Origin of the sequence: Bremerella sp. TYQ1 (assembly GCF_020150455.1) — a bacterium.
Taxonomy (GTDB): domain Bacteria; phylum Planctomycetota; class Planctomycetia; order Pirellulales; family Pirellulaceae; genus Bremerella; species Bremerella volcania_A.
The window spans coordinates 5,415,001-5,876,373 of the sequence record NZ_CP083740.1 but is presented as its reverse complement, the minus strand read 5'-3'; the positions used below and the strand labels follow the sequence as shown (position 1 = coordinate 5,876,373).

370 protein-coding genes, 3 tRNA genes, 2 rRNA genes and 1 pseudogene (2 of these 376 cut by a window edge) are annotated in these 461,373 nt (G+C 53.6%); 209 read left to right on the top strand and 167 right to left on the bottom strand.

All coding sequences use genetic code 11. The annotated features are described in order from the left end of the window. A protein-coding gene (locus LA756_RS23890) for a hypothetical protein (protein WP_224437238.1) crosses the window boundary here: on the top strand, positions 1 to 1,834 show its 3' portion. It extends 47 nt beyond the left edge of the window; 1,834 of the gene's 1,881 nt are visible here — the last part of the coding sequence; the start codon falls outside the window, past its left edge; the stop codon is at positions 1,832 to 1,834. A 14-nt stretch (positions 1,835 to 1,848) separates the two neighbouring features. After that, positions 1,849 to 3,129: a hypothetical protein gene (locus tag LA756_RS23885; protein ID WP_224437237.1), complete on the top strand. Its 1,281-nt coding sequence runs from the start codon at positions 1,849 to 1,851 to the stop codon at positions 3,127 to 3,129. Here LA756_RS23885 and LA756_RS23880 read toward each other — a convergent pair. Next, on the bottom strand, positions 3,120 to 3,812 hold the full coding sequence (locus tag LA756_RS23880) for a bifunctional 2-polyprenyl-6-hydroxyphenol methylase/3-demethylubiquinol 3-O-methyltransferase UbiG (protein WP_224437236.1): 693 nt from the start codon (positions 3,810 to 3,812) through the stop codon (positions 3,120 to 3,122). The two genes, LA756_RS23885 and LA756_RS23880, sit on opposite strands and share 10 nt — an antisense overlap. Before the next feature lie 194 nt (positions 3,813 to 4,006). Here LA756_RS23880 and LA756_RS23875 point away from each other — a divergent pair, with 194 nt between their 5' ends. The 5 genes from LA756_RS23875 (at position 4,007) to LA756_RS23855 (ending at position 10,518) form a co-directional block, all read left to right on the top strand. Next, the gene (locus tag LA756_RS23875) at positions 4,007 to 5,776 is read left to right on the top strand and encodes a hypothetical protein (protein WP_224437235.1); all 1,770 of its coding nucleotides are present in this window, start codon (positions 4,007 to 4,009) and stop codon (positions 5,774 to 5,776) included. Further along, on the top strand, positions 5,773 to 6,642 hold the full coding sequence (locus LA756_RS23870; protein WP_224437234.1) for a glycosyltransferase family 2 protein: 870 nt from the start codon (positions 5,773 to 5,775) through the stop codon (positions 6,640 to 6,642). Before LA756_RS23875 ends, LA756_RS23870 begins: the two co-directional genes overlap by 4 nt. Positions 6,643 to 7,057: 415 nt before the next feature. Next, a complete protein-coding gene (gene ilvB, locus LA756_RS23865) occupies positions 7,058 to 8,788 on the top strand; it encodes a biosynthetic-type acetolactate synthase large subunit (protein WP_224440426.1) in 1,731 nt (576 codons plus the stop codon). A gap of 298 nt (positions 8,789 to 9,086) precedes the next feature. Further along, positions 9,087 to 10,070 (top strand): DUF1559 domain-containing protein, encoded by a 984-nt coding sequence (locus tag LA756_RS23860; RefSeq protein ID WP_224437233.1) that lies wholly within the window; start codon positions 9,087 to 9,089, stop codon positions 10,068 to 10,070. 49 nt (positions 10,071 to 10,119) lie between these two features. Continuing rightward, positions 10,120 to 10,518, top strand: coding sequence for a hypothetical protein (locus LA756_RS23855; protein ID WP_224437232.1), 399 nt, complete (start codon positions 10,120 to 10,122; stop codon positions 10,516 to 10,518). 65 nt (positions 10,519 to 10,583) lie between these two features. Here the strand turns inward: LA756_RS23855 and LA756_RS23850 are convergent, their stop codons facing one another. The 4 genes from LA756_RS23850 to LA756_RS23835 form a co-directional block, all read right to left on the bottom strand. Continuing rightward, positions 10,584 to 11,399 carry a hypothetical protein gene (locus tag LA756_RS23850; RefSeq protein WP_224437231.1) on the bottom strand — a complete coding sequence of 272 codons (816 nt, stop codon included), beginning with the start codon at positions 11,397 to 11,399 and terminating at the stop codon, positions 10,584 to 10,586. 33 nt (positions 11,400 to 11,432) lie between these two features. Further along, the gene (locus LA756_RS23845) at positions 11,433 to 12,230 is read right to left on the bottom strand and encodes a hypothetical protein (protein ID WP_224437230.1); all 798 of its coding nucleotides are present in this window, start codon (positions 12,228 to 12,230) and stop codon (positions 11,433 to 11,435) included. A gap of 36 nt (positions 12,231 to 12,266) precedes the next feature. Next, positions 12,267 to 14,207 (bottom strand): vWA domain-containing protein, encoded by a 1,941-nt coding sequence (locus LA756_RS23840; protein ID WP_224437229.1) that lies wholly within the window; start codon positions 14,205 to 14,207, stop codon positions 12,267 to 12,269. A 183-nt stretch (positions 14,208 to 14,390) separates the two neighbouring features. Then, on the bottom strand, positions 14,391 to 15,029 hold the full coding sequence (locus LA756_RS23835; RefSeq protein WP_224437228.1) for a TetR/AcrR family transcriptional regulator: 639 nt from the start codon (positions 15,027 to 15,029) through the stop codon (positions 14,391 to 14,393). 117 nt (positions 15,030 to 15,146) lie between these two features. On the opposite strand from LA756_RS23835, the gene LA756_RS23830 reads away from it, so the two are divergent. From LA756_RS23830 to LA756_RS23820, 3 genes are all read left to right on the top strand, one after another. Continuing rightward, positions 15,147 to 16,376, top strand: a complete 1,230-nt coding sequence (locus tag LA756_RS23830) for a multidrug effflux MFS transporter (protein WP_224437227.1) — start codon at positions 15,147 to 15,149, stop codon at positions 16,374 to 16,376. 244 nt (positions 16,377 to 16,620) lie between these two features. Further along, the gene (locus LA756_RS23825; RefSeq protein WP_224437226.1) at positions 16,621 to 17,289 is read left to right on the top strand and encodes a response regulator transcription factor; all 669 of its coding nucleotides are present in this window, start codon (positions 16,621 to 16,623) and stop codon (positions 17,287 to 17,289) included. A gap of 462 nt (positions 17,290 to 17,751) precedes the next feature. Beyond that, the gene (locus LA756_RS23820) at positions 17,752 to 18,111 is read left to right on the top strand and encodes a hypothetical protein (RefSeq protein WP_224437225.1); all 360 of its coding nucleotides are present in this window, start codon (positions 17,752 to 17,754) and stop codon (positions 18,109 to 18,111) included. 102 nt (positions 18,112 to 18,213) lie between these two features. On the opposite strand, the gene LA756_RS23815 is transcribed toward LA756_RS23820, so the two are convergent. The 7 genes from LA756_RS23815 to LA756_RS23785 all read right to left on the bottom strand — a co-directional run bounded on the left by LA756_RS23815 (position 18,214) and on the right by LA756_RS23785 (position 24,356). Beyond that, a complete protein-coding gene (locus LA756_RS23815; RefSeq protein WP_224437224.1) occupies positions 18,214 to 18,912 on the bottom strand; it encodes a C39 family peptidase in 699 nt (232 codons plus the stop codon). Between the two features lie 29 nt (positions 18,913 to 18,941). Further along, entirely contained in the window at positions 18,942 to 20,129 is a 1,188-nt protein-coding gene (locus LA756_RS23810) for a transporter (protein WP_224437223.1), read from the bottom strand. A 263-nt stretch (positions 20,130 to 20,392) separates the two neighbouring features. Beyond that, positions 20,393 to 21,214: a hypothetical protein gene (locus LA756_RS23805; RefSeq protein WP_224437222.1), complete on the bottom strand. Its 822-nt coding sequence runs from the start codon at positions 21,212 to 21,214 to the stop codon at positions 20,393 to 20,395. Next, positions 21,201 to 21,995: a hypothetical protein gene (locus LA756_RS23800; RefSeq protein ID WP_224437221.1), complete on the bottom strand. Its 795-nt coding sequence runs from the start codon at positions 21,993 to 21,995 to the stop codon at positions 21,201 to 21,203. The genes LA756_RS23805 and LA756_RS23800 overlap by 14 nt, the downstream gene beginning before the upstream one ends. Before the next feature lie 4 nt (positions 21,996 to 21,999). Continuing rightward, complete coding sequence (locus LA756_RS23795; protein ID WP_224437220.1) at positions 22,000 to 22,770, bottom strand: hypothetical protein; 771 nt, start codon at positions 22,768 to 22,770, stop codon at positions 22,000 to 22,002. Continuing rightward, the gene (locus LA756_RS23790) at positions 22,760 to 23,611 is read right to left on the bottom strand and encodes a hypothetical protein (RefSeq protein WP_224437219.1); all 852 of its coding nucleotides are present in this window, start codon (positions 23,609 to 23,611) and stop codon (positions 22,760 to 22,762) included. The genes LA756_RS23795 and LA756_RS23790 overlap by 11 nt, the downstream gene beginning before the upstream one ends. Before the next feature lie 7 nt (positions 23,612 to 23,618). Then, positions 23,619 to 24,356: a hypothetical protein gene (locus LA756_RS23785; protein WP_224437218.1), complete on the bottom strand. Its 738-nt coding sequence runs from the start codon at positions 24,354 to 24,356 to the stop codon at positions 23,619 to 23,621. A gap of 537 nt (positions 24,357 to 24,893) precedes the next feature. Between LA756_RS23785 and LA756_RS23780 the strand changes: the two genes are divergently transcribed. After that, complete coding sequence (locus LA756_RS23780; RefSeq protein WP_224437217.1) at positions 24,894 to 25,898, top strand: SMP-30/gluconolactonase/LRE family protein; 1,005 nt, start codon at positions 24,894 to 24,896, stop codon at positions 25,896 to 25,898. Between the two features lie 183 nt (positions 25,899 to 26,081). After that, positions 26,082 to 26,966 (top strand): ATPase domain-containing protein, encoded by an 885-nt coding sequence (locus LA756_RS23775; RefSeq protein WP_224437216.1) that lies wholly within the window; start codon positions 26,082 to 26,084, stop codon positions 26,964 to 26,966. A gap of 9 nt (positions 26,967 to 26,975) precedes the next feature. Here LA756_RS23775 and LA756_RS23770 read toward each other — a convergent pair whose 3' ends face one another. Further along, positions 26,976 to 27,314 (bottom strand): tetratricopeptide repeat protein, encoded by a 339-nt coding sequence (locus LA756_RS23770; RefSeq protein WP_224437215.1) that lies wholly within the window; start codon positions 27,312 to 27,314, stop codon positions 26,976 to 26,978. Between the two features lie 283 nt (positions 27,315 to 27,597). Here LA756_RS23770 and lpxA point away from each other — a divergent pair, with 283 nt between their 5' ends. The 3 genes from lpxA (at position 27,598) to LA756_RS23755 (ending at position 30,479) form a co-directional block, all read left to right on the top strand. After that, positions 27,598 to 28,467, top strand: a complete 870-nt coding sequence (gene lpxA, locus LA756_RS23765; RefSeq protein ID WP_224437214.1) for an acyl-ACP--UDP-N-acetylglucosamine O-acyltransferase — start codon at positions 27,598 to 27,600, stop codon at positions 28,465 to 28,467. Between the two features lie 60 nt (positions 28,468 to 28,527). Next, positions 28,528 to 29,073, top strand: coding sequence for a hypothetical protein (locus tag LA756_RS23760; protein WP_224437213.1), 546 nt, complete (start codon positions 28,528 to 28,530; stop codon positions 29,071 to 29,073). Positions 29,074 to 29,165: 92 nt separating this feature from the next. Further along, entirely contained in the window at positions 29,166 to 30,479 is a 1,314-nt protein-coding gene (locus tag LA756_RS23755) for a carbon-nitrogen hydrolase family protein (protein ID WP_224437212.1), read from the top strand. Positions 30,480 to 30,542: 63 nt separating this feature from the next. Here LA756_RS23755 and LA756_RS23750 read toward each other — a convergent pair whose 3' ends face one another. From LA756_RS23750 to LA756_RS23740, 3 genes are all read right to left on the bottom strand, one after another. After that, a complete protein-coding gene (locus LA756_RS23750; protein WP_224437211.1) occupies positions 30,543 to 30,947 on the bottom strand; it encodes a carboxypeptidase-like regulatory domain-containing protein in 405 nt (134 codons plus the stop codon). A gap of 104 nt (positions 30,948 to 31,051) precedes the next feature. Beyond that, on the bottom strand, positions 31,052 to 31,972 hold the full coding sequence (locus tag LA756_RS23745; RefSeq protein ID WP_224437210.1) for a DUF1559 domain-containing protein: 921 nt from the start codon (positions 31,970 to 31,972) through the stop codon (positions 31,052 to 31,054). Between the two features lie 234 nt (positions 31,973 to 32,206). Further along, positions 32,207 to 33,784 (bottom strand): hypothetical protein, encoded by a 1,578-nt coding sequence (locus LA756_RS23740; RefSeq protein ID WP_224437209.1) that lies wholly within the window; start codon positions 33,782 to 33,784, stop codon positions 32,207 to 32,209. A gap of 384 nt (positions 33,785 to 34,168) precedes the next feature. Between LA756_RS23740 and LA756_RS23735 the strand changes: the two genes are divergently transcribed. Both LA756_RS23735 and LA756_RS23730 read left to right on the top strand, forming a co-directional pair. After that, positions 34,169 to 34,609 carry a BLUF domain-containing protein gene (locus LA756_RS23735; protein ID WP_224437208.1) on the top strand — a complete coding sequence of 147 codons (441 nt, stop codon included), beginning with the start codon at positions 34,169 to 34,171 and terminating at the stop codon, positions 34,607 to 34,609. Positions 34,610 to 34,750: 141 nt separating this feature from the next. Next, a tRNA-Leu gene (locus LA756_RS23730) sits at positions 34,751 to 34,835 on the top strand. A gap of 78 nt (positions 34,836 to 34,913) precedes the next feature. Here LA756_RS23730 and LA756_RS23725 read toward each other — a convergent pair. Next, positions 34,914 to 37,406, bottom strand: coding sequence for a c-type cytochrome (locus LA756_RS23725; protein WP_224437207.1), 2,493 nt, complete (start codon positions 37,404 to 37,406; stop codon positions 34,914 to 34,916). Between the two features lie 195 nt (positions 37,407 to 37,601). After that, positions 37,602 to 38,888: a PQQ-binding-like beta-propeller repeat protein gene (locus LA756_RS23720; RefSeq protein WP_224437206.1), complete on the bottom strand. Its 1,287-nt coding sequence runs from the start codon at positions 38,886 to 38,888 to the stop codon at positions 37,602 to 37,604. Positions 38,889 to 39,183: 295 nt separating this feature from the next. Here LA756_RS23720 and LA756_RS23715 point away from each other — a divergent pair, with 295 nt between their 5' ends. Together LA756_RS23715 and LA756_RS23710 are read left to right on the top strand one after the other, a co-directional pair. Next, entirely contained in the window at positions 39,184 to 40,011 is an 828-nt protein-coding gene (locus tag LA756_RS23715; RefSeq protein WP_224437205.1) for a DUF4339 domain-containing protein, read from the top strand. Positions 40,012 to 40,164: 153 nt separating this feature from the next. Continuing rightward, entirely contained in the window at positions 40,165 to 43,719 is a 3,555-nt protein-coding gene (locus tag LA756_RS23710; RefSeq protein ID WP_224437204.1) for a PVC-type heme-binding CxxCH protein, read from the top strand. A 20-nt stretch (positions 43,720 to 43,739) separates the two neighbouring features. Here LA756_RS23710 and LA756_RS23705 read toward each other — a convergent pair whose 3' ends face one another. The 5 genes from LA756_RS23705 to mfd all read right to left on the bottom strand — a co-directional run bounded on the left by LA756_RS23705 (position 43,740) and on the right by mfd (position 56,768). Next, complete coding sequence (locus LA756_RS23705) at positions 43,740 to 48,953, bottom strand: SdrD B-like domain-containing protein (RefSeq protein WP_224437203.1); 5,214 nt, start codon at positions 48,951 to 48,953, stop codon at positions 43,740 to 43,742. A 51-nt stretch (positions 48,954 to 49,004) separates the two neighbouring features. After that, complete coding sequence (locus LA756_RS23700; protein ID WP_224437202.1) at positions 49,005 to 50,033, bottom strand: WD40 repeat domain-containing protein; 1,029 nt, start codon at positions 50,031 to 50,033, stop codon at positions 49,005 to 49,007. A 284-nt stretch (positions 50,034 to 50,317) separates the two neighbouring features. Next, positions 50,318 to 51,604 (bottom strand): citrate synthase, encoded by a 1,287-nt coding sequence (locus LA756_RS23695; protein WP_224437201.1) that lies wholly within the window; start codon positions 51,602 to 51,604, stop codon positions 50,318 to 50,320. Positions 51,605 to 51,969: 365 nt separating this feature from the next. Beyond that, positions 51,970 to 53,202, bottom strand: coding sequence for a peptidyl-prolyl cis-trans isomerase (locus tag LA756_RS23690; RefSeq protein WP_224437200.1), 1,233 nt, complete (start codon positions 53,200 to 53,202; stop codon positions 51,970 to 51,972). Positions 53,203 to 53,525: 323 nt separating this feature from the next. Continuing rightward, positions 53,526 to 56,768 (bottom strand): transcription-repair coupling factor, encoded by a 3,243-nt coding sequence (gene mfd / locus LA756_RS23685; protein WP_224437199.1) that lies wholly within the window; start codon positions 56,766 to 56,768, stop codon positions 53,526 to 53,528. A 100-nt stretch (positions 56,769 to 56,868) separates the two neighbouring features. Between mfd and LA756_RS23680 the strand changes: the two genes are divergently transcribed. The 5 genes from LA756_RS23680 to LA756_RS23660 all read left to right on the top strand — a co-directional run bounded on the left by LA756_RS23680 (position 56,869) and on the right by LA756_RS23660 (position 64,075). Then, the gene (locus LA756_RS23680; protein ID WP_224437198.1) at positions 56,869 to 57,540 is read left to right on the top strand and encodes a DUF1349 domain-containing protein; all 672 of its coding nucleotides are present in this window, start codon (positions 56,869 to 56,871) and stop codon (positions 57,538 to 57,540) included. A 622-nt stretch (positions 57,541 to 58,162) separates the two neighbouring features. Further along, a 23S ribosomal RNA gene (locus LA756_RS23675) occupies positions 58,163 to 61,003 on the top strand. A gap of 151 nt (positions 61,004 to 61,154) precedes the next feature. Then, a 5S ribosomal RNA gene (gene rrf / locus LA756_RS23670) occupies positions 61,155 to 61,263 on the top strand. 109 nt (positions 61,264 to 61,372) lie between these two features. Then, a complete protein-coding gene (locus LA756_RS23665; RefSeq protein WP_224437197.1) occupies positions 61,373 to 61,780 on the top strand; it encodes a hypothetical protein in 408 nt (135 codons plus the stop codon). Between the two features lie 36 nt (positions 61,781 to 61,816). Then, positions 61,817 to 64,075 (top strand): type ISP restriction/modification enzyme, encoded by a 2,259-nt coding sequence (locus LA756_RS23660; RefSeq protein WP_224437196.1) that lies wholly within the window; start codon positions 61,817 to 61,819, stop codon positions 64,073 to 64,075. Here the strand turns inward: LA756_RS23660 and acs are convergent. The 3 genes from acs to LA756_RS23645 all read right to left on the bottom strand — a co-directional run bounded on the left by acs (position 64,072) and on the right by LA756_RS23645 (position 68,781). Beyond that, positions 64,072 to 66,027 (bottom strand): acetate--CoA ligase, encoded by a 1,956-nt coding sequence (acs, locus tag LA756_RS23655; protein ID WP_224437195.1) that lies wholly within the window; start codon positions 66,025 to 66,027, stop codon positions 64,072 to 64,074. The genes LA756_RS23660 and acs overlap by 4 nt on opposite strands. Before the next feature lie 122 nt (positions 66,028 to 66,149). Continuing rightward, a complete protein-coding gene (locus LA756_RS23650; RefSeq protein ID WP_224437194.1) occupies positions 66,150 to 67,412 on the bottom strand; it encodes a DUF6807 family protein in 1,263 nt (420 codons plus the stop codon). 568 nt (positions 67,413 to 67,980) lie between these two features. Continuing rightward, positions 67,981 to 68,781: a polyprenol monophosphomannose synthase gene (locus LA756_RS23645; protein WP_224437193.1), complete on the bottom strand. Its 801-nt coding sequence runs from the start codon at positions 68,779 to 68,781 to the stop codon at positions 67,981 to 67,983. 118 nt (positions 68,782 to 68,899) lie between these two features. Between LA756_RS23645 and LA756_RS23640 the strand changes: the two genes are divergently transcribed. Beyond that, complete coding sequence (locus LA756_RS23640; RefSeq protein WP_224437192.1) at positions 68,900 to 70,180, top strand: MFS transporter; 1,281 nt, start codon at positions 68,900 to 68,902, stop codon at positions 70,178 to 70,180. Between the two features lie 440 nt (positions 70,181 to 70,620). Continuing rightward, on the top strand, positions 70,621 to 71,358 hold the full coding sequence (locus tag LA756_RS23635) for a hypothetical protein (RefSeq protein WP_224437191.1): 738 nt from the start codon (positions 70,621 to 70,623) through the stop codon (positions 71,356 to 71,358). Between the two features lie 110 nt (positions 71,359 to 71,468). Here the strand turns inward: LA756_RS23635 and LA756_RS23630 are convergent, their stop codons facing one another. The 5 genes from LA756_RS23630 to LA756_RS23610 form a co-directional block, all read right to left on the bottom strand. Next, the gene (locus LA756_RS23630) at positions 71,469 to 71,909 is read right to left on the bottom strand and encodes a hypothetical protein (protein WP_224437190.1); all 441 of its coding nucleotides are present in this window, start codon (positions 71,907 to 71,909) and stop codon (positions 71,469 to 71,471) included. A 107-nt stretch (positions 71,910 to 72,016) separates the two neighbouring features. Then, positions 72,017 to 72,961 (bottom strand): SDR family oxidoreductase, encoded by a 945-nt coding sequence (locus tag LA756_RS23625; RefSeq protein WP_224437189.1) that lies wholly within the window; start codon positions 72,959 to 72,961, stop codon positions 72,017 to 72,019. A 59-nt stretch (positions 72,962 to 73,020) separates the two neighbouring features. Continuing rightward, positions 73,021 to 74,457: a hypothetical protein gene (locus LA756_RS23620; RefSeq protein ID WP_224437188.1), complete on the bottom strand. Its 1,437-nt coding sequence runs from the start codon at positions 74,455 to 74,457 to the stop codon at positions 73,021 to 73,023. 9 nt (positions 74,458 to 74,466) lie between these two features. Then, entirely contained in the window at positions 74,467 to 75,864 is a 1,398-nt protein-coding gene (locus tag LA756_RS23615; RefSeq protein WP_224437187.1) for an ExeA family protein, read from the bottom strand. A 152-nt stretch (positions 75,865 to 76,016) separates the two neighbouring features. Next, on the bottom strand, positions 76,017 to 77,384 hold the full coding sequence (locus tag LA756_RS23610) for a hypothetical protein (RefSeq protein ID WP_224437186.1): 1,368 nt from the start codon (positions 77,382 to 77,384) through the stop codon (positions 76,017 to 76,019). Between the two features lie 154 nt (positions 77,385 to 77,538). On the opposite strand from LA756_RS23610, the gene LA756_RS23605 reads away from it, so the two are divergent. Together LA756_RS23605 and ahcY are read left to right on the top strand one after the other, a co-directional pair. Further along, positions 77,539 to 78,207, top strand: a complete 669-nt coding sequence (locus LA756_RS23605) for a phosphoribosylanthranilate isomerase (protein WP_224437185.1) — start codon at positions 77,539 to 77,541, stop codon at positions 78,205 to 78,207. Between the two features lie 325 nt (positions 78,208 to 78,532). Next, entirely contained in the window at positions 78,533 to 79,861 is a 1,329-nt protein-coding gene (ahcY, locus tag LA756_RS23600; protein WP_224437184.1) for an adenosylhomocysteinase, read from the top strand. 80 nt (positions 79,862 to 79,941) lie between these two features. On the opposite strand, the gene LA756_RS23595 is transcribed toward ahcY, so the two are convergent. Beyond that, positions 79,942 to 80,421 carry a hypothetical protein gene (locus LA756_RS23595; RefSeq protein WP_224437183.1) on the bottom strand — a complete coding sequence of 160 codons (480 nt, stop codon included), beginning with the start codon at positions 80,419 to 80,421 and terminating at the stop codon, positions 79,942 to 79,944. A gap of 162 nt (positions 80,422 to 80,583) precedes the next feature. Here LA756_RS23595 and LA756_RS23590 point away from each other — a divergent pair, with 162 nt between their 5' ends. From LA756_RS23590 to LA756_RS23575, 4 genes are all read left to right on the top strand, one after another. After that, positions 80,584 to 81,885, top strand: a complete 1,302-nt coding sequence (locus LA756_RS23590; protein WP_224437182.1) for a DUF1015 family protein — start codon at positions 80,584 to 80,586, stop codon at positions 81,883 to 81,885. Positions 81,886 to 81,972: 87 nt separating this feature from the next. Continuing rightward, entirely contained in the window at positions 81,973 to 82,506 is a 534-nt protein-coding gene (locus LA756_RS23585) for a hypothetical protein (protein ID WP_224437181.1), read from the top strand. A 195-nt stretch (positions 82,507 to 82,701) separates the two neighbouring features. Continuing rightward, positions 82,702 to 83,448, top strand: coding sequence for a ParA family protein (locus tag LA756_RS23580; RefSeq protein ID WP_224437180.1), 747 nt, complete (start codon positions 82,702 to 82,704; stop codon positions 83,446 to 83,448). Continuing rightward, positions 83,441 to 84,427, top strand: coding sequence for a ParB/RepB/Spo0J family partition protein (locus LA756_RS23575; RefSeq protein ID WP_224437179.1), 987 nt, complete (start codon positions 83,441 to 83,443; stop codon positions 84,425 to 84,427). The genes LA756_RS23580 and LA756_RS23575 overlap by 8 nt, the downstream gene beginning before the upstream one ends. A 64-nt stretch (positions 84,428 to 84,491) precedes the next feature. On the opposite strand, the gene LA756_RS23570 is transcribed toward LA756_RS23575, so the two are convergent. Then, positions 84,492 to 85,007, bottom strand: coding sequence for a hypothetical protein (locus LA756_RS23570; protein WP_224437178.1), 516 nt, complete (start codon positions 85,005 to 85,007; stop codon positions 84,492 to 84,494). A 198-nt stretch (positions 85,008 to 85,205) separates the two neighbouring features. On the opposite strand from LA756_RS23570, the gene map reads away from it, so the two are divergent. Then, positions 85,206 to 85,958 (top strand): type I methionyl aminopeptidase, encoded by a 753-nt coding sequence (map, locus tag LA756_RS23565; protein WP_224437177.1) that lies wholly within the window; start codon positions 85,206 to 85,208, stop codon positions 85,956 to 85,958. A 62-nt stretch (positions 85,959 to 86,020) separates the two neighbouring features. On the opposite strand, the gene LA756_RS23560 is transcribed toward map, so the two are convergent. Continuing rightward, positions 86,021 to 86,095 (bottom strand) — tRNA-Pro (locus LA756_RS23560). Between the two features lie 381 nt (positions 86,096 to 86,476). On the opposite strand from LA756_RS23560, the gene LA756_RS23555 reads away from it, so the two are divergent. From LA756_RS23555 to LA756_RS23530, 6 genes are all read left to right on the top strand, one after another. Beyond that, complete coding sequence (locus tag LA756_RS23555; protein WP_224437176.1) at positions 86,477 to 86,686, top strand: MoaD/ThiS family protein; 210 nt, start codon at positions 86,477 to 86,479, stop codon at positions 86,684 to 86,686. Positions 86,687 to 86,688: 2 nt separating this feature from the next. Then, the gene (locus tag LA756_RS23550; protein WP_224437175.1) at positions 86,689 to 87,780 is read left to right on the top strand and encodes a glycoside hydrolase; all 1,092 of its coding nucleotides are present in this window, start codon (positions 86,689 to 86,691) and stop codon (positions 87,778 to 87,780) included. Between the two features lie 94 nt (positions 87,781 to 87,874). Further along, positions 87,875 to 88,348: a VOC family protein gene (locus LA756_RS23545; RefSeq protein WP_224437174.1), complete on the top strand. Its 474-nt coding sequence runs from the start codon at positions 87,875 to 87,877 to the stop codon at positions 88,346 to 88,348. Positions 88,349 to 88,401: 53 nt separating this feature from the next. Further along, complete coding sequence (locus tag LA756_RS23540; protein ID WP_224437173.1) at positions 88,402 to 88,872, top strand: VOC family protein; 471 nt, start codon at positions 88,402 to 88,404, stop codon at positions 88,870 to 88,872. 198 nt (positions 88,873 to 89,070) lie between these two features. Further along, positions 89,071 to 89,271, top strand: coding sequence for a hypothetical protein (locus LA756_RS23535; protein WP_224437172.1), 201 nt, complete (start codon positions 89,071 to 89,073; stop codon positions 89,269 to 89,271). A gap of 91 nt (positions 89,272 to 89,362) precedes the next feature. Beyond that, complete coding sequence (locus tag LA756_RS23530; protein WP_224437171.1) at positions 89,363 to 90,796, top strand: pectate lyase; 1,434 nt, start codon at positions 89,363 to 89,365, stop codon at positions 90,794 to 90,796. Here the strand turns inward: LA756_RS23530 and LA756_RS23525 are convergent. Continuing rightward, positions 90,775 to 91,272 (bottom strand): GNAT family N-acetyltransferase, encoded by a 498-nt coding sequence (locus LA756_RS23525; protein WP_224437170.1) that lies wholly within the window; start codon positions 91,270 to 91,272, stop codon positions 90,775 to 90,777. The genes LA756_RS23530 and LA756_RS23525 overlap by 22 nt on opposite strands. 4 nt (positions 91,273 to 91,276) lie before the next feature. Continuing rightward, positions 91,277 to 92,464, bottom strand: coding sequence for a TrkA family potassium uptake protein (locus LA756_RS23520; RefSeq protein ID WP_224437169.1), 1,188 nt, complete (start codon positions 92,462 to 92,464; stop codon positions 91,277 to 91,279). Positions 92,465 to 92,668: 204 nt separating this feature from the next. Here LA756_RS23520 and LA756_RS23515 point away from each other — a divergent pair, with 204 nt between their 5' ends. Then, positions 92,669 to 93,724: a sulfite exporter TauE/SafE family protein gene (locus LA756_RS23515; protein ID WP_224437168.1), complete on the top strand. Its 1,056-nt coding sequence runs from the start codon at positions 92,669 to 92,671 to the stop codon at positions 93,722 to 93,724. Between the two features lie 85 nt (positions 93,725 to 93,809). Next, the gene (locus tag LA756_RS23510) at positions 93,810 to 94,310 is read left to right on the top strand and encodes an NUDIX hydrolase (RefSeq protein WP_224437167.1); all 501 of its coding nucleotides are present in this window, start codon (positions 93,810 to 93,812) and stop codon (positions 94,308 to 94,310) included. Here LA756_RS23510 and LA756_RS23505 read toward each other — a convergent pair. The 4 genes from LA756_RS23505 to LA756_RS23490 form a co-directional block, all read right to left on the bottom strand. Beyond that, positions 94,307 to 94,738 (bottom strand): rhodanese-like domain-containing protein, encoded by a 432-nt coding sequence (locus LA756_RS23505; protein ID WP_224437166.1) that lies wholly within the window; start codon positions 94,736 to 94,738, stop codon positions 94,307 to 94,309. The genes LA756_RS23510 and LA756_RS23505 overlap by 4 nt on opposite strands. A gap of 32 nt (positions 94,739 to 94,770) precedes the next feature. Then, positions 94,771 to 96,162 (bottom strand): asparagine--tRNA ligase, encoded by a 1,392-nt coding sequence (gene asnS / locus LA756_RS23500; protein ID WP_224437165.1) that lies wholly within the window; start codon positions 96,160 to 96,162, stop codon positions 94,771 to 94,773. Positions 96,163 to 96,239: 77 nt separating this feature from the next. After that, positions 96,240 to 98,078 (bottom strand): divalent metal cation transporter, encoded by a 1,839-nt coding sequence (locus tag LA756_RS23495; protein WP_224437164.1) that lies wholly within the window; start codon positions 98,076 to 98,078, stop codon positions 96,240 to 96,242. A 158-nt stretch (positions 98,079 to 98,236) separates the two neighbouring features. Further along, the gene (locus tag LA756_RS23490; RefSeq protein ID WP_224437163.1) at positions 98,237 to 99,298 is read right to left on the bottom strand and encodes a thioredoxin-disulfide reductase; all 1,062 of its coding nucleotides are present in this window, start codon (positions 99,296 to 99,298) and stop codon (positions 98,237 to 98,239) included. Positions 99,299 to 99,496: 198 nt separating this feature from the next. Between LA756_RS23490 and LA756_RS23485 the strand changes: the two genes are divergently transcribed. Continuing rightward, entirely contained in the window at positions 99,497 to 101,380 is a 1,884-nt protein-coding gene (locus LA756_RS23485; RefSeq protein ID WP_224437162.1) for a carbon starvation protein A, read from the top strand. Positions 101,381 to 101,445: 65 nt separating this feature from the next. Here LA756_RS23485 and LA756_RS23480 read toward each other — a convergent pair whose 3' ends face one another. Continuing rightward, on the bottom strand, positions 101,446 to 102,447 hold the full coding sequence (locus tag LA756_RS23480; protein WP_224437161.1) for a DUF1573 domain-containing protein: 1,002 nt from the start codon (positions 102,445 to 102,447) through the stop codon (positions 101,446 to 101,448). Between the two features lie 398 nt (positions 102,448 to 102,845). On the opposite strand from LA756_RS23480, the gene LA756_RS23475 reads away from it, so the two are divergent. The 6 genes from LA756_RS23475 to rplS all read left to right on the top strand — a co-directional run bounded on the left by LA756_RS23475 (position 102,846) and on the right by rplS (position 109,035). After that, positions 102,846 to 104,648, top strand: coding sequence for a thioredoxin-like domain-containing protein (locus LA756_RS23475; protein WP_224437160.1), 1,803 nt, complete (start codon positions 102,846 to 102,848; stop codon positions 104,646 to 104,648). Between the two features lie 36 nt (positions 104,649 to 104,684). Then, entirely contained in the window at positions 104,685 to 105,713 is a 1,029-nt protein-coding gene (locus tag LA756_RS23470) for a nucleoside hydrolase (protein ID WP_224437159.1), read from the top strand. Positions 105,714 to 105,924: 211 nt separating this feature from the next. Then, positions 105,925 to 107,397 carry a signal recognition particle protein gene (gene ffh / locus LA756_RS23465; protein ID WP_224437158.1) on the top strand — a complete coding sequence of 491 codons (1,473 nt, stop codon included), beginning with the start codon at positions 105,925 to 105,927 and terminating at the stop codon, positions 107,395 to 107,397. 118 nt (positions 107,398 to 107,515) lie between these two features. Further along, positions 107,516 to 107,926: a 30S ribosomal protein S16 gene (gene rpsP / locus LA756_RS23460; RefSeq protein ID WP_261362057.1), complete on the top strand. Its 411-nt coding sequence runs from the start codon at positions 107,516 to 107,518 to the stop codon at positions 107,924 to 107,926. A 15-nt stretch (positions 107,927 to 107,941) separates the two neighbouring features. Further along, a complete protein-coding gene (trmD, locus tag LA756_RS23455; protein WP_224437157.1) occupies positions 107,942 to 108,658 on the top strand; it encodes a tRNA (guanosine(37)-N1)-methyltransferase TrmD in 717 nt (238 codons plus the stop codon). 26 nt (positions 108,659 to 108,684) lie between these two features. Further along, positions 108,685 to 109,035, top strand: a complete 351-nt coding sequence (gene rplS, locus LA756_RS23450; RefSeq protein WP_224437156.1) for a 50S ribosomal protein L19 — start codon at positions 108,685 to 108,687, stop codon at positions 109,033 to 109,035. 83 nt (positions 109,036 to 109,118) lie between these two features. Here rplS and LA756_RS23445 read toward each other — a convergent pair whose 3' ends face one another. Next, positions 109,119 to 109,946 (bottom strand): GNAT family N-acetyltransferase, encoded by an 828-nt coding sequence (locus LA756_RS23445; RefSeq protein WP_224437155.1) that lies wholly within the window; start codon positions 109,944 to 109,946, stop codon positions 109,119 to 109,121. Continuing rightward, complete coding sequence (locus tag LA756_RS23440; protein ID WP_224437154.1) at positions 109,939 to 110,082, bottom strand: hypothetical protein; 144 nt, start codon at positions 110,080 to 110,082, stop codon at positions 109,939 to 109,941. Before LA756_RS23440 ends, LA756_RS23445 begins: the two co-directional genes overlap by 8 nt. 71 nt (positions 110,083 to 110,153) lie before the next feature. Between LA756_RS23440 and LA756_RS23435 the strand changes: the two genes are divergently transcribed. Next, entirely contained in the window at positions 110,154 to 111,365 is a 1,212-nt protein-coding gene (locus LA756_RS23435; RefSeq protein ID WP_261362056.1) for a type VI secretion protein ImpB, read from the top strand. Here the strand turns inward: LA756_RS23435 and LA756_RS23430 are convergent. Both LA756_RS23430 and LA756_RS23425 read right to left on the bottom strand, forming a co-directional pair. Further along, the gene (locus LA756_RS23430) at positions 111,362 to 111,853 is read right to left on the bottom strand and encodes a dihydrofolate reductase (protein WP_224437152.1); all 492 of its coding nucleotides are present in this window, start codon (positions 111,851 to 111,853) and stop codon (positions 111,362 to 111,364) included. The two genes, LA756_RS23435 and LA756_RS23430, sit on opposite strands and share 4 nt — an antisense overlap. Before the next feature lie 127 nt (positions 111,854 to 111,980). Then, the gene (locus tag LA756_RS23425; protein WP_224437151.1) at positions 111,981 to 113,633 is read right to left on the bottom strand and encodes a hypothetical protein; all 1,653 of its coding nucleotides are present in this window, start codon (positions 113,631 to 113,633) and stop codon (positions 111,981 to 111,983) included. Positions 113,634 to 114,241: 608 nt separating this feature from the next. On the opposite strand from LA756_RS23425, the gene LA756_RS23420 reads away from it, so the two are divergent. The 10 genes from LA756_RS23420 (at position 114,242) to LA756_RS23375 (ending at position 123,531) form a co-directional block, all read left to right on the top strand. Beyond that, the gene (locus tag LA756_RS23420) at positions 114,242 to 114,742 is read left to right on the top strand and encodes a type II secretion system protein (RefSeq protein WP_224437150.1); all 501 of its coding nucleotides are present in this window, start codon (positions 114,242 to 114,244) and stop codon (positions 114,740 to 114,742) included. 179 nt (positions 114,743 to 114,921) lie between these two features. Beyond that, complete coding sequence (locus tag LA756_RS23415) at positions 114,922 to 115,584, top strand: redox-sensing transcriptional repressor Rex (protein ID WP_224437149.1); 663 nt, start codon at positions 114,922 to 114,924, stop codon at positions 115,582 to 115,584. Between the two features lie 359 nt (positions 115,585 to 115,943). Then, positions 115,944 to 116,708 carry a Crp/Fnr family transcriptional regulator gene (locus LA756_RS23410; protein WP_224437148.1) on the top strand — a complete coding sequence of 255 codons (765 nt, stop codon included), beginning with the start codon at positions 115,944 to 115,946 and terminating at the stop codon, positions 116,706 to 116,708. A gap of 74 nt (positions 116,709 to 116,782) precedes the next feature. Next, the gene (locus tag LA756_RS23405) at positions 116,783 to 117,109 is read left to right on the top strand and encodes a zf-HC2 domain-containing protein (RefSeq protein WP_224437147.1); all 327 of its coding nucleotides are present in this window, start codon (positions 116,783 to 116,785) and stop codon (positions 117,107 to 117,109) included. 327 nt (positions 117,110 to 117,436) lie between these two features. Further along, on the top strand, positions 117,437 to 118,156 hold the full coding sequence (gene rpsB / locus LA756_RS23400) for a 30S ribosomal protein S2 (protein ID WP_144976069.1): 720 nt from the start codon (positions 117,437 to 117,439) through the stop codon (positions 118,154 to 118,156). Positions 118,157 to 118,326: 170 nt separating this feature from the next. Continuing rightward, positions 118,327 to 119,181, top strand: a complete 855-nt coding sequence (tsf, locus tag LA756_RS23395; protein ID WP_224437146.1) for a translation elongation factor Ts — start codon at positions 118,327 to 118,329, stop codon at positions 119,179 to 119,181. A 161-nt stretch (positions 119,182 to 119,342) separates the two neighbouring features. Beyond that, entirely contained in the window at positions 119,343 to 120,086 is a 744-nt protein-coding gene (gene pyrH, locus LA756_RS23390; protein ID WP_224437145.1) for a UMP kinase, read from the top strand. Positions 120,087 to 120,167: 81 nt separating this feature from the next. Next, the gene (locus tag LA756_RS23385) at positions 120,168 to 120,677 is read left to right on the top strand and encodes a PH domain-containing protein (protein ID WP_224437144.1); all 510 of its coding nucleotides are present in this window, start codon (positions 120,168 to 120,170) and stop codon (positions 120,675 to 120,677) included. A 117-nt stretch (positions 120,678 to 120,794) separates the two neighbouring features. Then, positions 120,795 to 121,355, top strand: a complete 561-nt coding sequence (gene frr / locus LA756_RS23380; RefSeq protein ID WP_224437143.1) for a ribosome recycling factor — start codon at positions 120,795 to 120,797, stop codon at positions 121,353 to 121,355. Positions 121,356 to 121,599: 244 nt separating this feature from the next. Next, a complete protein-coding gene (locus LA756_RS23375; protein ID WP_224437142.1) occupies positions 121,600 to 123,531 on the top strand; it encodes a peptidylprolyl isomerase in 1,932 nt (643 codons plus the stop codon). Positions 123,532 to 123,660: 129 nt separating this feature from the next. Here LA756_RS23375 and LA756_RS23370 read toward each other — a convergent pair whose 3' ends face one another. Further along, the gene (locus LA756_RS23370) at positions 123,661 to 124,125 is read right to left on the bottom strand and encodes an OsmC family protein (RefSeq protein ID WP_224437141.1); all 465 of its coding nucleotides are present in this window, start codon (positions 124,123 to 124,125) and stop codon (positions 123,661 to 123,663) included. A gap of 203 nt (positions 124,126 to 124,328) precedes the next feature. Here LA756_RS23370 and LA756_RS23365 point away from each other — a divergent pair, with 203 nt between their 5' ends. The 3 genes from LA756_RS23365 to carA all read left to right on the top strand — a co-directional run bounded on the left by LA756_RS23365 (position 124,329) and on the right by carA (position 127,482). Beyond that, positions 124,329 to 125,579 carry an aminotransferase class I/II-fold pyridoxal phosphate-dependent enzyme gene (locus LA756_RS23365; protein ID WP_224437140.1) on the top strand — a complete coding sequence of 417 codons (1,251 nt, stop codon included), beginning with the start codon at positions 124,329 to 124,331 and terminating at the stop codon, positions 125,577 to 125,579. Positions 125,580 to 125,645: 66 nt separating this feature from the next. Further along, a complete protein-coding gene (locus LA756_RS23360) occupies positions 125,646 to 126,008 on the top strand; it encodes a hypothetical protein (protein WP_224437139.1) in 363 nt (120 codons plus the stop codon). 319 nt (positions 126,009 to 126,327) lie between these two features. Beyond that, positions 126,328 to 127,482, top strand: a complete 1,155-nt coding sequence (gene carA / locus LA756_RS23355; RefSeq protein ID WP_224437138.1) for a glutamine-hydrolyzing carbamoyl-phosphate synthase small subunit — start codon at positions 126,328 to 126,330, stop codon at positions 127,480 to 127,482. A gap of 33 nt (positions 127,483 to 127,515) precedes the next feature. On the opposite strand, the gene LA756_RS23350 is transcribed toward carA, so the two are convergent. After that, positions 127,516 to 128,226 carry a CPBP family intramembrane glutamic endopeptidase gene (locus tag LA756_RS23350; protein ID WP_224437137.1) on the bottom strand — a complete coding sequence of 237 codons (711 nt, stop codon included), beginning with the start codon at positions 128,224 to 128,226 and terminating at the stop codon, positions 127,516 to 127,518. Positions 128,227 to 128,582: 356 nt separating this feature from the next. Between LA756_RS23350 and ppdK the strand changes: the two genes are divergently transcribed. After that, a complete protein-coding gene (ppdK, locus tag LA756_RS23345; RefSeq protein ID WP_369123656.1) occupies positions 128,583 to 131,213 on the top strand; it encodes a pyruvate, phosphate dikinase in 2,631 nt (876 codons plus the stop codon). An 81-nt stretch (positions 131,214 to 131,294) separates the two neighbouring features. Here the strand turns inward: ppdK and LA756_RS23340 are convergent, their stop codons facing one another. The 7 genes from LA756_RS23340 to LA756_RS23310 all read right to left on the bottom strand — a co-directional run bounded on the left by LA756_RS23340 (position 131,295) and on the right by LA756_RS23310 (position 136,392). Next, on the bottom strand, positions 131,295 to 132,407 hold the full coding sequence (locus LA756_RS23340; protein WP_224437135.1) for a PcfJ domain-containing protein: 1,113 nt from the start codon (positions 132,405 to 132,407) through the stop codon (positions 131,295 to 131,297). 360 nt (positions 132,408 to 132,767) lie between these two features. Continuing rightward, on the bottom strand, positions 132,768 to 133,181 hold the full coding sequence (locus LA756_RS23335; RefSeq protein ID WP_224437134.1) for a DoxX family protein: 414 nt from the start codon (positions 133,179 to 133,181) through the stop codon (positions 132,768 to 132,770). Between the two features lie 25 nt (positions 133,182 to 133,206). Then, positions 133,207 to 133,632 carry a VOC family protein gene (locus tag LA756_RS23330; RefSeq protein ID WP_224437133.1) on the bottom strand — a complete coding sequence of 142 codons (426 nt, stop codon included), beginning with the start codon at positions 133,630 to 133,632 and terminating at the stop codon, positions 133,207 to 133,209. A 33-nt stretch (positions 133,633 to 133,665) separates the two neighbouring features. After that, positions 133,666 to 134,148 carry a DUF1579 domain-containing protein gene (locus tag LA756_RS23325; protein WP_224437132.1) on the bottom strand — a complete coding sequence of 161 codons (483 nt, stop codon included), beginning with the start codon at positions 134,146 to 134,148 and terminating at the stop codon, positions 133,666 to 133,668. A gap of 68 nt (positions 134,149 to 134,216) precedes the next feature. Continuing rightward, a complete protein-coding gene (locus LA756_RS23320; protein WP_224437131.1) occupies positions 134,217 to 134,618 on the bottom strand; it encodes a YciI family protein in 402 nt (133 codons plus the stop codon). A gap of 97 nt (positions 134,619 to 134,715) precedes the next feature. Continuing rightward, entirely contained in the window at positions 134,716 to 135,966 is a 1,251-nt protein-coding gene (locus LA756_RS23315) for an RNA polymerase sigma factor (protein WP_224437130.1), read from the bottom strand. A gap of 60 nt (positions 135,967 to 136,026) precedes the next feature. Further along, a complete protein-coding gene (locus LA756_RS23310) occupies positions 136,027 to 136,392 on the bottom strand; it encodes an STAS/SEC14 domain-containing protein (protein WP_224437129.1) in 366 nt (121 codons plus the stop codon). A 192-nt stretch (positions 136,393 to 136,584) separates the two neighbouring features. Here LA756_RS23310 and LA756_RS23305 point away from each other — a divergent pair, with 192 nt between their 5' ends. Beyond that, the gene (locus LA756_RS23305) at positions 136,585 to 137,775 is read left to right on the top strand and encodes a right-handed parallel beta-helix repeat-containing protein (protein ID WP_224437128.1); all 1,191 of its coding nucleotides are present in this window, start codon (positions 136,585 to 136,587) and stop codon (positions 137,773 to 137,775) included. Between the two features lie 97 nt (positions 137,776 to 137,872). Then, complete coding sequence (locus tag LA756_RS23300) at positions 137,873 to 138,607, top strand: hypothetical protein (RefSeq protein ID WP_224437127.1); 735 nt, start codon at positions 137,873 to 137,875, stop codon at positions 138,605 to 138,607. Here LA756_RS23300 and LA756_RS23295 read toward each other — a convergent pair. From LA756_RS23295 to LA756_RS23275, 5 genes are all read right to left on the bottom strand, one after another. Next, on the bottom strand, positions 138,591 to 140,807 hold the full coding sequence (locus LA756_RS23295; protein WP_224437126.1) for an acetylxylan esterase: 2,217 nt from the start codon (positions 140,805 to 140,807) through the stop codon (positions 138,591 to 138,593). The two genes, LA756_RS23300 and LA756_RS23295, sit on opposite strands and share 17 nt — an antisense overlap. Before the next feature lie 86 nt (positions 140,808 to 140,893). Further along, on the bottom strand, positions 140,894 to 141,064 hold the full coding sequence (locus tag LA756_RS23290) for a hypothetical protein (protein WP_224437125.1): 171 nt from the start codon (positions 141,062 to 141,064) through the stop codon (positions 140,894 to 140,896). 41 nt (positions 141,065 to 141,105) lie between these two features. Further along, the gene (locus tag LA756_RS23285; RefSeq protein WP_224437124.1) at positions 141,106 to 141,798 is read right to left on the bottom strand and encodes a hypothetical protein; all 693 of its coding nucleotides are present in this window, start codon (positions 141,796 to 141,798) and stop codon (positions 141,106 to 141,108) included. Between the two features lie 99 nt (positions 141,799 to 141,897). Beyond that, positions 141,898 to 142,419, bottom strand: coding sequence for a hypothetical protein (locus tag LA756_RS23280; RefSeq protein ID WP_224437123.1), 522 nt, complete (start codon positions 142,417 to 142,419; stop codon positions 141,898 to 141,900). A gap of 54 nt (positions 142,420 to 142,473) precedes the next feature. Continuing rightward, entirely contained in the window at positions 142,474 to 143,751 is a 1,278-nt protein-coding gene (locus LA756_RS23275; protein WP_224437122.1) for a CCA tRNA nucleotidyltransferase, read from the bottom strand. Positions 143,752 to 143,882: 131 nt separating this feature from the next. Between LA756_RS23275 and LA756_RS23270 the strand changes: the two genes are divergently transcribed. Beyond that, a complete protein-coding gene (locus LA756_RS23270; RefSeq protein WP_224437121.1) occupies positions 143,883 to 144,227 on the top strand; it encodes a rhodanese-like domain-containing protein in 345 nt (114 codons plus the stop codon). A 3-nt stretch (positions 144,228 to 144,230) separates the two neighbouring features. Here LA756_RS23270 and LA756_RS23265 read toward each other — a convergent pair whose 3' ends face one another. The 3 genes from LA756_RS23265 to LA756_RS23255 form a co-directional block, all read right to left on the bottom strand. Then, on the bottom strand, positions 144,231 to 145,121 hold the full coding sequence (locus LA756_RS23265) for a ThuA domain-containing protein (protein ID WP_224437120.1): 891 nt from the start codon (positions 145,119 to 145,121) through the stop codon (positions 144,231 to 144,233). 108 nt (positions 145,122 to 145,229) lie between these two features. Then, positions 145,230 to 146,282 carry a DUF481 domain-containing protein gene (locus tag LA756_RS23260; RefSeq protein ID WP_224437119.1) on the bottom strand — a complete coding sequence of 351 codons (1,053 nt, stop codon included), beginning with the start codon at positions 146,280 to 146,282 and terminating at the stop codon, positions 145,230 to 145,232. A gap of 288 nt (positions 146,283 to 146,570) precedes the next feature. Next, positions 146,571 to 147,578: a hypothetical protein gene (locus tag LA756_RS23255; RefSeq protein WP_224437118.1), complete on the bottom strand. Its 1,008-nt coding sequence runs from the start codon at positions 147,576 to 147,578 to the stop codon at positions 146,571 to 146,573. Positions 147,579 to 147,933: 355 nt separating this feature from the next. On the opposite strand from LA756_RS23255, the gene LA756_RS23250 reads away from it, so the two are divergent. After that, on the top strand, positions 147,934 to 148,191 hold the full coding sequence (locus tag LA756_RS23250) for a hypothetical protein (protein ID WP_224437117.1): 258 nt from the start codon (positions 147,934 to 147,936) through the stop codon (positions 148,189 to 148,191). A gap of 88 nt (positions 148,192 to 148,279) precedes the next feature. On the opposite strand, the gene LA756_RS23245 is transcribed toward LA756_RS23250, so the two are convergent. From LA756_RS23245 to LA756_RS23235, 3 genes are all read right to left on the bottom strand, one after another. Then, positions 148,280 to 149,206, bottom strand: a complete 927-nt coding sequence (locus LA756_RS23245) for a glycosyltransferase family 2 protein (RefSeq protein WP_224437116.1) — start codon at positions 149,204 to 149,206, stop codon at positions 148,280 to 148,282. Between the two features lie 132 nt (positions 149,207 to 149,338). After that, a complete protein-coding gene (ligA, locus tag LA756_RS23240; protein ID WP_224437115.1) occupies positions 149,339 to 151,360 on the bottom strand; it encodes an NAD-dependent DNA ligase LigA in 2,022 nt (673 codons plus the stop codon). Between the two features lie 95 nt (positions 151,361 to 151,455). After that, positions 151,456 to 151,830: a cupin domain-containing protein gene (locus LA756_RS23235; protein ID WP_224437114.1), complete on the bottom strand. Its 375-nt coding sequence runs from the start codon at positions 151,828 to 151,830 to the stop codon at positions 151,456 to 151,458. Positions 151,831 to 152,007: 177 nt separating this feature from the next. Here LA756_RS23235 and uvrA point away from each other — a divergent pair, with 177 nt between their 5' ends. The 7 genes from uvrA to LA756_RS23200 all read left to right on the top strand — a co-directional run bounded on the left by uvrA (position 152,008) and on the right by LA756_RS23200 (position 162,118). After that, on the top strand, positions 152,008 to 154,842 hold the full coding sequence (uvrA, locus tag LA756_RS23230) for an excinuclease ABC subunit UvrA (RefSeq protein ID WP_224440424.1): 2,835 nt from the start codon (positions 152,008 to 152,010) through the stop codon (positions 154,840 to 154,842). Positions 154,843 to 154,858: 16 nt separating this feature from the next. Beyond that, positions 154,859 to 155,728: a hypothetical protein gene (locus LA756_RS23225; RefSeq protein ID WP_224437113.1), complete on the top strand. Its 870-nt coding sequence runs from the start codon at positions 154,859 to 154,861 to the stop codon at positions 155,726 to 155,728. Then, entirely contained in the window at positions 155,725 to 156,771 is a 1,047-nt protein-coding gene (locus LA756_RS23220; protein ID WP_224437112.1) for a ThiF family adenylyltransferase, read from the top strand. The genes LA756_RS23225 and LA756_RS23220 overlap by 4 nt, the downstream gene beginning before the upstream one ends. A 119-nt stretch (positions 156,772 to 156,890) precedes the next feature. Further along, positions 156,891 to 157,472 (top strand): hypothetical protein, encoded by a 582-nt coding sequence (locus LA756_RS23215; protein ID WP_224437111.1) that lies wholly within the window; start codon positions 156,891 to 156,893, stop codon positions 157,470 to 157,472. A gap of 143 nt (positions 157,473 to 157,615) precedes the next feature. Next, complete coding sequence (locus LA756_RS23210; protein WP_224437110.1) at positions 157,616 to 158,665, top strand: aspartyl protease family protein; 1,050 nt, start codon at positions 157,616 to 157,618, stop codon at positions 158,663 to 158,665. A 399-nt stretch (positions 158,666 to 159,064) separates the two neighbouring features. Continuing rightward, positions 159,065 to 160,783, top strand: coding sequence for a response regulator (locus LA756_RS23205; protein ID WP_224437109.1), 1,719 nt, complete (start codon positions 159,065 to 159,067; stop codon positions 160,781 to 160,783). Between the two features lie 144 nt (positions 160,784 to 160,927). Continuing rightward, positions 160,928 to 162,118: a metallophosphoesterase gene (locus LA756_RS23200; protein WP_224437108.1), complete on the top strand. Its 1,191-nt coding sequence runs from the start codon at positions 160,928 to 160,930 to the stop codon at positions 162,116 to 162,118. A gap of 9 nt (positions 162,119 to 162,127) precedes the next feature. Here LA756_RS23200 and LA756_RS23195 read toward each other — a convergent pair whose 3' ends face one another. From LA756_RS23195 to LA756_RS23180, 4 genes are all read right to left on the bottom strand, one after another. Continuing rightward, positions 162,128 to 164,110 (bottom strand): BatA and WFA domain-containing protein, encoded by a 1,983-nt coding sequence (locus LA756_RS23195; RefSeq protein ID WP_224437107.1) that lies wholly within the window; start codon positions 164,108 to 164,110, stop codon positions 162,128 to 162,130. Continuing rightward, positions 164,107 to 165,009 (bottom strand): DUF58 domain-containing protein, encoded by a 903-nt coding sequence (locus LA756_RS23190; RefSeq protein ID WP_224437106.1) that lies wholly within the window; start codon positions 165,007 to 165,009, stop codon positions 164,107 to 164,109. Before LA756_RS23190 ends, LA756_RS23195 begins: the two co-directional genes overlap by 4 nt. Positions 165,010 to 165,075: 66 nt before the next feature. Continuing rightward, positions 165,076 to 166,104 carry a MoxR family ATPase gene (locus tag LA756_RS23185; RefSeq protein WP_224437105.1) on the bottom strand — a complete coding sequence of 343 codons (1,029 nt, stop codon included), beginning with the start codon at positions 166,102 to 166,104 and terminating at the stop codon, positions 165,076 to 165,078. 126 nt (positions 166,105 to 166,230) lie between these two features. After that, positions 166,231 to 169,326: a VWA domain-containing protein gene (locus LA756_RS23180; protein ID WP_224437104.1), complete on the bottom strand. Its 3,096-nt coding sequence runs from the start codon at positions 169,324 to 169,326 to the stop codon at positions 166,231 to 166,233. A gap of 394 nt (positions 169,327 to 169,720) precedes the next feature. Here LA756_RS23180 and LA756_RS23175 point away from each other — a divergent pair, with 394 nt between their 5' ends. Both LA756_RS23175 and LA756_RS23170 read left to right on the top strand, forming a co-directional pair. Continuing rightward, positions 169,721 to 169,927 (top strand): hypothetical protein, encoded by a 207-nt coding sequence (locus tag LA756_RS23175; RefSeq protein ID WP_224437103.1) that lies wholly within the window; start codon positions 169,721 to 169,723, stop codon positions 169,925 to 169,927. Positions 169,928 to 169,929: 2 nt separating this feature from the next. Further along, positions 169,930 to 170,187 (top strand): hypothetical protein, encoded by a 258-nt coding sequence (locus LA756_RS23170; protein ID WP_224437102.1) that lies wholly within the window; start codon positions 169,930 to 169,932, stop codon positions 170,185 to 170,187. A 22-nt stretch (positions 170,188 to 170,209) separates the two neighbouring features. Here LA756_RS23170 and LA756_RS23165 read toward each other — a convergent pair whose 3' ends face one another. The 3 genes from LA756_RS23165 to LA756_RS23155 form a co-directional block, all read right to left on the bottom strand. After that, the gene (locus LA756_RS23165) at positions 170,210 to 170,872 is read right to left on the bottom strand and encodes a helix-turn-helix transcriptional regulator (RefSeq protein ID WP_224437101.1); all 663 of its coding nucleotides are present in this window, start codon (positions 170,870 to 170,872) and stop codon (positions 170,210 to 170,212) included. Positions 170,873 to 171,017: 145 nt separating this feature from the next. Further along, positions 171,018 to 171,902 carry a hypothetical protein gene (locus tag LA756_RS23160; protein WP_224437100.1) on the bottom strand — a complete coding sequence of 295 codons (885 nt, stop codon included), beginning with the start codon at positions 171,900 to 171,902 and terminating at the stop codon, positions 171,018 to 171,020. 107 nt (positions 171,903 to 172,009) lie between these two features. Beyond that, the gene (locus tag LA756_RS23155; RefSeq protein ID WP_224437099.1) at positions 172,010 to 172,336 is read right to left on the bottom strand and encodes a DUF6572 domain-containing protein; all 327 of its coding nucleotides are present in this window, start codon (positions 172,334 to 172,336) and stop codon (positions 172,010 to 172,012) included. Positions 172,337 to 172,491: 155 nt separating this feature from the next. Here LA756_RS23155 and LA756_RS23150 point away from each other — a divergent pair, with 155 nt between their 5' ends. After that, positions 172,492 to 172,887 (top strand): hypothetical protein, encoded by a 396-nt coding sequence (locus LA756_RS23150; RefSeq protein WP_224437098.1) that lies wholly within the window; start codon positions 172,492 to 172,494, stop codon positions 172,885 to 172,887. Positions 172,888 to 173,021: 134 nt separating this feature from the next. On the opposite strand, the gene LA756_RS23145 is transcribed toward LA756_RS23150, so the two are convergent. Further along, positions 173,022 to 173,927, bottom strand: a complete 906-nt coding sequence (locus LA756_RS23145) for an NHL repeat-containing protein (RefSeq protein WP_224437097.1) — start codon at positions 173,925 to 173,927, stop codon at positions 173,022 to 173,024. A gap of 413 nt (positions 173,928 to 174,340) precedes the next feature. On the opposite strand from LA756_RS23145, the gene tnpA reads away from it, so the two are divergent. The 4 genes from tnpA to LA756_RS23125 all read left to right on the top strand — a co-directional run bounded on the left by tnpA (position 174,341) and on the right by LA756_RS23125 (position 177,787). Then, entirely contained in the window at positions 174,341 to 174,793 is a 453-nt protein-coding gene (gene tnpA / locus LA756_RS23140; protein ID WP_224437096.1) for an IS200/IS605 family transposase, read from the top strand. Positions 174,794 to 175,117: 324 nt separating this feature from the next. After that, positions 175,118 to 176,254 (top strand): L-threonylcarbamoyladenylate synthase, encoded by a 1,137-nt coding sequence (locus LA756_RS23135; protein WP_224437095.1) that lies wholly within the window; start codon positions 175,118 to 175,120, stop codon positions 176,252 to 176,254. Positions 176,255 to 176,335: 81 nt separating this feature from the next. After that, entirely contained in the window at positions 176,336 to 176,791 is a 456-nt protein-coding gene (gene rpiB / locus LA756_RS23130; RefSeq protein WP_224437094.1) for a ribose 5-phosphate isomerase B, read from the top strand. A gap of 426 nt (positions 176,792 to 177,217) precedes the next feature. Further along, the gene (locus LA756_RS23125; RefSeq protein WP_224437093.1) at positions 177,218 to 177,787 is read left to right on the top strand and encodes a hypothetical protein; all 570 of its coding nucleotides are present in this window, start codon (positions 177,218 to 177,220) and stop codon (positions 177,785 to 177,787) included. 82 nt (positions 177,788 to 177,869) lie between these two features. Here the strand turns inward: LA756_RS23125 and LA756_RS23120 are convergent, their stop codons facing one another. After that, complete coding sequence (locus LA756_RS23120) at positions 177,870 to 178,559, bottom strand: TVP38/TMEM64 family protein (RefSeq protein WP_224437092.1); 690 nt, start codon at positions 178,557 to 178,559, stop codon at positions 177,870 to 177,872. A gap of 124 nt (positions 178,560 to 178,683) precedes the next feature. Here LA756_RS23120 and LA756_RS23115 point away from each other — a divergent pair, with 124 nt between their 5' ends. The 3 genes from LA756_RS23115 to LA756_RS23105 all read left to right on the top strand — a co-directional run bounded on the left by LA756_RS23115 (position 178,684) and on the right by LA756_RS23105 (position 183,976). Beyond that, positions 178,684 to 179,331, top strand: a complete 648-nt coding sequence (locus LA756_RS23115; RefSeq protein WP_224437091.1) for a hypothetical protein — start codon at positions 178,684 to 178,686, stop codon at positions 179,329 to 179,331. 82 nt (positions 179,332 to 179,413) lie between these two features. Then, positions 179,414 to 181,132, top strand: coding sequence for a HEAT repeat domain-containing protein (locus tag LA756_RS23110; protein ID WP_224437090.1), 1,719 nt, complete (start codon positions 179,414 to 179,416; stop codon positions 181,130 to 181,132). Positions 181,133 to 181,336: 204 nt separating this feature from the next. After that, positions 181,337 to 183,976 carry a DUF11 domain-containing protein gene (locus LA756_RS23105; RefSeq protein ID WP_224437089.1) on the top strand — a complete coding sequence of 880 codons (2,640 nt, stop codon included), beginning with the start codon at positions 181,337 to 181,339 and terminating at the stop codon, positions 183,974 to 183,976. A gap of 93 nt (positions 183,977 to 184,069) precedes the next feature. Here the strand turns inward: LA756_RS23105 and lipA are convergent, their stop codons facing one another. Next, entirely contained in the window at positions 184,070 to 184,960 is an 891-nt protein-coding gene (lipA, locus tag LA756_RS23100) for a lipoyl synthase (protein WP_315858365.1), read from the bottom strand. A gap of 7 nt (positions 184,961 to 184,967) precedes the next feature. Continuing rightward, positions 184,968 to 185,753 (bottom strand): lipoyl(octanoyl) transferase LipB, encoded by a 786-nt coding sequence (locus LA756_RS23095; RefSeq protein ID WP_224437088.1) that lies wholly within the window; start codon positions 185,751 to 185,753, stop codon positions 184,968 to 184,970. Positions 185,754 to 185,913: 160 nt separating this feature from the next. Here LA756_RS23095 and smpB point away from each other — a divergent pair, with 160 nt between their 5' ends. The 10 genes from smpB to LA756_RS23045 all read left to right on the top strand — a co-directional run bounded on the left by smpB (position 185,914) and on the right by LA756_RS23045 (position 195,784). Further along, the gene (smpB, locus tag LA756_RS23090; RefSeq protein WP_224437087.1) at positions 185,914 to 186,405 is read left to right on the top strand and encodes an SsrA-binding protein SmpB; all 492 of its coding nucleotides are present in this window, start codon (positions 185,914 to 185,916) and stop codon (positions 186,403 to 186,405) included. 187 nt (positions 186,406 to 186,592) lie between these two features. Beyond that, the gene (locus LA756_RS23085) at positions 186,593 to 187,276 is read left to right on the top strand and encodes an ABC transporter ATP-binding protein (protein ID WP_224437086.1); all 684 of its coding nucleotides are present in this window, start codon (positions 186,593 to 186,595) and stop codon (positions 187,274 to 187,276) included. Then, a complete protein-coding gene (locus LA756_RS23080; RefSeq protein ID WP_224437085.1) occupies positions 187,273 to 188,709 on the top strand; it encodes an ABC transporter permease in 1,437 nt (478 codons plus the stop codon). Before LA756_RS23085 ends, LA756_RS23080 begins: the two co-directional genes overlap by 4 nt. A 106-nt stretch (positions 188,710 to 188,815) precedes the next feature. Further along, entirely contained in the window at positions 188,816 to 190,327 is a 1,512-nt protein-coding gene (locus tag LA756_RS23075; RefSeq protein WP_224437084.1) for a hypothetical protein, read from the top strand. 51 nt (positions 190,328 to 190,378) lie between these two features. After that, positions 190,379 to 191,068, top strand: a complete 690-nt coding sequence (locus LA756_RS23070; protein ID WP_224437083.1) for a DUF3299 domain-containing protein — start codon at positions 190,379 to 190,381, stop codon at positions 191,066 to 191,068. Further along, a complete protein-coding gene (locus tag LA756_RS23065) occupies positions 191,068 to 191,778 on the top strand; it encodes a DUF3299 domain-containing protein (protein WP_224437082.1) in 711 nt (236 codons plus the stop codon). The genes LA756_RS23070 and LA756_RS23065 overlap by 1 nt, the downstream gene beginning before the upstream one ends. Before the next feature lie 31 nt (positions 191,779 to 191,809). Beyond that, positions 191,810 to 193,069 (top strand): MFS transporter, encoded by a 1,260-nt coding sequence (locus tag LA756_RS23060; RefSeq protein ID WP_224437081.1) that lies wholly within the window; start codon positions 191,810 to 191,812, stop codon positions 193,067 to 193,069. A 41-nt stretch (positions 193,070 to 193,110) separates the two neighbouring features. Further along, positions 193,111 to 194,289: a metabolite traffic protein EboE gene (gene eboE, locus LA756_RS23055; protein ID WP_224437080.1), complete on the top strand. Its 1,179-nt coding sequence runs from the start codon at positions 193,111 to 193,113 to the stop codon at positions 194,287 to 194,289. A gap of 11 nt (positions 194,290 to 194,300) precedes the next feature. Next, complete coding sequence (locus LA756_RS23050; protein WP_224437079.1) at positions 194,301 to 194,993, top strand: prolyl oligopeptidase family serine peptidase; 693 nt, start codon at positions 194,301 to 194,303, stop codon at positions 194,991 to 194,993. After that, the gene (locus LA756_RS23045) at positions 194,993 to 195,784 is read left to right on the top strand and encodes a DUF4013 domain-containing protein (RefSeq protein ID WP_224437078.1); all 792 of its coding nucleotides are present in this window, start codon (positions 194,993 to 194,995) and stop codon (positions 195,782 to 195,784) included. Before LA756_RS23050 ends, LA756_RS23045 begins: the two co-directional genes overlap by 1 nt. 14 nt (positions 195,785 to 195,798) lie before the next feature. Here the strand turns inward: LA756_RS23045 and LA756_RS23040 are convergent, their stop codons facing one another. Continuing rightward, on the bottom strand, positions 195,799 to 196,416 hold the full coding sequence (locus tag LA756_RS23040) for a hypothetical protein (protein WP_224437077.1): 618 nt from the start codon (positions 196,414 to 196,416) through the stop codon (positions 195,799 to 195,801). 181 nt (positions 196,417 to 196,597) lie between these two features. Between LA756_RS23040 and LA756_RS23035 the strand changes: the two genes are divergently transcribed. From LA756_RS23035 to LA756_RS23025, 3 genes are all read left to right on the top strand, one after another. Next, positions 196,598 to 197,887: an amidohydrolase gene (locus LA756_RS23035; protein ID WP_224437076.1), complete on the top strand. Its 1,290-nt coding sequence runs from the start codon at positions 196,598 to 196,600 to the stop codon at positions 197,885 to 197,887. A 502-nt stretch (positions 197,888 to 198,389) separates the two neighbouring features. After that, a complete protein-coding gene (locus LA756_RS23030; RefSeq protein ID WP_224437075.1) occupies positions 198,390 to 198,692 on the top strand; it encodes a hypothetical protein in 303 nt (100 codons plus the stop codon). Positions 198,693 to 198,925: 233 nt separating this feature from the next. Further along, on the top strand, positions 198,926 to 199,507 hold the full coding sequence (locus LA756_RS23025; RefSeq protein WP_224437074.1) for an RNA polymerase sigma factor: 582 nt from the start codon (positions 198,926 to 198,928) through the stop codon (positions 199,505 to 199,507). Between the two features lie 356 nt (positions 199,508 to 199,863). Here LA756_RS23025 and LA756_RS23020 read toward each other — a convergent pair whose 3' ends face one another. Continuing rightward, a complete protein-coding gene (locus LA756_RS23020) occupies positions 199,864 to 200,406 on the bottom strand; it encodes a hypothetical protein (protein WP_224437073.1) in 543 nt (180 codons plus the stop codon). 2 nt (positions 200,407 to 200,408) lie between these two features. Then, positions 200,409 to 201,107, bottom strand: a complete 699-nt coding sequence (locus LA756_RS23015) for a hypothetical protein (protein WP_224437072.1) — start codon at positions 201,105 to 201,107, stop codon at positions 200,409 to 200,411. Between the two features lie 384 nt (positions 201,108 to 201,491). On the opposite strand from LA756_RS23015, the gene LA756_RS23010 reads away from it, so the two are divergent. The 4 genes from LA756_RS23010 to rimI all read left to right on the top strand — a co-directional run bounded on the left by LA756_RS23010 (position 201,492) and on the right by rimI (position 213,263). Next, positions 201,492 to 202,271 carry an inositol monophosphatase family protein gene (locus LA756_RS23010; RefSeq protein ID WP_224437071.1) on the top strand — a complete coding sequence of 260 codons (780 nt, stop codon included), beginning with the start codon at positions 201,492 to 201,494 and terminating at the stop codon, positions 202,269 to 202,271. 330 nt (positions 202,272 to 202,601) lie between these two features. Continuing rightward, the gene (locus LA756_RS23005; protein ID WP_224437070.1) at positions 202,602 to 206,042 is read left to right on the top strand and encodes a hypothetical protein; all 3,441 of its coding nucleotides are present in this window, start codon (positions 202,602 to 202,604) and stop codon (positions 206,040 to 206,042) included. After that, the gene (locus LA756_RS23000; RefSeq protein ID WP_224437069.1) at positions 206,039 to 212,500 is read left to right on the top strand and encodes a hypothetical protein; all 6,462 of its coding nucleotides are present in this window, start codon (positions 206,039 to 206,041) and stop codon (positions 212,498 to 212,500) included. Before LA756_RS23005 ends, LA756_RS23000 begins: the two co-directional genes overlap by 4 nt. 247 nt (positions 212,501 to 212,747) lie before the next feature. Further along, entirely contained in the window at positions 212,748 to 213,263 is a 516-nt protein-coding gene (gene rimI / locus LA756_RS22995; RefSeq protein ID WP_224437068.1) for a ribosomal protein S18-alanine N-acetyltransferase, read from the top strand. A 358-nt stretch (positions 213,264 to 213,621) separates the two neighbouring features. Here the strand turns inward: rimI and LA756_RS22990 are convergent, their stop codons facing one another. Next, positions 213,622 to 214,104 (bottom strand): YfcE family phosphodiesterase, encoded by a 483-nt coding sequence (locus LA756_RS22990; RefSeq protein WP_224437067.1) that lies wholly within the window; start codon positions 214,102 to 214,104, stop codon positions 213,622 to 213,624. Positions 214,105 to 214,327: 223 nt separating this feature from the next. Here LA756_RS22990 and LA756_RS22985 point away from each other — a divergent pair, with 223 nt between their 5' ends. Continuing rightward, complete coding sequence (locus LA756_RS22985) at positions 214,328 to 214,888, top strand: lysophospholipid acyltransferase family protein (protein WP_261362055.1); 561 nt, start codon at positions 214,328 to 214,330, stop codon at positions 214,886 to 214,888. Here LA756_RS22985 and LA756_RS22980 read toward each other — a convergent pair. Beyond that, positions 214,873 to 215,994, bottom strand: coding sequence for an ATP-grasp domain-containing protein (locus LA756_RS22980; protein ID WP_224437066.1), 1,122 nt, complete (start codon positions 215,992 to 215,994; stop codon positions 214,873 to 214,875). The two genes, LA756_RS22985 and LA756_RS22980, sit on opposite strands and share 16 nt — an antisense overlap. A 308-nt stretch (positions 215,995 to 216,302) precedes the next feature. On the opposite strand from LA756_RS22980, the gene LA756_RS22975 reads away from it, so the two are divergent. The 5 genes from LA756_RS22975 (at position 216,303) to LA756_RS22955 (ending at position 221,039) form a co-directional block, all read left to right on the top strand. Beyond that, positions 216,303 to 218,033: a pilus assembly protein TadG-related protein gene (locus tag LA756_RS22975; RefSeq protein WP_224437065.1), complete on the top strand. Its 1,731-nt coding sequence runs from the start codon at positions 216,303 to 216,305 to the stop codon at positions 218,031 to 218,033. Between the two features lie 389 nt (positions 218,034 to 218,422). Continuing rightward, positions 218,423 to 218,920, top strand: coding sequence for a formaldehyde-activating enzyme (fae, locus tag LA756_RS22970; RefSeq protein WP_224437064.1), 498 nt, complete (start codon positions 218,423 to 218,425; stop codon positions 218,918 to 218,920). Positions 218,921 to 219,215: 295 nt separating this feature from the next. Beyond that, positions 219,216 to 219,824 carry an HXXEE domain-containing protein gene (locus LA756_RS22965; RefSeq protein WP_224437063.1) on the top strand — a complete coding sequence of 203 codons (609 nt, stop codon included), beginning with the start codon at positions 219,216 to 219,218 and terminating at the stop codon, positions 219,822 to 219,824. Between the two features lie 31 nt (positions 219,825 to 219,855). Beyond that, positions 219,856 to 220,719 (top strand): methylene-tetrahydromethanopterin dehydrogenase N-terminal domain-containing protein, encoded by an 864-nt coding sequence (locus LA756_RS22960; RefSeq protein WP_224437062.1) that lies wholly within the window; start codon positions 219,856 to 219,858, stop codon positions 220,717 to 220,719. A gap of 80 nt (positions 220,720 to 220,799) precedes the next feature. Beyond that, positions 220,800 to 221,039: a hypothetical protein gene (locus LA756_RS22955; protein WP_224437061.1), complete on the top strand. Its 240-nt coding sequence runs from the start codon at positions 220,800 to 220,802 to the stop codon at positions 221,037 to 221,039. Between the two features lie 55 nt (positions 221,040 to 221,094). Here LA756_RS22955 and LA756_RS22950 read toward each other — a convergent pair whose 3' ends face one another. The 12 genes from LA756_RS22950 to LA756_RS22895 form a co-directional block, all read right to left on the bottom strand. Beyond that, positions 221,095 to 221,709 carry a hypothetical protein gene (locus LA756_RS22950; protein ID WP_224437060.1) on the bottom strand — a complete coding sequence of 205 codons (615 nt, stop codon included), beginning with the start codon at positions 221,707 to 221,709 and terminating at the stop codon, positions 221,095 to 221,097. 166 nt (positions 221,710 to 221,875) lie between these two features. Next, positions 221,876 to 223,495 carry an outer membrane protein assembly factor gene (locus LA756_RS22945; protein WP_224437059.1) on the bottom strand — a complete coding sequence of 540 codons (1,620 nt, stop codon included), beginning with the start codon at positions 223,493 to 223,495 and terminating at the stop codon, positions 221,876 to 221,878. A gap of 58 nt (positions 223,496 to 223,553) precedes the next feature. After that, positions 223,554 to 225,146, bottom strand: a complete 1,593-nt coding sequence (locus LA756_RS22940; RefSeq protein WP_224437058.1) for a POTRA domain-containing protein — start codon at positions 225,144 to 225,146, stop codon at positions 223,554 to 223,556. 223 nt (positions 225,147 to 225,369) lie between these two features. Then, a complete protein-coding gene (locus LA756_RS22935) occupies positions 225,370 to 227,403 on the bottom strand; it encodes an FAD-dependent oxidoreductase (protein WP_224437057.1) in 2,034 nt (677 codons plus the stop codon). 130 nt (positions 227,404 to 227,533) lie between these two features. After that, on the bottom strand, positions 227,534 to 228,274 hold the full coding sequence (locus LA756_RS22930; protein ID WP_224437056.1) for a hypothetical protein: 741 nt from the start codon (positions 228,272 to 228,274) through the stop codon (positions 227,534 to 227,536). A 27-nt stretch (positions 228,275 to 228,301) separates the two neighbouring features. Next, on the bottom strand, positions 228,302 to 229,012 hold the full coding sequence (locus tag LA756_RS22925; protein ID WP_224437055.1) for an arginyltransferase: 711 nt from the start codon (positions 229,010 to 229,012) through the stop codon (positions 228,302 to 228,304). A gap of 129 nt (positions 229,013 to 229,141) precedes the next feature. After that, on the bottom strand, positions 229,142 to 230,581 hold the full coding sequence (dnaB, locus tag LA756_RS22920) for a replicative DNA helicase (protein ID WP_224437054.1): 1,440 nt from the start codon (positions 230,579 to 230,581) through the stop codon (positions 229,142 to 229,144). A gap of 399 nt (positions 230,582 to 230,980) precedes the next feature. Next, positions 230,981 to 231,505, bottom strand: coding sequence for a 50S ribosomal protein L9 (gene rplI, locus LA756_RS22915; RefSeq protein ID WP_224437053.1), 525 nt, complete (start codon positions 231,503 to 231,505; stop codon positions 230,981 to 230,983). 85 nt (positions 231,506 to 231,590) lie between these two features. Beyond that, positions 231,591 to 232,097, bottom strand: coding sequence for a single-stranded DNA-binding protein (gene ssb, locus LA756_RS22910; protein ID WP_224437052.1), 507 nt, complete (start codon positions 232,095 to 232,097; stop codon positions 231,591 to 231,593). A gap of 66 nt (positions 232,098 to 232,163) precedes the next feature. Next, on the bottom strand, positions 232,164 to 232,598 hold the full coding sequence (gene rpsF, locus LA756_RS22905; protein WP_224437051.1) for a 30S ribosomal protein S6: 435 nt from the start codon (positions 232,596 to 232,598) through the stop codon (positions 232,164 to 232,166). Between the two features lie 97 nt (positions 232,599 to 232,695). Further along, positions 232,696 to 233,256, bottom strand: coding sequence for an aminoacyl-tRNA hydrolase (gene pth / locus LA756_RS22900; RefSeq protein WP_224437050.1), 561 nt, complete (start codon positions 233,254 to 233,256; stop codon positions 232,696 to 232,698). A 38-nt stretch (positions 233,257 to 233,294) separates the two neighbouring features. Then, complete coding sequence (locus LA756_RS22895; RefSeq protein WP_224437049.1) at positions 233,295 to 233,576, bottom strand: hypothetical protein; 282 nt, start codon at positions 233,574 to 233,576, stop codon at positions 233,295 to 233,297. Positions 233,577 to 234,049: 473 nt separating this feature from the next. Here LA756_RS22895 and LA756_RS22890 point away from each other — a divergent pair, with 473 nt between their 5' ends. Next, positions 234,050 to 234,391, top strand: coding sequence for a co-chaperone GroES (locus LA756_RS22890; protein WP_224437048.1), 342 nt, complete (start codon positions 234,050 to 234,052; stop codon positions 234,389 to 234,391). Here the strand turns inward: LA756_RS22890 and LA756_RS22885 are convergent. Further along, positions 234,388 to 235,344 carry a ribose-phosphate pyrophosphokinase gene (locus tag LA756_RS22885; protein WP_224437047.1) on the bottom strand — a complete coding sequence of 319 codons (957 nt, stop codon included), beginning with the start codon at positions 235,342 to 235,344 and terminating at the stop codon, positions 234,388 to 234,390. The two genes, LA756_RS22890 and LA756_RS22885, sit on opposite strands and share 4 nt — an antisense overlap. Positions 235,345 to 235,429: 85 nt before the next feature. After that, positions 235,430 to 236,179, bottom strand: coding sequence for an NTP transferase domain-containing protein (locus tag LA756_RS22880; protein WP_224437046.1), 750 nt, complete (start codon positions 236,177 to 236,179; stop codon positions 235,430 to 235,432). A gap of 384 nt (positions 236,180 to 236,563) precedes the next feature. On the opposite strand from LA756_RS22880, the gene LA756_RS22875 reads away from it, so the two are divergent. Continuing rightward, a complete protein-coding gene (locus LA756_RS22875) occupies positions 236,564 to 238,102 on the top strand; it encodes a protein kinase (protein ID WP_224437045.1) in 1,539 nt (512 codons plus the stop codon). Positions 238,103 to 238,110: 8 nt separating this feature from the next. Here LA756_RS22875 and LA756_RS22870 read toward each other — a convergent pair whose 3' ends face one another. After that, positions 238,111 to 238,806: a uracil-DNA glycosylase family protein gene (locus tag LA756_RS22870; RefSeq protein WP_224437044.1), complete on the bottom strand. Its 696-nt coding sequence runs from the start codon at positions 238,804 to 238,806 to the stop codon at positions 238,111 to 238,113. 350 nt (positions 238,807 to 239,156) lie between these two features. Here LA756_RS22870 and der point away from each other — a divergent pair, with 350 nt between their 5' ends. From der to mtnA, 3 genes are all read left to right on the top strand, one after another. Next, positions 239,157 to 240,614 (top strand): ribosome biogenesis GTPase Der, encoded by a 1,458-nt coding sequence (der, locus tag LA756_RS22865; protein ID WP_224437043.1) that lies wholly within the window; start codon positions 239,157 to 239,159, stop codon positions 240,612 to 240,614. Positions 240,615 to 240,788: 174 nt separating this feature from the next. Continuing rightward, positions 240,789 to 241,892: an alanine dehydrogenase gene (gene ald, locus LA756_RS22860; protein ID WP_224437042.1), complete on the top strand. Its 1,104-nt coding sequence runs from the start codon at positions 240,789 to 240,791 to the stop codon at positions 241,890 to 241,892. Between the two features lie 4 nt (positions 241,893 to 241,896). Further along, on the top strand, positions 241,897 to 242,979 hold the full coding sequence (gene mtnA, locus LA756_RS22855; RefSeq protein WP_224437041.1) for an S-methyl-5-thioribose-1-phosphate isomerase: 1,083 nt from the start codon (positions 241,897 to 241,899) through the stop codon (positions 242,977 to 242,979). A gap of 400 nt (positions 242,980 to 243,379) precedes the next feature. Here mtnA and glnA read toward each other — a convergent pair whose 3' ends face one another. From glnA to LA756_RS22835, 4 genes are all read right to left on the bottom strand, one after another. Continuing rightward, positions 243,380 to 244,792, bottom strand: a complete 1,413-nt coding sequence (gene glnA / locus LA756_RS22850; RefSeq protein ID WP_224437040.1) for a type I glutamate--ammonia ligase — start codon at positions 244,790 to 244,792, stop codon at positions 243,380 to 243,382. 607 nt (positions 244,793 to 245,399) lie between these two features. Then, the gene (locus LA756_RS22845; RefSeq protein ID WP_224437039.1) at positions 245,400 to 248,012 is read right to left on the bottom strand and encodes an MMPL family transporter; all 2,613 of its coding nucleotides are present in this window, start codon (positions 248,010 to 248,012) and stop codon (positions 245,400 to 245,402) included. Between the two features lie 252 nt (positions 248,013 to 248,264). Beyond that, positions 248,265 to 249,944 (bottom strand): S41 family peptidase, encoded by a 1,680-nt coding sequence (locus LA756_RS22840; RefSeq protein WP_224437038.1) that lies wholly within the window; start codon positions 249,942 to 249,944, stop codon positions 248,265 to 248,267. 452 nt (positions 249,945 to 250,396) lie between these two features. Continuing rightward, positions 250,397 to 252,232 (bottom strand): GntP family permease, encoded by a 1,836-nt coding sequence (locus tag LA756_RS22835; protein WP_224437037.1) that lies wholly within the window; start codon positions 252,230 to 252,232, stop codon positions 250,397 to 250,399. A 169-nt stretch (positions 252,233 to 252,401) separates the two neighbouring features. Here LA756_RS22835 and LA756_RS22830 point away from each other — a divergent pair, with 169 nt between their 5' ends. After that, positions 252,402 to 253,148, top strand: a complete 747-nt coding sequence (locus tag LA756_RS22830) for a Sir2 family NAD-dependent protein deacetylase (RefSeq protein ID WP_224437036.1) — start codon at positions 252,402 to 252,404, stop codon at positions 253,146 to 253,148. A gap of 106 nt (positions 253,149 to 253,254) precedes the next feature. Here LA756_RS22830 and LA756_RS22825 read toward each other — a convergent pair whose 3' ends face one another. After that, positions 253,255 to 254,004 (bottom strand): sugar phosphate isomerase/epimerase, encoded by a 750-nt coding sequence (locus LA756_RS22825; RefSeq protein WP_224437035.1) that lies wholly within the window; start codon positions 254,002 to 254,004, stop codon positions 253,255 to 253,257. Positions 254,005 to 254,255: 251 nt separating this feature from the next. Between LA756_RS22825 and sppA the strand changes: the two genes are divergently transcribed. After that, positions 254,256 to 255,326 carry a signal peptide peptidase SppA gene (gene sppA, locus LA756_RS22820; protein WP_224437034.1) on the top strand — a complete coding sequence of 357 codons (1,071 nt, stop codon included), beginning with the start codon at positions 254,256 to 254,258 and terminating at the stop codon, positions 255,324 to 255,326. 87 nt (positions 255,327 to 255,413) lie between these two features. On the opposite strand, the gene LA756_RS22815 is transcribed toward sppA, so the two are convergent. From LA756_RS22815 to tkt, 7 genes are all read right to left on the bottom strand, one after another. After that, positions 255,414 to 256,919: a DASS family sodium-coupled anion symporter gene (locus tag LA756_RS22815; RefSeq protein ID WP_224437033.1), complete on the bottom strand. Its 1,506-nt coding sequence runs from the start codon at positions 256,917 to 256,919 to the stop codon at positions 255,414 to 255,416. Between the two features lie 20 nt (positions 256,920 to 256,939). Next, the gene (locus tag LA756_RS22810) at positions 256,940 to 257,590 is read right to left on the bottom strand and encodes a tetratricopeptide repeat protein (RefSeq protein ID WP_224437032.1); all 651 of its coding nucleotides are present in this window, start codon (positions 257,588 to 257,590) and stop codon (positions 256,940 to 256,942) included. A 113-nt stretch (positions 257,591 to 257,703) separates the two neighbouring features. Then, positions 257,704 to 259,614, bottom strand: coding sequence for a TrkH family potassium uptake protein (locus tag LA756_RS22805; protein ID WP_224437031.1), 1,911 nt, complete (start codon positions 259,612 to 259,614; stop codon positions 257,704 to 257,706). Positions 259,615 to 259,668: 54 nt separating this feature from the next. Next, positions 259,669 to 261,012: a Trk system potassium transporter TrkA gene (gene trkA, locus LA756_RS22800; RefSeq protein WP_224437030.1), complete on the bottom strand. Its 1,344-nt coding sequence runs from the start codon at positions 261,010 to 261,012 to the stop codon at positions 259,669 to 259,671. A 12-nt stretch (positions 261,013 to 261,024) separates the two neighbouring features. Beyond that, the gene (locus tag LA756_RS22795; RefSeq protein ID WP_224437029.1) at positions 261,025 to 261,405 is read right to left on the bottom strand and encodes a ferredoxin; all 381 of its coding nucleotides are present in this window, start codon (positions 261,403 to 261,405) and stop codon (positions 261,025 to 261,027) included. A 143-nt stretch (positions 261,406 to 261,548) separates the two neighbouring features. Beyond that, positions 261,549 to 263,822, bottom strand: a complete 2,274-nt coding sequence (locus tag LA756_RS22790; protein ID WP_224437028.1) for a hypothetical protein — start codon at positions 263,820 to 263,822, stop codon at positions 261,549 to 261,551. 345 nt (positions 263,823 to 264,167) lie between these two features. Further along, positions 264,168 to 266,198, bottom strand: a complete 2,031-nt coding sequence (gene tkt, locus LA756_RS22785) for a transketolase (RefSeq protein WP_224437027.1) — start codon at positions 266,196 to 266,198, stop codon at positions 264,168 to 264,170. Between the two features lie 342 nt (positions 266,199 to 266,540). On the opposite strand from tkt, the gene LA756_RS22780 reads away from it, so the two are divergent. Continuing rightward, positions 266,541 to 266,762: a SlyX family protein gene (locus tag LA756_RS22780; RefSeq protein WP_224437026.1), complete on the top strand. Its 222-nt coding sequence runs from the start codon at positions 266,541 to 266,543 to the stop codon at positions 266,760 to 266,762. A gap of 36 nt (positions 266,763 to 266,798) precedes the next feature. Here the strand turns inward: LA756_RS22780 and LA756_RS22775 are convergent, their stop codons facing one another. After that, the gene (locus LA756_RS22775; protein WP_224437025.1) at positions 266,799 to 268,040 is read right to left on the bottom strand and encodes a hypothetical protein; all 1,242 of its coding nucleotides are present in this window, start codon (positions 268,038 to 268,040) and stop codon (positions 266,799 to 266,801) included. 526 nt (positions 268,041 to 268,566) lie between these two features. On the opposite strand from LA756_RS22775, the gene bcp reads away from it, so the two are divergent. Then, complete coding sequence (bcp, locus tag LA756_RS22770; protein WP_224437024.1) at positions 268,567 to 269,043, top strand: thioredoxin-dependent thiol peroxidase; 477 nt, start codon at positions 268,567 to 268,569, stop codon at positions 269,041 to 269,043. Between the two features lie 67 nt (positions 269,044 to 269,110). Here bcp and LA756_RS22765 read toward each other — a convergent pair. Continuing rightward, positions 269,111 to 269,184 (bottom strand) — tRNA-Val (locus LA756_RS22765). 436 nt (positions 269,185 to 269,620) lie between these two features. Here LA756_RS22765 and thrS point away from each other — a divergent pair. The 3 genes from thrS to LA756_RS22750 all read left to right on the top strand — a co-directional run bounded on the left by thrS (position 269,621) and on the right by LA756_RS22750 (position 273,512). Then, on the top strand, positions 269,621 to 271,630 hold the full coding sequence (thrS, locus tag LA756_RS22760) for a threonine--tRNA ligase (RefSeq protein WP_224437023.1): 2,010 nt from the start codon (positions 269,621 to 269,623) through the stop codon (positions 271,628 to 271,630). Positions 271,631 to 271,935: 305 nt separating this feature from the next. Beyond that, positions 271,936 to 272,469: a translation initiation factor IF-3 gene (gene infC / locus LA756_RS22755; RefSeq protein WP_224437022.1), complete on the top strand. Its 534-nt coding sequence runs from the start codon at positions 271,936 to 271,938 to the stop codon at positions 272,467 to 272,469. Positions 272,470 to 272,666: 197 nt separating this feature from the next. Continuing rightward, the gene (locus LA756_RS22750) at positions 272,667 to 273,512 is read left to right on the top strand and encodes a glycosyltransferase (RefSeq protein ID WP_224437021.1); all 846 of its coding nucleotides are present in this window, start codon (positions 272,667 to 272,669) and stop codon (positions 273,510 to 273,512) included. Here LA756_RS22750 and LA756_RS22745 read toward each other — a convergent pair. Continuing rightward, on the bottom strand, positions 273,509 to 274,849 hold the full coding sequence (locus LA756_RS22745) for a glycosyltransferase family 4 protein (protein WP_224437020.1): 1,341 nt from the start codon (positions 274,847 to 274,849) through the stop codon (positions 273,509 to 273,511). The genes LA756_RS22750 and LA756_RS22745 overlap by 4 nt on opposite strands. An 8-nt stretch (positions 274,850 to 274,857) precedes the next feature. Continuing rightward, entirely contained in the window at positions 274,858 to 275,391 is a 534-nt protein-coding gene (locus tag LA756_RS22740; RefSeq protein WP_224437019.1) for a hypothetical protein, read from the bottom strand. 289 nt (positions 275,392 to 275,680) lie between these two features. Here LA756_RS22740 and rpmI point away from each other — a divergent pair, with 289 nt between their 5' ends. From rpmI to LA756_RS22715, 5 genes are all read left to right on the top strand, one after another. Next, positions 275,681 to 275,887, top strand: coding sequence for a 50S ribosomal protein L35 (gene rpmI / locus LA756_RS22735; RefSeq protein WP_105353331.1), 207 nt, complete (start codon positions 275,681 to 275,683; stop codon positions 275,885 to 275,887). A gap of 135 nt (positions 275,888 to 276,022) precedes the next feature. Next, the gene (gene rplT, locus LA756_RS22730; RefSeq protein WP_224437018.1) at positions 276,023 to 276,379 is read left to right on the top strand and encodes a 50S ribosomal protein L20; all 357 of its coding nucleotides are present in this window, start codon (positions 276,023 to 276,025) and stop codon (positions 276,377 to 276,379) included. Between the two features lie 134 nt (positions 276,380 to 276,513). Further along, a complete protein-coding gene (gene pheS, locus LA756_RS22725) occupies positions 276,514 to 277,545 on the top strand; it encodes a phenylalanine--tRNA ligase subunit alpha (RefSeq protein WP_224437017.1) in 1,032 nt (343 codons plus the stop codon). A 75-nt stretch (positions 277,546 to 277,620) separates the two neighbouring features. Then, complete coding sequence (pheT, locus tag LA756_RS22720) at positions 277,621 to 279,636, top strand: phenylalanine--tRNA ligase subunit beta (RefSeq protein WP_224437016.1); 2,016 nt, start codon at positions 277,621 to 277,623, stop codon at positions 279,634 to 279,636. Positions 279,637 to 279,695: 59 nt separating this feature from the next. Further along, positions 279,696 to 281,216, top strand: coding sequence for a carboxypeptidase M32 (locus tag LA756_RS22715; RefSeq protein ID WP_224437015.1), 1,521 nt, complete (start codon positions 279,696 to 279,698; stop codon positions 281,214 to 281,216). Between the two features lie 12 nt (positions 281,217 to 281,228). Here LA756_RS22715 and LA756_RS22710 read toward each other — a convergent pair whose 3' ends face one another. Further along, entirely contained in the window at positions 281,229 to 281,495 is a 267-nt protein-coding gene (locus LA756_RS22710) for a hypothetical protein (RefSeq protein ID WP_224437014.1), read from the bottom strand. 91 nt (positions 281,496 to 281,586) lie between these two features. Between LA756_RS22710 and bshB1 the strand changes: the two genes are divergently transcribed. The 4 genes from bshB1 (at position 281,587) to xerC (ending at position 284,793) form a co-directional block, all read left to right on the top strand. Further along, a complete protein-coding gene (gene bshB1, locus LA756_RS22705) occupies positions 281,587 to 282,279 on the top strand; it encodes a bacillithiol biosynthesis deacetylase BshB1 (protein ID WP_224437013.1) in 693 nt (230 codons plus the stop codon). 216 nt (positions 282,280 to 282,495) lie between these two features. Then, complete coding sequence (locus tag LA756_RS22700) at positions 282,496 to 283,416, top strand: hypothetical protein (RefSeq protein WP_224437012.1); 921 nt, start codon at positions 282,496 to 282,498, stop codon at positions 283,414 to 283,416. A gap of 28 nt (positions 283,417 to 283,444) precedes the next feature. After that, complete coding sequence (locus LA756_RS22695) at positions 283,445 to 283,771, top strand: hypothetical protein (protein WP_224437011.1); 327 nt, start codon at positions 283,445 to 283,447, stop codon at positions 283,769 to 283,771. Between the two features lie 89 nt (positions 283,772 to 283,860). Next, positions 283,861 to 284,793, top strand: coding sequence for a tyrosine recombinase XerC (gene xerC, locus LA756_RS22690; protein ID WP_224437010.1), 933 nt, complete (start codon positions 283,861 to 283,863; stop codon positions 284,791 to 284,793). A gap of 10 nt (positions 284,794 to 284,803) precedes the next feature. On the opposite strand, the gene LA756_RS22685 is transcribed toward xerC, so the two are convergent. Continuing rightward, positions 284,804 to 285,592 (bottom strand): DUF4261 domain-containing protein, encoded by a 789-nt coding sequence (locus tag LA756_RS22685; RefSeq protein ID WP_224437009.1) that lies wholly within the window; start codon positions 285,590 to 285,592, stop codon positions 284,804 to 284,806. A gap of 276 nt (positions 285,593 to 285,868) precedes the next feature. On the opposite strand from LA756_RS22685, the gene LA756_RS22680 reads away from it, so the two are divergent. The 4 genes from LA756_RS22680 to LA756_RS22665 all read left to right on the top strand — a co-directional run bounded on the left by LA756_RS22680 (position 285,869) and on the right by LA756_RS22665 (position 289,780). Next, complete coding sequence (locus tag LA756_RS22680) at positions 285,869 to 286,852, top strand: NAD(P)/FAD-dependent oxidoreductase (RefSeq protein ID WP_224437008.1); 984 nt, start codon at positions 285,869 to 285,871, stop codon at positions 286,850 to 286,852. 134 nt (positions 286,853 to 286,986) lie between these two features. After that, positions 286,987 to 288,462 carry a potassium/proton antiporter gene (locus LA756_RS22675; RefSeq protein ID WP_224437007.1) on the top strand — a complete coding sequence of 492 codons (1,476 nt, stop codon included), beginning with the start codon at positions 286,987 to 286,989 and terminating at the stop codon, positions 288,460 to 288,462. A gap of 104 nt (positions 288,463 to 288,566) precedes the next feature. Continuing rightward, complete coding sequence (locus LA756_RS22670; protein ID WP_224437006.1) at positions 288,567 to 288,896, top strand: TfoX/Sxy family protein; 330 nt, start codon at positions 288,567 to 288,569, stop codon at positions 288,894 to 288,896. Beyond that, positions 288,893 to 289,780 (top strand): aldo/keto reductase, encoded by an 888-nt coding sequence (locus tag LA756_RS22665; RefSeq protein ID WP_224437005.1) that lies wholly within the window; start codon positions 288,893 to 288,895, stop codon positions 289,778 to 289,780. The genes LA756_RS22670 and LA756_RS22665 overlap by 4 nt, the downstream gene beginning before the upstream one ends. On the opposite strand, the gene LA756_RS22660 is transcribed toward LA756_RS22665, so the two are convergent. The 8 genes from LA756_RS22660 to LA756_RS22625 all read right to left on the bottom strand — a co-directional run bounded on the left by LA756_RS22660 (position 289,775) and on the right by LA756_RS22625 (position 299,121). Then, positions 289,775 to 290,107 (bottom strand): cupin domain-containing protein, encoded by a 333-nt coding sequence (locus tag LA756_RS22660; RefSeq protein WP_224437004.1) that lies wholly within the window; start codon positions 290,105 to 290,107, stop codon positions 289,775 to 289,777. The two genes, LA756_RS22665 and LA756_RS22660, sit on opposite strands and share 6 nt — an antisense overlap. Beyond that, a complete protein-coding gene (locus tag LA756_RS22655; RefSeq protein ID WP_224437003.1) occupies positions 290,098 to 290,988 on the bottom strand; it encodes a metallophosphoesterase in 891 nt (296 codons plus the stop codon). The genes LA756_RS22660 and LA756_RS22655 overlap by 10 nt, the downstream gene beginning before the upstream one ends. A gap of 84 nt (positions 290,989 to 291,072) precedes the next feature. Then, positions 291,073 to 291,924, bottom strand: a complete 852-nt coding sequence (locus LA756_RS22650; RefSeq protein ID WP_224437002.1) for a protein-glutamate O-methyltransferase CheR — start codon at positions 291,922 to 291,924, stop codon at positions 291,073 to 291,075. Next, positions 291,915 to 292,985 carry a chemotaxis response regulator protein-glutamate methylesterase gene (locus tag LA756_RS22645; RefSeq protein WP_224437001.1) on the bottom strand — a complete coding sequence of 357 codons (1,071 nt, stop codon included), beginning with the start codon at positions 292,983 to 292,985 and terminating at the stop codon, positions 291,915 to 291,917. The genes LA756_RS22650 and LA756_RS22645 overlap by 10 nt, the downstream gene beginning before the upstream one ends. Before the next feature lie 86 nt (positions 292,986 to 293,071). Further along, a complete protein-coding gene (locus LA756_RS22640) occupies positions 293,072 to 295,249 on the bottom strand; it encodes a methyl-accepting chemotaxis protein (protein ID WP_224437000.1) in 2,178 nt (725 codons plus the stop codon). A gap of 86 nt (positions 295,250 to 295,335) precedes the next feature. Next, entirely contained in the window at positions 295,336 to 295,794 is a 459-nt protein-coding gene (locus LA756_RS22635) for a chemotaxis protein CheW (protein ID WP_224436999.1), read from the bottom strand. After that, a complete protein-coding gene (locus tag LA756_RS22630) occupies positions 295,791 to 298,490 on the bottom strand; it encodes a chemotaxis protein CheW (protein ID WP_224436998.1) in 2,700 nt (899 codons plus the stop codon). The genes LA756_RS22635 and LA756_RS22630 overlap by 4 nt, the downstream gene beginning before the upstream one ends. Positions 298,491 to 298,683: 193 nt before the next feature. After that, complete coding sequence (locus LA756_RS22625) at positions 298,684 to 299,121, bottom strand: hypothetical protein (RefSeq protein WP_224436997.1); 438 nt, start codon at positions 299,119 to 299,121, stop codon at positions 298,684 to 298,686. A gap of 236 nt (positions 299,122 to 299,357) precedes the next feature. Between LA756_RS22625 and LA756_RS22620 the strand changes: the two genes are divergently transcribed. The 3 genes from LA756_RS22620 to LA756_RS22610 all read left to right on the top strand — a co-directional run bounded on the left by LA756_RS22620 (position 299,358) and on the right by LA756_RS22610 (position 302,440). After that, on the top strand, positions 299,358 to 299,834 hold the full coding sequence (locus LA756_RS22620) for a hypothetical protein (protein ID WP_224436996.1): 477 nt from the start codon (positions 299,358 to 299,360) through the stop codon (positions 299,832 to 299,834). A gap of 195 nt (positions 299,835 to 300,029) precedes the next feature. Beyond that, positions 300,030 to 301,547 carry a hypothetical protein gene (locus LA756_RS22615; protein ID WP_224436995.1) on the top strand — a complete coding sequence of 506 codons (1,518 nt, stop codon included), beginning with the start codon at positions 300,030 to 300,032 and terminating at the stop codon, positions 301,545 to 301,547. Positions 301,548 to 301,738: 191 nt separating this feature from the next. Next, positions 301,739 to 302,440 (top strand): potassium channel family protein, encoded by a 702-nt coding sequence (locus LA756_RS22610; RefSeq protein WP_224436994.1) that lies wholly within the window; start codon positions 301,739 to 301,741, stop codon positions 302,438 to 302,440. On the opposite strand, the gene LA756_RS22605 is transcribed toward LA756_RS22610, so the two are convergent. Beyond that, positions 302,414 to 303,241: a class I SAM-dependent methyltransferase gene (locus LA756_RS22605; RefSeq protein ID WP_224436993.1), complete on the bottom strand. Its 828-nt coding sequence runs from the start codon at positions 303,239 to 303,241 to the stop codon at positions 302,414 to 302,416. The genes LA756_RS22610 and LA756_RS22605 overlap by 27 nt on opposite strands. Positions 303,242 to 303,382: 141 nt before the next feature. On the opposite strand from LA756_RS22605, the gene LA756_RS22600 reads away from it, so the two are divergent. Then, complete coding sequence (locus tag LA756_RS22600; protein WP_224436992.1) at positions 303,383 to 304,825, top strand: sulfatase; 1,443 nt, start codon at positions 303,383 to 303,385, stop codon at positions 304,823 to 304,825. 82 nt (positions 304,826 to 304,907) lie between these two features. Here LA756_RS22600 and LA756_RS22595 read toward each other — a convergent pair whose 3' ends face one another. Both LA756_RS22595 and LA756_RS22590 read right to left on the bottom strand, forming a co-directional pair. Then, positions 304,908 to 306,599, bottom strand: coding sequence for a mu-protocadherin- cell-suface protein (locus LA756_RS22595; protein WP_224436991.1), 1,692 nt, complete (start codon positions 306,597 to 306,599; stop codon positions 304,908 to 304,910). Positions 306,600 to 306,646: 47 nt separating this feature from the next. Beyond that, on the bottom strand, positions 306,647 to 307,663 hold the full coding sequence (locus LA756_RS22590; protein WP_224436990.1) for an SgcJ/EcaC family oxidoreductase: 1,017 nt from the start codon (positions 307,661 to 307,663) through the stop codon (positions 306,647 to 306,649). 306 nt (positions 307,664 to 307,969) lie between these two features. On the opposite strand from LA756_RS22590, the gene LA756_RS22585 reads away from it, so the two are divergent. The 7 genes from LA756_RS22585 (at position 307,970) to LA756_RS22555 (ending at position 317,573) form a co-directional block, all read left to right on the top strand. After that, positions 307,970 to 308,521 carry a sigma-70 family RNA polymerase sigma factor gene (locus tag LA756_RS22585; RefSeq protein ID WP_224436989.1) on the top strand — a complete coding sequence of 184 codons (552 nt, stop codon included), beginning with the start codon at positions 307,970 to 307,972 and terminating at the stop codon, positions 308,519 to 308,521. Further along, positions 308,518 to 309,852 (top strand): FecR family protein, encoded by a 1,335-nt coding sequence (locus tag LA756_RS22580; protein ID WP_224436988.1) that lies wholly within the window; start codon positions 308,518 to 308,520, stop codon positions 309,850 to 309,852. Before LA756_RS22585 ends, LA756_RS22580 begins: the two co-directional genes overlap by 4 nt. Positions 309,853 to 309,941: 89 nt before the next feature. Further along, positions 309,942 to 311,270, top strand: a complete 1,329-nt coding sequence (locus LA756_RS22575) for a sulfatase-like hydrolase/transferase (protein WP_224436987.1) — start codon at positions 309,942 to 309,944, stop codon at positions 311,268 to 311,270. Between the two features lie 309 nt (positions 311,271 to 311,579). After that, the gene (locus LA756_RS22570) at positions 311,580 to 312,116 is read left to right on the top strand and encodes a sigma-70 family RNA polymerase sigma factor (protein ID WP_224436986.1); all 537 of its coding nucleotides are present in this window, start codon (positions 311,580 to 311,582) and stop codon (positions 312,114 to 312,116) included. Positions 312,117 to 312,134: 18 nt separating this feature from the next. After that, positions 312,135 to 313,748, top strand: coding sequence for a LamG domain-containing protein (locus LA756_RS22565; protein ID WP_224436985.1), 1,614 nt, complete (start codon positions 312,135 to 312,137; stop codon positions 313,746 to 313,748). 27 nt (positions 313,749 to 313,775) lie between these two features. Continuing rightward, positions 313,776 to 316,118 carry a PSD1 and planctomycete cytochrome C domain-containing protein gene (locus LA756_RS22560; protein WP_224436984.1) on the top strand — a complete coding sequence of 781 codons (2,343 nt, stop codon included), beginning with the start codon at positions 313,776 to 313,778 and terminating at the stop codon, positions 316,116 to 316,118. A gap of 15 nt (positions 316,119 to 316,133) precedes the next feature. Next, the gene (locus LA756_RS22555) at positions 316,134 to 317,573 is read left to right on the top strand and encodes a DUF1501 domain-containing protein (protein ID WP_224436983.1); all 1,440 of its coding nucleotides are present in this window, start codon (positions 316,134 to 316,136) and stop codon (positions 317,571 to 317,573) included. 15 nt (positions 317,574 to 317,588) lie between these two features. Here the strand turns inward: LA756_RS22555 and LA756_RS22550 are convergent, their stop codons facing one another. Beyond that, complete coding sequence (locus tag LA756_RS22550; RefSeq protein ID WP_224436982.1) at positions 317,589 to 318,779, bottom strand: XylR family transcriptional regulator; 1,191 nt, start codon at positions 318,777 to 318,779, stop codon at positions 317,589 to 317,591. Between the two features lie 227 nt (positions 318,780 to 319,006). On the opposite strand from LA756_RS22550, the gene LA756_RS22545 reads away from it, so the two are divergent. The 4 genes from LA756_RS22545 (at position 319,007) to LA756_RS22530 (ending at position 324,442) form a co-directional block, all read left to right on the top strand. Beyond that, positions 319,007 to 319,924 carry a DUF1559 domain-containing protein gene (locus LA756_RS22545; RefSeq protein ID WP_224436981.1) on the top strand — a complete coding sequence of 306 codons (918 nt, stop codon included), beginning with the start codon at positions 319,007 to 319,009 and terminating at the stop codon, positions 319,922 to 319,924. A 93-nt stretch (positions 319,925 to 320,017) separates the two neighbouring features. Beyond that, on the top strand, positions 320,018 to 320,428 hold the full coding sequence (locus LA756_RS22540) for a hypothetical protein (RefSeq protein WP_224436980.1): 411 nt from the start codon (positions 320,018 to 320,020) through the stop codon (positions 320,426 to 320,428). Between the two features lie 152 nt (positions 320,429 to 320,580). Next, positions 320,581 to 322,245 (top strand): Na+:solute symporter, encoded by a 1,665-nt coding sequence (locus LA756_RS22535; protein ID WP_224436979.1) that lies wholly within the window; start codon positions 320,581 to 320,583, stop codon positions 322,243 to 322,245. A gap of 85 nt (positions 322,246 to 322,330) precedes the next feature. Then, complete coding sequence (locus LA756_RS22530) at positions 322,331 to 324,442, top strand: glycoside hydrolase family 2 protein (RefSeq protein WP_224436978.1); 2,112 nt, start codon at positions 322,331 to 322,333, stop codon at positions 324,440 to 324,442. A 16-nt stretch (positions 324,443 to 324,458) separates the two neighbouring features. On the opposite strand, the gene LA756_RS22525 is transcribed toward LA756_RS22530, so the two are convergent. Beyond that, positions 324,459 to 330,398 carry an ATP-binding protein gene (locus LA756_RS22525; RefSeq protein ID WP_224436977.1) on the bottom strand — a complete coding sequence of 1,980 codons (5,940 nt, stop codon included), beginning with the start codon at positions 330,396 to 330,398 and terminating at the stop codon, positions 324,459 to 324,461. Between the two features lie 402 nt (positions 330,399 to 330,800). Here LA756_RS22525 and LA756_RS22520 point away from each other — a divergent pair, with 402 nt between their 5' ends. Beyond that, positions 330,801 to 331,928 (top strand): cyclopropane-fatty-acyl-phospholipid synthase family protein, encoded by a 1,128-nt coding sequence (locus tag LA756_RS22520; protein WP_224436976.1) that lies wholly within the window; start codon positions 330,801 to 330,803, stop codon positions 331,926 to 331,928. On the opposite strand, the gene LA756_RS22515 is transcribed toward LA756_RS22520, so the two are convergent. From LA756_RS22515 to LA756_RS22505, 3 genes are all read right to left on the bottom strand, one after another. Then, positions 331,925 to 333,028 carry an HD domain-containing phosphohydrolase gene (locus LA756_RS22515; protein ID WP_224436975.1) on the bottom strand — a complete coding sequence of 368 codons (1,104 nt, stop codon included), beginning with the start codon at positions 333,026 to 333,028 and terminating at the stop codon, positions 331,925 to 331,927. The genes LA756_RS22520 and LA756_RS22515 overlap by 4 nt on opposite strands. Further along, a complete protein-coding gene (locus tag LA756_RS22510; protein ID WP_224436974.1) occupies positions 333,028 to 333,402 on the bottom strand; it encodes an Hpt domain-containing protein in 375 nt (124 codons plus the stop codon). Before LA756_RS22510 ends, LA756_RS22515 begins: the two co-directional genes overlap by 1 nt. A gap of 214 nt (positions 333,403 to 333,616) precedes the next feature. Then, positions 333,617 to 334,816 carry an OmpP1/FadL family transporter gene (locus LA756_RS22505; protein WP_224436973.1) on the bottom strand — a complete coding sequence of 400 codons (1,200 nt, stop codon included), beginning with the start codon at positions 334,814 to 334,816 and terminating at the stop codon, positions 333,617 to 333,619. Between the two features lie 412 nt (positions 334,817 to 335,228). On the opposite strand from LA756_RS22505, the gene LA756_RS22500 reads away from it, so the two are divergent. The 3 genes from LA756_RS22500 (at position 335,229) to LA756_RS22490 (ending at position 338,898) form a co-directional block, all read left to right on the top strand. Next, entirely contained in the window at positions 335,229 to 336,200 is a 972-nt protein-coding gene (locus LA756_RS22500; protein ID WP_224436972.1) for a Gfo/Idh/MocA family protein, read from the top strand. A gap of 66 nt (positions 336,201 to 336,266) precedes the next feature. After that, a complete protein-coding gene (locus LA756_RS22495) occupies positions 336,267 to 337,715 on the top strand; it encodes a Gfo/Idh/MocA family protein (protein ID WP_224436971.1) in 1,449 nt (482 codons plus the stop codon). 145 nt (positions 337,716 to 337,860) lie between these two features. Next, positions 337,861 to 338,898 carry a LacI family DNA-binding transcriptional regulator gene (locus LA756_RS22490; RefSeq protein ID WP_224436970.1) on the top strand — a complete coding sequence of 346 codons (1,038 nt, stop codon included), beginning with the start codon at positions 337,861 to 337,863 and terminating at the stop codon, positions 338,896 to 338,898. Positions 338,899 to 338,905: 7 nt separating this feature from the next. Here LA756_RS22490 and LA756_RS22485 read toward each other — a convergent pair whose 3' ends face one another. From LA756_RS22485 to LA756_RS22475, 3 genes are all read right to left on the bottom strand, one after another. Continuing rightward, positions 338,906 to 339,892 (bottom strand): N-acetylglucosamine-6-phosphate deacetylase, encoded by a 987-nt coding sequence (locus tag LA756_RS22485; protein WP_224436969.1) that lies wholly within the window; start codon positions 339,890 to 339,892, stop codon positions 338,906 to 338,908. A 15-nt stretch (positions 339,893 to 339,907) separates the two neighbouring features. Then, entirely contained in the window at positions 339,908 to 340,660 is a 753-nt protein-coding gene (locus LA756_RS22480; RefSeq protein WP_224436968.1) for a glucosamine-6-phosphate deaminase, read from the bottom strand. A 392-nt stretch (positions 340,661 to 341,052) separates the two neighbouring features. Further along, positions 341,053 to 341,265, bottom strand: a complete 213-nt coding sequence (locus tag LA756_RS22475; RefSeq protein WP_224436967.1) for a hypothetical protein — start codon at positions 341,263 to 341,265, stop codon at positions 341,053 to 341,055. Positions 341,266 to 341,319: 54 nt separating this feature from the next. On the opposite strand from LA756_RS22475, the gene LA756_RS22470 reads away from it, so the two are divergent. The 5 genes from LA756_RS22470 to LA756_RS22450 all read left to right on the top strand — a co-directional run bounded on the left by LA756_RS22470 (position 341,320) and on the right by LA756_RS22450 (position 347,369). Next, entirely contained in the window at positions 341,320 to 342,249 is a 930-nt protein-coding gene (locus tag LA756_RS22470; protein WP_224436966.1) for a DUF1559 domain-containing protein, read from the top strand. 87 nt (positions 342,250 to 342,336) lie between these two features. After that, on the top strand, positions 342,337 to 342,735 hold the full coding sequence (locus LA756_RS22465) for a hypothetical protein (RefSeq protein ID WP_224436965.1): 399 nt from the start codon (positions 342,337 to 342,339) through the stop codon (positions 342,733 to 342,735). 67 nt (positions 342,736 to 342,802) lie between these two features. Beyond that, a complete protein-coding gene (locus tag LA756_RS22460; protein ID WP_224436964.1) occupies positions 342,803 to 344,119 on the top strand; it encodes an NRAMP family divalent metal transporter in 1,317 nt (438 codons plus the stop codon). A gap of 406 nt (positions 344,120 to 344,525) precedes the next feature. Further along, on the top strand, positions 344,526 to 346,421 hold the full coding sequence (locus tag LA756_RS22455) for an ABC transporter ATP-binding protein (protein WP_224436963.1): 1,896 nt from the start codon (positions 344,526 to 344,528) through the stop codon (positions 346,419 to 346,421). A 39-nt stretch (positions 346,422 to 346,460) separates the two neighbouring features. Beyond that, a complete protein-coding gene (locus tag LA756_RS22450; protein ID WP_224436962.1) occupies positions 346,461 to 347,369 on the top strand; it encodes an FkbM family methyltransferase in 909 nt (302 codons plus the stop codon). Positions 347,370 to 347,390: 21 nt separating this feature from the next. Here LA756_RS22450 and LA756_RS22445 read toward each other — a convergent pair whose 3' ends face one another. Continuing rightward, positions 347,391 to 347,681 carry a hypothetical protein gene (locus LA756_RS22445; RefSeq protein WP_224436961.1) on the bottom strand — a complete coding sequence of 97 codons (291 nt, stop codon included), beginning with the start codon at positions 347,679 to 347,681 and terminating at the stop codon, positions 347,391 to 347,393. Between the two features lie 435 nt (positions 347,682 to 348,116). Continuing rightward, a complete protein-coding gene (locus tag LA756_RS22440) occupies positions 348,117 to 349,109 on the bottom strand; it encodes an FkbM family methyltransferase (protein ID WP_224436960.1) in 993 nt (330 codons plus the stop codon). A 351-nt stretch (positions 349,110 to 349,460) separates the two neighbouring features. On the opposite strand from LA756_RS22440, the gene LA756_RS22435 reads away from it, so the two are divergent. Beyond that, entirely contained in the window at positions 349,461 to 350,870 is a 1,410-nt protein-coding gene (locus LA756_RS22435; RefSeq protein WP_224436959.1) for a glycosyltransferase, read from the top strand. An 81-nt stretch (positions 350,871 to 350,951) separates the two neighbouring features. Here the strand turns inward: LA756_RS22435 and LA756_RS22430 are convergent, their stop codons facing one another. The 4 genes from LA756_RS22430 to LA756_RS22415 form a co-directional block, all read right to left on the bottom strand. Continuing rightward, the gene (locus LA756_RS22430) at positions 350,952 to 351,536 is read right to left on the bottom strand and encodes a DJ-1/PfpI family protein (RefSeq protein WP_224436958.1); all 585 of its coding nucleotides are present in this window, start codon (positions 351,534 to 351,536) and stop codon (positions 350,952 to 350,954) included. A gap of 1 nt (position 351,537) precedes the next feature. Continuing rightward, on the bottom strand, positions 351,538 to 352,476 hold the full coding sequence (locus LA756_RS22425) for a sugar phosphate isomerase/epimerase (protein ID WP_224436957.1): 939 nt from the start codon (positions 352,474 to 352,476) through the stop codon (positions 351,538 to 351,540). Between the two features lie 38 nt (positions 352,477 to 352,514). Continuing rightward, on the bottom strand, positions 352,515 to 353,810 hold the full coding sequence (locus LA756_RS22420) for a Gfo/Idh/MocA family protein (RefSeq protein WP_224436956.1): 1,296 nt from the start codon (positions 353,808 to 353,810) through the stop codon (positions 352,515 to 352,517). Positions 353,811 to 353,946: 136 nt separating this feature from the next. Further along, positions 353,947 to 355,116, bottom strand: a complete 1,170-nt coding sequence (locus tag LA756_RS22415) for a DNA-binding transcriptional regulator (protein WP_224436955.1) — start codon at positions 355,114 to 355,116, stop codon at positions 353,947 to 353,949. Between the two features lie 143 nt (positions 355,117 to 355,259). Here LA756_RS22415 and LA756_RS22410 point away from each other — a divergent pair, with 143 nt between their 5' ends. From LA756_RS22410 to LA756_RS22345, 14 genes are all read left to right on the top strand, one after another. Next, a complete protein-coding gene (locus tag LA756_RS22410) occupies positions 355,260 to 355,793 on the top strand; it encodes a sigma-70 family RNA polymerase sigma factor (RefSeq protein ID WP_224436954.1) in 534 nt (177 codons plus the stop codon). Next, positions 355,790 to 357,292, top strand: coding sequence for a LamG-like jellyroll fold domain-containing protein (locus LA756_RS22405; protein ID WP_224436953.1), 1,503 nt, complete (start codon positions 355,790 to 355,792; stop codon positions 357,290 to 357,292). The genes LA756_RS22410 and LA756_RS22405 overlap by 4 nt, the downstream gene beginning before the upstream one ends. Before the next feature lie 99 nt (positions 357,293 to 357,391). Beyond that, positions 357,392 to 360,163: a PSD1 and planctomycete cytochrome C domain-containing protein gene (locus tag LA756_RS22400; protein ID WP_224436952.1), complete on the top strand. Its 2,772-nt coding sequence runs from the start codon at positions 357,392 to 357,394 to the stop codon at positions 360,161 to 360,163. Positions 360,164 to 360,470: 307 nt separating this feature from the next. Then, a complete protein-coding gene (locus LA756_RS22395; protein WP_224436951.1) occupies positions 360,471 to 361,928 on the top strand; it encodes a DUF1501 domain-containing protein in 1,458 nt (485 codons plus the stop codon). A gap of 536 nt (positions 361,929 to 362,464) precedes the next feature. Further along, positions 362,465 to 363,967 carry a GumC family protein gene (locus tag LA756_RS22390; protein ID WP_224440422.1) on the top strand — a complete coding sequence of 501 codons (1,503 nt, stop codon included), beginning with the start codon at positions 362,465 to 362,467 and terminating at the stop codon, positions 363,965 to 363,967. Between the two features lie 83 nt (positions 363,968 to 364,050). Beyond that, on the top strand, positions 364,051 to 365,382 hold the full coding sequence (locus LA756_RS22385; RefSeq protein ID WP_224436950.1) for a hypothetical protein: 1,332 nt from the start codon (positions 364,051 to 364,053) through the stop codon (positions 365,380 to 365,382). Then, complete coding sequence (locus LA756_RS22380; RefSeq protein ID WP_224436949.1) at positions 365,379 to 366,518, top strand: glycosyltransferase; 1,140 nt, start codon at positions 365,379 to 365,381, stop codon at positions 366,516 to 366,518. Before LA756_RS22385 ends, LA756_RS22380 begins: the two co-directional genes overlap by 4 nt. Then, complete coding sequence (locus LA756_RS22375; protein WP_224436948.1) at positions 366,505 to 367,953, top strand: O-antigen ligase; 1,449 nt, start codon at positions 366,505 to 366,507, stop codon at positions 367,951 to 367,953. The genes LA756_RS22380 and LA756_RS22375 overlap by 14 nt, the downstream gene beginning before the upstream one ends. Continuing rightward, positions 367,950 to 369,059, top strand: coding sequence for a hypothetical protein (locus tag LA756_RS22370; RefSeq protein WP_224436947.1), 1,110 nt, complete (start codon positions 367,950 to 367,952; stop codon positions 369,057 to 369,059). Before LA756_RS22375 ends, LA756_RS22370 begins: the two co-directional genes overlap by 4 nt. Before the next feature lie 21 nt (positions 369,060 to 369,080). Then, positions 369,081 to 370,394: a glycosyltransferase family 4 protein gene (locus tag LA756_RS22365; protein ID WP_224436946.1), complete on the top strand. Its 1,314-nt coding sequence runs from the start codon at positions 369,081 to 369,083 to the stop codon at positions 370,392 to 370,394. After that, entirely contained in the window at positions 370,376 to 371,098 is a 723-nt protein-coding gene (locus LA756_RS22360; protein WP_224436945.1) for a sugar phosphate nucleotidyltransferase, read from the top strand. Before LA756_RS22365 ends, LA756_RS22360 begins: the two co-directional genes overlap by 19 nt. 43 nt (positions 371,099 to 371,141) lie before the next feature. Continuing rightward, on the top strand, positions 371,142 to 372,104 hold the full coding sequence (locus LA756_RS22355; RefSeq protein ID WP_224436944.1) for an NAD(P)-dependent oxidoreductase: 963 nt from the start codon (positions 371,142 to 371,144) through the stop codon (positions 372,102 to 372,104). Positions 372,105 to 372,134: 30 nt separating this feature from the next. Next, positions 372,135 to 373,325: a DegT/DnrJ/EryC1/StrS aminotransferase family protein gene (locus tag LA756_RS22350; protein WP_224436943.1), complete on the top strand. Its 1,191-nt coding sequence runs from the start codon at positions 372,135 to 372,137 to the stop codon at positions 373,323 to 373,325. After that, positions 373,322 to 375,370 (top strand): sugar transferase, encoded by a 2,049-nt coding sequence (locus LA756_RS22345; RefSeq protein WP_224436942.1) that lies wholly within the window; start codon positions 373,322 to 373,324, stop codon positions 375,368 to 375,370. The genes LA756_RS22350 and LA756_RS22345 overlap by 4 nt, the downstream gene beginning before the upstream one ends. A 222-nt stretch (positions 375,371 to 375,592) precedes the next feature. On the opposite strand, the gene LA756_RS22340 is transcribed toward LA756_RS22345, so the two are convergent. Continuing rightward, positions 375,593 to 375,856, bottom strand: coding sequence for a hypothetical protein (locus LA756_RS22340; protein ID WP_224436941.1), 264 nt, complete (start codon positions 375,854 to 375,856; stop codon positions 375,593 to 375,595). Positions 375,857 to 376,064: 208 nt separating this feature from the next. Between LA756_RS22340 and LA756_RS22335 the strand changes: the two genes are divergently transcribed. The 6 genes from LA756_RS22335 to LA756_RS22310 all read left to right on the top strand — a co-directional run bounded on the left by LA756_RS22335 (position 376,065) and on the right by LA756_RS22310 (position 381,777). Further along, positions 376,065 to 376,472 (top strand): hypothetical protein, encoded by a 408-nt coding sequence (locus LA756_RS22335; protein ID WP_224436940.1) that lies wholly within the window; start codon positions 376,065 to 376,067, stop codon positions 376,470 to 376,472. 116 nt (positions 376,473 to 376,588) lie between these two features. After that, on the top strand, positions 376,589 to 377,755 hold the full coding sequence (locus LA756_RS22330) for an ABC transporter permease (RefSeq protein ID WP_224436939.1): 1,167 nt from the start codon (positions 376,589 to 376,591) through the stop codon (positions 377,753 to 377,755). A gap of 33 nt (positions 377,756 to 377,788) precedes the next feature. Further along, the gene (locus LA756_RS22325) at positions 377,789 to 378,319 is read left to right on the top strand and encodes a hypothetical protein (RefSeq protein ID WP_224436938.1); all 531 of its coding nucleotides are present in this window, start codon (positions 377,789 to 377,791) and stop codon (positions 378,317 to 378,319) included. A gap of 2 nt (positions 378,320 to 378,321) precedes the next feature. After that, complete coding sequence (locus tag LA756_RS22320) at positions 378,322 to 379,944, top strand: efflux RND transporter periplasmic adaptor subunit (RefSeq protein ID WP_224436937.1); 1,623 nt, start codon at positions 378,322 to 378,324, stop codon at positions 379,942 to 379,944. Further along, a complete protein-coding gene (locus tag LA756_RS22315) occupies positions 379,944 to 380,642 on the top strand; it encodes an ABC transporter ATP-binding protein (protein WP_224436936.1) in 699 nt (232 codons plus the stop codon). The genes LA756_RS22320 and LA756_RS22315 overlap by 1 nt, the downstream gene beginning before the upstream one ends. After that, on the top strand, positions 380,635 to 381,777 hold the full coding sequence (locus LA756_RS22310) for an ABC transporter permease (protein ID WP_224436935.1): 1,143 nt from the start codon (positions 380,635 to 380,637) through the stop codon (positions 381,775 to 381,777). The genes LA756_RS22315 and LA756_RS22310 overlap by 8 nt, the downstream gene beginning before the upstream one ends. A 13-nt stretch (positions 381,778 to 381,790) precedes the next feature. On the opposite strand, the gene LA756_RS22305 is transcribed toward LA756_RS22310, so the two are convergent. The 4 genes from LA756_RS22305 to LA756_RS22290 form a co-directional block, all read right to left on the bottom strand. Continuing rightward, entirely contained in the window at positions 381,791 to 383,812 is a 2,022-nt protein-coding gene (locus LA756_RS22305) for an FAD-dependent oxidoreductase (protein WP_224436934.1), read from the bottom strand. Positions 383,813 to 383,902: 90 nt separating this feature from the next. Continuing rightward, positions 383,903 to 384,820 carry a phosphodiester glycosidase family protein gene (locus LA756_RS22300; protein WP_224436933.1) on the bottom strand — a complete coding sequence of 306 codons (918 nt, stop codon included), beginning with the start codon at positions 384,818 to 384,820 and terminating at the stop codon, positions 383,903 to 383,905. A 6-nt stretch (positions 384,821 to 384,826) separates the two neighbouring features. Further along, positions 384,827 to 386,506: a hypothetical protein gene (locus tag LA756_RS22295; RefSeq protein ID WP_224436932.1), complete on the bottom strand. Its 1,680-nt coding sequence runs from the start codon at positions 386,504 to 386,506 to the stop codon at positions 384,827 to 384,829. After that, complete coding sequence (locus LA756_RS22290; protein ID WP_224436931.1) at positions 386,493 to 387,080, bottom strand: sigma-70 family RNA polymerase sigma factor; 588 nt, start codon at positions 387,078 to 387,080, stop codon at positions 386,493 to 386,495. The genes LA756_RS22295 and LA756_RS22290 overlap by 14 nt, the downstream gene beginning before the upstream one ends. A gap of 322 nt (positions 387,081 to 387,402) precedes the next feature. Here LA756_RS22290 and LA756_RS22285 point away from each other — a divergent pair, with 322 nt between their 5' ends. From LA756_RS22285 to LA756_RS22275, 3 genes are all read left to right on the top strand, one after another. Next, the gene (locus LA756_RS22285; RefSeq protein WP_224436930.1) at positions 387,403 to 388,335 is read left to right on the top strand and encodes a DUF1559 domain-containing protein; all 933 of its coding nucleotides are present in this window, start codon (positions 387,403 to 387,405) and stop codon (positions 388,333 to 388,335) included. Between the two features lie 107 nt (positions 388,336 to 388,442). Next, positions 388,443 to 388,832, top strand: a complete 390-nt coding sequence (locus tag LA756_RS22280) for a hypothetical protein (protein WP_224436929.1) — start codon at positions 388,443 to 388,445, stop codon at positions 388,830 to 388,832. A 179-nt stretch (positions 388,833 to 389,011) separates the two neighbouring features. Next, entirely contained in the window at positions 389,012 to 389,836 is an 825-nt protein-coding gene (locus LA756_RS22275) for a phosphodiester glycosidase family protein (RefSeq protein ID WP_224436928.1), read from the top strand. A gap of 51 nt (positions 389,837 to 389,887) precedes the next feature. On the opposite strand, the gene LA756_RS22270 is transcribed toward LA756_RS22275, so the two are convergent. From LA756_RS22270 to LA756_RS22250, 5 genes are all read right to left on the bottom strand, one after another. Beyond that, complete coding sequence (locus tag LA756_RS22270) at positions 389,888 to 391,720, bottom strand: CotH kinase family protein (protein ID WP_224436927.1); 1,833 nt, start codon at positions 391,718 to 391,720, stop codon at positions 389,888 to 389,890. Between the two features lie 74 nt (positions 391,721 to 391,794). Next, the gene (locus LA756_RS22265) at positions 391,795 to 392,514 is read right to left on the bottom strand and encodes a DUF4956 domain-containing protein (protein WP_224436926.1); all 720 of its coding nucleotides are present in this window, start codon (positions 392,512 to 392,514) and stop codon (positions 391,795 to 391,797) included. Positions 392,515 to 392,752: 238 nt separating this feature from the next. Further along, positions 392,753 to 393,178: a hypothetical protein gene (locus LA756_RS22260; protein WP_224436925.1), complete on the bottom strand. Its 426-nt coding sequence runs from the start codon at positions 393,176 to 393,178 to the stop codon at positions 392,753 to 392,755. A gap of 59 nt (positions 393,179 to 393,237) precedes the next feature. Beyond that, complete coding sequence (locus LA756_RS22255; RefSeq protein WP_224436924.1) at positions 393,238 to 394,641, bottom strand: UdgX family uracil-DNA binding protein; 1,404 nt, start codon at positions 394,639 to 394,641, stop codon at positions 393,238 to 393,240. Continuing rightward, positions 394,641 to 395,891, bottom strand: a complete 1,251-nt coding sequence (locus LA756_RS22250) for a putative DNA modification/repair radical SAM protein (protein ID WP_224436923.1) — start codon at positions 395,889 to 395,891, stop codon at positions 394,641 to 394,643. Before LA756_RS22250 ends, LA756_RS22255 begins: the two co-directional genes overlap by 1 nt. An 88-nt stretch (positions 395,892 to 395,979) precedes the next feature. On the opposite strand from LA756_RS22250, the gene LA756_RS22245 reads away from it, so the two are divergent. The 7 genes from LA756_RS22245 (at position 395,980) to LA756_RS22215 (ending at position 405,637) form a co-directional block, all read left to right on the top strand. Then, complete coding sequence (locus LA756_RS22245) at positions 395,980 to 397,035, top strand: ligase-associated DNA damage response exonuclease (RefSeq protein ID WP_224436922.1); 1,056 nt, start codon at positions 395,980 to 395,982, stop codon at positions 397,033 to 397,035. Next, on the top strand, positions 397,032 to 398,654 hold the full coding sequence (locus LA756_RS22240) for an ATP-dependent DNA ligase (protein WP_224436921.1): 1,623 nt from the start codon (positions 397,032 to 397,034) through the stop codon (positions 398,652 to 398,654). The genes LA756_RS22245 and LA756_RS22240 overlap by 4 nt, the downstream gene beginning before the upstream one ends. Continuing rightward, complete coding sequence (locus LA756_RS22235) at positions 398,654 to 401,191, top strand: ligase-associated DNA damage response DEXH box helicase (RefSeq protein WP_224436920.1); 2,538 nt, start codon at positions 398,654 to 398,656, stop codon at positions 401,189 to 401,191. The genes LA756_RS22240 and LA756_RS22235 overlap by 1 nt, the downstream gene beginning before the upstream one ends. After that, entirely contained in the window at positions 401,192 to 401,929 is a 738-nt protein-coding gene (gene pdeM / locus LA756_RS22230; protein ID WP_224436919.1) for a ligase-associated DNA damage response endonuclease PdeM, read from the top strand. 287 nt (positions 401,930 to 402,216) lie between these two features. Continuing rightward, positions 402,217 to 404,307, top strand: coding sequence for a DUF1592 domain-containing protein (locus LA756_RS22225; protein WP_224436918.1), 2,091 nt, complete (start codon positions 402,217 to 402,219; stop codon positions 404,305 to 404,307). After that, a complete protein-coding gene (locus LA756_RS22220) occupies positions 404,304 to 405,407 on the top strand; it encodes a DUF1552 domain-containing protein (protein ID WP_224436917.1) in 1,104 nt (367 codons plus the stop codon). Before LA756_RS22225 ends, LA756_RS22220 begins: the two co-directional genes overlap by 4 nt. Continuing rightward, positions 405,407 to 405,637 carry a hypothetical protein gene (locus tag LA756_RS22215; RefSeq protein ID WP_224436916.1) on the top strand — a complete coding sequence of 77 codons (231 nt, stop codon included), beginning with the start codon at positions 405,407 to 405,409 and terminating at the stop codon, positions 405,635 to 405,637. Before LA756_RS22220 ends, LA756_RS22215 begins: the two co-directional genes overlap by 1 nt. 31 nt (positions 405,638 to 405,668) lie before the next feature. Here LA756_RS22215 and LA756_RS22210 read toward each other — a convergent pair whose 3' ends face one another. The 3 genes from LA756_RS22210 to LA756_RS22200 all read right to left on the bottom strand — a co-directional run bounded on the left by LA756_RS22210 (position 405,669) and on the right by LA756_RS22200 (position 408,369). Further along, complete coding sequence (locus LA756_RS22210) at positions 405,669 to 406,697, bottom strand: dipeptide epimerase (RefSeq protein ID WP_224436915.1); 1,029 nt, start codon at positions 406,695 to 406,697, stop codon at positions 405,669 to 405,671. Beyond that, entirely contained in the window at positions 406,694 to 407,809 is a 1,116-nt protein-coding gene (locus tag LA756_RS22205) for a DUF1611 domain-containing protein (RefSeq protein WP_224436914.1), read from the bottom strand. The genes LA756_RS22210 and LA756_RS22205 overlap by 4 nt, the downstream gene beginning before the upstream one ends. A gap of 89 nt (positions 407,810 to 407,898) precedes the next feature. Next, entirely contained in the window at positions 407,899 to 408,369 is a 471-nt protein-coding gene (locus LA756_RS22200) for a VOC family protein (RefSeq protein WP_224436913.1), read from the bottom strand. A 112-nt stretch (positions 408,370 to 408,481) separates the two neighbouring features. On the opposite strand from LA756_RS22200, the gene LA756_RS22195 reads away from it, so the two are divergent. From LA756_RS22195 to ggt, 3 genes are all read left to right on the top strand, one after another. After that, entirely contained in the window at positions 408,482 to 409,849 is a 1,368-nt protein-coding gene (locus LA756_RS22195) for a sigma-54 dependent transcriptional regulator (RefSeq protein ID WP_224436912.1), read from the top strand. A gap of 373 nt (positions 409,850 to 410,222) precedes the next feature. Further along, positions 410,223 to 412,001, top strand: a complete 1,779-nt coding sequence (locus tag LA756_RS22190; RefSeq protein ID WP_224436911.1) for a Na+/H+ antiporter NhaC family protein — start codon at positions 410,223 to 410,225, stop codon at positions 411,999 to 412,001. Between the two features lie 39 nt (positions 412,002 to 412,040). Further along, positions 412,041 to 413,804 carry a gamma-glutamyltransferase gene (gene ggt, locus LA756_RS22185; RefSeq protein ID WP_224436910.1) on the top strand — a complete coding sequence of 588 codons (1,764 nt, stop codon included), beginning with the start codon at positions 412,041 to 412,043 and terminating at the stop codon, positions 413,802 to 413,804. 109 nt (positions 413,805 to 413,913) lie between these two features. Here ggt and LA756_RS22180 read toward each other — a convergent pair whose 3' ends face one another. From LA756_RS22180 to LA756_RS22170, 3 genes are all read right to left on the bottom strand, one after another. Next, a complete protein-coding gene (locus LA756_RS22180) occupies positions 413,914 to 414,603 on the bottom strand; it encodes a hypothetical protein (RefSeq protein ID WP_224436909.1) in 690 nt (229 codons plus the stop codon). Between the two features lie 71 nt (positions 414,604 to 414,674). After that, entirely contained in the window at positions 414,675 to 415,475 is an 801-nt protein-coding gene (locus LA756_RS22175) for a BPL-N domain-containing protein (protein ID WP_224436908.1), read from the bottom strand. 59 nt (positions 415,476 to 415,534) lie between these two features. Beyond that, complete coding sequence (locus tag LA756_RS22170) at positions 415,535 to 416,836, bottom strand: carcinine hydrolase/isopenicillin-N N-acyltransferase family protein (RefSeq protein ID WP_224436907.1); 1,302 nt, start codon at positions 416,834 to 416,836, stop codon at positions 415,535 to 415,537. A gap of 349 nt (positions 416,837 to 417,185) precedes the next feature. On the opposite strand from LA756_RS22170, the gene LA756_RS22165 reads away from it, so the two are divergent. From LA756_RS22165 to LA756_RS22155, 3 genes are all read left to right on the top strand, one after another. Further along, positions 417,186 to 418,382, top strand: coding sequence for a XylR family transcriptional regulator (locus LA756_RS22165; RefSeq protein WP_224436906.1), 1,197 nt, complete (start codon positions 417,186 to 417,188; stop codon positions 418,380 to 418,382). A gap of 199 nt (positions 418,383 to 418,581) precedes the next feature. Continuing rightward, complete coding sequence (locus tag LA756_RS22160; RefSeq protein WP_224436905.1) at positions 418,582 to 419,055, top strand: carboxypeptidase-like regulatory domain-containing protein; 474 nt, start codon at positions 418,582 to 418,584, stop codon at positions 419,053 to 419,055. A 194-nt stretch (positions 419,056 to 419,249) separates the two neighbouring features. Further along, the gene (locus LA756_RS22155) at positions 419,250 to 420,227 is read left to right on the top strand and encodes a DUF1559 domain-containing protein (RefSeq protein WP_224436904.1); all 978 of its coding nucleotides are present in this window, start codon (positions 419,250 to 419,252) and stop codon (positions 420,225 to 420,227) included. Between the two features lie 547 nt (positions 420,228 to 420,774). Here LA756_RS22155 and LA756_RS22150 read toward each other — a convergent pair. From LA756_RS22150 to LA756_RS22130, 5 genes are all read right to left on the bottom strand, one after another. Then, positions 420,775 to 421,827 carry a hypothetical protein gene (locus tag LA756_RS22150; RefSeq protein WP_224436903.1) on the bottom strand — a complete coding sequence of 351 codons (1,053 nt, stop codon included), beginning with the start codon at positions 421,825 to 421,827 and terminating at the stop codon, positions 420,775 to 420,777. A gap of 359 nt (positions 421,828 to 422,186) precedes the next feature. Further along, the gene (locus LA756_RS22145; RefSeq protein ID WP_224436902.1) at positions 422,187 to 423,773 is read right to left on the bottom strand and encodes a glycosyltransferase family 39 protein; all 1,587 of its coding nucleotides are present in this window, start codon (positions 423,771 to 423,773) and stop codon (positions 422,187 to 422,189) included. A gap of 65 nt (positions 423,774 to 423,838) precedes the next feature. Then, positions 423,839 to 424,762 carry a glycosyltransferase family 2 protein gene (locus LA756_RS22140; protein WP_224436901.1) on the bottom strand — a complete coding sequence of 308 codons (924 nt, stop codon included), beginning with the start codon at positions 424,760 to 424,762 and terminating at the stop codon, positions 423,839 to 423,841. Further along, positions 424,759 to 425,823: an NAD-dependent epimerase/dehydratase family protein gene (locus LA756_RS22135; protein ID WP_224436900.1), complete on the bottom strand. Its 1,065-nt coding sequence runs from the start codon at positions 425,821 to 425,823 to the stop codon at positions 424,759 to 424,761. Before LA756_RS22135 ends, LA756_RS22140 begins: the two co-directional genes overlap by 4 nt. Positions 425,824 to 425,890: 67 nt before the next feature. After that, positions 425,891 to 426,949, bottom strand: coding sequence for an NAD-dependent epimerase/dehydratase family protein (locus LA756_RS22130; RefSeq protein ID WP_224436899.1), 1,059 nt, complete (start codon positions 426,947 to 426,949; stop codon positions 425,891 to 425,893). An 873-nt stretch (positions 426,950 to 427,822) separates the two neighbouring features. On the opposite strand from LA756_RS22130, the gene LA756_RS22125 reads away from it, so the two are divergent. The 7 genes and pseudogenes from LA756_RS22125 to LA756_RS22095 all read left to right on the top strand — a co-directional run. Next, positions 427,823 to 428,929: a DUF1559 domain-containing protein gene (locus tag LA756_RS22125; protein WP_224436898.1), complete on the top strand. Its 1,107-nt coding sequence runs from the start codon at positions 427,823 to 427,825 to the stop codon at positions 428,927 to 428,929. A 192-nt stretch (positions 428,930 to 429,121) separates the two neighbouring features. Continuing rightward, the gene (locus LA756_RS22120) at positions 429,122 to 429,361 is read left to right on the top strand and encodes a hypothetical protein (protein ID WP_224436897.1); all 240 of its coding nucleotides are present in this window, start codon (positions 429,122 to 429,124) and stop codon (positions 429,359 to 429,361) included. A 158-nt stretch (positions 429,362 to 429,519) separates the two neighbouring features. Then, positions 429,520 to 430,284, top strand: coding sequence for a hypothetical protein (locus LA756_RS22115; protein ID WP_224436896.1), 765 nt, complete (start codon positions 429,520 to 429,522; stop codon positions 430,282 to 430,284). Next, the gene (locus LA756_RS22110; RefSeq protein ID WP_224436895.1) at positions 430,281 to 431,738 is read left to right on the top strand and encodes an ABC transporter permease subunit; all 1,458 of its coding nucleotides are present in this window, start codon (positions 430,281 to 430,283) and stop codon (positions 431,736 to 431,738) included. Before LA756_RS22115 ends, LA756_RS22110 begins: the two co-directional genes overlap by 4 nt. Next, entirely contained in the window at positions 431,728 to 433,197 is a 1,470-nt protein-coding gene (locus LA756_RS22105) for a DUF3526 domain-containing protein (RefSeq protein ID WP_224436894.1), read from the top strand. Before LA756_RS22110 ends, LA756_RS22105 begins: the two co-directional genes overlap by 11 nt. A 48-nt stretch (positions 433,198 to 433,245) precedes the next feature. Next, positions 433,246 to 433,953: an ABC transporter ATP-binding protein gene (locus LA756_RS22100; protein WP_224436893.1), complete on the top strand. Its 708-nt coding sequence runs from the start codon at positions 433,246 to 433,248 to the stop codon at positions 433,951 to 433,953. A 460-nt stretch (positions 433,954 to 434,413) separates the two neighbouring features. Continuing rightward, positions 434,414 to 434,529: pseudogene (locus LA756_RS22095) on the top strand (integrase core domain-containing protein); the annotation flags it as partial. A 126-nt stretch (positions 434,530 to 434,655) separates the two neighbouring features. Here LA756_RS22095 and LA756_RS22090 read toward each other — a convergent pair. From LA756_RS22090 to LA756_RS22065, 6 genes are all read right to left on the bottom strand, one after another. Further along, positions 434,656 to 435,633 (bottom strand): hypothetical protein, encoded by a 978-nt coding sequence (locus LA756_RS22090; RefSeq protein ID WP_224436892.1) that lies wholly within the window; start codon positions 435,631 to 435,633, stop codon positions 434,656 to 434,658. Positions 435,634 to 435,734: 101 nt separating this feature from the next. Then, complete coding sequence (locus LA756_RS22085; RefSeq protein WP_224436891.1) at positions 435,735 to 436,904, bottom strand: hypothetical protein; 1,170 nt, start codon at positions 436,902 to 436,904, stop codon at positions 435,735 to 435,737. A gap of 77 nt (positions 436,905 to 436,981) precedes the next feature. Then, on the bottom strand, positions 436,982 to 438,364 hold the full coding sequence (locus tag LA756_RS22080; protein ID WP_224436890.1) for a DUF1552 domain-containing protein: 1,383 nt from the start codon (positions 438,362 to 438,364) through the stop codon (positions 436,982 to 436,984). Positions 438,365 to 438,399: 35 nt separating this feature from the next. Further along, positions 438,400 to 440,808 carry a DUF1592 domain-containing protein gene (locus tag LA756_RS22075; RefSeq protein WP_224436889.1) on the bottom strand — a complete coding sequence of 803 codons (2,409 nt, stop codon included), beginning with the start codon at positions 440,806 to 440,808 and terminating at the stop codon, positions 438,400 to 438,402. A 116-nt stretch (positions 440,809 to 440,924) separates the two neighbouring features. Beyond that, complete coding sequence (locus LA756_RS22070; protein ID WP_224436888.1) at positions 440,925 to 442,526, bottom strand: FecR domain-containing protein; 1,602 nt, start codon at positions 442,524 to 442,526, stop codon at positions 440,925 to 440,927. Further along, positions 442,523 to 443,047: a sigma-70 family RNA polymerase sigma factor gene (locus tag LA756_RS22065; RefSeq protein ID WP_224436887.1), complete on the bottom strand. Its 525-nt coding sequence runs from the start codon at positions 443,045 to 443,047 to the stop codon at positions 442,523 to 442,525. Before LA756_RS22065 ends, LA756_RS22070 begins: the two co-directional genes overlap by 4 nt. Positions 443,048 to 443,402: 355 nt before the next feature. On the opposite strand from LA756_RS22065, the gene LA756_RS22060 reads away from it, so the two are divergent. The 4 genes from LA756_RS22060 to LA756_RS22045 all read left to right on the top strand — a co-directional run bounded on the left by LA756_RS22060 (position 443,403) and on the right by LA756_RS22045 (position 452,149). Further along, positions 443,403 to 444,392, top strand: coding sequence for a DUF1559 domain-containing protein (locus tag LA756_RS22060; protein ID WP_224436886.1), 990 nt, complete (start codon positions 443,403 to 443,405; stop codon positions 444,390 to 444,392). A gap of 123 nt (positions 444,393 to 444,515) precedes the next feature. Next, entirely contained in the window at positions 444,516 to 444,905 is a 390-nt protein-coding gene (locus tag LA756_RS22055; protein WP_224436885.1) for a DUF4198 domain-containing protein, read from the top strand. A 140-nt stretch (positions 444,906 to 445,045) separates the two neighbouring features. After that, positions 445,046 to 450,313 (top strand): FlgD immunoglobulin-like domain containing protein, encoded by a 5,268-nt coding sequence (locus LA756_RS22050; protein WP_224436884.1) that lies wholly within the window; start codon positions 445,046 to 445,048, stop codon positions 450,311 to 450,313. 1,107 nt (positions 450,314 to 451,420) lie between these two features. Then, positions 451,421 to 452,149 carry a hypothetical protein gene (locus LA756_RS22045; RefSeq protein ID WP_224436883.1) on the top strand — a complete coding sequence of 243 codons (729 nt, stop codon included), beginning with the start codon at positions 451,421 to 451,423 and terminating at the stop codon, positions 452,147 to 452,149. Positions 452,150 to 452,442: 293 nt separating this feature from the next. Here the strand turns inward: LA756_RS22045 and LA756_RS22040 are convergent, their stop codons facing one another. After that, positions 452,443 to 453,132, bottom strand: a complete 690-nt coding sequence (locus LA756_RS22040; RefSeq protein WP_224436882.1) for a TetR/AcrR family transcriptional regulator — start codon at positions 453,130 to 453,132, stop codon at positions 452,443 to 452,445. Between the two features lie 290 nt (positions 453,133 to 453,422). Between LA756_RS22040 and LA756_RS22035 the strand changes: the two genes are divergently transcribed. The 5 genes from LA756_RS22035 to LA756_RS22015 all read left to right on the top strand — a co-directional run. Beyond that, positions 453,423 to 454,421, top strand: coding sequence for a DUF1207 domain-containing protein (locus LA756_RS22035; protein WP_224436881.1), 999 nt, complete (start codon positions 453,423 to 453,425; stop codon positions 454,419 to 454,421). Positions 454,422 to 454,693: 272 nt separating this feature from the next. After that, positions 454,694 to 455,806, top strand: a complete 1,113-nt coding sequence (locus LA756_RS22030) for a DUF6268 family outer membrane beta-barrel protein (RefSeq protein ID WP_224436880.1) — start codon at positions 454,694 to 454,696, stop codon at positions 455,804 to 455,806. Positions 455,807 to 455,898: 92 nt separating this feature from the next. After that, on the top strand, positions 455,899 to 457,299 hold the full coding sequence (locus LA756_RS22025; protein WP_224436879.1) for an efflux RND transporter periplasmic adaptor subunit: 1,401 nt from the start codon (positions 455,899 to 455,901) through the stop codon (positions 457,297 to 457,299). After that, entirely contained in the window at positions 457,296 to 460,397 is a 3,102-nt protein-coding gene (locus LA756_RS22020) for an efflux RND transporter permease subunit (RefSeq protein WP_224436878.1), read from the top strand. Before LA756_RS22025 ends, LA756_RS22020 begins: the two co-directional genes overlap by 4 nt. 18 nt (positions 460,398 to 460,415) lie before the next feature. Further along, on the top strand, positions 460,416 to 461,373 hold the 5' portion of the coding sequence (locus tag LA756_RS22015) for a PQQ-binding-like beta-propeller repeat protein (protein WP_224436877.1). The gene runs 836 nt beyond the window's last position; the window shows 958 of its 1,794 coding nt (coding positions 1-958); it begins with the start codon at positions 460,416 to 460,418; its stop codon lies off the right edge, out of view.

Below are 461,373 nucleotides of genomic sequence, written 5' to 3'. Positions count from 1 at the left end.
CATGATCGTGATTTTGATCGCGGTCTCGCTCATCAGCCGTCCGGCAACCTCCGACCAGCCAGGCGGGATGCTCGCCCAAATGCGGCGCGAGTACAACATCTCTGACGCACAACTGGGGAAAGTCGACCCAGCCAGTGAAGCAATGCGGCTTTCGCTGTTGGGCTTGGACGGTGTCGCCATTACGTTCCTCTGGAGCAACTTGAACGAGTACCAGAAGACCGAGCAGTACACACTGATGGAGGCAACCGCCAAAACCATCTCGTACTTGAATCCACACTTATTGAAGGTGTGGGAATTCCAAGCTTGGAACTTGTCGTACAACGTGTCGCGTGAGTTCGACAACTACAAGCACCGTTATTTGTGGGTCAAGCGTGGTATCAACTATCACATGGATGGTACCGAGTACAACTACAACGAACCCCGCATGATGAACTCGATTGCCCACTTCTTCGGCAACAAGTTCGGCAACGCGGACGAAAAAGTTCAGTACCGCGAGATCTTCCCCGAAGACGATCTCTTCCACGACGAAATCCAGAAGCATCTGGAAGGAACGAACTATTCGGTTGTTGAAGATGCCGAAGGAGTCCAGGAAGGCAAGCCAGATCATTGGCTCGTCGCACGCTTGTGGGATCAATGGGCTACGGAAGTGGTCGACGCTGGGGCGGGAAGCATCGGGGCCATGTCGCCGACGATTTTCTATCAGTACCCAGCCAAACGCTTAATGAACTTCGGCGAAGCAATCGAGAAGGAAGGGCACATCTCCGAAAAAGCTCAGGCCGCTTGGGCCCAAGCTCATAAAGAGTGGAAAGAATTCGGCGACCACGAACTTCCATCGACCTACGGTATTCCCATCAAGCTGAACGACTCGGAACGTCTGGCCAAGGAAATTGCCCAGTCCGACGAAGAGTTCGAGAACGCTTACGGCAAGTTCCGCGATGAGGTTTACCAGGAAAAGTTCGCCAAGCTGCCCGAGGAAACCCAGGCCGCACTGAACACTCCCGAAGCAGATCGCACCGAAGAACAGATCAGCTTGGCCAAGGGAGCTCAGCCATCGCTTCGCGTGTCGCGATTTGAAATCGTCAAGCACATGCAAAAGGCCAACAGCGCCGACGCCATAGAGGCTTCCAAGCTGGCCAACAAGCTGGACGAAATGGAATTCCTCAAAGGCGTGATCGATCGTCAAAAAGACATCGTTGCGTTTAATTACTGGCGTACACGAGCCTTGTCGGAAAGCACCGATCGCACGATCGAAGCTCGCCGTCTGGTCTTTGAAGCTCACGAAGCCTACAAGGACGCGAACCTGGTGAAAGCTCGCGAACTGTACGAACAAGCCTGGGATAAGTGGATCGCCATCTACGACGAATACCCGGAACTGCGTGACGATGCTTCGGCCGACGTGCTCGCCGATTCGATCAAAGAGTACCGTTCGCTGTTGAACCAGTTCGACCAGGACATCTCGCCGAACTTCCCGCTGATCGATCTGCTGCGAGCCAACGACGACTTGTTCGTTGAACCAGCTTGGAGCCCCGATGAAGCTCCGGCCGACGACAAGAAGTCGGACGAAGAAAAGAGCGAAGAAAAATCGGACACCTCCGAAGAAAAGCCAATGACCGAGTCGGCAGAAACTCCGATGGAGGAAGAAGCGAAACCGGCCGAGCCAATGGAAGAAAAGCCAGCGGCTGAAATGGAAGAACCTGCCGAAGCATCCGCCGAGGAGAAACCGGCGGAAGAAGCTCCGGAAGCGGAAGCCTCGGAGGAGAAGCCAGCCGAAGAAGCGGCCGAGCCAACTGAGGAGTCTTCAGAAACCGAAGCTTCGACCGAAGACGACTCGTAAAGGTCAGCCATTTCGTGAACGAAACGTCACAACCGACCAGCGAGGCTCGATCTGCCACAGATCGAGCCTTTTCCATTTACCAGCGGCTGGTCGCCTTCTCGCTAATCCTTCTCACCGCCGCGACTTATCCGCTGTGGGTCAACATCAGCGACTTTCCGGCCGTGCCGTTCTTCGGGGCGTTGTACGACGTGCCAGGCGTCGTCGATATCGTTGGCTTCAGTGTGATGCTGCTCGCGGCAATTTCTCTGTTGGCCATCGGTCCGAAGTCGAGCTATGCGTCGATCCTCTGGCTGACGATCGCCACGGCACTGCTGCTTTGCTTTTTGCTCAACCAGCACCGCTTTCAGCCCTGGGCGTATCAGTTCGCGGTACTAAGCCTCTTCTTTGGCCTCGCTCCGGCGAAGCTCGCGCGAAAGCTGGCTATCGGCGTAACGCTTAGCATTTACTTCTACTCGGCCCTGTCAAAGCTGAATCCATCCTTTGTTTATGAACTCGGCAGCGACTTCCTGGTAACGCTCGCCTCCTTTGCCGGGCAATCGTTGACGCCCCAAGAACTGGGCCCCTGGAAATGGCTCGCCCTGGCGTTTCCTGCGTTTGAACTAGCCGCATTTGTACTGCTGCTGATGCCTCGCACGCGACGCTTGGGCATGGTAGCCGCTTGTTTAATGCATGTTGGCTTGCTGCTGGTGCTCGGTCCGCTGGGCTTGTCTCACAGTCTCGGTGTTCTGCTCTGGAACCTCTTTTTCATCGCCCAGGCCATCTTGCTGTTCGCCTTTGAACCCGCGGCCGATGCCGAAGAAAAACCGATTCCCTCCACCATCGGCACACGTCTCGCTCAATTGATTTGCTTGACGGTGATCCTGTTTCCTACGCTGGAACTCATCGGTCTTGGCGATCCGTGGCCAGCGTGGGGATTGTACGCTTCGCATGTGGGCCGCAGCCATCTGTTCCTTTCGCGGCAAGCGGTCGGCACGTTGCCGGAAAACTTGCAGCCGTACGTCGACGTCGAAGAAAGCGAAGACCTTTTCGTTCCAGTCCATCTCGAGCAGTGGTCTTTCGATCGCACCGGAGCACCGCTTTATCCTGGACAACGCTTCGCCGTGGCGACGGCTCGTGCGTTTGTCGCTAAAACGAACACAGCTGCGGCAGCACGAATTGTCCTGGAATCGCCAGCAGGTCGATTTCAAGACGAACGCGACGCGGAAGCGTTTGCTGCCGACAAAGTTCCCATGGAAAGCGATCGCCGTTTCTGGCTCAACACGCGTGCTCGCTCCGCGTTCTTCGATCAGCCGTGACGCTTCGTTCCACGAAAGAGAGCGACTGAACCGACCCGTTCGATGACCACCTCGTGCAGCGATTCCATCAACAAGTCGTTTAAGCCGACTTCGGTATCTTCCACGTTACCGAATATCTTCAGCCGATTGTAAGACGCCATCAGTTGCCGCGCGAGCCAGTTCGAGGGCTGCGGTTTGCCTAAGATGGTAGCGCCAAACAGCACGCCGCGTGGCTCAAGCAGCGAAAGCACATTCCGCAATACCTTTCGCCGAAACTCGCCATCGCCAGGCAGACAATGCAGCACATACATCATCGAGATCGACGCAAACGGCTGAATTCCCTCTGGGAGCGGTTCGGCCAGATTGGCTTGAATCACCTCCGGCTGAAGCCTGGCAATCCGCTTGGCGGTCTTCTTTAAGCAGCGCGAATTCGCATCGAGCAGTCCCACGCGACTCTTTTCGGAAAGCTGCGAACTGCGGGCGAGAAAGTAACCGGTCCCCACGCCAACGTCCAAGTGATTGTCGCTGACGTGATCCTCGAACCAGCATCGCAGAAGAGCGGTAGGACAGCTCCAAAAGAAACGATTCGAGATGCCATGAACGACCAAATCGTAGTAGCGAAGCCGCCGCGGCGTATAGAACCGGTAGCATCGCTTCGTGTCGATTTTGTCGGGACGTGTGGCCGTCATTGGTTGGGCAACCATTCTTTCGCTTCGATCGTTTCTGACTTCGGGGCAATCACCGCCGTCCGATTGTAACGATTCTGCCGCCGCCGTCCCTATCGTTTCGGAAAACCGGCCCTGCTTTCTCTCCTTGAAAAGCCATCTTCACCCCTGGTTTGCAACCTATGGTTGACCAATGGGTCTGTCCATTTCGAAGCAATCAGGCGTGCCTCATCGTGCAAGATTCGTTATCGCAACCAGAAAACAACACCTCGCGTCCGTGGGCGGCTTGGGCGATCGTCGCAGGCACACTCCTCGCGGCAGCCATTGCCGTTAGTCCCAACGGTGCCGATCCCGACTTATGGGGTCACGTCCAATATGGCCGCGATGCCCTCCGCGATGGCCTCGCCCGCACGACCACCTACAGCTACACCGCCAACGGTTACCGCTGGATCAATCACGAGAACCTCAGCGAGTTGGCCCTCGCGATTGGGGTCGACACGATTGGCCCAGCCGGTTTGCTTCTGCTCAAAACATTGCTCGGTTTAGCCATCTGCTTTGTCCCTTTTTGGAAGACGAAAGCGTTTGCCAAAAACCCGCTGCCGGTCGTCGTCGTTTCGCTACTGATCGCCGTGAATCTGACGAATCATTGGAACGTTCGCCCGCAGTTGTTCAGCTTTGGATTCTTTGCTCTCTTGCTGGTTCTGCTTGAATTCGCATTCACCGGCTGGCAGGGACATTGGAATTTGCCGTGGCTGAGTCAGCTTCGTCGCGGCGAACCGGCCGATGCTTTCAGCTGGAATCATCGCTGGGTGAAACTGATGTGGCTGGCTGTCCCGCTCTGCTTCCTCTGGACCAATACGCACGGCGGCTTCATGGCTGGCGTTGGCGTCCTGTGCGTTTACCTGGCTTGCCGCATGATCGAAGCGGCCACGTCGTATGGCTGGAAAGCTTCCGGCATGCTGCGACGCTTGGCGTTGATGATTGTCGTTGTATTGCTGGCGACGTTAATTAATCCGTACAGCTTTGGACTACATCAATGGATGCTGGAAGCCTTAAGAGAACCACGTCCTGAAATCACCGAATGGCATCCGCTTTATTCGCTGGACATGTTCAGCATTGCGTTTGTTGCCATGGCCGCGGTGATTGTCTTTTCGCTGGCATTTTCCAAGAAACCAGTCGACTTCACGCAGCTAGTCGTCTTAATGCTGGTCGCCGCTCAGGCTGTCATGCACCAACGCCATGCTCCCTTCCTGGCTATGCTGTGCGGCTTCTGGGTGACGCCGCATGTTGCTAGTGCCTGGGAGCGTGTGACGCAGAGATCCGACGGCACCGAACGTGCCCCGCATCCGGCGTTTGCCTGGGGTGCGGTTGTGCTGGGTGGCTTGCTGTTCGCCGTTCCGCTATGGCATCGCTTGAGCGTGATGCCTGTTTACCGTGATACCTACCCAGTCTCGGCGATCGAGTTCCTGGACGAACATCACCTGCATGGCAAGACGATCGTTTCCTACAACTGGGCTCAATACTTCATCGCGGCTCGCTGTGGCGAAGGCGATTCAACGGTTCAGTTCGATGGCCGTTTCCGCACTTGCTATCCGCAAGCGGTCGTCGACCGTCACTTCGATTTCATCCTGGGGGATGCCCCTGGCATGCGACATCGCAAACTCGCAGGCCCCGTCGATCCTACGGCCGCACTTCAGCAAGGCGATCCGAAACTTGTCCTGCTCGATCGGGGACAGCCTCATTCGGAACAAGTCATGGAAGAAATGGCGACCGGATGGACGCTGCTGTATCAAGATTCTCTTGCCCAACTTTGGGGACGCAGCGACTTGTTCAACGATCCCCAATCCCCGGAATATCTCGCCCCACAACAGCGTTCGATATCGGACGCTGAACAATCTGGATACGTTGCCTGGCCTGCGATTCCTTCGCACAACGGCAGCGATCACCCATCATCGCAACTGGCGCGTGCCCCACACGCGGCAACCACAAGAGGGCAACCATGACGACCAGCTTACCGACACCCGCGAGCGGAGCATCCACCTGGGAACCGATCGACGATCATCCTTTGGATCTCGCACCGTATGAATTTCGCCTCGCCGAAGCGGTGCAGATTTCAGACGAACTATTCACCGAGAACGACTCGCAGAATGTCGAAGTCGACTTTCCCGTGCCACACGATTTCCGCTTGTCGGTCATCGTTCCGGTCTTTAACGAAGAGACCACCATCGCGACGGTGATTCAACGATTGATGCAGTTGCCGTTTCGCAGCGAGATTGTCATCGTCGACGACGGAAGCACCGACGGCACGCGTGACGTGCTGACGCGTCTGGCACACTTCTGCGATCTGAAGATTGTTTATCACACCGAGAACCACGGCAAAGGGGCCGCCATTCGTTCGGCGTTGCCGCAAGTGACCGGCGATGTGGTGGTGATCCAAGATGCCGACTTGGAGTACGACCCGCAAGATCTCGTGCATGTGATTCGGCCGATCGTCACCGGCGAAGCGGACGTCTCGTATGGGTCTCGCTTTCTAAAGCCCGATAATGCCACCAAACAGGTTTCTTGGGTTCGTCAGTTAGGCAACCAAACACTGACGTGCGTTTCAAACTGCCTGACGGGGCTGCACCTGACCGATATGGAAACCGCTTTCAAAGCGTTTCCTCGCAACGTGATCCAGCAGATCGAGATTGAAGAAAATCGCTTCGGTGTCGAGCCTGAAATTACCGCCAAGCTGGCCAAGCGAAACTACCGTTTCGTGGAATGCCCAGTGCAGTACCACGCCCACGATTGGTCGTCCAGCAACAAGATTGGCTGGAAGGATGGCATTGAAGCTTTGTGGTGCATTCTGCGTTACCGGCTGGCCGATTAACTTCCGATTTTGGATGCCATGCCCACGTTCGCGTGGGCATGCAAGCAATCGGCCAGATCATCATGCCTACGCAAACGTGGACGAACAACCATCGCTAATTTCTTACCTATCCGTGAAAATCGGCGCAATCTGCGGTTAATAGTCTAGCTGACGCCCTCAAATTCACCCCAATTTGGTGGGTTTCCGCAACCGAAAAACGCTTGATTCGGTTGAACCCTAGGCCGCGACTGCCTATCCTTATAGTTTGGACCAATGTCCCTTGTCCGCCCCTATGGCAATAGGGCCTTTTTAAAGGGCGGCAAGCAATCCTCAGCGTGCATCGGTTTGCACCTGGATTGGGTTCAAAGGAATCTGTTTCATTCACCGGAGAGAATCTGTGAGTACTTCGACTGAAAAATCTACGAGCAACCAAGTCATGCTAGGCGCCGACATTATGATCGAATCGCTGGTACGACATGGCGTAGAAGTACTCTTCGCTTATCCCGGCGGTTGCAGCATGCCTTTGCACCAGGCGTTGACGCGTTACAAGGACAAGATCCGCACGATCCTGCCTCGTCACGAACAGGGTGGCTGCTTCGCCGCCCAAGGCGTCGCTCGCTCGACTGGCAAAGTGGGGGCCGCTATGGCTACCAGCGGTCCCGGGGCAACGAACCTTGTGACTGCGATTGCCGATGCCAAGCTCGACAGCATTCCGCTGATCGCCATCAGCGCCCAGGTGCCGCGTGCAGTGATCGGATCGGACGCGTTCCAGGAAACGCCGATCGTGGAAGTTTGCCGTGGTATCACCAAGCACCATTATCTCGTGACCGACATCAAAGACTTGTGTCGGATCATGAAGGAAGCTTTCCATATCGCCACGACCGGTCGCCCTGGTCCTGTGCTGATCGATATCCCGAAAGACGTTCAGCTCGAACAAACGGTTCCAGATTGGGACTGCGAAATGAACCTGCCTGGCTACAACATCCAGTCGCGTCTGGCCAAGCCGGAACAGATCCGTCAGGTCGCCGCCGCCATCAAGCGTGCCAAGCGTCCGATCATCTACGCCGGTGGCGGGATCATCACCTCGGAGGCGTCGGAAGAACTTCGTGAGTTGGTCAAAAAGACCGGCATCCCTACCACGATGACGGTGATGGGTCTCGGTACACTTCCTAACTCCGATCCGCTTTCGCTCGACATGCTCGGCATGCATGGGACCGTTTACGCTAACTTGGCGGTGAGCGAGTGCGACTTGCTGATCGGCTTGGGCGTTCGCTTCGACGACCGCGTGACTGGCAAGCTGGCCGAGTTTGCTAAAGACGCCAAGATCGTCCACATCGACATCGACCCAGGCGAACTGAACAAGAACAAGATCGCCCACATTCCGATCGTCAGCGACTTGAAGCCTGCCCTCAAGATGCTGAACGAAGTGGTCGAAGCCCCTGACGACATCTCCGATTGGGTTGCCCACTGCCAGGACATGAAGAAGAAGGACCCGTTGACTTACAACAAGGACTTCGAAGGCATCCTGCAGCAGCACGCCATCGCCGAGCTTTCGCGAATGACCCAAGATCGCGAAACGATCATTTCGGTTGGCGTCGGCCAGCACCAGATGTGGGCGGCTCAGTTCTATCAGTTCAAGAAGCCTCGTACGTGGTTGTCCAGCAGCGGTCTCGGCACGATGGGCTTCGGCCTGCCTGCGGCGATGGGGGCTCAAGCAGCCAACCCTGATGCACTTTGTATCGACATCGAGGGGGACGGCAGCTTCCAGATGAACATCCAGGAACTTGCCACTTGTTATTGCGAAAACCTGCCGGTGAAAGTGCTGCTGCTCAACAATCAGCACCTCGGCATGGTGGTGCAGTGGGAAGACCGCTTCATGGCCGGTAACCGAGCTCATACCTACCTCGGCCCGATTCACCACGAAGAATGGTACGGCAAGGGTGAAGACATTTACCCGAAAGAGACCTACCCGAACTTCGTCCAGATCGCCAAAGGCTACGGCTGCGGTGGCGCAACCATCCGGGCCAAGGCCGACCTCGTTCCAGCCCTGGAAGAGATGATCAACTACGACGGCCCTTATGTCCTGGACGTTCAAGTTCCTTACCAGGAACACGTGCTGCCGATGATCCCTAGCGGCATGACCGTCAAGGAAATGATCAAGTCGTAAGGCTTGATCGCAGCCATTTGAAATCAACGAAGCGGGGAATGTGCCAACGTTCTCCGCTTTTTTATGCGCTCCCCAGAAGCGTTATCCAAAACGCTGACACCTAAAGGCCACCTCAGTGGTAGTAGTCTTCTTTTTAAACGAAATTGCGCAAATCAAAGCATCAATCCCTTTATTTCTCTAGCAACATGGTGTCTGAATCGCTACGCTAAGAAGTGTGATATCCCCCAATATCACCCTCTTCGTCATGCACAAGTCGTTATCCCCCAGTTGATCTATTTCTTTACTTGGGAACTCACAAATGACTGCGTGCAAAGTACATCGGTCCGCCAAAGCATTCACGCTCGTGGAACTGTTGGTGGTGATCGCCATTATTGGAATCCTGATTGCGCTGCTGCTTCCTGCGGTGCAACAAGCTCGCGAGGCCGCTCGTCGTTCGCAGTGTGCGAATAACTTAAAGCAGATGGGCCTGGCACTTCACAATTTCCACGACACGTACGATCGATTTCCGCCAGGCAACGCGAACAATAGTCCACCCTTTGGAACCGGCACCGTATCGGTCGGCGGGGCATCGTGGATGGCCTACATCATGCCGTTCCTGGAACTGAACAACGCCTACGAACAAGCCGACTTCCTGAGCCAGAACTTCAATGCCACGTCGATTACCAATGCGCTGAGCAACAAAGAATTCGCCGTCTACCGCTGCCCTAGCAATCCGATTCAAAAGCAGTTTGCCGACTACACACCTAACGCGATGATCCCAGACTACGTCGGCATCGGCGGGCATGTCGCTGGTTACGGAGGCATCGGTGCATCTGACTATTCCGCCGACACCAACAAAGGGATGTGGGCCACCAACGGGTCGCTCATCAAAATTGGCAAGCTGGGCTTTAAAGACATTACCGATGGCAGCAGCAACACCATGTTTGTCGGGGAAGTGGGCGACTGGGTTTACGACTCCAGCGGAGCGAAGCAAGACTATCGGCCAGGGTTTTATCATGGTTTCGCGGCCGGGTGGCAAACGAACACCAACCCACACCGAGCCCACAATATCACCATCGTTCGCTACCTCGTGAACCCAGGCGAAAAGCAAACCTTCACGACCTCCGCGACCGACGGCGTCTACTACGACGGCTACAACAGCCCGCTCCGTTCGGCCCATCCCGGCGGAGTGCAGATTCTAATGGGAGATGGATCGACGACCTATCTCGCGGAAACGGCCGATATCGCTTACGTCGCCAAGCTGGCCAATCGAGCCGATGGCGAAGTCCTGGGCGGATCGTAAGCTGCTAAGTCGTTTCCAGCATCCATTTTTATAGATAGGCCAAACAAGCATGCAAACTTCAGCTCTGCGCCGCAAGACGTTCCTGCTCGGCTTGGCGTTGCTGTTCGGTTGTAACTCGCAACAGCTACCCACCCGCCAGACGATTGTAGGAACGATAACCATGGATGGCGAGCCGATTTCCAAGGGAAGCGTTCACTTCTCTTCTGCTCAAGATGTTGCCGAAGGAACCGAAACGTTTGTCGATATCATCGACGGCGAATACAGGGCCAAAGTGACGCTCGGCAAAAAACGTGTCAGTATCCGGGGCCTCAAAGAAACTCGCCCCGGCGGACCAGACATGCCGCCAGACTACATCGACGTTGTCCCCGGAAAGTTCAACGTCAAGTCGCAGCTTGAAGCAAACGTAACCGAAGACGCCGAGCGATTCGACTTTGAGCTGAAAAGCTGAATACGATTCTCAGTCCAACCGAGTAAGCGAGGAACGTGGTTTCGTTCCTCGCTTTTTTCATGCCATTACGGCTTATCAGGTACCTTTTCAATCCACAGCCGAAACAGATCTTGCGGCAATCCATCGTCGAGTTCCGCAGGCGGCCAATGAGTGCTGTCGTATGCTTCATGGCGAATTAGAACGATCTCGTCGTCTAAATCGAAACTTTGCGAGATCCCTTGCGGCATGGCTTCAGTTTTAATGCCAATGACTCGATCTTGACCGTCATCGTTTGATTTGAGAACACGGTACTTCCGATCAGCGAAGCTACTAAGCCACCTCGAGCATTTCCAAGGTAGCGGACGTTGAAATGCTGTGATTGGAAAACGATGAATACCATGCTTAATCTGCTTGTCTTGATTGATTTGAAACAGTACAGCGTCACTCCCCTGCAGTACGGTACGCCCGGAAGGCAGCTTCTGAGAATGGGGTTCACGGAAATCGAACGTCTGTGAGATTGTGTAGAAATTACCCCCTGTCAAAGTCGTGCATTCGGAAATCGTTTTGGAAGATGAAGGCTGAAATAATTCACGAACCTCATATCGCACAAAACATGCGCTCCCTTCTGGAATGTAAACCCGCCACTGGCACACTTGCCCCAAGGGAATATCCATCGGCAAGACGTAAACCTTGTTCGGATCGCGAACTTCGATAATTTGATTCGCCTTGCGAATATTGGAAAGCTCCGCTTCTAACCGAACGCGATCACGTGTCATGGCAATTTGAGATGTGATCAGGCCGATGATGGTGGTTAGCAGAATGATGGTTAGTATCGAAAAGCGAAACCACCGCTTCCGCGTAGCTGGCTTGGCATCGGTTGATGTCTTGGTCGTTTGGTCCATACCAATGAGCTTACCGCCAAGTGAATCAAAGATCTATGGAATCGACTGATCAGGTTCTTTTTCAATCCACAGCCGAAACACTTCCTGAGGCAGCAGGTCGCTTGAGGCTTCGTGCTTGGGGGGAGCGGCGTGTGCTTCGTATTTGAAGAGCACCACTTCCTCGTTGGCGTCGAATTCGGATTGCGGAGTATTCAACATCGCACCTGTCGCACGAAAAGAAATCGTTGGCGACGGCCGGTCGTCGGAAAGAGGGGGCAATTGGAACTGATCTTTCGAGACTTCGTTCGCGACGAGCCAGCTCGGGGCATCCACGGGCAAACCATGACGCACTCTGCCACCGAAACCGGGACCGCTTACCGTAATATTGACATGCCACTCACTGTTTTTCGTAGCTGGCGTGAACTGAAACGTTTGGGCAATGGTGTAAGTGCCCGTCGGGATCTTCATGCCTGAGTATGGCCGGTAAACGTGGTGCGGATCTCTGTCGGGCGGAAGATCTTTCCAGTCGTACTTCAACCGATAATCGCTTCCCTTAGGCAGATGAACTCGCCATTGCCCCATCCTTGGGAAGGGACTTGCCATCGCACGAACGTAAATCTTCTTTGGATCGACGACATCCAGAAGTTCGTTCGCCTCGCGAAGCTGACGCACTTCTTCGCGTAGTGTCAGCGTCTGCTCTTTCCACTTCGCACGTTCGCCGATCATCGCAAACAAGGCGACCACTAACGCGAACAGGGCCGTCATCCCAAGCAGCGATAAGATCGAGAAACGAAGCAGTCCCTGCGAATTGGCTGGTCGCTGCGCCGGAGCGGTTTCGGTGGTTTCTTCCATGCCGAAAAGTGTACCGCTGCGTTAGTCGACATTCCACTACAGCTTCGGAATGGGCACCTTCTGATCGCTCTTCTTACGCCGCAAATCGAAATAGTGCGGCACGAGCGTCGAGCCATAGCCACGCTTCACTTCCCACGCCGCTCGTGTTGCCCAAGGCGTGCCTGCGTATTCTTTGGTGACGAACTTTAACAGTTCGTCCGCGCGATCGGCGTCGGCTTGCGTCTTGTCGGCGGCGACGAGCTCTTTCCGCGTACGAAGCTCCCAACCGCGGAACTCCATGTACTCCGGTCGTTCCGGGTTCGGAGGGGTTGGGTTTTGCAGGAACAATTCACTGCTCACGCCATACTCGTAGGCGCGGCAACGATACGCATACAACTGCCCAAGGATTAAATCGAAATTGGCCTGCCAGCGAAACGACGTCGAGTTGTCGCGCAGCTTGATGTTCTTCTCCATCACTTCGATTGCTTCGTCCAAGTAGCGGCCATAGGGAATAACTTCCGATTGTTCTTTGCGGACCTGGCTGGCCATCTCTTGTGGGTTGCGGCTGTACCAATGTCGAATGGTCAGCACGTCGGCACGGTCTTTCTCGAACGGATTCAAATCGTACACCACTTTGGTGATCAAGCTTTTCAGCGGGTCACCTTTGATCTCGGCCACTTGTTCCGCACGGGGCCGCAAGTCTGGTCGATAGTGGTCCATCGTTTCGGGATTGAACTTGCGATCGGTCACCCGATGAATCTTGTCTTCCTGGCCAGGCAACATGAAGAATCGGCCACCCGTTTCTTTCGCCATTCGTACTTGCTCGTAAGGCCCGAAGCCCGCCGTCATGGCATCCCAACGTTTGCCGTAACCGTCGGTTTGAAGCTGTTCGACGAAGGCTGTCTCTGGCCCGCGATCGATCCTCAGCAAATGCATCTCACCATCAAACGGATGCCGCCATTCATAGTGAGCGTACGGATAGCCAAACATCGCCTCACGGCCGAGCACGAACAACCGGCAATCCATCTGCTGGGCCGCTTTGATCGCGTTTTCCAGCTGAGAAGCGTTGTCAGCCGTGTTGCCGCTTTCGTCGGTCACCAGAATGAGTGCGATCTTTCGCTCGGCGATATTGGCATATTTCTTATGCCGTGCCAGCGCTTCCATAATCGCCGAACAACTCATCTCTTCGCCCGATGCATCGACTTGAATCTGATCGATCGCGTCTTGAATTTCGGTGAGCACTGCCGTCGGGGCCGGGGTCAACTGCTGGAAGCCTTGCCCGTAACTGGTGATCGCCGTGGTGAGCATGTCCCCCTGCCCTTCCTCGGTCAGGCCAATCTCTTGGTACACGCGTGCGATCCGTTCCCGGATCTTCTGCTGATCATCCTTCATACTTTCCGATTGATCGAACACCCAGATCACAAGCACTTTGTTCTTCGACATCATCCAGATCAGCTCCTGGGCAATCTGATCCATCGCTTCCTGGTAGTTGGAAACGACTTCCTGAGCCGAACCGATTGTCCCGGATGGAATCTCTTGAATCAGCGAGTCGGTAACTTTCGAGATCATCGCGATGTCGGTCAGCTGAACGTCGACCGTTTCTTTCGGGTCGACCACCGGCTGATCAAGCACTGGAGCCGACATCGATGCCACTGCCAAGCCGCTCATTCCCATCTCCGAAACCGGCATGCTGGCCTCAGCCATTTCGGTCGAAATCTCTTCCATGTCGGTTAGTTCAATCTCGAACATCTCCAGCTCTTCGGTCGTGTCTGGTTCGATCACCGTCAGCAATTGCCGCCGCACGTTGGGATCGGTGAACGTGAACATCGCCAGCAGCACGACCAAGGCGAAGTGAAAGACAAACGAAGTCAGAAACGCCGTCGAATGGTATGCCGCATGGGCAGCCGAACGGAGCATGCCGCGCGGGGCTTCTTCGTAAGTTTCAATCAGCGGCGGCGAACCGGTACCGGGCGACGAAGTGGAGGGCGATTCAGGCATGATACGTTCCGCGGATAGACAGGATGGACGATACGTATAGAATCCAACCTATCAAGCAAAACTCATACCTTCCAATATTTTGCGGTTTTGATTTGACCAGCCTGCATCAATGCATCGAAAGGACATGCCCTCATGTCGCATGAATCGACTTGCATGCCGTTTCATGTGACATCGGCGCAAGCATCAGTACCCCAGCAGCCGCAGGGCCGTGTCGACCTGATCTTCCATCTGTTGCCGCGTAGGCTTGGGGCTGCGACCGAAGAGAGCCCCGAGATGATTGCGTGCCAGCGCCGCTCCGAGTAGCGTCGATGTCATTTGATCGACGTCTTCAACCTTCGGTCCGACTCCTTCATCCGATGCACGCTCGACCGCCTCGGCCAGATAGCGACGAGCCTTAGAAATGACGCGGTCATGAAAGTCACGAGCCAGCTTGGGCGTTCGCTCTGCCTCGGAAATTAGCAGACGCGTCAGACGCACTTGTCGCGGACTCATGATGTAACGCACCATCGCTTGAAGCCGACAACGAAGCTCGGTCCGTGCGTCTTGCCGGTGACTGCTGTCGTCGTTCTCCCAGGGCGAATCGCCCAACCCCCCAACCATCGCCGCGAATAGGTGCTCTTTGTCAGGGAACTTCGCGTAGAGTGTCTTCTTGGACATTCCTGCCGCTTTGGCAATTTCTTCCATCGTTGCCGCACCGAAGCCTGAAGTGGTGAACACCCCTTCGGCCGCCTTTAACAGCAACTGACAGCGCTCTTTCTCGGTATAAACCGGGGGTCGGCCTGGTTTGGACTTCGCTTTATCCGAGGGTACGGGTTTCGTCATCGCCGTTGACTTGCCAATGGAAGAAGAATATCGTTCGGTTTAAGAAACGATATCGTTTCCATTCTTCACATTCAAGTGAAAAAACCTGAGTATCTTTGAATCCTCGCAGGACGCACTATGACTTCGCGGCAAATTCATCCTTGGCTGATCGCTCCCTTGCTGGGAATTTTGGGCGCTATCGGTCCCCTGGCGATCGATCTTTACTTGCCAGGCATGCCGCAAATCACCTCCGAGCTGAACATCAGCGAAGGCATCGGCCAGCTGACATTGATGACATTTCTGTCAGGACTGATGGTGGGCCAATTGTTTTATGGCCCCCTGTCCGATCGAATTGGTCGTAAACCGATGATCGTGGCTGGCTTGGTCCTGTTTATCATTGCGTCGATTGGATGTGCGTTCGTGCAAACGGGCGAACAGTTTCTCGCCCTTCGTTTCATCCAAGGGCTCGGCGGGGCGATTGGTCGTGTCGCTGGCATGGCGGTCGTCCGCGATCTTTACACCGGTAAGACCGCCGCGAAACTCGTCGGCATGATGATGCTCGTGCTGGGGCTCGCGCCGATTCTTGGCCCGCTGTTAGGATCCGGCATCTTGATGATTGCTTCGTGGCGTTGGATTTTCATTTTCCTTGCGGCGTTCGGAGCCGGATGCATCATGCTAGTGACACTTCTGTTGCCGGAGACTCGGCTGCCGGAACAACGAACCTCTAGCCATCCAATGGCGGCTCTTCGCAACTACGCCACGCTGATGGTCAGTCGCCAATACATGCCGTATGTTGCCGCGATGGCTTTTGCCCAGGCCGGAATCTACGCTTACCTGACGGGATCGTCGTTCGCGTTCATCAACATCCATGGTGTTTCGCCGACGATGTACAGTGTGATTTTCGCCACGAATGCGATCGGCTTGATGATCGGTGCCCAAACAGGTCCGCGTCTGATGGGTCGCTACAGTGCCGAAACAATCATCCGCGCCGCTCTGGGTTTAAACTTTCTCGCAGCGGCGACACTGCTGGGCTTAGAGATGGCAGGCGAGATGAATGTGATCGCGCTGTCGGTGCTCCTCTTTCTGATCATCATGTCGATTGGTTTTGTTTTGCCGCTGTGTGGCGTGATGGCGTTGGAAGCGCACGGCAAAATCTCTGGCACCGCCTCGGCATTGATGGGAGCGTTTCCTTACGGCTTCGGTGCGTTGACCGCATTGATCGTCGGTATGACCGCCAATGGAACCGCCATGCCGATGGCAATCACCATTGTGCTGACCAGCTTAGCCGCTGGCATTACGGCTCATTTAACGTTCCCCAAACCGGAGCCACATGGCGAGAACGTCCAGCTTGGCAAAGAAGCCGTCTAACGATTGAATCGAAAATAACGATTCTGTCGCCTATTAAGTAGAACGCAGTGCGACGTGTGCGAGGCAAAACTCGTACACGTGTCACAGCCGGAACAGGGACACAATTTCGGTCGGTATTCGCGTGACATTCTCCCTAGGTTTTGATTGCGGCGACCCGCGATCCGATTAACCTAGCTTTTTTGGACAGCGAATTTTCCGGCAACGGGAATTCGCTTTCTTCCCACTTATAGGGAGATGTGCGAACTTGGGGGCAGACCGGGTTCAGAAGGTACTTATTGTTGATGACCATCCCATTTTTCGAGACGGACTGAAACTTCATCTGAAACGACACTCCGGCTTTTCCGTCTGCGGCGAAGCGAGTGGCGTGCAAGATGCCGTCGCGTTGACTCGCGAGCTCAGGCCGGATCTAGCACTTGTCGACTTGCGCCTGCCGGACGGGCACGGACTCGACTTGATCCGAAAAGCCAAAGCCATTCATCGTGGCATCACGTTTCTTGTCATCTCCGTCTACGACGAATCAATTTACGGAGAACGATCGCTCCGAGCAGGCGCGGCCGGATATATCTGTAAGACCGAAGTCGGGGACACGCTTCTCTCCGCGCTCGAACTTGTCGCCGCAGGCAAGATCTATGCGAGTGCCGACGTCACGCAACGTTTGCTGGTGCCCAACGGAAACCGCAACGACCGTGCTTCACCGATCGATCCACTGACCGATCGCGAACTGCAAATCTTTGAACTCCTCGGCAAAGGTTTGACGACACGCGACATTGCCGAGCGTCTGCACTTAAGCGCCAGTACGATCGATACTCATCGCGAACGCATCAAACGCAAACTTGGTTTGCATTCGGGCAACGAACTGATTCGCTTCGCCGCCCAGTGGGCAATGCAAGATGGCGAAGTCGGTTTGACCTGAAAAGACAATCGACTTTTACCACCGAAGCTACGGTTTGTGCCCCGCCTTACGGAATGGGTCGCGGAAATCCACAGCGCCACTTGTCTGAAATTGGCGTGCGACTTGTAGTGCCCTCTGCGGTTGTAGGGCAATTCACGACATTGAACTCCACTTCGCGTCGATCGTTCTACCGCGTTTATTACTCGGTAAATCGCGATGCGGTAGCGATTTCTTTCTGCGCGTCCGCCGCATCACAACGCATTTGGTCTCGCCTCTAACACGACAACGGCGTAGCACTTCTTGCTACGCGAAGGTAGCCGCAAAAACCAAAGCAGTTTAAAGATCGGTACGATCCAATCCCCATTTTGCGGGAATTACAATTCGTCTTGAAGTGGCCACTTCATCACTGGAACGACGCAGTTCGTTTTCCAGGATCTCGACTGATTTTCAACTTGCTTATTTTGTGACTCGGAGAACTTTTCAATGGTACGCACTAGTTTCCTGATGATTGTCGCGGTTGCTGTTTGCTTCATTTCCAGCACCGCCAATGCCGCCGAACCAAACGGCAACGTCGATCAATCTGCTTTGGCCGCCATGGGCCTGGCCGACTTGGAAGTCATGACCGACACCGAAGGTGAAGAAGTTCGCGGTTCGTTCGCTTCCGCTTGGGGTGGCAGCGGTTTGCTCGGTCGCGTTCTCGGTGGTAGCGGTTACTCGGCTCACGGTCCTAACGGTGCCGGTGGTTCGGCGACCACGCAGCGTGGCATCGGCGTGAACCTGCTCGGTCTCCCAATCTCGGTGACCACCTACAGTTCGCACAGCTCGGCAGCTTATGCCTATTAAGGCTTAGCCGAACGACTACATCTCGGAAAACTCCCGGGGTGTGGAGACGGAAAATGACCGTGCAGGGCAGTGTGCGGTCATTTTCTTTTTTACCCAACGAGATCAATGCGGACTCGTGAAAACCTTCTCGGGAAACGTCCGAATGACTTGATCGTTCAGCCACCCTCGCGTTAGCTCTTCAAAGCCAATCGCCAGTTCCGAATTCTTCGCTCCCGTTTGCCCCTTCTTGGCGACCACCAGCACGGCGTTCTTAATCCACTGCTGCTGGAACTTTCGCTCGGTGATACGAATGTTCCCCCGACCAGGATCGGCCAGGTAAACCCAACCGTCGGAAAACCCTCGCACGACTACGAAGTGATCGAACTCTTCCAGCCGCAATGCGACGATCAGCGGAACTTTCACCTCGCGGATCTTATCGAGCTCTAACTTACCAATCGTCGAAACGTAACCCATCTTCACGGCGACCAAACGTAAGTCCGAGATCGCCAGGCCATTCTTTACGCGGTCGGCGAGAAGCTCCTCGGTGAGGTACTCTTCCAAAACGTCCAGCACGTCATTCTCGGTGACGTCGTCGCCCCAGTAATAGTGAGCAATCGTTGCCAGCGCCGCTGCTCCACACGAGTAGTCGCGTTTCTGCTTGATGACATGATCGTCGCGAAAGTCAGTCCAAGTTTTCACCCGCGTTTGCATCACTCGCTGCGAATCGCGAACGGGCGCCTGATCGGGTCCCCATGCCAAGCCGGACCGCACGAACGAAAGCATTACTAAGGTGACCAACGCGAACTGAGTCAACGTTTTCATGTTTCAATCTTTCCGTTATTCGGTTTGCGTTAGCGTGTCCAGACGATACCCACCACACTGTCGGCGGCCGCGTTGGTCATGCCAATTTCCAGGAACGGTTCGATGATTCGTTTACAGCGCGAAGCGGTCACCGCAAAGCGAGCACGCATCGGTTCGCGAATTGTGCCTGGCACTCCTTGTCCGTTGACTTCCGTTTCCGTCACCGCCAGGCCTAAAAACGAGGTGCTCAGCGTGACGGTATCGTTCACCGCGAAACCAACGCCAAAGTTGTACGAGAACTGTTGGCCATATTGCACGTCGACGCCTGAGAACTCCCGCTCGAATTGGTACTGATAACCGACGCCGTAAAACAGGACGATCGGGTCGTATCGCTGCACACACAGCACTTGAATAGAAGGGGCCCAAACGGCATTGGCCAGCGTGGCCTGATTCACTCCGGTTGTCGCAAAGACACCATCGCCAGTGGGTACCGACAGCCCAAAATTGAGAATCACGTCAGGGCTATGCTCGCCGCAGCTTTTCAGCCAGTGATAATTCACGCCGAGCTGCAAGTCGCCGATACCGCCGTTGTTGTTGTATTCGTCGAAGATACCTGGCGAAGAAAACTCGATCTGCGACCAACCGACCGGCAGCGAAGCAGACAGCTGCACATCTTTGTTCCAGCCATATCGCACTGCAAAAGGAACTTGCAGCAACCGCCGCTTGGTTTCGGCCGGAGCAACGCCTGATGGAAACAGGCTGATCGGCAGTTCGAAGTTATCTTTGACGTAGACCAGGCCATAGTCGAACTGCCACTGCCCAGGCTTCAGCAGAACGCTGGCCGTTCGCAGGAACTGAACGCTTTGGTCCTCTTCCTGCTCGCCGTAGCTTTGATCTTCCTTCTCTTCCGACTTTTTCTCTGGCTTCGGTGCAGGCAAGTCGGCTGGCTTTTGCAGCATCATCGGCGTATCGACCGTCGGTGGTTTCGGCGGCAACGCCAGCTGCGCGTAAAGCGGCAGCGACTCGTTAGCACTTGTCGGAATGACGCCGTAAGCGACATCTTCCGGCCGTGGCTCATGACTTACAAAGTCAGGCTCAGCCCGCCATAGCGAGCCACTATATTCATTCGCCGCTGTCGTTTTCGAGAAGCAAATGGCCAACAGTCCACAGCAGATCGTAAACCGTTGGAGACTGCGCGCAAAACAGCGGTATCTAAGATGGCATCGAAAGGAGGTCATCCGTGAAATCCTCTAGCAGGATCGATGGTGTTCATTGCGTTCACGGCTGGGGTGTGGACCATCCTTCTGGTCAGTCCGCCGTGAATGTGCCCCGCTGAAATCGCTTTGCCTTGCACCAAAGTGCGAAAAGCATTTTCAGCTCCAATACGCCGCTTTGGCATGCTTGCGATGCCAGCAGCTATCATCAACCTGCTATCATAAATCGCCACCTTTGGTGGGAACCCGCCACCAAATTCCAGGGAGTGATAGCACCCCTACAATCGCTACAACGCCGAAGCGTCAGATTGAGGCCCCGTCAGAAGCGGGTTCGCCGCGGCCGAAGCATTGTCGGCTTCGATCCAAAGTCGAAAGACATCCAGCGGTAAGTAATCGTCTGGCTTTCCATTGGGGCGATGCTTTGGGTCCACGACTTCCTGCCGCAACAACTCTACCGGCTCGTCCTGGGCAAAGTCTTTCTGGGCCAGATCGCCGATCCAAGAGATGGCTTGCGATAGATTGACCATCCGATACTCGACCGTCCGCCCTTTCGCTTTCGTCGCACTCGCTGGCAGTTCGTAAAACTCTTGCCCTTGCTTATAGGGCACCACCAGCCACGGAACATCTTCCTTCTGAAAGCCGAACTGCGCCTCGTCGCGGATGCTGCGCGAAGCAAACGCCAGGTGCAGCTTCCAGGGATAAAGTTCGTCAGACGGATCGTGTAAGAAGGCCTGCGTAACGATGTACGTGCCAGACTCCATCCGCATCTTGCGGCGAAACACCGTCTCGCCCAAACTTGGCTTCGGTGGAATGCTGTTCCAATCGTACTGCAACTGATACGTTGCCCCTTCCGGCAAATAGACCCGCCATTGCCGGACCGAATCAAGCGAACCAGGGATCGGCCGCGCGTAAATGCGATCAGGATCGACGACCGTAAGCAGATGATTATCCTGCCGCAGATGAGCCATCTCTATCTGGGCATCCGCGAGCTCTTGCCGCGATTGATAGGCGAAGATCGAAAGCGCCACGATCGCGGTGACCAGCAAGATGGTGAGAATCGAAAATCGGAAACCGGTCGATTTCGAAGATGGTTCATTACTCGCTTGCATGATCTGCCTCCTTGGGCTCCGGAATCGGTTCGAGCCAAAGCATGAACCCGCCACTGATCGTAGGTGGAACCATATCCGTAGAGTTCTTCATTCGATACGACCGCGCCCGGCGAAGCAGGACAATTTCATCCACACCGAACGTCACTTGCCGAGCTCCCTTTAGCGCTGTCACTCCCTCATTCGACGTCATGAACCAGCGTTCGTTTTTGGGATCGTGATCGGTGCCGGTGTATGCCCACCCATATTCTCCCATGTAACTGTGGATCCAGCGAAAGTCATCTTCTTTCATAACTTTCGCAACTTCGATCGGCGGATCGCCAGGTGGGTCGATGCGTTGGCTGGCCACCCTGATAACTCCCCCGTGTTGACGTCTTACGGCAGAAACATTCAGCCGCATCGATCCAGGCTCAAGCACGCCCAGCCGCTCGCCATTGGCAGGCATGCCCTCGCTGGGAATGTTTTGAAACAGCCCGAACACTTCGTAACGCTGCTTAGGCGGAATGACCAAATGCCATTCCCACGAATCTTCCGCCATCATCGGCACCGACATCACCGTCAGTTTCTCCGGCTGTGTCACCGTTGGTATCCCCAGCGCCGCGTCGATCACGCGATGCTCGTGCCGCTCTTGCCATAGCTGGTGCGAGGTTTGCCAGTGCGAGACCGAAATCGCCACAATCGCGGTGATCAAAAGCATCGAGAGAATCGAAAAGCGGACTCTCCACGTTCGCTTGGACGCTGGATCTAATGCGTTGCAATCCATTTCGTCCACACCATCGGCCATGGGATTACTCCTTGGAATCAGGATCCGGCACCGGTTCCAGCCACACCATCACTCCTTCAGTCGGAGCATCCGGGTTGGCGAATTCGAATTGATCGTTGTACTTCATAACACGATTGCGCACCAAAACAATGGTTTCGCCAGGGTCAAAGCTTTTCGGTTCCAGGAAAAAATCGGCACTGTTCTTCATATTAAAGCGGGGACCATCGGCTTGGTCGCGCGTGGTGTAATGGGCCAGCGGTGTTTTCACGTAGCGTTTGTTAAACTGATTCCACCACATCGAATCTTCAGGAATACTTTCCCCCACAGAACGGACGCCCGAGGAATTGGCACTTTCCCAACGATTCGTCACAATCACATACCAATCCCCTTTCGGGATGTGCTGCAGGCTCATCGAAAACCACCGGGTGCCTGGCTCCAGTTGAGACACCAGCGTCGGATCGTCCGGAATTCCTTCCACTGGCACATCGTTCATCTTCACGCACAGCCGATAAGAAGGCTTCACCGGCAACACAAGATTCCACTGGCGATCCTCCCCAAAAAAATAGAACGCCACGACGTGCAGCTTGCCGTCGTCGGTCTTATACAACAGCCGCCGATCCTCAATCACCGCTTCGGCCGCCGCCAAATCGGCCTCGGCCTGGGCCACTTCATTCATCATCCGCACATGCGAAATGATCAAGCAGACAATCACCGAAAGCAAAATGACGGTGGGGATCGAAAAGCGAAACCAACGCCCCTTCGCCGGAGCCAATTCAGAAGTGTCTTCAGGTTCCATCAGAGTTGCGGCTTACCTTAGAAGGAGCGGATACCGGCTCAATCCACAGAAAAATCCCCTCCGTCAACGGTTCCATATCGACTGACGATATCGACGAAAGGGTTTGCAGCTTTGAGCGAAGCTGAGGGTCGGTTACTTCCTGGATACGTCGTCGTATGAGACACAACGGTTGATTTGCCGGTTGGATGTAACTGTTAGGAGAGACAGCTCTCTCAACTGTTGGATCAGCTTGATAGTAATAATAGCTATACTCATCTTTGGCTTTATAGAGCGCGATATAGTGACGCATGAACGAACCGTCCAACCAATCAAAATTGGCCTCACGTGAACTGTAAGCCGTCCCCCATTTTTCGGCTGGACCGTCGTACCAATGGTAGTCAACCTCGGTTTCATACCTTCCGAAGCGATTCAATGCGATCGTCATTCTCACTTCGATTTCGCCTGGCGGAATTAGTTTATCGTCCGCAGAAATAGCACGTGCGGGAAAACCATGCTCCGGAATGTCATCGACCTGACAGCAAATACGATATCGTTGTCCCGGAGGAAGGTAGACGCGGAATCGCCACATGCCACAATCCCACTCCTGCAATGACACGACGTTAAACTTCGTGGGGTCCTCGATATGAAGAACCCCCTGAAATCGCTTCAAACTCTTCAAACGAGCTTCCACTTCGTTTAACCGTTGAATAAGCGTGATGTTCCAGACAACGAGAGCGATTGCCATCGTGGCCACCATGAGTGAACGTACCGTAAAGCGGGAACGCCAATATTGGTAATGCAACCGAGACGTATCAAACGGCGGCAACTTACTCGACTTGTCTTCGTTTTCCGCTGAATTCATCGAATCCCTAAGGGTTGCTTGAAATCGGTTCGAGCCAGATGACGAGTCCTTCCGCATGCTCGGCGTTGGGATCGTCGGTCGGTGGGGAATCGGTCGGCCATTGTCGTAGCAAGACAATTCGTTCGTCGGGATCGAATACCTGTTGGCCATCCTTTGGCGTAATGCCGCTTTGCTCGACATCACCTCCAATCCACCCGATTCCACTCAGCGTCCCGCGAATACCACCTACCCAAGTAGGCACAGGACTTTCGGTTTGATAGTTCCCCATCTGAACACGTGTCGAATCGCTGTCAGCTTCCATGGCTGAAAAGGTTACTTCCAGTAAATAGTTTTTCCGGGAAGTCCCGCCTGAAATCGCGTTGCTATCCCATTTGAGCGACACCGGCAAACCAGTGACAGGGATATGATTGGCCAAAATACACGTCTGGTACTTAGTGTCCTGAGGAATTTCCACGCTCCATTCCCAGCGATCATTTTGATGAGGGCACGTCGCCGAGATATAGACCTTATTAGGGTCTTTCGCCGGAACAAGTCCGACGCTTCGCCCTGCCCTGGAGACATTCTCTGCCAGCACATATCCCCAGCGCGTCGTCCGAAGATAGCCAAGCAGAAGACTTATCAATACGAACAACAGAACGATCTGCCAAAGCGTGAAGCGGAATCGCCAACGCTTGGGCTCGTTGGGTTGTTCACCGTGTGGCCACGGTGAGTAGTAATCGTGGTGTGGATGATCCGATGCGTCCATGGGGACAGTCTAACCGACCAACAGCGGGGGAGCCACTTGATGATTCGATTTCGCGCATGGCCCGTTTCGCTTCCCTTATTTTGAGCGACAGTCGTTGAGAGTCGTGCACGGAAAAAGCATAAGCAAATGCGCATAAGTTTGCGCGAAGTGTTATCAAAGTCTGCGCGAAATCGCCGTAATTGGTACCGCAAGTCTGCGCGTAGGCAAGACAAACGATGGCCCCAAAATAACGGCGTTCAATTTCACACGCATAACTTGCGCAATCGCTGGGAGCGTAACTCCCGGGGAAAACGCATGTTCTCAAATAGTCTTGGACGGTTGAACAGGTTTTATGAGATAATACCTAACGAATGTATCCATACCAAGCAAAACCTGCCTCGGCACGTCCTTTCACCAAAGCGAAAGCGATCCAACGAGGCCGATTGAGATTGGTTCCGGCCGGAAAGTGGCGAATTGCTTCGGCGTGTTGCGGACGGTAGGATAAAACACCCAGTCCTACCTCACCCAGATGCACATCCTTTCACGGAGTTTCCCCCCATGCGTGTTTTTTCTGCAGCGCTAACTCTTATGGCTGCTTTGGCTGTCGCGATGCCTGTTTCGGCAGAAGAAGCGACCAAGACGATCGGCGAAATTGAACGCCTCGATCCCGCATTCGACAAGCTGGTCCCGGAAGATGCGAAGATCGAAGTGTTGGCCGATGGCTTCGAGTGGTCGGAAGGTCCAGTCTGGATGCCGAAAGGCTTTTTGTTGTTCAGCGATATTCCGAATAATCGCATCGTGAAGCATAAGCCTGGCCAAGGGACCGACGTCTTCATGCAGCCTGCTGGCTATACCGGCAAGCCCAAGTTTGAAGGCCGCGAGCCAGGCACCAACGGCTTGGCCATTTCACCGGAAGGACATCTGACGATGTGCTGCCATGGCGATCGCAACATCACCCAGATGGTCGACGGCGAACGCAAAGTGCTCGTTTCGCACTACGAAGGGAAACGTCTTAATAGCCCAAATGACTTGGTCTATCACTCCAATGGCGATCTTTACTTCACCGACCCACCGTACGGCCTGCCAGGCGGTTTGAACGGCAAAGAAGCGGAACTCGATTACTGCGGTGTTTATCGCCTTTCCCAAGATGGCAAGCTGACTCTGCTGACCAAGGAATGCCCTCGCCCGAACGGGATTGCGTTGTCTCCAGATGAAAAGACGCTGTATGTGGCTGACTCGCAAGAGTGCCACTGGAAAGCGTTCCCCGTGAAGGAAGATGGTACGCTGGGCGAAAGCAAGATGTTCTACGACGCCAGCAAGTGGAAAGGCAAACGCCCCGGCGGTAGCGACGGTTTGAAGGTCGACACCGAAGGCAACGTTTGGGCAACGGGCCCTGGCGGCGTGCTGGTCTTCAATTCCGAAGGCAAACTGCTCGGACGCATCAGCACCGGCCAACGTACTGCCAACTGTGCATTCGGCCCTGATGGCACACTTTACATGACAGCTGACATGTATCTGTGCCGCGTGAAGACCAACGCCAAGGGCCTGATCGGCTCGAAGTAGAGCATTGCCCGTAGAGTTGAAATGCAGTTCGGCTAAATCGCAAGAGTTCGTTGGCAAGTGAGACCTGACTTGCTGTAAAGAGATAGCCATCTTTTCAATCTACAAGAAAGCTGTCACGATCGATGGCTATCCGGTAAAGAAGCCGGTAGCCATCTTTTGCCTCTAGCTTTCTGTTAAACGACCATGCCTGCAGCACGACAGACGACCGGAATCCCACAACTGGACGAACATCTCGGTGGTGGCCTCATTCCAGGCACACTGACACTGGTTATCGGTGCCACAGGGATCGGCAAAACGCAAATGGGCGTTCACTTCGCCCACGCCGGACAAGAGGCAGAAGGCCATAAAGGGGTGTTCTTCGACATGAGCACCCGCGGCGATTCGCAAAGCCATGTCGAGTATGCCGAGCGAATGTGCGGCTGGACGCCGATCGCGGCCGACTCGCACAAGCAGCCAGATCTCGATAACTTCTTTGAGTCGGACTTAACGCATGGCGAGATGCTGCATGTGTTCGACTACCAAGGCAAACGCGTCTCCCGCCGCGAGATGGACTGGGACGAACTGGGCCATTGGCAAAAACAGATTAACGAGAAGCTGGCCACGACCATCGGTTACCTCTATGGCAACTTCACGCGGGGATGCCGCCGAGTCGTGATCGATGGCTTGGAACCGGTCGACGTTCCTGCCGAGTCGATCCAGATTGAACTGTTCGAGTATGTCTATCATCAGATCTTGCGGAAAGATCCGATGTGGGTCGCACGCGACTTGTTTCGCCAAGCGTTTCGCAAAAACAGCGAAGCCGCGGAGAAGCATAATTACGCGACCGAATCGATCGGCTGCATGATGCTGCAGACTTCCAAAGAGGCGATGCTCGAGCACTTAATCTCGCGCAACTTAGACGAAGGCGATTTGATCAGCGGAGCCAACACGGTGATCTACATGGGCAAGATCCTCGACGGAACCAAGATCCGCCGAGCGATGTATATCAGCAAACACCGAGGCAGCGCCGCGACCGACGAGATTATCCCGTACCACATCGACGACGCTGGAATTCAGATTGACGGCTAACGGCCGAAATTACATGCCGCCGCGGGAGACATCGGAGTGATGCTTGGCTTGTTCCGCTTTTTCGATATATTTCGGATCGCGGGTCGCCTCGAAGGCCTTTTGGTAGGTCACGCTCAAAGCGGTGAAGTTGAACGGATCGTTCGGTTCCAGCTGGCAGACCATTTCGCCATGGTGGCAGGCATCGTCGAACTGGTTCAAGTTCCCATAGGTGACCGCCAAGGCCATGTGGGCCAGGACGTGTTCCGGCTTTTCGGCGAGGACCGCTTTGAATTTCTCGACGGCTTCCTCATATTTCCCTTCGTCACGCAGCTTTTCGCCTTCGCTATATAGGGCAGACGTATCGGACATGGTCTCGCAATCGTTGGTAAAAGACGCAAAATGGGTTTGGGAACGTCGGCTCAATTATACGAAAGACCGCCTAGTTTGACACGCCCTGCTGCCAGCGATGCTAGCGAACTGTTCGTGGGAAGTCCTGCGCAAATAAGAGGTTTCGATCGATCGGGGTGGACAGGTTTTACCGATAAGCGTATCTAGGGATGTTGAAGCGCCAGAAGTAGGAGGCCAGGATGGCCCTGAAACCGCGCACTTTATCATCGATACCCATCTTTGACCTTCAGCAAAAGGATTTGCTGTGACTCAGATTCACCCTTCCGCAATCGTTCATCCCACCGCGGAAATCGGCCAAGACGTCACCATCGGGCCGTTCTGCGTCGTTGAAGAAAATACGAAGCTTGGGGACGGGTGCCAGCTGAATTCCTTTTCCTCGATCAAACAAGGCACCACGCTGGGTGCGAATAACAAAGTCCACGAACATGCCGTCATCGGCGGACCACCTCAGCACCTCCGAGCAGGCAGCGAACTGGGGGACGTCATTATCGGTACGGGAAATGTCTTCCGAGAGTTCGTTACCGTTCACCGAGGCCTGGCCCCTGGCAAAAATACAGTTATTGGCGACAACAACTTGCTGATGGTCCAATCGCACGTTGGACACGACACATTCATCGGCAACAACACGATCATTACCAACAACGTGATGCTCGGTGGACACTCGATCATTGAAGACCGGGCCTACATTAGTGGTGCCGTTGCTGTGCATCAATTCTGTCGCGTCGGTCGCAATGCGATGGTCGGCGGTCAGGCTCACGTCGTTCAAGACGTCGCTCCTTATGTAACTGTCGACGGTTGCAGCAGTTTGGTTGTCGGCTTGAATATCATTGGCTTGAAGCGAAGCGGCTTTTCCGCCGAGCAACTTTCCGATCTGAAACGAGCCTACCGAATCATCTTCCGCTCGAACCTCACCAACCGCGAGGCCCTCGAGCGAGTTCGCCGCGAGTTTCCGCAAAGCCCGGCGGTCCACTTTGCCGACTTCCTGGCCGACAGCGAACGTGGCTTCATCCAAGCCCGAAGCCGTGGCCGTGGCGTTGATGTCAGCCGACCGCAACTTCGAGTTCTTTCGAGCGAAAAAGATGGAGCGACCGACGCCAGCCGCCGCGCAGGCTAGGATTCGTCTGCATTTCGTTGCCGGATGAACACTTCCTTGGTACGGTAAAAGAGTCTTCTTTTGCCGTCCTCCAAGGTGTTGGCTTGCAAGCCGCACGCAGCCGCTGCCATGCCCCAACCCCATCGCAACGTGAAGTTTGGAATCGCAGGCTATTTCTCGGCCCTTTATGTGGGGCTGGTTCTTTGCTCGTGCGTTGCGGTAATTGTTCCTCCAATCGGCTTGGCAATCTTCTTACTTTGGCTGATTCCCAGCGCGGTTCATTCCGGCTGTCTCATTGCACGACAAGGCCGCTATCTGCCGCTCCCATGGGAAGACCAATTCGCGGCCGTGCTGGTGTCGGCCATTTTTCAGATTCCGCTTTGGCTGACTTCCGGCTTTTTGGGTTTCGTTCTCGGAGCATTGGTCTTCGACTACTTCGCAGCGAATACAATTTCGCAGGGAAACTCGCTGAGCTATGCCACCGTCTGGTTCTTCACGTCTCTTGGAATTTACTTCTCGCTGTTCGTCGTGACGATCTTCCAGTCGTTCGGAAAGATCTACCGCCACACGTCGGAGGGTAAGCGAACGAGCATCCGAGACGCGAAACCGATCTATCACCCTTTCTAAAATGCTTGCATTCCGATCTTGGAAAGCTTAGGTTAGGCACTGATGTCTCGTCACATCACTCCCTTCCTGAACCTTCCCACCGAGCTAATACCATGCGAACGATTGCTTGTTTGTTTGCGATTGTCTTTGGCACGATCACTCACGCTGTCGCTAGCGACTCGAAGGATGTCCATTGGCAACCGTACAGCCCGCGTGATGAAATTCGTCCGACGTTCGACATCGCCCCAACAGGCGGTCGCGAAGGGAAGCCTGGTTTCGTGATCGAACATGATCGCCGCGACGCCTTGGATGGAGCTTGGATGCGGGAGTTTCCGATCGATGGGGGAAAGTTCTATAAGCTTACGGCGGCAGCCAATACGAAACAGGTGATGCAACCGCGACGTCGAGTCTATGCCGAGGTTTGGTTTACTGACAAAGACAATCGCGTGATCCGCTACGAGAATGGCGATCAGTCTCGGCCCTATTTCGCTGCCCCTGCGGAGCCTGACGCTTCCGGATGGACTCAATTCGAAGGCACATTTCCAGCTCCCCAATCCGCGACGAAAGCGGTCGTCAAACTTCATCTTCGCTGGGCGCCAGAGTGCCGTGTGGTTTGGAGCGATGCGTCCCTGATTCCAGTCGATCCACCTAAGCCCCGAAAAGTTCGTCTTGCTTCGATCAATTTCAGACCGAGAAACAGCAAGACGGCGTTAGAGAATATTGACCAATGCGAACCGCACATTGCCGAGGCAGCATCTCAAAACGCAGACTTAGCTGTCCTTGGCGAAGTCCTGACGACTGTCGGCAATGACGCGCCGTTTGATGAAATAGCCGAACCGATTCCTGGTCCTACAACGAAACGACTGGGCGAATTAGCCGAAAAGTACAAGCTGTACCTGGTCACCTCAATTCACGAAAAGGCTGATTACAAGATCTACAATACGGCAGTTCTCGTGAGCCCAAACGGTGAACTCGTCGGCAAATATCGCAAAGTCTGTCTCGCCCGGGACGAGTACCGCAAAGGTGTCGCAGCGGGAGATACTTTTCCTGTGTTTGATACGCCGATCGGCAAGATTGGCATGATGATCTGCTTCGATGTACACATGCCGGAGGTCGCACGAGGCCTCGCAGGCAACGGTGCGGAGATTGTTGCCATGCCGATCATGGGAGGCGACCCTAACCTGGCCAAAGCAAGATGCATCGAAAACCAGTTCTACATGGTCACCGCATCTTACGATATCAACGACGACTGGATGCAGTCTGGAGTTTGGAACTTGGCTGGCGAGCTGTTGACGAGAGCCACCAAGAGAGACACAGTCGTCGTGGCCGAGATTGATCTTTCTGAGCCGTATCGCTGGCGAGCCAACATGGGACAATTTCGCCCGCGGCTACGCCATGAACGGCCTGGCAATATCTTGCCGGAGTGAAGCAGTGGATTCGATATCCGATCCACTGCTTTGCGCTGGAATCGTCGAAACGCTAACTAGTTTCTAGCGTCCTTTTTCTACCTGGAAGTTGATTTCGTTTTTGCCATCAACCACTTCGGCCGTTAATGGCGTACGATCTTGGCTGCTGTAGTCTGAGCGAATCGGAGACGATTGTCCGTAATCGCTGCTGCCGATGATCGTGACTTTATACTTCCCTTGAGGTGCGCCATCCGTTTCGCCGAACGTCCCCAACGTGTAAGTACCATCTTCCTGAAGATAACCGACCGAGCTTGAGTTCTTGTTCATGTCCGCGAACACAATAGTTCCTCCCGCAACAGGAGTTCCATCTTCGTAAGTCACAGTGCCTGTGACCACTTCGGTCGCGCCATTTCCTCCGCTGCAGCCCACGAAAAATAGAGCAGTAGCCGCAACGAGCAACAAAGAACTAGACAGTTTAAGATTTCGCATGAGTGAGTTCCTGAACGTGTTAAACGTTTCGTGATGTGACAATCTCCGCAGCGACCTGTTGGTATTAACGCTGCGGTAAATGGGACAATCGATCAAACAAAACGTTATTGGTCGTAGTTATTCACACGTCCGTCACGACGGTCGGCCATGAGCAATGTAAACTCAGGATTCACGTTGTTAGCTACGTTCGAGACACTACCATCGGCCATCAAAAATTGACTGATTCCCGGGTGGTAGCTCCCCATGCTCTTACGATATTCGCCGGAAGTCACATTGGGACCACGGACGAGAGGAAACTTGGAATTACGAATGATCATCCAAGTCTTCCAGTCTTCGATATGCCAGTAGTAAAGGGTGCCGTCACCGATGTTTGCATGACGGTTGAGGCTGCTGGTCGGAACATACTTTTCGCCCAGGATTGTCGTGTTCGACAAACCATCGGTGATGCTGGCAAAATTGGTCTGTGATTTCCATCCAGTGAGACGACTGCTGCTATCGACGGTTCCCCCCTTTGCCAAGATGAGCGCACTGTAATGCAGCCCTGGCGTAGCATTGTCGGCATCCAAGCGATCGCATTCGTTGGTGCTTTCTCGATTGCCAGTGATGCAATAATCGGTCGCGGCACCGAGTTCTGAGATTTGCGTACCGCTTCGGCGACTTGGACAAAGCAGCATCGGGACTGCCGCGGCGTCTGAGTTGATGAATGTGTTGTTCGCGCCCGAGGTCATCGGCAACTCGAGATCGAGTTGATCCACGACGTTTTTCTGTTCCAAGTACGGCATGATCAGCGGATAAAAGCTGGCATACTCGTTCCGCAAAGCGGCTGGCGGCAGACTGTTGAAAGTGTCGTGAAAGTTATGGAATGCCAAACCAAGCTGCTTCAAATTGTTGCTGCACTGCATGCGGCGAGCAGCTTCACGCGCTTGTTGAACGGCAGGCAAAAGCAAGGCAATCAGAACGCCAATGATGGCAATAACAACGAGCAGTTCAACTAACGTAAAGCCCGATCGAAGACGGGTGCGCATGGGGAATTCCTCAGCATGATAAGGTGATTGGGGACTAGAGGGTTACGAAAATCGTATTCAGATGTCCCGAAAAGAATAGGGCCTAAGGGCACAAAAAAACACAATTCAGGGATATTGTGCGATAGAACCTGGCCTTAGGCCAATATTGCGGAAAACCGAGAATAACAAGGCTCAATGAATCCGAAAAGAAACTCAAGCACCTGGGCAGCACTCCCCCCTGAACGTGCTGTAGCGCTAATTTTGGATGTTCCGACGAAGGCGTTCATCCGAAAGATCGAGTCGATACATGATGGTGTTGTAATCGTACCGTGGGGTACCTGATTCGGTGGCGGAGAATTGCTTTGTGTAGGTTCCATCGAAGTAGATCAGCTTACCGTCAGCCTGATCGAGAAAATCGTGATGCACGGGGTTATAGAAGGTGTATTTGTCGTGCGTGACAATCTTCTTCGCCAGCTCCCACTTCCCTGGGATCGACTTCGACGTAAGAAAATAAACTTCCCCCAAGTTGGAAGGCTCGCCATAAATTTCGTTAGCAATCATCACCCAGCAACCGAGGTAGTCGTTCCAGCGCACGGACCCCCGATGTAGCGTGATCTTGCGGTTGCGGTCGCGATCACTCGTCTGAATCCAACCTTCCCCTGGTTTGATGTGCCCACCAGACTCAAGCTCTCGCTGCTGTTCTGCACCGACGAGCCCGGTATCTTTCCGCCATTGATAAACAAGCTTTCCCTCGTCGTCGCGTGCTAACGATGGATTCTGCTTGTCGTAGGATGCTCCCTGTTCCAAGCAAGTCCAAGCTTCGTACTGCGCCGGATCGAGTACTGCTTCCCACGTGGCCGGGACGCGAAGCATTGGATAAGGCGTGGCGAAATAGATGTACTCTTGCCCGCCCTCTTCGTGCTGAAAGCATTGGCCGCGCGGATAGAGTTTGGCATCCGCAGGGAAATCACGAACGGGCTCGAAGAGTTCTTTCGCTTCATTGAAGACCGCAATTCCGCCGCGATGTTCTTTCCCGAGTCCTTCGCGAACCGAGAAGTGCGTGAGAGCTTTTTGCTTGCCACTTGGATCGCGTAGCGTGAAGAAACCATGCATCCAGATAACCGTGCCAGGCACATCGTTGTCGTACATCGCTTTGCTGAAACCTTGGTCGTCTACGATGTACTCTTGATCGATACCTACCGCAGGGTCCATACCTCCCTGCTCTGGAAGTTTTGACCACGCGCCCGATGTGGCAAAGTTACCCAGCGGATACGAGGGGCGGGCAGTATCGCCCCAAGTCCAGAGAATGCGATCTCCCAGCACGACGGCCTGGGTCGAATCTTGTCCCATCACCAAGCCGTTGATATTGGCATGTTTCCACGGCGTTGGCAGGCCCAACTTTGTACTGTGACCAAACTGCCCTTGCCCAGTGATGCGATATAGCCGTTCCGCGATGTTCGTTCGCTTGATCTCGAGCTGAACCGTCTCGCCTGGCCGAACGTCGACCGCGCGCCCACGGTTTCCGAAACCATCCGCAGCAAACTCGTACCCGTGCCCCTGGATGGAGAAGTAAACCTTTTTGTTCATCAACCCCGGTTCGTCGAACGCAACCCAACCAGCGTTGTCGGTGACCAGCGAGATTTCGTTAGTCGTCCGTAACTCGACTAAGGGGACACCGCGACCGGATTGTTCATCCACAACCTGAATGCCAAAAGGCTTGGGAGGATCGGATGACTGAGTTGGCAATCCTTGCGCGAAGATCACCGCACGCAGTACCAACGCGAGCAATACAGACGCCAACAGAAGCACCCAGTGGGTTCTTTTACGCAACATAAAGTTCACTCGAACGAGTAGGAAGGGAGATGCCAGCGGTGTGATAGCAGACATCAAAGGGAGGGGATTTCAGGAAGGGATTTCGAGGGAATCGATCAACTTTTATGTTAACTAGTTTTACCGGAGTGATTCCAGTGCATAAAATGGGTTTACCAGCAATGGAGCAGGGCGAATTGCTTTGACTGGATAGTTCCTATTTTCAGTCGCCCAGCCCTCCTTTCTGTCGCGCTATTCCTCCCCAAACGTACCTGAGGCCTATTGCTCTCGGCCTTGGATCGGTACTTGCGAATAAGATTGCATTTCGGATGGATTGTCCAGAAGATGCCTAGTGGGGAGCTCCTGTCGTCGATGCCTCATTCATCGAGACCAAGAAAGGAAAATGCGGTGTTCGCGCTCGCGTACGCTAGTTACTGTACCGTAGATTCGACCGAACTTGATTTAGACGCCCTTGCAAGTCATGCCTCAGCGAAGAACTCATCGTTAGGAATCAGCGGATATCTGTGCTACGACCATGGGGTGTTCTTTCAATACATGGAAGGAGAACGCCAAGCGGTTCTGGACTTGATGGAGGTCATCGAAAAAGATGCCCGGCACGATGTGATCAACAAAGTGACCCTGGGCGAATACGACGACCGTATCTTTCCGGACTGGAGCATGCGGTATCTCAATCGCAGCGACCTTCGGCGTGTCGACTTGGAACATGTATTAGAGCACTCGCTATTCCACATGGATCCTAAGCTGTACGGCCAAGACAACATCGTGGCTCTCATCAAAGCGATCGTTCAGAATATTGCAGCCCGGCAGTCTCATTTGAAAGTAGGGTAAGTCCCCCTTAGCATTCGCCTGCTATCGATTGCAGCGGATTTTCGGCCAAAATCTCGGAGGTGAAACCGAATTTGGCGTCATGGGTCCTTGAAAAAAGCTCGATCCGCAGCGATAAATAGTTGTTTCCAGCTCACAGCATATGCCGAAGTGGCGGAATTGGCAGACGCGCTAGGTTCAGGTCCTAGTGGGGGTTAACCCCGTGGAGGTTCAAGTCCTCTCTTCGGCACTCAATAAAAAAACCACGATGGATTCCATCGTGGTTTTCTTTTTGCCTATTAAGCAATCAAAGCTGCGGATTCGCCAACTAGTTTTCCGCAAACATTCCGTTGTTTCGATCGCCGCGAGACAGCAAATAGGCCATCAGGTCTTTGATCTCTTCTTCGGTGAAGTTGTCTAGTAGACCGTCAGGCATCATGGATGTTTCTGACGGGACGATTTCCTCGACCTGATTCTGGTTTACGTTTGTCATGGCGTTGGGGTCAAGCATGTTCGTGTTGATATGAATGACATCGCCATGCAAATTGACAATTCGTCCCACGACCACTTTCCCGTCGTCGGTGAGAACTTTGACGGCCTGATACTGATCGCTGACTTGCTTGCTGGGCAGGATGATCGATTCCAGGATATCACGCGGGCTAAAGCGTCCAGAGAGGCCGGTTAGGTCAGGGCCGATCGCACCACCTTGTTGCGAGAAACGGTGACACGCGAAGCAACTTGCTTCCGCAAACAGTTGTCGCCCCTTGTCGAAGTTTCGATTCTTCAGTGAAGCTGGCTCAACAACAGCTGCCAAATCATCGACGGTCCATTTCTTCACCAGCGTGCGTGGTTTCCCACTAAAGGTTGGCACCGACGATTCTGGTTTGAATTCCAAAATCGCTGCGAGTGCTTTCTTGCGTTTTGGCGTCAAGTTTTCGACCGCCTCTTTTTTGATGTCCTGCACGAATAGATCGAAACTGGCACCACCTCGATAATTAGCGGCTTTGTGAAACCAACGGAAATAGCGTTCCTGCAATTCATCCGTCCAACCTGCTTTAAGCAGGCGAAGGCTCTTCGCAAGTTCAATCTGCTGTTCCTGCGTTGGGGCCGCTTCCAGCAGGGCCACCAATTGAGGTGCGGCAACAGGGGATTGAAGTCGAACCAACAATTCAGCCAACATTCGGTTTTCTTCCGGGCTCTTTGCCGGAAGCATTGGCTCGAGTTTTGCCAGATATCGATCACGAACGTCGGCATCGTTGCCCATTCTCATGAGCACCAAGCCGTACGCGCGGAGCAGACCTAATTTCTGAGCATGCGATGCAGAAGCGTAGTCCACAGCATCCAGCTTGTCGAGAATTGGCTGTCGAAGCGAGTCGTCACCGACACGGGCTAATGCAATAGCCGTGCTGATGATCGCGTTGGTATCATTCAATGCAAGTGCTTTATCCTGCCACTTGGCTGCATCTTGATGCTCCAGTGCGATGCGTGCCGCCTGGCGAATGAATCGATCGTCGCTTCCCAGGTTTTCCAACGCCAAGTCAATACCAGCAGGATCTTTCGACACGTGCAACTCTTCCAAACATCGACGCAATTTCAACGAGTCGTTTTGAACTACATCGGTATTTGCATCCGTGTCCGATCCGTCGCCAACATAGGTCACTCGATAAAGTCCGGACTGAACTTTTCGACCACCTACGGTGAAATACATCGCTTTGTCTTTCGGACGAATTACGATGTCAGTCAACGGCAGTGGTGTCCCGGTAATGAACTCTTCTGGTGTCCCCTTGTAAGAAGCCCCATCTTCTTCCAGATGAATGGCGTATAGCTTTCCATAGCTCCAATCGCACGCGAAAAGTGCGTCCTGATACTTCTGGGGAAAGTCAGCACCATATCCAAACGCAACGCCTGTCGGCGAGCCTGGGCCGATGTCGACAACCGCAGGCGTACTATCTTCGTAATACTCTGGCCATTTGCCAGATCCATTTCGCCACCCGAACTCCGAACCGCTCACGACATGGCAAATGCGTGTCGGACGATACCAAGGCGTGTTCAAATCCCACTCCATATCGGCATCGTAGGTAAACAGTTCTCCGTCGCGATTGAAAGCGGCGTCGTATTGATTGCGGAACCCGACCGACATCAGTTCCCACTCTTTTCCTTCGGGATCGATCTTGGCGATGTACCCGCCTGGGGCCATCTTGTCTCGCATAAAACCGCGGCCGAAGATTCGCGGCAGCAAAAGGTCTTCATCCCAGACTTGCGGAACACGCGACGATTCGAACTCGGTGACGTTGGTTTGATTACCACAAACAATCACCAAGTGTTCGCCGTCGGGGTGAATCATCACCGCATGAGGACCATGCTCTCCTCCGCCTTGCAGCTTTCGCAATTCGGTGACTTTGTCGAGCTTTCCATCTCCGTCGCTATCGGTTACGCGATGCAGTCCGCTGGGGAATTGTCCGCTGTTGACGACCACGTAAAGACTATCGAATGCCCAAATCAAACCTTGGGCTCCACCGATTTCGACATCGATGGGCGTGACTTTCACGTCACCTTGCTTGCCAATTTCAGGAACCGAAACGTGATACAACTTGCCATACTGATCGCAGACAATCAGGTCGCCATCGGGGCCAATACACATACTGACCCAAGACCCTTGCTGATCTTTCGGCACCGAATACAGCAGATCCACTTTGAAGCCGTCGGCGACTTTAAAATGCGCCGGGTCGGTCGCCTTGGGTTCCTTTGCTGAACTGATTGCGACGAGGCAACACAATACCGCAAGAGTACTCAGGAAGAATTGAACTGGCTTACTAGTCATCTAGGAAAACTCGCTGGCTAGATACGTAAAGATTAGCGCAAAAGAAAAATACTGGCTTTCGGTAGACTTTCCAATCTAATCATAGCACTTGTGGACGCACAACTCCCCTAGTTTTACTCGGATGTCGTTTTTGACATAAAAACAGCCACCATCTGACGATGGTGGCTGAAAGTCGAGCCAATTCATTGCGTCTGCTTATGGACGCAGGTCGTAGCACATCAGCTTGTTCTGCTCTCGCAAGTAAAGTTTGCCGTCGACAATGACTGGATGTGCCCAGCTTTCCTTTTCCTGATATTCAGGCGTCAGCGTTCCCTTCAGAACGTATTCGTCCGGATTGGCTTCAACGAGTGCCAAAAGTCCCGACTGGTAACGGTAAATCAGGTTTCCGTCGGCATAAAGGATCGCAGCAGATCCTTTCCCTTCAGGCCGGAAGTCGCCTCCCCACTGCACGTCGCCCGTTTTCATTTCCACGCAGATTGGAAACCCACTGTTGTGCTTCGTTCCCGCGTAGATGTAATCGCCAACTTTGATCATCCCACCATGATGATTTTGAAACGTCTTCGCATCGAGGAAATAGACTTCTTCGGCTTCGATCTTGCCACCATTGTTTTTGAGGTGAACCAACGCCGCGCCTGTCTGGTACCCAGTCGAAGCGAAAATGTAATCGCCGTCGATAATCGGATCAGGAATGTTGGCGACGCCATTGGCAACTTGGTTATACGACCAGAGTAGTTCGCCTGTTTCCGCATCGACACCAATGAGTCCACGACCGATCAATTTTACGTACTGTTTTTTTCCGGCCGCGTTACAGACCAGAGTTGAGGAATAGCCTGCTTCGTCTTTTCCCTTTTCGCCGAGATCCGCATCACCTCGTGGCGTTACCCAGATTTCTTTGCCGGTGTTCTTATCCAAACAAACCAGCAGCGCCTTCGAAGAACCGGAACCGCAGACGAGTTTTTCGCCGTCAATCAGTGGAGATTCCGCGAACCCCCAACTCGGTAGCGAAGCACCATATTCTTCCTGCAGATTTCGCTTCCAGACGATTTCACCCGACTTACGATTCAAGCGAGCAACCGTCCCTTCGGACATGACCACATAGAGGTCTTCTCCGTCAACCGTTGGCGTGCAGCGTGAGCCTGTGTAGCCATGCTTCGGCACCTTGGATGTCAGGTTTTGCTTCCAGGCAACCTTCTTATTATTCAGGTCGAAACAGACGACTGCCTGACCATCCTCGAAATTTCCTGTCGTATAGAGGTCATCTCCGACGATCGAGACACTCGCATAGCCATTTCCGAGCCCTTCCTCCATCCATAGCAGCTTGGGCTGTTGCTTTTCCCAATTCGAGATCAAACCAGTAGCGGCCGACTTCCCGTTTCGCTCCGGGCCACGCCACTGGGGCCAATCGGTTTCATTTTCGGCAGCCCAGCTGGGAGCGGCGAGCCCGAAAAAGAGCAATGCGATCATCGAATACCGAGTATTCATACCAATTCCTTGATTCGTTAAGGGGAGGACTCTGTGCAAGGTAGCGACAATGGAAGGCAGGGTCGCTGTCAGATAGAATAGAGGTGCCGAGTTTGCCGGGGAACCTCGTTTGTGAAAAGTTTAAACGGGGGAAAATTCCCTTGCAACTGATTCTGAAATTCACTAACTCATAGATCTATCAGGTTTTATCCCCATCGAGTGGTGGCAGTGGACGTATCCGCTATGACTCGAAATGACCTGTTAGGTTCCCGTACACCTTGTCGTTCGCCTTTGTCGTGGGAATGGATTGGCCTGCATGCCTTCGTCTTCCTCTAGTTCGACACAATCGGAACTCCGGTGGTATTACGCAGTCGATGATGCGCATGTCGGCCCGGTCTCGGCGACCAAGTTTTGGCAACTCGCCGAAGAAGGGGTCATTAAAGCCGACACGCTGGTCTGGTGTACCGGTTACACCGACTGGGTTCCTGCGAAAACTGTCGAAGGCCTTTTTCGTGCTCGCTCCGGCCGTTCTAGTGATTCCAGCTTTTCGAGCGGTTCTTCATCCTCGACGCAGTTGGCTCCTACTCCCATGAAGCCACCACCACGAGAAGATGTCGAGTCCGACTTCGATACGACGCTGCTAATGCAGATTGCGAAGTCGGGTATCTTGCTCGGGTTACTTTGCGTCATTTTCACGCGCGGTTGCGATCAGATTGACCAAGCACGAATCGATGGTCTCGCCGCGGAACGCAGTATTTCAGAACAGGAATTCGAGCAGCGCGAAGCTTCTGAGCTACGGCCATTGCAACAAAAAGTTGACGAACTTCAGGCGATTGAATTTGTTTCGACCGAAGACAAAAAACGTCAACAAGAGGCAACCGAAGCACTGCGAACTGCCAAAGTGATGTTAGCCGACGAGCGAAAAACTCTCGAAGCAGATACCTGGGCTCCCCTTCGCTCGGAACAAGCTCGAGCGGCATCGGAACGACTATCGGTGCAAATGTTCCGGCGGATCGCGAGCCTCATAGGAACAACACTAACACTGTTGGGCCTGGGGATTGCACTTTTCTATGGTCCGTCCGACCAACAGCTTGGAATCTGGGTGGTTCTCGGGGTAGTCATCGCCGCCGCCTATCTGGCTTGACCGCAATCACACATCTAAGCATTTTCGACACGAGTCGTATGTTTTTCACAAGGCCATCCGATTTTGGTTGGTTTGCTCTTCATTAGGTTCTAAATTGGGCAGCGAACTTTTCCGTTTTCATGCCTGCCTCCCTCCCTGCGCCAGAGCCTTTTCATGTCCTCATCGCTTGTTCATTTCCTACCGTTTCTATTAGTTATCATTTCGCTCCCAACAATTCACGCCGCGGAACAAGGGGACGACTTCGTTCCCCGTCGTCAACAGGGAGTTCCCGGTCCGCCTCTCTCGCCTGAGGAAGCCATTCGTAAAATGACAGTTCCGACGGGGTTTTCGGTAGAAGCCGTGGCATCTGAACCACAGATCGTCAATCCTGTCGCGATGACATTCGACGAGCAAGGTCGAATCTGGGTCACAGAGAGTTTTGAATACCCACGTCTCGAACCAGGCCCTGGCCGCGACCGCATAAAGGTCCTCGAAGACACGGATCAAGACGGGCAAGTTGACAAGGTGACTGTCTTCGCCGAAGGGCTCAACATTCCGTCCGGAATTGCTGTTGGGTATGGCGGTGTTTGGGTCGCGAACGCGCCAGATATTCTTTTCTTGCAAGACACCGATGGTGATTTAAAAGCCGACAAGTCCGAGGTAATTGTCACCGGATTCGGTCGTACAGATACGCACGAGCTTCCGAATTCGCTGACATGGGGACCGGATGGATTTCTTTATGGTCTCAACGGCGTGTTCAACCATTCCCATGTGCAGCACGACGGCAAAGACTTTGTATTTACGTGCGCGATGTTTCGGATCGATCCCCGTACTCACGAGTTTGAGTTGTTCTGCGAAGGAACGAGCAATCCATGGGGAATCGCTTTCGATCCCAACGGCCAGGCATTCGTAAGTGCTTGTGTCATCGATCACCTTTGGCATTTGACGGAAAGTGGCTACTACCATCGCCAAGGCGGCCCCTATCCTCCGCATACTTGGAAGATCGAATCGATTGTCGATCATAAGCACCAAATGGCTGCTTATTGCGGGATTGAGTATTTCGATAGTGATGCCTATCCCCAGGAATATCGCGATTGCCTTTACATGGGCAACATTCATGGAGGGTGCATCAATGTCGACGTACTCCAGCGCGATGGTTCGACCTACTTTGCGAAGCCACGTCCTGATTTTGTAACTGCAAACGATGTCTGGCATATGCCGGTCGACCAGAAGACAGGGCCAGATGGGTGTCTATACATCCTCGACTGGTACGACCGATATCATTGTTATCAGGACGCCAGAGCACGCCCCCAAGACGTCGATCGACTGAAAGGGCGATTGTATCGGGTTCGATACGAAAACACGCCTCGCGCAGAGCCGTTCAATCTGACGCAAGAGTCGGACGATGAGTTGATCGAGCGACTCTCATCGACTAATCGCTTCTTTCGCGATCAGGCTCAACGCGTACTCTCCGAGCGAGCAAGTCCTGACTCTATCACAAAGCTTGAAGAAGTCGTTCTTGATGAATCAGCTACTCAGAAGACTCGCCTGCATGCCCTCTGGGCGCTGATAGGCAGTCGCCAACTCAGCGACGAATTTTCGCTCCGATTGCTCAAGCACCAGAATCCACAACTACGAAGTTGGGCAGTTCGATATCAGGGGATTCAACCATCGAATCATGCTGAGATCGCATCTTTGATCCAAGAACTCGCAGCAGATGAAAGCCCAGACGTACGACTTCAGGTCGCCATTCTTGCTTCCCAAGTAGACTACCTACCGACGATCGAAACCCTGCTCCACGTGCTCGAGCGTTCGCCGAACGATAAGCTAATTCCACACATCGTGTGGCAGAATCTCCACCCTGAGCTTGAAAGTCACACACCCCAATATCTTGCACTCATGTCCAATGGTGCCTTGTCGAAAAGCCCAGAGGTTTTGGCGTTACTTCCACGAGCTGCTGGACGAATTCTTAGCACGCCTGGACTTCCGGTCGAACATGTTGCCTCGCTGGTCAAAATATTGGCAGCTCAACCGGGACAAGAGCAACAGCTCGGCATCTGTCTCGAGCGGATCGCCAACCAGGTTCAGTCGCGAGAGCTTACCGGCGATCGACTCAACGATCTTAGGACAGAACTAGATGCTGCCCTAGCGAGAATCATGTCATCTGGAGCAAAGCATCCTGGCTATTATCATGCTGCGAATCTTGCGATTGCGTGGAATGATTCCACGGCAATGCGGATCGTCCCATCGGTTTTCTCGTCAAAGGACCAACAGAGTGATCGCCGTGTGGCCGCCCTCGATGCGTTACTTTCTTCAGGGCACCCTAAGGCAATTCCATTAGTGACTTCCTACTTCGCAGAAACAGACCTTCCCCCAGGCGAAGTTGGTAAAGTCATCCAAACACTAGGCAAGTCCGATTCTCCGACGATCGCCCATTTGCTGCTCTCTCATCTCCAAGACTTTGCGACGCAAGACCGCCCGAAAGCAATTGAGGTTCTTTTGCAACGCCCCGCATGGACGGCGTTGCTGTTGGATAGAATTCAACAGAATTCTCTCTCCAAGGACGTTCTGTCAATCAATCAGCTTCAACGTCTCAGCGAGTCTTCAAGCGATGAAGTCGCGGCGAAACTGGAAGAGATCTACGGCACTATTCAAACCGGACGCGATCCCTCTCGAACTTTCGTTGTGGCACAGATGCGTCGCCTGATCAAATCGCAGGAAGGCGATCCTCATCGTGGCACTGAGGTTTATCAGAAGCTTTGCGGACAGTGCCACAAGCTATACGGCAAAGGGGAAGATGTCGGTCCTGAAATCACCGTGAATGGGCGAGGAAATCTCGAGCAGCTTCTATCCAACGTGTTCGATCCTAGCCTTGTCATTGGAAAAGACTATCAGGCGGTTACCGTGCTAACCGTGGAAGGCCGAGTCCTTTCAGGACTTCTTATTGAAGATAGCCCAACGCGTGTTTCCCTGAAGATGCAAGGAGGCAAGACAGAGACCATCGCTCGAGATGATGTCGACCTGATGAAAACGTCCGATACATCCTTGATGCCTGAAGGGATCGAAAAACAACTGAAGCCTCAAGAAATTGTCGATCTGTTTGCCTACTTGTCACTCAATAAGCCACCTCACGATACCTCGGCAACGCTAATCGCCGGGGCAGGAACGGTCGACCCGCAATCCATCGTCCTTCCACGTTCCGCTGAAAATCTTTTCATGCAAGCTCAAGTCTCGACAAACGTTTCTCAGTTCAGCGCCGGCAAGCGAGGTGAACCGAAAGACGTGATTTTCGCACCTGGTCAGAACCGGTTTGCCCATAAGTCTCAGTGGCACGAAGTCGGTGTCGGCATGGGAGCCGAACTGGGCGTTTTGACGGAAGAAAATGGAGTGATATGGAAAGCAAAATGGAACAAGCCCGTTGAGATTAACTTCATCGCTCTATCTGGCACTTACCCCAATCAACCGCAACCGAATACCGCTTGGGCAGTCGAAGTAAAAGTCGACGGTAGCTGGCAAACCATCGAACGTGGTGTAGGTGACTGGTACAACAATGGACGTTTTGTATGGGGGTGGCCGGGCGCCGTTACGGTTCCCGTCGAGGCGTTTCGCGTCAAAGTATTTAGCCCCAATGAAAAAACCCCTGTTCGCAGCATTCACTTTCGCGGCGAAGAGGGGTTCTCGTGGTTTATCGGCAACTTACCACCGGAGACCTCGATCATCCGGCCGTAAGAATCTCGCAAGGCTTGGACTTAGCTCGCCTTACGATTGGCAACGGTAACGGCACCTTCCTTATTGGCGTGGAAGACGCCAGGGTCGTCGGTACCGTCGCCATCCCAGTCGCCAACCGTTGGCATGTCTTCCCAGTCACCAAGTTGGAAGACTTTGTCGGTGGGGTCCATTTCGTGATTACCGTTGTCGTCAACGATCCATTCGCCGCCACGATAGATACCGATTTCATCGATTCCATCGCCATTCCAGTCCCCCACGACCGGCAGGTCACCTTCCTGACCATAGGCGAATGCCGCGTCAACTTCTGGGTTCCAGCGACCGTCGCCGTTGGAATCGACATGCCATGTGCCATTCCGGAAGACGGCAATCGTGCTGATGCCGTCGCCGTTCCAGTCGCCAACGAGAGCGTGATCGCCACCAACGCCAAAGTGGAACGTGTGATCAATCAAGTCTTGGCGGAACTTACCATGCTGTGCCACTTTCAATACACGGGTACCGTGTGGGGCATGCTCTTCTTTCGGTGGAACGTTCTTCGGCTTCTCTAGGGATACGAAATTATTCGCAGCATCTGGAAGACCAGGCTCTTCTTTGACGGCGCGAGGATCGTTTGGCCACGACTTGCCGTAGATACCAATGTCGTCCTTGCCGTCACCATCCCAATCACCAACAACGGGCTGATCCCCTTCGTGGCCTAGTTTGGCGTACATGTCTTCGTCGTCCCAGCGACCGTTTCCGTTCAAATCGATGAACCAATGGCCATCAATGAAGACACCGATCTCGCTGACACCGTCACCGTTGAAGTCACCAGCAACAGGAATAGCATCCTTCGAGCCGAATAGACGCTGCAACAGTTCCGATTCTTCGCCATCCTCCGCTTCAGTGAGAAGCGTCCACCGAGCCTGGCTCAAATTGTCAACGTTCCATGGATTCATATCGCCATTGGCCGAAGTCAGCCAGAACGATTCCGAGGAAGCAACCGGTTCCTTACCCCGTGGATCGCCTGCATTCACCACGCTCAGGTGCCAGGTAAATCCAACCGCCGAACCACCAAACGGCTGAACAATCTGCGGTAGTGCCAACAACTGAGCCGGTGGAATCAGTTCAGGGCTTGGAGGAGCAACACCAACCGGAGGTGGAGTTACTGGCGGATCTTGTGGTGGGAATTCCGGTGGTGGAATGAAAGGAACCACACGAATTTCGCTGAAGTTATTTTCGTACGATTCGGTACCACCGACGACAAAAATGCGAATGATGGCATCGTGTCCTGGATTGACCGACAAAGCAGATACTTCAGGACCAACCGTTCCTGGATTCACTGCCAAACCACCCGTTGTACCGACCGTGTCGATGCTATCGACATAGCCTTCAGGATGAACTTGATAGACCGCGTAGAAGCCTGTCTTCAGTCCTTCAAATTTATAAAAGCCATTGGCGTCGGTGACCACGCGAATTGGTCCGTCGCCATAAAGTCCTTGCAGAACGGCATCGCTGCTACCCAGGATTGGTTCGCCTGAGAAACCATCGCGCAGTTCCAAAACAACTCCAGCAAGTGGCGTATCATCGTCGGTTCGCTGACCATCACGCAAACTTGCAATATCGTCTGGCACTTCTCCCGTTGCGTTCGAGATGACCGCACCATCCTGGAAGACGTAACCCGAAAGCGACGCAGGTGGCAGTTCGCAGAAGTTATGCTCGTCGAGGTGCTGCCCCGAGTGAGTCACGATATTCGAGATCACGTCGGTTACGGACGCATCTGCCAAACCGTTGCGATCGATCTGACCACCTTGGAAGTACCCAGTTGGCTGCGACTCGACAACCGTATAGGTTCCCGGCGGCAAGCCATTGAACTGATAATGACCGTTAGCGTCGGTAAACGTTGTGGCAATCTCATTTCCATTGGCATCCAGCAACGTGATCTTTACGCCCACGATTGGATCTTCGTTTTCATCGAAGTAGCAATCCTGGTTTGGATCGACGTGGACGAAACCACCGATCGAAGTCGGGAGCACTTCGCCAAAATTGTATTCGATCCCGGACTGGCCAAACTTCAGATCAATCGTGTGAATGACATCACCTGGATTCGTTGCCGAACCAACCGTGCTGCCGTTGATCGTACCTGCGGCATCCAATCCATCGAGATAACCGGTCGGCTGGGTCTCGACGATACGGTAGACGCTCTTGGTTAAACCGGTGAAGTGATAGAAGCCGTTGCTGTCAGTCACCAGGGTATCGACCAGGTTGCCATTTTCATCGAACAGCTGAACCGTTGTTCCACCGATGCCCTCTTCTCCGGCTTCGCGAACACCGTTGTTGTTTCGATCGTGATAGACGTATCCGGACAGATCTGCGGGCTCGCTTTCACAGAAGTTATAATCTTCGCCATGCTGTCCGGCGGTTAGAACGATCGTCTCGATACGATCGTTTCCATTGAACTCGCCGACGGTAACTCCGTTGATCGTACCAATATGGTCGCCCCCATCGATCAGCCCAGGAGGCGTGACTTCGACAACCGTGTAAGAACCGGGCAGCAACTCACCGAAATAGTAATCACCGTTAGCGTCGGTCACCGTCGATTTCAACAGATTACCGTTGGCATCGTACAAGTGAATCGTAGCCCCAACGACAGGTCGCGAGGTTGCCGATTCGTGATCACAATTCCCATCTTCATCGGTCAGGTGAACGCTACCAGAGATCGAAGCATAAAGGAATTCACCGAAATTGTAGTTGATCCCGTGTTCGTCGCTGCCAATCGTTATCCCATTGATTTCGTCGCCAGGATTAACAGCCGCGCCTCGAACGACTCCATTGATCGTTCCCGCTTCGTCAGTTCCATCCTGGTAGGCAAGCGGATGGGTTTCAATAACGCGATAGCTTCCAGGAACGAGGTTTAAAAACTCGTAGTAACCATTGGCATCGGTCGTGGTTACGAACGTTTCATTGGTAACCGTATTGATCAGCGTGATCGTTACGTCAGCTATTCCTTCTTCACCAGCGTTCTTGGCGCCATTGACGTTTCGGTCGTGGTAGACGTAGCCACTTATCGAGCCGTGCTTGATTTCACCGAAGTTATACTCGATACCTTCGTCACCCCATTTGACGTCGATCGTGTTGATCTCGTCGCCTGGGTTCACTGCGGCACCAACGGTCGTTCCAAAAATCGTACCGGCCGTGTCGAGACCATCGATGTATTCAAACGGCTGAATTTCCGCAATTTGATACTGTCCCTTGGAAAGCCCAAGGAACTCGTAGAATCCGTTTTCGTCGGTGATTGCCAAGCCAGCTGGAATGTTATTCGCGTCGTACAATTGTACCAAGACGCCTTCAATGCCTTCTTCGCCTGCTTCGCGGATACCGTTGTTGTTACGGTCGTGATAAACGTAGCCAGATAGACTTGCTGGCAGGTGTTCGCAGAAGTCGTAATGAACCCCAGAGTCGCCTGACAACAATTCGATGTCGGCAATTCGGTCGTTACCATCAAGATTTCCGACTTTGATTCCGTCGATCGTACCAACGTGATCGCCACCATCGATCAAACCTGGAGGCGTGATCTCTTCAATGGTGTAGGTCCCCGGCAGTAAGTTTCCGAAGAAGTATTCACCGTTGGCATCGGTAGTTGTTGTCGCGACCAGGTTTCCTTCGCTGTCGTACAGATTAACAACGGCACCTTCGATTGGAGTCGTGACGATGTTTTCGCCGTAGCAGTTTCCTTCTGGATCGGTCAGATGAACACGGCCACTGATCTCGGCCGGTCGAATTTCGCCGAAGTTATAGTTGATCCCGGAATCGCCACCCTGCAGCGAGATCGTGCTGATACGATCGCCTGGGTTGTGTGCGGTTCCCTTGGTCACACCATTCACCGTACCTGCGGTATCCTTACCATCTTGGTACGTCGGAGGCTGGACGACTTCGAGGACCTCGTACACGCCTGGAGGCATGTTGATGACTTTGTAGTAGCCATTGGCATCGGTCGTGACAAGGAACGACTGTGGATTGCCAAGGACGTCGACTCCCTGCACACGGATTTGAACACCCGCGATGCCTTCTTCGCCCGCTTCTTTGACACCGTCGTTATCACGATCGTGATAGACGTATCCGTCGATCATCGCTGGAGTTGCTTCCGCGAAGTCGTAGTCAATCGCCGCCGTGCCGCCTAACGGAATGCTAATTTCGGTAAGCACGTCAGGATCGCCTGAAACAGTCGATCCAGTTTGCGTTCCTTCTACTGTCCCTGGAACAGCACCAACGCTGAAGTAGCCGGTCGGTTGAGTTTCGCGAACCTGGTAGGTTCCAGGCTGCAAACCAAGCTCTTCACCAAAAATGTAATTGCCGTTTGCGTCGGTCGTCACAGTGTGCCCCGTGTTGACGAAGACGCCGTTCTCTTTCTTCCACAGCGTAAGCGAGACCCCCGAAATCCCCTGTTCGCCGGGATCGTGAGTCAGGCTCAAGTTCGGATCGTGGTAGACAGTACCACTGATGCTAATTGGAAGTGGCAATTGAACGATACTACCAAAAGCACCGTCAGTACGGTCACGATGACCGGTCGCATTGTCTGATGGCAAATCCAGCCCTGATTCGGCCAATTTGGCATCGTACATGTCGATGAATTTTGTATTGATCGTTGCGTTTTCATAGTGAGCTGCCGAGAATTCTCCCGTCAGAAGCGTACCATGAAATTCTGCCCCAGAAGCAATCGGGTCGATCAGGGTTTCGTCAGGATTGTTCGGGTCATAAATGATGATTTCGTCGACGTCGATGGAGAATCGCAGCTCTTCCCCAGCATCAAAACCGACGAAGTCGAGAATCAATCGCGTTCCACCGTCAGTGACAGTGGCTTTGATCGAGTCGATTCCATTGGCAGAAACAATCTGGAACGGAAACGCGGAGTCCGCACCAAGACCGCCAGGCGTGATATCAAAGATCACGTCGCCGGTGCTCAACCCTGGAATATTACCAAAGTTCTGAACTTGATCGCCGTCGATGATCAATCGGTTCAGCTGTGTGCCTGCCGCACCACCTTCGAACGTGACAATGAACGTATCACCATGATCGTCACCGCCTGCCGCATCATCTTCTTGATAAATGGCACCAAGGCGAATTGGATCGGCCGACATGACACGACGAGCTTCGAGCGTCTCGATGCCGCGCGATCGAACTGGACGATTGAGGGCGGCGTTCTTACCGCTACCGAAGAAGCTACGAAAACGACGCAATGCGTCTCGATAATGGAAACCCATCAGGCGACTCCTGTGCCTTCTTTTCGCATCCCTGCGAAAATGGTGACCGAACTAATTCGAGAAACGGCTGACCGGAACCGTTAACACGGGGGGATTTTTACGCGAGTTGCCCAAGTCCCAAACACGGATCGTGGTATCGAATCCGCTTGAGACCATCGTTTGCCCTTGGGCAGCCAGCGTTGCGACGGTGCCATCATGGCCCGCCAGGTGATCAATTTCGGAATAGGTATCGAGGCTCCACAGACGGACCTCGTTATCACTTCCACCGGTGGCGATGACCATCGGCTCGACGAAGGAAATGGAATAGACTTTCGCATCGCCGGCAGACATCTTGGCGAGCTCTTGCCCACTAACCACGCTGTGAACTTTAAGCGACTTGTCTTCACTTCCGCTAACGATGCTTGTGCCATCGCTGGTGAACGCCAACGCATGGATCCGCTGCTCATGGGCGCGAATATCCGTTACGCGTTGGCCTGATTCGGCATTCCAGACTCGGATAATCCCGCTACGTCCAGCTGCGGCAACATATTTTCCGTCCGCTGAAAAGCTAACAGCACGGAGGTCATTCCCTGCCGCTTTGAGCTGATGAAGCTTTTCATTCGAGTATGGATCAAAGATGGCAATCGAATCGGCGAAACCAGCAACGGCTAATTGAGATCCGTCATGATTGAAGGCAATGGCCGCAACAACGCTTGGGAAGTCGCTCCCGGCACGAAGTTGGATGTTTTCTTTCACATCCCACAACAAGATCTGACGATCGTTTCCCGCGGTGGCCAGTAAGCGACCATCAGGCGAAAATTGAGCCGCGCGGACCCAATCGGTATGCTCTTTGAGGGTGACGATCACGCGGCCAGTTGCCACTTCCATGATCCGGACGAAATGATCGTCTCCGGCTACCGCCATCAGTTTTCCCGTCGGGTGAATTTCCACCTGAGATACGACTGGGGGATGCAGGCGATCTGTATCTGGCTTCAGTTGAATCGTATGCGACAACTTTACCGCAGAAACTTGAGCGAGAGTAATCGACGGAACCATCAGTGTGGCAATCGCCGCCGCGGCACCCAGAATGTGCTTAACCATGATAATGTTGCGTCTCCCTCGCTGAACTCATGCCTAGGACAGTCCGTAGTCCCAAGCGTACGAGGGTATTCATCGACACAACCGTGCGGCCAACCTCAAAGGATCACGGAAAGTGTGCCTATTTAGGTAAACTTTTCCGGCTATGCAGCCGCATGCGCTGCTGGCATTTCATTGATTTGCAGGAACACCCTAAAGAACCAGCGATGCTTCTACATCGAAGTTACCATTCAACAAAAAAGGACGCCCACTGGACGCCCCTTCTAATCTGATCTGTAGAAGCAATGCTATCGTTTTTCGATCGGCACGAATTCGCGTTTCGTTTCGCCGGTGTAAACTTGGCGAGGACGACAAATTCGCTTTGTTTTCGAGGCGTGCATTTCTTTCCAGTGGGCAATCCAACCTGGCAGACGCCCCATCGCAAACAGAACCGTGAACATTTGCACGGGGATACCGATGGCTCGGTAGATGACACCGGAGTAGAAGTCGACGTTGGGGTAAAGCTTCCGTTCTACGAAGTACTCATCGTTCAGAGCGGCATATTCCAGCTTCTGGGCCACATCGAACAATGGATCCTTGATATCAAGCTTATCGAGCAGCCGATCGCAAGCCTTCTTAATGATGGTAGCTCGCGGGTCAAAGTTCTTGTATACCCGATGGCCGAAGCCCATCAGACGAACTTTGCTCTTCTTATCTTTGGCCAGCTCGACGTACTTATCGACATCACCACCATTCGCGATGATCTCTTCCAACATATTGACGACCGCTTCGTTGGCACCACCATGAAGAGGTCCCCACAATGCACTGATGCCTGCGGAAATCGAAGCAAACAAATTCGCGTCAGCCGACCCAACCATTCGGACCGTCGAGGTACTGCAGTTTTGTTCATGGTCTGCATGAACAATCAACAGCAGGTTCAGGGCATCCACAAAATCGGGGTCAACGTGGAATGGTTCGCTTGGAACCGCAAACATCATTTGCAGGAAGTTCTCGCAGTAAGAGAGATCATTCTGCGGATAGATGAATGGCTGTCCAAACGATTTTTTGTAGCTGTAGGCCGCAATCGTTGGCAACTTCGCCAACAGGCGGTGGATTGAAACTTCGACTTGCTCTGGATCGTGTGGGTCGAGCGAATCCTGGTAGAACGTCGAAAGGGCACTCACCACGCTGGAAAGAATCGCCATAGGATGGGCGTCACGCGGAAAACCATCGTAGAACGACCGCATGTCTTCGTGCAGCATCGTATGACGGCGAATCGAATTGCGGAAATTTGTGAGTTCTTCCTCGGTGGGGAGTTCGCCGTAAATTAGGAGGTACATGACCTCGACGAAATCACAATTCGCAGCGAGCTCTTCAATTGGGTATCCGCGATACCGCAGGATCCCTGCTTCGCCGTCTAAGTAGGTGATTGCGCTGGTGGTGGAGCCTGTGTTGACGTAGCCTTCGTCGAGAGTGATATAGCCGCTCCCTGCACGGAGCTTCGAGATGTCGACCGCCTTTTCATCTTCACTCCCCACAACAACGGGCAGTTCGATTTCTTTTCCATCGATTACAAGCTTGGCAGTATCGGACATGCAGACTTCCTCACAGGGGGCGTGCGCAGTTTTCCCGGCGACATTCCAGGTCAGCTATTTTCCGCAGCAATAAAAGCATCGAAGGGAATCACGATGCCACGATTGGCAGGCTGCGGAAACGAATTTGAACGTTATCTTTTGACCGCTACTTTACTCGATTGTGTGAGCCAACAAAATAGGCGGTACTGAAACAATCGCGGCGCATTAGATCCGCTTATTCTACTTCTTCCGAACCGGTCAAAGATTCCACGGAAAACCGAGCCGATGTGTGCGGCCGTCTTCTCGAGCTGACTCGGCAAAATAGCGGCGAAAGATCGGATTAAGAAGAGTTTCCTGCTGCATGCCCCCCGGGAAATGGGCATGGCTTATTTTTCTTCGTCAAAGATCGTCCAGACTTGGGCCTTCGACTTCACGTCTCGAATGTAGGCTTCCATCTGTGACTGGCGACGCTCGTTTTGAATCTTTTCTTTAATTTCCACTTGAGCCTTTGTGAATGGAACCATGCCTGCGTCTTGTCGCTCAATCACGCGAACAATGTGGAAACCTTCTGCAGACTCAATAATCGGACTGAGCTCACCGATGGGGAGGCTGAAAATTGCCTGGTCGACCGTTTCGTTCTTCAAACTTCCCTGACTGGTCCACTCGTACTGACCACCGCTGGATGCCTTGATGCCTTGCGATTCGCGCTGTGCGACCGCTTTCAAAGGAGCCCCACGAAGGACCTGATTTCCCATGGCTGCCATCGCTTCCCATGCTGCCTGGCGATTAGGAAACTCGGAGAACTTCACCATCAGCTGTTCCCATTTCGCTTTCGCGAGCTTTTCGTAATCCTTGGAATGCTCGTTGTAGTAGTCGAGCATTTGCTGATGGGTAACTTCCTCATCCTTTTTAATCTTCTTTTGAATTTGTTGCTGGGCGACCAGCTTTTCGACGAACTGTCGCTTCTTCTTCTCTAGAGACCCACCCATCTCGCGAAGCTTCATGTCCAACTCGGCAGGCGTGTTGACCTGGGCATTCTTCATGTCCGTTTCGAGCTGATATTCAACGTAGTTCTTTTCGAGCATCTTCTGCATTTCTTCCATGCGATCAGACGGAACCGCACGCAAGAAATCGAGGTAAACGACTTTTATATCAATCAACCCAGGCAGCATTTGCTTCAACGCTTGTTCTTTGAACTTTTCGATTTCCTCAGGAGAAACGCTACTCCGCTGCTCTGGAGTCAGGCCTGCCAGGCGTTCATCGATTACCTGATTAACTGGCCCCAAGACGTCGCCTGCCAGAATCGGAGTTCCATTCACGATCGCAACGATACGAGCAGGCTTGAACAGATCGTTGTCGTCTTCGGCAGATTGTTGCTGAGGCAAATTTGCAACACGAGGTTGCGTCTGGACCGGAGCATTCCCTGGCATGGAAACACTTTGATAATTCGCCGGTGTTGTGACGGGATAGTTTGTTGTTGGATAGTTGGCCGTCGGTGTGGTCGTCTGAGGATATTGATAAGCTGCCGCGGACGCATTGGCAGGCATATCAGAAATAACTGCGGTTGCCGCCGCAGCACCCGCGGTTGGTGCGGCCGCCTGATAATTGGCCGCAGGCATCGTGTGCGCAGCGGTACGGTACTGCGGTTCCGATGCCGCTCTTCGCTGGGAAAACGGGTCTGTCGGTGTCTGCCCTGGGGAAGTGACTTGCTCCTGCTTCCAGGGATTTAACCACCCAAACTGTGCCCAAGCTTTGGTAGGCGCAAGGAAGACAGAACCAAGAACGAGGCATCCAAGTAAGACTCGGAGACCCATTTTATTGTTAGTCACATAAGCAGCTGAAATCACGTTGCTTGAGTTCCCATCCATGAGGAGCTTCTACCTTGAGGCGGCGTCCTGCCACATTCGCGCGAGAAAATTGCGGGCGGAGTATAGAAACGGACCTAACTAGCACGCAACATCATTCTGGCAAAATCGAGCAATTCGGATCCATTCATGCTGGCATCTGCCAAAGGAATGTATGCCTTGCTGTCATCTACGATACGCACTTGTTTGCCCCTCAGCTTCGCTAGCTGCTGGATTCGTGAGGCATTGGTATACACAAACACGAGGAACGTTTGGTCGACTTCTTCCTCGATATAAATTGCCGATACCTGCCAAAAAGCGGCGTCCAATTTCAGCGCGACAAGCCGCAACAGTTCTTCGACTTCCGCGGGATGCTTGCCAAACCGATCACGCAGTTCCTCTTCGATTTGCTGCAAGTCTTCGTCTGAAGCGATACGCGTCATCCGACGATAAAGATCGATCTTTTGCCGCATATCTTCGACGTAGTCATCCGGCAGATAAGCTTCAACCGGCAAATCGATATCTACATCGATCGTCATCTTCGGCGGCATTTTCTGCAGTCTGCGAACAGCACTTTCAAGAAGCTGGCAATAAAGCTCGTAGCCGACCGTGGCAATATGACCGCTTTGCTGCGTCCCCAGAATGTTGCCTGCTCCACGAATTTCAAGATCACGCATAGAAATCGCAAAGCCAGCCCCCATGTGACTAAACTCCTCGATAGCATGCAGTCGCTTGCTAGCGATCGGCGTGAGATGTTTACTGGGTTCCAACAACATATAACAGTAGCCACGGTGGTGCGAACGGCCAACTCGCCCACGCAGCTGATGAAGATCCGCCAAGCCATATCGGTCAGCTTCATCGACGAATATCGTGTTGGCATTCGGGATATCGAGCCCGCTTTCGATAATGGTCGTTGCCAAAAGCAGATCAAATTTCCCGTCGATAAAGTCCACCATGACTTGCTCGAGGGCCCCTTCTGCCATTTGCCCATGCCCAATTCCGATTTTCGCTTCCGGCACAATTCGCTGCAGCTTGGCTGCTACGAGTTCGATATCCTGGACGCGGTTGTGAACAAAATAGATCTGCCCGCCCCGGTTTAATTCGCGAAGTACCGCGTGACGAATTAACTCGTCACTCCAACGAGAAACTTTCGTCTCAACTGCGACACGATCTTTCGGCGCCGTCTCCAGATTGCTGATATCCCGAACGCCGACCAACGACATATGCAGCGTCCGCGGAATGGGCGTCGCCGTCATCGTCAGTACATCAATCGTGGTGCGGAGTTGCTTGAGCCGTTCTTTAACTTCCACGCCAAACCGTTGTTCTTCATCGATGATGACCAAACCCAGGTTTTGAAACGTGACATCTTTGGAAGCAAGACGATGTGTTCCGATCACAACATCCACCGTACCGTTTTTCAGGCCCTTAACCACTTCCCGCTGCTCTTTCGCGGTCCCGAATCGGCTTAATCTGGCGATCGTAAACGGAAACTCCGCCATGCGTTCGCGAAAACTCTTGTAGTGCTGCTCGGCTAGGATCGTCGTCGGCACGAGCACCGCGACCTGATATCCATTGTCGACCGCCTTAAACGCAGCACGCATCGAAACCTCGGTCTTTCCGAAGCCGACGTCACCACAAAGCAGTCGATCCATCGGACGTGGTTGAAGCATATCTTGCTTGATAGCCGAAATCGCCAACGCCTGATCGTCTGTTTCCGTGTAGGGAAATGAAGCGTCGAATTCATACTGCCAACGCGTATCTTCTGCGAAGGCAATACCTGGGCGGCTTTTTCGTTCGGCTTGAACTTGCAGCAGATCGGCAGCCAGGTCTTTGACCGCCTTTTCGACGTTCTCTTTCTGCTTCTTCCAGATTACGCCGCCAATCTTCGCTAACGGCGGTCGTGTCTTGCTACCCCCGACGTACTTCTGAACCAGGTCGATCTTCGAAGCAGGAACGAAGATCTTTGTCTCGCCGTGAAATTCCAAGACGAGGTGCTCTTCAGCGTGCCCCTGCTTTTCGATCAATCGCAAGCCACGGTATCGCCCAATACCATGCCCTAGATGAACAACCAGGTCTCCCTTCTTGAGATCGACGAAGCTATCGATCACTTTGCCAAGCCGACGTGTTTTCGTCCGGTGCAAAGAACCGCGATGAAAGATCTCATTTCCGCTGACGAGCACTAACTGCCCTTCACGAAATCGAAACCCTTGGCTTAGCTCCCCTAAGACATAGTGCAAACGTCCGGTCTTGGCGACTTGCGTTTCATCCAAGATCTCGTGCAACCGCTCGACTTCTGCTTGCGTTTGGCAGACGATCACTACGTCGAGACTTTGACTGACAACGTCAAGTTCACCTCGGACACGGTCGACGTCACCGCTGAACTGCTCGACCGATTCAAAGTTCAAGTTTGCTGTTACATTGAATGATCCGCTCGATATTCCAGCGACAGACACCTTTCGGAAGTCGTTCAGTCGGGCAATCGTTTCTGCAAACTCAAACGCATCGCGGACATCATCGACTCGGCGTAGATAGTCGTCAGCTGTTTGTTTCATCTGATCTGGTTCGATCAGCATGAAAACAGCATCTTCTGGCAAATAGTCGACAAAGCTTCCCTGATATTCACGCGAGTGACGTAGCGCCGTGATATCGATTTGCTTCAAAGACTCAACGCTACGTTGGGACGTGATGTCAATTTCACGTATCGACTCGACTTCATCGCCGAATAGCTCGACACGCACCGGCCGCTCCCAATCCGGCGCGAAGACATCGAGAATTCCCCCGCGAAGCGAGAACTCTCCTGGAAGCTCGACCGCACTTGTCGAGTGATACTTATGAGCCAGGAGCCACTTGCCGAGCTCCTCGGGAATAAGCTGCTGCCCCACTTCCAGACGACGGCTGTTGGCAACGATGTTCTCTTTTCCAGGGACCGGCTGGATCAGACTTTCAATCGACGTCACCAAAACAGGCGGACATTCACCGTACACCAGCTGTTTTAGAATTCGTAAGCGGGCGGCATATATATCGTCGTGAAGTCGGCGTTCGTCCGGCGAAGATTCCCACGCAGGAAATGCGGCGACCGCGGAATCGCCAAACAAGGGCAATGCTTCTGCCAGCTTGTCGATTTCCGTGAGATGCGGAGCGACCAAGACAATGTGCGGCGAGACTTCCGTTTGAATCGCAGCCGCCACGAGCGCGCACGCTGAGCCCCAAACTCCTTCCAGGGTAGCATCGTGCCCTTGCTGTAAGGCTTCGATTACCTTCTGAAACGATTCGTTTTGCTCGAAACATTGCGGCAGGCTTTTGAGCATCGCCGCCGCTTGCTGGGATATCGCAATGCTCATATTTCGTAGTCCTGAATTTTAGGGGCAATGATACAATCGGGCCAATACGTCCCCTCCCACAATTTTCGTTCCTGTTGGTTCACTGAGGAGTCACATCGTGATGGTTCGTGTTTCCTTGAGCATCCTTGTTTGCATTATTGGCCTAGTTTGCAGTGTTGCCGCGGAAGACATTCCAGGCTGGGGGACGCTCGTTGATCCCTTGGGAGATTGCCCGGTCGACTTCACTAACAAAGGTATTCAACTAACGGTCCCGCCGGGGGTCCATCAGCTTAACCCTGTTATGGAGCGAGTTACCGCGCCCCGCATCTGGAACGACGTGGCCGGAGACTTTCTGTTCGAGGCCCGAATCATCGACTTTCCCAGACCCGAAATCGACACCGGTGCCAACGGCAATCGAAGCTATATCGCCGCGGGCCTGGTTCTATGGCAAGACGAGAAAAGCTTTCTGCGATGGACACGCTCAGCAAGTGCCGAAGCGAATGCTGTTTACCTGAGCTGCGAGCAATTCGATAACGCCAAATTCGTGGGTGGCGGCAATTTCAAGCTTGACGATCAGCCAATCTGGCTACGACTCGAGCGTCGCGGGAACACGCTGCGTATGTCCGCCTCCTCCAATGGAAATGACTGGAAGCAGATGATTGAGCGACAAAGCAACTACCAAAACGCCCTCAAAGTGGGCGTCTTTGGTCTCAACGTGACCGACAAGCCGCTGGAGTACCGTTTTGAGTCTCCGTTTTTGCTCCGCCGCCAGGCACCAAAACCAGCGAACTAATGGTCTGCGCTAGCCAAACCAAACATTCTCAAACATTTCCACAAACCACAACATATTACCACACAACCACTTACCGCTTTTCCTCAGTTTTAGCGGTCATTTTTTCACCACCCCCGTTTGACAACCTCGGCCGTACGGTGATACATTACGTCCTTCCAGTTGAGAGTAATTCCTCGACAGGGAAACACCGCTCCGATAAAGAGCGGGCATGATCTTTGACAATTTGGTTGGTAGATGGCATTTGCGTGACGAAGCGATGTCGAGTTCAGGTTTCTGCCTGAGCTCTGCAAAAACTTCGTTGCGACATAAACGATGCAATTTCATAGAGTTATGGTTATTACCAAAAAGTGTTGCTCTTGATTCAGCTTTGGCTAAATCAGGGCAGTGCCGATTTTGAGTGGTAGCCGTTCTTAAAGAGAATCTCGATGTCTGTCGGGCGTCTTTCCAAGTTCAACCTGAGAGGGTTGGCAAGTGAAAACGTCACGCAGCATTGTGAATCGTTACAAGATCGGATCTCAGTGATTGGCTCTTAGACAAGTCAATCACATTAGGTAGTCCGAAATAGTTTGGTTGTTCAAGTTTGTATGGGTGTGCTAACCCTAAGCGAGCTTTGAATATTTGTGGTCAAGCTATTAAGGGCACATGGGGGATGTCTTGGCATCAGAAGACATGGCGTGGAAGACTGCGATAAGCCTGGGGAAGTTGTCAAACGAACGTTGATCCCGGGATTCCTGTTCAACCTAGGGAACTGAAACATCTAAGTACCTAGAGGAGAAGAAAGAAAAATCGATTCCGTCAGTAGCGGCGAGCGAACGCGGAATAGCCCAAACCTTGAGGATTTTCCTCAGGGGGTTGTAGGGCCTCTCATATGGAAGTTACAAAATCACCGACTAGCCGATATGACATGGAAAGGTCAACCATAGAGGGTGACAGTCCCGTAGGCGAAAGACGAGTGATCTTCCGAGAGGTACCTGAGTAGGTCCAGTCACGTGAAACCTGGATTGAATCTGCGGGGCCCATCCCGTAAGGCTAAATACTCTCTGATGACCGATAGTGAACTCAGTAGCGCGAGTGAAAGATGAGAAGAACCCCGACAAGGGGAGGTATGTGAACCTGAAACCATGTGCCTACAAGCGGTCGGAGCCCGATTTATGGGTGACGGCGTGCCTTTTGCATAATGATCCGGCGAGTTACCGTCTGCGGCAGGTTAAGGCCTTACGGGCTGTAGCCAGAGGGAAACCGAGTCTTAATAGGGCGTTAGTCGTAGGTGGTAGACGCGAAACCAGGTGATCTACCCATGAGCAGGTTGAAGCGCGGGTTATACCGCGTGGAGGACCGAACCCACTTAGGTTGAAAACTGAGGGGATGACTTGTGGGGAGGAGTGAAAGTCTAATCAAACCTGGAGATATCTCGTTCTCTCCGAAATAGCTTTTGGGCTAGCCTTGAGCCACTACATACCGGGGGTAGAGAGACTGAATCGGTTTGGGGCCCTTCCCGGGGTACCCTGCTGGACCAAACTCCGAATACCGGTATGACTATCTCAGGAGTCAGTCCGCGAGGGATAAGCTTCGCGGTCGAGAGGGAAACAACCCAGACCGTCTGCTAAGGTCCCCAAGAGATGCTCAGTCACTAAGGAAGTTGAATTGCCGAGACAACCAGGATGTTGGCTTAGAAGCAGCCACCATTTAAAAAGTGCGTAACAGCTTACTGGTCGAGCAATTCTGCGCCGATAATGAACGGGAGTAAGCATTTCACCGAAGCAGCGGATTCGAAAGAATGGTAGGAGAGCGCCGATCGTCAGATACGAGCCGTACCGTAAGGAGCGGTGTTGGGGCGATCGGGTGATTATGCCGGAATGAGTAACGATAAAACAGGTGAGAATCCTGTTCGCCGAAAGCCTAAGGTTTCCTGGGGAAGGCAATTCCGCCCAGGGTTAGCCGGTCCCTTAGTCGAGGCTGAAAAGCGTAGACGATGGACAGCAGGTCAATATTCCTGCGCTACGGTTGTGGACTGATGGAGGGACGGCGTTTCAAAGGTGATCGGACTGGTGGAACAGTCCGTGGGCTCTAGCAAGGTGAGGAATAGGTAAATCCGTCCTCGTAAGCCAAGTTAGAGTGCTGACTCTTCGGAGGTAATCATCAGCGGGACGTCCAAGAAAAGCTTCTAAAGGTTGAAGCAACTGTAACCGTACTAAAACTGACACAGGTAGGCGGGTCGAGAAGACCAAGGCGCTCGGGAGAACGGTGGTTAAGGAACTCTGCAAAATGGCCCCGTAAGTTCGCGATAAGGGGTGCCCCTGGCGGTTCACGCTGCTGGGGGTCACAGTAAATCGGCTCTGGCAACTGTTTATCAAAAACACAGGACCCTGCCAACTCGCAAGAGGATGTATAGGGTCTGACGCCTGCCCGGTGCCGGTAGGTTAAGGAAGCGGGTGCAAGCTCTCGACCGAAGCCCCGGTAAACGGCGGCCGTAACTATGACGGTCCTAAGGTAGCGAAGTTCCTTGTCGGGTAAGTTCCGACCTGCATGAAAGGCGTAATGACTGGAGCACTGTCTCAACCACCGACCCGGTGAAATTGTAGTCGTGGTGAAGATGCCACGTTCCCGCAGTTAGACGGAAAGACCCCGTGAACCTTTACTGTAGGCTGATATTGGTCTGAGATATGTTTTGTGTAGGATAGGTGGGAGGCTTTGAAGTTTGCACGCCAGTGTAGATGGAGCCATCCTTGAAATACCACCCTGAATATGTTTTAGCTCTAACCTAGAATTTCTGTGAATCCAGACTAGGAACAGTGTCAGTTGGGCAGTTTGACTGGGGCGGTCTCCTCCCAAAGAGTAACGGAGGAGTGCAAAGGTACCCTCAGCCTGGTTGGTCATCAGGCATAGAGCGCAATGGTAGAAGGGTGCTTAACTGTGAGACCCATAGGTCGAACAGATACGAAAGTAGGTCATAGTGATCCGGTAGTCCCGTATGGAAGGGCTATCGCTCATCAGATAAAAGGTACTCCGGGGATAACAGGCTTATCGCATCCGAGCGTCCATAGCGGCGATGCGGTTTGGCACCTCGATGTCGGCTCATCACATCCTGGGGGTGAAGAAGCTCCCAAGGGTTCGGCTGTTCGCCGATTAAAGTGGTACGTGAGCTGGGTTCAGACCGTCGTGAGACAGGTCGGTCCCTATCTGCTGTGGGCGTACGAAACTTGAGGAGATTCTTCTTTAGTACGAGAGGATTTGGAAGGACGTTCCTCTGGTGTCCCAGTTGTCATGCCCGTGGCACGGCTGGATAGCTATGAACGGAAAGGATAAACGCTGAAAGCATCTAAGCGTGAAGCCCGCTCCAAGATTAGGTTTCGTAAGTACTTTGTACGAGAGTCCCCTGGAAGACGACCAGGTTGATAGGCCAGATGTGTAAGCTCAGTAATGAGTTCAGCTAACTGGTACTAACGGACGAATGCTTGACCACTTATATTCAACGCTCACTCGTTTGAGCAAACTTGAATACCAAGTGACGATTCACAAGGTTCTCAACAAACCATCGAACGTGTTCGCAAACGCAAACACCTCTACCAAACCAAATTGAGCTTCGTGAGGCCCTCACGTCTCACGAAGTTCCTTCCGGTGACCATATGGTTGTGGAAACACCTGTTCCCATTCCGAACACAGCAGTTAAGCACAACCAGCCGATGATAGTGCCCACCAGTGCGAAAGTAGGTATCGCCGGATTCATTTACATTTCAAAAGCCCCGCTGATCAAAAAGCGGGGCTTTTTTATGCGCTGGACTCTCAGTAAAACTGCATCTGCGTATATATTTCCATCTGCCAGGCAAATCCATTGACTCAATCACCCGAACGTCCACGATTTAATCGCATCAAGAAGAAAGGTGCAGCATCGCCTCTGGTTCTTGCCATTGCTGCGGTCTCTGGCCTTCTTGTAGTTAGTTGCCTGGTATGTGGTGGTCTCGTCTATTTGGGAGTCAACTCCCAGGTAACGTCGCAGATCCAAACCAAGTATGGTGACAACCCAATCGTTCAAGAGCACCTAGGTGAGATTCATTCTGCCTGGATTAACACCGATGCCAGTCACGAGGTGGCGGAAGAGTTAGGCACGCCTGACTTCATTGTTTACGATGTACATGGCTCGGAAGCAGATGGTCAGCTATTAATCAAACAAGGTGACGGCGAGGAGCTCGTCGGTGACGAAGCCATCCTGCGAATGGGATCTGAAGACTACGACTTGTAGCTTTTCGTCTAATCAACAAAATGCAGAGACTCGCCAGTGAGTATCGGGCCTAGGGCCTATCAGTTTGAAAAACAATTGGCTCAGAGTTCTCGTCAGCAACGGCGAGACCGTGGTGTCTTCTATACTCCCTGGATCGTTGCGAAGCAGCTGGTCGCCCAGGCAGACCAAATACTCAAGCAGCAGCTTAATTTGCCAATGGGGCTGGCCGACGTTACCACATGGGCAACTTTTCTATCCAACAACTCGGTCGAGTTGCCCGCCGAGCGATTTTCCCTCGACGATCCATTCGTTCAAATTCTCGAGCCCTCAGCGGGTAGCGGAGTTTTCGTCGTTGCAATACTCGATCGAATCTACGGGAACATTCTCGGTGCGGCTAAATCCAAGAGATACGGTCACACGGACTGGCATCGATTTCTGTCCGAGCAACTTCCAGGGCGATTCCACGCGATTGAGCTAATTCCAGATGCCACCGAAGAACTTGTCGAGTCCGTGGAAAGCTTTTTAAGCTCAACCGGCGTAAATCGCTTAGGCGTTGATCCCGTCGCGATTCTCACTGGCAATGCCCTTGAGCCTGAAATCCATCATCGACTAGGTAGTGCCGCGACGGTAGTGCTAGGCAATCCACCGTATGCTGCCGCGTCGCAGAACAACGGGAATTGGATCAAACAAATTTTACGTGGTCGCACTCCGGAATCAGATTCCCTTCACAGCTATTTTGAAGTGGACGGACAACCTCTGCAGGAGAAGAAACTATGGCTCCACGACGACTACGTCAAATTTCTTCGTGTTGCCCAGTGGCATTTGGAACGTCGCCGATATGGCATCATTGGGCTAGTGATGAACCATGGCTTTCTTGACAACGTGACCTTCCGTGGACTCCGATATCAACTACTCGATCAATTCGACTCGATCGAGATCCTCGACTTAAACGGCAATACAAAAAAACGTGGCACATCTTCTCAGTTAACTCGCGACGAAAGCGTTTTCAACATTGGCCAAGGCGTCGCATTATCGCTGTTTGCCCGAACGCCGACTTCTCGAAAGCCTTCTATCCAGTTTGGAGAACTTTGGGGCCCACGCGATCAAAAGCTACAAAAGCTCGAAGAACTCTCGTGGCAAGAGCTCGCCAAGGAGACCGTTGTCCCGTCAGCCCCTTACTACTTTCTGACACCTCGATCAGATGGTACGTCGGCGGAGTACCACCAGGGCATTCTGATCACGGACCTTATGCCTCAAAGCACGTCAGCGGTTGTTACCGCCCGAGATGCGATCGTTATCGACACCTCTCGCAGTCGTTTACTATCTAGAATCCAAGAGCTACGCGACGGCAACATCTCCGACAGCACTATTCGGAGAAAATACTTCCCTAAACCTCGCTCCAGCAAATACCTTCCGGGTGACACCCGCAGTTGGAAACTGCCCGATGCACGGCAACAACTTCGGGACGACGCTGACTGGGAAGATCGAGTTGAGGCCTGCAATTATCGGCCGTTTGATCGACGCTGGATTTATTGGTCGCCAGGGATGGTCGATTGGCCACGTGGCGAGGTCATGGAATCAATGCGTACCCACCAAGAGTCCTTGGGGTTGATTGTTCGCCGACAAATGCCGCCAGATCGCCCCTGCAATCATTTCTTTGTGGCAGATAGCCTGGTCGTAGATGGCATTCTGCGAAGTGACAATCGTGGAAACGAAACATTGCTTCCGCTAATGATGGGTCGAACAGAGAATCTCAACCGAGACCTCTTGCCGAATCACCTAAACAGGGTCACGTCTCGACAAGTCTTCGACTACATCTATGCTCTCTTTTATTGCGAAGAGTACCGTAGCCGATTTTCCAGCGCCTTACAAATTGCTTTTCCTCGCGTCTTCTTTCCTGAGACTAAAGAAGCCTTCGACACACTTTCGGCGTTAGGGAATCAGCTCGTAAATCTACATTTGGCAAAAAGCACTGCCGCAGTCTCTCCGGATGACGTGAGTTCGTCAGCGGTCATTGCTCCTGGTCATCCTAAATTTCGTGATGGCTTTGTTTGGATTGATCGCAATACGCCGCTTGCGAAAGTCGACTCATCCGCGTGGGGCTTTCATTTCGGAAGCCACCAGGTGTTACGGAAATGGCTCAAAGACCGCCGTGGGTCTAAGCTTTCGTCGAGCGACGTCCATCATTACTGCCAACTCATCGAAATTGTTAAACGGACGCAGTCCCTGATGATTGAAATTAGCGACTGCATAAAAAAGCTCGGTGGGTTCCACCGAGCTATGGGTTTCAAGCTTTCCGACAATGTCAAACGCTAGTCTTCTTCACGAAGCTTTGCGAGCACGGAATAATCTTCCAGCGTTGTGGTATCCCCTACTTCTTCTTTGCCGGAAGCAATGTCACGAAGCAAGCGACGCATAATCTTTCCACTTCGTGTTTTGGGTAACGTGGCCGTGAACCGAATATCATCCGGAACAGCCAACGCACCAATCTCTTTTCGGACATGTTGCTTTAGAATGTCGCGGGCTTCGTCGGTATCGTCCGTTCCCTTTAGCGTGACAAAAGCAGCGATTGCCTCTCCCTTCACCTCGTGAGGACGTCCAACAACAGCTGCCTCGGCCACCAAAGGATGTGAAACCAAAGCACTTTCAACTTCGATGGTGCTCAGTCGATGACCAGCAACGTTAATCACGTCATCGATTCGCCCCATGATCCAGTAGTAACCATCTTCATCACAGCGAGCATTGTCGCCAGCCAAGTACTTGCCGGGAACTTTGGACCAATACGTTTCCTTGTAACGCTCTTCGTCACCCCAGACGCCGCGAAGCATGCCTGGCCAAGGCTGCGTAATCGTCAGCATGCCTCCTTGGTTGGTACCGACCTCGTTTAGTGATTCGTCATAAATCCCTGGGACAACACCGAAAAGTGGCCGCGTACAACTGCCAGGCTTCGTTGCGATAGCCCCTGGCGTGGGGGACATCATGATGCCGCCGGTTTCGGTTTGCCACCATGTATCTACGATCGGACATTTTTCGCCGCCGATCTTTTTGTGGTACCACATCCAGGCTTCCGGATTGATCCCTTCACCGACGGTTCCGAGCAATCGCAGACTGGAAAGATCGTGCTTTTCCACCCACTCATCGCCCCATTTGATAAACGCGCGAATGGCTGTTGGCGCCGTGTACATGATCGTCACTTTGTATTTTTCGACGATCTCCCAGAAGCGCCCTTCATCGGGATAGTTCGGGGCTCCTTCATACATCACACAGGTGGCACCAGCCGAAAATGGCCCGTACACCACGTAGCTGTGTCCGGTGATCCAGCCACAGTCGGCAGTGCACCAGTAGATGTCATCCTCGCGGTGATCGAAGACCCACTCGAAAGTCTTCTTAGCGTACAGGTTATATCCGGCCGTCGTATGCAAAATGCCTTTTGGCTTACCCGTCGAACCGCTGGTGTACAGGATGAACAGTGGCGTTTCACTGTCGAGCGGTGTTGCAGGACAGTCGGCAGAAGCACTCTCCATCAAGTCGTGCCACCAAACGTCTCGCTCCGACTTCATTTCGACGTCGTTACCGACTCGCTTCAGAACAACACACTTTTCAACAGTTTCTGACTTCTCAAGTGCTTCGTCGACGATCTTCTTCAGAGGCAATTCCTTGCCACGTCGCCAACCTGCATCTGCTGTGACGACGACTTTGGCCTGAGCGTCGTTGTTTCGGTCTGCAATTGATTCAGCCGAGAAGCCTGCGAAGATCACCGAGTGAATCGCTCCGATCCGAGCACATGCGAGCATGGCGATCGCCAGTTCCGGCACCATCGGCATATAGAGCGAAACACGATCTCCTTCACGAACCCCCAAACTCTTCAGTGCGTTTGCAAACTTGCTAACTTCGGCGTGAAGCTCCTTGTAAGTCAACGTCCGCTGATCGCCTGGCTCACCTTCCCAGATGATCGCTGTTTTATCAGCGGTCGGTGTCCCAAGATGGCGGTCGAGACAGTTGTAACTGACGTTGGTCTTGCCACCGACGAACCATTTGGCGTCGGGACAATTCCACTGAAGTACTTCGTTATAAGACTCGAACCAGTGGAGCTCTTCCTTGGCAAACTTATCCCAGAATGCGGGCAAGTCGGCCTGGGCTTCGTTCCATGTTTGCTCGTACTCTTCGACCGACTTGACCCGGGCCTTCGAGGCGAACTCTTCGCTAGGTGGGAAGAGCCGCGATTCGTGCATCACGTTGTCAATTTGCCCGGTTTTACCATCCGACATGAACAGTACATCCTAAAAGGGTTGCTAATGATGGAGTGTTTTCCGTTGGGGTGAACACGCGATTTTAGGTACGGCTAACCGACGTGTCAACGAAGGAGTGATGCCACGTGTCATCACCCTGACTAACTATCAACTTCAACGGATACTTTGGGGGGTTGAATGAAGTCGTCTCGCAGTTGCTTTACTTCGGCGACACTCATCTCGCCTGGCTGAAGCCACAGACGGTAATTCAACTCCAACGGGTTGTCCTCGGTCACCTTGGTCGCGAAGTAGGAACCGAATCGTCCATAGTCACGTTCGCTGAAGCGGGCTGGCTTCGGATTCTTGGGGGAGTCGAGATAGCAACAGGTGTATCTCTGATCGAACGCAACGAAGCTCAACGCGTTGAACCCGAGGTTAATATGATCCTTGTTGCCAGGCCAGTTTCGGAACTTGCCAGGCTCGCCTTTGCCGTCGGGGCGAACGTAGTAGGTCTGCTTGGCGGTCTTATCTGGAACATGCTGAGTCGCACGATACTGGAAACCGGCATGCTGAGGATCACCATCGACTTTCAAGTTATCTGCTTTGGCCGTTAGCTCAGAGTCGAAGTCTATTACCTGAGCTCCATCGACATGGTAAACGGTCATCTGGCGGAGCTCGGTAGCGAACGTCTTTCCGTCCTGACCGTTCCAATCGATTTCGAGAAGCTGTCGAGCCATGACGGGGCCAGCCTCTTCCCGGACAAACGCCTGGTGAGCCTGACTTTCCTTTTTATGGCAGTGCCAGACGTCTGCTTTTTTCTCTTTGCCGTCTTGCTCGTAGCTAATGCGGTTGAATCCGTAAAAAATGCCACGATGATGCTGGAACAACCCACCAGGCCCCTTGGTCAGCAAGTTCTCACCTTTGGGATCGAACAAGTGATGGTAGACCTTCATCGTTTCTTGACGACGCGATTCGCTACTGTCGTCGACCGATTCGTACATATAACGTAGAACCGGTCGATCACCATAAAGCAAGTCTTTGTGCTTGCCAGACTCATCCTGGAAACGAAACTTGGTCAAGTCGGACGAGTCTTCCGGAATCGATACCGCAAACTCACGTTCAGGACCGACCAGCGACGCAGGCAACACCAGATGCAACTCGCGAGCGAGTGGATCTGGCGAGTCATTGCCGAGACCAGGCTTCGACAGCTGCCCATAAAGTGGGTCCATGCCATCGGCAGCAAGCTCGACGACGGCTACTTCGGCAAACGCCTTGGGTACCGTCACATCGACTTGAAGCGGAACGGCTCGTTTTGATTCGCCTTGCGAAGCGACTTTCACGTGAAACGAGTCAGCAGCTTTCGCGGACGAACAGAGCACCAGGCCAAGGATGGCGAGACCGGATAAGGGGCGAACGATGAACATCGGTTAGCGTCCTCTCGACGGGGGTAGGCGGGAATAATTCGACCCTACCATGATAAACCCGTGAGGATTCGCAAACCACTAGTGATCAGTTGCGGCAGCGAATTCAGCCCTTCTTACGCCGGGAAAACACGCATTGCGGTAACCATCCCCCTCGAAAGGACTTAGCTCGGACACTTACCGAACCAGTAAGACTAAGCCAATCGGAACAGAATGCCTAAGTTGTCAACGAACGACATCCACGATGGGCGGACTTAGCCTCTATTCTACCAGGGTGTTCACGCGACTTACGGATTTGCTCTAACGCTTGCAAGGACTTGCCGTTACGACGACCCCGTAAAATTGCCTTCAAGTGGAGCGAATTGACTGCCCTTATTTTGCGGCTATTTTCACCCTCAGACTTCGCCCACACTTGCGCGCTATCGATGACTTATGCACCAATACTTCTTGCAAAGAGTGCGCACACTTACTTACAATAGATGAACACCCAGCGAGACGAATTGGGAAGGGAATTCTAAAGCACCTTCTCGTGAATGCTTTCAAGCGTTTTACGAATGCGAAGAGCATTCTTCTAGAATGGTCGCCAAACTCTTAAGCCGAGTTTAAAGATCGTCCAGACAGCGATCATCGCCTTTTGCATGTTGATCTTCGAGCTGCCATGTTCTCGCTCAACAAATTGGAACGGCACTTCGACAAACTCGGCCCCCTTCTCTTTCAAGTGATACAACACTTCTTCAAAGAACGAGTAGCCTTGGCTGAGAAACGAATCGAAATCGATCTGTTTTAACAGGCTCACTGGATATGCCCGGAAGCTTCCGCTGCAATCCTTCATCGGCAGCCACAACATCCAACGGGTATAGATGTTGATCGCGCGACTCATGAAGTGACGTTTGAGCGGCCAGCCAACAATGCCACCGCCAGTGGTATAACGCGAACCGACGACAACTCGGTTGTGTGCATCTCCTTCCTCCCAAGCCGCCAACAGTTCTGGAATTTTTTCAGGCGGATGACTGAGGTCCGCATCCAGATTCACCATCACGTCGTAATTGTTTTCTACGGCATACCGCATCGCGGCAATGATCGCCGAGCCCAGCCCTGGCTTCCCCTTGCGATGCAGGCAAAAAAGATGAGGATTCGTCTTTCGATATTCCTCGCACCAATCACCGGTCCCATCCGGCGAGCCATCGTCGATGACAAGCACATCCACATTCGGCAAAGTGTCCACAAGTCGCTCGACAAAGATCGGCAAGTTTTCGATCTCGTTGAATGTTGCGACTGCAACCAGCACGCGACCTGTCCTCTTGGAAGGATCATCCCCCTTCACAGCATCACTGTGGGAAATCGACTCGGTTTGGTCAGTCGTTTTGCTCATAAGTTCCTGAAATTTTCCGCTTCCAACCCATTGCCAGCCTGTGTCCTGAGTATGGATTTCGACTGATGCGTATACTTACATTCTAACGAGACAAACCATATTACCGAGACGAGGATCCATGAATTCCGCCGTTGTCGCGTCGGAAGAGACGTCGACTGTCCCGCAAATTGCATACGGCCGTGAATTCTGGCTGGCTTACATTGCCAATACTGCGCTGGTTGTCTGTAACAGCTCCCTTTTCCGTTATTTCGACTTTGTCAATTTTCTTGGTGGTGACGAATATGATCTGGGGCTGATTACCGGCTTTGGCATGTGCGGGGCCGTTTTGGCACGCTTCGCTCAAGGTGCCGCGATGGATCGCTTCGGGACCAGGGTCGTTTGGCTCGGCTCGCTGGCCCTGCTTTTGTCGGCAATTTTGGGACACTTAGTTGTTCGGGAAGTCGACGGCGTGGCAATTTATTGCCTGCGGCTTTGCTACATGGTGGGTCTCGCTGGCGCGTTCGGTTCGTCGATCACCGCGATCTCGCTGAAAGCTCCTAAAGGGCGAAGCACCGAATTGATCGGCGTTCTTGGTTCGTCCGGCTTCATCGGCCTCGCGATTGGTCCGCTTGTGAGCGATCTTGTTTTCGCAGGCGACGCCCCTATCGAGAGTAAGATTCAAACGATGTTTCTCGTTTCGCTAACCGCTGCGTTAACGTCGATTGTCTTTACCTACCTGGCTACGCGCGGCGATCGGCCGCGTCGATCAAAGGGGCACCCTTCCCTGCTCAAGCTGATTCGGCAATACCATCCCGGCTGGATGCTGATCATGTCGTTTGCGATGGGAGTTGGGGTGTTGTTCCCACAGATCTTTTTACGCAGCTACGCCAACGAAGTCGGCATTGCGAATATCAGCTCGTTCTTTTTGGTCTACGCGATCACCGCGTTCACATGTCGTTTGTTGACGCGCAGGGTTCCGGAACAGATCGGCGTGAAAAACGCAGCGACGATCGGTATCTTGATTTTGGCGACTAGCCTGACGCTCTATCTTTTGGTTCGCAATCCCTGGCTGCTGCCGATTCCGGCTGTGCTCGGCGGAATGGCGCACGCGTTGATCTTCCCCGCGATCATTGGCGGCGGAAGCATCGCGTTTCCCAAGAAGTATCGCGGCACCGGCACCAATCTCATGCTGGTGATGCTCGACTCCGGCGGATTGATCGGTCAGCCGCTGATCGGTTTGATGATCGCTGGCAGCCGCAAAGCCGACCTGCCTGCCTATCCGATCACGTTCGTCACGATCGGCGTTCTGCTTACGGTGATTGCCCTGCTAAACCAACGCTTCGGCAAGCCGGTCATCGCCCAAGAAGACGACCACCCCGAAATCGAAGAACGCTCGCACTGTGTCAACGAAAGCCTGTAAGAGGTGCCATGCTCACGTCCGCGTGGGCATGTCTTCGGACATTGGTACGCGAGATTTCTTATCTAGGGTAGTCCGATTTGCTTGCAAACCGCGGAACGCAGCAAGCAGATATGTGCCGTGCGGTCGACTCATCGAAAAGACCTCCATTCGGCTTCGCCTCCCCAGGTTGCAAGCAACCATGGGCTACCCAAATGATAGGCCGTAGGGTGCGTCTCGACGCAGCATAAGTTGCGCTGGACGGACGGCTCGACAGTTCTTGGTGCGTCGAGACGCACCCTACGTTTTGTTGACGCGGTTTGGCTCGTTTGAATTCGCCATCTTCAGCGGCGTGCAATTCCAATTCTTTGCACCGATTTCTTTTCGATGCTAGAAAATGAGAAGCCCTTTTCGAGTTGACTAGCGAGATCCAGACGGTCGGCAATCTGCCTTGGAGATCACACGTGCTTCGATTTCTGCTCTGCTTTTTGGCCATGTTTTGTTGGGCGTTGGATTGTTGTGCCGACGAGTTCCACGATCGACTATCCGAGATCGAGGCGCAGCGACCTGATGAGTCGAGCCGTGCCCAAAAGATTCGTCACTATCGATCGTTGATAGCTGACAACACCGAACATCCTGACGTTGCCGAAGCAATGTACCGCATTGCCAATTTATGGCAAAACGGCACACCAGGGACCGAAATGGAACCGAATCCAGAACTTGAAATGTGGTGGCTGCAGCAAACGAAAAAGGCTGCAAACCCGAACAGCGATCTATGGTTCGACGTTCGATTCCGCATCGCTGGACGATTGGATCGAAAGCATCCTGAGTCAGCAAAAAACGAACTTCAGGCAATTCTTGACCACTCGAATAGTTCCATCATTGATGCCCGGGCCCATCACCAGCTCCAACGCCTAGCCATACATCATGACGACCTCGAAGAGGCGGAACGTATTTGCCGAATGTTGCAAGATTGGATGAGCGATCAGGCGCTTCACCCTTCTACGACATATGCTAAAGGCCAGTTCTTTGAACCGATTCAAGCGAGCGCTGCCACGATGATGAATGCATGGGCAAAGGGGAGCGGCCCCAAAGAGTTTCGCCGCCAGAAGATTGATGCCCTTCGAGACGATTATATCGGTCGACAATACATGCAAGAATTACACGACCACGCGATCGAACGCCTGGAACAATGGCCGTAGGGTGCGTCTCGACGCACCATGGGTTGGGGGTAGAACTCGGCCATTGGCAACTGCGTGGAAACGCTATGCGTGCCGTGGTGTGTTGCGATGGTCAAAAGGTTTAGCGATTCCTAATCCCATCTTCGGTAGCGTTCCAATCCGAGTGACTCAAACTCGTCTTTACCTACAGCGCATACGACACCAAGTAACTTCAGTGCCTTGTTAATAGGTCCAATTGAGGCGCGCTCAGGCGCCATAAGCATTTTGTTTCCTTGATAGACGGCGGCAACTTGATACCCTTGGCCACCAAAGTAATCGGTCTGCAGGATTGCAAACGGAGTATCCCGAGCAATCTCGTGTACGATATGATGCACGACAGAAAAGTTCAGAAGGGGCTCGTCAGCAACGACACCATGAATTCCGAGGCGATCGGCCCAAGCATCGACATAGTTGGAACCTAACGCGATAAGCGTAAAGCCAGAGGCACAAGAAAATTCAAGTACCTCAAACTCCCGGGCACGCTCAATGTCGACATCTCCGGCAACAACAACCGCATCGATATCGTGACTCATGCATTTGCCCCAATTTATACCCGCTTGGACATAAACATGGGATCCGAATTAATTCCAATTACTGGTGCGTCGAGACGCACACTACCGCTATTAGAGCGTTGCAATGACTACGCGCGTTGCATGGCCAGTTCGCGGTAGTATTGGATCGAACGCTGGAGGCCTTCGTCGAAGTCGATTTCGATTTCGTAGTTGAGCAGCTGCGTGGCCAATGTGTTGTCGGCCATGCTGTCGCGAACGTCGCCAGCGCGGGGTGGGTCGTGTTTGGCTTGGATGTCGGTACCGAGGTATTCGTTCAGCAGTTTCAACAGCGTCAGCAGCGACGTGCTTTTACCGTTGGCAACGTTGATCACCTTTCCGGCGACGCCATCGGCAGACATCGCAGCCAGGTTGGCGTTGACGATGTTCTTCACGTAGGTGAAATCACGCGACTGCTGACCGTCGCCGTAAACGACCGGCTGCTTGCCATCGAGCAGAAGCGTCAGGAAAATCGGAATGACCGCCGAGTAAGGGCTGTCAGGATCTTGTCGCGGGCCAAAGACGTTGAAGTATCGCAGGCCAACCGTTTCCAAACCGTACGTGTGATAGAAGGCCTGGCAGTAATACTCTCCGGCCAGCTTTGCCACGGCATAGGGGGAAAGCGGAGCCGGTAGATCGGTTTCGCGTTTGGCGAGGAATGGTTGATCGCCGTAGGCACTGCTCGAGGCGGCGTATACCACGCGTTTCACGCCAGCTTTGCGGGCCTCGTTCAACACGTTGAGTGTTCCCGTGACGCAGTGCAAATTGGTATCGAGCGGGCGTTCGACACTGAGGGGAACGGAGGCCAATGCGGCTTCATGGAATACATACTCGACCCCATCCAGCGCGGCCGCAAGCTGCTCGGCTTGGGTGATGCACCCTTCGACGAACGTTGCGTTTTCGTGCTGCGCGATGTTGGTGCGACTGCCGGTGCTGAGGTTATCGTAGATGACCACTTCGTCGCCGCGAGCGAGTAAGCCGTCGACGATATGAGAACCGATAAAACCGGCACCACCGGTAACAAGGTATTTGGCCATGGCACTTCGACTGGGTGAGGGGACGCGCGGGGGCAGAGTTAAGCAGCCAAGTATAGCACTTATTTCAAGACGTTGGCGGCAATGAGCCCGGCCGGTTCGATCCCGAGTTGGCGGTAACAGTCGACGGCGGCCTGAATGTCTTCCCGCGAAACCTGCCCGAGGTTGGCCTGCAAATAGGTACGCTGGGCGACCTGAGCGAGCAGCCACGATGCGGAAATATCAGGACCTTCGCCGGAGATGAGCACGATGTCGTACGACTTCAAAATCTCTCGGAGCTGATCTCGGAGCGAAGTCGAATCTTGCTCGCCGCCGGTCAGCATGAACGATGACTTGCCCGCTGGCGTAAACGCGACGCCTGATTCTTGATCGTGATAGGTACCATCTTGCGGATAGGTTTCGCGGCGAACGGTCTCGAACAAGCCCGCATGATGCCGCAGCCCAAGTTGATCGGACAACGTCTTCGCTCGTAGTGCCCCGTCGATTACGAAGACTCGACACGACTGCTGACTTAGCCACGCCGCCAAATGCAAAACGAGCGACGCGGAGCTGCGATCGGGAACGCAGGTCCCCAGAAAGAAGACCTGACAGGCATCCTCCTGATTGCCAATCATCGATTCGGCCAGCTGAGCGAACTCGTCTTGAACTCGGGGCTGATCGAGGGCCGAGACTGCCTGGCGGAGGGGATCGATGTTGGGAATCGGTTTCTCGATCGTCGGCGGTCGCAACTGCGGCTTGAAGACGCCAGCGTTTTCCGCACGCGCCGCTGCGGCAGTTAGTTTCGGAGCGACAGGCTTCGCGGGCTCTGGTTTCGCGGTCTTAGTTTTCGGAGCTGCTGGCTGTGGAGGTGTTGGCTTTTCCGGCGGAGCAGAAGCGGGAACTTCGATCACTACCGGAGCGGGCGGGGCAGCTTGGGCTTGGACGCGCTTTTCAAACTCGTCCAGCTTTTTCGCGAACACCTCTTCTTGCAGTTTGAGTTGCCCGCGAAGTTCGGACTGGATGGTCTTCAGTTCTGACTCGATCGATTGCGACGAATGCTGATGCGACTCGAGCGTGTGCCGAAGCTGGACGATTTCTTCTTCGTGACGCTTGTCATGAGATTCGAGCTGCTGCTTGACCTGTTTGACTTCCTGGGCAACGGCATCACGTTGTCGAACCACGACGGCCAGCTGCTGAGTGAGCTTGCGGATCAGCTCCGTTTGTTCCGGCGATGGCTGTGGTGCGGCCGGTTCGGGTTTCGGCGTCGCTTCCGGCGAACGTTCCGCATGAACCGGCTCTGCTTTCTTAGGCGACTGCGACTGTGGTTCGGCCTCGGGCATTACCAAAGTTTGCGTGACCGGGTGCGAAGGAGCCGCGGCGGCAGTCGGCTCCTTCGCTTGAACGGGCTCGATCGGGACCGCAGGCGACTTCTCGACAGAACCGGGCGTGCTCCCTTGGCTGGGGGACGCCTCCGGTTCCTGAGATTGCAGGCCTTGCAGTGCTTTCAGGAATCGAGCCATGTTTGCCGCTTACGCGTGTTCGCGTCGCAATTGAGAGAACAGTTGACGATAAGTACGACGACGCGGGGCTGGCATCTTCGGATGCTCCGGCTGAGCAGGCTTCTCTTTGGGCTGCTCGATCACAATGATGTCGCGATCGTCCAAATGCGAGAAGCTGGTCGAATCGGTCGAGAAGTCTCGCGTGACAATCATTCCTTCGGCGGACGCGTACTCAGGCTGTACGACGTCAACTTCCGATGGGTTATCGTCCGAACCGACCAGGAACGCCGCGATCTCGGAATTGCGTGGACTGACGACACGGCGGAAGCCAGAGAATTCCTGGTCGCCCAACGAAGCGAACCGATCGAGCACGATCTCTTCCTTCTCGAACTTTTCCTCGAAAGGGTTTGTCGCGTTCTGGAACGTCAGTTCGACTTCCGGTTCTTCGATCGCTTCAGGGCTGAACTCTTCTTCGTCGAGCTCGGCGACTTCTTCATGGAAGCGGACCACTTTGGGGAAATCGGCGACAGGTTCCAAGGTGTCGTCTTCCAAGCTGCCGAACTCGATCAAGTTGTCCGTCGAGTGGGCAGAATCTTTTCGCAGCTGGCGTTTTGGGGCTGGCAGTCGCTGCAGATCGGCCCAGGCCTCTTCGATTCCGTCGGCGTCGATCCCGGTTTGATCTCCCAGGGCCGCCAGCAGCAAAGCATGATCGCAGATTTGATTGACGATCCGCGGGACGCCTTGGCTACGTTGGGCAATCGTTTCGATCGCCGTGTCGTCGAACAACCCGCGGCGAACGCCTGCCTGCTTGAGCTGTTGTCGAACGTAGGTCGAGACTTCGGAAGTCGACAGTCCCTGGAGATAGGCACGAGCACCAATACGCTGATTGAACGACGTCAGGTAAGGGCTCGCCAATCGTTCTTCCAGTCCCATGCCTCCCAGCAGCACGATCGAAACACGCGACCGTGATTGGCCTGCGAAGTTGGTCAGCAGTCGCAGTTCTTCCAGCAAACGAATCGGCAGCAGATCCGCCTCGTCGACCAGGATGACGATTCCCAGTTTTCGGCGGCTATCGATTCGTTCGACATATTCTGCGAACTGGATTCGCAGTTCCCCTTCTTCCAAACCACGGCAAGGGAGATCCAACGCGTACGCAATCGCTTGCAGCAAAGCGCGACGCGAACCGCAGTGGCCGCTATTAAGACGAACGACTTCGAACTGATCTTCCAACTCTGCTTCCAGACGCAATGCAACGGTCGACTTGCCGAGGCCTGGGGGCGAGATCAGAGTGCCGATTCCTTCATCGCGGCGAACACATCGCAAAAGAGTCTCGACTGCTTCGGTATGGGTATCCGATTCCACATAGCCAACGAGCGAGGGGACACTGGGGAAAGGGCGATGGGTTAATCCAAAGAATTCTTCGTACATGGTCATCCGTGTCCCGGGGAAGGGTATGATTTCCGCATCCATGCGGTTGGTCGAGCATCTCACGAAACAATGCGGCCTTTCTTTGCATCGGCATTTTGCCCCTAGTTTCTCCAAACGGAGGGGCACGAAGGTCGATTGTTGAGTCGTAACGGTTACGGGGCAAAACTACGCAGCAGTTCGCGGACCGCCCCTAAGGGGTCTTCCATTAGCTGCTGACTAAACTGTGGTTGGGTCAAAACTGCTAGCACGATCAGCCCGATCAGGCTCACGATTGCCAGTTCGGCCGCTCGTGATAACAAGTAAGAAGCAGCACCCCAATTCCAGCCTCGCTGAGGTGACTCATCCCAATCACCACCCACGGTGACTGAGGCAGTTACCGGAATTGGCGATGCGGCAGACAACTTACTGACGGTATGAATCATGCGAGGGCTCGCTGCGCCGGAGGCCAATTGATAGGCAATCAGCCCGGCAAAGATCGCCCAGCCGCCGAGTACCAGCAGCGCCGTCGATCGCCAAACGCCACCCAGCGCGGCAACATGAACATCGGCCGGAATCGTCATCGTGATTCCGTGGATGAATCCCAACGCTTTTTCAGCATCTTCTTGTCGAACTTGAATATTCGCGAGAACGGACTCCGCTTCTTGTCGCTGCTGCTGAAGCGCTGCGATTTGATTTTGACGATCCTCTTCCGGAGAGGTTGGCTCCAGTGTCGGCGGTGGTGTTTCCTTTTCATATTCCGGAAGGGAAGCCAGTTGCTCTTCGGCCAGTTGAACCTTGCGGTGCTGATCGACAACCACGGGGTGCTTCGGAGTTCGGGTTTCCAACAAGGTACGCAGCGTGGCCTGACTTGTGGCTAGTTCCTGCGAAGCGGCGACCCACTTGGGGTTTCGTTTCCGCTGCGGGACAATCGGCTGCAGCTTTCTTGGTTCGGCAGGCCCCTTCGATTTGAGGGCGTATAACTGGGCATCCAAATCGGCCAACTGCTGTTTGGTACTTCGCAGTTGATCGACGTAGGTTGCTTCGATCCCTTCGATCTTCTCTTGCTGCCAGGTTTGAAACTCGGTTTTGAAGTCGTGCAAAATTCTTTGCAGCAACTGCGAACTACTATCCCGAGAGTCTCCGTAGAAACTGAGTTGAAGCGAGATCTTTCCACCAACGCGATTGGGCGTGACGGTCAAGCGGCGACGCAACATTTCCAACGCCCGCTGAGGAACGGAAGTGCCCAGTTCGTTTTGCAGTTTAATATCGTCGGCCAGGTAAGCGGTTAACTGTTTGTCGGTCGTCGTTGCTTGCAGAATCTCTTCGACCAGCGGTTGAAGATGGGCATGGGCTTCCGACTCCTGCGAGTCACTGACGATGGTAGCCGTACCATCGGCGACGTAGCCAGACTTGCCGGTCCGGCACCAGGGTAGCCCCACGATCAAGACCGCCAACATCACGACCGCCGAGCGGTACCAGACTTGAAAGCGTCCCTGCTTCGATCGGGGCGGGGTGTAACTCGGTTGAGACAGCGAAACCAAACGGGTCACCCTGAGCAAACGATTCGGTAAACTAATAGAGAAGGAGAGACGCGTGTCCTCCTGACAACAACGTATTACAACACTAGGATCGGTATCGCGGGGCGGAATATTCCGTTTGGCGTAACGGTTAACGAATATACGGACTCGACGGATCATGCCTGTTCCGGACATCTTCCAAATCAAGATCTGCGGATTGAACGACTTTGAGAATGCGATCGCGGTCGCCCATAGCGGCGCTGATGCGATCGGTCTCAACTTCTACCCATTGAGCAAACGCTTCGTCCGTTTACCCATGGCTCGAAAGATTGCCAACACTGTCCGTGGCGAAGTTCAGATTGTGGGGCTGTTCGTCAACGCTTCGCTGGATGAGATCGAAGCAGTCCACGATCAAGTTGGCCTAAGCTGGATCCAACTGCATGGGGATGAATCGGTCGATTTCGCACGTGACCTATATATAAGGACAAGCGTACCCATATTGGCGGCCAGTCGCGGAACGCTTGTTCGGTGGGATACGCCTCCGGAAGGATTCCATCCGCACGCGTCGCTGATGGATGCGGCGGTCGAAGGATCGTACGGCGGCACCGGGCAACTTTCCGATTGGGAACTAGCCGCTACCTGGCGAACGATGCCTCACCTGGCCCATCTGGTGCTAGCTGGGGGTCTCACGCCGGAGAACGTGGCCGACGCGATTCATGCAGTTCAGCCTTCGGCGGTGGATGTTGCCGGGGGCGTAGAAGTGGACGGCCAGCCGGGCATCAAAGATATCGCCAAAGTCGAAGCGTTTGTTTCGGCCGCGCGGAAGGCATTCGCGGACGTCAAATAGCCCCATCTCGCCGAAGATCTTTCGGCATTACAAACCCGGGCTATCCCTTGAGTTGCGGCGAGTACGGGCAACCGCTGGCCGCCGCGAGTATGTCACCAAGTGAAAGCCTCGGGTTTTCCCGCAGATTTCTCAGGTGTAACCTCGAATTTCGCGTTAGCCTGACCCCCTCATCCCGGGTTTGCTAAAGAGTGCTTGCAACGTATCATATCGGTTTAAGTTTCGGCACTTTTTTTGTGCATATTCGCGAGTCTGCTGCGGCCTGATGGAGAGGCCTTCGGCGAACGACTCACTCCCCGGTTCCTTCCAATACAAGGTGGTATCCACAGTGTCCCAGGTCGAAAAGCTTCCGTACAAGGTCAAGGACATCTCCCTCGCGAAGCGTGGACGTCAGGAAATCAAACTGGCCGAAGTTGAAATGCCGGGCTTGATGGCTCTGCGTGAGAAGTACCGCGACGAGAAACCGTTGGCAGGTGCACGCATCGCCGGCTGTCTTCACATGACCATTCAAACGGCTGTGCTGATTGAAACGTTGGTCGAACTGGGTGCCGAAGTCACCTGGAGCAGCTGTAACATCTTCTCGACCCAAGATCACGCTGCCGCCGCAATGGCCGAAGCCGGTATCCCGGTTTACGCGTGGAAGGGCATGACCGAAGAAGAATTCGATTGGTGCATCGAGCAGACCATCTTCTTCCCAAGCGGCGAACCACTCAACTTGATCCTGGACGACGGTGGTGACCTGACCGCGATGGTTCACGACAAGTTCCCGGAACTGCTGGACGGCATCAAGGGTCTCTCCGAAGAAACCACCACAGGCGTTCACCGCTTGTACCAGATGCACCAGAAGGGCGAACTTAAGACCCCAGCCATCAACGTCAACGACTCGGTCACCAAGAGCAAGTTCGACAACTTGTACGGCTGCCGCGAATCGCTGGCCGACGGTATCAAGCGTGCCACCGACGTTATGGTCGCGGGTAAAGTGGTTGTCGTCGCCGGTTATGGGGACGTCGGTAAGGGCTGTGCCCAGTCGATGCGTGGCTTTGGTGCTCGCGTGATTGTCACCGAAATCGACCCGATCAACGCCCTGCAAGCGGCCATGGAAGGTTACGAAGTCTGCACGATCGAAGATTGCGTTGACCGTGCCGATATCTTCGTGACCACGACCGGTAACCGCGACATCATCACCGGCGAGCACATGGAGCGCATGAAGAATGACGCCATCGTGTGCAACATCGGTCACTTCGACCTCGAAATCGACATGGCTTGGCTCAACGGTCGTAAGGACGTCGCCAAGGAATCGATCAAGCCGAGCTCGCAAGAAGGCGGCCCAGTCGATCGCTATACCTTCCCAGATGGTCACAGCATTTTGATCCTCGCCGAAGGCCGCCTGGTGAACCTGGGCTGTGCGACCGGTCACCCATCGTTCGTCATGTCTGCTTCGTTCACCAACCAGGTGTTGGCACAGCTCGAACTGTGGAAGAATGCTGAAAAGTACCCACTGGGCGTTCACGTTCTGCCAAAGTCGCTGGACGAAGAAGTGGCTCGACTCCACTTGGACAAGCTGGGCGTCAAGATGACGAAGATGACCCAAGCCCAAGCCGACTACATCGGCATTCCAGTCGATGGCCCATTCAAGCCAGATCACTACCGCTACTAATCGAAGCGGAGCCGATCGCGGCCAAATTGGAAAACAGCAAAAGGACTCGCCCCCGCGGCGAGTCCTTTTTTCGTGCAAATCTAGTTCTTCGCCTTCCAGCGAATCATGGCAATCAGTCCGCCATAATAGACAAGCAGCCCAGCGGCCGATCCGGAGAAGAAGCCCCCCAGTGCTTCGTCGATCGCCGTATCATGCCGCGACGAAGCATCGATCAATCCGGCAAAAAGGCTCCCGACAATCGTCATTGCGATGGCGGCTCCGATGCCGAGGGGAACCAACTGCACGAAGCCGAGCAAGATCCGGTACCACTGCTCGGCGGCATCCGTCTCTTCGAACCGCATCTGACGCTGCATACTGGCATATCCGTTGACCAGCCCAGGAATGGTAACCAGCAGCCCTAGCCCGATGGCAAATCCCGGGGCCAATAATCCCAGAGCCACGTTACAAACCGTCAGCAAGACGACCGCTCCCATGAACACGGACTGGGGTACCTCCGGCCGATTCTCACGACTTTTCTCGTCGGCAGGCGATTGAAACGGATTCTCGTCCGGAATTTGCAATCGATTCTCCCTGGGGTGAGCCATGCCCTAGTGAACGCCACCAATCGAAACACGGGTCGATTTCATCGCTTGAATTTCTGCCACGGGCCGACAGTCTAACCTTTTCCGGTTACAGTGAGTAATCTGTTTCACGTGAAACCCTCACTCTTTCAAATAGACTCCATGCCTGAAATTCGCGCCCTTCACGGATTACGTTACGACCTAGGTCATATTGGATCGTTGGCAGATGTCATCGCATCTCCGGCAAGCGAACTGACGTCGGAAGAGATCGACACGTTGTACAAACGGCATCCGGCCAACATCGTTCGAGTCCTGACCAATCGGGAAGAACCAGGGGATGACGAGCTGAACAATCGGCTGACGAGGGCCAAGCGGTACCTCACCGATTGGCACCGGCAAGGGGTTTTACAGCGAGAGCCAGACCCGGCCGTTTATGTCTATCACCAGGAATTCACCTGGCAAGGACAACCGGTCACTCGGCGAGGTTTTATTGCCGGGCTAAGGGTCGGCGAAATCAACCAAGAACAGTACGAGGCTTTCTCCGTTGCGTCGGATCAAGCCATGTCGGCCAGTCTCGACCGCCGCCGAGCGATCCATGCCGACGTCTGCCCGCAGACATGTCTTTATGCCGAGCCAAACATCGCCACCCAGCAGGCCCTGGAATATCACATCGCCACAGCCACTCCGCTGGTTGCCAAAGACCAGTCAGGCATCACCCACAAGCTGTGGCCGGTCACCGATCATAATCTGATCGGTACGCTACGAGAGAAGATGGCCCACGTACCTTTGTATCATGCCGACCCCAACGCGTTCACCGCGGCTTCGCTGCACCGATACGAACTTGCCCAGCAAGAGGACCTTCCGCCAAAGCATCCGGCTAACTTCGTTCTGACGGCGTTCTTTGAAATGGCCGAGCCAGGCTTCGAGGTCCCCTTGAGCTTCCCGTTAGCCCACAATGTTCCTTCACTGACAAGTGCTCAGTTAATCGAACGTATGGGTGAATACTTCGACTGCGAGGTGATCGGCCAAGATCCGGAAGCGGCGAACGGTCTCTGGGAAGACCTTCAGACGAGCGGCGAACTGGGTCATATCGGTATCTACTGTGCCGCCGACAAGACATGGGTCTGCCTGAAGCTGACCGCCGATGGCCAACTGCGGATGGAAGAAGTTACCCCAGAACGAGACGACGCCTGGCGAGAACTGGACAGCAACCTCTGGGAGTGGCTGATCCTGACCGAGTTGATGGAAACAGCCGACGCGAAGGAAACCTACGTCCGGTCGGTCGACCTTCTGGTCTCGCTCCTGAAAAGTGATTCGGAGCAGCAGATTCCCATCGCCGCCCTGCTCCGCCCTGTGACGATGTCCCAATATCAAGACATGCTGAACCGCGGCATTGGGTTCGATCGAGAAGTCGAAACTCACCCCAAGCCTGCCTGCGGATTGGTCATTCACCCATTCTCGTAACGCACCGTTTCACGTGAAACAGAGCAAACTGCGGGGAGTCCTCTGCTCGGTTCAACTTTGCCAACTGAAGCATCTAGGGCGTTTCACGTGAAACCAGGCTCGAAAGAAGATCGTTTGATCAATGCCCCAAGAGCTCTGCAGATCGCAACTCGAATTCACACGGCGACACTGACGTTAGTGATCGTTTCGTTGTGGAGTCTATTCGCACTGTCTCAGGAGAGTTGCTTGATTGCCGGCTCGATTCCATTCCTGTTTCTGATTGTCCTTCTGGCAGTCGCTCAGTGGCAAGGAACGTTTCAGGGAAGCCAAACCGGAGCCATGGTTTCAGGACTGTATCAGTTCCTATTCTTTCTGGTGACGTTTGCGTTGTCGTTGATTCAGGTTTTCCTGCTCTTCGTCTGGCTGTGGGCCCCTCTCATTCTGTTAGGCTCGCTGCTGATGGCGTATGCCTGGTACTGGATGGCATGGCAGAACTGGGTTCATGTCCAGAGGCTGCGTGGGGTGGAAGAAGCGGCACTTCCGCTGCCTCGAACTCTCTCCATGACCCAACTGATGCTGGTCATGGTGGCCGTTTCGATCGTCTGTGGACTCGCCGCCATGGTGAAACACTCAGCAGAGTAGGCTTTCGCCCAACTGGAGTAATGGCACTTTTGATGTGAAAATAGGTGTTTCACGTGAAACAGTGAGGGTCACGAAAACTGTTTCACGTGAAACAGGGCCCTCAGAAGCCAAAGTGCCGTTTCCTCGTTTTTGCGTTCGTGTCTAAAATCCTCACCTCGAAAACGGATTTTCGACACGCAACTGCATTGAGGCATCATGGCTCGCATCCTGTGCATCGCCAACCAAAAGGGAGGCGTCGGCAAGACCACCACGGCCATCAACCTGGCCGCCGGGTTGGCCATGGCCGAGATGCGCACGTTGCTAGTCGACTTGGACCCTCAATGTAATGCGACCACGGGCGTCGGCCAGAAGCCAACCCAGCGGCATCCGCTCATTTCGGATCAGCCGCTGAGTGAATCTATTCTGACGACCCACACCGAGAACTTGTTCTTAGTGCCAGGCAGTCGCAGCTTCGAGGACGTGGAACGTTTGGCTGGGGGCGAGAAATCGACCTCAACGGTGCTAACCCATCACCTCGAGTCAGGCATGAACCAATTCGACTATGTCCTGATCGACTGCCCTCCTTCGGTCGGAGCGATCACGCAGACCGCGCTTGCCGCTTCTACGGAAGTCCTCATGCCGATCCAGGCCGAGTACTTCGCCATGGAAGGTTTGACGCAGATGATCAAAGTCATCCGCGACGTCATGCGGCGGCCACCGGGGAAGCTGGAATTCGGCGGGATCGTACTTACGATGTACGACCCGACCTTGGAACTGACCCATGAAGTCGAACAGGAAGTCCGCGAGTTTTTCGGCGACATCGTTTTCGATACGGTGGTCCCGCGGGATCACTGGGTTTCCGAAGCACCTAGCTTCGGGCAATCGGTAATCACCCACGCACCTCGCAGTCGCGGGGCACGCGCTCATATGGAATTGTGCATGGAGGTTTTGGATCGTGACTAGACAAAAGCGATTGGGACGTGGCCTGGCGGCATTGCTCGGAGACCCCACCGACGAAGCAGCAGAAGTAGAATTGCGAGAAGAAGGGGATGCAGCCGAAACGGTTCCGTTCCGTCCTCGCCTGGCCGAATCGGACTTCACCGAAGAAGCCTCCGAAAAGAAGGACGCCTCGCGGATCTCGCTCGAGTTGATCGACCGGAACCCGTTCCAACCACGGCACAACTTCGACGACGCAGAGATCGCCTCGCTGGCTGAGAGCCTGAAGCAACACGACATCCTTCAGCCAATTGTCGTTCGTCAAATTGGTGATCGCTTCCAACTGATCAGCGGCGAGCGACGTTTGCGTGCCGCCGGGATCGCCGGATGGGAAAGCATCCCGGCACTCGTGCGAGAAGCGGACGATCGCCTGGTCGCAGAGTTGGCGATTGTCGAGAACCTGCAGCGTCAGGATCTTAACCCCCTGGAAAAAGCGATCAGCTTCCAGCGTTACCTGGAACAGCACAGTGCCACACAAAGCGAGCTGGCTGATCGAATCAATGTCGATCGCAGCACGATCGCCAACCTGGTTCGTCTGCTTGATCTTCCTGATGCGGTGAAGTCTGCCATCCATACCGGCGAGATCTCGCAAGGCCATGCCCGCGCGCTACTGCCACTGGGTGACGAACAGATCCAAAGCGAATTCGCCAGCCGGATTGCCAAGGAAGGCTGGAGCGTTCGCGCGACCGAACAAGCCGTGCAAGATTTCCTGAACGGCGAAGAGCCTGCTCCCGCATCTGCTCCTGCGAAGAAGGGTTCCCGCACGAAGTCGCAGCAAGTCGTTTCGCTGGAAGAAGACCTGCGAATGGCGCTTGGCACCAAGGTCGACATCAAGCAATCGACCAAGGGCGGCAAGATTGTCATCCACTTTAAGAACGCGGATGAGTTTGACCGCCTCAACGAGTACCTCTTGGCTGAAGCAGAGGAAGAACGGCGAGCAGCGTAGCTCGAATCGCGTTATCAAAAATTGAATAACAGGGAGCCAACGTGCTCCCTGTTTCTTTGCGCGGCTAGATATTCTCGACGTCGCCGGTGAACTCGGCCGAGTTCTCAAAACACTCTCGATAGGTTTCCAAGGACGAGCGGATCGACTCGGCCATCTCCTCCACAACCGACAGCGTATTGTCGTAGGTGTCGCTTTCCTCCTCGAGGAAGTACTCGATAAAGAACTTGAGCATCCGGCCTAACTGAATGGTATGAGCCTTGGGTGGCATTGCCGTGGGACGCATTTGGATCTGATGACCGCTCCGTGCCCAATCGCGGACCCACCAAGCGAGAAACTCGAGACTTAGCCAACCGTCAGATGTTCGATCGAAAACGACCTCGATCCGCACCATCACTTCGCGTGGACGACCGCCATCGGTTCTCATGATGGCGACTTGCGGCAGGTCACCAAATTCGCCCGGTAGCGAGAGATGGTCGACCTCGGTTCCTTCCAGCGGTACCGGACCACAAAAGCAACCAGCGATTCCCGGCAGAGCTGAAACCGCATCGATCAATGACTGAACCTGAGGAGGATAATCCATGCCACGGCTCCGAAAATACGCACCAAAGTAGAGTAACTTGGCCAGCATTCTCATCCGGCAGGCGATGACCTGCAAGGAAAAACCGATGTTCGTTTTGAATGACGATTTACCTCGAGAAACTATTGGCGGCAGGGACAGCTGCGGTACGATCGTGGAATTCAACCGAATTCGATCTTACAATTCCATAGAGGGAAGCCGATGACCGTCGAGAGTCAGCATGATATTGATGGCGTTATACGTGCCGGCCAGGCGGTTGCATTTGTCCGTGAAGCGATGCTCGATGCCATAGAACCTGGGATGACGACGGCAGAGTTGGACAACATCGGAGCCGAGTTGCTGGAGAGCCGTGGTGCCCAATCGGCTCCGCGAATTACGTATAACTTTCCGGGAGCAACTTGCATTAGCGTCAACGAGGAAGCTGCCCATGGAATTCCAGGAAGTCGCGTAATTCGCCCCGGCGATATCGTGAACGTGGATGTCTCGGCTGAGCTGGATGGCTACTTCGCAGACACGGCCGGAACGATCGTTGTTCCTCCGGTTGCTCGTCTGCGAGAGAGGCTTTGCCGTGCCACACAGCTGGCCCTTGAAAGTGCGATCGCTGAAGCGACGGCGGATGCTCCGATCAATCGAATTGGCATCGCCATCGAGCGAACGGCGAAAGCCCATGGATTTAAGACGATTAAGAATCTCGCCGGACATGGCATCGGCCGGAGTCTGCACGAAGAGCCGGAAGGTATCTACGGCTACTATAATCGGTTCGACAAACGGCGACTCCAGTTGGGACAAGTCATCGCCATCGAACCCTTCCTTTCGACTCGAAATACCTTCCTCAGCGAAGCAAGTGACGGCTGGACACTGGTAGGTCATCCCGAAAATCTGACGGCACAGTTCGAGCACACGGTGATCGTCACGCACGGGGCCCCAATCGTGGCGACCCTCTCCGCATGCTAGCAGCCGAATCCAGGCATAAAAAAAGCCTTCCGCAACGTTTGAATTGCGGAAGGCTTTTCTAGTCGGGGTGATAGGATTCGAACCTACGACCCTCTGCTCCCAAAGCAGATGCGCTAGCCAGACTGCGCTACACCCCGAGGACTTATGATAATACCGGCACTACCAAGAGTTGACAATGCGGGTACCGCCCTGTTTTGGACATAATTCTAGTCACATTTTCTCCGGGAAGGTTCGCACGACGTTTTATAGAATTGTTGGCAGTCGTTGAATCGGCCCAAATTCCCTTGATTTCTCGATTTGCAGCGGCGAAAAATCGTTTCTCAGAGGTCTCGCGTCCTCTAAACTTTTTTCCTGGCTTAGGTCGAATCCCTGCTTTTCCGTTCGACTACGTTTCAGGGGATGCTCCGTACCGAGCCCTCTTTTCTCTGGCTTTTTTTCCATGGGCTTTCATGATGTCCATTTCCGTCCACGTTCCATACGCCCTGCGACATGAATGCGATGGATGCTCCGAGTTGGGGGTGTCCGCAACTTCCGTACACGAGGTGCTAACCGCATTAAAAACCGAACAGCCGCAGCTGTATCGCAACATCTGCGACGAAACGGGAGCGGTCCGCAAACATATCAATTTGTTTGTGAACGAGTCGCTTATTCATCGCCGCGACGGACTTGGAACGCCGCTAAAGCCGGAAGATTCTCTATTCATTATGACCGCCGTTTCAGGAGGCTAATTATGGCCGATCGCGTTGTTGTGTGTATTGGAACGAAGAAAGGTTTGTTCGTCGCTGAGGCCAGCAAGTCTCGCGGGCGGTTCCAGCTACGGGGACCATTCGGTTCGGGCGTGTCGGTCTACTCGGCTTTGATCGACACGCGCAAGTCGCCCCGTTTGTATGCTTCCAGTTGCAATGCCTGGTTCGGGATGAAGCTGCTGACTTCGACCGACTTAGGAAAGAAATTTAAGGAGACCAAGTCGGCTCCCGCGTTTCCAGAAAAGGATGGCCGAGCCCTAGCAAACATTTGGTCCCTGGAGCCCGGCAGCGATAGCGAAGAGCTTTGGGCAGGCGTTGAACCGGCGGCCCTGTTTCGGAGTGAGGATAACGGCAACTCGTGGGAGATGATCTCCGGCATCAGCAATCACGAGCATTCCAAGGATTGGCATCCCGGAGCGGGTGGGCTTTGCCTGCACACGATCGTAAGAGATGGCAGTCGAATTCACCTCGGCATTTCGACCGGCGGACATTACCTGAGCGAAGATGGCGGCCAAACGTTTCAAGCGGCCAATAACGGCGTCGGCGCGGGCTTCGATCCCAATCCTTATCCAGAGTTTGGCCAATGCGTTCATAAGATTGCCCGGCATCCCGATGCCCCCAATCGGCTGTACATGCAGAACCATGGCGGATGGCCGGAACGCCCTGGCATTGGGGTGCTACGAAGTGACGATGCAGGGCATTCGTGGTACTCGATCGCGGAAGGGCTGCCGTCCGACTTTGGCTTTCCCATGGTCGTCCATCCGCACAACCCCGACACGATTTACGTGGTACCGCTGGAAGCGATGACGCGAACTTGCCCGGAAGGACAACCAGCCGTTTGGCGAAGCACCAATGGCGGCAAGAAGTGGAAGAAGCTCTCCAAAGGCCTACCCAAGAAGGATGGCTACTTCACGGTTTTGCGTGATGCGATGACAACCGATACCGTGACCGATCCGGCGGTCTACTTCGGCACCACGACAGGGCAGCTTTGGATGGGACACGATAGCGGCGACGAATGGACATGCCTTTTCGATTCGCTTCCACCGATCAATTGCGTAAAGGTAGCTGTCCTTTGATTTGAAATAATTTTTGACCGCATGTCGAATTCGCGCGGCCTGGCTCGACTACTTTCCAAACAGACAATCATCGTCACTTGGGAGTTATCAAACCATGCAACGCATCACCCCCTGCCTCTGGTATCAAGACCAGGCCGAAGAGGCAGTCAACTTCTACCTTTCGATCTTTGACGATTCGCGAATCTTGACGACCACACGTTACGGCGAAGTCGGGCCAGGCGAAGACGACGCCGTCATGGTGATCGAATTTGAACTAAGCGGTCAAAAGTTCGTTGCTTTGAACGGTCGCCCTCCGATCTCTTTCAACGAATCGATCTCGCACATGATTAGCTGCGAGACCGCCGAAGAAGTGGACCACTACTGGGAGAAGCTTTCGGCCGGTGGCGAGAAGTCTTACTGCGGCTGGCTCAAGGACAAGTTCGGCGTCTCGTGGCAAGTCGTTCCGACGCGTTTGATGAAAATGATGACCGATCCCGACCAGGGGAAAGCCCAGATGGTTATGGCGGCCATGATGCAAATGCAGAAGCTCGACATCGATGCCCTGCAAACGGCCTACAACGACGCTTAGCCGATGCGTCGATTGTCTGACTTCTTTTATCACCACTTCTAGAAAGCAATCTCATGAACAATCCATTGCCAGAAATCCGCCCCGAACTCATTCCGCACCTCGTTTGCGATCCATGCTCCGACGCAATCGCATTTTACGAAAAAGCGTTTGGTGCGAAGGAAACATTTCGCTTGCCAGCTGAGGATGGCAAGCGCATCATGCATGCCGAGATGAAGATCGGCGACGCGAGCATTTACCTGGTCGATGACTTCCCGGAATACTGCGATGGGAAGTCGCAGTCGCCGAAGACGCTCGGCGGATCCTCGGTGACGATTCATCGTCAAGTCCCAGACTGCGATGCAGCGATGGCCCAAGCGGAATCGGCAGGAGCCACGGTTCGCATGCCGGCCACGGATATGTTCTGGGGCGATCGCTATGGATGCGTCGTCGATCCGTTCGGCCACACCTGGTCATTCGCGACACCGCAGCGAACCGTCAGCCGAGAGGAGTTGGAAGAAGCGGTCAAGTCGATGGAGAAAGCCTAGACGCCAATTCCGGCGAATTACCTCCAAGATTTGACTATCGAAAACGAATGACCTCAAGATATACGCTTGAGGTCATTTTGTTTCGCCATGGAAAGGATATCGTTGATTGCCTGGGATCGAGGACGCGCGGGAGCAGTCGTTATCGCGGGGTTGTCACTCATCGTTCACTTTTTAACAACGATGAGCGTGGAGGCCGTCGTGTCGCAGGCCCTATTTCTCTTGCTACCGCTGTCGGTGATTTTCTGGCCAGAATACTGCGATCGCATGTTTCGCTTGTCGGACGATGGCCGAGTGGTCGGCAACTCTGAGCCTACCCCCAGAATCATGCTACAAATCGCGGGATGGATCTTGCTGATTGTCATCTGCGGCGGCCCTTGGCTGCGTGCCGGAACGGTTTGATCGGCACCGGTGAAAAGCTTTCTTCGCGATGCCGGGGAAGGTATATTTGAGTCGCAACGACTCTTCCTTACCCGCTCGCTCGAGACTCCTCATGCCTACCCTATATCGCGTAGCCATTGCGCTGACCCTTTTGCTTGCAACTTTCGATTCGTCCATGCACGCAGCGGATGACACCCCGTCGGCAACCGATGTGTTGCACGCGATGAAGAAGGCGGCTCATTACTATCGTCATCAAGTCGCCGTCCATGGTGGGTATGTCTATTTCTACAGCCCCGATCTGACACAGCGATTCGGAGAAGGAGTCGCCTCGAAGGACCAAGTTTGGGTGCAACCCCCAGGGACTCCAACCGTGGGAATGGCCTATCTCGATGCCTATCATGCGACGGCCGACGGATTTTATCTCGAAGCGGCGAACGAAGCAGGCGAAGCGTTGCTGTACGGGCAACTTCAGTCTGGTGGCTGGACAAACTCGATCGACTTCGATCCGAAAGGACAACGCGTTGCCCAATATCGAAATGGAAAGGGAAAAGGCAAAAACAACTCTTCTCTTGACGACGATCAAACACAATCAGCGATCCGTTTCCTAATCCGCTTGGACAAAGCGTACGACTTTCAAAACCAAGAGATCCACGAAGCTGCAACGACCGCGTTGGATGCTTTGTTGGCGGCTCAGTTTGCCAATGGTGCGTTTCCTCAAGTCTGGACTGGTCCTGTCGATTCTTCGCTGCCAATCCAGAAAGCGAGTTTCCCCAAGTACGACTGGAAAACCGAAGGACGCATTAAAAACTATTGGGACATGTATACCTTGAACGACGACCTGGCCAGCAGTGTGACCGCAATGCTTGTCGAGGCGTACGAGACCTACGAGGACGAGCGTTATTTGAAGTCGCTCGCGAAGCTGGGCGACTTTTTGATCCTTGCTCAAATGCCGAGCCCACAGCCTGCTTGGGCTCAGCAGTACAGCTACGAAATGCATCCCATCTGGGCACGTCGCTTCGAGCCTGCGGCGATCTCTGGCCGCGAATCACAAGACGCGATGGAAACGCTGCTAACTATCTATAGCATCACGCGGGACAAGAAGTACCTAGAACCGATTCCGAAAGGGGTAAAGTACCTGGAGTCTTCATTGCTACCGGATGGACAACTGGCCCGTTATTACGAATTGGAATCGAACCGCCCGCTGTACATGAACCGCAACGGGAAGGACTACTTTCTGACCTACGACGACAAGAATCTGCCGGATCACTACGGTTGGAAGACGAGTGCCAAACTGGAGCGAATTAAGGATCGATATCGCAAGCTGGTCAGTAGCCCGAATGCGAAGGCATCCCCTCGAAAGGTTACCCCAGATCAAATTCGTGAGATGTTGAATACGCTAGACGACCAAGGTCGCTGGATCACCACATTCACCGATGAAAAGCTCGTCGGCGATCAACGCTTCCGCCCAGGAGATCAGTACATTTCCAGCGAAACATTCTCGCGTAATTTGGAACGCATGAGTTCCTATCTTCGCGGCAACGACTGATCGACCAATTGCTTTTGCATTAGGAAATTTTGCAACCGAAGCCCACGCACTTCAACCTGTTGAGCTCTGACAACGGAAAAGCCGTGCCTCTCGAAGAATGGCATGGCGGTGATGCTGACATATGAATGCAGCGTGTGAAGAGTTAATTGAAATGCCAGGCGATTGATTTCGTCCATCAGCAAACGCCCGACCCCTTGTCGCTGCCATTGATGATGCACGTAGAACATATCGATCAGGCCGTCAGTTTGTAAATCGCTAAACCCAACGATCGTTCCATCAACCACGGCAACGATCGGATCGATCTTTCGCATCCGTGTTTCCCAAGGTAGCGACTGATACTCTTCTGGCGACCACGCGTTGAGTTGTTCTTGTGAGTAATCCGCCGAATTGACCTGGTGAATCGTCTCGTGGAACAGTTGCCAAAGCTGATGATACTCTACGGGGTCGGTACGTCGCACTTCCATTTGGATTGCCATGAAATTACGAATCGACGGTGACGCCGCGGTACGTCACTTTCCCTTGCGTAGCACAGAAACGTTCCGCCAATTGAGGAATGTCGTTGGAGTGCCCCAACACGATCACCACATCTCCGGAAGACAACTTCGTATCCGCAGGCGGGTTCAGAACATTGGAACCATCGCTTCGCCGCAAACCGACAATCAGAAAACCATGATTGCTGCGTAGCTCGATACTACTGATCGTCTTGTCGACCAGCGTTGAACCATCGGCAACGATAAGCTCGTCGAAACGGAGACCAATCTGGCCAAGCTCATCGTTCATATCACCATGGGTGGTCACTTGGTCGAGCATATTTTCAGCGGAAGGGCGAATGATCATCTGCGCGAGCTTCTTCGCTCCGATCGCCGTCGGCAAAACGACTTTATCTGCCCCGCAACCGATCAGTTTTTTCTCGGTTTTAGGATTCTCGCCTCGGGCAATGATCATGATCTCAGGATTCATTCCGCGAGCAGTCACCGCCACAAATACATTGGTCGCATCTTCCGAAAGAACTGTCGTCAGGACGGAAGCCTTCTTAATGCCAGCTTGCTCCAAGACATGTTCGTCGGTGGCGTCGCCGTTGATGAACAAGTAACCCAGTTCCTGAGCCGCGGCAAGACGACGTTCGTCGGTATCAATCACAACGAACGGTTTCGCGGCGGTTGCGAGTTCTCTGGCAAGAATCGATCCCATGCGACCGACGCCGCAAATGATGGTGTGTCCTGCAAGTCGATCAATTTCCAGCGACATGCGACGTGCTCCTAATGCTTTTTGTAGTTCCCCGTCGACCACCATCTGCATGAATCCGCCGATGGTATAGATAACCGCTCCATAGCCAGAGATGATGACCATGATGGTCAACGCCCGCAGAGCCGGCGACTCAACCGGTTGGACTTCGCCATATCCGACGCCGAAGATGGTGATGATCACCATGTAGATGGCGTCGTCGATTCGCCAGCCATGGGCGACGTAGCCGAAGACAGCCACCACGCAAATCGCCACAAACAAAGCAGCGCCGGTGGCCATCTTACGAATGGGACCGGAGAGGTGCTCGATACGTTTCGGAGGCGGATGATCGGGGTCGAGTTGCTGCGTTACCACTTCTGCCAATTCACATTCTGGGCATTCGCCTGGCCGCCGAACCCCATCCGCCAAGCGTGATTCGGCCAAAATTACCCCACCTTTTCCGTACGATCCTGTCGGTACCTCGGGGCATTGTTACGCTGCGAGTCTACCAACAGCCGTTTGAATTCGCCATTGGTAAATCGAGGGATCAATTCGCCACCGTCATTTGTCTTGACAAGTGTTGTTCCGACATTGATAATCAGCGCAAGTTGCTGAGCTCGCTATCTTGTTGTAACCCAGGAAACTTCGATGGGGCGATTCTTCGTCCGTAGGCTGCCACCGATCTGGCCCTTTTTACTTTGGCTGGTCGTCTTTTATTCGGTTTGGCTCGGCATTGTTGCCGTGGGTAATCACTGGGGAACGCTCGCCTCACATTGGCCGATTGCGTTGACGATGTCCTTGGGATCGTATGTCGCCGGATCGACTCCCATGGGCGGCGGCACCGTCGCGTTTCCAGTGTTGGTACTGCTGTTCGAGATGCCAGGCGCACTCGGTCGAAACTTCGGCCTGGCCATCCAATCGATCGGCATGACTTCGGCTGCCATTTACATCTTGTCGACACATCGTCCGGTCGATTGGGGACTGCTTCGCCCTGCCCTGATAGGTTCATTGATCGGCACACCGCTGGGAGCAGCCTTTATCGCTCCGTATGTTCCCGATTTGTGGGTGAAACTTATCTTTGGCGTGATTTGGGCCAGTTTCGGTATCATGCACCTGGTAAAGCTCAAGGAGCTCACCACGAATCAAGGCATGCATCACCGCAGCAAGTCATTCGATCCGGCCATTGGTTTGACGATTGGAATCTTTGGCGGGATCGCCTCTTCGATCACCGGGGTAGGCATCGACATGATGATCTATGCGACGCTGGTTTTGCTGTACCGATCCGATTTGAAGATTGCCATTCCAACGTCAGTTATCTTGATGGCGTTCACCTCCCTGGTTGGAATTGGCTCGAACGTTCTGCTATCCCAGATTAGCCCTAGTCAGTTTGCAATCGCTCCAGAGGTTTACACCAACTGGTTGGCGGCCGCGCCGATTGTCGCTTTGGGAGCACCGTTTGGTGCGTTGGTCGTCAACTTAATCAGCCGAACCCCAACGCTAGTCGTCGTGTCGATCTTGTGTATCGGCCAATTCGTTTGGACACTCATCCACGAGCATGTCACCGGCGTCGCATTATTGGGGGCGATCGTTGGCATACTGATCTTCAACCTCTTGTTTCACTTGCTGTATCAGTTGGGCGAGTCACTCCAAGCAGCAGCCGATTCCCAAACGTTAGAACTATCGACAGAAGAAGGAACCTCGTAAATCGACAGGCATTCCTGTCGAGATGCCCCTGCGGCATAATCAAGGGTTTCACGACTCGGTCTTTGGCTACGAGAGAGGTATCGAGATGAAGTCGCCTGAAACAGTTTTTGAGGGAGTCCGCTTCAACGTCGAACGTGTCTGGCAAGGGGAGCGTCCCAGGGACATTATGCGGCACCCCGGGGCAGCTGTGATCTTACCGCTGGTAGATGACGAGCATGTATGCTTGATCAAGAACTACCGCATCGCGGTCGAAGAGACGCTTCTTGAGTTGCCTGCTGGTACGCTCGAACCAGATGAAGCCCCGGAAATTACCGCCGGTCGGGAACTAGAGGAAGAGACCGGATATCGCGCCGACAACATCGAACTGCTTTCGGTCTATTACCCATCGCCGGGCGTGATGGACGAGAAGATGTACATGTACATAGCGACCGGACTGACTATGTACCAGCCGGCTCGTGAAGAAGGGGAAGAAATCGAGAACCATGTCGTTACGCTAAGCGAAGCGAAAGAGATGGTTCGCGATGGCCGTATCGCAGACGGAAAAACGCTTGCCGCACTGCTCTTTTACTTCCAGTTCCGATCTTAGTTGACGTTGATCGGGGGATCATATTTAGGATCGGTCCCCTTGGTTTGCTTGAAACCAGCGTCGAGCAAATCCTGATACGATTGCGTGATCGGAATCACGTCTGCTTTGACACGCTTGAACATGTCAGATGCCACGACGGAACGCTTGCCGGACTGGCAATAGGCATAGATCTTCAAATCGGGATCTTTGGTGTACTTCTCGATCGCTTTCTTCGCATGAGCATCGGTAGCGATCGTCGAAAGGGGAACCAACTCTGCTTTGACGAGGTGGGCTTTCTTCCATTCCACCTCTTCGCGAACGTCCAGCAGAACCGCTTTGCCCTCGTCGACTTCTTTCTTCACTTCCTTCAGATCAACCGCCCAAGCGGCCGACGCCGATACGAGCGTGACGAAAGCACATAGTGTCAGAGGCAACATTCGATAGGACATATCTCGGTTCCTTTTCGCAACGAAGCGATTGTTTAAAACTCGGCCCAACCAGGGGTTCGGGGAAACGGAATCACGTCGCGAATGTTCCCCATGCCGGTAATAAACTGTAGAACGCGTTCCAGGCCAAGGCCAAAACCAGCATGCGGAACGGTTCCATATCGACGTAAGTCCAAGTACCACCAGTACTCTTCGGCGTCGAGGCCTTGCTCTTTCATGCGGCTTTCAAGCACATCGAGGCGTTCTTCGCGCTGACTTCCACCGATAATTTCGCCCACTTTCGGTACCAGAACGTCCATCGCTCGCACCGTTTTGCCGTCGTCGTTACAACGCATGTAGAACGGTTTGATGGTTCGCGGATAGTCGTGCAGGATAACCGGACGCTTGAAATGTTGCTCGGTCAGATAACGCTCGTGCTCTGACTGGAGGTCCATTCCCCAGCTGACAGGATACTCAAATTTATGGCCTGATTTCTGTAGGATCTCGATCGCTTCGGTATAGCTGCACCGCAGGAATTCGCTGTCGACAATTCCTGTAAGTGTGTCGAGAATCCCAGGCTCGATTCGTTCGTTGAAGAATGCCATGTCTTCCGCACAGTCGTTCATGACATCTGTGAAGATACGTTTCAAGAAAGCCTCGGCGACGTCCATGTTCTCTTCTAAGTCGGCAAACGCGATCTCTGGTTCTACCATCCAGAACTCCGCCAGGTGACGACTCGTATTTGAGTTCTCTGCGCGGAACGTTGGACCAAAGGTATAAACTTTGCCGAGCGAGGTGGCGAAGATCTCGCCCTCTAGTTGTCCGCTGACTGTCAGGTAAGCTGGCCGTGCGAAGAAGTCTTTGCTGAAGTCGACTTTGCCATTGACCTTCGGTGGCTGATCGACATCAAGCGTCGTGACACGGAACATCTCCCCTGCCCCTTCGCAATCGGAAGCGGTGATGATCGGCGTGTTGACGTACAGGAAACCCCGTTCCTGAAAGAACTGATGGATCGAGAACGACACACGATTCCGCACACGAAACACACTGCCGAATGTATTCGATCGTGTACGCAAGTGAGCCCATTCGCGGAGCTTCTCGAAGGTATGCCGCTTCTTTTGCAGCGGGTAGGTCTCTGCGTCTGCAGTCCCGTAAAGAAAGACCTCGGTAGCTTTTACCTCGGTGGTTTGACCTTTGCCTTGCGACTGTTTCACTTCACCCACGACACGAATCGACGAGCCGGGGGTGAGATGTTTGATTTCGTCTTCGTAGTTTGCCAAATCGTTGTCGGCAACCACTTGAATATTGGCAAGGCAGCTTCCGTCGTTCAGCTCGATAAAGCTAAAGCCACCCTTCGAGTCGCGCCGCGTTCGGACCCAGCCTTCGAGACATACCGTCTGCCCGATGGTCTCGGCACTGCGAGCCTGTAAGACCGTTCGCTTTTCCATTGCTCCGTCCTGTTGCTATTTCGCCTCGCCGAGTCGCCCCGCGATCCGACCGCGGGGAATCGACGACTCGAATCAAATTAGGCGGAGTCAGCAGTCTCCGTTTCGGTAGCGTCCGAGTCGGTACTTTTCGACTTGAAGAAGAATCCGCCTACAAACAGGATCAGATAACCAAACACGACGGTCAAGACGGTGTACTTCAGAGGAAGTGGAGTTCCGCTGCTGGTCACCTTGTCGTAGATCGCCACGCTACTGGCCGCAATCGCGCCGACGACCGAGACAATCATCAGCAGATTCCAGACCACCCAGCTTATGCCGCGAGGCTTATCCTTACCCAAAATGCGGGTACTGTTCATCATCATGAAGAATGTCACGTAGGCAATCGGCAGGAACATGCCAGCAAAACTGGATGCCAAAATGCTGAGCCATGTCTTCGCAGGTCCATCCCAGATAACAAACCAAGACGCCCCTGAAATTCCGGCCAACGCACATCCGATGATGTGAATCATGCCGTTAGGCTTCGCATTGGTCATTTCGGTGAACGCGTACCCGTTGATCATCATCAGAATGACGATCGTCGAGAAGCCCATTCCAAACACACCAAGGCCAAAGATCCACTTGGAAAGGAACTTGCCCAGCAGCGGCTCGAGCGACTCGGCCAAGACCGCCTCGTTCCGTTTAACCAACGAGGCCGCGAGAATCTTTTCCTGCTGAGGAAGCTGAGCGATACGTTCTTTCAGCGGCGCGTACGGCTGAAGCCCAGTTTCTTCTTTTGGCGTGGTGAGGTTTTCAATCAGAGTGGCTGAGACGACTTCACCTTCTTCGTTCTTGGAAGCGTCACTGTATTCGGCAGGGATTTCCAAAGGTTGATCTTTGTCGTCCAATACGCGTTTCGCGAGCATCTTTTCGGCACCGCCATAGATTGGGCTTTTCGCCATCACGGCAGGATCTTCCGAGAGAAACGCTTCACCAGGATTGGCATGGAACGCCGACGAAGCGGCAATCACCACGCAGCTGGTCACCAGGATGTAAGGAATCGCCATCCCCGTTGCCAGGTCGAACCGAGCCAGACCGCGGAACGGTTTATCCCACCCTCGAGCCAACATCGAGTAAGGCATCATGAACGTCATATTGATCCCCACCGCAGTTGCTGCGGCACCGATCATCGACGCCCGTTGATCGGCAACAATTCGGTCAGTCCAAAACGAGCGATAGGGCTCTTCGACCTGCGACGCGACTTCGGCCAACTGCCCAGTCGGCTTGCTCCATCCTGACAGATCAGGAATGAAACCTTGGAACACTTCCGACCAAGAGAACGTGCCACTAGACGCGAGCTTGATCACCACGCCGAAGAAGCAAAGGACAATCACCCCGATAATCGCTTTGAGCAGAATATCGAAGATCTTGGAAGACAGGCCAGGCTTCATGTTCAGCAAAACCATGCTGCCGCCGGCGAGAAACAGGACGACGGAAACGGCAATTTTCGCTTCCAAACTGTCAGGGAACAGGCCCATATTTTTATTGAGCACCGAATAGCAGAGCCCGAACTGCGGCATCAGGAAGATCATGTTCGCCGCGACGGTTGCCAAAACCCAGCCCCATCCGAGCACTGGATTGATGTGCGTATTGATTTCTCTGAAAGGCCGTTTGCCGGTCGATAGGGTGACGTAGCTGATCGCTGACAGCATCACCACGCCCATGATGATCGCAACGAGCTGCAGCCATAAAAGATTGAAGCCACCCAAGATCCCCAGGAATACCGCCCCGGAAAGCGAGCCACCACCGAGGGTGATCGCACTTTGAATCCAGCCAGGTCCCGACAAGCGAACCCAGGCACCGAGCGTTGCCCCGGCACCTTTGGACTGTGCTTCCTGCAGAATCTCACGATCCGTTTCGACTTTGGTGACGGTCTCTGACATAGCGATTCCTTCGCCCAGACTTGGCGTAGATAAGGGATGATGGGGTGGGGAGTATAAGCAGCAAGGGGAACGATCTTCGTTCCCCTTGCCGAGATTTTTCGTTGACACACCGAACCGGCAGGGTTCTCAGTGCCCTTAATGATGGTTGCAAATTTTGCTTAATGCAAGCCCTGCGAGGCCAACCAGCGTTCGGCGTCGAGAGCCGACATACATCCAGTTCCTGCGGCCGTGATGGCCTGGCGGTAGTAATCGTCGGCCACGTCACCGGCAGCGAAAACGCCATCGACGCTGGTATTGGTACGGAATGGGACCGTCCATTTCAGGTAGCCGGAGTTGTTCATTTCCAGCTTGCCCTTCAGGAAGTCGGTGTTCGGTGTGTGACCGATGGCCAGGAAGAAACCACTCGCTTCGAGGTCTTTCGTCGAGTCGTCGACAGTGCTGGCCAACTTTGCACCAGTCACGCCGTTTTGATCATCGCCGAGAACTTCGGTAACGACGTGATTCCAAACCACTTCGACCTTTTTGTTGTTCATAACGCGATCGACCATGGCTTGGGAAGCACGGAATTTATCGCGACGATGCACGAGATAGACGATCGAGCTGTACTTGCTCATGTAATCGGCTTCTTCGATGGCCGAGTCACCACCACCAACAACGATACATGGCTTCTCGCGGAAACGCGGCAAAGCACCGTCACATACGGCACATGCGCTTACGCCGCGGTTTTTGAACTTCGATTCCGATTCCAAGCCGAGGTAGTTTGCCCGGGCACCAGTAGCGATAATCACCGAGCGAGCCTTCAACCACTCTTCCCCTTCACGAGGCTTCAGTTTGAACGGCTGTTCCGAGAAATCGACTTCCAGAATGTCGTCAGTCACTACGCGTGTACCGAAGTTTTTGGCCTGCTGACGCATCAGCTCCATCAGCTCTGGACCGCTGACACCATGCTTTTGATGTGGGGCCATGTACTGACGCAGGCTTTCATCGATGGCATTGTCGAGGTAACCGCTCAGGTCGCCAGCTGGGAAGCCTGGGAAGTTCTCCACTTCGGTCGTCATCGCAAGCTGGCCCAGCGGTCCTCGGCCCAAGTCGTAATGCTCTTGCAGCGCTGCACCTTCGTACAGAAGGGGATTCAAGTTTGCCCGAGCCGCATAAATAGCCGCGGTCCAGCCCGCAGGTCCACTTCCGACGATGATGACGTTTTCAATCTTTTCCGACACGATTGACCTATTCCTTCTGAAAGCGCTAAGCCGGGAAAAAAATTTTTCTCAGTTCGTTTGTGAGCTATTCACGTCGCTTGGAGAATTCATCATTATAGGGGGAGGCGGTTAGGCTCACTATCCCCGTCGCTCCCTCCATCACGTTCACTCCTCGCTTGGATGCACGGTGCCTCACACCGTGACACGTATTTTACGCTTATGTCCACGTTAATTGTCGCCGTTCTTTCATTCGTTGGCTTTATTGTTGCCTATAACACCTATGGGCGCTGGCTATCGAAGAAGATCTTCGACCTCGACGACAGTCGCGAAGTCCCAAGCAAACAGCTGCAAGACGACATCGACTACTGCCCTACCGATCGCCAAGTGGTGTTTGGCCATCACTTTACGAGTATCGCCGGGACAGGCCCAATCGTGGGGCCGGCGATTGCCGTGTTTTGGGGTTGGCTGCCGGCCCTTTTGTGGGTGGTGTTCGGATCGATTTTCGTGGGTGCCGTTCACGATTTAGGTTCGCTGATTATCTCACTACGAAATCGCGGGCAAACGGTCGGCGAAATCGCTGGTCGAATGATCAACAAGCGGGCAAAGTACCTGTTCCTTCTGGTGTTGGCCTCAGCGCTGATGGTGGTTCTCGCGATCTTTGGATTGGTGGTCGCAAGCATCTTTGCCATTTACCCGCAAACGGTCTTACCCGTTTGGATCAGCATGCCGATTGCGATTGCATTGGGAATATATGCCCGCAAGAAAGATGCTCACCTACTGATCCCGTCATTGGTCGCATTGGCGATCGTTTACGCTTCGATCTATGTCGGTGTGTATTATCTGCCGATTGACTTGTCACAAATCATGTCAGACGTGCTCAGTCCTGAATTGGCTCAAAACCCCTACCTGAGCGCGTTAGTTATTTGGACGGTCATTCTTTTGATTTACTGCTTCGTGGCATCCGTGTTACCCGTTTGGTTGTTGCTGCAGCCGCGAGATTACGTGAATAGCCATCAACTGCTGGTGGCTCTTGCGTTGCTTTTTGTCGGTCTGCTCGTCGCAAGCGTAACAGGGGCCGCTGATTTAGCCGAGTCGACACCCGCCGTGGCTCAACAAATGCCAGAAGGGGCTCCCCCCATTTTCCCGTTCTTGTTCATTACCATCGCTTGTGGCGCATGCAGTGGGTTTCATTGCCTGGTAAGTAGCGGTACATCAAGTAAACAAGTCGAAAAAGAATCGGACGCTCAGTACATCGGTTATGGGGCCATGCTGCTGGAAGGTGGCTTGGCTGTGATCGTGATCCTGGCTTGCTGTGCAGGCGTTGGGATGGGCATCTTTGAAGGTGCTCCGACCGAGGATGGTGGCTTCGCCTACACCGCACTTACCAATGCCGATGGCGAACCGATCATGGGTCGCGCTGCGTGGGAAATGAGGTACGACATGTCCAAAGGCTGGTCGGCATTTGGCTTAAAAGACTTGGTCGCTGCGTTTGTGGAAGGCGGAGCGAACTTCCTTTCCGCGATCGGAATTCCACTAGAGATCGGGATCAGCATTATTGCGGTGCTAGTCGCAAACTTCGCAGCAACAACACTGGATACCGCGACCCGATTACAACGGTACGTGCTACAGGAATTGTTCGTGTCGAATCCTGTCACTCGACCACTTTCCGGTAAATATGCGGCGACCGCCGTGGCAGTGCTATCAGCTTTAGGTATCGCGATATTCGCTGGCCCGATCCCGGGGCGCGGCGGAACGCTGCTTTGGCCACTGTTTGGTGCGATGAATCAGCTACTTGCTGGACTGGCAATGATGGTCACCGCGTTTTACCTGTGGCGAAGAAACAAACCGATTTGGTTTATCGCAATACCAATGATCGCCATGCTGGTTCTGCCATTCTTAGCGATGTCGTACAACCTGTTTTCCGACCATGGCTATCTGGCGGAACACAAAGTGCTTCTCGCAGTGCTCGGGATCGGGGTGCTAATCCTGCAAGCCTGGATGCTGTTCGAGGCCATCGTGATGTGGCCCAAAGTGAAGGGGGTGCTGGAAGAGTCGCTTCCGCCATTGCCGGAAAAGAAACCGATCGTTGCTGCCGACAACTAGAAACGAAAAAAGGCCCAGTTTCGCTAGTGAAACTGGGCCTTTGAAAGTTTTTGAGAGACCTGATTTTAGGTTTCGGAATTTGCTTCCTTAACGACGGCAGTCGCAACCGATTCGCCACTGATTCCGTTACCGAGATCGGTTTCGATCGTAATCTTCTTCACGACAGTGCCGCCATCTTTTCCAGCGGTGAACGTCAGCGGCAGGAAGTGAAGCTTCTTTGGCTCTTCCGACAACGCCGCGAACTGGAAGCATTCGCTATCGCACTGAACGTTAGTGATCTTGAATGGCTTCTTTGCTCGTACGATCAACTTCGCCTCGGTCTTTTCGCCTGGCTGAAGCTCACCCAGCGACAATGCACTCGGGCTGACGTTCAATGGCGATTCGACTTTGCCTTCCACTGGCAATGAAACCGAGCGGCTGCTGCCGTCGTTGGTGATCAGGGCCAATTGGCTCGAAATAAAACCAACCGGAGCGTTATCTTTCAGGTGAACCGTTAAGTCGTAACCGACACGTCCGCCGCCACGATTGGTTTCTTTCAGATCGACTCCAAGGTAGTCATCGTTGCTACGCACGTCGGTGATTTGCCAATCACTGCGACCAGCCTGAGTCACGTGCACTTTGGCGACACTGGCTTCCCCTAGCTGGACGTTGCCAAACTGGACGGAACCAGGCTCGAAGACCACGTCGCCGCGGATGTTCGTCGAAACGTTCAGCTGGACTTCTGCATAGAAAGGTTTGTCGATCGTAACAGTGACGGTGGCACTTTTGTGTCCCAGAAAACTGTCCGTATTCAATTTGGCGACGATCGCGCCCTTTTCCCATGTCTTGAGAGTGTCGTTCTTAATCGAGGGGCTCGTGCAACCGCAGCTGGAACGGACACTGGCAATGTGAACAGTTTCTTCGTAGATGTTCTCGATTTCGAACTCGTAGTAAACCTTGGCACCCTTGGCCACTGCACCGAAGTCGTGCGTGCGAACCTTAAACATCTTGTTCGCCCATTCCTGGCTATAGCCAACGGAAGCCACAAGAGGTACCAGACAGACGGCGAGCCATACTTTACGAAACACGGTTTGATCCTCCGATATTTGGCGGGCATGGTCGGAAGGGGTAGGATTGGGTACGAGCCGTGCGGACTCGTCCACCATGAGACCATTCCACCAAAGGTAGCACATTCATGGGTGCACGTTCGAAAATATCGTTTCCGGGGCTGCCCGGAATAATCGCTATAATCGTTATACTTTGTCGGCTAAAATCCATGATCGCCCCAGGATTTTTTTCAAGATGCTTAAAGCACACCACGCAAGGGTGGTAGCAGCAAGCACACTGGAGACGGTGGAAAAGGTTAACGGGAGACGGTCCTCACCGGTTTGCCTATCTGCTATTGTACGGATTATTACAGCCTTTCTCTCCTGAATTCGTTCCAATTTCATTGGAATCCTGCCCCTGAACTCGGAAGGTCATATCGATGTCGAACGTGCCATTTTCTAGCCAGCCAGTTCTCCGCAAGCTAGCTCTGTTCGCTGCTGTCTTGCTACTAGTAGGCTGCGGTAGCCCTACTTCGCATCCCTTCGCCATGGCAGAAGAACAGCAACCAGTTGCCACAGAAGAAAATGCTGACACAGACAACAAAGACAAGCCTGCAGCGGCGCCAGTCCATCCCTTCAAAGCACGTATCCCTGCTCCGCCATTTCCTCAAGAAATGGAATGGATGAACACCAAGGGCCCGCTCGAGTTGAAAGAGCTGAAAGGCAAGTTTGTCCTCCTCGATTTCTGGACATACTGCTGCATCAACTGCATTCACATCCTTCCAGAACTTAAGAAGCTAGAACATGAATTCCCTAACCAGCTGGTCGTAATCGGGGTCCACTCGGCTAAGTTTGACACGGAAAAAGACCCGCAAAATATCCGCGAAGCCATTTTGCGATACGAGATCGAACATCCAGTCGTCAACGATAACGAAATGAAAATCTGGAACAGCTACAACGTCAGCAGTTGGCCGACAATGTACCTGATCGATCCTGAAGGCAACGTCGTCTACCTTCGTCGCGGAGAGTTCAAAGCGGACGATATCCGCACGATCTTAAATGAAGCGATGGGCTACTATCGAGAGAACGGCTCGCTAGACGAGACACCGATTCAATTCGACTTACTCGCGTACAGCCAAGATCCAACTCAGCTTCGCTTTCCCGGCAAAGTACTTGCCGATGAAAAGTCGAAACGGCTCTTCATCTCGGACAGCAACCATAACCGAATCGTGATTACATCGTTTGACGGAGAAACGCTGGATGTCATCGGAAGTGGCGACATTGGCTCGGCGGACGGAGGCTATAAATCAGCCCAGTTCGATCACCCACAAGGAATGGCGCTCGTACAGGACACTTTGTATGTCGCTGACACCGAGAACCATTTGATCCGCAAAGTTGACTTGAAGGAAAAGAACGTCACCACCATCGCAGGCGTCGGCCAACAGGCTCGTAACAATTGGCCAGGTATGGGCGAAAACGCGACGATCGCCAGCCTGCCGGATCGCTTCATTGGTTTACCTAAGACGACTCCAATCAACAGCCCCTGGGCACTTTGGCCGCATGGTGACGATCTTTATATCGCCATGGCCGGTCCTCACCAGATCTGGAAGATGACGCTGGACGAATCCGAAATTGGCCCCTACGCAGGAAACGGCCGCGAAGACATTGTCGATGGTCCGCTGCTGCCGCCGGTCCCCTATCAGCAAGGGTTTTCGTCGTTCGCTCAGCCATCTGGCCTGACTTCCGATGGCACATGGCTTTACGTTGCCGACAGCGAAGGAAGCTCGATCCGTGGCGTTCCATTCGATCCAGAAGGCAACGTAAAAACCGTGATCGGCACGGCCCATTTGCCCTACGGCCGTCTGTTCAGCTTTGGCGACGTTGATGGTGGCCCCAAGACAGCCAAGCTTCAGCATGCGCTTGGTGTTTGTTACGTCGATGGCATCATCTACACGACCGACACGTACAACAACAAGATAAAAGCAGTCGATGCAGCGACAGGTGAGGTGACCACCATCGCTGGCACGGGAGAACCTGGCATCGCAAATGATCCTGCCCAATTTGATGAACCGGCAGGCCTCGCTCACGCCAACGGCAAGCTTTACATCGCAGACACCAACAACCACCTGATTCGCGTGCTGGACCTGGAAAGCAAGAAGGTTTCAACGCTGGAAATCAAAGGCTTGAAACCGCTCCCCCTTAAAAAGCGACCAGCCCTACCTGAAGGCGCGATTCAGAAGTAGAAACCCTCCCCCCTGACTTTTGCCCCACCGAACGCCATGCTACCTCGACTGATCGTGACCACGTTCTGCGTGCTCTTCGCTGCTTCTGCCTCACTTGCACAAAGCAGCGATAAACCTGTCCCGCTGATTTTTGATACGGATATTGGGAACGATGTCGACGACGTACTTGCGTTGGCAATGATCCATTCGCTGGAAGACATGGGCGAGTGTCAATTGCTGGCTGTCACGATTACGAAGGACCATCCATCAGCGGCAGCGTTCACGGATGCAGTGAATACGTTTTATGGCCGTGGCGACATCCCAATCGGGGTTTGTAACAGCGGTGTGACCGACACCGAAGGCAAATTCCTTGGCCTCGCCAACACCAAAGACTCTGGCAAACAGCGATTCCCACATGACTTGATGTCAGGCCAAGATGCTGAGGATGCGGTGAAGCTATTACGGCGAACCCTGGTGGCAGCTGAACCGAAGTCGGTCGTCATTGCTCAGGTTGGTTTTTCCACGAACTTGGCGAATCTACTCTCTTCGCCCGGAGACGATATCAGTCCACTCGGTGGAAAAGAACTCGCGAAGGAGAAAGTCAAATTCATTTCCGTTATGGGGGGAGCTTTCGCTAAGATTCCCGGAAAGCCAGGAGCCTATGGCGAATACAACATAAAGATGGACTTAGCAGCCGCTCAGAAGCTGAGCAAGGAATGGCCGACTCCTATTATCTGGAGCGGCTATGAAATCGGCATTGCTCTCCCCTACCCTCACCAGAGCATCGAAAAAGACTATCTGTATGCGGAGCATCATCCGCTTCCAGAGGCGTACTACCTGTACAGCCCTCCACCTCATGATCGTCCCACCTGGGATTTGACCTCGGTGCTTTATGCCGTTCGGCCAGATGCAGGCCAATTCGAGCTTTCGCCGCCAGGAACCGTCTCGATCAATGACCAATCGCACACGAGCTTTACCCCCAAAGAGGACGGTCGCGATCGGTATTTGATATTGCCCGACGACCATAAAGCGAAAATCGTGAAAACCCTCGTGGATCTCTCAAAGCGACCACCTGGCACCAACTAGCCCCCCATTGCGGGGTCGCTACCACAGGAAAAACCGGCTCGCATCTCGGCATTACCAATTGCCAACCTGCCGTGGGGTTCGCTAGAATACGCGTTTCGACCCATCTCTCGGGAGCGGTCCATAGGGTTGCTTTGCCTTTTTGGCAGCAAGAATTCCAACCCTAAAGCGAACTCCCTGTGACGCGTAAATTCGATCATTAGGCATACTTTCCATGTTGGACTCGTTACAAGACGGCTTACGATCAGCGTTTAAGACGCTGCGCGGACAAGGCCGATTGACCGAGTCGAACATGCGAGAAGGCCTTAAAATGGTCGAGACGGCCTTGCTCGAGGCCGACGTAAGTTACGATGTCGTCAAGGCTTTCATGAACGACGTCTCCGACAAAGCTGTCGGTCAGGACGTTTTGAAGTCGCTGAAGCCTGAACAGCAGCTTGTTGGTATCGTCAATGAAGCATTGATCGAGCTTCTGGGTGGCGATTCCGATCCAAGCCTGCATCTGACAAAGGACGTCACCGTCCTGATGATGTGCGGTCTGCAGGGTGCCGGTAAGACGACAACTTGCGGTAAGCTGGCCCGCTTGATCGGCTCGGAGGGCAAAAAAGCCCTTCTGTGTGCTGCCGACCTTCAGCGCCCCGCCGCCGTCGAGCAGCTGCACATCGTCGGTAAGAGTGTCGACACCCCTGTTTATAGCGAAGAAGGGGCAACCGACCCGATCTCTGTCTGCCAAAACGCGGTGAAACATGCCCGCGAAAACGGCATCGACGTGGTGATCCTCGATACCGCAGGCCGTCTTGCCATCGACGAAGAGCTGATGCAACAGCTCAAGACAATCGACCTGAAGGTCCAGCCAGACCAGGCGTTCCTCGTCGTTGACGGCATGACAGGCCAAGATGCAGTGAACAGCGCCAAGGCGTTCAACGACGCTTTGGAGCTTGACGGCGTCATCATGACAAAGCTCGACGGCGATGCCCGAGGCGGTGCATTGCTGTCGGTCAAACATGTGACCGGCGTACCGATCAAATTCATCGGTGTCAGCGAACGGATGGATGGCCTCGAGCCTTTCCACCCTGACCGAATGGCCGGTCGTATTCTCGGAATGGGTGACATTCAGTCGCTCTTCGAGACCGCCCAACGCGAGTTCGATCAGGAACAAGTCCAGAAGACGCAAGAACGTCTGCAAAAAGGACAGTTCACCCTGGACGACTTCCGTAAGCAGTTGAATCAAATCGCACGCCCAGGCCTCATGCAGAAGATGCTCGGCATGATGCCTGGCATGGGCGAAATGACCAAGATGCTGCAAGGGGGCGACCACGAGAAAGAGATGAAGCGGCTCGGCGGCATGATCGATTCGATGACCGCCGCGGAACGCAACGATCCCAAGCTGATCGACAACAGCCGTCGCCAACGTATCGCCAAGGGCTCAGGCGTTTCCCCCCAAGAAGTCAACGAGCTGATCAAACAGTTCGACAGTATGGCTTCGCTGATGAAGGGAATGGCCGGGGGCGGCATGGGCGGTGCCATGGACATGATGCGGAAGCTTCGCAGTGGCGAGCTGATGGATCCGACCGGCAAAATGAAAAAAGCCAAGCAAGGCACTGGCAAACGGATGACCGCCAAGGATGTCCAGAACCAGAAGAAGATGAAGAGTAAACTTAAAAACAAGCTCAAAAAGCGGCGTCGTTAACCTCGTCGTTGGGCATGGTGAGACAGTAAATCTACTTTAGGAGTAACGTTACGTGGCAGTTCGCATTCGCATGAAAAAGATGGGTCGGGCACACCGTCCGTTCTATCGTATTTGCGCCATGGATTCTCGCACCCCGCGAGACGGTAAGGCAATCGAGTACCTCGGCACCTACGATCCTTTTGTCAAAGAAAAGGATGCCCGAGTCAATCTGAAGACCGAACGAGTCGATTACTGGCTCGGCGTCGGTGCTCAACCTTCCCCGAAGGTTGCCGTTCTAATCCGAAAGTACGGCACCAACGGTAGCCACGTGGCAGCACGCGAAGAAGCTTTGGCTCGCATGGCGACCAAAACTGCTTACGTTCCTCCTAAAGTCGAAATCAAGGAACCAGAACCGGAAGCTCCTGCAGAAGCTGAAGGCGCAGAAGCCCCAGCTGAGGAAGGTGCTGAAGCCGCCGCTCCAGCGGAAGGCGAAGCAGTGGAAGCTGCTGCCGCCGAAGGTGGTGAAGAGCAGTCCAAGGAAGAAGGCTAAGCAGGAACCCCTGCGATGCGGTTCGATGTCCTGACCTTGTTTCCTGAAATTTTCACCGGTTACCTCGGTGAGAGCTTACTGAACAAGGCAATCGATAAAAAATTGGTCGAAGCCCATGTCCATAACCTTCGAGACTGGGCTAGCGACAAGCACAATCGAGTCGACGACCGTCCTTTTGGCGGTGGACCTGGAATGGTCATCCGCGTGCAACCGGTTGTCGAAGCGATCGAGCAAATTCAGCCACAGAGCGAAACGCCTGGACGGTTAATCCTGCTAAGCCCTCAAGGCAAAACACTGGATCAACCGCTAGTCGAGGAACTTGCTCAGGAACAACGGCTGACGATGATATGCGGCCGCTATGAGGGCTTCGATCAACGCGTGATCGACCTTTTGCAGCCGGAAGAGATTTCGCTGGGAGACTTTGTCCTCAATGGAGGTGAAGTCGCGGCGATGGCCATCATCGATACGGTGATTCGCCTGATTCCTGGCGTGCTCGGCGACGAGCAAAGTGCAGTGGACGACTCCTTCAGCGAAGGAAATCGCCTGCTTGAGTTTCCACAATACACCAGACCACGAGAATACCGCGGACTGAGTGTTCCTGAGGTTCTATTAGGTGGCAATCACCAAGAGATTCTCAAATGGCGGAAACAGCAGTCGCTCGAAAAGACCAAAATGCGACGTTCCGATTTGCTGGAAAAGCATGAGGACGACGCGGAACAAAATAATCGTTAATACGCTGTAGTAGAAGGAACCTGGCAATGAGCCAAGAATTGATGAATAAGGTCGAAGCGGCCTATCAAAAGTCGGAAGTCGATTTCTTCGAGATTGGTGACACGGTTGAAGTTCACACTAAGATCCTCGAAGGTCAAAAAGAACGTATCCAAAAGTTCATCGGTACCGTGATCGCCAAGAGCGGCAGCGGTACGCGAGAAATGTTCACCGTTCGCCGCATCGTCGCCGGTGAAGGGGTGGAAAAGAAGTTCCCAATCCACAGCCCACAGATCGCCAAAATCGAAGTTACGCGTAGAAGCGTGGTTCGCCGTGCGAAACTGTACTACCTGCGTGATCGCGTTGGTAAGGCAACCCGCCTCCGAGAACGCCGCGTCTAAAACGCGATCAAGCGTATTCTCCTACAGCGAGACGAATACGAAACACCGTGCCTTGGAAACGAAGCGCGGTGTTTTTCTATGCGCTATGCGGGAGACCAGACAAAACAGTTCAACTCTCCATGCATCTGAAAACCAATCTTTCGATAGAGCTTTTCCGCTTCCTGTGACGCGCAGAGGGTTGCAAGTTGATAGCCTTGTTCGTCAATGAGAGACAGTAGCGAAATCGTCAACGTCGACGCAACTCCTTGGCCTCGAAACTCCGGAAGCACGGCGATGTTATAAATTCCCGCAGCCTGACTTCCATAGAAAACAGAACCGACTCCCGCGACGTCTCCGTCAAGTCGTGCGACAAAGTGCTGAAGCTTCGATCGACCGTCCAAACCCAGTCGATTCAAAATTTGAAACCATGGCTCCCGGGTAAACTCTGGCAAACCATAGACTCCGGTCATGATCTCAACCCACGTCCGCAGCTGTGTTGCGGATGTCACTGCTTGTATCTCGACATCATCACTGATCCGCTCAAAGTCTGCCTCAAATGGACAGATGGCCATCGCTGCTTCGCAAGCCGTTTTTTTGAATTCTAACTGCTCTAAATGCTGGCCAAGCGTGATTGGCCTGGACGCCGGCCCGATCCACCATGACATTTGCCTGCCGCGATCACGATAAGGACGGATCGCTTCTTCGATGGCACTTACGATGCCAGTCGTTGGCAACTGCGCTTCAAAGATACTGTTGAAGTAGGGGTGATCGATATCGCTGATCAGGCGATACCAATGCTCTTCACGACGAAGCTCCACTTTCGGCGACTGAGCCCAGTAACAACAAAACTCGCTATCGTTCGTCTCGATTACCTGGGCAATTTCCGTAGAGCCTCGGTCGGTCAAACCACTCTCCTTCAAAAACTTACGCATTCACGCTTTCAGAAACCGCACATGAGACACGCCCCATAAGCCCAGGTTCGGCGATTTCCGCTTCATTCCCCGCGATTTCGTCGCTGAAGCTCATCATTTCTCGATTCACTTGCCGAACAATGACAATAGTGTACATTTGTACCCATGCTCCATCAAAACGCTTTCAGGGACTAAGTGATGACGCAAGTAAACTGGATGATGCAGGACATGAATTCCTTTTTTGCATCGGCTGAGCAGTACCTGCGTCCGGAACTCAGAAATCGTCCGGTCGGTGTCATACCGATGGAAACTGACGCGACCTGCGTCATCGCTGCGAGTTACGAAGCAAAACGATGCGGTATTCGGACCGGCACAAAAGTCTATGAGGCAAAACGCCTGTGCCCTGGAATTCGGCTCGTCAAAGCTCGGCCGAGTGTCTATGTCGAAATCCACCATGAACTTTTAAAAAGCGTCGATCAATGCGCCGAGGTGCATCATGTCTACTCAATTGATGAATGGACGATCAAATTGTGTGGTCGCTATCGTGAAATTGATCAAGCGGTTCAACTCGCCAATGCAATCAAAAGACAAATTCGTCGCGACTTTGGCCCCTGGCTTACCAGCTCAATTGGAATCGCCTCGAGCAGGCTATTGGCAAAGATTGCAAGCAACTTAAAAAAGCCTGACGGACTAAGCGTACTTCCCACGGAAGACCTGCCTGGCCGTCTCTCGCATTTGCCGCTGGACGAACTTCCCGGCGTGGGGCGTGGCATGATGACGCGACTTGAAAAGTCCGGAATCCGAACCATTCCCGATCTTTGGAATATCGAACGCAGGAAGGCAGCCGAAATCTGGGGATCCGTTTCCGGCGCGCGCTGGTGGAATGGGCTCCATGGCATTGACGATCCGGAACCACCCACTCAGCGTCATTCAATGACTCATGGCCGGGTTCTCGACCCACGTTTTCGCAACGAAGCTGGCTCGCACTGCATTTTGGTGTTGCTGCTTTGTAAGTTGGCACGACGTCTTCGGCAGACAGGGTACTTCGCACGATCGCTTCAACTTACCCTTACCGGTAGCCACAAGACGATTTTCACCCATCGAATTGAGTTGCCGTGCGTGCAAGACACCCTGTCGATTCTTCATCAGTTTGAACGACTTTGGGCGGAACGACCGAGAAACTTATCCGGACTCAAAAAAGTGGACGTTACCGTAGCAAAACTGGTCGTCCGCAGCGAAGTCTCCGGATACCTCTTCGACGAGATCTCTGAGTCACAAAGACTTTCGCATGCGCTGGACGAGATCAGCGATCGCTGGGGCCCAGCGTCGATCTATTTTGCCAATACCCATGCCTACCGCGACGTCATGGAAGACAAAATCGCGTTTGGCCGAATCCCGGAGCTCGTCAAAAAGCAGAATTCGTTTAATACGATCACTTAGGAAATTCGTTTCCACTCGCGATAGATAAATTTCTCGTGGTCGTCTTCTCGCTCGATCGTCCATTCGCTTTGATCGAACTTGGGAAAGTATGTGTCTCCGTCGTAGCGATGCTTGATCTCGCTGAGAAACATCCAATCGGCATGCGGCAAGGCTAGTTCATAGATCTGTGCCCCTCCTGCAACGAAGATCTTCTGGCCGAAACCTTTGGCGAGATCGATGGCTTTTTCAATGCTTTCAGCAATCGGAACATCGACACTTGGTTGACTGCGTGAGACGACGACTGCGTGCGAGTTCGTTAAATCTGGCCCGAAGATCTCGTACGATTTGCGTCCCATGATGACCGTTTGGCCACGGATGTTATCAATGAACGTCTGATATTCTTCCGGAATATCCCACGGCATCCCCTCCCCTTTTCCAATGACTCGATCCTGGGTCATGGCGCCGACCAAGATAATTGGAAGCTCAGCATCGCTGCGGGCAGTCATCATTGCTCCTTCAGATAACGATCAAGAAACAAAAAAAGCGACTCGAGACCGAAATCCCGAGCCGCTTCATTCTACCAGGCCAGTGCCTTAGACTCTCTGGCGGAGAGTCCAAGGAGCCGGTTTTGCAACGTTACGCACCGCAGCCGCAATCGCTGGCAGCAGCTTCTCCGCAGCACGGATCACAAGGAACCGGGCAGCAGACCGTGACTGGAACCGTCTTGCAAACGACCTTTGGGACGCAGCGAGTGACGGTGTAAGCAACTTGCTTAGGTACACACTTGGCAACCTTGACGGTCTTCGTGGTGTGGACAGGCTTCTTCACGCAGTAAGGAACCTGCTTGGTGTGGGTCTCTTGGACCATCTTGCACACCTTGTAAGGCACTTCCTTCGTGTGGCACTGCTTGACCATCTTGCAGACCTTGTAGGTGCAAGTCTTGGTACGCTGTTCAGGAACCATCTTGCAGACCTTGTAGGTGCAAGTCTTGGTACGCTGCTCAGGAACCATCTTGCAGACCTTGTAGGTGCAAGTCTTGGTACGCTGTTCAGGAACCATCTTGCAAACCTTGTAGGTGCAAGTCTTGACTCGCTGTTCAGGAACCATCTTGCAGACCTTGTAGGTGCAAGTCTTGGTGCGTTGTTCAGGAACCATCTTGCAGACTTTGTAGGTGCAAGTCTTAACGCGTTGTTCCTTTTCCATGCGGCACACCTTGTAGGTGCAAGTCTTGGTACGCTGTTCTGGCACCATCTTGCAGACCTTGTAAGGAACCTGCTTGGTGATGGTTTCCTTTTCGTAACGAACGCAGTCGATCTGCTTTTCGGTCACTTCAGGAACCCAAACCTTTTTGCAGCAGGTCTTAGGTGGGCATTGAACTTCAACAACTTTGGTTTCGCCTGGGCAGTAGACGCACTTGCACTTGCAAGGGTCCCAAGTCCAGCAACCTGGTTCTTGGATGCACTTCTTCACAACAGGACCGGGGATCGTTTCGGTCTTGGTTTCCCAGTGACCGCCACAGACCTTAACCGTCTTGGTGTAATGAACTGGCTTGCAGATGGTTTCGCAAACGTCACGATACTTGGTTTCGTAGACAGGCTTGCAAACGGTGTAGCAAATTTCCTTGGTCTTGGTTTCCCAGACAGGCTTGCAAACCGTGTAGCAGATGTCCTTGGTCTTCGTTTCCCAGACTGGCTTGCAGACCGTGTAGTTGTAGGTCTTCGTCTTGGTTTCGTAGACAGGCTTGCAAACGGTGTAGCAAATGTCCTTCGTCTTGGTTTCCCAGACTGGCTTGCACACGGTGTAGCAGATTTCCTTGGTCTTCGTTTCCCAGACTGGCTTGCAGACCGTGTAGTTGTAGGTCTTCGTCTTGGTTTCGTAGACAGGCTTGCACACGGTGTAGCAAATGTCTTTCGTTCGGGTTTCCCAAACCGGCTTGCAGGTGGTGTAGTTCACCGTGCGGTACTTGGTTTCCCAAACTGGTTTGCACGTGGTGTACGTGCAATCTTTGTAGCGCGTTTCCGTTTCGTAGGTCACGCAATCCACAGTTTTGTCTTCGTAGACTGTTTCATAAACAGTCTTGTAGCAGGTCTGTTCCTGCTTTTCGTAGACGACCTCTTTGCAGGTCTTGTTGACGGTGTAGCACTGCTGTTTGCAGCACTCGTAAGTTGCCGGCTCACAACAGCCAGCATTTCGGAAGCTGAACAATCCGCCATAAGCGGCTTCAGCCGAGTTCGCCGAAAAAGCAGCCAACATGACCGCTAGGATCGGCAATCCCAATACAGCTCGCATTTTCCTTCTCCTTCGTTGACAAAACGCCGTACGACTAAGGGCCTGGCCTGGTTTGGGCAAATCCTTGCCGTGTCCTGTGCCCTCAAACATTGGTTCGTGCAATATCTCCTGCTATCGCCCGTTTATCCAAAGCACCTACTTAGAGCGTCTTTCGCGTCATGCATTGACTACCCAAGTCGCCTATTCAGCACCCAGATGTCCTTCTGTATCGTCAATCTGGGATAAATGCTTGAGACGGAACAACTAGGTGTTTTTCAAAACATGGGCAGACATAGCCAGATAAGCAGCATGCAAGCATCAAATCGAATATGCCAGCAGCGTCCATGTTTACCGGGAAAGCAGAATTTACCGACGGTATTCAGAAATAGGATTAGGCCGATTTTTCTCGGGGGATTTTAGGATCCCCCTGGCCTTGAAGAGTCAAAAAGTCCACCAGTGAAGTGGCATTCACTTAGCAATCCAGAGAACCGTTCCCATACCAATGGATGGCATGCAAGCGATTTAGGGAAAATCTGCTTGACCGGGCCAAGCCGTAACGTATCTACCTTCAGAAAGCTTTTACATCGACGCTTTCGGATAACCCTCGTACGCATAGAAACAAGATAACCATGCTGACCCCTTTAAAGCGGGCATTCGCCAAGAGCGTCAGCAAATATCAGACTTGGAGTCTCAAAACAATGTCGCAATCGAAGAAGGCCGGTTTCACGCTGATTGAAGTTCTCATTGTTGTGGTGATCCTGGCTGTCCTCGCTGCCACGGTCATTCCACAATTCACGGACTCGACGACCGATGCCAAGAAGAGCAGCGCCCTGTTCAACCTACACACGCTCCGATCACAGATTCAGCTGTATCGTGCTCACCACGAAGGAGCTGTCCCTGGCAACACGCTTAACGAGTTGACCATTTCCACCAAGGCCGACGGCACCGCAGATGGTCCATTTGGCCCTTACCTATCAAAGATTCCCGTCAATAACTTCACCAACAGCGACACCATTAAGGTGGTGACTGCTGACCCTGTCTCTTCAGACTTCAACGACACCGACGGCTGGCTTTACAACGCCTCGACGGGTGAAATTTGGATCAATTACGAAGAACTTGGCGAAGAATAATCCCTGACGTACGAGTCCCGAAAGCAAACGGAAGAGCCTGGCACAATTTGTGGCCGGGCTCTTCTTATTTCTTGGCAAGTAAGCTTCGATAACCACCCTTGTTGGGCAGTCCGCAAAGAGGTTAGAGTTGAAATAGCTTTGAACCTCAATCCCTAAGCGGCACGTCGATTGCGCAAGTCATGGCGAAGAGTAAAGACAACAAGAAACCTTCCAGCGATCAGCGTGTCTCGAAAGCTGTTATTAGTCGCCTAAGCCTCTATCTTCGAGAGCTCTCTCGTCTCGAGAGAAATGGCATCGAAACCACCAGCAGTACTAAACTTGGAGAAATGCTCGGTTTTTCCGACGCCCAAGTACGCAAAGATCTCGCAAACTTCGGCCAATTCGGCTACCCCGGTGTCGGCTACCGATGTGCGGAATTAACAGCAACGATTCGTCAAATCATGGGAACCGATCAACGATGGCCGGTGGCCTTAGTTGGGGTAGGTAATCTGGGGCGAGCACTTCTCGGGTACCGAGGTTTTTCTCACCAGGGGTTCAATACGGTCGCAGCCTTTGATCTCGATCCGAAAATTGTCGGCACTGAAATCGAAGGGATTCCAGTCTTCAGCCTTGACGAAGTCGATCGGATCGTGAAGGAGAAGTCGATTCAACTCGCGATCCTGGCCGTGCCAGCGAATGCGGCTCAAGAGGTCGCCGAACGACTCGTTTCGGCTGGAATCCGTGGTTTCCTCAACTTTGCTGCGGTTACACTAAAACTGCCAGAGGAGGCAACCGTCATTGGCGTAGATTTGGCCATAGAGATGGAGCAACTTTCTTTCGCAATGACTTCGCGTTTGTCGTAATTTCCGAAGCGAACCCCAGGTTTGTTTCAGGGTCCTCTTGTCGAGAGGTTGGGGTTTCCAGTACTATCTATAGTCCCGTCAGCGGGAATTACCCCCTAGTGTAATGGTAGCACTACAGATTTTGGCTCTGTCAGTCGAGGTTCAAATCCTCGGGGGGTAGCTAAGCACGTCCTCATGACGTGCTTTTTTTATGCGCTTTGCAGGTCTCTTCCTTAGGCATTGAGGGAAGAACAACCTCTGATAAGATTCATTCTCCGCGAAAATGCGTAACCTGAAAGCGAGTTGGGCATCTGAGTTGGTACCAACGACCACTCCCCTGCCCCACGCAGGGTTCGCGAAAGCACTTAAGAGGAACGACCATGGCAGGACAAATCTGGTACCTCAAATCTTGCCGGCTGTTTGAAACCTGTACCGATTCGCAGATTCAACGCCTGGAAGCAGAAAGCCGCGCGAGGACGATCGCCAAAGGGGAACCAATTTATCTGCCCGCGGACAATGCCGATTCCGTTCTCGTTCTGGCAAGCGGCCGCGTCAAAATCTGCCATCTGACGAGTGATGGGAAACAGTCCATTTTGGCATTCATCGAACCTGGTGAGATCTTCGGAGAATTGGCAATCCTGAACGTTGGTAGTCGTGATGAGTATGCCGAAGCGGTCGAAAACTCTCGGATTATTGCGATACCACGAAAGTGCTTATCCAGTCTCATGGAAGAACATGCCAACCTTTGCATTGGCATCACCAAGGTCATTGGATTTCGTCGACGCCGAATTGAGCGACGTGTCAAAAACCTCCTCTACTTGCCCAATCGAGAGCGAATCATCCATCTCTTGTTAGAATTGGCTGAGCAATACGGTCGAGAAACAGCAAAGGGAATTGAGTTAACCATTCGCCTATCGCACCAAGACTTGGCCAGCATCGTTGGAAGCACCCGAGAAACAGTAACGGTGGTGCTAGGTGCGATGCAGAACGAAGGACTCATTGAACTAGGTCGTCGAAAAGTAACCTTAAAAGCCCCTGACCAACTAGCTCACCAGGTCGGATCCGCTCCGATCCAGCTTGAAGAAGCACCGCGAGAAACACTCCCTACATCCAATACCTATTTGCGTCCATCATTCGGTACCTGATACGGTACTTAACTCCTGCCGGATTCCTATTCCCCGTGGCGTCATTCCCATCCGACGCTGGACTACCGCTTATTATGCCCTCACAAGATCCCTGGACACGCTGCCCGCCTGGAGAACTCTCTGATCTCCAAGACGCGCTGAAAGAGCAATCGCTGCGTGTTCGGCGACGGCGGAGATTTCTCATAGCCGGCGGTGCGATGTCCCTTGCTGCCATCGGGGTGGGCACTTCCTTGATGATGCTCTCGAAGGATGGCTCGATCGCGATTCTCTCTTGTGAAGAGACCATGGACATGCTGCCAGCCTATGCTGACGGTTCATTGGTTGCCGTGGCAGATCGAAAAGCGGTTGAAAAGCACCTGAAACATTGCCCCGGTTGTCGCAGAAAATACGAGAACACCTAATAATCAGGCCGAGATTTATCCGCCTGTGGCGTGGGTTATTGACGATTTTTGCCGAATCGGGTACCTTCATCTGCTTCCCTTCCCCCTCAAATAGTGAATGTGGGGAAGACTCGAAACCGGGGAAGCTTCTTTTTCGCAAAGAGCCCGCCTGGGTTTGAACGTTCAGCCACTGCAAATTCTCCGAAAACTGTGCGGGAAGTGAGGTTTTCGGGCTTCAGAATTGTGGTGGACACAGGTATCGCTTCCACTGGTTGGTATGGCGCCAATCTAGAGCCTAGAGCGGACAATCCTTAATGGCATCCCCTTATCCCAAAAGGATTTAACGCCATGTCTAGCGGACAGCAGTTCGTCCAAGAACTTGTCGAATGCGGTATTCACTTCGGTCACCGTACCAGTCGGTGGAATCCGAAGATGGCTCCGTACATCTACGCTAAAAAGAACCAAATTCACATCATCGATGTTCGCGAGACCATTCGCGGCCTCCTGCGAGCCAAGAAATACTTGGCGCAGGTCTCTGAAGGTGGCAGCCTCGTGCTTTTTGTCGGTACCAAGCGTCAAGCAGGTGCGGCAATTGAACGTGAAGCCGAACGCTGTGGCATGCCGTTCATCAACGAACGCTGGCTCGGTGGCACGCTGACCAACTTCCGTACTATTCGTAGCCGTTTGAGCCGCCTGGAAGAGCTGGAACGAATCATCGAAGGCGACGAACTCGCCAAGTACTCGAAGAAGATGCAGTCTTCGCTCAACCGCGAGTACCGCAAGATGTACCGTAACTTGAACGGTCTGCGAACGATGAACCGCCTTCCTGAAGCGTTGGTCATCGTTGACCCCAAGAAAGAAAAGAACGCCATCAAGGAAGCCCAGTCCCTGGGAATTACCACTGTGGCTTTGACCGATACCGACTGCGATCCAGATCAAGTCGACCTGCCGATCCCAGGCAACGACGACGGTATCCGTTCGATCGAAATGTTCCTGAAGTTGATGGCCGATGCGGCAATCGACGGCAAGCACCACGCTGCCCAGCAAACGGAACAAGCTGCCAAGTAAGGCGTTTTCGCCTGATGGGACTCCCTCGGTGAACCTCGAAGGAACGAGCAATCTCCTTCAAATGTTAACCTAATCGGTCTTCGCCGAGGGAAACCCGCAGCGGTAGAATTTTTCACGTATAGCTCTCACAACTTTCTGAGCGACCAATTTCGAGCATTGGAGATAAGACGATGACGGCAATCACCGCCGGAGCGGTTAAAGCACTTCGCGAAAAGACCGGCCTTCCCATGATGGAATGCAAAAAAGCCCTGACCGAGTCGAATGGCGACGAAGAAAAGGCAATCTTGTGGCTTCGCGAAAACGGCAAAGTCAAGATGCTCAACCGCACCGACCGCGTTACCGAATTCGGTCGCGTCGGCATCTACACCGATGCTGAAAAAGGTGCCATGGTTGAATTCAAGTGCGAAAGCGCTCCAGTGACCCAGCTGGAAGAGTTCATCGCTTTGGCTGACGATCTGGCCAAGGTTTACGCCGAAACTCCAAGCGTTACCACTGCCGAGGAACTCCTGGCTCAACCTTCCACGATCAAAGAAGGTTCGACCCTGGGCGATTTGAAAGACGACATGTTCAACCGCATTCGCGAAGTCTTCAACGTCGGCCGTATGGTCCGCGTCGAAGGTGCGACCGGTGGTTACAGCCATAACTCGAGCACCGTTAGCGGTGTTTTGATCGAAGTGGAAGGTAACAACGCCGACGCCGTCAAAGACGTCGCCATGCACGTCGCCGCGATGAGCCCTTCGGTCCTGAGCAAGGAAGACATCGACCCTGCTTTGATCGAAAAGGAACGATCGATCCTCAAAGCAGCCGCTTTGAACGAAGATTCGAGCAAGCCGGAAAACATCATCGACAAGATGGTCGAAGGTCGACTGCGTAACTTCTACGCTCAAGTCGCTTTGCTCGAACAACCGTTCGTCAAAGAGCCAAAGCAGACCGTCAGCAAGTATGCTCAGGAAAATGGCGTGAAGATCAAGAACTTCACCCACTGGGTCATCGGCGACGACGCGACCCCAGCGGAAGAAGGCTAGTCCTTTCACGCTGACCATAAGTTGCAATTGATAAAATCCCTCGGCGAATTTCGTCGAGGGATTTTTTTATGCGCTGCGTTCTCCTGCACATTGCCGGCAATCTCGGTTAAAATCTCCCCAATCCTGAAACTTGCCACGATTGCTCCTAGGACGGCCCAGACATGTCGGATACTCCCGAATCGAATACCAAGTACAAGCGAATCATCCTCAAGCTTTCCGGAGAAAGCTTCTCTCGGGCCGGAGAACGAGGAATTGCCATGGACGAAGTCGTGAGCATTTCACAGCAAGTTCAACAGGCCTCCCAGCTTGGCTGTCAGATCGCGGTCGTGATTGGTGGCGGAAATATCTTGCGAGGTGGCCAGTTCAAGAACGAAAGCGCCTCGATCCAGGAAGCCACGGCTCACTACATGGGAATGTTGGCCACGGTGATCAATGGCTTGGCACTTCAAGACGCTCTCGAAAGCCTTGGCATGTCGACGCGTCTGATGACGGCGATCCATATGCATGGCGTCGCCGAGCCGTACATTCGTCGTAAGGCTTCCCGTCATTTGGAAAAGGGACGAATCGTCATCCTCGCAGCCGGCACCGGAAGTCCATTCGTGACCACCGACACGGCTGCAGCGCAACGCGCATTAGAACTGGAAGCCGATATCCTGATGAAAGCCACTCGGGTCGACGGCGTCTACAGTGACGATCCCGAAAAGAATCCTCACGCTGTCTTCTATCGCACGCTTGGCTTCGATCAGGTTGTTGCCGAAAACCTACGTGTTATGGACGGCACTGCCATTAGCCAATGTCGCGAACATGGCATGCCGATCCTGGTTTTTAACTTTAAGACCGACGGCAATATCCAGAAGGCCGTCCGCGGCGAACAAGTCGGAACGCTGATCGATCCCAATCTATGAGCGAAAAGCCAAGATTGACGCGAGGATAGCGAATAGCACTTCGGCAAGTACGTAAACGAACCGAAGTGTACCTCGAATCAGATGATTCGCATGATCAAAACAACACGCTTCCCTGCGCAAGTTGACCTTGGAATCTCTGTCCTTTTGGCTGGTATGGCCATCGCCAGTTTCGGACTGGGCTTGGTCTCCGCATTCATTCCCGGATCGCCCTACTTCGCAATAGTTCTGTTATTGTTGACTGGCGTTCTGATCCAGTCGATCTGGATGCGAACGTTCTACGAGATCACCGAGACGCATCTGCGAGTTCAGTGCGGTCCGTTTTGGTGGCGGATTCCTATATATCAAATTACTAAAGCCGAGAAGACTTCGAGCCTGTGGCTGCTCATGGGAGGGCCACATCTCCGCTTTGCGTTATCGAAAGAAGCGGTGTTTATTCGTTATCAGAAAAGCCAAAGTCACAAATGGTTTGGGCTTTTCCCGCCAGCGGTGCTGATTTCACCAAGTGACCGAAACGTGTTCCTAGAAACACTTCAGGCAGCCAGTCCCGATCTCACTAGTAACGAAGTGGGCAATCTCGCGAAGCAGGTCTAGCCAAACGGGGCGTTATCTTTTCACGCCGTCACTGGTGGTGTAGGTTATTCTCGGAGGCCAACTTACGCCTCAACCGTTAGTTAGCGAGGATCATTCCTGCGATAAAGGTTACCAAAGATGAACGCGGATCAAATTACGGATGACGCTACGCAGCGTATGGAAAAAGCGATCGACGTCCTCAAGAACGGCCTTAGCGGCGTTCGTACTGGACGTGCAACGCCTGGTCTCGTCGACTCACTTCGAGTCGAAGTTTATGGATCGCTTCAGCCAATTAAGCAAATCGCTTCGGTCAGTGTTCCCGAACCAAGTCAACTGCTGATTCGCCCTTACGATACCAGTGCTATCAAGGATATCGAAAAGGCCATTGTTGCCAGCGATCTGGGGATGGCTCCCCAAAGTGACGGACGTGTTATTCGTTTAAACGTTCCGCCACTGTCCACGGAAGTTCGCAAGAAGCTCGTTTCGCGTATCAAAGAGCTCGCTGAAGAGTCTCGCGTTTCGATTCGCAACATTCGACGCGATGCCAACAAAGCCGCGGACACTTCCGAAAAAGATAAGACCATCAGCGAAGACATTCGCGATGACATCAAGGACAGCGTCCAAGAGTTGACCAAGAAGTACGAAGATCAGGTCAACGAGCTCGCGAAAACCAAAGAGAAGGAAGTGATGGAAGACTAGACTTGCGTCTCAGTCGGCCTAACTATATCCACATACAGGCGGTGTACTCCCAACGGATGCACCGCCTGTTTTTTTGCTAGCACCGCATTTCGCTATTCCATTAGCGTTGGTAGTCACGCTTTCAAATCGATCTTGACCCGGTTCTAGCATCCCTCGTATATTCCGCTGCCCGAACCTAATGGTATCGGTACTTCGAACATCTCTCCTTGAGAAAATCTTGCAAAAAATTTTTGGAGCAAGCGGAATGACTGGCAAGGATGCTACTCGCCGACTTCCCCTGGGTAAGTCCTGGGTTTTGGCAGCCGTCGGATTTGTTGTTTTGATTGGTGGCGTCGTCGCATGGCGACAAATCGCCGGAGGTCCGCAACAAGCGGAAGCCCAAGCTCCTGTCCAACGACAGGCAGCCCCTCAGCGTCAAGCGGCCTCAGGTCCATTGGCAGCTCCTGCCGAAGAAGTGGCTGCCCCCAAGCGAACCTCCCAAAAAATCCAAACCGTTGCGGTTGTCAATCGCGAACCGATCACACGTGATGCACTTGGCGAAGAAACACTTCGACGCCATGGGGAAGACGTTCTCGAAAGCTTGCTTAACCGTCACCTGATCTCGATGGCTTGCCAACAGCAGGGTATTCAGATCACCGAAGCTGACATCGATAACGAAATCAACGGCATCGCCAAGAAGTTCGGTCTTTCGGTCGATCGCTGGTTGGGGCTTCTTCAAGAAGAACGCAACGTTACTCCCGGCCAATATCGTCGCGAAATCATCTGGCCAACGCTTGCCCTGCGAAAGCTGGCTGCCGGCCAACTGGAAGTGACCGACGCGGAAGTTCAAGTCGAAATGGAAAAGAACTACGGCCCAAAGGTCAAAGTTCGCATGATCTCGCTGAACGAACGTGGTCTGGCCGAAGAGCTTCGAGCCAAAGCCGCAGCGAAGCCAGATTCGTTTGCCGACATGGCCAAGGATTACTCGCAAGACGTCAATAGTGCAGCGGCACGTGGCTTGATCCCACCGGTTCGTAAGCACGTGGGCAACGCTGAAATTGAAGAGATGGTCTTCAGCATGAAGCCAGGAGAGATCTCTCCTGTTCTGTTCGTCGCCGGTCAGTACCTGATCTTCAAGTGCGAAGACCACCTGCCAGCCGATCAGATCCCAGCTCAAAGCCTGCCTGGCATTCGTCAGCGATTGTCTGATCTTGTTCGCGAACGCAAAATGCGTGACTCTGCCGGCGAAATCTACGAAAAGCTGCAGGCGAGCGCTCAAATCGTCAATGTGTTCAACGATCCGGCCAAGTCTTCCCAAATGCCTGGGGTTGCTGCCACGCTCAATGGCCAGCCAGTCAGTTTGCAAGAGCTGAAAGAAGAATGCATTAGCCGACATGGTACGGAAGTGCTTGATGGCGAAATCAATCGCAAGATCCTTCAGCAAGAGTTGACGCGTCGCCGTCTTTCCGTCAGCGAAGCCGACTTAGAGGCCGAAATCATTCGTGCCGCCGACTCGTTCGGCTTCCTTACCAAGGAAGGTAAGCCCGACATGGAAGCATGGCTGAAGCAAGTCACCGAAGAACAAGGTGTTTCCGTCGAGCTTTATGTTCGCGATGCTGTCTGGCCAACCGTTGCTTTAAAGAAACTGGTCGACAACAAAGTACAGATCAGCGAAGAAGACATCCAAAAGGGTTTCTCCGCGAACTATGGCGAACGAGCCCAAGTACTCGCCATCGTCCTCGACAGCCAACGACGTGCTCAAGAGGTTTGGGAAATGGCTCGCCGAAACCCGACGGAACAATTCTTCGGTGAACTGGCTCGCCAATACTCGATCGAACCTGTCTCGAAGAACAACGACGGTCAGGTACCTCCAATTCGTCAGCATGGCGGACAACCGACTATCGAGAACGAAGCATTCCGTTTACAGCCGGGCGAAATCTCCGGAATCGTCGCAACTGGCAATCAGTACATTATTCTGTACAGCCTCGGTCGCACCAAACCATTGATCAACAACGTGGAAGACGTCCGCGATGAATTGGTCAAGGAACTCCATGAAAAGAAACTGCGTTTGGCGATGGCCGAAGAATTCGACCGCCTTCGTGAAAACGCTCAGATCGACAACTTCCTCGCCAATACCACGCAAGCTGGTAAAGCGTACGAAGCAGCCGTTCGTCAGCAGATGGAACAACGAAAATAACCAACGGGCAATCTGCTTTCCCTGGGAAGGCAGACGTTGGGGGAATCATTCGTGAAGAGGCGGCTCATCAGAGCCGCCTTTTTTCGTGTTCTTGAGGGGCACGAAAATCAATCGAACAAGAGCCGGCAATTAGCCTCGTGGTTCGATTCGAATTTCCGATTTAACGGAATTAGCAATAAAACAAAGCCCGTGCGCTTCATGATGCAGCGTCTCTACCTCATACTCGGTTGGCTGATGCTCTCCAACGAAAACGACCTTCGGTCGCAGCGTTACAACGGCAACGGCCGTTTTTCCCTGATCGTTTTTGTCCATTGTTCCTACCGGCTGATCCTCGTAACTATCCACTATCCAGCGGTGCTTCGCAGCAATGGCCAAAAACCAAAGCATGTGGCAACTCGCGATCGCAGCAACAAACGCTTCTTCAGGATCAACACCCGTTGGATCTGACATCGGCGGTGGCAAGACATTCGGTGACGAGGAAGCAGCAACGGTCGCACCGCCATCAAACGACCATGTGTGCGCCCGATGATACTTTTTATCCAGGAAATCGTCTTCGCCTCGCTCCCAAGACAGTTTGACTGAGTAGTTTTCCACGGCAGTTTCCTTCCCAAGACGATTCTTGAGGCTCCTAAGTGAACTCATTTTGCACGAGACTGTCCAAACTGAACGGTCGATACGTTCTAAGCGACCGTCTCGCCTTGGCTTCTGGGTTCGCCGATTTTAGAATAGGCGCACCGGAACGTGGCTTGAATTCTGGTAAATTTAACTTCCCTCCACTTTGCTGAAATACGACCCCCATGTCTGATTCCGCTCAATCCAACGACGACCACCAAGATCCTCCATTCGAGGTTCAGTTCGCTCAGCGCGTTTATCGTCTGCCCCCGTACATGTTCGGGCGGATCAACGCTTTGCTGTACGATAAGCGAGTCGCCGGGAATGACGTGATCGATATGGGGATGGGCAACCCGTCCGATCCGCCGGCCGATTACGTCATGGAAAAGATGTGTGAAGCGGTGAAGGATGTCCGCAACCATGGTTACAGCAAGTCCAATGGTATTCGTAATTTACGCCGTGAGGTTTCGGCCAAATACTTGAAAAAGTATGGCGTTCGGCTCGATCCTGAATCCGAAGTGATGGTTTGTCTGGGGTCGAAAGAAGGCTTTTCGCACATGTGCTTGGCCATGATGGGGCCTGGCGACACAGCGATCGTCCCAGCGCCTTACTTCCCAGTGCACACCTACGCAGTCGCATTGGCTTCTGGGAACGTGATTTCGCTGGACGTGGCGGACAGCGAAAAGTTCCTCTCGAACATCGCTTACACGTGCGAGCATCTCTATCCCAAGCCAAAACTGCTGATTATTTGCTATCCGCACAATCCCTCGACGGTAACCGTTGAGCCGGAATTCTTCGTGGATGTCGTAAAAATCGCGAAGAAGTATGGCCTGATGGTGATTAGCGACTTCGCTTACGCTGACGTTGCATTCGATGGCTACAAGCCGCCCAGCTTCCTTTCCGCTCCGGGGGCAAGCGACGTTGGGGTGGAATTCACCACGATGAGCAAGGGCTACAACATGGCCGGGTGGCGTGTTGGATATTGCGCAGGAAATCGTGAGATGATCCGTGGCCTGGGTACCATCAAGGGCTATTACGACTACGGCATGTTCCAAGCTATCCAGATCGCGTCGATTATCGCCCTTCGCGAGGGTGACGCGGCCGTTGAAGCACAGAGCCAAATCTACCAAGGCCGCCGAGATGCATTGGTCGACGGACTAAATCGCCTTGGCTGGGATGTGACTCCACCGCGTGCGGGAATGTTCGTATGGGCCAAAATCCCAGACGAATGGCAAAAACGGATGAGCACCATGGATTTTGCCATGATGTTGCTCGAAAAAGGGGACGTTGCGGTCAGCCCAGGAAGCGGCTTCGGCCCCAGCGGCGAAGGTTACCTGCGTTTGAGCCTGGTCGAGAACGAAAACCGACTTCGCCAAGCTGTTCGCCAGATCAAAGGCTGCCTCAAGGAAGCCGAATCAGAATCGGTTACCGCGTAAGGCGATTCAGTGACGGCTGCACGCGAATTTGAGATCCAACTTGTCCATGATTCCGAAGAGACGTGCATGGGCAAGTTTCTTCTTCGGGCTGGTCGGCCTGATCCACGTCGGTGCAATCTCACACTTAAATCTTCGATCGGAACGTTTGAATCGACCGACTGGAACTACTTCGACGCACTCTGCCAAATCCGCGAAGAGTTGGAACCACTTGGGTGGCGACCAGCATGCTACGGTGCTTGCGAAGACGTTTACCCGTCGAATATGTGCCGTGACATGGGACAAGGAATGGTCGCCTACCGGATGGAAATTGGACGAGCGGCCGAACAAGAGCATCTCGTTGAGACTTTTGGGACAGACGAAGCTGTTGTCCCCTCCACAGTTGCCCAGCAAAGGGCGTTTTTCAAGCGTTGGATCGCGTCACCGCGATAATCTCGACAGGGAAGCTGCGGAATACCGGTTCCCCGCCAAACTAGCCCCTGTACGACTGCTGTCACTCGCCTATAATAGCGGAAATTTGCCTACATTAAGGGCCTAAACCTAGACATAAAAAAAGGAAAGCACCTGCTCGCCGAAACAAGTGCTTTCCCAAAGGCTGTCCAAACTTTCGCTTGGAGACCCACAGCCGTACTCTTTGGTATCGGGCCCATCTTCGGGAAGACTTTAGTCGTGTCGAAAAGCGACACTGTTTCTCTCCCGAAGTCGTCCTCGGTCGTCCATCGCGAACCCTGATAGAAGAACTCGAATCGACATGACGCAGCCTGCTAAACTCGCTCTGGAAGATGGTTCTGTTTTTACTGGCCAAGCGTTTGGAGCCATCGGCGAAGTTACCGGCGAGGCATGCTTCAACACTTCGATGACTGGCTATCAAGAGATCCTGACCGATCCAAGCTATCGTGGTCAGATCTTGACGATGACCTACCCTCAAATCGGCAACTACGGTGTAAATGCCGAAGACATGGAGAGCGCCAAGATCCATATGGCAGGCTTCATTGTCCGCGAAGCCAGCCGTGTGGTTAGCAATTTTCGCTCGGAAGGCTCCCTCGACGAGTTTCTCAAGAAGAACAACGTCGTCGGCATGTCCGACATCGATACACGTGCGCTGGTGCGACGTCTTCGTACCCAAGGCTCGATGAAAGCGGTCCTTTCCAGTGTTGATCTAGACGACGCATCGCTCGTCGAAAAAGCGAAGGCAAGTGCCGGACTTGTGGGCCGCAACTTAGTTCAGGAAGTGCTACCTGAGCAGCAAAAAATGTGGGAAGAAGATCTCAGCCCTTGGATCAAAATGGGCGACAAAACCCGTGCCGAGGGCAGCCGTAAGGACCAAGACCTGCACGTTGTAGCTTTAGACTACGGCATGAAATGGAACATCCCACGGCATCTTCGCGATTTGGGATGCAAGGTAACCGTTCTTCCTGGAACGGCTTCTGCCGAAGAAGTCCTGAGCCATGACCCCGATGGTATTTTTCTGTCGAACGGACCTGGCGATCCTGAACCGCTGACTGGTCCGGTTGAGACTATCCAAGGCCTGTTGGGCAAGAAGCCGATCTTCGGTATTTGCTTGGGGCATCAACTGCTATCGCTGGCGTGTGGCGCGAAAACATTTAAGCTGAAGTTTGGACATCGCGGTGCCAACCAGCCGGTTCTCGACATTGGAACCGACAAAGTTGAAATCACGTCCCAGAACCATGGCTTCGCGGTCGAGGAAGAAAGCCTTCCTGATTGCCTGGAAATCACGCATCGCAATCTCAACGACAATACGGTCGCTGGGGTAAAGCACAAAGAACTGCCAGCATTCAGCGTGCAGTATCATCCAGAAGCTTCGGCTGGCCCACACGATAGCGAATATCTGTTCAACCGCTTCCGTAATGCCATGGACGAAAACAAGGGAGCTGCGGCCGTCTAACAATTGCCGCAGATAACATCGGACGAATTGCAATTACGCTTCGTCCGATTCCGCTTCCATCTCGGGCGCCATCTTTTTGAGGTAAGCCAGTGCGAACCAATCGTACAGCGTGTGAATGACGATTGGAACGATGATATCTCCGGTGTAATAGAACCAAATCCCGAGATATGCCCCCATAATCGCAGTGATGATGAAGTATTCCCTCGAAACGTAATGCACCACGCCAAACAGCAGGCTGGTTAATAGGATCGGCACGGCTGGACCGGCATCGGCTCCCATCAACTGTTGCAAATAGGTTTGGATGACGCCACGAAACAAGGCTTCTTCCCCAAGACCTGCGGCAAGGCTAATGAGGCCAAGTTCCAGCAAAGTTGCTTCGCGGAAAAGAGGGACAATTTGGCGATCCATGAACTCTTGCAGCTCGTTCAGCGAATCGATTTCGGCGTACTGAAGCCACATAAATGCCGCTAGTAGCGGCAAAGTAGCAAGTGCTCCAGTGCCAATCGACGCGAATATGGCTGCCGCGGTGCCGGTATCCCAGCTTGTACTGATCCACGGGGCAACGCCGACAAGCCAGCCTAAACCGACTGCCACGAACGCTAAAGCCGACTCGAACAGTACCGCGGTACGGATAAACCCCTCGGCACGCTCTCGCGCGGTCATTTCAGGGCCAACAGGGTCTTCGTAGTCGTAATCGTCTTCGTCGTCAAACACGTCGATCTGCTGTTTAGAGTCCAAATACATTCGGGGTGGGCACTACGTGAACGAGATCCTAACTGCCGTTCCCTTAGTTCGTTCATTGTCGCGTTTCCCCTGAGTCGCGCCAAACGGCTGTAGGGGTTGATTGGGCAGGAAGTCCGAAAATCCCGATCCGCTAAACGGCGTAAGATAAGGGCTGGTTGACGCTTGCTTGCATTCTCAAGTAAACTTTTCAGCTTATATTCGCATGAATTGCGGCCCTTCTGTAAATAACTCGCAGGCAGAACCTGTCAGTTCCCTGGAAGGGCACCCCCTTAACCGATCAACACTCCAGCGTTTGCGACATTCAAAGGTTTCCAAACATGGCCAAGAAAACGGCAAAGAAATCCAAGCCCTCAAAGATGGTGTACTACTTCGGTAAGACAAAGACCGAAGGTAAGGGGATCGGCAAGGACATCCTTGGCGGTAAAGGGCTGAACTTGGCCGAAATGACCGCGATCGGTCTTCCAGTGCCTCCCGGCATGACGATCACCACGCAAGTCTGTGCCGATTACTACAAGGGAGGCCAAAAGCTTCCTAAGGGCTTGATGGACGAAGTCCACGACGCCATCGCTTCGCTGGAGAAAGAACTTAAGAAGAAGTTCGGCGACAACAAAAACCCGCTTCTGATGTCGGTCCGTTCCGGTGCCGCCGTTTCGATGCCGGGCATGATGAACACCATTCTGAACCTCGGTCTAACCGACGAATCGGTTGTCGGCTTGGCAAACGCCACCAACAACGAACGATTCGCTTACGACGCTTACCGCCGCTTGATCGACATGTTCGGCGACGTCGTGATGGAAGTTGATCGCGAACACTTCGAAGAAGCGTTCAGCGCCATCAAGAAGAAGTACAAAGCCAAGCTGGACAACGAAGTGCCAGCAGAAGGTTTGATCGAACTTTGCAACGAGTACAAAGCGATCTACCAAAAGTACACCGGCGAAGACTTTCCACAGGACCCAATGAAGCAGTTGGAACTGGCTGTGGAAGCTGTGTTCAAGTCGTGGAATACCACGCGTGCGGTACGCTACCGTGAAGTGGAAGGCATCCGTGGCCTGCTCGGAACCGCCGTTAATGTTCAGTCGATGGCTTACGGTAACATGGGCCAAGACAGCGGCACCGGCGTTGCGTTCACGCGTAACCCATCGACCGGCGAAAACAAGTTCTACGGCGAATTCTTGATCGACGCTCAGGGCGAAGACGTTGTGGCTGGTATCCGTACCCCGCAGCCTGTCGAAGAAATGAGCAAGTGGAACAAAGCGGTTTACAAACAACTGCTCGAAATCAAAGATACGCTCGAAGCTCATTACAAAGACGTTCAGGACATCGAGTTCACCATCGAAAAGGGTGACCTCTTCATGCTGCAAACACGTACCGGCAAGCGAACCGGTGCTGCAGCCGTGAAGATCGCCTGCGATATGGTGAAGGAAAAGCTGATCGACGAAGAAACAGCTCTTCTGCGTATTCCAGCGAACGACCTGACCCAACTTCTGCTGCCTAGCTTCACTGCCGAATCGAAGAAGAACGCAAACGTTCTGACGCGTGGTCTTCCAGCATCGCCTGGTGCTGCAGTGGGCGCTTTGGCTTTCACCGCGGAAGAAGCTGTCGAACGTACTCACGCTGGCGAAAACGTGATCCTTTGCCGTAAGGAAACCAGCCCAGAAGACATCGACGGTATGCACTCCGCTGTGGGCATCCTGACTTCGACCGGGGGTATGACCAGTCACGCTGCTGTCGTCGCTCGTGGTTGGGGCCGCTGCTGTGTTGCTGGTGCTGGCGAAATCGAAATCGACGAAAAGGCTCGCAAGATCAAAGTCGGAGGCAAGACCTTTAAGCACTCCGACATCATCTCGATCGACGGTTCGACCGGCGACGTCATGGCCGGGGAAGTCGAAACCAGTGAACCAAAGCTGTCGGGCGACTTTGCTAAGGTGATGAAGTGGGCCGACAAGTACCGTACGCTTGGCGTTCGTACAAATGCCGACACACCTGCCGACTCGCAGCGTGCTCGTGACTTCGGTGCCGAAGGTATCGGTCTCTGCCGTACCGAACACATGTTCTTCGAAGAAGATCGTATCACCAGCATGCGTGAAATGATCCTTGCTGAAAGCGAAGAAGATCGCCGCGCCGCACTTGCCAAGCTGCTGCCATTCCAGCGAGAAGACTTCGTCGGCATCTTCACCGCCATGAAGAACCTGCCAGTTACCGTTCGTCTGCTCGATCCGCCATTGCACGAGTTCCTGCCGCACGACGCCAAGGCCCAAAAGGAAATGGCGAGCTTGATCGGTGTTTCTCCGGCCAAGGTTAAGTCGCGTGTCGCCGCTCTGCACGAGTCGAACCCGATGCTCGGTCACCGTGGTTGCCGCTTGAGCGTGACCTATCCAGAAATCCTGGAAATGCAGGTCACCGCGATTGTTGAAGCCGCTATCGAATGCAAGAAGAAGCGTATCAACGCCAAACCGGAAATCATGATCCCGCTGGTTGGTACTTCGGCTGAACTCGCACTGCTGCGTGAAAAGACCGAAGAAACCATCGAGAAGACCAAGGAAGCTCAAGGCTACAAGGGCGAACTGGAAATCCTCATCGGCACGATGATCGAAATTCCACGTGCTGCTTTGACTGCCGATGAAGTCTCCGAACACGCCGAGTTCTTCAGCTTTGGTACCAATGACCTCACGCAGATGACCTTCGGTTACAGCCGTGACGACGTCAACACGTTCCTCCCAGACTACACTCGTCTGGAAATCCTTCCGACTGACCCATTCCAATCGCTCGATACCTCCGGTGTCGGCCAGTTGGTCGAGATGGGTGTCACCAAAGGGCGCAAGGGTCGTAAAGGCCTGAAGTGTGGTATCTGTGGCGAGCATGGCGGTGACCCTGCTTCGATCAACTTCTGTCACACGGTTGGCTTGGACTACGTGAGCTGCTCGCCATTCCGCGTGCCGATCGCTCGCCTGGCTGCTGCTCAAGCTGCTATTCGCAACGCGAAATAGACCTGGGCAGAGTAATCCAATACAAAACGCCGACCTGGACTCAGGTCGGCGTTTTTCGTTTCTTGGTCAAGTCACATGCGTTCAACAATAGATCCCGATGACAAGCCCTTCTCGCTCGGCCCATTGCTTTAGCACCTCACGGCACTTATCAGAAGGTGAAGAGTTGGCTTTCGCTTTGAACTGAACAACAACGCGTGAGTCAGGACTCACTTCAATCGTACAGATCCGTTTTCGGTAACCATTTCGACCGGCGCGCATCGACCAAATAGAGGATTGCCGAAGCGTACAGTTCCGTACGTAATCGCCAACGCAATTCTGCATAACTGTACCCTCGATTATCAGCGACTTGTCATTGGTCAGTTCTTCGATCGTCCATTGGGTTCCATCCTCTTGGAACTGCAGAGAACCAACTTCCATCGGCTGCCAGTCGTGCGTAACGGTTCCAAGCTCTGGCCGCTTGGCAAGTAGTTCCTCTCGCCAATGAATCATGTGCCGGCGCAGTGATTTGAGCGTCCTCCCTTTCAAGCTGAATCCTGGTTGAAGTGGTTCGGCTCCTCCACCACGCCCCCAGGTATCTTCCGCTGGTTCGTACTTCTGCTGGTTAAGGAACAAAATAATCTCCAGCACTTCCTGATCAGTGATCGGCATGTACTTCATTAAGAAGCGAATCGCTGACTCCCAGAATCGTGCCGTCTCTTTTTTTAGAGAAAAGGTACACTCAGTAGCAAAGAGTCGAGCAACTTTTTCGTCACCTCCCCAGCTTCGCACGAGGGACCATTCCAGCGCAAACTCTGGATCCAAATCATCCGGCGAGCAATTGAACCAAATCGCCGCGGAACGATTCAATTCCAACGGTAGAGGACTGCCCGAATACTGACGAATGCCCAGTCCTTTGGCCATGTGCAAATACAGTTCGATGTACCATGGCTCGAAGCTGTAATACAAGTTAATCCAGGAAAGTGCCAAATGATTCGGCGCCGGGTACTCCTCGAATAAATGCGACATTAACGAACGGAATTGCGCAACCGCGTAGTCACCTTCAGGCTGCCATGCTTCCAAGGGACGAATCCATTGCTTGGGATAGGAAGCAATTCTCCGGCAACCGATCACGAGCGTTCGAACGTCGTAGCGATGACAACACCTATTGGATGGAATGGCCTTAAGAATGACGGAACGATCTCGCACCGTATTCATTAGCTTCCAATAGGTCCTCTTTGCTTTTTTAGTAAAGGGCTCGTGCTGCTTCAGGACCGTATCGAGATAAGATCGCGCAGCATTCTTACGAGTTCTATTCGACATAGTTTGTGCTTCTCAAAGACAATACAGACAAATCACCTACGTATTCACGTTGGCGAGAATGAAGAAACGTCAGCCTGATTCAGGCGAAACGAGAATCATCAATGTCCGTATTTCCGAAGCATGACTAGATTTCCAGAGATGGCCGTTTTCCGGCGAAACGTAGCAAAACAAAAAAAGCCAGACGAGTATTACCCGCCTGGCAAGTGAGAGACGCGACACCGTCAAAGGTTCGCGAGAATTACATATAAGTCGTTCTTAACGACGAATTGGCAACAATGCCCAAAGTCTCCGATCCCTTAGAAAGACGCCGAGCCAGACAAGTACTCCGATGACGATCTGAACAATAAATATGTCGCCGACACGCCAGTGGGTGCAGATCGCACCGCCGATATATCCCGTGAGTAAGATGGCCCCTAAAACGGCCGTTTGCGGAACTAGATAGATGACGGCAATGACCAGTTCCAGGAACGCCAACGGTAAACGAATATCGAGGGGGAGTCCGAGATGCGCGAAACCTTCCTCCAGTGATACTCCTCCGTTAAGCTTTCCCAGAGCGCTGGCAACAAACACAATACCAACGAGCCCGGAAAGTATTCGTCCCGTCCACAAGGCAGCCGCAGGCGTCGCCACTGCATCAACGCCTGGCGGTTCTTCGTTCGCATCGCTCATCTTCTCATCCTTCACCAAACGACAATCACTCAGCGGAACTTGCTTGTACTTGAGCCATACCGGCAGGATCCATCCAGAAGACCTCCCAAATGTGCCCATCCAGGTCTTCAAAACCATGCTGAATCATAAACCCATGATCCTTAGGCTCTGCGTACGATGTTCCGCCCGCGGCAATCGCTTTTTCTACGAACTTGGCGACCGCTTCTCGCGATTCCAATTGCAGAGCATTGATAACTTCCGTTTGCCGCTTCGCGTCGCAAATCTCTTTCGAGGTAAACGTCTTGAAGCGACTTTCAACGAGTAGCATGACCATGATGTTTTCGTTGACAATCATGCACGTCGCAGAGTCGTCAGTAAATTGCGGATTGAAGGTAAATCCCAACTCGGTAAAGAACTCTACCGATTTTGCGAGGTCTTTGACCGGAAGATTCACGAAAAGCTGCTGAAACATAGATCGATATCCTCAAAACAATGCGTCAAATGGCTACGCCTGACGCGTGTAATTTGCTGTCATGAAATGCTGCCAAACTTCGTTTTCATCAAGTACTTGAGATCTCAGTACCCGATGATCTACGTCAACAATTTCGATGATATCTTGGTATTGCGACATTCCCTGCCCCGAAAAGTTAGGACCAGTCGAATTTAATGTGAGCACTCTCCCTGCGTCGTCGAGTGAGCCTCGATCGTAGGTCCAAAGATGCGTCATCATCGATCCGACAAAGCTACCCACGAACGATTTTTGGTTGGTATCGAATCCAAGTGTCATCATGCTTCGGCCAACTCCACCACCAGGATTCTCCCATTCCCCTTCGCAGATCACCCAAACGTCTCCTAGTTGACGAACATGCTCAACACCCCGAGAGTGATCTTGTGGCTTATCCGGTCCCATGTCCATTTCGGCTTCCATGGTCCATTTGCCAACAAGATTCTCTAGCCAGTTGTGTTCTACTTGAGGTTCGACATGCATAAGAGCATTCCTTGATTGAATGGGTTTGCCGAGAGTTGTTACCTTGCCTGTATTGCGTCGATTGTGAGCTAGTCCTCTGCCTCTTTTGCCAAACGCTCGGAAATCTCCAGGATCTGAAGATTCATGGCTTCGTTGGCCGGTCGTATTTCGAACGGCCCCATACGAACACCAGGATGCTTCGACATCAGTTGAATCGCGTGGTTCAGATCGCGTGCTTCAAGCAATAAAATGCCGCCAATCTGTTCCTTCGTTTCTGCGAAGGGGCCATCGGTTACCTGAACTTCGCCATCTCGAAAACGGAGCGTGACGCCGTTTCGGGGCGAATCAAGGGCTCCTCCGCCAGCGAAGTGCCCTCCTTTTCTCAGTTCATTGTCGTAAGCCATGCAATCTTCCATAGCCGCTTCCGACTGCTTCGGATCCATGTTTTCCCACATCGATGCATCGATATATCCCAAGCAAACGAATTTCATCAGGGTAATCTCCAACTGAATTTCACAGGGTTACTACCTGATAGTCGAAAACGATTTCTCCGATTCGACATGCCTCGACAAAAAATGCCAAAAAGAGTTATTGCATCTGTTCAATCCGCTTTTCCAGGAAGCGACGCTCTGGCATCTGCTTGGCCAACTCTAAAGCTCGGCGATAGGAAACGGTTGCCTCCTTGGTACGCCCCAATCGGCGACATAAATCCGCTTTCGCCGCATGCGCAAGATGATATTCAGAAAGAACGCCTTCGCTCAGGATGTTGTCTATCAGAACCAGCCCTGCTTCCGGGCCGTCCCGCATCGCGAGTGCGACCGCTCGATTCAATTGCACGATGGGCGTGGGCTCGATTCGCATCAAAACATCGTATAAAGCGATTATTTGAGTCCAATCGGTCGCTTCCGGCTGCTCAGCATCGCCATGAACAGCAGCGATCGCCGCTTGAATTGTGTAGACACCAAATCGCCGGGACTGAAGTGCTTGTTGCACTAACTGAGAACCTTCCGCTATGTACTCTCGATTCCAAAGCGATCTATCCTGATCTTCCAGCAGGACAATATCGCCGGTAGCCGATGTACGTGCAGAACGGCGCGACTCCTGAATCAACATCAGTGCCAACAGGCCAATCACTTCGGAATCGGGCAGCAACCGAGCGAGAAGTCGTCCCAGTCGAATCGCTTCTTCTGACAAATCATGTCGTGTTACCGATTCACCGGATGATGCGGAATACCCTTCATTGAACACCAGGTAAATGACCGAAAGGACGGAATCGAGACGCTGCGGCATTTGTGGAACCGTCGGAATCTCGAAAGGAATGCCAGCATCTCGAATCTTTTGCTTACCACGAACGATTCGCTGCGCAATGGTGGGAGGAGTCGTCAGAAACGCGCTGGCAATCTCTTCGGTGCGTAGTCCACACACTTCTCGAAGCGTAAGAGCCACCTGAGCATTGGCCGAGATCGCTGGGTGGCAGCAAGTAAAGATCAAACGGAGACGATCGTCCTCGATGTTTTCATCATCGATAGCAGCAAACTGATATTTTTCATCATCAAGCCGACGAGAAATATCCTCTAACGATTCGTCGAAACGAACGCGCCGACGAATCGTGTCAATCGCTTTGAATCGCCCCGTCGAGACGAGCCAAGCACGTGGATTCTTGGGAATCCCTTCCTGCTGCCACTTCTCAAAGGCGGCTGTAAATGCCTCGTGCATCGCTTCTTCAGCGAGATCAAAATCGCCCAACAGTCGCACCAGGGTCGCAAAAACCCGGCGCGACTCCGAACGATACAGTTCGTCGAGGAACTGCCGAACATCATGCGGGTTCTCTTCCACCATCGCGGAGAGATCCTGATTCAAGAAAAGGGGTGTTGCAGCTGGCGATTCGTGGAGAGGAAGTTACGCTTCTTCAACGAGCCACTTTTTCGCTTCTTCCAACTTTGTGTGATCGAAATATTTCACATTTGCCGAAGTAAACGGCTTGCAGAAGACAGCCATACCTTCTTCCCATTTCGATTCGCCTACGATCGCCAGGCGTTTGATGTCGCCCCAATGCTTCGTATCAAATTTGATGTCATCCCACAGGGCACCCATGGTCCAGCCTTGGAAGTTGTGCAATTCGACCAGCAGACGAAGCTTGCCAAATTCCTGAATCTGCTTTTCAACCTCAGGCACGAACGACTCGTAGTCGGCCTTGGTAAGCTTGCCGGTCAGGCGAACAATGGTCAGATCCTTCAAATGCACAACTTCTACGTTTTCACTCATCGCTTGTTGCTCCCTTGAACGCAATCGTCTCGGTCGGTGTGGGTTTCTCCCCGTTGGGGGTCGCTTCTATTCTAAGGCCCTCCGCCGAGCAAATAAATCCTGGACGCGCTTTTCTGAAATTCTTACGCTGAACCATCTATCCTCTCTTGCGCAATCGTTCTGAAGCATACCCCATTCCGTGTGGTGCCCTCCATGAAATCTTTCAGCCAACGTTTCTCCCAACTTCTGACTCTGGGCCTGGTCGCTTTTTCCACAGCAATTACCTGGGCAGAAGAAATCCACGTTTCATCGAAGCACGAATTGCTTCAAGCAGCCGAAAAGGCAATGCCAGGCTCCACAATCGTAATCACCTCGAAGACGATCGACGGTGGAATATCACTCCGAAATCTGCAAGGAACACCGGCAAAACCGATCGTTATCCGGGGTGAAAGACGCGACCAACGCCCCATCATTCAAGGGGGATCGTTCGGCATTCAATTGTCAGACCCAGCTTATGTCACCCTTGAAAACATCGAAGTCCGTGGTGCCAGTCAAAATGGAATCAACATCGACGATGCTGGATCCTTTGACTCCCCTGCCCTACATGTCACGCTCAACAATCTTTATGTGCACCAGATCGGGCCAGATGGCAACTGCGACGGAATAAAGCTCTCCGGGCTAGATCATTTCACGCTAGAGAACTGCCGAATCGAGCGTTGGGGAAAAGGCGGCTCCGCCATCGATATGGTTGGTTGCCATCATGGCATTGTGCGAGATTGCCGAATGGAATTCGATACGATGAATTCCGCCAGTGGTGTGCAGATGAAAGGAGGAACCAGCGACATATCGGTTTCTTACTGCCGTTTTGAAAACTGTGGTCATCGCGGCGTTAACATCGGTGGCAGCACAGGCCTGCCCTATTTTCGACCGCAGAATGCGACCTATGAGGCGAAAGATATCACCGTTGAGGATTGCACTTTTGTCGGAGGTATGGCCGCCGCGGCGTTCGTCGGGGTGGATGGTGCCGTGGTACAACACAACAACATCATTAACCCCACAAAGTGGGTTATTCGTATCCTTCAGGAAACGACTGCTCCGAGGTTTGTTTCCTGCCGCAATGGTGTCTTTCGCAACAATATTGTTCAGATAGAAGCTGACCAAGCTTTTCGTAGTGTGAACGTCGGCTCGAACACATCACCAGAAACGTTCCAGATCGAAGGAAACGCTTGGTTTGCTCCTAACGGCCAACTCTCCGAGAAAACACTTCGGCTCCCCGTCGTTGAGAAAGAGGGAACCTATAACGTTAACCCACGTTTCACTGACTTTAAGGGTAAGACGAATCTAACTGCCCAGAATCGTTTGCTTGGCGACAAAGGGGTCCGAGAACGATCGCGAATGGACTGACAACGTCGGATTCATCTCAAAATTTGGAAACCGCCACTCGACGACAATCGTCCTTGATTTAGCTGGATAGAATCCTACAGAGTCGGGGAGATTGGCTATGTCACGCTGGAAACCATTTCGATTTCATCTCGGGACGCGGCAAACAGGCCTATCGGTTCGCCTGTTGATCCCCGTTTGGAGTTGGAGTTGGCTTCAGATCCGGATCAGCACTATTTTACTGCTCATTCTTGCAGCAAGTGTGTATGTTGCATGGCAACGAGATCACACCACACTTAGCGATAAGATCATCGAGCTTGAAGTCGAGCTGTCACAGATTCAGAACGTGAAAACATCGTGGAGCATTCAGCAATTGTTAGGGCCACCTGACACGGCTGGATTTGGCGATATCGTAACGGCTTGGGCTTCTGCTTCAGCCGATGGTCAGGCTGAGTGGATCATCGCTCATTTTGAAGAAGAAGTCTCGCCGAGTCAGCTTCACATCTACGAAACTTATAACCCTGGTGCGGTCAATAAAGTCTCAGTCTTTACCCCGCTTGGCAACGAGGTTGTCGTCTGGCGAGGAACCGATCCGACACCACCAACCTCCGCAGGCGGAACTTCCAAAATACCTCTTCAAACGATCTGGCGAACGAAGAAAGTCAAAGTCTATCTCGACTCTCCGAACGTCGCGGGCTGGAATGAGATTGATGCGATCGGTCTTCTCGATCAACAAGGCAACACGCAGTGGACGAGATACGCCGAGGCTTCATCCTCCTACGGAACCACGAACGCAAGCAGCCCGATGGTTCCTGGTCCTGTGTTTTGCGGCGTCGCTTCTACCGATCCGTATTAACCACGCTGAGATGATTCATCAGCCAATCGACGGGGGAAACCTCGGAGTCAGAAATCGTTACTACGTCCTGCTTTTCTGCTCGCTGATAAGCCATTTTAATCGGACGAACCGACTGCTCAGTTTCTCCTATAACACGTAATAGCATGGGAGCCGCTAAAGCGAGAAATCCAGGGACATCGCCATATTTAGCCCCGCCTGGCAGTAGATTCGGTGAACGGATTGAATCAACACTTCCAAAGCGAAATCCGTTGGTACGAAGCACCGCAAAGTCAAATGCATCCGGCTGCTTGGCGATGGCAACCGAGCCAATCGCAGCAAGTGCAGGATCAAGGGCGAACAAGCCGACCGACTTAGGCTGACGTTCGTGATTTCTCACAAAATTGGCCATCGTTAAAACATCTTGAACACGTTGAGCGGCAACAGAATAGTTGTAGCCCAACGTGTAGGCCGCCGCTTCTCGCTTATTCTCAACTTTGGGTGTTGCCTCAAGAGGCTGGCCATCCGGCAAAAATTCGCCTTGGTAAATTAAATCGATTGCGGCAACCGAAACTCCGGAGGCCACTAGCTTCGCGACCTCCGCTTTCATGGTTCCCCCGACATCGAACACGCCAGACTTGCCGTCCTCGGAAAGCCAAAGCACTGTGTGCCCATTCCAATTCTCGGCAGGATACAAAAATAATGCGGGAAGCTGCGACTTGTTTTGCTCGTTATTTAGCAGACCTGCCAACAATAGATAGCCGGGTTCCTGCCGCTTTTCTTTTACATCAAATGAAACAGCATCGACTGCGATATCGGTCTCGCCAACGATAACATCCAAAGCAGTAGAAACCATCTCTTGGTACTTCGCGAATTGCTCTTCATCTCCAAGCAGAAGCGGCTGGATCTGCTTCTCGGACTGCGCTGCGAGTTGCTCTACCAGTTTACGCTCGAACTCGGGCTGATAGACCGGACGGTTTTCGTCACTCCAGACAGACAACTCGTTGATTCCCAAACGCTGAAATGGCCGTTCGTCGATGGCTTCCTCCAGGCCGAGTTCACGCTGAAACATTGCGTACATTGCCTTTCGGGACACGGCATTGTAGTTGTGCCCAAATTCGGTTCTGGCAGTCAATTCAACGCGATCTTTTGCATTCAAAAGTGAGTACAGCTCCTTTAGCTCTGGAAAGCCTTTCGTCTCGAATTCGACGGTCCAGTCGTCGGCCGCTGTTAATCCTTGCGGCTTGGGAGCAAACAGCGCCGCGAACTCAACGTTGCCGGTACCGATTCGAAGCAGCGAGCAATTTTCGCACGTACAGCCTCCCTGCATGGCCGTCGAAACCATAACCGCTGGAAAGCAAGCGGCGACACGCGGATCGATGGCGGCGACCAGCATTGTTTGCGTCGCACCACCACTTGCTCCGGTGACTGCTATTTTCGACTTATCAACGTTCGGAAGCGATTCCAAAACATCGAGTGAGCGAATGCAATTCCAGATCTGCAGTCCCATGACCGACTGAAGATGCGATTCGGCCTGGGGACTGAAAAATCCCCACCGCTCGCTGGTAATCATTTCAGGTCTCTGTTTCGCAAACTTATGGACCAAGTCAAACGACAGCTGCTGGCTGTCGGCATATCCCAGCATATCAATCTGCAAAACGATGCATCCCATTCGTGCCAAGTGAACGCAGCGAGCTTGAATAGGATTCTTTGCGGCTTCTACATTCGTTTCCGCACCACTTTCCAATTGTTCCTTAACAGACTTCTCATCCGCGACGTAATATCGCCCGTTCTCCCAATGGCCATGCGGACAAAGTACTGCCGGGAAAGGACCATCTTTGCCAAGTGGTTCGTACAGATTTCCTGTTACATACAGTCCAGGTACGCTCTCAAATCGCACATTGGCAACGGAGTAATCTTCAAACTCTCGGCGAGCGACAATTTCGTAGTATAACGGCGTTCGAGGAGGCATCGGAAAAAGTCCCAATGCCACTTTGATCTGCGTGCGGATCTTCTCGGCTCGAACATTCCACTGGACAACGCTTTCAGGTGGACTAAAGGGAAAATAGCCTTCCAGATCTTTTGGTGGGGCCAATCGTGCATCGTCTGGAAGTTGCCCGGCAGAAAGAACGGTGACCGACTGTTGAGCATATGCCGATCCCGTCAAAACGGCGGCAAGCACCAGCAGTGTGCCTGCCCGAAAGAACATTTGAATTGTTCGCATCGCGTGGTACGTCCAATGGTGGGAAGAATCTGGGACGAGAGGATGCGATGCAGTTTACGACAACTCTTCAGTTAATGCGAATGTTTTCAGGAAGCCTTGATCTTGTCGATCTCTTCGCGGGTCTTGGCGATCTCCTGTTCAACTGCTTCCACCTCGCCTGGTTCATCAGCTTGCGCTTTCACTCCGGCCAACTTTTGGTTGAGTGTCTGCATTTTCTTCTGCAGAACATCTAAACGTTTCTTTTGCTTCTTATCCATGAAGACTCCCGTCGTGGTAATCGTGAAAAGACTGAGTTGTACTAGCTGCTTGATGGTGCGGCAATGATCTCGCGCATCTTTTGCAGTGCGACCATCGCTTCAATTCCCTGCAAGCCGAAGCATTCGTGCATGAGCATCAACGCATCGTTGAATCGGTTTTGGGTCAACTCCTGACGAATCCGCATTGCCTTGACGACCACTGCAGTGTCGTCGTCGTAGCGAGCTGCAAACGTTTGCGCGCACTTCATCCCGCTGTAGGGCGAAAGTCCCAGGATCTGCGCGATGACGTCCCCGGCTTGCTCTACTTCGCCGTGCTCGATGTGCAAGACAAATCTCGCGAACGCAGGCGCTTTCGGCTGGCTTACGCCTGGTGCTGGCAAGCCAATTAGTTCATCTCGATCTGAGGACGCCGAAGAGCGAGCGTCCTCTGGAATCGCCGAAGGAAAGTGAGGAAGTCGAGCCGTTTCCATACTTTCCGCTGGGTCTTCCCGCTCGAATGCATCCGGTTCACTGGTAGTTTCCGGCTCGAGCGGCAAGTTGGAAATCATCTGATTCAAATGAGCCAGCTTATTGCCCATTTGGTCGTAGAGAGTTTCGATCTCACTCAGAAACGATTCCCCTTCTGCGTCGGCAAGTATTTCGTCTGCTTGATCGAGGATTGCCTCGGTCATGCGAGCCAACAAAGCATCACGAGCTTGCTTGAGAACGGCCAGGGCCTGGTTTCGGTCGGACATGGCAGAAACACCTAATCGTCGAAGGGGAGAGATCACACCAGCGGAACCAAGTTGGCAACCACTCGCGTGATCCCATCTTAGTCGCTTTCCCCCGAAACGTTAAGAATTCTCGCCGGTTGTCGGCTCTGGGGAAGAGGCCGGGGCCACAGAATCGGCAGAATCGGTATTTTTAGGCTCACGCTCAGCCACTCTAAGTGTCCCCGCCATGAGAACGAGAATGATTGCAAGCGACGCATTTAGCTTGAGCCACATCCCTTCCTTTTCCCGAAACTTCTCGGCATTTTTGCTTCGCCCTGACAAGAGACTAGCGATGTACAAAATGACCAATGCCAACAGGAACTTCATCCCCGCTACGGGGTGATAATACTTCTGGGGAAACGAGTAGGTTGTTGCCTGGAGAACGAGCGAGGTGATTCCGCTAAGCAAGACAATGCCGGCACAAATCATGACCACCTTCGCCCAGCGACTGCGGATGGCAGTCTTCAATTCTTGCTTTTCGGCGAAATCCATCGATTGCATCGCAGGATGCAATGCAAAAACCATGTACAGTGTGCCACCGACCAGAATGATCGCGGGAATGATATGTGCCCAGCGAATGACAAGTTCCAAAACCATTTCCATCGAATCGTTCCTCAGGTGTCGTTTATTTGTCTCTACGGTACCTCGGCGATTGAGCTAATCATCCCAGTTGTTCTGAGCGAATGCCAATGCCTGTTCAGTTGTATGCAGTCTTTTTTCGAGTTGCTCATCTCGAATCGCTTCCAGAACTTGCTGGAACTTTGGACCAGGCTTGAAGCCTGCTTTAATCAGGTCGCCACCGGAGAGCAATGGATCGGGATTGAGTTCTTCTTCCGGAAGACTAAGCCGCGACTCGGCAAAGTCGACCCCGGCAGTCGAACCATCACTAGCCAATTGAATTGCCTTTCCGAAGGCAATCAAAAGGGGGGCCGCATCGGCGATCAATAACCGCTGCAACTTAGGCCAAGCAACTCGATCTGCTTCGCGGATCGTCAATTCATGTCGTAGGAGCCACTGGATTATTTTCGATTCGTCGTTGGTCAATTTCCAACGATTGGCGATTTCATTGGCGGGAAAAATTGGCTTGAACGGCTCCTCGCTCAGTACGCTAAACCGGCACGCATATCGAAGTAATAGCGCCATCGCGACTCGAAAGTCACTGCAATCCAGTCGTTCGAGCGAATGATATGTTTCGCTCCAACGTCGGGCATGGCCAACCACGGTTCCTAGCTCTGGCAGAATTTCGTCGAGCAGCGTCAGATCTCGTAACATTCGCACGGCGATCATGCGATGCGGATCTGCCATCATTCGCCGCATCTCGGCCGCGATTCGTTCAGCGCTGACGACATGAATGTGGCTCGCATATTCTCGAATCGCACGCTGCGTTTGCAGTTCCAAATCAAATGCAAACGTCGAAGAGAATCGCACCGCGCGAAGCATGCGGAGCTTATCTTCCTCGAATCGCTCAAATGGATTGCCGATGCTGCGGACCAGTTTGTTTCTTAAGTCCCGCTTGCCTCCCACGTAGTCCAGAATTTGTTCTTCGATAGGATCGTAGAACATTCCATTGATCGTGAAATCGCGACGCAGGGCATCTTCTTCTGCACTACTGAAACGAACACTATCCGGCCGTCGACCGTCAGAATAACCGAGATCGGTTCGGAAGGTGGCTACTTCGACCTGACCACGTCGCTTGCCTCCCTGAACGGTAATCACGCCAAACGAGGCACCGATCGGCAGGGTTCGGTCATGACCGAAGACGTCTCGAACTTCATCCGGCGTTGCGTCGGTCGCCACATCGAAGTCCTTGGATGGCTTTCCCAGCAGCAAATCGCGCACGCATCCGCCAGCCCAAAGTGCCTGAAACCCAGACGACTTCAGCTTTTGGATGATTTCGATCGAAAACGCTCGCGTCGCTTCCAGTTGGGAACTCATAGCCATGCAGACAGAAAGGGACAATCGTCCAGAAAACCGTTCACCTTATCAGATATCATCCTACTGGACGATGGACCGTCCTATCCCTTAGATTCGTCGGTACGAGAAATTCCAACAGCCAGGACTGAATCATGTCTGAAGAAACAAGCCTTCCCATCGAAACAACTTGCCTCGACGTTCAGGGACTTCAAACCCAGAATGCGGACTTTCTGCTACTCGATTGCCGAGAACAGAATGAGTTCGATTTGGTTCGCATCGATGGTTCGACGCTCATTCCCATGAGCGAACTTCAAGACCGAATTGGCGAATTGGAACCACATCGCCAACGGCACATCGTCGTTCATTGCCACCATGGTGGACGCAGTATGCGTGTCACACAGTGGCTCCGCCAGCAAGGCTTCCCCAAAGTACAGAATATGGCTGGTGGGATTCATGCTTGGGCCCAAGACATCGACCCAAGCATGCCAACCTACTAGTCGTTACTTCTTATCGGCTGGGAAGGGGCGTTTCGATTCTGTGGAGGCGTCGGGAAAATCGCTCGGGATTTCCTCGGTGACTTCTCCGGTAGCAGCCCATTCGGTGCCGCGAAGTAGTGTGGTAATAAATCCGACACATTCCATGGAGTAATCTCCATGGCCCATGGGCGTGTGGAAGACGCGTCCTTCACCGTAGTCGATCGTCATGATCATTGGTTCATGACGACCGGTTCCTCCTGTCGCTGGGTCGGAATAAGCGGTTGCCAGAACATGCATGTTTTCGGCCGGACCCCGTAGCTGGTCGTACAGTTCATCTTGCGAATGCATCCACGCTTTCGGCATTCCCTTCGTTATGGGATGTTCCCCGTCGCGGACAACAATTTGAAACGGATGCTGCCGACCGTGGTGTCCGCCGTTGCCTGCGGACGTGTCGCGAACCATCTCTTCTTCTTGATTGAAATAAACGTAAGGGCCACTCTTCGCGTTACGCCCGCCCCAGCCTCCGAGACCAATGATCCGGTTGTATTCATCCCAATCACCAAAAGCATTGTCGGCAGCGTGAATCACGACAAAGCCGCCGCCATATTTCACATAGTCAACGAATGCCTTATCGGTATCGGCTGACCAACGCTGCCCGTTGTAGTTGCTGATCACGACATCGTACGCTTTGAAATCTGGCGAAAAGCCTTCGGTCGATCTTGGTTTGGTGGTTTCAACATCTACCTCGAATTTGCCGCTTCCTTCGAGATAGGCCTTCATCATCTGCGTTGTCTTGGGCCATACACCATGGTTGTTTTGACCATCGACGATTAAGGCTTTCAGCTTGCCATCGGCGGCAAACAAGTTGGCAGACAACAGCAGGAAACAACTTAGTGAAAACAGAAGGGTGCGCATCGGCGAATGCTCCCAAGGTGGGTCTTCGGGGGTTAGTTCAGAATTTTGTGCGGCTTAAGTATAAACCATCCCCGACGTGATTGCGCCAATTACCGATGCTTTGGCGGCTTAGAATTCCCAGAGTAGCAAACAGGCATAATCCAGATCGTTTCGTTTGCGATCATTCGGAGTACTATCGTAGCGGTCGACGGCGCTGAGTTTCAACGAAAGACCGTCTCGCAATGCGATGACATAGCTTGCGTCTGCCACGAAACGATACCCTTCGTTTGCCTCGAAAGCGGGGAAGAATTCGTAGTTAAACTCGAGCTTCTGAGCTTCGGTTACCTGGTGTTTGAACTCGGTTCCGAGCGTCGCTTCCGGAACGATCCCTTTTTGAGGGCTACCGAACTCTTGCGAAAAACCAGAACCAGCAGAAAGCGTCCATTCGGTTTGATCGGTCTTATACGGCTTGTAGCTCACACCACCGTTGAAGACGAGTCGCATGTCGAATGCTTTGAACTCGTCATACTCAAGGTTTGTCGTCTCAAACAGCGACCAGTTCTCGTGAAGCTTCAGTGGCCATTCCAACTTATGGTTGAAGTAGGCGTTGTTCTGGGTCAGACCATCCTTGTCGGCCGTCCGCAAGTGACGAAGTTGCGACGAGAAAATCGTATGTTCTCCCGATCTCTTGATCTTCGCTCCAACGCGGAGACTATTCGATTCCGTATTACCTGTCTGGCCGTTTAAGCCTAGCTCGGCGCTGTTCGACCAAACGGCGGGTCCAAACCAGTAGTCGATATGACCGTATTGCCCATAGGGAATGTATTCGAAGTAACCGTACTCGTCTGCCTCTTCTTCCGGCTCTTCTTTTTCTGCTTCCTTGGGCTTCTCCACTTCTTCAGCTGGGGCAGGCTCTTCCTTGGCCGGCGGCTCTGGCGGAGGTTCCGGCAAGTCGGGAAGCGGAGGGAGCTCGAGCACGGTCGTAAGCGTCGACTGCACGTCCCCTTCAGGTGTCATGTAATGAACGAATTCAGCATCACTCGCAGGGCCAGAAGTTTGCTCGAAGTAACTATGCCCAACTCCATCGAACGACTGCTTTTCTTCTGCAGATCCATAGGACGCCAGCGACAAGACGACTAGCAATACGATTCCGAAAATGGAGGTAGGGGAAAACGATCCCATTCGGGGAATTTCCTTCTCGAACACACGTGGAACAATCACGGAGAAGAGTCGTATAAGGAAATTCTGACCTGTTGCCAAGGTCAATCGTTTGCTTCATTAATCAATTTGATATCCCGCTATCAATTTGGTGAATGCGCATAAAATAAGAGCGTCCCTTACTGCAAGCAATAAGGGACGCTCTTTCATGCTGGCGTACAAGGACTTATGACCTCCGTGCCGCCGTATCAAACTGCAATTGTCTTGGGCGTGCTGTCTTGTGCTACCGTCGCAAGCGTCGAATAAGTCGCTTTAGCGGACCTTCGCAGCATTCGGTGCGACAAGGTTGGCAACAGCTGGATGAGCACCCTGCGTCAAGTGTTCCGCAAGTCGGTGCAATTCCACAGCATTCATTGGCAATACTCGCTGCTGGCTCACCTGATTGGCCAGGCTCTCGATCACTTTCCACGGACTTGCGTGCGAGGACGGAGACAAAGCTGGCGTCGGGGATCCAAGTCGAGCGAGGAACTCCCCCACAGTGGAGTGCGCGTCCTCCATTTCGTGGGCAGCGCGATTCAATTGTTTCTGCATCGTCAGAAGTTGCTCCAAAGATTGAACCGCAAATTGCGAATCTCCACTCTGGCAGATCAAATCGGCTTCGATCTGAATCATATGATCCGCAACGCGACGGGCTTTTTCCGTGCGAGATTGGCCTTCAACGAGCTCTTGCTGCATTGCAAAAACATTTTCCAAAACCAAGTCGGCCTGCTTTGCTTGCTCTGCTTGCAGAACCAGGCGATCTTGCAAATTCACGAGATCAGCCAACGTCAGCTTCGCCTTACGCACGTCCCCTTGAGCGAGGATCAGTTGCGTGTGCAAGTTAGCCGACTGATTGAAAGCATGTTCTGCTTGAACGGCCGACGGGTACTGATCGGCAACGCGGTTGTGCAGGCTAGAAATGCGATCAAGAGTGACGTCCGCTTCGTGCATGGCAAGCTCCATCGAAGTCAGACGTTGGAACTGAGCAAGTAGTTGGTCGTTCACAGCACTGACACGCTGCGTCAGACGCTTTTGCTCTTCAAGCGTGGCCAGCAAGTCATTCGTGTCGCCAACCGTCGAAGCCGCTTTGCTCAGCTTTTCGACAGTACGATCCATGCGAGAGACACGAATATTGAGATCGTGTAGCTGTTCTTCCGATGGACGAACGGCAAAGACGTAGACCAGGACCACACCTAGAATGATCCCAAATGCAAACGATCCCCAGCTGTAGGGTTCGTAACCGTGCTCATCCCCATCGTGATTGCGATATCCGTCGCTCATCGTCCACCTGCCTCCTGCGGCCTGCATTCATCCAAGATTTGCTAATCGCTTCCGTACGATAGCACTGGTTATCGTCACCCCTTATGCAAGCATGCAGGTCTTTTCATCTTGCCCAGCTTAATTTCATATAGGGTGGTTCCGGTTATAGCGAACGGTTCGATACTGAGTTTTCCGGGCGAACAGATCCGTTTTCAGTCAAAGCCAATGAAGACATGCTCTGGACTGATAGCACGCGTGATGCTGAAAAATTCCGTCGATACGGAAGCCGGCAGTTTTGAACTAGACCTGCTCTAGTCATCCTGGTACCTTCCGCGCCCTCAAAAGTCTCGGGCGGTTCAGAAAGGTATTTGGATTTATGAGCAACAACTTTAATTTCTTCGAGTGGATGCGTAACGGAGTCAAGTCGGCCGTCTTGCTAGGCGTTTCGGACGCTGTGGAAGAAATCGGCATGCCGACCGAAGCCGAAGGCAGCGACAAAAACATGCTGGGCTTCCTGCAAAACGCCAAGACGCAGAAGATCAGCAACTCGTCGAGTTCCAGCAGCAACTCGCGCGGCGGTACCCGCAAGCGTTTGGGCCGCTCGCTGAAAGACATCGAGCCATCGTCGAAGTAAGTCGACCCAAGCGACGCACAGCATCAAGAAACAAAAAAGGCCATCCACTTTCGACAGAGTGGATGGCCTTTCCTTTGGGTCTTGTGCACTAAGCTGCTTTGGCCTGGGAGGTCGTCTGAGGCTCGCTTGAACCGCTCGCTTTTTCTTCCACAGGGGCAGCTTTCGGATTGAACAGTTGCGGTACCGCTTTACGGAGTCGACCGCGCCACCAGAATTTGTTTCGCCACAGCGGAACGTGCTTAAACTCGGGCGTTTCCCAATCTTTGGCGGCAATGCGTTCCTTCATCACTGCCGGATGGGTTCCCTTGTAGGGTACGCACGATTGCATTTCGTAGATGTACTCACCCACTTCTTCCAAAGGGCGATCTTTGATCTTGATGACCTGAGTCCCCTTCTTATCGTAAGCGTAGAACTGCTCGAACTGGGCCGTTTTCTCTGCCATCGCTTTCGGTGGTCGCACGTAACCGTAATGAAAGACGCGGGCTTTGATCATTGCCGAATGCAAACGCTGGCCATTCTTCCCGAATCCACATGCGTCACCCACGCTCCGAATCTGCGGATCGTTCCGTACGATTCGTACCTGGCGACGATAGCCGAGCGGATCGCGAATGCCGTAGTCGCCGCGGAAGTGCAAATACTTGAACTTCAATCCATCGACCCATGGTTTGTGCCAATGGTCTTCCATGGCTTGTCGGATGACAGGGTAATCCGCTTCGTGAATTACCTCGTCCGCTTGGATATAGAAACACCAATCGCTGTCACAGCGGTCAAGGGCCAAGTTCGTTTGATAGGCGAGAACTTCGCCGGCCTTACGCATCTCGGGATCCCAAGGGGTGATCTCGATATCGATCTTGGGATCGCCGATTGCCTTCAAGACCTCTAGAGAGTTGTCGGAGCAATCGCCCACTTGAACGACGAATCGATCCACCAAGGGCAGGACCGACTTGATACTTTCCACAAACGGGTAACCGAATCGGACCCCGTCCCGCAATATGGTAAATCCACAAACTCGCATCGAACGCATCCTTGCGACGCTAGCATTATCGTTAGGGGCATCTCAGTGCGACGGTCCCTATTGGTTTCTTGAAAGTGGATTGGACGATACCAAATTGGTCGAAATCGTACTAACCCAATCTGCCTGAAGCGGTTAAGTCGCGGTCGCATCCTTTTCATTTAAAAGGTCCGCAAACTGCTGCTCAGTAAGCACCGTCACACCTAACGATTCCGCTTTGGCAAGTTTGCTGCCAGCTTTCTCGCCAGCGACGACGTAACTCGTCTTCTTAGAAACGCTACTAGAGGCCTTACCACCACGCGAGCGAATTAACTCTTCAATCTCGTCGCGCGTATATTTTTCCAAAGCCCCAGTAACGACGAATGTCATTCCCTCGAAAACCGCTGGCCCCGTTGCTTCCGTCTGCTGACCAGTTTCCATCGAGACACCGGCGCCTCGCAAATCTTCGACCGTCTCTTTGCCGAATTCGCCTTGAAAGAACTCCCGTACCGAAGCTGCGATCACTTCTCCGATATCTTCGATCTCCGCGATTTCCTCTTGCGAGGCTTCCATCAGTTTTTCGATCGTTCCGAAATGCTGAGCCAGGCGTTCCGCACCACGAGCTCCGACATGCCGGATCGACAACGCATTGAGCAGGCGTCCCAGTCCACGAGACTTGCTTTCCTCTGCGGCGGCTACCAGCTTGTCGCCAGACTTTTTTCCCATACGAGGAAGTTCCGCAATTTGATCAGACGTTAAGCGATAAAGGTCTCCGTAAGTCTTAACCAACTTTTGATCGACCAGCATATCGACCAGCTTATCCCCCAAGCCTTCGATATCCATCGCATTGCGAGTCGCGTAGTAGCGAATCCGCTCTTTGATTTGTGCAGGGCATCCTTGCCAGTTGGGGCAACGGATGTAGACACCACCTTCGTCTTTGACCACCGCCGTTCCACAGGAAGGACAATGCGTCGGGAAAGGGAAGGGCGGCAGATCCTCTTCGCGTTCGTGTTTTTCGGTCCGCACGATATGCGGAATGATCTTGCCTGCTTTCTCCACTACGACCACGTCGCCGATTCGGACGTCCTTGCGTTCGATTTCCTCAGCGTTGTGAAGGCTGGCCCGTGAAACGGTCGTTTCCGCTAGCTCAACCGGTTCGAGAATGGCCACCGGGGTGATCGCTCCCGTTTTGCCAACTTGTACCTCGATGTTGTTGACCTTGGTGATGGCCTCGTATTTCTCGAACTTGTAAGCAATCAGCCAGCGAGGGCTCTTCGAAGTGGAACCGAGCTTTTCTCGTTGCTCGAATCGGTCGACTTTTAAAACAAGGCCATCTACCTCGAATTCCAACTCATGCAGCGATTCCACAAGTTCCTGGCAGTGTTCCATCGCCGAGTCGAAATCGATGAACGACTTCACGAACGGAGTGGCTGGCAATCCGTACGAGTTGAGCTCTTGCAAAAACTCGGTGTGACTCGTCGCTTTGAGCCCTTCGACATAACCAACGCCATGGCAAAAGACTCGTAGGTTTCGTTCCGCTGCGATGCGAGGATCGAGGAGTCGAATTGTTCCCGCGGTCACATTTCGCGTGTTCTTATAGGCTGGCTGACCTGCCTCGGCTTGCCGCTCGTTCAACTTCACCAAGTCGGCATTGGTCATGTAGATTTCGCCACGCACTTCCAGCATTGGAGGCACATCGCTACCTGAAAGTCGTAGCGGGACATCGGCGATCGTACGGACATTATGAGTGATGTCGTCCCCGACCGTGCCATTTCCACGCGTCAAGGCTCTCGTCAGCACGCCATCCTCGTACAGCATCGAAACGGCGACGCCGTCGATCTTTAGCTCGACGACCCAGGCAATCTTTTCCTCGGGAAGCAGCTTGGCGATTCGCTCGCCGTACTTCTTCAGCTCTTCCAGGCTGTAGGTGTTGTCAATCGAAAGCATCGGAATGCGATGCTCATACTGCTCCAGATGAGGAACCGGCGCATCGCCGATTCGTTGTGTGGGACTGTCCGGGGTGATCAACTCCGGGTTCTTCTGTTCGAGATCCTTAAGGCGATCAAGCAGCTTGTCGTATTCGAGGTCGGTTAGCTCTGGGTTTGCCTCGACATAATACTTTCGATCATGTTCGCGGATCTCTTCCCGTAGCTTTTGAATATCCGTTTCAACCGACATGAAAAGTTTTCCTTCATCGTCCCCATGCCCCGAAAGAGAGGCGGGTAGGGTAAGAGCCCCAGGAAACAGGCAAGAAGATATCGCCTTGGACTCGCCTAATCCTGGCATTCTGGCGGGAACTGGGCATTGTTGGCAGCATTCGGGACCAGGCACAGGAATTTCAGCGGTGTCGTTCCCGTATTACGAAATTGATGCACTTCGTCCGGTTCGACCAAAATAGCATCTCCCGTTTTGATCGGTCGCGGGGAGTCGCCTTCCAGGATAACGCCTTCCCCGGCGATCACGTAAACCTCGTGCTCGTAAGGATGATGGTGATGGGGGGTATGCCCTCCCGGGGCCACCTCAAACTGCCGCATCGCAAAGAGTGGGGCTCCGTCACGTTCGCTGATCAGCTGTTTCACCTCACAGCCGGTGACGCCATCCATTTCCACCTTGGTCGAATCGCCGTGATCGATGTTTTGAATCTTCATTTTGGTTCCCGCTCCCTGAAATACTCGATTTCCGAACACTCAAAACTTATCGAACCGGAGGGGACTGAACAAGCGGACAGTTCTCCCCCCGGTATTCTCACGCCGCCATTCGAGTTACCATGAAAAATTCCCTTGCCAGGAAGGAAGCTTTCCAGAGAAAGGCGAACCTTGTCGACCATGCAGATCGAAGCTCGAGGCGTCGAAGTTCATAACCTGAAAAAGGTGGACCTCGATATTCCACATCGCCAACTGATCGTCTTTTGTGGCGTGAGCGGGAGCGGCAAGACCAGCATGGCCCTCGACACGCTCTACGCAGAAGGGCAACGGCGGTATATCGAGAGCTTTTCGGCCTACACGCGGCAGTTTCTCGATCGCTTAGAAAAGCCGGACGCCGACCGCATCGACAACATCCCTCCGGCATTAGCGGTCACAAAAGTCAACGACACCCGCTCGAGCCGCTCTACGGTAGGCACCGCGACTGAAACGACCGACTATCTTCGGTTGCTATTCAGCAAGATCGGCAACATCATCTGCCCCAGTTGCCACCAGCCGATTACCAAGGACACGCCAGGCCGTGTCGCCGATCAGATTTGCGGGGCAGGGGGGAGCGGCCGCATGATGGTCGCGTTTCCCGTTCAATGCGAAAGCGAAGAATGTGAAGGAGTCGTCGAGCAGTTACGCGAGGATGGTTTCGTCCGAGCGATTGCCGCAGGGGAAACGGTCTCACTTACGCCAGATCAAGACGAACCTCTTACGAAACGCCTCGAATCAGGGGAATCACTCTCGGTCGTGGTCGACCGTCTGACACTTGAATCGCTGAAGATCGAACGCCTCAGAGAATCGCTGGAAACCGGCTTCGCCCATGGCGATGGCGTCTGCGAGCTTTTGCTTGAACCGCAGGAACAAGGCGACCTGAAAGGGCAGGGTAGCACCGTCGAAATCGATGGGCGAACCTGGCAAAGTTTGCGTTTTAGCACGCAGCTTCGATGCGAAGCATGTGACTTGGAGTTCATCGAGCCTGATCCTCGATTGTTTAACTTCAACAGTCCGCTGGGGGCGTGCCCTGACTGCGAAGGCTTCGGCAACATCATTGATATGGACATGGACCTGATTGTCCCTGACCGTCGTAAGTCGCTCGCCGAAGGTGCGATTGCTCCCTGGAATACGCCAGCCTACAAACACGAGCTGGAAGAGTTGATCGCCCTCGCCCCCGATTACGATATTCCGATCAACACGCCATATCGCGACCTGACCGAAGATCAGATCAATCTGATTATCGAAGGTGTTCCGGAACGCGAATTCGGTGGACTCAAAGGGTTTTTCGCCTGGCTGGAACGTCGCAAGTACAAGATGCACATGCGAGTCTTCCTCAGTCGTTGGCGGAGTTTCCGCATGTGCGAGTCGTGCCAAGGAACGCGTCTACGTCCCGAAGCGTTGGCAGTCCGCGTCGGCGGAAAGAATATCGCCGAGATCTCCTCGATGAAGATCGTCGACGCGTTGAATCATTTCCGCACGCTCCAGCTCTCAGAATACGAAAGTGCCCTCTGCCGTCAGGTGATGCCGCAGGTCATGGCGCGTCTGGAATACCTTTGCATCGTCGGCCTGGGCTATCTCGCACTTGATCGCTCGCTGCGAACGCTCAGCGGTGGCGAAGCTCAGCGGGTGACGTTGACCAGCACACTCGGTTCTAGCCTGGTAAACATGCTGTACGTTCTCGACGAACCGACGGCAGGTCTCCACCCTAGCGACATTACCCGACTGAATGAAGCGATTGTCGATCTCCGCAATCGCGGCAACACGGTCGTCGTCGTCGAGCATGAAGAGACCCTCATTCGCGCTGCCGATCAAATCATCGAGTTCGGTCCCGGGGCAGGGGAGCGAGGCGGCGAGATCATGTTCCAAGGTTCGCCTGCCGATATCGAAAACGACGAAGACAGCCTGACCGGCGAGTTCCTTTCTGGTCATCGCAGCGTTGTCCGAAAGCGTGATCGTCGCACAGCGACCCATGGGCGAGTCCGACTCAAGGGTGCTCGGGGCAACAATCTGAAAAACCTGGAACTTGAGTTTCCCCTCGGTGTATTGACAGTCGTCACGGGGGTTTCGGGAGCAGGCAAAAGCTCGCTCGTCGATCAAACGCTTTACCCTGCGTTGTGTCGCCGCAAGAAGAAAGAAAACATTCAAAGCCTGCCGTATGACGATGTCTTCGGTGACGGTCAGATCGACGATGTCGTGCTTGTCGACCAAGGGCCAATCGGTCGCTCCCCACGATCCAATCCGGTGACGTACATCAAAGCGTTCGACGAAATTCGGAACGTTTTCGCAAGTACGATGCAAGCCAGAACGCGAAACCTGACGGCCAGCCATTTTAGCTTCAACGTCCAAGGGGGACGCTGCGAAAGCTGCAACGGCGATGGTCATATCGCCATCGACATGCAGTTCATGGCCGATGTCTACGTGAAATGCCCTGAGTGCAAAGGGCAACGCTACAAAAAGGAAGTTCTGGAAATCACCTACCGCGGCAAAAGCATCGCTGACGTTCTGAGCATGACGGTTCGCGAGGCGTTCGTCTTCTTCCGCGGCCAACCCAAAGTACAAGCGAAGCTGAACCTATTGAATGAAGTCGGCCTCGATTATCTTCGCCTTGGCCAGCCTGCTAATACGCTTTCCAGCGGGGAAGCCCAACGTTTGAAACTAGCCGGAAACCTGGCGACGACCAAAAAGGCTCGCACTCTATTCTTGATGGACGAACCGACGACCGGTTTGCACTTCTCCGATATCGTTCAGCTCCTCGACTGCTTCGAAAACCTTTTGCAGATCGGTCACTCGTTGATCGTCGTCGAGCACAATATCCATGTCATGATGGCGGCCGACTACATCATCGACTTAGGCCCTGGGGCGGCAGATGAAGGGGGCAATGTTGTTGCCATGGGTACGCCAGAAGAAGTGGCGGCCAACCCCGATTCGGTGACAGGAAAGCATCTTGCGGAAGCACTGAAAAACCTGAAAGCGTGAGGGCGCCCACCTCTTGATGATCCACCCCGATAAACTGCTTCTTTCTCAGGGCGACACATCGAATCTCGGCGCGACGGTGTACTGCCATACCGTGCAGGAAGACTTCGAATTGCCCGCTGACGCCTACCTTGAAGGCCCGTTCAGTAGTCGAGGCAAAACGCTCACGGCCAGGTATACATTTCAGCAAGCAGCTCCACCAGCGAGTGGACCAGTTTGGCAAGCCTATATTCCAGAGCCTGTGATGTGGACGCCTCGCATGCCAGCCTACTACGAGCTTCGTGGAATCCCAGGAGTCGAAAAACGGATTGGCCTGCGAGAACTGTCCATCCGAAAAGAAAGTTTCTATCGCGAGCAGCAACGTTGGGTTGCCCGAGCCGCGTTTTCATCGCTCAAAAAAACGCACGATGAGATGGATCAATGGCGCGAATCTGATTTGGTGCCGATTCTTACGCCTGAGTTTATTGCCTTCCGCGATCATTCGTTGAAACAAGGGCTACCTCTTATCGTCGATGGAACAGAAGGCTATTCGCTCGACGAATATAGCCGCGGCAGTTCCCACGCCTCGATTGCGATGCTGTTGCTTTCTCCGGCAGAAACGGTTTCCTTTGTCAGGTTTCCCCTGCCGACTTCAGGCCTATTGGTGGGAACCAAAATATCAGAACCAATAGAAATTCCTGATCACGTTCACTTCGTCGCGGTTTCTGAATCCCTTATACGAAAAGGTTGGCAGCCGAACCGTCGACTTCCGATCGTCGCTACGCGAGAATGTGACGTACAGAATCATTCCCCCGCCGAGCTTCGCGCACAGTGCGATCAGTTTCAAGCCGATCTCGACAACGGGGCGGAATACGCAGGCCTCTGGCTTCTTCCGAAAGCATCGTCATGACCGATCCATCCAACGACCCGTTTGCCCGGTATGCTCGCCAGATGAGCTATGCTCGCTTCGGCAGGGAAGGGCAGCAGAAGCTATCCGAGTCGACGGCATTGGTCGTGGGGCTTGGGGCCCTTGGTTCGGTGATCGCCAACACTTTGGCACGCAGTGGCGTCGGTACGCTGCGAATCGTCGATCGAGATTACGTCGAATGGAACAACCTCCAGCGGCAGGTGATCTATACCGAGGCCGATGTCCATAAGCGATTGCCAAAGGCGATCGCGGCGAAAAACCATCTGCAAGCCGCCAACGCAGACATCCACATTGAAGCGGAGATTGCCGACGTCGATCATCGCAACATCGAGCGGTTATGCGAAGGTGCCGATGTCATCGTCGATGGAACCGATAACTTCGAGATTCGCTTTCTTCTGAATGATGCCTCGCTGAAACTCGGAATTCCGTGGGTTTACGGCGGTTGTATCGGAGCAGAAGGGCAAACGATGACTATCCTTCCAGGCGATGGTCCTTGTCTGCGGTGTGTCGTTCCCGAATCCCCACCACCTGGCACGACACCAACTTGTGATACAGCAGGCATTTTGGCGCCAATTATCGGCGTGATTGCTTCGCTCGAGAGCATGGAAGCGTTGAAGATCCTTAGCGGGCACGCCGAACAAGCGAGCCGCACATTGACAGTGTTCGATCTTTGGGACAATCGCATCCGTCCGGTTAAATTGGATGGTCTGGCTGGCAACACCGACTGCCCTGCCTGCGGACAACGAAACTTCGAGTGGCTCTCAGGCACCAAGGGAAGTCAATCGGCAGTGCTGTGCGGACGCGATGCCGTGCAACTAAGTTTCCCCGAAAACGATGGTATCGACCTGACTTCGTTTGCGGAAAAGCTCAAAGCTTTGGGAACCGTCGAGGCAAACCCTTACCTTCTTCGAGCAAACATCGGCGAACATGCTTTCACGCTCTTCGGTGACGGACGCTGCATCGTCCACGGTACAAGCGATCCTGCCGAAGCTCGATCGCTGCACGCCCGCTATATCGGCACCTAGGGCAGGCTTCCAGCAACAGTCTATTCTGGTTTCAGCCTCCTGAAATCAGTACAATGTGGGTAGTCCATTCGCGGCTACACCGATTGTAAATCTCCCTCGTGCGCTTAAGGATTTTTCCCGTGACGGAACAACCTCATCACCAGTTCAATGATTCCGACTTCCAACACATGCTCGACGCCATGTTCGTGAAGCAGAACGAAGAGCTCTGGGAGAAGCTTCGCGAGCAAATTGCCGAAGAAGAAAAAATGGACGAGCTGTCCAAGGCAATCGGCATCGATGACAAAGTCCTCATTCAGCAGCTGCTGGACATGGGAATTACGGCCAAGAGCATCGCCGCGTTGACGATGTACCCGATGGTCAGCGTTGCCTATGCCGACGGTGTCCTGAACGTCGAAGAACGCGAACTGATCATGAAAATGGCCAGCGAATGGAACATGAAGCCTGGCGATCCCGGCTTCGAGGTTCTCAATGATTGGCTGACCGACGGTCCTGCCGAGGGTGGTTTCGAGGCTTGGAAAAAATATATTCAGGCCGTTCTCAGCCAGATGACACCACAGCAAGCAGCCGACTTGAAATTAAGCATCTTGACCCGTTCCAAAGCCGTTGCGACCGCTGTGGGTGATGTTTTGGGAAGATTCGGCAACCGTACGACCAAAGCGGAAGATGCCCGGCTGGCAGAAATCGAGTCGGTCTTCACCTAAATTCAGGCCGCCACTGCCTATTCTTTTTCCACGATTCGTTTGCAAGATTTCGCGATAGTTTGCAAACTGGAGGGCTTGCGGGGGAGTTCCAAGGAATATCTCCCCCGATTCCTTTTCCACCTCATCCCTTGCTCGTGGTTCTCATGGAGCGATCGATCGCGCGTCGTCTGGTTCTGCTGACCCTGTGTGGAGTCATTTTGATTCCAGCATTGGGTATGGCCGCCGATACTTCGAATCCTTTGCAAGAGATCGGATTCGAGAAGTATGGCTCGAAGTGGATTCTGCCCGAGGAAATTGCCCTCAAGCGAGATCTCGATGCGTTGGAAGAAATCGCTCGTCGAACGGTCCCCCTGCGCCGCCAAATCGAGTTGGCTGTTGCCGACAATGCCCAGCGATGGCAAAAGCAGCAAGCCGCTTCAAAACTGATCGATCAAATCGCCAAAGCTATGCGTCGTACGGCAGTTGGAACTGAGGAAGAAAAGAAGGTCCAAAAGCAGATCGATCTCCTCAAACAAGCGACACGTGAACTTCGAGATGGTGTTGCCCCAGATCGACTTGGTGCACAGCCACATATGCGAGCCATGCTGGAATCGTTGACATTAATGCATCAGCAAGCAGCGATCCTTTCCGCGAGTGTCGAGCGTCGCCATGGAAAAATCCAAAAGCGATATGAACAGCTTCCTCCGAAGGTAACCGATTGGGTCACTAATCAAGATGATGTAGCGATCGGCCCTCTCCACCGAAACGAACAAGTCGATCAAACGATCCGCAAAGCGTCCAATTCGCTCTGCCTGGATAGCATCCCAATGTTTCTCCAGGGAACGCAAAAACGTGTCGGTGTCGTGCTAGGTGACCAGTTTCCCGCCGTCGTGACGCTCTGCGGCAAAGATAGCCGACTCGTTTTGACGTCGAACATGGCCTATTCCGTCGGACTGCGTAAACTGGGAAGCCTGGAAGAAGTAACCCTTCCAGGCGGGCACAAAACCAAAGCAAGAATTGGCGAGTTACCGCAACTTCGTTTAGGCTCGATCGCACTGCAAAACGTGCAAGTCGTCGTTCTCGAACCTTCCGACGAGCATCTAGGGGGCTTTATCGGCCTCAAGCTTCTTCAAGCCTGGAATCCGCAGTTTGCGGAATCGGGAATTTCTCTTTCGCTGGATGCGTCCAATCATGCGTCCACGGCGTCGCGTTGATACCGACGCCCCCTCCCACCTAACTGGGCAGGTCGGAAAGTATGTTCGTGATGAACCACTTTCACCCTGGATTTTGCCAGTTTTTGGGGGATGATGCTTCCATTACGATAGATAATGGTAACAATGAGAAGCCTGGGAGAGTTTCTCCCAATGCATGCATGAAATTTCGATGAGGCAGCCTGATTTATTTCAAGATTGGGTTTTCCTAGTTTCGGAATAAGCATTATGAATAACGTCGCGGACGGGCGAATTTCGGCAAACTTTACGTGTTGGCTAATTTCTAACCATTAGAACGCCGAATCCGTACTAGACGGGCCGAGAATTGTACAAACGAAACTTGAACGTATAATTCACGCAGGTCCGAAAACCGCGAAATCATATTTGTGAGGAGTATTGGGGTTGGCGGATAAGCCCAAAATCCTGTGTCTGTGCGATAGCAACAATGACGGCCAAGTCGTTGAAGAGCTTCGCCAGGATTTTGAAGTGACGGAAGTGAACAATCCACTTCGCGTTATTGCCAAACTTCGAAACGATCCTTACAGCGGCTTGTTCATTACGACTTCGCACCAGGAAGTCGCCAACCGCATCAGCAATCTGCTGGAGAACGAGCACATCCTTGATGGCATGCCTGACGGCGTGGCGATGCTTGATCGCGATAACACCATCGTCTGGGTGAACTCTTGTCTTGAACGCTGGACTGATCGTGTCGATCTGGTCGGTCAAAACTTCTACGCGGCACTCAACAGCCCTGAGATCCTTGGCCCTGACTACTGTCCGTTCCATACGGCCATGTCGACAGGGCAAGCCAGCGGATCAACACTGCGGACGGAAGACAATCGTTACTTCCATGTGCATGCGGCGCCTGTTCTCGTTCCTAACAGTCCACCGAATAACCTCATCGTTACCGTCCGCGACGTTACCGATGAAGTCATTCAGCGGCAAAAGCTCGACGCGATTCATCGTGCGGGGATGGAACTTGCCGATCTGACCACGGAAGAAATCTTCAACATGGAGGTTTCCGAGCGGATCGAACTGTTGAAGAGCAACATCCTGCACTACACGAAGGACTTGCTCAGCTTCGACGTCATCGAGATTCGCCTGCTTGATCAGCGGACTGGCGAACTCGTGCCGCTGCTTTCTGTCGGCATCGACAAGGAAGCGGCCGAGCGAGAACTGTACGCTCAAAGCACGAACAATGGCGTGACTGGGTTCGTCGCATCGACCGGGAAAAGCTATCTTTGCGAAGACACCAGCAAAGACCCGCTCTACCTCGAAGCCCTCAAAGGGGCGAAAAGCTCGCTGACCGTTCCGCTGCTGCTGCACGATCAAGTCATCGGTTCGTTCAACGTCGAAAGCCCCGAGCCTCGAGCGTTCACCAACAGTGATCTCCAGTTTCTCGAGATCTTCTGTCGCGACTTGGCCGTCGCATTGAACACGCTGGAACTGCTCGTCGCTCAGCAAGCCAATACGGCTCAAGCTAGTGTCGAAGCAATTCACAGTGCCGTCGCGTTGCCGATTGATGAAATTTTGAACGACGCCGTCAACGTCATGCAGCGTTACATCGGCCACGACGAAGAAGTGGTCGAGCGTCTGAAGAACATCATTCAAAACAGCCGCGATATCAAACGCGTGATCCAGCGCGTCGGCGAAAAGATGACGCCTGCTAAGGCCGTTCCTGCATCGGCAAAACAAGAACAGCGCCCGCTGCTTAAAGCGGCTCGCGTGCTCGTGGCAGACGCGGACGAATCAGTCCGCAGTGCAGCCCACGCTCTGCTGGATCGCTACGGCTGCGATGTCGAAACGGCCCACGACGGTGCCGAAGCACTTTGTATGGTCCGCGCCGGTCTGCATTCAACCGGATACGACGTCATCATCAGCGATGTCCATCTGCCCGATATGTCTGGCCATCAACTGATGGTGAAACTGGGTGGCATTATCACCCCCGTGCCCATGGTGCTGATGACTGGATTTGGCTACGATCCTGGCCATTCGATTGTTAAAGCACGTCAGGCTGGGCTTCTTCCTAACGCGGTTCTCTACAAACCGTTCCGTCTCGACCAACTGGTTGAAACCGTCGAACGTGTCATGACCGCCTTCGCTGGGACACCGTCGCCGTAACCATCGGCGAAGTCCGATCCTCCTGCAAGAGTCTCGTAATGTAGACTTCACACATTGGATGGCCGATGCGCTCTAGCGTTTCCGCGCCAACCTCCCTATTCTGAAGGCGATTCTCCGCCTTTTCCTCGTAGAATTCGACAACCCATGTATGTATTGATGGCGGTTCTGATGCTGATCGCAGGCATCGGGCACCTGGCAATTTGGACGCGTCTGCACTGTTTTTTCCACAGTCGGCCCTATAAGCAGTCACTGATCGATACGGCCGAATATACGTGCTACGTGATGTCGGTCCTGATTCCTACTCTTTTTGTGCTGTGGTGGATGCAACAGCCGCTCGCCACCGCGGCTTCGCCGGAGGAAGTTGTCGAGTATTCAACGCTGTATTACGTTTGGTACGCGTATGGAACGCTGAGTGTTATTGCGTTCATCGTAGCTACGCTGTTATGGCTGCTCTATCTTCGGGACGCGCAAATTGCCTCGCAGTATTACAACGAACGACTGCTCGCTTCGTTCGACTTTTCCGATCTTGCGCCGAAGCTCCTTTCGTCGACAAGTATTCAGATCGCCAGCATGATTCCGGCGAACGAGATCCTCCGTCTGGAAGTCGACCGCAAAGAGGTTTTCCTGCCACGGTTGCCGCAAGAGCTCGATGGCTTCACGATCACTCACCTTTCCGACCTCCACTTAAAAGGTCACATGACGGAAGAGTACTACCGCAAAGTGATCGACCAGGCCAATGACCTGCAAAGCCAGATGATCGTAATCGCTGGCGACATTTTCGATCGTGAAAAGTGTTTCCCATGGGCACGAACACTTGCCCAGCTTTCCGCCGATTGCGGCGTCTATTTTGTGCTTGGCAATCACGAACTAAGAACGTTGGCGGTCGATCAATGCCGAAAGGTTTTAGTCGATGAAGGATTTATCGATCTTGGTGGTCGGCATATGTCGCTGATGATTCGCGATTACCCTGTCGTCCTGGCAGGCAACGAGCTTCCCTGGCTGGAACCAGCCGCCGACATGAACACCCTCGATCTTTCGCAGTTCGAGCAAACGCCATTCAAACTGCTCGTGGCTCACACGCCGGATCAATTCCCTTGGGCAATCGAACGAGACTTCGATTTAATGCTCGCAGGCCACAATCATGGTGGGCAGATTCGTGTGCCAGGGCTGGGAGCGATCGTCAGCCCCAGTTATTACGGAACGCGTTATGCTGGCGGAATGTTCTACAGCAGCCCAACATTGATGCATGTCAGCCGCGGTGTCAGCGGTACCAATCCTTTACGTTGGAACTGCCCCCCAGAGATCACTCAGATCGTTCTTCGCCAAGGCGATTAAAGGAAATCGCTAAACGTATACGCGGCGGTTGTAGATGTACCACTCAACCAGCAGCACGATTAGGGCCAACACGACGAGCCATTTCCAATACTCGCTTCGCATCGGCAGCCAGGCCGCTTGCCCGTCGATTGTCTCCCACTGGGTTTCCACTTCCATCTTCGGCTGAATCTCGCTCTCTTGAGCGTCAAAGATATTTACCGAGAAGTACCGCGAAACGTCCTTGGCGTCCCCTTCACGTACTTCATAAGTACCCAGCTGATCGGTCTCGCCGAAGCTGAACAAATTGTCGGCGGTTGGAGCGATCGTTCGAGTTCGTCCTGAGGGTGGCTTGATGTGAACCTCTTTCGCGAAACCACTAGATCGAAACGCGTAGTTCTCGCCTGGTCGGATGCTGAACTCCCCCTGCCCTTGCCGAACATCGCCGAGGTACTCGACCAGGTTTTTGACAAAGACGGGGAAGCTGAGTCGCTTCGTCCATTCGGTGTTGAAAAACGTTTTATCCTCTTCCGACGTCAAAAAGGCAAACCCCAGCACAGCGTCTTCAAAGCTCTTCCGTGGGGCGATCGACATCAATGCCCCATGATCCGACTCGATCAAAACCGTGCTACCTGGCGGCGACTTGAGAGGCGAAGCTTTATAGATCGATACATTTCCGAGGTTCACGAAGTTCATGATCGGATGACTTTGCGCGACGTCGATGATCTGCGGAAGGACTTGCCCCTCTTCAAACTCCCAGCCATCTACCGGCGGCTTCTGTCCGAAGAAAACCGTATTCGATTCCGGCATCGTTTCCGGGACACAGTCGTCGTATACGATTACGTCGTATCGCCCGCTGGCCGCTTCCTTTACGTAATCTTCCCCCGTCATGTAGGCCGGGGCCACCAAAGTCACGTCGGCAATGCGCCGAATCTGATCGGTCGCGAGGGCAAACTTCAGATAGTTGTTTCCTTCGCTGATGACAAGCACCTGGGCCCGCTCCGGTGGATTGATCGCGGCATACGCGACATTGTCAGCAGGGAAGACATCTTCATGCTCGATCTCTAGCCGAAGCTTCCCAACGTCGAGACTGCCAAGGTCAAATTGAGCCCCGCCGGTACCATCTTCGTTGTCGAGAACAATTCGCGTGGCATCCAGCAGTTCGTTATTGAAGTAAAGATTTGCGGTGACTTCGGTTGGTTCTGGGCCGAACCGGGCGATGCGGCAAAAGACTTGCAGTTCGTCGTCCTTTTCTGGATTTCGCTGCGTGCTGAACGCCAAAATACCCACGTTGGAAGAAAACTCGTCACCCAGCGGAATATACACCGGTTGCAGGTTTCCAAACGAAAAGTCGGTAATCGTTTGGAATCGCCCATCACTCAAGATGTAAGCAGTCGCTGGCTTGGCATCGGCGACTTGTATGTCCCCTTCCTCAAACGCCGACTGCCCAGGATTGGCCAGGCCGGACGCGACGCGAAGGGCTTCCATGATGTTAGTGGTCCGCTCGGTCGGCTGAATCGCATCGACTTTGGCGGCCAGAACTCGTTGATTGTCGGTAAACTGCTGTGCGACACTGGCACGATCCGAGAACGTGACGATCATCCCGACGTCGCCACTGTCCATCTGATCAATCATTTCACGAACGCGACGTTTCGCTTCGTCGAGACGAGAGCGATCTGACTCTTCATCCTTTGCCCCCATGCTCGCCGAGTTGTCGATCAGAAAAACGAACCGATCTCCGAGCAGCTTTTGTTCGCCATCCATGCCTGGCCGCAGCACGGCAAAAATCAACAGCAAGATGAACAGCAACTGCAGAAATAACAGCAAGCTCTGCCGCATCTTCTGCCAAAGGCTGTTCACATGCAAATCTTCAATCGTCCGGCTCCACAGGAATGTGCTCGGCACTTCCAGCGGCTGACGACGTAGCTTCAGAAAGTACAACGCGATAATTGCCGGAGGAACAATTGCCAACAAAGTCCAACCGACAGGGCCAAGCGTGTTGATGAACCAACTCATCGCAGTAGCCCCCGTTGTCGCATGTAATTGGAAACCAGATGGCTGACAGGAACATCGGTGTTGGCCAGCATGTAAGCCATGCCTCGCTTGGCACAGAAAGTTCGTGCCCCGTCCACGAACGAGTCGAGCGTTTTCTTATAGCGATCCAGCAGAGGGCGACTCACGGTGATCTCGGCAATGTCGCCATCTTCGCAGTCGACCAGCTTGAGGTCTCCCTTAATTTGCTCAGCCGGATTCAGCTCGACAGGAGCCAGCGTCTGAATCACGTAAACGTCCATCTGCTGCGTGGAAAGAAATCGCAGCGCCGGCTCAAAGCCGCTCTTGTCCATCAAGTCGGTCACAAGTACCAAGATCCCTTTACCGCTGTTACGCAGGCAGAAATTCTTCGCTCCTTCCAGAAGCGAGACGTTCTCGCCGGGCTCGATACCATTCAAATAGTCGAGCATACGCCACACGCTTTGCCGCCCTCGCAATATCGGGCCGGGGCGTCGCATCGGCGTGCCAAGCGTTTCGATACGGACGCGATCAGTACGACATAGCCCGACGAATCCCAAGGCGGCCGCCAACTGTTTGGCGTACGTTAGCTTGCTCGGCGAACCAAAGTCCATCGATGTGCTCGCATCGATCAGCGTGTAAAAATGCAGGTCCTCTTCTTCCAGGAACATCTTCAGAAACAGCCGATCGAGTCGCGCGTACATGTTCCAGTCGATGAACCGAAGATCGTCCCCCGCCACATACGGCCGGAAGTCGGCGAACTCGACGCTCGTCCCTTTTCGTTTACTGCGACGTTCCCCTTTCATTCGCCCACGGAAAACCTTGCGGCTGACCAGCTCCATGCGTTCGAGCTGGGCCAACAGTTCCGGGGAGAGGAGATCGGAAACGATATTCGTCTTCGCCATCAAACGTGGGTGCCTAACAGAGATTGAGTTCGACCGAGCCGGTTGCTTCGCGGCGTGCGGATCTGCTTACTTGGCGACGGTAGCCAACACGGTGTCGTCCGCTTTTTCTGGTACTTTCTCCAGCAGTTCCAGCAAGACATGATCGGTATCGAGCCCTTCCGCTTGGGCCTCGAAGTTCAAGATCACACGATGCCGCATGGCCGGCAAGTAAACGCGGCGAACGTCTTCGTAGCTGACGTTGTAACGGCCATCTAACAGGGCTCGAACTTTCGCCGTTAAAGCCAACGTTTGTGCACCACGCGGGCTGGAACCCCATCGCAGGTATTGATTCGTAATCGGCAACGCCAGCGGGCCATCAGGATGTGTGGCAAGCGTGAGCCGAACAATGTAGTCCTGTACATGCTTGGCCAGAATCACCTCGCGGATGACTTGTTGCCACTTCATGATCTCGGAACCTTCCATCACCTTTTCCGCTTCCACCCTGGTCCCCTTGGTGGTTCGGTCGATGATCGTTCCTAAGTCGTCCGCGGAAGAATAACCGACGACCAGCTTGAACATGAAACGGTCGAGCTGCGCTTCCGGCAGCGGGTACGTTCCTTCCTGTTCAATCGGGTTTTGCGTCGCGAGCACGAAGAACGGTTTGGAAAGCTCGTATCGATGTCCCCCGACGGTTACGCAACCTTCCTGCATGGTTTCGAGCATGGCCGATTGAGTTTTGGGCGTGGCTCGGTTGATTTCGTCCGCCAGGCAAATCTGTGTGAAGATTGGGCCTTTCTGGAACTCGAACACGCGTCGACCGTCTGGAGTTTCCATCACCATGTTTGTGCCAAGAATGTCGGCCGGCATCAAGTCTGGCGTGTATTGGATACGGCTGAAGTTCAAGTCCAACGCTTGCGACAGCGTGCGAATCAGCAGCGTCTTTCCCAGCCCTGGTACCCCTTCCAGCAAGCAGTGACCACCGACGAACAGACATGTCAGGACGCCATGGACAATGTCTTCATGCCCGACGATGACTTTTTGAATCTGTTCTTTGACGGCCAGGTAACGGCTGCGAAATTCCTCAGCTTGCTGCTGCATCGATTCAGCGACACTCATGCGGTTTCCTTGCTGCGGCGTGGTTTCTCGGGGTGTGACTCGGGTCGTAGTTAAAACTCAGGTGGCAGGCAGAGCGGCCAAATCTATCGTAACTCAAATTGTTTCGTTCGGGGCGTCTCGGGCAAACTAGCTGGAATCGCTGTCGTCCAAGTTGCCGCCAGGGCGTTTGCGGGCCTGTTTCTTCGCTTTCAGCAAACGCGACGTGTAGGAATCGTCGTCGGGCGAGCTTTCTTCCATCGCTTTCGCTTTCTTCGGCGGACCGCTGGAAGTCGGCATTTTGGCGGACAGTTCTTCATCAACGGCTGAAGTCCCACCCGATTCGTCCAGGCCAGCTTCAAATCGAGACGAAGCTTTTCGCTCGTCGTAATCCGCGGTGGCTCGCTCCTTGATAATGCGAAGCCGTTCCATGCGATCTTCTTCGTCTTCCTTCTCCGGAACACCAAAGACTCTCGCGTGTACCCACTTGTACGAATGCCCGATCCATTCGGTTCCGATGGTGACTCGGCGGACAAATACATCCTCGAAGAACACCAATGCGCAAAGGACCAACAGAATCGGCCAAATGTGCTGGCTGCTGATTGCTTTGGGAAGCGTATGCCGGAACGTGTCGACATCCAGCAACTCTTCGACGCGGCCGATGGCGAACTCGCCGTCGATGACCTGACCCGCTTCGCCCCCTTGCGGCTTGAGTGCGGCGAGGCCTTCCACGAGGGCCGAATTTAAACGCTGCTGCCGGAACTCGGCCGAATAGGGGACATTCGCTCCTGTACGAATTGGAGCTTCTCCCAGACCAGGCAAAATCGACAGGAAATAGCTTCCCGACTTGTCGGCGGCAAACTCTCCGACATAACGTCCTGAGGCAACTTGCTGTAGCTGAAAGTCTTTTGACTCCATCTCCGGATCGACCGCCGTCCCCGACAGTTTAAGGAAATTGAGATACTCATCTTTTTCGTCGGTGGCTGTCACGACGACGCGGACCTGGCCATCCTTTACTTCGCTGGCAACGGTGAAGTTCCCTCGGCTGTCAGTCGGACGCATTGCGTAGCGGACGAACTGCGTGAAGAACTTGTCGTACCCTTCCCAAGCCGTCCAGTTGTTCGCCCAGCGCTTTCCCGCATCGGTAGTCAGCACACCGGCGCGGCCCACTCCGTAAGTCCATGTTGCCATGATCGTAGCATTCTCGGGATGCTCTGCAGGGACAGGCGCCACCATGCCGACATCGACCAGTGCGTTTTCCTTGACGGTTGTCATCACGTAACCGTCGAACGTTGGGAACCCTTCGATTCCTTCCAAGACTTCGTGCGGATAGGTGATCGGCGTCATGCCGGGTTGGTCTTTGATCAGTGGCTGGGCAATTCGGCGGGCCTCGCGCTGATAAATTCGAGGCAGCGCTTTCGGATCGGTCACAGCGTAGTATTTACCGCCGGTCTGTGAGGCTAGTTGTTGCAGCGGAGCACTCCCCGCAGGGCCATGCGTACCGATCGCGACAGTCGTAATTTTTATGCCTGCGTCTTTGTAGCCCTTAACGGTCGTGGCAGCGGCTGGGGAAGGGTCACCGTCGCTGATCACGATCATATGCTTGATCGCCACATTCGCGCCACTGTTTTGCAACGCGTTAAATCCAGCGAGCGACATCTTCATTGCTGGATCGAACTGCGGCATATCGCCGGGCGTCATCCGGTTCAAACGAGCCAACATCTGATTTCGATTCGGTCCGACGGGAATCAATCCGTTCGGGGCACCCCACATCCATTGATCGCGACCGCTCCAGTGAATCAGTCCACAATAGTCTTGCGGCCCCAGGGCTTTGAGCGCTTCCCGGGCCACCACTTTTTGCCAGTAATTTCCCTGGGCTAACTCCGATGCGTGCATCATCATCACCAAGGCCCCTACAGGGACCACTTTGGCATCTTTGATGTTGAAGTCGACCGGCATCGCTTTTTCAATCTCGGTGTTCGACCAACCTCCTGCGCCGAACGACCTTGGGCCACCGATCATCAACAAACCGCAGCCCATTTGCTGCGTGTTGCGAACAAGCATCTCGATCTGCTGGTCACTGAAGCTCGAGACATCCCCTGCCCCGCCACCGCTGGCCCTGGGCACATCCCCTAGAATCACGCAGTCAAACCGCTGGAGTTCGGCAAGCGAAGTGAACAAGCCATTGCTCGGCATCACTTCGACTTCGATATTGTTTTCCTTCAAGCGAGCAACCAGGAAGTCTAAGTCGCCGGGGTTTTCCCAGTCCTCAATCAGCAGCACACTTCCTTCGCCGCGAACATGAGCGAACGCGGAAGCGAGATTGTTCTGCGGCATCGAGTCGTCCAAACGATCGTCCGGCACGAAGCGAGCTTCGTAGGTGTAGAAGTCGCTTTGATCGATCGTGTGCTCGAACGTCAGTACCTTCTTCCCCGGCTCAAGCTCCATCGGCTGTTCGATCAGGACATCTTCGCGCTTCCCATGCTTCCGCACGACGACGACTTTTCCGGTCACTTTGCCGTCGTCGTCTTCGGTTGCTTCGGTCATGTTGTTGAGCACCACGTTGACTTGCACTGGCTGTCCTTTGCGGATATCGCTTGGCAGCGAGATCTTCTCGACAGCAACTTCGGCTCGGCTGGAAAGCGCGACAGGAACAACATCGATCCCAATCCCGTTCTCGGCCAACTGCCGGGCAATGTTTGTAGCGTCGCCATACGTTTCGTTGCCGTCGGTGACGATCACGACCCGTTTGGCGGTATCTTCCGAGAACGAAGCCTGGGCGAGCTTCAACGCCCCTTCCAAGTTCGTCGCGTCGGTACGAACCTGCATCATCGCCTCGAGACGTCCTTGCTGGATCGGCAAGTTGTCGTCGTATGGCGGAACTTCAATGGCTGCTTCTCGACCAAACACCACCACCCCGGCCCGATCGCCTCGCGCCGCGTTGCGATGCTCGACAACATCTTTCACGACGTACTGCACCATGGCGGCACGTTTCTCACGCGGGATGCTCTCAGATTGATCGAGCACGTAGATGACCGTGACACGATCGCTGGAATGCCGCAGTTGCATTTCGGCCAGGCAAAACACCAGCAGCAAATACACCAACGAGCGAAGTCCCAACGCGAAGAAACGCCGAACACGTCCCAGCCCTGAGATACTGCGGAAGCTAAAGAACCAAAGCAGCGGCAAGCCGGCCAAGAGCAGCAAAAACCACGGTTTGTTGAACGCTACGTCGACGCCAAACATGTGGAAGCCAAACTCCTGGGAGTACGAAAGCAAGGACAAGGATCACCGGAGACACACCATTGCCTTCCGGTCAATTCGAGAAGTCCTTACATGGTAACGGTTTTGTGTCGTGCTGCCCACAATTTCATGGTGAAATTTCTCGTCCCACCGGAAACGTCGATCACCCCGAAAGATGGGTACTGACCGATCGTCTTTATCCGTCTGTTTTCGGCGTCGGGGAAATACATCGGGAAGGACGCGACGAGCCACCATTCGCTTGTCGCTAACTTAACGCGAACATGACGAGACAAGTTTTTCCAGTTGAGTTCCCTCACACCATGCGGTTGTCACCGGGCAACAACATCGAACGAAGCGGCCGCCCGCTTAATGTTTCCCCCGAAACCTGGAGAGAATTATGGTTACCGCGGATCACACGAAGAATTGGCCTGATCTTGCTGTGGGTCTTTACGATCGCTTGACCGGTCGAGGCGCAGAGATTGCCTACGAATTTGAAGACATGCATGTGAAAGTTCCCAGCGGCACCGGCGAACAAGCCGAGCATGCCGAATGGGTCATGTCCGGCACCATTAAGATTCGCACTTCGGAATCGGCCCCAAACTAACGTTGACCGGTCAGCTTATCGGCACCGTCGATGGGCGTCCGGTCGAACTTTTGGCCTGTGGTCGAGAAGTTCAGATCGCCTTCCCAAGCGTGTTCGCCGCCTGGCGAGCACGTAGCGGTGCGATGGCGTTTGTCACTCGGCTCAACCCAATCATTAAACATTTGCAGCTCAACGTGACACTACGCTGCGGCAAACATCTGACGCTACCACTTGCCCCGCGTGCACACACCGCACTACGTTTGCTTTCCGGCACGTCCTGAGAGAACGCTTCGGCAACGGTGATTATACGGTGACCTGATTTGCTCGGCAGAAGTGCTCAAAGCCCATTGCCGTGTCGAAGCGGTCGTCGAATAGAATCAGCTTTCCATCGGCAAAGTCCATGCGGATGGCCAACTGGATAGGTTCCTGCATAGGCATACCGATGGGATGTGCCCAGGTTTTTCCCCATACCAGCGATCCATGTGCCGTCGGCAGAAATTTCATGTCATCGATTTCCGACATGTCTTCTGGCGGCTGGATGACGGAATAGAAAAGCTGAAACGCTCGTCGTCCGGCATCTTTTCCTTCATGCGTTCCTGCAAAAGGAAAGACGTTAGGATCGCCGGCGAAGTGGAAAATGACGTCGTCCGCAATATGCTCGGCCAGAGCATCGACTACGTTCGCTTTCTCGGTGTACATGCCTTCAATGAATTCGCGGGCGACGGCAACGGCGTCCATCTCTAAATCGGCGGCAAGGACTTGAACGCCATGCTCCTGAAACGTTTTCGCTAAGGCGGTCAGCGTACCTGCCGAAACCGATCCGCCTGCTTCCGCTTTGCGAATCAAACGATCGGAGTACCCTGCTTTCTCGGCAAGCATCTCTTGCGTCCAGCCAAGTTGATTACGCAGCGTGGCGACTTTCGCCCCATGGCAGCGACCATTGGAAGACTTCGGTTTCTGGTTCATGCATTCTCACAGATGGGCGTTCGATCGGTCTGGCATTTTCGCTTCGGAAGACGTAGCGATTATTATGCCTCCCTTTTCGCGGACCGATAACCCTCTGTCAGATACGAATGCGTTGGAAACTGCGGCAGTCGTTAATGGAGATCCCTTAATCGCGAGAAGTTGCTTTCCGGCGAATATCGTCGCGAGCCTTGTTCAGACGCTCAGGCCAGACAAACCGGGGCGCGGTCCGCGGATCGTATCCTTCCAGGTGATCTTTCAGTCGCGTTGCTGGCTTGGTGTATTCCAGCTTGGTATCACCAAACACTTCTTCGCACAGCTTCGCCAGGCCGGGGTCGTACTCCCAAAGCTCTTCGCGGGTATCGACATGGTTATGATCGTGATCCGGGGCACGATTGTTATTGAACCACGACTGTACCCCTTCGGCGAAATACTCATGATGATTTACCGCCGCATACTTCGTTTTCCACAGCCCAGCTTGCATGGCTTGGTCGTAGGCCTCTTTCACACGACCATCGAACGTCGGATCAACCGTCGTCATTCCGCGCAGGTGGATGTTATGCGCGAATTCGTGAATCAAAATACATTCGGTCGAGTAGGGATCGCCTGGATAACCAAGTAGGTTCTCTTCGCCGCACGTGCAGTATGGATCGGTCTTCGACCCGCCGGTGCCTCGAGCGCGAGCGTCCCAATAATCCTTCGGTTTGAAGTGAGCGAACTCTGGTAAGTCGGTCGTGTACTCGTTGTGGGCAATGATCAACATTCGCGAACCGCTGGCCACCATCGCGTGTTTGATATCTGGCCGCTCGCCCAGCATCAGCTCAATCAAATAAGCCGCTTCTTTCAACGCATAGTCATCAACGGTTGCCGACGCCAAGACAGGGTACCCGCCGGCGTCGACATACTTGCTGTAGAACTTCGGAGCATTCATCTCGACCGGTGGTGCTTTGACCTCGAACCGCGACTCGGCCGCTTCTGCCCCGCACGTCGTCATCAAAGCCAACAGCAAACTCACTCGAAGATATCGTCCCATTGCCCTGCCCTGTTCGCATCAAGGAAGAAATATGCCAGCGTTCAGCTTACACCGCACACAGTACGATTTAACGCAGAAAGAACAATCAGGGCCATTTTTATCGAGATTTAATTGCCGTGATAGTTGATCAGCATTTCGATTCCCTTTTGCCGAACACGTTCGGCCAGCTGATCCAGAAACTGCACGCCATCCCCAGGCGGTTGATCGCGTCCATGGATTTCTATCCGAATTTCTCGTCCCTGCGACTTCGGATAGGCCTTGCGAATGTCCCCACTTTCGATGAATCGCAGGTAAGTGGCCAGCTTCTTTTCGAGCAGTTCAAGATGAACCTGATCTTCGTCCCAGTCTTCTTCGTCCATCAACGAAAGAACGACTTTTCCGGTCTGTTTGCAGATTCCAACGGCATCGATGATCTGCGTTTTGGCCAACGCCATTTCAATCCATTCCCTTCCGCGGTCCCACGCCAAAAACGTAGAACGACATGCTACGATTGCTTCTGGTTTCCATTCAACTATAAACAACGTCACACCATGCGTCACCGACTTGAACTCTCCGCTTGCCTGAATGCCCAGAAGACGAAGAGCTGCTCATGCCCTACGAACTGATCGGAAGCTACGAAGATGGCGAGCCCATCTACGAAGTGGTTAATGCCCAAGATCGTAAAGCGGTCGAAGTCTTCGCCGCATCACGTGGCATCCTCGTAGGTGAAATCAACAAGCTTGATCCACCTGAGGCCAAATTCGTGGAACCATACCCCGTGCCAAGGTTCGACGTAGGAATCGGAGCTGCCGCGAAAGTAACATTCGTTATTGCTATGTCGATCGTCTCGGCAACGCTTCTCGGGCTGTTCCTCTTTCGGGAACGAGGGTTCATTCTGATCGTGCCCGCGATTGCAGGCTTTACCCTGTTCCTAACGATCGCCGCGATCTTCTACACCGGAGCCCACATCGTCGCAGCCATCCTTTGGCGAGATGAACAGCGGTAGAAGCCATAAGAAAAACGCTCATCGATCTCCCGGGATGGCAGTTGCTTCAGCGGGAATCAAGACCACGTCCAAAGTTCCGTGCTGGCAAAGCTATTGGCATCACGCACGGTGTCAAAGCGTTTCGTGCTTCCTAATTACAACCGAATTCGTTGCACGCGGTGGTTTTCGGAATCGATCACGTGGACTCGGTCGTAGGGATCCAGGATCAATGCCCAGGGACTGTTGAGTTGCCCAGGGTCGTGGCCGGAACTGCCCCATGTGCCGAGGCTGTTACCCTCTAAATCGAACTTCTGCACGCGGTGGTTGCTGTATTCGACCACGTACAGATGCCCTTTGCCGTCCAGGACGAGATCGTAGGGATAGCCAAGCTTGCCAGGCTCACTCCCCTGCTCTCCCCAAATTTTGATCAACTTTGCTTCATCGCCGGTCGCGTCGAAAACTTGGATCCGGTGGTTACACGCATCGGCAATCCAAATGTGATCGTTTTCGTCGATCACCATATTCTGCGGACGAATAAACTGGCCTGGCTCGCTGCCATGTCCGCCCCATTGAAAAAGAAAGTTCCCCTCAGGATCGAACTTCTGCACACGATCATGTTGGCCATACTCGCTGATGTAGTAGTTGCCCTGAGAGTCTTGCACCGCTTCGGTCACAAAACCAAACTCGCCCGGCTCCGAGCCTTCGACGCCGCCGATCGTTTGCTCGTCGAGGCGTTTTCCATCCGGCGTATAAACCAGCATGCGGTTGTAGTGGGTATCGGCCACCAACAAGTTTCCGTCGTTATCGAACGATAGCCCTGACGGCCGCCCCTTGTAAAATTCAGGGATCTGCCAGGCCCGTAGAAAGTTGCCATCAAGATCGAACACCTGAACCCGAGCGGTCATATCGACAATGAAAAGCTCGTTGTTGGGACTGATCGCAACGGCTCGAGGCTTTTCGAAAAGCCCCTCCGAAACGCCCCGCCGCCCCCAGATCACCTCTGGTTCGGTGGAGGGCCCACTCGGTGGAAGGCAACCCGCTTGCAATGTCCAGAGTACCACTAGACATCCAAATGTCGCGAGCGATCGCCAGGCAGCCAACGGCTTTTGGGAAAGAAACAGCACGTTATCAGGGAGTTAAAGGAGAGAACGAGCGGAAATCACTTGTGAGAAGATCACCCCATTCCGTATAGTAACTTCTTTCAGAATAATAACTTCTGCACACACGTCCATTCAACTGCCGACAAACCAAATAACCACGTGCCAGGCTTTGCCCCTACCGCGATCCGTGTTGATCATTGGCTGGGTCGCAATCAGGCCTCCGGATGGAATACCTGAGCAATAAACGACAACGAAACATTCCGTACATCGGCCCCAAAGGGGCCAACCGGAAATAGCCAGGGGCGGAAGCCCCTGGAATAGGCCAACAAGTAAATGAAGCCCCAACGGGGCGACCGAAATGAGGACACGTCAAAATGCCCCAGTCGTTCGCCCGAGTTTACATTCACCTGATTTTTAGTACACGTCATCGCCAACAACTGATCGACGAAAGTTGGGCTGAAAGGCTTTACGAATATATCGCAGGAATTTTGAAGGCACGTGGCAACGAACTCCTGCTAGGTGGAGGAATAGAAGACCACGTTCACTTGTTGTTTTCGATGGGCCGAGAAGGAAACCTCGCAGAGACCGTTCGCGACGTGAAATCGATCTCGTGCCGTTGGATTCATGATGTGATTCCGAATCGAAGCAACTTTGCCTGGCAGTCGGGATATTCGGCGTTTTCGGTGAGTTATTCCGGATTAAACGACGTAAAACGATACATCGCCGGTCAGCGGGAACATCACCAAACGCGAACGTTTCAAGACGAATTGCGGACGTTCCTGAAGAAACATGGCATTGAATATGACGAGAAGTATTTATGGGATTGAGGTTCTCATTCGGACGCCCCGTTGGGGCTTCTGATTTTGGTTCCTCTTTTCCAGGGGCTTCCGCCCCTGGCTATTTCCGGAATGCCCCTTTGGGGCGTGTTCGGAAAACAATGAGTCCTAGTGATGCAACAAGGAAGCCCGAGGTCTCCGACATTTGGTTGCGTAGGATGGCTATTGTGTCGGAACGCGTAGCTACCCTGCCAGAGAAATGACACAGACAAGACTTAATGAATGCCAGCGTTTGGAACGCTATACAGAGGCCTTCGTCTTGCTGAAAACTAAACACCGAAAACTGAAAACTACCCCCTAACGGACCCCAAAACCTTGCCCGCGACTGTAATTGATGTGAAAGCTGCGGACGACCGTCGTGATGTCGTTCATCGTGCCGTTCAGGCATTGGTCGAGGGGCAGTTGGTGGCGTTTCCGACCGAGACCGTTTATGGCCTGGCTGCTTCGGCGCTCAATCCTCAGGCCATCCATGATCTGCGTCACGCCAAGGGGCGACCGGAAACGAATCCCTTCGCTTTGTGCGTCCCCGGTGCCGATACGCTATGGGACTATGTTCCGGATGCATCGCCGCTGATGTGCCGATTGGCGCGACGATGCTGGCCAGGCCCAGTTACGTTAGTAATGCCGACCGGGGAAAGTTCGGTCGTATCGCAGTTCCATGAAGAAGTTCGCCAGGCCGTTTCGCCCACCGGGATGGTCGGCCTGCGAATTCCGGCCCACGATTTGATTTCCCAAGTGATGCACTTTCTGCCTGGTCCGTTGGCATTAACGAGTGCGAATCTGTCTGGTCAGCCAGATGCGATTCATGGAAAAGAGGTCGTAGAGGCCCTGGGAGATCGGGTAGGATTAATTCTGGACGACGGAAAGTGCCGTTATGGGCAACCTTCCAGTGTCGTCAAAGTGGAAGGCAACCACTTCCAGATGTTACGCCAAGGAGTCGTTTCGGAGAGTGTTTTGAATCACCTGAGCAGCTACTTCGTTCTGTTTGTTTGTACCGGAAATACGTGTCGCAGCCCGATGGCCGAAGTGGTCATGCAAAAGCATTTAGCCGACAAGCTTGGCACCACGATTGATCAGTTGGATCAAAAAGGGGTGCTTGTCGCTTCGGCCGGTATTGCCGCTTATCCTGGCGGTCGAGCCGCACCGGAAGCGATTCATATCCTGGGGGCTCGCGGCTTGGACTTAAACGGCCACGCCAGCCAACCGTTGAGCGATCGCCTGGTCGAACAAGCCGACATGATTTTGACGATGACGACAGGACATCGCGACGCCATCCTGGCTCGTTGGCCAGACGCACGCGATCGAACGCAAACGCTAAGCAGCGACGGCCGCGACATTGCCGATCCGATTGGAGGTTCGGAAGATGTTTATCGCACCTGTTTGGAACAGATCGAATCGGAAATCAAGCTTCGCGTCAAAGATCTGGACTTGGACAACCTCCTTCCCTCCTAGACTTTTCCTGCCTCGTTTGCGGACGCCCTCCCTTCGTTCCGCAAACGCTGGCCCCTCGACTTTTGCCAAAATGTGACTGCCATGAAAATCGCGATTGGAAGTGATCATCGTGGGTTTGAAGTAAAGACGAAAATCATCGAGCACTTGCACAAGCTAGGGCACGAATCGTTCGACTGCGGTGCCCACGACTGTAACAGCATCGATTATCCTGACATCGCTTCGGCCGTGGCTGAAAAGATTGTCAGCGGCGAAGTCGACCGAGGCATTCTGATCTGCGGCTCTGGCATCGGCATGGCCATCACCGCCAACAAATTCCCCGGCGTTCGCGCGGCAACTTGCCACGACGATCTGACCGCCGAGATGAGTCGTCGTCATAACAACGTCAACGTGATGTGCCTTTCGGCCGACTTGCTCGGCGAGCGGTTGATCGACCGGATGGTTGACTTATGGATCACGACAGAGTTTGAGAAGGGCCGGCACGAGCGCCGCATCGAAAAGATTACCGCGGTCGAAAAGCGATTTTTTAAGGACGACTAACTGCCGTTAATCTTGCTCAAAACGCGCAGAGACTGGGCTGCGCCTTCGATTCTAAAGAAGTTTGCATGAAGTAGACTTGAAATGTGTACAACGTGCAAACGTTTTCTGCGCCTGGCGTGCGAGGAATGATCCCCCGCTGAGGAGTGCTTTCCGATTGGCTTGAATTTTTCCGCTATTTCGTAGCATAGTTTTTAGGAAACGTGGTCGGTTTGCGCCGATTATTTTCTATTTTCCCGGCAAGCTTTTCCGTTTGTAACGATCGCACTCGTATCTGGCCTATTTCTGCAGTTTTTCTCGACTGTGGACGCATCTGAAAATCTTGAAGCGAAATCGATTGTTGATAGAGTCGTTTAAACAGTCAGCGAAAACGCCTGTTTCGATTTCGCATCATTGTGACTTGCCACTTTTTCGGAAAGATTGCCAGGAATGGTACGGTTTCGTCGCCCCCATCCCGAGGATGTTGAACAGCTGCTCTTGAACGCCAAGTTGCGTGACGAGTTAGAGCCGTTCTTCGACGAATCGCTGCAAATACTGGACAGCGGTCGAATTCCTATTCGAGTAGAAAACGAGTTCCTCAGTGCGATTCTCGCCTGGGAACGCGCCCCTGTCCTGCCCATCGCCCAGTGGTTCTCCCCAACCCTCGCCCCACCCCGAGCCGATCAACTGACCGCCGAGGAGCTGCATGAAGTCTTGTGGGACATGATCCACAAGCTGGCCTCGCGGCGGATTTATCTCGACTTTACCGACCATTTAAGCGATGCGGAACTGTACCGCGTGGTCGTGCGAGACATCCTGCCATCGCAGGAGAAAATGGTCGATTTGTCGAGCCATTGCATCTATTTCAACTGCGCCGAAGCAGACGGCGACGCCGAAACCTGGCTGCGTTATTACGCCTCGGAAGAGGAACGCCAAGGCTGGATGGAAGAAACCGGCGGTCCCCTGCCCCCAGTCGAAAGCTCGCCATTCCCTCGGAAATTGCCGAACGGAACACGCTAGAACATTCTCAGAGCAGAAGCGGATTTCACCGTGTGTTGCCAGTCAACACCGGGGCATGGTGAGATCCGCTTCGCTTTTTGTTCTATACGGTTTCTTCTTTCGCACGAGCGTACAACCAGCGTCGAGCGAAAAACGTTAACAGCAGCGGCAGCCCGGCCGAAACGGCCAACGCAATGACTAGCCATTCCTGTTCTGCCGCCATTTGCCCGAATGCCGCATAGGCCAACGCGATTCCTGCATTGGAAAATAGGACCGGCGGCCAAAATTTTCGCCAAGATAATCCTTGCACGCCCAGCAGCACGACGGTGGCTTCCGCCAAGATCGGTAATGCCCTCGTCACTACCAAAGTGACCACTCCCCAAGTGTCGGCAAACTTTTTAAGGCTCGCGGCGTCCTCCTCTTTCAGCCAACGTCGCTGAAGGGCCGGACCCGCCATTTTGGCGAGGCCAAAACCAATCGCCGCTCCGACAGAAAGCCCCGCGAAACAGACGAATCCCCCAGCCAAAGCCCCTAACTTGGCCCCTGCCAGCGTGTTGACCAAACTCGACGGCACCGGCAAGAAAACGTCCAGCGAGAGAAGTCCAAACAGTACGATTGCCGTAACCACTGGGCTAGACTGGGTTTGCTCCCACGCAGCAGCCATTTCCGAGAGCGATTCCCCCCAAATGACGAAGGGAACGATCGGAATCGCCAAAGCGGCGGCCAAAAGGGTCAGGATTTTCAGGAATGTCCGCATCGATTCGCCTGGTGAATCCCCCATTTTTCGTGGCATCGGATTTCTGACTTAACTATCATTTTTACTGGGGTAGGATTACCAACGTACAACTACATTCCCTCGCTACCAAGGTTCCGGGGGCGGTCACCCTTATAGCTTTCCTGAAACGATGGACAAAGTCATGGTCTCACGATTACTTCTGACGGCACTAATCATGCCGCTTCTAGCAAGTTCCTGCTACGCACAATATTACGGCGGCCCATGGGGCGGGTATAGCTACCACGCTTCCACCGCGGAAGAAGGCTACCAGCGTGGTCTGGCCGACGTGATTCGTTCTCAGGGGATGTACAACCTCGAGACGTCGCGTGCCAACATCAATCAGCAAGAAGCGAATGCGGCCTACATCGAGAATCGCAATCGTGCCCAGGAAGTCTGGTTCGATATGCGTCGTCGCAACGACGCCTACCGCGCTGAAAAAGCTGGCCCTAAAGTTACCAGCGAGCAAATCTTCCGCATGAATGCCCAGCGTGCTCCCAAACGCCTGAACGACGATCAAATCGATCCCGTCACCGGCGAACTGCATTGGCCGCTGCTTCTCACCGCGATGGTCTACGATCCTTACCGCAAAGTCATCGACGATGGTTTTGAAAAGCGACACCAGAAGGGTTCGTTCGTCAGCTACGATTCGCATCAGCAGATCGTCAAAGCGGTCGACTCGATGTACGACGAACTGAAGAAGCGAATTCGCGACTACGAACCACAGCAGTACGTCGAAGCGAATCGTTTTATGGAAGCCCTGTCGTACGACGTCCGATTCCCGTCCAGCTAGTCTGCGGCGGCAATCGTTTGACGAGAACACCTTTGACTTGCAACAACAACTCTTCTCTATGAATATGAAACTGGAGACGGCGATGAGTGTCCGTTATTTGTTCCTGTGTGTCGCTCTGCTGTTGTGCGGCACCCTTTCTGCGGCCGAGCCAGATGCCGGCAAGCTGATTGCTGACCTGAATGCCGGAGGTGACCAGGCCTATTCAGCAGCAGACGATCTTGCCGATGCCCCTGCCGCAGAAGCAGTTCCTGCCCTGACGAAAGCGCTCGATAGCGACGACGTCGAACTACAGCGTCGCGCCGCTCGTGCGTTGGCACAGTTCGGCAAAGAAGCCCACACGGCCACCCCTGCCCTGGGCAAACTGCTCGATAGCCCTGTTCCCAAAGTGCGTGCCTACGCGGTCTACGCTCTCGGCAAAATCGGCAACGGCAGCAACAAGTATCTGCCAAAGTTGATCAAGCTGATTGCAGACGAAGATGCCACCGTTCGCCATGAAGCTCTGGAAGCCATGCTCGAAATGGATGCCGATCCTGAGGTGACGCTCCCGATCATGGTCAACGTGCTCGAAAATGCCGACCACGCCATGGTGCTGCCGGTCCTGAGCGATCTTGCCGAACAAGGCGACAAAGCCGTTCCTCGACTGCGCAAGGCTTTGCAGAACGAGAAAGCCGCCTACTGGGCATGTCTCGTGGCCGCTGAGATGGGCAAGACGGCCGCTCCTGCGGTTCCAGAGCTGACCGCGGTCCTTGATAGCGAAGACCCAGAAGTTCGTATGCATGCATTGATTGCTTTGGGCGAGATCGGACCAGAATCGAAGCCTGCCCTCAGCAAGGTGCTTGCCGCTCTTGATTCCGACAAAATCCCAGCCGTCAAGTATTCGGCCGCATTCGCCTTGGCAGCGATGGAAGATGCTCAAGCAACCGAAGCGTTGCAGAAAGCTGCCGAAGGGGAGGACGCCTTCCTCAGCCTGATGAGCTACTACGCCGTCGCCAAGCTGAACCCCGAAGATAAGCAGAAGATGACCACGGCGGCTACGTTCCTGGTCGAAGCCATGAAGAACGAAAACGGCAACGTTCGCGCTGCCGCTGCCCGCTGTTTGGCCAATCTGGAAGCACCACCGGAGATCGTTCAACCGATCATCGCGGATGCGCTCCAAGACGCTGACCCACGCGTGGTGGTCAACATCACCGACGCAATCGTAAAGATGGGCCCTCAGGTCTTGCCGAAAGTTGTCGAAGGTTTGAAAGACGAAAACCTTCGCTGGGTATCGGTCGGTATCATCCGCCAGTGGGGTGAAGCCGCTCCGGAAGCCGTCGCTCCGCTTGCGAAAGCCTTGAAAGAAACCGACAACGAACAGTTCCAAGCCGAAGTGCTGATGACCTTGGGTGCCATCGGCGATAAAGCTGCTGGTGGGTTGGATGCGATTCGCCCCTTTATTAAGTCCGATTCGCGCACGCTGCAACTTGATGCCCTGTACGCATTGGGCAGCATCGGCAGTGCCGCAGTTTCGACCAAGGGCGAGATCGAACCGCTTCTTTCGAGCGAAGATCCTTTCACCCAGTTCGCTGCTGCTTGGGCGTTGGCTCACATTGCTCCAGAAGACGAAGCTGTCGCCACCAAAGCCGTTCCTGTGCTTGTCGCTCATCTGACTGACACTACGCAGGACTACATCCCTGGCGAAGCGGCTATGGCGTTGGCCATGTTCGGCGAGAAAGCCAAGTCGGCTCTTCCTGAACTGAAGAAAGCAGCCGATGCCGGCAATACGGCAGCTGCCGAAGCAATCGAATCGATCTCGATGTAAGCCTCGAATCGATCTAAAAACACTTGAAGGCCACCCATCCCGGTGGCCTTCTTTGTTTGCTAGCAGCCAATCTGTCGGCAAAAGTCATTCGCGACTTGAACTGATCTTTCACCGATTGTGGGATTTTGCTAGTAATTCTGAGCCGACACTATTTTCTTGAGAATGGATGCCAGAAAGAAGTTTCGCATGTTAGGCAAGGATGCCATGAAGAACATTTACCTGCGTTTGGCCGTGATTGGTGGAGTGGTAGCATTAGGCGCCACCGCAATCGGACAATCGATGATGGCATCTCGGGAATCAAGCGATCCCGAGCCAATCGAAATCTCGCAAATCCCACCTGGGACGCAACCACAGCAAGTCGCTGCAGCGTTTCCCGATTCACAAGTCGTTCTCGCGTCGAACGATTCGCCTGCGGAGCCTTCTGCCGAACAACCAACTCCGGCCAAGCCTCCGGTAACCGCAGCAACGCCAACTCCAGCTGCTCGGTTCAGCGTTTCTGAATCGGCGACTTCCAACGAAACAGCATCGCCGCCTGCCAATCCGGCTGCCGCAGCCGCCAACGATGGCAGTGCTCCGCCAAGCCGCTTTAGCCGCTTTTTAGGCGATTCCCCTTCGCCGCCAGCAGACTCAGGACCTTCCACTACCGAAGTGACTGCTACGCCGGCAGCATCCAGCAGTGGAAGCCGTTTCAGCATTGGCGATAACGCCGCGCCAACGCCTGCCAACCCAGCCGCCGAAGCGGAACCGACCAATCCTGCATCCTCCGGCGGTACACCAACACCGCCAGGCCCGCAAAGCTTTGCTACCGATTCTGAAGCTTCGCCTCCGGCCAATCCAGCCGCAGGCATGTCGCCACCTCCTGTTCGCTTTCAATCAGGTCTTCCTGCCGCCGCAGCAGACACGGCCCAGCAAGTCACCGACACCGCCAACTCGTTGGCTGCCGAAGCAAACGCCGCAACCGATCAAGCTGCGTCGTCTGTGCGAGGTGCTGTCGAAAATGCCAACAATCGCTTTTCGTCGATGGTGAACTCGGCATCGCAGTCGATCTCGGATCAGGCCAACGCCGTGACCGATTCCATCAACGAGCAGATGCCGCAAACCGCTCCGATGCAGCCACGCTTCAGCTCCAGCGCGAATCCTGCACCACAGCCGACCTCAGCGGAATCAGCGACACCAACTCCTCCGAATCCAACCCGATTTTCGGCGACGACTCCAGCTCCGAGTGAGCCAACTGCTGCAACCCCTCAGCCCAGCGTGATTGGATCGGCGACACCGTCCCCTTATAGCCAAACACGCGGTTTCTCTGCTTCGCCGGCACCTCCAGCCATGGAAGAACCATCGCCACAGCCGATGAGCCAACCGCAACCGACACGCTTCGAGCAATCGCCTCAGATCGCTTCGCTGCCGTCTGCCGCAACAAGTGCCATGACCTCTGGGGCCATGGCCGCATCGCGTCCTGGCGAAGTTCACCTGGAAGGTGACCAGCAGCCCAGCATTCGCTTAGAGAAAGTTGCTCCGCCGGAAGTTCAAGTTGGCAAAGTGACCACCTTTGAAGTCCAAGTTGAAAACAACGGCCGAGTCGATGCCTCCAACGTCGTCGTTCGTGACATGGTTCCGACAGGCGCTAAGCTCGTATCGACCAGCCCTCAAGCCCAACAAGGAGCCGACGGGAGCCTGGTCTGGGAATTGGGTACACTTCGCCCGAACGAACGCAAGACTCTTAAACTGGAAATCCTTCCGCTTCAGGAAGGTGAAATCGGCAGTGTCGCCAGCGTTGTCTTTGCCGCGAAAGCTTCAGCCAAGTCAGTCGTAACACGTCCGAAACTGGAGATTTCACAGTCGAGTGCTGGAACCGTTTTGGCCGGCAATCAGCTCGGAATCACGATCACCTTGTCTAATCCCGGAACTGGTGCGGCAACGGGGATCGTGCTCGAAGAAAACGTTCCTGGCAACTTCGCCCATCCTGCTGGAAAAGAGCTGGAGTTTTCCGTTGGAACACTACGTCCCGGCGAATCGCGTCAGCTTGATCTCGTTCTGAACGCGGTCGCGGCCGGTCGAGTCCAAAACATCTTGCGTGCTCGCGGCGACGGCAATTTGAACGCCGAACATGCGTTGGACTTGGAAGTGGTCGCACCGAAGCTGCAAGTCGCGATGACTGGGCCTAAGCTGCGTTACCTCGAACGTCCGGCCAAGTATACTGTTTCGGTCAGCAACCCAGGCACCGCGCCTGCCCACGAAATCGATGTGGTGACATACCTTCCAAAGGGTCTGAAATTCGTCGAAGCCAACAACGCCGGTCAGTACGATTCGACGCGGCATGCTGTCTTCTGGAATCTCCAGGAGTTGCCACCGTCGCAAACTGGTACCGTCGAACTGGTCGCTTTGCCGATCGAGCCAGGCGAGCAGCGACTGCGAGTCGAAGGCTCCGCCCAAAAAGGCCTGACTGCTGAAGATGAATCGATGGTCCGCGTCGAAGGCTTGGCCGCCATGTACTTTGAGGTAGCTGACTTGGCCGATCCGATCGAAGTGGGCAAGCAAACCACCTACGAGATCAAAGTCGTCAATCAAGGCTCGAAAGAAGCGACCAACGTCAACGTGACCGCCATGCTGCCCGCTGGAATGAAAGCCCTCGGTGCCGACGGTGAAGTCCCAGGCAACGTCCAGGGGCAACAAGTCACCTTCCAGCCAATCGGACGGATCGATCCCAAGCAGACCGTTCGCCTGAAGATCCAAGCCCAAGGGACCATGCCCGGCGATCAACGCATCGTCGTCCGCGTCCGCACCGACGGTATTCCGGACCCAATCACCAAAGAAGAAAGCACGACGGTCTACACAGATCAGTAGGCTGCCAAACGGGTAAAAGCCAAACGAGAAAGGCTCGCGTGAATCTCACGCGAGCCTTACTTTTTTTATAATCAGTTACAGAGTTACAGAAGCCTAAAAGCTTTCCGCCATGTCTCGGGCGTGGTAGCTACTTCGCACGAATGGACCGCTGGCCACTTTGACGAAGCCCATGCTCTTGGCTTGGTGGCCAAGTTCTTCGAACTCTTCCGGGCGGAGGTATCGCACCACTGGCAGATACTTCTTCTGATCTGGCTGCAGATATTGTCCGAGCGTCAGGAAGTCGACGTTGGCATCTCGCAGATCAGCCAACGTGTCCAGCAATTCTTCCCGTGTCTCGCCGAGTCCCAGCATCAAGCCACTTTTGGTTTTTGTTTCCGGGGCAATCTCTTTTACCTGGCGAAGCAGGTCGAGCGTCCAAGAGTAAACCGACTTGGGGCCACGCACACGACGATAAAGTCGCGGAACGGTTTCGGTGTTGTGATTGAAGACTTCAGGCTTCGCTTCCAACACGCGAGCTAGGGCCTCTTTCGAGTCGATGAAGTCTGGCGTCAGCACTTCAATCGTTGCGCCCGTTTTCTCTCGGACCGCTTCAATGCAGCGGAAGTAATGATCGGCCCCACCGTCGGGCAAGTCATCCCGGGTGACCGAGGTGATCACGACATGCTTCAGCCCCAAGCGATAGGCCGCTTCGGCCAGACGTTCTGGTTCGTCATCCGATAGCGATTGCGGCGTGCCGCGAGAAACCGAGCAGAAACTACATGCCCGAGTACATACCGCACCCAAAATCATGAAAGTTGCTGTCTGCTGCGAGTAGCACTCCATGCGGTTGGGGCACTTCGCTTCCTCGCACACGGTTTCCAGACCCAACTCTTTCATCAAGTTGGTCGTCTTGTGTCCGGGATCCCCTTTGGGGACATTCCGCTTCAACCAGCGGGGAAGACGTCGTCCTGAATCAGGTGACGGGATATCGGACGAATCGACAATCGGTAGCTCAACAGGCTGCTTGGCGGGTTCGATCACGTGTATGCTTGACTACTTCAGGAAACAGAGGATGGCTCGAGTGCCAGGTGGCCTGGACTGCCCCGAACCTTTGCGCCAAATGGTACGCCACACTGCGTGCGACCTCTCTTATTGTAGGGCACGACTCTGTTTCTTCCAGGAGACTGCTCATCGTGGGAGAATCTCCGGGACAGGCAAGCTCTGCTGGATTCGACTCAATACCCACCTGACTGTGGGGTCCGCATGTGACATTCAGGAAGGCGCCGTGACTGGTAATCCAGTTCTGAACGGCCACTCCGATGGCGGCCAGCATGCCGCTCCTTCCCCATAAGCCAAATCGGCCAGGCCGCTTGTAGCTGGGAACCTCGTACTCACGAACGGTGTCCAAGAGTCCATTCTGCAGTCGTTGCAGATAATCTCCGACCGACCACGAATGATATCGTAGAGGAACAATTGGATAGACGGCCAATTGACCGGGCGTATGGGCCACACAAGCCCCGCCTCGTCCGATCCAGCGAAGTTCCAGCTTTCGACGACGCATCTCTTGCGTAGTCAAGCGGATATGTCGCCTCGAACCGGCTCGGCCTATACTAATGAGCGGTGGATGCTCGCAAAGCAAACAGGTAATGTGACCATCGTCACGGCCCCCCGATTCATACACCAGGCGTTTTTGCAAAGCGACACATTGATCGAAGTCGACAATTCCCATGTGATGGAAGTCGATGATCGCCGGCCGAGGCCGAGTGTTATCCGAGGGCTGAAATTCGAATATTTCCACGCGTTCGATATACCTGGAGATGTCGTCGTTGCGAGGTCTTCGTTGGAGGGGGGGAGATTAGCAGGAGGCGCGTTTTGAGCCTAGGTCGAAGTGAAGAAAAACTCCCCCGAAGTGCTGGCATCGCTGACATCCCCGATGCCCCATCTGGAAAGTAACGGAAGTGGCGAAGAAGTCGAAAGCTGCCAAAAAAGAAGAAAACAAGAACGAGAAAACGATCGGCGAGAATCGTAAAGCTCGGCATGAATACCAGATTCTAGAGCATCTAGAGTGTGGTATTCAGCTCACCGGTAGTGAAGTAAAGAGCCTTCGTGATGGCAAACTTCAACTGGCCGAGTCGTTCGCTCATGTCGTCAACGGCGAAGTTTTCCTCGTCAACTGCGAGATCTCGCCATATTCCAACGCCAGCGAATACCTCAATCATGAAGCGAGGCGAAAGCGTAAGCTACTGCTTCATAAGCGTGAAATCCTCAAGTTCGCACAAAAGAGCGAGGATAAAGGTTTCACCCTTGTTCCTTTGAAAATGTACTTCAAACAAGGGCGTGCCAAAGTGCTGCTCGGCATCGGTCGTGGTCGGCAGATGCACGACAAACGAGAAAAGCTCAAAAAGGATGTCGCCAAAAGGGACATCGATCGAGCCATGAAGCGCGGTTAAGATACCTCGCTGAACCAAAGGCTAGCACTTTGCGTAAATTGGTACGTGCTCGCGATCTCAACCGAATCATGCGATCACGGCGCACACGCAACTCACTTGCAAACAGGGGTTGGCGCCGCTCCGCTCTCCTATTTCAATAGAGTCTCGCGGAATTCGTCCCCCCCTCTCCCTGCCCCTCAAGGTGGCCATGCTTAAGATCTCAGACCTGAAAAAGTCGTTCCGCCTGCCAACCGGCGAGCGGATGCCGATTTTAGATGTGCCCCAGTTCAATGTGGCCGCTGCCGAGCAGATGGTAATTGTTGGCCGTAGCGGATGCGGCAAGTCGACACTTTTGCACCTGATCGCTGGCATCGGCCGTCCAGACTCCGGAAACATCGTGGTAAACGGCCTCGATATTACCCGCTTGTCGGAAGAGGGAAGTGACCGCTTCCGGGCCGAAGTGATGGGCTACGTCTTCCAGACTTTCAATCTCCTGCAAGGCTTCACCGCGTTAGAAAACGTCCTGCTAGGCATGTCGTTTTCGCGAGGTGGCGTCGATCATCATCGTGCTGAAGATCTTCTACAGCGTGTTGGGCTTGAGCATCGTTTGCATGCTTATCCCCGGACGATGAGTGTCGGCGAGCAGCAACGCGTGGCGGTCGCTCGCGCATTGGCCAATTGCCCGAAACTGCTTCTCGCGGACGAACCGACTGCGAACGTCGATCCGGCCAATCAGCAGTCGATCGTCGATTTGATTCGGGAAACTTGCCAAGAAGAAGAGATTGCGTTGATCATGGTCACCCATGCGATGGAAGTGGCCGAACAATTCCAACGCGTTGAACCGCTTGAGAAAATCAACCTTATCGCCCAAGCGAAGAAGGCCCACGCATGAATATCTTCCAAATCGCTTGGCGAAGCGTCCGACAACGAGCGTTAGCGTCGTCACTAACTTCCTTTTCGATGGCCTTGGGCGTGCTACTTGTTACAGCCGTCCTGCTGGTGCATGGGATCGTATCGAAGTCGTTTACCGACAATTCCGATCTCGGCTACAACATGATTGCCGGCGCCAAAGGGGGAAAGCTTCAGCTGGTGCTGAACACGACGTTTTACCTCAGTGAACCGGTCGAAAACGTCCCTTATACGTTCTACCAGGAGTTTCTCACTAAGGATAAGCAGGAGCAGGAACTCGAGTTGATGAGCCCTGATAAGCGGGGCGAATTGACCGACGGCGTTTACTCGAAGAACACCGAATTCGCCATTCCTGTTTGCTTGGGCGACTATTACCAGCACTTCCGCGTCGTTGGGACGCTGCCGAAGTTCTTCGAGCTGTTCAAAAAACCGGACGATGATGAAGAACTGAAATACTCGTTCCGCGAAGGCCGTAACTTCCACGTCTGGGACGAAGAAAACGGCTATTTCGAGGCGGTCGTCGGTTCGATGGTTGCCCAGCAGACTGGGCTTAAGATCGGGGACAAGATCGCCGCTTCGCATGGGGGCGATCCAAACGACATTCACACCGACTCGCCATTTACCGTCGTGGGGATCCTAGCTCCTTCCGGCACCCCCAACGATCGGGCCGTCTTCGTCAACATGGAAGGCTTCTACCTGATGTCGGGCCATGCCAAAGTGGAGGAGACCGAGGAAGTTGGCGCCAACGTGACCGGATCGACCATCTCTCGCAAGCAACCACTGCCGATCAAGCAACGAGAAGTGACCGCAGTGCTCGTTCGCACGTCGAATCCATTTGCTCCGATCATTATCAAGAACCGAGTCAATGAAGGAAACGTCGCCCAGATCGTGATGCCGGTGATGGAGATCACAAGCCTGTTTGAGCTGATTGTGCAGCCGATTCAAACATTGCTGCTGGTGATCACCGTGTTGATCTGTATCGTCTCCGGAATCTCAATCCTGGTCAGCATTTACAACTCGATGAATGACCGCAAACGAGAAATCGCCGTCATGCGAGCCCTCGGAGCGCGACGGCGAACAGTTATGGGGATTGTTCTGTCCGAATCGATTATCCTCTCTGTAGGAGGGGGTATTTTAGGATGGATGGGTGCCCATTTCCTATTATTCTGTGCCAGTCCGATCGTGGAGTCCCGCACGGGCGTGCAGATTGGGCTGTTCGACCTGGCTCCGCTCCCGAGAACGCTTGAAGTTCAGCTACCTTCGGCGATAATAGAGAACGACTGGATTGGCCCTCTTTTCAGTCTCGAGTTAGTGATCGTCCCGGCTCTGATCCTGTTGGCAGTCTTAGTTGGCTTCCTGCCGGCCTACACGGCCTACCGTACGGATGTGGCAGAAGCGCTAAGTTCATCACCGTAAGTGATGAATCAGGAAGGCTTAATGTTCAGCGGACGATTGCCCCTTGCGTGGACGTATTGGTCCCGCTGATCTCGCCTTTTGCCTCGAACTCAAGAGAAGTGCTCTTATGCTCACGCGTCTCATGATTCTCAGCGGAGCGTTGCTAACTACGGCCGCTCTGCTCGCTAACGCGTTCGCGTGTCCATTCTGCGCGGCCGTCTCGCAGACGTTCTCGCAGGAAATCGATTCGATGGATGCGGCCGTCATTGCCAAGTTGGTCGAAGCTCCGGAAATCACCGCGGAAGGTGCCGGGGTCGAAGCGACGTTTGAAATCGTTCAGATTCTCAAGGGCAAAGAACACCTAGGCGAACAAAAGACGATCAAATCGCTCTACTACGGCGAAGGCCGCGAAGGACGTCAATTCCTGATTCTCGGCACTGAGCCAGAAAGCATGATGTGGTCGACCCCGACGCTGCTGACCGACCGAGGCGTGAAGTACATCAACAACGTCATCAAGTTGCCGGAAACAGGGAACGAACGTTATGTCTTTTTCCAAGAGCACCTGGAAGACGAAGACGAAATGCTCGCTCGTGACGCGTACGACGAATTCGCCAACGCGCCGTACAGTGCCCTGCACGATTTGAAGCCGCAGATGAAGCACGATCAATTAGTCACGTGGCTGAAAGATCCCGATATCGCTGCCAACCGTCGCCGTTTGTACTTCACCATGCTTGGTGTCTGCGGCACCGATGCTGACTTGCCGATGCTGGAAAAGATGCTCAGCAGCGCAGAACGCACCGACAAGTCAGGGCTCGATGCGATGATCGGCTGCTACCTCACGTTGGCAGGTGCCGATGGTCTTCCACTCATCGAAAAGCTGTATCTAGCTAACAAAGAAGCTGAGTATGCAGACACCTACGCAGCAATCATGGCCCTGCGTTTCCACGGCACGGAAACAGATGTCATTGAAAAGGACCGGCTTCTTAAGTCATTGCACTTAATGCTCGACCGCCCTTCCCTTGCCGACTTGGTGATTGCCGACTTCGCTCGATGGGAAGATTGGTCGGTCATGGACAAGCTTGTCACGCTGTTCAAAGAAGCGGACGAAGAAACCAGCTGGGTACGCGTGCCCGTTATTCGCTATTTGATGCAGTGCCCCAAGCCGGAAGCCAAGCAGCACTTGGTCGAGTTGGAAAAGATCGATCCAGACGCCATGAAACGGGCACAAACGTTCTTCCCCTTCCAATCGCAGGCCGTTCCGACACGTGCCGATGGCGAAAAGATGAAGCAGGAAGAACTTCTTGCGATGGCAGACGTCGACGACAACCAACTTCCTCCTGAAGAAGACGAAGCGGAAGAAAAAGCTCCTCAAACATCTGGCGCGGCGAACTCGACCAAAAGCGGAGAAGAGACCGCCATGGCAAAACCGCAAGTCACGCGTGACGAACTTTCGACCGATGGCGATCGAGCACTGGCTGCGGCAATCAGCGGCGACTCGATGACGAACCGCTCGGAAACGACCAGCGTAGGAATTCTGCAACGGATATTTTCGACCTCGATCCCTGTCGTTATGACGTTTGTGTTAATGCTCGCCATCTCGGGCATCCTGTGGAACCCAGGCAACAAATCGTCGCTATAAAGACAGGATCGAGAATTTCATCCCCGTATTCTTAGCGTCCTTAATCAAGTCATGAGCACCACCACCGACCCTCAACCTGCTTTCACTGGCGATGTCGACCCAGCGATTTACGAGCAATACCGCTCGATCAGTTCGCTGGCCGTGACGTCGCTGCTGATTGGCTTCATCAGCATGGTCACGATTCTTGCCGTGATGATGGCTCCGATCGCCTTGGCGGGAATCGGGCTGGGGATCTGGGCCGTGATTACCGTTCGCAAGAACTTGGCCACCCAAACTGGATTGCCGCTGGCCTACGCGGGAATCGTGCTGTCAACAATCGCACTCGTCGCTGGCACCAGCCGCTACGTTTACGAAGAATACATCAACCTGCCCGAAGGTTACGAGGTCATCGCATTTGGTTTGCTGCAAGAGCAGCCTGGCCAACCGGCTGGACAACCGGTTCCTGATTCTGCACTGGAATTAGACGGCAAACAGGTGCTCCTCCGTGGCTACGTTTATCCGCATGCTCAGAAGACCGGATTGAAAAATTTCGTTCTCGTGCCGGACTTCGATACTTGCTGCTTCGGGGGCCAACCGAAACTGACTGACATGGTGGAAGTTCGCCTGGTCGAACCGTTGTCGGTTGATTTTTCCTTCAATCGCCGGAAAATTGGAGGAACGCTTCGGGTCCATCAAGATCTGAAAAAGATCGAAGACCTGACCGGCGTCTTTTACGAATTGGAAGCTGACTACGTCGATTGATGCATCCCACCTTAAAACCACTCGCCTTCACACTCTGTTTGCTTCTTAGTCTTTACGTGGCTTCCGGTTGCCGCCCTGCGGAGCCTCTGCGTCCCTCGAACACTACGCATACGCCAGCTTCGTCTAACGAAACGACGCCAGCGGCCGAATCGGCTTCGCCAGAAGATTCCAGCAATGACGCCGTAGCGGACGAAAGCCCCCAAGTAGGAGACACACCGGCCGAGACAGCAGACACCTCGAAACCATCCGCTGAAGAAGCACCTGAGAAGACATCTAAGACTCCCAAGACCCAGCCGACCTCTACCGAAACGAAGCGGCCTGTCCCGAAGCCACAGCCAGGCAAAACGCTTGACCTGACTTTCGACGATATCAAATTCGATATCGAACCCGACGCTCCTTTTAAACGCGAGATGCTTCCCCAAGCGATTGAAGACTTGGGCGGTCAGAAGATTCGCATCGGCGGTTACATGCTGCCAAGTTTCCAACAGCGAGACATCAAGCAGTTCGTGCTCGTGCGAGACAATATGGAATGCTGCTTCGGCCCTGGAGCGGCTCTCTACGACTGCATTCTGATTGAAATGGATGGCCGCGGTGTCGACTTCACCGTACGTCCGGTCACCGTGGAAGGGACGTTTACCGTCAAGGAATACAAGTCGGACGACGGCAAGCATCTGGCCATCTATCACATGCAAGGCACCGGCGTCCGCTAGTCCGCCCTATTGATTCGCGGAGATTCGTGACGTGAAGCCTTCTTCCGCGAACCTGGATCGGACCTCGCAAGGAGCGAATCGAAACGCAGGTTGGTGGGCGTTGGGCAATGGCCTGGTTTCGACCACGCTTGTCTCCTATTTCGCTCAAAACTTGGGAGCCCAATCGGCTGCCGTTTCCTGGATCATTGCCGCTCCCAAGCTAGTCGGCGTTCTACGATGGTTTGCACCGCGACTTCTGAAACTAGGTGGAAGTTACCGAACAACATCCACCACAGCGTTTTTACTGTCGACGTTCTTTCTGCTGCTGTTACCACTGTGTGCGGTTGAGTCACTTTGGCCTTCCAACACGGCCGCAATTTGGGGCATCGTCATTTGCTGGTGTTTGTACCACTTGGCCGAATACTGCGGCTTTGTGATTTTCATCGCATGGCTTATGCAGTTGGTTCCGCCCGAAGTACGAGGCAGATTCTTCGGCCTTCGCGAACGCTGGCTTACTGCGGGAAACCTGGTTGGCTTTTTGTTCGCCGGACTACTTGCGGCGACATTGCGTAACGGACTCGAGGTAGATCTTCGCTGGATCACCTATCCGTTTATGGCGGTCTACGGTGCTATCGCTATTGGTATCTCAGTCGGTCCCCTTCGATTCATTCCCGAGCCCAAAACAATCCAACCGCCCGATCATTCTCTGCGCGACGACTGGCGACATTGGTCGAGTCCTCGGGCTCGTTGGTTTCTACTCTACGGAACGTGGTTCTCGGCCGCGAACGGACTGTTTTCGACATTGCTCTACGTTTATCCCTATCGCGGGCTCGACTTGTCGCTGCTCATCCCGCTGACAATGGCTGCGTCGATGCGACTGGGACAATCGATAATCAGTCGTCGGGTTGGCGTGACGATCGATCGTTACGGTTGGCGACCGGTGATGATCTGCGGACAACTGCTTATCGCGCTCGGCCCCATTTTGTTTGCGTTCGGCACCGCAGGCTATATTGCCGGTAATCTGGTTTGGATTGCCTACGCACTTATCAACGTGGCACTTCCGATTGCCATTGTTGACGGCAAGACCGACCAGAATGCGGCGCCACCATTGGCACTTTACTTTGCTTGGACCGGCCTCGTTTATGGTCTTACCGCATTGGCAGGGCAGGGGATCGCGGATCTATTTGTCTCGCTTGAATATCGCAGCGATGCGTCGGCATACTTCCCTTACTTTTTAGTGGCAACGTTGGCCCGACTATCGGCCGTATTGCCACTTCTTTGGCTCCCCGCTGAAAGCAATGCCGACAAGTGATAAACTTGCTGGTTACCCTCTCCCCATAGCAAGGAACGATCATGGCAATCCAATCCTGGACCGGCTATTGCACCAACGTGCACGCTGGAGCCACTCTCGAACAGACCCAGCAAAACCTCAACACCCATGCATCGCGCGTGCAGCAAATTCTGGGTAAAGAGCAGCCTCTGGGCGTCGGCCTGTGGCTTTCCAACTCGACCGCTCAATCGTTGGTCGAACCAGGGAAGATCGACTCGTTTTCTCAACTGCTCAAGGGAAACCACTGGATTCCTTACACGTTCAATGGCTTTCCGTTTGGCGATTTCCACAAGTCGGTCGTCAAACATGACGTCTACCTGCCGACGTGGTGGCAAGTCGAACGCTTGAACTACACCAAAAACCTGGTCACAATCCTCGATCAACTTCTAGAACCGGGCCAGGAAGGCAGCATCTCAACACTTCCCATCGGCTGGGGAAATCCGGTCCCGACCGAAGATCAATGGGCCGCGACAACGCAAAACTTCTTAGCCCTTGTCGAACATCTGTATCAACTGGAACAGTCGACAGGACGGCTGATCTATGTCTGCATCGAGCCGGAACCTGGCTGCGTTCTCGACACGACCGAAGATGTCATCTCGTTTTTCCAGACGCATCTCTTTCCCAATGGCGATGCCGATCGTATCCGACGCTACCTTCGTGTTTGCCACGATGTGTGCCATGCGGCGGTCATGTTTGAAGATCAATCCAACGTCCTGCAAAAGTACGCTGACGCCGGCATTTCCATCGGCAAAGTACAGATCTCTTCGGCAATTGAAATCCGTTTTGCCGATTTAACGCCTGAAGAACGGAGCCAGGTTTTAGCCGACGTTTCCGAGTTCGCTGAGGATCGCTATCTGCATCAAACGACATCACGCGCCGCCGATGGCACGTTGACCTATTACGAAGATCTCCCGTTCGCACTCGAGTCGGCCTCTAAGGCGATTCCTGAAAGCGACACGTGGCGAATTCATTTTCACATGCCGATTTACCTCGATCAGTTCGGCCTGCTACGCACGACACAGTCACATATTCACGACTTCCTGTCGGAGATCCGGAACTATCCCGAAATCCGACATTTTGAAGTGGAAACCTACGCGTGGAGCGTTCTACCGCAGGAGCTTCAACACAACGAACTGGCCGAAGGTATCGCTCAGGAAATCCACTGGCTGCGACAACAGCTGACTCACCGCCAACACGACTAGGACAATTCCCTATGCAGACGGTCTCGAAACGACAGGAAACTCACGAGTTCTTCTGGTTCGACAGCCAGGGAAAAAAACGTTCGTGGCCGTTTCTTAGCTATCAGCCAAGCGACTTCCAAACGGAAACGGAAGTGCCGCTGCTCGTCTTCTTGCACGGGGCAGGGGAGCGGGGCACCGATTTATCGCTCGTCAAAAAGCATGGTCCTCCGAAGCTGATCGATCAGGGCGAGGACTTTCCTTTCGTGGTAATCTCGCCCCAGTGCCCCGAAAACCAGTGGTGGGCGATGCGTGAGAATGTGCATGGCATCGCTCAGCTTGTGCAGCATATTCAAGCAGAATACTCGATCGATACGGCTCGCACTTACCTGACCGGCATGAGCATGGGCGGCTACGGAAGTTGGGCAATCGCTGCAGAGTATCCCGAAATGTTCGCAGCGATCGTTCCTATTTGCGGCGGTGCTGATCTCGATAATGCGAATTTGCTGAAGCAAACGCCGGCCTGGGCGTTTCACGGGCAAGAAGACGAGATTGTCCCGGTGCTAAGAAGCCAAGAAATTGTGGATGCCATCGAGAAGATTGATGGTGACGCGCGGCTGACCATTTATGACAATGTCGAGCACGACAGTTGGTCAGCCACGTATGCGAATCCTGACGTATACCAGTGGCTACTTACGCACGAGAATCGCAACCGGAGGAATGCCTGATGTCGACATCTGGAGATAACCCGTTCTCTTCGCCCGAAGGAAATGATGGCCCCAGCTACGAAGCACCCAATTTTGAAGGGGGCGGTTCGGTCATTCCACGTTCCTCGGTCGACTACATGGAGCCTGTCGGCAAGGTCTTTCAGAATCCCAACTGGTTCGTGAACATCTTGCTGTGCGGCATATGCATTCTTATTCCGATTATCGGCGGGATGGTTGCCTTCGGATACTTGGCCGAAGTCCTTGCTTCTCAAGCGTACGGACGCAGTCAGTCTTATCCCGATTTTGATTTCAATCGCTTCGTCGAATATCTGACACGCGGCTTTTGGATGTTCCTCGTCGGATTCGTCGTTTGGGTATGTATTTTCCCAATCATTATGATTGCCGGGTTCATCATGGCCGCCATGCAAGCCACCGATAACGATGCCCTGGCGATTGTCGGCGGGTTGGTTTACTTCGGCACGAATATCTTTGTCAACGTGCTCAGCTTCTTCATCATTATGCCGTTGATCATCCGTGCCGGTATGCTGAACGACTTCGCCGCGGCGTTCGACTTCCGCTGGATCAAGGACTTCATTTCCAAGATGTGGGTCGAACAACTGCTCGGCGGAATCATTCTGTATATCTTCGCGTTTCTGATCATGCTGGTTGGTTGTATTGCCCTTTGTATCGGGTACATTCCAGCCGCAGGTGCCGTGCTGATTATGTGGGGCCTATTTCTGGCTCAGCTGTATCAGGTATTCGTACACCGCGGCGGCCAACCACTTCCGTTCAAGGAAGCTACCAAGCTGTAAATTGGCTTGGTCGATCACGCCATGCGGCCGTCGTCAGCAATTACGGCCGCATGGTATGTTTCGCCGGTTCCGTAGGCGTTGAACTTCTGCAGAAACAGGGGACCAGCGCCGCGTAGCTTGAATTCGCCTGATTTGTAACTCTTCACGGTAATCGGGCCATTGGCACGAACGGCGAAGACCAGCATGGCGATAAAGCAAAGAAACCCGCCAAAACCAAACCAGCCATTTTCGGTATAAGCGGCCAGCGAGATCATCCCCACAAGCCCCGCTAGAGAAAGGACGAAGTACAGCCAGTTCATTCGTAGCTTGAAGGAACAGTCGTGGCAAACCGAGTACTCGACATGGCACTTCTTCCGCGTCACCAGGTAGACAATCAGAAAGATCAACAGCTGTAGCAGCACCAGCAAATAGATCGCCGGATGCACCCAGTAGAGGTCTTTCTTCTTACGACCAAAACTATCGTTTTCCGATAACTGCTCGCCACATTTCACGCATGCATGCGGCAGAATGATCTTGTCTTTGCCAAGAATATGCTGCCCTTGAACTTCGTAGGCACCTGGGACCACTGTGATGGTCTCGCCGGGGGTGGTAGGGGAAGCAAATGGATTGGTGCTGTTCTCGCCGAACGCCATCTTGTATAACCCTCTGCGCAGGGGGAAACGGATAAAGGTAGCGGCAAGTTTAGCGATTTTCTAAGCGAGAATCGAACACCAAATGCCCCTCTACCGATGAAATCTTTCCTCTTATCTGCTATACCAGATGGAATCCATTCTCAGAGTTGCTGAAACCCTTTCCCATTAGTGCACCATCAATATGTCGATCGAACTACGCCATCGTATCTTTGAACAGCTCGACCAACTTGTTCTGATTGACCCTCACACGCACATCAATGCGTTGGATCCTTCCTCCCATACGCTGGCCGACATTCTCGGGTACCACTACTACACCGAGCTCGCCCATTCGGCTGGCATGCCCAAGGAGCGAATCGAAGAAGAAGGGATCTCGCCAAAGGAGAAAGTGGGCCGGTTGATCGAGAATCTTGGACCGATCAGCAACACGATCCAGTACAGCTGGTTCATCGAGATGGCTCAAAAGCTGCTCGATTTCGACGGCGATACGATTGATTCCAGCAACTGGGAATCGTTCTACGACGACGCCGAGCAAAAAATGTCGGCCGACAACTGGACCGAAACCGTTTTCAGCAAAAGCCGCCTGGAAAGCGTCTTTCTGACGAACGATTTCGACGATCCACTAGAAGGCTTCGACAGCACGAAATACATTCCGTGCCTCCGAACGGACGACTTGGTGTTTCACCTGTCCGATGCTCGCACGAAGATGCGTTTGTACGAAGCCACCAACATTGAAGTGAGCGACGTTAAGTCGGCTCGTGAAGCGATCGGCAAACTGTTCGACCACTTCACCCGCCGCAACGCGAAGGCCTGTGCGATTTCGCTGCCTCCGACGTTCGCGCCTACGAAAGTCTCCGACGCACGTGCCGATACCGCATTGGCAAACATTTTCGCCCATGGTCCAAGTGCTGACGAAGATGATCAACGTGCCGTCAGCAACTTCATTTTCTGGACGTTGGCCGAGAACTGTCAGAGCTACAAGCTGCCGTTCGACTTGATGATCGGCGTCAATCGTAAAGTCTTCCCCGCCGGTGTTTACCAAGGGCAAGATCTTTACGATAGCCGCGTTTCGCTGATTCAGTACAAAGATCTGCTCAACGCATTCCCAGACGTCACGTTCCCGATCTCAGTTCTGGCAAGCGTGACCAATCAGGAGTTGGTCAGCTATTCGTGGATCTTCCCGAATGTCGTCGCCAACGGTCACTGGTGGTACAGCAACACGCCAACGTTCATCCAGCAAGACTGTGCCAGCCGCCTGGAAGCGATTCCGCGAACCAAGCAGATCGGCTATTACAGCGACATGTACAAGATGGAGTTCGCATTGCCGAAGTTCGCCATGTACAAACGAATCCTCGCTAAAGTGCTAGCCGAGAACTTCGTTATCGACCGCAATTGGTCGGAAGAGTCGGCCATCGAGCTCGGCACTCAGCTGCTGCGAGGCAACGTCGAAACGATCTTCAGCGTCGGCGAGTAAACACCTCTCAAATTCGCACTTCCTGGGTAGCCTGTGGTTGCTTGCAACCCAGGAAGCGTCGCGAACCGAGGTAAATCTATCGGATTGCTGGTACGCAGTGACCTCGATTCGGCTCCGCCTCCCAAAGGTTGCAAGCAACGTGGGCAACCCGTTGTGGATCGAAAGAAGTGCTGGGTTCGGGAAAAGTTTCTCCACCGACCGAGATCAGCGCAACCTATTCACCAGAAAAGACTTGCGACATACCACAAGTCTTTTCTCATCCTGGTTCGCGGGCGTTTTGGACATTTTTTCTCCGCCATGGCGAACCTTTTCTGGTCCCTGGGCATCTACCCGGGTATCCCTGCTGACGGTTATTTAATCGCACGCTGGGGGAATCTTTGTTGTTGCCTAGCTGATTTAGGCGATTTAAGATTCAAGATCCACGTACCTGGAAGGTGCTTGGATTTCAAACTTCCACTTCATAGTTCTCTCACTGCGCGTAGACGCGTAGGAGGATGAAACAATGCGTTCCAACATCATCAACATTCGCGCCAATTTTGCCGCCGTCGTCGCCCGCGTTGCCGTGGTCGCCGTTGATGTTATTCGCAATGCAGCATCCGCCACCGGTCTGCGCCTCTATGGCCATACATGGCAATACGGGACGAAAACGTGGGGCAAACAAAGCCCACCCAAACCGTCCGACTGTTTGCCGTGTGATGCTCTGCGATGTCTTGGCGGCGGCCTATTACTAGGCAGTACCCCGTCAATGTCGCTCTCGATGCGATTCCGAATGGAGGAATCGCTGGGCCTGATACCCAGAAGCTGAAGGACTTAAACCCAAGCACTACCGCTAGGGTTGGTCCCGCACAATTCGCGAAGCTTCTGAGACGCTAGGCCCCCGAGAGCCCGAGTTGTCCTGTTTTGATGCGCCTTTTACTTCCGCATCTATTCCCAGGTCTCAACTCGTCGCCGGGTTCCTTTTGCCATGTGCATTGTCGTCGATGCCGCCGCATGCACTCATTTCGCCAGAACTGCCCTGAATATATACGTCTGGAAACTATGATGAACGGAAACTTGTACAACGATGAACGAGATCGGATCGTCGATCTGGTCCTTGCAGCTCAAAACGGTGATCGCGACGCTTTCGGTCAGCTGGTAGAAATCTTCCAGCCGGTCGTCTTCGCCATCGCTTTGAAGCGTCTGCGTCACTACTGGGAAGCCCAGGAATTGGCTCAAGACGTCTTCATCCAGGCGATGCAGAAGCTGGACCAGTTGCGTGAACCGGCTGCCTTCCCAGGCTGGTTGCGTTCGATCGCGGCCCGGATGGCCATCAACCGGGCAGTTCGTCGGCCGCACGATTTCGCTACGGAACCAGAAGCCTTGGCTTCGGTCTGTGTCGAAAACGAAACGCCGCTGCACGCAATTCTGGAAGTCGAACGCCGGGATAACCTGGCCGTAGGAATGGGACGTCTCGGCGAAATGGACCGAGATACGCTCCGAGCCTTCTACGTCGACGGACAGTCGTTGCGAGAAATGAGCGACGAATTCGAAGCACCGATCGGAACGATCAAGCGTCGTTTGCACGTCGCTCGTAAGCGTCTGGCCAAGGAGATGGAAGAACTGGAAGCGGTCGCCGTTTAGGCGACCAACACCACCTTCCATCGCGTAACAAGAATGAGTTGACCGCGCCCTTGGGTTCACCCTCCGAGCCCAAGGGCGTTTTTATGCGCGGTGACCTGCGGACCAATCTATCAGCGTTTAACCTGGTGCAGCAGGAAAGTTACGAACTTCAATGATCGTTCGAATATCCATGGGTGCCATGCCCACGTCGGCGTGGGCATGTCTTCCAATGGTCAGAACACGAATGTTATACACCTGATTTAACGGCGATTTACTCAAACAAAATCATGTCCTTCGATGCCAAAGCATGCCCACGATGACGAGGGCATGGCACCCAGATATTTAGCACGTTGTGATCGCCTCGGACGCATCTCGCACTACGTAATCGCCATCGCATCGGAGTAGTACTTTAAAGTCTCTTTCAGCGGATGCCACTTTCGCCCGCTCATCAGGCTAAGATCGGCGAACCACTGTTTGCCGTCGATGGTTTCGACCATCATTCGGTTTCGTGGGACGAACGTCACTTTGCGGATCTCGTGCCAGGCAAACGCGTACCCGATCCATTGATTGTCTTGCTGAAACTTCGCACGAAGCCCTTCGTCGTTAAGCTGCATCGGGAAACGTTTCCACGCGCGACGCCAGCGGACAGTGTGATTGATGACGGTTGCCACGCAGCTGATTGTCATGAAACCAAGCAGTCCATGACCGATAAGAAACGGCGTGCTGATCGTTCCCATGCCGGGCTGTACAGCCGCGTTTAGCCAGATCAGGCCAAATATCAAAGCCAATGCGCCGGCAATAATCAATTGAAACGATTCTTTGGACGCGACCTCATGATCGCTTACATGAAACTCACGATACTCGATCGATGAAACCGCAGCGGGGGAGGCGAACGGATTTTCGGGAGCCTCGTTACTCATCGCTAGGTGGTCAGCGGAATTTCAGATTCGCAGAAGGCCTGATACTTGGCAGCCAACTGCTCCATGGCGTTTTTTCCCTCGGCCCGAGCGAACTGAATGCGTGACCGTCGGATGACTCCCTTTTCCAAGTGCAATGCGAAAAGAGGGATCGTTACTTCCACGGTTTCCTCGTTGGTCCGTTCCGCTTGGATCGCGGGACAGTCTCCCGGGTAAGCGAAGACGGCGTACTGAACCGCGTCGAGACAACCGATAGCAGCAACCATCGGATCGCTGAGCTGGGCGAGATTCTCTGGCCCCAGCCCCGGCGGGTTCCACTCGAGCTGTTTGTTCATGGTGATCACCGAGTTGGCATCGTTGAACTGAACTTTCAACGCCATCTGGGCATCGGAATCGAGCGTCGACGTTTGGCGGGAAAGAATCAGCTCAACGCCATCCAAGTCAGGCAGCACTCGCGAATAGATCTCCGTCGAGAGTTCGTCCTTATCGGAAGTGTACCGCTCGACTAAATCGTTGCCGCGAACGTAAAACTCGTCACGCGTTCCGATTCCTTCCAAGTTCCATTCCATCACCTGCCAGTTTTTTGGCTGGGTAACGTACTTGGCATTCATGCGGTTGGGATACGCCGCGACCGAAAGCTGGAATGTATCGGTCTTGCAGCGGTGAATGACGTCGTAATCGGAGATCCAAATCGAGTTGCTCATGGGCTCGATTTTGTTCGATGGGATGGAATGCCGAAAGACCACGGCAAGAAATAAAAAACCCCGTCACTCACCGAGGTGAGTTGACGGGGCCGGAACAGAGAAGAGGCCGAAGTTGATGCGTCGCGAAATCACTCTCGCGAGGCGGGTATGTGCGGTATTTCACCGCTGTTCCGGGAATGATGTAGTCGATGATACCAAAAATCGGCAGGGTGTCCACAATAATTTGCCAAGTTTCTTGCGAAACCGATTGGTCTCAGCGACTTGCCTATTTTATGAAGCAAAGCAGGGTGGAAAGCAAGTATCCAACTGGCAAATTTCATGGTAAAACCGCAGCCGACATCTTGAGATTCTTCGTGCTTCTAATGCCCCCAAGAAAGGAACGTAATGTCTTCCTATCTAAAGAGTTGCGAAACTGCCGCAAGGGCTGCCGGTGAGGTCCTTTCCCAGTGGCGGGGGCGATTTAACGTCCGCGAAAAAGGCAAGTCCGATCTCGTCACCGATGCCGACGACGCCGCTCAAAAGGTGATCGAAGAGATCCTGACGAGCGATTTCCCTGACTTCGAGTTCCTCGGCGAGGAAGGACCAGCCGGATTATCCCGTAAAACCGGCAGTGATTTCTGCTGGATTGTCGACCCCCTGGACGGCACGATGAACTACGTCCACGGGCTACCTAATTACGCCGTTTCGATTGGCCTCTCGCAAGCCGGAAAGGTAATCGCAGGCGTGGTTTACGACCCCGTCTTCGACCGCTGTTTCAAAGCCGAAAAAGGGGAGGGGGCCTACCTGAATGACGAGAAAATCGAAGTCAGCACTGCCCAAACGCTCGATGAAGCATTGATCGCATTCAGCTTTCCCACCACCGTCGATAAGGGCTCACAGGTCATCGACGACTTCATCAACGTTTTGACCAAGTGTCAAGGGATTCGCCGCCTCGGATCTGCGGCCCTGAATTTGGCTTATGTAGCCGCTGGACACATGGACGCCTATTGGGCGGCTTTCAACAAGCCTTGGGACGTCGCTGCAGGGGCCATTTTGGTGGAGGAAGCCGGGGGAGTGGTGCGGGGTTTCGGTGATCAGCCGTTTGACATCCAAAATCCTAAGATCGTTGCAACCGCTACCCCCCAACTACAGGCAGATCTTCAGGCCCAAATCGAGACTTCTTAGCCAGTGGGGCATATTTGGCCTCCGCGACGGGTATCCTGACAGTTGCGGGTGGTATAATTGGTGCGACTGTCATTTATTTCGCAGTTTTCGTAGATCCATGACCCTAACCATTCAAGGCAAACCGTCATGGGTTAATAGACTAGATTACGAAGCCAAGCAGCGAGACGATACGCGAGCGGTGGGAATCGTGAACCAAATGACGATAGGCTCCGTCCCTGCTCCTACGTACAGGACACTATCTCCTAGGCAGACATCCGCCGCTTGGCCTATGCCCCAAGTACCTGTGGGCACCTTTTCAGACTCCTCCTTTTCCGGATACTTCTCGACTTCATGAACACCGCGTGCCGCGAACATCGTTCCGCACTGCCGGGGATCAGCTTTCGAAGCTGGTCACGCGCATGCCGCATCGCGCTGCTGGTGTTTGCTGCTCTGGGACTTTGCCTGACCGCCTCCGACGCATTCGCCCAGGCAACCACTCCGGCACCGAAGATCGAAGAACGCGCGCCTGGTCTGTATTACTTCCCGATCGAAGATAGCGTGATCGGAGAGAATGGCCCGCTCGAACGCGTGATCGACTTCCCCGCCGAAGAGTTCCGAAAGTGGTACAAAGAGTTTTACTCGAACAGTACCCCCAAGAACCTGCCGAAATACTCGCTGGAAGATGTCACCGCCAACATCAGTATCGAAGGTTCTCATGCGTTGCTCGACGTGACGTATGAAGTCGTCCCGCACGCCTCAGGCTGGATTCGCATACCGATCGGGCTACAGCACGCTATCTTCCGCTCGCCTGTCGAAGTCTATCCCGATCTATCAGCTCGCCTCGACCGCCCTAGCGCCAACATGGCCTCCAACGGTTATTCGCTCTGGTGCGAGTTCCCTGATCGAGATCAAGTCTTGCTGTCGCCGGAAGCTAACACGCCGGTCACGTTCCGCGTTCAAGCCCTGCTTCCCCTTTCGGTTCGTAGCGACGAGACCTCGCTGGAAACCAACTTGCCGGCCGACACCAAGTGCGTCGTAAAGCTCGACATTCCGCAGCCCGGGGCCAATGTCTCGCACAAAGGAAGCATGGTCGAAAAAGACCTTCCAGAGCTTCCTCCCATCGGGCACAGCATGAAACTGCTCGAGTTTGCCGGAGGGACGCTGAGCCTAAGCTGGCGATTCGACGAACAAGCGATGTCGGAGCAGCCTGTTTCGTTGAAAGCGAAAGGGCAGATCATTGCCTCGGTCGACGTCGAAGAAACGGTCACCACCGAAGCCACATTGCAGGTCGAAAGCACGACGATTCCGTTCGATTCCTTCATTGTCGAGATCGACGACGACGCGGAGTTTATCCCACCCACCACGTCGACGGCCGACTACACGATTCGCCCTCAGCCAAGCCAAGGCCAGACATTCAGCAATCGGCTTCTGGTCGAACTCGACGAACCGACCAAGGGGCCCAAGTCGGTTACCATCAAAACACGACAAACCGAGCCCGTCCCCGGCGACCGAGGCAAACGTCGCTTTACGATCGGCCAGTTCGATATCGTAGGCTGCGACGTACAAGACGGAACGCTCAGTGTCAGCGCGGCTGGAAACGTACATGTGACATGGGATACCCCGCGCGTCCTTCGCGAACAATCTTCCCGTTCCAGCGATGCGATGACCTATCGCGCCACGTTCTCTTACGACCAGCAACCGGCCACGCTGGTTCTGCATACGCTGCCTATCCAGTCGACCGCGCGCGTCAAATCCGACTACGAACTGTTCGTCGGCAAGCTCAACTCGCAACTGATCGCCAAGCTGTCATATCGTCTCCCCCGAAGCTACAACGACGATTTGATCATCGATTTGAATGGCTGGACAATCGACGCCGTCGACACTCAAGGAGCCGCACTTTGGCAGATTGCCGAAGGAGATGCCGATCAATTGATCTTGCCGTTGGCCAGCGAAACCGGGGCCGAAGCAATGACCAACGCCCCTTATCGAACGATCGAAGTCAACGTCAAAGCACAACGTGATCATGAAGGGGACGCCCCTTCGGAAATTACATTGCCATGGCCGATTCCTCGTGCCGAACCGCTCGGCACCGCGACCGTCACCGCCATTCCCGACGAAAATATCGAGATCCGCTTCCAATCGGAAAAGAGCGAAGGCTTCCAGCTCGATCGAAGTCGTAGCCAGGAAGTGGAACTCTCGGGCGAACGAGGCACGATCGTTCTCCGTGCATCCCCCAATCAAGAGGCGTTGCAACTTGGCTTGAAGCTGACATCGGTCATTCCGCGATTGATCATTGGTTCGACCGCCACAGTGAAACTGGCCGAGGGAAACGACGAAGCCGAAGTCATTCACGAGTTCACGTACGAACCATTCCACAGCTCGCCTGAGAAAGCCGTTTTCAATCTACCTGATAGCGTTTACTTCTTCCAAGTCACAACCGCCGAGATCAACTCGGAAGATGTCGCCGGGCAGAAAGTTGTGCTGGGCGATTCGCAGAACATGGTTTACTCGCTCGCCAACGCGACGCCCCCCTATCGCATCAAGCTGCGGTACAAGCCGCTGCTATCGGAAGTGACCCCAGACAGCGGCGAATACCAACTCGATCTCATGACTCCCAAAGTCGACGCCATGTCGGAAGAGGGAATCGATGTCGACTTCAAGCCGTTGCAACTGACGTTCAATTCGCCACAACCGGTCGACGTGCTTTCCAAGACCGACAATTGGCAATCGTTCCCCAGTTCCGAGGAAGGCCAAACGGTCCAGATCCCTGGCGATCAGTATGGGCAAATTCGATTTGCGGCACCTTTCCTCGTTCCGAAATCGGACGACCGCGTTGTCGTTGACTTCCATTGGCTGCAAGTGGCACTGACTCCCGACGAACGTCGCGATCGGGCCGTCTTCACTCTGCGAACTTCGGCCGATGAACTAGACGTCAAGCTGCCTGCTGGCGCCGAGTCGGTCGAACTGTTCTGGAACGGTACCGAACAGCCATTCACCTTGAAAGACAATCAGCTGAAACTGGAAATCCCCCAGCACAGCGACACCGGACGCGATCGCCTCGAGCTGTGGTACAAGTACCCAGCCGGGGAAGGAGTCGCGTCGTCGATGACGGTCAACTCGCCGGAGATCGAGAACTCGGTGCTCGGCACCAGTCAGCCTGGTCGTGAAGGGGGCTACACCTATTTGCAGTTGATCACCCCTGGCAATTGGCTTGTCCTGTCTGCTTCCAACATGTCCGAAGAAATGGATTGGGCCTGGAACCATGGGCGTTATCGCCGTGCGGCTCGCATGACGCAAAAGCAGTTGGAAAGCCTCGCCAAGACCAACATCACGACCGGCTATCCAGACGGGATGAACCGATCGCTCTACAGCACCATCGGCCCGATCGAAAACGTTCAGATCACGTCGGCAAAGACCAGCTACCTCATGCTGATCTTCTCCGGCGCGGCGTTGGCGATCTTGCTAACCCTCTTCTACTTACCACAAACACGGCATGTCCTGGTATTTGGTGCCGCGGCAATCGTCACCGTTGCACTCGCCGTCGCGTATCCTGACTTCGCGGTTCTCTTGGGCGAGATGTCCACGCTGGGCATCATGCTCGCCATTCTCGGAATTGTGCTGTACCGTCTCGCGTCGTACCGCACTCCGGTCAAGTCGGCCGTCCGGGCACGTTCGTCCAGCGATAGCCAGGCCTCGGTGCCTTCGTCGCCGCCGTCGGCGTCTGGCAATCACTCCGCCATTTCCACCACTTCGATGCCAGCAACGGTACCTTCCAGTGGACAATCTCGATGATCGATTGGTGCTTGCGTAAGCTCGTTCTATCGCTCGCGGCTTGTCTGATGGCAAGCAGTATCGCGATGACATGCGCCGCGCAGGAAACGCCACCTCCGACAAATCTGGAATTCCAACGCGTTTACGTGCCAGAGAATCGATCGAAGGAATGGCCGCGAACCGGCTTCGAGTTCGCTCCGCAGATGAAGCTGGATGATTTTGAACAGCTCATCCGTCAGTTCTCGCAGCAACAAGACGATCGCAAGCAAGATCTCCCTCTGCAAAGTTTGACTTATCGGGCGAGTCTCGATGGTCGCATCCTGCAAGGGACGGCCCAGTTTACGATGGCTGCCAATCAGGATGCCGGGCCAGGGTTTGTTTCTCTGGAAGAATCGAACCTTTTCTACTTCGATCAAACCGAGCGTCTCTCCCCGATGCCTAACTTGTGGGTCGGCGGCAGCGGTGATCGCTCTGGCGTCTTCCTCCAGCGTCCGCAAGAGAATTTCACGCTCGACTGGAGCTACCAGGCTTCCGCTCGAACACAGCAAGAGCTGAACGTCGACTTGCAGTTGCCGTTCGCTCCGAAGATCGACTTCTATCTCGATTTGCCTGCCGATTGGGAAGTGGTGCTGGGTGAAGGGGTGATGTTGGCATCGCCTGAGAAAGAGGAAGGGGAAGCTCCCGTTCTGGAAGAAACCCGCCAATGGCACCTAAGCCCCCAGTGGCAAGGGCGTCTCAGTTTCAAGCTGATTGCCAGCGATCGGCTCTTTCAGACCGATGCCGCTATCGCGACGCAGTCGACGCGTTACATTGTGCAAGACAATCTGTGCGAAGTGACCGCGCAAGTCTCGTTGCAGTCGCCACCGGCGTCGACGCTTGATCTCACCATTCCGGCCGAGTTGACGGTAACGCAAGCGACTGTGAATGGCGAAACGGTCGATTCGCTCGATCTCCAGCAAACGTCCGATCAGCAGCAGATTTTGCGACTGCCGCAAGCGTTGTTCACGATGGGGGAAACGGCAGCCGTTTCGGTCCAAGGGCTTGCTCCGATTTCGATTCGCGATTACTCCCGGATCGATCTACCGATTATCAGCGTGACCTCGCAGCCGACCGAATCGCATGTGGTCGCCGTGCAGCTTGATGAAGGGATTAACCTTTCGTACTGCTCACTTAAGAATGCCCAGCAAGTCGATTTCGTGCCGCACAATTCGCTCGGTCGCTCGAACTTGAAGTTTCGTTTGTTCGACGAAACCGCTCAGATTGGTCTGCAATTGTTCCGCCGTCACGAACCGCTCCGTACAGCACTCGTCCACAAGACAACCGTCAACGACTTAGTCATTCAGTCCGAAAGCGTGATCCGAATTCTCGAAGGAGGTCTGACGACCGACTACATCGAGATTCCGCTGTCGCCCGGCTGGCAAGCGGAATCAATCGTACAGTTCCCTAGCGGTTCGTCGGTGCGATGGGAAGAAACGACGCGGGACGAACAGCGGGTACTCCGAATTGAAAATTCGCCGGAACCGACTGATTTGCAGATCGAACTGCGACGAACCCGCGAGAACGACTTCGGCAATCTCAAAGTGGCCGACTTTCGCCCCTTCGCGTTCCCACCAGGGATTGGCAATACCGAATGGGTCTCGGTAAAACCAGCCCCAGGGTTCGACTTGCAGTTGGAACCGGAAGGGCTGGTGGCTCGCAAGCCGATTGCCGATGCTCCAAGCGATATCAAACGGATGTTTGGCTCGAAGTGGACCATCCCCGCATTCGAGATCCGTGGCCGATCCGACGTTCAGCACTTGATGCGTGTGACACGAAAACGGGCCACCTACGAAGCTGAGATCGACGTCCAGATTCAAGCCACGGAATCGAACACGCAGCAGCAAGCGGCCATTCGCCTGAGCGGTACCGGGCTGATCCCCGAAACGGTTTTTGTTTGGTCGACGCAACCATGGACGCCGGAAGTAAAGTGGACGACCACCGAGCTGGCTCCGATTCGTTGGACGGCGATTACAACATCCTCAGGCGACAATGCCAGCCAGCGTGAACCTTACTCGATCTACGAGCTTCACCTGCCTTCCGATAGTGCGTTTCCATTAACGCTACGAGGGCAGTTCCCTGAATCGAACCAACGATTCGACGCTCCGCTACTGCTGGCGGTTCCGTCGTCTGATTCACAGAGCGGCACGCTCACGATGACAACGCCACAGTCGTGTCACCTCACCGTCGATCCCATCTTGATGCGAAAAGTCTATCTCGATTCGCCGTCGCCATCGCAGTCGGAAGACGTCACGCGACTGGAGTATCGCCCTGACGAGATCCGCCGTTTGGCTGAGAACATCGACGACTTGGTCTTCTGCGATTGGTCAGGCACTCAGCCACTGCCAGGCGTTTTCGCCACGACCGCCGATCACACGTTAAGCATCGAGAATAACGGCACTCAGCGGATGAACTCCGTTTGGAACATCGTCACACAAGATGCCACAAAGGCCACCTTCACGCTGCCAGCCGACGCGACAGTCGATCTTGTCCAGTGGCAAGACGAACCTTGGTCGCACTGGAAACAAACGGGCGACATCGTCGAAGTCGAGATACCGGAGTCATCCGTCTCGGCAAGTCTCGAGTTGCATTATCACGTTTCGCCTGGACCAATTCGTCTGCTTCGCGGCGTCGCGCCATCGTTTGCCGTTTCGCAGTTTCCTACGTCGACCGAGCACGAACATCTGGCGCTGGGAAGTCGACTCGATCGAATTCAATATCCCAGCCCACGCTGGTCGACATTCGGCCGTCGCATGCAGCAAGGACTTTGGTCGGGTCTGTTTCAAGCGGCGTTGTTGTCGATGGAAGAAGCCGATCAAGCTGCTCAGATCGACACCGTCCCTCTCCCGCAAGGAACGCTGTGGATTGTGCATCGCGTTTCCCTGAGTCTGACGGCGATTGCCATTCTGCTGATCGTTTTCTTTGCCGGACTGTACGGTTTCGCTCAGTTCCCACGCCCGTTTTTCATTGCCCTGTTCGTCATCGTCGCGATCACGCCGTGGCTGCCAGATGCAATGGCTCCTCTCACTTCCGCAGGATTTTTAGGAATCGTGCTCGGCGGGATCGGAGCGTTTCTCCGTATTCCGTTCAGCCAATCCCCAACTAACTACACCACTGGGTCGACTGTTACGGTGACCAGCATGTCCCTTTTGTTGGCGGTGTCGCTAGTCACTGAAACAATCGCACCGGCGTCGGCCCAAGAGACAGCGAAGAGCAACGTCGTTTATCCAGTGCTCATTCCGATGGGACCTGACCGAAAGCCGATCGGCCAAGCTTATTTGCCGCTTCCGCTGTACGAGCGTCTTAATGCTCTCTCGGACAAACCGCAAGGAGCACTGCCACAAAGTATTGTGGAAGGAATGCGGTACGAGATCACGTTGATCGATTCCGTGCAGCCAGCCACGGAAATTGCCGTGACGACCCACATCGAAGTGGTGACGCTTAAAACCAATCAAACGGTTCGCATTCCCTTCGACGCCCAGCTCGGCACCGAACTGAGCACGGCGGTCGACCAGTTAAGCACTTCGACCGATAGCGGCAGCATCTTGCCGAATCCTTTCGACACCACTACCAGCGAACTCGTGCTTCCACTGAAAGAAATGGGGCGGCACACGGTGGTGATCAAAAGCAGCTTGCCGGTGATCAGCAGCGGCAGCATGCCCCTTTCGCTGCACATCGAAACCCCTTCTCACATCAGCACGGCCGTTACCATCGCCGACTCGATGAAGATGGGGTCTCCCAAAATCGAGTTCGCCAATCGCGAAGTCTCCATCGAAGCTTCCAATATTCGGCAAACCATTCCGCTCGGCGGTGTCCCTGGTTTCGATCTAAAATGGAAATCGCCGGAACTGCAAACCAAGTTTGAATTTCGCGAACTCGACTTGCTTGAGTTCAACGAGGACGACGTCAACCTCCGCGTTCGGCTCGACTTGACGAGCCGTCCTCAAGAGATGGGTCCCATCTTGCTGGCGGTCGACTCGCGGCTTTCGCTCGACATGCCAGAAACGCTCAACTGGACGGCCGAAGTGCAATCGACAAGTGTCTCCGCTTCGACACGGACGTATGCAATCAGCCTGGCTGAGAAAGAAACGCCGATCGAGAGCATCGATCTTCGCTTCTCGCTGGAAGGGGCGCAGCTTGTTGGGCAGCTCCGATTCCCCAACATCGAAGTCCTCAATGGTTCGCTCCAGCGACGCTGGGTGGCGGTGTCCGCGATCAGCCAGCTGCAAGTTCAAAGTCAGGCTCAATCGCGTGTCAGTATCTTGTCGCAAGACGAGTTCCTGCGGGACTGGGGGGAAGAATCGCCCAACTTCCGCTTCGCCGTTGCCGTGGCCACCATGGAGCCGCTTGACTGGCTTATTTCCACGCGGCCGATTGCCACACGCGGCAATGCCGACCTCCGTTATCGACTCGACTTCGATGCCGACGGTTACAACTTTGAATTAAAAGCACAGATCGAAACCTATTCCGGTCAGGCCAAGCAATATGTTGTGCAGATGATGCCTGACTGCGACGTCGATTCGGTGCAGTACCTTGTCGACGGACTCTTGCGTCCAATCCAATGGCACTATGACCGCGACTCGGGCGAACTAGGCGTGCTGTTGCTGAGTAATGTCAGCGGGCTGCAGGAACTTTCCATCGATGGCCGCTGCTGGCGTTCAACCGAATCGATGAACGTCACCATCGATCCGATCAAGATCCGTGAAGTTCACACGCAGTCTTGCCGCGTCCAAGTCGCACGCGATCACGCGGTGCTGATCCGCTCGCCTCGCTCGAGCAATCTGGTTCCGCTGCAGGAAGAATCGGCCGAGTCGACCGAGGAAGAACTAGTGACCGTCGGGCAGTGGCAACTTGTCGATCCCGATCAACCTACTGTCTGGCAGGTCCTTCCCAACAATGTCGTGATTTCGAGCGACTTGCTGACGATCGTCAATCGCAAGTCCGGCATCTGGAAACTGAAATGGGTCGGCACGCTCGACATTCGAAGCGGCAGCGTTGGATCGCTTCAGTGGCTTGTGCCGAAGGAAATCGAGCTCGACATCGACTCGATCGAAGACTTCCACGTGGAGTCACGTTTGCTACCGGACGATTCCGGATACGTTTACACGCTGGTGCCGAAGTCGCCGCTGCCAGGGCTTTCGGAATTTGAATGGACAGGAACGCTGAAAACGCTTCCTGGGCGTCGGCTGGCGTTCTCTCCGATTCGTTTGATCGGTCAACATCGTGTCAGCCAATGGGTCGCCGTTCCGCGAGAAGTGGACGACCAAGAGGTGCTGTGGTATTCCCAGGCCCTCAATCCCACCACCGCTTCGCTACGCTGGCTGACTGCCAACACGCCGGAATCGCATCAGCTGCTGAGTGCGACGCGGCCAGACTATCGCTGCGAAATGTTCCAGCGTTCTAACCCAACCGGCAAGCCATCGATCACCAGCATGGAAACCACCATTCAAGTCGATACGCGGAAACATGCGTTCGGCTTGACGCGTGTTTCGGTCATGCCGCAAGGCAATCCTTCCATCGATTTCAAACTGCCAAGCTCGGTCGAAATACTGGCCGTCGGCGTCGACTTCGCTCGACAGCACCATGTCGAAAAGAATGACGACACCATCACCATTCCATTGAAGTCGAACAGCCTGCCGCAGGTAGTCGAGATTGCTTTCCGGACCGAGTTGACCAGCTTGCCGGATCAGTTGCAACAATTCCAGCGGCCGACACCCGACTTCTCCAGCAATGTGGAAGAGATGCTTCGCGTCGCGTTGCCTCCGCAATGGACGCTGGAAGGTACGCCTCATCTCGATCGGATGGTTTGGCATCGCGACCAGATTCTAACCGCGTTCGATCTGAAAGATGCTTCGCGCGATACCCAATCCGGGATCGGTTCTTTGGAAATCCAACGCTGGAACAAACTACGAATCGAACAAGCGTTTGCCGTTCTGACGCAGTACCAGGAACTGCTGCGAAAGCGAGGCGAAACGCCTGAACAAACGCGCGACATTATCCGGCAGTTGCTCGGCGACAATGCGGCGGAAGTGGAATCCTGGTCGGTGTCAGATCGAACGACCGGGAACTATGTGCCGAACTCGCTGGCGGCCATTCGCGATGGCCTGGACGATCGGTTCCATTACTTCCGACTTTCGACGATCAGCCCGACGCTAACGGTTCGCCCAGCATCGACACGTACCTATTCGTATTGGCCGCCGCTGATGGCCAGCGTGTTGGCGTTTGCCGCGATCGGCTTGATGCTGGTTCGGCACCCCATCATCGATCGTGTTTCGCACGTGGCTTCCGATTGGATGACGCGTAACCCTCAGATTTGCGGTGTGCTGCTGGGGCTGTTCTGGTGGCTCTTCCTGCCGCCTCATTTCATCGGATTGCTAATCATTGCCGCGGTAGCTTGGGCGTCGTTACCGATCCGCTCAGCGGCTTTGATGACGCGTAGCTAACGTACGTTGCCCGATTATTCTACGCCGTTTAACAGCTAGCACTCGAAGATGCTGACTTCGGGGTAAACCGCCAGGCTTTCGGCTTGGCACATTTCTGCAATTCTGATAGGTTACCGCTTCCTCAGACAGACAATCCGAGCCGGTCGTGAGGAGGATGTGTTTCCAATGACAAGCGAAGCGCAGCCAAACGATCGGCGGCAAACGCTCTCGGCTAAATTCAGCTTTGGCTATTCGGAAGGAGTCCGGCATGAGTCAAGTCAGTCAACGAACATTACCTGTTCATATCCGATGGATGATTCGACGGGATATGCAAGAGGTTCTCGATATTGAAAGCCTCAGCTTCGAGTATGCCTGGAGCGAGGAAGAGTTCGTCAAATGCCTTCGCGAACGAAACTGCATCGGCATGGTCGCCGAGCATGAAGATCGCATCGCCGGCTACATGATCTACGAGATCCTCAACACGCGACTTCACCTGTTGAACCTAGCCGTCGCTCCTTCGATGCGTCGCTTTGGTGTCGGCCGTCAGATGATCGGTAAGTTGGTCTCGAAGCTGACCCACCGTCGTCGCCGTCAGATCTTGCTGGAAGTTCGCGAGACGAACCTGGAAGCCCAGAAGTTTTTCCGCAGTCTCGATTTCAAAGCGATCTCGCTGCTACGTGATTTCTACGAAGACACGACCGAAGATGCCTACTTGATGCAGTACAAGCAATTCGAGCCAGGCGGTTACACCCCAGTCAATCGAATTGCCAAGCTGGCCAGCTAGATGGCTCTGCCGATACGGCAAAACCCAAAACACGATTCAGAATGCCTCGGTCGCTTCTCGAAGTTGCCGAGGCATTTTTTTGCGCCGCTTGGCCACCGACAGAGTGCTGTAATCGGCCCCCTAATTTTCAGCACTCGCTCGCTTTCCATCCATTATAAAAAAGTATTGTACAAGTGTACAACAAATATTCGGGACCTATGCACCAAACATACGTCCTGCGTGCGCCATATTGGGGTGAAACCGGCGTCTGACAAGAGCGAATTTAAGGGCAGAGGGCCTAACCTGGGAAAGATTCCAAGCAGCGCGTACACCCAATTCTTAAAATAGAGATCGGTGAACAGGCTCTTTGAAAACCGATCTACACTTGAACCACTTCATGATGCATCGTCTTTAGATCGACGATTGCGACCGTGTGACGGACCGCACGATACAATGCCCCCGGATTGATCACCCACGTATGCCCCACTTGCCGCACACTGACTTGGTGTGTGTGCCCAAAGCAGATCAGGTCGTATTCTTCCGAGCGTATCATGCGCGTAAGCAGGGCTTTGTCGTCTCCATGGGTCATACCGATACGGCGACCGTCGAGCTCGATGTCGGCAACTTGCCCATAGTACTTCCCACCGACGGCATCGATCTCTTCCTGCAAAACCTCGCGGCTATCGTCGGTGTTTCCGTAGACGTAATGCGTCGGCCATTGCGAGAAAACCTGGACTACTCCGGTACTCCCGATATCGCCACAATGCAAAACTTGTTCTACTGAGAATTCTTCCAGCATGTAGGCGGCCGCTTGGGCGAAGGTTCCATGGCCGTGCGTATCGCTGACAATTCCGATTTGCACTTTGTGTCCCCTCAATTCTGATCATCTCTTGAGCGTCTTCCTTGTACTCTTAACGATTGCCTCCACCTTCCTGGTGGTTCTCTTGGTGCTTTGTTGGCTGCCCAAGCGAACAGAATACACCTTAGTCCAATTTCTTCTAGATCGCACGGCTTTTATCTTACTGAGACTGCTTTGGCGAACTAAGGCCCCCTGCGGCCTTCCGCTGTCTCGCGATCAAGGAGCCGTGATCGTCGCCAACCATCGCAGCAGCGTCGACCCGTTCTTTATCCACCTGGCAGCCAAACGCCGCGTGCGGTGGTTTGTGGCCCGGGAGTATTTTAGCAACCGGTTGTTCGGCTGGTTCCTTCGCGAGACGGGCGCCATCCCCACCCGACGTGGCGGAATCGACAATGCCTCGGTGCGTGAAGCGGCCCGATTATTGAACAACGGCATCTGGGTTGGTGTTCTTCCGGAAGGTCGAATCAACACTACGGACGAGTTCATGTTGCCGGTCCGACCGGGGGCGGCGTTACTAGCACGCAGGGCTAATGTGCCGATCTTGCCGGTCTATATCGATGGGGCTCCATTCGGCAAAAGCGTGATCAGCCCGTTCTTCATGCCAGCGAACGTAGTCATCACTGTCGGCGAACTTTTATACCCCGCAGACTTTGACTCAGACAAAGAAATGATTGCCGCCGCGACCCAAGAAATTGCCCGACTTGCTGGACACGTCGACTACCAACCGCAACTCGCGGGTCGCAACTGGAAGCCGAACCCTAACGAGCCGAATCAGGAATCTTCGTAAAGCAGGCATCGCAGTCTGGAGGCTTCGTTCAAAATCGTCGACTCCACGTCTGCCGCATCAATTCCATCGACATAGAGCGTGCAGATCGGATGCCCTTTTTCGATGACCGTGTCTGGCATTGGAATATCCGCAACCTGATCGGAATATACGGCGAGCACCTTTTCAAGTAACGCCGTGGTGAACGTAAGTCGCCGGTTTGCGTAGACGATTCGTGAACCGCTGGAACCTGATCTTCCACGCGGCAAACGCTCGACTGTTTCCCCCACGCACGCGGCGACATGATAACGCATCAATGGATCGTCACGTTGGCGATCGAACAACGCCATCGATGCTGTCCAGCGCGGATTCACTTCCAACAGCGTTGCCTGATCGGACTCGATATAGTCGATCCCCCACAGCCCAATCATATTGGCTTCGTGATGGATGGCGTCGACCATCTTCCGAATTTCAGACGTACCGACATGGCTTACCAATGTGGCTCCTGCAAACACGAACGGTCCTGGCACTCCATACGTACGTCCCACGTCCAGACGACACCGTCCCAGGATTTGCCAGCCAGCCTTCGTGGAAAGAATGGCTGCCGACATCGGTCTGCCTGAAAGTTTTCGCTGCAAGTAAAACCGACGCGGCAGTTCAGGAAGTGACCGTAGCGTTTCAATCCGCAGGCCTCCGCCAGATTTGAACGGCTTGAGCAACCACTTCTCGCTTCGCCGAGGGTTGACGGGATCGTAGTTGGGGTCGTGTACGCGATGCGTTTCAGGAAACGCGAATTGATGCCGCTCGGCCAAGTCAGCGAGCCAAAATGGATTGCGAACTTTCCAAAGCGTATCGGCCGAGTTTCCAAGCAGTGGACGAATCTTCGACATCTTCCGGACAACGCCACGGTAGTTCTCCGGACCGCCTGCGTAACACCACGCATCGACGCTGGATTCGCTCAGCCACTTTGGTGCAGTCCACGGAAGATTTTTCAGGACACGCACATCGGCAACTTGCCGCGTATCAAAGTCGGTGAACAAGTCGACCACTTCGACTTCTAAGCCTGCTTTGGCACAAGACTGAGCAGCCGCTCGGCAGCTTGCTCCTAAGATTCCGATTCGCTTAACCATGTCGTCGCCGAACTACGTTCCACATTCCGCGCAATCTGAAAGAATTTCCCGACCTCGGGTGAGGTTGTAACCTACTTTTTCAATTAGCAAGGACACTCGTCATCTCTCTCCTTCAGAGAGGTTCACCGCAGAAAGCTGCTCCCTCAATTGTTGCCGAAACGCAACATCGGAACAGCAGGAAGCGAACTCCCTAAATTTCGTTTCGGACCTTTTGAATATTTGCGTCAACGCGAGCAAGCCAGCACGACCATCCATCGGCTCGCACTGACTCAGAACTAGCTTCTTTCAAATCCCCCAGGAGAGAGTTTATGTTTCGCCGTACAATTTCCCCCGACGAGGAAATGTCTTACGTAGGCTCGCATCGCAAACGCGGCATCATTGTCGTGCTTTCCGCAGTGCTGATGATTGTGATGATGGCGATGCTCGCGTTCAGCATCGATGTCGGTTACATGTACACTATGCAGTCGCAACTGCAGCGTAGCGTCGATGCCGCGACGTTGGCCGGGGCTGGCTCGCTGATCAATGGCGAAGACGCAGCTACCGAAGCAGTTCACGAATACCTGGTTCGTAATCCAGTCGGCACGCAGTGGAAAGAATATGATAACCAGCCGGTCGCCGATAGTGTCGACCACTTCCTGACGAATTACTCGCAGGGACTGGAAATTGATTATGGCGAATGGGACGACACCACCAAAGAAATCGTCCCTTCAGAACGTCCTGCATCCACCGTCAAAGTGAGCATGCGGTACGACAACATGCCGTTCTTCTTCGGCCATTTGCTCGGCAGAGATACGTTCAGTGTTCAAGCACAAAGCGCCGCCGCATATCAACCGCGTGACATCATGATGGTGCTTGATTTGTCGGGCTCGATGAACGACGACAGCGAGTTCAAAGCCTTCAATACCTTAGGGGTCGATCACGTCACCGCCAACCAGTTCCAGATGTACGAAGAGCTGGGATCGCCGGTTTATGGTAACCTCGAATTCGAGCCACAATGGGCGACCGCCAAAGGCCCTGCTCCGCAGACAGATGCCCAGGCCCAAGTCACCGCAGAATACCAATACGACAAAGTGGTTGTTTCTTCCACGAAGTCATTCGAGCGAGTTCGCGTTCGCCGCGGTAACGGTGACATCATTAATTACTATCCAAGTGGAACGACCGGTACGTTTTCGCCAGGAGGTCAGGTTCGCGAAGTTTGGGCTTACAGTGGGAAGCAAAGTGATGGCTCCGACCAAGTCCATTACTTCGACTTTACCCGTCGAGATACGTTTATCACAGCGTTGGGCCTGGACAACGTCAGCTACCCTTACAGTGGTAACTGGGACAGTTACATCAACTACTGCACATCCAGCAGTGGCCAAAACAGAAACGCAGGCTTCCGCTACAAGTTTGGCTATCAGAACCTGATCGTCTACTGGCTGGAACAACGATCGCTTAACAACCAATCGTCAGACATGTGGAAGGCAAGTGCCCAGCCAATCACCGCGTTGAAGTCTTCGGTGACGATGTTCGTCAACTTCATCCAAGATGCCGACTCGGACGATCAAATGGGGCTTTCGATGTACAACGGCCCCGGCGGTGAAGGCATTCTCGAGTCGACGCTTTCAGACGACTTTGGATTCATCGTCGCTCAAGCGAACCAACGACAAGCTGGCCATTACCACAACTACACCAACATCGGTGGTGGTATGCGAGTGGCTCGTGAAGAACTTGATGCCCGAGCTCGACCAGGTGCTTTCAAGATGATCGTCCTGATGACGGACGGTGTCGCCAACTGGACCAACGGTGGCGTCAACAATTCAGCAGCTCGAGATGCGGTCATCAACGAGGCTCACCTTGCCGCTGAAAAAGGCTACGTGATTGTCACGATCAGCATGGGTGCCGGAGCAGACACAAACCTGATGCAGCAAGTCGCTGACATCACGAAGGGTTCTCACTTCAACATCCCCGGGGGGAAAACTGGTGAAGAATATGCGGAAGAACTGACCGAAGTCTTCCAGCAAATTGCAGGATACCGCCCACTGCGACTTGTGCAATAGTCGCAGTCTAGGGAAACCGACTCTTCCCGCCAGAGGCCGTCGTGCACCGCTGCCCGCGCGACGGCCTCTTCTCCTTTCGAAGCTTCATTCTGCGGTATTTCATGTCCTGGCTTGAATTGCTCGAGCCATTGCCGACATGGCAATCTCTATGACTGTCGTAGCCTAAACCTAGGCCACTCCGACTACTTGCAATTCGGGCAAAGTCTGCTATCGTCTTGGCTGGTAATTGGCTCAAAGTGTTTGAAAGCTTCAGCTTTCGGGGGCTTTCTACCCGACATTTGCGCCGTTACATTGAACGAACCGAAAAGGCCTGCGGACCGACGTTTGCTTTTCAAAGTCGTCGTGGGCATCACCCCGAATCTTCTTAGTTCACGTACGGAGAATCCCGGATGTCGATGTATATCGGAGAAGCCCTCGCTGGGGATGGCAACGAAGTCGCGCATATCGATTTGATGATCGGTTCGAAGGATGGCCCTGTCGGCCACGCGTTTGCTTCGGCGTTGGTTAACCAAACTGCCGGTCACTCCAATCTGCTGGCCGTTCTGACCCCGAACCTGGCCGTTAAGCCTGCCACAGTGACTATCACCAAAGTCACCATCAAGAACTCGAAGCAGGCCGTTCAGATGTTCGGTCCAGCACAAGCAGCAGTTGCCAAAGCGGTTGCCGATGCCGTGGAACAAGGCGTGATTCCTAAGGATCAGTGCGAAGATCTGGTCATCGTCTGTGGTGTCTTCATCCACTGGGAAGCCCAAGACGACAAGAAGATTTACGACTACAACTACGAAGCGACTCTGCAGTCGATCAAGAATGCCATGGCTGGCAAGCCAACCGCCGACGAAGTGGTCGCTGGCAAAGAACAAGCGGCTCACCCGTTCCGCGGGTTCTAAGAGCGGTTTCGCTTCCGTCTTAGCTAAATCAAATCCCGCGTGGTCGTGTGGCCTCGCGGGATTTTTTATGAACTGCCGAAAGGATGAGGCGATAGTCGTTTGACTTGTAACGCGTACCAGTTGTAACGGTTGAATCGACTCGTACCGATTTTTTCAGCCCCGCTCTTTTAGGTGAGGTATGGTGGCGTATCAACTCCGGATTTCCTGGCGCATTGCAGCCGAGGTTATTTCGGCCTGCATTCACCACCTGCGACAGTCTCAAACGAGATCGCGTTTCTCCGAAAGAGTTCATACAATGTGGAATTGGCTTGTTCGTCAATGGCACTGGCCAGCGGCGGCTTTGTTTACCGCACTGTTCCTTATGGCCATCCTTCCGCTGGTCTACTGGTCAGTAGGTCTCGCGTTGGCACTCGTATTCGTCCAACTTCCGATTTACATGATTCACCAATGGGAAGAGCATTCCGGCGATCGGTTTCGGCTCTACATCAATCGCACCATTGGTGGCGGCCGAGAAGCGTTGACACCTTCGGCAACTTTTTGGATCAACTCACTTGGCGTTTGGGGCGTCGACTTGCTCGCGATCTACTTGGCAATGGCGATTGCTCCCTGGGCAGGATTAATGGCTGGCTATCTGGCGGTCGTTAACGCAATTCCTCACTTGGCCACCACGATTCGTCGTCGAGAATACAACCCAGGTGTCATCACCGCGGCAATCCTTTTCCTTCCCATGGGAACGTGGTGCATCGCCATTGCAGGGGCCAATGCTGGTTGGCAAGCGCACGCGGCGGGATTGCTTGTTGCTGTGGGCGTTCACATTGCTATTATCGTTCACGTGGCACGACGCCTCGCGCGACTATCACGACAAGAGACGGTCGTGCATGATACGCAGACCGTTCACGCGTAGACTCTTCTCGTTCATAAGAAAGAACCTCCCCATGAAGAACATCCTGCTTCAACTCGATACCGATACGCAGCCGAGTACGTTTGATTCTGTCGTCGCCGTCGATTCTGGAGCCGATGTGATGTTTCGACATGGAGAGGTATTGCCTGAGCAAGTCGCAGGTCTGGTACATGGCTTAATTTTCACTCGCGCATCGCACAAACTAAACCATTCCGCCATTTATGTTGGTGGGTCCAATGTCGATAAAGCGGAAGAACTTCTCAAAGCGGTCACCAAAAGCTTCTTCGGTCCGATGCGTGTCTCGGTGATGATGGACGCCAACGGTGCCAACACGACAGCCGCCGCAGCTGTGATCTGCGGGGCTCGTCACTTGGACCTTGAAAACACCCAGGCTCTCGTTCTTGGCGGGACTGGTCCAGTCGGACAACGTGCTGCACGACTGTTAATTCGAGCCGGTGCCAATGTCCGATTGGCTTCTCGCTCGCTCGAAAAAGCACAAGCCGTTTGCCAACAAATTGCCGACGATGTCGAGATCGGGACACCAGAACCGATTGCCACCAGTGACGATGCTTCGACATCTGCCGCTCTGAACGGGGTTCAATTAGTCATCGCTGCCGGGGCCGCTGGCGTCACACTTTTATCCCAGGCGACACGAGATCAAGCTAAGGACCTTCAAGTCGCAATTGACTTGAATGCCGTTCCTCCCGTCGGCATCGAAGGAATCGGTTCGCAAGACAAAGCGGAAGAGCAGGGAGAACAAATCTGCTATGGGGCTATTGGAGTCGGTGGCACAAAGATGAAAATCCATCAGGCCGCGATCGAACGCTTGTTTAGTCGAAACGACCTGGTTTTGAACGCTGAAGAAATTTTCGCGTTGGGAATGGAACTGGAAGGCTGATTTTCCCTGCGTGCTATCACCCCAGAACGGTCGACATAAACAGAGTCGATTCATTAGATTCACGCTCGGGGGAGAAACGAATGCGAAATTGGATGCTGGCACTGACGCTATTCGCAGGTCTATCTGTCACGTCGATGGCTGAGGCTGCCGGTCCCGCCCAATATTGGATCATCGCCCCCGAATCGACCGCGTCGCCGATTCTCACGCCGCGTCCTAAAACGCGGTACTCCTACGGTTGGTTTGGAGTCAGCCAACCGTATCGAACCGCCGGGTATCATCACGGCTATCAAAACACCTACGTCGACTGGACGTTCCGGTAGGCATCGCCGAGTGGATGGTTCGCCATCAAACAACTAAGTGTGAGCAATCCCACCACTAAGCATTTCGTAGTCGATCCAGCAGGTTTCCAATACTGAAACCAAACTGATGATCAGACTCGTGCCGTTCTCTTTGCATGTCGAAAGAGTCGATCTGAGCAAGCTCACTAATTCGGACTGGTTGCTGCTCAAACGATACTTGCTGCCCCACTTGGGCTGAGACCACTTGTTCCAGCGTTTGCGCGTTAAGTCTTTCGCGCGGCACGTGAACTTGTCGCAGGCCTGGCAATCCGGGTGAAGCGTGCGAGGTCTGGTGCATTGGTCCGGCAGGAGTTAGCGAGGGCCCCATAGCTGGCGGCGATGGAACGCTCTCCACAGGAACCGCCGGGGCACTTGGCACTGGTTCGCTCTGAGTCGGAGGCAGATAGCACTCGTCGTACGGCAAATAGATCGCCCCCGTATAGAAGTCGACCGCAAACGCCACGACGCCGGGGACAAAGAAAAACAACATTCCCAAACCGTTCAGGGCAGCGACTTTCCAGTCGATTTGATGGGAATGTGGACGATGGACGCGGTCGGTATGTAATAGCGTACCGCAACCACTCAAAGCACAAGCAACAGGCCCAAAATAGATCGGGACACTCAGGTGCTTCAGAAACTCTCTTCGCTGCATTCTTTTCTCCAGGGGACCGAGTTGCTCCTAGCTGAAAAGAAGCCCTCTATCCAATCTACCTCGCCCCGAGAGACTATCGACATTGCGGATTATGAGAGTTAAGCCGATTTTGCTGAGTCCTGGTTCTTGACGACATTGCAACCGGTGGATGCCGCCGGAACATTGTTTAACGAGCAGCACCGACGAAGAAGCTGAATACCTGAGTCTGGTCGGTGTCGGCGTGGTTGATTGGGAAGGCAAAGTCCAATGCAATCGGAGCTTGTCCCAACGCAGGCACCGAGATTCGCAAACCGAAACCAGGTGCGACGTCGAAATCATCCCACACAATCTTCGTCGACTCTTCGACTGCACCAACGTCGGTGAAGAGCACACCCTTGACCATGTCGTCGGCAGTGATCGGGAACGTGTATTCCACGGAGCCTAACAGACGAAACGGACCACCAATGAACACGTCGCCCGACTTCGGACCAACACGACGGAAGTCGAAACCACGCAGCGTCGAGAAACCACCAGCGTAGAAGTTCTCAAAGATTGGCGTATCGGAACCTGAGAAGCCTGCGCGTGTCGAGAAGCCCAACGTGTGACGGCCTGAACCATCCGGACGCTCGCCTAGCAGGAAGTACTGACGGAAGTCAACTTCGGCTCGCGAATAGTTGTACTCGCCGAAAGCTTGTTCCAAGTTGATCTCAAATAGGTGACCTTCGGTCGGAGCGAATGCCAAGTCGCGTGTATCGTGCGAAATGCTCCAGCTACCGGTGTACAAGTCTTGGTGTCCCAGCACGGCGTCAAGTTCCGGCACGCCAGGCACGCGAGGATCACTGATCTCGACATCTTCCATTCGAAGGCTGACCGATGTGGAAAGGTCAGGCGTCAAGCGATAGCCCAAGCCAACACGTCCACCGACACGCTGTTCGTCCCAGTCGCGATAGATTCGATTGAAGAAGTAACCACTCAAGTTCAAACTGACACGTGTATTGAACAGATAGGGCTCGCTGAAGCTGACCATGTAACGCTGCACTTGGCTACCCGGCATTGCTTCGATACGGAAACCCTGCCCTGCTCCACGCCATGCTCGGCCGTTCCAAACGTCGTCGACGCTGGTCGGGTAACGTTTCCAGTCGAAGTTACGTTCGTCGATAACGATCGAACCGGTCACACCGGCGTCGGAGTTGATACCGACACCGAATTGGAATCGCCCCGTCTGAGCTTCTTCCGCACGAATAGTCAGGTCAGCAGTTCGGCCTGGGTCGTAATAAGGGTTTGGAGAGATGATCGCATCTGGTCCTAACGGCGGATCATAAATACGAGCACCACCTAGCGGTCGACCATTGTTCTGAGGATAGCCGTACGTTCCGGGAGGTCCAGTCACAGGGGCTGGTACGGGAGGAGCTCCGTACGGGTAGCCTGAAGGATCGGTGTTGTACATTCCCGTTTCGGGATTGGACGGTGAAGGATATCCCTGCTGGTACTGAACCGGCTGAACCGCTTGTTGCTGTTGGTACGGTTCGTAGGTGCCAATGGGTGATCCTGAGGCAGGCATTCCGTTTCGGTACTGATTCGGATTGCCAGGCGACGCTTCATAGGCCGCGCGATCGTACGAATCCCAGTTCTGTGCGCTTCCAGGATAACCTTGGCTGTCTCGCCCCTGAACGTTCCAGTTCGGTGCGGCCTGTTGCCCACGGTTGTCGACCCAGTTCTGAGCCGAAACCGAATTCCATGCTGCGGTAGTGCAAGCCATGAAACTCAGAGCGATGGTTATCTTCAGCAGTTTTCCGCTTCTGTCCACCTAGGGGTCCTCATTCAGCGTTGGCGCTCGGGGGGGAAATCGAGCTGAACCAGGCTTCTTAGTTGTTCGGCACGGATGATGAATAAACGGAGTTTGGATAGTGCTGCGGGTGCGTCGGCACTGCGGCTTCACGATATACAGGCTGCGAATAACGGCTCATCTGTGGCACCGCTTGCTGTGGCGGCGACGTGTGCGATGGAGCTTGTTGATAGTTACTTTGCTGCACAGGATACCCATTCTGTGAATGGACTTGATTCGCGTAGTTTGTATTGGGACTTTGACCGCGATACGTTCCACCACCGCGCTGCTGAGCAACTTGCGTCTCGACTTCGCTAAGCTCGGGAGGAGCCACGGTAATCGAAGGGGTTACGCCACGGTGCGGCTCGTTGACAAAAAGCTGCGAGGCTTTGATACGGCGTTCGTCGTCACGGATCTTTGTGATGTCGATGATATCGCCTGGCTGAAGCGACATGCGGTTAAGAATCACCGCGTGCTTCGTGTGCGGGAAGTCACCGCTGATTTCGATGTTGATATTTCCAACGCGGTACTGATCTCCTTCGCGAATGTCATACACCAAGTCAAGCGTCCCTGGTGTTTCCAGGAAGCGAGGCTCGGCTTGAACGTCTGCGTGGATATATCCTTGCGAGCCGTACAAGTCAGAAATCGCGCGGATATCCGCATTCATCTTCTTCTGATCGAAGTACTCGCCTCGTTCCATTTTGACTTGGCTAGTCAGCTGTTCGGTCTCGAAGCGAGTATGCCCCACAAACGAGATGTTGCGAACTTCATAGCGAGGCCCTTCGTCAATCACAAAAGTGACATAAGCCCACAATCCACTGTCGCTGTACTCGACGATGCGATTGATCTGTGCTTTGAAGAAACCAAGGCTTCGATAATAAGCGGTCAGGCTGTCGACGTCTTGTTCCAGCTGCGATTTATCGAGTTGGCCCTTAAGAACATAGAACCAGCCTGGCTTGCTTTTGACTTGCGTTTTCAATCGACTGTCGGAAGCGATCGAATTGCCCACGAATGCAGTACTACCGATTCGAGCCAGTGGCCCTTCATGGATCATAAAGACAACCCCTTTGTCTTCGGGGCCTAGGCCTTCAACTACCTGAACCGTCGCTTTTCCGTGTCCACGAGTGTGGTAATAGTCTTCCAGCTTGATGCGGGCTTCTTCGATAACGTACTTATTCAGCGTTCCTTCGAGTCGCATCTCCGACTTTTTCAGAAGCGTTTTGTCGCGGACCGATTCGTTGCCGAGAAACTTGATATAGCCAATGCGTGGGCGTTCCTCGAACTGGAACGTGACATAGATGCCTTCGGCAGACTTATCGGTCAGAATTTTGACGTCGCGAAAAAGTCCGGAAGCTGCCAAACGGCGAACGTCTGACTGAATTTGCTCCGCGTCAAACTCTCGACCCACACGCGATTTAATCATCGATCGAATCCGTGTTTCTTCCGTCTGAGCATTCCCTTGCAGGCGAATCCCCGTAATCAACGGCTGAGTCGGAACCGATGGTGTAATCGGTGATGGCGCGGTCAGTTGTGGCACGATGTCCTGTGCTGCGGCCTGGTTAAGTCCAGAGCCAAGACATCCTAGCGCGGTTAAAACAACGACGCTCGTTAGCCCGTGGCGTATCCACTGCATGCGGTAAATCCCTTTATCAACTTATCTGGCTGGCTTCCTTGCCTACCAATGCCCCCTAAAAGCGCAAGGCTTTGGGTCGCAATGTGGAGAAATACTGGAACGCCTCACTCCTGGCAAGACGAATATCGCCTAGGAGTTACGCTGAGCTGGGATACGCATCGGAAAAGTTTATGGTTCAGGTAAAATAGGATGCTAGCGATGCTGCTGGCAGCGTCACTTCCATCTATTTCACCGGCAGAAGCTGAAGAGCATCTAAAATCACGAACCCATCGGTATCTTGATTTCGAATAACGACCTGAACGACATCTTCTGCCGACAGCTGAACCTCGCCGATTGTGCGGAACCCCTCACCATTGGGCAGCGGCTTCGTCTGATCGACAAGGATAGCTGTTACCTTCGCCCCATTTTCAAAAACGACCGGAACGTTTTTAGCTCGCGTCGGATGGGCCGAATAAGCCATCTTCACTTCGTACATGCCGCTCTTTGGAACTTTGAATTCAAAACGAGCCGTCGCAGTCCGATCCCCTTTGGCATCGTCATGGCGATAGCTACCATCAACACTTGGCTTGAAGTTTGAGGAACGAGCCCACTCCCCTTCAAGCTTGGCAGCTGAGTCATCCAGGACGATACCAGGAAGGCTTTTCGAGGCGATCGACGATGCCTTCGGCTTTGCGGGAAGATCTGCCAGCGCGGGAAGATCGAGAACCTGCCCTTGAGCAAGTAACCGTTCCCGCAATTGAGGATATGGCAATTCCTGAACTCCAACGTCATGTTTCGCAGCCAAAGCGGCAGCAATGCCAGCACTTTGTCCGATGATCATCCATGTCGGTTCGACACGAATCGAAGAGATGCCGACATGCGTACATGACATCGCCACAGGCACTATCAGGTTATCGCATTCATTAGGTTGGGGGACGATAGATCGATAAGGAATGTGGTACGCATAGCCGTGACGTCGATCAGGCATGCGAACTGGAAAAATCGTTCCCTCATCGGCAACGGTGCCATTCTCAAAGGCGACTCGCTGACAATCGTGTGAGTCGATAGGAAACGACGAGACCGCAATCGGGTCATCCTTTTCAGGAGCTTCCAAGATGTCCGATTGGCTGACGACATACATTCCCTGCATGCGGCGACCTTCTCGAACATAGAGCTGCGGTGGCCAATGTTCGTTATCGGCGAACTCATCTTTGCAAAGTCCAAGCCGAGCATACTTGGCGCGTATCTCTTGCGGCACAGCCGGATCGTTTGTCAAGAAGTGATAGAACTCCAGCGTGTACTGTTTGTGCTGATCGAAGATCTCGTCTCGTCCAGCCTGATCCGCCTCACTCCAACCATTGCACGCCCCGACAAGTCCTAGCGAGAATTGCCCACCAATCGAATTGTTGCCGTCAAACTTGTTTCCAGGCAGGGGATACAGATCAATCCCGAAGCTACGTCCTCCGGATGCGATATAACGACGAACCGCTTCAAATCGAGCCGGATCATAACGCTTCGGCTTCGGCATAGGGACCTTGTTTTCAGGGTCTGCTGTCAGACAAAGTCGAAAACTGTAGACCATTACCAAGTCGTCCCCGTCGGCCTCGTTGCCAGGAGAATTGGTCGTCAGCAAAGGCAGCAACTTGCCATCTTTATCGAATCCATCGATCTTCATTCGCCCTTTCGGATATCGCTTTCCGGCAAGCGACTCGCCAAACTCCGCTTTTCCTTCACGGCCAATCGTCCAACTAACATTCGCCGCGGCCAGAAGGTCTCCTTCGTAAGTCGCATCGATGAACGTCTTCGCCTGGAAGTTCCCCTGATCGGTGACCAACTCAGTGATGGTTGCGCCATCCTTCTTCACCAACTGCAGCACGTGCTCCGGAAGGACTTCGACCTTGGCTTCTTTCAGCATGTCCATCGTGACCCGCATGGCAACATGCGGTTCGTACGTCCACTTCGCGTTGTCCTTCACACTCACATCGTAGGGAAGCTTCACGCCTCGGGACTTGTAATCTTCTTCAACGCGACGATGCCATTCATCAAACAAACCCATCACCGTCGAGCGGACCGTTTGATTCGAATCGCTAAAACTCAAGCCGCCTGTATTCACTCCTCCGACATGCGATGTCGGTTCGATGAGTATCACCGATGCCCCCTCGCGAGCAGCAGCAATAGCAGCGCAGACGCCTCCTGGCGTGGCACCGTAAACGATTACGTCGACTTGCTGATCTTCCGCGTGAAGGACGGAAGCATTTAGCCAAGCAGTCGTGAACACGAAGCAAAGACACATCGAGAGCGTCAAAGATTTCATATCAGGCAGGTGGGGCTGGAGTGATGGGGAGAGGTTTAATGAACGCCATTGTAATCCATTTCAAACCACCATTCCAAACAGCTGCCAAGACACTCTACTGCATGGTTAAATCAACGAGATAAATCAAAGAGGGCGAGTAATGTATCAAAAGCAAACCAACACCAACCCAGTGCACCCAATCCCTTCGCTTGCGGAGCGCACCTTCGACTACGGCGGTAATTAGTACGGCTGAGAAAATGAAGACTCTAGCCACCAGGTTGATCGTTTCTAAAAGGTCGTACGATACGATTCTGCCCATCGGCCATTGAAGCGGATTGAGCAAGACGATAACCAGCAGGCTTGAGAACAACATGGTTCCCAAAATAACTCGCCATACAATACCGAAATGAGACCTACAAACGCCAACGAGAAACAACATGGCTGCCGCTACACTTTGGACGAGGGCCTGTGATTCGTAAATCGATTGTCGAAACGGGTCATAGACGCGCGTTGGATCATAAGTCGCGGCATCCACTGCCGTTGCCACCACCGCACTTAATTCATAGATGCATAGAAATAACAAAAGCAGATGCCCAGGCTGCCACACAAATGGAACTTGGCGACTTCGCCAGACCGCCAGCAATAATATTGCGGTAGCTGCGGTTCCTAAAGTAAATGCTTTGCCCCCATAAAACCGCAATGAATGCCAGTCCAGCTGAGACGCCAAGTCTTTCCCAAACAGATTCAAAAGGGAAACCCAAAACGTAGTTACCACCGCAAGTAGCAACACCCAAAGCATCAGCAGTTTTAGCGAAAGCTTAGGAACAACCGGAGGACATTCAGGCGTATCGGACAAGCGATTCTTTCCAGCGATCGTTCGAAACTATGAGTCGAATCGAATCCACTCTCCATCGATCCGACGTTCGTGCGGGAGGTAGTTGGCTTTGTACTTCATGTGGTCGTTGCCAGCGACATAGAAACCGAGATACAAGTACTTAAGCCCCCACGCACGGCACGCTTCGATTTGCTTCAGAACAGAGAAATTTCCAATGCTTAGCTCTGACATTTCAGAATCGAAATAGCAATAGACAGCCGACATTGCTTCTTGTCCTACGTCAGCGATGGCAATACCGACCAAGTCATCACCACGATAGTACCGAAACTCACGACTGTCGCAGCAGCTGATTCCGATAAACTCTTTCAAACTACGGATATCAATCTCACTGCCTGGCTCGCCAAGCCCTCGGCCGACTTTGTGCTTGTTGTATAGGTCGACTCGCTCACGATCGACCATCGGTTCACCGATCTCGACGCGTAGCTCAGGCTCTGCTTTCTTAAGCACGCGACGATGGCGCCGACGCGGCTTAAACTCTTCGACTGGAATGCGAATCGGTTCGCAGGCATTACAACCAGGGCATTGCGTGTGATAGATGAAGATGCCCGATCGCCGAACGCCTTCGGCCAAAGCTTGATCAAACGAGCGAGGATCCGCTCGGAATTCGGTCAGATAGAACGGTAGCACAGCCAGCCGGTCCGGCAGGTAAGGGCACGTCTCTTCGACGTCGATAAATTTTGCTCCGTAGCGATGGCTCACTTCGGACCTCTTTTTCGGCACGTACCTAACTTAGGCCATCCAACAATCGACAAACGTATTATAGGTCGATCGACTTCATGTTCCGCGGAAATCTTTTGCCTTGTCTTTAGACGCAAAAGAAAAGGAGGCTTAAAAGCCTCCCTCGCCTTGGTTGAATGCCGAGAAATCGTCTGGCTCGCGGTCGAATGCGTTCTCAAATCGCGTAAAGTCCTTGAGCCAAGTCAGCTTGATATCGCCAACGGGGCCTGCACGCTGCTTACCGATAATGATTTCGGCCTGACCGGCGTACTGTTCGCGTTCTTCGCCGTGGTGATAGTATTCCTCACGGTGGACGAACATGACGACGTCGGCATCCTGCTCGATGGCCCCCGATTCACGAAGGTGACTAAGCTTCGGCTTGTTGTCTTTCGAGACTTCCGCTTGCCGGTTCAACTGGGCGAGACACAAGATCGGCACGTTCATTTCACGAGCCAAACCTTTTAATCGCCGAGCGATCTTGGCGACTTGTTCTTGCCGTGGATCTTCTGCATTGTCCGGCTCGATCAGCTGCAAATAGTCGATAACGATCAAACCAAGACGCTTCTCGTTACGAATAATTCGTCGAGCAGACGCCGCGATTTCTGCCACCGTTCGACTTGGCGAGTCGTCCACAAACAGCGGGGCTTCGCCTACCAACGAAGACTTCTCGATTAAGCGAGCACGATCTTCATTGCTGAGCGTGCCATTACGCAGTCGGTGACCGTTGACTCTCGCAACGCTACACAAGAGTCGGTCGCATAACTCGACCGAGCCCATTTCCAAGCTGACGAACAGCACCGGGACTTTGTCGTGAACAGCCACGTTTTCAGCGATATTCATTGCGAACGCTGTTTTACCCATAGCTGGACGAGCCGCGAGGATCAGCAGCTGACTTCCATGGAAACCGCTCGTCATCTCATCGAGATCAGCGAACCCTGTCAGCACACCATCTTCATTCGCTTCGCCACGGAGCCGGGCATCAATGCGTTCCATCGCCACGGTCACGATCTCGCGCATGCTGGCCATGCTTCGACTGTCGCGACCGTCGAGAATGCTAAAGATCTTCTGTTCCGCCCGGCCGATCAATTCTTCCGGCTTGCCTGCTTCCTGATAGGCATCTTGCAAGATGTCCGTGGCGGCGAGAATAAGATTTCGGCTTGTTGCTTTCTTCCGAACAATCTCAGCGTAGCTCACCGCATGGGCCGCATGTGGTACGCTTCGCGCGACTTTGGCGAGATATGCCGCGCCACCGACGAATTCCCAGTCGCCAGTGTCACGCAGATGCTCGCTTAGCAGGGTGACGTCAATCTTGCGTCCACTGTTGTGCAAGTCGACCATATGCTCGAAGAGCTTCTTATTGGCATCGTCATAGAAGTCCTCCGGCCGAAGAACCATGATGACGTCGTCGAGAACGTCAGGCAGCAAAATAATACTGCCGAGCACGCAATGCTCTGCCTCGACGCTGCAGGGCGGCTGGTTATCGAGAATATTGGTGCTTACCTCTTCTCGATCCTCAAACCGTCGCTTCTTCGATTTGCTACCGGTAGCCAAGGATGTGCTCCGTCCGTAGGTTGAGAAAACGTCTGCCTGACTTCGTGTTCCATCGTACCGCGCCTTGCAGTCAGCACAATCAAGACGCCAGATTTAGGCATTTGGCGACGAGCGATCACAAGATGAAACGACAAGCATAAAAAAACTCCTCGGGGAGGCCGAGGAGTTTTTGAGTGTCCGCTGGGGAAGCTATCAAGGCCGGCGATTTCGCCAGGGAGCCGACCGAGCTTCGTCACCTTTGGAAAAAGGGAGTGCGACTTACTAAGACCAACAAGCCTCGAGTCAAAGTAAATTCGACTCAAGAGGCATGCCGTAGCGTGCTATGCGGTGCCGGACTTTTGCGGCGGCTGTGCACGATTAAACTCAGTGCGAATCTCGCACCTGACCGAGCGAGCGAAATTATTCGCCGGCGACGGTCGGAACAACCCAAACCTTCAGTTCCGATTCAATTTCGGCATGAAGGTGAATCTTAACGGTATACAAACCGAGTTCTTTCAGCGGACCTTGCAGGCGAACCTGATCTGGGGTCACGGTGAAGTTCTGCTCTTTCAATGCCGCAACGATTTCGGCCTGACCAACGCTGCCATACAAGTGGCCTTCGTCGTTGGCATTGGCTTCGATCGTAACACTTTGACGATTGAGCAAATCGGCGATTGCACGCAGACCGGCCAAACGCGACTTTTCGATCTCGGCCAGCTTTGCTTTGTGCTTTTCGACCATACGCTTGTGATGCGTCGTTGCGACGGTCGCCAAGCCCTGTGGGATCAGGTAGTTGTTGGCGTAGCCAGGACGAACTTCGACAACGTCGCCAGGCTTGCCAAGGTGGTCAACCGATTGGATCAGCAGCAGTTCGATACCGCCGTTTTTGCCTTTAGGAAGACGCTTCCAAGGACGTGCTTTGTGCTTTTCAGATCGAGTTGGCATGGTTTGCTATTTCCAAGATTTGCCAGTGGATTGGCGATCGTTATTTACAATGTCAGGTGACGTCGAGCAAGTCGACCGCCAGCCACTAAAACGGAATGTCGTCGTCAGCGGCGCCTTGGGAACCTTGTCCCCCGAAGCTGCCGTCATCGTAGGAATCGTAGTCGCTCGAACCGCCCTGGCCGTAGCCACCGCCACCCTGAGGTTGCGATTGCCGTTGCGGAGGTCGCGAACCGCCACGGCTTCCACCGCCGCCGCTCCCGTCTCGTCCGCCGAGCATCTGCATCTTTTCGCCGACGACGCGAAGCTTGGAACGCTTCTGGCCGTCTGTTTCCCACGTGTCGAGCTTGAGGCGTCCTTCAATCAAAACAGGGGCACCCTTGCTCAGGTATTCACTAGCAATTTCCGCAGTCCGTCCCCACAACGTCACATCGACGAACGTGGTCTCGTCAACCCATTCGCCCGATTGCGTTTTGCGTCGATCATTGACCGCCAGGCCCAGCTCGGTGACGGCTGTTCCTCCGCCGGAGACGTATCGCAAATCGATGTCCCGTGTCAGGTTCCCGACCAGAATTACTCGGTTGAAACTTGCCATCGTGACGCTCCTTCAGGGGGAAATTCAAAATCGACTGGGTTGGAACCGGGAAAGCTTAAGCAGAAACTAGTCTGCTGCTTCGACGGTTTCTTCTTCACCTTCGGAGGACGAATCTTCGTCATCGCTATCGCTCGAGCCGGAAGAATCCGAGTCGTCGTCACCGGCGAATTCGTGACCTTCGGCGTGAGCGATCAACATGTCGACCAGGCGAGGATCTTGCTTGATGAACAAGTATCGCAGCATGTCGTCGTTGATATTGCACGCGTAGTTCAACTCGTCCATTTGCGAGCTGTCCAAGCGGAAGTAGGTCAACCAGTAGGTACCACGACGCTGCCCGTTGATCGGGTACGCCAAGCGTTGTTCCGCCCACATGCGGCTAACTAGGATTTCGCCTCCCAGCTTTTCAACCAGGGCGTTGATTTTTCCGGAGACCCCATTGGGATCCTTTCCATACCGGTTGGAGTCCAGAATGAACATCCCCTCGTAAACGTAAGCCGCCAAGGTTTCTACTCCTCGAATGTCGACGTCAAAATGATCGGTGAGTGATTAACCACTCGCTTGCTGGGCCAGTGGAATAGTCACGTTGGTAGTGAAATTCTTATCCGTTGTATTGATTCATTGTGTGCGTCAAACCCTGGGTTGCCCAGTCTTCGACTGCCGAAGCAGCACGCTCAACACACAAATCGATCTCAGGCTTTTCCGCCTTGGCAAAACTGCTCAAAACGTATCCAGCCACATCGGCTCCTTCTCGCGGAGGTCCGATTCCGACACGAAGCCGGGGAACCTCATCGGAGCCGAGCTTTTGTATTACATCCGCTAGGCCATTTTGGCCGCCTGCCGATCCTTTCCCCTTCATGCGAAGCTTCGCCAAAGGGAGATTGAAATCGTCGCATACAACCAAAACGTCGTCCCGCGTTAACTTATAAAAGTCGAATGCAGGTCGAACACTGTTTCCGCTTTTGTTCATAAAGGTGTGCGGCCAAAGCAACATCAGCTTTTGACCACCAACACCCAGTTCGGTCAGTTGACCGTTGAACTTCGCTTTCGGCTGCGATGCGCTATGGCGTTTTGCCAGCGTATCGAGCACGTCGAAGCCCACATTATGCCGGGTGCCTTCGTACTTTTTGCCTGGATTTCCGAGCCCGACGACGAGTTTCATCACATCCAGTCAATCAACACCAGCGGCAATCGGCCGACTTAGTTACCGGCTCGGTAGAAGTCGACGTGAAGAACTTCCGTCCCGAAAGTGTCCCATTGGACCTCTCGCATGACGACGCTCTCGGTAACGTCTCCTTCCAGGTTAATGTCCTTGGCACCGTGACGCACGATCACATCGAACTGCTCGGCACACAGTTCCAAGTTAATGACTTCCTTGCCTGCACCGTACAAAACGGCGGGGATTTTCCCGTCACGACGCAGGTTGCGATTGGCGATCTTGCCGGTCTTTTCTCGCTTCGTGGCTTTGAGTGTTTCGGCCATGAAAACTTGTTCCGCAGTCAGTAAGTGTTGTCTAGGGCGACCGGGCAAATGGTGCGTCTGGTCGGGTCTTATCTATCGAAAGTGGTTCGCCCAAAGAGCGTAAGCTCCCTGAGGACCAACTTCGTAATTTTGGAAACTGGTTATTTTGCCAAACAATCTGCCGTTGGCAAGTCCAAACAAGGCGTCCCAGCCGAATTCATGTCAAGCGGAATTCGAGAATTGCCCAAAGCCCCAGCAAAACGGTCGAATTAGCCCTGGGAATTCTCTTAAAAAAGACGGGCAATCTACCGACGTAAACCAATACCGAATCGAACTTTAGAGAAACCATCTCGCATCTTAGGTGTTGGATCAGTACCGAAATCGTCCCATTGTTGACGATTCGCGGCGGGGGATTGCTAATCTGCTTTCTTTAAGAACAATTGAATGGAAAGCGAAATGCTCTCCCAAATTGCTTACCCAGAATCCGGAAACTCATGGCCAAATCGACCCGCAGCAAAGTGATTGAATATGTCGAACCGATCGGTGACCGCGTGCTCGTCCGGAAAGACGAACCGAAACGGACCACCAAAGGGGGCATTGCGCTGCCGGATCAGGCCGAAATTCCGACGATCACCGGTCGAATCGTGGCGATTTCCACACGAATTGAGAACGACGAAGATTTCCCGCTTCGCCAATACGACAAAATCTTGTTCCACCCGAAGGAAGCGATTCCAGTCGACTTCGAGACCGACAACCAGCTGTTTGTCGTCCCCGTGGAAGATGTCGTCGCCGTTTTCCGCCGCGAAACCGGCAAAAAGACGACCAAGGAAGACTAGGCGATGTTCTCTCGAAAGAGAGCACTAATCGATTCGTCGTTGTGAATTCGCTTGATCGCTTCCCCTAACAGTGGAGCGACAGAAAGGACCTTCATATTTCCCAGAAGGTCCTGCGACTTCTGAGGAATCGTATCAGTCAGGATCAACTCTTTGATCGGTGCTGCTTGAAGCCGAGCCACCGCCGGACCGCAAAGCACTCCATGCGTCGCCGCGATGTAGATTTCGCGGGCCCCGGCTTTGTGAACGACTTTAGCTGCACCGCAAATTGATCCAGCTGTGCTGATCATATCGTCGAAGATAACCGCTGTTTTTCCTTCGACAGGGCCACCAATAATGTTTTTGGTTGTCGTCTCATGAGCACTCGTCCGACGTTTATCGACGATCGCCAGCTCACCATTCAACCGACGATGATGCGTCACAGCCCGCTTGATACTTCCCGCATCGGGACTCACTACGCACAGTTCTTCCGTCGGAATGCCAAGGCTTAGAAAGTAGTGATTAAGGACCGGCGAGGCATTCAAGTGGTCGACGGGAACGTTAAAAAAGCCCTGAATTTGGGCCGCATGCAGGTCCATCGTCAGCACGCGGTCCGCCCCAGCACTAGTGATCAAGTCAGCGACTAGTTTGGCCGTAATGGGAACACGCCCCTCATCCTTTCGGTCCTGTCGGGCGTAGCCATAGTAGGGAATTACAGCAGTGATTCGCTCGGCACTGGCACGACGACAACTGTCGATCATGACCAGCAATTCCATCAGATTGTTGTTCACCGGCGGGCAAGTTGGCTGAACCAGGAAGACATCGCGTCCGCGAACATCTTCCTCGATCTTGCACTGGATTTCTCCGTCCGGGAATTCCCCCAGCGCGACACGGCCGAGCTTCAGATGCAGGAAATTGCAGACATCTTCGGCAAGCTTAGGGTTAGCACGACCGCTAAAGATTTTGATCTCACGCATGACGCAAACTGGGCAACCGTCTGGGAGTTATCGAAAAAGACGCCAGGAACAAAGAAAGGGGCTCAAAAGCCCCTCACACGACCATTCAACTATTGTAACCAATTTCCGCCATCACACGCTCCACCTCTGCGAGTTGGTCGCGCGAATTAATACTGTACGCTTCACAAGACTTCAGTACCGGTACCGCGTCTACTTTGTCTCCGAGCCCCTTCAAAATCTTGGGGCAGTCGGTCAAGTAGTACTCACCTTGGGCATTATTGTTGTCGAGCCGCGTTAGAGCCTCGACGAGCCGCGAAGCCTGAAAAACGTAGGTGCTCATGTTCACCTCGTCAATCGCTCGCTGCTCAGGGGATGCATCCTTTTCCTCGACGATTCCCTCGAAAACACCCGATGAATCTCGCACAATCCGCCCAAGTCCTGTCGGATTGTCTCGTTTCAGAGTACCCAACAGACACGCATGCCCGCCAGATTCAAAAGCCTCGAAAAGCTCTTTCAGCGACGACGACTGAACCAAAGGAGAATCCCCAGCCAATACGACAACGCTTCCATCGACTTTTCGCAGTTCATCCAGACACATCTGAACGGCGTGCCCAGTACCAAGCTGCTCGGTTTGCTCGACAAATACTACGTCGTCGTGGCTGCTGAGGGCCTGGCGAACATCGTCAGCACGATAGCCAACGACACAGATGATCTGTTCGACACCGACCTGACGTAAAGCGTCCAGCACGTACTCGATCATGGGTCGCTGCAAGACCGGAAAGAGGACCTTCGGCATATCCGACTGCATCCGGGTACCTTTTCCGGCAGCCAGGACAATTGCAATCCGCTTTCCCATTTCGCCTACTCGCTCAGCCCAGAGATCGCTACATAACCAGTGAACGCGGCAGAATCTCGTCCACAAACGGCCATATCTTGGCATTATCTGCGGTGGATTTCCAGGGGCGAAATAAGGTTTTAGTCATAAACCATCACCCGGAACTTATTTGACTGCGGTCACTTACAGCCGATCGAAGAAAATTTAACGATCATACCAACTGTGCCTTGCGCCCGTCCCCCCGATCGAACCGTTAGTGAATTAGTTTTGCATGACGACAATTTGCTTTCACCCAAAAAGTCGAATAACATATCGTTCGGAACAGACATCTCATCCAACATATTCTCACCCAGATTGAAGAGGTGCCCCGGTCGCTGCTGGACGGTCGGGGGCCAGGAAGATTTTATGGCTGATCTCACCGCCGAAGAATTTGCGCAGCGCGTTATCGATTTCAACCTTCTCGAGCATCGGCAAGTCGAGCAGGTCTGGAGCGAACTGGGAACTCGCGAAGTCTCTCTGGGTGAATTCCAGAATCTGATGCTCCGTAAAGAGCTGATGACCAACTATCAGGTCGAGCGAGTCGTGAAAGGACTCCGTACCGGCTACTTTTACGGCGACTACAAAGTCCTGTACATGATCGGTACCGGAACGTTCGCACGCGTGTTCCGCACAGTCCACAAAGACACCGGCAAAGTGGTCGCCGCGAAGGTGCTTCGACGACGATTCAGCGAAGATCCGAAGCGTGCGTCGCAGTTCATGACGGAAGGTGAACTGGGCAAAGGGCTACGTCATCCGAATATCTGTCCTATTTACGAGGTCCATTCTGAAACCTCGATGTATCAGCAGGGGACCAGCTACTTCCTGATCATTGAGTTCATCGAAGGACAAAACCTTCGCGATCTGCTTCGCATTCGTGGCAAATTCAGCCCGAAAGAAGCGACCCAATTGATGATCGACATTACCTCTGGCTTAGCCTACGCAGCCGAGCGTGGTTTGACACACCGTGACTTGAAGACCTCGAACGTGCTCATCTCGGCTCGAGGCCGTGCTAAGCTCGTCGACTTCGGTTTGGCGGCGTTTGCTGAACAAGTCAGCGAAGATGGCCAGGCCTCCAATCCTCGTACGGTTGACTACGCAGGTTTGGAAATCGCCACCAATGCTCCACGTGACGATCCACGAAGTGATATCTACTTCGCTGGCGCCATTTATTACCATATGCTCAGTGGTGCGATTCCGCTTTACGAAACTCGTGATCGCCAAAAGCGGCTCGCGGCGACACGCTATCTGAATGTCGAATCAATTGCCAAAGTCGCCCCAGATCTTCCGCGTTCGGTGGCATCTGTCGTGATGAAGGCGATGGAAACCAACCCCGACAAGCGCTATCAAACCAACGGCCAGATGCTGATGGATTTGAAGATGGCGGCTAAGCGTCTGGAGCTCGGCGACGAATCGACCGCCGGGGAAATTCGTGGCAAGCTCGAAGCCCAAAACGAAGCACGCATTGCCAAGCAGTTCGAGGGCTACAACAAGACGATCATGATCGTCGAGTCCAATATGGACATGCAGAATGTGCTTCGCGATCGCCTGAAAAAGTATGGCTACCGCGTGTTAGTGATCAGCGATCCACAGCGTGCTTTGAATCGTTTCGCCGAAGATTCGTCGCCTGCGGATATCATTGTTTTCAGTGCAATCGACATGGGCGTCGCGGCGTTGGATGGCTTCAACCAATTTGCGGAAGACATCCACACTAAAGACAAGCCCGCCGTGTTGATCGTCAAAGAACGTCAAACGGCCATTCGTGAGGCGGCTCAAATGGGCGAGAACCGGGCGATTATGACGATGCCGGTCAAAGTTCGCGAGCTTCGCAAGCTCGTCCATGAACTTCTTAAAGACCCGCTCGATCCCGAAGAAGAAGATGCCGAAGCCGAAGCAGGCACCCACTAGTCACGGGGTTACTTCGACGGCTTGGGAATCGCCACGCCCATGTCCTTCAGCATCATCTTCATGTCTTCCCAGACATCTTTCTTAGCCGAAGGATTTCGCAGCAAGTACGCGGGATGATAGGTGACGACGACCTTACTCCCGCGATACGGGTGAAATCGTCCGCGAAGCTTTCCGATCGGCGCAACCGACTGCAGAAGGTTTGTTATCGCAAATCGCCCAAGGCAAACGATGTATTCCGGCTGGATGATTTCTAACTGTCTCTCAAAATAAGGACGACAGTTCTCATTTTCTTCCGTTGTCGGATTGCGATTGCCAGGAGGACGACATTTTAGCGTGTTGAGAATATAGACATCACTCCGCTGAAACGAACAAGCTTCGATAATCTGCGTGAGCAACTTCCCGGCTCGTCCGACGAATGGTTCTCCGAGTCGATCCTCATCCGCTCCAGGAGCTTCCCCAAAGAAAGCAATTCTTGCTTTGGCACTGCCGACGCCGAAAACAGTTTGTGTGCGAGTTTTTGCCAATTCGGCACAAAGCGTACATCCTGCCACCGTCGATTGCAGCTGATCCAGATGTTCCTGTCGTTTCGCTGCCGAAAGTTTGGCAAATTCTTTTGGCCAAGGCTCGTCCGAAGAACTCGGCAACGTCGGCATCGGCGCTGGTTTCGCGGCTGGGGCTGCGGTGGCCTTTTTCGGTCGTGGCATCTCGCGGGCTCCTTGCGATGCTTGAGGCTCTGGTTCGATTGGGGGTGCGGCGGGTGGACTTACGGGAAGCGCAATCCCGGCTTGTTTCGCCACGAATTGGACTCCGGACGCTTGCCAGGCTTGGGCCTGTTGGATCAGTATTCGACGAATTTCAGGCTCATCCATGCCGGAACTTGCGACGTCCGAAAAAGAGAGATACGGAGGAGTTTTCAAGCTGGAATTGCAAGGCTTTAAACTTTTCCCTTACTCCAGCCAGACCTAGCACGTAAAATAGACTTGATCCATATTAGGGTAAGTAATTCATGCTTTCCTGTCATCCATACTCGCACCTCTGATTGAATTCTGCCCCTATGGCGGTACCGCAAGTAGTTATCATCGGACGTCCCAACGTTGGTAAATCCAGCATCTTCAACTGGCTCGCCGGAAGGCGATTAGCCATCGTAGACGATGTTGCTGGCGTCACCCGAGACCGCATGGTCCACCTGCAAAAGTGGAATGAACGATTTTTTGAAATCGTCGACACCGGCGGTATTGGCGTTAATGACGTCGATAATCTGACCGACGAAATTGAACGTCAGATTCAAATCGCGATCGATTCGGCCGATGTCATATTGTTTGTTGTGGACGTTCGCAGCGGTATGCTGCCGCTCGACCAGCAAGTCGCCCAGCGTTTACGCAAGATCGACAAACCGGTCGTTCTGGTCGCCAACAAAACAGACGCTCCGCACATGGACGTGGAAGCGGATCAGTTCTATAAGCTCGGCCGCGGCAAACTCGTCGCGGTAAGTACCCTTCAGAATCGCAATAAGAACGATCTTCTGGACGTGATCGCCGATCGCCTTCCGGAAGCCGAAGCGATGCCCGATGTCGACTCAGCCCCGGAAATGAAGGTCGCCATCGTTGGTCGCCGCAACGTCGGCAAAAGCACCTTCGTCAACACGTTGGCGCAAGCGGAACGAATGATCGTAAGCGAAGTCGCTGGGACGACTCGCGATAGTGTCGACGTTCGCTTTGAAATGGACGGGAAATCGTTCGTTGCGATCGATACGCCTGGGCTCCGTCGCCGCGTAAGCGTGAAGACCGACATCGACTTTTACAGCACACATCGCGCCGAACGCAGCATTCGCCACGCCGATTTGACGCTGATGTTCTTCGATGCTTCGCAGCAGATCAGCAAAGTCGACAAGCAACTTGTCCGCTACATCAGCGACGAATTCAAACCATGCATTTTCGTGGTCAACAAGTGGGACTTGTACAACACGCAGATGCCGACGGAACGCTGGGCGACCTATCTGCACGAAACTTTTCCGATGATGTCGCACGTTCCGATCGCGTTCATCACCGGCCAAACCGGCAAAAACGTCAAGACGCTGCTGAATCACGCCCAGATGCTTTACAAGCAGTCGCTTTCTCGTATCGGTACCGGCGAACTCAATCGAATTCTCAAAGAAATCATCGCCCACCATCCGCCACCGCTGCATAAGAACCGTAAGCCGAAAGTCTACTACGCCACGCAGGTGGGTGTTCAGCCTCCGACATTCGTGCTGATGGTGAACATGCCGAAGGCGTTTTCGCAAAGTTATCAGCGGTACCTGATCTCGTCGTTCCGCGACGCGGTCCCCTTCCCCGAAGTTCCCATCAAGATCTACCTGAAAAAACGTGAGTCCTCGGACGAGCGCGACGATTTCGGGAAGGTCGGCAAAGCGAAAGATCATTCGGAAGTCGACGACGAGTTCCTGCCGGAAGTTGACGAATCGGCCGAAGACGTCGCCTTGGACGAAATGGATGACGTCAACGAGGAAGCGTAGTCGACTGTCTCCAGGATTTTCCATCTTTCTTTACGAATTCCGTTGCGTCATTTTCACATCATTTCGCGCAATAGGCCCATGTCCACATTTGCTTGGACATGTTTCAATAGCCTAAGCCCCAAGTGATCGTGCAAGTCGCACTCAAATTGATGGAAAGAAAGCAGAGACAGCCTGATGATCGTTGGCATTCCGAAGGAAGTGAAACGAGACGAGTACCGCATTGCCATTTTGCCAGTGGGGGCCGAGGAACTCGTCCGTGCTGGGCATACCGTCCTGATTGAAAAGGACGCCGGTATCGGCTCTGGTCTTACGAATGAACAGTATCTCGAAGCAGGGGCAACGCTCGTCGACACGGCCGAAGAAGTCTTCAGCCAAGCCGACATGATCCTGAAAGTGAAGGAGCCTCAACCGGAAGAGTTTCCGCTCATTCGCAAAGGGCAGATCGTCTTCACGTATTTCCATTTCGCGGCAAGCACCGAGCTAACTCAAGGGATGATCGACTCGGGCTCGATCTGCCTTGCTTACGAAACGCTGCGGGATCGCCGCGGTACGCTGCCGCTGCTCACTCCGATGAGCGAAGTCGCCGGACGCATGAGCATCCAGGAAGGGGCTAAGTACCTCGAAAAACCGCAAATGGGCCAAGGCATCTTGCTAGGCGGCGTCCCCGGCGTTGCCCCCGCCCACATCACCATTCTTGGTGGCGGAATCGTTGGTGCGAATGCCGCGAAGATTGCCGCAGGCTTCAACGCCGACGTCAACATTCTCGACATCAACATGGATCGCCTGCGGTATCTGGACGACGTGATGCCGCCGAACGTGAACGTTCTGTTCAGCGATCGTCACGTGATTCGTCATCAGTTGCAACTAGCGGACTTGGTCATCGGTGCCGTGCTGATTCCTGGGGCGAAAGCTCCAATGCTGGTCTCGCGAGATGACCTCAAACTGATGAAGCCCGGCAGCGTGATCATCGACGTTGCCGTCGACCAAGGTGGTTGCATCGAAACGTCGAAACCAACTTCGCACAGCGATCCAACCTACCTGATCGACGACGTGTTGCATTACTGCGTGGCCAACATGCCTGGCGCCGTCGGCCGAACGAGCACGTTCGCGCTGTGCAATGTCACGTTGCCGTGGGCATTGCGGGTCGCGAACGATGGCATCGAAAAGTCGCTGGCAAATTCCCCGGAACTGCAAACGGCACTCAACATTCATTCCGGTCGTGTAACCAACGAAGCGGTTGCGGCCACCTTCGATCTTCCCTACGAACCCCTTTCATGAATTCATGACGACTGCGAATCCCCAGACCACCGCTCCTGATCCCATTCAATTCGTTGGCGAAACGGATGGGCACTTGGTCCTGATCGACCAAACCAAGCTTCCTGTCGAATTGCTCCACATCGAATGCCGAGATGTGGAAACGGTTTGGGAGGCAATCAAGATGCTGCGAGTGCGGGGAGCCCCGGCCATCGGCATTGCTGCTGGCTACGGGGTGATCGTTGGTTTGCAAACGGTCGCCGACAAGTCGCCGGAAGAATTCGAGGCTCGCTTCAATGAAGTGGTCGAGTACCTGGCTGGAAGTCGTCCTACGGCGGTCAACTTGTTCTGGGCACTCGATCGCTTGAAGGCGACCTACGCAAAGGAAAAAGAAGCGGGCAAGTCACCTGCCGAGATCCACGCGGCCCTCTTGGCCGAAGCTCGTTTCATCCACGAAGACGACCGCCAAGTCTGCCGGGCCATCGGTCGCCACGGGGCCGAGCTCATCGACCCTGGCCATGGTATCCTCACGCACTGCAACGCAGGCGGGCTTGCCACGGCCGACTACGGGACCGCTTTGGCTGTGATGTTTACATGTCACGATCAAGGAAAGCCGATCCACGTTTATGTTGACGAGACGCGGCCACTCTTACAGGGTTCGCGATTGACGGCCTGGGAACTCGTTCAGCGAGACATCCCCGCAACGCTGATCTGCGACAACATGGCTGCCCAGGTCATGAAAGAAGGTCGCGTTAACGCGGTCATCACCGGGGCGGATCGCATTGCTGCCAACGGCGACTCGGCCAACAAGATCGGCACCTACGGCGTCGCACTGCTGGCGAAGGCCCACGGTATTCCGTTTTACATCGCGGCTCCGATCAGCACGTTCGATTTGACGCTGCCCAACGGCGACGGCATCCCGATCGAACAGCGTGATCCTGTCGAGATCATCAACGGTATGGGCAAGCAAACAGCCCCTGAAAACGTTCAGGTCTACAATCCTGCGTTCGATGTCACGCCTGCGGAACTGATCGCGGGGATCATCACCGAGAAAGGGGTTATCTCCCCGGTAACGCCAGAGAATATCGCTCAGACGATTTCTGGCGAGTAAGATCGAATTGTCAACGAGCGATCGTGCGGCAAAGAGATTTGTTACGCATTATCGCAAATAAGTGTACAAGCACCTAAACATATTCTGAGAAGTGCGTAACTCCCGGGAGTTACGCACTTTCTTTTTGCGCGTTGAGAGCAGGGGATTTTTTCTACCCTTGTTTCTCGCTCATTTCGAACGCAAACTCGCCGCATCAACAGCCTACCTGCGACAATACCTCAGCAATACCTGGTGAACTTTTGATGTACACTTGGACAATACTTACGTACAATTGATGTCTTAGCGGCAAAGCGATGAAATAAGGGTCGCCTTCCTCCCCTTCTCTTCTGGCGATCGCGCATAAGAAAAGCCCCCACGAAGACGTGAGCATGGCACCCAAGTACTCAAATTTCCGTGCGAACTAAATGTCGTAGTACAAGCAGAACTCATACGGATGCGGACGCAGGCGAATCGCGTCGACTTCGTTGATGCGTTTGTACTCGATCCATGTTTCGATCACGTCCTTGGTGAAGACGTCGCCGCGAAGAAGGAACTCGTGATCGTCGGCCAATGCATCGAGTGCGGCGTCGAGCGAGCCCGGCGTTTTAGGCACCGCGGCCGCTTCTTCTGGCGGCAAGTCATAGATGTCTTTGTCGAGCGGTTGGCCGGGGTCGATCTTGTTTTGAATCCCGTCGATCGCTGCCATCGTGATCGCGGCAAACGCCAGGTATGGATTACACGTCGGATCGGGGCAACGGAACTCGACCCGTTTCGCTTTCGGGCTGGGGCTGTACATCGGAATGCGGCACGACGCCGAACGATTCCGCTGCGAGTACGCCAGGTTCACTGGCGCTTCGTAGCCTGGCACCAATCGCTTGTAACTGTTGGTCGTTGGATTGGTAAACGCCAGCACGGCTGGGGCATGCTTCAGCAAACCGCCGATCGCGTGCAAAGCCGTTTCGCTAAGGCCCGCATATCCGTTGCCAGCGAAGAGTGGCTCGTTCTCTTTCCAGAACGAGAAGTGCGTATGCATTCCGGAACCGTTGTCGCTGAAGACCGGCTTCGGCATGAACGTGGCGGTGCGGTTATGACGCTTGGCGACGTTCTTGATCACATATTTGTAGATCAGCAAGTCGTCCGCCATTTTCACCATTTCGTTGAACCGCATGTCAATTTCGCACTGACCGGCGGTTGCAACTTCGTGATGCTGTGCTTCGACGTTCAAGCCACACTCGATCATCGTCTGCATCATTTCGTTTCGCAGATCCATCAGCGAATCGGCTGGCGGCACCGGAAAGTAACCTTCCTTGTGACGTAGCTTGTACCCGAGGTTCGGTCCTTCGTCCCTGCCGCGGTTCCACTCCCCTTCGACGCTGTCGATGTAATAAAACCCATGCTGCGGGCGCTGATCGAAGCGGACATCGTCGAACACGAAGAATTCCGCTTCCGGGCCAATGAAGCAAGTGTCGGCGATGCCGGTGCTCTTCAGATAATTGGCCGCTTTTCGGCAGACGTTGCGAGGATCGCGCGAGTAATCTTCCCGCGTGATCGGGTCTTGAATGTTGCAGATCAACACGAGCGTCGGCAGTTGCGTGAATGGATCGACGAACGCCGTGTCAGGCTGCGGCACCACCAACATGTCGCTTTCGTTGATGGTCTGCCAACCGCGAATGCTGGAGCCGTCGAAACCCAAACCATCCTCGAAGGTGTCTTCGCTGAGATGACTGACCGGAATGGTGAAGTGTTGCCACAAACCAGGAAAATCCATAAACCGGAAATCGACCGCTTTCACGTCGTTTTCGCGGCAGAGGGCTAAGACTTCTTTTGGCGTCATGCTGGGGCTCCCTTTTCTACTGGGTGGAAACGCGGTTGGCTGCGAGCCAAGTTTTACTGGGTGCGATGCCGTTGACTTCCCAAGTTTCGCGGCGTTCCTCGAAGACATACTCACGAGGACGTGTGCACGGCACCTCGGCGATTGGATCTAGCCCTTGATAGGGGCAGACACGGCAAGAATTTCAAGCACCGCGTCGACAGCTAAGCGAACTGACAATATCCCCCTAATCGCCGTTTGATTCAATCAGCCAGAAGGAATTTCTTGCGGCAACGTTCGATCGATTCTCGACCACGTAGGGTTCATATGCTGCAGGTCGGATAGAAAGAAATTAGCCACAGAGGACACAGAGATCACCGAGGAAAGAGAATACGCGAGACAACCGGGTAGCCCAGGTTGCTTGTAACCTGGGGAGCGCAGCGAATAGAGGTCTTATCGAAAGGTAAACCGTACACAAAAACCTCGATTCGGCTTCGCCTCCTCTGCTTGCAAGCAAACAGGGCTACCCAATACGCGGAGATATCTCACATCCGGTGACTCTTATTCTGGTCCCTCGGTGATCTCTGTGTGCTCTGTGGCTAACAGTCTTCATCGCCCCGCGGCACCTACGTCAGGCGGGCGGGGCTTCTTTGACGGTTCGGTTCATCAGTGCCAAGAAGCAGGGGAGCATGACGGTGCGAACGACGAACGTATCGAGCAGCACGCCGACCGTTAGTGCGAAACCGATTTCAATCACGCCAAGTAGCGTTCCCATGCACATCGACGCGAAGGTGCCTGCCATGACCAAACCGCAGCTGGTGATGATGCCGCCGGTGGTCGAGATCCCGCGTAGCAGCCCTTCGCGCAGCCCCAGCTTCTTCTGCTCTTCAAAGACGCGCGTGGCCAGGTAAACGTTATAGTCCTGCCCAATTGCCGCGAGGATGACGAACAGGAACAGCGGCACCTTCCAGTCCAACGCCTGGTAACTGTCGGCGTAGACGGTGCGGAAGAACATCTCCGTAATGCCGAGCGTGACGTAGTAGCTGAACAGCACCGATAAAATCATGTAGGCACAAACAAACGGCCGCCGCAAAATGATCAGCAGCACCAGGAACACGGCCACGATCACGCCAAGCTCGATCCGCTTTTGATCCTGCGACGTGACTTTCATCAAGTCGCGAATAGACGGGGTCGTACCGCGAATGAAGATCTCGGATTGGTTCCAAGGAGGGTCCAGCGTTTCGATCTTCGCGTGCAAGTCGGCTTCGATGGTGTTCATCAAATCGATCGCTTCGTTCGAAAATGGATTGCGATCGGTAAGGACGCGCAAGATCGCGACTTCTCCGCTCAGCTGGCTATCTTGCGCGAGGAAATACTCTTTGGTACGTCGATGATTCTTGGCCATCCAAATATCGCGACCGCGCGAAGACATCGAGAACCCGGCCGGGCGATCCCCCAGCGGTTGTTCGCTGGTGAAAACCCTTTGCACATCGTCGCTGGCATCGAACGTGGTGGTCGCCAACTGATTGATGACGGTCTGCCCTGCCCCGTCCAGGAAATCGCCTTGATCGTTGCGAATGAGAATGGTCAGCGGGCCACTTTCGCCCAAAGGGAAATAGTCACGGATTCGCAGCGCGGTTGCTTTCGCCATGCGGTCGCTGTCGAGATCGCCGAACAAGTCGTACGAAACTTCCACGGCTCGCCCTGTCGTGATGCGTGCGTACATGGTGGGAATGCCGATGATGCCCAGCAGCAGCACGACCACCGTCAACGTAAGACCTGGGCGGTAACAAACCCAATGCGAAATCTGATCCCACCAGCGAGCCGAAACAGGCCTGCTCTTCTGGACGTATTCGGCCGAATCGCCCCACGGCCAAAACAGCTTCGGGCCCATGAACCGCATGATCGCGGGGGCCAACGTCAAGCACGTGAACAGCGTGATCAACAGACAAAGCCCAATCGCCGGACCACTGTTGCGGTATTTCTCGAAGTCGGCGAAGAACATCATTCCGAGACCTACCACGGTGGTCATTGCACTGGCCGTTAGTGCCTCGCCGACGCCTGCAATCGAAGCGGCAATCGCTTCCTGCGAGTTATGGCACTTGGCGAGTTCTTCGCGGTAACGCCCGATCAGGAACAAGCAGAAGTCGGTACCAGCGCCGAACAAGATCACGACGATAAAGATTCGCGACGTCTTGAAGACCTTGAAGTCGAACCATTCCATGCCTGGCAGCAGATGAACTTGCGTAAGCAAAGCAACCAGCCAGGAAGAGATGATGAACGAAACCGCGATGGAAAGCAGCGGGACCGTCAGCAGCATTGGGGCGCGATAAATCAGCAGCAAGATGACGATGACCAGCAGGATGGTGTAAAGCTCGGTGTTGGCGATGCTTTCCTTTGCGGCCATCAGCATTTCGCCGCCGATAGCCGCGTTGCCGGTCACGCCGATTTCAAGATGCTGAAGGCCTTCCTCGGTGGCACGTTCGCGCCAGCGGTCAACAAATTGGGTTGCCTCTTGCAGGATGCGAATGTTGTCGGTCGCCATGAACTCGTTGCGAGTCTCGACCACAACCAGAACGGCATGTCCATCTTTGCTGGCCAGCATGTCGCCTCGGACAAGCGTATGGCGTGTGAGAACATCGAACTGATTCCAATTCATGGGATCGGCTGGCACAAGCTCGAGCGGTTCGTCTTCCAACTTGGGATTGATGGCGATTGCTTGCTCGCGATACTGCTGCATCGCGTCGGTGTCGCCCGTCTGCTGAGAGGTGAACGCCATGTTCCACAGCGGATGCCAATTGTCCCGATCGAGTAGCGCCGACTCTTCCCAGGCCTCCATTGCCACGGCGTACGGTTTGCGCTGCTCGTCATCTTCCGCGGGCGGAGTTTCCGTGGACGGCGGCGATTCCGCTTCCGCGTGAAACTGTAGAATGCCTTGGACGTTTTGCAGCGGCGAAGCTAACTCGTCGGCAAAGCGTAGATCGTCTTCGGACAGGGGCTCGTCCGCTCGCGAAACGGCGAAGACGAGTTGGCTTTTCGCTTGTCGCTGAGGGAACGCATCATTGAAGAGCTGTTCGGCCTGGCTGCTGGGCAAGTCGGCGGGAAGAAACGCCAGATCGCCATCGAGCGTGACGTTATCCCAGTGCGGAGGCAGCACGGCCGCCGACACGGCAAACACGCCCCAAAAGGCAATGATCGCGATCGGATAACGAACAACGAAGTTCCCAAGCTGCCGGAAAAACAAGAGGCGACGCCTTCGTCACGAGTCGTACGAGCGGGGGAGAGGCCACAGGGCACGTGGCTTACCCAACCCGATTAATCGTAACGGTTGGTCCAGAGGTCGCCAACCAGTGGCCACCACCACCCAGACATCCCGAGGAGCGGTGGCCATGTGCGATACTTCCATCGGCCTGATCGCGTGCTCACCAAACGAAACATGCCCACGCGGACGTGAGCATGTTACCCAACAGTGGTGACTTCAAGAGTGCCCCAAGCCTTAGCGTTGGTCTTGGGTGCGTGTCGACAGGCCAGGGACGCCGAGCAACTGCTTTGCGGCGACAACGCCTGCGTCCATGACGGGATCGTTCTTCGAGGCGGCATCGACGGCAGCTTTCAGTTCGGTCAGGTCTGGCTTGCCAGCGACACGAACATTGATGTCTGGGGTGACACCGTTGCGGCTGATCGCTCGGCCGTGTGGCGAGTAGAACTTGGCCGTCGTCAAGCGAAGACCAGCTCCGCCGGTTGCCAGCGGGAAGATCCCTTGGACGGAACCTTTGCCGTAGCTTCGTTGACCGACCACCGTACCGCGACCATGATCGCGAATCGCCCCGGCGAAGATCTCGCTGGCACTCGCCGAGTTCGAGTCGATCAGGACGACCAGCGGCACTCGCCACGTGCCAGGCATGTGGGCGGTGTAATCGAAGTCTTCGCGAGCGTTGCGACCACGCGTCGAGACGATGGTCCCTTGCTCGACAAACAAGTCGACCATATCGACCGCGGCGGTGAGCAAACCGCCAGGGTTTCCACGCAGGTCGATCACCAAAGCCTGCATGCCATCGCGGTGGAGTTTCCACATTGCCTGGCTCAAGTCGGCAGGGGTGTTCTTCTGGAAGCTGGTGATCTTCAGGTAACCGATTTTCGATTCCTGATCCATGATATGAATGTTGTCGACGCTGGGAACTTCGACACGATCTCGGCGAACCATCACGTCGCGAGCCGGTTGATTCGGGCTAACGATCGTTACACGAACGCTCGAACCAATTGGGCCTTTCAACATGTCCGCCGCTTTGTCGGTCGTGATCACTTCGGTCAGGTGACCGTCGACGGCAATGATGCGATCGCCGGAACGAATGCCAGACTGGTGAGCAGGACTGCCGTCGATGGCATGCACGATCAACAAGTTGCCTGCGTCCGCTTTCAGTTCAACGCCGAGACCGACGAAGTTGCCTTCGATCTGCGAGTAAACTTCGGTCAATTGGTCCTGCGTCAGGAAGCTGGTGTAAGGATCGAGCGAAGCGGCCGTTCCACAAGCAAATTCCAAAATGGTTGCCGTTGGCGTCACGCCCAGGTTTTGCCACATCAGTTCGGCGGCATAGTTGGCCGTTTCAACCGCTTGCTGCGGCGAACTGACGTTCTGCCAGTTGACGTTATCGTTGAGCATGCGGCGGACTTGATCGATACGGTTGCGATCGGCGTCCTTCAGATTCTTCTTATTGAAGACGTCTTCCTTCAGCGCGACGTCTAACTGCTTCAAGCCTTCGCGGCTGATATCACTCCAGCGGGGCGAATCGACGTAGCTGGCTTGGACTTTACGAAGAACTTCGTCATACAAACGAAGCGCATCGTCGCGAGTCATCGTATTGACCGAGCGGACAAAGCTTTGATCGGTGTAACGACGTCCGACATCATAGTGCAGTCGAGCGAGGTTAGCTTTACGCTGCACACTGGCATCGAAGCCATGCAGGCGAAGAGCATCTTCGTAGAAGGTGAGGGCTTCACCCCAGCGGCCTTGGCGTTCGAGCTGTTCGCCGTTGGCGATAACTTCGCGAACCGCGGTTTCGTCGATTCGTGCTTCGTCGGGAATCCGGATCTGACCGAAAACGGTTGCCGGAGCCAAAGAGAGCAGAGCGAGCAGCAGAGCAGTCGCCAGGCGATATGGTTTGTTTACTGTGTGCATGATCCGTCGCAGCGTCCAGTGTCCAGCGCTACCGGCGAAGACGCAGATTCATGCAGCCTCTAAAGAATGGAAAGGCTGAGAAACGGGTCGAAGTACCGGCAACTCGGGGGAGTAAATCTCGTGAAGGACGGGCCATCATTTCGACCCAGTCCACTATAGATCACGAATTTGCCCTGGTCAAAAAATCGACGACTCTTTTTGGCGGGATATATTCCCTAGAAACGCTACAACCTGAATTCCGTGTTCGGGTAAATCGGGTTGAGCCTGATTTCGAGTATTGCGTCGATCGCGCTTCCTGGCGCTGCGGTGCTTCCTGAACCGATCCTACATCGGGCTTCCTTTCGCACTCTATTGTATGCGGGTAGGCCTCAAAAGGTTCGGTTTCGGGCCAAAAAGCCGTCAAAAACGGTCTTTTTGCCAGCATTGATGTCGGATTGTTCGCGTAGCGGAACCTATACCAACGGCAGAACGATCGCCATTAGAACGGCCGTCGCGAAGCTAGTGGCTCCGAGCACCATCAACAACGGTGTCCAGGTTTTCAGGGCTTCCACCTCGGTCAAACCGCTCATCTTGGCGAAGATCCAGAAGCCGCTGTCGTTCATCCAGGAACCAAACAGCGAGCCAGCACCGATACTGGCGGCCAAGTAAACGGGGTGGAAACCGAGCACTTCCGGCGACGAGAGGCTGACCAGCATACCGCTGGAGGTGATCATCGCGACGGTGCTGGAGCCTTGGGCGATCTTCAAAACCGACGAAATGCCAAAGCCAAGGAACAGAATCAACAGCTTCGCCGACGCGGCATCGGTGCCGACAGGGAACATGTTTTGAATCGCATCACCAACGTTGGCGACCGTCAGCATTGCCCCGAACGCACCACCAGCGGCGGTGATAAGGATGATCAAGCCACCACTCATCAGCGAGACTTCGACCGACGAGGCCAATTCTTTCAGCGACAACGACCGCTGCACGGCCAGCGTCCACATGGCAATCAGAGCCGAAATCAACAGCGCGAAGTTCGGATCGCCCAGCATCGACGTAACGTTCGAGGCTTTTCGTTTGGACGTTTCCCAGACGTACGGTTTCACGACGTCTTCGTCGAACGTCGATTCGAGCACTTCGCGATTCATTCGCTCGGCAGTTACCGGGGCCATGCGAGCCGGGTTCGAGCCTGCCAACGAAAGGGCCGTGCTAGAAAGCTTCGTACCGAGAAACGCATCGCGATTCTTGGGGAAGCTTTTGTCGAGCAATAGGAAACGATTGAGTCCTTCCCGCAGTTCGTTCTGCTCTTCGCCGTTGAGATCGCCAGATTGCAGAATCAACTCCGCAATACGGGCCCGTTCTTCGTCGCTTCCATCGCCACGGATAGTGCTGAGAACGTGCTTACCGAAGTTAGTTTCGACATCGGCCGTCGAATCGCTTTGAATGCGACTACGGAATGCTTCCCAGTCGGCAATATCGCCTGGTCGAAGCTGCGCGGCACGCTCGGCATCGGCCATGGTGGTGAGGACCGTGTTGGTAGATATGAGGATGACCGGCAGAAGAACAGGAGCCAACGAGACCCAAAGCGACGGCAGTTTGTCGTCTGGAATCGCTTCCGGCTCCGGTTCGTTACCCAGGGGACGCATCGGCAACGGCATGATGCGATTCATGAAGGACGAGAACCACAGCCCGGCACATGCGGCAGGAAAAGCAATCATCACCCCGATCAAAATCATCAACCCTTTGTCGACATTCAATTGATCCGCGACGACCAACGGCCCAGGGGTTGGCGGAACCAACGTATGGGTGATGCAGCCGCCGGTGGCAATCGCCATGACATACAGCAGGTAGTTCTTCTGCGTTTTACGGAACATCGATCGGCCCAGCGGCACGAGCAGGTAAAACACCGTGTCGAAAAAGACCGGAACGGCAAGCACAAAACCGCTTCCCATCAGCGCAATCGGAGAACGCTTTTCGCCGAAGATCGACATGAACGCGCGAACCACACGATCGGCGGCGCCACTATCGAGCATGCACTTACCGATGATCGCAGCGAGCGCGATCACGATCCCCACGCCCCCAGCGGTTCCGCCGAATGCCGACGCGACGCGGGAGAATTTGTCTTGGATCGCGCCGTCGGCCATTAAGCTGACGACCATCGCGGCAGTGATCAATGCCAAGAACGCATTGGCCCTGAGGAAAATGATCAGGCCCAAAACGGTTGCCATGCCAACGACAAGGCAAATCAGCGAGTATTGGTCAGGCGAAATCGTCGACTGAGCGAGAATGGAGATATCGAACGGAATCATTCCGGGGATCTCAATTAGCTGGGGCAGGGCAGGGGGGTCACGTGAAAAGCATTCTTTTCTTCAAGAAAGAAGGGTTGAAGATGCCATAACTCTATGGCAAATACAAGGCTTCCCCCGCCGATCGACGGTACGATGAGCGAATTGAATCCACTTTTTTGGGGAGACGGCCATGTCTTCGGATATTGAATTGACCGCCAACTGGCTGCGTCGCGCGAAATCGGCAGTCGTTTTTACCGGGGCAGGCATCAGCACCGAAAGCGGCATTCCTGACTTTCGCTCGCCGGGAGGCGTCTGGTCGAAGTACCGGACGGTCTACTTCGACGAGTTCTGCGAGTCGGCCGAAGCACGCCACGAATACTGGAAGCAAAAAACCGAAGCACATGTCGAGTTCGCCGCCGCCGAGCCGAACGTCGGCCATAAGACCATCGCCAAGTGGGAAGAGCAGGGTACGATTCGGGGCGTGATCACCCAGAACATTGACGGCCTACATCAAATTGCCGGAAGCCGCGATGTGCTGGAACTGCATGGCACCGCACGGGAAGTGACCTGCTTGGATTGCCAATGGCGATCGTCGGTCGATCCGTTCGTCGAACAATTCCGCGCAACACAGCAAGTTCCGCTGTGCCCTGAGTGTGGTGACGGCCGTTTGAAGCATGCGACCATTTCCTTCGGCCAGATGTTGCCGGAAGAAACGCTGAATCGCGCACACCGTTGGTGCCTCGAAGCGGACGTAGTGATTGCCGTGGGATCTTCGCTGGTCGTTTATCCAGCGGCAGGTCTTCCGGAAGCAGGCAAGCGGCACGGAGCCAAGCTGGTGATCATCAACCGCGATGAAACAGGACTCGACGCAATCGCCGACGTGTTAATTTCGGGCAGCTGCGGAGAAGCGTTGGCTGCCATCGATGCAACCATTTAGCCGTTACGACGGCGCCAGGTGCCATGCCCACGTCTGCGTGGGCATGTTGACGTTTGTCTTGGCATGCCAACGAAGTGGACGGCATGCAATAGGCACCGATTTGCTCTTACAGCAAGCTTTCCAGAAGCAGGCGAATCTTGCGCATCTCGGCCATTTGATCGGTATCCGGCAGAGGTGGCATGTGGGCGGTGAGGGCTCGGTTGTAGCCGATCTGTTCCAGCTGCTGGATCAGACGGCCATATTCGACTTCGCCTTGCCCGATTCGAACGTGCATTGCTTCCTTGCTGGTATCGCGAAGGTAGACGTGACGGACGTACTTGAGCACTTTGTCGTAGCTCTTGACGCCATCTTCCCGGCAGATGAAATGGCTTGGATCAAGCGTGATGCCGAGGCCTTTGACGTTGTCGCACAAGACCTGAATGGTGTCGCAGTCTTGCGATAGGCAACCGACATGCGTGTGCATGCTGGTGACAATCCCTTCCGTGGCCGAAATGGCGACCATCTCGCGGAGGTGCTCGACCTCTTCGTTGAAGGGGGTGCCGAACTGGCCGCTAGGGATGGTGATGGAGGAAACCTTGACCGCTTTGGCCAGCTTGCAGATCGCTTCGTATTCCATGTAGCGATCGTTGCCCTGGGCGTTGGACAGGAGACGGAAATTGGAGATCACTAGCCGCTGCGTGTCGTGACAAATATCAATCGCACGCTGCAAATCGCCGACAATATCGGACGGACGAAGATGCTCTCCGTTTTCGTCCAATGTCATATCGACGGCGCTAAACTCCAAGTCGACCAGCTTTTCCATGCACTCGCGCAAGGGTAATTCGGGAAAACACTCGGTCGAAGCGGAAACGAACACGGCTCGACTCCTTCACCTGCCATGGGGTATTCAAGAATGGTTCTCTGACAATCGGGCGTAGCTTACCGAGATTAGGCCTGATTTGACAACACCAGAGTGGAAACACTCGCCAAATTGCCTCAATTACCAGCGGATTGCCTACCTCAAATTGCCATGCCCTCAGAGCAACGTAGAATAACTATGCCTCGCCTACCATCCGGGGCATTCTCTTTGTATCGATTCCCCTCGTTTTTTGGCAGGATCCGAACATTATGGCCAATCAGGATTCCTCGGACATGGTCCAGCCCATGCCGAACCATCCGCAACCGATCATTATTCAAAACAACTCTTCCGGCAGCATCTTGTGGCGAATTATCGCAGGCATCGGCTGGCTGGGGGTTTTCTTCTGCATTCCCATCATTCTGGGCCAGGCGATCAGCTCGGCCAGCTATTACAACACGACCGAAGGCGTGAGCGAAAAGTACTTCTCGGGAAGTAAGACCGCCACCGACAAGATCGCCGTCATCAACGTCACCGGTGTGATCATGGAAGGGGAAGGGTACGTCCGCAAGCAAATCGACCTGGTCCGCGAGGATGAAGATATCAAAGCGGTCGTCGTCCGCGTCGACTCGCCTGGCGGAACGGTTACCGGGTCGGACTACATCTTGCACCACCTGAAGAAGCTGAAAGAAGAACGCGACATCCCGCTGGTTGTCAGCATGGGTGCCATGGCCACTTCCGGCGGTTACTATGTCGCGATGGCAGTGGAAGACGAGGAAGATTCGATCTTCGCCGAACCCACAACAACGACTGGTTCGATCGGCGTGATCATTCCTCACTACAACATCTCTGGGCTGATGGAAGAGTACCACATCGAAGATGACTCGATCATGAGCCATCCTCGCAAGCAGATGCTGACGATGACGCGTGAGATGCCGGAAGAGCATCGCGAGATCTTGCAGGAATATGTGAACCAAGCGTTTACACGGTTCAAAGACATCGTCAAAGAAGGTCGCCCTGAGTTTGAAGCCGATCCAGAAAAGCTGGATACACTCGCGACCGGCGAAATCTTCACCGCCAATCAGGCCCTGAAAAACGGCCTCGTCGATCAGATTGGTTTCATCGAAGAAGCGATCGATCGAGCCGCGGAACTAGCCGATATCGATGCGAAGAAATCGCGTGTGGTGACCTACGAACAGCCCACCGCCCTGTTCGATCTGGGACTCGCGCAAAACCAAGCCTTCAGCTGGGACAAGATGCTGGAGATGTCCGCTCCCAAAGCGTACTATCTTTCCAGCTATCTGCCACCGATTGTAAGCTCGTTCCCATTGGGATCGCGCTAGTCGATCGACGCCGCCCCATGTTGGTCTTGGGGACGAAAACATGAAGAAGGTGACCTGAAGTTCAGGTCACCTTTTTTCATGCGCCGGTCAAATCAACAGTTTCCCAAGCAGTAGCACCGTGGCGGAAACCAGAATGATCGACAAGATGTTCAGCACAACACCTGCTTTGATCATGCTTCCGATCGGCACACGCCCAGAGCCGTACACGATCGCGTTAGGGGGCGTGGCGACCGGCATCATAAACGCACAGCTGGCTGCCAACGTTGCCGGAACTAACAGCAACAACGGCGGCACGCCAAGTTCTTCCGAAGCACTTCCCAGCACCGGATTGAAAGTCTGCACGCTGGCCAGGTTCGACGTGAACTCCGTCAACCAAACCATACCTGTTGCGGTGACGAACACCATCATCGATTCCGACATCTGACTCATCACGGCTGCCATGTGCGAACCGAGGAAAAGATCGAAGTGGGACGCATTCACCGCTTTGGCGAGTGCCGTACCACCGCCAAACAGCAGCAGGACACCCCAAGGCACTTTCACGCTCGATTCCCATGTCAAAAGGGGGCCACTCTCTTTGCCGCCGCGAGGGACCATAAAGCAAAGCACGGCCATGGCGATCGCTGTCGTGGCATCGCTCACGAGGGTCTTGCCGTTCTCATCCGCGAAGTAGATCCCCCATCCCCAGCCATCGACTGGTTCACGCGAGATCCATAGCACCGCCGTCGCCAGAAAGATCAATCCGGCTCGCCACTCGGCGGCACGAATAGGCCCTAGCTTCGAGAGTTCGTCCGCGATCACACTTCGCCCGCCAAGCGAGTCTTCGCTGCGAACGGGAAACAGTAAATAACTGAGCACGCCCCAGGTAATCAGCATGAAGACGACAGAGAAGGGGAGGGCCATCATCATCCAGGCCAGGAACGAAACCTGCGGTAAGTCAGGAAAAGCTTCGCCGTAGTACGAAGAGAACGCGATGTTCGGTGGCGTTCCCACGAGCGTTGCCACACCGCCGATACTGGCCGAGTAGGCGATACCCAGCATCAATCCGACACCGAGGTTCCTTCGGGCCGAATCATCGGTCAGACGAAGATCGGCAACCGCGAGAATACTTCCGGCAATCGGCAGCATCAGAAGCGTGGTCGCCGTGTTCGAGATCCACATCGACATCAGCCCCGTCGCCACCATGAAACCGAGCAGCAGCCTGGCAGGGTTATCTCCCATGACGTAAACAATCGACAACGCAATCCGGCGATGCAGCCCCGACTGTTCAATCGCCAGGGCAATCAGGAACCCGCCGAGGAACAGAAAGATGTTATGGTCGCCGTAGCTCGCGGCGACCGCTTTAACCGGCTGGATTCCCAGCAGTGGAAACAAAACCAGCGGCAACAGCGACGTCGCGGCAAGCGGGACTGCTTCGGTCAGCCACCAGATGCCCATCCAAACGAAGGCGCCTGCCATTGCGTTGAGCTGCGGTTGCTCGGCGTCGAGATAAATTCCCTTGAGCCCGAGTATCCAGAAGATGATCGCGAAGCCTGGCCCAATCCACAAGCCAATCTTCGCCGCCAACGTTGGTGGCGGTGCCGTTTGATCCGACAAGGGAGATCCTTTTCCGTTGACTAGAAGTTGCCCGAGATTTCAACGCGAACCGTTCCACGATTATCGTCGTTGACCACATCGTGCATTTTCAGCAGTAGCCGCCCTGATTCGGGAGCACTCATCTGCTTTTGCGTTCCGATAGTGAAGGGTCGCATGTCTTTGTCAGGCGTCGCCGACTTGGCGATCACTCCGATCAGCGATCCCAACTTAAAGTCGCGAATCTCTCTGGGGATTTCCAAGCCGTTGGCATCGCTGACGTGAACCAGCATCCATTCCCCTTCGACGCGAAACGCGACAGGGCTTCCCTCTTCAAGATCGATCCCGGTGTCTTGCCAGCCATCTTTCGCTTCGATGACAACCACCTTCTTGTTGGCGTTGGAGAGCTCGCCGTTGATCACCTTCAGTTTTTCAACCGCTGGCTTGTAGTTGGGGACCAACTTCAAGACTTCGCCAAAGACGATGCGTGCTTTCTCCCAATCTTTCTTCCGCGCGTACTCGTCTCCCAGTTTTTCGGCTTTGGTGACGAACTCGCGATGCAGTTCCACCAGACGAGGATCTGGAGGAAGCTTCAACGGCTCTTCTTTGGGAGGCTGGTTTTGTCGACGCTGGGCAAAGGTATCGGCCGGAAACAGTCCGAGTACCAGCAGCATCAGGATGGGCACTAATCGCATGAGGGATCTCCAGGGGAAGCGCGCGGAGGTTAGACACTATTAAAATTCTAGGTCGCATCCCTTGCAAGCACTTGGAAGAGACCGTCGCCAGAGAGGCGTTTTCAGCGGTTTTCCTACCGAGAACGCCAGAATCGAGGGATGAATAGCACCAAGACTGCGAAGATTTCCAGTCGACCGATCATCATTAACGCCGTGAAAAGCAGTTTCGTCCACCAGGTGAAATAGGCGTAGTTCTGCGTGGCACCGATGATACCGAGTCCTGGACCGACATTGTTGAGCGTTGCCGCAACGGCAGTTGCGCTATCGATCAGCTTGTGTTCGATGTGTTCTTCCGAAGCACCCCACGTCGAATCAGGTTCGAGCGTGACAATCGCCAGCCAGCCAAAGACAAACAACACGAGAATCAACGAAAAGTAGATCAAAATGTTCGTTTGCAGATCAGGATCGTCGACCGGGCGGCCTCCTAAACGGAGCGGTCGCACCACGGTGGGATGGTAAGACTTTTCGAGCTGCAGAAAGAGAATCTTGTGAAACAAGATATGGCGAATCACCTTCAAACCGCCGCCGGTACTGCCTGCACAGCCGCCGACAAACATCAACAAAAACAGCACCCCACGGCCGAAGCTATTCCACTGATCAAAGTCGTGGGTGCCGTAACCGGTAGTGGTGATGATGGACACGACTTGAAACAGCCCATACCGCAGTGCATATAGGAACTCGTTGAAGACAGAGGTCTCGGGGTCGATCACGAAATCGTCGTAGACCATTCCAAACGTCATCACGGCAGCCGTCACAACGACGATGATGCCGATGTAGTAACGCCATTCGATATCTTTGAACAGCCGACTCGCCTGGCCGAACATCATGAAGTAGAGCAGCGTGAAATTGGTGCCAGCCAACGTCATGAAAACGATCACGACGTATTCAATCCAAGCACCACTGACGGGATCGGCTTGCACGAAATGCCCCAGGCTGGAGTTGTACGTGCTGAATCCGCCGGTCGCGAGCGTTCCAAACGCATGGCAAACGGCGTCGAAAAAGTTCATCCCCAACAGCCACAGCAACACAGTCAGCACCAGATTCAATCCGCAGTACAAACCAGCGAACATCCAAGCGGTGTGCTGCATTCGCGAGTGAGAACCTTCCTTGCTGGGACCTGGCATTTCGTTCCGCATGAGAGCCTTGCCAGCGGAGCCTTGGCCAAGAATCACCACAAAGAGCACGATGATCCCGAGACCGCCCAGGAAGTGCGTACTGCTCCGCCAGAACAAGATGCAGTGCGGTAGGCTGACAGGATCTTCCAAGTCGGCAATGACGGTCGCGCCGGTGGTACTAAATCCTGATTGTGACTCGAACAACGCGTCGGCGATGTTCATCGGAACAGCCCGCACACGAAAGTTGTCGCGCCGTCCGAGCGGGGCGTCTGGCTCTTCGCCCGGTTCCAACAACGCGCCGCGCCAATGTGGCAGTTCACGAAGTTCCGACAAGACTTCATCGTACGGTCGTTGCGGCGGTTCTCCCTTACTGAGTACGCGGACTTTGGCTTCATACTGCTCGGCCAACTTGATGCCGGGAAGTCCCCGCGCGCCAGCTTGGACCAGCGAATGCACAAGCGCATATTGATCGAGCGAAAGTGGCGATACCTCGTCGCCGTAGACTTGAGGTGCGTGCTCGCTGGATTCAAACAAGCGGACAGCCAACTTGTTGCAAGAGCCGGACAACAAAAATGGCATCGCCCCCAGGACGGTCGCGACCAACCAGCTAAGTCCCACGACCGCCATCGCTTCTCGGCGATACAGTTCCCCTTTGGCAGTACGTCCAATGCGCCACAACACCGCCCAACAAATAATGCTGAACAAGATGGAATAGATGAGCCCCAGAAAACCGTGAAGCTCGAATTTCTGGAAGTCTTCGTCCGTTCGATGACCAATGACCGGCCATGCCCAAGGAAGGCTAAAGATCATCGTCACGCCAATAATCAGGCAGACGATCGAGAGCAGTCGGCACACCAGGCGATAGTTCATGATGCAGCTAGTTGGAGATTGCCAAAGGTATGCGTGAACGAATAACGTGGAAAACTACGATTGCTCTTCAAACAACTTGACGACCGCGTCGAGTGCCGACTCTTCGACGAGCACAACCACTGTGTCGCCGGGGGCTAGTCGATCGTCTGCCGAGGCAACGCGCACGTAGTCGGAGCTCATGATCGCGGCGATCAAACAGTGCGGCGGAAGCTTTAAGTTGGCGATGACATGCTCGGTGGCGATGACACCTTCCATGACTTCAAATTCGACGATCGCGATACCACCGCCAGGTAGATTTTTCTTCGAGATGATCGGCCCACTATTGAGCAGCCCCAGCACCTGGCGGGCGACCACATTTCGCGGACTGACGGCCAGGTTAATGCCCAGCTTCTCGACCACGTTCGCGTAGTCTGGACGCTGGACAATGGCCATACATTCGCGAGCCCCAATTTCACGAGCTTCAACGCACGCCATAATGTTGTTTTCGTCGTCGCCGGTGCAAGTGACGAACACATCCATGTTGCCGACGCGTTCCTCTTCCAAGATCGCACGACGCGTCGCATCGGCGTGAACCACCGTGGTGTGCTCGAGCAAACGTGCGAGAAACTCGCAGCGTTCCATGTTCTCTTCCATGAGCGTGACATGGTATCGCTGGCCTTCCAGCATACGAGCGAGTGCCAGGCCGGTCTCGCCACCACCAGCAATCACAACGGAGCGAATCGGAGTTGCTTTGACTTGGAATTTGGCTTTGACCGAGTCAATCTCTTCGCGGGTTCCGATCAGCGTGATGTGATCTCCCACTTCAATCGAGTCGCCTGCTCCGGCGATCCAGGTTTTCCCTTGCCGCTGGATCGTGCCGACACGAACTCCCTTAGGCAGCTTCACCTCTTTCAATGGTTTGCCGATCGCTGGGGCAGGATCGTCACAGATGATCTCCTGAACTTCCAGCTCGCCGCGAGCGAAGTTTTCCAGCACGGCGCTTCCAGGGGAGCGAATCGCGCGGACGAACTCGACTGCCGAAAGATGCTCGAGACTCAGGAACCGGTCGATATGAAAGTGACGCTGGTAATCGAAGGTGCTCAAGTCGCGGAAGACGCGACCGTAAACACGTGCCACGCTTCGACGAGCTCCCATCGCTTTCGCCATACTTGCCGCGACAATGTTGACTTCGTCATCCCCTGTCACCGCCAGGCAAAGATCGCAGCCGATAATGCCCGCTTGAAACAGAATCGCCGATTCGGAAGCGGAACCATGAATGGCACGGATATCAAGTTCCGCATTGATGGAACGGACGTGATCCGAATTCGATTCGACCACCGTCACGCTGTGGTTGTTTCGACAGAGCAAGTCCGCGATCCACGTTCCGACAGTGCCTGCACCTAAGATAACGATTCGCATGGATAGCCGCCTCTAACTCGAAGTGGAAGGGGCAGAGGGTGCCGAATCGGCTTTCTTCGCCGCCTTGCCACATCTCAGTTTTTCGCTGGGAATCTGCAAATCTTCCAAAATCTTTCCCTCGAGAATCGTTTCGTGGATGATTCGCTCGACGTCTGCTTCCGTAACTCCGCCATACCAAATTGCTTGCGGATAGATCACGATCACTTGACCGTCGTCGCACTGATCGAGACAACCTGAATCGTTGGCACGCACTTGTGCTTTCAAGCCGAGACGCTTGATCTCTTTCTTGAGGGCGGCGCGGATCTTACCCGAGTCGTGCGATTTGCCATCGCGAAGATGCTTGGGCGGCTTGCATTTGTTGCAGACGAATATGTGATGCGTAAACTTGGACATAGAGCTCGCAATGAAGTCACTCTGATGCCGCATATTTCTGAACGCGGCGGAAAGTTTACCATCCTACGATTTCACAGCGTGGTTACTAGCCCATTTCGGCTGCGAATACCCGCTGATTGGGGGCCTTTCGGCGGCGATAATGCCTAGCCGTCCCCTTCTTTCAGGCCCAATCGCGAAAGCCAATTCCCCTTCGCAGGCTTATCGTTTCCTGGTTTCGCAGGCGACGCCTTGGACAGTTTGGCTTTTTCAGACTCAAGCTGCGAGATCTTTTCTTCCAGTTCGGCCCGGTCACGTGCGATCTTGGCTCGCTCGACCGAGATGTCGACCTCCGCTTTACGCAGCTTCTCTTTCCACTGCTCTTGCAGCGTTTTCAGGTTCTCGCGTTCCTGGGCGATCAGTTCATCCTGGTCCAACAGTTGGGCAATCGCGTTGGCACCGTGAGCGACGCCTGATTCGTTGGCACTCGATTCTAATTCTTCCAGCTGCTGCCGAAGCTCTTCAATCTCTTGCTCTTTCGCTGCAACAGCTGCGTTTCCACTCTCGATTGCCTCTTGAATCGAGAGACGCTCGGCAGCTTCTTCTTCGTCGTGCTCGTCGAATTCTGCTTCCAACTGAGCCAGCATACGACGCTTGGTCGCTTCCCAGTCGCTGCCAGAATCGTCGACCGCATTGCTGGCACCAGACTTCTTCGCCGCTTCCAGGTCTTTCGCCAGTTTGGCGTTTTCCTTCTTGAGCTCTTTGAGATCGTCCAGCGTAAGCTGCAGACGGCTTTCCAGCGACTCGACGCGCTCGTCGTCCGGAATTCCACCTGCTTCGATCTGATATTTGAGATCGCTAATTTTCTCTAGCAGTGAATCACGTTCCTGACGAAGCTGCACGAACGCTTCGTCGCTTGCTCCTTCGCCCCCGTCGGTTTTCAGCTGCTCATTTTCACTTTGCAGCTTAGCTGTTTCTTCTTGCAGCGATTCCAACTGACGACGAAGATTGCCAACTTGCTCTCGGCTTTGCTCGTGATCCGAACGGGCCTGCGACAGTGCGACTTGCGATGCAGCCAACTGGCTTTCCAGTTCGCTCTGGACATCTTCGATCTGCTTTTTGAGCGATTGATTTTCAACTCGCAATTCTTCTTGCGAATCGCTCAAATCACCATGCTCTGCCTGACGTTTTTCGAGCTTTTCAGCCAGCTCGTCACGCTCGGCTTTCAGGTGATGAAGTTCTTCTTCCAGAAGTGCAAGTGCTTCGCCTGACTCGTGCGACTGCTCTAGTTGCTGCCGGGCCGAATCGCGTTCTTGTTCGATGGTTTTGAGCTGTTCGCCGAGCTTTTGTAGCTCTCCGTCTTTCTGCGCCAGCGACTTCTCGAACTCGGCCTGCTTGGCACTAAGCTCGGAGGCATCCACGCTTTGCGACTTCACTGTTTCCAGCTGCGATTGAAGTTGTTGAACTTCCTCGGACAGCTTTGCTTTTGCCCCTTCGAATTCTTTCGCCGAAGACTGTGCGGCTTGTAGCTGTGTCTGAAGTTCGGCGAGCTGTTGACCTTGCTCGGAGTCCGACTGAGAGAGCTGGGCGTTCGCTTCGTCTCGCTGCTGTTCGGCAAGCTGAAGTTTGCCTGCGAGTTCGTCGGCGCGAAGTTTTTCTTCCTGAAGTCGTCCTTCCAGATCCGCATTTTGCGATTGGACCGACTGAAGATCTTGCTCGAATTTGGCTTTCTCGCCTTGAAGCGATTCTACTTGGCCCGTCAGTTGACCAGCGTGATTTTGAGCATTTGCCAGTTCGCCTTCCAGTTGCCCTACGCGATCGGCTTGCTGCTGTGCCGACTGCCGTACGCCGTCTAATTCAGAGCGTACACCGTGCAGCTCTGCTCGTACACCGTCGAGCTCTCCCCTTACGCCATCTCGTTCGGCGGATACATCGGAAAGCTGTTTTTCCAAGTCGGCAATGCGGCCATTGAGCTGATTTTGCAGCTCTTCGGCTGCCTGGCCATTTTGCTGTGCGGCCTGAAGGTTCTTCAGCGCTTCGCTATGCTTGGACTGCTGATCAAGAATCTCTTGCTGGAGCGATGCTTTGGCTTCGTTGGCCGATTTCAGTTCGGCATGAAGTCGATCTTTCGCGGCATGCAGTTCACTTCGCTCTGCTTCCCATGCGGAGTGATTCCCCTTTTCCTTCTCGAATCGGCCTAGTTCGTTTTCAAGAGACTGTTCCCGCGCTTGCAATGCTTCGAGAGAAGCAGACAGCTCCTTCGACTGGTTTTCCAGTTGCGATACGGATGCTTCGACTTCGGAAGAACGATTGTTCAGGTGGCCTTCTTTATCGACAAGCCCCTGCGAGATCTGCTTCAGTTGCTGCGAAATACGTTGCTCAATTTCGTGAACACCTTGGCGATGACGCTCTAGGAATTCACGCGCACGCTCTCGTTGCAAAGAGGCCTTGCTCGCAATCTCTTCCAAATTCGCGATTTCGTGAGAATGGGAATTTACGCCGTCCATGTCCTGATCGATTTCATTAAATGAGACGTGTCCACTACTTCATGCGTTTTCTCATGGTGTCCGCACGGCTGCCAATCGGTTGCGCGGAACGACCTACTGTTCTATAGGTTAGGACATGCGCCCGGTCAAAAACGGGGAAAAGACTGCGGCAAAGTGCAGTCCCCTTCTGCGTCTGATTTTGACGGTTCTACCGGTTTTGTCGGTGGTAACAGCGCATGAAGAAACCCCCACCATATCTGGAGGGGGTTTCCGTTAGTCAGGTTATAAGCGTTCGGGCGGTTACTTGCCCATTGACTTCTTAGCCGCTTCGACGACGTGATCGGTCGTGATACCGAAGTGCTTGAAGAGCTCTTCGGCAGGAGCACTGGCACCGAAGCTCTTCATGCCAACGAATTCACCTTGGAAGCCAAGCAGGCGATCCCAAGACTGACGAAGGCCAGCTTCCACAGCGACGCGAGCCGTCACTTCGCATGGCATGACTTCCTTCTGGTATTCGGCATCTTGCTCGTAGAACAACTCCAAGCAAGGAACGCTGATGGCACGAGCTTTGACGCCTTCAGCGGTCAGCTTTTCGTACGCGTCGATGACCAGCGAAAGCTCGCTACCGGTACCCATCAGCAACACTTCCGGCGTACCTTCGCAATCGGCGATGGTGTAAGCACCCTTCGACGAGTTGCCTGAGCAGGCATACTTCGAGCGATCGAGCGTTGGCAGGTTCTGACGCGTGAGGACCAAGACCGAAGGACGATCGTTCAGCTGCAGGGCCGTCTTGTAACAAGCACCGACTTCATTTGAGTCGCCAGGACGGAAGATAGCAACGTTAGGAATCGCACGCAAAGCGGCGAGGTGCTCAACCGGCTGGTGGGTTGGACCATCTTCACCGACACCGATCGAGTCGTGCGTGAAGATGTAAAGAACCGGTGCGTGCATGATCGCCGACAAACGGAGCGATGGACGCAGGTAGTCGCTGAACACGAAGAACGTCGAAACGTAAGGACGCAGTCCGCAAAGAGCCATGCCGTTGCCGATGGCAGCCATGGCATGTTCACGGATACCGAAGTGGAAGTTACGTCCACAGTAGGTGCCTGGCTCGAAGTCGCCAGCCCCATCAAACTTCAAACCGGTTTTGGTCGAAGGTTCCAAGTCAGCCGAACCGCCAAGCAATCCAGGAACTTTTTCGGCAATGGCATTAAGCACTTTGCCGCTGGAAGCACGCGTGGCAACGCCCTTGGCATCGGCAGGGAACGTTGGAATGTCGGAGTCCCAACCTTCAGGAAGTTCGCCCGACATGATCGACGACCAAGTGGCAGCCTTTTCTGCGTTTTCCTTGCCGTAAGCTTCGAAGTCAGAATCCCACTTCGCTTTGGCTTCGGCACCGCGAGCACCAAGGTTGGCGTTGAAGTGTTCGTAGACTTCGGCAGGAACTTCAAACTTGCCGTACGTCCAACCGTAAGCTTCCTTGGTGGCCGAAATTTCGTCGTCACCCAGTGGAGCACCGTGAGCACCGTGGGTGTTGGCCTTGGTCGGAGCACCCCAAGCAATGATGCTATGCACGACAATCATGGTCGGCTTGTCGGTGGTTTGCTTGAATTCGGCAAACGCTTTATCCAACGCGTCGATATCGTTCGCGTCTTCGATATCGATCACGTGCCAACCCATGGCACGGAACTTACCAGGGATGTCTTCGGTGAACGCGAGATCGGTGTCGCCTTCGATGGTGATCTTGTTGTCGTCGTAAATCCAGCAGAGGTTCGACAGCTTCAAGTGACCGGCCGTCGACGCAGCTTCGGTGGCGATGCCTTCCATCAAGTCGCCATCGCTACAAAGAGCGTAGACGTCGTAGCCGAACATGTCGCCAAAGCGAGCTTCCTGCCATTTGCCGGCGATCGCCATACCAACACTGTTGGCAACGCCCTGGCCGAGCGGCCCGGTCGTCGTTTCGATACCAGCAGCTTCGTGAACTTCGGGGTGGCCGGCACATGGGCTGTGCAGCTGGCGGAAGTTGCGGATGTTGTCGAGAGTGATCGATGGTTCGCTCGAACCGTCTGCCTTCTTAACGCCGGCCACGTGCAAAGTGCTGTACAACAGCATCGAAGCATGACCGCAAGACAGCACGAAACGATCTCGCGAATGCCAATGAGGATTGGCAGGATCGTAATTCAGGTGCTTGTTCCACAACGTGTAGACCACAGGAGCCAGAGCCATTGGCGTGCCGGGATGCCCACTGTTGGCTTGCTGGACGGCATCCATGGACAACGTACGGATGGCGTTGATCGATAATTGCTCAATACTGGTCGTGGAGATAGACATATTTCGTTCGAGACTCTCTAGCCAACATAGATACGTTAGTCGCCGGCAACCGGAAGGCTCCCATCAAGCAGAAAGGAGCTTGGCTCAGGAAACGATTCGCCCTGGCGAACCTGCCGCGACGCGGACACATAAGTCAAGCATTTTAAGTCCAAAAGAACTCAGAAGTCAACGCAACGGTTGCGGCCGATTCCGTTTGCATCACCTACCCTACGGCCTATCGAACGGGGGTAAAATTGATTTGAATGAAGTTACGAGGAAGGAACCCTCCCAAAACTGGACGCGAATGTCCCTAAATGGGAGTTAACGACGAATATTCTCCCCCATTTGGAAAGCAAGCGGGAAATGCCAGAAGAAAGAGTTGTCGAAAGAATTACAACGCTTGAAGAAAAACATGCCCATCAAGAGCGGATTATTGCAGACCTGAACGAAGTGATCCTCGATCAGCAGAAACGCCTGATGCGACTGGAATCTCTTCTCAAGAGAGCCGACGAACGGATCGAGCAATTGCATGCCGCGATGGACCAACCTCGATCGGCCGACGACGAACGACCGCCACACTATTAATACGCCGCGGTCTCACGTCTCAGGCAAAAGAAGTGACTATTCGCCATCCAGGGCATCACTGAGAAGCCCTTTAACGGTAGTCATGACTTCCGAAACATAGGAAGTAATCAGAACCGAGTACTCATTGAACTCAGTGAGCGTATCAATCAGCTCACCGTCGAAGATCAGTTCAATTTCGGTTTCGTAGATTTCTTCATCTTCGAGGACGATCGAAAGGACCACGTCACCTTCGACCTCTTCCCCTTCTTCACTCAGCGACGCATTGCCGGTCAGCCGGCTGATTTGAATGTCTTGCCAGTTGATTCCTGCCACGACAATCTGAAAGACATCGTGCACGCCTGGCAAATTGATGCCCATGTTCTGACCGATCAGTCCAAGATTGAACTGCGGCAGCGGCTGAGCAGGCGGATCTTTATCGTCGTCTGGATCAACAACGGTAACTCCCCCATCGTCACCCCCGTCATCGGTAGGTTCGGTCGCTTCGATCCAAGCGGAAGGGTAATTGGCGGGAAATGTAACGAACTCGCTGTCGTAGTTTTTGCCGAAGTTCGCGACAAAGTAGCCGTAGTCAGAAAGGCCTACTTTGTACGACTTATCAAAGTCAGCGAACCAAGCGACTCCGTCCGTTGGAGAATCGGCCGTTTTGCCGAATTGCTCGACGAAACTACCGAAGTCGCTCAGGCTGATCTTCTGATCCTCATTGAGATCGTAAATCACCGGCAACAATCCCAACTCCGGCATCGGATCGTGTCCGATCAATACATCGGAACTGCCTGACATGGCGGTGATATTCTGAGTAGCGAGCTCCACCGAGTGAGGCCCAACGCTCCCAGTAACAAAGTCCATCCGGACGTTGTCGCCAAGCTGTGGGACGGCTTGAAAGTGAACGCGGGCAAACAGAACACGATCTTGGTTCGAGAGTTCGACACCGGGGGAGATACCGTGAATGTCTCGTACTTGCCCTAGGCTATCGTCAAGCTCGAACGTTCCTTCCGCTCCTTGGAATGAGCGGCCAAACTCGACATTGACGGCGGACGTAAGATCGGTGCGGTAGCCTAAATCTAGCTTTAAATCGTGTACTTCAACCGGGGCAGGGCCTTCACCTCGGACCCAGACTTCGACGACAAACTTATCCCACTCATGCGTTTGCCGCATGCTTTCCGGCATGACCGTCGTTCGGTCAGCAAGTGAATCCTCTGGAAGCGACTGAGTTGAGAAGACGGCAAATTCCACCATCAATGCCGAATCGCCAGCCAAAAGATCCTTACGCTCCAACATCTGGAACGTTGACCTTCGCCGTAAGGAGGCGTTCATGCTGTGGGGCCGAGAATTCATCCGCCTTTTCTCGATCTCGCAAAATCTCTGGATCAGGCCGCACGCTTCATGCACCAGAAGCGGCTCTAATACCAGCGAGGGTGGGTCAATTGGACGTCTACTGGACCGAACACGGGTAATCAGCCCAGGGGAGGGATTGGCGAACTCCGCTATAGGAGAAGCGAAGTAGGACAATTACCAACCAATCCGCCTTCGGTAATTGCCAACAGTTAAGTCCAACGAGCAAAAGCGGCGGTCAACTGCCAACCCGACGCTCTACATGTTATATACAAGGGTTAACCCTAAAAAAACCAATTCGTGCCGGAAACATTCAAGAATTTGAATGGAAAATCCGAGATCCGGTTTGACTTTCTGCGGTCGGCACGAGGTAGCACGAAACCCGTAGGCAATCCCAGCAGGCAAATCGTCGGCGTCGCTCGGCACCGGAATAACGCTTTAACCTGCATAAAACACAACAGGAGTGGCATTAATGGCAGAATGGATCGAAACAGGCAGTAAAGCACCCAGCTTTACAATGACCGCTGATGATGGCTCGAAGGTCAAACTCACCGATCTGAAAGGGTCGATCGTTGTCCTCTACTTCTACCCCAAAGACGACACCCCTGGCTGTACCAAGGAGGCTTGCGCTTTCCGAGATCGTCAGAGCGAACTGGTAAAACACGGCGTTACGGTGCTTGGCGTAAGTCCCGACGACAAGGAAAGCCACGTCAAATTCAAAGAGAAGTTCCAGCTCAACTTCCCACTACTCGTCGACAAGGACCACAAAGTCGCCGAAAAGTATGGTGCCTGGCGCGAGAAGAACATGTATGGCAAAGTCAGTATGGGCATCCAGCGAAGCACCTTCCTGATCGATGCGGATGGCAAAGTGGCCAAGATCTGGAAACGCGTTCAAGTAGACGGACATGACGCGAAAGTCCTCGAAGAAGTCGAGAAACTAAAGGGCTAACCCCCTTCTCAACTAGCAAGAAACAAAAAACGGAACCCGCTCAAATGGGTTCCGTTTTTGTTATTAGTGGGCGATACAGGATTCGAACCTGTGACCCCTACCATGTCAAGGTAGTGCTCTAACCAACTGAGCCAATCGCCCTTTCGACAATGCTTTCTGCAAGCATTTATCAGTGATTGATCCCGTGAAGGATTAACCAAACGCGTAGTTTGCCATCCAAACCGCTGATGCGTCAAGGGGATGAATCGAAAATCACGATTTTGCCCCCACTTCTTAACTACGGAAATTCTGCTTCTCGCTCTACGTTATCGCCGGTATCTCGTAAACCTGGACTTTTCCTAAAACGTAACTTCCGTCAATCTATACGCTTCTTGCGGTGAACCCATTTTCGCAATAGGCCGTCTCCCACTGACATAGGTATAAGAGCCTACGCCTTGGAATCAGGTTCGCTTCGACGCAGTGGCATACACGATTGCCGGTCGCGTCGCCCCCTTTCTCACGGTTTTAGCGACATCCTTTGTTTCGATGCCCTCGTGAGATTGGAAACCTCCATCTGGATGAGAAATTAGTACACATCATGCTCGAGGTCATTCTTCCCGACGGATCCAAAAAAGAATTCGATCACGCAGTCACTCCTATGGAAGTTGCTGCTGACATCGGCCCCGGTCTTGCCAAGGCAACATTGGCCGGCGAAGTCGATGGCAATATCGTGGGTTTCGATACCAAGCTTCCTGAAGAAGGGAGCGTCAACCTACGACTGCTGACGAAAAAGGATGAAGAAGCCCTGGGCGTTATGCGGCACAGTTGCGCTCACATTATGGCTCGTGCGGTGATGCGTCTGTTCGACGGTGTGCAGCTTGCTTTTGGCCCAACCATTGAAGGGGGCTTCTACTACGACTTTGATCTCGAGCATAAGCTATCCGAAGAAGACTTCCCGGCCATCGAAGCCGAGATGAAGAAGATCATCAAGCAAGACGAACCGTTCGAGCGTATCGAGCGTGATCGTGAAGAGTCGCTTCAAGTCGTCAAAGATCTCGGTCAACAATACAAGATCGAGCATATCGAGACAGGCCTGAAAGACCATGCGTCGATGTCCTTCTACCAGCAGGGCGAGTTTGTCGATCTTTGCCGTGGCCCTCATGTGCCACGTCCAAAAGCAATCGGCGCCTACAAAATCCTTTCGGTTGCCGGGGCTTACTGGAAAGGGGATTCTAATAACCGTCAACTGCAGCGACTTTATGCGACCGCCTTCTTCAACAAAGAAGATCTGGAAGCCCATTTAACGAAGATCGAGGAAGCCAAACGTCGCGACCACCGCGTATTGGGCAAACAGCTCGACCTGTTTTCGATCAACCCACTCGTTGGGCAGGGGCTGATCCTTTGGTCTCCCAAGGGGACGATTATCCGTAACTTGCTGACGGAATTCGTCGGTGAGCAGTTGAAGAAGTTCGAGTATCTTCCGGTCGTCACGCCGAACATCGGCAAAGTCGACTTGTATAAGATCTCTGGGCACTATCCTTACTACAAGGAAAGCCAGTTCGCGCCGATTCATCAGGCCGACGACGAAGAATACCTTCTCAAGCCGATGAACTGTCCGCACCACATCATGATCTATAAGTCGCGGCCACGTAGTTATCGTGAACTGCCGTATCGCTTGTCGGAATTCGGTACCGTTTACCGCTACGAACAATCAGGCGAGCTGAATGGCATGACTCGTGTTCGTGGCTTCACGCAGGACGATGCCCATATCTTCTGCACCGACGAACAAGTGGAAGTCGAGTTCCGCAACTGCATTCAGATGACTCAGTACGTGCTGAGCAGCTTGGGCCTGACCGATTACCGCGTGCGCCTTGGATTCCGTGACCCTGACAGCGGCAAATATGTTGGCCAAGAGAAAGTCTGGGATCAAGCCGAAGCGGCACTGGTACGTGTTTGTAAGAACATGGGGATCACTGCGACTGCCGAAGCGGGAGAAGCTGCGTTCTATGGTCCCAAAGCAGACTTCGTCGTGAACGATTGCCTGGGCCGCGAATGGCAGCTTGGCACCGTTCAGCTCGACTATAACCTTCCGAGCGCAGAGCGATTCGACCTCGAATACATCGGGCCCGATAACCAGCCGCATCGTCCGGTAATGATTCACCGTGCTCCGTTCGGTTCGCTGGAACGATTCATGGGTGTGCTGATCGAACATTTCGCCGGCGCATTCCCGCTTTGGCTAGCCCCAGAGCAAGTGCGAATCTTGACGGTTAGCCAAAAGTTCGACGAGTACGCACTGAAGGTCGAAAAAGAGCTTCAAGCGGCCGGCTTCCGTGTCAGTGGCGATTATCGCCCTGAAAAGATCGGAGCCAAGATTCGCTCGGCACAACTAGAGCTGATCCCCTACATGTTCATCATTGGGGGCCGCGAGATGGAAGAAGAAGCGGTTTCGGTTCGCGATCGAATTGATGGCGACTTGGGCTCGATGAAGATCCAACAAGCCATCGACAAGCTGACCGATGAAGTCGAAAACCGTGTCGTTCGCCAGGTGTTTAAAGGCTCTGGCGGGCTTGGCACCTCCGGCACCGCGTCCACCAGCGAAGGTTACTAAACCTTCAAAAAACAAAGACAGCCTTCCCCCAAAGCGACGGGGGAAGGTGACCACATTAAGTCAAGTGTCCCGAATCGGTTGCGGAAAGTCAGTCCTACAAAGGGAACCAGAACCGCCATTACCACCCGAAAAGGTGGCAAAATTTACCGATTCTGATTTTCGTGCGTTAACGTGACGAGATCTTGACGATAAAATGATTGCGTTGTGGTACGATTTTACGGGTTGTCCACAACCGCCAACAAAATTGAATCACTCGACCCGTTTCCTAGCGTTTAAAAGGATCACTAGCCATCGCCCTGCGTAACATGTCTCGCGATCGCGACCGCGATCAAAATCGCGACCAGACTCGAATCAACGATCGAATTCGTATTTCGCCTATTCGAGTCATTTCTGCCGAAGGAGAACAGTTAGGCGTTTTGCCCACTGACGAAGCCATGTCCATCGCCCGAGAAGCGGGTCTGGATCTTGTCGAGGTCGCTCCTGGCGCCAAGCCACCGGTTTGCCGCATCATGGATTACGGCAAGTACAAATATCAGCAAAGCAAGAAGCAGCACAAAAACCAGTCGCATCACACCAAGACGAAAGAAATTCGTCTTCGTCCCAAGACCGGCGACCACGATATCGAATTCAAAGTCAAGCAAGCCATTGGCTTCTTGAAGCACAAAGACAAAGTCCAAGTCTCGATCCAGTTCAAGGGACGAGAAATGGCTCACGTCGAAGAAGGCCATCGTGTCATGGCCCAGGTCATCGAGCTTCTGTCGGAAGTGGGCAAGCTCGAATCGCCTCCCAAGCAGATGGGCCGCCGCATCATGGCAACCGTCTCGCCCAAGGCCGGATAGTCTTCCAGCCGTTACAATCTAAGCTATCAAATCGTGGCCACTTTCGTGGAAAGTGGCCACTTCTGTGCGCTGCGGTAGATTTGCTAGCTCAATTTCTAGTGCCGAACTGATATTGCCGCTTCGGTTTGCTCTCTGGTAACTTTCTGCGTCGCTGCTCGCAAGGAAGCCACGCTGCGCCCATCGGAAGGCAAACCCCCATGAAATCTTCGGTCATCATCACTACCCATAATCGGCCGTACTACCTCGACAAAGTACTGTACGGCTACGCTCAGCAGCGCGTTACGCCTCACGAGATTGTGATCGCGGACGATGGATCCACGGATGAAACGCCGGAGATCATCCAGAAGTACCAGCAGCAAGTCGACTTCCCGATTTTGCACGCATGGCATCCCTTCAGCGGAATGCCTCAGATCTCGAAGGCTCGCAACAACGCGACTCGAATGAGCAGCGGTGAGTACATCATCTATACCGATGGCGACTGCATTCCTGGTCCCATGTTTGTTGCCGATCACCAACGATTGGCTCGGCCGGGGCATTTTGTTCAGGGGCGTCGCAATTTCCTGAATTACAAAGCATTCGAAACGTTCAATGGCTCGGAGTCGGCCTGGCAACTGCTTAAGCATTGGATGAATCGTGGGCTCACGCGTCTCGATTTAATTGCTCGAATTCCTGGCTTGGCAACTCGTAGCAACACCCTCAAAGGGGTTCGGGGCTGCAATATTGCGACTTGGCGAAGTGATATCGACGCGATCAACGGATGGAATGAAGAGTTCGTTGGCTTCTGGCGTGAAGACAGCGAGTTTGTGACCCGTTTGATGCGGACCGGTGTGAAGCGCCGAAATGCCCTGTTTTCGGCGGTCTTGTTCCACATGGAACATGAAAAGTTCTTTAACCAGGAAGACTTCGACCGCAACAACAAACTGTGGGACAAATCGAAGACCGGGCCAATCTACATCGAGCACGGCATGATGCCGCCACCACGCCCGCAGCCAGTTTCCGTTGCCGACTTGGACGAAACGTCGCCGATCGCCAAGGCAGCCTAACCAGGTTTCGCCCCAAGCATCGCCTTATAGACGTTTATCGTTTCCTTTGCGGCCACTTCCGAGCTGAACTGCGATCGCACAATCTCGGAAGCGTCGATTCCCTGCAGCTTCGCTTTACGTCGATCAGCAAGGACTTCTGCCAGTTTCTCCGCAAGGGCTACCGGATCTTGTGGCGTCACGAGGTGACCGCCGGTCGTGGCTTCGATCAACTCTGGAAACGCACCATGGCTAGGCTGAACGACCGGGACCCCTGCTGCTAAAGCCTCGAGTACAAACAGCCCCTTCGGCTCTCGATAAACCGTCGGAACCGAAAGCACGTCGATCGACTGCAGAAACTCCAGCTTTCCGGCTCGATCGACGGTTCCCAAGTAATCGCAACCATCGATGTGTCCTGCAGCTTCCAGTTTTTCAAATTGCTCGTCGACATAGGCCTGTTGTTGTGGGCCGGCCCATCCGGCTACCTTCAGTCGTACGCCTTCCATGCCTGGCATCGCCTTTAAATGCAGAAATGCATCCACGAGAACGTGCAGTCCTTTTTCAGGTGCCATGCGTGCCAGATAACCAACCGTTGGCGAATGCTGTGGGACATCGTCTCGCGATGGCTTATCTGGCAAATCAGTTAGATCAATTCCTAGCGGCACCAAATGGAACTTCTCACGAGGAATTCCGAAGTACTCCGCCATGTAGTCGGCATAGTAATTACTGAAGACAATAAAGCCGTCGATGTGCGGGACAAGGCTTCGAATTGTCTCGAAGCATTTCGTCCGATACGGCTCCGGCAATTCATCCATGAAGACGTCGTCTCCTTGGAGGGTAACGACGATAGGACAGTCGACCAGCTCTTTGACCAGCGGAGCAGTGCCCGCGATCATCATGTTGCTGAAATTGATGATCTCTGGCTTCATATCGGCCGAGAGCCACTTCGCGAGTCGATACGCTTCCTTGCGCTGATTTCCATCTTTTCCCTTCAAGACGGAAAGCGTCAACGCACCGAGCTGCTTCGCATCGGTCTCGATCCCTCGGGACGTCGCCCAGCGGATGATCCACTCTTGGTCGAGCCAACGCGTCACGAAATCGGGCAGAAACCGGTAGCCAGGTACAGTCTGCTCCATGTAGACGTTAATGCCACCGTAGAAGAGTGTTTTTTCGCTGACATCTTCTTCGTCGACACGAATTGGCGTGTACATCGGTATCAGATGGACATCATGCCCCAAACGATGCATGGCCCTGGCCACAGTGTTGTCGCGCATACAGCTGCCGCAGAACATGCCTGCCCCGCCTGCGGTGATGTAGGCAATGGTCATGCGTTCGGCTGCTGAATTGGTTGCGACTGCCATACGTTTGTTCAAGTCTCTTTGTTTTCCGCGAGCGAGGCACTTCTCGTCTGAACTGTTCTTACCGACAGCCAAAGCAGCCCCAAGATGGCAAAACCGATGATCCCCGCCAAACGAAGCATGCCCTCTTTAAACACCACCAGTCCGTTGAAGGCGATAAAAAGAAAGAACCCCACGAGCCAGCGTTCCCACAGTGGATTTCGCGACGCATAGCTTCGCGGGAAAACCCACCACCAAAGCACATCAGCTACCCAAACCACCGCCATCAGGTGGTTTACGTAAACTCCACCGCCAAAACGGACGCCGAGCTTCTCGTACGTTTGCTGAGCCGTGTCGGCATAGGCGTCGGCGTTACTCCAGTTGTGGTAATAATGCATGCCAGCAGCGATGTGGGCCAGAAACAAGCCACACGCAATCGTCCATATCGCTCGCTGAACAGGGCATGAGATCGGCCACCATGGACGAACGATTCGCAGTACTAAGCTTGCCATCAAGACAAGCAAAGCGAGACGAATCGTCCAAGCAGTGATTAGAGGGCCATCCATCAAACAATTAGGCTGCCGAGCAAGGAATAAAGCAGGTAGGCGTCATCTATTTTAGATGCCAGCACTTAGTGATTCGACCTCCAAAACGGTGATTGAACTTGAAAACTATATCGGTAACACCAATTACTCCAATAGTTTGCGTCAATAGCCTTCCTGATTTGCGGCAATAACAAATTCCCGTTTCTCCCCCTACCGCTCTCGGGCCAATCGCCGTAAGATATTAGGTTTCCACGAATCAGAAGAATGTCCGTAAAGGACAAGACGTCCCACATATCCATTGGGGATTGGCATCATGCCTAAGATGAAAACCCACAAGGGTACCAAAAAGCGCTTCCGCATCACCGGGAAGGGCAAGATCAAGCACCGTCAGTGCGGAACGAGCCACTTGGCTAACCGTATGAGCCACAAGCGGAAGCGAAATCTCCGCGGCACAACCGTTTTGGCTGAAGCCGAATCGGTGGCTCTGCGTGAAGCTTTGGGCAAGTACAGCTACTAAGCGGTCGATTCAGGCGGCATTTTGAACTGATACACACCGGGTGATCAGCCTTCAATTGCCATTTTTCAGTACGCGGGCACCAAACATCTGCTTCGTTTGAAGTAGGGGCCCAGTGGACGAAAGTCAGATAATACGATGAGAACTACTTACGGAAAGGCCCGTCACAAGGCCAAGAAGCGTCTTTTTAAGAAGGCCCGGGGTAATCGCGGTGGACGTGGTAATCTGCTGCGTACCGTTAAGGAAACCCTGATCCGAGCTGGCGTCTATGCTTATCGCGACCGTAAAGTCCGTAAGCGTGAGTTCCGCAAGCTATGGATTATCCGTCTCAACGCCGCCGCTCGTGAACGCGGCCTGCGTTACAGCGAATTCATCTACGGCTTGAAGAAGGCCGGCATCACCCTTGATCGCAAGGTATTGTCCGAAATGGCAATTCACGATCCAGGTGCATTCGACGCCGTCGCCGAAGAAGTCAAGGCAGCCCTCGCCGCCTAACTCGATTCGCCGAGGCCCCCATCGAATACGAAAAGATACCGTGGATGGGCAGCGCCTAACTCAGATGCAATAATACAAGCCGCCGAGGATGACTCGGCGGCTTGTTTCATGAACGCACCAAATTTACAGGCATCATGTCACTCAACGATTTCATCAAACAGCTGGACGACATCGTCGAAGCCGCTTCCACTCGCTTCGAAGAAGCCATCAACCAGGTCGACAAGGAGATCTTGGAAGAGACTCGCGTCGAATACCTGGGTGCCAAAAGCGGCAAGCTTAAGGAAGCCCAAAAGGGGCTCGGCAAAGTCGCCAAGGAAGACAAGCCCGTCGCAGGGAAACGCTTCAACGAAGTGAAAACCCGCCTGGAGGAACTCTTCCAGTCAGCTGCCGACACCATCACCGGCGGTAGCGGCAAAAAGGGCAAAGCGGAAGCCATTGATGTCACATTGCCTGGCACTCGTCCACGATTGGGACACATTCATCCCATCACTCAGACGATTGACGAACTGAAAGACATCATGGGTCGCCTCGGCTTTTCTGCCGTCGAAGGCCCTGAAATCGAAGATGACTGGCACAACTTCGAAGCCCTGAATATCCCGCTCGAACACCCGGCTCGTGACCCGCTGGACAACTTCTATTTGAATGTCGCCGCCACGGGAACTGGAGGTGGCAACCAGTTGATGCGCAGTCAGACTTCGACCGTGCAAATCCGAGTGATGGAGAACAACAAGCCTCCGATCCGAATCGTCTCGCTCGGTCGCGTGTATCGTCCTGACGAAATCGACGCGACCCACTACGCAATGTTCCATCAGATCGAAGGGCTTCTGGTCGACACCAACGTAACGATGGCCGACTTGAAGTATGTCCTGCGGCTGTTCGCTTCCAGCTACCTGGGACAAGACGTCGAAATTCGCTTCCGCCCTTCCTTCTTCCCTTTCACGGAACCAAGTGTGGAAGTCGACATGCGCTGGCAAGACACGTGGCTTGAATTCGGTGGTGCCGGCATGGTCGATCCGAACGTCTTGAAAGCGGTCGGCTACGATCCGGACGAAGTGACCGGCTTCGCATTTGGCTTAGGTGTCGAGCGGCTTTGCATGCGACGCCACGGCATCAATGACATTCGCTATTTGTACGATAGCAATACGAAGTTTCTTGCCCAGTTCTAAATTGTGGCTGATTCGTTTTGCTTTAAATCGTTACGAAACCTCGAACCTGCGACCTCGTAAAGAAAATCTCGTACCATGCTCGTTTCCTGGGATTGGCTGAAGCAGTATCTCGACTTGAACATCAGCGAAGCGGAAGTCTGCGATCGCCTGACTTTAGCCGGACTGAACTTCGATGGTTCGTCCACCGTCGACAACGATCGTTGCTTGGATCTGGAAGTGACCAGTAACCGGCCTGATTGGCTGGGGCACATCGGAATTGCCCGAGAAGTGGGCGTCCTGTTCGACTTGGACTTGAAGGTACCATCGGCCGACATCTCCAGTGTTACCACCGGCGGCGCCTGCCCCAAGATCATTCAGATTGAAGACGAGAAGTTCTGCCCACGCTACATTGCCCGAAGTGTGACCGGTGTGACGATCGGCGACAGCCCAGCTTGGATGGTCAATCGCCTCCGCACCATTGGACTGTCTTCCATTAACAACGTCGTCGATGCAACCAACTACGTGCTGATGGAAATCGGCCAACCGTTGCACGCGTTCGACATGGCAAAAATCAGCGGCGACACCATTTCGGTTCGCAAAGCGACCGCCGAAGAAAAGTTCACTGCGATCGATCACCGCGAGTATCTTCTCAACTCGGAAGACTACGTGATTGCTGACTCGAGTGGACCAATCGCATTGGCCGGCGTCATGGGTGGCGAAGATACTGAAGTCAACGAAATGACGACTGATCTTCTGATTGAAGCCGCTCAGTTTGCCGCATTGCCGGTCCGGACCACTTCGCGACGCTTGAAGCTTAAGAGCGACTCGTCGTATCGATTTGAACGTGGCGTCGATCCCGAGATGATCGATTGGGCCAGTCGTCGCTGCTGCGAACTGATTGTCGACACCGCTGGCGGTGAAGTTTGCGAAGGTCGCGTTTACGCTGGCTCCGAGCCCTCCGGACGCGGAACGGTAACGCTCCGACTATCACAAATTCCTCGCATTCTGGGGATCGATGTTTCCGAAACGGAAGTACGTCGAATCCTGGAACGCCTCGGAAATGAAATCACCCAACAGTCCGACTCAGCCATTACCGTTATCCCTGCCAGTTGGCGGCAAGATCTTGATCGGGAAGTCGATCTGGTCGAGGAAGTTGCTCGAATTCATGGCTACGACAAAATCCCCGAACGTGCTGGCGTCTCGCTAAGCGCTTCGCAGCAAAGCGACTTGGACCGCGTCCGTAACAAAATTCGGATGGGTATGCTCGGAATGGGTTTCGACGAAACGCTAACGCGAAGCATCGTCAGCGATGTTTGGTCGAAAGCGTTCCAGGGTTGGTCGCTCTCGGAACCGTTGACAACCAGCATGCCGATGGTCAAAGGGGAGGACCGCTTACGGGTCAGCTTGATTCCAAGCCTACTCGGAGCACGCCGCAATAACGAGAAGTTCAGCTATACCGACATCGATCTTTACGAGATCGCCAAGGTCTACCTTCCCAAAGCGAAAGCGTTACCTGATGAACGATACATGGTCGGCATCACCAGTGGACGTGACTTCTTCGCATTGAAAGGAGCCGTCGAAAGCCTGGTCAACATGCTGAATCCCAGCGCGATGATCACCACTATCCCGTTCACCGATCCGATCTTCGAAGAAGGGCAGGGTTGTCATCTAACGATTGATGGTAAAACGCTAGGCTATCTTGGTGTCGTCAGTAGCAAAGCTCGCAAAGCGTTCGGTCTGCAGCAACCGGCGACGGTTGCGGAACTCGATCTTGGTGCATTGATGAAGCTGGCGGTGCTTGTGCCGCAACACCAAGACTTCAGCACGCATCCAGCAATGAATCGCGACTTGAATTTGATCGTCGACGAAAACGTCAGCTGGGCCAAGCTTCACGACATCAGCTACGCGGCTGGGGGCGAGTTGGTGGAAGTAGTGACATTCCAAGAGATTTTCCGCGACCCCAAGAAAGATGGTCCCGGCAAGAAGCGAGTCCTCTTCACCATTACGCTTCAAGCATACGATCGAACTCTGACAGGGGAAGAAGCCGATGCGACCATCGCTCAAATCCTCGCCGCATGCGATAAAGAAACCGGAGCCAAGCTTCTCGCCTAACCATTTCGCATAGCAAGTTAACCAACGAATCAATTCCTCGGCAAACTCAGGCAACGATCATGGCGGACCATCAACAACTTTTCGAGCAACTTTGTGATCACTATCGCGAAACCGCCAAGCTGGAGAACGTCAGCTCTTTGCTAGGCTGGGACGAGCGAGTCATGCTGCCGGAGAGTGGTGGGGAATACCGAGCCGACCAGATGACGCTATTGGCCGGCATGATCCATGATCGAAATACCGATCCGAAGGTAGGGGCCTGGCTGGAAGAGCTAAGCGATTCACCTCTGACCGAAGAGCTAAACAGCCCGAGCGAAGCAACCATTCGTCGCATTAAAAGCGACTACCTGAAACAGGTCAAACTGCCCAAACGCCTTGTCGAAGAGTTCAGCCATGCTCGTATCATCGGGCAGCAAACCTGGGTAAAAGCACGCGCCGAGAATAACTTCGGAACGTTCGAGCCGATCCTCGATAAGCTTGTCAGCCTTAGCCGGGAAACGGCAGAAGCGATCGGCTACGATGGAGAGCAATACGACGCACTGCTCGACTTCTACGAACCAGAAGCCAAGACCTCGCAAGTTCGCAGTGTCCTCGAGACACTCAAAGAACAGCTCGTTCCGCTTGTTGCGGAAATCAAAGATAGTGGCCGAACTCCTAATATGGAGATTCTGAAGCGACATTATCCGATCGCCCAGCAAGAGATTCTTGGCAAATCAGCCGCTTCGCAAATCGGTTTCGACTTCTCAGCAGGTCGTCTCGACGTGACCCATCACCCATTCTGCTCGACGATGGGTCCGCACGATATTCGTATCACTACGCGTTACGACGAGAACTTTTTTCCGTCGGCATTCTTTTCGACTCTGCATGAAGCTGGTCACGGCATCTACGAACAAGGCTTGCCATCCGATTGGTTTGGTCTTCCGCCTGGCAACGCCGCTTCACTGGGCATTCACGAATCGCAATCGCGCTTGTGGGAAAACATTGTCGGCCGTAGCTATGCGTTTTGGAGCCATTTCTACGGTGATGCCAAAAAGATGTTCCCCGACGCATTGTCTGACGTCCCGATTGGTGACTTCCACTTTGCGATCAATGAAGTGAGCCCCTCGCTGATTCGCGTAGAAGCAGACGAAGCGACGTACAATCTGCACATCATCATTCGCTTCGAATTAGAGCAGGCACTACTCTCTGGCGACCTGTCGGTGAAGGACTTGCCGGGTGCTTGGAACGAAAAGTACACCCAGCAGTTGGGAATCACACCACCGACCGACGCCGATGGATGCCTTCAGGACGTCCACTGGAGTGCTGGACTGATGGGGTATTTCCCCACTTATAGCCTGGGGAATATCTACTCGGCCCAGTTGATGGAACAAGCACGAGAAGACCTGGGCGATGTCGATGCCATGTTTGCGGCCGGCGAATTTATGCCACTGCTTGATTGGCTGCGAGAGAACGTGCACCAACTGGGTGAATGCTACCCTGGCGCACAGCTAGTCGAACGCGTTTGTGGCGATCCAATCGATTCGACACCTTTGATTCGCTACCTTCGAGCGAAACTTGGCCCGCTTTACGGCATCGAACATTAAGAGCAGACTCGTTTAGCGATATCCGAGGTTCCGTTCGATTTCACGAGAACGGTCCGAGAGTCCTGTGCCGGGATCTTGGGTTCGCCCATTTTTCTTGGCGAAGGAAGCACCGTCGGTGAAATCTTCGTCCTCGTCTTCCGTTCCCGCTCCGCTTGAATCGGTGAAGTTGTCGACCATGTGATCTTCCTGTTTCTCTTGTTTCCACCCCCAGCTCCAAGTGCGGCAACCAGGCGTGACAGCAAGCAAAGCAATCAGGAGGACAAGTATGCGTATGGTCATCGATGCGACTACAACGGGGCCAGAAAATGAAAACAGACTCGCGGTTCATACCTGATTCCTCGAAGCCATACCAGATCAAATGAAAACACCCATGCCACTTGATGTTTTGGTAATCGCTCCGCATCCCGATGACGCCGAACTAGGAATGGCAGGCGCCATTTTGAAATTCAAAGCGGAAGGCAAGAAGGTCGGTATCCTCGACTTAACCACCGGCGAACCGACCCCCTACGGTAGTCTCGAAAAACGCGCCGCAGAAACAGCAGCAGCTACCGAGATCTTAGGCGTCGACTGGCGAGACAATCTTGGCTTGCCGAATCGCAGCCTCGAACCAACGCTAGCAGCTCGTGAAAAATTGGCCTCGGCGATTCGTCTTTTGCGGCCGAATTGGCTGTTCGCTCCATACTGGGAAGATGCTCACCCTGATCACTTGGCTGCAACACAGTTGGTTGATGCGGCTCGTTTCTGGGCCAAGCTTAGTAAGACCGAGATGCCTGGCGAACCGTTTCATCCCCAGCGAATCTACAACTACTACTGCGTCCACTTAAAGATGACGCCGCAGCCGGCGTTCATCCTCGACATCAGCGAGTTCTGGGAAGAGAAGATCGAGTCGATCCGCTGCTATCACAGTCAATTTATCGAAGGTCGCCCCACCGAGTATCCCACTTTCCTCGATAAACTACATGACGAAGCCTCGTATTGGGGAAAAGCAATCGGCACGCGTTACGGCGAGCCATTCACATCTCGGGAACCGATTGGCATGAAGAGTATGAGCTCTTTGATTTAGGTATTTGCCAGACCACCTCACCGAATAGGCTTCTTTGCTGGCAATGCTAGCCGCGTTAAAGTTTGCCTAAATGGCGAAATCGATTCGATTCCTTTGAAGCAATCTTTACCGCGCCGCCGATGACAGATTCATCGGAAAAAGTGCGCCGTGATGGATCACGACAAGCGTGCTTTGCAACTCAGGGGGGCTACCTGAATTGCTACGATTGTCACCAACGTGCGTACCTGGTTCGCCATCGCCTGTTTGACACTTCTATGCAGCGGCTGCGCCGCCATCCCTGAGGTGCGCGACAAGCCGATCTATCACAATCCGTTTCCGCAGTTGGCACGCGTTGCGATTATTCCTTTCAATAATCAAAGCGATATTCCAACGCTGGACATGGATGACGTCACGCTCTCTTATTACGGCGAGTTACAGTCGATCCGTGGTTTTGAAGTCGTGCCGGTCGGCGTCGTTATCCGAGCGATGCAGGCCAGCGGCAACAACGGTACTGACATTCAGCAGCTGCGATCTCTCGGAAAAATGCTGGGCGTCGATGCGATTGTCGTGGGCTCGGTCACTGACTATTCGCCCTACTATCCTAAGCGCATGACGCTGGCAATTAACTGGTATTCGACCAACCCAGGCTTCCATCCGATTCCGCCTGGATATGGCTTACCGTGGGGCACGGCCGGCGAAGAGTTCATTCCTGAATCACACGTATGGGAAGCGGAATTTGCGTTGGCCCGCGAGCAACTTGCGACACAAACGCCACAAGCTCCGAATCTCGACGATCGCATCGAACATCCCGAAAAGAACGAACAAATTGCTGTGGAAGGCTTGCCACCCAATTGGCCTGACCCAAGCGGATTTATTCCCGATGCACCGAGGACACAACCGGCTCCGATGCTACCACAGGACGGTCCGATTATTTCACAGATAAGAACCTATAGCGAAAATGATTCCGACTTCACAGAACGCGCCGAGCAGTATTACTTTTTTCTCGACGATGCGCGTAATGGGGGTTGGCAGGGTTTTCTCGATCGTAGCAACGATTTCATTCGTTTCTGTTGCTACTCGCATATTACAGAAATGCTCTCTCTTCGTGGCGGTGCTGGTGAATCTCAACTGGCGATCCGATGGGGCGAAAGCCGATAACCTTCTTTACCACGGATGAGTTTTGGAAATGTCTGGGAGGCTGCCTCACGTGACGGAAGAGATCAACGTACTAGCACTGGTCAAAGGTGAAGAACGCTACGTATTTTTGTTCAGCGATCAGCGACGGGCCGAAGCCCTTCGTACGCTGGGCCGATATGCGAGCAATCCCGAGTTGAGCTTCACCTGGTACGACGCCGCGGTGCTGAGCCAAAAGATCCGTGCCCAGGCCGCCGATCAGAATGAAACCATCGCTAGCGATGCATCGGTCAAGCCACGATTCGAGTTCCCAGCCAATGGACCGATCGATATCGGCAGCCTCGATTCTGATCACCTCGACTTCGACGAGTTCAGCTAGAGCATCGTTGTCATTGGCTTCTCATCCGTCCCCTCACTAGTGAGGGGATGACGCATGATTCTGGGCGAATAGTTCGCGGAGCCAAAAGTATGATCGATCGCGCCGGCAATTCTCATGGTCTACGGACCGTTATCGATAGCTATCTACGCTATCTTCAAGTCGAGCGGAATGCTTCCGACTTGACGATCAAAAGTTACGGCGAAGATCTCGACGCTCTCGCGGAATACCTAGAAGAGAGCTTTGCCCTGGAACCAGGGCCGGAAGAAATTACCACGCTTGACCTTCGCGGGTATGTTTCTGCGGTCACCGAAGCTGGCTATTCAGGAAGCACCGTCGCACGTCGCTTGGCGTCGATGCGCAGCTTCTTCAAGTTTGCCCAACGCCAGCAACTGGTTGATAAGAATCCGGCCAAACCACTTCGCAATCCGCGAAAGAGTCGCAAGCTTCCGCACTTTCTGACAACCGATGAAATAGGAACGTTACTGAACGCTCCTCCACGCTCGACTTCGGCAGGGCTGCGCGATCATGCGATGCTCGAGACAACTTACAGTGCCGGTCTGCGTGTAAGTGAATTGGTCGGCATCAACGAACACGACTTGGACTTGCACGACGGAATTGTTCGCGTCCGCGGAAAGGGCCGCAAAGAACGCCTGGCCCCCCTCGGTTCGTTTGCGTTGGATGCAATCGAAAAGTGGATGGACGTACGGCAGCTGAGCGCGAAGAGTGAGAAGCTCACCGAACGACCGGTCTTTCTCAACAAGTTCGGCAATCGAATCACCACGCGAAGTGTTGGGCGAATGCTAGAAAAATACTTGAAAGAGTCCGGCCTCGATCTCCGCACGAGCCCACATACGCTGCGGCATAGTTTCGCGACACATTTGCTGGATGCCGGCGCAGACATTCGTAGCGTGCAGGAACTACTCGGGCACAAGAGTTTGGTCACAACCCAGATCTATACGCACCTCAGCACTGCCACTCTGAAGAGCGTGTACGAGCATGCACATCCACGTGCGAAAGCGTAAAGCAAGCGATTTAAGAGCGAAGTCCTGACCGAGAATGTCCGGGGCGGGGAGTGTAATTTAATCGCATGACGGGACACTCATGGCCAAAGGGGGATTCGTCAAAGCAGATTTGAATCCGCTCGTCGGCATCTTCACCAATCGTATGTCCATCTTCGATGACAGGACCGTTGGTAAGCAGATAGTCTGCTAGTCCGTAAAAACGTTCGCAAAGATCAGCTGGCTCGTCGGTCGCGTTTTCCGTTACGAAGTCCATGACATCCAGGCCTTGCAGACCTCGTGTGAACCCAACGGTTGTACCATCCTCGTTCTTTCCAAGATGGATCGAGACCCAAATACAGAGGGGTAGTTCTATCGGCAGTGCTTCCAGTGCGACTTCACGAAACATGGCCGGCGAGACGAGCAGACCTGCTTCCCCCCATAAGACGCCAGCAGGATTGCCACATGTCGCCAAAAGAGATGCCGTGACCATGGTCAAAAGTTGCGATTGTTCCAGTGGTGTCGCGTCTCCGATTACGGTAACGATGAGATGCGTGCGATGATCTTGCATCTCGTCCGTTGCGTCAGGCCAAATCCAAGTCTGCCGTTCCGGTGGAGCCCAACTGTCATCCGGTATCGGACCTGGCATCATTCCCATGGCGATGCTCATATGTCCCATATCGAAAGAAAGTGTGTTCTCTTCCTTTTTGACATCCCGTGGAGATGGCAATGTCGGCCAAGATGTTGCAAGATCGTTTCGAAAGGCTTTCCAAGAAACCTTGGAACCGCGATTCAAAGCGATCATTGAAAGCGAGACACCCACGACTACCTTCCTCTCGGATAAAACCGCGAATCGTGAACTCACTGAAAGGATCCCTCTGCCTGGATTCTAAACGGTTCAAAACATGAAACCAATGAAATTTTTCCGACACGCAAGTAAAAACGAATTGTCGGTAGATGCCGGAGACATTCTGCTTGACAATGGCATAAAACCACTTCTGATTCCATGGTTTACTCGCATTACTTTACGAACAGTTTGCGATTCATAATTTAGCAACTCACACACAATACCAATTGAAAATAAGAGCAATCACTGACCATGAAGACTTTGGCAATCATTGGGGCTGGCATTTCGGGTTTAATCAGTGCGGAGAAGCTGGCACCGCATTTCGATGTTCATATCTTTGATAAAGCCCGCGGAGTCTCTGGCCGCATGGCAACACGCCGTAGCGGCGAACCTGAGGTTTCTTTCGATCATGGTGCTCAATACTTCACCGTCCGGAGCAACGAGGTCAAAGATATGCTTGGATCTTGGATAACCGACGGTGTTGTCGCCCCCTGGGATGGCCGCGTTGCCGTTCTGAAACCAGCCCAAGCGATCGAGGAAGAGGCCACACCTCGGTTCGTTGCCGTCCCGGCGATGAATGTTCTGGGAAAACACTTGGCCAAAGATTTTTCAATTCAAACAAACACTCCGATTACGAAGGCGCAAAAAGCTGACGATGGTTGGCATTTAACGACAAACGATGGCGTTCTTTATGGGCCATTCGACATTCTGATTTGCTCTGCCCCTCCAGAACAGTCTTTGGCCATACTAGGTGAAGCCAATCCATTTGCCGAAGTCCTGGCCGCTCAATCGTTCGATCCATGCTGGGCAACGATGGTGCATTTCGAGCAATCAATTCCGACAACGTATGATGGAGCGTTCGTCCACGACAATCCATTGCGATGGATCTGCCGAAATAACAGCAAACCGGGCCGCCAGGCAGAAGCGGAATGTTGGGTTTTGCACGCGACGCCAGAATGGTCCAAGGAACATCTGGAGCTTCCCCGTGAGATCACTCCCAAGCTTTTAGAGGCAATGTCAATCGCCATCGGTCAACCGCTTAGTAACGTGATTCATGCTACCAGTCATCGATGGCGTTACAGTGCTCCTGCTACTCCTTTGGAACAAGGGCATCTGTGGAGTGATGACGCACTTCTCGGAATCTGCGGCGATTGGTGCTCAGGCGCGAGAGTCGAAGGTGCTATCCAAAGCGGCCTGGGTTTATCTGCCGAGATCATCCAGAACATAGCAAAATAACGCCTGATTTCTCTTGATTCGAGGAACAACAATCCAAACAGAAAAAACGCGATACCACGCGTGATGCCCTATTCCCACCTTAGGCATAGTCGTTAAGTTGAAACCATTCCCAAGGTTTCACGTGAAGGGGTTTCATGTTCTGGATTGACGACGCGATGCTCATTGCGGGCTCGCTACTGCTGCTGGGCGTCGTTACGAGCAAGATTTCGGCTCGGTATGGCGTCCCTATGCTCGTGCTCTTCCTAGGCCTCGGCATGCTAGCAGGCTCGGAAGGCCTCGGGGGAATTGAATTCGATGACTATAAGATTGCGCACGCCGTAGGTACGTTGGCTTTAGCCATCATTCTTTTTGACGGTGGGTTAGGAACGACGTACACCTCGATCTCGATGGCCTGGAAGCCTTCGCTGGTGCTCGCCACCGTTGGTGTGCTTATCACGTCCTTGGTTACCGGGCTGGCGGCAAGCTGGATATTAGGTATACCACTGGTAAATGGTCTATTGCTGGGAAGCATCGTCGGCTCGACCGATGCGGCGGCGGTGTTCTCCGTGTTGCGAACTGGCGGTTTTGCGTTGCCAGAAAAACTGGGCTCGACGCTGGAAATCGAAAGTGGTTCCAACGACCCGATGGCGATCTTTCTAACCATCGGTTGTATCGAATTCATGACCCAGGATGTCGGCTGGGGCGGAGGTTTAGTTCTCCTTTTCCTTAAACAGATGTTCCTAGGAGGGCTGATCGGAGTTCTTTTTGGCCACGCGATTGTATGGATCACAAACCGGCTGAACCTCGACACCGCAGGCCTATATCCACTTCTAGCAACCGGCATGAGCCTGATGACGTTTGGCTTGGCCTCGTACTTTGGTGGAAGTGGTTTCCTCGCGGTTTACCTCGCGGGGATTATCATTGGCAACAACCGTGTTGTGTTTAAACGAGGAACGTTACTCTTTCACAATGCCTTGGCATGGCTGGCTCAGATTGCCATGTTTATTGTCCTGGGACTTCTATGTTTTCCAAGCAGCTTGTTGGCGGTTAGCTGGCAGGCGTTAGGCATCGCGATCGTACTGATGTTCGTCGCGCGACCGCTGGCCGTTGCCGTTTGTCTGTGGCCGTTTGGATTCCAAAAGAAAGAAATGACGTTGGCAACGTGGGGTGGCTTGAAAGGGGCCGTCCCGATTACCTTGGCGACATTCCCGGTACTATTCGACATCGTTAATGCCGAGTTGATATTCGATGTCGTCTTCTTCGTCGTGGTACTCTCGGCCCTCATCCAAGGTTGGTCATTGCCGTGGGTGGCCAAAAAGCTTGGCCTAAACCAACCGCTGCCCAGCAGTCCCCCAGTCCAACTGGAAATTCATTCTTTGCGGCATGTCGAAGGAGACGTTGTCGACTATACCGTTGCTGGCAACTCGCCAGCCGCAGGCAAGAAGGTCAGCGAGCTTTCGCTACCGGAAGGGGTCACGATTGCGTTGATTGCGAGAAACGATGCCTTTATTCCTCCACGAGGCTCCACCATCATCAATCCAGGGGACCACGTCATTGCGGTCATGAAGAGCGGGGCAGGGGAGGGGCTCGACACGCTGTTTGCCTACGACACAATTGCTGAAACATCTTAAGTAGATTTTCAGGAGACAAGCAGAGTCGACATTCGTTAAGCTATCGAATTGTTCGGTTACTGTTCCTCAGCGAGACATCACCGCTAATGGCATACAACGAAGAAATGTCATCTCGCCTGTATCGTTTGCTCCGACCCTACGATGGGCTAACAGGAAAGCCAATGTTTGGTGGTTTTGCGTATCTCTTGCACGGTAATTTATGTTGCGGCGTACGCGACGACCACTTGATTCTACGGGTCGGTCCAGATGCCTATCCCCAGTTACTGAAGTCGCCTGGCATACGCGAGTTTGCTCCAACAGGGCGCGTCATGCGCGGATGGATTGTCGTCGATCCCGAAGGCTTCCAACAGGAAGACGATCTTCATCGCCTGGTAGATCAAGCCATTGAATTCACAAACTCGTTACCCCCCAAAGATTCTTCAGAGCAGGAATGATTAAACGCACTCTCGGCAACACAGGACTCGAAGTCACGCAACTCGGATACGGCACCATGGGCCTTCGCGGTCCCAACACATGGGGCGTCCGAGTCATCGAGGACGATGCCGCCGACCACTTTCTCAATCGTGTCGTCGATGCCGGAATTAATTTTCTCGACACGGCTCCTGATTATGGGCAAGCCGAAGAACGTATCGGGCGAGCTCTGAGCCATAGACGCGAAGAGTTTTACCTGGCTACGAAGTGTGGATGCGCGTATGTGCAACACCCCGATCACATCGAAATCAAGCACGAATGGCAAACGGACGTCATCAAACGCAACTTAGAAACAAGCCTGAAACGACTTAGAACCGACCATATCGACTTGATGCAGTTCCATGGAGGTGACGCGGAAACCCTTCAAAAAGCAGGCTTGATTGATCAGCTGATTTCCTTCCGCGAGCAAGGCCTCGTTAAACATCTTGGCATTTCAACGAAGATGCCAGACTTGCCTGGCCTGATCGAATTAGGCGTATTCGAGACCTTTCAGATTCCCTACTCCTGTCTCGCTCCAGAGCATCACGACATGATTTCGACTGCCGCGGAATCAGGTGCCGGCATAATCATTCGTGGAGGGATTGCTCATGGCGGTCCCGATGCTGAAATCCAACGTCCTAACTTGAACGACGTTTGGACTGCTGCTTCGCTCGATAGCCTCCTGACCGATGGCATGACACGCGCCGAATTGATACTTCGCTACACGCTTTCCCATCCTCACTGCGACACAACGATCGTCGGTACTTGTAACGAAGCGCATTTGGCAGAGAACATATCAGCCGCCGAAAAAGGAGCGTTGCCTGATGGTCTGATCGAAGAAATTCGTCGCCGCGTCAATGCGTTATGAATCGAAGTGGATCGCCAACCAAACGGTTTGTCTGTTGTCATCCGTCGACTCAACCCGGTGCTTTTGGCGGGCCGCAATGTTGATATAGTCTCCAGGCTTCAAGGAAACTGACTCAACACGTTCATCAACTTGTATCTGCAACACGGCACTTCCTTGCAAGAGCAGAACAAATTCGTTCTGCGGTTGGTCGTACCAGAAGTCTTTGGGAGATGCGTGCCCATCGGAAAGAATTCGTTCGATCCGAATCCCCTTTCCGTCTGCTAAAGTTTCAAATACTTCTTCCGGCAAGTCCGTTGGTATCTCCGCAAATAAATTTCCTAGGTCCACTGATAGCTCTCTTGTTGCCGGAACCCACTTAGTCGACACGTTCCATCGGCAGCTACGTCGAGAATCGAAAAGCCATTGTTTTCAACTCCTGACCGCTCGATCATCGCCCGCAATGTGCAGTAGTGGATATCGTTTACGGATCGATAATCGTTAGCGTGACTGTGCCCCTGGAACACCACGGCAACATTGCCAGCCTGCTCGAGAATCTGGCGAACCTCCGCTGAATTATTGACCGCATGGTTTCCTTCTGTATCGAGCCTTTGGTGGGCGAACACAATCGTCTTCCGATTGTTTTTTTGCAGGTCGTCCGCTAGCCAATCGAGCTCGGCTTGAGGAACGTTGGCGTCGGTCCACACCGAATTCTTCCGACCATACGCTTTACCATCGGAACGGAAACAAGCGTCGAGCACCACAAAATGACACGGTCCCCGATCAAACGAGTAGTAAGACTTCTCTTGCTCTACCCCGCCTAGGAACTCCTCTTTTGTCAAAGTATCGACGCAATGGTTTCCCAGAACATAATGCCGTTCCGAGCAAATCTCGGCAAACGGTTTGGCGATGGTTTTGAGGTATCGTTTTTCGGTCTCAACAGAATCTGCGGCGTCGATAAAGTCGCCTAACTCCACAAGGAAATCAAGCTTTTTATCAGCAAGCGTATGGGCCGCGTCGGCAAGCTTTGTGAGTGTTTCTTGATAATAGCGAGATCCAACCGGCAGCTTGTCGGCATAGTGCATATCAGTCATCAAACCAATACGCAGCACGGAAGGCTTTTCCTCGGCCGTTACCGCTCCGGCGGTGAGTCCTGCCATGAAAAGAGCCCCTCCCTGCATAAAGACACGACGACCGAGGCCACTACTCGGATCACTTGCTGACGACGACATTCTGATTCCCTCGGAAAAACCTAAACCGTTCTTTCTGAAAGGTAATCGAGAGGAGCTAACGTGTGCAAGTGCTTATCGATATACCTAAACGTAAACAGGTATGTTCTTCAAATTAGGACGATAGAACGTTCCACGGCAGTGATTCTGTGGTGCGAAATTTGGGCCGATGTCTGCCAGAAATTCCTGCGCACCGACGAAAAGGTATCCATTGGGGCTCATCGTCGCAGCGAGTCGTCGAAACAGATCTTGGCGAACTTCTCTCGTAAAGTAGATCGCCACGTTTCGACAGAAAACCATATCGAATCGCCCGTTCATCCCCAGAGGCTCCAACAGATTTTGCCTCTGAAAGGTAACCAACGAACGAATTTCATCTCGGATGCGATAGCCGTTTTCTTCAGGGATGAAGAAGCGACGTAGCCGCTCCGGCGAAACACCTCGTTCGACTTCGTGGGTGGCGTACCAACCTCGGCTCGACTTCGCAATGACCGCATCCGAGATGTCGGAACCGACAATTTGCACATCCCAGCGATGAATATCCGGGATCAATTCGGCCAGCGTCATTGCAAGGCTGTATGGTTCTTGCCCAGTACTACAAGCGGCGGACCACAATCGGAGGCGAGTTGGAAACGCCGTCTTCTCTTTGCTGTCGATTAGTTCCGGAATTGCCTTATTCCGAAGTGCCTCGAACATATAGTTATCGCGAAAGAAAAGCGTTTCATTCGTCGTGATGGCATCCACCACTTGATGCCGCAAACGAATATCAACTCCGAGCCGAACCTTGCGAACCAGTTCGGAGTAACTCGCGCAGCCATGCTTTTCCACGATCTGCCCGAGGCGGCTCTCGATCAAATAAGCTTTCGTTTCATCGAGACAAATGCCACACAAGTCGTTCACCAGGCTGCAAACGGCATCGATATCTCCGGAACTTAACGGCATAAACGAACTCCTTGAATCCCGGCACTTTCGATGACTTCATGCAAACGATCGAGAGGCACAACTCGATCTGCCAAACCAGCTGCGATCACTTGTCGCGGCATTCCAAACACGACGCAGCTTGCCTCCTCTTGGGCAACCACCATGCATCCATGGCGTTTGAGAAGACGACATCCCATCGTGCCGTCATCTCCCATTCCAGTCATTACCATGGCCATCGCATCGCGGCCATACTCATGAGCCATCGATCGAAACAGGTAATCTACCGAAGGCTTGCAGCTTCTTTCCGCGGGATCGTCTGTAATCTGAATGAGTTTGCGTCGATCCTGCGTAACCACTTTCATTTGCTTTCCGCCTGGGGCGAGATAAGCATGGCCCGGCAAGACTGGTTGACCATCTTCCGCTTCATGCACAGCGATTTTAGACGATCTATCTAAGTCGGCCGCCAGCGAACGTGTAAACACGGCTGGCATATGCTGGACAATTAAAAGAGGAACACGGAGCGTTGCCGGAAGCTTGGGAAGCACTTTGGAAAGTGCCGCGGGGCCTCCGGTAGAAACACCAATGCCAATGACTTTCGCCGAGGTGGGATCGAATGGCCGGTTAACCAGCGATGAATTCGCTGTCGTCACCGCTTCTTCATTTTCGATCGATGGTATCTTTCCGAGTCGCTCTTGAAGGACTTTGACCTTGGGCAACAGATCATTTTGAAGTTGAGCACAGCTATCTTCTAGACGTGACTGGTTTGGCTTTAAGACAAAGTCGAACGCACCAAGTCGAAGTGCCTGAGTCGTTGCGAGTGCGCCATGATCCGTCATCGCGCTAAGCATGATGACTTCCGGCTTCCAAGTCTGTTTATGCAGTTCGCGTAAGACCTCGATTCCGTTCATGACCGGCATTTCAACGTCAAGCGTTACGAGGTCTGGGCGAAAATGATTGATCTTATCGAGGGCACTTTTTCCATCCGAAGCGACGGCCACAACTTCAACGCCTGGGCATTGAGCAAGCGTGTCTCGAACAACCTTCCGAAACAACGTCGAGTCATCGACAATTATCACACGCATAGTTCGTATTTCCTTATTGCCCAAAAAAGTGAGTAGCGAGCCCCAAATGCTGGAGCTCGCTCTCCCTTCATATTCCTAATCTACGCTTAAGCACCGATGGCCGGATGGCTTGCCGCGTCGTTCGTTTTCGGATGTTCTTCTCCGATGTTGAACCGCGAGACCACCTTTTTCAGGCTGTCTGCGAGACGGGCCAGCTCTTCGCCTGACTGCTGCGACATCTCGGCTCCCTGGACCGTTTCGCTGAGGACACGATCGACTTCGCAGATATTTTGCGTGATCTCGCTACTTGCGGTTGCCGACTCATCAACGCCTCGCGAAACGACTTCCGCAGCTGAAGCCGTTTCCGCAATATCTTGCGAGATCTGCTTGGTCGTGATGCTCTGTTCTTCGACAGCGGAAGCGATTGTGCGTGCCAATTCATTCACACTGTTGACCACTTCGCTGATCTCTGAAATCGAGCTCACAGCGTCCTGCGTCGAACTTTGAATGTGCTCGATACGTTTACGAATGTCATCCGTTGCCGACGACGTTTGCTTGGCTAGTTCTTTGACCTCAGTGGCCACCACGGCAAATCCCTTGCCTGCTTCCCCAGCTCTGGCCGCTTCGATTGTCGCGTTCAATGCCAGCAGATTGGTTTGTTCGGCGATATCTTCAATCACCTCAATGACCCGACCAATCTCATCCGCCGCGGTTCCTAGATGACTGATTTTATTGTTGCTGTCATCAGCAATCCGGGTGGCTTTATCGGCAACACCAGCACTTGTTTCGGCGTGCTTCGCAATTTCGGAAATGGTGGTCGTCATCTCATCGATCGCCGCAACCACCGAATTAATCCCGGTCGACATTTGGGTTGACGAACTCGCCATGTTCTTCATGTTGATGGCCATCTCTTCCGCAGCGGAAGAGACACTTGCCGATCGCTGCTTGGAAGACTCGGCTCCGGAAGACAATTGCGTGGCGGTCGTCACCAACCGCACCGAGCCGTCCGATAGCACAAGAGAATTCGAGGCAATCTCGGCCACCATCGCTTGAATTTGGCGAATGAACGTATTGAACCAATGTGCCAGTTCGCCAATTTCGTCCTGACGCGATTCATCGAGCCGCTTCGTTAGATCGCCATCTCCTTCAGCAACATCTTGCAGCATATTAATCGTCTGCCGGATGGGCTTGGTGAACGATCGAGCGATCAAAAACGCCATGATGCCGATAACGATCGAAGCAATCGCCGTCGTCATCGCCCACGCGTAAAGAGGTCCATATGCCTGGGCGAATGCCTGAGAAGAATCAACGCGAACGAGCACGTTCCAGTTCATTCCCGCAAAGCCCAACGCCCCTTTGAACGGTGCGAAACCAGCAACCTGATTGATACCCTTCCGAGCATGAAACGAATTTGTCAGCGAGCCACGTTCGCCCGAAACAACGATCTCAGCGGCGGGAACTCCATTTTGAACCAGATTGAACTTGCCGATCACCGCTTCATCATGAACGATCTCATCGGTGCCGCGTAGTGTTGGATCGTAGTCAACAATCACGAATCCTTTGTCGTCCAACAGCGTGATCTCTGCGGATCCAAGACCTCGGCTTTTCAAGTCTTGATACGTATCCTGAATGATTTCTTCGACCAGGCTAAACTTGGCCACGTTCTTCCAAATGGCAATCATATTGCCATCTTTGTCGTAGACCGGAGCGGAGAACCCTAGCGAATAGCCTTCGTTGTTGTAGAGCTGCTTGACTTTCTCGTCGATGTAAAAATGCTCGACGACAGTTCCGCTGCACGACTCCCCTTCGGCCTCGTAGAAACGCTTAGCAACGGCATCTTGGAACCAAGGCTTGCCGGAAAAGTTCTGCTTGTAAAGGTCTTCCGTATTGATCGCTTGAGCATCTTGATCGCGGCTGTTTACAGCGATCAGTTTTCCATCCAGATCGACTAGCATGGTCAGATAGTAAATGTCGTAGGTATCGACATACTTATCCATGGCACTGACGATCGGATTCGATTCACCTGGCTGGTACCACGAATCTCGGTCTTCGATAACCGTGTTGAGCCCGAAAGCTTGGACGTCTCCGTACCGCTCGAAAAGGTTGCGATCAATCTTATCGGCCACACTCTCCGCAGTCGTTTGATAATCGCGAGCGATGGTATCGAGCGTTTGGTTGGTCGAACTCCAAATCACAACACCAACGGCTAGCAGGGGTACGATACCGAATACCAGGCACGCTACGACAAGCTTGCCGGTCATTTTCAATTGCCAAGGACTTTTCACGGGGCTTTCCTCTTATTAAACCGAAATGCACGAAGGAATGTTTGCAGTCAAAATGATGGGGCAGCGACAAACGACTGAGGCAATCCTTAGTCGTATGCCAACACTTCCTGGACATCCAGGATCACAACAATTTCAGATTCGTTGCGGTACACGCCTTTAAAAAAGCGACCGTCAGCTCCCGAAATATTGGCAGGGGCAGGACCAATCTCATCGCTTCGGATCGTGATGATGTCCGCAATACGATCAACCCATAAGCCAATTGATTCGTCGCCTGAACGAACGATCAAATTGCGGCTCGATTGCGTTACTTCGGCAAGGCTGAACCCAAGCACGCCACGCAGGTCAATCACCGTCGCCACATCGCCACGCAGATTGATCACCCCGCGCACATATTCAGGGGCATGCGGAACCTCGGTTAAGTCAAGATTCCGGTTGATTTCCTGGACGTAGTCAATCGGCAAAGCCAAAAGCAAGTCGCTGACGTAGAACGTCGCAAACTGCAGTTCAACGGCCGTTTGCTTAGTTAGTGTGGCAGTGGAACTCATGACAAACATCCTTCCAATAACGCATCGTTGGTAGTTGTATTTTTGCGATTTGATTTCTGCGGGCTCAGCAGTCGCCAGATGGCGGCCATGACCCGCTCTCGATCCATTTTGATTTGGTAATCATCGACCCCAGCTTCGGCCCCTCGACGTTGATCATCGTCACTGGCCAAAGAAGTTAGCGCGATCACTGGAAGATGTCCCAAGCGAGCATCGGTTTTGATCTTTCGAGTCAATTCAAAACCATTCATGCAAGGCATCTCGATATCCGTGACGACTAAGTCGATGGCATGTTCGCCAGAAATGAGTTGTTCCCAGGCCGAGACACCATCCTCAGCTTCCACGATGTGGAAGCCTTCACTCTGGAGGTATTCTTTGGCCTGCTTGCGAAAGAACGAAGAATCTTCTGCCAATAAAATGTTGTATGGCTGCTCTTCGCTGACGTTGCCCTTAGGTTTGTCCGAGAACCATTGCGGATGCGCGGCAAAACCAAGTTCATAGAGATCGATCATGCGAACCGTTTTTTCGTCCACAACAATCGAACCAGCAACGCCTGGTTCTCGGAACGTGTCGCCGTCGATCTCAGCAGTCACTTCACGAATGTCGTTCAACTCGGCAGCAATCAAACCAACTTCACGGCCATGAATCTGGAATACCACGACGTGCACGTTCTCGAGTTCCGGACGTGGCTGAGCCTGAATGAAGCGTTCGATGGCCAAGAGCGGTAGGGAAGCACCGCGATACTGAAGTAACTCCTGCCCACCGACCGTATCGATTTGCTGAGTACGGATTCGTTCAATCCGAGAGATCAGGCTCATTGGAATAGCAAACTGCTCGTTCGGAGCGTTGGTGAACAACAGCAAAGACTGCCGTTCGTTTGCCATGCCTGACTCGTCTAGCGTGGACGCGTCTTTGTCTTCCTGCTCGTGCGTTCGCAGATCGGTTTTCGCAGCGATCCCTGACACATCGAGGATCGGTGCGACATGGCCGTCACCCAGGATGGTCGCACCGGCCAAGCACATGCAGGACTTCAAGTGCCGCCCCAGTGGCTTCACGACAATTTCTTCGCAGTCGTCGATTTCGTCGACAATCAGCCCATATCGGAACTGCCCACTTTCGACGACGACAATCTGGCGAGCCAAATTGGACTTGCCACCGTCTTGATCGGCATGGCCGAAGCTTAACGCGTGATCGAGTTCAACGAGCGGTAGCAGCGTGCCTCGAAGTCGCAGGACATTAGCCCCTTTCACTTTGCTAATTCGCTGCGAGGCTTCACTTGCTCGCACGCGAACTAGTTCGACGATATTGACCTGAGGAATCGCGAAGCGGCGTCCCCCACTACGTATCAGCATCGATGGGATAATTGCCAGTGTCAGCGGCAGAGTGATCTGAACCGTTGTGCCGACGCCGAGCTTCGATTCAATATCAACCGATCCACCGATCTTTTCGATATTGGTTCGCACGACGTCCATTCCCACACCACGACCACTGACATCACTGATTTTCTCAGCCGTCGAGAAGCCGGGATGAAAGATGAGCCAAACCGCATCGCGATCCGACATTTGCGAGGCTCGTTCGGTCGGGATGATTCCCTTCGCGACTGCTTTTTGCTTAAGACGTTCGGTATCGATTCCGCCGCCATCGTCACAAATATCGATCCGCACTTTGCCTGCTTGGTGATAGGCTCGCAAAGTAATCGAGCCGGTCGGTTCTTTTCCGTTGGCAATTCGAGTCTCTGGTAGTTCAACCCCATGGTCGACCGAATTCCGAACCATATGTGTTAGTGGGTCACCAATCGCTTCAATGATCGTTTTGTCGACTTCGACTTCGCCACCTTCCATGACGACACCGATTTGCTTGCCGAGCTTGGCCGAGAGATCCCGAACAACGCGTGGAAACTTGCTGAAGACGTTTCCGATCGGCTGCATGCGAGTCTGCATAATCGATTCTTGCAGCTCGCTTGTAACTTGATCGAGTCGAGCCGCGACCGCTTGCAGGCTGTTTCCGTCGGCCGAATTCACCGATTGCAGAAGTTGATTACGCCCAAGGACCAGCTCTCCAGCCAGGTTCATCAGACGATCAAGCACACCTACTTGAACGCGAATGCTTGATTCTACTTGCGGCGATGCCGTTGACCGTGGTGCCGGAGTGGTCTCGGCAGGCTCGCTGGCTTTGGGAACAGTCACTTCAGGTGTTTGCGGCTGTTCGATGTTTGTGCTTTCGGTCGCGTCTTCGCTTTGATCTTGGCTATCGTGCGGCATCGGGGAAGCGACGTCAGGCACTTCGTTGTTTGCTTCACCCTCACTCGTAGCAGAGTCTTCAAAGATTTGATTCAAACGAGAAATGTGATCGGACACATCGACATCGTTTGAATTTTCGATATCGTTGATCAACCCAGAAAGTGCGTCGGCCGCTTTTAGCATCACGTCGACGATTGATGATGTCGGAACGAGTTCTTTGTTCCGCATCTTGCCCAAGACATTTTCAAGGGCGTGAGCCAGTTCGTTGATGCGGACCAACCCCATGAAGCCTGCGGCCCCTTTGATGGAGTGAATCGCGCGGAAGACCTTGTTCACGAGGTCCACGTCGATATCTGCACCATTGGCTTCAATTTCGAGGAGTTGCCCTTCCACATCAGCGAGATGCTCGCGGGACTCCGTAACAAATTCAGCTAGTAGGGCGGGATCGTCGAACGGCATCTTTGTCTCTCTCCAACGTACAGCAAATGAGTTGGAAAGATGTACGTCGCCTTTACGAGTCAGAGAGAATCCGTACGAATACTGCAAACACGATTTCGGTTTCGCGCAGACCACTTGTGCCGTTTAAAACGGTTACAAGAAAATTGGCTTTTCGCCGCAACAAAAGCTGACTCGCAATGCCAGTCCGCGAGAACTAGGCCAGCACCTCAAAGGTGGCAAACGCGGCTTCTATCGCGTTGACATCCATTGGATTGGTGTTGGTACCGGACAGCGAATCTTGCGTCATTTGAGCACGAAACCGCTGTAGCTCGGCCTGCATTTGATACGTTTCCAACGCCCCGATGTCGACTAACACTTGCGCGAGCGGTGTCGTTCTTTCAACTTGCAGCGACAAGAGATCACGGATATCGATATCAGAAAGTACCCCGATCTGAACCGCGAGTTGACCGAACGATTCGTTGGTCACGCTTTGAAGACTGAGAATCTGAAACACCTGACGCATTGAAAGACGTCGTGTTTCAATTGCCAACGAGCCAATCTGTGGTCGCGTCTCAAGTTGTCGAGAAACAGCCTGAATAAACTGCGGCCCCGTGATGAGCTCCTTCCGAAGCAGGTAGAGTGCGAAGTGCATGAAACGAGTCCTAGACAAGACGTTGCAATCGCAACGCGGGACAACGAGGGGTACTCTTAAAACTTGGGGTCACTTCACCCCCCTAGCAACTTGATTCTGCCGTAAAATCGACCTCCAAGCGACCTGCACAACGGAAACCATTCAGCATCTATCGATTGATCCGATTATCCACAAAGCTGAAACGCCAACGCCGCGACGGGAATGCAGATACGTTCCGATCGACTAGAATGACCGCCATGGATGAGATTAATGCCTTTCACGAATCGGGACATGCGCTGCTTTCTATATTGGTCGGAGCCAGGGTCAAGCATGTCACCCTAGAGCCAGACTGGGATGATGGCCCGGAACGGTTTGCGGAGATTCAAGTCGAGTGGCCGCTCGACCAATTCAGTACCAAGCAGCTGCAACAGAATATGGTGATGGTAGCTTTGGCCGGGCCTGTTGCAGAAATGCTACACACCGGCGATCCATTCCACCCCGGCCATGTTCGCGAATGGGCAGCCGATTGGAACGCCGCCTGGCATGCCGCTAGTAGCCTGTTTCCCAACGAACGGCAAAGGATGGTTTTTCTCGAGCGTTCCACCCAGGAAATCTATCGCCTGTTCAGCGAAGATCATCATTGGGCGGCCCTGGGGGCGATTGTCGATAACCTGTTGGCCCACGAAACACTTGAAGGTGATGACGTGGAAGAGATCGTTAGAACTTGGCTTTAGCTTCCCGCACGGTTTGTCAAATCGGCTCGAAATGGCGGTCTTGGCCCGTTTTCTGGAGCATCTCTTCATCAATTCTTTTTTAGTAGATCGCCGCGAAACCGAGGTTTCGCCATGGCATGGGCTGGTAATTGGCCTCGAATGGGATTCTCATAGTAGTACGGTTTAAGCTAACGATTAACTTCAGGAGTAACTTCCATGCCTCGGCTTTTTCTTTGCGGACTTCTCGCACTTCTGATGGGCGGCCTGATTCATGCGACCGGCCATGCTCAGTTCCATGAACTGACCAAACGGATTCCAGACGGTGCCAACACCATCTTCTTTGTCGACGTCAACAAGCTGCACAACAGCCCGCTCGGCAAATCGCAGAACTGGCGTGGCCAGCATGAAAAAGCCTTCGAAGCAGGCATCGACGCCGTACCTCCGCAAGCGGACGAATTTGTTGCCTCCGCGAAATACGACTTCGCCACCAAGACAGCCGACTGGCAGGTCGGACTGATGAAGTTGAAATACGATGTTTCGCTCCCCAAAGTCGCCGTTCGATATCAAGGGACAACCGACTACATTTCCGAACGCCCTGTCGCCGTTCTGCCTGGGGACATCTTTGTTGTCAAATTCATGGAGAACATCATCGGCTACGGTACGCCTGCCACGCGCCAAGATGTTGGTCTTTGGATTAACCGCTACTACGACAACTCACTCCGCGGTTTGAGACCGTACCTTGCTGAAGCGGAATCGTTTGCCGACGCCGGTTCGCCCATCATCATGGCATTGGATCTGACCCATTCCGTTTCCCCTGAAATGGTTCGGACTCGTCTCGACTCGATGGAAACATTGAAGGGCAAGAAGCTAGACTTCGACAAGCTGGCGAAAGCGTTAGCAAGCATCCGCGGTATCTCCCTTGGCGTTACCGTTCAGCAAGACATGGTCGGTGCCGTGAAAGTCGACTTCAGCGAAGACATCTCGATGCTCGGCGACTTGGCCAAACCATTGCTCCTAGAGATCCTTGGCAACCAAGGCATGATGATCGACGAAATCGAGTCATGGAATGTCACCATGAACGACAAGCGAATCCAACTTACCGGTCCACTCTATCCAAGTGGCTTGCGACGAATCTTGAGCCTGATCGAAACACCGCCAGCACTTCAAGAAGCGACGCAAAAAGCTGCGGCCGAAGGAGGCACTTCCGAAGAAGACGAAAAGAAGGCGACCACTATTGCCGCGTCCAAAATCTATTACAAGTCGGTCGTGTCACTTCTCGACGAGCTACGAATCAAGAAGAAAGACCGCAAGACAATGGGGCAAATCGCTGTCTGGTACGACAAGTACGCCCGCAAGATCGATCGTCTTCCGATTGCCAACGTCGATCCCGACTTGCTGAACTACGGCAAGTACGTTTCCGAAAGTCTTCGTACCGGCCAATCGCAAGTTACCGATGCCGCAGCCAGAAGCCGTGTCCGCCAGAACAACGTTCCCGAACAATACGATATCACCACGTATTCCACGCCAATCGGTGCCAACTGGGGCGGGCAATATAACTGGAATGGCTGGCAAGCGACTCCAGATTGGCAGCGAACCGGCTCCCTGCAATCGAATGTCCGTATGGAAGAACAGATCAAAGGAGCTCGTTCGGCAAACGATGTTCTCCGCGACATCGAAAATGCGACCGCCGACATTCGCCGTCACATGACCGAAAAGTACGGGGTCGAATTTTAGTACACCCGTTTGCTCCTGAAGATTAACAGAGCATTCATCAAGCACTCGAAAGCTCGCATCGACAATTGCCTCGATGCGAGCTTTTTGTTTAACCAAACACTGAGATGAGCATTCCCGCTACGAATCGACTCGAATCCGTTACAATACGTAGCCATCCATCCATAGGAAACACCGATACCTATTGAGCAGCAATGAAGACCGATTCCTCTGAAACCCGTGGCAACGAAATTCGATTTTCATTGCTTCTCGGCGCGTTAGTCGTTGCGGCGGTCATCGGACCGCTACTGGAAGAAACCCAACTTGGCGAATTCATTCAAATCGGATGCTTGACGCTCGTCTTCGTCGCCGCTGTCATAATCAACTGGCGACATCGCGTGCGGCTTTCATTGTTTGGTGTAGCAGCCACGATCACGCTTATCCTCCATTGGTCGTCGCTTCTTGTTTCCAACGATGAAGTCTCGATCGCTCGCTTTGCGTTTAGCTTTCTATTCCTTGGCGTTACTGCGGCGATGCTACTTCGTTCGATTGTCTTGAACTACAAAGCAACACCTGACGCAATCCTTGGTGCCATTTGCATTTATCTTTTACTGGGCCTCATGTGGGCATTAGGATACTCGGCGGTCACCTATATCGAACCGAACGCATTCGACATTCCTGGAAGCGTCGATTTTGCCAGTGCGAAAACTCACCCCAGCTTCGCGACGCTGATCTACTTTAGCTTTGTCACAATGTCGACGCTGGGCTATGGGGATATAACCCCGCAAACCGATCTTTGCCGCACGTTGGCTTGGACACAATCGGTGACAGGGCAGTTCTATCTTGCTATCCTTGTCGCCCGGCTTGTCAGTATCTTGCCAAACAAAGAATCAGCTGCCGCCGAATCCGAAGAGTAATAATTGCCCAATCCTGCGAAAAGGAGCGATGCGTCGCGTCCTCTCAAAAGCGGTTCGCATCAGCCAACTAGCTTTGGACGTATGCTGCTGTAGCCCGTCAGTGTTTTCGACGATCAGTCGTAGCCCTGGTACTTGCGTTTCTAATTGCTCGGGATCGTTGACGGCCCAGCGTAGCGTCTCCTTGGTCTGACGCATGATGGGAAGCCGGTTCAGCCATGCTACGCCAAGCCAGTTGTACGCATCGAAGGCAATTTGTCCGGTATCGAAGTGCGTCACGAGGTCGCCCAAAAGTTGCTTGGCGTTTTCTGCGGTGAAGTACGGTAAGACACCTTCGGCGACGATCAGCGTCGGACGATCAGACCGAACATCCGTTAGCCATTTTCGATCTAAAATCGAGGCACCAATCGATTGGCACGTTGATGGTTCGCCGAGGACTTGCTGCCGCAGCTTGATAACCTCGGGGAAATCGAGTTCCCACCAAGAGCTGTCATCTACGTGTCCGATCCGTTGCCGACGGCAGTCCAGTCCGCATCCGAGATGAACGACCTGACCGTTGGCGTGCTGTGATAGAAATTCTCGAGTCCAATCATCCAGTTGTTTCGCCCGGACAGCTAGTGCGATTAGCGCGTTATGAGAAAGCCCAAACGTCGAGAAATCGTAGTCGATTTGCTGAACTGCTTGAAACGCATAGCGATCTTCAAGGATCGAATCGGGGAACTGGCTCTCCAGCGATTTTCCGTAAAGCGTGATTAGTAACGTCTTTTGAAGTGACGTCAGCGAACTGGGAAGTGGCGATTTCACGAAGGACCGGATTGGGATTCACGACTTATTTGATTACGATCTAGACAGTCCTACCTTAATGTATTTGTGAATTTCTGTTTCAGGCGTTTCGCCATGTTTCACGAAAACTCTCCCTCACCCTCTTCGACGAGAAGTTACGTCATGCATGTGAAATTCTATTCGACTTTACTGTTGTTCGCCGTTGGAGCACTGCTCTCGTTCGGTTCGACGCTTCACGCGGAAGAGTCTTCGCGACCGAACATCCTCTTTTTATTCACCGACGATCAGGCCCCCTGGGCATTCGGAGCTTCCGACTATCCGCATGCGGTTACGCCAAACATGGATTCGCTGGTAAAGGATGGTGCCTATCTGCCGAATGCATTCACGGTAACGCCGGTTTGCAGTCCTTCTCGGGCATCCCTTATTTCGGGACGATATGGTTCGGAACTTGGCATCCAAGACTGGATCCATCCCAAAACCGAACCCAACTTAGGACTACCGATCGATACGACAACGTGGGTTCAACTTTTACAGCATTCAGGCTATCACACAGGCCTTGTCGGTAAATGGCACTTGGGAACTCCTGACAATATGCATCCGACGAAGTTCGGTTACGACTACTTCATGGGTTTTCGGACGGGAGGTGCTCCCACGAAAAATCCAACCCTGGAGAAGGATGGCAAAAACGAGAAATTCACGGGCCTCACCACCGACATCTTGACCGACTACGCCCTTGAATTCATCAAGAACCGTACCGACGCCCCTTTCTGCTTGTCGGTACACTACCGTGCTCCGCATACGACGTGGCTTCCAGTTGCCGACGAAGATTGGGCACCATTCGCTGATCTTGATCCTACGATCCCCAACCCAGATTACCCCAACTTGAACGTTCCTCGCGTCAAAAAGATGACTCGCGAGTATCTTGCCAGCGTCGCCGGGGTCGATCGAAATATTGGTCGAATCTTAAAACTGCTCGAGGAAACAAACCTGGAGGAGAACACGATTGTCATCTTCTCAAGCGATCATGGCTACAACATGGGGCACAACGGCATTTGGCACAAAGGAAACGGCCACTGGGTCCTAACAAAGAACCCACCGGCAACCAAGAACATTCCCAATGGTCAGCGGCCGAACATGTACGATAACTCGATCCGAATTCCCACGGCCATTCGTTGGCCTGGCGTGATTTCCCAAGGAACCGTGATCAACGAAACCGTTTCGAATCTCGATTGGTTCCCAACCATTCTGGCCATGGCAAACGTCTCGATCCCGGAGAACGTCAAGCTCTACGGCGAAAGCTTCACTCCACTGCTAAAGGGTGAAGAAGTGGAATGGGACAACGACTTTTACGCCGAGTACAGCACCAAGCACCAGTCTCGAACGCACATGCGGATGTATCGTACGCCTGAGTGGAAGTTGATTCGTGACTATTTAAACGAAGGACGCGACGAGCTTTATCACTTGACCGAAGATCCTGCCGAGTCGCAAAATTTGATCGACTCGGATTCGGCTGAGGTTCAAGCAATCGTGAAAGAACTGGATGCGAAAATCCTTGCCAACATGAAAGCCATCAACGATCCCGTTTTGAAAACGATTTCGCACTAAACCTGTTTAGGTATGGGCAACAATAAAAAAAGGCGACCTCAGCGAGGTCGCCTTTTTCGTGAATCATCGGTGGGATGCAAGCCTATTGAGCTGGCTGGGCATCGCCTTCTTCCGGTTCCGGCAACCGCACCATGAGCCACGTCTGGGTATCTTCCTGACCAAAATGAACCAAAGCGGTTGCTTCGTCCTTGGTCAAATTGTAGATCCCCGTTTCCATCACGATATCTTCGTTTTTACCATCCGCAAATTGCCAGGCAGCACGTTGCGTCTTCTGATCGACCATTCCCTGCAGTGGTCGATCTTCTCCGGTGATATCGTTGTAGAACGTACCAGCAATGATCCCTTCTTTGCTCACCGCAAGCTGAACCATCATTCCGCTATCGGTCGCTGATTCTTCCGCAATCGCAAACACACCAAGCGGCATCCATTCGACTTTCGCCTCGTCGACATCTTGCGGAACGCTCTCGGCGATGTTGACGGCCTGATCATAGTACTGATCGGCAGACGCATACTGTTGGTCGTTCACGTAGACGTAGTTGTCACGGTAAACGACTGTCGAGCCGTAATCGTACGTGTACGGCTGCGGCCAGGCACTCCATGCGAACCAGGTTCCAAACGCCGCCCACGTTGCCGGACGCCAACACCAATGGGAAGGATATCGGTCCCAGTTGTTGTGCCAGTGCCAGCCATGGTCGTGATGATGATGGTCACCATCCCACCAATCGCGATCGAACGGACGGCGATCTTTGTCGATGTTCGTCCACTTGTTGCGGATGTTGTTGATATTGTTTTCACGATCGATCTTATTGCCGATGTTGACATTGATATTGTTCCGGTCGCCCCCAATATCAATACGGTCGCCTCCTCCGATGTTCGGACGATCATCTGGGCCAGGACGATTTGGGAAACGATCGCCAGGGTTACCGTTGTCAGGCCGATTGGGGAACCGGTCTCCACCGTTGTCAGGTCGATTTGGGAAACGGTCGCCTGGGTCTGGTCGATCGCCATTGCCGGGACGGTTCGGGAATCGATCTCCCGTGCCAGGCCGATCCCCAGTTCCAGGACGATTTGGCAATTGAGGTCGCGAATCGCCTCCTCCTGGTTTGCCCGGCAAGTCGAGGAAGTCCTTCAAGTCGTTGCTACTTGGTCGTGAAAAGCCCGGATCGATACCGCCTGGTCGCGAGAAGTTCGGACGATCGCCTGTGCCAGGTCGCGTAATGCCAGGTCGATTCGTGTCTCCTCCGCCAGGACGAGTAATTCCGGGGCGGTTTTCACTGGAGCCACTTCCGGGGCGTGTGATCCCAGGACGATTCGTACTCGAACCGCTGCCTGGTCGCGTCACGCTCGGACGAGAAACATCAGGGCGGCTGATACTTGGCCGGTTACCACTTCCCGTCGAAGGTCGCGAAATGCTTGGCTTGCTGCCGGTGCTCGGTCGGCTAATCGTGGGTCGACTGCTTGTCGGCCGATTGATCGACGGTGAAGAAGGTCGGCTCACGGAAGGCCGACTGACCGAAGGTCGACTCACCGATGGGGATGGTCGACTTACCGAGGGACGGCTCACAGACGGACGACTCATCGAGGGTGTCCGAGAGCCGCCACTGGGGCGAGAAATGGAATGGCCTCCTCCACCGATCGACCGGCCGCCTCCGCCCCCGCCTCCAATAGAGCGTCCTCCACCGCCACCTCCGCGGCCGCCACGAGCAAATACATCACCCACGACCAGCGAGCTCACCATGGCCATAACCACGAGCGTTGTGAAATTTATCTTCATGGAACGAGTCCTTATATTCAAAATGCTTTGAGCGAGAAACGTGCTCACTACTCAGCGCGGATGATGGTGATCGAAGAAACGTTGGGAAGCAGTTCACCGTCGACTTGACGTCCGATTGTTTTGAACTGCACAGTATTCTCGTCGACCAAGTCATAGATATTCGTCGAAGATCCGCGTCGTCCGTCAGGTAGGACGTTGAGTGATTGAACCGTCCAACGGCTTCCTTGCTGGGTCCAGCGACCGACACCAAATCCACCGTCCGAATCAAACGTCCAGGAACGAATCGCCCCAACGCTCGGATCCCAACCGATCACCTGGGTTCCTTCAAAGTCGACGACACCATCCATGAACACGCGGAAAGTCCGCACGATGAAGTTTTGGTTCGTCGTCCAGCGGCTACTCGTTTCAACCGTCACGTCATCTTCCGAGTCGTCTACCCACGTCCCAATCATCCATTGAAGTGGCTGCAAACGTTCGTAATGACTAGGGGCAGGTTCAGCAGGCGCGTCTTCCTTAACGCTATCGATCCGCCAGCCTTCTGCCGTTTTCACGTGAAAGGCTTCGTAAATCGTTTCGCTCGGCTCTTGCTCTGGTAGCAGAACGCGAGCCACTCCCGTTTCCGAGGCAACGTGCGGCGAAAGCAACTTGATCTGCGTATCCACTAGCTCCAACTTGACCCCGGCATTCTGTTCAAAGTACGCCGTAAAGTCTTCTTCCAACGCCGCTCGTCCTTTCAAGACATCGCCAGATGGAGTTACAAACTCGCCATCAACGGTCCAGTGCTGGGCCAATGCTTTGGCATCTCCCTTGTTGAACGCCTCGGCGTACGAGTCGATCGCCTTCAAAATGGCCGACTCGTCCTCGTTAAGCACGAATTCAATCTCAACGGTTGCCTCTCCCACGCTCAACGTTTCCGCATCCGCCGTCGGTTCCGGCTCTGGCATCGGCGAGCTTTCCCCGGCCGGAGCCTCAGGGGCAGCCGGAGGAGCAGGTTCTGTCTCTTGAGACCAACAAGGGCTCGTGAACATCAGTATCACGAGCAGTCCCGAAGCAATTCTTTTCATAAGGCACCTAAGCAGATGGGAAGAAACCAAGCGGTGTGCGTACCAAAGAGCGACAAGTCGTTGCCAAACAACATGGTGGCGAACTATCCGAGCGTCTCCTCATAACTTACCGCTCGCACGGAGCTCGTGCCACGTTCGCCTTAAATTTCGCCAATTTTTCACCCGGTTGCCTGCCTCCCGTCGTAGATCACCACGATGGCATCCCCACAGATGCCCCAGCGTGCGATTTCCAGAGATCTTCTTTCTTTGGGATCTGCGGAGAATTATTCATCAGATCTCGTAAATCGGGGCTGATATATTCGTACTATGGACGCTCCCTCAGGCTCTCAATCCAATTCGACAGGGCTTTCGCCCGATTTCGCTCAGCACCTGATCGCTAGTCAGAGTGCCCTTTATGCGTTTATTGCCTCGTTGATGGGTGGGGTTTCCGAGGCCAACGACGTCCTGCAGGAAACCAATTTGAAACTTTGTAACAAAGCTGCTGACTACGATCCGACGCAGCCATTCCTACGATGGGCCTACGTCTTTGCCCGATTCGAGGTAATGGCCTGGAGGAAACGCCAGGCTCGATCTCGCTTGGTTCTCGACGACGAATTGGTCGCGGTAATTGCGTCCGACTGGGAAGGCAATGCCCAAGATGCGGCCCAGCAAATTACGGCATTGGAAGGCTGTTTGGAGAAACTACCGAAGAAGCAGCGAGATCTTCTCGACGCTCGTTACGGCCGCGGCGAGGCGGTTCAAGATATCGCCGCTCGGCAATGTCGCACCGAAAATGCCATGTCTGCGTTGTTCTACCGCGTTCGCAAGTCGCTCGCGGACTGTATTGAATTGGCACTCCGCCGGGAGGCCTACGAATGAAAAACCTTTCTGAATTTGTCAATCTGTGCAACACGGTCCTCGAAGGCAACGCAACAGCTGCGCAATTAGAGCAACTGCGAGAGCTTCTTCATCGAGACGAAGCCTACCGTCACGCTTACCAGGAACAAGTCAAAGTCCACGCCTACCTGACATGGCAACATGGACGTGCTTCGATCAACGAGCCGATTGTCACGCCCCCAATCTCCACTTCGCCAGCGAAGCCTCGTAACTGGGCCGCACCGATGCTCGGCCTGGCGTTGTCGCTGCTGATCGTCGTCGGGGGCATAACGACTTGGTGGCAATGGAATCTTGCTCGCGTTCCTCTCGTTGTGATCTCTTCAACCGATCCAACCTATGTCAAAGGCGCTAGAGTCTTTTTGGATTCGGTTCATCTACGACAAGGAACGTTCCGATTTCGTCTCGATTCAGGGGCGGAAGTCGAAGCGGTTGGCCCGGTCGACTTCGAGTTACTAAGCGATATGCATCTGCGGATTGTCCAAGGGAGTGTCACCGTGGATGTCGGAGACGACGCCATTGGCTTTCAAGTCGACACGGCAGAAGCCAATATCGTCGACCTTGGTACTCGGTTCGGCGTTTCGGTCTCTGACGCAGGGCAAACCGATGTGGTGGTGTTTGAAGGTGAAGTCGATGTTCATCCCCCCTCGGCGAAACCACAACCCAAAGACCGAATTGCCAACTTGAAGGAAGGGGAGGCGATCCGAATTGACAAGTCGAGCGTTCCAAAGCGGTTGACAAGTGTCGTGATTCGGGGCGACTGGAACGAGGTTCTGGAAGGGAGCAACCATCCTTCGCCTGTGATTGTTGATCTGACCGATAACGGCGTGCATAAGCAAGAGAATCGATGCTACAGCGTTCGGGCTGGCGGGCTCCGTCCCTCGACTCGAAGTTACGTAGGACTGGGACGACCGAAATGGGAGCCGATGCCCGGCCAGGCGTTTCCCGAAGATATGCTGGGAGCGGACGTGGTCCTGATGTATTCCCGCGATCGCTTCTATCCTCAGTTAGAGTACTATTTGCACGTCTCGGCACCGAGCCGCATTTTTGTCTGGCACGACAGTCGTCTTGCTACGCCAGATTGGCTGACCGACGAGTTCCAAAAGACCGACATGAAACTTCGCAGCAGCCCCTGGCACACCTCCAACGATATCGTCTCGGACTTGGACAATTTCGATTCGGACGAAGTCTTTGTGGAATACGAAGTCTGGCAACGTGATGTGCCTGCCGGCATCGTGACGCTGGGCGGAAATCACAACCGATCTCGAAGTTGGCGCTTCGCCATGTATGGCATCGCCGCCAAAGCACTCGACTAACGCATTCACCATCCAACGCTTTTCCCAGCCACAGTAACTTTCCGGACTTGCCGGCCATCCAAGCTTTCCCGTCTCAAGGTGCCACGTTCATGAAAAATTTCTTGCTGACTTGCCTGACGGCCGCGATCTTTGCGTGCCCTAGTCTGGGAACTTCCCTTTTTGCCGCGGAGAGTAAACCTGCCAAGCCAAATGTCGTAATCCTCTTTTCCGACGATGCTGGCTACAACGAGTTTTCGCTTCATGGGGCCGAACTCTTTCCCACGCCGCGGATAAACTCGATCGCAGCCAACGGAATCCGATTCACCAACGGGTATGTTTCCGGCACCGTTTGCAGTCCTTCCCGGGCCGGTCTTTTGACGGGGCGTTATCAAAATCGGTTTGGCCACGAGTTCAACATTCCGCCGGTTTATAGCGAAACCAACGGTCTTCCGCTGGAAGAGACAACGATTGCAGATGTCATGCAAAACGCAGGGTATCGCACGATCGCTCTTGGGAAATGGCACTTGGGCTATGCTCCTAAGTTTCATCCCATGGAACGAGGCTTCACGGACTTCTATGGTTTCCTGCAAGGAGCTCGAAGCTATTTTCCGTTAGAGAAACCTACCCGTTTGAATCAGTTGCTGCGCGATCGCGAACCGGTTCGACCTGAGAAGTTTGAATACATGACCGACGAGCTCGCTCATGCCGCGGCGGAGTATATTGCTGACAGCAAAGATCAACCGTTCTTCATGTACGTTGCTTTCAACGCGATCCATACCCCGAATCATGTCCTTCAATCAGATTTGGACCAGGTCGGCAGCGATTCGCGAAAAGCCAAGCATCGAGCGATGACCATTGCGTTGGATCGAGCCGTGGGCGTTGTGCTGGATGAACTCGAGAAACAAGAGATCGCCGACAATACCATCGTTATTTTTCTGAATGACAACGGCGGAGCGACCGGGCATGACAACACGCCGCTGCGAGGCAAAAAGGGCTCGGCATGGGAAGGAGGGATTCGCGTTCCCTTTGTTATGCAATGGCCAGCTCGATTGCCCAAAGGCAAAGTGATTGACGAGCCTGTGGTGGCGCTCGATATCTTTCCGACAGCAATGGCTGCGGCTGGCGTTTCTGAGACGAGTGGCAAGCCGCTCGACGGCGTCGACCTGATTCCGTTTCTTACCGGGGAATCGAAGACGCCTCCACACAAGACGCTGTTTTGGAAAAGCGGATCGAATTGGGCCGTTCGAGATGGCAATTGGAAGTTGGTCGTCGCATCCGGCGGTTCCGGCCAACCGGAGCTTTATGACCTGCAGAAAGATCCCGAAGAGCAAGAAAACCTTGCGTCAAAGTACCCAGAAACTGCACGAAGTATGCATGAAATGTACAGGTCCTGGAAGACAAATTTCCCGGCTCCAACGTGGGGTGTTAAGCGAAAATAGCCCTAGAGAAGGTCCCAAGTTAATGCCGCCTGAATCGCTTTCCATCTGCCAAAATGGAAAGCGATTTTTTCTTGCCAAGCGGTCGAACTAGTATCTATCAGGAACTTAGCGATCGGCATAAACACTTTTCGAGTCACTATTTACGGCAACATGAATTGCCATAAATCGGCCCTTTCGCCAACGACCTACGCGGTGTGTTTTAAACGAAAAGCGTGGTCGTCATCGAAAAACGTGCGGGGAATTCTGGTGCCACCGGTAGAATAACTAGTGTGACAGATTCCTCCCTTCCGACCCGCCTACCGTCTATTCATGGCAGAATCTCGTTCTGAACAGCGTGACCCGACATCCTTTGTCGAAATGATCGTCAAATACGAGCGTCCCTTGATGCGCTACATCCGATCATTGCTGCCAAGAATCGACGATGCGGAAGAAGTTTGGCAGGCCACAGCGATTGTGCTTTGGGAGAAGTTCGACGAGTTCGATCACGAGCGCGAATTTCTGCCGTGGGCTCAGAAATTTGCTTATTTCGAGTCTCTGAAACAGCGTCGTAAAGTGGCTCGAGATCGCATGGTGTTTTCCGAGAGCGCCATGCAAGCGATCGCGGACACCCATGCCGCTTCACAGGACAAATTGGACCTGCGAAGCAAAGCACTTCTGAAGTGCATGGAATCGTTGGTAAGTGGTGACGTTGCGTTGCTTCGATCTCGCTACGACTCCAATACGACGATCGGCGAACTAGCAACAAAAATGAATACAACGGCGAAAACCCTTTATCGCCGATTAGATCGAATACGTGACAAGTTAGCTCAATGTGTCCGTCGCCGTATCGCTACGGTAGAAGAATAGTCTGGACAAAAGCGTAGTATGACCGACCGACTGACACTTCAACTCGAACGCGAAGCTCGCCAGGCGATGGATCGTCTTAGGGATGATCTGCTTTCGGAGCAAGAGTTCTCTGAGCTGGAAAATCGCCTCACTTCGGATGACGCCTTCCGTCAGGCTTACGTGGAGCAGTCGGCACTCGATAGCGAAATTGAAAACCAGCTCGGCTCATATCCAGAAATCAACTTGAAAGAAGTCCGTCATGCATCGCGCAAATGGAGCACCGCTTTGGCGATTGCTCTTTCAGTGCTCGTACTGCTGGGGATTTCCAACTTGCTTCTGATCGATCAATGGAAAGTTGCTCTTTTCGGCGATCCAATGCTGAAGTTCACCGAAACAGAACTGATCGGCCAAGGTCCCATCGCTATTGTCACCAATCGTAGCGAAACGTCTGACTCGGAGTCCCCGCTGAGAGTTGGCGATCGAGTCAAGCCAGGCGCGTTGCGGTTAAATCGTGGTGATCTTCAACTCGAGTTTCTCTCCGGCGTTCGCGTTCAGCTGATTGGCCCCGCCGAGATCCATCTGCTTTCCGAACATCAGGCGACATTACTTAGCGGGCAAGCAGGGGTGGTGACACCTCCCAACGCCGAGACATTTTCGCTTAACGGTCCAGTATCCGCAGTTGCGAATGGACCAAGTGAATTCGTTTGTCGGGTCACCAACGACCGCGAGGACATCGATGTCTTTCGTGGTGAAGTGATGGCTTCTTTACTGGGCCCTTCCGGAGACACACTCGTCAACGAGTTGATTGCTTCTTCCCACTCCGCTAGTTTTGCCGCAGGAAAGTTGGAAGTTATCGCGAAAGACTTTTCAAACGTAGACCGTGTCGATGTGCTGCCGGTTGACGACCTCTACCTGAATTCAACCGATCGCTACGCTGAACTTGTCAAAGCAGACAACCCGCTTCTTTATTGGCGATTTGAAGATGGTGATCTGCTTGGCGATCGCGTCCGAAACCATATGTCGGATCGATACCATGGCCAGATTCATTCTTCCGAAGGTCAATCCATCGAAGTAGCACAAGGGAGAATCGAATTCTCCAAAAGCAACAAGTCTCGCTATCTCGGAATTTCCGAACCGATCGAAGGAATCAACGCTCGCGATTTTTCCGTCGAATTTTGGGTTCGTGCGGATCGAATGCACTGGGGCACATTCATTGGATTGCTGCCTGTCGAACAGATGGATCCAACGAAGGAGAGCCATCTGTATATGATCGAATATGCGAACCAAACGAATGTTGTCCATCGACCAGCAACGATCCGTACCCTCTTTCGCTACCCACCGACGACCTATGAAGGGGGAATCAATGTATTCAGTCCGAATTCATGTACGCCTGGCGTCTGGACGCATGTCGTAGCCGTAAGAACGCTGGACTCCATTCGCTTGTACTGCAATGGCGAGCTTCAGTTCATTCTCGATGACCTCGATTTTGACGACAATGCTTCCTATGAAGTGGTACTTGGACAACTCGACTCCTACCGACCAATGCGCCAGTTCGAGGGGCAAATTGACGAAGTTGCGATCTATACGAAGGCGCTGACCGAACAACAAGTTCGTCGCCACTTCGAAACAATCGCAGGCACTCCTCAGTCCTAATCGATCCTTTTAGCCGAACACCCTGCCATGATCCGCATGTTCCCACGTTTGATTGTTCTGCTGGTTGCCCTCCTGTGTGCTTTCGTCGAAGGTACCGCAGTGGCGGAAAAGCCGATCGACTACAATCGAGACGTTCGCCCGATACTTTCGGAAAACTGCTTCTATTGCCACGGTCCTGATCCAGACCACCGGAAAGCAGATCTACGTTTTGATGAAGAAGAGGCTGCCAAAGACTACGCGATCGTTCCTGGAGATCCAGAATCGAGCGAGTTCTTTGCTCGAATCATTGCTGATCATGACGAAGTGATGCCTCCGGCTGATTCCGGCAAAAAGCTTTCTGCCGAGAACATCGCGACATTGAAACGATGGATCGAAGAGGGAGCTCAATACGACAAGCACTGGGCGTATGTTCCTCCTCGTTCCCATCCCTTACCGGAAGTAAAAAACAGCAGCTGGCCCACCAGCGACATCGACCAGTTTCTGTTGGCCAAGATGGAATCCGAAGGTTACAAACCTTCTCCAGCGGCAGACAAAGTTACGCTTATTCGACGTGTCACATTCGACCTTACGGGACTTCCACCGACACCTGAGGAAGTTCAGGCATTTGTCGAAGATGATTCGCCGAACGCATTTGAGAAAGTCGTAGATCGTCTGCTTGCCTCGGATCGTTACGGCGAACGGATGGCCATGTATTGGCTCGACTTGGTTCGCTTCGCCGACACCGTTGGGTATCACGGCGATCAGGACCACAACATCTCGCCATACCGAGATTACGTACTGGATGCGTTCAACGACAATCTGCCGTTCGATCAATTTACCCGCGAACAACTGGCTGGTGATCTTCTGCCGAATAGTACGATCGATCAAAAGATCGCCTCAGGCTACAACCGCTTGCTGCAAACGACCCACGAAGGGGGACTCCAGGAAAAAGAATACCTGGCCATCTATGCAGCCGATCGCGTTCGGAACGTATCGCAGGTCTGGATGGGTGCCACCGTTGGTTGTGCCCAGTGCCATACTCATAAGTATGACCCCTACACGATCACAGATTTTTACTCGCTGGCCTCCTTCTTCGCCGACGTCGATGAAGCGAAGCATTTTAAAGTTGGAACGAATTCACTTCCTACGAAGCGTCCCCCAGAAATCAAAGTGCTCTCGAAGCGTGAGCGCGATCAACTCGCCCAACTCGAATCGGAACTTTCTAAAGCGAAGGAAACGGACGAGCAAGAAACCAAACGACTCCAAAAGCAGATCGAGGCTCTAAATAAATCGGCCCGACTGACAATGGTCACCGAATCGGTCGAGCCCCGTGTTATGCGAGTTCTTCCCCGCGGTAACTGGCTTGACGACAGCGGCGAGATTGTGACACCTTCGATTCCAACGTTCATGGGAAGTGTGAACGCCTCCGACGACCGGGCGACGCGTCTTGATTTGGCCAACTGGCTGGTCGATCCCGAACAAGGATCAGGCGGACTTACCGCTAGAGTGTTCGTTAACCGTCTGTGGTATCTGTTATACGGCGTCGGCTTGTCTTCTAGTCTCGGAGACTTTGGTGGGCAAGGAGAACCACCAGTACATCCCGAGTTGCTCGATCACCTTGCCATCGACTTCTATTCCCATGGATGGGATATCAAGCGAATCGTGAAACAAATGGTGATGACATCGGCTTATCAACAATCGTCTGACACAAGTCCGACAATACGCCAGGCCGATCCTTACAATCGCTTTTACACGCACCAAACACGACATCGACTGCCTGCCGAAATGATTCGCGACAATGCGTTGGCGGTCAGCGGCCTTTTAAATTTGGAATATGGCGGACCGAGCGTCAAACCTTACCAACCAGACGGTTACTATCGGCATCTCAACTTCCCACAACGCAAGTACCATCAGCACAGCGACGACCGTCAGTGGCGACGTGGGGTTTATGTGCATTGGCAGCGTCAATTTTTGCATCCTAGCTTAAAGGCATTCGACGCACCGACTCGGGAAGAATGCACGGTCGAACGTGCCCGTTCCAATACACCATTAGCCGCACTTGTGCTTCTGAACGATCCGACCTACATCGAAGCCGCGCGTCAATTCGCAACGCGCATCCTGTCGCAAGATTCGAAAACCGATGATGCCTGTCTCGATGCGGCATTTGAGCTGGCTCTTTCTCGTACGCCCGATTCGGACGAACGGGAGATCCTTCTTCAAATCCTCAACGACAATCGCGAAACTTATCGCGACGATACAGAAGCGGCTGCCAAACTATTGGAAATTGGGTTGAAGCCTACCGACAACTCGTTGGAAGTGGCCGAGCTTGCAGCGTGGACGCAAGTGGCCCGAGTCATTTTCAATCTCGACGAGTTCATCACACGAAACTAACAAGCGAAACAGAACATGTCTGATTTTCATCCTATGCAATTAAATCGACGTACGTTCCTGTCTCAAGCAGGTGTTGGCCTGGGTTCCGCTGCGTTAAGTTCACTTCTCGCACGCGATGGACTTGCCGCCAAAACGGGCGAATCGAGCGGAATCCCCGGTCAGCCAGGGCTTCCGAATCTGCCGCAGAGAGTCAAGCGAGTCATCTTCCTCTGCATGTCAGGCGGTCCGTCCCATCTGGAAACCTTCGACCATAAACCGAAGCTATCCGAGATGAACGGCAAGGCATTTCCTACTTCGTATACCGAAGGTCAGCCGATCGCTCAGCTCCAAGGGAAAGAACTGAAATGCCTCGGGACAATATCCAAGTTTCGCAAGTACGGAAGTAACGGACAGGAAATCAGCGATTACCTTCCTTGGCATGCCAAGATGGCCGATGATATCTGCATCGTCCGCTCGATGGTAACCGAACAAATCAACCATGATCCCGCTCACACATTTATGAATACGGGGACGGTCATCAGTGGTCGTCCTTCGATGGGTGCTTGGGTCAATTACGGAATTGGCTCCGAGACCGACGAACTTCCTGGGTTCGTCGTGCTCAGCAGCGTTGGCGGAAGAAATCCTCAACCAATCGCTTCGCGCCAATGGGCAAGCGGATTCCTGCCGAGCAAGTACCAAGGCGTTGAATTTAGTTCGACCGGCGATCCGGTGAACTATGTTCGAAATCCCAACGGTGTAAATGCTTCGCAGCAACGGCGACTTGTTGATGCAATCGGCGATCTGAATCGTCACCGCCAAGCCGCGCATAGCGACCCCGAAATTGCGAGCCGGATTGCGGCCTATGAAATGGCTTTCCGGATGCAAATGTCGGTCCCTGAACTAACCGACATGTCCGACGAACCGCAGAGCATCCTCGACATGTACGGTGCTACTCCCGGTGATGGTTCGTACGCCTCAAATTGCTTGCTCGCTCGTCGTCTTGCTGAACGGGGCGTCCGGTTTATTCATCTCTACCACCGAGGTTGGGACCATCATGGTGGGCTGAATAAGTATATGGATGTCTGTAGTGGCCTCACCGACAAGCCAACGTATGCGTTGTTGACTGATCTTAAGCAGCGGGGAATGCTGGAAGACACGCTGATCATTTGGGGTGGCGAATTTGGCCGTACACCGATGTCGCAAACCGGCAAAGGTGATGTTGGTCGCGATCATCACATCAAAGGGTTCAGTATGTGGATGGCAGGGGGCCCGATCAAAGGCGGTACGACCTACGGGGCGACAGACGACTTAGGGTATCACGCAGTTCAAGATGTCGTTCATGTTCGCGATCTCCACGCCACGATGCTGCACTTGCTGGGAATCGATCACGAACATTTCAGTGTCAAGTTCCAGGGTCTCGACATGCGGCTAACAGGCGTCGAGCCAGCGAAAGTCGTGAAGGGCGTCATCGCCTAAAGATACCGATATCGTCTATCTTGCTCGTGTACGAGAGCGGTACTTGAGCGGTGCGATTCCGTATTCGCCGCGAAAGACGTTCGTCATGTACTCTGGGGTTCCGAAGCCTGACATCGCGGCAATCTTAGACATCGGAAGATCGGTCATCACCAGCAAGTCACGAACTCTTGCCATTCGGAGCCGTCGAATTTCTGTCAATGGAGTTCGACCGAACACCTCCTGAAATTTACGTTCCAGGACTCGCCGCGTTACGAGTGTCGCTTCCGACACCTCAGCTACCGTTAGCCCCGTTTCATACGCGTGACTTCGGATGTAGCGAACAACACGTGAAAGCTCAGGATCGTCGATTGCCAACGCTTCGGTCGAATGACGCGTGTTGATTTGAATCGGGCCGATTTGCTCGGTGCCTGCCTCATCAACACCACCTCGCATTAACGTATCTAATCTCTCAGCCGCACGATGACCGATCTGCTCGGAAGAAACCAAAACGCCAGACATCGGAGGCGTTGTGGCCGTGCACAGTAGCTCGTCGTCATCCCCCGCCAAGACAGCAACCTCATCTGGGACAATGATGTCTCGTTGACGGCAAACGTCCAAGACTTGTGCTCCGGCACTTGTAGCCCAAGTAAAAATGCCAATCGGTTTCGGCAAGTCAGCCAGCCATTCGCCCAGCATCTGCATGCGACCACCCCAACTGCTTCGAGTCATTGACGCAGGCACATAGTTGAACATGCGGCATGGAGCTCCTTGGCAACTTGCTTCCACAGCCTGTCGAAACCTTGCCGCATGATCCCGGACGTAGGGGCGTTTAAGAGGACCAACGTACGCGAATTCTCGAAATCCACGATCAAGAAAGTGTTCGGCCGCCAGCTTAGCGGTTGCCTCATAGTCGGTCGTGACGCAAGGAAACTGGTTCCCCGATAACTCAATCCCGGAAATATTGATGACCGGCATGCCTGCCTGGGAGAGCTCTTCGGCGAGCGAAGGGGTCGAAATCCGCGCGATAACGCCATCTCCAGCAAACCCGGCCGGAAGGTGAAAGGGCTCGTCTTGCCCCCGGGGCTCAATCCATAGTCGCCAGGGCCCCTGCTTATCGACGTACGAAGTGACACCACGGATCAATCGTCGCCCCCACTCGGTAGAGGTGTCAACCAAGATCGCTACGTGAGGTAACTCATCTACCAATAACGACTTATCGTCATTCATTGTTGGTACCTCAGTGCATCCTTGTACGACTTAACCCTGTCTAAATTCACTTGGCGAAGACAAATCGACGCATTTGCACAGAAATTATACGCATTTGCTACTTTCGTCGTAGCAGAGTGACAGATATTTTTTAGACAAAGAATCATTTTTGCCGTTAAAAGGCACTTTGTTCTTCGCTTTTCACCCTTATCTGTCTCCATCGTTACTCGTCGCTGGGAGGAAACTTTATGTTTGCTCGTCCTATCTCACCGAGCGTCCGTCGCGCTTTCACGCTGGTTGAACTCCTCGTCGTCATCGCCATCATTGGCGTGCTGATCGCATTGTTGTTGCCTGCCGTTCAACAGGCCCGTGAAGCTGCTCGACGCATGCAGTGCACCAACAATCAAAAGCAACTTGGTCTCGCGATGCACAACTATCACGACACCTACCAAAAATTTCCGCCAGGTTATTTTGTCGGCGTGAACCAAACAGGAACGACTTATAACTACAAGCGTTACTGCTGGATGCAATCGATTCTTCCATTTATCGAACAAGCAGCTCTGGCCGATCTTCTCCAGCCTCAGATTAATGCTCAAGATCTTCCCTGGACATGGAACGGACGAGAGACGGTTATCGAAGGGTTTATGTGCCCTTCCGAACCAACTGCCCCCAAGGTGAACACCCGAGGCTTTCATGGAAACTACCTGGCCGTGCATGGAGGGCAAAGCTTGAAGCATGGCGACAACGATCGTAACGCACTAGGCATGTTCTATGTCGAGTCGACCACTCGATTCGCAGACATTACCGACGGCACAAGCAACGTGGCAATGCTCGGGGAAACGATTCTCGTTCCTGACGACAACGACCGCCGCGGTGCCTACTACATGACTGGCTGGAACACCGCGAATGCCACGTTGGCACTGCGTGATACTCCTAACTCGACACTCCCAGATACCGGCAACTCGTCCGCGATGCAGGATTACAAGTTCGCGCCGTTTCAACACTCAAGCGACTGGGTTCGGGTCAATGCTCGAAGCTTTCATCCCGGTGGCGTAATCATCACACGCGCCGACGCATCGGTTCGCTTTGTCGGAGAAACGGTCGACCTAACGACATACCGTAACTTTGGTAATCGTGCCGATGGCCAAGTCTTAGGCGAGCTCTAAACGAACTCGTCGATTCAAAATTGCACGAATCCACCCCAAGTTTGATTCGTGCGATCTTTACATTCGATCATGCTCACTCGAAGGATTCGCTCTGTGTTTTTTCGATCTCTGTGTACGCTTTTCGTTGTCACCATGTTGGCTGCCGTGGGCTGCTCTCAAAATGATGGCCCGCAAACCTACCCCGTTTCCGGTACGGTAACCTACGAAGGAAAACCACTGAAAGAAGGCCAAATCGCGTTTATTCCCGACACGACGAAGGTCAACGTTGGCCCTCCTTACAGCTGTAAAATTGTCGACGGCAAGTTCTCCGGCAAGTCGACTCCCGGCATCAAAAAGATCGAAGTGTACGGCTCTTGGGAGACCGGTGAGATGATGCAAATGGACGATGGCAGTGGACAAACGCCGGTGCGAAAGGCTATTCCTTCAAAATTCAACGAACTCAGTGAAATTGAAATCGAGTTGAAACCAGAAGCTAACGAAGACTTGGCAATCGAACTAAAATAGTCCCAAATTCGCCAGATCTTTTGACTCTTCAAGCGTTGCGAGAGCAGGGCGAATTCTTCTAACTTTGCCGTGCGGACTTCTTCGATTTGACTTCGATTGACTACGCCGTTCTTATCTGCTGCGTTCTAGGAACGTTCAGCATCGGAGCGGTATTGAGCCTACGCGTAAAGACGACAAGTGACCTGTTTACTGCCAGCGGCCAATCACCGTGGTGGGCTGCTGGCCTAAGTGGTTTTATGACCATGTTCTCGGCAGGTACATTTGTTGTTTGGGGAGGTATCGCATATCGACTCGGCATCGTCGCGATCCTTATTAACTTCTGCTACGGAATCTCCGCGATACTTGTCGGATATTTCGTAGCTGGTCGCTGGAAACGGCTCGGCATTCGCACCCCTGCTCAGTATGTAACACTGCGCTTCGGGACGACGGCTCTCCACTTTTACACTTGGACCATGATGGCCTATCGGCTTATCGGGGTCGCTGTGGCGTTGTACTCTCTCGCGGTGCTTATCTCCGCGTTAATGCCACTTCCGCCTGAGAATATGCTGCGTGATCCTACGACTGGCAATATCGCTATCATTTGGGGGATTGTTCTCTTTGGCGGATTGGTTGTCATTTACACAATGCTCGGAGGGCTCTGGGGCGTGTTAATGACGGATGTCTTTCAGTTCATTATTTTGAATACTGCTTTGATCTTCACGATCCCATTGATCTTCGCGGATCCTGCAGTGGGTGGGCTAAGCGGACTTATTGAAAACGCTCCTATTGGATTCTTCTCCCCAACAGCAGACAAATACACTTGGTATTTTCTTGCAGGCTGGTGTGCGATTCATTTTTTCATGGTCGGAGCCGAATGGGCCTTCGTCCAACGTTTCCTTTGCGTGAAGTCTGAGATAGCCGCACGCAAGAGCTGCTATCTGTTTGGTGTACTGTATATCATCAGTCCCATCTTGTGGCTGACGCCGCCGCTACTTTATCGTCTGATCGAACCTATTCCGCCAAACGCGACAGATAGCGAGATCATGCTCCTGGCTGAAAATGCGTACGTCCGGGCATGTCAACATGTTCTTCCCGTTGGCATGGTTGGCATGATGGTTGCCGCCATGTGCTCGGCGACGGCCAGTATGATTAGTTCACAGCTGAATGTCTTCGCAGGCGTATTGACCGAAGACATTTATCGAAATCGTTTTCCGAAAAGCAATGAGACGAGACTCCTTTGGGTCGGCCGATCTATCACATTACTACTCGGCATTGTTCTAATCGGTTTAGCTCTGCTCGTCTCGAATCTTGGCGGGGCCGAAAAAGTAATCGTCACCGTGACCAGCTTAATGGCAACGGCACTACTTGCACCGTCGCTTTGGGGACTCTTCTCACGAAGCCTAAAAAGCTGGGTCATGTGGCTGACCGTGTTGCCGACGTTCGTCGCTGGCCTGATTGTTAAGTTCGTCCTGCAAGATCGTCTTGTCTCGTGGGGTAGTCTTCCTGATTTGTTTGTCGGTGTTATTTTGCCACTTGGTATCCTGGCCATCGCATCACGATTAAGCCGGACCGAAGCCCCAGGCTGGGCCAAATTGGAAAAACTCTCAACGAACGCATCACCAACGAATCCAATTTCTGAACGTCGCGACGGTTCATCAGACGCGTTGCCTTACTTTGTTATCTCGAGCGGGCTCTTATGTTGCGGATTTGGGATGGGGGTTGTTGTACTGGCCAACCGTACGCACTCAGTAACATTGATGGCCTATGCATTCACACTACTTGCTTTAGCAGCTGTTGTTGGGGGCGTTGCGTGGCGTGAAAAACGACATAGCAACTAGCAGGATGATGCACTGTTTGGATTGGACTATGATAGAAGTCAACGACGTAGTTTTCCTAATGGCTCTTTCTTCGTAAGCTTGCTTCATGGTCTCTCTGCACCGTCCCACGATCATGGTTTCACTCGCCCGGTTTGCTGTCGTTATCCTTCTCGTATCAATTGCCGAATCGGCACATGCAGAGCACGTAGTTAACCTGACAGGCTCTTGGCAGTTTGCGATTGACTCCACCAATCGAGGCGAAAAGCTAGGCTGGCAAACGCCTCCCGATGAATGGAACGGTCAAACATATGTCAAAGCAACCGGCTGGGACATTGTCCAAGTGCCTCATTGCTGGAACGTCGATCCACGGTATCAGTACACCGGCACAGCGTGGTACCGAAAGACTCCAAAGCTTCCCAAATTTTCGTCCGGCAGCGTCACACGTTTGATCTTTGAGGGTGTCTTTTATCGCTGTCGCGTTTGGGTCAACGGCTCGCTCGCTGGTTCTCACGAAGGAGGCTATACGCCATTTGAAATTGACGTCAGTAAACTTGTTCGACCAGGCGAGTACAACTTTATCGTGCTCGAAGTCGACAATTCATGGGACGACTCAACCATGCCGGGTTCGATTCCTGGCCCTTTACCCCGGCACCAGGTCTACCCTTGGTGGAACTACGGCGGGATTCGGCGTCCCGTAAAACTCGTCGTTCACGAGCCCGTGTTTCCTCAACGCCAACGGATTGTCACTAAACAAACCGAAGAGGGCAGGGGAGTAGAGATCGAACTAACGACGTGGGTTCGCAATGCCACAGATCAGGATGCGGCCGTCGAATTGAACTGGACATTGGTGACGCCCGATGGCTTGCAATTCGATCCGAGAGTGACGGCGAACAGTTCCGGAAGAACGATCCCTGCGGGTACCTGTCAACCGATTTCTCTTCAAACCACGCTACCGCTCGATCAGGTAAAACTCTGGTCGCTCAATGCCCCTCAACTTTACCGCAGCAAAGTTTCCATTGCCGCGGAAGGGCTGGAATTGGAAGATCGTTTCGGCATTCGCTTTCTAGAAATCAGCAATGGCGAGTTTCGACTTAATGGCGAACCTATTCGCATTGCGGGGGCCAACCGAGTCATGGACCACCCGATCCACGGTTCGTCCGACCCACCCGATGTTGTTCAGCAGGACGTTGCCCTTCTCCAAGATGCTCATCTGCGATTTTCACGCCTTCAGCACTATCCTGTCAGCGAATCGCTGCTTGATTGGGCTGATGAACGTGGCCTCTTAATCATCGCCGAAGCAGGCAACTGGCAGTTTCCGCCGTCGCATCTTAGTAGCCCCGAAATGCGTGCCACCTTTCAGCATCAGATGTGCGAGATGGTGGAATCATCCGAAAATCATCCGAGCATCATCGCATGGAGCGTGGGTAACGAATATCCTTCGTGGAGTCAGGAAGGCGTCGCATGGACGCGTGACATGTACGAGTTCACAAAGTCGCTTGACACAACACGACCGGTGACCTTTGCTGCTATCGGTGGCTCCCTCGATCATCTTGGCACGAAGTCAGAGATTCCTGAAAGCTTCGACTACGTCGATTTCATTTCCATCAATCTTTATCACGGTAGTACGCTCGGCAAAAACCTGGATCGCTTGCATTCCCGCTGGCCCAATAAGCCGATCTTCATTTCTGAATTTGGGGCACGCTCCGACTTTGTTACCGACGAGACTCAGCGGATCGAGCGTTTTCGAGAATACTTGGCCCCGCTCTTAGAACGACCCTACGTTTGCGGACTGGCCTACTGGACACTGAACGATTATCGCAGTCGCTTCCCCGGAACCAATCCCAACGGATATCGTCCGTGGGGACTTGTCGATGCCGATCGAGTTCCTCGTGAACTTTACAAGGCAATGGTCGACGATTTAGCGCCTGCAACAATCGAGATCGACACGGACTCGAAAACCCAACTCCGAGTCACCATCATGGCCAAGAAGGCTTTTCCTCAACAAACCTTGGAAGGTTTTCAACTTCAACTCACTCGTGCAGATAGTGATGAATCACTGCTCACCGTTCGCTGCCCAACGCTGCATCCTGGAGAGTCGAGAACTCTTGAATTGGCTCTTCCCGCAGATACACACGGAGAGGACTTCGCCATCAAGGCGAAACTATTCAACGACTACGGTTACACGGCTGCACAAGCGATATCGAAAGTTTCGCCGTAGTACGCCCGGATTACGTTTAGCTTACCTCATGGTGCTGAGCCAATTCATCCAGTAGCGATTTGAGCTTTTCCGGTTGGATCGGCTTGGGCAGGTAGTCATCCATGCCCGCGGCAAGACAATGTTCTCTTGCTCCTTCAAGTGCGTGGGCAGTCATGGCCACAATCGGCGTTCGCTGACCGTTCTCCATTTCCCATTGTCGGATAGCACTGGTTGCCTGAGTGCCGTCCATTTCTGGCATTTCCAGATCCATCAACACGAGATCGAACTTCCCTCGCTGATAAATCTCAACCGCTTCTCGCCCAGTACTTGCGACCTGGCATGTATGCCCGAAGATCTCAAGAATTCCCGTCGCCACGTCTTGGTTCACTAATGCATCATCCGCCAGCAGGACATGCAAGGAACGATTGCCCGGTGTTGGCTCAACACTCCTTGGCTCGTGCGTCGATTTTCCAGAACGGTTTGCCCGAAGAATTGCTTCGATCAATTCATTAGCAGAAATAGGCTTGGAGAGCGTCAACATCGCACACTGTTCCATCCCCGCAGGCACGCCATTGGCAGGAATCATCAGCACGTGAGGTGCATCGAACAGATCCATCGAATCTGGGTGGACCAGCCAATTAGCAAGTTCGTCTGATCCTGTTTCCCAATCGATCAATAACACCGGCCGATCGCTAAAATTCACTTTCGCTTCATCGCGAATTTGCTGCATGGCTTGGTCTAATGTGACCACTTCACAGCGTGCACCAGCGTCTTCCAGCAACTCAAGATACAGCTCTCGTGTTGCCGGACGACTGGCAATCAGTCGGACTTGTCGATTTGCCAACGGATGAATCGGCTTGTTCGTTTCACTCGTCAATGGCTTACAAGGAATCGTCACATGGAACGTGCTTCCCTTGCCAATCTCGCTTTCAACCCACAGTTGGCCGTTCATCAACGAGACGATCTGCGACGATATCGCAAGCCCTAGTCCAGTCCCTCCGTATCGGCGCGTCGTCGAACCATCACTTTGCTCGAAGGCTTCGAAGATGGCGGTTTGCTTTTCCGGTGGAATCCCAGGCCCGGTATCTCGAACCGTGATATGCCACTGCGGTTTTGACTCTTTCGTCTCCATGAACGAGTCGACGAACACCTCGCCGCGGTCCGTAAACTTGATGGCGTTACCTATCAAATTTACAATTACTTGGCGAACGCGACATGGATCGCCCTCGACTTCTTTGGGCACGCTAGGAGCCACGCGATAGAGAAGTTCGAGCCCCTTATTGGCCGCATTGACCGCCAACAACCGAACGGCCGAGTTGATCACATTGTGCGGGTCCATCGGAATCGATTCCAACTCCATCTTGCCCGCTTCTACTTTGGAAATATCCAAGATGTCGTTCAGCAAATTCAGCAGTGTGTCCCCAGACTGATTGATCACCGTCAAGCAGTTTCGTTGCTGCGAAGTTAATTGCGTTCGCAACGCGAGTTCCGTCATCCCGAGAATGCCATTGAGCGGGGTACGAATCTCATGGCTCATGGTTGCCAGGAAACGACTCTTGGCTTCGTTCGCCGTTTCGGCAGCCACTTTTGCCACGCGCAATTCTTCTTCCGTGTGTCGCAGTTCTTTCGCGGTACGTTCCAACTGCAGATTCGATCTTGCCAATTCGGCGGCACGTGCTTCGGCTGCAGCGGTTCGCTCGGCGACGCGTTGTTCGAGCGTGGTGTTCAACTGCGTCATTTCGAGGAAGCCTTGAGCATTTTCTAAGGCAGCTCCGGCAATCGTTCCCACAAACCCAGCCAAGCGTTCCTCGTCCGTCCCAAAAAGCCCCACGACTTGCGAGTGCACTACATAGAGACATGCGGCCAGTCGGTTACGAACGTAAATCGGTATGTAAATTGCCGATCGAGGATTGGATGTATCGTGATGAAGATCATCTTCGTTGGTGGCTTCGATAAACGTCATGGTTCGCCCTGCATCGGTCGCGCGACGCATGTTCGTTTCGTCGTAGCGAATATCGCTTGATCCCAGCACCACAGTCGGAGGTGCAAGTTCGTCATTTCGATCAAACTCTAGAAGCACGCTTTGCTCGCCACGCAGTAGCCGAGTCGCCCCACGCGAAGATTCCTCGTAGATCTTATCCGTGGTCAATGCTGAAGCGATTCTTCTACCGACGTGCAGAACGGTGTCGAACCGATCGACGAGCGACAATGTTCCCATTTGACCTTCACGGTGATTGTCGCGGTCCTCTTCGATGGTCAGTTCATCAAACAGATGTTGAGATTCTCGCTCATCCTCTCGCGCATCGTACCACTTCGCCGACAGGCCCACCTGGCCGCGAAACCATAAAGTCAAAGCTTGTTCGTAGACCGCTTCGAGTCGCTTCGCAACACCAAGTGCTTTGTCGAATAGCTTGCGCGACTTGCGATAATTGCCACGCATTGCTGCCACCAAGGCGCGTTCGCGTAGTGCTCGGCAAAGATCGTTAGGGCAGACTTTCGACGCAGCAATTGCCCGTAGCGCCATCATGTCTGCCTTCTTAAGTTGATCATTTCGCAGGGTCGGAGCATGAGACGGAGCCGCTTCTGCCTGCATACGTATTGCCGTTGCCAGCCATGCCAATGCCGGAGCCGTATACGCATTCTGGATACCGGCCGTCGAGGCTGTTTTCACCGCCAATTCCAGCGATTGCACCGCCGACTCAAGCTTACCTTGGAAGATATCGCGAATCCCGACGGCAATATGAAGCTGGGTGCGTCCCTGCGCATCATGGCGAGATCGCGCGAGTTCCGTTTCGACGAGGGTTTCTGGAATGTCACCGCGCGTAGCTCTTGCCCAGACATCAAGAATAATTCCAGACGCCTGCTCGTCCCCGAGGTCAACTCCGGATCGGTGATTGCATTGCGATTCCGCGATTGCTTCGCGGAAGTTCCCTAAATGATACAACGATGCTGCGACTTGGTATCGAGCGATATGCACTTGCCAATAGTCACCGGTCCGCTCGAGAAGCTGAATCGCCTCTCGCCCCTTTTCGATACATTCGCGGTACTTGCCCGCAGCATACAACGCACAACTGTAATAGTTCAAAGACTGGCCTTGTCCCCAGATGTCGTCATACTCACGTCGCAGTTGCAATGAGCGTTCGGCATATCGAAACGCTCGATTAAACAAAGGTATCAAGGAAGCGACAGGAGAATGCTCGGAGTAAACTTGAGCCAGCTCGGCACTCGGCGAGAACTGCTCGGCCAGGTTCAAACTACGGAGGTGGGCAAGAAGGCACTGCAGCTTACTGCGGCAATACCAGCATCCGTGCGTTAGCAATCCAAAGAGCCGAATGGCCATCCGCTCCGATTCGCTTGGCGGACGCCCCTTGCGATGCAAAAAGACGCTTGGCAAAAACGTATGCAGTAACTGCCGGAACGCTTCCACCATCGCCAGCAAAAAGATCAGCACACGGTTGCGAGGCACGAAGATTCCTAGAGACCGCAATGCTCGCTCAAAACCTTGCGTTGCTCCTTCCATGTCGCCGCGTTTGAAACTTAACTCTGCAAGTTTGCTCTGAATTTTGGCCCGATCCAGATCCCCTTCCGCAAGCTCGGCAGCAAGTTCAAACTGAGGCGCGGCTTCGGGATACTGTCCACGCAGCATCAACGAATCGCCCAAACCTTCTGCGATACGGAAACGGATTGACTTTGGCTGGTTCTTTGCCCCGCGCAGTGCGATTCGGTATTGCCGCTCGGCAACTTCTAAAGAAAACTGGCTTCGCGCTTGCTCAGCCGCCTGAAGGGCATACCCCAAAGCCGTTTCACACGCCCCGGCTTCATCCAAGTGATAGGCAATGTCCGACACGCGTGCTGGACTGTGCTCTTGCAAATGCAATGCGGTTCGCAGGTGAAGACGCTTCTGATCGTTCGGATCAAGTCGTTCCAGCAGTGAACTTCGGATCTTGTCGTGCACGAAAACAAACTGGCCACCGTCAGCTCGTTCCCAAATCAGACTTCGATCTTTGGCATGTAACAACGCCGCGACCGCTTCCGAAACGGTCATTCCGGCGAGTGCGGACACAATATCGAGACTAAACTCCTTACCCACCAACGCGCCGACAGACAGCAGATCAACCGTCTCATCCGGCAGCATCTCGATACGATGCGTCAGGAACGACGCCGCTTCTTGCGAAGACTGAATGTCCTGAATTGCCCGCCGATCAACTTGCCATTCGCCATCTTCCGAGGTCAGTGCTCGCGATTCGACCAGGCCGCGAAGAACGGCCGACGCCATGAACGGGCTACCGCTGGCAAGTCGTGTCACCACTTCAACCGCTTCAGTAGGTAACGATCCCGCCATCGATTCCGCCAGTTGCCGAATTTCGTCCGGGCGGAGCGTTTTCAGACAAATATGGGGACATCGCGGAATGGCTCGCAGAGGGTGGTCTTCGCTAACTTCCTCACTGCGGAACGAGCAGACCAATGCGGTATGCCGCGTGACATGGCGAGCCTGAGTATGCCAACGACGTATGAAACTGTGGGTCAGCGTATCGGCCCATTGGCAGTCGTCGAGAATGATAATCGCCGGACGATCAACGCTGCCCAAGGCTCCCAGAAACCGAATCAGCGAGTCGATCGTACGGTTTTCACCAAACGCTGCAGGTGACTGTTCAACCACTCTACCCGTGGTCTTGAACACTTTGCCTAAGGAAGGCAGCGCCGCCACCAACGCGTCAAGCATGTCGCCGACTTGGTCTTGAACGCGTTGAAAAAGGGCAGGGTCCTTCGGGACAACCGACAGAAAACCGTCCACAATCCCTTCGAGCATGCGGTAAGGACGCTGGCCAACATTCGTCGACGCTTGCCCTCGCAAGACCCAATTATGATTTCGTCTCGCAACGCGAACCGCTTCAATCAGAAGGCGGCTTTTTCCTAACCCTGACTCACCTTCAACAAGAATGACCGACGACTTGCCACTTCGCGTTTCGCGAACATAATCGTGCAGTTGCGAGAGCTCTTCATCGCGTCCGACAAATGTCGGTTCGGTCAGGGTACACCGTCGATCGCTCGCTCCGATTACGACATGTCCGCCATTGTCTCCATCCGCTAAAGCTTCCTCGATCGCTAACAAGTCGGCCACGACAGCGCTTGCTAATTGGTAGCGGTCGTGCGGATCTTTCCTAAGCAAACGCTGGACAAGTTCATCCAAGTGCTGTGGCACGTCTGGATTGATACTAGGCAAATCGGGAACCGGTGCGGTTAAATGCTCGAATAGGATTGCTCCAGCACCTTGCCCCTGAAACGGTAAACGTCCTGCGAGACAACGGAACAGCAGAATCCCTGCAGCGTACAGATCTGACGCCGGACCGACATCCGAATCGATCGAACCCGCCTCTTCCGGCGACATATAGGAAACGGTTTCGCATTCCCTTTCACCAAACAACTGATCGGGGTGAAAGCGTTTAACCGTACCGAACCCACCCAGCTGAACGCTTGATATACCATGGGAACTTGATGAATTCGTATTCACCAAGACATTCGAAGGCGTCACATCTCGATGCAGTGCTCCTCGGCGATGAATCGCATCGAGCGCTGTAAAGACACATTTGCCAATCTGGATTGCATCGCGAATCGCGATTGGCCTGGCCGTGAGTATTTGATTCAGAGGAGTACCATCGCCCCATGGAATGACGATATAGCACTCTCTGTCGGTGCGAATGAAGTCGAGAACAGGATGCAGATGATCATTGGAATACTCACGGCGAATCGAGGCTTCAAACTCGATGCGCGCACGGGTGCCCGAAGTTACCGAACTAAGATCGATCGCTTTGATCTCGACCCCTTCGCCCGATTCGCGTTCATTCGCCCAAAACGTACGAACAAACGGAGAATCTCCACTCGAGGCATTGATTTCGTATCGCGACGCAATCTCTTCGGCCACATTCCAACCGGCATCGGCCGTTGTGACTTCAGTACCCGCTGCTTCGTCCACCATGCTTCCTATTCAATCTTTCGGGCCGATAATGCTGCTGCAAATCGACACCGCCAATTAGAAAAGTCACCCTTATCCATAGAACGGAATGGAAAAGAGTGGGCTGCCCTTCCAAGCTGTGTGGACACGCGATATGAGCGCACCACGCATTAGAACCATAGCTTTTGATTGGTGCGCAATTATGTCATTTTATGAATCGCGCTTACTGCGCAACACGTATGGGTCATAAGGGGCACGTAGATGTTTAATTTTACGTAGCCACACCCCCCCTTATGTCTAATTGGAATTTTTCTAGGTTGATTTCGCGTTCCATTCGTATTCTGATGTATTTCCGAGTTGTGCCGTGCCATTTTATGACACGGCAAAATCTGCCCATTTGGAATAAGTAGTTTATTAGGTACAGCCATGATTCAGTCGAATGAGTCGACCACTTCCCGTTTACCGAGTGCGATCGAATTCTTCTCGAAGGATGTGGCGGAATTTAAGCGACAGCTTGCTCAGCTTGAGAGCGAGATTGACAAGGATGCCATCCCGCAGCGAGACGACGAGTTCCATAAGCGAACGCTTGCCGCCATTGAACAGTCACAATCTGCATGTCGAGCTTTTGAAGAAGCTCATAGCAATGATCCGGATCTTGTAAAAGAGGTCCAAGCACGATTCCGCGAAGAGATTGGTCCATGGTTTGGACAAAGCTGGTTCGCCAATCGTGCGTGGACTAAACCGAGCGGTTTTTCCGGTGATTATGCGATGTTAGTGAAGATCTATGAGGAGTCGACGCCGGCGCGTGGACTTGGGGCCTACATCGATCTTTGCCTGGGTGAATTGCCACTTTCCCAAGCCGTTCGCGGCCGGAAAGAGCTCGTCCGTGAATACCTCCTCAACGCGATTGAATCGCGGCAAGGAGATATTCGCATCATGGACATCGCATGCGGCCCTTGCCGCGAGTTCCTCGATTTCCCTGAATTCGAAGGGCGAAATATCGAAGTTGTCGCCATGGACAACGATCCAGCCGCATTGGAATATATCGAATCACAAGTCGTCCCGCAGCTTCCGTCATCCACGACGATTAAACCCGTACGGTTCAATGCCATGCGGGCACGTAATCCGGATGCCACCAAAAAGAACTATGGTACGTTCGATATCATTTATAGTGTCGGTCTGGCCGACTATCTGACGGACGAACATCTTATTGGTATCTTCAGCGGACTTGGGGCCACCCTAAATGAGGGTGGTGCTCTAGTAATTGCTTTTAAAGATACAGAAAGATATGACGAGACCCCCTATCAATGGCATCTCGACTGGTTCTTCTATCAACGAACGGTAGAAGATGTATTAAATGTTTATGATAAGGCGGGCTTTAACACCGAGAAGATGGAGCTAACGCGCGATCGTACGGAGATCATCGTTAACTACGTTAGCAAGAAGGCGGAAGACTGCATTCGCCGCCTTGATCCTGCCGAGGTTCCGCGTTCGTCGCGAGCCGGTCGCAAGACACGTATCGCCAAGAATGGCTCGACCGTCTTCGAGGACTAATTCGATGCCGAGAGTGGCCCTGTCGGCAGGGTCACTCCTGGGGCCATCTCAGGTAGTTCAGAGTAAATCAGAGCATCATTCAGTCGCTGATTGATGTCGACAATCTCTTCTTCATGGCGGAAGAAGGCTTCGACAATATCAGGATCGAAGTGCGAGCCACTTCCTTCGCGAATGATTCCTCGTGCCTTTTCATGGGTAAAGGCATCTTTATAGACACGTGCTGTCGTCAGGGCGTCGTAAACGTCCGCGACAGCGACGATACGTCCGCACAGGGGAATGTCTTCCCCTTTAAGTCCATAGGGGTAGCCACTTCCATCCCACTTCTCGTGATGGGAACAAGCAATATCTCGTGCGAAACGTAGATAGGCTGCCTCAGGCTGCTCACGGACCGCAGCGTCGAGCGTATGGAACCCGACGAGCGAATGTTGCTTCATGATCTCGAATTCTTCTGGCGTTAATCTACCAGGCTTCAGCAGCACATGATCGGGAATGCCAACTTTCCCAATATCGTGAAGCGGACTCGTCAGGTAGATCGTTCGGACATAGTCTGCGTCGACAATATCCGCATATTTCGGTTGCTCCGAGAGGTCTTGCGCCAACAGACGCGAATATTCTCGCATTCGCTCTAAATGGGCACCTGTTTCGGGATCGCGAGACTCGGCAAGCTTTGCTAACGCGAAGATGATCACGTTTCGGCTCTCCAGCGAAACGATTCGATTTGCCGCTCGCAGACGAATATGGAGTTCTTCAGGATCGAAAGGCTTGGTGATGAAGTCATCTGCACCAGCTCGCAGCCCGCTGACGAGGTTGTGTTGACGATCAAGCGAAGTCAGCAGAATGAAATAGACATAGCCACTTAAAGGACGTTGTCGAACGCGACGACAAAGCTCGACGCCTGACATGCCTGGCATTTGCCAGTCCGACAAGACAATCCGAAAGTCGCCCTGATAGATCATCTCGAGCGCTTCGTTACCATCGCTGGCTGTTTCGACAGGTATACCCAACGCGCTCAGTACGTCGCTCAGCATGCCGAGACAAGCTGGATCGTCGTCTACTAATAAAATGGGTGCCTGGGCCGTATCTCGATCGTGGATGATCATCAGCTTTCCCCGTACCGACGCTGCGAGATGATCTCGCTCAATCGGCAACATTCATCGCGTATGTCCGAAAGGGATTCCTCATAGTCTTGCGAGTTCCCTTCCGCCTTCTTTTCCAGGTCGAGCGCATGCTCCGCTAGTCGATCGGCAGATACCGTGAGCGAAGTTCCCTTGATGCGATGAGCGATCCGTGCCACCTCGGTCGAATCTAACGCCTCCATGGCCGTTTCCAAGTCCCTCAGGTCTTGCCCCAGGGCATCATGAAACCGGTTCAGAGCCTTCTCGACGAGATCGAGACGACCGATACAACGCGACTTCAATGCTTCCCAATTGATTGACCGTACTTCGGTCGGCGCGTGCGTCTGCGGCAAGCTCATCAATGGTCTCCCTTCGGATATAACCTGTGCACTAGGAAAAGGATAAGGCGTGCAAAAACGGGATATCTTCCGAAAGATAGGTTACATTTCCGGCTGGGTCAAAGGAGGCCACCTTTCCCCCGGAAAAAGGGCGCTTAAATCGTATAACCCGCAAGATCAGTTCAATAACTGTTGATAAGTATCGCGCTAAATCTGCAATTCTTCTACGCGTAAACTAGTAGCGTATCTGCACACCCATCACCAGCGAGTGAGCGCTAATTTGATGCTCGATGGTATCGTTCGGTCCAAACGGTGGTGAAGGAAGCGGCCCCGACGTTTCAGAGTTCACCAGGTACACATAAGCGAGGTTCAATTCCACGCCATCGGTCAGCAAGCACCCAGCCCCCAACGCGATGTTATGCGTTTGAATCAATGGGTTTGCAATGTTCGTAAATGCGTCTTCCGAACCGATCGGGTTCTGATTGAAGTTATATCCCGCACGAAGCTTCCAAAGGGGGCTCAATTGGTACTGAGCACCAATGGCACCGGCAAAGACATTTTCCCATCCCAGATCGCTGAAACCCTGCGTGTTCGCATAGTCGAAATATCGGACGTCAGCCGCGAAGACCCAACGCTCCCAACCGTAATACGCCACACCACCAGAGAGAATCATCGGATAATCCAAGTCGAAACCGACGACGCCAGAGGAAGTGAAGAACCGGAACTCTTCAAACCACTGCGGACTTTTGATGGTAAAGCCTGCTCGCCAGCAGTTGGGACTTGCGTAATAAACGCCCCCTTGAACGCCTCCACCCCAGTGCACACGGTTGCCAGAACCTGCGGTGGCCGTTGGCGTAATTGCCGACGGCCCTAGCGGATCGTACTGCATACGAGCTGCCGTAATGGTCGGAGCGAAGCCGATCGACCAGCATTCTCCTAGTCGAAGCGACATCGTCGGGGCAATCTGCATGATTTCTGCGTCCGCAAACAGCGGCCCGGAAGCGAGCAGAAGATTGTTCGAATCGGCCGGCATGTTATTGCGGAAACCGCCGATACCATAAACCCCCATCCCGATCGTCAGAGGTGTTCCTTCAAGATGGTCGACCCAGCCGACAGCCGGAATAATGGCGACGCCAGACTCGCCACTGGTCGTACTTCTCGAACCGCCAACGGTCGACGAGAGTTCGACATCGGCCAGCATGCCTTCCATGCCAAACGAGACTTCGGACTGCTCTAGATAGCTAATCGATGCAGGGTTCCAATGCAAAGCTCCGATCGCATCCAACGGTGCGGCCGTACCAGCGCCGCCCATCGAACGATTCACCGGCCCCACCCCAGTCACGGCAATCCCTTGCGCTTGAGCGGTCGTTGCCGCCGCCAACAGAATTAAACCGAACAGGATCGACCGACCCATCAGAGGAGTAGAAATCGTCATCGCCGCCCCAATACATCACTTGCTATCGTAAGAATCACTAGGAACTCTACGACGAATGCCATCGACGCAATTGATAGCAACTCCGCACTAAATAAGCCGCAAGCACTCGAGAAACTGACACTGCTTGCATCAAAATTTGCCGGTTTGCACGACCAGAGAACGTTTCCTGCGGCTGTTTAACCCTTGTTGCGCCATCACTCCTACCCTGGCAGACAGCACAGCACCACCCGTAAGGACCACATTCAAGTTAAAGATCTTTCCAAGTCGATTCGCTCGATCTTGACGTTGAGGCTTAAGAAAAAAGCTTTACGCATCTGATGTCACGTGGTATCTTGAAAGCGAGTGGAATCAACCTGGCGTTGTTCCGCCTTCCTTGGAAACTCTCTGCACGCCACACAAAAAGGCTTTGCCTGTGAAAACCTTCCTGAAAATCGCTGCTACGTTTCTCTTCGCTTTCGTCGCTTCCAGCACACTTGCTCACGCGGCCGAGCCCCTCAAGATTGGGCTGGTTGGCTTGGACAGTTCGCACGCCGTGGCGTTCAGCAAAACCATCAACGCGGAAGACGCCCCAGCTGAACTTGCCGACGCCAAAGTGGTTGCCGCGTTCCCTGGCGGAAGTCCCGATCTGCCGACGAGCGCCGATCGCATCGAAGGTTTCACCAAGCAGATCGAAGAAATGGGCATCGAAATCGTGCCTTCGATTGAAGCCCTTCTGAAAAAGGTCGACGCGGTCATCATGAACAGCGTCGACGGACGCGTGCACCTGAGCCAGGCCAAACCTGTTCTCGAAGCTGGGATTCCGCTGTTCGTTGATAAACCAATGACAGCTTCGCTGAAGGATGCCAAGGAACTTGTCGCTTTGTCCAAGAAGACCGGCACGCCGTTCTTTTCGTCCTCGACACTTCGCTACTGCCAAGAAGTGATCGACTTGAAAAAAGAGGATGTCATTGGCTGCGTTGCTTACAGTCCCTGCAAATTTGACCCAACCCATCCCGACTTGTTCTGGTACGGAATCCATGGTGTGGAAACACTGTTCACCGTCATGGGACCTGGCTGCGAGTCGGTTCAGCGGACCACGGTGGAAGGCGCCGACGTGGTCACTGGCGTCTGGAAAGATGGTCGCGTTGGAACGTTCCGCGGTATTCGTGACGGATCGTACGGCTACGGGGTTGTTGTCTTCGGTAAGAAGGGAATCGAACAGACCAAAATCCGAGCTCGCTACGACCTGCTTGTCGTCGAGATCGTGAAGTTCTTCCGCACTAAAAAGGCTCCCGTTTCTCCAGAGCATACGTTGGAGATCCTCGCTTTCATGACCGCAGCGGACTTGAGCCGCGACGCCAATGGAGAATCGATCGACATGGTTAAACTGCTGGAATCGAAGTAGTTTCGCTGTACTTGGTCGCTTCTTTCATCCATAACATTACAACCTACCCAACAAGGGATATTCGCCATGATTTCTATGAATCGCCGCCAATTCCTGGCTGCAGCCTCGGCAACGGCCGTTACTTCGATGACGGCTACTAGCTCCTATGCCGCCGCAAACGACGAACTCCGCGTCGTTGTCGTCGGCCTGAATGGAATTGGCCGAACCCACCTGAACGGCTTCCCTGAGATCTCTGGAGTTCGCGTCGTCGGTGCATGCGATGTCGACAGCGCCGTGCTTGGAAAACGTGCGGAAGAATTTCAGAAGAAGTTCGGCACGAAGCTGAAGACCTACAGCGACATGCGTCGTGCGTTCGACGATCAAGACGTCGATGCTGTCGTGCTGGCGATTCCAAACCATTGGCACGGGCTGGGGACGGTTTGGGGATGCCAGGCCGGTAAAGACGTTTACACTGAAAAGCCATGCTCCCACAACATCTGGGAAGCAGGCCAAATGCAAAAAGCAGCGGATAAATACGATCGCATCGTGCAAGTCGGCATCCAACGTCGCAGCTTCAACCACTTGGGCGATTTCTTCAAAGAGATCCAAGAAGGTGCGCTCGGCAAAGTCAAACAGGTGAAAGGACTTTACCTAACACGTCGCGACTCGATCGGTCGACCTAAGGGCAAACCGCAACCGCCAGCTACGGTCAATCACGATCTGTGGTGCGGCCCTGCTCCGACAACGCTTGAACGTGCCAAATACCACTACGATTGGCATTGGTTCTGGGACTACGGCAATGCCGAACTAGGCAACAACGGCCCACATATCCTCGACCTCTGCCGCTGGTCGATTGGTGCCGAAGAGTTCCCCACGGCGGTAAGCAGTGTCGGCGGTCGCTATGCCTGGGACGATAACGGACAAACTCCTAACACCCATATTTTGCGATACGAATTCGCTAAGGCACCGGTCACGTTCGAGATCCGCGATCTGCCAAGCGAAACCGGCAAACGAGATACCTGCAAGTACATGGGTCTCAGCTACGGGATTGTCGTAGAAGGGGAAGACGCCACGTACGTTGGCTTCGATACCGGGAAAGTGATCGACAAAAACGGCAAAACGATTCGCGAGATCAAAGGCTCGCTTGGTGGTGACAGTGGACGACAGCTACATCGCGAGAACTTCATCCAAGCCGTTCGTTCGCGCAATGCGAGCGAGCTGAACTGCGACGTTCGCACAGGTCACCTTTCGACGGCACTTTGCCACCTGGGGAATATCTCGCATAAGACCGGCGAGACCGTCGAATTGCGTTCGCTGGGCGACAAAGTGCAGGACTACCCACTGATGGTGGATGCCACCAAACGCATGGAATCGCATCTTGCAGCCAATGGAGTGGACTTGGCATCCGGCCAAGTTCAACTCGGCAAAACGTTGCAAATCGACCCCAAATCGGAGACCTTCGTCAACAGCGATGCGGCCAACGGACTGCTCAAACGAGAGTACCGAGCCCCTTACGTTGTGCCGGAAATGGTGTAAGGACCGATACTTCGTTCGCACCGCAGGACTTGATTTGAGGTATCATCTTTCCGTATTCTGGAAAGTTTGATATGCCAACACCTTAGCAGCGGTCGCCATTTGGCCCGTTTCCCAGACCGCTGCTGCTTGCGGATGAACTTAAGAAATGGCCCGAGAACCTCGGAAAGTCCGTCTCCTCGACATTGCGAACAAAGCAGGTGTGTCCCGCGCTGCGGTGGGGCACATCCTGAACAATTCTGGAGCTGACTGCGTTCGCGTCTCGGAAGCGACACGCGAAAAAGTTCTCAAGATCGCGGCCGAGCTTAACTATCGCCCCAACAAAGCAGCACAACGCCTGCGGGGCATGCCAACCAAAATCATCGGCGTCGTTCTCGACACGGTGAACCTGGCTGTCTTCTCAGCACGACTTGCCGCCATCGAAGCGGAAGCCCATACACGCGGCTATCGTTTGATGATCGGTCAGGCCCACCACGATCCGGACGAAATCCAAACCTATCTCGATGATTTCGCAGACCATGGCATGGATGCGGTGCTTTGCATGTTCGACGTCATGCAAGACTTTCGGCCGAAGCTCAAGAAGGTATTCCGCGGCCGCGACAACATCATCTTACACTCGTCGCCCATCTTGAAGTCGCAGCCGTGCGTTCGTGTCGAAACCTCTTCTGCAATCGAACAACTTGTCGATCATCTGGTCGATCGAGGACGTAAGAAAATCGCGATCCAGCTTTGGTCGCCATCTGACCAACTGATGGCCATCCGTAGCGAAGCCTGGAAAGATAACGTCAAACGCCGCAAGCTTCCTTCGACCAATTCATTGATTTGGACGAACCCCGAAGCCACGCAGAAACCATCGCGTGAAGCGATCGACGATTGCATTCAGCAGTTGGTGATCACCAACAAAGCAGACGCAATTATCGCGTCGAACGATGAATGGGCCGTTCGCTTAATCCAAGGTCTCGAACGCCACGGATATTCCGTTCCCAAAGATGTGGCGGTGACTGGATACGATAATCTCGATATCGCTGACGTCATCGAGCCGGGCCTAACGACCATTGACCAATGCCACGCCGAGTACGCCAAGCAGGCGCTGGACCTGGTTGAAGAAACGATCTCTGGAACGATCACGCCGGCCAAGCGATTGCGAGTCATTCACCCGCAATTGGTTGTCCGCGAATCGACTTAGACCCGCGTTACGAAGTGGTCGCCTGATGGCCACCATTCTTGGACGGCACACTCATTCGCAGCGGCGGTGGCGTCGTGCGATGGCCGAGCAATTTCCGAGGATTGGAAATCATCAATCGGCGAACGTCTTCCATGCTCAGGCCCACATGCAATTGCAAGTTGTCCGCCATCTGCTGCATGGTCGTTGCCGAACCGACTAAATGACTGTCGTCGTCTGCCCGCGGCACACCATCTTCACCCACGGTAACTTCCTGATCCCCCAGCGGATAAACACCAGGACCACAGCCAGCGGCCGAGATGGCATCCGAAACCACGAACGCACGATCCATTCCGATCATGTCCAAGTAGTTTTTCAGCGTATAAAACGGAACGTGTGCCCCGTCGGCAATCAATCCAACGTTCAAATGCTCTGACCGGCTTAAGACACGCTGAATGATGTTATCGTGGCGATCCATCATCCGCGGGCAGCCATTACCCAAGTGAGTGAACATCGACAAACCAGCGTCGATCGCGGCATCTAACTGGTCGAGCGTCGGATCGCAATGCCCGGCGGAAACCACGATCCCTTCATCGACAAGCTGCCGAATTACCGTTTGAGCAGGATCTTGCTCTGGGGCCAGCGTGACAATACGGACTAGACCGTCGCCAGCCTCCAACAGCGTCTCCATTTCCGACCAGTCGGTTTCCTTGGCCGCATGAACCGGATGAGCTCCGACATAGCCAGGCACCGTACTAATGAATGGCCCTTCCACGTGGATCCCGGCAATCATCTGCTGGGCAAGTGAATCGGCCCTTCGCAATTCCGCTATCCGCGAAATACGCGATGCCATCTTCGGGATGTCATCCGTAATGACGGTGACAAGTACGCTTTCTACATCATCTCGCTCAAGCGCCAGACACGCGGCGTGTAAGTCATCCGCCGAGATATCGTCTTGGTTAAAGTCGACGCCAAAGTAACCGTTGATTTGCAGGTCGATAAACTTCGCTGTGGACATGCGGCTCCCGATTGGCTATTCGGAGATGGTCGAGGAGGTAAGCAACGAAGCGGCCGCCTTGTCGAGAAACAAAGTGGTGTTATCGTGCGTCTGTAAAATCGAAGCAGGTACATCAGGGGTGACAGAGCCTTCCAGACTTTGCTGCACGGCGTTGGCTTTGCGCTGATCTGGAACACTGCAAATGATCGTTTTCGTTTTCAATATCTGCCGACAAGACATGCTGATCGCTTTGGTCGGCACTTCATCCAACGAAGCGAACCAGCCTTCTCCGGCTTGCTGTTGACGACAAGCCTCGTCCAAATCGACAACCAGATAAGGGGTTTCGGTTGCAAAGTCGGCCGGTGGATCGTTGAACGCCAAGTGCGCGTTCTCGCCGATGCCAACAAACGCGACATCAATCGGATGCTGGGCAATCTTTTCGCCTAACACCTGGCATACATGACTTGGATTCTCGCTGGTTCCATCAACATAATGAAACGCTTTCAGGGGTACATGCTCGACAAATCGCTCTCGCAAGTATCGGCAGAACGAAGCAGGATGCTGATCGTCAACTCCCAGATACTCGTCAAGATGAAAACCTGTCACGCACGACCAATCGATGTCTGGCTCTTGAATCAGTGCCGCGAGCGTTTCAAATTGTGAGGCACCAGTCGCCACAATAATATTCGCTTCGCCCCGTTGGGAAATCGCTTCGCGAATTGCTTTGGCACCTTCTACGGCGGCGGCAGCACCCAGCTGTTTTGCGTCTTCAAGTACTTGTATGTTCATCGATTTAGCGTCGCTTCCTGTAACCGTTTCCTACCGAGCAGATCAGGTCAAATCGACGGACCGATCCACCCGCACTGATGTCACGAGACATCATTTTGGCATAAACGGCTACGAAGTCAACCAAAGATTTTCAAATCTATCGTTGCTTCGCGTCGCGATTGTTCGGACAAATCGCCTGGTGAAACCGTACGGCATATCTTGCTAAGGAAGCCTATGATTTTCCCAGAAAAACGATTCCCTTCCGATTTTTCTCTTGGCTACTATGATGTCAGCTGATATCATTTTGACTGGTGGAGAGATCAAAGGCAAGCGTTTCCCGCTCAATTTCTGGGCGAAGAAATCGGCCGACCGAGTAAATCATTGGCAAGCCCTTATCCCCCCCACCAGACACCTCATCTCGATTTTTGGACTGTTTCACTGCGGTTTTCTGCCGAATCCGGCAAAATCTCGAAAGGCTTCTGTGAAATGATGATTCGCGGCGCATCCTTTGCTTCTCTGCCAAGAACGCCGTACCCCAAGTTTTTCGGCGCAGTCTGAATAGTTCCATACCCTTTAGTTCCTGTCGTGCTCGTTTTTTTGGCCTGAATGATATCAGCTGACATCATGAGGCCATTTTGATCCTGGGAATCATTACTCCTCTTCCTCCAAAGGGCTTAACGATGAAACAGAAACGTGGATTTACGCTTGTCGAATTGCTGGTCGTCATCGCGATCATCGGTGTTTTGATTGCTTTGCTCCTGCCGGCCGTTCAACAGGCACGCGAAGCTGCACGCCGCATGCAGTGCTCAAACAACATGAAACAGTTGGGCATTGCGTTTCACAACTATCACGATACCTACGGCCGGTTCATGATGGGTGGCACCCAACCTTCGGTAACCTATCCCCTTGGTTGGGTTCCTCGTTTGTTCCCTTTCTTTGAACAGGGAGCTCGCTACGAAGCAATGGAAGCCCTCAACAAGGACTACCTCATGACGCGTAGCCCCTACCGAAGTCATAATCAGGACAACCCAATCTTTGGTGCCGTGCCAAACATCACTTGCCCTTCCTCGCCATTAGGAGAACTGGCATCTGACCAGCCAGGCGTAGGAAACTTCCCCTATCAGAACATCCAAGGGGGACTGCATTATCGCGGCAATGGTGGCTCGTATGACATCAGCTATAACCCGGCCGCCGACTCCAGCCGACCAGGTTACTCTTCGTCAGGCATCTTTTATCCGGAGAGTCGCACCCGTTTTGGAGACATCGTCGACGGCACGACCAATACGTTCCTGCTCGGCGAAACTTCCAGCGCGAAAGATCGCTCCTCCAGCATGACAACTGGCTTCGGAGGTCTTAAGCCATGGGTCTGGGGCTACTATCGATACAACGCCACGGACTGGCTAATGATCGACCATAAAATGGTTCAGTACCCTATCAACTACATCGGATCGTTCGGTACGAATTCGACTCCGTTTAGCAGCTATCACCCTGGTGGAGCCATGTTTGTCATGTGTGACGGAAGTGTCAGCTTCAAAGCGGAAACGATGAACCTCGATATTCTCAAGGCGATTGCGACACGTCAAAACGGCGAAGTCGTTGCAACTCCTTAAGGGCCAACCTTCGATTCGACGCCGCTGGCGGATCGGGCCAGCGGCGTCTCTCTTCTTTTTTTACCCATTTATCGAGCAATTCGGATCATGTTTAGGTCAACGCTTCTTACCCTGTCTCTTGCTTTTGCCGTGACGACGATGGTCGGCTGCGGTTCGTCCGGCCCAGAAATGGGTGACGTGACAGGCACCGTTACTTACAAAGGCAAACCGTTACCTACGGGTACGATTACCTTTATTCCTGAAGAAGACGGCATACCACGTGCCTCGGCCGAAGTTCAGGAAGATGGTACTTTCCAAGCAGAAACCAGTGGCGTCGGAAGTGGCGTCCCTGTCGGAAAGCATCGCGTGATGATTTCCGCTTTTATCGACATGGGTCCGGAAGCGCCCGTCAAGTCAATTTTACCGGACAAGTATGGCAGTGATCGCCAGTCTGGCCTTACCGCGGAAGTAACGCCTGGGGAAAACATCGTGAACTTTTCTCTTTGAAACCAGGCCTAACGTTCGGCGATAATACTCTCCCACCTCGAAACCCTCCTGAGATCGATGCCCCAGCGTGCGGACATCGATCTTTTCGCCTGAAAGCGAGTTGTTCATGTCAGAAGCGGCGGCGGAAAGCCAAAACCAAGTTTCCTTCCTACGAGTTCTCAAAGCGATCGGTCCGGCCATTGTCGTTGCTTCGGTCGTGCTTGGCCCAGGCAGTATCTTGTCGAACTCGAAAGTCGGAGCCGTATATGGCTACAGCATGATTTGGGTTTTGGCGATCGCGTCGGTCTTCATGGCTCTAACCGTCTTTCTCGCTGCGGTAATCGGTACCAATTTCGAGCGAACTCCGTTTTCAGAAATTGCCGCGCGAATGGGCCGGCCTGTCTCGGTGATCATCGGGCTGACGTTCTTTCTGATCACCAGCTGTTTCCAATTCACCAATAACCTGGCCATTATTGACGTCATCAACATCGCCACCGACAGTGCCGGCATGGGAGCGTCGGCAATATGGGTTTCGCTCATCTCGATTCTGCTCGTGAATTTAGGGCTTGTCTGGGCCCTTTATGGCAGCAGTGCCCCATATCGTTTTATTGAGAAGCTGATGATGGTCATGGTCGGCGTCATGCTGCTGGGCTTTGTCGTCAACTTGATTGTCGTCAAGCCGGAGATCAGCAAGATCTTGACCGGGCTGATTCCATCGCTTCCTGATGGTGGCGGATCGCCCGACAGTATTGTGATGCTGCTCGGTATGTTTGGCACGACGTTTTCCGTCGCTGGGGCGTTCTATCAGATTTACGCCGTCCGCGAGAAAAAATGGACGAAAGAAAACATGGCCAACGGTATTGTCGACTCAATCGTCGGCATTGCCGTTTTGGGTGGAATCAGCTTCATGATCATGGTGACCTCCGCTGCCGTGCTGGAAGGGAAGGAGCTCAGTAGCATCACGGATGTCGCCAAGCAGCTGGAACCACTTATCGGCCCCCAAGCGAAAATCATGTTCTGCATCGGTATTTCGGCAGGGGCTTTCAGTTCGCTGCTGGTCAATGCACTGATCGGTGGGACCGCGCTGAGCGATAGCTTGGGCTTATCGGCAACGATCAAAGATGCCCCGGTAAAGCTCCTGACGGTCGCCGGCTTATCGGTGGGGATGCTCGTCGCCATCGCGGTAAATTACCTCGGCATGTCGAGCGTCAGTTTGATCGTTTTCGCTCAGGCATTGACCGTGATCGGCATCCCACTGCTAGCATTCGCAATGCTCTTTCTTTCCATCCAATTGCCAGCCTCCCGCCTGAAAATCCCTGCCTGCTCCATCGCCATCTGCGCGCTGGTCCTAACCCTGTTCCTCTCCGGCCGCATGGTTTGGTCGCTGTGGGAACGGTTTGGCTAATTGCAAACACTGGCTTAATAGCGAAACTAGGCAACTCTATAGCTGGAAGTTTTCACCCAGCTTATGCGCTTCTGAACGTGACTTACGAGCCGCGTTCATCCATCCGCCGCTGTAGGGCACTACCTCGGCAATGGAATGCGCCGGTAAGCATCCATTGCCTATCATCACTGCCTCATTGAGTTGCGAAGTGTTTGATATTGCTCATCTTCCACGAAATCTCTAGTCTGGTTCGACACAAAACATGTCCCGACAAACAGACCACCACGATCTATCCTGTGCCGTGGTCGTGTTGGATCGATAGCGATTACACTTTTGGCTAGTGATGAGCGATCTTTTAAAAGCCTTAAAACTTGCTTGGCGTTCGTACCCATGGTCCATTGGAACATCCATCCTATGCTCTTTTTTGGTGGGTATTTTATGGGGCGCAAACATCGGTGCGGTCTACCCCTTTGCTGAAGTCATTTTCCGCGGTCAAAACCTGCATCAGTGGGTTGTTCAAGAGACAGAAGCCGCCAACACTGCGATTGCCAAAAGCAACGACGAGATTGCTCTTCTAAAAGCAAAACCTGGCGATCACGCAAATAAAATCGCCATCCAGGAACAAATGATTCAAAGCTGGCGATCACGGCAGCATAACGTCGCTAAAGTGAAGCCGTATATTGATCAATATGCGCCCCAAAGTCCCTTTGTAACCCTACTTATCCTGGTAGGAATTATCCTCGCAGGCACAGCATTGAAGTGCGTGTTTTTGGCTCTCAGTATTGTCTTAATGGCAAGAGCGTCTTACCGCACGTCACAGATGCTGCAGCACCGCTTCTTTCAAAAGATCCTTGATTTACGCCTTGGCCAAGTGGCCGGAAACGACACCGGAGACGCCACTGCGCGCGTCGGTGGTGATATCGGAGCCATTGGTAACGCAATCTCAGTTCTGCTCGGAAAATCGCTCCGCGAGCCGTTCAAGATGATTGCGTGTATCACAGGCGCGGCTTTCATCAATTGGCGATTGTTAATTCTCTCAGGCATCGTCTGTCCAATTGCCGCGTACCTCTTGATTCTCCTGGCCAAATCGATCAAGCGAACCAGCATTCGCGTGATGGAAGTGAACGGTCAGCTGATCGGCTTTTTTATCCAAGTCATGCAGGGCTACTACGTCGTAAAAGCCTTTGGCAACGAAGACTTGGAACAATCTCGATTCGAGAAACGAACCCGTGACGTATATCGCCAGCAAATGAAGATGGAGATCTATGGTTCGCTAGTTCGTTCTAATAACGAATTACTCGGCATCGGTGTCGTTTGCCTCTCGTTGATCGCTGGTGGGTACTTAGTCTTGAATCAAGAGACTCATATCCTGGGCGTTCGCTTGGCAGAGAAACCCATGGACTTCGGGGGCATAATGACATTTTATGCGTTCCTGATCGCAGCGGCTGATCCGATTCGCAAGCTAGGCGATGTGTTTGCATCTATCCAAGCCGGAATCGCTGGCTCCGAGCGTGTTTTTGCGATTCTGAACTCTGCCCCAACCATTCAAGATCCCAAAACACCAGCTCCATTCGAGCCTGGCGACATCCACTTTCATAACGTCGAATTCCGTTATGACGTAAAAGTCCCTGTGCTCCGTGGGACGGAACTGACCATCCGTCGCGGCGAACGGGTCGCAATCGTCGGTCCGAATGGGTGCGGCAAAAGTACGCTCGTCAATATGATGATGCGATTCTACGACCCGGCATCCGGATCGATCCTTATTGGCGATACCGACATACGCGATTTGGCCCAGCACGACCTGCGAAAAAACATCGGACTGGTCACCCAGAACACCGTGTTGTTCAACGACACGATCATGGAGAACATCCGCTACGGCCGCCTCGATGCAACGGACGAAGAGGTAATTGAAGCAGCCGTTCGTGCCAAAGTCGATGGCTTCGTACACTCTCAAATGGCTCACGGCTATCAAACCCCCTGTGGCGAGCTAGGTTCTTCATTGTCTGGGGGGCAGCGACAACGTATCGCGATTGCCAGAGCGTTTCTGCGTCACCCTGAAATCTTCATCTTCGATGAAGCGACGAGTCAAGTCGACCTAGAAAGTGAACGTCTGATCCACTCGGCATTCGATCAATGTGTCGGCGATAAAACCGCCATCATGATTACGCATCGCCCATCAGCCTTGGAACTCGCTGACCGAATCGTTGTCATGAACTCCGGCCAGATCGAGGCCGAAGGAACTCACGTCGAGTTGCTCAGTAAAAGCCCGACGTACCATGAGCTTTACCGGGAAGAAATCGTCAAGGATCGCCGGGCTGCTTAGCAGATTAAAGAAAACAACTGCCTACCCAAAGTTAAAACGATGTCTCGAATATCGCGATTGATTCGAAAATGGCAAACCTCACTTGTGGCTACGGCAAAACGTGAGGGTCTTCGCGACAAAGCCCCAGAGGTCACCAAATTCGAGAAACCTGTTTGGCGGCCAGAGGCATTTGAAGACCAGATCTACAAAGCGGTTGTAGAGCCTGGAAACGTTGTTTACGACGTGGGTGCAAATGCCGGGCAACTCGCCGAGATTTTGGCATACTTAACAGGACATCAAGGGTCGATCTATGCGTTCGAACCAGTCTGGCCAACGTATCTTAAGCTTTGCGAACGGGTTTCCAGCCGCAGCTTGCCTGGCGGAACTATCTATAGCTTTCCGATCGGCATGTCGAACCGCAATGGAGAAATTACGATCGAGATGCCCGAAGGGCACGATGGCTTAGCGACTGCCGCTGCACCAAATGCATGGAACGCGCTCTCAGTACTCGATGGCCTGAAGCGTAACCAGTATCTCTGCCAGATTCGCCGTATGGACGATTTCGCTCGAGACGCCAACCTTCCCGCTCCTCACGTCTTGAAGATTGACGTAGAGGGAGGTGAGTTGCTTGTCGTCGAGGGATCGTTAGAAACGATCCGACACGCACAACCAGTGCTCGTGATGGAAGTTTTCGCACCGTGGCAAGCCGGCTTTGGTTATGGACCTTGGCAACTGTTCCAGATTTTAAATGATCTTGGGTATGAGATTAACTTTGCCTGCCCCGAAGGCCTCGTCAGCCATCGCCCAACACAAGATCAGCCAATGCCTCGGGCGTATGAAAACGGCTACAACATCGTCGCCGTTCACCCGGAAAAGCACACCTCTGTGAAACAGCGCCTCGAGCGTCTAAAAGCCGGAAGTCCCGAGGTTTTGCCAATGCCGCCGGCGCCTCTTCCTAATGTCGCCTAAGGAAAAGTCGTGGCTAGCCAGTTAGCCCGCCTTTCGACTTGCGAAGGGAAGCCATAATATCCAGTTCTCCTTCTTAATCGCGGCAACGTCTATCGACGAAACCAGCAGGCCTTTCTTGCGTCGATCGCTGGTGGTGGAATCTTGTTCGTAGGCGGACGACACCTGAGGAACTACGATCCGTATAATCGTCTCCCCGGTTGCTGAAACCAGGGAGGAAGGAATCGTCGCATGAAGCGTCATGTTCTTTGCTTCAACGTCTAACTCAGCATTGCAAATATAAAGCTTGGTGCCAGTCGCCAAGTTAGGAGACATTTCAGCTCGGTACTGAAGCTAAAAACGATATTCCATTCTCGGTTTGAGCCGTAGATGCAGCGATGTCTCTGGCGTATCGCTGGGATGCTCATTTTTGGCCGAGCGCAACATATGGCTATACCAAGAGAACAAGCGTTCCTTGGGAGAGCGAAGCATCGTCAGGGTGGTGTGTCCTAGACGCAGCATCTCACAGCTTGAGAAGGAAAAATGTCCTCTCAGAAATCGAAACTCTCTGGCTTCATCCTCGCGCGCACGAATTAATTCCGGTGTCAGCCGCATCTCCGGCACTCCGAAATAGTTGTACGGCTAGATCTCGTTCACAGGAAATATTTGTTCCAAGAACGAGGGCAATGTCGTCCCAACACATTTGGGAATATGAAGAAAAAAACGGCCCTTCCATCGGAGGGCCCCCATGCCTGCTCGGAAATCCCTATTTTAGTAGAGAGAGCCGCTTCGGGAGAGATAAAGATCGCCGTGCGGCAACTTTTCCATTTCCGCAAGGCTGGAAATCGGCTTCAGCGTGGGACGCTTCGAATAATGGTCGCGATCTGCCCCCACGATTTGAAAGATCTGAAACCGTTCGCGCATGAAGATTTCATACATTGCTTCGATGCTTTTCCGCATTTCAGGAATGGCAAAGCGACTCGGATCGAACTCCATAATGATGTGGATGTTCTTGTTCTCCGATAGGAACTTCTGCGCGCCTCGAATCGCAAGGGACTCGGCACCCTCGATATCCATGTGCAGAAGCTTGACTTCCTTCTTGGTCGGATGATGTTCCCACAGCCAATCGATGGTTGTTGATCGACAATCGAATTTCACAAACGGTGCCTTGGCAAAGTCCAACGCCCCGCCTTCGCCGCGGTAGTGCTTTGGATTGCGAAACAGAGCTTCATCGACAGAGTCAACGATATGCTGATTGTCTCCGTTGGAAAGCGAAGGCCCTGCCAAGCTTCCACCACCGGAGAAGTGCGGATTGAAATAAAACTCATATTCCTTCCCGGCTTCCTCAGCAATTGCCACATTGAAGGGGCGAACGATGTTCGGGTAACCGCTGTAATAAATCCCTTTCACCAGGTAATGGAAGATGTAAGGATTGGCTTCAACTGAGAGCACCTCTCCTTCGCCACCAACCAAATGAGCTGCCAAGAGCGTGAAGTATCCGAAGTTCGCACCGATGTTCACGCAACTGTCGCCAGGCTTCAAGATATCCTGCAGCAGCAAGTTATTCGACGGTTCGATCCAACCTTCTCGAAACGCGCCCGGTACGACATCGATGTTGTCTCCGGAAAAGCATAGCAACGCTCCGAAGTGTAGCCGTGTCAAACATTCGTCGCGTCCCAGACTCCAGATTTCAGGCTTACGCCCTGAACGCCGATCCCCCAAAAACTCACCTAAGATCTCGCGGATCGTATCTCGAATCGACACCGACTCACCTTCTTTTTTATTAGATTTTGCCTGTCCGATAATCTTACGAAACTCTGTTTTCAAGCCCATTTGCGTATCCCAAGGGTAGGGAGTGTGGGGTCGTGGACATTTATGACAATTAGGGGGTTTAGCCCTTTACAGCCAAATGGTCAATAGCAAAGCTCCTCGAGAACACCCGGGATATAGCTCTCGCTCGATCTAACTTTATATTTCAGTCTTTTTCAATATTGCGACGCGTGTTACGATACTGCCCCCAATCCCGGGAGTGACTATTTTTTGCTGCGGAAGAAGCAACTTGTCGCTCCATCACGATACCCATGGTTGCGTTCGAATTGACAACGGAAGGTCAAGATGAAAGTAGAACTGCTGGAACACAATGGCATTACGGTACGAACCCACTTCTTCCCGTGCGAGTTCAAGCCTGAAAATGGCAAAGTTCCCAAGCTCGCCATTGTGAGTGCCTACGATTGTCTTTGCGGCATTGCCGAGTACACGTACTTTCTCGTTCAGTCACTCAAGAAGTTCGCTGATGTCACCGTCATCGAACTTGATCAGGATACTTTCAAGTATCCACAGAACATGGCTCGGGAAGATGCCGAAAAGCAGTTGAGCGTTATCTGCGATCAACTCGGCAAGTTCGACGCCGTCAACCTGCAGTTCGAGCCAGGCACGTTAGGGCATTCGGCCAAAGCTGCCTACAAACGACTGACCAAGATTGTCGACGCGTCGCCCTCCATCTCGGTGACGTTTCACACGTTCCTGAACGATGTCAAAGAAAGTCGCGGGTTCTGGAAGGAGTTCCGCAAGCTACGATTCATCACCGCTTTCTTTGGTCGTTCGAAGAGCCGCAGTCGCTACTACCTGACCAGCAAACCGATTCAATACTTGAAGCAGGCCGGTGAGTCGAAGAATGTGACATTCATCGTTCACACCAAACGAGAAGTCGAACGCCTTGTGCGGATTTACCGAGTCCCGCGAGAAAATGCCTTCGACCATCCACTGGCATTCATGAATCCTGAATTGACCAACAATTTGAAGCCGTCGAAGATGAAGGCTTCGCTGAATCTACCTTCTGACTCCGTCGTCATGGGTATCTTCGGTTTCATCTCTCCCTATAAAGGGACCGACCTGGCAGTCGAAGTGATGCGACTGCTTCCTAAGAACTATCACCTGTTAATCGCTGGTGGCCTGCATCCGAATGAAGCGAAGGCTCATACCACGGATGTACATCCCTACCTCAATTCGATTTTGCGAAACATTCTCGGCAAGGGACAACCACCCGAGAAATCGAAGAAACGTCCCACGGATGCACCAGAACCCAAAATCGATTCTGAGAAACTGATCGACCGTGTCCACTTCCTTGGTGCTCAAGATCGCGACGAGTTCCTCAGCTTGATGAACGACTGCGACGTTGTCTTACTTCCCTACCGTGAAGTGGGACAAACCAGCTCCGGGCCGATCTCGATGGCTGTCGAGATGAAAAAACGTGTGATCGCTTCTCGAACGGAAGCGTTCGCTGAATTTGCAAAGTACTATCCAAACCGCCTGGAACAGTTCGACCAAAACAACTTCGTAGAACTCAGCCAGCGTGTACGAGCTCCTCAACAGCTCGAAGAAACGGAACAACAGATCAGCTGGCTAACGAACGTCAAAACCTATTTTGACGCCCATCAATTCGCGCCTGTCACTGAGGCGCAACGTGATAAGTGTCTCGAATCGATGGCACCGATTCACATTCACGAAGATCGCCAAGCAGCCTAAGCCCGATCAATCCATCCCCAAACAAAAATACCGAGGTGTGTCACACGCCTCGGTATTTTTTTATCTGTTGAGCACTCGTCGTTATGCGACCGTTTGTTTTGCCGCTTCGACGTGGGCTTCTTCAAGCAGTTTCATGAATGCTCCGAAGTACCTTCCGTTGTCGTGATAGGTTCGACCGCTGACGATGTTACCGTCGACCACGCATGGTTCGTTGACGAAAATGCCTCCGCAGACTTCCAAGTCGAATTGACACTTAGGCACGGTGGCCATCTTCCTGCCTCGAACACAGTCGGCGTATGCTAAGATCTCGACGCCGTGGCAGACCGAAGCGACTGGCTTGTTGTTTTCGACAAACCAGCGTGTGACCCGCACCAGGTCTTCATCGTAACGAATGTACTCAGGCGCCCTGCCGCCGCTGATCATGATGCCGGCGTATTCTTCCGGATTGATGTCGGCGAAAGAAATCTCGGCGTCAATGGTGTAGCCTTCCCACTCCTTGGTGATCGTCCAGCCTGGCTTTACTTCGTGCATCACCATCTGGAACTTGCCCACGTGAGGAGCGGCAACGACCGGCTCGTAGCCTCCCTCTTGCAGGCGATAGTAAGGGTACAGCGTGTCGAGCGTCTCCGAGGCGTCCCCCACGATAATCAGTACTTTTTCCGACACGCTAACTTCCTTTCTCTAGGTTGGCGATACAGTCGTTCAGGTAATCACGCCCCCGTGCTATTTCGGCAGTGGTTTCCGCCACGGTAGGCAAAATGGGAATCCCCCGTGGCACCGGATGCATGAAGACCTCGGTCCACCCTTGATATTGCACCTCGGCTAAGGCTTCGACAAGGGGCTGAAAGTCTAAAGTCCCTCGGCCAGGCATCTGCAGCAGTTGCTGTTCTACCGGTAAGGGGTCATGGGCCCCTTGGCCATGTTGCCATGCATAGAACATGGCCATGCCTTCCGACAGTTCGCGAATCAACGCCGCCAGCTGCATTTCGTCCTGAGGCAAATGATACGGTGCGAAAGCAATGGCCAAACTCTTCGAGGGGCGCAACTCTAACAACCACCGCAGCGAATCTGGCGACTCAATCAAATTGTTGGCGTGGTTTTCAATGGCGATCGTCACGCCATGTTCTTCCGCCACTTCCAAATGAGGCTTCATCTTTTCGACAAAGCCTCCCACCGCCTTTTTCAGTTCGGTACCCTTGAGTCCCTTGGGGCCAGCACCTCCGGTGACCATCATGGGGCAACCAAATCGTTTTGCCAGCAGCATCTCTTTTTGCAAACCAAACGGCCCCAGCTTGTACTGCGTAATACAGCCGAGTTTGACGTTGTTTTGCTCAAGCAATTTAGCGAAGCGTTCTTCTCCCATCGCATCGATCTGCTCTCGCTGATCTCCATGCACTTTGGGCCAAATGTCGATATGCGTCGCTCCGATCTTTTTCGCTTCCGGCAAAATCTCGGACAACTTGCTATAGCCATACATGCAGGAAGGGAGCATGTAGTTCAACTGAAACCGATCTGACTTGGCCCATGCCGGCAGCATCCATGCCGACCCGATCGCTCCTGCCGCCAACGCATGAAACGCCCGACGACTCACTCGCTGATTGTTCATGATGATTGTCTTTCCCAATGATTCGCCTGCCGGACTGCTTAGCCAATTTCGTAACCGTCGCGCTGCGGACGGCTCAAGTGCTGATTCGCTTCGGCATCGCCCACAAACGATTCCCCCTTGGCGTCCCAAGTCAGTTTCCGACCGAGTCGCATCGAGATGTTCCCCAGGTGACACGTGCTGACACTGCGGTGTTGGCTTTCGATGTCGGAGACCGGCGTTTTTCGCGAGGCAACACAGTCGAAGAAATTGCCCATATGATTGATGATCGCATCGAGCTTGCCGGCCCGTTCTGGGCGTTCGAGATTGTCGTAGTCGTACAGCACGAAGTCTTCTCGCGGCAGCTTGCGTTCGGTAGGAGCACCATCAAGCGTCCCTCGATTCACGAACAAACGTCCCTTGTCTCCCGTGAACATCACGCCGTTTCGCCCAGTGTCCGCCACGGTCATTTCCACACCGTTGTCTAAGCGATATCGCACATGGTAGTCGACCGCCACGTTGTAGCCGTCGTCGATGCTTGGCATCTTGGCGGTCCCTTCGATTTCGACCGGCACACCGCCGGCACCCCATTGAGCGATGTCGATATGATGGGCTCCCCAGTCCGTCATTTGACCGCCGCTGTACTCGTACCACCAGCGGAACGTGTAATGCGAACGCTCTGGAATGTAAGGAACATCTGGCGTTTGCCCTTGCCACATATCCCAGTTGAGAATCTTCGGAACCGGCTGCGTCGAGAAAGGGCCACCTGTTTTGTTCTTGCCGAGAACCACGTCCACCTTTTGCAGATTACCGACCCAACCTTGGCGAACCATCTCTACCGCTGTACGAAAGCGGATATCGCTCCGCTGCCAGGAACCCACTTGCACGACGCGTCCCGTTTCCTGGACCACTTCCCGCAGCTTCTTTCCTTCGTCGATCGTCAGCGTCAGCGGCTTTTCACAGTAAACATCTTTTCCCGCCCGGCAAGCATCAATAACCATCTTTGTGTGCCAATGATCTGGCGTACCAATCATCACCACATCGACATCCTCGCGAGCCAGCAAGTCGCGATAGTCTTCCATGATCGCCGACTTGCCGCCAAAGTCTGATTGGGCCTTCTTGAGGATCTCTTGGTCGACATCGGCAAGTGCAACGATGTCGCCATGGGCCGCCGCTTTTTCGGTGATTACCGAGCCTTGGTAACGCAGCCCGATCGCTCCGACTCCTAAGCGGCTGTTGACATCTTTCGGCTTTTCATCGGCCTGGGTCGTCGACACCGCACCAAACACCATCGCCGAGGCAGCAACAGAAGAGACTTGAGAAATCCATTGACGACGATCGAGAGCAACGCGGGGCATGAGCATCTCCTGGGCAGGAAACTGAGGACAAGCAGGTAGGTGTTACGCCCCCATCTTCCCCCTCCAGTCGCCGCCACACAATCCGCAAATGCGTATTATCGCTCCGTTATTTTGTCACGCGATCCTGCTTCGTTTCCTAGCGGGCCGTGCGTCGGTCTTGGCGATACTGCCCCGGCGGCGTTCCGTACAGTTCCCGAAACGTCTCGGCGAGATGTTGCGTTCGCCGAAAACCACACCGCTCGGCAATCACGGACAGCGTTAAGTCGGTATGCGTCAGCATTTCTTCCGCTCGCAACAGCTTCAAGCGAATCAGTTCCTGATTGGGCGAACGTCCCAGCAGCTTTCGCAGCCCTCGCTCGAGCGAACTTCGCGAAATTGCGACCGCCTTCAACACGTCAGGTACCCCGATTCCTTCGCACGCATGTTCGCGCATGTAGAGCAGCGCGTTGGCAAGTTCCGGATCGTCCAGTGCGACAATATCCGACGACATTCGCGTAACGATTCCCAGCGGTTCGACCAGGATCGGTTCCTTTGGCGGTTTCCCCCCACGCATCAAATGCTCGAGCAGTTCCGCAGCGCGAAAGCCGATCGCCGTGCCGTTCAACTCGACGCTGGAAAGGGGCGTCGTCGCCATGTTGCAAAGCGAAGCGTCATTCTCGACGCCCACCACGGCCACTTCTTCCGGGACGATCGCTCCGCACCGTCGACACGCATCCAGCAGCCAGAATCCGAGTTGGTCGGTGCATGCCATCACGCCGATCGGCTTGGGCAGTTGGGCGACCCAATCGGCAAGTTCTTTCTGAGCTTGCTCCCACTGGGTTGGCTGCTCGCGGCGATTGAGTGGATGATAGCGGAACGCCTCGTAGCCATGCTCGGCCACCGTTTGCACAAAGTTCTCGCACCGCTGCTGAAAGTATTCTTCCGCCCCCAACTGATACACGGCAAAGTTGCGAAAGCCGCGATCGAGAAAGTGTTCGGCGACCAGCTTTCCGAGCGAGCAGTTGTTGACCCCCACAAACGGGAACGAATGCTTCAATCGTGTCGATCTCAATTCGACGGTCGGCACTTTGGCTCGCTTCACCGCATCGACCATTGCCTGGGAACCACTTCGCGTGAGGATCCCATTTCCGCTCCATCCCGGCAGCCAGGGCGGGGCAGGGGACTCGAGCGAACGCGACTCGACAAACAACGACCACGGTCCCCGCTCGGTGACATATTTACGAACCCCATGCAGCAGTTCACGGCCGTACGTCCGCGACGTTTCAATCAACAGAGCCACATGAGGGGCGGCACTTTTGCTAGGCATGAGGTGGGCTTTGACTCGGGGAAAAGGGAAAGCGTTGCTCACCGAAAGGGGGGCGACATGGCACATTTTTCTTGCATGTTTCGCCAATTTGGTCCGTTAAACTGAACCAGCTTCTGGAAAGGAAAGCAAGGACACCCTTTTAAATGCCAATGGACGACTCGAACCGAAATCAACGATTTGTGCGGATATTCACGCAGCACGAACCTGCTGTGCGTGCATTCGTACGTCGCTTGGTTCCTTCTCGGACCGATGCCGACGACATCCTTCAGGAAGTTGCCGTGGTGCTGTGGGAAAAGTTCGACGAGTTCCAGCCTGACCGCGACTTCCGAGCTTGGGCCTGTGGGATTGCCCGATATAAGGTCCTCTCCTGGCTACGCGATCGCGGTCGAGCCAAGCTGGTTCTCGATAGTGATGTCGTCGAACTCGTCGCCGAAGAATCACTTCGCATCGATCGGCATCTCGAACAACAGCGCACCGCGTTGGAAGTTTGTTTCGAGAAAGTCCAGCCTGACCAGCGTTCCCTATTGAAAGACGCCTATCGAGAGGGAGCGAAGATCCAGGACATCGCCACCAACAGTGGCCGGTCGGTTTCCGGCTTCTACCAATGGCTCTATCGCATGCGTCAAATGTTATTAGATTGCGTCAAACGCGAACTGGCCCAAGAATCAATTTCATGACCCCGACCCCGCTGCATCAACTCGTTCAAAATTACCTGGAAGGGCTCAGTTCTCCGGAAGAACTGGCTCAGCTGAACGAGCGTCTGCGCAACGATGCCGCCGCACGGCGTGAGTTCCTGGAAATTGTAAACCTCGATTCAGCCCTCGCCGAGGTCACCGTCGCCGTACCTTCGCTGGAAGAAACCAACTTCGCCGCGGATGCCCCGGAGACTCTAGCCACCGAACCTTCCGGCCGCTCATCATCTCGTTGGTCGGCCACGCTCGGTGTCGCGGCATCGTTGGCCATTTGCTTGCTGCTTGGGGCGTTTGGCTATTACGCATATCTTCCCCCAGCCCAGTTGGCAATCGTCGAAAACGCCGCAGGTCTCGACTTCGTTGCCGGGGCCAAAGTGGGTCGTCGGACCTACGAGATCACCGCTGGCACGCTTGAGTTGGTCACCAACCGCGGCGCTCGCGTGGTGATCGAAGCCCCAGCCCGGTTCACGTTTCAATCGGAGCAACTGCTTCAGCTCGACTACGGCCGCCTCGCCGCCGATGTTCCTCCTGCCGCCAAAGGGTTCACCGTGATTACGCCTAGTGGCAAAGCGGTCGATCTCGGCACGAAGTTCGGCGTCGACATGCCACAAGGGGGCAACGCCGAAGTACACGTCTTCCAAGGTGAAGTGATCGCCAGTTCAACGACCGGCGACGACGCACGCAACTTGAAAGATGGCGAGGCCCTTCGCTTTGCGGCAGAAGATCAGTCTCCTGCCAACTTCCGCTCCGCCGCGTTCATTCAGCCTGGCGAAGTTGTTCAACTGCATGCCGCCCTGCAAGCTGGCCAACAAGTGCGTTCCGTCTCCGAGATTGAAAAGCTTCGCGACGACCCTGATTTGATTTCGCTGATCGACTTCGAGTCAGACGTTCGGCTCCCCGGCAACTACCGCACCGTTCAAGGACGCTGGCCAGGTTCGAAGGCGGCCGAGCTCGTCAACATCGGCGAACATGTCAAGCTGAACGTCGGCGGCGAACACCCTTGGCCGCAGCTGTCATTGGCGGCCTGGGTTCGCTTGGATCATCTCGGCGAACCGTACCAATCGCTGCTGCATACCGACGGCTGGGACAAGTCTCGTAAAGGGCAAGTGCATTGGATGGTCACAAAACAATCGACCATGCGTCTGGCCCTTCGCGACAACAAACTGGCCCCCACCGATCAGCCCAACTCCGGCTTTCCGGACTCCCAGATCGCCGTCCTTCCGGAACAAGGACGCTGGGTTCACCTGGCCGCCGTTTACGATGCCGACAAGCATACCGTTCGCTTCTATTTCAACGGCCAATTCGATAACGAAGTGGCTCTCTCGCAAGCGTATCCTGGCCTACTCGGCTCTGCCCAGATCGGCAACTGGAACGAGATCGATCGTAAGTTGAGCGGCCGCGTCGACGAGCTGTTGATCATGGGCCGTGCAATGTCCGACAAGGAAATGCAAGCCCTTTACGACGCCGGTAATCCTTACCACTAATTTCTGTTTTTTGCTGAACTGTGCGTTAAATTTCCCAACAGTTCGGAAAGAACAAGTAAGTCTCAACCCGCCTTTGAACGCCTGCTCCTAAGGCCTGTCATGAAACGCTTTCTTCCCACACTTTTGCTTTTGCCGCTATTGCCTGGATGGCTCGCGGCGGCCGAGATCGACTTCGTCCGTGACGTTCGTCCGATCCTGGAAAAGCACTGCTACGAGTGCCACGCCGGCGACGTTCGCAAAAGTGGGCTTCGCTTGGATATCCGCAGCGAAGCGATGAAAGGGGGCGAGCTTTACGGTGAAGCAATCTTGCCCGGCGAACCTGGCGACAGCCCTTTGGTGCAGTTTATTGCCGATGAGAATGCGGACCTCGTGATGCCACCAGATGGCGAACGTCCAACCGCCGCCGAAATTGCCACGCTGACCCAATGGGTCGAACAAGGCGCCAATTGGCCTGACGGAGTCGATCGCGTCAAACTGGAAGACCCTCGCGACCATTGGTCGTTCAAGCCGGTCGCCGCTTCCGATCCACCGCCAACGAAGAACACCACGTGGGCTCGCAGCGAGATCGACCGTTTCATTCTCGCTCGCCTGGAAGAAGCTGGGCTGCAGCCGTCGCCGGAAGCGGATCGCCGCGATTGGCTTCGCCGTGTCACGTACGATTTGATTGGTCTTCCCCCCACACCGCAGGAAGTGGAAGCCTTTCTGGCCGACGATAGTGATCAGGCCTACCAGCGTGTTATCGATCGCCTCCTCGCTTCTCCGCGCTATGGCGAACGTTGGGCCCAGCATTGGCTGGACGTGGCCCGTTATGCCGACACGCATGGTTTCGAGGTCAACACCGAACGTCCCAACGCGTGGCCCTATCGCGACTACGTGATCGAGTCGCTCAACGAAGACAAACCATACGATCAGTTCGTCCGTGAACAGTTGGCCGGCGACACGATGGATGAGATCCCTGCGACCGGATTTTTAGTCACCGCGTCGGTACTTTTGCCTGGCCAAATCGGTAAAGATGAAGCCTCCAAACGCTTGGCCCGACAAGACTCGCTCGACGAGATCGTCACGAACATCGGCACGGTGTTTCTCGGCCTAACCGTCAATTGTGCTCGCTGCCATAACCACAAGTTCGATCCGATCTCGCAGCGTGACTATTACGAGATGCAAGCGTTCATCTCTGGCGTCGAATACAAAGACCGCAGCTACGAGAAGCCGCTTACCGCCGAACAAGAGCAACAACTCCTCGCGTGGAAACAACGCCACGCCGAGATTGATCAGCTGTTGGTACCGTTCGCTCCGTTGGCTGGTTCCAACACGAAGCGGTCCATGGTGAACTCGTTTGAAAACTGGGATCGCTTCGAGCCGATCCGCACCCAACAAGTGCGCTTCACCATTTTGAAGACGAACAAGTACGAACCCTGTCTGGACGAGCTCGAAGTGTTCAACACGCAGGGCGAGAATGTCGCCGCAGCCAAACGTGGCGGCAAACCAAGTTCCTCTGGCGATAACGTCAACGTCAACCGCCACGAACTCCGTTTCGTGAACGATGGCAACTACGGCAACTCGCGCAGCTGGATGTCTAACGCCGTCGAAGGAGGTTGGGTCTCGATCGAGTTTGCCCAACCGGAAGAGATCGACCGTGTTGTCTGGGGTCGTGATCGCAACGGCAAGTTCTCGGATCGATTAGCGATCGAGTACGTCATTGACGTACTTTCCGAAGATGGCACCTGGCAGCGAGTGGCATCTTCGGACGATCGCGTTGACTTCCAACAAGCGAAGAACGCACACGCTCCGATCACCGCCGCCGAACTTCCGCCGACCGAAGCCAAGCAGTTCGAGGCATTGCGTCAGGAGCAAGCCTCACTCGCTAGTCAGATCAATTCTTTCGACGGTACACAAACTGTCTTCGCAGGCGTCTTTCGCGAGCCAGATGCGATCCGTGTCCTTGGCCGCGGTAGTCCTGAGATGCCCAAGGAAGCAGTCGGCCCGGCCGTGATCGATATCCTCGGTGATGTCGAGCTTCCCCAAGATGCGGACGAAGCGAAGCGGCGTCAAACACTCGCCGATTGGATCACTCAGCCAGACAATCCGTTGACCGCACGCGTGATGGTCAATCGCATCTGGCAAGGACACTTCGGCATGGGCTTAGTCGAGACCGCCAACGACTTCGGCCGTAACGGTACCACGCCTTCGCACCCGAAAATGCTCGATTGGTTGAGCCATCAGTTCGTCGCCCAGGGTTGGTCGATGAAGGCGCTGCACCGCGAGATTGTACTTTCGGCGACCTATCGACAATCGACCCGTTTCGATCCACGTGCCGCCGAGTTCGACGCGGACGATCGACTGCTGTGGCGTTACCCACTACGGCGACTGAGCGGGGAAGCGATTCGCGATTCGATCTTAGCCATCAACGGCGAGTTGAATCTATCGATGGGTGGCCCTGGCTTCAGTTTGTTCGACAAGCGAGGCGGACTGTCCGGCTTCAAACCAATCGAATCGTTCGGCGACGAAGGCCTGCGGCGGATGATCTATTCGCATCGAGTCCGGCGAGAACGAGATGCCGTATTCGGTGCGTTCGATTGCCCCGACTTCGGTCAGAGCACCCCGCGTCGTCGCGAATCGACCACCGCGATTCAGGCCCTGAACATGTTCAACAGTCGATTCGTGATCGAGCACTCGCAGAAGCTCGCCGAGCGAGTCGAGCAAGCGATGCCGGAGCCGAGCGATCAGATCGACCACGTTTACGAGTTGGTCCTGAATCGAGCTCCGAGTGAAGAGGAGCGATCCGATGCGTTGTTGGTGGCCGAGCAGCATGGCCTGGCGACGGTGTGCCGCGTGCTGCTGAACAGCAACGAGTTCCTGTACATCCCTTAGGTAGAATAGAAGAGGATGCCACGCCGGCATTCGCCGAGATGCCGTGCCTGCTGATTCTCAGGGATTGCTGAGATCCTTTCCAAGATGCCGGCTGACTGGCGTCTGTGAACCTAATTATAAGTTTTTATGCGTACAGTCTGCAACAACTTTTTAACGAATTAGCGCCACTCGTACCTCGATTCTACATGGAATTGGGGTCAAGAAACTCAATTGTTTTCGCACGTCGAAAAGTTTTCCACAAAGTAAGAATCTCAACGCTCGCTTGGACATTTATGTTCACGCCAGCAAGCCCAAGAGAGAGTCCGCCATGTTTGGTTCATCCCGAGTTTCCCCGTCGAGCAGCTGGCTTGACCGACGACGCTTCCTGACCGAATCGGCGAGCGGACTGGGTGCGATCGCGTTGGCCAGTTTACTGCAGCAGGATGGTCTTCTAGGGGCGGAAACCGCGATCGATCCCGCTCGGCCCTATCAGCCACGGCCATCGCACTATCCCGCGAAAGCCAAGAACGTGGTCGTGATATTCTGTGCCGGCGGCGTCAGTCAGCTGGAAACGTGGGACTACAAGCCGGAGCTGATCCGCCGCGACGGCAAGCCGCTCGAAGGTGGACCTGCGGTGACATTCCAAGGCCCAGCCGGCAACTTGGCCCAACCGCAGTATCGCTTTCGTCCACGCGGCGAAACCGGCAAGATGGTCTCGGACATGATCCCGCATCTCGCGGAATTGACGGACGATTTTGCGTTCGTGCATTCCCTGACGAGCAAGAGCAACACGCACGGGCCCGCCGAGAATTTCCTTTCGACCGGATCGGTTCTCGACGGTTTCCCAAGCCTCGGAGCGTGGGTGACGTACGCCCTGGGATGCGATAATCACACGCTGCCAGCCTACGTGGCAATCCCTGATCCGCGCGGCGTGCCGCAGAACGGCTCGAACAATTGGGGCCCTGGTTTCCTGCCGGCTGCTTTTCAGGGAACGACGTTTAACGCATCGCGGCCGATCCGACATCTTCAACCGCCGATCGTTTCGTCCGCAGAAGACCAGGCCGCCAAGCAGATGCTGCAACGGATGAACGACCGGCATGCCTCGCAACATCCTCACGAGTCGGATTTAGCCGCACGGATCGCCAGCTATGAACTTGCGGCGAGCATGCAGTTAAGCGTGCCAAACGTAATGGATGTCGAATCCGAGCCCGAGCACATCCTGAAGCTGTATGGCGCGGATTCAGCCAATCCGAACAAGGCTGCCTTCGCGAAGAACTGCATCCTTGCCAGACGATTGATTGAAGAAGGCGTGCGGTTCGTGCAGCTGTTTAACGGCGCCTACGCCAGTGGCGGCAAGCTGAACTGGGATGGCCACAATAGCCTGAAACCACAATACGATGAGCATGCCGAGATTCTCGATCAGCCAGCAGCCGGATTGATTCGTGACTTGAAACAGCGAGGTCTTCTGGAGGACACGCTTGTTGTATGGTGTACCGAGTTCGGTCGCATGCCGATGTTCCAGAAGGGGGCCAAGGGGCGAGACCACAACCCAGACGGATTTACCTGTTGGATGACTGGCGCCGGCGTGAAGCAGGGCGTCAGCCATGGAGCCACCGATGAGCTCGGCCAGAAGGCGGTCGAGAACGTCCATCCGCTGTACGACTTCAACGCCACGATCTTGCACCTGCTGGGGCTCGACCACGAGAAGCTGACGGTGCGACACAACGGAATCGAGCGACGCCTGACCAATGTCGAAGGGCATGTGATTCACGAGATCTTGGCATGATGACCGTTTCGCACTGCGTTAAAGAATCCGATCTACCCACCATTCGGGTTACCGATTCCGCAGTGTTAAATTGCGCAACTTCGGGCACGTAACGGAACTACGGGTACGCACAAAGTCTTCCCAGCTAACGTGGCCTTCCAAAAATTGATCGCAGCATCAAAATATTTTGCTGTCTTTTCTTAGTGAAACGCCCGTTAATTACTTGGCTTGCTCATTATCTCGCTATGTCCAATCGCTCCAACGTCTTTAGGTGGAAAACCGTAGTGAGCTTTCTTCGGAATCGAGCATGTTTGGAAGCGTGAAATTGCCTCTGCGACACGCTTCTGAGAAGTCTCTTCGAGTTTGCATTCATTGATTGTGGAAAGCCGCGTAAGCATAATCGATGAATCCGTAATTATGCATACATATCCTCTACCCCCGTAAGGACTGCAACGCTTACCGCAGACATTCGTTTTACCTCGTTTCAAGGTGAAATCGACTGACTGGCGAACGGCGTGCAAACGGGGCCCTCCTAACGAAGTTACGACGTGACCACCATGATTCATCAGTCGCCATCTTCCGATGATTGGTCGCTTGGCAGAATCATCTCTGCATGTTGGCGATACAAATGGCGCGGCTCGTTCGTCTGCCTTCTTGTGATTGCAGCAGCTGGTGCTGCGCTTTATATCATGCCGAAGGTATACGCTTCCGAAGCAAAGCTCTTCGTCCGGCTAGGTCGAGAAAACATGGGGCTCGACCCAACGGTTACCGCGGGAAATACCGTCGATGTCACCGCGACACGTGACACCGAGATGAACTCAATCCTCGAGCATCTCCGTAGCCAGACGCTTCTCGAGAAGGTCCTCGAAACCACAGATCCCGCTTTCACACAGCTTTCCGCCGTCGATCAGCAACTGGCCGTTCGAAGACTTCAACAGTCCATTTCCGTCGATTCCCCTCGTGGCTCTACGGTGATTGTACTGCATTTGGAAGGTCTCGATCCTGTTGAAGCACAAGGCAAACTCGAGACGTTCATCGATGTCTACTTAGCCGATCACATTCGCATCAATCGCAACCTGCGATCCCACGACTTCTTCGAAGCGCAGTCGAAACTGCTCAAGCAGCAGCTTGGTGATGCACGCAACGAATTAAGAGATGCCAAGACGACCGCAGGCATCGCTTCCATCGAAGGGCACCGTGCATCGCTGGAAGGGCAGATCGACAAAGCAGAATTGAAGCTTCAAGAAACCGACGCATCTCTCTCGGCCGTCGCAGCGGAACGCCGCTCCCTGGAACGCTCGTTGCAAACAGTGCCGGAAGTTCTGCTCGCTCAATTCGTTGAAGGGACTCCAAACGACGGGCTCGCCGTCATGCGGCAGCGACTCTTCGAACTGCAAACCCGCGAGAAAGAAATTCTCTCGAAGTTCACGCCGGCTCATCCCGAGGCGGTCGCGATCGCTCAGCTAGTCCAAGAAGTTGAAACGGCATTGGCCCAGGAAGAGCACGACCGAGAAAAGCTGATGCAGGCCGTTCTCGCACGCAAAGAAGCAGACGAAGCTTCGCTTACCGCTCAGCAAGGCGAACTTCGAAAGCAGCTCACCCAACTGAAGGGCAAACTAAAAACACTCAATCAACACGAAGCGACCATCGGCGGACTCTCGGATGAAGTTGCCCAGTTGGAATCGAAGTACATGGCATATCTGGGCGACCGCGAACAAGCTCGCTTGGACGATGCACTTCGTACCGATCAAATCACTAACGTCAGCATTCTGCAAGAAGCGACACTGGCTCCGCTTCCTATCCGGCCGCAAAAGGCTTCGGTCCTGTTACTGGCCGGCGTGATTGGAATGCTGGCAGGCCTGGGCGTCGTACTGACGTCGGAGCAGTTCAACCCAAAGTACCCACCTAACAGCTTAGCCGCCGCGCATCGGGCCACCGAAAGCGACGACAACTCTGAATACCACAAAGCGATGAGGCCTGGAAGAAATCATCCGGAGTGGGAAGACCAACCAATAACCAATGGGCAAGTACCAAAGGAAAGCGTCAACATCACCAACTAACCACGACTTGGCTTGAAGCAGAGAGGGGCAACGGATTCTGCACTAGCCAACTGGGCCTGACTGTCCACTAGCCAACCCGCGAAATGACCAATATCGTTTGCTCGGAACCATCCGAAGACGCGATTGCGCAATCGTCGTCGACTGCCCCGGTTCTTGCTTTGTCGCTCTCGCATAATTTTGCGTGGGCACTTGCAGGAAACGTGACGTTCGCTGCCTGCCAAGGTGCGAATCTGGTACTGCTTGCCAAAGCGACAGATCCCACCATGGTTGGTCGATTCGCACTTGCTCTTGCGATCACTGCGCCGCTGTTTCTGCTAACCAACTTGCAGTTGCGTGCTATTCAGGCCACCGATTCTCAGGCCCAGTATCGCTTCGGAAACTATCTTGCCCTGCGTCTCCTGACGACATGCATCGCTCTTGGGTTACTGCCCTTGATTGTGATGTCGGCCGGATATGCTTGGAGCCTGGCCGCGGTCGCTCTCATGATCGGTGTCGGTAAAAGTTTCGATGCGATCAACGATGTGATGTACGGATTGGTGCAAAAGCACGAACGTCTCGACCGTGGTGGTTTTGCACGCATTGTCGCAGGTATAGGCACCGTCGCTGGACTCGGCACGCTGCTTTACTTCACAGGAAGCCTGTTCTGGGCGGCTACTGGTTGGGCACTTGGCCATGGGATTGTGACCTTCACGGCTCCTTACTGGGTCGGGTCGGAAATCGTCGCGCTCGAAAGTGAATTGGCCTCGCCTAAACTGTTTGCACCGATCTGGGACCGCGATCGTCTGGTTCAACTTGGTTTACTTGCGCTGCCGATGGGGTTGGTGATGATGCTGGGCTCGCTGCAATTAAACGCACCCAGATATTTCATCGAGCATTATCTCGACGAGCGGTTCCTCGGCATCTACGCCGCAATCGCCTACGTGATGTTGGCTGGCAACATGATCAGCCTAGCGATGGGACAAGCGGTTACACCTCGCATGGCGAAGCACTTTGCCGCTGCCGAGTTCAAGTCTTACTTCGGAATCCTAGGACGCCTGATGGGGCTTTCGGTACTGGGAGGAATCGTGGCGGTCGCAATCGCGTGGCTCGCTGGCGAATGGATCTTGACGTTGCTTTTTACCGCAGAATACGCGCAGTACAGTTCTGTGCTTGTTTGCCTGGCAGCGGTACTGGGTATCGAGACGGCGACGTCTTTTATGGGCGAAGCGATGACATCAACGCGACGCTTTCGAATTCAAATGCCGGTGCTGCTGGCCGCATTGCTTGCCGCGGCTATCGCATGCGTTTTCTTGATTCCCCGTTACGAATTGATGGGCGCCGCCATTGCCACGGGCGTCGGGGCTTTCACGCAGCTACTTGGATCGACCTGGGTGGTATTGTGGGCCGTTCAACAACGACGCAAGGAGGAAGCATGATCGCCTCCAACGAACGACCAATACGTGTTGCTCAAGTGGTTCATGGCCTTGTCGTGGGTGGCATTGAGACATGGCTGGTTAATGTCTTGAAGACCATCGACCGCAATCGCTTTCAAGTCGACTTCATCACCAGTCGTCCGGAAGCATGCTACTACGACGACACAGTTCGAGCGTTGGGTGCCAATCTGATTCACTGTCCATCGCCTCGCAAGCCTTGGATCTATGGTCCGGCACTACGCAAGATTTTAAAAGATGGCCAGTACGATGCAGTCCATGCTCATGTCGATCACTACGGCGGCTTCATTATGCGAGTTGCCCGAAGCGCTGGCGTGAAAGTCCGCATCGCCCATAGTCATAGCGATACGTCTAGAAAACAGTCGCAAGCCAACTTGTGGCGACAGTTCTATCTGAAATCAACCAAACGTTGGATTCGAACCTCGGCAACTCAAGGGTTGGCCGTTAGCGATCTGGCCGGACGATCCCTGTTTCCGACATGGGGAAACGATCAGCGATGGAACACTCTCTACTGCGGAATCGACACCGAGGCATTTCACCAAACAGTTAACCGAGACGCAATTCGCAAGAAGTTTGGCTTGCCCGAAGATGCGATCGTGCTAGGCCACCTTGGCGGCTTTCGCGAGCCGAAGAATCACGTCTTCCTGGTCGAGATTGCTAAGGCGATGCGTTCGATCGATTCCCGCGCACACCTATTGCTCGTAGGGGATGGCCCCTTGCGCGAAGACATTCAGCAGCTCGTCGACCAAGCGAACTTGCAGCAGCACGTCACGTTTGCAGGGCTCGTCGACGACGCGACGGAAGTATTGCGCGGGGCGATGGATGTATTTGTGTTTCCATCGTTGTGGGAAGGCCTTCCGCTTGCCGTTGTCGAATCGCAGGCCGCTGGGATGCCGAGCGTTATCTCCGATGTCATTTCATCGGAAGTTACCCTGATTCCATCGCTCGTCAATCGACTTGCTTTGACTGACTCGGCACAACATTGGGCAGAAACTGCAATTACTGCGGCAAAAGCCCCACCAAGTTTGCCCTCTGACGAAGCCTTGCGACAGATCGAATCAAGTCGCTTCAATTTGGCCAATGCCGTCCGAACACTGGAGGCATTGTATGCAGGCGACTGAACTACATTTGGATCGGAACACGGAAGTCGCGACACAACGTCCCGCAGCAATTGCAAACGCAGCGTCGCTACCATGGTGCTTCTTAGGGCTATGTCTCTATCTGATCAGCCAAGCCTATTTGATACCGCTTTGGCCGCAGGGACCATCTTGGGCAGTTTGGCCGCGTGTAGCTGACTTTGCTGGTGGATTGATGGCAGCCGCATGCCTCTGGCATTGGCAGTCGGTTCAACGATTGCCGGCTCCGTTGGCCAAGATCATGGTTTGGCTGATGGCATTTCTTTGGCTGATTGCGATTTCGTTTTTGGCTCAAACGCTGCTTTCACCGAAGCTTTACTGGAATAGCCCTGATGCGCACGTGGGTGTTCAGTGGGGGCTCTACCAATTGGCTCGAATGATTCAGTTTGCCATTTTGTTCTTTTGTGCGGCCTCGACACCACTAACAGAACCGCGACGGCGCTGGCTCGTAGCGATTTCAACGTGCGTACTTTGGTTCGTCGTCATTACCGTTGCGCTGACGTATACCGGAACAATCCCCTACGAATCGGTTGTTGCTCATCTTCCTGAATCGCAGGATGTTTCCGGTCCATGGGCTTCGTTCGGAGAATCGTACGATGGCCTAGGCCTGATCAGCTATAACCATGCCTACACGGCTTGCCAACTGGTGCTTCTGTTTAGCCTGCACTTGAGCTTAACCTACAGCCGGTTCAGTGCATCGAACGTGCTACTTCTGTTTGCGGTGACGTTGGCCGTTTTCTTATCCGGTAGCCGAGCTGGCTTCGGGGCAATGTTGGTTCTTGTCCTGCCGATCGTCTGGTCGTGGATTCGCTCCGGAGGATTGATGCCACTCGTTTGGACTGGAACAGTTGGCTTGACTATCGTCGCTGCGATGTTGATTGCTCCCAGCATGGGTAAAGTCGACGGATTAAACGACTTCAAAGAACAAGTCGAAGAGTTGGTCGTCCGACAGTCGACGACGTTTGCGGCTTACAAGTCAGACAACCTAGCGGGGCGAACCGACATCTGGAAGATGCACTTGGAAGCCCTCGATGACCGTCCCTGGACATGGCTCGTGGGCTATGGCTTTGGAACGGCCATCACGCAAGGCAATCAGGCCCACATGCAACCGCTAAACATGATTAGCGAAATAGGTCTGATCGGTCTCGCGGTCGGCTTGGTTCTTCTGTGCGTTATTTTGCATGCCCTTTGGAAGTGCGAACCTTCGCAACATCCGCTTCTTTGGGGAACGATCGCCCTGCTGCTGACGTCCATGACTCAGGAAACGTTTTATCCCGTAGCTGCCTTCGGGCACTTTCTCGGGTTCTATCTGTTTGCATTGGCGATCGCCATGCGACTTTGGTTCGACGTTCCCAGCACGACGTCGAACGACCTGCCCCACCATGAGGTTCCCCAACTCAACCCACCATCTGTCTCATGAGTACTCCACGCCAACAAAACGATTTCCCCCAAGCGGACCATGCACGTCCCGCAATGTTGATCACCATCGACACCGAAGGCGATGATTTGTGGTCGAACCCCCAAACGATCACTACCCGCAACGCGTACTACTTGCCACGGTTCCAAAGCCTTTGCGAGCGATACGGCTTCCGCCCAACTTGGCTTACCAACTGGGAAATGGTCGAATGCGCTGTCTATCGCGAATTCGCTCTTGATGTCCTTGCTCGAGATACGGCCGAAGTGGGCATGCATCTTCATGCCTGGAACAGCCCTCCATCGACCGAGTTTGATCATGCCCATGGTGCGTGTCAGCCATGCTTGATTGAGTACCCCGAAGCGGACATGCGAATCAAGATTGCTCGCTTGACGGATCGTCTCGAAGAGGTCTTCAACACCAAGATGATCAGCCACCGGGCTGGCCGCTGGGGCTTCAACGAAACCTACGCCAAACTGTTAATTGAACATGGTTACCGCGTCGATTGCTCTGTCACGCCTGGGCTTCAGTGGCGATTCCAATATGTCGACAAGCAGAATGACCGCGGCATCGACTATCGTGATTTCCCCAGCCATGCCTACTGGATCGACGTAGACCAAATCAGTCGTCCTGGGAATTCCTCCCTTTTGGAAGTTCCCATGACGATCGTGCCAGGCCAGCAAAACAAGCTGACCGAAGCAATGCATACCGTCTGTCAGCCAGTGCCTCTGTTTCAGCGAGTTGCCAACAAAGTTGCGCCGCGTCATCACTGGTTCCGTCCTTTTCGAGGCAATCGCCGCAGCTTGGCAGCACTTGCTGAGAACGGCCCCCAACCGAACTGCGATTACCTGGAAATGGCGCTCCATTCCTCCGAGCTAATGCCCGGCGGTAGTCCTTCGTTTCCTACGCAGCGTTCGATCGAAGTTTTGTACGAGCGACTTGAAGAGCTCTTTGCTTTCGCCAGCAATCATTACACCGGACGGACGCTGGCCGAGTATCACGCCATGCAGCGTGAACCGTCAGCAAGCAGCGGCAATTGCCAGTTCGTTTCCTACGTGATCGGCTCGTCTGAAACGGCCGCTTCGGATCAGTCTCAAAAAGTAACCACTTAACATCCACCGTTTGCTCAACTCATGCAAGTTATCGTAACCCTTGAACATCGATTCCACCGTACACCAGATGGTGCGACGTGGACCGAGACCCAGTTTCCGAATGCCTTTTGGCAGCGGTATCTGGAAGTCTTCGATGGGGTACGCATTGTTGCGAGAGCCAAACCGGTGCCTAAAGTCGATCCAAGCTGGCAACGTGTCGATGGGCCAGGCGTTACGTTCCAACCGCTGCCTCACTACCAAGGACTTTGGCAATTTCTTCAGAAGGCCACTGCCGTTAAGAAAGCAGCCCAAGCTGCAGCCGATCCACAGCATGCGGTCATCCTTCGAGTTCATTCCCCTATCGCCTGCTTAGTTGAAAAACGGCTACGTGCCGAAGGACGGCCGTTTGGCGTGGAAGTCGTGAGTGACCCATGGGATGTCTTTGCACCTGGGGCGTTTCACCATCCTCTTCGTTGGTACTTCCGTCGCAAGCTTTCAGCAGACACGCGACGTCAGTGCCGAACGGCAACGGCTGCATCGTACGTTACCCAGTCCGCTTTGCAAAAACGTTACCCGGCCTCCGCAGATAGCTTCCAAACGCATTACTCCAGTGTCGAACTTCCTTCAACTGCCTTCCAGGAAGAGCCTCGCTCGATTGCGTCCGCTGATTCACCGTTGAACGTCATCACGGTAGGCGCATTGGCCCAGATGTACAAAGGCGTTGACATCCTGATCGATGCAATCGCCCAAACGAAGCATGACATTCGGTTAACGATTGTCGGTGACGGAAAACATCGATCAGAACTCGAACTGCGGGCCGCGAATCTTAGCTGCGGTGATCGGATTCGTTTTCTCGGATCGCTTCCCAGCGGGCAACCAATTCGCGACCAACTCGACAATGCAGACCTCTTCGTTCTCGCTTCTCGCCAGGAAGGTTTGCCGCGGGCGATGATCGAAGCGATGGCACGCGGCTTACCCTGTTTGGGAACAACGGTCGGCGGCATCCCGGAACTTCTTGATGAAGAGTCACTCTTCGCCGTCGAAGATTCCACCACGCTGGCTGACAAGCTGAACGCGTTGTTCGTCAATCGCTCACGGCTTCACAAGATGTCGCAGCGAAACCTGCGTGTCGCTCAACAGTATGGTGACGAACTTCTCCAAGCTCGTCGCAACCAGTTTTTCATGGCCGTTCGCCAGGCAACCGAGCGTTGGCAGCAAAGTCGAATGCCATGTCCAGTAACCCCTCAACCGCCTGACCGCTGTAATGCAGATGCTCCATTGGCATCGCGCGAAGCAGCAAGCATGGCAACAACCACCACCTCCGAGGATTCCCAATCATGCATACCGTCATCTTAGCTGGTGGCCGCGGGCGACGCCTTGCTCCTTACACCATCAACTTCCCGAAGCCGCTCGTTCCTGTCGGTGAAATGCCGATCCTGGAAATCGTTCTGCGTCAACTTCATGGCGCAGGGTGCGATAAAGCCACGCTTGCCGTGGGCCACTTGGCGGAATTGATCATGGCTTACTTTGGAAAGGGCGAGCAAGTTGGTGTCGACTTGACCTATTCCAGCGAAAAGCAGCCGTTGGGAACTGTCGGCCCTCTCGCGTTGATGAATGATCTGCCCGAGGACTTCCTCGTTATGAATGGGGATGTACTGACGACACTCGACTATCGAGCGTTGTATGAATATCACCTGCAACATGACGCCGATCTTACGATCGCTTGCCATCGCTGCACGACCAAAATTGATCTCGGCATTGTCGAGTTCGACGAACGACTTCAGGTTACCGGCTATCGTGAAAAGCCGCGACTTCCATACGACGTCTCAATGGGTGTCTACGCGTTCAATCGACGTGCCTTGGATGTCGTTCCGATGGGCGAGTATTACGATCTTCCGACGCTTGTTCTCAAGCTGGTCGAACTCGGCCGTAAAGTCAAAGTTTACATGTCCGACGCCATGTGGCTCGACATCGGTCGCGTGGAAGACTATGCCAACGCCAGTTCCGTGTTCGAGGAACATCGCCACTTATTTTTGCCCGACGAAAAAGTCGCATCGTAGTCGGTAACGCCCCCTATCTATCCACACCCCAGGAAAACTCACCATGAAAATTCTCGTAATCGGCGGAGCAGGCTACGTCGGATCGGTTCTCACAACACGTCTTCACGAACAAGGGCACGAACTGACCGTACTCGATTCGCTCATGTTCGGATCGCAGTCGTTGGACAACCTCAAAGGCCAGGAACGGTTTGAACTGATCGAGGGTGATCTTCGCGACCAGGACCTGCTCGATCGCACGATCCCAGGCCACGATGCCGTTTGTCTGTTGGCAGCGATTGTTGGGGAGCCTGCTTGCAACCGGGATGAAGCAACAGCCGAAGAGATCAATTTGCATGGAGCTCTTAAAGTCCTGGAGGCTTCCAAGAAGCATGGTGCGACCCGATTTGTTTTCACGAGCACTTGCAGCAACTACGGCATCTCCGATCCGAATGCCCCTGCAACAGAAACCTCGCCGCTGAAACCTTTGTCGGTCTACAGCCGATCGAAAGTTGAAGCCGAGAAGGCAATCCTTGCCTCCGCCGATGAGAACTTTGTTCCAACGGTTTTGCGTCTCAGCACGGCATTTGGCATTTCGCCGCGCATGCGATTCGACCTGTTGGTCAGCGATTTTACTTTGGCCGCGTATCGCGAACACAAAGTGGTCATCTACGGCGGCCAATTCTGGCGTCCTTTTGTTCACACGCAAGACATCGCTCGAGCTATCGAGATGGTTTTGAATGCCTCTCCCGACGTCGTTTCAGGCGAAGTCTTCAATATCGGCGGCGACGGCAACAACGTCCAAAAGCAAGAACTCGGTGAAATGGTCAAGGAAGAAGTTCCCGACACCACCATTGAATACATCACTGCGGGAACTGATCCGCGAAGCTATCGCGTTGAATTCTCCAAGGCGAAATCGCAACTGGGATTCGAGCCGGAATGGAGCGTTCGTGACGGCGTGAAGGAGGTTTATCACTGCCTTCAGGAAGATCGCTGGTCTGATCCTAAAGACGCTCGGCATTTCAACTAATACTGCCCACTTGCCTCGATTCACAACCACATGACTGCCCAATCATTTCGTATCTCTGAACTAGACTACGACGAGCGCGAGCTTGATGCCGTTGTCGAAGTCATTCGTAGCCAATGGCTCTCGCAAGGCCCGACCATCGAAACGTTCGAGAAGCGTTTTGCAGACTTCGTCGGAGCTAAGCGAGCGTTGGCCGTATCCAATGGAACGGCTGCATTGCACCTCGCTTTGCTGGCCTGCGGAATCGGCCCCGGCGATGAAGTTCTTGTGCCAAGCTTCACGTTTGTCGCTTCGGTCAACGCCATCTTGTATGTCGGCGCGACTCCGGTCTTTGTCGACATCGTTGGTCCTCACGATCTCAACATCGACCCCAACGACATGGCGGCGAAGATCACTTCGCGAACCAAAGCGGCAGTGGTCGTTCACATGGCAGGCTTTCCGGCCGACATGGATGCGATCATGAAATTGGCCGAGCAACATGACCTTCGAATTATCGAAGATGCATGTCATGCGGTTGGCGCGAGGTATAACACTCGCCCCGATAGCCCCTATTCCCAACGAATGGCTGGCACCGGCGGGACGGTTGGCTGCTTCAGTTTCTTCGCCAACAAAAACATGGTGACCGGCGAAGGAGGTATGGTCGTCACTGACGACGAAGAGCTTGCCAATCGAGTCAAGCTCGCTCGCTCACACGGCATGACCAAAAGCAGTTGGGATAAAGCGTCCGGCCGAGCGACTGACTACGACTTGATCGACGTCGGATTCAACTACCGAGCAACGGAGATCATGGCCGCACTCGGGCTGGTTCAACTCGACAAGCTGGCTGATGGAAATCTGCGTCGACGAAATTGTGTGGCTCGTTATCGTGAACGACTTTCAGGCATCGATGGAATTACGATTCCCTTCTCCGATCGCTTGGAAGACAGTTCGCATCACGTGTTCCCGATCTTGTTGGCCGTCGCTGAGCAGCGATCTGATTTTCGCGAACGATTGAACCAGCGGGGTGTTCAAACGACGTTCCACTATCCGCCGGTTCATCAGTTCACACACTATCAAAAGCTTTGCCCCGATACGCCGTCTCTTCCGAAAACATGCGACGCGGCAAGTCGCGAAGTAACGTTGCCGCTGCATGCTCGGATGACGATCGAAGACGTCGACGCGATTTGCGATGTCGTCGAAAGCGAAATGAAATCGCTGAATCAAATGGAGGTGACCCAGTCATGAGCATTGCCTTTCGACAAGACAACTACGGCCAACAGGTCGACGCGGATCAATCGACGACGTCACCTTCCGCTCAACCGCGGCGTCCTCGCATCTTACATGTGATCGGCAGTTCCGGATTTGGTGGAGCATCGGTCTTCGTTTCCCGATTGGCCCGATTCACACGCGAGCAAGGATACGACGTTGACGTACTAACGACCGATTCGAAGCTGCAGTCGATCTTGCGTTCCGATGGAATCGGCATCGTCGACTTGGATGTCATCTGGCGCGAGATCCGTCCCTGGAAAGACCTTCGTGGGGCACGCACCCTGGCGAAGTTCCTCAAATCGGCCGACTACGATGTCGTTCATACGCATACGTCCAAAGGCGGAATCGTTGGACGCTGGGCGGCCTGGAAAGCTCGCGTTCCGGCGATCATCCACACGGTGCATGGTTTTGCCTTCCACGAGGAATCGAGCAAACCGAAGCTGTGGCTCTATTCCTTTTTGGAACGCATGGCCGCCAAGTGGTGCCATCGGATTGTGACCGTCAGCGAATACCATCGCGATTGGGCGAAGCAGCTTGGCATCGGCAAATCGAATCAAGTCGTTGCCATTCCCAATGGCGTCGGTACCGAAACCGGCCAACCGACGAAGTCTGCTGACGATGTTCGCGCTGAGCTTGGTGTCGATGCTGATACGTTCCTGATGCTCGCTCCTGGTCGACTTGCCCCGCAAAAAGGGCTGGCCTATCTCGTTCAAGCGACTAAAACCGTTCAAGAGCAAGCCTCGTTGCCGTTTCAAATTCTTTTGGCTGGCGAAGGCCCACTCCGGGACGAGCTTCAGCACGAAGCGAAGCGACTCGGTGTTGAATCGAACATTCGATTTCTCGGCTACCGAGACGACGTTCCTGACCTTCTTGCGGCGTCGGATGTGGTTGTCTTGCCGAGCCTTTGGGAAGGACTTTCGCTGGCGCTACTCGAAGCGATGATGATGGGCAAGCCGGTCATCTCCACCGAGATCGGCAGCAATCTTGAGGTTTGCCGAAAAGGGAACGCGATCCGACTGGTTCCACCAAAGGATTCTGTCGCCCTTGCCGAAGCGATGTTGGAAATGATCGAATCGCCTGAGCAGCGTTTTGACCTCGCCGAGTCGGGACAACAAATTGCCCAGCAACACTACAGCGAAGCCAGGATGATGCAGCGTTATCAGGATCTTTACGCCGAATTGACTGAGGCCGAACCCTCCACCGATTCGCGTGTTTCCGATCAGTTCACGTCGCTTCGCAGTGATTCGTACGCCACGCCTGGCTACGTCCGATCGCTGCGAATCGATCCCCCAAACCACCGCCCCGGCAAACTCAATCCGCCTCGCTACTTGGGCTGGAAAACGATCGCGGAAAGAACCGTTGCGTTTTTGTCGTTCGTTGTCTTCCTGCCGGTAATCGCGCTACTTATCCTGGCCGTACGCTTGGCTTCGCCAGGGCCAGGCATCTATCGCCAGAAGCGAGTCGGCAAGGATGGACGCACGTTTACGCTCTACAAACTGCGAAGCATGCGATGCGACGCCGAAACGAACAGTGGACCTGTTTGGGCCAAAACGAGCGACCCTCGTGTCACATGGCTCGGTAAAATCCTCCGCGACACCCACCTCGACGAACTCCCTCAACTGTGGAACGTCGCTTGTGGTGAGATGTCTTTCGTCGGTCCGCGGCCGGAGCGGCCGGAGTTCGTGACGATCCTGGAAAAGTCGATTCCGAACTACCTTGATCGCCTCGAAGTTCTGCCGGGGATAACCGGACTTGCTCAAGTCAACTTGCCGCCAGATTCCGATAACGAAAGCGTCTGGCGGAAGCTGCTGGTCGATCGCGAATACATCGCGCACGCCAGTTTTTCGATGGACGTTCGGATTGTCGTGCTGACTCTGCTGCGTATGATCGGCCTCCGGGGGCCGCGTGTGCGGAACTTGTTCGGGCTGTACATTTCGCCGGAAGTCCTTCCGCCGCTACCGGATACGTCGCCAACGCCCAACGCAACTTTCGCAGCGAAGAAGCAACCAGTCGACGCGTAACATGTATCATAACATGCTGTCCAAGCGTCGCCGCGGCGACGAGTGACGCGAAATCGGTGCCCTTATTTTCGCGTGAAAACGCTCCGATTTCCTATCACTTTGGGGTACACCTAAACAACGCTTCGCGCATTTTTTGTTTACACTTGTTCAATACTTCCGTACAATTAAGCACGAAAGGGAAATGAAGTCTCGCTTGAGAAAACAAGGGCGTTTCAAACGACACTAATTTCCAAACCGTTGTGCTTGAAAACGGCGAAGAATCTCTTGCTGATCGGTCTGCTTTTCCGGCACTTGGTTATCTAACCAGTCGAGCCATTGCTCTAGTTCTGCCATATCAATTCCGGCTTGTACGGCGGCCAGCAAAACGGCTTCGCGCTGTTCCGGCGTATCGACCTCAGCGAGGCGATTGAAAAACTTACGGCGGACTTCTTCTTCCGAGAACGACATGCGATTGGTGCGACAGAGCGCGAGAGGATAAGGGAGCATCTTTGCTTCAATCTCTTAAGGATAAGGGGACGAGATCGCAAAGCTGGCAGCGATGTTAATGTACCAGGGGTGCAAATCGAATGCCAATTAAAGTTGCCCATTTCGCGCCATGGATCCGCGAAGGGTTAAAAGATTTGAACTTGCCTTACCATAACAAGATGCGCACAATAGCAAAGAAGAACGAACCCTAACGCCGTTGTTAAATGCCGTGAAAAGTATTTCGCTATTAACCATTTTGGCCATCCTTTACTGCCCGCTCGCATGCGTGGTGGGCGAAGGAAGTGCGCTCGGTGGTGCTGCGGAAAATGACGGCTCGGCGTTTACGATCGGATGTAGCTGCTGTGCGGCTCAACCGAATAAATCGGACGCATCTGACTCCCAAAGTTCAGCGCCCAGCTCTAAAACGTGCCAGGGTATTTGTGCCGGGGCGGTTCTGGATCGTCACGATATCGACATCGACACTTCCCAGTTGGCACTCCTGTTTCTCAGCTTCGAGTTTCCTCAGGCGGTTCTCATTTCTGAGATGCCACATCGCTGGGAAACCGACGCATTGCCAGATCTTTCACCGCTGTCAGGCCGCGCGCTGCGTACGCGTTATCTCTCGCTGACTTGCTAAGCCGACGATGCTTGCTGGCATCGTTTGGTTATCGCTTTCATAACGCAACATTCCTTGCGTGCATGTCCGCGCAATAACCAAATCCATTTCTGCATTCCTCGCACTTGGTATTTGGCATGTGGTTTCGTCCACTTGCATGGGACTACGCGATTCGAAACTTGTTTCGTCGTCCTATGCGAACCCTCCTGACATTGGCCGCGCTGACGGTCGTGATCTTGCTCGTATTCGTCGTCGTTGGCTTCATTCGCGGTTTGGAAAAGAACCTCGAAGTGAGTGGCCAGTCCGACACCGTGCTGATCTTCTCGCTCGGCATGGGTGAAAACCTCGAGTACTCCTCGATCCCAATGCGATCGAGCGACTTGATCGCGGCCAGCATCCCAGGCATTCGGCAGCGACAAGGGCAGAAGTATGTTTCCCCGGAATTGTATCTCGGTACGGAAGTCGGTACGCCTGCGATGGCTCAACCGGCGATGGGCCTGGTACGGGGGATTACGCCGGAAGTGCTGTTGGTTCGCAGCCGCATTCAGATTGAAGAAGGGGATTGGCCAACCGCCGGAGAAGTGCTTGTCGGACGCATGGCCGCGGTGAAATTAGGCTTGAAAAAGAATGCGATTCGCCCTGGCGATACCGTCGAGTTCGAGGGCCGTTCCTGGAAGGTCTCGGGAATCTTTTCCGCAACCGGCGGTGCGTTTGAGTCGGAAGTCTGGTGCCGCTTGGACGAACTTCAACAAGCGATGAAGCGACAAGACTTGAGCCTCGTCGCTCTGCGTTTAGCCAACTCAGGCGACTTCAGCGATGTCGATCTGTTCTGCAAAGAACGACTCGATCTTGAACTGCAAGCGACTCGGGAAACGGAATACTACGCCGGGCTCCAGCGTGACTACGGTCCCATTCGCTGGCTGGCCTGGCTGGTGGTGCTGTTGGTTTCTGGAGCTGGCATTCTGGCGGGCCTAAACACCATGTACGGCGCCGTCGTCGGACGGATTCCAGAACTCGCCATGCTACAAACGCTTGGCTTCGTACGCCGGGCCATTCTGCTCAGTTTGATTCAAGAAGGCCTGCTTTTGGCCGCTTCGGCCAGTTTGCTTGCCACGCTGATTGCCCTGACGATTTTCAACGGGGCATCGGTTCGATTCACGATGGGAGCGTTCGCGCTTCGCATCGATAACGTCTGCATCCTGGTCGGGTGCGGCGTCGGTTTTCTATTGGGCTTTATCGGCTCGCTGCCTCCTGCCGTACGTGCGCTTCGGATGGCTGTGGTCGATGGCCTGAAATCAGTTTGAACTCACCTACTTTTTAATTCGCAAAGGATGACCATGAAGACAACGCTCTCTTTGATTTTGGTAACGGCCGTTTCGGTGATGACGCTCGGCTGCACAGGTACGCAGTCAACGCAAACGGTCGACAACGATTCGGCCCCGGTGGTCGATATGTCTGGCTATCTGTTGGCGGAAGAACCAGACGGCGCCCAGGAAGTGATGGCCGTTCGCGAATCGGCTGAGGATGACGAAGAAGTGGTCGTCGTCGGACGCATCGGCGGTTCGAGCAATCCCTGGATCGATGGCCGTGCCGCGTTTTCAATCGTCGATCCATCGCTAAAAGCTTGTAGCGATATTCCTGGCGATGGATGCAAAACGCCGTGGGATTACTGCTGCGAAACCGACAAGCTTCCCAGTGCGACCGCCTTGGTGAAAGTAGTTGACGAGAACGGCGAAGTGGTCAAAGCCGACCCGAAGAAATCGCTGAAGCTGGACGAGCTGCAAACGGTGGTCGTGCGTGGCAAAGCCAAGCGTGACGGCGAAGGCAACCTGACGGTGCTCGCCGACAGTCTCTACGTGAGGAAATAATCATGGCAGAAGTCGATCTCCAACAACTCGCGATCGACCGAGGCGATTCTGCGGCAGGTCGGTCTACCGACCTGCCAACGCGCCGCCATGTGGTGGCCAGGGTCATCATTCCCGGAACCCTGTTGGTTGGCTTCGTGGCACTTTTGGTTTGGGCTTCGTGGGACCTGATTTTTCCGGCTACTCCGGTCAAAGTCGTTCCCGTGATCGCTTCCAAAGCGAAGATCCAATCGGCGGGGACTCCGCTGTTTCAAGCTGCCGGTTGGGTCGAACCGCGCCCGACACCTATTCGTGTCGCGGCGTTAGCCCCGGGCGTGATCGAAGAGCTTTTAGTCGTCGAAGATCAACGGGTGAAAAAGGGAGACCCTGTCGCCAATCTTGTTCGCGAGGACAACCAACTTGCCTACGACCGAGCGGTGGCCGACCGCGACTTACGCCGTGCCGAAGTCGAGCAAGCGAAAGCGACCCTAGAAGCGGCCAACGTTCGTGTGGAACAACCGGTCCACTTGGAAGCGCAATTGGCCGAAGCAGACGCCCAGGTTTCGCGGATCGAAACGCAGCTGCAAAACCTCCCGTTCGAGGTGCGACGCGCCGAAGCGATGCGGGAGTATGCTCGGATCGATCATCAACGAAAAGTCGACGCAGGCGTTGCCGTCTCCAAGCTGACCGTGGACGAGGCCGTTTCGCGATTAGCCACGGCCGAGGCTTCGCTCGAGGAGCTGATTCAGCGGAAGAACACCTTGGAAGCGGAAAAAGTAGCTTGGTCGAAACGGCAGCAAGCTCTCAAGACGCAGCTTCAGCTTTTAGTCGACGAGAAAGAAGCGAAAGCCACGGCGCGTTCGGTGCTGCAAGCTTCTGAGGCTCGCTTGCGTCAGGCGGAAGTGGCATTAGCCCAAGCGAAACTGGCACTCGATCGAACCGTTGTCCGTGCCCCTGTGGACGGTCGGATTTACCAATTGCTGAGCCCGCCTGGGTCGCATTTGGGCAACATGCCGACGGGAAGTAGCGAGTCGGACAGCAGCACTGTAGTGACGATGTATCGCCCCGACAGTTTGCAGGTTCGTGTGGATGTGCGATTCGAGAACATTCCGCAAGTGTCGCTCGATCAGCTGGTGAAGATTGATAACCCGGCCCTGGAAAAGCCGATTGTCGGTCGGGTGCTGTTTATCAGTTCCGAGGCTGACATTCAGAAGAACACGCTGCAAGTGAAAGTCGCGCTGCCAGATCCACCGAACTATTTCAAGCCGGAAATGCTGGTCGACGTGACGTTTCTCGCTCCAAAGATCGAGCAGCACGAAGACTCTTCACAGGAAGAGATGCAGCTGTTCATTCCTAGCGAACTGGTCCAGCGTGACGGAGAGCAAACGTTTGTCTGGCTCGCCGATCAAGCGGCCGGATTGGCTCGCAAACAAAACGTGACCGTGGTGGCAAACCCATCCGACCCAATGGTTCAAGTGACCTCGGGTTTGAATTTGGGAGATCGCCTGATCTTCAACCCGCCACCAACGATTCGCCAGCAACTACGCATTGAAGTGATTGATGAAGTGGAAGAAAACTTTTCGCCGAGCGCTTCGACAAGCGTCGTGCGGGCTCCACTGAGTCGACTTCCATCGCAAGGAGAGAAGTAATGTCCCTCGTTCAAGTCTCCCACGTCACCAAGCATTACCACAAAGGGGGCGAAACGATCACGCCGCTGGACGATGTTTCGCTTGACATCCAGCGGGGCGAGTTCCTTTCGTTGATGGGTGCCAGCGGTACAGGCAAAAGCACGCTGCTGAACTTGATCGCGACAATCGACCGGCCTGATTCCGGGAGCATTGTCGTCGATGGAACCGAGCTGACGAAGCTTTCGCGCACGAAGCTCGCCAAGTGGCGGGCAGCCAATTTAGGTTACGTTTTTCAAACGCATAACCTGGTGCCGGTGCTGACAGCGTACGAGAACATCGAGTTGCCGCTGCTGCTGTTACCAATGTCACGAGCCGAACGACGCCAGCGTGTTCAAATTGCGTTAGAGGCGGTCGACCTGATCGATAGGGCAGGGCACTATCCGCGACAAATGTCAGGCGGACAGGAACAGCGTGTCGGCATTGCGAGGGCGATTGTGAACCATCCGCAAGTGGTCGTGGCGGACGAACCGACCGGCGACCTCGACCCGGAGACTTCACAGCAGATCTTACACTTGCTGGGTCGGCTCAACCGCGAGCTCGGCGTGACGCTATTGATGGTGACGCATGATCACGCTGCCGCGAAAGTCGCTCACCGGCAGTTCCAACTCGACCGCGGCAAGCTGATCGAAACGACCGACGCGGAGGTAGCTCATGTTTAAGTTCATACCGCTGGTGCTCAAGACGTTATGGCGACATCGCTCACGAACGGCACTGACATGCATTGGAGCAGCGATCGCGCTGTATGTCTTCTGCTTCGTCGGTGCGGTGCAGGAAGGAATGGCCGATCTTCAGTCGCGGCAAGCGGCCAAGGGTTCGCTGATCGTGTTTCAAGCAAACAAGTTTTGTCCCGCTTCCAGCCACCTGCCGCAAGACTACCAGCAGCAAATCGAAAAGATGCCTGGCGTTGCCGAGGTGATCCCGATCCAGGTCTTCACCAACAATTGCCGTGCGAGCCTGGACGTGATCGTGTTCTATGGATTGCCTCCTACAAAGGTTCGCAAAGCACGCGACTTTCAATTGAAGTCCGGCAGCTGGGACGAATTTGAAACCCATCAAGACGCCGCCATCGTCGGAAGCTCGGTGGCTTCGCGCAGAGACATTGGCGTGGGCGATAAGTTCTCGATCGGTGATTTGACGGTTCAAGTCGCCGGAGTGTTTACTTCTTCCGACCCTGCCGAAGAGAATTACATTTATTCGCACCTCGAATTCTTGCAGCGTGGCAAAGGCATGAATCTTGTCGGCACGGTCACCCAGCACGAGGTGCTTCTTCAGCCGGGGACCGATCAGTTGGTATTGTGCGAGATGATCGACGAAAAGTTCCGCGGCGGTTCGGTCGAAACCGATACACGCCCTAAAGGTGTGTTCCAAGCCAAGAGTCTCGGCGACTTGACCCAGTTGGTCGAGATGTCGAAGTACTTGGGCTATGCCTGCGTAGCGATCGTGCTCGCACTCGTTTCGACCACCACGGTGATGTCGGTGCAGGACCGCATCAAAGAACATGCGGTGCTGCAAACGCTCGGGTTTACCGGCAGAACCGTCTTCGCGTTGGTGCTTTCGGAAAGCGTGGTGCTGAGCGTTCTGGGCGGAGCACTTGGAATTGTGCTCGCCGTGATCACGCTGGAAGGAAGCAGCCTATCGGTTTCCGCCGAAGCGGTGAGCGTGGCGTTTTTGCCGTCGTTGCGGCTAATCGTTGTGTCGCTGGGCGTCGCCGTGATCACCGGAATTGCGGCAGGGCTTTGGCCCGCGATTCAAGCGGCCCAGGTCGACATCCTGGGCGCGCTGCGTTCTTCGTAACCACTCCGGTGCGTTACTTCACCGGGACGAAAACCACGGCATCGATGATCACATGACCGTCGGTGCCGTCGTTGCTGACGACCACTTCGGCCGATTCGTCGAACGTAAATTGTCCTAACGAGACGAACAAGTCATCGACGTTGGGCTGCTTACGTTGATCGATGGTGACTTGCTTCGTTCCTTCGGCCGAATGAATGGCGATCGGAAGATTGCTGGCACGATTGCTGTTGGCCGAATAAGCCAAGCGAACGTCGTACTTGCCTGGCTTCAGCTTCGTCGCGAACGAAACGCTGCTTTTGCCTTTGGCCTGATTGCCATCGTGATGATAGCCACGTCCAATGAACGGACGAATGTGGGCCGACTCTTCCCAGGCTCCCACGAACTTGGCATCGCGGTCGTCGACAACGATACCGTCGATTTTCTTAGGCGAAATGGCCATCGCCGGTTTGCCGCGGGTCCCTTCATACTTGATGATCTGCCCATCCGCTTTCAACCGCTGGGAAAGCTTCGCGTAGTCGACCTCTTGGACGATGACTTCGTCATCAATCGCTTGCGATGCCGCAGTTGCCGCGCTTTGTCCCAAGATCATAAAGACCGGTTCCATTCGAATCGAGCCGAACGCGATATGGCTGGAGGATAACGCGACCGGCACCAACAGGTTTGTACATTCCGACTTTTTTGGCGTGATCGCGCGGTAGGCGATGGGATACGGGGCGACACGAATCTCGACGTTGCCTTCGTTACGAATCGCTCCGTCAACCGCAACCATTTGGCAGTGGTGCGAATCCATGTTGTACGACGCGAGCCCGATCGAATCTTCCGGCACTTCAACGCCTTGGCAGTTGTCTTGCGTCATGACATAGTCGCTCAACATGCGGCGACCTTCGCGGATGTAAAGCTCGTGCGTCCAACCGCTTGTCTCTTGATATTCATCGGCCGGCAAGCCAAAGCTGGCAAACCGCTCGCGCAGTTCGGCCGGAACACGGGGCGAATGGGTCAGGAAGTACATCACGCCGATCTGGTAATTGGCATGATCCTGGAAAAGCTGTTCGCGGCGTTTCCAATCCCCTTCCGGCCAATCGGTATTACCCCCAACAAAGTCAATGAAGTAAGCCCCGTTGAACAAGTGATGATTGTTCGTATCGATCGACCATCCAATGCGTGGGTCGGCCCCCGATTCAAACAAGCGGGCTAGAACTTCATACTCCTGGGTGTCGTAAACATTAGGCTTAGGAAACGGAAGTCGGTCCTTGTCTTTCACCAACCGCATGCGGAAGCAGTACGCTTGGATCGCTTTGTCGCCGTCGCCGGGCGTTCCTCCATCGGCAACGATACGCGGCAGAAGTCCACTACTTGGATCGCCAGGTTTGACGTAAGGATCGATCGCTTCAGGGAAGTTATGCCCCCCAGTGCCAGGCTGGCGAATGCCGTTGTACGTCTCGTCGTAAACGCTGTTCGCCTCGCGGCCGACCGAGTACGAGACGCCAGCACGAGCCAACAGATCGCCTTCGTACGTGGCGTCGATAAACTGCTTCGCTTTCACGACGAGGCCATCTTCCATAGCAATCGAAACGATCCGCGAGCCCTCTTTATTGACTTTATCGAGATGAGCAAGGTAGTGGACCGGCACCTCCGCTTCTTCCAGCATCTGCTTATAAGCGTTCTCGGCGTCCGACGGTTTGAAATTGCGCTGACCGATCTTGCTGTAGAACTCGCGAGCGATGCCGCCGCAGACGTCCGCTTCGCCACCATCGGTATGGCTGAGACCGCCGGTCGTTAAACCACCGACATGCTTGCCAAACGAAAGCAGTACGGCCGACTTGCCCATCCGCTTCGCTTGAATCGCCGCGACCACGCCACCGCTGGTCCCGCCGTAAACACAAACGTCCGCTTCGATCTCGCGGGGCTCAACTTTTTCCGGCGGATAATAGTACCGCAGCCCAGCCACGGCCGGTTGCGGAAGTTCTTGAGCAAACGCCGATTGGCACGCCAGCGGCAACAACAGAACGATCGAAAGAAGAAGCGGTTTGAGCATGGGGCAGAATCGCAGTGAGGGGTTTTGAATATTTTCATTGAATTCTACATTACAATTACCCGGCACAAAACAAGCAACTTCGAATCCGCCTCATTCGCGATCGTAGATCCGAAAACCAAGCGTCGTGCGATTGGAACGCAACTGAATCAGCCCCTGCGGGTTTCGATCGGAAGGAATATTCAGAATCCGAAGCGGACCATCAGCGTTTGTTCGCCCAACGAAGATCGTGTTGCCCCCTCCCCCAAGATTCATCGCCGCATCGACACCGAGCCCGACCATCCATTGTTGCGTATCGGCGATTGTCAGTCCGTTGGCATGGTCTGGCCTTCGACCATCGACGATCAGAATAGTGACCACTTTGCCAGTCGGATCGATCCCAAGAACAGTTCGTGGATGTTCGGCGTCGTTCGCCGCATAGGCTGCGGCAACGTCCGTCACTGGCTTTCCATCGCGAACCAACATTCGGTGGGCTCCTCGTCCACGAATCACATGGATGACATCCTTATCGTACTCGTCCGAATCGTCGAACTCGAAGTGGCCATCGCGATAGATACGTAGCGTGGTTGGAAAGTTGGCCGGTGGCTTTTCGATCCACTGCCCTTCAACCATGCAGGGAACAGCCATCTTCCCCCAACTGGCCAGCGTATCGCTCGCTTTCGTTGTGGTGAAAAGTTCATCCGCATTGATGGCCAGGTCGTAGCCAAACGTTTCCGCGGAGGCAAAGACATTCATCCCGGTCGTGTGGTACTCGCCACTACCATCCGGATCGGCACCACCGATACTGTAAAACACATCGACGTTGGGCTTCGTCGTATCGATGGTTAGTGCTTGAATCGAACGGGGTACCGGCTCTTTCAACTGCCACGTCCGCCAAACCACGCCATCGGCCAGTGTCCGTGTTTCGGTCGGTTGGGGAAGGGAATCTTCCGCCGTAGCGAACGCCCCCCACAGCAGGACGAATGTCCACGCCACAAGCAATCTCTTCACTTGGAAAGATGAGGAAAACATGATCGATCAATCTGCTTGAGAGGGAGCCACCGAATGGAACGACGGGCCGAGACGAATTTCGTCGAAGTCAGTTGAGTAACGCGAATGGATGGCGATTTCACGAATACGAAAGTCGGCGATCTCTAAGTCGAACGTTGCATCGTCGTCGACCGGAGGACTTTGCAGATCAGGATTCAGCCAGACATGCACATGCTCGTTACCTGGTTGAAAGCTAATACGGACAACGAAGAACGCTACTTTCCCGGTGGACAGATCACTGGCAGCGACCTGACTTTCGTCGACATCTTCGACACGGAACTCGCTGGCCCAGTTTTCGTTTTCTTCCAGCTTGCCGAGTCGCAAAGCGCCTTCCTTTCGATGAAAGGCTTGGAGAAACGCATAGCGATGCTCGGCCTGACTGTCATACGACTGAGCGAGGAAGCTCATCCACAATTCGGTTCCATCCGCCCCGAGCCCTTCGTCATCGACTACTTCCTGTGGAAGCCGAGCTAGGTCGATTGCCCGCGTGGTGAAGCTGTGAGCCCCGTACGATGTGCGTAGCTGCCCCCCTTCGGTCTGCAACACGTTGCCCTCGGCATCCTTGTAAGCCAATTCGCCGAGTGCCCTTTGATCGTCTGCGTGCGACCATTTGAGAGGCGCCCGTTCGATACTCGCGACGAGATTGCCTTGCTCTGACCAAGGCGATTTCCAGCCGAAGCCCCCTTGATGGAATGCGAGCCCAGGATGCTCGGTCTGACTCTTGAAGATCGACTCGGCGTAGTCGAACCCTTCGTATACCCAAGGAACTTCCAGCGGCTGAGCGAGGGGTAACGTTAACGCGGCACGTACTGGGCCCATGTTTCGCTCGATCCAATCGGCGTCCATCACGAAGAGACTTCCTTGATCGATCCACACCGATTGGCCGGCCAAGAGATTGGTTTCGTGGATGTCTGATGCTGGGGCTTTGAGCTGGAGCAAGACTTCTCCGCTGAGCACATCGACAATGGTGCCAGCTTCCGGCAACGCACGAATGCCGAGCCTCGAGGCTCGGTCGAATGTGAACGTCGCTTCGGCAGTCTCGATCTTCAGCGGCGTGTGAGTTGAGTCCGGCACCCAGCGCAATCCGAGGCTACCTTCTTCAAGCAATAGACTTGACTCACTTTGTCGCTCGACGGTGACTGGTCCCATCAGCAACAGCGTTGAAGAACTTGTCAGTCGTGTCTCGCTGAAACCTGTTTGAAGTGTCAGGGGCTCTTCGCTCGGCCACTGTGCGAAGTCATCCGTGGGAGGACCGGAGAGCCACACGGCTTGGGCCGAACTTCGAGGTATCAAATTGAGCTCGGACGCCTGAGACACGTTTTGATCGACAGCCCGATCTGGCGTGAACGCGGCATTCCAAAGAGCGATCGACAATAATGCTGCAGCCACTATTCCGCTGAACAACCACAACCCACTTCCCCAGCGACTGCGGGTAGGCGGGTTCGTTTTTCCTTCGAGAAGCGTAAGCCCTCCACCGGACAGTTGCTGATCGTTGGGATTGCCTTTTCGCGTGAGCAAGACGTGCAGCATGATCCTTTGAAAGGCGCGATCGGCATGCTCCGGATTTTCACGAAGCCACTCGGCCAGCTGCTTTTCCTTTTCAGGATCGAGGTCAAGATTGCCATCCAGATGATCCTCAATCAACTCCAGCGCATCACTCTCCTTCATCGTTCGCACCTCCGCGGACATTACGTTGAATGCATTCGGCAAGCACGGCGCGAACACGATGAAGCAGAACGCGAATGGTGCCGGAAGAAGTGTTCATCTCTTCGGCGATTTGACTTTGGTTCAAGTTATCGAAGTATCGCAGCTCGATCAGCCGACGACTTTTGGGAGGCAACTTGGAAAGACAAACATCCAACGCATCGGACTGTTCTTCCAAACGAAAGAAAGTCCGGCACGCCGCTTCGGCCAATGGTTCTAAAGCTTCACCGAGAAAGAGATGCCGATCGCGATAAGTGCGACGAAAAAAATCGGCCGTCTTGATCTTAGCAATCCACAGTACCCAAGGGGGAAACGGCCGACTGCGATCGTAATCCGCAAATCGACGAGCCGCTTCCACGGCCACCTCTTGCAGGACGTCGTCGGCATCACAAGGCTGCGGCAGCGCAGCAAGGAGAAACCCTTTCACGACAGGTTCGGCCTGGGGCCATAACTCTGAGAGGGGCTTTTCGTCAGTCTCCGACGAGTCGGACGGCGGCTGGATTTCGCTCTCCATCTCGGCAACTAGGCTTCGGCTCATGGGCGACGATTCGATCTGCGGGATCGTTAAACGACGAGACGATAGGTAATGCGATTTTCTATCGTCGCACTCTCTATGTTGAACGACTAGGGGTTTACGTTAACAACAAAATTGACATTTGGCAGAACAGAAACGGAAATCCGCGGAATCAGGTCCTGAATTGTGAGGATTCGATGAATTCAATTTTCCACAGTTAACGAGCGGCCGTTTTACGCGACAAGTCTTGCGAGCCCGACTCGGTCTGGGTTTCAAAAGTTTTTCTTCAATTTATGTTTCGCCTCGAAACCCCATGGAGACGCCAGCGGACGGTTGGCACAGTCAAATGAAAAGCAACCAAAAAGGCTTTACTCTCGTCGAACTGCTGGTGGTGATCGCCATCATTGGCGTGCTGATTGCCCTGCTACTTCCAGCCGTACAACAGGCCCGGGAAGCGGCTCGCCGCATGTCGTGCAACAACAACTTGAAGCAGTTGGCGTTGGCGATGCACATGTATCACGACACGCATAACAAGTTTCCCGCTGGTCACGAGTATTACCCTCCCGGCACATTACAGCGATGGTGCTGGGCTCACGCGTTGTTTCCTTACGTCGAGCAAAAAGCTTTGTATGACGAAATCCGTACGCTCAATCCAACGTACATGATGGATGTTCCGGCAAGCTTGAAGGACACTCCAATTTCTGCGTATGTCTGCCCTTCCAACATTGGCGATGCGATGGGCGGCAACGGATCTTCCAGCGGTAACGCGTACCGACCTACGTCGGACCCAGGTTTCGGTTTCAAGTCGAGCTATGTCGCTTGTGCTGGTAGCAATAACTTGGATCGCGACGTCGAACTGAACGGCATGTTCTGCTGGAACAAGTATGCCGACATGTCCTCGGTGAAAGATGGTACCAGCAACACGCTTTTGCTTTCCGAATGTGCGGCGCGCGTTCAAGAGGATACCGGCTGGGGTGGCTCTGGTTCGATCTGGGGCGGTGCGACATTCGGCGGCTATGGCTTCAGCACTGAATATGGCCCTAACACAACCGTTTCAGATCAGTCTTATCAAGCGATCGGCAGCACACCCAAGTACCCTATCGTTGCCGTTGGATCAAGCTACGACGAACTGCGTCACTTTGCTCGCAGCTATCACCCCGGCGGCGTCAATGCCGCCTCGGCAGATGGAAGTGTGCGTTTCTTCTCCGATACGATCGACCTGACGACATACAACGCCCTGGGCACCAAGCGTGGCGGCGAAACGCTAGGCGACTTTTAAACAAGCATTGTGGAAAGGGTGGAGTAGTGCGGTAGCGAACGAGCTGCCGCACTACTTGGCCCGACACCCCTCAAAGTCAAACCCATTCAATCGATAAAGCACACGACATGAAGACATTTCTTAGCCTGGCTTGCGTTGCGGTCGTTTTCGCGTTGGTCGGATGTTCCGGCGATACGACACGAGGAATTGTGAAGGGCTCTGTAACCTACCAGGGCGAGCCGGTTCCAGAAGGACAAATCATCTTTCGACTAGCCGACAATAGCGCCGTCGAAGGGGCAATCATAAAGGATGGCGAATTTGAATCTTCGGCACCCATTGGTGAATGCTTCGTACAAATCACCGCACGAAAGAAAGTTGGCGTGAAGAACCCAAGTAGCGCCCAGGAAGAGAATCCGTTCGCCACGGTCGCCTACATTCCTGCGAAATATAACGACAAGTCGACACTACAGCTGAATGTTGAATCGGGAACGCAGGAACGCGACTTCCATCTGGAATAGTCGTGCGACTCGGACCATTCGTTGTTAATGTTATCCTGCCCAGTTTCCTGAAACCTGGAGCCCTCGTCAGTTGACGACGATGGCTCGCTGCGAGTTCCATGACCTACTACCGACGCGCCTGTTTTCTTTTGTTTTCTGCTATCCTTTCACCTGCTTTTATTTTTGCCGACGATGTCGCGATGCTTCCCAGCAATGCGGTTGTCGAGCCTTCGCGGAACATCGAGAACGCAGTCGTCTTATGGCAAGAGAAACACTTGTCGCCTGAGCCATTGGCGATCCACATCATGCGGATCGACCTTCAAAACTCCGACTACGAGACAATCGTTATGGTCGGAGACGATCCCGATGGCGACGGCCCAGCGGAAGCATCGTTGACCTATCCGGCTGATCTCATGAATCGCGATGGTGCCGTTGCCGGGGTGAATGCGAATGCGTTTGCCCGCGTTCGAGATCAAGATCGATTCCGCCATTGGTACGAAGGAATGCCGGTCAACATGCTTGGAATGGTAACCACGCACGGAACGGTTCGCAGCATGCTCGAAAACCCTAAACGTTCGAAGTCAGAAGTTGCGTTCTGGGCCAATAAACAGTCGCTTGGGACGATCGGCAGACCTTCGCCTCATGCCTACCCACAGGATTCCGTGGGAGATTTCTACGGCCTTCTGCTTAGCGAAGGGAACGTGATTCCCAACCCCGGCGGCGAACGACATCCGAGAACCGCCTTGGGAATCGATAAGACGCGAAGGTATCTGTTCCTCGCAGTTGTCGATGGCCGTCGCCCGGGCTATAGCGTGGGCGCAACGCTGGAAGAGATGGCCAAGATCATGAAAAAACATGGCTGCCATAGTGCGATCAACATGGATGGCGGAGGCAGTTCAATCATGATGTATCGTCGTGATCAAAAGGAGAAGCTACATACGTTCAATCGCCCGTCATCCGGCGAGCCTCGACCGATTCCGGTTATGATTGGTGTGCGCAGAAAAAAGCCGCAGGATGCATCTTAGTCCCGCGGCTTTCGTTGGTTGCTTGACGGTTACTTGTAATAACGATTGGCGTTAACGCTTGCTGGCCTGAGGATCTTGGTAGTTCAGCAAGTAGTCGCGACGCTCTTCGCAAAATTTACGTAGCGAAGCAGCATCCGCTTTGGCGTTTGCATCCATGGAAGTCGTTTGCAAGAACGCTTCGGTCGATTCCAGCTTGCGTGTGTCGCTGGCGACAATCGCTTCAATTTGTTTCGCATGCTGCTGGACGATGGCGTCGATTTTTTCAGGGGCCAGCGATTTCTCTGCGATTTCTCGCACATAGCCAAGGTACTTGGCACGCAGGCTTGGTATCGCCAACAGCTTGTTGCGAAGTGCCATACGGGGATTGTCGATCGACACGAGTGGATCGAGATCCGCTCCGCCATGACCCGGTCCGCCGGGACCACCGAAACCGCCTGGCCCGCGACGTGGGCCGCCGGGCCCTTGTCCTCGTTCTCCTTCCGCTCCGGGAGGTGGCCCGAAGAAACCAGGGAAGAATCCACCTGGGCCTTCGCCCTCTGGACGTGGACCACGTTCGGCACGTTCGCCATCGTCAGGTCCCCGCTCGCGCGGATCGAATCGGGGACGATCTCGTTCGTCACGATCCCCTTCTCCCCGTCCACGATCCCGCGGACCGCGATCGCCCATCCCCGGAGGTGGCCCGCCTGGTCCGCGACTTCCACCACGGCCCCCTTGGAAGGCTTCGTTCATGTCGTGGGGAATCAAATGGAATCGTTTTTCGTGATCGAGAAACAGGTAATAGTCGCTTGCTCGTGTCCAATAGCCGTCGCTATTGACCAATGCCACGTCAATGGCGAGGAACTTAAGAGCCTCGTCGATATCGAGCATCGGTTCCAATTCTTTTTCCAATTGATCGAGCGGTGTTTCATTCAATGTGCGACACAGGTCGACCAAAGCTTTCCAGGCTTTGTTGCCGTCGTTCGACTTCATGTCGTAACGAGCCTTGTACGGTTCAAGCTCTTCGCCCATGTAACGTAGTCCACCGTCGCCGGCAGGACTGCCGCTGACTTTCCAGCGCGTCCCCTTCGAGGGATCAAAGTGCTCGGAGATGAAGGTCTTGTCGTATTGCTGAACGTTGGCATACACGCCCCAGCTTTCGCCATTGATCACCACTTGGACATGGTTGGCTTTCGGCACGGGGATGTAGTCGCTGGCAATCTTCGAGTAGAGAACCGTACTCATGAAAGACGCATCGCCAGCACAGTTGAGAAGGTTCAGCGTTTTATAACCGTACAAACGTTGATCGTCGTCGGCCATGTCGATGGAAACATTGAAAGAGCGTTTGTAGCCGGTCGGCACCATGCCATAGGAAGACATGCCGCGGAATCGCATCCCGACGTTTTCGTACGTCTTTCCATCCACGGTCAATGTTGCGGGAACATCGACGTCGGTGCCATGGAAATCTTCCAGTTCCTTTTCCCAATCTTCGTTTTCAAACTCGAAGAAAAGCGTTCGCACGACGTTCGCATCGTAGAGACCTGCTTTGGTGTTGGTTGCGACATCGCTTGGGCTCACCTTCGGTCCTGGCTGTGGGGCAGGACGATTACCGCCACGGCCGCGACGACCTCCCGGAGGTCCAAAACCGCCACGGCGTTCCCCTTCTGACTTCGCTTCGGCACGTGCCGGGACACGTTCCTTCTGGTCGAGCCAGCCGTTTTCGTCCTGATCGAATTTTTCGACTAGCTTACGATCTTCGCTACTCCCAGGTGGTCCGAAGCCTCGCGGTCCTCCAGGACCACCTGGTCCGCCTGGGCCACGAAAACCCTCAGGCGGCTGGGCGATGACAAACGCCGCAGGAATGAGAAGTAAGATGCCGGGAATGGCCCAACGAAGGGTACGTGTCATCGTGAAACTTTCGATAGAATTCGCGAAAAGTGGTGAGTTCGCCGAGCATCACTCGGTCAAACGCTTACCTTGGGTTATGGATTCTCTTTCGGTGGCGAAGGGCTCGGCGGCGTCCAAATAGTGAGCGTCGCTTTGCCGTTGGGGAGATCGATGTTCTTGATCTCAAAGTCAATGACGTCCAGTCCAGTCCGCTCGCGCAGATCGGCCAAAAGTGCCTCTCGGTGATCGTCGCCGAGCCATTGCAAACGGTCGTATTCCAGCGTGTACTTCGAGAGCTTTTCCTTCTTGCTCTGCTTTCCATTACCATTTCCGCCGTTCGATTTTCCGCTGCCAGGTTCCTCGCCGTTCTCCGGTGGTTCCTTCTTTCCGTTGCCATTCGCGCCAACAACGCGTTCTTTCAGCATGGTTGTTGCGAAGATCACCGAGTTGACCAAAGCGACTTCGGCATAGCTGGTCTTTTTGTTTGCCAGCGAGTTGATCACCGCGATTCCAATGACGATGAACAAGTAAGTCATTTCTTTCGGACGAATCGCGTCGGTTCGATAACGCAGTACGCCAAAGACGGCAAAGAGGCCCAACGCCAACCCCAAGTCGAGCTCTAGCTTCTTCATCGTGAAGCAGATGAAAAAGACGACGATGTTAAGCATGACCGCCGTGAACGCGAACTCGCGGCGCCGTTGGCTGGGATAGATCCCGAACACCACAATCAACGTGAGGAACAACAAGTTGATCGCAAACCGGACAAGTAGCTTGAAAATGTCCGTATCGAAAAGGGGGACTTCAAGGAATTCCATACACGCACTTACAACAAAGCCTGGCCGCACTCCAGCGGACCAGTATCGGGTGAACAACAGTCGATCAGCGGCGACGAAAACGCCGAGCGGTCTACTGTTAAACCCACGTTAAGATTGTAAGTACCGGGCAAATCATAAGAAAAGTCGAATTGCCGCTTGGGATACCTCGCCAAACGCCTGGAAGCTTGGCGCGTTCCCCCTGAAATAACGATACCGCTGCGGGTCTCCGAATCGGCTATTAGTTCACAGATATCTGGCTCAGTTGTTCCCACGCCGTCGGCAGGGCGTCGGTATCGAGATGGCTCCGCGAGGCAGACGCGATCTCGGCCAGCGGGGTGATATTGAGATCTTGCAGAATCCGCTCGACGCTCGGCGATCGGCTTCGCCCCTCAAGCATTGGCAGTGCGAAATCAAGCCGGATCCCAGTCAGCATTTCCGTTGCTTCCCAGCGCGAGAATGTTTCCTCGATGGCCGTATTCCATGGGCTGAGGTATTCCGGAAACGCAAAGCGGCCGTCCGGCAAGACGTCGAGAAAGATTACTTCGCAACGCATACCAGGCGGAAGATTGGACAGAATACGTAATGCACGACGGTGCGACGCCGTCCGAGCGACATCGCTATCAGGCGAGCCTACGACAATCAAAATGCGAGGGGTGTGAGTCATGGTTCTTCGTCTTTCAGGCCTGCTAACCGTAAAGCTCCCAATCCATTCACCAGCATTTTCTATGCCTTGGCTTTCTCGGCCGCGCGACGCAAGTCTTCTGTCAAATGCCGGATGATCTCCTCCTTCCGCTTCACGTCACGCACACGAAGTGCGGCCGACGGATGATAGGTCGCGATCGCCTCGCAATCGTGAGGCCCGGAAAAGAATTGCCCACGGCTGGTTTGAATCTTGAAGCCACGTCCGAGCACGGCTTGAGCCGCCGTCGATCCAAGGCACACAACCACACGGGGAACCGTCAATAGAAATTCGGCCTGAAGCCAAGGGTGACAGGCCGTTACCTCACTGACGTTGGGTCGCTTGTGAAGTCGCTGCTTACCCCGTTCTTCAAATTTGAAATGCTTCACCGCATTGGTCAGGTACACCTCGTCTCGACGAATGCCTGCATCCTGTAACGCTTGATTCAAAATCTGACCAGCCGGACCTATAAAGGGACGTCCCACGAGATCTTCCTGATCGCCTGGCTGTTCACCTACAAGGACCAAACGACTGGGAACTGGCCCTTCCCCGGCGATGACCTGAGTTGCATGTTCGCATAACGAGCACGCATCGCATTGGGCAAGTCCTGCTTGGAATGACTCCACGGTCAAATCCTCCGGCAGGTAGCGCTCGGCCGTAAATGCCACACCTTCGCGATGCGAAATCATCGATTCGGTGCGAGTATTCGCCTTCCGGATCAAATCGTCGATCAGTTCCGCTTCGGGAAGCGTCTTCCAATATCGAACCGGCATTTCGGCTTTCATCGCTTTCGTTTTTAAGCGAGCCGGATTGAAGATCGATGCGTAGTAAGTTTTCCACAACTCTTCTAGCGAATCAGCGCGAGGACGCTGCGACATTGGCACGCCTGGCCCCCAGGCAAACTGCTTGCCATCCCAGCTAACGGATTCATCAGGAGTTAAGATTGTCCAATCCATGCCACGAAATCGGCGGGCAAAAAACGGGGCGATGAGCCTCAGCACTTTGTGGTCTGGTTCATGCCAGGCCACGTACTTTTCGCGGTCGGACTCGGTTTCCACCTGGCAGAAGCGGACGAACGCTTTCATCTTATGGGCATCGCGGCGGACTGCTTTTTCCATCATCGAAGCACGATAAATGTCGTCGTCGACGGTGACCTGCATTAACTTAGGCTCGCCATGCGTCAACCGCCACAAGATTCGATATAGCAAGTCGTACCGATCAACATCGCGGTGGCATACCACACGATCGGCCAACTGCATGAATTTTCGATCGACACGAAATGGGCGTGCGGCCGGTAACTTTTCCTGCGGAGTGTTGGTGGCTCCGAATAGTTCGGCCTGAGAACTGTTTTCTCGAAAGCAGACTTCCCGCGGCGAAATCTCGGCGGCAATCAACTGCCGGGCCTGATTCCGCCAGTCTTCAAACGACTCGACATGTCTCGACTGCATCAGACTTCTCCACTGCGAGCCGAGTCGATCGCATCGAACAGCGAAAGCTGCCGTTCGGTGCTTGTCTTTTGCTTGAGCTGCAGCGAGTCGAGCAGTTTGAGCGATGGATTCGCATCGGTCGTAATGACAAACGGCGCCGCACGTTTCCAGGCAACTCGCAGCTTCTTCAAATCAGCCACCGACAAACTGCGATGCTTGCGAATTTGCAGGATGCGGCCGACGCTTCGGCTGCCAATGCCTGGTATCCGGAGCAGCATTTCTCGATCAGCACGATTAATATCAACCGGGAATCGGTCACGGTTCGCCAAAGTCCAGGCCAGTTTCGGATCGATGTCCAACGGCAGGTTTTGCTGCTGCGGCGAAAAGAGTTCATCCGCTGAGAAGCCGTAAAATCGCAATAGCCAATCGGCTTGATACAACCGGTGTTCGCGGACTAACGGTGGAGCCATACCGGGAAGTCTGGCATCAGCGTGCGGGATTGGACTGTACGCCGAATAGTAAACGCGACGCAGCCGTTGATCCTGATACAGACTCGTTACCGTTTGCAGGATGGTGGCATCGGGTGTCTCGGTCGCTCCTACGATCAACTGCGTGCTTTGCCCAGCTGGGGCATATGAAGGAGCTTTGAAGCCTTGCTTTTTGTCGGCTTTGGTTTCGTCGATTCTCGTTTTCACGGTGTCCATCGCCGTGACAATTTGCGTTGAATCTTTCTCCGGAGCCAGCTGTTTCAGGTCGTTTTGTGTTGGTAGCTCGATGTTGACACTTAGACGATCGGCCCAACGACCGGCCTCATGGATCAGTTCGTCAGAGCAGCCCGGAATCGTTTTAAGATGGATGTACCCACCATACTGATGTTCGCTACGCAGCTTTTTGGCCACCATGGTGAGCTGCTGCATGGTGTAGTCGGCATTCTGAATGATGCCCGAGCTGAGAAACAATCCTTCGATGTAGTTACGTTTGTAGAACTGTAGAGTCAACTGCACGACTTCATCGACGCTGAAGCGAGCCCGAGGCGTATCGCTCGAAACCCGATTGACGCAAAACGTACAATCAAAGATGCAGTAATTCGTGAGCAAGATCTTAAGTAGCGAAACGCAGCGACCGTCGGGGGTGTAGCTGTGGCAAATGCCCATCCCTTCGGTGCTGCCGATCTGACTGCCGCGGCGGGTCTGTTTCGATCCGCTACTGGCACACGAAGCGTCATACTTCGCGGCGTCGGCCAGTATCTCCAGTTTTTGACGTGTGTCCATTGAGGCTCCTTATTTCCTGTGGGCTGTTAACCGCACGAGCTTTTTTTCGGTAACACGGTTAAACGGTAATCTGCAGTAAGGAGATGTTTTGATCGAAGTTACCCAGGCCGGTTTGTATTGCCGAGCCGGAGATTTCCATATCGACCCTTGGCGTCCAACATCGCGTGCTATTGTCACGCATGCCCACTCCGACCATGCGCGGTACGGCAGCGAACGTTATTTGACATCCACGGAGGGCGAGCATGTTTTACGAAAACGCCTGGGCGAGAATGTCCAGATCGACACGCTTGCCTACGGCGAATCGATCGATCTCAACGGTGTGAACGTTTCACTTCACCCGGCCGGACACGTCCTAGGTTCATCGCAAGTTCGCTTGGAATATCGGGGCGAAGTGTGGGTTGTTACGGGGGACTTCAAGCTCGGATCAGACGCGACATGCAGCGAATTCGAACCGGTCGCATGCCATACGCTGATCAGTGAATGCACGTTTGGATTGCCAATCTATCGGTGGGAGAAAGATGAAACGCTCTTCGCTTCCATCAATGCATGGTGGCGAAACAACGCGGCCGAGGGACGTCCGTCGGTGCTATTTGCTTATTCATTGGGAAAAGCCCAACGTTTGATTGCCGGAGTCGACGCAAGCATTGGACCGATCTTCTGCCATGGTGCCGTCGAAGGGATCAATCGGGCCTACCGCGAAACCGGAATTGCCTTACCGGAGACACACTATGCCGGTAGAGATGGGGCGGCTGATCGTTGGTCGTCAGGCCTGATCGTCGCACCGCCATCGACACTCGGTTCGGTCTGGCTACGGAAGTTCAAAAAGGCTTCCACCGCATTTGCGTCAGGCTGGATGATGGTTCGTGGGAATCGTCGACGACGCAATGTCGACCGAGGGTTTGTCGTTTCTGACCATGCCGACTGGAACGGATTGATCGAAACAATTGATGCCAGCCAAGCGGAAAGGGTACTACTAACGCACGGCCAGACTGGACCGATGGTACGGTATCTGCAACAGCAGGGACTAGAAGCGGATGCACTCAGCACGCTTTTCACCGGAGAAGATGACGACATGGCCGTCGATACAGATACCGAAGACGACGAGGCGGCCGTTAGTGGGCAGGAAGGAGATCGTTCAGCGTGAGGCAATTCGCAGAACTGTATCGCCAGCTTGACGAAGCATCCGGCACCAACGCCAAAATCGATGCACTCGTACACTACTTCAGCCACTGCGAACCGGCGGATGGGGCTTGGGGTGTTTACTTCTTGAGCGGGCAACGCATCAAACGTTTGATTCCGACCGGGGTACTTCGTCAATGGACGGCAGAAGTCGCCGAGATCGACGACTGGTTATTCGAGGCCTGTTACGATTCGGTCGGTGACCTGGCGGAAACGATGTCTTTGATCGTCGCCGCGACGCAACCGAGCGACGCCGCCGAATCGGTTTCGCTCGAAGACGACGAAGGGCTCGCCTATTGGGTGGAGCACCGTTTGCTGCCGCTGGCTACGCTGGAAGAAGAGAAACGCAAAGGGCTCTTATTGGGATCATGGAGCGAACTGCAGCGGCATAGTCGGTTTGTGTTCAACAAACTCGTGACTGGCGGTTTTCGTGTGGGGGTGTCGAAGGGACTTGTGATCCGTGCCCTCGCAAAAGTCAGTGGTGTGGAAACGTCGGTGATTGCTCATCGACTGATGGGCAACTGGGATCCGACCGAAGCATTCTTTCAAGAACTGGTCAGCCAAGACGACGGTGAGGCAGACGTCAGCAAGCCGTATCCTTTCATGCTTGCTCATCCGCTACAAGACGAACCAGACACGCTAGGCGAACCATCTCAGTGGCTGGCCGAATGGAAGTGGGACGGCATCCGCGCCCAGGCGATTCGCCGCGGCGGCGAGTCGTTTTTATGGTCGCGTGGGGAGGAGCTAATCCTGGAACGTTTTCCTGAACTGGCCGATGCTATTGCATCACTTCCCGACGGAACGGTTCTCGACGGCGAGATTGTTGCCTGGGCGGACGATCAGGTGTTGCCATTCGCGGAACTGCAAAAACGGATCGGGCGAAAACGTGTCGGCAAGAAGCTACTGAAAGACGTTCCATGCCGCTTTATTGCGTTCGATCTGCTGGAGGACGCCGCAAACGACATCCGCAGTATAGACCTCGCAGGTCGACGCGAACGGCTCAAGGCAATCGTCGATGAATGTGACAATGATCGCCTGATTATCTCGCCAACGGTCGATTGTTTGACATGGACCGACATGGCGGAGCAGCGTGCTGATTGTCGTCAGCATGGCACAGAAGGCCTGATGCTGAAGCGTCTCGATTCTGCTTATGAGGTAGGTCGCCCGACAGGCACTTGGTGGAAGTGGAAAGCGGAACCGTTCGTGTGCGATGCGGTGTTGATCTACGCCCAAAGAGGACATGGCCGCCGGGCAAACTTGTATACCGACTATACCTTTGCCGCGTGGCGAGATGGTGAACTCGTTCCCTTTGCCAAGGCCTACTCTGGCTTGACTGATGAGGAGATTCGCCAGGTCGATCGTTTCATCCGTAAGAATACCCTCGAGAAGTTTGGTCCAGTTCGTTCGGTGACGCCAGAGCTTGTCTTTGAGCTGGCCTTCGAGGGCATCCACGAATCGAGCCGACACAAGTCAGGCATTGCGGTTCGCTTTCCCCGCATCAGCCGATGGCGGCATGACAAGCCGATTGATCAAGCCGACAGCATCGACGCCATCAAGTCGCTGGCCAACATGGAGGTAGGCTAATGGAGGGATCGATCGCCACGCGAAGCAATACAACACTGCGTAAACCCGTTGCCAGTCGAGCTAAACTGGACGCTGCGAAGCGGGAAGTGACGACGTGGTTTCAGTCGCAACGATTCGAACCGTTTCGATTTCAGCGCCAGACCTGGAACGCATATTTGGCCGGTCAAAGCGGATTGATTCACGCAAGTACCGGAACCGGTAAAACATACGCGGCATGGATGGGACCGCTGATTGAAATACTTGCCCAGAAAAAGCCGACCGGCAATCAATCTGCGTTTCCGATGCGGGTTCTCTGGATCACACCGCTGCGTGCACTTGCGAGCGATACGTTCGACTCGTTGGCTCGACCGGTGTTGGACATGGACTTGCCGATGACGGTTGACATTCGCACCGGAGATACCTCGTCATCGGCAAGAGCGCGTCAGAAGCGTCGCTTGCCAACGGCACTTGTCACCACGCCAGAAAGCTTGACGGTGATGCTGAGTCAGCCAGAGTCGCAAGTCAAACTTCGAGATCTGCGTTTGGTGATTGTGGATGAATGGCATGAACTGCTCGGTTCGAAACGAGGTACACAAACAGAGCTGGCGTTGGCTCGACTGCGTCAATGGAATCCGCATCTGCAAACGTGGGGACTCTCCGCTACGCTGGGGAATACCGACAACGCCATGGACGTGCTAATGGGACAGGGTAGGGCGAACACTTCCGAGCCGGTGCTGATCTCCGGGAAACGCCGCAAGAAGACAACCATCGAGACGGTTATACCTTCCACGATCGAACGTTTCCCCTGGGCAGGTCATTTGGGCACGCGGCTGGTGGAAGATGTTGCGGCACGTGTTGATGAAGCGTCGACTTCGCTGGTCTTTACCAATACCCGATCGCAGACCGAAGCCTGGTACCAACGGCTGTTACAACTTCGCCCAGATTGGGCTGGATTGATTGCGGTGCATCATGGCTCGATCGATCGCGATACCCGTGGTTGGGTCGAACAGCAACTGCGTCAAGGAGGATTGAAATGTGTCGTTTGCACATCAAGCTTAGACCTGGGAGTCGACTTCAGTCCTGTCGAGCAAGTCATTCAGGTCGGCAGCCCGAAGGGTGTTTCGCGGTTGCTGCAGCGTGCTGGTCGAAGTGGCCACTCGCCTGGTCGACGCAGCCAGGTAATCTGCGTGCCGACTAATACGTTAGAGCTTGTCGAATTCGCTGCGGCCAAAGAAGCAATGCAGCGGAACGAATTGGAAAAACGGATCGCTCCAGACGGACCACTTGATGTGCTGATTCAGCACATGGTTACCATGGCATGTGGAGGAGGTTTTGACGCGGACAAGCTTTTCGAAGAGGTTCGTGGGACGCACGCTTATCGGAACTTGACCAAGCCTGATTGGGAGTGGGCCCTGAAGTTTATCACCACCGGGGGTGATGCATTGAAGGCCTATCCTGAGTATCGCCGTGTGATTGCGAATGACGAAGGAATGCTGGCTGTCGACGACCGCAAAGTAGCGAGAAATCATCGCCTGTCGATTGGTACGATTGTCGCCGATGCATCTATTGCCGTGCAATTTGTGAAGGGGCCGCGTCTGGGCACCGTCGAAGAAGCGTTCATCGCCAAGGTCTCTCCCGGCGAAGCGTTCTATTTCGCTGGCCGCCTGGTAGAACTAGTTCGCGTACAAGACTCGAAGGTTTGGGTGCGTCGGGCGAAGAGTGCCGAAAAGCCTATCATTCCACGCTGGATGGGTGGCCGAATGCCCCTATCCACCGAGCTTTCACTCGCCGTTCGACGAAAGCTGGATCAGGCAGCCGACGGCGATTTCGACACGCCAGAAATGCACGCCGTTCAACCGATTTTGGAACTGCAACAGGCTTGGTCTTCGATACCACGGCTCCATCAACTACTGATCGAAACAACCAAGTCTCGTGAAGGGTACCACCTATTCTTTTACCCTTTCGCTGGTCGACTGGTTCATGAAGGTCTTGCCGCATTGATGGCCTACCGCATTGCCCGCCTGCAACCGATCACGTTCAGCATGGCCGTCAACGACTATGGGTTTGAATTACTCTCACCGAGCGAGATTCCGCTGGCCGAAGCGTTGGAGACCGATCTATTTTCGGAAGAACGATTGCAAGACGACATTATGGGTTGCCTAAATTCGGTCGAAATGGCAAAGCGACAGTTCAGAGAAGTGGCCCATATCGCGGGGCTTGTTTTTCAAGGCTACCCCGGCAGCCGGAAAAGTGCTCGGCAGCTGCAAGCTTCGACGGGACTGTTGTTCGATGTCTTCAGCAATTACGACCAGGACAATCTTCTTCTCAAGCAAGCTAAGGAAGAAGTCCTGGAACGCAACTTGGAACGTAAACGACTTTTAGAAACCTTGACGGTCATCCGCCAAAGCGAAATCGTCATCCGGCAAACGAAGCGGTTTACGCCGCTCGCATTTCCGTTGGTCGTTGATCGGCTACGAGAGCGTCTTTCGTCTGAAAAGCTGGCGGATCGAGTCCGCCGAATGCAACAGCAATTGGAAAAGGCCGCGGAGAAAAGTTAAATGGATTTGCCTGAGACTTCGCACGGCAGCGATGGCTATGAACTTGTCTGGCACGACGAGCCCCTCCACTTATTGCCAGAGCGTGCCGTGTGGCTCCCAAGTTTTCAAACGTTGTTGGTGGCCGACATCCATCTTGGTAAAGAGGCAGCATTTCGAGCTGCCTCAATTCCAGTTCCCGATGTGACTGCGGTCGACCTTGCTCGGCTTACCTCGCTCATTCAAAAGACAGAGTGCCAACGCCTAATCATCTTGGGAGACATGGTCCACTCGGCCCAGGGACTGACGCCGCAAATTGTCAATCAAACCGCGGAATGGCGTCGAACGCAGGAAGCATTGTCGATCCAGCTTGTCCTTGGCAATCACGACTTAAGATCAGGCCGATTGCCGGAAGCATGGAAAATTGAATGCGATGACGAGATCAATTGTGGTCCGTTTCGGCTTCTGCACCACCCAGTGGAGTCCAGCGATCGGCCCTGCATCGCAGGTCACTTACACCCCAAGTATCGACTTCGCACCGCAACTGATTCCGCAACGCTTCCCAGCTTTGTCCTAAAGAACGATCTTCTTATCCTGCCAGCGTTTGGGACATTGGTCGATGGCCAAGCGGTCGACCTTCCCGCGTCCCGAAACTTTGTGATCTCAGACGACACGATCTTAGAAATCCAAGCTGTTGCTCGAACGGGAAAACTCCGTGGCGTTCGACGCAGAGCAATATTCAATAGTGATTCATCGGAGTAGAGCAACGCCACAGCGATAGGAATACAAGCAGTAGTCGGCAAAATCTGCCATGCCGAATGTGCCCTATCGTTTTGCAATGCATTGCCATCAGCACTGGTCGTCATCGGGTTTTCCCGTAGAAACATTTGGTTGTTCGACCAAGGTTTTGCTATAAACAGAAGTACTGCTTCGACCTGCTCTTCGTTGTTTCCTCGCCTTGACACTTCCTTCCTTAGCTGGCAATGCCTGACGCTGGAACGCACGTTCCCAAAAGGCTTGCACTCTCGATGCACATTGATTGGGAATCCATGATTCGATTTCTTCGACTGGCCCAGACTTTCGCAGTCCTGCTAACCATCGCAGGTCTTGTTCAGGCGAACGAACCAGAGCCTTCGCAGAACGTACTCCACGGAACCATCAAAACTCGTTGTTTCAAGTGTCATGGCGCTGACCAAGAGGACATTTCAGCCGATATCGATCTGACTAAGTTTTCAATAGATTCCTCGGAGAGAAACCCCGCCCTATTGCGGCAGATGATCGAAGCCATCGAGTTTGGTGCGATGCCGCCAGACGATGAACCACCGTTGGGCGAAGAGCTTCAGGCGACCCTGATTCAAGAATTGACGACGCGACTTCACGACGCTGTCGCAGGGGAAACGGCGAATCCTCGCACGCCTATGCGGCGGATGAATCGCTTTCAATACAATAACGCCGTGATCGATCTTTTCGATCTGAAGTGCGTTGTCTTTACGTTGCCGGAACGCATCATGCGTGAGCATCAAGGCTACTTCCAGCCCGATCAGGAAAAGATGCCAGACGTGGTGCTCGTCGGAAGTCGGCCGCTGGGAAAGTCTCAGATGATCGAGCCTCGCCTGGCTGGCGTTGCAGCGATTCCCCAAGACCTTCGAGCAGAACATGGCTTCGACAACCAGGCCGACCATCTGTCTTTGTCGCCATTGTTGATGCAATCGTTTCTGGAACTGGGACAATCGATAACGGAAAGCCCTGACTTTGTCCCTCGAAACGTAGGCATCTGGAACGAGTTTTTTGCTCCGCCAGAGCAAATGGTTGACCCCAAAAAGGAGTCTCGCAGACGGTTGAAAGGTTTCCTGACGAAGGCCTTTCGTCGGCCTGTCGAAGATGCGGTTCTCGACCGCTATACGAATTATGTTGCCCACCAATTGGACCGCGGAATCGCGTACCCGGAGGCAATGAAGTCCGTGGCAGCCGCGACGATCGCTTCGCCCAACTTCCTTTACCTGTACGACAACTCAACTGAAACCGCCCCGGCAGACGACTTCCAACACGCTTCGCGATTGTCGTTCTTCTTGTGGGGCAGCATTCCGGACCGAACGCTGCTTGACTTGGCTGCCGCCAACCAGTTGAGCTCGCCGGAAGTACTTTCCGAGCAAATTGACCGAATGCTAAAAGACCGAAAGCTGAAGCGATTCTGCGACAGTTTCCCATCGCAGTGGCTTCAATTGGAACGAATCATATCCTCGGTCCCTAATCGCGAACGCTTCCCGCAGTTTTACTTTTCGAAGTACCGCGACAGCATGCACATGATGCTGGAACCTCTTTTGATTTTTGAAACCGTGCTAATCGAAAACCAATCGGTCACACAGTTGATTGACTCCGACTTCACGTATCGATCGGATCACTTGGAAGATGCCTATGGCTCGTTGGCGTCGGCTGAACAGCATTCCGGGCGCAAACGAAAAGGGGAAGTCACCACCCTGACGTTTCATCGTGTTCCGGTAACCGATCGACGCAGCGGGGGCGTTATCACCAACGCGGCCGTGATGACGATGACGTCAGGTCCAGAACGAACACAGCCAATCACTCGTGGTGCCTGGATGGCTTCGGTCATTTTCAATAATCCTCCGGAGCCACCTCCGGCCGATGTCCCTCCATTGGCCGAAAAGCCTGAAGCCGATGAACAACATCTGACATTGCGCGAACGTCTTGCCCTTCATCGCAAGCGGGCCGATTGTCGTGGTTGTCACGAGCAGATTGATCCCCTTGGATTTGCCTTGGAAAACTACGATCCTGTCGGAGCGTGGCGAACCGAATATGACAACGGTCGTACGGTCGATGTGTCAGGCACGCTGTTCGGCAAGCATTCGTTTGGTGATGTGATCGAATTCAAGGATGCTGTTCTTCACGAGAAAGACCGCTTTGCGAGAGCACTTGCGGGCCATCTCCTCTCGTTCGCTTTAGCACGGGAACTCGAACCTTCCGATCACTTTGCGCTAGATCAAATTGTCGCGCAGACGGCGGCAGACGGCTATCGAATGAAAACGCTTATTCGCCAAGTCATTCTTAGCGAACCGTTTCTCAATCAGCAATCTTCCCCAGCCCCTTCCGCAACAAAACTCTCCCACAAGGTGGCCCCATGACGCAGCTAAGTCGACGACATTTTCTTCGTGGTATCGGGGGTGCGGCGTTGGCTTTGCCATGGATGGAAAGTCATGCATGGGCTGGATCTTCACTTCCACAACCGAAACGGATGGTGCACTTCTATGTCCCGATCGGGGTGGTCCGGCGAGGTTTCTTCCCCGGCGAGCAAAACTCGATTATTCCCAAGGGGAACCTTGGCAATCGAATGAGTTCGCTGGAAAAGCAAGATCCGCACTTCCGTGTCAAACCGCTGGAAGAACTAACACCAACGTTATCGCCGCTGGAAAGCATGAAGGACAAAGTCACGCTGATTACCGGCATGGACCGAACCTTCCAGCAAGGCACCGACGTCCATGCCCAGTGTGCTTCGTGCTATTTGAGCAGTGCGAAACCGTACACGATTGACGGAACAGCCTGGCCGCTGGATCGAACTTTAGACCACCTCGTCGCCGATCAGATTGGCACAGAAACACCTTTTCGTACACTTGAGTTCAGCTGCAACAGCCATCGTGACAATAAAGAGTCGATCTACTTCGACAACATCTCGTGGTATGGCACGGGACATCTGGCTCCGTCGATTCGTGATCCACGAAAGATGTACCGCCGATTGTTTTCAACGAATGATGTCGAGCGTTTTCGCGATGTTACCGACTTAGTCCTGGAAGACGCGAAGAGCCTGCAAAAGTCGCTTGGACAAAGCGACCGTCACAAATTCAACGAATACTTTGAATCAATCCGAGCAATCGAACTTCAAATGAATCGCTTAGAGACAATGAAAAGCGAATTGGTGAAAGTCGACTTGGAAGAACCGCCCGAAGCTCATTTACCTCGTGGCGAGTACATTCGCTTGATGGGCGACTTAATGGTTGTCGCATTACAAACCGGGCTAACGAATGTGGCAACGTTCATGGTTGGTCCCGAGCGTTGGGATACGCCGTTTATGTATGAAAGCTTGTTTGATACACCACGCAGTCATCACCAGATGTCGCACAATCAAACAAAGATGATCGACGACCTTTTGAAGGTTGACCTCTTTCATATGGAGCAGTTTGCTTATCTCATCAACAAGATGGAGCAACGCTGCTCGACAATACTTTGATGACATATGGCTCCGGACTAGGGGACGGCTCGACACATCAATACAACGACTTACCGATTGTCGTCGCTGGGGGCGGCAAGACGGTTCGCTCGGGCCAACATATCAACATGCCAGAAGGTACTCCACTGGCCAACTTATGGCTTACCCAAGCCCAAATGATGGGGCTCGAAATGAAGGAGTTTGCCGACAGCAGCGGGACCGTCGATGCGATCCGCGCTGAAGCAAGTTAGTACTGCAACCTGTTATGCCGGAACCCTCGACTCAAACCAGTGTTGAGTCGAGTTTCACTCCACATCCGAATCCGATTGGTCGAGCGATTGTCCCATGATCTACTTTCACGCCGTCGGCTGGTTGCTTGGCCAAAAGTACCGCCCCGTCCAAGTCGACATAGTCGAGACAAGGAGCCAGCTGAGCGGCGGCGGAAATCCCGACTTCTGATTCGATCATGCAACCGACCATCGTTTTCAACTGCCGACTCTTTGCCTCTTCGAGCATGCGAAACGCTGGCGTCAGCCCTCCACACTTACACAACTTGATGTTGATTCCGTGGAATAGGCCATCGCACTGACGGACATCCTCTTCTCGCTGACAGCTTTCATCGGCGATGATCGGCAAAACGCTTTCCTCGAATACCGTCCGCTTCGAGGCGATCGGCGCGTCGGAAGGAAGAGGCTGTTCGATGAACTCGACGCCAAGAGATTTGAATTCGTGCGAGTTGCGAATCGTCTCTTCGACTGTCCAAGCACAGTTGGCATCGACACGAATCGTTGCATCGCTGTGCTCACGAAGTGCCTGGATAATTTCCAGATCGTTTTCGGTCCCCAGCTTTACTTTAATGATCGGCCAACCAGAGAAACTGGCCAGTTCTTTCAACATCTCAGGAATCGAAGCAATCGATACGGTCACGCTTGAATAAGGAATGTCACGCCAAGCAAAACCTTTACGTTCAAATACGGTCGATCGATGGCGTTTCCCGTACAGATCGTGAGCGGCCTGGTCCAAAGCGGACAATGCGAAGTAGTCATTTGCAAGTCGTTTTTGAGCAAAATCCCACAGTGTTTCTGGCGTGGTGAACTCCCACGCTTCGAGCTCCTCCTGTATTGCTTCTAAAGACTTCGCAATCGAATCGACGGTGTGTCCGTAATAGGTACTTCGCGGTGCTTCTCCGAGACCACTGTCTCCTTGATCGTGAAGTTCCACGATGACACATTCTTGAACCGAAATAGCTCCTCGAGAAATACGAAAAACATTCTTTAGCGGCATCTCGACTCGATGGATTTCGAGTTTCATGAGCGCACCTTCTTTCCTAGTTCCATCACCGCATCGGCCAAGAGCTGCGGACCGTCGCGATAAACGTCGCAAACCGGCAATCCAAGCTCTGCGGTGACTTTCTCTTTTTCAATCGCCGCTTCCTCTTCCGAAATACGACGGCCGTTGAGAGCCACGCCGATAACTTCGCATGGATTTCGAGTCGACGCGATCAGCTCGTAGATGGTCTTCAATTCAGACAACGACTTCAGCGGAACGTGATCTAAGCCCTTGGTATGCGTGCGGCCTGCTTCGTAGCACAAGATTAGACCGTGCGGAGCACATCCATGCAGGAGGCCCAGGGTTACTGCCGAATAAGCAGGATGCACAACGCTTCCTTGGCCTTCGATCAGCAGAAAATCATGCTGCTGATTTGCGAGGACAAGATTCTCGATCGATCCATTCACGAAGTCCGAGACCACGGAATCGATCGGAATCCCGTTTCCAGAAACCATGATCCCGGTTTGACCGGTGGCGATAAACTTGGCGTCAACATCGCGTTTCAGCAGTTCTCGCTCAACTTCCAGGGCAGTAAACATTTTGCCTACGGAGCAATCGTGCCCCACGGTATGAACTCGGACGCACTGATCATTGAATGCCGCATGTTTGGCCGTTTCACGTTCCTTCGTACGACGCACATCAATCAGCTGGCTTCCGCTTTTCGCGGCAATCGCTGCGAGGTCTGGCTCTTCGCACAGATAGTCGTGCAAGCCAGAGATCACATCGATTCCTCTTTCTGCCGCCTCTTGAATCGTTTTTCGCATGGCCGGGGGCAATCTACCGCCCGCGGGAGAAATGCCGATGAACAACGCATCAGGGGTGTCGACTTGATTCAGCGAAGCGACCACAGGCGTGTCGCCACCATGCCCCAAGGCTTCGACGGTCGTTGAAACAGTACACTCACTGTCGATGATGGCGACTACATCTTGGCCACGAAACCGTAACAGGCCAATAGCCGTTTTCGCCGTGAAAGAATTGGTGTGGCCTTCGGTCAGCACGGCAATCCGGTTGTACTTCGTCAAGTCATACGTGCTGGGACCGAACGCGGGAGTGTTCTGGGCCAATGGTTTGCCCACTTCGTTAGTTGTGCTCATGTCTGCGAGCGGAGTCCTATTTGCAGAAATTTGGGTTACTGGGGTGACGTCAGCAAGTCTTTATTTAATGGCGGATCTCACACAATCGCCTATTTGGCGAAGAGCGAATCCATATTTTGAAACCCTTTGATCTCGATGGCATTGCCTGATGGATCGAAGAAGAACATTGTGCCTTGTTCGCCGGGTTCACCTTGGAAGCGGATGTAAGGAGCTATCTCGAATTCAACGCCTTTGGCTTTGAACTTCTCTGCTAACTCGGTCCACCGTTCCATTGGCAAGACGATCCCAAAGTGAGGCACTGGCACGCCGTGGCCGTCGACTTCGTTATAGTGAATGGAATGAGCTGACTTTTTTTCGTTTAAGTGACATACAAATTGATGCCCGAAAAAGTCAAAATCGACCCATGTCTCAGCACTTCGGCCTTCGGGGCAGCCCAACAATTCACCATAAAACTTTCGAGCAGCGGCGATATCGTGAACTTGCACTGCCAAATGGAACGGCGAAAGCATGTTTGCGTTACTTGGGTTGCTCGAACCGGTTGTTTGAGTGGACTGTGTCATGGAAACTTCTCGATGGTGATCAAGGGATACTTGGCAATGCCTGAGTCGTTCGTTATGCAAGAATCGTACCGATCCGTGTAGTTCGCCGCCACGAGCTGTTGTAAGAAAGCAGATGATGGCCAAAAAGCCACGACAGAAAATCTTGTTCATCGACGATATCCCGGCGCTGTGCGAAGAGATGGTCACGACGCTTCAGAGTGAGTCACTGGATGCCGAGTCGAATCTGAGCCCGCTGGATGCGATTCCGAAAGTCATTCGTGGTGATTACGATCTGGTCATCACGAGCCTGGTGATTGCCGAGCTCGGCGGCTTTGAGATTATTCGGCGTATTCGTGGGGCTGGATGCCGCGTCCCAATCATCATGATCACAGGCTTTGGAACGGAACAGTCCGCGATCGAAGCGGCACGACTTGGCGTCGCCGACTATCTAACGAAGCCGGTGGAGCAAAAGGAGTTAGTGGCCAGGGTTCGGCGCATTCTTCAAGTCCATGCACCCAGCCCCACAACACGTCCCAAATCACTAGCTCGAATGATCTCAGGCGACGCGAAAATGAATGCCATTTTCGAAAAAGTAAAAACAATCGCCCCCACTGACAGTCGAGTTCTTATTTTGGGAGAAACGGGTTGCGGCAAACAGTTATTGGCTCATGCGATTCACCAGCAAAGCAAGCGGGCCAAAGAGCCATACGTGGAAGTTAACTGCGCAGCGATTCCTTCCAATTTGCTCGAAAGCGAGCTCTTCGGTCACGAGGAAGGGGCATTCACAGGCGCCTCGAAACGGCGGATCGGCAGATTTGAAACCGCTGGCAATGGGACGATTTTTCTCGACGAAATCGGTGAGCTGGGCTTTGACTTGCAATCGAAGCTCCTGCATGTGCTCGACAGCGGAAAGTTCACACGCGTTGGTGGCGGGAAAGATCAGATCAGTCGTGCGCGACTGGTCTCTGCTACGAATCGCAATCTGATGCAGGAAGTCGAAAAGGGGCGTTTTCGGGCCGATCTTTACTACCGTTTGAACGTGATCTCGTTAGAGCTTCCTCCTTTACGAGAACGCCCTGGCGATATCCCAATTCTAGCCCAACACTTTATGAATCAGTTTGTGCCGGAAGGACGCCAGCCACCAACGTTTACCCCTTCGGCTGTCGAGTTATTGCGACGTTATCCTTGGCCAGGCAACGTCCGTGAGCTGCAAAACTTCGCGGAACAATTGGCCGTCCTGCATCGAGGAAATCAGATCGAAGCAACCGACTTACCAGAGCGGTTTGTTCAAAATGGCGGCGTGTTGCCGACATCGAAAACGCAACATGAACGTCTGCCATTTCGTAAAGCGAAAGATCAGTTTGAAAAAGAGTATCTTCTGGGCGTTATCCAGGAAGCCAACGGAAACTTGGCCGAAGCCGCGCGGCTTTCCGATATGGATCGAGCTCAGTTCTACCGGCTCGCCAAACGACATGGTTTAACGACGAATACCGAGAGTTAATTCTTTTCCAAATTATCGGGGCAACGCATCACCCTAGCTGCTCACTTCTGCAGCAGATGTTGATGATTTATCAGCAACCACAGTCAACGCGTTGACAAAACGTCAACGCAATTTCTGTTTCGCTCCCCCCACAAAGAAGCCCTCTCGCAACACTTCTGGCGCGACACGGTACGCGCCCAACGTATTCCGCTACGCCGTTTTTGCAATGTGGACGCGACGAGTCTGATTTAACGGCGTCGCCGATCGTTTCGGCATCTTGGTTGCTTAACATAGCGGAACATCAAGGATGAATTCATCGCCTATTGCCAACCGAAGAGCTTTGTTTGGCGGAACAAGCTTTTCTAATTTCCCCGTGACTCGTAGGTAAATTGACTTGCCTCCGCAATCTGATAACCAACAGCCTGCCCCCACCTCTAGCGGCACGAACAACGAAGGCCCCTCGAGCCCTGCACCGCTTGCCCAGCGTTTTATCCTCCTGGGAACGATTGCGGTCGTGCTGCTAGTCGCATTTTCGATCGGTCAGATCATATCGCCGACTTGGGTTGTTCAAGAGGTGGTTTTAGATGCTAACGCCACCGAGGACCTATCCTCTGCAATGCCGCTCGAAGAATCGGGTCTAACGGACGCCGATATTCAACAGCACCAAGCCAACGGCACTTCTCCAGAAACAACAAGCGTTTTAATCCAAGCGAATACCGAATCGGGGGAGATTCAGTACCTGCAACGAACCGCGTCGCCTCACTATGGAATTTGGTCCCTTTTCCCCGCGATTGTAGCGATCGTTTCGTGTTGGGTTTTTCGCGAACCGCTAACGTCACTACTTTTGGGAACCATCAGCGGCGCGTTCATTCTTGGCCAAGTCGACGTACTTGATCAGGTACTACTGCCTTCTGTAGCAACGGTGAAAGCGGCTGGTATTTTAATTCTCTATCTTTGGCTTCTTGGAGGGCTGCTGGGAATTTGGGCTCGGACAGGCACAGCTCAAGAATTTGCTGAATGGGTCTCTCGAACGTTCGTCAAAGGACCGAGAACCGCTAAGCTCGCGGCTTGGTTTTTGGGAGTCTTATTCTTTCAAGGGGGTACCATCAGCACGGTACTTGTGGGGACAGCCGTTCGACCTATTTCGGATCAGCAAAACGTTAGCCACGAGGAGCTTTCGTACATAGTTGACTCGACCGCCTCGCCGATAGCCTGTTTAATCGCGTTCAATGCCTGGCCGAGCTATATCCAGACGTTAATCTTCGTGCCAGGCGTGGCTTACCTGGCAAGCGAACATGATCGTATTCAGTTCTTTTTCCAAGCATTGCCTCTCAGCTTCTACGCGATTTTCGCAGTCCTGGGCACGTTTCTCCTATCGATCGATTGTGCTCCCATATTAGGAAAACAGTTTCGTGCTGCGATTCACCGAGCACGCACGACGGGAAAACTGAATCGACCAGATGCCAAACCGTTGGCATTTGCAGGCAACGAGGCTAATCCGGTCGCCCCTCATTACCAGGCCCATGCATTCGATTTTTGCTTACCGATCGTTATGCTGACCATCGTCGCGATTGGCAGCTTTTACCTTACCGGTGCTCCTCAAGTACGTTGGGCATTCGCCCTCGCGCTGCTAATCGCAGGCGTGATTGCCCTGCTACGGGGAATGTCGCTGCATGAGTTGATGGCTGGCGTAGGAAGTGGTCTGCAAAGCGTCGTCTATGCTTCGGTCATCTTGATGCTGGCCGTCACGCTGGGCAACTTGACTCAGCAGATCGGCGGCGGAGCCTTTCTTGTTGATTTACTTGGAGAAACAGTTCCATTCTGGAGTTTGCCAAGTCTGCTGTTTTTAATCACCATCGGTATCGCGTTCTCAACGGGCACTAGCTGGGGAACGTTTGCAGTGGCGTTTCCGTTGGCCATGCCGCTGGCGTTGGCCCTGGCCACCTCGCAAGGACTATCCCACGAATCCCTTTACCTTTCGATCTGCTTCGCTTGCGTGCTGAACGGAAGCGTTTTCGGCGATCAATGCTCGCCAATTTCTGACACGACGGTCCTTAGCGCGATGACCACCGGGGCAGATCTCATGGATCACGTACTCACTCAAATTGTCCCAGCATCGGTCGCCGCGTTGTTGGCGATTGTTTGCTGGACAGCCCTTTGCTTTTTTTGTTGAAAATGGTTTCGGCCAGTCCCTCCCTCCTGAAGGTTCATCATGATACATCCGCTTCGGTTTCTCGTACTCGCCGGCATTGCGTTCGTCGGACTACCCTTGGCGTCGTCCTCGTTATCGCTTAACGCCCAGGAACTTGCTCGTCCGCCTAGGGAGCCCGTTGATGTCGCTCAGGGAAAACTTGGGGTTGTCGTTTCGGACACCGAGTACGCCTCGAAGGTCGGTGAAGAACTGCTTGCCAAAGGTGGAAACGCCGTCGACGCGGCAATTGGCGTTGCGTTCGCTTTAGAGGTTACCTGGCCGGAAGCAGGCAACATTGGCGGCGGTGGATTCATGATGATTGCCCCGCCTGAAGAAGACGTATTCTGCATTAACTACCGAGAAAAATCTCCCGCAAATGTCACCGCGCAAAGCTTCGACGACTGGGAAGAACACCGCCACATTCGCATGGCTGGCGTGCCTGGTACGGTTCGTGGCATGGAACTCGCCCATCAAAAGTACGGCAAGTTGCCCTGGAAAGAGATCATTGCTCCTTCAATCGCGTTGGCGCGCGACGGGATCACCGTCGATCCCTACTTGGCTTATTCGCTGAACAATGTCCTATCGCTCGATTACATCCAAAACTTGCCACGTTTCGCCGAACTCCGCCGAGTCTATGGACATCCAGACGGACGCATGTGGCAAGCAGGAGAAAAGCTGTTTCAACCAGATCTCGCAAACTCCTTAACGTTGATTGCGGAACAGGGAGCCGACGCATTCTACGAAGGCTCAATCGCCCGCCAGATCGCAGCAGAATCCAAACGGACCGGAGGTTTGATTACCGAGAAAGACCTGCAGGAATACACCGCTCAAGCTCTTCCTGCAATGGAAGCTGAATTTGGTCCCTACACCGTTTATGGTGCACCATTGCCTTCGTCCGGTGGCACGACTGTTTTGCTACACCTGCGAATGCTGGAACAACTCGATTTCCCGCGCGACTCTGACGAATACTGGACTGCCGAACAAGTTCATCTGCTTACCGAAGTCATGCGACGTGGATTTCGTGAACGTGCAGCATGGCTGGGCGATCCTGACTTCGTTACCGTTCCCAGCGATCTAACTTCGGTCGAGCATGCTAAAACTCTGGCAGCAACGATTAAGCTTGATCGAGCCACACGAAGCGAGGACATCGCGGGGGACATTAAAATTGCTGAAGGACCGTATGAAAGTATGGAAACGACGCACTTCTCGGTCATTGATAAAGATGGCATGGCAGTCAGCAACACCTACACGCTGGAAGGAACGTTCGGATGTCGAATTGTCGTCCCGGGCACAGGCATTCTTCTGAATAACGAAATGGGAGATTTCAACTGGTACCCAGGTCACACCGATCGAGACGGCAACATCGGTACAGCAGCCAATCAGATCGCCCCCGGCAAGCGAATGCTTAGCTCGCAATCACCCATGATTGTTCGAGAAAATGGGCAAGCCAAACTTCTCATCGGCAGCCCGGGCGGTCGAACCATTATCAATACCGTCACAGAGGTTTTAGCCCAAACGCTAATCCTCGAACGTCCACTCGACGTTGCGATCGATGGCCCACGTTTTCACCATCAATGGTTCCCTGATCAAGTTCGTTTCGAATCGATCGATAATGGCGTGTTTGAAGATATCAAACCCAAGCTGGAAGCGATGGGGCATAACCTCGAACGACGAGAGACTTGGCGGCAAGGAGCAGCCAACGGAATCATCGTTGACCTAAGTACCGGCGAAGCCCAAGGAGTTGCCGATTGGCGGCGAGGGGGTTCAGCCAAGGCGGTCAAGTAGCCACCGCGGCGACTATTGCCGAACTTAGAAGTTCTTAAACAGAAAGCGACGGCCGATTCATTTAGAATCGGCCGTCGCTATTTCGCTTAATAAGATACTTGCTTCTGAGCTATTCCGCTTCTTGAAACCAATCGTAGTCCGCAAATCGAGCATTACGAACCCAAGTACTGGTATGGAACGCATTGAGGAAGCTGTCCGATACGTCACGACATCCTTCTTCGCAAATAGCGTGATACTGAGGATGTGGAAGCAAACCGGAATTCAATGTTTGTCGTCCAGCGAAAGTCGCTCGACGGCAGGACAAAAAGTAGGAAACCTTGGGCAAGCTACCATTTTCCGCCCAAGGTATTGTCCATGCAGGAATCAGATCGTAAGCAGACTCTCGACTGACGAGTGCCTGCATGTCGGATGCGTCGAGCGAGAATTCCATCCCATTGAACCAATCTTCGTTCGACTCGGATGGTCGTGCGTTTAAGACACCACAACGACTTTCACAAACGACTCCGCCGTATACCTCTCGGCCGCGCGGGCTCATCACATATTCGTAAATACGACGAGCCCTTAAAACGATTACGGGAGATGCCTGTCGGATGGTCGCTGCAGAAATCGAACGACCAGCAGATCTCAAATTGATCAGGCTTCCATAGCCAACCAATGAAATTCGTGTGCCAGGCTTGGCAAACAAGCTGTCGATTCCCCATGGGTAAACGTGCTCGCGTGCCGAATGGTGGACCAACGGCAGAGACAAACCAGCGATACGATCTAATATTCGTATCTCCTCAAATCGCGGAGAAATCAAACCGAATAAATCCTATTCCAGAAGGCAACTCTCTTAGCAAAGTGAATATCGCGTACTAATTGATAACGCGACTATTTACATTTTCCACTTCCAGCCCAGCGGACGCCTTCGGCCATAATGGAATTAGGACCGCCAGACTTTTCTGGATGAGGGCTGTAACAGATGACACGACCGTTGCCGTACATCGTTCGCACGATGGCATGCGTTCCGACCATGGCTCCCTTGGGAGCTCCCTTCTTAGCGATCTCGGTCTCGTAAGTCGCCAGAACTTCATAACCTGGCAAATCAGGATTGTTATCCGGCACGAGAAGTGGGCCCTGGCCGTAGTAACACTCAAGTGCGTTTTCATCGGCCCCCAGGACCTCGTTGCCAGCAGGCGAGATGGCTAGCGAAACAGTTCCTGTTCCGCGAGCCCAGTGCACGCGATCCCATACCTTGGCATTGAGCAGGCCAAGCGACCAGGAATAATGCGACGAGGCCAGGTACGATCCAGCACAGATCCCCACGTATCCGCCTCCGTTGTCGACAAATTCTTTGACCGTGCTACGGCCAGATTCTTCAAGCATTTCCGACTGTTTGCTGCCTGAACCGCCTGGCATGATCAGCACATCAAAGTCTTCCAGCACACCATCACGGATCTGCTGTGGCGTGACGACAACCGCGTCAAATCCGTTTTCTTTCCCAAGTATTCGTTTCAGGTTCTTCGGGCCGCTGGCAGATCCATCGCTGTGGTCATATACCGCCACGCGAATCAAGGACGTCACCTCGGTGGTGACAGGGGTCTGTGCCGCAGCCGTTTGAACGATTGTGAGAACCGCAAGGCAGGTGCAGAAGATCAATTTCGATTTCAAGGTATAGTTGGCCTGGGACATTGGTTTTTCCTAGTGTGTCTCAATTCGCTTCAAAACGTTTGTTTCGTTGATTGCAACGACTAGTTGGCCGTGGTTGTTAACGTAGATGAAAAGACAGGAGGCTTCGGTGCAGACAGACTGATCGCCGCGTTTTTCACTTCGATCAATTCGTTTTGCATCGTATCCATGGCCATCTCGCCTGCTTTGATCTGAAGCTGCTTGAGCTGATCGTAATTCGATCCGGTTTTGCTCCACTGGTCTTTGGCCTTAAGCGTGGTTTCCAGCAAAACGTCTTCCGTCTTCCAAAGGTCGTCCCAGGTCTCTGAGATACGTTCGGTATAGATGCCATCCTTGTCTGGAGTCAGTCGCCAGCCTCGTAGCGAGAGAGCGATCTCTCCGATCTCGCCACCTCGTTTATCGGTCAACGGATCGGCAACTTCTCCGACAGGAAAGACAGGGACAGCAATCGAGAATTTAGGATCGCCGAGCATTGTCCACATCGTGGTCAGCTTAGGATCTTCACCAACTTTGACCCCATGAAACACGACAGCGGAAACGGTAGTCGTTCGGCTGATCGTACTTTTTGTCAGGATCGATTTCGGCAACTGGCCAGCAGGGCCGTTGATGGTTCCAGGATAAGGATTTCCCGCATCGTCACTCAGGTCTCGGCAGCATTGGCGGACCACTTCAGGCAGGGAAATATCGTCGAAGCCGACTTCGTCCAAAATGCATTGAGCCCGCAGGAAACGCCCACTCGAATAAACCTCTTTGATCGATTCTTTCTCAGGGTTGGCCTGCAACTTGTTAGCAGTCATTGAGAAGTTAGAACGGACAATATAGCCATTCGGTGCGACAACAGGATCGTTGGCATCAAACAACTTGTAATCGTTCGGGCTCGTTTCAAACAAAGCTGCGCCGCCATGAGCGTCGATCACTCCAAAGTTGGCAATGGTACTACGTCCAGAAACATTCGTCTCTTCAAGTAATCGGCGAAAGTCATCAACCGTTTTGCAGCGTTGCAACGCCATTCGCATGAAACTGCCGTTGCCTGGCCCCGACGTGTCTTCGCTGGAAGACAAGTCGCGACTAAGAGAGTTTTCGATGCAAAATCCGACTTCGTTGACGCCCATCCAAACCGAGTTGCGTTGACCTGCATTCACAACACCAACAGCTTTGTACTTGCCGCCAGTAACCCAAGCGACTTCGTTATGAAGTCCGTTACTAGTGTCTCGATTTTTCCAAAGAAGCGGTCGACCATCAGGAGTGACTCTTTCACTGATGACGGCAGTTGTGCAGGCAAGCAATTCCGTAGCCGTAACGGTTGCGAGCAGGAGGAGGGTACCTATTGCGAGGTAGGAGGGCTTTGAGGAAGGAAGGCTCATCTATACTCCTTGTGAGGTAAAGAACCAGCAGAAGAGTTCAAAACTTTGACACAATTGAACTCACGACATGCCTGATTCTTGGGCATTTCATGCTTTGTCTTCAGGAGTATCCGCACTCTGCGTGGCCTCGACAATGTTCTTCTGCGCATTGCGATATTCGATTTTTACCGCTAAGCCTCGCGAATCGATTCGTTCAGGGCACTTTGGTCACCAATTGAGTTTTTAATTGTTCCGTAATTTCTTCTTGGCCCAGAAATTGCTTAAACTGTGCAGCAACACCTCCCCCCTAAAGATATCCCACCCCAAATCCATATCTGGATTCCACTGCATGACGTAAGGGCAACGATTAATGATTCAGCGAGTTCCAGCTTGTCCTGACCGACTTCGCATTGCTCTGCTAATTCTCAACGAAAGCCACTGGAGCCGATCGATCCTGGACGGCATCGCACGCTTTGCCCTGGAACATGGACGGTGGGATCTTTGGATGCATCCCCGTGGTGTTGGAGTCCCGCCGAGTCTTCCGCGCGACTGGTCGGGCGACGGCGTCATCTCACGAATCTCGAACGAGAAGCTTCGCCAATCGATCGATCAACATCGCTTGCCAACGATTAATGTCTCTTGGCATGGCGTTCACAGCCGACGCTTTCCCAAGGTGATCGCCGATCCTCGTGGCGGCGGAAAGCTGGCCGGAGAGTTTTTCGTCAGTCGCGGCTTTACCAACGTCGGTTACATCGGGCCGCCAATCTGTTACAGCTACCAAGATGAGGTGTTGCCTGAGGTTGTCCAAACGGCGGAAAACGCTGGATGCCGAACATTTCAGTTTGCCCCAGATCCGCTCGCTCCGGAACCTGATTTCGACTTTCAACGAACACGCTTAGTCGAATGGGTCCGTTCTCTTCCCAAACCTGTTGGCATTGTTGCTTGGAATTCGATTCAAGCCCGAGAGATCATCCTGACTTGTCAGGCCGAGCAAATCAACGTTCCCAACGACGTCGCCATTCTGGCCGTCGAGGACGATCCGTTGGTCTCGAAACTCTCGCCAATACCAATCTCTTACATTGAGCAGCGCGTCGAGCAAGTGGGCTATGAATCCGCAAAAGAGCTCCAACGAATTATCGCCGGGGGAGAACCACGGGATGAACCTCTAATCATTGCCCCCGAAGGCATCGTCGAAAAAGCTTCTACGAACACGGTATTTGCTACTGACTCAGTCGTTCGTGAGGCGGTAGCATTCATCCAACAGAATCGGGAATTTGCCATTACGGTTTCTGATTTAACGCGTCATCTCGACATTTCCAGAAGATCCCTGGAAGACCGGTTCCGTCGCGTCTTGAAGCGTTCTCCCGCCGAAGAGATTCGGATGGCACGCGTGAATGTACTGAAGAAACTTCTTTGCCAAACGACATTCACGTTAGCGGAGATCAGCGAGAAGTCTGGCTTTAGCTGCGAGAACTCGATGCTTCGTTTCTTCAAACGAATGACGGGGATCACGCCTGGTGAGTTCCGTCGCAATCATCCCAAAGATCTCCTCGACAGTGCCGACTAGGGAGCAATGCCCCCTCTGTGGAACTTCTTTGCATTGCCTTTTGGGAATTATTACGCGCTGTTTTGTCTCAACTGCAAATTGAGTTAACCATTTTGCGCGAACGAACCTTGGGGTGTTGCGGCATGAGCAACTATCTTCGGAGTCTACGCATTAGGTAGCTCAATTCATTTTCCCAAGCGTTCCCGAAATCGGACAGATCATGCCACAAAGCAAGTCGCTTGCAGAATCGACCATCCAGCAATGGGGTGTTGTTTCGACATCTCTGCTGCTTCTTTTCGCCGTTGGTTGCCAGCCATCGATCTCGTATGAAATGGTGCCAGCGACTGGCACCGTTCAACTAGATGGCGAGCCAATTGAAAATGCCAAAGTGGTTTTCCATTCCGAAACCAACCCGCGAGCATTTGGCACAACCGACTCTCAAGGACGGTTTCAGATGAACACCCTCAAGCAAGGCGAAGGAGTCGCGATTGGAGATTTCATCGTCAAGATTGTCTCGACGCAGGAAACGAAAAACAGCTCCGGAAAATCGATCAGCCTATCCCCGCTCTATAGCGAAAACGGTGTCCAAGTGGTCACCGTTGCCCAAGGTGCCCCGAATGATTTCGAGTTTGCATTGAAGAGTCGCCCCGGCAAAAGCGATTACATGTCGGACAATCCTCTCGAAGAACCGTAATCGCTGGATGCCTTTTCGTGCGTCACGGCGCCCCGATTCACTAACCGTAAGAAACGACGATTCTTTTGCGCAAACTGCCCCTGAAGAAACGCCTAGTGATTCGTTAGCCTTACGGTACCTGAAACCCAATTTGCCTGCCCCATCATGCCCCCAGTTCCGTTTTATCATTCCAAGTCATTTCATGAGGGACTCGCATGAATACGAGCCACGCTTTTTTTGCTCGCCAGAAGCGATCTGCTTTTACGCTCGTCGAACTGTTGGTGGTCATCGCAATCATCGGTATCTTAATCGCACTATTGCTGCCAGCGGTTCAACAAGCTCGTGAAGCTGCTCGCCGTATGCAGTGCCAGAACAATCTGAAACAGATGGGTTTGGCAATGCATAATTACCATGACACGAACAATTGCTTTCCCGCCGGTTTCTATCGCCGCTCTTATTCCTACTCGACGTTCTCTGGCCCAGGCTGGGGCTGGGGCACGATGATTCTGCCACAGATTGAACAGAACAATCGCTACGAAGCCTTGCACGTGATGGATCAATTCTGTTCTGACGATGCTGCAGTCTTGGAGTACTCGCAGCCACCGATCGAAGCGTATCGCTGTCCGAGTGCCCCAGGCGACGACCTCAACGATGCGTTCAAGAACTCGGACTCCGAACCTTCGCACGGCATTTCGAGCTACAAGGGCGTCTTTGGCGATCTGAACACGCAGTACAATTACTCCGGTGACGATTGCAGCTACTACGCTGGAAGTTGCATTAACGGTGGCAACGGAATGTTCTCGGCCAACAGTGCTACCAAGTTCCGCGATGTGACTGATGGAACCACAAACACGGTCATGATCGGCGAAGTCCCCAGCGGCCCTAATGGTACGCGAGACTCGTCGGATGACTTGATCGACTACAAAGGGGCTGTTTGGGTTGGGGTAACTCTGGGCGGTGCCAGCAGCAATGTTGCAACCCACCAAACGTTGCGTGGCGTAACAAGCGGTGGCTCAACAAGCACCGTCTATAAGATCAACGGGTCGAACGCCTATTCTTTCGGTTCCCATCATCCTGGTGGAGCTCAGTTCGTTTTGAGCGATGGCAGCGTTCGTTTCTTCACCGAAAACATGGATGGCGCTTCGGTGAATCGAATCTCCAATAAAGAAGATGGCGAAGTCATCACCAACTAAGCTTCGTCCCAATCCCTAAGCAAAAACGAAAAGCGATAGCGAGCTCAACTCGCTGTCGCTTTTTTACATGCAATCAGCAAAGCGGAAGGAGCGCACTTGATTTTCGCCACTTCCTTTAATTCGAAGTAACGGATTGCCAGCTTAGGCCAATTCAAACGCCAATTCATTTCTCGCTGCTGCTCGACCGCCTCCCGCTAACTCGAAATCATAAAGATCGATCGCGTCTTAAAGTGTACTTTCGTCTACTCCAAAGCATTGACACGATTTTCGATCAATTCATCCCATGTCACGAATACTATGTAGCAAAGAGGCAATGAATCTACCTCGAAGAACTGACCTCGTCGCCAATGGTATCCGATCTACGGCGTGAGACACTATGTCGCCTGGAGTTCCATCGTCCGATAAGGCTTCACGCTTCATCCCCAATGCCAATTCGTAGCTAAACGCGTATAAGCAAGCTCGGTAGGATAAACGTAGAACTCAAGCCAAGTCTACTCGGGGAAACCAATCGTACACAAGACTTAAAGATTAAACTCGATGCGGTGATTCATTTCGCATATTTGGCTTTTGTCGACGCGTTAAATTTCTTGAGATCATCATCGCACGTATGGTTCTCGAACTCGTAGTTCCACGGTTCGATGTACCGCATCCCTAGCTCTTTTGCCTGTTGAAAGACTAAAGTGTAGTCGCCATTTGGAAAACGATGTTTCTGATCAGAGCGGCCGATTACCTGGCCATAAAGGTCGCCGTCGTAGTTCTTTAGTAGAGCGATCAGCTTTGCCTGGTATTCCGTTTTACCTGAGATCCACCACATGCCGATCCCGACACGGTCTTGATACTTCGTCTTCTGAAACTCCTCTATAATTCGAGCCGGAATCTCGGCACTGCGAAAGAGTTCGTGCAATTCAAACGCGACTGCTTTGTCGGGAAATGCCTCCATCACACTTTGCGTGGCATCGGCTGAGGCTTGCACCCAGACATCTCCAAATTTCTCTTCACCGTTTCGTTCTCGCGAATCGATACCGGCCGCTTTGAACAGTGTTTCCGTTGCTACCCCGTTGAAGTGCCCTTCAATTCCATTGCTGGTCATCTGCGGGACATAGACAAGTTTTAGTCTCGGGTCAGAGGCATATTGTTTGCCCACCCCCTTTAACATCTCCTTCAGCCGACGTTGCACTACTGGATCCCAGTACTTTGGCATCTCGACGGGATTACCACGAAACGCCATCGAAAACGTTTTTACGTGTAGCTCGGAAACTAACCACTCAGGCGAAAGTGAGCGAGGACGTCGCCTGCCTTGGGGGATACTTTCACGTTTATCCACGGAAGTCCAACCGCCGTGAATTGCCAGTGTCCAATTCATTTCCGGCTTGAGTAAACGAACCTGGCGTTCGATGGCCGTAAAATCGAATCGCCCTGGCTCCGGCTCGATCTCTGACCAGGTAACTCGAACGAGCCCCCCCTGCATCTGCCCGTGCTGAACGGCCCGGGACGTGATCTGACTGGCATACGTGCCCGTCGGTTTCTCAACTTCCTTTCCCAAGGAAACAGAAACGATCAGGCAAACCATAAGAAGCGGTAGTAGTTGCGTCGTTTTCATGGAGGTATTAACTCCACAAAGCGTTCAAGGTTTCGCCGCCAATTTATTCGACTTGGGAAACTCCCCTTTCCGTCTGTCTACAAACGCGACATCACGCCGTACCGCTCAATGGCCCTGCCGCTGGCAAGACCTAAAGAATTCTGTGCCTGGATTCATCGACTGCATTTTATAAGTTTTTCTAAAAACATCGCGATGATGGCAAACGATAGCTTCGTCTTCTAAAGATTTAAATAGCCCCTAGAAGCCGATGGGTTTCACTCTCAGATCCAGGAGAAATGGTCTACTACGTTAGCCGGTACATTCATGACTATTTAGCAAAGACTTCCTGAATACCTTCAGTCATTCAACCGGCGATTGATTTACTCTTGCTTGGCTTTGGTTTTGTTTAAGTCAAAAATGACGTACTTACCATCACCGCCGGTCGACATCTCGAAGTTCTCAGAAAGGTATTGAAGGATTTGTTGTTCGCCGCGAACACGTTCGGTCATGATGACAACGAAATGAGTTGCTCCATCCCTTCTGAAGTTCTCTAGCCGTGTTGTATCAGATTCCACTTTTTCGCCAGCAGCTTCCTGCAGCTTTAGATCGCCACCATGGGGCCAATGGTGTGCATCTAGATAGCTGTGATATTTAAGTCCCCTGGCGTAATCTTCCGTAATTGCCACAACGTTGCCTCCGACACCAACCGACTGACCAATCTGAGCATACTCTCGCTCAGTAAGCGGCGCGTAAAAGGTATGAATTTCAGGACCCGCCGAAAAGCCAACCAACGTTAACCAGCCTGCAAGCAACATGATTCCAACCGCAGTGCTAGTTTTCCGCTCCGTTAGTTGGAATAACCCATCTATCAATGGACAGAGGCAAATGCTCACCAGAGGAATTAGCACAGCACAATAGTAACTGTGACTCATGCTTCGGTAGTTGGTTGCGATGACGAACGTCATGTATCCCGCAAGCAAACCGACATAAAGCCATCGCCATCGGTCACTACTAGCCAACACGATACCTAAGGCAACAAACAGAAGAATTGCCCATCCATAGTAATCCTCTAAGTATTGAATCCATTGTCCCCATAAGATCATATCCCCAAGCATTCCCGGCACAAAAGATACGCCCTGCTGCCCGGGGCAAATGACTTGGATCCAGAAAAAGCTAGGCACCGCGCAAAGAATACCGAACACATACCAGCGGGGATCAGACAAGAGGCGTTTGAGGCCCACTTCCGTCAATCCTAACCCTGTAAACGCGGCACATAGTGGAAAAAGCATAAACCCAGGTTTCGCGAGCAAAAGCAAACCGCAAACCGATCCCAACCAAACCGTTTGCCGCCAGGCGCTGGGATAACCAGATTGAATAAGAAGCCAAAGTGCCCACAAAAACGTGGCAATCATTAGAGGCTCAGGTTGAAACGTCCGCGATACGATTAAGCCCATCGGGCAATTCATGTAGAAACCAACCACAACCATCTGAGTGATCGGATTTGACGTTAAGCGAAGGACAATCAGAAACAACGCCACGCCACCAACTAGCCACACAATTGTTGAGAAATAGGTCGAAACATGGGGCGATTCTTCACCCATCGCGAGATAGGCCAAAGCGGTAATCGACTCGTTAACAGGTGGCTCGTAGACTTGCTCTTTGGACACCTCGCGATGGTAGATTCGCTCCTTGGTCGATTGTTGAGAGGAAGGGGCCATCGCCAAATAGATGTCTCGGGCGCGTAATGCCGATGTGTACTGCCGCATCACGTGATAGGTGGACGGCCACCGATCGCAACTTTCGACACGCTGCCAAGCCCCCCAAACCACAAGCCAAGCCAGAGCGGCATAGGCAAATACCTGAATCCAATCGTCGGCTTGCGAGATAATTGGAGATGAAGCACTATCCACCGTCGATTCTGAAGCGTTGATCTCCTGCGACTTTGATCCCTTCTTTTTTGACTTCATTACTCTGTTGTTTCTTTGGATTCAATTTCGGTGAAAAAGCGGCTTAGCGTTCGTATTGTTGCAGATCAATGACGGCTTCCTTCACCGATCGGCAGGTCCCTGTCGGAGGGGTCGTCAGAGGAATGTTCGGTCGTATCGTTCGACGAGGAATCGTCGCGATCGCCTGGAGCACGAACATTCGAGTGAGAGCTCGATTCGATTTGTCGCCGGTAGTCTCCGCGACTGAAGTATTTCTCCAGCCAGACGTACATCGTGATAAAAAAATAACGGCTCCCCATTTCACGGATTTTGAGCTTAGCAAATCCCGTTCGCCGATTTCGCCAGGTGATCGGAATAATTGTCCACGTGTACCCACGGACGATCGCCTTGAGTGGCAACTCAACGGTCAGATTAAAGTGAGGTGCCAAGAGGGGGCGACAGCCATCGATCACTTCACGGCGATACGCTTTAAAAGCATTCGTCGTATCGTTCAACTTGATGCGAAAGACCACTTTGATAAACAAGTTGGCCATCCGGTTTAACATCCACTTGATGGTCGGGTAATCAATGACCCCTCCACCCTTGATGAAGCGGCTTCCAAAAACGCACTCATACCCCTCATTAAGTTTCTTCCAGTACACCACAACATCGCGGCAGTCATCTGACTCGTCCGCCATCATGATTACCACTGCATCGCCGGTGTAGTGCTGCAAACCATATTGGATTGCCCGGCCGAATCCGTGTGGCCCAGGATTACTCACCGGCTTAACTTCCGGAATCTCAAGAGCAACTTTCTGCAAAATCTCCCATGTGCGGTCAGTGCTTCCATCATCAACGACCACGATTTCATGAGGAACATTTTGAAGTCGCAATTCCAAGTGCAGATGCTCTACAGTAGACGAAATACACCCCTCCTCGTCACGAGCGGGAATGATCACTGAGAGTTTACTGAGTGTATTCATAGTGGAATTTACGAGGGCTTGGAATTTACGAAGCGATGCATCAATCAATCGGCAACCATGTCCAGCCAGTCAGGATGAGACTGAGCGAAGTCTGCTATTTGATTCAACAGCTTATCGAGGGAAATGTTCGGTCGAAAATTCCAAACGCGTTTGGCCAGGGTCGAATCTAGCACCATCCAAGGAATGTCAAACTTGCGCGGCGTTCCGTCCGCCTGAACTTGGTGAGGTCCCAACTTTTGCTCGCACCAGCGGCTCAAATTGTATAACGAAATCGAATTTTCTATACCTCCGGACAAGTTGAATATGCGCTGATCAGGCATGCCTGAAAATTCCATCTGTTTTTCTAAGACGGGCGATACGTCCAGCGGCGAGAGAGCCGAACGGACTTGAATTCCAGCTCCTTCATAGCCCAAGTAACGTAGGGGTTTACGTGCTTGCCAAGAGTGGATCCAAAAACTAAAGATTCCTTGCTCGGCGCGTCCAAACTGCCCAGGCCCTGCCATCACGTCACAGCGATTGATCCACACTGGAAACTCGAAAGTACTTCCGTATTCCAACGCCAACGTTTCCGATGCAAGCTTCGTGGTCCCATAAAGGGAAAGAGGTGGAGTCGTTGAGAATTTCTCACTTACCCCTTCCGCGGAAAGTCCAAACGGAATGCTCGCACCGAAGTCAGGTCGGCAAGCTCCATCTTCAACGACGAGATTTAGCTTCGTTAAAGGTTCAATGGAATAAACGCGGCTCGTGCTCAAGAGAATGAAACCTGCTTGAACTCGGCGGCAATACTCAAGCAGGTTGATCGTACCCAGGAGATTGTGTTCAACCAGTTGACGGCTATTGCTGCGTCCGTCGACCCCGGCCAACACGGTGGGGTTAGCCGACGCATCAATCACGAAGTCGACTTTAGGAAGATCCTGCAAGTCACTGGCACACCTGATATCTCCATGAACGAGCTGAACGCCACGCTTGCGCAAATCATTGCGATTAAGCTCGCTCCCCAGTCGGCTGAGATTATCCAGGCCAACGATTTCGAAGTCTGAAGCTTCCAACCAGGCCTTAGCTATCGTGCTACCAACAAAACCACAAACGCCAGTAATCAGAAGTCTCATTGAATCCTCAACACCTAGGCGCTGTCACTCCTTGACCTCGGGAGCAATCAATGTTCCGCAGGAAGTCCTATGCTGTCGCCAAACGTTTGCGCCAACTATCCACAATTTGTACTAGCGACATTTTCAGTGAAATGCTCACCTCCCAATCGGGATAGTGGCTTTTGATCTTGGACAAGTCACTGTAATAGCAAATGTGATCGCCAATGCGGTTCTGTTCAGAATAGCTGTAAACTTGCTGAATTCCAGTCAATTCTTCCGTCTGCACGAATGCCTCTAAGATCGAGCAAGAGTTTTCTTTCCCTCCACCCAGATTGTACACCTCGCCAGATCGTGGCTTGGCCGCAAACGCTTCAACAAACTTTGCAATGTCGAGAGGATGAATGTTGTCGCGGACTTGCTTACCATGATAGCCAAAAACCGTGTAGTGTTTCTGAGTCAAATTGCATTTGACGAGATAACTCAGAAAGCCGTGCAATTGAACGCCGGAATGGGCAGGCCCAGTAACACAGCCTGCTCGAAGACAACACGTCGGCATACCGAAGTAGCGACCATACTCTTGAACCATAAGATCTGCGGCAGCTTTCGACGCCCCGAACAGTGAATGGGTACATTGGTCAATCGGCAGCGATTCAGGCACCCCTAGCTGGAATTTCTCGTCCGCGTAGTCAAAGCGTTCAGCTGATTCCTGAAGAGGAATGGTATTGGGCCGGTCACCATAGACTTTGTTGGTAGACATAAACACAAATGGCGAATCAGGACAAACCCGCCGGACCGACTCCAACAAGTTGAGCGTACCAACTGCGTTCGTATCAAAATCGTCGAAAGCAATCGCCGCGGCTCGATCATGCGAAGGCTGAGCTGCCGTGTGAACGATCAAATCAGGCTTGACCTGCTGGATCAGCTGAAGCACCTCATCCCGATCTCGAATATCCAGTTCGTGATGTTGAAAGCTATCAATCGTTCGCGTCAGCTGTTCCTGATTCCATCGGGTATCTCCTTCAGGCCCAAAGAAAACGGCCCGTTGATTGTTGTCTACGCCATGGACCGAATACCCGATTCCACCAAAGTACCGACACACTTCTGATCCAATTAATCCAGAAGAACCTGTCACGAGTATCGTCTGCATATTTTCTGACTTAAAAGCGAAGCCAATCGGCTGAAACAAACTTGGTCAGCTTGAAATGGATCTCGCCGCGATGGAATCGGTAAATGGAGGAAAAAGGCGTGATGAGAATCTCCCTGTCCTTCATTGCACAGAAAGCGTCAACATTCCCCAATAGGCGTTTTAGGCCATGCCGTTTCACAATGCAAGAATCGATGTAGCTCAAGCAAGGACAAACACAACGGCAAAACAAGTTACTTCTTTGCTTAAGAATTCTAACAGGAATGTCATCACGAGACGCTTTCAAAGATCGTTCTAGTAGCTTCACTAAAAAGAAAACGAGTCATGCGCGATGTCTTTCGGGCGACTAAAAACGAGCCCCACCGCTAATCATCGGTAGGGCAATGCAAATACGATACTTGCGTGAATAATCCTTCTTGAAACTTGAGCATTAGACTTGAATGCCGACGAATCAGGCACGCCAGTAGAGGACTGACTCCGCGGTTTTCGTAAATGCCACAACCGGTTCTTTGGACGGTTCCAGAATCGTGCACCTAATGGCCGCCCAGTTTGCGTCTCTTAACCTATCGATGTAGGGCCTATACGATCAGTTCTCAATGAGTGAATGTTCGACAGGTCGATTAGTAAGCCGCTTTACCAAGCAAGTGACACAGGCCAAATATTAGGATAGATCTGATATCACCATCTTAGTCGAATTCACGCGAGCTCCCCGAAGGCAAAATCCTTAAAACAAACACACTGCAACTTACTTGCAGTTACCCGTTGACAGCAGGTACACCGACACCCTATTCTGGGGAACGACGATCATTCGTCGCTTTCTCTCCCCTTAAAGCCTGCCCACATAACGTGCGTAACTGCAAGAGTTCTATGTTTGCCATGAGATTTAGCTTTCGACACGATCGTAAACGAGCGAACCTTCAAGTCGGTTTTACTTTGGTGGAACTGTTAGTTGTCATCGCAATCATCGGTATTTTGATGTCGCTCCTACTTCCCGCCGTCCAGCAGGCCCGGGAAGCAGCACGGCGGATGCAATGCACCAACAACCTGAAGCAAATCGGGTTGGCCATGCATAATCATCTGGACATTTACGATTCGTTTCCAGGCAACTCGCCTTCGGGGAAATACAACACATCTCTGTATCGGATCTTGCACAGTCTGGACCCGGCACTTGCCCAACATTTGCCTGCCGAAGAGGCATGGTGGGGAGACTTTTCCGCTGCCCATATGGAAATCGCCAAAACGACCGTTCCGACGTTTCTGTGCCCTTCGGATCCAGTGCAAAGTACGCACGGGTGGTTTGGTACCTATGGAGATGTGAACTACGTGGGAAATTTTGGCTGGCCGCGAAATGCCACGGGAGTGAACGGTGAGCGTGCCATGTCAGCAAATGAATGGCCCAAGCCGAACGGAATGCTGGGAATTGACTACAACTTCAACTCATCCAATAGTGCCGCAGCAAAGGGCGACCCTACCATTAAACTCAAGCCACGCGACGTAACTGATGGCCTGAGTAATACGGCTGCGTACAGCGAATTTTTGAAGAATGACGGAGCGCTCTACTTGGACGCAAGCGTACCCGATACTCGAGTTATCTATGAAGGGCCATCAGATACCGGCCCCGAAACTTTGCCCGCACTCAGAGATGTGTGCATGAGCCTTCCTATCGAGAAACGCGATTCTCTCTCAACGAGCATCGGGGCTCGCTGGCTGGACGCGCACTACGGTTCAGTGATGTCCTACAATCACCTGATGACGCCAAATACGCGAGCGTGCTATTTCGATATCGGCGGTGGCGGGGGTTGGGCGGACAAAGTCCACGAGTGGGACGGCGACAGTGGAGCATCCGCGAGTAGCGCTCACCCAGGAGGTGTCAACGTTCTACTGGGAGATGGTTCGGTACGATTTGTCGCCGAAACGCTCGACACGATCACCTGGTGGGCACTTGGCTCGCGGAATGACGGAATGGTCTTAGGCGAGTATTAGGCCGAACTACAAGTTCCGTGCATTGAAAGTGGCCATTTCCAAAGAGATGATCACTTGCGATGCCAAATGAAAACCCGCCCGACCTCGTGTGGTGATCTTTATTGAGTCCACGGTGGCTAGAAATTGTCAGGGGTCTATCGTCTAGCGAGTAGGCACACTGATGCTTCTCTCGTTACACCAAGAAATACTTCTATGAGAACTCTTGCATCAAGTTTACTGACTCTCATTTTGCTTTCGGGATGTGGACCGTCCGAAGAAGTCCTAGATAAGCAAGATGAAAAGTGGGAAGCAACCTTGGAAGAACAGATGGTTGATCCACCCGGGATGTCTGGTCGTGACAAAGAAGCGCGTCGACTGCGGCTCCAGCTACAGTACGGCCCAGAGGCCGTCGAGCGGTACGACCAAAAGAATCGCGAGAAAGCCTCAAAATAAGCCACGCGAGCGAAAAGAAAACGGCGGAAACGCTCCTACGCTATTTTGTAACGCTTGCTTGTGCCTGAGTCTTTGTCGAAATCCGCAATTGAATGGAACACAGTGCGGAACAGACCATTTCGCGAAAGAGCCCCTTAGACTTTGAGACGGAATCGATCGTGCCACAAGTAACTGATTCAGAGGAAGCTAAATCAACGGACGATATTGTGATTCGCAGTCCACTGTCGCCGGCATGTGCTGTCGCCTTCATACTTATCGCAGGACTACTAGGCGCAGGCCTTGCTGTCATGTCTGCAAACGCATTTTCGTTTGGAGACTTGGCATCCATTGCTGCCGGAGAAAACCCTCCACGTGACGAATCGTTGTACATAGCATCCCTGATGAAATGGCAAGCCTATGCGAATGCTCTATTAACTGGAGTTGGATTGTCTCTACTGATACTCTTCGCCTCTTGGGGACTTAATGCGATCTCGCGAGACTCGACTCACAAGTGGCCTTCCAAGCCAATTCGATCTCTTTTCCTTGCGGTGACTATTGGTGGGGTCTGCCTGATGATGGCCTGTATGGCATTTCGGATGCATCAAGTCGGGACCCAGAATCTGATAACGGCTGTGTTGATTCATGCATTGGTCTGGTCGGGGCTAGGGCTTATCGTCGCTCATTCAATGCAGCGGTCGCACCGGGCAGGGCAGAGTATTCCTTTATCGGTTCTGGGGGGTTGCCTATGGGGTGCAAGCTTTCCGGTTCTGGTGGCATTAATTGATCCCGGTGCCTATGTCGAGCGTCTATTTGCAGGAAACGGGTTGATCGGCATGTGGGGTGGAGTCGGTTCTGTTGTTTTGCTCACAGCTGGCTTTCTGGGGAATACGCGTGCCCCGAAGAAAGCAGCCGACGATGAGCAGGCATGTGAGGTGACACCATGAATCGTTTCGGAGAAGAACCAAGACGACTCCTGACCCTGATCAAGCATGAGTTTCACACCTACAAGGCTGAGCGGTGGATACTCGTCAGTTGCCTGGCGTTGTTCTGCATTCTTGCCGCCGAATTCATTTTCGCAGCACGTGCATATCGTGAGATCAAAGTCTCAACAGAAGTTGCTCAAGCAGCGGCCCATGAAAATTGGCTGAACCAAGGAGATCGTGACCCACATGGGGCCGCCCATCATGGCACGTATCTGTACTCGCCGGTGTCACCACTGGCAGGTGTCGATCCGGGAATGACACCCCATCTTGGTTCTACGCTTCGGATCGAGGCACATGTTCGACACCATCTAACGAATGCGGCGGATTCCGATTGGTGCAACCCGATACGACAAACGTTCCGTAGCCCAGCCACAATCGTCTATGCCACGATCCCGCTTCTGGCAATTGCTGTCGGCTTCGCCTCCATATCGCAAGAGAGGGCATCGGGCACACTTTCTATGATTTTAGTCCAGGGAGTCCCTTGGAGAGCTTTACTACTCGGCAAAGTCGTGGCCGCGACCAGTTTGATCATGTTGACCATCTCTCCCTTTTTTTTAAGCATTGCGTATCACCTTTATGCCAGTTTCAGCTTGCCGAATTCGGAAACGTTGGGTAGCAATATCTTCGCTCGGTCGGTGCTGATGTGCCTTGCCACATTGATTTATGTGGTGATTTGGAGTGCCATCTGTACGGCAACTTCTGCACGGGTTCATTCGTCGGGAACGGCCCTCGTCGCACTTCTTGGACTGTGGCTAACAATGGTCTTTCTGCTGCCCACGATTGCCACTCAAGTTGCTTCCGCGACCTACCCGCTACCCTCCCAAGAGACATTTAAGAAGTGGGCAGATGATCGGCAGTACATAGAAAAAGATGGCCAAAGCAAAAGCATATTCATGGCGCTTCACGAAGAGGTCGAACAACAGCTTTTCACGAAATATGGAGTTACCAATAAAAAAGACCTGCCGGTGAACTTCGATGGCGTTTTCATGCAGGAAGCTGAGAAATTCACGGACAAGCTTCATGCCGAGAATGAAGCACGTTTGCGAGTCAATCTTCAACGGCAGGCATGCGTTGTAGATTGCATTGGGGCGATCTCACCGTTTCATAGTATGCGAGGTATGTCGATGGCGTTGACGATGACCGATCTGGTTAGCCATGAACACCTTTCCGACCAGGCCGAAAAGTATCGCCAGCATCTGGTCGCCGTGGTGAATGCGGCCTACGCAATCAAATCCTCACAAAGAAGCAGCGCCGACCAAGGAGGAGGCCTGTGGAAACGAGTCGGAAGATTCGGGTATGAGTTACCCAGTCTGGCGTTCACTTTACGCAGCCAAGGTTGGCGACTTGTGATCCTAACTTGCTGGCTGATCATGGCGATGTGCTTTCTCTGGTGGACTCCTAGTCATGTCACATAGCGCGGTCGAAAAAACATCATCCCAAACTCACTGGTTCACTCTGTTTCAATGGGCGATCCGGCACTTTTGGGCACGAAAACGCAACCGCTGGCTATTGATGACGTTCGCTATCCTCGCTGCAGTTTCTCACGGCCTAGGTGCTGTTCAGGCACTGAAGGTTCGCCAAGAGATATCTGACTTACGTGAAATGGAAGCGGAACGCAACGAAGTATATCGCTCTGCATTTACAACCGACGAACCTAATAATGACGATTCCAAGGCCCAACGGAAGATCAGAACACAGCGAATGATTGCCAAGCTGCCGACATCCCTGGCCTATTCCGGGGGAATCGACAGCGCGTCCTATCTTCCTCGTCCGCTAGCGATCTTGTCGGTTGGTTACAGCGATATTTGGCCCAGTCGATACCGCATCACGGCACACTCGCGACGTCAAAACCTAGAGCGTGAAGACATCGCCAGTCCGTTCCGTCGACTTACCGGGCCATGGGATGCAGCGGCATTCATTTTAATCATTCTTCCACTGACGCTGATCGTGCTAACTTACGATATTGTCTCTAGCGAACAAGAGTTGGGAACGTCGTCCCTTTTACAGCTCAGCGTGAAAGAGATCCGCATCTATTTTCTTTTCCGATTCTTAGTTTGTGGATTGGGCCTGGGAGGACTGCTCATCGGCATCCATGTGTTCACTGCGTTCCTTTTCTCTTCGCCCGCCGCTGTTTCATTGGGGTTATGGTGTGTTTTTGTTGTCGCCTACACCGCATTTTGGCTGGGATTAGCTTGGGCGATAAACGCGCTGAAGATCTCTTCGGTCGCGTCGGTGATGCTGCTTACTTTGCTGTGGGCCCTCCTGACTATCTTGTTCCCGACCACGCTCGCCCGCCTGGCAGAGAAACAATTTCCGGTCATAGAAAACACCTACTTGATTACTCAAGAACGCCTCCTGCGGGAGCAAGCCGAAAACGATTTAAGACGTCTCCTCGATGCATACTATGACACGCATCCCGAGGTGACACGCCCTTCCAAGAAAGAGGATCCTTACGGACAGACGCGTTGGGATGCGATTCGAGAAGAAGTCGACCGACAAATGCAGCCTCTGTTGGCAACTCGGCTTTCACAAATTCAACAACGGAGACTGGTCGTTGAGCGTCTAAGCCTTCTTGATCCTGCGTTAGCCGCCAAGACGGTGATGGACGAACTGGCCGGCACAGGGCTCTATCAGTACGCGACGTTTGCTGAACATGCATTGCACTATGACGAGCAATTTAAAAGCTATTTTCAACCGCTGATGATGCAGCGTGGCGAACTGACCGAGAAATCTTTTGCAGCGATTCCTGCATTTGCCGAGCGGACAGATGATATGCCTCTTCGACTCTCTCTACTTCTGCAATGCAACTTGGCGATTGTCGCGTGGACGGTCGGACTCTTTCTGTTCGGTTGGATCCGCCTACGTAAAGTTTAAGCGATCGGTGACTCGCATCCTTTTTCTAGAACAATATTCGGAGCGGCCATGCTACAAGCAATCGAATTGAGTAAACACTATGGCGATCATGTCGCCTTGGACTGTTTAAACTTAACAGTCGATCCGGGCGAACTGTTTTGCCTTCTGGGAGGCAACGGCGCCGGCAAGTCAACTACGATCAAGCTGTTCATGGATTTCGTATCGGCCACCTCAGGCAGCGCCCTGGTCGACGGAATTGATGTTGCGAAACAACCGAGTCTAGCGCGTAGCCATTTGGCCTACATTCCGGAAATAGTTAATCTTTACCCCTATCTAACTGGACTCGAGAATCTAAAGTTCTTCACTGAGTTGACTGGACGCGAATTCAGCCGAGATGAACTGGAGCTTTTACTTGCTCAAGTGACTTTACCGATGGATGCAATTCGAAAACCAGTCCGTAGTTACTCCAAAGGAATGCGTCAGAAAGTAGGGATTGCAATTGCGATCGCCAAACAAGCCAAAGCCCTGCTCCTGGATGAGCCTACCTCAGGCTTGGACCCTGCCGCGGCGAATCAATTCTCAGAAATTCTTCTGCAGCTTCGAAGCCAAGGAATGGCGATCTTAATGGCAACCCACGACCTATTCAGAGCACGAGACCTGGCAGATCGAATCGGTGTCATGGCCGAGGGAAGCATGGTCGAGGTGGTCTCTGGTAACGAAGTCTCCCACCAGGAATTGGAGGAACTCTACCTTCGTGTGTTTCATGCAGCCAGATGACCAAACGAAGCATTTTTTCAGGCAGCACACGCCCAAAAAAGATCCTTCGCGCAAATCTAATTACTCGACAAGAGCGACCTATCTTCAAAAACGTCTCTTAGCCCCCAAAGCCTGTCGATCAAATCTGACATCAGAGCACTTCCAAGACAGATCCTACTCTAAGTCCTTCTGCGGAAGTCCAAAGAAAAACCCACCTCACCGAAATTGACAAGGTGGGTTTAGTGGGGGCGGCGGGAGGGAAAATCTTTCTGAAAATCGTCGTCACAAGCCCCTATACGGAAGAGACTTACGAATACAGGCATTTCGACCACTAAGACCGAGAAGGACCAAAATCAGATACGGTTTCAGACAGATCAGACTCGCATGGCAATGAACGATGGCGTGCAGATACCGCGGTTTTCAAAAATGACGTAAGGAGATGAATAGATGATCCGTCAGAACTCTGAGGGTAACGTGAGCAGAGTGCCTGAACGAAAATTGGTTCTTTGACTAGAGGACGCCATGGAGAAGATAGAACCCTGGCGATACGCCTACAACCAACACCGACCACATAGCGCCCTGGGCAACCTGGCCCCGGGATCTTCTCACTTTAGCTGGTACAGAAAAGGGAAGCAGGTCAGTCACCATCCGACATACTCCCTGAAAGGCTTAGCTGGGATAGACGTTAGAGAGTGGAATATGCTCTGCAAGCAGGGTGCATTGTTACGGTTCCAACCAAAGACGTGCCAGGCCCGTTACCTGGATGTTTGTGAGGGGGTCGTCGGTAGATAGTTGGACGTGGGTGAGTTTTCCTTTGTTCGAAACGCCAATAACCTTGGCGATCACGGGTTCCGAGCTTGGTTTTCGATCGACCCCAGCCGCGGCGACGCGGACCGTCATTTGTTTTTTCAGATTCTTGGCCAACGCTTGTCCCTCTTGAAATAGTGTGATGTGAAGTTGGTTTTCTTCGACCTGATCGACATAGCCTGGTAGACCTTCCTGGGTCATGCGTTGTGCATGGACTTGCATTTGTTCCGACTGAAATTTCTGCAAGCTTTCGTCGTCGAGGAAAATGTGCCAAGCAATTCGACTGCGTCCTTTGCCCAGACCATGGGTCTTCGCTCGAAGTGCATCTCCGACCTTGACGTCGGTTAATTTCGCTGGTTCACCCTGCTTCCAGAACTTCGTTTCGTCATCGATCTTGAGGATTAGGTTCGTTTCGCGAACGAATGTTTTGTCGAACTTTGCTTGGGTAAATGTGATCTCTTGTTTACTCGCGTCAATTTCGTCGACGAAGTAATACTCACGGTGTCCGTTGAGCATGTTCATTTCGTCTTGGATATAAGTCAGCCAAACCCAATCCCCTTTTTCGTTTTCGTGCATGCGGAAGATAGCTCGCTCGCCGATACGAAAATCTTGAAGGTCCCCATACGTCGCATGATGAAGCAGTTCGGCGTATGGCATCACGGTGAAGTGGAACACCTTGTCGTCCCCCTCCGCGCGAAATGTGCCAGTCCTTGTTTCCAAGTCCATGCTGATCAGCTCCCCCCAGATGCGTCGCATTCGCTCAAACGGAATGATTACTTTGCCTGGCGTGATCTTGCGGACTTGCTTTTCACTGGTGGCGTCTTCCGAAAAGAGGGGAGAGGCGAAGATGAAAAAACTGAGAGCGACGACGGCGACATAGTAGCAAAGTTTCATAGAAATTCGTTCTTGGGAGGATTGGAGGCAGGACGATTTCTCAACACTTCTCGCAGAGAAGACTCACGAAGTTTGTAACAAAAGTAAACAATTCTGCTGGATTACTCACGTCCGTAGTAGCGCTCTTCGCGTGGAAGGGCCACGACCTCCCAGTTCGCGGGATAAAAACGAACGACTCGACCCGGTCGAAATCCTTCCAAGAGCATTCCGCATTTCACGTGAATTTGGACGCCACTGCAGCCGGGCTGCTGCGATATTGAGCTGAATTTGACGATATTGCCCCCTTTGCGGTCGTTCACGGGGTCGTAGGTCATCAGGCTATCTCTGGCAACGCAAATGCCTCCTTTGGGAGCCGATGGGTCATCTTCCGGGTAAGAGAAAGGCCAACCGTGGCGTCTGTCATTGGTTTCCTCTAGTTCATCGAACAGGCTGGAATCGACTCCGTCGAAGAAGGTTATGCTGACAATTCGTTCGTGGTCGTCGACCGCATCGATCCAGCCAGCCAGCCCCCGATCACGGGTGTAGACGCGATGACGGCCTAGCTGTTGTTGGCTCGCTTGCTCTCGGCTCATTTTGTCCAGCCAAAGATCTTCGATACGGCCAGGTCCATAGAGGGTCACCCAGGTTCGATTAAAGAGGACTTCCTGCCCGGCTTGGATCGATTCGAGTGAAGTAAACCCAATCCCCTGAAACACACGAGTACCTTCGGTGAGATCGAACGTGAATTGCTCTCCGACAGGCTTACCATTCTGCTCTAGGGTTGCGGTCAGGGTTTTCTCTTCAAGGCTGACGGCGTCGACTTTCCACAGCATATTTTGACGGGCGTAGAACGAGAAGTCGTCTTCCAAGCGAAAGCAGCGGTTGAAATCCGCGGTTTTGACTTTCTTGCTTCCCTGTTTGGACGAGTCCTTGCCGTTGGCCTCAGTGGGCTTTGCGTAGAAAACCCCGTTGAGATGCGTTCCCAAGGCAATATCTTGAATTGCCGCCGGAGCCCCTTTCAAATAAATGGCACCGTAGGGTAGCATCTGAGCATCCAAGGGAAGATCAAAGCTTCCTCTTTCCTGTGAGTCGTCGCGGTCTACACGGATTTGGAACTTTCGCTCGACATGATCGACCGAGATTAACTCGCCTGAGATGCGGTGACCGGAATTTTCGGGCGGGAACTCTCCGTCTACCAGCTGAAACCACGGCAGCGTTTCATTTGGATTGTCATCCGTGCGAAACTTGCGTGGTTCCTGCGCTCCCAGACCAGCCGCGATGGTCGAAATCATAATAATGGCGCAGAAAAGATATCTCAGCATACTCGCGTTTGCCATTGGAATGTCACACATCACTTCAGGCTGCCAGGTTAAATGAGGATCTCAGAAATCGGTTCGATGCTATCCTGGAACTGATCCACTTCCACGTCCATGCGCTGCAGCATTGTCAGCAGCAGATTGCTCAGCCGTGCGTCGCTGTCGACCGGACGAGAACAGATTCGATAATGGCCTTCGGCATTAGTGACATCGTACTTGCCGATCTTGGGCAAGTTGAAGTCGAGATGTTGGCCATGTTTGATGCCGAGGGCTTTTCCCCCTGCAAGGATCGTCGGTAGATTCGCGTTGCCATGACTATGGCCGTACGCCATACCGCTTCCCCACAAGACCTGCGTCGTATCGAGAAGAGAAACGCCATTATCGTGATGGGCTTTGAGTTGATCGAGGAAGTAACTGTACTGCTCAACCAGGAAGGTATCGGTCGCGGTCAGTCGACGAAGCTGTTCCGGGTCTCCATTATGATGCGAAAGGCCGTGGCGCGTTTGCGAGATTCCAATATCAGGAATCGCTCCGCCGTTCGACTCACTGCAAATCATGCAGGTAATGACTCGTGTGGAATCAGTTCGCAGCGCGAGGACCATCAGATCGAAGAACAAGCGGTAGTATTCCGTGACCTGGCTCATGTCGAGCTTTCGAGTCAGCTTCGCCTCTTCGCTGGGATCAATCTTCGGTTTAGGTATCTCGAGCCATGATTCTGCCCGAGCCGTGCGAACTTCCACCTGGCGTACGGCCGTCAGGTATTCGTCGAGCTTGGAACGATCTTCGGTTCCCAGCTTTCCGAGCACACGATTAGCGTCTTCCGAGACTGCGTCGAGGATACTTCCTCGACGCTTTAATTGACGCCGAACTTCGCTCTTGCTTCGCGACTCGACGCCGAAAAGGCGATTAAACACGGTACGTGTATTGCGTTCAGCTGGAATGGGAATGCCGTCACGCGACCAGGCCAGAGAATGTCCTTCGATCGCGAGCTCCAACGATGCGAAACGAGTAGAGGGTCCATGGACCTCGGCCATCAACTGGTCCGCTGACACCGTGTTACGAAACGCGCCGCCGTCGGCCGGGACATTGGCACCTGTGAGCCATACCTTGTCGCAGTTGTGATGCTTGCCCAGGACCATTGGGTGATGCAGGCCGCTGATCGGCGTCACCTCGGCCCGATGACGCTCAAGCGATTTCATCGGCTCGCTGAATTCGTAGTCGGTGCCTCCCTTTGCGATTTGCCAGGTGAGCGTGTTGACCCCGTTGGGAATGTAGAGAAACACACTCCGCTTTGCTTGGGTAGGAGCCGGACGCGGAGCCGCGTGGAGCACAGGAGATTCCATCGCGTTAAGCAGTGGCAATGCCAATGATACGCCTGCCCCTCGCAGTAGCTGACGCCGATTAATACGCCATCGGTTCGTGTTGATATTGCTCATCGAATCTCACCTGGCAAAACAGTATCAAAAAAGGATTAACGCTTCTGGAATAAGTCGGATGTCACGAATGCTTCCAGAATATCTTGCAGTCGATAGTCGTGTTGACGGCTTACGAGGGCAATTTGGTCTAGATCGTCATGATCTTCAAATGTCATGGTCCGCCGCATTCCGTAGGTTGCCAGCTTCTCAATGAAAGCAGCATTGAATTTGTCTAAGTCCTCGATCATGAGTTGCTTGAACTGCCCCGGACTTTCGAACCTTCGCCCATCGGCCAATTGACCGGAAGGATCGACCGGTGGATCTACGCCGGTTCCTTGAACCTGTTCATGACTGCGCCAACGACCGATGGCATCGAAATTTTCAAACGCCAGACCGAGTGGGTCGATCTTGCGATGGCACGAGGCGCATGTCGCGTCGTGGACATGCGCCTCTAGTTTTTGGCGCAGTGTGGACTTAGGGGAATCGACCGGATTGGTGGGAATTGGGTCAACGTTGGCTGGGGGTGGAGGTGGCGATTTGCCAAAAAAGGTCTCCAGGATGTACTTGCCGCGATGGACTGGCCGATGTCGCGTGCCGTCGGAAGAAAGTGAAAGCAAAGACGCTTGCGTCAAGAGACCGCCCCTCGGAGAGCCTGCGGGAAGCACCACCTTTTGGAATTCGTGTCCCATGTTAAAGGGCAGATTATAAAACTGCGCCAGGCGAGCGTTGACAATCGTCCAATCCGACTCAATGAACTCGCGGAGGGTTAGTCCCTGATATAAGACTTCACGAAAAAACCGCGTTGTCTCCTCGACCATGCTCTGCTCTAGCGACAAGTCATACTCGGGGTACAGCTCCTTATCGGGTGGAAACATCCCGACCGAACGCAGTTGGAGCCATTGTTTCGGAAAAGATTGGCAAAAACGGTCCGCTTTCGGATCGGCCAGCATCCGTTTTACCTGTTGACGCAGCACGCGTTTGTCGTGAAGTTTCCCTTCTTCGGCAAGCTGGAAAAGCTCGTCATCCGGCATCGTGCTCCAAAACAAATACGAAAGTCGGGAGGCGATCTCCCAATCGTTGAGCGTTTGTCGTAGTTGGTCCTCATCACCTTCTGAGATGTAGAGAAAGCTCTTCGAGCAGAGAATAGTGAGCATACCTGATTTAATCGCATCTCGCGGCCTGGCCCCCGCGGTCAACTCTTCCCGCACAATTTCGAGGAACGTGTCCATTTCGGTGTCGGTCACCGGGCGACGAAAGGCGCGGCTCGCCAAGTTTTGCAGTCCTTCTCGAATCTGCTTTAAGTCGCTTTCATCTTGAGGCCAATACTCTTTGCGACGGCGTTGCTCTTGGTCGGTAATGAAGGGGCCACGCCAGGTAATGGAGTCCAGGATCAGAAACGGATGCAATGGTTTTCCTGCCTGATCGGTCAGCTTCATTTGCCAGGGAATGCGGCCGTCCTCCGTACTGATGAAGGGACGACTGCCGTGGCGTCCAGATCGAAAGTTGGTCGACAGTCCAGGGATTTCGTTAATGATATGAACACTCGGTCGACCCTTGGGCAAATGCGTTCGGAACGTGACGGTGACAGGCTCCTCTTCTGGGGCGATGATATCCTGCTCGAAAAGAACTCGGTCTAGTGAGGTTTCATACACGTATAGTCGCGGAGCTCTTCCGTTGTCTGGCTTGAGTCCGCTGAGCTTAATACTCATTTCGTAGATGCCGGCGGACGGAAGGGGCTGAAAGTTGGCGTCGCGATAGAGATCGCCGGCCCACATTTCAAAGCGAACCTTGTCCATCAATCCCAGTTCCGTGAGTCGCTGTCGGTGGCGATCGTTGATACGATGATCAGGTACGGCTCTCTGCCTGGCATCGATGAATTCGGCTTCTTGTTCGGGATAGGCTTCCGCCAATACCGTTTCGGCTGCGTCAAGATACTTTTCGATGTTCGATGGGGCCAGCGTCAGAATCGACCCAACCTTTTCGATTCCATGCCACTGCGGATCTTCTTGAAAACCGCCCGGGTCGGTGGCGTCAAAATGAACGCCCAACAGATCGCGAACGGTGTTTACATATTCGTCGCGAGTCAAGCGATTGTAGGTCACTCGTCCTCGCTGGGCCATTCGTGCGGTCTCGCCCTCTTCGATGCGGGCCGCCAGCCATTCGACAATTTCACTGTTTTGCTCGACCGATGGAAGGTCATCGGCGTATTCAGGGGGCATTTCGCCTGTGGTAATTCGTTGCATGATCTCCGCCCACTGCGGCGTATTCTCGAAGCCGACGTTAGGCGAAAGATTGTCGATCCGAAATTCGCCCTCCTGAAGCTTCGGACCGTGACATCCAATGCAGTTGGCTTGAAGATACGGAGCAATGTCCTTCTCGAAATTAGGTTCCGCTGCCCTTGCATGGACGCTCATAACCCCTAAGAGAATCGCGAGCACAGTGGCGGTGAGTAGGTTGCTATGCATGGTGAGTGCCTTCTGCGTACGGTTCTTCTACGTGCCCGCACAGTTTGCTGGGGCAAAGAGAAATTCTTCTAGGGGAAGGGGCAAAGGAAAAGCGAATGGCTGGAATCGATGAACCGTCAGGGCTCAAACACAAGCTTACCCCAGGTGAGGGCATCAAATGTTTTGAAGGGAACTTGATCAGGATTCGTATTTTCGATGAGCTGCCCCATGCATGTTCGGCCCAATTTGTCGCTCCAATGAATCGCGAGCGTGGAGGGCCAAACATCGCCTGGCTCGGGTGGCTTGGCATTCAATAGTTCGTAGTCGATCGCATACTCGAACGTGTAGCCCAGCCCATCCGGATCGCGGCGGAACGCCCCTTGCCATCCCTCGGCGGTCTGCTTGTGAACTTTACAATCGATCCCATATTGAAGCATCAATTGCGATGCCTGTTGCTCCTTGGAGTACCACATACCTAAGTGAACGACCTGGTGGCTGGAGTCCTTGGCAGCATCCCGCTGACGACCTGGGGGCAACGAGCCCTTCTTGGCGGCATTCAACGGCCATCCTAGATCGTCGTTGGCACCCAAGCGGAGGACCACACTGCCACCTGTCCAGAAGAATTCTGATTCCGTCTTTGGATTTGCCATGCTGACCATTGGCGCAGGGTCGGCAACATGCATGGCGATATATAGGTGCTCTTCGTCGTAACCTATCGTGCCATGTACATGATACGTGTCTGAATAGGGCTCGATGCAAGCGGCGGAAAACGCACTGGCGTTTTCCCACTCTCGCAGGCTACCATCGATCACCGGTGCTTGATCTAGATGGACCGCATGAATGGTCTCGATGGTGCTTTGGTTGTACGGAAGTTCTGTTTTGGCTTTGGGGCGCGGCGAGGGAAATCGGCGGATGAAACGATCGGGCGCGAACGCTAACTTCTTTGGTGTTCCATCGAACGAGAATGCATCACCCGCATGCAGCCGACTACCGCGAGGCCGGTTGCCGTTGAACGTGTGAGTTTGTGCGTCAACGGCACCTTCGTACACTTGGACATCGGTTGAACCACTAAGTCCTACCGAAACACCAAACTCCGTGCCGAGATCCACAAGGCGAACCCGCTCCGTCTCGATCACGAAGCCGACGCCTGATGGTGGAACCTTAGTGACCAGGCGACCAGTGTGCAGAAATACTTTTTCACGGTCGACCAGGTCAAGTCGGGCAGGGGATTCCAGGATCATACGAACCCCAGATGGCCATTCCAATTCCACGATTCCCTGTGGAAGTTCAAAGACACCACTGCGTAGTTTGTATCCGGGAGAGACCGTTTTTAACTCATCGCCCCAGCGGCCCACGGCGCGCACCACAGTTGCAATCACCAAGTCGTTCGACGGGGTGATTGGCGTTGTGTTGGGAGTGAATTGAAACACTCCCCAGGTTACGACTGCTAACAGACTTAGCGCGATGGCCACCGACATCCACGGAGCACTTCGAAGTGAACCTAGCTGCTTACGGGTGCTCACGTCCGGTTGCGAATCGGGTGCGACATCGCTGCTGCGTGCTTCCCAGCAGAGGCGCGCGTGGAGATCAAGGTAGCCCAGAAAGACGCGTTGATTATCAGTATTCCCACGGAGTAGTTCTTCGAGCCGAAGCTTGTCCGAGTCGTCAAGCGTCCCTTCGCAGTACGCCGCTGCCAGGGTAATCAGCTCTGGGGAATGGGAAGTGGGCTGGTCGTTCATACGCGGCTCGCCAACATCATCTTTCGCTGAACACAATTGTGCAACAGATCGCGAATTCGCTGCAAGGACTTATAAATCGAATCGGCCGATTGGCCGCGTTGGTCCGCGATCGCTTTCATGGAGGCCTCGCTGCCGTAACATAACGAAATCAGGTCTCGCTGTTTTGCCGAAAGCTTGTCGAGGCAAGTGTTTAACATGTCTTGCTGTTCCGTCAGCAACTCGTGATCGCGAAGACGCCGTTCTGTCAGTTCAGCAATGACATCTTCCGTCAACTCGCAGTGTTTGCGATTTCGCTTTCGCGCGAAATTACGGATTTCATTCCGAGCGATGCCGAACGCCCACGGGAGAAACTCACAGCTCGAATCGTACCGGTTCCAGATTGTCCAAAGCGTCAAATTGGTTTGTTGAAACAACTCATCTGCATCCGCGCGATTCGGGATCAGACTCACGATATAGCGATAAACGGCCGCTTCATTGCGGACGAAAAGCTCTGCGAATTTCTGGTGTTTCGTCGAATCCACGACTGTCCATTTTCCTAGTCTGGCAATACATGAGGTCGTACTACACAGCAATTGTTCCGGCGGCAGCGATCCTGACATGGATTCTTGGGTATTCCGGTAAATGCACCGGAAAAGGGTAACGCTCGAGAGCATCCGGGGGCGGGCAGGGAGTTGCTCTAAGTCGTGCCAGAGAACTTTGTTGGTAATTGTCGAATTTTATTGCTTTTTTATGTCAGGAAAGAAAAGCAATCAACAACTGCTAGGGAAGCCGTATTTCGTTTCGGCGCTGTTCCTCCCTATTCTCGCCTCACATGTTTCTGAGTGTTCACGGCACTCATCACCGTCCTCATCATCTACTTCCGGAGACATAACTAAGATGCCTCACTCTCGTATTCATCGTGGTTTTACGCTCGTCGAGCTGCTTGTCGTGATCGCCATTATTGGTGTTCTCGTCGCACTGCTACTGCCTGCCGTTCAGCAAGCACGCGAAGCGGCCCGTCGCATTCAATGTTCCAATCAGCTCAAGCAAATCGGATTGGCTCTCCACAATTATCACGATACCCACCAGGTATTTCCTCCGCTCTATATCTTCACCAATCCCTACGATACGACGAACTCTGAGGGGGGCGGTACAGGTCAATTAACTATGGATTCTGCGCGGAATACGGGCTGGGGGTGGAGCGCCTTCCTGCTACCGTTCGTTGAGCAGACCGCCTTACACGACTTGGGCGGGGTGGGCCGAGGAACATTTCCCGCACAATCTGCTCCGGCATGTCAAACTGTGGTGCAAAGCTTCATCTGCCCTAGTAGTTCCGCTGACAAGCAGGTCAATGGTACGAACCCTGGCCGATGCTTCTTCGCGGAAAAGATTGGCAACAACGACATCATTGCAACCAGCAGTTACGTCGCTTCGCATGACAACACATCGGGTAAAAAGAAGGACCAGATCGGTCAGGAAATCGGCGGGTTTGGCATCAACAGCAAAACGAATTTCGCCAAGATCGTCGATGGTACGAGCAACACCATTGCCGTAGGTGAACGTTCCTATGCCAAGAGCGCAACCTATGCCGCGAACCGGACTGTTCCTACGTGGATTGGGACATGCAGTGCCAATACGAATAACCAGGACTTCATGTTCGATATTGGCGGCTCGTGCTACTACCCGATCAACTATAGCGGTAGCGGCGACAATGAACGTGGCAAGACGTTTGGGAGTCAACATCCGGGCGGAGCACAGTTCGTTCTGTTTGACGGAGCGGTCAAGTTCATTCCGGAAACGATCGACTTGAATACAAACTCAGCCGTCAATAGCACGCTGGAATACCTGATCGGTATCGAAGACGGTCAGCCTGTTCCGGGCTTCTAATGCATGGTTAACAAGTTAAGGACGCTCGCTACGTGGTCGTAACAATTCCGCCCGTGGCGAGTTCCCGGACCTAGAACTTTCTCACCCCTCACCGCTTTCATTTCTGACGCACGTGGAGTCTATATGAAATCTTCTGTTACGCTTGTCCTGCTGGCAGCCATCGCGATCCTTGGCTGCAGTTCGGGGACCTCAAGTGACCTGGGGCAGGTCAATGGACAGGTTATGCTCGATGGAAAGCCGCTGCCTAATGCTCAAGTTCAATTTCAGCCCACGCAGGGACGCCCTTCCTACGGCCTAACGGACTCTGACGGGAAATTCACGCTGCAGTACACAGGTTCGGCAACCGGAGCGCTCATTGGCAACCATACGGTTAGTTTCACGACGGCCATCTCTCAAGATGATGGAAAGGTGGCGCCGGAACTGGTCCCCTCGAAATACAATGTTAAATCGGACATTCAGAAAGAAGTCCAAGCCGGTGAAAATCAATTCGAATTTGAATTGGCGACTCGTTAGTCACAATGTGCCGTAAAAGTAGACCAGTCGTTCACGTACGCACTGGTCTTGTCCAAATGCTTGTGTAAGTAACACCACGCTGGTAGCTTGCACAGGTTCCTGCCCACACATCCTTCCTGCTTGCCTCGGTTAATAGCCTCATGCGCGCGTATCTTTACTCGTTGCTTGTTCTTTCGCTTTTGATTGGTACCGCCTCCGCGGAGGAACTCCGTTTTGCGGGAGTCCTTGGAAACTCAGGAGAGGCGGGTGCGACGCTTATCAAATTTGCCGCTAATCCTGCTCGTGGCATGGGGCCGGTCCTGGACGACCAGGGAATGCTCTGGGAGCGAGCAGGCCAAGGACAATTGGTCCGGTATTCGCTGGATGGACGACTTATCAGTTCGTTCACGATTCCCCATTCGAATTCCCGCGAGGATGTCCTGGCGAAAACGGGTAATCTCTTGATCCTGCTGGTTGAGGGTAACGTTTATTCGCTACCAGTCGATTCCCCGCAGGGGACTGAACCAAGCAAGATCGCTTCGGGCGTAAACGCGATGTCATGCGATGACCATGCGGGGCAGATGGTCATCGCGCGCGGCGACAAACTGTTCTGGTTTCATCCTATCACCCGCGAAGAGACGTTCGTCGTGGAGTATTCTGGCCGGATCGACATGATCAACATCGACTCCAGCGGAACCATCTACGCGAAGTTCTACGGCGGTCCGATGCATGCGTGGAAGGATGGACAAGCGGTCGCAGGCTTCCCTAAGGATATTGGCGGAGAACGTCCTCAACTGATTGGCGACTATTGGTATACCCACGCCGGTCATAGCACGATCAAACGATACAACCGAGACTTCGCCCCGACGCCTGGTGTGGTGATGGGGGGGGCGTCCGGTTCGTTTATTGGCTTCCTACCAGAAAGTACCGACTTGACCGCTGGCAGAGGCATGGTTCAGGTGCAAGGCAATCTCTTCGCGATCACAGGCGAAAGCGGCATAGTGCAATTGCTGCGTTGGGATGAGGAGCAGAGCAAGTTTCATGTTGACCGAAGAATCGGCGCGACGATCGATCTGTCTGGACTCGCAATTGACAACGATGGAAACATCTGGACGAATGCGGGTGTCTGGAGTTGGCGTGATACGCCTGGTTCTCCTCGTTCCATCGGCGAACCGGCCGGACAGCATCATGTGCAACCGACGGTGACTGATGAAGGGACGCTGTGCGTACTCCGCGGTCGCCACTCGCGACATTACATTTCGTCCGGTCCATTTGTCGATAAACATGGTTGGTCGAAGTACGAAGGGGACAGTGTGAAGGGAGTCGAAGAATTTGGCCGACTTCGCGGCGCCGCCCTGGTAACTACCGCGAACGACAAGCAATACCTCGTGGTAACCGATGCCGAAGGGTCAGGACACGAGTTCGCCGTCAACCGCCAAGGCCGTCCCTCCGGCATGCCTCGAACGATCACCTTAGAAGGCGTCCACGGATGCAGTAGCCTGGCGCATGCTCAGCAAAAGTTGTATGCAGGATGCGCGGGTGAGATCATCGAGTTCTCTCGAGAGAAAGATGGTTCGTGGAAAGAGGTCGGACGCTGGGATCGTTGTGCAGGAGACGCATCGGGTTCCTTCGGAAATGCAATTTCGATTCACAGCGATGGTACCTGTCTGATTCTCGCGGACACACGCCGTCATCGCGTACTGTTGATTGATCCGAAAACTAAGACATTGCTAGCGCAGTACGGTACCACGGACCACGCGGGAGATTCGATTGAAAGTCTGAATTCTCCAACTCACGTTGCGGTGTCGGGAAGTCGAGCTGTTGTCTACGACGCTGGCAACCATCGGATTGTTAGGTTGTCGCGAAGTGAAAGAAACAGTGCCGCGCGGATGGCCGAACTCACGCAGATAGCTAGCCCCAAGAGAACTGCGTTTACCGATAGTGAGTATGTCGACGTAGGCACCGCCGGGACTCCTCCGGTTTCGATCGCGATGAGACGCAACAACGAATATTTCAACTTTTCGCTTCGAACCGAAATGAATCCTATCCCAAGCATTGAACTCGGTCTGGCAGGGGCGAATTCGATTATCTTAGATTCGAAGAGTGCGTTGATCTCGGATGCTGGCTTTGAATTTCAAGTGCCTGCGTCGAGCCTGGTCGAGAGCGAGGCGGACTGGGATTCGTTCCGCTGGGCCGCCATCCTCAGTTGGGAAGGAAATCGCAATCGGCGTGAACGACTTTCTCAGAACGACGCCAGAGCCGCATTTCATTCGATCTCGAAAGACCCTACGAACTGGCAGGTGTTCTCCCTGCCGGAATACGAGCGGCGTGTCTCGGAGCAGAAGAATGAAATTTGGGTCGAGTTCCAGCAACCGATTGATGGCAAAGTAAGCCTGGTGATCGAAGATGCTCAGGGAACGCGAATTCGCAACCTCGTTTCTGGTAAAGCCATGTCGAAGGGAACGCAGCGTGTGCTGTGGGATGGACTGGACGAGAATGGAAAATTGGTCCCACCTGGTCAGTATCGATGGCGCGGAATCAGTCACCCGGGAATCGAACCAGAGTACTTGATGAACTTCGCCAACGGAGGTGAGCCTACGATCAAGCCGTGGGGCCCCAATCATTCCACCATGCGTGATGTGGCCAGTAACGGAGAGTATGTCTTTTTCGCTGCACCGGTCACTGAAGGAGGCTGGGCGTTGGTCGCGTTGGACGCGGACGGAAAGTGGGTTCAAGGCTACGAACATCAACACGGCCTCGGCATCAATCATGATGCTATCGCCGCCGACGATCAGTACTTGTACTGCGCCCAGGACGGGTTTGCTTGGGGTGGCACTCGCGGTATCGATTTCCAGAGCGACCAGTGGCAGGCTACCTGGAAGTTGTCGCTAGTTCGATACGACATCAAGTCAGGCAAGATGGTGAACTTTCCTGGCAGAAAGGATCATCTGATCGTCGACGAGATGCCGGTGGGACCAGGCTCGAAAAACGCAGGATTCGAGGGCTACAATCTCACAGGGATCACAGTCCATGACGGTCATATTTACATCGGTTCGCGACAGCATGACGCCGTATTAGTGCTCGATGCCCAGACCGGTGAACTGCTGCGGAAAATCTCGGTAGATGGCCCCCGTAAACTTGCTGCGGGGGAAGAGGTTCTTGTGGCGACCGACAACGGCGTGATTCGGCTGAAGGATCGTAAATTATTGATTCCAGCGCGCGGACTAGATTTGGCAGGCATTGCGTGTGCCGCAAATCAAGACATCCTGGTAAGCGATCTAGTCACACATCAAATTCATCGTTTCTCGAATGACGGAACGTTTGTCGCAAGGATCGGCACCCCAGGAGGACCCTATGCCGGTAAGTACGATGCGTCTCGAATCGTGAACCCGCAGGGTATCAGCTTCGGCCCCGATGGAAAGCTCTGGATTACCGAAGACCGCTGGAGTCCGAAACGAATTCACGCGTGGGATCTCGATAAGAACGAAGTTGTCTATGAGAAGTTCGGCGTTCCGCACTACGGAGCAACGGGTGCGACATTCGATCCCAAGAGCCATCACATCTGGATTGGTCTCGGCTGCCGCTGGAAACTGGATTTCGAGAAGCAGGAAGCCAGGCCGACCCATGTTCTTGCCATCGACGATGCTCACTTCGAACATTATCATCCCCTCAACTATCAACTTATCCGCGAGCAGGGGCGAACTTACCTAATCGGATTCGGTAAAATCACCACTATTTCCGAGGTACGTGCCGATGGGTCGATTCAAGACTGTGCGGCAATATCCAGCACACACCACTTCAGCTATGGGTGCAACTGGCAACCTCCTCAGTCGTACATCGATGCCTATTACGCCAAGTGGCCTGAGCACCGCAAAGCTGAAAAAGCTGGCCAGAAAGGGGACGGTAAGCCATACGCCAGGAAGGGCCCCGGTGTCCTGTGGGTCGATCAGAACAACGATGGCCGCCCGCAACAGAAAGAGTTTGAGTTCACCGACGACTCGGTCCAGTTCGGGGGCTCTTCGTGGGGACATCGTAGCGTCGGTTTGACGATGCGAATTCCAATTCTCGTCGATCAGCAGGTCAAGATTGCAACGCTCGCCCCAAGCAAGGTGAATGCCGACGGCGTTCCACAATACACCACACTCGTCGAAGCCATAGCGAACGCCACGGAGATTTCATTGACCCCGGGTCATCAGCGTCATAATGCTTCGTCCCATGACGATCGCTTCGGCCGGTTCGTGATCAACTCCGACCCCGAAATGAATGCTTACGATACCGACGGGAAGCATCTCTGGAGTTTCGCAAACCAATGGAGTGGCGTGCATGGTTCTCACAAAGCCCCCCTACCTGAAACGGGAGTCATGCAAGGGACGCTCTATTTCCTGGGAATGGCTCCCTTCGACAACGATGCCGATATTTTCTTCCTCAGTGGAAATCATGGTCGCTGCTTCCTGCTGACCAGTGACGGGCTGTATCTGGACGAGATGTTCCGCGATGTCCGCGTCAGCTACGCGAACGACGCCTATCGCCTAGGAGGGGAAATCTTCGGCGGTTGTTTCGGCATCTCGGAAGAGAACGGTCAATACTACGTTCAAGTCGGACACGGCAGCTATCGTCTCTATCAATTGGCTGGGCTGGATCAAGCCGTACGTATTTCAGGAGACTTGGCGATAACCAGGCCTCAGGTTGACGCCGCCGAACAAAAGTCGCGGCGGAGCCTTGCCGGAGGGAAAAATAAAAAACGGGCGACCATCTCCGCCGCAAAGGCCACGCCAATCATTGACGGAGATCTCAAGGAATGGACCGGAGAGCCGCTGGCCAAGTGGGACCAGAATGGAAAGTTCCCGGTAACCTTATGGGGCAGTTGGGACAAGGAAAACATCTATCTCGCTTATCAAGTAGAAGATGTCTCGCCGTTTGTCAATCAAGGTCGGCAATGGAGCTCCCTGTTTGCGACCGGAGATACAGTCGACTTTCAACTCGCTACCAATGCCACGGCCAGCCCGCAGCGTAATGCCCCTGTGCCTGGAGACAAACGGATAATGATTGCGCCGTTTGAGGATCAACCGGCGATCGTCCTTTATGAACATCGGAAGCCGGGCGGAACCCACCCCATCGAGTTCACCAGTCCCTGGCGCGGCGAAAAGGTCAACCATGTCGAGCGATTCGACGAAGCCAAGGTGGCGGTCAAACGGCACCGCGGCAGCTACTCTGTCGAGGTGATCTTACCACTCGATAAGCTTGGCTGGCAGATTGAGCCCGGCACCATCTATCGAGGCGATTTCGGAGTGACATTCGGAGACCCCGAAGGAAAGGAAACACAACTCCGTTCCTATTGGGCCAACCCAGCGACGATGTTGGTCGATGACATCCCGGGCGAAATCATGCTTCACCCGGCGATGTGGGGTGAAATTCAGTTCGTTCCGTAAACGGATCGAATGCTTGTGGAGTCACGAGGGCTTGAAAGTACTCAAAAAGCAACTTAAGCAACGTCGCTTGTGGTAGAACGATTGTTCGCGTGTTGATTTGAGACCTAGTCATCGTGATTAGGTTTTCAGTTATGAATTCGTACAACTCCGTGCTCATGACGACCAAGCCTTAAACTGCAACCCCAAAAACTGAGTCATTCAAAATGAGAAAATCGGGCCATCCATTTCGAGGAGAAGATGACCATGAAGAAGTCTCGATTTACGAATGAATAGACTACCTTAAAAGGTGGCTTTTAGGATCCCAGCCAGCCGGATCAAATCAGACACAAAATCGGATATGAGAGCATTTCACGCCGGAATTTACTCTCAGTCCTATTGCGGAAGTCCAAAGAAAAACCCACCTTGTCGAAATTGACAAGGTGGGTGTAGTGGAGGCGACGGGAAGTGGGCAATTCCGTTGCACACGATTTTCGCAACTGACTAATTAACAGCAAGTTACGACGACGGCTTATCGCTGAAAGTTTTTCTTATCGGAACATTTATAGGGTTCATCGGAAGCGTTCGGTGGTAGTTAGAAACCAACCAAGACACTATCCGTGACTAGATTCACCTTATTCGCATCTCACACAAAACACCCCTCCTTAGTCCATGCTAGTCTCGTCGTTAGCTCCGTCGCCTCTCGATTGTCGCAAACATTGGGATGCCGTCTACATACCGGTTGAATCATTCCACACTGGGGCCACGACCTTTGGCCTGATTACCCTGCTCGCTGGCCTACCAGAATATATGACTTCCTTGAAGAACACCGTAGGAAGGTGCCTGTTTTTCATGTTCTAAACGCGACCTTACAACGGCATCCACAGACACTTCAATAGCGTCGACTTGCCGCTGAATTGGGGCCGACAAATGCCTGTCCACTTCTTGCAGTTTTTCTCTACGTTCACCTTGTCCGCTTAACCATTCTACTGCCCCGATAACCCCAATTCAAATTTGCATTTTACTCGAGCAGTAAAAGACAGTAACTTTGCCGCACAGTCAATTCGTGGAACTGTGTAGTCAAGTTCCTGAACCGAAAGTCGTTTCATTGCACGAAGCAGAGGAGTATTCATGCGAACAACGATGAGTATTGTGTCGGTAATTGTTTCCTTTCAATTGGTCGTTGCGGCGCAAGCGGGCGACTCGGTTTTGCAAGGTGATGTTTTTTTGAAAGGCAACGGCGACACTGCCCTCTATACGGTCGAGTTAGCGTTGAAAGGGGACCCAAGTAGTCGGATTTGCTACGAACGCGTTACCGATAGAAATGGACGAGTGATTGTGGCTACCGAAGCGACCTATGCGGAGGGACGTCTTTCGGTCATTCACTGCCAGCAACAACAGACCGGTGAAACCGCAAAAATGGAGTTTAAAGACGGTAAGGTCCTGTACTCCTACACACACGACGGCAAGTCAAAACAAAGCTCGGAAAAGGACTCCAATGACTTGGTGCCACTTCCGGCTATTCCATACATCATCATGTCGAAGTGGGACGACTTGCATGGCGGCAAAACCGTAGACTTCAAAATTCCTGTGCCAGAACGGCAACAGGCGATCGCCGTGAGGGTATCCAAAGAACGAACGTGGTCTCAAATGGGGCGATCATTTACGGAGCTCAAGCTCGAACCCTCCAATCTGTTTTTTCGGTCATTGGTTGACCCTGTCTACTACGTGTTCGAGGATCAAGGCAGAACGCTGGTTGAGTACCGCGGCCGACTGGAGATCAAGAGTGGTACCCCCGGAAACTGGGAGGACGGTTCCGGGCGAATTGCTTATCGCCCTGCGGCGGGCCTTGGTCGGTAGCAGCAGCGTTCCGGGCCAACTCGGTACGACTGGCTAAAACGTGCTGGTATAGTTCTGTCGTCTCAAGACTTATTGCTTGGCGACCGTTTAGGCGCTATTGATATTGAACCCGATGCCGGTGACATTGCCGCCGGCATTTTAGTGCAAGTCAGGACGTGATTCGGCTAGCTTCATGTGCGGTAATGAGTCAATCTATGGGGGCCAATGGTTGAAGCATCGCCCTTTTCGTCCTGTAGGACTTTGGCACACACTGGCCAAAAGCAAGGTGCCATGCCGTGTGGCTCGGCCTATCGCTAGCCGTGCTCATCCTTCTTCGCTTCATTCGCCACTGCTGCAATTCCTGCCAAGGCAAATTGAAGCATGTGCTGAACGAGATCAGGGGCGTCGTCTGACTTCAAGCCAAACTTAGGAAACGACCGCTTGAGCGTCGGCCGATCACAAAGCATGAGCATAAAGCAGGGAGCCATCACGTTGATACAGCTGCGTCCAACAGCGGGATGATCTTCAGGCAACTCCATCAACTCGCTCACGATTCTCTTCAGAATGTTCATCTTCTGAAGCCGGCTCTTCTTATACTTTGTTTGATCAACCAAAGTAGGCGAGGTGAATTCACGAACCAATACACGCAGCCGCCAGGATGAAGAAGCCGGGCTCGTTAGAACGCGTACAAACACTCCCAGAAACGCTCTTAGCTTGTCCTGGGCATCGCCTTGCTCTTCCACGGCTGCTTGCATATGAGAGGTCGTCGCCAGCATGCGTGTGGCTTCCTCGATTACGGCACCGTAGAGCCCTTCAAGACTGTTGAAATGGTAGTTTACCGCAGCGATGTTCGTACCGGCCTTCTCGGTGATCTCTTTACTGGTCGTTCGATCAAAACCGTGCTCGGCAAAAAGTTGACCGGCAACTTCCAGTAAACGATCACGAGTACTGGTGCTTTTCGCGCTCTCTTCCTGCTTCCCGGCGGTTGCTCCTCGTTTTTTCATTCACCTTTTCCGCACTGATTTTTTGCCTGAGTGTTCGGTTACCAACCCACTGTCATAGCAACTTAAACCTATCTGAGGATTGGGATTAACAGAATAACACTGCACGCGCAAAATTGCAAATTGAAATTTGCATTTGACTTCTTGCCGCCAGATCAATAACCTTGCGGATGCTTTGAGGGTTCAGGTATCCGCCGAGGGTGTTTGAGCATCACCAAACAAGTTGTGGCCCATTTCATGGGTAATGACCGGCAGGTTCGTCCAACTCAGAGATCTCGAAAGTGACCCGGTACATGTTCTCCCCTCGTTGTTTATCGTTAGCCCTCGCAATTCTCTTGGGGGCCGGGTTGTCCGGTGTTGATGCATTGTTCGCCCAAACCCCGCCTGCTCCCGGCTTTCAGGCATTGCCTGGCCAGGTGCCGCTACCCGTTGATGGGCCGCCGTTCGATCCATTTGCGGTCGCTCCAACGAACAGCGTTAGCTACCAACTCCCGCCTATGCCAAGTTCGACGTTCCCAGCCGACCGTTCCCCCGAATGGGAATGGACGTTTCTACCTCAGGGGTTTCTCTACCATACCTATTGGGCCAGTACGGCTGAGCCTCGCCTCTCCACGCGTTCGATTGATGATTGGGGAGGCAACAACTCTCTCGATTCCCAAATCGGAGGTCGAGTCGGGCTCCTGCGATTCGGAGATCCCGATGCGGAGGAAGGGTTTCAGCTTGACATCCTGGGAGGGGCAAATCTCAGGCAAAACGTCGACACATACGACTGGGACATGACCGGCACGGACTACCGTTACGACATTCCGTTGACTTATCGTAACGGTCGACACGCATGGAAATTTGGGTACTACCATGTAAGCTCTCACATGGGGGACGAGTTCCTGAAATACAATCCTTCCGTGTCACGAATCGACTACTACCGCGATTCCCTCTATCTCGGCTATTCGCACTACGTTACCCCTGAGTTGCGTCTCTATGGGGAGATCGACTATGCATTCCGTAGCGACTTTGCGGAACCACTTCATCTGCAGTTCGGATTCGATTGGGGGCCAGTTCGACCAACCGGCGCATTAGGAGCCCCATTTCTGGCAGCGAATGTGCATCTTCGAGAAGAACTCGACTTTAGCGGCAATATTAGCGTGCAAGCTGGATGGGCCTGGAAAGGAGAAGGACTAGGTGCCGGAACTTTGCGGACAGGCTTGCATTACTACAACGGTGGAAGCCCTCAGTTCTCGTTCTATCAGGAAAGCGAGCAGCAGATCGGCTGGGGGATCTGGTACGACTACTAGAGGTTTCGACAGGCCGCATGCAGGGCGTTAAATGCACGCTCTCCGTGATCCTTAGCCATACCAACTTCAAGCAGCAGATTACCAATTCCAGAATCGCCAATACTTCAAATTCAAATTTACATTTGACTTATTGATGACAGCAGGGTAAAGTCGGAGCAATCAAGTTGACTGTCGCCAAGATTCGGTTCGCGTGAAGCGTCGCTCGACGATGTGCCTTCGGAATTGGACGTAGACAACTCAGAACTCACCCTCGGCACATTGAAACGCCCGACATGATTCGATGGGAAAAAGCAATGAACGAAGTTAGCTCGATTTCGACTGTCGTCCGGAGCGACACTTTCCCGGTCACGTTCGATGCTGTGTCCACCATCTCGGTAGCCGAGCGGCGCATTGTTATGTTGATCCGCGTTGCTTGCCTTGGCCTGATCGCGATTTTGTCCCAGCTGCTTTGCTGTCGTACAACAGCAGCGGAGCCGACCGTTTGGGGCTCCGCCGATAGTGAGCCGGTGTTCTCGCTTGCATCAGAGGCTCGGCCCTTCGATGGATCGGAATTCCCCTACCAGTCGGATCTGATACTCTCCGATACGCCTCCACCTTCCGAACGGAAACAGACGATGTTTCCGATTAGCGCAAGTCTTGGTTTTGTTGGTGGGGACGATCTGTCGATCACTCGGACAAAGGTTGGTTTTTCCATGCCGATCTATGTTCAGCCTGGAGAAGGTACCGATAGGCCCAAGACAATTGTCCTCGCCTCAGCGGACTTCGGTACGAGCTTTTTAGAAGGGCAGACGCAGCTCCATCTTCCCGATCAACTTTATATAGCGGGGGGCGGATTGAGAGCGATTCGACACGTGAATGACCAATGGAACCTGATTGGCGGCATCAATGTCAATTATCAAGGCGATGGAAAAGCAACCGAAGATGTCGTCAACGTTTCTGGCATGGCTATGCTGCAGTGGGCGAGAGATGACCAGACGCAATGGACCTTTGGTGCCGTCGCCACTGGTCTCGATGATCTGCCGGTCCTTCCAATCGTAGGTGTCAGTTGGAAGCCTACTGAGGACTGGGAAATCTCATTGGGGCTTCCCCAAACTCGTATCGCGCACCGTGTGGATTGGTTCGGCCCCCAGCATGACACTTGGTTCTACGTAGGTCTTGCCGGTGTTGGTGGCGGAAGTTATGCCGTTCGACATTCTAACGGCATGGACGATCAACTGACCATCAACGAGTTCCCCATCGTTTTTGGCCTTGAGCAACGAGGCGATCGAGCTCAATGGTATCTCGAAGCGGGCGTGGTGGTAGGACGTGAATTGGAGTACGAGCTCACCGGTGAAAGAGAAAATCTAGGAGCCGGTTTTTTCACGAGCGCAGGACTGAAGTTCTAAGAGAAAACACGATGAGCAATTCCTGGAAACAAATTCTTCTATCGCGCAAGTGGTTGGTGCTTCCGCCAGTCTTCCTCGGACTGGTGGCGGTCGTGGCATTCGCTCAGTTCAGAAAAGAAATCCCCCGCCATGAACTGAGCGAACAGCCGCGGCCGTTACCCGTTATTCGCGTTGAACCTAAGGAGGTGGTACCGAAAATTACCGGATTCGGTACCGCTTCTGCGGCACGGCGATGGGAGGCCGTCAGCGAACTACAAGGAAGGATCGTTGAAATCCATTCCGAGCTCGAGTCGGGCAACTTGGTGGGAGCCAATGAGCTTCTCATTAGAATCGACGATACCGACAGTCGATTACTTCTAGCACAACGACAAGCTGATTTGGATGCAGCCAAGACCAGGCTAGACGAACTTGAGGCAGGATATGAGGCTGACCAGCGTTTGCTTCCTTTAGCTCAAGAGCAACTTCAGGTTGCAGAGCGTGAAGAACAACGTTACGTCGAACTCCGACGCCAAAAAGCGGCAAGCCTAAGCAATGCTGACCAGGCGACATCAAGCCGACTAGCACAGCAGCAGGCAGTCCAAAATATTCAGCGAGCCCTATCCCTCTTTCCTTCTCAGAAAAACGCAGCGAAAGCCTCGATTGCCTTAGCAGAGGCGAAGCTGCGCGAGGCAGAACGGGATGTTGAACGTACTCGTATTGTTAGCCCATTTGCTGGTGTGTTGTCAGAGGCGAACCTGGAAATAGGGCAGTTTATTACTGTCAATCAACGACTATTTACATTGCGAGATGCCGAGCAAATCGAGATCACTGCCCACTTCTCTCTAGAACAAATTGACCGACTCATTTCTCGTGACGCTAGTCCTAGCGCAAAGTCACAGATGAGTTTGGAGAAAATCACTGGCGAGCTAGAGACTCACCCAACGCAGACGATCCCTTTCTCGGCACGAGTCATTGCTCGCAGTGGAAATTTCACACGCACGTGGAATGGAGTTCCTGTTCGCATCACCGAATCCCTGAATGAACAGTCTCGAACTCTCGGTGTCGTAGTGCAGGTTACCAATATTCCACACCATAGTGAGACACAAGAGGCCACCCTTAGTCGTTTCCCAACTACCAATAACGAATCTCACTTCGCACACTGGTCGACGGCCCTACGCCCAGGGACATTCTGTGAGGTAGTCCTCGAAAGCTCTCCACGCAGCGACTTAATAACAATTCCAAGATCGGCACTAAATGAAAACACCGTTTACCGCGTAGATAGCGACAATCGCCTTCACCCCCAATCGGTTGAAATCGGTTTTTCCAATGGTGAGTTCGTGACCGTCGTCGGCGGTTTGAAAGAAGGAGACATTATTGCTGAGGCTGTCCCTGTCCCTGCTATCGAAGGACAACTCATTGAACCGCGTTTCGCGGATACTCGGTCAAGCCAATTTGAGATCGTCACCGCAGCCATAGATTCGTCAACGACCGATGCCAAGGAACGTCGTCAATGATTGATTTCTTCGCAAAGCATCCCACTGCGGCTAACTTGTTAATGATCATCATGTTGGCTGCCGGACTCTTGAGTATCGGAAGTCTTCGGCGAGAAACTTTCCCTGATGTGGCACCCGTTGTGGTGCAAGTGTTAGTGCCATTTCCTGGCGCGACAGCCGAAGAGGTCGAAGACACGATCCTGCATCGCCTAGAGAATTCTCTGGAGGGGGTTCTCTATCTCAAAGAGATGAAAGCACGGGCTCAGCCATCGGTGGGAACCGTCGAGCTTGAGATGGTGGACGGAGGTGAGTACCAAGCATTCCGCAATGAGATCGACAATGCAATCTCTGGTATCAATGACTTCCCCGAGGACGCGGAAGCCCCGGTGACCACTCGGCTCAACGTACGGCAACCCGTTCTCGATTTACTCGTAAGCGGGCCTGTAGACGCGGTAAGCTTAAAGCGATACTGCGAAGATCTTAGGGAAAGGATGCTTGCTTCTCCCAAGGTATCAGAGGTGAACATTTCTGGATTCTCTGATCACCTTCTACGAGTAGAACTCGATCGCGAAGCCATGCTTCGCTATGACTTAAGCCCAACGAGTGTCTCTCTGGCGATCAGTTCCCAGAGTCTCGATTTACCTGCGGGTAAAATCGAAGGAGCTCAAACCGTCCTGGTTCGCGTTCAAGAGAATCGAAAGTCACGCCAAGCCTTGGAAGACTTGGTGATTAGCGGTGTGGCTGGAGGAGCGGAGATCCGTCTGGGGGATATCGCGACTGTTAAAGATGAATTCGAGCTGGATGAGGAGAAGATAACCGTCGACGGACAAAGGGCAGCCATCCTCCAAGTAATGAAAGCAACCGCGGAAGACACACTGCAGGTGGCGGCGGCCGTTGAAGAATTGGTCGAGGCTGAGAAACTGCGAAGCCCACAAATGCAGTTACAGGTGACCAACAATGCGTCTAAGTTGGTGATTGATCGAATCAATTTACTCCTGACCAACGCCTGGCAAGGTTGTGTGCTTGTCTTCCTGGCAATGTGGCTCTTCTTTAATGTTCGGCTCGCGTTCTGGGTCGTGGCCAGCTTACCGGTATCATTCCTAGCGGCCTTTGCACTCGTGCCCTACGCGGGGCTGACCATCAACATGCTGACGATGGTGGCGTTATTGATGGCGCTCGGACTGCTGATGGACGATGGGATTGTTATCGCCGAGAACATCGCGCGTCGCCGAGACGAAGGTGAGGGGGCGATGGAGGCGGCCGTCAACGGCGTCAAGGAAGTTGCCGGAGGTGTCTTTTCTTCATTCTTGACAACATGCTGCGTGCTCGGACCACTGATTTTCCTGAATGGGCAGATTGGCCGCGTCCTGAGTGTACTACCCATGATGTTGTTGTTAGTTCTGGGCACGAGTCTCATCGAAGCCTTCTTGATTCTACCGTCACATTTAGGTCACTCGCTGGCGCATGAATCGGCACGCGGCAGAAGGAATCGAATTCGCGCTGCGATTGAATGGGCCATCGACTGGACTCGTGATCTAGTGGGCAGCTGTGTCGCCTGGACCGTTCGATGGCGTTACCTGACACTAGGGCTGACAGTCATGGTCTTCTTGCTAACGATCGGATTGTTAGTTGGCGGGTTTGTACGTGGACAGGTTTTTCCCAATCTCGAAGGCGATACCCTGGTCGCGCGTCTATTAATGCCGCCGGGCACTCCTCTGGAGAGAACTTCTGAAGTGATGCAGAAGGTCGAAAAGGCTCTCCAAGACACCAACAATGAACTGACTCCTCTGCAGCCAGAGGGACGTGAATTAGTTCAATCTAGTTTCATCCGTTTCGGTGAAAATAGCGAGGTCAACGAGTCCGGCCCACACGCGGCCACTCTTCAGGCTGACTTGCTCTCAGTAGAGACTCGCAATTCACGGATTGAAGATGTCATTCAAATGTGGCGGAAGAAAGTCGGCCCAGTTCCGGACGCTGCTCAAATTACCATTGATGAAACCGCGGCCGGACCGGCTGGACGTGACATTCACATTGAGCTTTCTGGACTCGATATGAAGTCGCTCGATGAGGTATCCGAGGAGTTGCAGGCTCATCTGTTAACGTTCGATGGCGTCTACAATATTTCGGATAATTTGCGTCATGGCGAGGCAGAGTTACTGGTAACACTGCGTCCAGGTGCCGTCGGCTTGAATGTGACAACGCGTGAACTCGCACAGCAATTGCGTGGCTCGTTTCAAGGCCTGAGAAGCGATCAGTTCCAGATCGGCAAAGAGGAATACGATGTCGAGGTGCGTTTCGACGATTCCTCCCGAAGCAGCCTCGCCGATCTGGACAACTACCTAGTCTCGTTACCCAGCGGTGATCGAGTTCCACTTTCGGAGGTTGCCAAGCTAACTCGTCGCCGGGGATGGTCGAGCATTGCCCACGTCGAAGGAAATCGGGCCATCAGTATCTATGCCTCGATTGACCCCCTTCGTTCAAACGCAATGTCCGTACTCGAACAGCTCGAAACGGAGAAGCTGACGGACCTAGTCGAACATCATCCAGGCTTGTCTTATGCATTCAAGGGGGCAGCGGAAAGTGGTGAAGAGACAGGGGCTTCCATGGCCATAGCCGCAGCCATTGGCTGTCTTGGTGTATTTGTCATTCTCTCGTTCCAGTTTCGCAGCTACATTGAGCCTGTCGTGGTCATGGTGGCGATCCCGTTTGCATTTGTGGGAGTGGTCTGGGGACATCTCTTGCTTCAACATGATCTCAGCCTACCTAGCGTCATGGGCTACGCTTCTCTAGCTGGCATCGTCGTGAATGATTCTATTTTGCTGATGCTGTTCTTGAAGGATAGCCGCGCCAGTGGAACCTCGGTAATCGAGGCCGCCGTCGAGGCAAGCCGAAAGCGTTTCCGTGCCGTCATGATCACCTCACTGACCACGATTGCAGGTTTACTCCCCCTCATGTTTGAGACCGACCTTCAGGCCCAGATTCTGATTCCCATCGCCATCAGCATTTGTTTCGGCCTGCTTGCTTCGACAACACTCGTATTGCTGGTTATTCCTGCTTTCTACGTCGTGTTGTCTGATTTAGGACTAACTACACACAGCCACGGTAATTCCGATCACTAAACGGCCAGGACACCTTACATGTCGACCACCCCCAATACATCCGATGAAGTAGATGTGCCGTTGTCAAAAGACAACACGACAATACGCTTTTCGGCGGATCGTCTCCGTTGGTGGCCTGCCTTGGTGGTCATCGTACTGATGCTTGTTCTAAGAGCAGTTCCGATGCTGATGGAATCGCCGTCGCTACCTGTGATGATGCTTGGGTTCATGGGGCCACCGGCAGTGGGGCTCCTACTTTTGCCATGGTGGCTATTCGCCAGTCGAGCACCGCTACGCGAAAAACTGATCGGACTACTAGGGCTTCTCGTTGTTGCGGTGATGGCAATTGCTTTCGTTCATCCGACAATGCGAGGCGTTCCCAATATCATGTATCAGCTGCCCGTCGGCCTGATTGCTTTTGCGGTGCCATTGGTTCTCTTATCACGCCTTTCCTCGATTCGCTTAACCGCAGCACTGGTAAGTGCCGTGATTGGCTTTGGAGCTTGGGATCTCCTACGTTTCGATGGCGTGACAGGAGTGTTCGGAGCACAATTCTCCTCACGATGGTCATCGACATCCGAAGACGAATATCTCCACCTACTTGCCAGTTCTAGTTTGCCGACGCGCAACACCTCGTTAGAAATTGATCCCGGCGCCGTCGTTACAGCGGACAATGCCGAGTGGCCAGCATTTCGAGGACGCAGTGGCAACAATGTCATTCCGGACGTCGTTGTCGACGACGATTGGAGCAACCAACCTCCCAAGTTGCTCTGGAAATCACTGATCGGTCCTGGTTGGTCATCCTTTTCCATCGCAGGCAATCGGATGTTCACTCAGGAGCAACGTGGAGAATCCGAGGCGATCGTGTGCCTCGACACGGAAACGGGGGAAGTCGTCTGGGCATATGAATATCCAGGGCGATTTGAGGAATCACTTGGCGGAGTTGGACCGCGCGCTACACCCACGATCGGAGACGGGGCGTTGTTCTGTACGGGTG

Excerpts from the sequence above, each read along its gene's own strand:
- LA756_RS23880 (WP_224437236.1), bottom strand. The coding sequence starts at position 3,812 with ATGGTTGCCCAACCAATGACGGCCACACGTCCCGACAAAATCGACACG.
- LA756_RS23870 (WP_224437234.1), top strand. The coding sequence starts at position 5,773 with ATGACGACCAGCTTACCGACACCCGCGAGCGGAGCATCCACCTGGGAA.
- ilvB (WP_224440426.1), top strand. The coding sequence starts at position 7,058 with ATGCTAGGCGCCGACATTATGATCGAATCGCTGGTACGACATGGCGTA.
- LA756_RS23860 (WP_224437233.1), top strand. The coding sequence starts at position 9,087 with ATGACTGCGTGCAAAGTACATCGGTCCGCCAAAGCATTCACGCTCGTG.
- LA756_RS23855 (WP_224437232.1), top strand. The coding sequence starts at position 10,120 with ATGCAAACTTCAGCTCTGCGCCGCAAGACGTTCCTGCTCGGCTTGGCG.
- LA756_RS23850 (WP_224437231.1), bottom strand. The coding sequence starts at position 11,399 with ATGGACCAAACGACCAAGACATCAACCGATGCCAAGCCAGCTACGCGG.
- LA756_RS23845 (WP_224437230.1), bottom strand. The coding sequence starts at position 12,230 with ATGGAAGAAACCACCGAAACCGCTCCGGCGCAGCGACCAGCCAATTCG.
- LA756_RS23840 (WP_224437229.1), bottom strand. The coding sequence starts at position 14,207 with ATGCCTGAATCGCCCTCCACTTCGTCGCCCGGTACCGGTTCGCCGCCG.
- LA756_RS23835 (WP_224437228.1), bottom strand. The coding sequence starts at position 15,029 with ATGACGAAACCCGTACCCTCGGATAAAGCGAAGTCCAAACCAGGCCGA.
- LA756_RS23830 (WP_224437227.1), top strand. The coding sequence starts at position 15,147 with ATGACTTCGCGGCAAATTCATCCTTGGCTGATCGCTCCCTTGCTGGGA.
- LA756_RS23820 (WP_224437225.1), top strand. The coding sequence starts at position 17,752 with ATGGTACGCACTAGTTTCCTGATGATTGTCGCGGTTGCTGTTTGCTTC.
- LA756_RS23815 (WP_224437224.1), bottom strand. The coding sequence starts at position 18,912 with ATGAAAACGTTGACTCAGTTCGCGTTGGTCACCTTAGTAATGCTTTCG.
- LA756_RS23810 (WP_224437223.1), bottom strand. The coding sequence starts at position 20,129 with ATGACCTCCTTTCGATGCCATCTTAGATACCGCTGTTTTGCGCGCAGT.
- LA756_RS23805 (WP_224437222.1), bottom strand. The coding sequence starts at position 21,214 with ATGCAAGCGAGTAATGAACCATCTTCGAAATCGACCGGTTTCCGATTT.
- LA756_RS23800 (WP_224437221.1), bottom strand. The coding sequence starts at position 21,995 with ATGGCCGATGGTGTGGACGAAATGGATTGCAACGCATTAGATCCAGCG.
- LA756_RS23795 (WP_224437220.1), bottom strand. The coding sequence starts at position 22,770 with ATGGAACCTGAAGACACTTCTGAATTGGCTCCGGCGAAGGGGCGTTGG.
- LA756_RS23790 (WP_224437219.1), bottom strand. The coding sequence starts at position 23,611 with ATGAATTCAGCGGAAAACGAAGACAAGTCGAGTAAGTTGCCGCCGTTT.
- LA756_RS23785 (WP_224437218.1), bottom strand. The coding sequence starts at position 24,356 with ATGGACGCATCGGATCATCCACACCACGATTACTACTCACCGTGGCCA.
- LA756_RS23780 (WP_224437217.1), top strand. The coding sequence starts at position 24,894 with ATGCGTGTTTTTTCTGCAGCGCTAACTCTTATGGCTGCTTTGGCTGTC.
- LA756_RS23775 (WP_224437216.1), top strand. The coding sequence starts at position 26,082 with ATGCCTGCAGCACGACAGACGACCGGAATCCCACAACTGGACGAACAT.
- LA756_RS23770 (WP_224437215.1), bottom strand. The coding sequence starts at position 27,314 with ATGTCCGATACGTCTGCCCTATATAGCGAAGGCGAAAAGCTGCGTGAC.
- LA756_RS23755 (WP_224437212.1), top strand. The coding sequence starts at position 29,166 with ATGCGAACGATTGCTTGTTTGTTTGCGATTGTCTTTGGCACGATCACT.
- LA756_RS23750 (WP_224437211.1), bottom strand. The coding sequence starts at position 30,947 with ATGCGAAATCTTAAACTGTCTAGTTCTTTGTTGCTCGTTGCGGCTACT.
- LA756_RS23745 (WP_224437210.1), bottom strand. The coding sequence starts at position 31,972 with ATGCGCACCCGTCTTCGATCGGGCTTTACGTTAGTTGAACTGCTCGTT.
- LA756_RS23740 (WP_224437209.1), bottom strand. The coding sequence starts at position 33,784 with ATGTTGCGTAAAAGAACCCACTGGGTGCTTCTGTTGGCGTCTGTATTG.
- LA756_RS23725 (WP_224437207.1), bottom strand. The coding sequence starts at position 37,406 with ATGACTAGTAAGCCAGTTCAATTCTTCCTGAGTACTCTTGCGGTATTG.
- LA756_RS23720 (WP_224437206.1), bottom strand. The coding sequence starts at position 38,888 with ATGAATACTCGGTATTCGATGATCGCATTGCTCTTTTTCGGGCTCGCC.
- LA756_RS23715 (WP_224437205.1), top strand. The coding sequence starts at position 39,184 with ATGCCTTCGTCTTCCTCTAGTTCGACACAATCGGAACTCCGGTGGTAT.
- LA756_RS23710 (WP_224437204.1), top strand. The coding sequence starts at position 40,165 with ATGTCCTCATCGCTTGTTCATTTCCTACCGTTTCTATTAGTTATCATT.
- LA756_RS23705 (WP_224437203.1), bottom strand. The coding sequence starts at position 48,953 with ATGGGTTTCCATTATCGAGACGCATTGCGTCGTTTTCGTAGCTTCTTC.
- LA756_RS23700 (WP_224437202.1), bottom strand. The coding sequence starts at position 50,033 with ATGGTTAAGCACATTCTGGGTGCCGCGGCGGCGATTGCCACACTGATG.
- LA756_RS23695 (WP_224437201.1), bottom strand. The coding sequence starts at position 51,604 with ATGTCCGATACTGCCAAGCTTGTAATCGATGGAAAAGAAATCGAACTG.
- LA756_RS23690 (WP_224437200.1), bottom strand. The coding sequence starts at position 53,202 with ATGCCTGCGGCCAATTATCAGGCGGCCGCACCAACCGCGGGTGCTGCG.
- mfd (WP_224437199.1), bottom strand. The coding sequence starts at position 56,768 with ATGAGCATTGCGATATCCCAGCAAGCGGCGGCGATGCTCAAAAGCCTG.
- LA756_RS23680 (WP_224437198.1), top strand. The coding sequence starts at position 56,869 with ATGGTTCGTGTTTCCTTGAGCATCCTTGTTTGCATTATTGGCCTAGTT.
- acs (WP_224437195.1), bottom strand. The coding sequence starts at position 66,027 with ATGTCGGATGGTAAAACCGGGCAAATTGACAACGTGATGCACGAATCG.
- LA756_RS23650 (WP_224437194.1), bottom strand. The coding sequence starts at position 67,412 with ATGTTCATCGTTCGCCCCTTATCCGGTCTCGCCATCCTTGGCCTGGTG.
- LA756_RS23645 (WP_224437193.1), bottom strand. The coding sequence starts at position 68,781 with ATGAGCAAAACGACTGACCAAACCGAGTCGATTTCCCACAGTGATGCT.
- LA756_RS23640 (WP_224437192.1), top strand. The coding sequence starts at position 68,900 with ATGAATTCCGCCGTTGTCGCGTCGGAAGAGACGTCGACTGTCCCGCAA.
- LA756_RS23630 (WP_224437190.1), bottom strand. The coding sequence starts at position 71,909 with ATGAGTCACGATATCGATGCGGTTGTTGTTGCCGGAGATGTCGACATT.
- LA756_RS23625 (WP_224437189.1), bottom strand. The coding sequence starts at position 72,961 with ATGGCCAAATACCTTGTTACCGGTGGTGCCGGTTTTATCGGTTCTCAT.
- LA756_RS23620 (WP_224437188.1), bottom strand. The coding sequence starts at position 74,457 with ATGGCTCGATTCCTGAAAGCACTGCAAGGCCTGCAATCTCAGGAACCG.
- LA756_RS23615 (WP_224437187.1), bottom strand. The coding sequence starts at position 75,864 with ATGTACGAAGAATTCTTTGGATTAACCCATCGCCCTTTCCCCAGTGTC.
- LA756_RS23605 (WP_224437185.1), top strand. The coding sequence starts at position 77,539 with ATGCCTGTTCCGGACATCTTCCAAATCAAGATCTGCGGATTGAACGAC.
- LA756_RS23590 (WP_224437182.1), top strand. The coding sequence starts at position 80,584 with ATGCCTGAAATTCGCGCCCTTCACGGATTACGTTACGACCTAGGTCAT.
- LA756_RS23580 (WP_224437180.1), top strand. The coding sequence starts at position 82,702 with ATGGCTCGCATCCTGTGCATCGCCAACCAAAAGGGAGGCGTCGGCAAG.
- LA756_RS23570 (WP_224437178.1), bottom strand. The coding sequence starts at position 85,007 with ATGGATTATCCTCCTCAGGTTCAGTCATTGATCGATGCGGTTTCAGCT.
- map (WP_224437177.1), top strand. The coding sequence starts at position 85,206 with ATGACCGTCGAGAGTCAGCATGATATTGATGGCGTTATACGTGCCGGC.
- LA756_RS23550 (WP_224437175.1), top strand. The coding sequence starts at position 86,689 with ATGGCCGATCGCGTTGTTGTGTGTATTGGAACGAAGAAAGGTTTGTTC.
- LA756_RS23545 (WP_224437174.1), top strand. The coding sequence starts at position 87,875 with ATGCAACGCATCACCCCCTGCCTCTGGTATCAAGACCAGGCCGAAGAG.
- LA756_RS23540 (WP_224437173.1), top strand. The coding sequence starts at position 88,402 with ATGAACAATCCATTGCCAGAAATCCGCCCCGAACTCATTCCGCACCTC.
- LA756_RS23530 (WP_224437171.1), top strand. The coding sequence starts at position 89,363 with ATGCCTACCCTATATCGCGTAGCCATTGCGCTGACCCTTTTGCTTGCA.
- LA756_RS23525 (WP_224437170.1), bottom strand. The coding sequence starts at position 91,272 with ATGGCAATCCAAATGGAAGTGCGACGTACCGACCCCGTAGAGTATCAT.
- LA756_RS23515 (WP_224437168.1), top strand. The coding sequence starts at position 92,669 with ATGGGGCGATTCTTCGTCCGTAGGCTGCCACCGATCTGGCCCTTTTTA.
- LA756_RS23510 (WP_224437167.1), top strand. The coding sequence starts at position 93,810 with ATGAAGTCGCCTGAAACAGTTTTTGAGGGAGTCCGCTTCAACGTCGAA.
- LA756_RS23505 (WP_224437166.1), bottom strand. The coding sequence starts at position 94,738 with ATGTCCTATCGAATGTTGCCTCTGACACTATGTGCTTTCGTCACGCTC.
- asnS (WP_224437165.1), bottom strand. The coding sequence starts at position 96,162 with ATGGAAAAGCGAACGGTCTTACAGGCTCGCAGTGCCGAGACCATCGGG.
- LA756_RS23495 (WP_224437164.1), bottom strand. The coding sequence starts at position 98,078 with ATGTCAGAGACCGTCACCAAAGTCGAAACGGATCGTGAGATTCTGCAG.
- LA756_RS23485 (WP_224437162.1), top strand. The coding sequence starts at position 99,497 with ATGTCCACGTTAATTGTCGCCGTTCTTTCATTCGTTGGCTTTATTGTT.
- LA756_RS23475 (WP_224437160.1), top strand. The coding sequence starts at position 102,846 with ATGTCGAACGTGCCATTTTCTAGCCAGCCAGTTCTCCGCAAGCTAGCT.
- LA756_RS23470 (WP_224437159.1), top strand. The coding sequence starts at position 104,685 with ATGCTACCTCGACTGATCGTGACCACGTTCTGCGTGCTCTTCGCTGCT.
- ffh (WP_224437158.1), top strand. The coding sequence starts at position 105,925 with ATGTTGGACTCGTTACAAGACGGCTTACGATCAGCGTTTAAGACGCTG.
- rpsP (WP_261362057.1), top strand. The coding sequence starts at position 107,516 with ATGGATTCTCGCACCCCGCGAGACGGTAAGGCAATCGAGTACCTCGGC.
- trmD (WP_224437157.1), top strand. The coding sequence starts at position 107,942 with ATGCGGTTCGATGTCCTGACCTTGTTTCCTGAAATTTTCACCGGTTAC.
- rplS (WP_224437156.1), top strand. The coding sequence starts at position 108,685 with ATGAGCCAAGAATTGATGAATAAGGTCGAAGCGGCCTATCAAAAGTCG.
- LA756_RS23445 (WP_224437155.1), bottom strand. The coding sequence starts at position 109,946 with ATGCGTAAGTTTTTGAAGGAGAGTGGTTTGACCGACCGAGGCTCTACG.
- LA756_RS23440 (WP_224437154.1), bottom strand. The coding sequence starts at position 110,082 with ATGTACACTATTGTCATTGTTCGGCAAGTGAATCGAGAAATGATGAGC.
- LA756_RS23435 (WP_261362056.1), top strand. The coding sequence starts at position 110,154 with ATGAATTCCTTTTTTGCATCGGCTGAGCAGTACCTGCGTCCGGAACTC.
- LA756_RS23430 (WP_224437152.1), bottom strand. The coding sequence starts at position 111,853 with ATGATGACTGCCCGCAGCGATGCTGAGCTTCCAATTATCTTGGTCGGC.
- LA756_RS23425 (WP_224437151.1), bottom strand. The coding sequence starts at position 113,633 with ATGCGAGCTGTATTGGGATTGCCGATCCTAGCGGTCATGTTGGCTGCT.
- LA756_RS23420 (WP_224437150.1), top strand. The coding sequence starts at position 114,242 with ATGCTGACCCCTTTAAAGCGGGCATTCGCCAAGAGCGTCAGCAAATAT.
- LA756_RS23415 (WP_224437149.1), top strand. The coding sequence starts at position 114,922 with ATGGCGAAGAGTAAAGACAACAAGAAACCTTCCAGCGATCAGCGTGTC.
- LA756_RS23410 (WP_224437148.1), top strand. The coding sequence starts at position 115,944 with ATGGCAGGACAAATCTGGTACCTCAAATCTTGCCGGCTGTTTGAAACC.
- LA756_RS23405 (WP_224437147.1), top strand. The coding sequence starts at position 116,783 with ATGCCCTCACAAGATCCCTGGACACGCTGCCCGCCTGGAGAACTCTCT.
- rpsB (WP_144976069.1), top strand. The coding sequence starts at position 117,437 with ATGTCTAGCGGACAGCAGTTCGTCCAAGAACTTGTCGAATGCGGTATT.
- tsf (WP_224437146.1), top strand. The coding sequence starts at position 118,327 with ATGACGGCAATCACCGCCGGAGCGGTTAAAGCACTTCGCGAAAAGACC.
- pyrH (WP_224437145.1), top strand. The coding sequence starts at position 119,343 with ATGTCGGATACTCCCGAATCGAATACCAAGTACAAGCGAATCATCCTC.
- LA756_RS23385 (WP_224437144.1), top strand. The coding sequence starts at position 120,168 with ATGATTCGCATGATCAAAACAACACGCTTCCCTGCGCAAGTTGACCTT.
- frr (WP_224437143.1), top strand. The coding sequence starts at position 120,795 with ATGAACGCGGATCAAATTACGGATGACGCTACGCAGCGTATGGAAAAA.
- LA756_RS23375 (WP_224437142.1), top strand. The coding sequence starts at position 121,600 with ATGACTGGCAAGGATGCTACTCGCCGACTTCCCCTGGGTAAGTCCTGG.
- LA756_RS23365 (WP_224437140.1), top strand. The coding sequence starts at position 124,329 with ATGTCTGATTCCGCTCAATCCAACGACGACCACCAAGATCCTCCATTC.
- LA756_RS23360 (WP_224437139.1), top strand. The coding sequence starts at position 125,646 with ATGGGCAAGTTTCTTCTTCGGGCTGGTCGGCCTGATCCACGTCGGTGC.
- carA (WP_224437138.1), top strand. The coding sequence starts at position 126,328 with ATGACGCAGCCTGCTAAACTCGCTCTGGAAGATGGTTCTGTTTTTACT.
- LA756_RS23350 (WP_224437137.1), bottom strand. The coding sequence starts at position 128,226 with ATGTATTTGGACTCTAAACAGCAGATCGACGTGTTTGACGACGAAGAC.
- ppdK (WP_369123656.1), top strand. The coding sequence starts at position 128,583 with ATGGTGTACTACTTCGGTAAGACAAAGACCGAAGGTAAGGGGATCGGC.
- LA756_RS23340 (WP_224437135.1), bottom strand. The coding sequence starts at position 132,407 with ATGAATACGGTGCGAGATCGTTCCGTCATTCTTAAGGCCATTCCATCC.
- LA756_RS23335 (WP_224437134.1), bottom strand. The coding sequence starts at position 133,181 with ATGAGCGATGCGAACGAAGAACCGCCAGGCGTTGATGCAGTGGCGACG.
- LA756_RS23330 (WP_224437133.1), bottom strand. The coding sequence starts at position 133,632 with ATGTTTCAGCAGCTTTTCGTGAATCTTCCGGTCAAAGACCTCGCAAAA.
- LA756_RS23325 (WP_224437132.1), bottom strand. The coding sequence starts at position 134,148 with ATGCATGTCGAACCTCAAGTAGAACACAACTGGCTAGAGAATCTTGTT.
- LA756_RS23320 (WP_224437131.1), bottom strand. The coding sequence starts at position 134,618 with ATGAAATTCGTTTGCTTGGGATATATCGATGCATCGATGTGGGAAAAC.
- LA756_RS23315 (WP_224437130.1), bottom strand. The coding sequence starts at position 135,966 with ATGGTGGAAGAGAACCCGCATGATGTTCGGCAGTTCCTCGACGAACTG.
- LA756_RS23310 (WP_224437129.1), bottom strand. The coding sequence starts at position 136,392 with ATGAGTGAAAACGTAGAAGTTGTGCATTTGAAGGATCTGACCATTGTT.
- LA756_RS23305 (WP_224437128.1), top strand. The coding sequence starts at position 136,585 with ATGAAATCTTTCAGCCAACGTTTCTCCCAACTTCTGACTCTGGGCCTG.
- LA756_RS23300 (WP_224437127.1), top strand. The coding sequence starts at position 137,873 with ATGTCACGCTGGAAACCATTTCGATTTCATCTCGGGACGCGGCAAACA.
- LA756_RS23295 (WP_224437126.1), bottom strand. The coding sequence starts at position 140,807 with ATGCGAACAATTCAAATGTTCTTTCGGGCAGGCACACTGCTGGTGCTT.
- LA756_RS23290 (WP_224437125.1), bottom strand. The coding sequence starts at position 141,064 with ATGGATAAGAAGCAAAAGAAACGTTTAGATGTTCTGCAGAAGAAAATG.
- LA756_RS23285 (WP_224437124.1), bottom strand. The coding sequence starts at position 141,798 with ATGTCCGACCGAAACCAGGCCCTGGCCGTTCTCAAGCAAGCTCGTGAT.
- LA756_RS23280 (WP_224437123.1), bottom strand. The coding sequence starts at position 142,419 with ATGGAAATGGTTTTGGAACTTGTCATTCGCTGGGCACATATCATTCCC.
- LA756_RS23275 (WP_224437122.1), bottom strand. The coding sequence starts at position 143,751 with ATGAGTTCCCAACTGGAAGCGACGCGAGCGTTTTCGATCGAAATCATC.
- LA756_RS23270 (WP_224437121.1), top strand. The coding sequence starts at position 143,883 with ATGTCTGAAGAAACAAGCCTTCCCATCGAAACAACTTGCCTCGACGTT.
- LA756_RS23265 (WP_224437120.1), bottom strand. The coding sequence starts at position 145,121 with ATGCGCACCCTTCTGTTTTCACTAAGTTGTTTCCTGCTGTTGTCTGCC.
- LA756_RS23260 (WP_224437119.1), bottom strand. The coding sequence starts at position 146,282 with ATGGGATCGTTTTCCCCTACCTCCATTTTCGGAATCGTATTGCTAGTC.
- LA756_RS23255 (WP_224437118.1), bottom strand. The coding sequence starts at position 147,578 with ATGAGCGACGGATATCGCAATCACGATGGGGATGAGCACGGTTACGAA.
- LA756_RS23250 (WP_224437117.1), top strand. The coding sequence starts at position 147,934 with ATGAGCAACAACTTTAATTTCTTCGAGTGGATGCGTAACGGAGTCAAG.
- LA756_RS23245 (WP_224437116.1), bottom strand. The coding sequence starts at position 149,206 with ATGCGAGTTTGTGGATTTACCATATTGCGGGACGGGGTCCGATTCGGT.
- ligA (WP_224437115.1), bottom strand. The coding sequence starts at position 151,360 with ATGTCGGTTGAAACGGATATTCAAAAGCTACGGGAAGAGATCCGCGAA.
- LA756_RS23235 (WP_224437114.1), bottom strand. The coding sequence starts at position 151,830 with ATGAAGATTCAAAACATCGATCACGGCGATTCGACCAAGGTGGAAATG.
- uvrA (WP_224440424.1), top strand. The coding sequence starts at position 152,008 with ATGCAGATCGAAGCTCGAGGCGTCGAAGTTCATAACCTGAAAAAGGTG.
- LA756_RS23225 (WP_224437113.1), top strand. The coding sequence starts at position 154,859 with ATGATCCACCCCGATAAACTGCTTCTTTCTCAGGGCGACACATCGAAT.
- LA756_RS23220 (WP_224437112.1), top strand. The coding sequence starts at position 155,725 with ATGACCGATCCATCCAACGACCCGTTTGCCCGGTATGCTCGCCAGATG.
- LA756_RS23210 (WP_224437110.1), top strand. The coding sequence starts at position 157,616 with ATGGAGCGATCGATCGCGCGTCGTCTGGTTCTGCTGACCCTGTGTGGA.
- LA756_RS23200 (WP_224437108.1), top strand. The coding sequence starts at position 160,928 with ATGTATGTATTGATGGCGGTTCTGATGCTGATCGCAGGCATCGGGCAC.
- LA756_RS23195 (WP_224437107.1), bottom strand. The coding sequence starts at position 164,110 with ATGAGTTGGTTCATCAACACGCTTGGCCCTGTCGGTTGGACTTTGTTG.
- LA756_RS23190 (WP_224437106.1), bottom strand. The coding sequence starts at position 165,009 with ATGGCGAAGACGAATATCGTTTCCGATCTCCTCTCCCCGGAACTGTTG.
- LA756_RS23185 (WP_224437105.1), bottom strand. The coding sequence starts at position 166,104 with ATGAGTGTCGCTGAATCGATGCAGCAGCAAGCTGAGGAATTTCGCAGC.
- LA756_RS23180 (WP_224437104.1), bottom strand. The coding sequence starts at position 169,326 with ATGTTTGGCGTCGACGTAGCGTTCAACAAACCGTGGTTTTTGCTGCTC.
- LA756_RS23175 (WP_224437103.1), top strand. The coding sequence starts at position 169,721 with ATGGTTACCGCGGATCACACGAAGAATTGGCCTGATCTTGCTGTGGGT.
- LA756_RS23165 (WP_224437101.1), bottom strand. The coding sequence starts at position 170,872 with ATGAACCAGAAACCGAAGTCTTCCAATGGTCGCTGCCATGGGGCGAAA.
- LA756_RS23160 (WP_224437100.1), bottom strand. The coding sequence starts at position 171,902 with ATGGGACGATATCTTCGAGTGAGTTTGCTGTTGGCTTTGATGACGACG.
- LA756_RS23155 (WP_224437099.1), bottom strand. The coding sequence starts at position 172,336 with ATGGCGTTGGCCAAAACGCAGATCATCGATGCCGTTGGAATCTGCAAA.
- LA756_RS23150 (WP_224437098.1), top strand. The coding sequence starts at position 172,492 with ATGCCCTACGAACTGATCGGAAGCTACGAAGATGGCGAGCCCATCTAC.
- tnpA (WP_224437096.1), top strand. The coding sequence starts at position 174,341 with ATGCCCCAGTCGTTCGCCCGAGTTTACATTCACCTGATTTTTAGTACA.
- rpiB (WP_224437094.1), top strand. The coding sequence starts at position 176,336 with ATGAAAATCGCGATTGGAAGTGATCATCGTGGGTTTGAAGTAAAGACG.
- LA756_RS23125 (WP_224437093.1), top strand. The coding sequence starts at position 177,218 with ATGGTACGGTTTCGTCGCCCCCATCCCGAGGATGTTGAACAGCTGCTC.
- LA756_RS23120 (WP_224437092.1), bottom strand. The coding sequence starts at position 178,559 with ATGCCACGAAAAATGGGGGATTCACCAGGCGAATCGATGCGGACATTC.
- LA756_RS23115 (WP_224437091.1), top strand. The coding sequence starts at position 178,684 with ATGGTCTCACGATTACTTCTGACGGCACTAATCATGCCGCTTCTAGCA.
- LA756_RS23110 (WP_224437090.1), top strand. The coding sequence starts at position 179,414 with ATGAGTGTCCGTTATTTGTTCCTGTGTGTCGCTCTGCTGTTGTGCGGC.
- LA756_RS23105 (WP_224437089.1), top strand. The coding sequence starts at position 181,337 with ATGAAGAACATTTACCTGCGTTTGGCCGTGATTGGTGGAGTGGTAGCA.
- LA756_RS23085 (WP_224437086.1), top strand. The coding sequence starts at position 186,593 with ATGCTTAAGATCTCAGACCTGAAAAAGTCGTTCCGCCTGCCAACCGGC.
- LA756_RS23080 (WP_224437085.1), top strand. The coding sequence starts at position 187,273 with ATGAATATCTTCCAAATCGCTTGGCGAAGCGTCCGACAACGAGCGTTA.
- LA756_RS23075 (WP_224437084.1), top strand. The coding sequence starts at position 188,816 with ATGCTCACGCGTCTCATGATTCTCAGCGGAGCGTTGCTAACTACGGCC.
- LA756_RS23070 (WP_224437083.1), top strand. The coding sequence starts at position 190,379 with ATGAGCACCACCACCGACCCTCAACCTGCTTTCACTGGCGATGTCGAC.
- LA756_RS23065 (WP_224437082.1), top strand. The coding sequence starts at position 191,068 with ATGCATCCCACCTTAAAACCACTCGCCTTCACACTCTGTTTGCTTCTT.
- eboE (WP_224437080.1), top strand. The coding sequence starts at position 193,111 with ATGGCAATCCAATCCTGGACCGGCTATTGCACCAACGTGCACGCTGGA.
- LA756_RS23050 (WP_224437079.1), top strand. The coding sequence starts at position 194,301 with ATGCAGACGGTCTCGAAACGACAGGAAACTCACGAGTTCTTCTGGTTC.
- LA756_RS23045 (WP_224437078.1), top strand. The coding sequence starts at position 194,993 with ATGTCGACATCTGGAGATAACCCGTTCTCTTCGCCCGAAGGAAATGAT.
- LA756_RS23040 (WP_224437077.1), bottom strand. The coding sequence starts at position 196,416 with ATGGCGTTCGGCGAGAACAGCACCAATCCATTTGCTTCCCCTACCACC.
- LA756_RS23035 (WP_224437076.1), top strand. The coding sequence starts at position 196,598 with ATGTCGATCGAACTACGCCATCGTATCTTTGAACAGCTCGACCAACTT.
- LA756_RS23030 (WP_224437075.1), top strand. The coding sequence starts at position 198,390 with ATGCGTTCCAACATCATCAACATTCGCGCCAATTTTGCCGCCGTCGTC.
- LA756_RS23025 (WP_224437074.1), top strand. The coding sequence starts at position 198,926 with ATGATGAACGGAAACTTGTACAACGATGAACGAGATCGGATCGTCGAT.
- LA756_RS23020 (WP_224437073.1), bottom strand. The coding sequence starts at position 200,406 with ATGAGTAACGAGGCTCCCGAAAATCCGTTCGCCTCCCCCGCTGCGGTT.
- LA756_RS23015 (WP_224437072.1), bottom strand. The coding sequence starts at position 201,107 with ATGAGCAACTCGATTTGGATCTCCGATTACGACGTCATTCACCGCTGC.
- LA756_RS23010 (WP_224437071.1), top strand. The coding sequence starts at position 201,492 with ATGTCTTCCTATCTAAAGAGTTGCGAAACTGCCGCAAGGGCTGCCGGT.
- LA756_RS23005 (WP_224437070.1), top strand. The coding sequence starts at position 202,602 with ATGAACACCGCGTGCCGCGAACATCGTTCCGCACTGCCGGGGATCAGC.
- LA756_RS23000 (WP_224437069.1), top strand. The coding sequence starts at position 206,039 with ATGATCGATTGGTGCTTGCGTAAGCTCGTTCTATCGCTCGCGGCTTGT.
- rimI (WP_224437068.1), top strand. The coding sequence starts at position 212,748 with ATGAGTCAAGTCAGTCAACGAACATTACCTGTTCATATCCGATGGATG.
- LA756_RS22980 (WP_224437066.1), bottom strand. The coding sequence starts at position 215,994 with ATGGTTAAGCGAATCGGAATCTTAGGAGCAAGCTGCCGAGCGGCTGCT.
- LA756_RS22975 (WP_224437065.1), top strand. The coding sequence starts at position 216,303 with ATGTTTCGCCGTACAATTTCCCCCGACGAGGAAATGTCTTACGTAGGC.
- fae (WP_224437064.1), top strand. The coding sequence starts at position 218,423 with ATGTCGATGTATATCGGAGAAGCCCTCGCTGGGGATGGCAACGAAGTC.
- LA756_RS22965 (WP_224437063.1), top strand. The coding sequence starts at position 219,216 with ATGTGGAATTGGCTTGTTCGTCAATGGCACTGGCCAGCGGCGGCTTTG.
- LA756_RS22960 (WP_224437062.1), top strand. The coding sequence starts at position 219,856 with ATGAAGAACATCCTGCTTCAACTCGATACCGATACGCAGCCGAGTACG.
- LA756_RS22955 (WP_224437061.1), top strand. The coding sequence starts at position 220,800 with ATGCGAAATTGGATGCTGGCACTGACGCTATTCGCAGGTCTATCTGTC.
- LA756_RS22950 (WP_224437060.1), bottom strand. The coding sequence starts at position 221,709 with ATGCAGCGAAGAGAGTTTCTGAAGCACCTGAGTGTCCCGATCTATTTT.
- LA756_RS22940 (WP_224437058.1), bottom strand. The coding sequence starts at position 225,146 with ATGCAGTGGATACGCCACGGGCTAACGAGCGTCGTTGTTTTAACCGCG.
- rplI (WP_224437053.1), bottom strand. The coding sequence starts at position 231,505 with ATGCCAACTCGATCTGAAAAGCACAAAGCACGTCCTTGGAAGCGTCTT.
- ssb (WP_224437052.1), bottom strand. The coding sequence starts at position 232,097 with ATGGCAAGTTTCAACCGAGTAATTCTGGTCGGGAACCTGACACGGGAC.
- pth (WP_224437050.1), bottom strand. The coding sequence starts at position 233,256 with ATGAAACTCGTCGTCGGGCTCGGAAATCCAGGCAAAAAGTACGAAGGC.
- LA756_RS22895 (WP_224437049.1), bottom strand. The coding sequence starts at position 233,576 with ATGGCCGAAACACTCAAAGCCACGAAGCGAGAAAAGACCGGCAAGATC.
- LA756_RS22890 (WP_224437048.1), top strand. The coding sequence starts at position 234,050 with ATGGCCAAATCGACCCGCAGCAAAGTGATTGAATATGTCGAACCGATC.
- LA756_RS22885 (WP_224437047.1), bottom strand. The coding sequence starts at position 235,344 with ATGCGTGAGATCAAAATCTTTAGCGGTCGTGCTAACCCTAAGCTTGCC.
- LA756_RS22880 (WP_224437046.1), bottom strand. The coding sequence starts at position 236,179 with ATGGGAAAGCGGATTGCAATTGTCCTGGCTGCCGGAAAAGGTACCCGG.
- LA756_RS22875 (WP_224437045.1), top strand. The coding sequence starts at position 236,564 with ATGGCTGATCTCACCGCCGAAGAATTTGCGCAGCGCGTTATCGATTTC.
- LA756_RS22870 (WP_224437044.1), bottom strand. The coding sequence starts at position 238,806 with ATGCCACGACCGAAAAAGGCCACCGCAGCCCCAGCCGCGAAACCAGCG.
- der (WP_224437043.1), top strand. The coding sequence starts at position 239,157 with ATGGCGGTACCGCAAGTAGTTATCATCGGACGTCCCAACGTTGGTAAA.
- ald (WP_224437042.1), top strand. The coding sequence starts at position 240,789 with ATGATCGTTGGCATTCCGAAGGAAGTGAAACGAGACGAGTACCGCATT.
- mtnA (WP_224437041.1), top strand. The coding sequence starts at position 241,897 with ATGACGACTGCGAATCCCCAGACCACCGCTCCTGATCCCATTCAATTC.
- glnA (WP_224437040.1), bottom strand. The coding sequence starts at position 244,792 with ATGACGCCAAAAGAAGTCTTAGCCCTCTGCCGCGAAAACGACGTGAAA.
- LA756_RS22840 (WP_224437038.1), bottom strand. The coding sequence starts at position 249,944 with ATGCACACAGTAAACAAACCATATCGCCTGGCGACTGCTCTGCTGCTC.
- LA756_RS22835 (WP_224437037.1), bottom strand. The coding sequence starts at position 252,232 with ATGATTCCGTTCGATATCTCCATTCTCGCTCAGTCGACGATTTCGCCT.
- LA756_RS22830 (WP_224437036.1), top strand. The coding sequence starts at position 252,402 with ATGTCTTCGGATATTGAATTGACCGCCAACTGGCTGCGTCGCGCGAAA.
- sppA (WP_224437034.1), top strand. The coding sequence starts at position 254,256 with ATGGCCAATCAGGATTCCTCGGACATGGTCCAGCCCATGCCGAACCAT.
- LA756_RS22810 (WP_224437032.1), bottom strand. The coding sequence starts at position 257,590 with ATGCGATTAGTGCCCATCCTGATGCTGCTGGTACTCGGACTGTTTCCG.
- LA756_RS22805 (WP_224437031.1), bottom strand. The coding sequence starts at position 259,614 with ATGAACTATCGCCTGGTGTGCCGACTGCTCTCGATCGTCTGCCTGATT.
- trkA (WP_224437030.1), bottom strand. The coding sequence starts at position 261,012 with ATGCGAATCGTTATCTTAGGTGCAGGCACTGTCGGAACGTGGATCGCG.
- LA756_RS22795 (WP_224437029.1), bottom strand. The coding sequence starts at position 261,405 with ATGTCCAAGTTTACGCATCACATATTCGTCTGCAACAAATGCAAGCCG.
- tkt (WP_224437027.1), bottom strand. The coding sequence starts at position 266,198 with ATGTCTATCTCCACGACCAGTATTGAGCAATTATCGATCAACGCCATC.
- LA756_RS22780 (WP_224437026.1), top strand. The coding sequence starts at position 266,541 with ATGCCAGAAGAAAGAGTTGTCGAAAGAATTACAACGCTTGAAGAAAAA.
- LA756_RS22775 (WP_224437025.1), bottom strand. The coding sequence starts at position 268,040 with ATGTTGGAGCGTAAGGATCTTTTGGCTGGCGATTCGGCATTGATGGTG.
- bcp (WP_224437024.1), top strand. The coding sequence starts at position 268,567 with ATGGCAGAATGGATCGAAACAGGCAGTAAAGCACCCAGCTTTACAATG.
- thrS (WP_224437023.1), top strand. The coding sequence starts at position 269,621 with ATGCTCGAGGTCATTCTTCCCGACGGATCCAAAAAAGAATTCGATCAC.
- infC (WP_224437022.1), top strand. The coding sequence starts at position 271,936 with ATGTCTCGCGATCGCGACCGCGATCAAAATCGCGACCAGACTCGAATC.
- LA756_RS22750 (WP_224437021.1), top strand. The coding sequence starts at position 272,667 with ATGAAATCTTCGGTCATCATCACTACCCATAATCGGCCGTACTACCTC.
- LA756_RS22745 (WP_224437020.1), bottom strand. The coding sequence starts at position 274,849 with ATGGCAGTCGCAACCAATTCAGCAGCCGAACGCATGACCATTGCCTAC.
- LA756_RS22740 (WP_224437019.1), bottom strand. The coding sequence starts at position 275,391 with ATGGATGGCCCTCTAATCACTGCTTGGACGATTCGTCTCGCTTTGCTT.
- rplT (WP_224437018.1), top strand. The coding sequence starts at position 276,023 with ATGAGAACTACTTACGGAAAGGCCCGTCACAAGGCCAAGAAGCGTCTT.
- pheS (WP_224437017.1), top strand. The coding sequence starts at position 276,514 with ATGTCACTCAACGATTTCATCAAACAGCTGGACGACATCGTCGAAGCC.
- pheT (WP_224437016.1), top strand. The coding sequence starts at position 277,621 with ATGCTCGTTTCCTGGGATTGGCTGAAGCAGTATCTCGACTTGAACATC.
- LA756_RS22715 (WP_224437015.1), top strand. The coding sequence starts at position 279,696 with ATGGCGGACCATCAACAACTTTTCGAGCAACTTTGTGATCACTATCGC.
- LA756_RS22710 (WP_224437014.1), bottom strand. The coding sequence starts at position 281,495 with ATGACCATACGCATACTTGTCCTCCTGATTGCTTTGCTTGCTGTCACG.
- bshB1 (WP_224437013.1), top strand. The coding sequence starts at position 281,587 with ATGCCACTTGATGTTTTGGTAATCGCTCCGCATCCCGATGACGCCGAA.
- LA756_RS22695 (WP_224437011.1), top strand. The coding sequence starts at position 283,445 with ATGTCTGGGAGGCTGCCTCACGTGACGGAAGAGATCAACGTACTAGCA.
- xerC (WP_224437010.1), top strand. The coding sequence starts at position 283,861 with ATGATCGATCGCGCCGGCAATTCTCATGGTCTACGGACCGTTATCGAT.
- LA756_RS22680 (WP_224437008.1), top strand. The coding sequence starts at position 285,869 with ATGAAGACTTTGGCAATCATTGGGGCTGGCATTTCGGGTTTAATCAGT.
- LA756_RS22675 (WP_224437007.1), top strand. The coding sequence starts at position 286,987 with ATGTTCTGGATTGACGACGCGATGCTCATTGCGGGCTCGCTACTGCTG.
- LA756_RS22670 (WP_224437006.1), top strand. The coding sequence starts at position 288,567 with ATGTCATCTCGCCTGTATCGTTTGCTCCGACCCTACGATGGGCTAACA.
- LA756_RS22665 (WP_224437005.1), top strand. The coding sequence starts at position 288,893 with ATGATTAAACGCACTCTCGGCAACACAGGACTCGAAGTCACGCAACTC.
- LA756_RS22655 (WP_224437003.1), bottom strand. The coding sequence starts at position 290,988 with ATGTCGTCGTCAGCAAGTGATCCGAGTAGTGGCCTCGGTCGTCGTGTC.
- LA756_RS22650 (WP_224437002.1), bottom strand. The coding sequence starts at position 291,924 with ATGCCGTTAAGTTCCGGAGATATCGATGCCGTTTGCAGCCTGGTGAAC.
- LA756_RS22645 (WP_224437001.1), bottom strand. The coding sequence starts at position 292,985 with ATGCGTGTGATAATTGTCGATGACTCGACGTTGTTTCGGAAGGTTGTT.
- LA756_RS22635 (WP_224436999.1), bottom strand. The coding sequence starts at position 295,794 with ATGAGTTCCACTGCCACACTAACTAAGCAAACGGCCGTTGAACTGCAG.
- LA756_RS22630 (WP_224436998.1), bottom strand. The coding sequence starts at position 298,490 with ATGCCGTTCGACGATCCCGCCCTACTAGCTGAATTTGTTACGGAGTCC.
- LA756_RS22625 (WP_224436997.1), bottom strand. The coding sequence starts at position 299,121 with ATGCACTTCGCACTCTACCTGCTTCGGAAGGAGCTCATCACGGGGCCG.
- LA756_RS22620 (WP_224436996.1), top strand. The coding sequence starts at position 299,358 with ATGGATGAGATTAATGCCTTTCACGAATCGGGACATGCGCTGCTTTCT.
- LA756_RS22615 (WP_224436995.1), top strand. The coding sequence starts at position 300,030 with ATGCCTCGGCTTTTTCTTTGCGGACTTCTCGCACTTCTGATGGGCGGC.
- LA756_RS22610 (WP_224436994.1), top strand. The coding sequence starts at position 301,739 with ATGAAGACCGATTCCTCTGAAACCCGTGGCAACGAAATTCGATTTTCA.
- LA756_RS22600 (WP_224436992.1), top strand. The coding sequence starts at position 303,383 with ATGCATGTGAAATTCTATTCGACTTTACTGTTGTTCGCCGTTGGAGCA.
- LA756_RS22595 (WP_224436991.1), bottom strand. The coding sequence starts at position 306,599 with ATGAAGATAAATTTCACAACGCTCGTGGTTATGGCCATGGTGAGCTCG.
- LA756_RS22590 (WP_224436990.1), bottom strand. The coding sequence starts at position 307,663 with ATGAAAAGAATTGCTTCGGGACTGCTCGTGATACTGATGTTCACGAGC.
- LA756_RS22585 (WP_224436989.1), top strand. The coding sequence starts at position 307,970 with ATGGACGCTCCCTCAGGCTCTCAATCCAATTCGACAGGGCTTTCGCCC.
- LA756_RS22580 (WP_224436988.1), top strand. The coding sequence starts at position 308,518 with ATGAAAAACCTTTCTGAATTTGTCAATCTGTGCAACACGGTCCTCGAA.
- LA756_RS22575 (WP_224436987.1), top strand. The coding sequence starts at position 309,942 with ATGAAAAATTTCTTGCTGACTTGCCTGACGGCCGCGATCTTTGCGTGC.
- LA756_RS22570 (WP_224436986.1), top strand. The coding sequence starts at position 311,580 with ATGGCAGAATCTCGTTCTGAACAGCGTGACCCGACATCCTTTGTCGAA.
- LA756_RS22565 (WP_224436985.1), top strand. The coding sequence starts at position 312,135 with ATGACCGACCGACTGACACTTCAACTCGAACGCGAAGCTCGCCAGGCG.
- LA756_RS22560 (WP_224436984.1), top strand. The coding sequence starts at position 313,776 with ATGATCCGCATGTTCCCACGTTTGATTGTTCTGCTGGTTGCCCTCCTG.
- LA756_RS22555 (WP_224436983.1), top strand. The coding sequence starts at position 316,134 with ATGTCTGATTTTCATCCTATGCAATTAAATCGACGTACGTTCCTGTCT.
- LA756_RS22550 (WP_224436982.1), bottom strand. The coding sequence starts at position 318,779 with ATGAATGACGATAAGTCGTTATTGGTAGATGAGTTACCTCACGTAGCG.
- LA756_RS22545 (WP_224436981.1), top strand. The coding sequence starts at position 319,007 with ATGTTTGCTCGTCCTATCTCACCGAGCGTCCGTCGCGCTTTCACGCTG.
- LA756_RS22530 (WP_224436978.1), top strand. The coding sequence starts at position 322,331 with ATGGTCTCTCTGCACCGTCCCACGATCATGGTTTCACTCGCCCGGTTT.
- LA756_RS22525 (WP_224436977.1), bottom strand. The coding sequence starts at position 330,398 with ATGGTGGACGAAGCAGCGGGTACTGAAGTCACAACGGCCGATGCCGGT.
- LA756_RS22520 (WP_224436976.1), top strand. The coding sequence starts at position 330,801 with ATGATTCAGTCGAATGAGTCGACCACTTCCCGTTTACCGAGTGCGATC.
- LA756_RS22515 (WP_224436975.1), bottom strand. The coding sequence starts at position 333,028 with ATGATCATCCACGATCGAGATACGGCCCAGGCACCCATTTTATTAGTA.
- LA756_RS22510 (WP_224436974.1), bottom strand. The coding sequence starts at position 333,402 with ATGAGCTTGCCGCAGACGCACGCGCCGACCGAAGTACGGTCAATCAAT.
- LA756_RS22505 (WP_224436973.1), bottom strand. The coding sequence starts at position 334,816 with ATGACGATTTCTACTCCTCTGATGGGTCGGTCGATCCTGTTCGGTTTA.
- LA756_RS22495 (WP_224436971.1), top strand. The coding sequence starts at position 336,267 with ATGATTTCTATGAATCGCCGCCAATTCCTGGCTGCAGCCTCGGCAACG.
- LA756_RS22490 (WP_224436970.1), top strand. The coding sequence starts at position 337,861 with ATGGCCCGAGAACCTCGGAAAGTCCGTCTCCTCGACATTGCGAACAAA.
- LA756_RS22485 (WP_224436969.1), bottom strand. The coding sequence starts at position 339,892 with ATGTCCACAGCGAAGTTTATCGACCTGCAAATCAACGGTTACTTTGGC.
- LA756_RS22480 (WP_224436968.1), bottom strand. The coding sequence starts at position 340,660 with ATGAACATACAAGTACTTGAAGACGCAAAACAGCTGGGTGCTGCCGCC.
- LA756_RS22475 (WP_224436967.1), bottom strand. The coding sequence starts at position 341,265 with ATGATGTCAGCTGATATCATTCAGGCCAAAAAAACGAGCACGACAGGA.
- LA756_RS22470 (WP_224436966.1), top strand. The coding sequence starts at position 341,320 with ATGAAACAGAAACGTGGATTTACGCTTGTCGAATTGCTGGTCGTCATC.
- LA756_RS22465 (WP_224436965.1), top strand. The coding sequence starts at position 342,337 with ATGTTTAGGTCAACGCTTCTTACCCTGTCTCTTGCTTTTGCCGTGACG.
- LA756_RS22450 (WP_224436962.1), top strand. The coding sequence starts at position 346,461 with ATGTCTCGAATATCGCGATTGATTCGAAAATGGCAAACCTCACTTGTG.
- LA756_RS22445 (WP_224436961.1), bottom strand. The coding sequence starts at position 347,681 with ATGTCTCCTAACTTGGCGACTGGCACCAAGCTTTATATTTGCAATGCT.
- LA756_RS22435 (WP_224436959.1), top strand. The coding sequence starts at position 349,461 with ATGAAAGTAGAACTGCTGGAACACAATGGCATTACGGTACGAACCCAC.
- LA756_RS22425 (WP_224436957.1), bottom strand. The coding sequence starts at position 352,476 with ATGAACAATCAGCGAGTGAGTCGTCGGGCGTTTCATGCGTTGGCGGCA.
- LA756_RS22420 (WP_224436956.1), bottom strand. The coding sequence starts at position 353,810 with ATGCCCCGCGTTGCTCTCGATCGTCGTCAATGGATTTCTCAAGTCTCT.
- LA756_RS22415 (WP_224436955.1), bottom strand. The coding sequence starts at position 355,116 with ATGCCTAGCAAAAGTGCCGCCCCTCATGTGGCTCTGTTGATTGAAACG.
- LA756_RS22410 (WP_224436954.1), top strand. The coding sequence starts at position 355,260 with ATGCCAATGGACGACTCGAACCGAAATCAACGATTTGTGCGGATATTC.
- LA756_RS22405 (WP_224436953.1), top strand. The coding sequence starts at position 355,790 with ATGACCCCGACCCCGCTGCATCAACTCGTTCAAAATTACCTGGAAGGG.
- LA756_RS22400 (WP_224436952.1), top strand. The coding sequence starts at position 357,392 with ATGAAACGCTTTCTTCCCACACTTTTGCTTTTGCCGCTATTGCCTGGA.
- LA756_RS22395 (WP_224436951.1), top strand. The coding sequence starts at position 360,471 with ATGTTTGGTTCATCCCGAGTTTCCCCGTCGAGCAGCTGGCTTGACCGA.
- LA756_RS22390 (WP_224440422.1), top strand. The coding sequence starts at position 362,465 with ATGATTCATCAGTCGCCATCTTCCGATGATTGGTCGCTTGGCAGAATC.
- LA756_RS22385 (WP_224436950.1), top strand. The coding sequence starts at position 364,051 with ATGACCAATATCGTTTGCTCGGAACCATCCGAAGACGCGATTGCGCAA.
- LA756_RS22380 (WP_224436949.1), top strand. The coding sequence starts at position 365,379 with ATGATCGCCTCCAACGAACGACCAATACGTGTTGCTCAAGTGGTTCAT.
- LA756_RS22375 (WP_224436948.1), top strand. The coding sequence starts at position 366,505 with ATGCAGGCGACTGAACTACATTTGGATCGGAACACGGAAGTCGCGACA.
- LA756_RS22370 (WP_224436947.1), top strand. The coding sequence starts at position 367,950 with ATGAGTACTCCACGCCAACAAAACGATTTCCCCCAAGCGGACCATGCA.
- LA756_RS22365 (WP_224436946.1), top strand. The coding sequence starts at position 369,081 with ATGCAAGTTATCGTAACCCTTGAACATCGATTCCACCGTACACCAGAT.
- LA756_RS22360 (WP_224436945.1), top strand. The coding sequence starts at position 370,376 with ATGCATACCGTCATCTTAGCTGGTGGCCGCGGGCGACGCCTTGCTCCT.
- LA756_RS22355 (WP_224436944.1), top strand. The coding sequence starts at position 371,142 with ATGAAAATTCTCGTAATCGGCGGAGCAGGCTACGTCGGATCGGTTCTC.
- LA756_RS22350 (WP_224436943.1), top strand. The coding sequence starts at position 372,135 with ATGACTGCCCAATCATTTCGTATCTCTGAACTAGACTACGACGAGCGC.
- LA756_RS22345 (WP_224436942.1), top strand. The coding sequence starts at position 373,322 with ATGAGCATTGCCTTTCGACAAGACAACTACGGCCAACAGGTCGACGCG.
- LA756_RS22340 (WP_224436941.1), bottom strand. The coding sequence starts at position 375,856 with ATGCTCCCTTATCCTCTCGCGCTCTGTCGCACCAATCGCATGTCGTTC.
- LA756_RS22330 (WP_224436939.1), top strand. The coding sequence starts at position 376,589 with ATGTGGTTTCGTCCACTTGCATGGGACTACGCGATTCGAAACTTGTTT.
- LA756_RS22325 (WP_224436938.1), top strand. The coding sequence starts at position 377,789 with ATGAAGACAACGCTCTCTTTGATTTTGGTAACGGCCGTTTCGGTGATG.
- LA756_RS22320 (WP_224436937.1), top strand. The coding sequence starts at position 378,322 with ATGGCAGAAGTCGATCTCCAACAACTCGCGATCGACCGAGGCGATTCT.
- LA756_RS22315 (WP_224436936.1), top strand. The coding sequence starts at position 379,944 with ATGTCCCTCGTTCAAGTCTCCCACGTCACCAAGCATTACCACAAAGGG.
- LA756_RS22310 (WP_224436935.1), top strand. The coding sequence starts at position 380,635 with ATGTTTAAGTTCATACCGCTGGTGCTCAAGACGTTATGGCGACATCGC.
- LA756_RS22305 (WP_224436934.1), bottom strand. The coding sequence starts at position 383,812 with ATGCTCAAACCGCTTCTTCTTTCGATCGTTCTGTTGTTGCCGCTGGCG.
- LA756_RS22300 (WP_224436933.1), bottom strand. The coding sequence starts at position 384,820 with ATGTTTTCCTCATCTTTCCAAGTGAAGAGATTGCTTGTGGCGTGGACA.
- LA756_RS22295 (WP_224436932.1), bottom strand. The coding sequence starts at position 386,506 with ATGAAGGAGAGTGATGCGCTGGAGTTGATTGAGGATCATCTGGATGGC.
- LA756_RS22290 (WP_224436931.1), bottom strand. The coding sequence starts at position 387,080 with ATGAGCCGAAGCCTAGTTGCCGAGATGGAGAGCGAAATCCAGCCGCCG.
- LA756_RS22285 (WP_224436930.1), top strand. The coding sequence starts at position 387,403 with ATGAAAAGCAACCAAAAAGGCTTTACTCTCGTCGAACTGCTGGTGGTG.
- LA756_RS22280 (WP_224436929.1), top strand. The coding sequence starts at position 388,443 with ATGAAGACATTTCTTAGCCTGGCTTGCGTTGCGGTCGTTTTCGCGTTG.
- LA756_RS22275 (WP_224436928.1), top strand. The coding sequence starts at position 389,012 with ATGCTTCCCAGCAATGCGGTTGTCGAGCCTTCGCGGAACATCGAGAAC.
- LA756_RS22270 (WP_224436927.1), bottom strand. The coding sequence starts at position 391,720 with ATGACACGTACCCTTCGTTGGGCCATTCCCGGCATCTTACTTCTCATT.
- LA756_RS22265 (WP_224436926.1), bottom strand. The coding sequence starts at position 392,514 with ATGGAATTCCTTGAAGTCCCCCTTTTCGATACGGACATTTTCAAGCTA.
- LA756_RS22260 (WP_224436925.1), bottom strand. The coding sequence starts at position 393,178 with ATGACTCACACCCCTCGCATTTTGATTGTCGTAGGCTCGCCTGATAGC.
- LA756_RS22255 (WP_224436924.1), bottom strand. The coding sequence starts at position 394,641 with ATGCAGTCGAGACATGTCGAGTCGTTTGAAGACTGGCGGAATCAGGCC.
- LA756_RS22250 (WP_224436923.1), bottom strand. The coding sequence starts at position 395,891 with ATGGACACACGTCAAAAACTGGAGATACTGGCCGACGCCGCGAAGTAT.
- LA756_RS22235 (WP_224436920.1), top strand. The coding sequence starts at position 398,654 with ATGGAGGGATCGATCGCCACGCGAAGCAATACAACACTGCGTAAACCC.
- pdeM (WP_224436919.1), top strand. The coding sequence starts at position 401,192 with ATGGATTTGCCTGAGACTTCGCACGGCAGCGATGGCTATGAACTTGTC.
- LA756_RS22225 (WP_224436918.1), top strand. The coding sequence starts at position 402,217 with ATGATTCGATTTCTTCGACTGGCCCAGACTTTCGCAGTCCTGCTAACC.
- LA756_RS22220 (WP_224436917.1), top strand. The coding sequence starts at position 404,304 with ATGACGCAGCTAAGTCGACGACATTTTCTTCGTGGTATCGGGGGTGCG.
- LA756_RS22215 (WP_224436916.1), top strand. The coding sequence starts at position 405,407 with ATGACATATGGCTCCGGACTAGGGGACGGCTCGACACATCAATACAAC.
- LA756_RS22210 (WP_224436915.1), bottom strand. The coding sequence starts at position 406,697 with ATGAAACTCGAAATCCATCGAGTCGAGATGCCGCTAAAGAATGTTTTT.
- LA756_RS22205 (WP_224436914.1), bottom strand. The coding sequence starts at position 407,809 with ATGAGCACAACTAACGAAGTGGGCAAACCATTGGCCCAGAACACTCCC.
- LA756_RS22200 (WP_224436913.1), bottom strand. The coding sequence starts at position 408,369 with ATGACACAGTCCACTCAAACAACCGGTTCGAGCAACCCAAGTAACGCA.
- LA756_RS22195 (WP_224436912.1), top strand. The coding sequence starts at position 408,482 with ATGATGGCCAAAAAGCCACGACAGAAAATCTTGTTCATCGACGATATC.
- ggt (WP_224436910.1), top strand. The coding sequence starts at position 412,041 with ATGATACATCCGCTTCGGTTTCTCGTACTCGCCGGCATTGCGTTCGTC.
- LA756_RS22175 (WP_224436908.1), bottom strand. The coding sequence starts at position 415,475 with ATGTCCCAGGCCAACTATACCTTGAAATCGAAATTGATCTTCTGCACC.
- LA756_RS22170 (WP_224436907.1), bottom strand. The coding sequence starts at position 416,836 with ATGAGCCTTCCTTCCTCAAAGCCCTCCTACCTCGCAATAGGTACCCTC.
- LA756_RS22165 (WP_224436906.1), top strand. The coding sequence starts at position 417,186 with ATGATTCAGCGAGTTCCAGCTTGTCCTGACCGACTTCGCATTGCTCTG.
- LA756_RS22160 (WP_224436905.1), top strand. The coding sequence starts at position 418,582 with ATGCCACAAAGCAAGTCGCTTGCAGAATCGACCATCCAGCAATGGGGT.
- LA756_RS22155 (WP_224436904.1), top strand. The coding sequence starts at position 419,250 with ATGAATACGAGCCACGCTTTTTTTGCTCGCCAGAAGCGATCTGCTTTT.
- LA756_RS22150 (WP_224436903.1), bottom strand. The coding sequence starts at position 421,827 with ATGAAAACGACGCAACTACTACCGCTTCTTATGGTTTGCCTGATCGTT.
- LA756_RS22145 (WP_224436902.1), bottom strand. The coding sequence starts at position 423,773 with ATGAAGTCAAAAAAGAAGGGATCAAAGTCGCAGGAGATCAACGCTTCA.
- LA756_RS22135 (WP_224436900.1), bottom strand. The coding sequence starts at position 425,823 with ATGAGACTTCTGATTACTGGCGTTTGTGGTTTTGTTGGTAGCACGATA.
- LA756_RS22130 (WP_224436899.1), bottom strand. The coding sequence starts at position 426,949 with ATGCAGACGATACTCGTGACAGGTTCTTCTGGATTAATTGGATCAGAA.
- LA756_RS22125 (WP_224436898.1), top strand. The coding sequence starts at position 427,823 with ATGAGATTTAGCTTTCGACACGATCGTAAACGAGCGAACCTTCAAGTC.
- LA756_RS22120 (WP_224436897.1), top strand. The coding sequence starts at position 429,122 with ATGAGAACTCTTGCATCAAGTTTACTGACTCTCATTTTGCTTTCGGGA.
- LA756_RS22110 (WP_224436895.1), top strand. The coding sequence starts at position 430,281 with ATGAATCGTTTCGGAGAAGAACCAAGACGACTCCTGACCCTGATCAAG.
- LA756_RS22105 (WP_224436894.1), top strand. The coding sequence starts at position 431,728 with ATGTCACATAGCGCGGTCGAAAAAACATCATCCCAAACTCACTGGTTC.
- LA756_RS22100 (WP_224436893.1), top strand. The coding sequence starts at position 433,246 with ATGCTACAAGCAATCGAATTGAGTAAACACTATGGCGATCATGTCGCC.
- LA756_RS22090 (WP_224436892.1), bottom strand. The coding sequence starts at position 435,633 with ATGAAACTTTGCTACTATGTCGCCGTCGTCGCTCTCAGTTTTTTCATC.
- LA756_RS22085 (WP_224436891.1), bottom strand. The coding sequence starts at position 436,904 with ATGATTTCGACCATCGCGGCTGGTCTGGGAGCGCAGGAACCACGCAAG.
- LA756_RS22080 (WP_224436890.1), bottom strand. The coding sequence starts at position 438,364 with ATGAGCAATATCAACACGAACCGATGGCGTATTAATCGGCGTCAGCTA.
- LA756_RS22075 (WP_224436889.1), bottom strand. The coding sequence starts at position 440,808 with ATGCATAGCAACCTACTCACCGCCACTGTGCTCGCGATTCTCTTAGGG.
- LA756_RS22070 (WP_224436888.1), bottom strand. The coding sequence starts at position 442,526 with ATGAACGACCAGCCCACTTCCCATTCCCCAGAGCTGATTACCCTGGCA.
- LA756_RS22060 (WP_224436886.1), top strand. The coding sequence starts at position 443,403 with ATGCCTCACTCTCGTATTCATCGTGGTTTTACGCTCGTCGAGCTGCTT.
- LA756_RS22055 (WP_224436885.1), top strand. The coding sequence starts at position 444,516 with ATGAAATCTTCTGTTACGCTTGTCCTGCTGGCAGCCATCGCGATCCTT.
- LA756_RS22050 (WP_224436884.1), top strand. The coding sequence starts at position 445,046 with ATGCGCGCGTATCTTTACTCGTTGCTTGTTCTTTCGCTTTTGATTGGT.
- LA756_RS22045 (WP_224436883.1), top strand. The coding sequence starts at position 451,421 with ATGCGAACAACGATGAGTATTGTGTCGGTAATTGTTTCCTTTCAATTG.
- LA756_RS22040 (WP_224436882.1), bottom strand. The coding sequence starts at position 453,132 with ATGAAAAAACGAGGAGCAACCGCCGGGAAGCAGGAAGAGAGCGCGAAA.
- LA756_RS22035 (WP_224436881.1), top strand. The coding sequence starts at position 453,423 with ATGTTCTCCCCTCGTTGTTTATCGTTAGCCCTCGCAATTCTCTTGGGG.
- LA756_RS22030 (WP_224436880.1), top strand. The coding sequence starts at position 454,694 with ATGATTCGATGGGAAAAAGCAATGAACGAAGTTAGCTCGATTTCGACT.
- LA756_RS22020 (WP_224436878.1), top strand. The coding sequence starts at position 457,296 with ATGATTGATTTCTTCGCAAAGCATCCCACTGCGGCTAACTTGTTAATG.